This is a genomic window from Rhodoferax sp. WC2427 (assembly GCF_040822085.1).
Taxonomy (GTDB): domain Bacteria; phylum Pseudomonadota; class Gammaproteobacteria; order Burkholderiales; family Burkholderiaceae_C; genus Rhodoferax_B.
In genome coordinates, this window is sequence record NZ_CP162006.1 from 2,196,010 (window position 1) to 2,652,364 (window position 456,355).

Here is a 456,355-nt window from a genome sequence, read left to right on the forward strand (position 1 = left end):
AGACCAACTACAAGGGCGTCACCACCACCATCAGCTTCGAACCTAACGGCGAACTGAAGAACCCCTCGATCACCCTGTCGGTCTACAAAGACGGCAAGAAGACCGCGCTGAACTAATCGGTTCCAGCACCCACAAAAAAGCCACCGCGAGGTGGCTTTTTTTTGTCTGGGTGTTCGCTATATATTCAATAGCTTCTGCCGCCCATCCTGTAAGGGCTGGCGGTATAAAAGGCACAAACCCACCGCGGTGACACCCCTTCCAGGGATAGCTGGCCCTGGCTCCGCCAGGCCACTGGTATCGCCCCCTGCGAGGGGGTTGGCGGAAAGCGCTTGCGCTCTAGCCTGGGGGAGAGCCCATTTACGCCCGGGCATCACCCCAGCGCAACTGGGCCATGTCGTCGCCGCGGTACAGGGTTTCACCGGAGCGGTCCACGCAGTAGTTGGGGGAGACGATCATTTCGTTGAAATGCATGTCGGCTGCGATGCGGGTGTACTCGAACAAAATGCTGCGGGTCACCTTGGCGCCCGAGCGGATCACGCTGCCGTGGCCGATCCAGCAGGGGCCGATGATGGTGGCGCCGGGCTCTACCTTGACGCTGGAGCCCAGGTACACCGGGCCCTGGATGTTGCACTGGTCCCAGGCGATGGAGGTGTTCAGCCCCACCCAGATGCCGGGCTTGACTTCGCGGCCCGGGATATTCATCTGCGCCACTTCGCCGCGCAGTACGCGCTGCAGCACCGACCAGTAGTCGCTCACGCGGCCAATGTCGATCCAGTTGAAGAAGCGCTTTTGGGCGTAGAACGGCAGCTTTTCGGCCACCAGCTGGGGGAACAGTTCGGCGCCGATGTCATACACCTTGTTGGGCGGGATCATGTCGATGACCTCGGGCTCAAAGATGTAGATGCCGGTGCTGGCCAGGGTGGACTGGGCTTCTTCGGGCTTGGGCTTTTCCTGGAAGGACTGAATCTGCCCCTGCTCATTGGCCACCACGATGCCGTAGTTGGAGACTTCATTCAAGGGCACGTCCAGCGTCACCACGCTGGCAATCGCACCCTTGGTCTTGTGCTCGTGCAGGGCCGCGCCGATGTCCAGGTCGATCAGGGCGTCGCCGCACAGCACCAGGGTGGGCTCGTCAAAAAAGCCGCTGAAATCCTGGATGCGCCGCATGCCGCCTGCCGAGCCAAAAGGCTTGGGGATCACGTCGCCGTGCTCGCGCACGCCTTCGTAGGCATAGCCGATTTGCACGCCCCAGCGGTGGCCATCGCCAAAATACTGCTCGATTTTGTGGTGGTGGTAGGCCACGTTCACCATGATTTCTTTGATGCCGTAGTTGGCCAGGTGCTCGATCAGGTACTCCATGACCGGCTTGCCCAGAATCGGCACCATCGGCTTGGGCAGGTCCTTGGTCAACGGGCGCACCCGCGTACCTTGACCTGCCGCCAGAATCATTCCCTTTGCCATGCTGGTATTTCCCTATGTTATGTGAGCAGTATGAGGTGCATAGATTATCAAGGTTTAGTTTGAAGGTTCTGGGCACGTCAAACTTTTGGTCAGCCGTCTTGTCATCCATGCTATGGATGTACGGGCGGGGTGACTGTGCGGTGGCTAACACATGGAAACAACACGGAAACAAAAAAGGCCTGTCGTTGTAATAACGACAGGCCTGATATTGGCGGAACAGGCGGGATTCGAACCCGCGGAGGGCTATTAACCCTCACACGCTTTCCAGGCGTGCGACTTAAACCACTCATCCACCGTTCCTAAGCCCACAAGTATAGCAGTCAATGTGCTGCATTCTTGCCGGGCACTGCATGTTTCTCCAGATCCTCCAACAACACGAACTCCAGCGCCCGGATGTGGGTGGACTCCAGCACCACCGGTGGGGCTACCCCGGCCTCGAACGCCTCTTTCCAGCGGTTGGCGCACAGGCACCAGCGGTCGCCCGGGCGCAGGCCGGCAAAGCGCCACTGGGGGCGCGGCGTGGTCAGGTCGTTGCCGCGGGCCAGCGAGAAGGCCAGAAACTCGGCGGTGACCTTGGTGCAGATGACGTGCGAGCCGCTGTCGGTCTCGTCGGTGCTGCAACAGCCGTCGCGGAAGTAGCCGGTCAGCGGGTCGTAAGAGCAGGGCACCAGTTCGTTGCCCAGCACGTTGTGTTCGATGGCGGGGGTGTCCATGGCGGTCCTAGGAAGCTTTGACGGTGTTGACCATTTTCATGGCGGAGCCTATCAGTGCCGACACTTCGGTCATGTTGCTGGGCACAATCAGGGTGGTGTGGGCGTTGGCCGCTACCTTGGCATAGGCTTCCACGGCTTTTTCGGCCACCTTGAGCTGCACCGCCTGCTCGCCGCCCGGCTGGCGGATGGCTGCTGCGACCAGTTCGATGGCGTGGGCGTTGGCTTGGGCCACGGCGGTGATGGAGGCGGCCTCGCCCTGCGCCTTGTTGATGACGGCCTGCTTTTCGCCCTCGGAGCGGGCGATGAAGGCCTCGCGTTCGCCGGTGGCGATGTTGATCTGCTCCTGGCGGCGGCCCTCGGACGCGGCAATCAGCGCGCGCTTTTCGCGCTCGGCGGTGATCTGCGCCTGCATGGCGTGCAGGATTTCCTTCGGGGGCGTCAGATCCTTGATTTCGTAGCGCAGCACCTTCACACCCCAGTTCAGGGCGGCTTCGTCGATGGCGGCCACCACCTGGGCGTTGATGATGTCGCGCTCTTCAAAGGTTTTGTCCAGCTCCAGCTTGCCGATAACGCTGCGCAGCGAGGTTTGCGCCAGCTGGCTGATGGCCATGATGTAGTTGCTGGAGCCGTAGCTGGCGCGCATGGCGTCGGTGACCTGGAAGTACAGGATGCCGTCCACCTGCAGCTGGGTGTTGTCGCGGGTGATGCAGACCTGGCTGGGGATGTCGAGCGGGATTTCCTTGAGCACGTGCTTGTAGGCCACGCGGTCCACAAACGGCACCAGAAAGTTCAGGCCCGGGGTCAGCGTGCCGTGGTATTTACCCAGCCGCTCGATCACCCAGGCGTGCTGCTGGGGCACGACCTTCAGGGTGCGGCTGATGAAGATGACGGCGATGACGAGTAAGACGATGGCTATTTCCATAAAGGCTCCAGGTTAGACCTTTGAGTGTTTCACAGTTTTTCGACCAGCAAGCGGTTGCCCGTGACCTCGACCACCCGGTGCGGGCCCGGGGAGGGCGGGTTGCCGGGGCGGTGCAGCACCGTCCAGTTGGCCCCCCGGTAATTCACCTGGGCCGTGCCGTCCGGGCGCCATGCCTCCACCTGCACGGTTTCGCCAATGTCCAGGTTCACATCCGGGTTGGCGCTGGCAGGCAGGCTTCGGGGGCGTTTGCTGCGGATGCGGTTCCACAGCACCACGGCGCCGCCGCCCACCGCGCTGGCGATAAGCGTTTGCACCACCATGCTGCTACCCGCATACGCCGCCAGCGCCGCCGCCGCAAAGCCCAGGGCCAGCATCAATAAATAGAAGGTACCGGTGAGCAACTCCGCCACGATGGCCCCGCCGGCCAGCAGCCACCAGATCGTCGATTCCGCCATAGAGTGCCTTTGCTTGTATTCGTATCGCTACATTTTGGGACTAATTCAGGGCATCCCCCTAGAAGCTTCATACGAAGTCCTTACACTTCGCGCCTGTTTTGCGTTTTACCTTGCGTTAATTTGGCTGGAGGCCGGCATGAAGTTTCGTTTCCCTATCGTCATCATCGATGAAGATTTTCGCTCCGAGAACACCTCGGGGCTGGGCATCCGCGCCCTGGCCCAGGCGATAGAGACGGAGGGGTTTGAGGTGCTGGGGGTGACCAGCTACGGCGACCTGTCCAAATTTGCCCAACAGCAAAGCCGCGCCAGCGCGTTTATTTTGTCGATCGACGACGAAGAATTCTCGCCCGGCCCCGACCACGACCCGGTGGTGCTCAACCTGCGCCATTTCATCGAGGAAGTGCGGCGCAAGAACCTGGATGTGCCGATCTACATCTACGGCGAAACCAAGACCTCGCAGCACATCCCCAACGACATCCTGCGCGAGCTGCACGGCTTCATCCACATGTTCGAGGACACGCCCGAGTTTGTGGCGCGCCACATCATCCGCGAGGCCAAGAGCTACCTGGAAGGCGTGCAGCCGCCGTTCTTCAAGGCCTTGCTGGACTACGCCGAAGACGGCTCGTATTCCTGGCACTGCCCCGGCCATTCCGGTGGCGTGGCCTTTCTGAAGAGCCCGGTGGGCCAGATGTACCACCAGTTCTATGGCGAAAACATGCTGCGCGCCGACGTGTGCAACGCGGTGGAAGAGCTGGGCCAGCTGCTCGACCACAACGGCGCGATTGGCGAGAGCGAGCGCAATGCCGCGCGCATCTTCAACGCCGACCACTGCTTCTTTGTGACCAACGGCACCAGCACCAGCAACAAGATGGTCTGGCACCACACCGTGGCCCCCGGCGACGTGGTGGTGGTCGACCGCAACTGCCACAAGTCGAACCTGCACGCCATCATCATGACCGGCGCAATTCCGGTGTTCTTGAAGCCCACGCGCAACCACTTCGGCATCATCGGCCCCATCCCCAAGAGCGAGTTCGAGCCCGCTGCCATCAAGGCCAAGATCCGCGCCAACCCGCTGCTGCAGCATGTGGATGCCGACACCATCAAGCCGCGCATCCTCACGCTCACCCAAAGCACCTACGACGGCGTGCTCTACAACACCGAAACCATCAAGAGCATGCTCGATGGCTACGTGGAAAACCTGCACTTCGACGAAGCCTGGCTGCCGCACGCCGCCTTCCACCCGTTCTACGGCAGCTACCACTCGATGGGCAAAAAGCGCATCCGCCCCAAGCACGCGGTGGTGTACGCCACGCAAAGCATCCACAAGCTGCTGGCCGGTATCAGCCAGGCCAGCCATGTGCTGATCCAGGACTCGCAAAACGTCAAGCTCGACCGCCACCTCTTCAACGAGGCCTACCTGATGCACACCAGCACCAGCCCGCAGTACAGCATCATCGCCAGCTGCGACGTGGCTGCCGCCATGATGGAGCCGCCCGGCGGCACCGCGCTGGTGGAGGAAAGCATCGCCGAAGCCCTGGACTTCCGCCGCGCCATGCGCAAGGTGGACGACGAGTACGGGGCCGACTGGTGGTTCAAGGTCTGGGGCCCCGACAAGCTGGTGGAGGAGGGCATTGGCCGCGCCACCGACTGGATCATCAAGGGCGAATCCAAATCCAACGCCAAGGCCAACTGGCACGGCTTTGGCAAGATGGCCACCGGCTTCAACATGCTGGACCCGATCAAGTCCACCATCGTCACGCCCGGCATGGACCTGAACGGCAAGTTCGCCAAAACCGGCATCCCGGCCAGCATCGTCACCAAGTTTTTGGCCGAGCACGGCGTGGTGGTGGAGAAAACCGGCCTGTACAGCTTTTTCATCATGTTCACCATCGGCATCACCAAGGGCCGCTGGAACAGCATGCTGACCGCGCTGCAGCAGTTCAAGGACGACTACGACAAGAACCAGCCGATGTGGCGCATCCTGCCCGAGTTCTGCCAGAAGCACCGCCGCTACGAACGCATGGGCCTGGCCGACCTGTGCCAGCACCTGCACAACCTGTATGCCAAGTACGACATTGCCCGGCTCACCACCGACATGTACCTCAGCGACCTGACCCCGGCCATGAAGCCCAGCGACGCCTACGCCCACATCGCCCTGCGCAAGACGGAGCGCGTGGCCATCGACGACCTGGAAGGCCGCATCACCGTGGGCCTGGTCACGCCCTACCCGCCGGGCATTCCGCTCTTGATCCCCGGTGAAGTGTTCAACAAGAAGATCGTGGACTACCTGAAGTTCTCGCGCGAGTTCAACACCCAGTGCCCCGGCTTTGAGACTGACATCCACGGCCTGGTGGAAGAAGTGGACGAAAACGGCAAGCACCACTACTTTGCCGACTGTGTGAAGGTCTAAACCCTCCCGCTTCAGTGTGCTATTAAATAAAGAGCTGCTCACGCTTATTCCATAAGCGCTAGCAGCTCTTTTTTTATAAATTCTGCACGGATTCAAGCGGCTTTTGAATCCAAACCCCTGGCGCGCTCCGTATTGGTCTCAGCCGCAACATTCGGCTTGTTATCCACCCACTAGGAGCTTTCCATGGTCTCGATCCAAACTTCCCGCACACTTGCTTCTTTCAGCCTGGCCGCCGTGATGGCCGCCGTGTCTTTTGCCTCCGTGGCCGCTGACGTGATGGTTGGCGGTGCACCCATGATGGCCTCCAAGGACATCATCGACAACGCCGTCAACTCCAAGGACCACACCACCCTGGTGGCCGCCGTCAAGGCCGCAGGCCTTGTCGACACGCTCAAGAGCGCCGGTCCGTTCACCGTGTTCGCGCCCACCAATGCCGCCTTCGCCGCATTGCCCGCCGGCACGGTAGACACCCTGCTCAAGCCCGAAAACAAGGGCATGCTGACCAATATCCTCACCTACCACGTGGTGGCCGGCAAGTTCGATGCCGCAGCCATCAACAAAATGCTGATGGACGGCAAGGGCATGACCAGCTTCAAGACCGTCAGCGGCGGCACTTTGATGGCCAAGGCCAACGGCTCTACCCTGGTGCTGACCGATGAAAAGGGCGGCTCCGCCAATGTGACGATTGGCGACGTGTACCAGTCGAATGGCGTGATCCACGTGATCGACAAGGTTCTGTTGCCCAAGTAATTACCAGCTACAAATCCGCGTCCGCGCGCAGCCGCAAGAAGCTCGCAAAGCGCGGAATCCCGCTGGGGTTGACATCGCGGTACCGGTAGGTCACCCAGGTGCCCAGCGCAGGCGGATCGCGCCGCTGGGCATCGCTGAAGCCGGTGCCCAGCTTGAATTTTCGGCCCCCGGGTGTTTCCACCTGCAGGGCCCCCAACAGGCCCGCATATTTGCCCTGGCCCGCCACATGGCCCACCACCCGGGCTTCGGCATCCTCAAACGGCTTCAATTTCAACAGGTCGTCCTTGCCCGGGCTGTCCAGCAGCGCATCGCCCCGGTGCAGCACCAGCCCCTCGCCACCGGCCTGCACCGTTTGCCGCAGCAAAACCTGCAGGGCAGGGTGGCTGGCCACTCGCATCTGGGCCACTGGTTGCACCCAGGCGGGCAGCGCCAGTTGCTGCAGGGCGGCCAGGCGCGCGTCGAAGGCCCCGCTGTGCCCGGGCAGGTCAAACAGCCGGTAGCGCATCTGCCGCCAGGCGGCCTCGCCCGCACCGGCCTGCCGCACCGTGGATACCGCGGTGGCAAAGGCCCCGTGTCCGGCCCACAGCTCGCCATCCAATGCGGCAGATGGCCAGCCCGCGGTAAACCACGCGGGCGCACGGATGGGTTGGCCGCCCCGGGTCCATAGCTGGGTACCGTCCCAGTAGCCCCGCACGCCGTCCAGCTTTTCGCTGACCCAGTAGTTGTCCAGCGCAATGCCACCACGGTAGGCCGTGGGCCGCTGCAGCACTGGCGGGCTGGCACGGCTGTGCAAAGGTGTGGCGACTGCAACAACAAGTAATAGGCGTTGCAGCAGCGTTCGCCGGTGGAGCGGGGTGGGGATGGCGGATGTAAGCATGCCGCCAATCTACGCCAAACCGGTCGGGTTTGGGGTACTTTTGGGCGCTTTTTGGCCACTCGCCGATGGTGCGACCTTGGTACATTGCAGTGGGTTACTTTTTGACCTGCCCGTTACCCTTACTACATCCTGGAGACACTTTCGCATGCGCATTCCCACCTTTCGCCCCGCGTTGATTGCCACCGCCGCCGCCCTGTGCTGCGCCGCCCAGGCGGCTTCCGTCGCCCCCGTTGCCGCCGAAAACGGCATGGTCGTCACCGCCCAGCACCTGGCCACCCAGGTGGGTGTGGATGTGCTCAAGCGCGGCGGCAACGCCATCGATGCCGCCGTGGCCGTGGGCTATGCGCTGGCCGTGGTCTACCCCGCCGCGGGCAACCTGGGCGGTGGCGGCTTCATGACGGTGCAACTGGCCGATGGCCGCAAGACCTTCTTCGATTTCCGTGAAAAAGCCCCCCTGGCGGCCACCGCCAACATGTACCTGGATGCCGACGGCAACGTGGTCAAGGGCGCCAGCACCAACGGCTACCTGGCCGTGGGCATTCCCGGCTCGGTGGCCGGTTTTGAAGAAGCCCGCACCAAATACGGCACCATGCCCCGCGCCAAGCTGCTGGCCCCGGCCATCGGGCTGGCCGAGCGCGGCTTTGTGCTGCAGGAGGGCGATGTAGACATGCTGAAAACCGCGACTGCCGATTTCAAGAAAGACGCGCCATCCGCCGCCATCTTCCTCAACAAAGGCGAGCCCTTCCAGATCGGCCAGAAGCTGGTGCAAAAAGACCTGGCCAAGACCCTGAAGCTGGTCAGCCAGAAGGGGCCGGACGGCTTCTACAAAGGCACGGTCGGCGCCCACATCGTGGCCGCCAGCCAGGCCGGCAAGGGCATCATTTCCCAGGAAGACCTGAACCAGTACAAGGTGCGCGAGCTGGCCCCGGTGGAGTGTGACTACCGTGGCTACCACATCGTGTCGGCCCCGCCTCCCAGCTCGGGCGGCGTGGTGATCTGCGAAATCCTGAACATCGTCGAAGGCTATCCGCTCAAGGAGCTGGGTTTCCGCTCGGCCCAGGCCGTGCACTACCAGATCGAGGCCATGCGCCACGCCTACCTGGACCGCAACAGCTACCTGGGCGACCCCGACTTCGTGAAGAACCCGCTGGAGCGCCTGCTCGACAAAGGCTATGCCGCCAAGATCCGCGCCGCCATCGATCCCGCCAAGGCCGGTGTCTCCAAGGACCTGAAGCCCGGCGTGGCCCCGCATGAAGGCAGCAACACCACCCACTACTCCATCGTCGACAAGCTCGGCAACGCCGTCTCCGTCACCTACACGCTGAACGACTGGTTCGGCGCCAAGGTCACCGCCGCCAAGACCGGCGTGCTGCTAAACAACGAGATGGACGACTTCACCTCCAAGGTGGGCGTGCCCAACCTGTACGGCCTGGTGCAGGGCGAGGCCAACAAGATCGAACCCGGCAAGCGCCCCCTGAGCTCCATGAGCCCCACCATCGTCAGCAAAGACGGCAAGCCCGTCATGGTGGTGGGCACGCCCGGCGGCAGCCGCATCATCACTGCCGTCACGCACACCATCCTGAACGTCATCGACTACGGCATGAACGTGCAAGAGGCCGTGGACGCACCGCGCTTTCACCAGCAGTGGCTGCCCGACCTGACCAACGTGGACACCTTCGGCATCAGCCCCGACACCCGCAAAATCCTCGAAGGCATGGGCCACAACCTGGCCGAACCCCAGCCCGCCAACCACCTGGCCGCGATCCTGGTGGGTGCCCCATCGCTGGAAGGCAAGCCCCGTGGCAACTTCCGTTTCTACGGCGCCAACGACCCGCGCCGCAATACCGGGCTGGCTGCCGGGTACTGAGTTGGTTGGGCGCAGGAAGCTACGTTTTCTGTAGCTACCTGCGCTTGTCTGGTGAGCGTCAGAGCTATTTTCCATGGGTAGAAATGGGCGCTTTTGGTTGGTGCAGACCACCTGCTTGACCCTGCTGCACTGGCCGTCTTCGCGCGCCTGCCTGCCGCAGCTTTTGAAGCCAGCGCGGTGGTCTGATACAGGTCGATGGTCAGTCGACTTTTGTCTCCGGGCAGCACAAATAGCTGTCGGGAAATAGTGGCTCGCAGCGGTGGCGGGATTACTCCCCATTGACGCAGTCCGCGCCCGGTTTGCACAATGGCGCCCATGGTTACCGTCGAATTTGCCCCCGCCTTGCGCCGCCACATCGACGTGCCCATCCAGCAGGTGCCCGCCGGGCCGCTGAGGCAGGTGCTGGACGCGGCTTTGGTGGCCGCGCCCGGCCTGGAGCATTACGTGTTTGACGACCAGCACGCGGTGCGCAAACATGTGGCGGTATTCGTCAACCAGACCCTGGTGCACGACCGCGTGCGGCTGGACCGGGCGGTGCTGGCGGGCGACAAGGTGCTGGTGGTCCAGGCCCTGTCCGGCGGTTAAATCCCCACGGAGAATTCTCTATGCACACACTCCTCGTCGGCACCCGCAAGGGCCTGTTTACCGTGCAAGGGGAGGGGAGTGCCTGGCACATCACCGCCCACCATTTCGCGGGCGAGCCCGTCACCCAGGTGCTGGCCGACCCGCGCGACGGCAGTTGGCTGGCGGCACTGCGCATGGGGCATTTCGGTGTCAAGTTGCGCAAGAGCACCGACCAGGGCGCAAGTTGGACCGAAATCGCCGCACCCGCCTTTCCGCCCAAGCCCACCACCGGGCCCGACGCCGACGACCCCACGCCCTGGAGCGTGGACATGGTCTGGTGCCTCACCGCCGGGGCTGCCAGCCAGCCCGGCACGCTGTGGGCGGGCTGCCTGCCGGCAGGGCTTTTCCGCTCAGACGACGGCGGCCAGAGCTGGGCGCTGAACACCGCCCTGTGGAACCAGCCGCCGCGCAAGAGCTGGGGCGGTGGCGGCTACGACCAGGCGGGCATCCACTCCATCCTGGTCGACCCGCGCGACGCCCGGCACATCACGCTGGCGGCCTCCAGCGGCGGCGTGTGGCAAAGCCGGGACGCGGGCGAAAGCTGGAGCCTGACCACCCGCGGCATGTTGGCCCGCTACATGCCCGAGGGCCTGCAGGAAGACGGCAATGTGCAAGACCCGCACTGCCTGGTGCAGTGCGTCGCCCAGCCCGACGTGCTGTGGGTGCAGCACCACGGCGGCATGTACCGCAGCACCGACGGCGGCCAGCAGTGGCACAGCATCCAGGCCCCCGCACCCAGCGACTTTGGCTTCCCCGTGGCCTGCGACCCGCACAACCCGCTGCGCGCCTGGTTCGTGCCTGCGCACAGCGACGGCTGCCGCATCCCGGTGGACGGCCGCATGCTGGTCAACCGCACCGACGACGGCGGCCAGAGCTTCCACAGCTTCGGCCAGGGCCTGCCCGGCGCCCATGCCTACCACCTGGTCTACCGCCACGGCCTGGACACCACTGCTGACGGCCAGACCCTGGCCATGGCCTCCACCACCGGCGGGCTGTGGGTCAGCAGCGACGCGGGGGAAGGCTGGCAGTGTGTATCCAACGACCTGCCGCCGGTGGCCGTGGTGCGCTTTGCATAAGAGCCAACCGGCCTTCATCCGGCGTTAAGAATGCAGCGCCACAATCGGGCTTATTTTTGAGGGAAACCCGATGAACCAGGCCACCAAACCCCGCTACGACGTGCTCAGCCGCGCCTTCCACTGGCTGACTGCCATTGCTGTGACCGTCGCCTTCATCCTCGGCCCCGGCGGCTTTGGCCGCCTGATGCGCCAGGGCGTGGACCCCGCCACCCACAGCGACATCGTCTGGCACGAATCCTTGGGAATCCTGGTATTTACCCTGACCGTGCTGCGCCTGCTCTGGGTGGCATTTCGCCCCGCAGCACCCCAATTTGCCATGTCGGGCTGGATGCACATCGCCTCCAAGCTGGCGCACGGAGCCCTATGGGCGCTGCTTTTGGCCCTGCCGATGACCGCGCTGCTGGCCCTGGCCAGCGAAGGCCATCCGCTCACCCTGCTGGGTGGCGTGCGCTTCGACCAAATGCCCCTGGTCGCCAACTCCCCCCTCGCGCCGCTGGCCGATTGGGGCGACGTGCACGGCCTTCTGGGCGACGCCATCATGTGGATCGCCGGGCTGCACGCCGTCGCCGCCATCTTCCACCACGTGGTGCTCAAAGACCGGGTGCTGGCGGCCATGCTGCCGCAGGTGGAGCGGGGTTGATGTCTCTGGTGCTGTTTTGCTATAGATTTAGACCGATTTTTCAGTGTTGAAATTGGCAGCTGGTGCTTATTCCATCAGCGTAAGCAGCTATCAAAAATTGGCCGTTTTTATAATAAATAGGCCCACTCCAATCCGCTGACCGGATCACCCCGCCTCCTTCGCCCCCCGGCTCCAGGCCCCGTTTTGCTCCACGATGCTTTTCACCATGGCCATGAAGACGGGGCGGTCGGCGGGGGGGAGGGGGGCGAGCATGCGTTCCTGGGCGGCCAGCATGGCGGGCATGGCGGTGTTGAGCAAGTCCAGGCCCGCGGGGGTGACGCTGAGTAGGCGCACGCGCTTGTCGTCGGGCGAGACTTTGCGCTCGATGAGCGCGCGGCCTTCCAGGCGGTCTACCACCGCGCCGATGGTGGAGGTGTCCAGGCCCACCTTGCCCGCCAGCGTGCGCTGGTCCAGCCCAGCTTGTTGGGCTGCGGCAAACAGCATGGCGAACTGTACGGGGGTGATGTTCAGTGCGCTGGTTTCGTCCATGAAGATGCCCACCGCAATTTGCTGCAACCGCCGGATGGTGTGTCCGGGCATGTCGTCCAGCGTGGGCAGGGCAGGGGCGGGCGGGGGCGTTTTCATGCGGAATGTCGTTTTAGGGTTTGTACTAGGCTTTCTTCCAAATTTTAACCCTACACTTATATTCAGTGCACTGATGATATGTGTACGTATTTAAATCTGGAGATACACATTCATGAACACTTCTTCTGCGGCCTTGCCCCCAGGCGCTGCGCCTATGCACACCACGTCCGACGCCCGGCACCTTCGCACGGTGACCTGGATCGTGGTGCTGGCCACGGTGGGCCTGGTCTTTGACGGCTACGACCTGGTGGTTTATGGCACGGTGGTGTCCACCTTTCTGCGCGATGCGTCGCATATTGGCGTGGTCACCCCCAGCGTCGCCGGTGCACTGGGCAGCTATGCACTGGTGGGCGTGCTGGTTGGGGCGCTCTTGGCGGGCAGCGTGGGTGATACGGTGGGCCGCCGCAAGGTGATGCTGTGTGCCTACGCCTGGTTTTCCATCGGCATGGGCCTCACCGCCATGACCACCAGCGCCACGGTGTTTGGCTTGCTGCGCTTTGCCACCGGCCTGGGCGTGGGGGCCCTGGTGGCCACCACCGGCGCGCTGATTGCCGAGTACGCGCCCAAGGGCAAAAAGAACCTGTTCATCGCCATCGTCTACTCGGGTGTGCCACTGGGCAGCCTGCTGGCTGCGGGCTTGGCGATGGTGCTGTTGCCCCTGATCGGCTGGCGCGGCATGTTCTGGCTGGGCGCGTTGCCGCTGGTCACTCTGCTGCCGTTGGCGTACTTCAAGATGCCGGAGTCGGTGGCGTGGCTGGTTTCGCGCGGCAGGCTGGAGGAAGCCCGCGCGATTTCGGTCCGCACCGGGGTGGATCTGCCTGCCGACGAACCCGTGGCGGTATTGCTGGACCGCCCTGCGGCGCAGGAAAAAGCCGGATTCGCTGGCCTGTTTGGCTCCCGCTACCTCTTTCCCACGCTGATCCTGGGCTTGATGAGCGCCACCGGTCTGCTGCTGGTGTATTCGCTCAACACCTGGCTACCCGAGCTGATGTTGCGCGCCGGGTTCAATGCCAAGGGCTCGCTGTCGTTTCTGCTGGTGTTGAACGGCGGTGCCGTCATCGGCGCGCTGCTGGGCTCCAAAGTGGCCGACCGGTTTGGCCCGAAGCTGGTGGTGGCTGCCTGCTTTGCCATCGGCGCTGCCGCCATCGCGCTGCTCACCCTCGATCTACCGCTGGCGGTGCGGCTGGCCGCCATCGCCGTGGTCGGCATGGGCACCAGCGGCACGCAAACCCTGATCTACGGCTTCGTTGCCAACTACTACCGCACCCATGTGCGCGGCGCAGGCGTGGCCTGGTGCGCGGGCTTTGGCCGACTGGGCGGGGTGGGTGGGCCGCTGCTGGGCGGCTTCCTCATCGCTGGCGGCTTTGAACTCAACGCCATCTTCTACGTGCTGGCAGCCTTGGCCATCGTCGGCACGGTCTTGACGCTGGTGGTGCCCAAGGCACACACACCGTCCACGCCCACCCTCTGACACACCCACCCCCAGAAAGAGAGACTCACCATGCAATTCCATCTGAACGGTTTCCAGCCCGGCAACCCCGAAATCTTGAACGCATCGGCCCAGGCCATGCCCCACACCGACGCACTGCCCGCCGAGGTCGATGTGCTCATCGTTGGCTGCGGCCCCGCGGGCCTGACGCTGGCCGCCCAACTGGCCACGTTTCCCCACATCCGCACCTGCATCGTGGACCAAAAAGAAGGGCCGTTGCAGCTGGGCCAGGCCGACGGCATTGCCTGCCGCACCATGGAGATGTTCCAGGCCTTCCAATTCGCCGACCGGGTGCTCAAAGAGGCGTGCTGGATCAATGAAGTCACCTTCTGGAAGCCCGACGGCCAGCCCCAGGGCGGCATCGTGCGCCATGGCCGGGTGCAAGACACCGAAGACGGCCTGTCCGAGTTTCCGCACGTGGTGCTGAACCAGGCGCGGGTGCACGACTTCTACCTGGAGCACATGCGCAATGCCCCCACCCGGCTGGAGCCGCACTACGCCCGCAACTTTGTCGACCTGCAAGTAGACCGCAGCGCAGGCGACTACCCCGTCACCGTGCAACTGGAGCGCAGCGATGCCGCCCACCGCGGCCATATTGAAACCATCAAAGCCCGCTACGTGGTCGGCTGCGACGGTGCGCGCAGCGGCGTGCGCCGCGCCATCGGCCGCAAGCTGGTGGGTGACTCGGCCAACCACGCCTGGGGCGTGATGGACGTGTTGGCCGTGACCGACTTCCCCGACATCCGCACCAAGGTGGCCGTGCAGTCCGCCCAAGGCAACCTGCTGCTCATCCCCCGCGAGGGCGGCTACCTGGTGCGCCTGTATGTCGAGATGGACAAGCTGGGCGAAGACGAGCGCGTGGCCGCCCGCGGCATCACCATCGACCATCTGATCGCCGCCGCGCAGCGCATCCTGCACCCGTATGCGCTGGAGGTGAAAGAGGTGCCCTGGTGGTCGGTGTACGAAATCGGCCAGCGCATTTGCGACCAATACGACGATGTTGCTGCAGAGCAGGGTGGCGCAGAGCAGCCCCACGTCTTCATCGCCGGAGACGCCTGCCACACCCACAGCCCCAAGGCCGGGCAGGGCATGAACTTCTCCATGCAAGACACCTTCAACCTGGGCTGGAAGCTGGCGGCCGTGCTGTCTGGCCAGTGCGGCCCCGAGCTGCTGCGCACCTACTCGCAAGAGCGCCAGGTGGTGGCCCAGGAACTGATCGACTTCGACCGCGAGTGGGCCCAGATGTTCAGCGACCGCCCGCAGCAAGACGCCACCGGCACCACCCAGGGCGTGGACCCGAAACAGTTCCAAAAGTACTTCGAGCAGCATGGCCGCTTCACCGCGGGCATGGGCACGCACTACCGCCCGTCCAGCATTTGCGGCCAGGCTACCCACCAGCAGCTGGCCACCGGCTTCGTGGTCGGCACCCGCTTCCATTCCGCCCCCGTGCTGCGCGCCTTCGACGCTAAGCCCCTGCAGCTCGGCCACATGGCCCAGGCCGACGGCCGCTGGCGGCTCTACGCCTTCGCCGGTGCCAACGACAGCGCGGCCGACGCAGACACCGGCCTGGGCGCACTGTGCCGCTTCCTGGACACCGCCCCGGATTCACCCGTACGCAGATTCACCCCCGCAGGCCAGGACCTGGACGCCGTGTTTGATGTGCGCGCCATCTTCCCGCAAGACCACCGCACCCTGGATCTTGAAGCGCTGCCCCCCATCCTGCTGCCGCGCAAGGGGCGCTACCAGCTGAAGGATTACGAGAAGGTTTTCTGCGCTGACCTGAAAGGCGGGCAAGACATCTTCGCCCTGCGCGGCATCGACCGGGCCCAAGGTGCCCTGGTGGTCGTCCGCCCCGACCAGTACGTGGCCCACGTGCTGCCGTTGGGGGGGCACCGGGAGCTGGCGGCGTTTTTTGCGGGGTTTATGCGGGTGGGGGCGGGGGCCTTGGCGTAAAGACTGCGCAGGCTGTCTGGCACGGTGCGCGGCTGAAATATGGGTCCAGTGTGCCAATCCCCCATGCGCCTCGACCACTCGCGCCCACAATTCGTGCGTATTCCGCTCCCGACAGGACTTGCGCGGCGGATCAACGGCCCTTGAATTCGAGCACCGGGCGCGGCGTGCCGGCCGTCAGGGCCGTGATGGCCGAAGCAAGCCCGGCCTTCACGTCTTCGGTCACGAACAAGGGCATGGCAATGTTGAACATCACATCGTCGGCCGCCTGGACACCGCCATTGGCCCAGGTGCGCAGCAAGGCCTTGTGCGCGGCGTGGGCGCGGGTCGGGCCGTGCACGAACTTCGCGGCGAAGGCATGCGCCTCTACAAACAGCTCGGCATCGGCGACGACGCGGTTGATCACGCCGAAGCGCTCCATCGTCGCGGCGGAGACGCGCTCGGAAGTCAGTGCCCATTCCATGGCACGTGCGCGTCCGGCGCGTTCGGCGACGCGGTAAATGCCGCCCAGCAGGGTCACGAGGGCAAGCGACTGTTCCGGATGGCAGAACGTTGCGCTTTCAGCGGCAAAGATGACATCGGCGCGCAACGCCAGTTCGAAACCACCACCGGCGCACAAGCCGTGCACCACCGCGATGACAGGCAAGGGCAGGCGTTCGAAGCGATTGAAGACGTCCATGTAGCCTTCGAAGCGTGCGCGCAACTGGCGGGGGGTGTCGTCGGGCCAGGGCAAGATATCGCCGCCAAAGCTGAAGTTCTCGCCTTCGGCGCGCACCAGCACGACGCGCGCGTCACTGCGTTCGATCGCGTTGATCGCCGTGGCCAGCTCGTCAACCATCTGGTCGTCGATGCGGTTTTGCGGCGAGCGATCGAGAATGATTGTGGCAATGCCATGCTCGATGGTATGGGTGAGATGAGGCATGTCGGGTTCCTGTGTTGACCCAAGTTGAGGTTACGCGAGGTGTTCCTTGAACCATTCCAGCGCGGCGGCACTGGATTGATCGAATCTGGCGATGTACGGATCGAAGTGGCCGCCGGGGATCGTCACGAGGCGCTTCGGCTCAAGGGCGCGCTCATAGGCGGCCAACCCGAGATCGGTCAGTGTGATGGTGTCCTGCAGCGCGACGACCATCAGCAGCGGCGTGGGAGACACGCGCGCAATCCACGCGCCCGGTTCGTACATGCGCGCGGCGCGCGTCGAGCGCACCGTGACGCTGTTCTCCCAGGCGCCGTCGGGTATGGGCTGCAGATAGAACCCGATGGCGTCCTTGGCGCGGTAGGAAGCAGGGACGGTCGGATCGGCGCTGACGATCGTCTGCCTGCGCGGCGGCTCGCCACGCGCCTGCGCGCGTTCGTCCGCCGAGAAGGCCTCCTCGATGGCGTCGACGGCGTCGGGCGGAATGCGGCGCAGTCCTTGCTCGAAGCCGCTGATGGTCGGCACCTGCGCGACGACCGCGCGCAGGCGGCGGTCGGTTGCGCCAAGCACCAGCGCGTGACCGCCGGCATAGCTCGTGCCCCACAAGCCGATGCGCTTTGCGTCGACGACGTCCTGGTGTTCGAGGAAGCTGATCGCGCGCCGCCAATCGGCGACTTGACGCCATGGGTCGATATCTTGGCGCGGCGTGCCGTCGCTGGCGCCGAAGTTGCGGTGATCGTGCAGGAGGACGACAAAGCCGTTGGAGGCGAATTTCTCGGCGAATCGCTCCAGGCCGTGCTCCTTCACGCTGGCATAGCCGTGCGCCATGGTGATGGCGGGGTAGGGGCCGGTGCCGCCGGTGGGCACATAGAGCCAGCCGCGCAGCGTGATGCCGCCCTCGGCTTCGAATGCGATATTGGTACGTTGAAACATGGAAGTTCTCCTTGTAGAAAGATGTCAGGCGGTGCCGTAAAAGTGACGGGCATCGACCTTGCCTCACCCTTTTGCTCCAGTCGCTCGACGCCAACCCAATCGCGCGGTCGTGATCATCCCGATCCCTGTCCAGACAATGGTGTCGAACCGGAGCCCGATGAGCCCCACGCCCTTGAAACGAACGAGACATCCGTTTCAAGTCAATTTCGCTGCCCCGCTCCCAAGAACAGAGCAGCTTCGTCGTTCTTACTTGTTTACCCAAGGCATAGAAAGGTCGATGTCAGAGACCAGCTTTCCAGCGCCGAAGCTCATGTTCTCCAAGGGAAGGGCATACATCATCAGGGTGACGTCGTCCTGGCTGATGCCAACCTTTTCCACTGCGTACCGGGTGACCAACTCCGCGAGCTTACGTTTCTGCTCCACCGTCCTGCTCGTACCGAACGTCACCGTGACGACCATGCGCTTGTCGGATCTCTTCAAGTCAGGAAAAGTCGGATGGATGAAGAATTCATCGTCCTTGTGCTCACTGATGAGGATGAAACGGTCATCCATTGGCGTATCCATGGCTTCATGAAGAGCGAGATTTAAGGCGTCCGCCAGAGCCCGCTTCTCTTCGCTGGAGAACTTTTGAGCCGGAATATGGGCGTGAAATATGGGCATAAGTGGTTGCTCGGTTGTGTTGTTCAGGTTGAACGAGGCGATGAGGTTGGTTGTCTTCCCGGCTTAACTAAAGAAGTCCTGGCCGAGTGTTCCTTCGAGTCGCTCCTTGAGGCCGGACGAGAATTCACGAACGACGGGAAACGGGCTCTGGAAGAGCTTGATGTTGTTGATCAGGCCAGACGCATTCCGGGTGATGATGGTGGTGCCGGCGACCGGCTTGCCACCGTGGATGGCATCCCACTCAAGGTAAGTCTTCACGCCGTCAACCGTCTCCGCAGTGAACACGAAGTGTTCGTACATCGTGCTGGTCGCGGCAAAGAATGCCCCGATGGGTGTCGGGCCGACCACGGCCTTGCTGAGGGCTGAGGTCTGAAGGCTGGCGTCTGCGGTGAACGACGCCGCAAAGTCGCTCGTACCCTTCTTTTTGACGATTTGCATCCATGCCGTTCCCGGCGGGTTGGTGTCAGTAGTCATGGCTATCTCCTATCAAGTGTCTGCGTCTTCGCAGAGGGCGCGCCCGATGGCGCGGACTAAAAAGCGTCGCTGCGCTTTGTCGGATGTGCGCGGTAGTCGCTACCGCGTAAGGGATGCTTCGGCTTACTTCAGGTTGAGGAAGGTCGCCGGTACCCAGTCGTAGCCAGCGCCGGTGTCCGCCTTGCGAACACGGCCCAAACCAGGGAACGGCATGTGGGCGGCGGCGATCATCGTCTTGTCCGCGGCAAGTTTCACCAGAAGGTCTTCACGGGTTTTGATGGCCATCGGACCGTCGGAGTCGAAGACGATGCCGATTTCCGGGTGCGGCATCTGGACGGCGAGGACGTGGGCTGTGTCACCCCAGACCAGCAGCGACTGACCTTTTGAGGAAATCATGTAGCCGGTGTGGCCGGGCGTATGGCCGGGAATGGCATACGGTGCGATGCCGGGGACGATTTCGTCCATGCCTTCGTACGGCTTCCATTTGCCTGCAGCGACGTAGGGAGCGGCTGCATCCCGTGCCACCTTGAAGAAGATTTTTGCGTCTTCGGGGGCCTTGGCCATGATTTCCTTCGACAGCCAGAAGTCGGCGTCGGCCTTCCTCATCATCACGGTCGCGTTCGGGAAGATGCGTTTCCCGTCTTTGTAGATTCCGCCGACATGGTCAGCGTGAAGATGGGTCACCAGCACCAGGTCAACCTGCTCCGGCTTGTAGCCGGAGGCTTTCAAGTTCTGCACGAGCTTGCCCAGCGCGGGCGGGCCCCAGTGGCCGCCCGCACCCGTATCGATGAGAACGAGCTTGTAGCCGGTGTTGACGAGGTAGCCTTGGACGGTGGCCGAGACATTCTTGGGATCGCTTTGAAAGGAGCGCTCCAGGAGGGACTGGATGAGCGCCGGATCGCCATGCAGGAGGCTGGAGTCAATACCGGCGCTGCCGTCATGGAGCGCGGTGACTTCATAGTCGCCAATCATCGTGCGATAGAAGCCCGCAACCTGCTTGTGCTGCATTGGCGCTGCAGCTTGGGCCGGGGCTACAGCAACGAAGGTGCTGGCGAATGCTAACGATACCGCGAGCACGGTGCGCGAAGTGAAGGTGGAGAATTTCATAGTGTTTCCTAACCAATGTGTGTGGCGGGGTAAGTACATACAGGTAGAGATCTTTAGCCGAACCCAGCGCATCGGGTCATGCCGTTGTTGCCATCTTTTCGGTCACCTGCACTACCGAATTGCCGCCATAACCCGCGATGAAAGCCGCACGCATGTTTGATTCCTCTGTCGACCTACCAAGACCTGTATAGCACTTGCATTTTGCAAGTGGTCGAATAATACCTACACTACTTGCATAATGCAAGTGGAAATTTAAGGAGCATGGCTGTGACGCAAACAAAACGATCGGGCTGCCCGATCAATCTGACGCTTGAGCAGATCGGCGATCGGTGGAGCCTGATTGTTATCCGCGATGTCGTGTTCGAGAACAGGCGCAGCTATGGCGCACTGCTGGACCAAAACAAGGAAGGCATCGCCTCGAACATCCTCGCAAGCCGGTTGAAGCACTTGACCGCGTCTGGCCTGCTGACACGATGTCCGGATCCGAATCATCAGCAGAAAGGCATCTACAGCCTCACAGAAGCGGCCATACAGCTCGTACCTCTGCTCGCCTATATGGCTGGCTGGGGCCTTCGGCATACGGATCCGAGTAAGGAGGCGTCTTTGCGCGCGGAACTGCTGGAAAAGGGCGGCCCTCCGCTTTGGAGTGCCCTTATGGATGAACTGCGTTATCTGCATCTCGGTGCACCGCGTCCGGTGCGCTCAGTATTGGGCGAGCTCCGGGCCGATGGCGAGAAGGCAATCGCCAATTAGCGGCAGAGCAGGGCGACCAAGCGCCCAGGCACCCTGGCTATGTCTGCCATCGCACAGACGCCCCGCCCGCCACGGGCCCAAAGTCAGCCTGACCAACCCAAGAAGGAGCGTCCAGATGCTGATCACAGGGGCCTGCCATTGTGGCAAAACGGCTTTTCGCATTGACGGCGACCTGCCGGTGGAACTGACGCGCTGCACCTGCTCGTTCTGCGCCAAGCGGGGAGCCCTGCTGGCGTATTACGCACCCGCCCAGTTTCATGTGATAACACTGCCCACCGACGATGCGACCTACCGCTGGAACACGCTGCAGGTCGCGCACCATTTCTGCCCGGTCTGCGGGTGCGCCACCTTCTCGGACAGCCCGGCCTTCGAGCCGGACGGCAGCTGGGACCAGACCACCCGCCGCATCGGCGTCAACGCGCGACTGTTTGACCACTTTGATGCAGCGGCGGCGCCTGTGGTGGTGATCGATGGCAAGAACCTTTGGTAGCTTGGAGCTTTGCACTATGCCCATCCTGAACGCCCTGGCCAGTGTGGCCGTCAAAGACATGGCGCGCGCAGTGCCGTGGTACGCAAGCCTCTTTGGCAGGCCGCCGGATGCGCGGCCCATGCCCGAGGTGGCCGAGTGGAAGTTTGAGCACGGTGGTTGGCTCCAGGTGTACCTGGGTCCAGAGCGCGCCGGAAGCGGGTCTGTAACCTTGGCCGTCAGCAGCATCGACGAGCAGTTGGCCGCACTGGCGAACTGCGGCGTGGCTGCCGGAAGCCGTGCCACGGGGCCCTTGGTCAAAACCCTGATGATTTCTGACCCGGATGGCAACCATATCGCATTTGCAGAGGCCATCGACCCGAAGATGGCGCGGTGAGGGGGTAGCGGGGGGGAGCACCCCGCACCCCCATTCCTCAGCGTTTAGCCGCCGCCTCCACCTCCGAATACACCAGCACGCTGTCCGGCAAGCGCGCCCCCTGCACCTCAATGGCCGCAACGGCGGTATTCAGCTCGGCACGTTCTGCGGGAGTGAAGCGAATCGCATCTGCGCCCAAATTCTCCAGCAAATGCGCCATTTGCGTGGTGCCGGGGATGGGCACGATCCAGGGCTTTTGCTCCATCAGCCAGGCCAGGGCGATCTGGGCGGGGGTGGCGTTTTTCTGGGCGGCCCAGCGCTGCAGCAGCGCCACCAGCGCCAGTTTGTGCGGCAGGTTTTCCGGGGCGAAGCGGGATTCGATCTTGCGGATGTCGCCGTCGGCAAAGCGGGTGCGGGCATCGATGGCACCGGTCAAAAAGCCCACGCCCAGCGGACTCCAGGGCACGAAGCCGATGCCCAGCTCTTCGCATGCGGCCAGCACCCATTTTTCCGGTCCGCGCCAGAGCATGGAGTATTCGTTTTGCACCGCCGTCAGCGGCAGGGCGGCGTGGGCGCGGCGCAGGGTTTGCGGGCCCATTTCGCACAGGCCCCAGTGCAGCACCTTGCCCTGCGCCATCAGGTCTTTGACGGCACCCGCCACATCTTCGATGGGCACCTGCGGGTCCACGCGGTGCTGGTAGAGCAGGTCGATGCGGTCGGTGCGCAGGCGCTGCAGCATGCCGTCCACCGCGAGTTTGATGTGCTCGGGCCGGCTGATCAGCCCGGGGCGGCGCTCGCCGGTTTGCAGGTCGATGTTCCAGCCGAACTTGGAGGTGATGGCCACCTGGTTGCGGAACGGGGCCACGCCTTCGCCCAGGATGCGTTCCACCTCGTGCGGGCCGTAGGCTTCGGCGGCATCGAAGAAGGTGACGCCGCTGTCATGGGCGCGGCGGATGATGTCGACCATCTGCGGGCGGCTGGGCACGGTGGTCTGGTAGGTGCGGCTCATGTTCTGCACGCCCAGGCCGAGGCTGGAGACTTCCAGCGTGCCCAGCTTGCGCCTGCCGGTCACCACAGGGGATGGGCCAGCGCTAGCGGTTTGTGCCACGGCAGCGGTGCCGAGGCCGCCCAAGAGCGGCGCGGCGGCCAGGGTGGTGGCCGACTGGAGGAAGCCGCGCCGGGCGGATGGAGAGGATGTGGGTGTTGTCATGGGTGCTTTCTCAGGTATTGATTTGCCGCTGGCTCATCCACTTCACCATGGCCGGGTCGCGGTGCGAGAAGAAGCTGCTGGTGTCGGTGTCGAGCGTGGCAATGGCGGCCATGTCGGCATCGCTCAGCGCGAAGTCAAACACGTCCAGGTTTTCCACCATGCGCTCCTTGCGCACCGACTTGGCCAGGGCACTGATGCCGCGCTGCACCAGCCAGCGCAAAACCACCTGGCCCACGGTCTTGCCGTAGGTGTGGCCAATGGCGGTGAGCACTTCGTTGTGGAACAGGTTGTTGCGCCCTTCGGCGAACGGGGCCCAGGCCTGGGCCTGCACGCCGTTGTCGCGTATGAAGCTGGCGCTCTCTTCCTGCTGGTGGAAGGGGTTGATCTCGATCTGGTTAACCGCCGGGGTGACCTGGTTGAAGGCCATGATGTCCATCAGCCGGTCGGGCTGGAAGTTGCTCAGGCCAATGGCTTTGAGCTTGCCCGCGCGGTAGGCCTCTTCCATGGCCCGCCAGGAGCCGTGCACATCCGAGTAGGGCTGGTGGATGAGGTACAGGTCCAGGTAGTCCAGCTGCAGGCGGCGCAACGACTTGTCGTTGGCCGCCTTGGTGCGCTCGTAGCCTGCGTCTTGCACCCACAGCTTGCTGGTCACAAACAGTGCGTCGCGGGCCACGCCGCTCTGGCGCAGGCCCTGGCCCACGGCTTCTTCGTTCATGTACGAGGCGGCGGTATCGATGAGGCGGTAGCCCGCGGCGATGGCATCGACCACGCTGCGGGTGCATTCGGCGGCGTCGGCAATCTGGAAGACGCCGAAGCCCAGGATGGGCATCTGCAGGCCGTTGTTCAGGGTGACATATTGCATGGTGGGTTCCTTGTCGGGTGGGGATTCGGGGGGTATCACGGCTTGGCAAACACTTCGCGCGCCACCCCGGCCGCGGTGATGGCGCTGGGCCAGCCCGCGTAAAACGCCAGGTGGGTCAGCGTTTCGACCAGCTCCTCCTGGGTCATGCCGTTGGCGCGGGCCAGGGCCATGTGCGAACGCAGTTGCTCGGGCCGGTTCATGGCAATCAAGGCGCTCACCGTGGCCAGGCTGCGGTCGCGCCGCGACAGGCCGGGGCGCGCCCATACGTCGGCAAACAGCACCTGGTCGGTCAGCTCCGCAAGCTTGGGGGCCACGTCGCCAAACAGGCTCTGCGCCCGCGAGGGCGCGGTGGGTGCGTTGGCCACGGGCGGCGGCAGGCCATATTGGGCATCGCTCACCGGCTCCAGCCAGTCCACCGCCTTGCCGTCCTGCGCCTCGGTGATGGCAATGTGGGCCATGGCCGTAGTGGGCGCGGCACCGTGCCAATGTTTGACATGGGGCGGAATGTGCACCACATCGCCAACCTGGATGTTTTCGATGGCACCGTCCCACATCTGCACCCGCCCGGTGCCAGCGATCACCACCAGGGTCTGGCCCAGCGGATGGGTGTGCCAGGCGGTGCGGGCGCCGGGCGTAAACGACACCGTACCGGCCGAGGCGCGCGCGGGACCGGTGGGCGTGTGCAGCATCTCCACGCGCACCGCGCCGGTGAAGTTCTGCGCCGGTGCCGCGTTGACCGGGCGGCTGCCCGCGCGGGAAATCTGCAGCTTGTCGTCGGCCAGGGCAGACAGCGGCAGCATGGAAACGGCGAGAGTGGCGGTGGCTAGGAGGTTCATGGCTTGAGTTTATGATCGCATTGGCATATGAATAGGGGCTTATGCCTTGTTTGATTGGCAAGCCACAACGGATAATTACAAGAACCGGTTCAAGGAAAACACCATGCGCATCAATGAACTGCGGTCGATTTCCATCTTCGTGCGCACCGCCGAGCTGGGCAGCCTGCGCAAGGCCGCCGCCGCCCTGGGCTTCAGCCCGCAGGCCGCCAGCCAGGCGCTGGCCCAGCTGGAGCAGCACCTGGACGTGCGCCTGTTCCACCGCACCACCCGCGTGATGGCTTTGACCGACGAAGGACGGCAGTTTCTGGAAGAAGCCCAGCCCTCGCTGGTGGGCCTGCAGCGGGCCTTGCAGATCACCCGGCGCGCCAAGGAAGAGATTGCAGGCCCGCTGCGCATCGTCGGGCCGCGCTCGGCCTTCCAGCCGGTGCTGTGGCATGTGCTGGAGGCGTTTTGCCAGCAGTACCCGCAGATCGTGCCCGACGTGCAGCTGGAGGACCGGGTGGGCAACTGGGTGGAAGACCGGGTGGATGTGGGCTTTCGCTTGGGGTTTTCGCCGCACGAAGGCGTGATCGCCCGGCGGCTGTTTGCGGTGCAGATGGTGGTTTGCGCGTCGCCTGGGTACATCGCCCAACACGGCGCGCCAGACAGCCTGGCCGCCCTGCAGTCGCACCGCTGCAGCGCGTTTCGCAATGCCGGTACAGGAGCGGTTGTGCCCTGGCGGGTGCGCGTGAACGACGATGTGGTCGAGCATCCCATCACCCCGGCCCTGTGCACCAACGACGAAATACTGGAACTGCACGCGGTACTGGCCGGCCAGGTGATCGGGCAGTTGGCCGGTGTCACGGCGGCGCCGTTTATCCGCACCGGGCAGCTGGTGCCGTTGCTGCTCGACACCGTGTCGGACCGGGCCAGCTATTTCGTGTACTTCGGCAGCCGCCACTCCCAGCCCGCGCGGGCCCGGGCGCTGATCGACCTGGCGGCCCAGATGCTGACCGACACCTGCGCGTTTGTGCTCAGCCCCCAAGAGCTCCAGGCGGCGCAGGCTGGAGCTCTCGGGCGATGAACATCCGGCGGCGGTGCTATGGATTTATGGTGTTTTTTAAGGGTTAAAAATGGCATCCTGCGCTTATTCCTTGAGCGTAAGGTGCTATCAAAAAGTTCTTATTTCTTGCCATCACCTAAACATCGGAAACACCGGCACATCCTGTCCCTGCTGCGTGCGCCGCACCACGCCTGCGGGGTCAAAGTACACCCAGAACCACATGTCCTCCACGTCCCGCCAGCGGTAAGACCAGATATCGCCCTTCCAGGCCATCACGCCGTCTACCTTGGCGGGCGGGCCGAAGGCCCAGAGGATGTCGGCTTGGGTGGTGTTGCCGGAGGTGTCGATCTGGTAGAAGTGGCGGGGGTCCATCACCTCTTGCGCCTGCACCACCCGGCCGTCGGCATCCAGATCCACCATCACCACCGACTGGCCCATGGGTTGGCGCGAGTACTGCAGCCGGTGCACGCCGCCGCGCTCCAGTTCGGCGGTGGGGCGGCCCCAGGAGGCCAGCACTTCGTCGCGGGTCATGCCGGGGGTGACGGCGCAGCCCGCCAGGGCGAGCAGCAGGGCAGACAACAGGGCTAGAGCAAAGTGGCGCATGGCAGGTTTCCTCCAGAAAGGGTGCACGGAAGCAGCCACTATGCACCGGCGGCGTAAAGCCATGTGAACCCCGGCGCAGCACGCGGTTTTTCAGACACACTCCCCCCATGTGTGAACTCCTGGCCCTGTCCACCTCCGAGCCTGCGCAGCTGACGTTTTCGCTCCACACCCTGGCCGCCCGCGGCAGCGCACGGGGCGGCGTGCACGACGGCTGGGGTGTGGCTTTCTACCAGGGGGTGGACGTGGCGCTGTTCCGCGAGCCGCAGGCGGCGGGCGACAGCGCGTTGGTGCGCTACCTGGAGAACGAGGGCCCCAGCACCTACCTGGGCATCTCGCACATCCGCCATGCCACGTTGGGTACGGTGCAGTTTGCCAACACCCAGCCCTTTCTGCGCGAGCTGGGCGGCCACAGCCATGTGTTTGCCCACAACGGCACCCTGGTCGGCTACCAGACCCACCCGACGATGGCGCTGGGCGCGTACCGCCCGGTGGGGCAGACCGATTCGGAGCACGCGTTTTGCGCGCTGCTGGCCCGCCTGCACACGCTGTGGGCCGGGGCCTCGGGCCCACCGCCGCTGGAGGCGCGCATGGCGCTGCTGGTGGCGTTTGCCGCCGACATGCGGGCGCTAGGCCCGGCCAACTTTTTGTACTCCGACGGCGACACCCTGTTTGCCCACTGCCACCGCCGCATCCATGCCGATGGCGAAACCGCCGAACCGCCCGGGCTGTGGCTGCTGGAGCGGGTGTCCATGTCGGCCGCACCGCCCCCGGCGCACCAGGACGGCGTGGCCATCGCCGCCGAGGCCGAGGAGCACGATGCCCTGCTGATCGCCAGTGTGCCGCTGACCGGCGAGGCCTGGCAGCCCCTGGCCGAGGGCGCGCTGGTCGCGGTACGCCAAGGCAAGTTGCTGTCGGGGCACGACGGTGTGTAACGCGCCAGCCGCCAAACACCCCATGGCCAGCCAAATGCGGTAAGGTGTGGCATGGACACACCTTCACACCCCTTCCACGACCTGTTCGCCCAGCTGGGCCTGCCCTCGGACGCGCCGGATATTGCCCATTTTCTGGCCATGAATGCGCCGCTGCCGGGCAATGTGGCGTTGCCGGATGCGCCTTTCTGGTCGCCCGCCCAGGCCAGCTTTTTGCGCGAGGCCTTGCTGCAGGACTCCGACTGGGCCGAGCTGGCCGACCAGCTGAGCCAGGCTTTGCGGGCGCCCAAAACCTGAATCGGAATTTATAAGAAATCAGCGGCTGGCGCTTATTCTGTCAGCGTAGCTAGCTACTGAATAGATAGCATTTCGTGCCAGGCCGGGTGTCGGAAACACCCGCCAGCAGCGTGCCCCCAGCATGGGTGGGGGCCGATGCCCTTGCTCAGTCGGCGCGGTCGCGGCCCAGCAGCCATCCCAGCACCACACCGGCAGCCAGTGCGCCGGTGGCCAGCTTCCAGGGTTCGGCGTGGGCGTAGGCGTTGGCGGAGCTGGCGGCTTGTTTGGCCTTCTCGGCAGCGATCCGGCCTTTTTCTGCGGCCCGTTCGCGGGCGACGGCCAGCTTGGCCTCGACGCGCTGGCGCAGCGCTTTCAATTGGGGCTGGGACTCAAGCTCCTGGATCGAGAGTACGTTGTGCACGTCGTCGGCCAGGTCCTCGACCAGGCTGTCGGCTACGGCCTTGAAGTGGTGGGATGCGGTCATGGGAAGGTCTTTCGTGGAGGTTGAAAAAATCGGGGGCTACCGGGCGCCAGGTGCTTACTCTGCGGGCACGGCCAGGGTTTCAATGATGGTTTCCAGCTGCGGGCCCATGGGCAGATCGATGCTGGTACTGGACTGCGGCAGCTTCTGCAGGAACCAGCGCTTGTATTGGCGTGCGATTTCGCCGTCGACGGCCAGCGCCCGGAAGCTGTCGTTCACCAGCTTGGTCAACTGCGGGTCGCCTTTGCGGAACATGATGCCGTAGGGGTCGTAGGAGAGGAATTCGCTCACCACCTGGTAGCTGCCGGGGACCTTGCCCTTGTTCTGGGCGATCAGACCGTACAGCAGCACGTCGTCGGTTGCGAAGGCGTCGGCGCGGCCGTTGGTCACCTGCGCAAACGACTCCGCATGGTCGGCCTGCACCAGCAGATGCAGGTTGAGCTTGAATTTCTCGGACAGCTCGCGCAGGGTCTTCTCGTTGGTGGTGCCACGCGTCACGGCCACCGTCTTGCCGGCCAGGTCACGGAACCCCTTGATCGGCGAACCCTTGCGGACCAGCAGCTTGGTGCCAGAGACAAAGATCGTGGGCGAGAAGCCGACCCGTTGCTGGCGCTCCAGGTTGTTGGTGGTCGAGCCGCACTCCAGGTCGATCTGGCCGTCGACCACCGCGTCGATGCGCGACTCGGCGGTGACCGGTGTCCATTGGATCGCCAGGCTCTTGTGCACGGCTTCTTCCATCGAGGCGACCAGGGCCCGGCACAGCGCGATCGAATAGCCGATAGGCTCGCCGCGCGCCGACAGGTACGAGAACGGCACCGACGACACGCGGTAGCCGATGGCCACGGTGCCGGTCTCGCGCACCTTGGCCAGCGTGCCACTGAGCGCGAGCGGCGCGTTGGGCGCAACCGTCTCGGTCTGTGCCTGCACCACGGACGCCAACCCGAGCAGCAGTACCGCCGTCAGCGGTGTCTTCCTGAGGTATTGCATGGTGGCTGCCCTAGCCGTGTACCGGGTGCGCCAGGGTGGCGGCACTCTCGGCGTCCAGCGCCTTGGCGTTCTCTGCGGCGGCCGCTTCGGGCAGCAGGGCGCCTTCCCACTTCGCCACCACCGCCGTGGCGATCGAGTTGCCGACCGCGTTGGTGGCCGAGCGGCCCATGTCCAGGAAGGTGTCCACGCCCAGAATCAGCAGCAAACCGGCCTCGGGGATGTTGAACTGGTTCAGCGTGGCGGCGATCACCACCAGCGAGGCCCGCGGCACGCCCGCCATGCCCTTGGAGGTCAGCATCAGGATCAGCAGCATGGTGATCTGCGTGCTGAGCGGCAGCGCGATGCCGTAAGCCTGGGCGATGAACAGCACCGCGAAGGTGCAGTACATCATGGAGCCGTCCAGGTTGAACGAGTAGCCCATGGGCATCACGAAGCTGGAGATCTTGCGCTTGACGCCGAAACGGTCGAGTGCATCCAGGATCTTGGGGTAGGCCGCTTCCGAGCTGGCGGTGGCAAACGACAGCAAAAAGGCTTCCTTGATCAGCACCAGCAGCTTGAACACCCGCGGCCCCAGGAAGGTGAAGCCCGCCAGGATCAGTACGCTCCACAGCACGAATAGGCCCAGGTAGAAGTCGCCCATGAAGACGGCAAACTTGAGCAGGATCTCCAGGCCGTTCACCGCCACGGTAGCCGCCATTGCCGCCATGACGGCCAGGGGTGCCAGCTTCATCACATAGCCGGTGATCTTGAGCATGGCGTGCGAGAGTTCGTCGATAGTGGTGACCAGGGTCTTGCCCTTTTCTCCCAGCGCCGCCAGGGCCACGCCGAAGAACATCGAGAACACGACGATCTGCAGGATCTCGTTATTGGCCATGGCCTCGGCGAACGACTTGGGCACCAGGTGGCTGACGAAGTCCTTGAGGGTGAACTTCGAGGTCGCCAGGTTGGCGGAGGCGCCGATGTCGGGCAGCGGCAGGCCCAGGTTCACGCCCGGCTGTAGCCAGTTGGCCATCACCAGACCCAGCACCAGCGAGACCAGCGAGGCGGTGACAAACCAGCCCAGCGCCTTGCCGAACACCCGGCCGACCGAGGCCGCATCGCCCATGTGCGCGATCCCCACGACCAGGGTGGAGAACACCAGGGGCCCGATCAGCATCTTGATCAGCCGCAGAAACACGTCCGAGACGATCGAGATGTAGCCCGCGATCTGGGCGGCGACCTTCTTGTCGGGGAACTCAATAAAAATCAAATAGCCGATGATGATCCCGATCACCATCGCTATCAAAATCCAGGCAGCTGGCGGAAGTTTTCTTTTCATGTCGGAGTCTCCATGTGTGTGGGGGAGGCGGGAAATTTTCATAGGCTGGCGGTTGCCAGGCGAAGAGATGGTGGGTTTCATGTGTAAGCTGGATAAACGACTTTGCGCTGCCCCTCCTCGAATGTGGTGACGGACTGGGCCCAGCTGTCGCCAGGCCATAGCAGCGTGGCCTGGCCGCTGAGCGGCCGGTACAGCGCGCTGTACAGCGTGCCGTAGCCGCGCAGCCAGGACGACTGGTACAGCGGCGCGCGCAGCAGGGCATCCGCCAGCGCCTGCAGCGGCGCGCGCTGGTCGATCTGCTGCTGCAGCGCGGCCAGCCGCTGCGGCGAATGGGTGGCCCGTGCATGCTCTGGCCACTCGACGGCGTGCTGGAAATTGGTCACCGCCTTGTGGCGCGTGACTTCGGTCGCACGGTCGGGGGCAACAAATACGGTGGCCCAGTCGGCGCTGCGGTCCAGCAGGGTCACGCTATAGCTCATATGCACCGGCACGCGCTGCAGGAGCGCAATCGCCTCGGCGGTGCTGTGCGCAACCTCCAGCACATAGCGCAGCACCAGGGGGATGCCAAAGCCCGCGCCGGTGACGGTGCGGCCACCGAAGGACAGGGAGGCGCTCAGCCCGGCTTCGTTCACGCCGTCCAGTGCGCCCCACAGGCAGTCGCCCATGGCCAGCACCCGGTTGCGCGGATCGGTCCAGCGCGTGGCCATCCAGTCGCCTTCCAGCAGTGCGGGCGCGAAGTCGTAGTTGCGTAGCAGCACGGGCTCCTGCGTGCCCGCGGGATCGATCCACACGGCCTGGGCACAGCCGGCGATGTACGGCGGTGGGCACCACAGCGACAGGAAGCGCGCCTCCACGTCGCCGCCACCGGCCAGCCCGACCAGGCGCTCCCAGGTTGGCACCAGTTCGGGCATGTGCTCCCGGATGGCCCGTCGGCTCTCCAGGTAGCTGGGCCGCCCAACCGCGCCGCTGCGCAGATACCAGGCGCGGTAGCCCGGCCAGGAGCGGTTGAAAATGGCTTGCCATTTTTCGCCCGGCTGGTCTTCGCTGACCGCGTGAAAGCTCACGTTGATCGACATCGCGTGCGCCAGCTCAAAGAATCTTGAACGAGCCCGGCGCCGGTGCCACCGCGTGCTGCGTGGTCACGATCGGCTTGCCGTCGTAGTGGTTCTTGATGCCGCGAATCCAGTCGCGCGCCCGGATGTTGAGCTTGAAGTTGTCGTCCATCGAGCGCCCCCGCGTGATCAGGATGCCCAGGTCCGCGCCCTCGTAGCGGTAGTCGCCCGGGCCGGTAATGCGCAGAAAGAAGGCCTCGCGCTCGCTGTCGATCGCGCGGCGCTCGTGGTCATAGCGCTGGTAGCCCATGGTGCCGTCTTCGCTCAGGCGGTAGATGCCGGTGGCGGGCGCACGCGTCACCTGGTCGACCTTGTCCTCGGTGTACTTGATGACCACCTGCGACCAGGAGTCGATGAAGTGCGGCTGTGCCCAGCGTTCGTTGATTTCGCGCACATTCAAATCGAAGGGCACACCCGAGAACTCGAGCAGGTGGAACAGGAACAGCGGCGCATCGGCGTAGGCGAAGGCCGCGTGGTTGGTCATGGGGCTGGCGCCACAGATGCGCGGGTTGAGTTCGCCCAGGTAGACCTCGCCGTTGTCCTGGTCGATCAGGAAGTCGAGGTCGAAGTAGCCGCGGTAGCCTTCTTGCAACAACTGGTTGCCGAAGCGCTCGGCCATGTCGCGGGCCTTTTGCCGCACGCCTTCGGAGAAGGCCCCGGGAAACACCTCGTTGCCGCACCAGCCGCCCTTGTAGGGCGTCAGCTCCTTGGCGCCCACCACCTCGGTCAGCAGCGGCCCGACCAGCGTGCCCGACTGGGTGGCGCAGGCCTCCAGCGTGGCGCCGCGGCAGTTGATGCGCTTCATGATCTTGACCTCGGGGTCGTTGACGATTTCGTCCTTGTGCTTGTTGAAGTCGTCTTCGTTGGCGATGAAGAAGGTGGTGTGCCCCGAGTCGCCAAAGGCCGACTGCACCACCAGGTCGCGGCCCAGCTTGTTGCGCTCGGCGATCTGCATCAGGTGCTGGTAGCTGTCGACTTTCTCCAGGGCGTTGGGCACCGAGAAGACCCCAGCCTTGTTGCCGATGCGCACGGTTTCCATCTTGTTGTCGCAGCGCTGGCGCAGCTTGGCGGGCGGGAACCAGACGTCCATGCCCAGCTCTTCGGCCAGCGCCTCGGTCTTCTCGTCGAACATCAGAAAGGTGGCGACGGGCTTGCCGCCGCGGCGCTCGATCAGGTCGATGACTTCCTTGTGCTGCAGCAGGTAGTTGTTGATGTCCTCGATCGAGCTGAACTCTGCATGCGGGCTTTCGCTGGGCACGAAGACGTTCGGGTGGCGGCCGTCGAAGCAGTCGATGTAGCTGATGTAGCGAAAGCGGTTCACCCAGCGGTCGATGCCCAGCAGGTTGAAATTGGTCGCGCTGATGAAGTAGATGGGCCGCTCGTTGCGGTGAAACATCAGCTGAAGATCGGAGATGCTCTTGATTTTATTGCTCACTTCTTGCTCCTCTTGGTGGCCTTGGCCGGGGTGGTTGCTGGGACAGCGGTGGTGGCCGCCTCGTTCTGGGGATCTTGTTCTTGCGGCAGCGCCGCTCTACCGGCCACAGCCAGCGCGGCGCGGGCCGCGGTGGCCTGGGCGGCGCGGGCCAGCGCCACTTCATTGAAGATGCGAAAGCCCAGCTCGGGCCGGAAGCCATGGATTTCGCGCACGTCCAGCGCGGCCATGAACTGCAGAATTTCGGCGCTGATCACCTGCCCGGGCACCAGGATCGGGAAGCCCGGTGGATAGGGAATCACGAACAGCGCCGAAACCAGCTCGCGGCCCGCGCGGATCTCCTTGGCGGCCTCTTCCATGCCGATGTATTCACAGTTCACGTCGTCGTAGGACAGGAAGAAAGCGCTGCGGATATCCCCGTCGCGCGTCTCGGCGCGGCCCTCCACGCTGCGCCCGCGGAACGCGAAATGGAAGCTTGAGAAGTCTGGCAGCGGGGGCTGCTCCAGCGTCAGCGAGCGGATCTTCCTTTCGTGGATGGAGCGCTCAATGGCGCTCATGTCAGACACGCGCGCCTCGACATCGCGGGCGATCTTCACCAGCACCTCGAGCAAATAGGCGATCGCCGAGCGGGTGCTGCCGATGTTGGTCATGAACAGCACGGTGTTGCGCGAGGTCTTGTTGATCTGGATGCCGTACTTGTCCATCAGCTCCTTGTTCTTGAAGGTGTCGCCGTCCATGCCGGTGGCGCCGATGGTCAGGGTGGCGCGTGTCGGGTCGAGTGCGAACTCGTCGGTGCGCCAGGCGGCTTCCAGGTTGTTCCAGCCGCTTTCGTCGTTGTAGTAAGACTCGACACCCGATTCGCGGTACTGCAGCGGCACCACATCGCTCACGCGCAGGAAGCGGAAGTAGCGTTTGAGCAGCGGGTGGATGCGCACCTGCTCGCGCAGGCTCATCGCCAGTTCGAGCTGGCGCTGGATCAGCTCGTAGCCCTCGAGTTCCACCTGGCGGCGCCCCACGTCGAGCGAGGCCAGGATCTGGTAGTTGGGCGAGGTCGAGGTGTGGGTCATGTAGGCCTCGTGGAAAGCCTCTTCGGCCTTGTCCTTGAAGTCCTGGTCCCACACATGGATCATCGAGCCCTGGCGCAGGGCGGTGAGCGTTTTGTGGGTGGAGTGGGTGGCATACACCCGCACCCGCGCCTTGGCCGGGTCGGGCAGCAGCCGCTGGTCCAGCAGCGCCTGGTCGTCATCCCAGTCCAGACCGGCCCGGAATGTGGCATAGCGCTGCGCGTACTGCGGGTCTTTCAGCGTCTCGGCCAGCTTGGCCGCCGCCGCCATGCCGGTGCGATGGCGGTAGATCGGGTGGCAGCGTGCGAAGGCGAACCAGGCCTCGTCCCACAGGAACACCAGGTCCGGCTTGATCGCCAGGCACTCCATCATCACGCGCTCAACGTCGTAGACGATGCCGTCGAAGGTGCAGTTGGTCAGCAGCACCATGCGCACGCGCTCCAGCGTGCCTGCGCGCCGAAAGCCCAGCAGCGTCTCCTTGATGTGGCGGATTGGTACCGCACCGTACATGGAGTATTGGTCCAGCGGATACGAGTCGAGGTAGGCCACCTGGGCCCCTGCCAGTACCAGGCCATAGTGGTGCGACTTGTGGCAGTTGCGGTCGACCAGCACGATGTCGTCAGGGCGCACCATGGCCTGCACCACGATCTTGTTGCAGGTGGAGGTGCCATTGGTGGCGAAATAGGTGCGCCGGGCCCCGAAGGCGCGCGCCGCGTATTCCTGCGCCACCTTGAGCGGGCCCACTGGATCGAGCAGCGAATCGAGTCCGCCCGAGGTCGCCGAGGTTTCGGCCATGAACAGGTTCATGCCATAGAACTGCGCCAGGTCGCCGATCCAGTTGGAATTCATGATCGACTTGCCGCGCGCCAGCGGCAGCGCATGGAACACGCCGGTCGGCTGCTTCGCATATTCGCGCAGCGCATTGAAGAACGGGGTGCGGTGCCGCTCGCCCACGCCCTTCATGATCGAGCTGTAGAGCTCGATATGGTCTTCTTCGCCGAAAAAGATGCGCTTGAAGACCTCGCCCACGCGCGCCGCGATGTCCTCGACATTCACGTCGGTCACCAGGTACAGGTCGAGCTCCGGGCGGAGCTGGGCAATTTGCCGTCCCAGCAGGGGGCCGCGCTCGAACTCGGGCATCAGTTCAATGCCTTCGTCGAGCCCATCCAGAAAGCGCCGCAACATATCGTTGTGGTTGACCGAGCGGAACGGGAAGCCGTGCCGGATCACTACGGCCTGCAGATTGAAGTTGACCAGCGTGGCCATCAGCGCATCTTCGAAGCTGGGAACCACCACGATGTCGAAGATGAAGTCGTCGTCGGCGCTGCGCTTGCGCTGCACACGACGCCGCAACGCGTCTTCCTCGCTGGCCGCCATCTCGTCGACGATCAATACTTCAAAGTAGGGGCGCGACAGCTGGGCCTGGCGTTCGCTGTCGGTCTCGATCTGCGACGGCAGCTCCGAGTCGCCGTCCAGCGCGTTGGACTCATGCCGGTAGGTCCGCGCCGCCAACACCCGGTGGATGCGGCGCGCGGCCGAATGTGCCCGCGCCAGTTCGCCACGTTCGATCCAGCTACACAGCTCGTTGAACACCCGCCCGCCGGGGAAGGCCCAATAGCTTTCGATGGGCGTGAGTTCGGCCATCAGCTCGGTGACTGTTTTCAGCCGCCGCGCGTATTCCCGGTGCTCGCTCGCCAGCGTGCTCAATTGGCTGAGTTGGTCCACCAGGCCGATCCAGCCATCTGCGCGCATTTCCCAGACGCTTCGGTGGCGGCTCAGGGAGGTGCGGCCCTTTTTGGTCAGCGTTCCAGTATCCATGTTTGTCCCCTTTGTGTTTTTTATGGAAGATGAATTCAGGAAGGTTGTGTCAGCTGGGCTTGGTCAGGGGTCCCAGCGTGTCCAGATAGGGGTAGGCCGGGTGGTGCTCTCGGTAGACGTCGAACACACAGTCGCGGTCGCGAAAACTCTTCAACGGCTGCCCCAGATTGCTGCGCAGGCCGCGCTCGCGTTCACGCCGCAGGCGCGCAAAGTCGACATCGATGGCCATGATCTCGGCGCCCCCGTCTGCCTGGTGCAGCACATAGCCGGAGGGGTCGCAGACGATGGAGCGGCCCACGCCGCCGTCGCCCACGCCATTGATGTCAAAGAAGTACACCTGGTTGGTGACGGCGGAAGCCCGGGCAATCGACAGTTCCACATCGCGGTCGATGGTGTCCGTCATGGTGGGGTGCAGGATCACTTCCGCCCCCATCGCCACCAGCGTGCGGGTGGTTTCGGGAAACCACATGTCGTAGCAGATCGAGACCCCGAAGCGGCCCGCGCCGGGCACGTCGAAAACGCAAAACTCCGAGCCGCCCGCGACATCGCGCTCGTAGGGCCGGAAAGGAAACAGCTTACGGAACCGCGCAACCACTTCGCCTTGCGGATTGATCACCGGCGTGGTGTTGTAGACCACCGGACCGCCAGGCCCCTCGGCCTGCTCGAACAGCGAGCCGGGTATGAACCACAGACCGGTTTCGCGGGCCAGTTCGCACAGCCGGGCCTCGGTGGGGCCGGGCAGTGGCTCGGCCTTGTTGTGCCCGGGGCCGAGCGCCGACAGTTCAGAGAACAGCACCATCTTTACCCACGGAAAGCGTGCGCGGATGTGGCGCAAATAGCCGCCCATGCGTTCCACGTTGTTCTCGAAGGCAGAAACATCCATCTGTACGCCAGCCACCCCAAAGGTGTCGGCTTCACCACGCTGCATTAATGCACCATTCATCGGTCCAAGCTCCTATAAAAATCTATCCAATTCCCAGAATTTTTGGCATGCGCAGCGGTGGCCTGGGCCATCCGGACGGGATGGCGGCCTGCTGGTGCGGTTGCGGTGGCTACCTCAGGTGGCGGCTTGTTTTTGCCGGGCGCACATCCAGGACCACATCGCGTCGATCACCGGTTTGCAATTGCGTGACGTGCGATAGAGCCGGATTTCGAGGTCGGCCGCCCACTCGTCGGGTCCGGCGACGGCGACTTTGCCTTCGTTGAGTTCTGCTGCGACACAGCTCGCTGGCAGCCAGCCTATGCCGTGGCCCGCGACCACCATGGCTTTGAGCGCCTCCGACATATGCGTCTCGAAGCTGCGCCGCAGGTTGGACGGTGTCTGGGCGTTGAGCAAAGTCATTTCGACGACATTGCCCAGAAAGGCGCCTGAGGAATACGCCATGAAAGGCAGCGGCGCCCGGCTCGACCCGGGGAGCTGAAAAAGCGGCTGCCCGTCGGCATCCAGGGCAGAAAAGGGCTGGATTCTTTCCACCCCTAGAACCAGATAGGGAAACAGGTTGGGGTCCAGCAGGATGGGCAGTTGCGGGTGGTGAAAGGCCAGCAGGATGTCGCAGCTACCTTCCACCAGCTGCTGCACCCCTTCTGGCACATTCACGGCATGGACCCGGGCCACCAGAGGGCCGAAGCTTTTGTGGACGTGTTTCAGCCAGTCTGGAAAGAAGGTGAACACCAGCGTGTGGGCCACCGAGAACTGGACCACCTCTTCCGAGCTGACAATCGGTTGGTAGCCGCTCAACAGGGTGCGGGCCGCATAGGCGTCGCGCAGCAGATCGGCCGCTATCCGGCGAAACAGCCAACCGGCTGCGGTCAATGTCGCGGGATGGACGCTGCGATCGACCAGTTCCACGCCCAACCACTCTTCCAACGCCATGATGCGGCGGCTGAACGCAGACTGCGTGATATGTCGCTCTTTGGCAGCACGCGAGAAACTACGCGATTCGGCCAGGCGTAGAAAGTCTTCAAGCCATTTGATTTCCATGCGATAAACCTTGCAGCGACTAGAAAACGACTTTCTGTCATATTCGTATGGTAGGTCCTGATTTTGAATTTGATGCAATTGCATTCAATTTTGTGATGCAATATTCGGGAAGCACTATTCCGAAATAGAATACTGTTTTATGTTGGCTCTTGCTGGCGAAAGTGACCACAAAGGTGCTTCGTCAAGGGGTATTCTTTAAATTGCATGCAAAATGCAATATTTGCATTCAGGTATTTACTATCCATTTCCGACATAAGCTCTATTTATAAATTCTTCGCCCCGAAGATGATTAAAAGGAGCTATTGATGTCTGGAAGTGAATTTAGAATAGAACATGATTTGCTCGGCGACCGGGATATTCCGGTTGACGCCTATTACGGGGTCCATACTTTGCGTGCCCTGGAGAACTTCCCGATTACCGGCACGGCCATCTCGATCTACCCCGAACTGATCAAGGCCCTGGCCTGCATCAAGCAGGCGGCGGCGCTGTCCAACCATGAGCTCGGTCTGCTCGACGAGCCACGGTGCGACGCCATCGTCAATGCCTGCGCCGAGATCCTGGGCGGCAAGTTGCATGGGCAGTTTGTCGTGGATGTGATCCAGGGCGGCGCGGGCACCTCGACCAATATGAACGCCAACGAGGTCATCGCCAACCGGGCCCTCGAACTGCTGGGCCATCGCAAGGGCGAGTACCAGTACCTGCATCCGAATGAGCAGGTAAACATCGGCCAGAGCACCAACGACGTCTATCCCTCGGCGCTGAAGATTGCGACCTGGTTTGGCATCCACGGCCTGATCGATGCGATGGCCGTGCTGCGCCAGGCGTTTGCCGACAAGGCCGAGGAATTCCGAGACGTGCTGAAAATGGGCCGCACCCAGCTGCAGGACGCGGTGCCGATGACGCTGGGCCAGGAATTCAGCACCTATGCCGTCATGCTCGGCGAAGACGAGGAGCGGCTGCGCGAGGCAGTGCTGCTGCTGTGCGAAATCAATATGGGTGCGACGGCGATCGGCACCGGAATCACCGCCCACCCCGACTACGCGCCGCTGGTACTCAGGCATTTGCAGGACATCACCGGCATTCCCCTGGTCACGGCGCCGAACCTGGTCGAGGCGACGCAGGATTGCGGTTCCTTTGTGCAGCTCTCGGGGGTGCTCAAACGCGTGGCCGTGAAGCTGTCGAAGACCTGCAACGACCTGCGCCTGCTCTCCAGCGGCCCACGCGCCGGTCTCGGAGAAATCAACCTGCCGCCGATGCAGGCGGGCTCCAGCATCATGCCGGGCAAGGTCAACCCGGTGATCCCCGAAGTGGTGAACCAGATCGCCTTCGAAGTCATCGGCAACGACATCACCGTGAGCTTCGCGGCCGAAGCCGGCCAGCTCCAGCTCAATGCCTTCGAGCCAATCATCGCGCACAGCATCTTCAAGAGCGTGAGCCACCTGCGCAACGGTTGCTTGACACTGGCCGAGCGCTGCGTCAACGGCATCACCGCCAACGTCGATCACTTGCGCGCCACGGTGGCCAACTCCATCGGCATCGTCACCGCGCTGAACCCCTATATTGGCTACGCGAATGCCACGGCCATCGCCCAGGAAGCCCATGCCACGGGCGGCAGCGTCTACGAAATCGTGCTGCGCAAGAATCTGCTGACCAAAGTGCAGCTCGACTACATCTTGCAGCCTGAATTCCTGACCCGGCCTACGCCACTCAATCTGTCCTAGCAGCCTGGGCGGCAGGGGCGGGTACCCGCCCCGCGCAGGGCATCGTTGGCCTGGCGGCGGTGGCGGGGCCGTTGCGCCTGGGCGTGGGCGGGGAGGAGGGGGCTGACCTGTTGTCTGATATGGAACAAGCCATGGGCCGGGCGCGGCTATGATGCGCGCTGTTTTTGCCGTCTTTGGCTGCCCCCACACCTTGTCCCCCGTATGTCCACCGATTCCCAGCCCGAGTTAGAGGCTCCCGAAGCCGACCCCGCCACCACCGTCCCCTTGAAGATCGAAGACTGGCTTACCGTGCTGGTGATGGGCGCACTGGCGCTGATCACCTTTGCCAACGTGCTGGCACGCTACTTCACCAACGAGTCTTTTGCGTGGACGGAAGAGATCTCGGTGTTTTTGATGATTGCGCTGACCCTGGTGGGCGCGTCGGCCGCCGTGGCGCGCGACCGGCACATCCGCATCGAATATTTCTCGGACAGCGGCAGCATGGCCCGGCGCAAGGGCTTGTCGCGCTTTGGCGCGGTGATGGTGGCGATTTTGTTCACGCTGATTGGCACCTTGAGCATCCGCATGGTGTGGGACGACTTTCGCTTTGACGAAACCACGCCGGGCATTGGGGTCCCTGCCTGGTGGTACTCGATGTGGCTGCCGATTTTGTCGTTAGGCATTGCGCTGCGCGCCGTGGGCCTGTTCATCCGCCGGGGGCGCGAATCATGATCACCACGCTGCTTTTCCTGACCTTCATCGTGATGATGCTGATGGGCGTGCCCATCGGTGTGGCCCTGGGCCTGGCGGGCGCTGCGGCGATAGCCATTGCCAACGGCAGCAGCCAGTGGTTTGGCCTGCTGGCCGTGCCGCAAAACTTCTACGCCGGGCTGGGCAAGTACCCGCTGCTGGCCATCCCCATGTTTGTGCTGGTGGGCTCGATCTTCGACCGCTCCGGCGTGGCCGGGCGGCTGGTGAACTTTGCGGTGGCGGTGGTGGGGCGCGGCCCCGGCATGCTGCCCCTGGTCGCCATTGCCGTGGCCATGTTTTTGGGCGGCATTTCGGGCTCCGGCCCGGCCTGCGCGGCTGCCGTGGGCGCGGTGATGATCAGCGCCATGAACAAGGCGGGCTACCCGCCTGCGTTTTCGGCCAGCGTGGTGGGCGCTGCGGCGGCCACCGATATTTTGATTCCGCCGTCGATTGCCTTCATCGTGTACTCCATCCTGGTGCCCGGCGCATCCGTGCCCGCGCTGTTTGCCGCAGGCATGATCCCCGGCGTGCTGGCCGGGCTGGCGCTGATCGTGCCCGCCGTGTGGCTGTCGCGCAAACACAAGATGGGCGCGCTGGAGTCCAGCATGCCCAGGCCGCCGTTCTGGGCCAGCCTGCGCGATGCCGTGTGGGGCCTGGCCGCGCCGGTGCTGATTCTGGGTGGCATGCGCGCGGGCTGGTTTACGCCCACTGAGGCGGCTGTGGTGGCGGTGTTCTACGGCCTGTTTGTGGGCATGTTCATCCACCGCACCATGACCGTTCGCGACCTGTTTCCCATCCTGCGCGAGTCGGGCGAGCTGTCGGCGGTGATTCTTCTGGTGGTGTCGCTGGCGGGCATCTTTGCGTATTCGCTGTCCACCCTGGGCGTGATCGACCCCATCACCAACGCCATCGTGAACTCCGGCCTGGGCGAGTACGGCGTGCTGGCGCTGCTGATCGTGATGCTGGTCACCGTGGGCATGTTCCTCGACGGCGTGTCGATCTTCTTGATCTTTGTGCCCTTGCTGCTGCCGATTGCCATGCACTACCACTGGGATCTGGTGTGGTTCGGCGTGATCCTCACGCTCAAGGTGGCGCTGGGCCAGTTCACGCCGCCGCTGGCCGTCAATTTGATGGTGTCGTGCCGCATCGCCAAGGTACGCATGGAAGAAACCGTGCCCTGGGTGGGCTGGATGCTGTTTTCGATGTTCGTGGTGATGGTGCTGGTGATTGCGTTCCCGCAACTCGCTCTGTGGTTGCCGCACCGTCTAGGTTACTAAATTTATTCAGGAGACAAAAATGAAAGTTCGTTCCTTCCTCGCCCTGGCCGTGGCCAGCGCTGCCCTGCTTGCCACCACCGGCAGCATCGCCCAAGCTTACAAGCCCGAGTACAAGATGTCGCTGGTGCTGGGCACCGCTTTCCCCTGGGGCAAGGGCGGCGAGATCTGGGCCAATATGGTCCGCGAACGCACCCAGGGCCGCATCAACATCAAGCTGTATCCAGGCGTGTCGCTGATCCAGGGCGACCAGACGCGCGAGTTCTCGGCCCTGCGCCAGGGTGTGATCGACCTGGCCATCGGCTCCACCATCAACTGGTCGCCGCAGGTGAAAGAGCTGAACCTGTTCTCGCTGCCATTCCTGATGCCCGACTACGCCGCCATTGACTCCCTCACCCAAGGCCAGGTGGGCAAGGACATCTTCAAGATCATCGACAAAGCCGGTGTGCAGCCCCTGGCATTTGGTGAAAACGGCTACCGCGAAATCAGCAACTCCAAGCGCGCCATCCACAGCCCGGCCGACTTGAAGGGCATGAAGATCCGCGTCGTCGGCTCGCCGCTGTTCCAGGACACGTTCACCGCCCTGGGTGCGAACCCCACGCAAATGAGCTGGGCCGACGCCCAGCCCGCCTTGGCCACCGGCGCGGTGGACGGGCAAGAAAATCCCATCTCCATCTACACCGCCGCCAAGCTGCACAACGTGGCGCAAAAATACGTGACCATGTGGGGCTACGTGGCCGACCCGCTGGTGTTTGTGGTCAACAAGGAAATCTGGGCCAGCTGGACCGTGGCCGACCGCGCCATCGTGCAGCAAGCCGCCCAGGATGCTGCCCGCGAGCAGATCGCCATTTCCCGCAAGGGTCTGGTGGAAGCCGACCAGCCCCTGCTCAAAGACCTGGCCGGTCTGGGCGTGACCGTGACCAAGCTTAGCCCCGAGGAGCGTGCCGCGTTCGTTACCGCCACCCGCCCGGTGTTCGAAAAATGGAAGAAAACCATCGGCACCGACCTGGTCGCTACCGCCGAGAAATCCATCGCTGCGCGTAAAAAGTAAGCCATTCCAGCATGAAGAAAAACCTGCACCCCGCCCACGCCCCGTGCCCCTGTGACAGCGGCCAGACTTACGCCGACTGCTGCGGCCCGTGGCACAAGGGCATGGATGCAGGCATCTACGCTCCCACGCCCGAAGCCCTGATGCGCTCGCGCTACAGCGGCTACGTGCTGGGCCTGCTGGACTATCTGCTGATCACATGGCACCCGTCCACCGCACCGGGCGACCTGGAGCTACCCCCCGTCAAATGGCTGGGCCTGGAAGTGCGCAGCGCGGCAGCGGCGGGCGATGCGGGCATCGTCGAATTCGTCGCCCGCTGCCGCGACGGCGGCAAAGCCCAGCGCATGCATGAGACCAGCCGCTTTGTACGGCAGGACGGGCGCTGGTATTACATCGACGGGCAGATGCACGGGGCGGAGTAGGGTGCTTGGGGGTGTGATGGAGGCCCATGTGGCTGGACCCGCTGTGGCTTATTGAATTGCAAGGAAAACAACATGCTGTTAACGGATATCGCCGTCGAGCACACGCTGGCATCCCCAAAGGGAGGACCTCGTGCGACGTTTTTTGTGCATCCCTTTACGAACACACAACGGGATACCCTTGGTAAATTTGAGATCGTTCGCAGCATCCGCGAGCCAGAGGTTAAAGAAGTGAAATGCGCAACATTTGTGTCGTTTCAGCATTTGGCCGAGTTGTACGCGAAAGGTGTACTCGACGAATTCGGGTTTTCCGTTCGCATGTGCGCTGCGGATGGCAAGTACCCCGCTACGAATCCCGTCAAAAAAATACTCCCCACCAGCATCAGGCCTGGCTCACAGTTCGACCTGGCGGTTCAAGCCGTCGATGTTTCAAAACCAGCTAACCGCGAATTGAGAACAGCGTTGCTTCGCACCCACATAAAGCTTTAAGAACGTGTTCAAGGTCTTTTTAGGGCCGCGCAGATACCTGCTCGGGATGCGCAGTTAGGCGCAAAACCCAAGCCAAGGCTCGTGCCTTGGCTGGTTTTGTAACGACGCTGAGCGCCCGAACAGGTAACTGCCCTGCGGGTTGGGGTGAAATCGGGCGATTTGCCTGCCACAGCCCTTGCATGGGCAGAGAGCCCATGCGGCGGTCTGCGACAGCCAACTCATCCCGATTGCACCCCAACGCGGCCCTAAAAAGACCTTGAACACGTTCTAAGGAAACCTGTGAAGCCATCGGATACCCATGTCGAAATCATCGCCACTTTCAAGCGGGCGGAGTCAGATGCTGCCCACAAGTTCGAATTGATCAAAGCTGCTGCGAAAAAGGGACCCAAGGCGATCCAAGCAGCCGTTGACGCAGCTGCCAAGGCGGCAAAACGCAGGGACTCGTACGCAAAGAAGCTGGATGCCTTAGGTGTGAGCCTCCATGATTGAGGCGTCATCCGCCTCTTGGCCTACACCGGTCATTGGCGACTAGCCCCAATGGGCCCCAGCCCAATGGACTAGATGCTGACCCTGCAGCGCCGGTGGAGTCGGGCCTGTCGCTGGAGAAGATCCGCTTTTGCCACGCGGTCATTGACAGTAACCAGCCGCTTTGCGCGGCAGGACGCGCGCTGGTATTACATCGATGGGCAGATGCACGGGGTGGCGTAGGGTGCTACTTAAATAGTAGCTGCTTGTGCCGATGGAATAAGCGTTAGGCCCCCATTACGCACTCAGAATCCACCACAAACTCGACCAGATGCCCGCGCAGCCGCGCCGTGTCGTCTTCGATGGTCGGAGCCTTGAACACGTCAAAACACGAGAACGACGGCAGCGCCTCCATGCCGCAAAACGCGTAGTTGGCGGTGTTGGCCACCAGCACGTCGTCCACCGATTTGCCTTTGAACAGGTCTTGCGCCGGGTTGTCGAAGGCCTCTTGCGGCGCATTCCAGGTCAGTGAAACCATGTACTGCTTGCCTTGCAGCAAACCGCCCGAGCCGTACTGCCGGGTGGGGTCGGTGCGGGTGCGGCCATCGCCGGTGATGAAGCTGCCTTGCAGCATGCCCGCGGTAAACACCTCGTCCACGTATTTTTTGTAGATCCACGGCATGCCGAACCAGTACACGGGCGACTGCAGAATGACCAGGTCGGCCCACAGGTGCTTGGCCACCTCGTCGGCCACGGCATAGCCTTGTTCGATGTAGGTGTGCTGCACGGTGTGGCCGCGTTGCTCCATCTCCTGCTGCACCACGTGGGCCATGGCAGCATTGAGCTTGCCGGTAGAAATGCCCTCGTAGAACTGGTGGGCGTGGAGGATTAAGACGTTTTGCATAGGGGTTTCCGGTTGAAGATGCTGCACTGTAGAGCGGCACATTCCAAAGAAAAATAGCCCAATGCTGCATGCCTTGTGAAGCTATGCTTCAAGGTATGCAACTCAAACAATTCGACGGCCTGATGGCTTTCTGGAAAGTGGCGGAGCACCGGGGGTTCACTGCGGCCGCTGCCGAGTTGGAGGTCTCGCCCTCGGCCCTGAGCCAGGCCATCCGCCAGCTGGAGGCCCGGCTGGGCGTGCGGCTGTTGCACCGCAGTACACGCAGCGTGAGCCTGACCGAGGCGGGCCAGGCCTACCTGGCGCAGGTGGGCCCGGCGCTGGGCCAGGTGATCGAGGCCGGGGAGGCGCTGAATGCCCTGCAAGGCCGCCCGGCAGGCACCCTGCGCCTGAACGCCGCCCGCATTGCCACCGCCATGGTGTTGCAGCCGCTGCTGGCGGGTTTTTTGGCCGAGTACCCGCAGGTGCAGATCGAACTGGTCAACGACGAGGGCTTTGTCGACATCGTGGAGCAGGGGTTCGACGCCGGCATCCGCATGGGCGAGAGCCTGCACCGCGACATGGTGGCCGTGCCCCTGGGCGGGCCGGTGCGCGTGGCGGTGGTGGCATCAAAGGACTACCTGCGGCGCTGTCCCGCCCCGCAGCATCCCGATTACCTGGCGCAGCACAACTGCGTGCGCTTTCGTTTTGCGGCCACCGGGGCCATCTACAAATGGGAATTCCAGGTGGAAGGCCGGGTGGTGGAGTTTGAGGCCAAGGGCAATCTGACCATCAGCGACAGCCTGTTCAGCCTGGACGCGGCGCTGGAGGGCGTGGGCCTGGCCTATACCTTCGAACCCCTGGCGCGGCCCCACCTGCAGGCCGGGCGGCTGCAGCAGGTGCTGGAGGCGTTTGCGCCCACGTTCCCGGGCTTTTACCTGTACTACCCCAGCCGCCACGACCAGCCCAGCAAACTCAAGGCCTTCATCGACTACGTTCGCGCAAGGGGCGATTGCTCCTGAAAAGAGAGCTGCTTGCGCTTATTGCAAAAGCGTAAAGTGCCTAAAAACCTTGTAACTCCGTGGAGCTATGTTTTTACCCCCGGCTGGCGCTCCCCAGGGTGCCACGATGCCGCTAAGCTGCAAACCTTCAACAGGAGTACATGCATGCAGATTCGAATCGCCCAGAGCGCAGACTTCGCCCAGTGGTTGCCGCTGTGGCAGGGCTACCAGGCGTTTTACAAGACCGATATTCCCGAGTCGGTCACCGCGCTGACCTGGCAGCGCTTTCTGGACCCGGCCGAGCCCATGCACTGTGCGGTGGCCGAGGAGGGCGGGGCGCTGGTGGGGCTGGTGCACTACATCTACCACCGCAGCTGCTGGACGGCGGGCGACTACGTATACCTGCAAGACCTGTTCACCCTGCCCACTCTGCGCGGCAAAGGGGTCGGGCGGGCCTTGATCGAGCATGTGTACGCCAGCGCCGCCCATGAAGCCGCCGCCCGCGTGTGGTGGCTGACGCACGAGAGCAATCTGGACGCGATGCAGCTCTACGACCGCATCGCCGACAAGAGCGGCTTTGTGCAATACCGCAAGATGATCGGTTGACGCTACGTTTTTGGTAGCTGCTTGTGCTGGTGGGATAAGCGCAATGTCGGTTTTTGCATGGAATTTGTGCTGGCGCCATGCTCCACCGGCAGTGCTATCACTAGCGTAGCATTTCAGGCTGGATTGGTCGGTGATTGGGCTTGTTTTGGATGCTTTTTTTGCCCACTACAATCTTTCGTTTCAGTTTGTAACCATCGCCAGGGTCCGTCCATCCGCAGAATGCCATCCACCCGCGTTTTCACTCCGGGATGGCCACCTGTTGTAGTGGAGAATGGCTAAAGTGAAACCGATGCGCCACCCACTCACACCCTGCCCACAGAGGCCGTTGTTGACCAGACGGCAATTCGCACTGGCCGCCTCTGTGTCGCTGCCGCTGGCTGCGTCGGTGCGGGCCCGCGCTGCTGCCGGTGAAGTGTTGCGGGTGCTGGCCTGGCCGGGGTATGCAGATGCCGACATCGTCAAGACCTTCGAGCAGCGCATGGGTTGCCGGGTCGAGGTGACCATGGTCGACTCGGACGTGAATCTGTGGCAAAAAATCAGCCTGCACCAGGCCCAGGACTTCGATGTGTTCGCGGTCAATACGGCCGAACTGCAGCGCTACATCCGCCAAAACTGGGTCCAGCCCATCGCCACCGCCACGCTGCCCAACCTGTCGCGGCAACTGCCACGTTTTCAGAACCGGGCGGCGATTCCCGGCCTGGTCCATGGCGGCAAGACCTACGCCATTCCCTATACCTACGCCGAGATGGGCCTGCTCTACGACCGCGGGCAAATCAAGCAGCCACCCACCTCCATCACCGCCCTGTGGGATACCGGCTTGCAGGGCAAGGTGATCGCCTACAGCGCCGGCACGCACAACTTTGCGCTGGCAGCGCTGTCGCTGGGCCTGCCGTCGCCGTTCCGCCTGGCCGCCGACCAGTGGCCGCAGGCGGTGGACAAACTGATTGCCCTGCGCCGCAACGTCGGGGCCTTCTACACCCAGCCGGAGGAGTCGCTGGCCCTGTTCAAGCAACACCATGCCGCGCTGCTGTTTGCCAATTTTGGTCGGCAGCAGGAGGTGCTGTTTCGCGCAGCCGGGCTGGACGTGGGCTATACCATCCCCAAAGAGGGGGCGCTGGCCTGGCTGGACTGCTGGGCCATCACCCGCGGCGCCACCAACCCGGTGCTGGCCGCCGCCTGGATCAACTACCTGCTGGAGCCCGAGCCCGGCCAGGTGCTGGAGCAGCGCCAGGGCTTGGCCAACACCACCTCGGCCTCGCCCGATTACCGTGGCGACGACCGCCTGGTCTGGCTGGAGCCGGTGGAAAGCGAGGAACGCCGCAACCTGCTGTGGAGCCGCATCGTTTCAGGTGACCGTGCCCGCAAGGTGCTGGCTCCATGAGTGGAGGCATTGCATGAGGTGGGGCATCGTCAGCAAGCTGGCGCTGTTGCTTGCTTCGGTGGGCTTTCTGGCATCCGGTCTGACCGGCTTCTATGCATTCCAGGCCAGCCGCACGCTGCTGGTGGACTCGGCCAAGAACAGGCTGCTGACCTCCACCCAGGTGCTGGCCCGGCGCATCACCCTGACCCGGGAAGAAGTCTCGCGCAACCTGCAGGTGCTGGCGAGCCTGCCGACCTCGGTTGCCATCCTGCAACACGAAGACGCGAGCGATACGGAGCGGATGGCCAAGCTGTTCAGCCTGCTGATCGAGGCCAACCCCAGCTACCTGCAGCTGCGCCTGATCTCGGCCAGCGACTACGGGCTGGAGCGGGTGCGGGTGGAGCGGGTCGGCCCGTCCACGCTGCGGGTACAGGGCGACGACCTGCAGGAGAAAGGCCACTACGCCTATGTCTCCGACACCCTGAAACTGCCCGCCCGCGCCACCTACATGTCGCGCATCACCATCAACCACGAGGGCGGCTCGTTTGCCGGGCTGGAGCAGCCCACGCTGCAACTGGCCATGCCGGTGATGGATGCCAGCAATACGGCCATCGGCGTGGTGGTGGTGAACCTGGACCTGAACGGCATGTTCAGCCTGCTGGCCGCCGACCTGCCCACCGCGTTCAAGCTGTTTCTGGCCAACGCCGAGGGCGACATCCTGGTCCACCCGGACAACAGCAAGACCTTCGGCTTCGACAGGGGGCGGCGCGTATTGGTGCAAGACGAATTCGAGCCCCTGCGCGCGGTGGTCGAGGGCAAGCTTGACCAGGTGGTGTTCGAGGCCCGCGAGGACGACTATGCCGATGCCCCGGTGGTGGCGGCCTTCATTGCGCAAAAGGTCCAGACCGTGAGCAGCGAAAGCCGTCTGATTCTGGGCCTGGCGCAGCCGCTGGACCAGGTACTGGTGCAAACCCAGCAGCTGGGCAACACCATATTGCAGATCGTGGTGGGCCTGTTCCTGCTGTGCCTGTTGGTGGCCGTGCTGCTGGCCCAGGCCCTGACGCGCCCGATCAACGCCGTGACCGCCGCCGCCCAGCGCTTTGCCAATGGCTTGCCGCCGGGCGACCTGCCCCTGCTGCGGCGGGACGAAATCGGCAGCCTGGCGCGCAGCTTCCACCAGATGCACCTGCAGATCACCCAACAATTGGCCGATCTGCACGACAGCCAGGAAGAGCTGGAGCACCTGGCCCAGCACGACATCCTGACCGGCCTGCCCAACCGCCGTCTGTTCCAGGATCGGCTGGAGCAGGCCCTGGCCCACGCCCGCCGCTATGGCGAAAAGGTCTGCCTGCTGTTCATCGACCTGGACGGCTTCAAATCCATCAACGACGATTACGGCCACGACGCGGGCGATGCGGTACTGAAAACCGTGGCCCAGCGCATGCAGCGCATCGTGCGCGAGGTAGACATGGTGGCCCGCCTGGGCGGCGATGAGTTTGTGGTGCTGCTGGGTGCCGCCGTGTCGCACAGCCACCTGGCGGCCGTTGCCAGCAAGCTGCTGGCCGCCACCAAAGAGCCCATTCCCTTGCAAGGCCAGGTGTTGCAGCTGACCGCCAGCATCGGCATCAGCCGCTACCCGGAAGACGGCCAGAGCGCCACCGAGATCCTGGCCACCGCCGACCAGGCCATGTACAGCGCCAAGCTGGGCGGGCGCGACGGCTACCGCTTCTTCTCTGCCGGCCTGGATTAGTTTGCTATCTGTTTGGTAGCTGCTTGTGCCCACCAGATAAGCGCAAGCGGCCAAAAGAATGCACAAGTCTGTGGTGGAGATGGCCAGCACTTCAGATTTTGGTAGACGCGTACGGCGGGGGCGTTTACCATTTTTCCAGAAGCACCGCAGTGTGTGGATGCCTTTTTGTGAGGACGCCCCATGCCCCCATTTCCCCGCCGCCTTTGGGACGAGTCGCTGCAGCCCGCCTTGCGCGGGCTGGGCCTGGATGTACGCCGTTATCCACCGCAGGAGCCGCCGCCCTGGACCCAGGGCGCGTTCCAGGATTTGCTGGACAGCCGCAAGGCCGACCCATCAGGCCAACAGATAGCCCGGCAGGACGAGATCGCGTTCTTGCTGTTTTGCTTCCAGCATGTGGCGGAATCCAATGCCCAGCTGTTGCAAGATCTGTTTGTGCGCCATGAGCTGCAAGGGCTGCGGGGCGGGTTCTTTGTGGAGTTTGGCGCGGCAGACGGCATCCACCTGAGCAACTCCTGGGGGCTGGAAACCCACCTCGCCTGGCGCGGCATCCTGGCCGAGCCGGCCCGCAACTGGCACGAACGGCTCAAGCTCAACCGCGCCTGCACCGTGGAAACCCGCTGCGTGTGGAGCCGCACCGGTGAGATCTTGCAGTTCAACGAGGTGCCGGTGTCCGAGTTCTCCACCATTGCCGCGTTCACCGACAAAGACCAGCGCGCCGATGCCCGCAAGAACGGTACGCTGTACGACGTGGAAACCATCTCGCTGCTGGACCTGCTGGACGAGCACGCGGCACCGCCCTGTATCGACTACCTGTCCATCGACACCGAGGGCTCCGAGCTCACCATCCTGGAGGCTTTCGACTTCTCGCGCTACCAGGTCCGCACCATCACCGTGGAACACAACTACACCAGCGACCGCGAGAAAATCCACGACCTGCTGACCGCGCGCGGCTTCCAGCGCAAGTTCACCGAGTTCTCGAACTTTGACGACTGGTATGTGAACCGCTTGGTATAGGCCGCGCAAGGCGTGCCAGGTCGGCAAACCCCTACACGCCCGCGGCCTGTTGGCTGCTACGAGGTTTTGCACCCTACGGCACAATTTCTCCATGGCGCTGAGGGGGATCGGTTCCCGGTTCGCAGGGCGTCCACTGGGGGAAATGGCAGACATGGTCAACACAAGAAAAGTTACGCGGTCTTTCGGGGCGCTGGCGGTATCGGCGTGCGGTTGGGCCTGGGCGGGCGGCGCCCTGGCGGCAGAGCCCACCGGGCCGTCGGTCTACCTCCAGGGCGGGCAGACGTTTGCGCAGCACGGCGATACCCGTACGGCCACCATCGGCCTGCGATTGCCGGTGCAACGCGTATTCTGGGACGGGCGCGTCACGCTTGCCTGGGATGTGTTCTTGAGCCAGTGGAAGGTCGACGCCCCGCCGGGGGCGCGTTCGCACTTCACCCAGGTCGGCCTGGTGCCGATGTTCCGCCACCGTTTCGATGGTGGCCAGTCGCCGTGGTTTGTGGAGGCCGGGGTGGGCATTTCCTACCTGAACGCCCCTTACCAGACCCCCTACAAATCGTTCAGCACCCAGTGGAACTTCAGCGACCACCTGGGGGTGGGCCGCAGCTTCGGAGCCCAGCGGCACCAGGAGTTGGGCCTGGTGTTGCAGCACGTCTCCAACGGCGGTTTGCGCAGCCCCAACCCGGGCGAAACCTTCCTGCAGGTGCGCTACAGCTACGGGTTCTAGGGCCTGGGCTGCTGCGATCGGGTGGCATCGAAGTCCAGCAGCTTCATGGCCTTGCCGAGGCTTTGGGGGGTGTAGCTTTTCCAGGGGTCATTGCCCTGGTCCAATCGTGTGTGGATGTTGGCAATGGTCCATTGGGCCGAGCCTGAAATTGCGGGCACCTCGTGCCATGCAATGGGTACGGACACCCCCATACCCGGCCGTGCCCGTGCAGACCATGCCGAGACCGTGGTGGAGCCAAAGCCATTGCGCAAATAGTCCACAAAGATCTTGCCCACACGATTCTTGGGGCCGCTTTTGGCAACGAACAGCTGCGGCAAGGTGTGCGCCAGGTGCAGAACAATGGCTTGCGAAAAGCCTTTGACGGCATCCCAGCCATAGTGCTTTTTGAGTGCCACCACGACGTGCAGACCTTTGCCGCCACTGGTTTTGACAAACGATGCAAGCCCGAGCTGCCCAAGAAACTGGTGCACCAGCTCTGCGCCCTTTTGCACCATGGCCCACTCCACGCCTTCCCCCGGGTCCAAATCAAAGGTCATGCGGTCGGGCTTGTGGATCGCCGTTTTGACGCCATTCCAGGTATGAAACTCCAGCACATTCATCTGCGCGGCCGACAACACGGCGTGTGCCGTGGCGATCTCCATCAAGGGGGCATGCCCCGGGTCGACCAGCGGATCTAACAACTTCACCCCTGGTATCTTGCCTTCCATGTGCTTCTGGAAGAAGAGCTCTCCGGCAATGCCTGCGGGCGCCCGCACCAGGGCCACGGGACGCTGCTTCAAATGCGGGATCAGCAACGGAGCCACCAGCCGGTAGAAGCGCACCACATCCAGCTTGGTCAGACCGGTGGAGGGGTCGACGACGCGCTCGGGGTGGGTGACTTTCAGCCGCGGCGAGAACGAGATCGGCTTGTCGTCGTTGGAGGCCATGGATGTGGGCCTTTCCCGTGTGATGGATTCCGGCTTTTTGTCGGTTCGCAGACCATGGAACACCGCGTGCCGAATCCGTTGCGTGTCCGTCCAATCGCTGAACGAGACCTCGGCCAGCAAAACCGGTTGGACCCAATGGGCGCTGCTGTCCAAATGGGTCTTGGTGTCCAGAGGGCTGCGGGTGGCGGCCAAGGCCTGCAGCTGCTGTTGGAGCCGCAACAGTGTCTGGGCGTCGAACCCGGTTCCCACATTGCCCGCATACCGCAGCAAGCCTTTTTCATCGTGCACACCCAGCAGCAATGAGCCCAAGCCGACACGGCTGCCTTGGGGGCTGGTGTACCCGGCGATGACAAACTCTTGCCGCAAGCGGCACTTGAGCTTGATCCAATGGTCCGAGCGGCGTGACACATAGGTGGAATTCTTCCTCTTTCCGACCACGCCCTCCAAACCCATCCGGCATACGCTGGCAAGCAGCTGCCGCGCGTCCACCTCAAAAGAGTCACTGAAGCGCAGTCCGTCGGGTGTCGCATCGCTGAACAGCTGCCGGAGCAAGGCGCGGCGCGTTGCAAGGGGCTCCTGGCGAAGATCCCGTCCATTCAGAAAGGGCACGTCAAAGAGGTAGTACAGGATGTCGTCGGTGCGGCTTCGGTCAAATGCATTCTGCAAACGCTGGAAATCGGGGAGGCCTTTGTCGTTGTGAACCACGATTTCTCCGTCGAGCCAAGCCGATTCCACCCCGAGTTGCCCCAGCGACGCAACGAGCTTGGGGAGCTTGTGCGTCCAATCGTTCCCATTGCGCGTAAAAACCCGCACCAGGTTGTTTTCGATACGGCACAGCAAGCGGTAGCCATCAAATTTGATTTCAAACAACCAGTCGGTTGCATTGCTCGGCGCTGTGTCTGCCAGCACTGCCAGTTGGGGCTGGAGCGTGGCGGGCAGGTCTGCCGATGTGCCTGCATTTCTGTGGGGGGAGGCCGGTTCCTGCGGCTCGCTGGCGGGCAGGCCGCTGCTGGCAGCACGCAAAGGCACCACGCTGTCGGGCATTTCATCCACGACGCTGAACTCGGCCGTGGGACGGGCAAAGCCGTCGCTTTCCTTGATGAGCAGCCAGGGAGTTTGCTTCTCGCTTCTACCCTTCATCCGAATCAGGGCCCAGTGGCCGCCCAGCTTGCAGCCGTGCATTTCGAATTTCAGATGTCCGGTGCGGTAGCCCTGCAGGGCATCCCCGATGGGACGCCAGTAGCCTTCGTCCCAGATGATGACTTTTCCGGCGCCGTACTGGCCTGCCGGGATGACCCCTTCAAATTGGTTATAGGCAATTGGGTGGTCTTCCACCTGCACGGCCATCCGTTTGACTTTGGGGTCCAGGCTGGGGCCCTTGGGGACCGCCCAGCTTTTCATGTAACCGTCCAGCTCCAGGCGAAAGTCATAGTGCAAATGCGAAGCCCAATGTTTCTGGACCACGAAGGACAGCCTGCCTGGCTGCGATGCGCCGCCCTGCCCGGGTTCGGGGGTGATGGCAAAGTTGCGCTTCGCCTTGTAGATCGCCAATGCATCGGCCATTACGCGGCTTTCTTGGCGGTAGATGCTGGTTTGCGCGGAGCCCGTTGCGCAACGGCAGAAGGCTTGGCCGCCTTGGCGGTGCTGGCGGTGGCGGGCGCCTTGGGATCGGTGCGACCCCGGCCCTTCAGGCTGCGCGCCAGCAATTCACCCAGGTCAATGATTTCGGCGCTGGCGGGTGCGGCTTCTTCAGGCTGGACTACCAGTTCCGTGGCGCCAGCTTTGACTTTTTTGTCCACCAGTTTCATGACCTCTTGCCTGAACCCATCCTGGAAATCCTGGGGATCCCAGGTGCCGGTCATGTCCTCCACGAGCTGTTGGGCCATCTGGAGTTCGTTTGCCGTCAACTTGGCACCTTTGGAGCCGGTGGCGGGCAAGTTCAAGCCCTCGTACCCTTTGACCTCATCGCCCCAGCGCAGCAAATTCAATACCAGCACCGGTCCCGATGGCACCAAGGCCGCCAAATGCTGCTTGGTCTGGATTACCACTTTGGCCAAACCTACTTTGCCTGTACGGACCAAAGTGTCCCGTAACAGCGCATAAACCTTCTGGCCTTTATGGATGGGTTCCACGTAATAGGGGCGTTCCAGATACACAAAGGGGATTTCTGCAGCCACTACAAACTTCAATATTTCGATAGTCTGGGTCGTGAATGGGAAGATGGATTCAATTTCTTCCGGGGAAATAATGACGTAGCGGCCGTCTTCATATTCGAAGCCTTTGACAATATTTTCTGCTTCTATTTCCTTGCCGGTTTTTTTATTGATCCGTTTGTACCCCACCGGATCCATCGTACGTTTATCCAGCCAGTCAAAGTTGATGCCCCGCTCGGAACTTGCGGTATGCAGTCCGACTGGAATATGCACCAAGCCAAAGCTGATGGCACCTTTCCACAAGGCGCGGCCGGTTGTTGCCATGGGTGTACCTTTCTGCTCCAGGAGCAAGGCCGGGAAGGCCCTTTAAAGTCTGAATAATATGAGGTACTCCCTCGGCGGGACATGCAGGATTAATTAGAAAAATTGTGTAGGACAATGCCTGGAAATCGCAATGTTGATTTCCCCTGATCGAAAAACGCATTGAGCTGGGGAGGAGAGCCGCGCCATGCGGATAGAAAAAAGGCACGCCACATGCGCTGAAGAGTTTCTCCGCTGCGAGTGAGTGCGATCAAATTCAAACCCCTTTGGGGGTGCAGCGCAGTTCCTGCCAGATGCTGGCTGCGACGCGCATGAGCCGTACCACGCTGTCTTCGTAGTCGGCATGTGTTATGTCCAGGCGCTCGATATATTCGCCCAACTCCAGTAGCGCAGTGTCAAGGGTGATGGCTCCACCATTCATGGCCAGATCTTCCACCACAGTCAGAAATTTTGTGAATTCCATCGTTAAAGACTATTTCGATTGCTACAAACCTTCAATACCGAAGTCAACCCATTTATGTAAATAGTGCTATCAGAAGTGGTTGTGTGCAACAAAAACGCAAGGCGCACAAACCACTTTCTTCCGGGTCGTGCTTGAGCAACTGCGCTGCTGGAGAGTTCTCTGTTGGATGGCCTGGCCTTTGTGCCATTGATCGCTCCAGGGGACCTCCCATTAAAAATGCGCTACTTTCCCGGTACTGGATCAGCGCCGGAACCCAAGGCCAGGTCGCGTCGCAGTACGTTTCTCGCAGCTGCCGTTCAACTGTAAATTTCTGAAACTTCATTTTAGGCATGCCACTCGATGGGATGCCTACTTACCGGTAAACAGGATTTTTCCTACACCAATGTTTTACGCGGCGAATATTATGGATTCATGGATGTGTGGTTTTTTTCATATATTCTTGGAGATAAAAATGTCAATGACTCTTTTGCGAGAAATATCCCGGTGTGAAGGACCTATTTATGTAACCAGCCCGATGGAGGTGGGCTGGCTCTTGGTGTACCAGTCCAATGGATGGATCGACGTAGATTTTGAGCGGCCGCTGAAAACCGCCATGCGGCACCATCCGCCCATACATGCCGTTGTGCATGGTTTGACATCGGAAGGCAAAGAGGCCTTGAAAGAGACACTTGCTCTGGACAGTTTCTGGGACGCCGAGCCATCCAGTGGGATGCCGATACTGACGCACATCGAGATACAGGGAGGATACCCAGCCATTCCAACCGGGGTCGGTGCTTGAGCCGATATCCGTAGATTCATAAATTCCTGCTGTCTCCAGCAGGAATTTATTTAACTAGCGATATATATCGTCGCCATGCGCACGCCACTTATTCTCTAAATATGACGCATCTTCTGCGTTTTTGGCACGCAGACCCATGAGAATGCCTCCTTTTTTAAGCCCTTCCTCATACTCCTTGACACGCTCCTCCGGTATATTCCAGCCAATTAACGCGCCAATCAAGCCGCCACCTGCTGCACCCGCCCCCGCGCCTGCCAGAGCGGCCGCCAAGGGGCCAGCGATGACCAGTCCGAGCCCAGGCAAAGCGATGCTGGTTCCCGCTGCCGCAATGGCGGCTGCAATGGCGCCCACGGTGCCGCCGATAGCGCCGCCCACACTTGCACCCTCGGCGGCTTTAGTACCCAGCTCCGTTTCCTTGCCGACGGTGGAACCGGTGAAATGGCGTTTACGGGTTTCGTCCGACATCACCAGATTGACATCGTCTTTCGAGTAGCCGCGCTCTGTCGCGGCACCAAATGCAGACTCGGCTCTATCGCGGTCCGGGAAAATACCCGTCACGAGATGGCCATTCGGATCCGATCGCGATGAATTATCCATGTTTGCCTCCATTGCCTAAATAACTAACAAAAATCGCCTTTACCAGGCAACACCATGTTAGAAACTGGAGCGCGGTTCATGAATTCCAATTTTCTCCAACTTGTGTAGGACGGGAAGCGTATCAAAATATATAAAATTACCTGTAAATGCAACCCAAGGCATTCTAAACTTTTATAAAGTTAATGCCATTGCAGGGTTCTGCAGGAGGTTTTTAAATATAGCCGCTGTCTTGGGTGAAGTTATTCCATATTCCTTCTCAAGGGCTTCTTCGTCGGCATAAACCTCGGCCGCGATTCAAAAGGGTTTTCCTGCTGATTCACCACAGGAGGTGGCACATGTAAATGCTCCTTGTGCGAAGGCACATCTAGGCGGCTGCACCCCCATTAGGGCTCTGGCAAATTGCAGGGCGTGACCACCTGCACCGACGAGGGTCGCAGCGGCAGGCGCGCCGCACCGTGCGCCGCCATCACCTGCATGCAGGCCTGGCGCATGTCGTGCTGCAGGTCGTGGTGCAGCACCACGTGCAGGCGGCCCGCGCGCAGCAGCGGCAGGTTGTCGGCATCCAGGTCATGGGCAATGAACACCCGGCACGGCCTGCGTACCTGCTCAAAGGCCTCCAGAATGGCCGCATTGGCGCCGCCGATGGAGTACACCGCCTCCACCCCGGGGCACTGGCGCAGGCGCTCGCGGACCAGGGCCACGGTGGCCTCGTGCAGGCCCAGGCCTTCGCTGACCTCGTGCACCGCCAGATGGGGATAGCGGTCGCGCAGCGCCTGGCGAAAGCCGATTTCGCGCTCTTCCTCGCCGCGGAATCGGTTGCTGCTGGTAGAGATCAACACCCCGGCCGGGGCCGAGCCCAGCCACTGCGCCACCAGGTACGCCGCGGTGTGCCCGGCCGCCCGGTTGTCCATGCCCACGTAGGCGCGCCGGGCCGAGGTGGGCAAATCCGTCACCAGCGTCACGACCGGAATGCCCTGCGCCTGCAGCCGCGCCACGGCCTGCACCACCTCGGGCACGTCCGGGGCCTTGAGCAGCACGCCGTGGCTGCCTTGCCGGGCGATCTTGTCGAGGGTGGCCACCAACTGCGCCACCGGCAGGTCTTCCGCCAGTTGGTAGCGGGCGCGGAAGATGGCCGGGTGCAGCGTGGGCATCACCTGCTCCAGCGCGCCGCGCACCAGGCGCGAGAAGCGGTCGGGGGTGTGCATCACCAGGTCGATCAAGAACTTGCGGCCCACCAGCCCCACCTGGCCCTTTTGCTGCTCCAGCTCGGCCAGTGCCTGCTCGACACGGCGCACCGTGTGCGCCCGTACGCCCCCGCGCTGGTGCAGCACCCGGTCGACGGTGGCCATGCTGGTGCCGGCCTGCGAGGCAATGTCTTTCAAAAGATGGGGGTGGGCCATGCAGGATTTCTGAGGTGTTTTTGAGGGGTTTGAGGCCCTCAATATACGCCAGCCCTGCCTACACTTTGCCCATCTTTTCAGCCAACAAAACACCCCATGCCCTCAAACGAATCCCCCCATTGGCTGGACCCGCAAGCCTGCAAGGTCGCCGACCTGGATGCCCTGGTGCGCACGCCTACCGACCCCGCCGACTACCCGCTGGCCCAAACCATCACCCAGGGCGTGCCGGTATACGACGGCGCTCAGATCCGCGGTGCCAGCCTGGCCCAACAGCGGGCGCTGATGGCCGAGTGGTGCCGCGTGTGGCACAGCGGCCCCGGCGTGCTGGTGCTGCAAGCGGCGTTTGCCGACCTGGCCGTGGTGGACGCGGCCACGGCCGAATTCCACCGGCTGATCGCGTCTGAGCGCGCAACCGTTACCAAGGCCGACCACTTCGCCAAGCCCGGTGCCAACGACCGGGTCTGGAACGCGCTGGAAAAGCTCTGCGTGGCCGCGCCCGCGGTGTTTGCCGCCTACTACGGCAACCCGCTGCTGGCCTGGGTCTGCGAGGCCTGGCTGGGCCCGGCCTACCAGGTTACCTCGCAGATCAACAGCGTGAACCCCGGCGGCGCGGCGCAAATGGCCCACCGCGACTACCACCTGGGCTTTCTGGGCCCCGTGCAGTCCGCCCGCTACCCGGCGCATGTGCACCGGTTGTCGCCCGCGCTGACGCTGCAGGGAGCGGTGGCCCACGTGGACATGCCGGTGGAAAGCGGCCCCACGCTGTACCTGCCGCATTCGCAAAAATATGCGCCCGGCTACCTGGTGGCCGGCCACCCGGAGTTCCAGGCCTACTTTGATGCGCAGCACGTGCAACTGCCGCTGAAAAAGGGCGACGCGGTGTTCTTCAACCCCGCGCTGATGCACGCCGCAGGCCACAACCGCTCGGCCGACATCTACCGTTTGGCCAATCTGCTGCAGGTCTCCAGCGCCTTTGGCCGGGCCATGGAATCGGTGGACCGTCTGCGCATGTGCCAGGCGCTGTACCCGGCCCTGCGCGGCCTGCCCGCCGCAGAGCAGGCCAGCGCCGTGGCCGCCTGTGCCGAGGGCTATGCCTTCCCCACCAACCTCGACCGCGACCCGCCGCTGGGCGGTCTGGCCCCCGATAGCCAGCAAGGCTTGCTGCTGCGGGCCTTGCAAGAAGACTGGCCGCAAGCGCAGCTGGGGCAGGCTTTGCAGCAGCAGGCCGACAAGAAGTGCACCCGGTGATTTGCTATGGATTGCGTAGCTGCTCGTGCCGATTCCATCAGCGCAAACGGCCTGAAAAGCTTATAACTCAGGTGAGCAGGTAATCCACCGCCTGCAGCGGCGGCGGGATGTTGTCGTCGCCCAGCGATTCGCGCAGATTGATCTCGATGGCGCGGCAGATGGCATCCAGCGGCAGGTCGTTGGCTTCCATGCCGAATGGCTCCTCGATCTCGTCGCCCAGGGCGTCCAGGCCGAAGAAGGTGTAGGCCACGATGGCCACCACAAACGGGGTCATGAAGCCGATCGAATCCACCAGCCCGAACGGCAGCAAAAAGCAGTACAGGTAGGCGGTGCGGTGCAGCAGCAGCGTGTACGAGAACGGAATCGGCGTGCTCTTGATGCGCTCGCAAGACGCGGCGGCGGCGGTCAGGGCCGACAAGGTGTTGTCGATGCCCACCGCCAGGCTGGGGTCGATGCGCTGCTCGCGCAGGCACTGCTGCAGGTCCATGCCCATGCGCAGCATCAGAAAGTCGGGCGGGTTGCTGGTGGCAACCAGTTGCTGCCATTCCGCGGGCTGCAGCCACTTTTGCACCTCGGGGCCGGGCGGTGTGCCGCGCAGCAGATGCCGCAGCGCGTGGGCAAAGGCAATCGCCCGCCACACCATGCGTACCCGGGTGTCGGCCAGGCCGTCGCGCGCCGTGGCGGGCGCCGGGTAGGCCACCAGGGTCTGGCATTGGCGCGTCAGGTTGCGGCTGCGCAGCACAATCTCGCCCCACAGCTTGCGGCCCTCCCAGTACCGGTCGTAGGCGGCGTTGTTGCGAAAGCCCAGAAAGATGGCAATCGGCAGGCCGATCAGGGTAAAGGGGATGGTGGTCAGCGTGATCTTCAGCGCAAACAGGTCGCCGTGGCTCCAGGTGACCACGCTGGCAATCAGCGTGTTGACCAGTAGGGTGGGCAGAATGCGCGGCAACACCGAGCCCCGCAGCAGCAGAAACAGGCGCAGACCCGAGGGCCGGTTACGAACGATCATGGGCGGGCCGCCGTGGATATGCGGGTTTGTACGGATATGCCTGCAGTGTAGCGGCGCAATCCATCACAATCTGGCGCACCGCATCCGACAACCCCACTCCAAGGAAACCCATGCACGCTGAAGATTACGCATCCGAATCCGTCACCCGCTTGCGCGCCGACCTGGCCCTGGCGCTGCGCGCCGCCGCCCACCACGGCCTAGGCGAGGGCGTGTGCAACCATTTCAGCCAGGAACTGCCCGACCATTCGGGGCGCTTTTTGCTGAACCCGCGCGGCCTGCTGTGGAGCGAGATCCAGGCCGACGACATCGTGATGATCGATGCCGAAGGCACGAAGCTGGTGGGCCGCCACGAGGTGGAGTCCACCGCCATGTTTATCCACGCCGCCATCCACCGCCTGTGCGCCAAGGCCTGCGTGCTGCACACCCACATGCCCTATGCCACGGCGCTCACGCTCACCGCCGACCGGGCGCTGGACACCACGCTGTCGCAAAACGCCATGCGTTTCCATGGCCGCACCGCCATCGACACCGCATACAACGGCCTGGCACTCGACTACCGGGAAGGCGAGCGCATTGCCCGCGCCATGGGCTCCGCCGAGATCGGCTTTCTGGGCAACCACGGCCTGGTGGTCTGCGGTGACCGCATGGACTACGCCTACGACGACCTGTATTACCTGGAGCGCGCCTGCCAGGCCCAGGTGCTGGCCCAGTCCACCGGCCGACCACTGGCCCCCAGCAACGAGACCCTGGCCGAAGAGGTGGCCCGCCAGATGGCCAGCGAGCGGCTGCAGTCCACGCTGTTCTTTGAAGCCCTGCGCCGCACGCTCTGAGTCCCGCCATGGCATCGACTGCCGCGCCCTCGCTGCGCAGTATTTTTGGGGCCTTTGCCAAGATCGGCCTGACCAGCTTTGGCGGCGGCCTCAGCGGCTGGCTGCTGCGTGAATTCGTACAGCGCCGGGCCTGGCTGACTGAGCAGGAATTTCTGAGCGGCCTGGCCCTGGCGCAGGCGTTTCCGGGTGTGAATGTGGTGAACCTGGCGATCTGGATCGGCTTTCGGCTGCGCGCCGGGCCGGGCGCGGTGGTGGCAGCCCTGGGCATGGTGGTGCCTGCCATGGCGGTGGCGATGCCGCTGGTGGCGCTGTTTTCCCAGGCGGCAGACTCGCAGCGCGTGCACATTGCGCTGGCGGGCGTGGCGGCGGCGGCCGTGGGTCTGTCGCTGCAAACCGGGCTGCGCGCGGCCCGCAATGCGGCGCGGGGCCTGGCCCGCTCGCTGATTTTGGTGGCCACCTTTGCCGCCATCTTTGTGTGGCGGTTGCCGCTGCTGTGGGTGGTGGGCACCATGGCACCGCTGTCCATTGCGCTGGCCTGGAGCCGCGTGCGGACCGAGGCTGCAAAGCCATGAAATGGCGGCTTTTGGGCGACTTGCTGGCGGTGTTTGCGCCGCTGTCTTTCCTGAGCGTGGGCGGCGGCCAAAGCATCCTGGCCGACATCCACCGGCAGGCCGTAGGCGTCCACGGCTGGATGACGGACGCGCAGTTTCTGGACCTGTACGCCCTGTCGCGCATCACGCCTGGGCCGGGTTCGCTGCTGGTCACCCTGGTGGGCTGGCATGTGGCGGGCTTTTGGGGCGCGCTGGCGGCATCCGTGGCCATCTTTGTGCCCAGCTCGGTGCTGGTGTTCGGCCTGGCGCATGTGTGGTCGCGCTACCGCGACCGGCCCGCCATCCGCGCCATCGAGTCGGGCCTGACCCCGGTGGCTGCGGGTATGGTGCTGGCCGCGTCCTGCACCGTGCTGCGCGCGGCCGAAGGCGGGGTCTGGGCCTGGGCCGTGGCGGCCCTGTCTACCCTGGCGCTGGCCTGGACCCGGGTCAACCCGCTGCTGGTGCTGGCGGTGGGGGCGCTGGTGTTTTTGCTGGCGCTATAGATTTGTGAGCTGCTTGCGCTGACTGGATAAGCGCAAGCGGCCTGAAACACCTCTGACTCAAGTACCGGGATGTGGCGGGCACGCCTCTACGCTGTGCCGCGTTGCGGGGATGCCGGGTTCAGAGGGTCATGTTGGTCCAAGCGCCGCTTGCCGATGCTTGCATCGCAGCGCACAACCGGTAGACTGTCAGAACCTCAACCCACCCTGCCGGCAGTCGACCGAGGCGCGGTGCCAACACCATGCCCAATCGCCCGACCGCCGCCTCCACGAGGTACGAACTGCTTGCCCGAGAACTCGAGCAGCAGATCCTTGCCGGTGTGCTCCGTCCAGGGGATCGCCTGCCTTCCGTACGCCAGGCGTGTGCCACTCGGCGCTTGAGTCCAAGCACCGTGTTCCAGGCTTACTACCTGCTTGAATCCCGCGGCCTGGTCCGAGCAGTACCACGGTCGGGCTACTTTGTCGCCGCTCGCGCGAACGGTGTGTTGCTGCCGGAACCGCAAATGTCGCAGCCGCAGTCCGGATCGCAGCCTGTAGAGATCAACGACCTGATCTACGCATGCCTCGGCACCGCGCGTGCGCGCAACATCGTGCCCTTCGGCTCCGCCTTCCTGAGCCCCGACCTGTTTCCGCTCGACCGGCTGCGCCGCGCCCTGGTCTCCAGCATGCGGCGGCATGACCCCTGGCGCATGCTGGAAGACCTGCCGCCGGGCAACCTGCAGCTCAAGCGCGAGATCGCAAAACGCTATCTGCGTCAGGGCTTGGCCGTGGCCACCGATGAGATCGTGCTGACCCACGGTGCAATGGAGGCACTCAACCTGTGCCTGAACGCGGTTGCGCGGCCGGGCGATGCCGTGGTGGTCGAGTCCCCCACCTTCTACGTGGCGCTGCAGGCGTTGCAGCGGCTGGGCCTGCGTGCCATCGAAGTGCCGACCCATGTGCGCGAGGGCATCGATCTCGGTTGTCTGGCACAGGTGATCGAACTGCACCGTCCGAAGGCCTGCTGGCTGATGACGACCTTCCAGAACCCGCTCGGCAGCCTGATGCCCGAAACGAAGAAGCGCGACCTCGTCGCGCTGCTGGCCCTGCACCAGGTGCCGCTGATCGAAGACGATGTCTACGCGGAACTCTACGAAGGCAACGTGGCACCGTTGCCGGCCAAGGCCTTTGACCGCCGCGGCCTGGTGCTGCACTGCTCGTCGTTCTCCAAGTGCCTGGCTCCCGGCTACCGCGTCGGCTGGGCCACGCCCGGCGCGTTCACGCGCGAGGTCGAACGGCTGAAGTTGACGACGAGCCTGTCGGGCGCGATTCCGGTGCAGGCGGCGTTGGCTGGCTACCTGCAGGAAGGAGGCTATGATCGCCACCTTCGCAGCCTGCGCCAGTCGCTGCAAGGGCAGCGCGACAGCCTGTTCGACGCGGTGGGCCGGTGCTTTCCGCAAGGGACGCGTGCGGTGCGGCCGGCCGGCGGCTACTTCGTCTGGGTCGAGTTGCCCATCGGAGTGGACGCGATGGCCCTGCACCGAGCCGCGCTGGCACACCACATCAGCCTGGCGCCCGGGCCGATGTTTTCCGCACGTGCGGAGTTCCGACACCACATTCGGCTGACCTGCGGCCAGCCGTGGGATGCGACGCGCGAGCGCGCCATGCGCACGCTGGCGCGGCTGGTCGCCGAGGCACCGCGGACGGATGGTCCGGCGCAGCCGTCGCTCTGATCCGGTCGTTCAGGCGCGCAACTGCACACCCCGCGGGTGCAGTCTGCCGGACACACTGTCGGCATGCCAAAAAATCCATCCTTCCCGCTCATTGCCCCGCACCCCGATGCCGCGCTGGCGCGCGCGGTGACCACGCCCGCACCGGCCGGCCCGGACATGACCCTGTACGAGGTGCTGGACCGGCTGGGCCCGTCGATCTTCGCTGGCCTGCTCGACACCGACGGCATGCTGCGTTATGCCAACCAGGCGGCACTGCAGGCCATCGGCAGCACGGCGGATCAGGTGCTCGGCCGACGCTTCGACACCACCCCGTGGTGGCAGGCCTGCAGCCTCTCGCAGCAGCGTCTGCAGCAGGCGCTGGCCAGCGCCTTGCGCGGCGAGGCCTCGCGCTTCGACGCGCGCATCGCCACCACCAGTGGCGCCACCTTGTCGATGGACTTCTCGCTGCTGCCGCTCTACGGTGCGGACGGCCGGGTGCTCTGGCTGATCCCGTCAGCCCGTGACGTGAGCGAGCGCGAACAGGCCCAGCACCAGCTTCAGCTCACCCGCCACGCCGTCGAACAGGCCAGCGATGCGCTGCTGCAGGTCGGGCCCGACGGTGCCCTGCGCGATGCCAACCGAGCAGCCTGCTGCCTGTTGGGGCTGGACCGCGAGCAACTGCTGCGGCTGCGTGTGTCCGACATCGATACCCAGGTGGATGCGACGCAGTGGCCGCACCGCTGGCGCGAATTGTGCGAACAGGGTTCGCTGCGGTTCGAGACCAACGTCCGCCACCAGGAGGGCCATGAGATTCCGGCCGATGTCTCCGTCAGCCTGGTCACCAGCGAGAACGAGACCTTTGCCCATGTCTGCCTCGACGATCTGCGCGAACGCCGCGCCGCCGAACGCCGCATCCGGCAATTGCTGCAGTTCGATGAACTGACCGGGCTGGCAAACCGCCAATTGCTTTACGAGCGTCTGGGCGCGACCTTGCAGACCAGCACCGAGACAGTCGTACTCTTGCTGGAAATCGACCGTTTCAAGCGCATCAATGACGGCCTCGGCCCGCAAATCGGTGATGCCGTGCTGCGCGAAGCGGCACAGCGGATCACCGCCACGGTGCGCAGCATCGACTTGGTCGCGCGACGCGGCGGCGACGAGTTCGTGGTCGTGATGCCGACTCCTTCGGCGCCTACGCTGCACACGGCACAGGCGCTGCTCGACGCCATGGCCCGACCGATGTGGATCGAGGGGCACGAGATCTACATCACCTGCAGCATCGGCATCGCCACGGCACCAGGCGACGGCGACCTTCCGGACACACTGGTGCGTCGCGCCAACGCGGCGCTGCACCAGGCCAAGCTGCAGGGCCGCAACCAGGCGGCGGTCTACGCCGGTGTGCCGCACGACGACGACCCTGAGCGGCTGGCCCTGGAGACCGCGCTACGCCATGCACTGCACGACGAGCAATTCGACCTGCATTACCAGCCGCAGGTGGACCTGGTGCATGGCCGCATCGTGGGCGTGGAGGCCTTGCTGCGCTGGCAGCACCCGACCCTGGGCCGTATCGCACCGGATCGCTTCATCCCCATCGCCGAAGAAACCGGCCTGATCTTCGCCATTGGCGACTGGGTGCTGTGCCGCGCCATCGAGCAGGCGGCGGCCTGGCAGCGGGCAGGCTTGCCATCGTTGCGCATGTCGGTCAACCTCTCGGCGCGCCAATTGCTGCAGCCGGAACTGGGGCGGCGCATCGAAGGCCTGCTCGCCGCCGCCGATCTCAACCCGAAGCTGTTCGGCGTCGAGGTCACCGAGAGCATGCTGATCGCCAACTTCGACCAGGCGGTGCAGCATCTGCAAGCGCTGCGTGCGCTGGGTGTCGAGGTTTCGCTCGACGACTTCGGCACCGGCTACTCGAGCCTGAGCTACCTGCGCCGACTGCCAGTGGACGTGGTCAAGATCGACCGCTCGCTGGTGCCCGACGTCACCGCGCTGGCGGAAGATGTATCGATCACGCGCGCCATCATCACGATGGCGCACCAGTTGCAGATGAAGGTGCTTGCCGAAGGTGTCGAAAGCGAAGGCCAGGCGGTGCTGCTGGCGGCCAACCAGTGCGACCAGATGCAGGGCTACTGGTTCAGCGCGGCACAGCCTGCGGCGGCAGTCGAGACCATGCTGCGCGAGGGCCGGCAGATCGATCCGGCGCTCTTCGACCGGCGTTCGCGACAGCGCACCCTGCTTTTGGTAGACGACGAGGAAAACATCGTCTCCGCGCTCCGTCGGCTGCTGCGCAACGAAGGCTGGCTGGTGCTCAGCGCCACCTCTGCCGAACAGGCGCTGCAGCTGCTGGCACGGCATGAAGTCGACGTGATTCTGTCCGACCAGCGCATGCCGGGCATGACCGGCGTCGAACTGCTGCGGCGGGCCAGGCGGCTGTACCCGGACACGCTGCGACTGGTGTTATCGGGCTACACCGAGCTGCAGTCGATTACCGACGCGATCAACGAAGGAGCGATCTACAAATTCCTTGCCAAGCCCTGGGACGACGAACAGTTGCGAGCCCACCTGCGCGAGGCCTTTGCGTTGAAGGAGATCGCCGACCAGAACGGCCGCCTCAACCAGGAGTTGAAGGTCGCAAACAGGGACCTGGCAGCGCTGAATGGGCAGCTGCAGACACGGCTCGAAGCGGCTTTACGTTGCTGATGTCCCATGTTCGAATCCGAACTCATCTCGCTGCAGCGCGCAAACCAGGAGCTCCGCGCGCTGAACGAAAGCCTGCGCAGCGCGCAGAATAAGGTGCGGCAGTCCGAACGGCTGGCGTCGATCGGGCAGCTCGCCGCTGGCGTGGCCCACGAGATCAACAACCCGATCGGCTATGTCTTCTCGAACTTCGGTACGCTGGAAGCTTATCTCCTGCGCCTGTTCGAGATGCTCGAAGCCTACGAGCAGGCGGAATTGGCGCTGGCCGGCAGTGCCGTTGCGACCCGGCTCGCGGCATTGCGTTCGCGCGTCGAACTCGACTATCTGAAACAGGACATCCCGTTGCTGATGGGTGAGGCGAAAGAGGGCCTGTCGCGGGTGCGCAAGATCGTCCAGGATCTGAAGGACTTTTCGCGTGCCAACACCCACCAGGAGTGGGTATGGGCCTCGCTGCACCAGGGCATCGAATCGACACTGAACATCGTCGCCAGCAAAATCAAGTGCCGGGCCGACGTTCGACGCGAATACGGTGCCTTGCCCGAGATCGAATGCCTGCCTTCGGAGCTCAACCAAGTGTTCCTGAATCTGCTGGTCAATGCGGCGCATGCGGTCGGGCCGGAGCGCGGCCTGATCGTCGTGCGCAGCGGCACCGCCGAGAACGCGGTCTGGGTCGAGGTCGAGGACGACGGCTGCGGCATCGCAGCCGAACACCTACCGAGCGTCTTCGAGCCTTTTTTCACCACGAAGCCTGTGGGCCGCGGCACCGGGCTCGGCCTGTCGCTGGCCTACTGCATCGTGCACAAGCACCAGGGCCGCATCGACGTGCGCAGCGAACCGGGCCACGGGACGTGCTTTCGCATCACGCTGCCGGTGCGGCACGCGGTCGCCGAAGGTGCTGCAGCATGACGGCCGCCCTCACGCCCTGGACGCTGCTCGCCGTCGACGACGAGCCGAACATCCTGGCCGCATTGCGGCGGGTGTTGCGCGCGACGGGCTGGCGCATCCTGACGGCGGGGCACGCCCAGGAAGCGCTGGCGCTGCTCGCCACCGAGCCCATCGATGCGGTGCTGTCCGACATGCGCATGCCGGACATGAACGGTGTGCAACTGCTCGAACGGGTTGGCCAGCGCTGGCCGCGAACCGCGAGGCTGCTGCTGACCGGCCCCGGTGCTCGGGGAGCAGGCCCTGCTGGCCAGCGACGACATGCAGGGTATCGCGCCGTTGATTCGCTCTCATCATGAGCGCTGGGACGGACGCGGTTTTCCGGACGGACTGTGCGGCGTGGCGATCCCGCTCGGGGCACGCATCCTGGCGGTGGCCGATGCCTATGAGGACTTGCGCAGCGGCCGCATCGATGGCCAGGCACTAAGCCCACCCGATGCCCGCCGCGCGGTGATCGCCGGGAGCGGCAGCCGGTTCGATCCAACCATCATCGATGCCTTCGCGAGCCTGTTCACGGCCGCGCCACCCAGCCCGAGCACCCCCTCGCTGCGCCTGCGCACCGCGGAGCTGCGCACCGCTCAGACATTGACAGAGGATTTCATGTCGCCTGAGGGCGTACTGCTGCTGTCGACCGGCCAGCGATTAAACGACGACCTGATCGACCGCATCCGAGCCTTCGAACGCAAACATGGCCTGACGCTGACACTGGCCGTACTGTTGCCACAGGAGATTTCCTTGTGAAGCCGCGGTCTACCACTCGCCGGCAATAATCGGTGTCGAAGCAGTGAAGTTCGCTTTCGATACGGTGGCATCTTCACCTAATTTGGACCTGCGACTTCACACGCACCGGTTCTCCAACACGCTCGAGGATGGTCGCATCGTTGGCGTCCGCCTGGCGGTCCGGGCACCCACGTCCAACCCACATTCTGGCCTGCCTCGGCGGCGGGCCATTTCCCACCTGTCGGCTTCCGATGCAAAGCGGTCGTGCATGAATTTGCCTCGAATGACCGCAAAAACCGAAAGCCTGCGCCGCAGAATCTGGCATCTATGTCAAGATGAGATGCCCGGACGCTTGCCGACAGGTTCCAGGTCAGGCCGATCAGGCCCGCAGCGCACAGCAGGGACGCACCACTGAAGATCTGGCCGCTGGCCACCATGTGAAGGTGGCGGCGGCAAAGTCGCGCCAGACCAGACGGTTCAACATGCGCAAATTATGCCGCCAGCCACTGGCATGGGCGCTACATTTTTGTGAGCTGCTTACGCTTATTGAATCAGCACGGGCCGCCTAAAAAGCTTGAAAGATTTCTTCAGGCCTTGAAGCGCGCCGCCAGGGCATCCGCCGCGGCAATCAGCAGGTGCATGTCGCTGCCCACGCCGACCATGGTGGCGCCCTGGGCCAGGTAGGGTTCGCCCTTGCCGTCCACGGTCAAGATGCCCACCGGCTTGCCCGCGGCCACGCCAATGGCAATCGCCTTGCTGATGGCGGCTTGCACCACGGGGTGGCCGCTCTGGCCGCGGTAGCCCAGGCTGGCCGCCAGGTCGGACGGGCCGATGAAGACGGCGTCCACGCCCGGCACGCGGCAGATGGCTTCCAGGTCGTCGAGCGCCTCGCGGGATTCAATTTGCAGAATGACGGCGATCTCGTCGTTGGCCCGGGCCATGTAGTCGCTGCAACGGGTGTAGCCGCCGCCCCGCGTACTGCCCGCCACGCCGCGCAGGCCTTCGGGCGCAAAGCGGGTGTACGACACGGCCTCGGCGGCCTCGGCGGCGCTGCGGATATTGGGCACCATCAGGTTGGTGGTGCCCGCGTCCAGCAGGCGCTTGATGAAGGCCATGTCGTTCGACGGCACCCGCACCACGGCCGCGCTGGGGCTGCCGCGCAGGGCCAGCAGTTGCGTGCTGATGGTGTCCAGGTTGCTCTGGGTGTGCTCCATGTCGAGCATCAGCCAGTCGAACCCGGCGTGCGCCAGGCATTCCACGGTGGCCAAGTGGGCAAAGTTGCACCACAGGCCGATGAGCGGGCGGCCCGCGGCCAGGGCTTGCTTGAAGGTGTTGGGGGGGAGGGTGTGCATGCTTGTCTCTTTGTATTTTTAAGATGGCTTCAGGGCATCAATTGCCCGCCGTTGACTTCGATGATCTGGCCGGTGATGTAGCCCGACAGCGTCTCGTCCGCCAGGAACAGGTAGGCCCCCACGCAGTCGGCCGGGGTGCCGGTGCGGCCCATGGGGATAGATTTGCGTGCGCCCTCCAGCTGTTCGGGGCTGGAGTTGCGGGTGTGGAAGTCGGTCAGGATCACGCCCGGGGCCACACCGTTGACGCGCACACCAAACGGGGCCATTTCGCGGGCGAACACGCGGGTCATGGTGCTCACAAAGGCCTTGGCCGCGCCGTACAGGCCCACGCCGTCGCCGCCGCCGGTGCGGGCTGCGATAGAGGTGGTGTTGACCATGCTGCCCCGGCCTGCCGCGCGCATCACCGGTGCGGCGGCGCGGCAGATGGCGAAGGCGGCGTGCACGTTCAGGCCCATCACCCGGTCGTAATCGTCGTCGGTGGCCTGCTCCAGCGGGCGGCGGCCAAACATGTCGCCCGCGTTGTTGACCAGCACGTCCAGCCCGCCAAAAACGGCCACGGTTTTGTCAACCAGCGGCTGGGCCACGGTGCGGTCTTGCAAGTCGCCGCCCAGGGTGATGGCCGTGCCCCCGGCGGCGCGGATGGCGGCGGCCACCGATTCGGCGCCGTCCTGGTTGCGGGAATAGTGCACCGCCACCTGCGCGCCCCGGGCGCCAAAGGCCAGCGCCACCGCTGCGCCAATGCCGGAGCCGCCGCCGGTGACCAGCACGCTGCGGCCGGTGAATTGCAGGGAGGGGGGAAATTCGCTCATGCCAAGGTCTCCAGTTTTTGGTGTGCGGTTTTGCGCAGACCCTCGACCAGGGTCATGGCGTATTCGGTGGCGTCCACCATGCTGTCGGCGCTGGCGATGCCCTTGCCTGCGATATCAAACGCCGTGCCGTGGTCTACCGAGGTGCGCAGAATCGGCAGGCCCAGGGTGATGTTCACGCCGCTCACCGCGTTCCACGCGCCGGTGGCGGGGTCGATGGAAAAGCCCAGCAGCTTCACCGGAATGTGGCCCTGGTCGTGGAACATGGCCACCACCGCGTCGAACTGGCCCGCGCGCAGCTTGATGAACACCGTGTCGCCCGCCCACGGCCCGGTCACCAGCTGGCCTGCGGCGGCGTATTCGGCCACGATGGGGGCGATGATTTCGCCGTCTTCCTTGCCCAGGATGCCGCCTTCACCGGCGTGCGGGTTCAGCCCGGCTACGGCGATGCGCGGCTGGGGAATGCCGAGGGCACGCAGCGCGTCCAGCGTCACGTCCAGCACGCGGCGCAGGCGCACCGGGGTCAGGCGCTTGGGCACTTCGGACAAGGGGCAGTGGGTGGACACGTGGCTTACGCGCATGCCGCCGTGGGCCAGCATCATCACGCCGTCGCGCATGCCGGTCAGGTGGGCCAGCATCTCGGTGTGGCCCTCGAACGGGTAGCCCGCCAGGTGCAGCGCCTCCTTGCACAGTGGCGCGGTCACGATGGCGTCGATCTGTCCGGCCTGCGTCATCTGCACCGCGCGCTCCACCGCCAGGTACGACCATTTGCCAGCGGCGGCAGACACCTCGCCCACCGGCATGGGGCCGTCCACCGGGCCCACGTCCACCATGTTCAGCGGCGCGGCATCCAGACCCAAAAGCTGGCTGGCGCGGGCCAGCGATGCCGCGCAGCCAAACACGGTGAGTTCGATGCGGCCCTGCTGCACCAGCTCGCGCATCTGGTGGGCGGCCTTGACGATGATCTCCGGGCCAATGCCCGCAGGGTCGCCCATGGTGAGGGCGAGGCGAATGGGTGTACTCATGGGGAAATTTCCTTTGCGGTCAACGTAGCCAGTAGGGCGGATAGATCGTCCGGCGCGCCAAACGCCCCGGAGCGGGAATAACAGGCCACGCCGTGCCACGGCCCGCCCAGCAAAGTCGCCCGGCCCCAGCCGCTGCGCGGGCTGGCGCAGGCCTGCAGGCTGTGCACGCCCGCCGCCTGGCACAGCGCCAGCAGGGTGTCACCGCCCACCACCACCAGGTTGTCGGGGCGGGGCAGGGTGTGCACCAGGGTCTGGGCGCGTTGCTGTAACAGCAATCGGGCCTCGGCGACGGGTAGCGGCTGGGGGTGGGACAGGTCGTGAAGATCGATGGAGCCCAGTTGGCCCCGCACCACCGGGTGGCGGCTGGCGGTGATGGTGTGGGTCAGGCCCGGCGTGGGCGGTGCTGCGTGGCGCGGCGCGTGCTGTCCCTGCCGCGCCAGCGCCCAGGCCAGCCCGGCGCTGCCACACCAGAGCCAGCGCGGGGCGGCGTGGCTTGCCAGCCGGTCCAGGTCGGCATCGCTCAGCACGTCGGGCACCAGCACGCCGCCTTGCGCATCGGGCACGTCACCGCTGCGGACCGTGAGGCCCACGGCGGCAAATGCGGCCCGCAGGTCGATGGCATCCGGGCCCACGTGGTGCTGGCCGCCCTGCGTCAGCCGCCCCTGCGCCGGGTAGGCCGGGGCAAACACCACACCGTCAAAACCGCCGTGGCGCAGCAGCCAGGCGACTTCGGCAAAGGTATTGCCGCGCAGCAGGCTGTCGATCTTTTTAAATGCTTGTGTGCCTGGCGCGGTGAACCAGGGCAGGCAGGCCTGCAGCACGCCGGGCAGGGCGGTGGAGGGCATGTCTCGGCTGCCGGTGGCCCAGGCCTGGACGGGCGCTGGGGAATCTGGCGCTTGCAGAAACACCGGCACCTGCTGCGCGCCGGTGAACGCGGCGGCGGAATCCAGCGCGCCGGTCAGGTCATCGGCCAGGATGCGCCAGGCTTGCGGCTGGCTCATGCCACCGACACCTGCGTCACCTGCAGCCCGGCTTTGCCCAGCGCATCCAGCTCTGCGGCGGGAATGCCGCTGTCGGTGATCACCGCGTCGAATTCCGCCAGCGTGCAGATGGTCATGAAGGCGCGGGGGCGGAACTTGGACGCGTCCACCAGCAGTCGCTTGGTGTGGGCGGCCTGCATCAGCGCGCGCTTGACGGCGGCGACTTCGGGGTCGGTCTCGGACAGCACGCCGTCGGTCACGGCATGTGCGCCCATCAGCAGCACGTCGGCGCGGATGTGGCGGGCACCGGTCAGCACCTCGTCGCCCATCAGGGTGTTGCTGCCAGCGCGCAGCATGCCGCCCAGCACGTGCACGCGGATCTGCGGGCTGCTGCCCAGCAGCTGGGCGATGGCCAGGTCGTTGGTTACGGCCACCAGCGGGATGCGCCGCTCCAGCACGGCCCGGGCGACTTCCATGACGGTGCTGCCGCTGTCAAAGACCACGCTCTGGCCGGGCTGCAGCTCGGCGGCGGCGGCATAGCCGATGGCGCGTTTTTCCCGTGGCGACAGCTCTGCCGCGGCCACCGGGTCGGGCTCGAAGGTGCTGTAGTGCTGCTGGCGCAACAGCGCACCGCCGTGGGTGCGGTCGAGCACGCCGTCGGCCTCCAGCACGTCCAGGTCGCGGCGCAGGGTGGAGACCGACGCGTCCAGCGCCTGGGCCAGCTGCTGCAGCGTCACCGCACCGTGGCGGCGCAGGAAGTCAACGATGCGGTCGCGCCGCTGGCTGGGTAGCAACGTCACGATGGCGAGCGGTTGTGGGCTGGTCATGGTAGGTTTTGATAGGGTATTCACCAATGAATGGTCGAATTGTGGAAATTTATCTTGATTGTATTTGTTAGATTGTGAAAGAATTTGACGCATGTTGCAAGATGGCATGTTGCAACAGACCCGCATACCAACACACCGGAGACAACGCCCATGTTCACAAGCCGTATTCCTTCCCGCCGCACCGTGCTCAGCGCCGTGGCCCTGGCCGCTGCCGCCTGCCTGCCCAGTCTGGCGCAGGCCCAGGCCTACCCCCACAAGCCGGTGACCTTGATCGTGCCCTACCCCGCAGGCGGTGCCAACGATGCGGTGGGCCGCCTGATCGGCCAAAAGCTGGCGGAAACCCTGGGCCAGCCGGTGGTGGTGGACAACCGCCCCGGTGCGGGCACCACCATTGGCGCAGCACTGGCATCCAAGGCCGCACCCGACGGCTACACCATCCTGCTGGGTTCGCTGGCCAGTAACGCCGTCAGCCCGCACCTGATCGCCAACCCCGGCTACGACGCGCTGAAAGATTTCGCCCCCATTGGCCTGATCGGCGTGGCCCCCATCGTGGCCACGGTGAACAAGGAGTCGCCCTACACCAGCCTGAAGTCACTGGTGGACGAGGCCAAGAAGCACCCCGGCGACGTGATGTATGGCTCGGCGGGCAATGGCTCGCCCTTGCACCTGGCGGGCGAGCTGTTCACCCAGGCGGCGGGGGTGAACATGACGCACGTGCCCTACAAGGGTGGCAATGCCCACACCATGGATTTGATCGGCGGGCGCTTGTCGGTGATTTTTGACACCACCACGGGTGCCATGACCATGATCAAGGCCGACAAGATCCGCGCCATCGCCGTCTCTTCGCCCACCCGGCTGCCCGAACTGCCCAATGTGCCGACCTTTGCCGAGGCGGGCTACCCCAACTTCGAGGTGCAAGGCTGGTACGCGCTGTATGTGCCCGCCAAAACCCCGGCCGACATCGTCGCCCGCCTCAGCGCCGACCTGGGCAAGGTGATGGCAATGCCCGATGTGGACAGCAAGCTCAAGGCCCTGGCCGTGAAACCCGCCTACGGCTCAGCCCAAGACCTGGGCACCTTCACCCAGACCGAGTTTGCCAAGTACGGCAAGGTGATCAAGGTGGCCAACATCAAGGCAGATTAAGCCAGCCACTGCACGGCGGCGGAGAACGTCAAAAACGCCGCTGCCGTGGTCACCAGGATGATGCGGGCGATACGCCCGTTGTCGGCCCCGAAGCGCTCGGCCAGCAGGGTCACATTGCTGGCGCTGGGCAGGGCCGCCACCAGCACCAGCACCTGCAGCACCAAGGGCTGCAGCGGCACACCGCAGCGCATGGCCGCCGTGCCCACGCCCCACACCAGCAGCGGGTGGACAAACAATTTGATGCCCGCTACCGGCAGGTAATCGCGCAGCAGCGGCGCGGCATGGCCCTGTGTGGCCAGGATGTGCGAGCGCGCCAGCACCGCGCCGATGGTGAACAGCGCCACCGGCGAGGCCGCGTCGGCCAGCAGCCCCAGCGTCTGCTGCACCGGGCCGGGCAGTTTGAAGCCCGTGGCCGAGGCCAGGCCGCCCAGCAAAATCGCCCAGGGCATGGGATTGCGCAGCACGCCGCGCAGGGCCTGGCGCGCCGCATGGGCCATACCGTGCGTGCCCGCGTGGTCCAGCTGCGACAGGGCGATGCACAGCGAGGTGGTCACCACCATGTCCACCACGATGGCCACAATCGCCGGGCCCGCCGCCTGCGCACCCAGCAGCGCCACCAGCAGCGGCACGCCCATGAAGCCGGTATTGGGAAAGGCCGCCACCAGCGCACCAAACGCCGCATCGTTCCAGCCGATGCGCGCGTTGCGGCTAAACGCCACCGTGCCCGCCACGATGGCCAGCCCGCACAGCAGGTAGGTGAAAAACGCGCTGCCGTCCAGCAGCTGCGCCAGCGGCGTGCTGGCGCCAAACCGGTACAGCATGCAGGGCAGGGCGAAGAACAGCACAAAGCCGTTCATCCCCGGTATCGCCTCCAGCGGCAGCATGCGGCGGCGCGCCGCCACGTACCCGGCCAGGACCAGGGCGAAGAAGGGGAAGGTGACGGCAAGGATGGCTAGCACGGTGCCAACTATACATTTCATAGCTGCTCACGCTCATGCAATAAGCGCTAGCGGCCTAAATGGCGATTTTTTCCAGGTGCCTACGGGCAATGGCGGGTTTATCCATAGTTACATGTTGCCATGCTAGTTGTACGATGTCGCATCACTAACTGGAGACACCATGCCCCTGCCTCGGCACTTTATTTCCCATACCGCCCTGTGCGCTGTTGTGTGCTGCGCAGCAGCATCGGTGGCCGCCAAGACCCTGGTGTATGTATCCAACGCCGACAGCAAGGAGATTTATGTGATGGAGCTGGACGGCCGCAGCGGTGGCCTCACGCTGGTCGAGAAGGTGCCGACCGGGGGCATGGTGATGCCGCTGGCGGTCAGTCCGGACCGCCGGTTTTTGTACGCATCGCTGCGTTCGGCGCCGTTTTCGGTGACCACTTTTGCCATTGCCCCCGACAGCGGCAAGCTCACCGCGCTGGCCACCGTGCCGCTGGCCGACAACATGGCGAATATCGCCACCGACAAAACGGGCCGCTTTCTGCTGGCTGCGTCGTACGGCGGCGACAAGATCTCGGTCAACCCGATTGCCCCCAACGGTCTGGTCGAGGCCACGCCGGTGTCTGTCATCCCCACGGGCAAGAACGCCCACGCCGTGATGACCGATGCGGGAAACACCCATTTGCTGGCCTCCAACCTGGGCAGCGACGCAATGTTGCAATACAAGTTTGACCCCGCTACCGGCCGGGTCGAGCCCGGTACGCCGCCTGCGCTGGCCACGGTCAAGGGGGCCGGGCCGCGCCATTTCGTGTTCCACCCCAACCAGCGCTGGGTGTTTGGCAGCAACGAGCTGAATGGCACCGTCAGTGCCTATGGCTACAACGCCGACCAGGGCACGCTGAACTGGTTGGGCTCGGTGTCGGCGCTGCCTCCGGGCTTCGTCTGGAAAGAGGCGCTGGCCACCGCCGATATCCACCTCACACCCAGCGGCAAGTTCCTGTACGCCACCGAGCGCACCTCCAACACCCTGAGCGCTTACCGGGTGGATGCCGAAACCGGGGGCTTGGCGCTGGTGGGCCAGTACCCCACCGAAACCCAGCCGCGGGGCTTCAACATCGATCCCCAGGGCCAGTATTTGTTGGCCGTGGGGCAAAAATCGCACGCCCTGACCAGCTACCGCATCCACCCGGACACCGGGGCGCTGACGGTGCTGCAACACCACGCCATGGGCAAGAACCCCAACTGGGTGGAAATCATCGACCTGCCTTGAACCGGGGTGCCTGGTGTTTACCGACGCAGCCATTCTTGCAATCTGCATTTCTGGCGCAAACTGCCTCTTCTTGAAAGGACAACACCATGGCAATTGAAACCGCAGTTTTGGCTGGAGGCTGTTTTTGGGGCATGCAGGACCTGGTCCGCAAGCTGCCCGGGGTGGTGTCCACCCGCGTGGGCTATGTGGGCGGCACCAACGACCACCCCAACTACCGCAACCACCCCGGCCACGCCGAGGGCGTGAGCATCGGCTTCGACAACGCGGTAACCAGCTACCGCGCGATTTTGGAATTCTTCTTCCAGATCCACGACCCCAGCACCGTGAACCGCCAGGGCAACGACGTGGGCACCAGCTACCGCTCGGCCATCTTCTACACCAGCGAGGCGCAAAAAGCCGTGGCCCTGGACACCATCCAGGACGTGGATGCCTCCGGCCTGTGGCCCGGCAAGGTGGTCACCGAAGTGCTGCCCGCGCCCACCTTCTGGGATGCGGAGCCCGAGCACCAGGACTATCTGGTGCACCGCCCCAACGGCTACACCTGCCACTTTGCCCGCCCGGGCTGGAAGCTGCCCGCACGCGCGGCACGCTGAGCGTTACATGCTTTTTAGGCTGCTAGCGCTTATTCCATCAGCGTAAGCAGCTATCGTAAAGAGAGCGATGGTTTATAGCTGGACCTGCGTGCTCGTGGCCAGCTCGATGCCCTGGGCCAGCATGCTTTGCATGAATGCGTCGTGCTGGGCCTGGAAACCGGCCACCGGGCTCATGCAATCGGTCAGCAGCACGATGCGCTGCGGCTTTTGGCGGGCCAGGTGCTCGACGATGTGCTCGGTGGTGGCGCGCACGCAGTGGCTGCTGGCTTCGCCTGCAATCAGCAGCACGTCGGCCTGGTCCATGGCGGCCATCAGCGTGTGGTTGAGGCCGGTGGCTTCGTCGTGCGCGTCGGGCACCTCGGCCATGACGGCACTGTAGTGCTCGGTCCAGGGGTTGCTGCCCTTGGTGAGCTTGGTGGCGTTGCGGCCCTGCTGGTCTTCCCAGGCGTTGTAGGCGGCGCGCACGTCGGCATGCACGTTGTGGCCCCAGCTGCCGATTTCGCAGTGCACCGGCCACACCATCAGCAGATAGCGGCCCCGGGCTTCCAGGGCGTCCAGGTAGGCCAGCGTGCGCCCCAGCGCCCCAGGCTGGCGCGGCAGGTACTGGCCTGCGTGCACGGCGGCGGCGGTGATGGTGGTGAACGGCGCCACCGCGCTGCCATCGGCCTGCTGCCAGAAGGTGGGGTGGGCGATGTCGATGCGGTGGTGCGAGTCCAGCGTGAGGGTGATGTCGGTCAGCTGTGGCCCGTGGGCGCGGATGAAGGCCGCCAGGCGCTGCATGTCGGCCGTGGCACCGGCCACGGGCAGGGCGGCGCCCGGCAGATCGCAAAAGTCGTTTTGCGGGTCGATGATGAGCAGGTGGGTGTGGTGCGACATGGCAGTAAAGGCGGTCATGGGGCTGGGGAGCGCAGGGAGGACAGCAGGGATGACAAGGATATGCCGTTGGCTTGCAAGGCCTCATAGCCCACTGCTGCGATCAGGCCCAGCATCATGACGATGGCGAGTACCCAGGGCGCGCGGCTGCGGCGCCGTGGTCGGGGCTGCGGGGGCAGGGGGGGCATGCTGAATGCAGGCTTTGCGGGCGCGGGAGGCGGTGGCGCCACGGGGGCCGGTGGGGGGGTGGGCGATGCTGCGGCGACCGGGGTGGCTTCGGGTGATGGCACCGGCGCTGCGGGCGGGGGCGGCACGGGAGAGGCCATGGAGGGGGCAGTAGGTGCGGCAGCGGGCTTGGCGAAAGGCATGGCCTCGGGTTTGGCCATGGCCTGCTCCAGCAACGACATGCGCTGGGGTGAGGATGGGGGCTGGGGTGGGGGCAACGCGGCGGCACAGTGGGCGCACACGGTCGCGTCGCGGGCGTTCTCGCTGTGGCAGGCGGGGCAGAGGTGGCTCATGTTTCAACTCGGGTAGGTGGGGCGGGCAGGCGTAAGTCCTGTGGGGGCAATGTCACATGGTGACAGCAGCCACCCACGATAATCGCGCTCCATGGACATTCTCATGCAACTTCTCGACTTCATTCTCCATGTAGACAAATACCTGGAGGCCTTTGTGATCAGCTATGGCCCCTGGGTCTATGCACTGTTGTTTCTGATCATCTTTGTGGAGACCGGCGTGGTGGTCATGCCGTTTCTGCCCGGCGACTCCTTGCTGTTTGTGGTGGGCGCCATGTGTGGCGTAGGGCTGATGTCCTACCCCGTTGCGGTGGGCCTGCTGCTGGCGGCCGCCATCCTGGGCAACCAGAGCAACTATGCGCTTGGCCGCTTTTTTGGCCCTAAGGTGTTCCAGTGGGAAGACTCAAAATTCTTCAACAAGAAAGCCTTCAACCAGGCCCATGCGTTTTACGAACGCTACGGCGGCGTGACCCTGGTGGCCGCGCGCTTCATGCCGTTTGTGCGCACCTTTGCGCCGTTTGTAGCCGGGGTGGCCATGATGGGCCGCGCCAAATTCACGTTTTTTGACGTGCTGGGCGGTGCGCTGTGGGTGGTGGGCATCGTCACCATCGGGTACTTCTTTGGCAACTTCCCGTGGGTCAAGCACAACCTGGACAAAATCATCTGGGCCATGATTTTGATCCCGGCGGCGCTGGTTGTGTTAGGCGCGCTAAAGGGCCGCAATGCGGGCAAAGCCGAAAACGCCTGATGCTTAAATTTTAGGCATCGTAAGCTTTATCCATATAAATCAAGCACTTAACCTTCCTATACAAGTGCTTGGCAGGGTTATCCACACCTTTATCCAGTGTTGGCAGGGAGAACTTGGAGCCGGTGGACAACCACTACAATCCGGTTTTTCACCGGGGGTGTCTGGATCTCAAAACCAGACTGAGAAATACCCCACACCTGATCTGGGTCATGCCAGCGGAGGGAGCGTGATGGGGTCACCCTCTTGGCCTTTTCATGCGTCTGCCGCTGGCGCACTGAAAGGCAACCATGCTGCACCGCCGTCGTTTCACCCTGGCCGCCACCGCGCTGGCCGCATTCATTTCCCTCCCTGCCCTGGCTGACGACGCCCCGCTGCGGGTGCTGGTGCACAGCTCGTTCTCGCTGCCCAAGCCGCTTCTGGCCCAGTTCGAGGCCGAGTCTGGCGTCAAGCTCAGCATCATCAAGGCGGGCGATGCGGGCGAGATGCTCAACAAGCTCATCCTCACCCGTGCCCAGCCCATCGCCGACGTGGTGTTTGGCCTGGACAACGCGTCCGTCGCCAAGGCACAGGCCAACAAGGTGCTGGAGCCGGTGGCCTACACCCAGGGCTCGGCCACCGCCCAGGTGGACGCCAACGTGGTGCCGGTGGACTACGGCTTCGTCAACCTGAACTTTGACAAGGCGGCCTTCGCCAAGAGCGGCCTGGCCCTGCCCAAGACCCTGGAAGACCTGGCCCAACCCGCCTACCGCAACCTGCTGGTGGTGCCCAACCCGGCCACCTCCAGCCCCGGCTACGCGTTCTTGCTGGCCACCATTGCCGGTATGGGCGAAGAAAAGGCCTTTGACTGGTGGGCCCGCATGCGCGGCAACGGCGTGAAAGCCGTAAAGGGCTGGACCGAGGCCTACTACACCGAATTCAGCCGCAACGGCGGCACCCGCCCGCTGGTGGTCAGCTACGCCAGCAGCCCGGCGGCCGAGGTGTTCTACAGCAAGGAAAAAATCACCGAATCGCCCACCGGCAACCTGTTCCTCAAGGGTGGCGTGTTCCGCCAAGTCGAGGGCGTGGCCCTGGTGGCCGGTGGCGGCCAGCGGGAGGCGGCTGGCAAGTTCATCCGCTTCATGCGCTCCGGCGTGGTGCAAGAGGCTTTGCAAACCACCATGTGGATGTACCCCATCGAAGCCCACACGCCGCTGGCCGACGTGATGAAGCACGCCGTGGAACCCACCGCCTTTGACAGCCTGCCCGCCGAGACGATTGCCGACAAGGGCACGGGCTGGGTGGCGCGCTGGACGCAAGTCGTCTTGAAGTAGATGCCGCCTCGCCGTTGGCGATCGGCCGCGTTGGCCCTGCTGCCGCTGCTGGCCTTGGGCGTGCTGCTGGTGGCCCCGGTGCTGCGGCTGGCGGGCGAGGGCTGGTGGGGCGATTTGGCCACCCAAACACCCAGCTCCCCGTGGGCACTGTGGACCGATCCGTATCTGCGTTGGCGCGTGCTGTGGTCGGTGCTGCAGGCGGCGGCTACCTGCATCGCCGCGCTGCTGCTGGGCTTGCCCGTGGCCTGGGTGCTGGCGCGCTGGGAGTTTGCGGGCCGCAGCCTGGTGCTGCGCCTGTTGATGCTGCCGTTTGTGGTGCCCACCCTGGTCGCCGCGCTGGGCGTGCTGGCGCTGTGGGGGCCGCGCGGGGTGTTCAGCGGCTGGCTGGATGTCCACCTGCAAGACACGCCTTGGCTGCTGCTGTACGGGAACCTGTTCTTCAACCTGTGCGTGGTGGTGCGCGCCGGGGTGGACGCGCTGGAGCACGTCAGCGCGCCGCGCGTGGCGGCGGCCCGCACGCTGGGGGCCACGCCCTGGCGGGCGTTCTGGCGGGTCGAGTGGCCCGCCATCCTGCCCTGGCTGGCGTCCAGCCTGTGCCTGGTGTTTTTGTACTGCTTTGCCGGGTTTGGCCTGGCCCTGGTACTGGGTGGCCAGCGCTACGCCACGGTGGAGGTGGAGATCTACACCCTGGTCGCCCACGAGCTGCAACTGGCCCCGGCCAGCCTGCTGGCGCTGTGGATGCTGCTGTTGACCGGCACGGTGGCTTGGGGCTACGCGCTTATTGAGAAACGCCTGGCCACGCCCACCCGCGTGCAGCCCATCGCCCGCCAGCACCCCAGCCGCCCGGCGCACTGGCTGGGCGTGGCCGCGGCACTGGGCGTGCTGGCCTTCTTTTGCGCCGCGCCGCTGGTAGCCATTGTGTGGCGCGCCGCCCATGCCGGCTGGGACACCTGGGCGCTGGTGGCCGACGTTGAGACGCTGGCCGCGCTGTGGAACACCCTGCGTTTTTCCGCCACCGCGCTGCTGCTGGCCACCGTGCTGGGCGTGCTGCACGCGCTGGCCGCGCAAAGCTCCGTAGCGATGCGTGCCGCCGCGTTCCTGCCGTTTGTGGTGTCGCCCATCACCGTGGCTTTCGGCCTGCTGCTGCTGTACCCGCAATGGACCGCCAGCCTGCCGCTGCTGTTGTGCGCCTACGCCGTGCTGGCCTATCCGTTTGTCGCCAAGTCGCTGGCATCGGCCCTGGACAACGTGCCCGAACACCTGCCCCAGGCCGCCCGCAGCCTGGGCGCCAGCCCCTGGCGCGTGTTCTGGCGCGTCACCTTGCCCATGGTGGCCCCCGCACTGCGCCGGGGCATGGCTTTCGCGGCGGCTACCGCTCTGGGCGAATTTGCCGTGACCCTGTTTTTATCCCGCCCCGAATGGGCCACGCTGACCACGCTGATCTACCAGCGCCTGGGCCGCCCGGGTGCTGCCAATGGCGATGCGGCTCTGGTGCTGGCCTGCGTGCTGATGGCGCTGGCCCTGGCCGCATTTGCGTTGATCGAAGGCCCACGCCGGACAGAATCTCCCCATGCTTGAACTGCGCTTCATCACCAAACACTACGGCCCGCGCTTGCTGGCCGACCAGCTCAGCCTGCAAGTGGCCGAGGGCGAAATCGTCGCCTTGCTCGGCCCCTCGGGCAGTGGCAAAAGCACCTTGCTGAAGATTGCCGCCGGGCTGGAGGCCGCCGAGTCGGGGAGCGTCTGGTTCGATGGCCAGGACATCAGCCGCCTGCCGCCCGAGCGGCGCGGCTTTGCGCTGATGTTCCAGGACTTTGCGCTGTTTCCGCATCTGGACGTGCGCGACAACGTAGCCTTTGGCCTGGTCGAGCAGCGGGTGCCCAAGGCCCAGGCCCGCCAGCGCGCTGAAGTCCTGCTGGAGCGCTTCGGCCTGGCCAACCACGCCCGGCACCGGGTCTGGACGCTTTCGGGTGGCGAGCAGCAGCGCGTGGCCCTGGCACGGGCCCTCATCACCGCGCCCCGTGCGCTGCTGCTGGACGAGCCGTTTTCCGCCCTGGATGCCGCCCTGCGCCGCGACCTGCAGGCTGAATTCCGCCAGCGCATCTTTGAAGCCGGTATGGCCACGGTGTTGGTCACCCACGACGAAGCCGAAGCCCAGGCCATGGCCACGCGCGGCCTGCGGCTGGTGGCAGGGCGGCTGGAGCAGTTATGGTGATTTGCTCCTAAATAAGTAGCTTCTTGCGCTTATGGAATAAGCGCTGGAGGCCTATTTCTTATAAATCCGCAGACGCCTGCGGGCTTGGCAAGGTGCTGCCGACATGCACCAAATTGAGGCAAAACTGGGCCTTATACCAAACAAGAATCGCTTATGTGCATTATTTCGTGCGGGCGCGCACCGGCTCTGTGCGATACTAGGGTTAACCCTGAAAAATGGGAAACGGATTTACCCCAGGACATTTTGGCCATGCACATTCTTTATTTATTTTGGTTCTCCGCACGCAACGCGGTCAACGCCATCGGTCGCCATCTCGACCAGCAAGACCAGCGCGATGTAGACAGCTATCTGGGCAAATCCCAGTCGTTCGCCGACCTTGAGTCCCGCGAACGCCAGTGGCTGCAATCCCAGTAATTTTTACCATTTTCAGGCGCCGTGCCTGAGTCCTTTTTGGAGTTTCACCATGCAAGTTCTGTATTTCATCAAATCCCTGTTCGCCGTTGCCCAAATCCAGTTTGCCCCCGGCGAGCGCGTCAACCTGGTGCGTCGTGGCAGCATCGAGCGCACCGACGGCTACGTGCTGGCCCAGACCGACAAGGGCGTGCTGGTCGAGTGGCCCCGCGCTGGCTCCAGCCTGGTGAACTCGACCGACCTGACCGTCATCGTCTAAATCTGCTTGGTTATTGGGTGCCGAAAATACGGTCACCCGCATCGCCCAGACCGGGCACGATGTAGCCGTGGCTGTTGAGCTGGCGGTCGATGGCGGCGGTATAGATGGCCACATCGGGGTGCGCAGCCTGCAACGCGGCCACGCCTTCGGGGCAGGTCAGCAGGCAGACAAACTTGATCGACTTCGGGTTCAGCTCCTTGAGCCGCTCCACCGCCGCAATGGCCGAGTTGCCGGTGGCCAGCATGGGGTCCACGATCACCACATCGCGCTCTTGCATGTCCTTGGGCATCTTGAAATAGTACTCCACGGCCGTCAGCGTCTTGGGGTCGCGGTACAGGCCCACATGGCCTACGCGCGCGCCCGGCACCACGCTGAGCATGCCCTCCAGAATGCCGTTGCCCGCGCGCAGGATGGACACAAACACCAGCTTCTTGCCGTCGATCACCCGGGCGGTCATGGTCTCCAGCGGGGTTTCGATCTCCACGTCTTGCATCGGCATGTCGCGCGTGACCTCGTAGGCCATCAGCGAACTCAGCTCGTTGAGCAGGCGGCGGAAGGTGTTGGTGCTGGCATCCTTGCGGCGCATCAGCGTCAGCTTGTGTTGCACCAGCGGGTGGTTGATCAGGTGGACGTTGCTCATGGTGTGCTTCTTCAATGGGTTAGAAAACGGTGCCATCGCTGGCGATGTTCAGGGGTGGTGTACCGCCCCGCAAGCGCTGGGCCAGCACGCGGCCTGCGGCCCATGTGCCGCCCTCCAACACGCAGGCCAGCGGCATTTGCGCGGCGGTAAGGCCTAGCTCGGCGCGCACCAGCGGGGCCAGTTCGTCCAGCAGGGCCACCGTCAAAGCGCGCCATTCGACGATGCATTCGTCGCCTGCGGTGTGCGCCTGGGTGGCCAGGGCCGGGTCTTTCAATACCAGCACGCCGCTGTCGAGCAACAGGCCGCCGTTGCGGTATTCGGGCAGACCGGTCAGTGCGTCCAGCCCGGTCACGGTCACATCGGCCCATTCCAGCGGCTCCAGCAGCGAGTAGGTGAGCCACTGCGACAGCTTGTGGAAGGGCATCCAGCCTGCAGATGCACCTTCGCCGGGCACGGCGCTGTGCTGCCAGCAGTCACCGAGCGCAATCTCGGCCCCATCGTCAGTTTTGATAGCATTTTGTGCAGGCCAGATAGGCGACAGCGTGGCAAGCAGTGCGCCAAGAATGTCGTGCGCCGCCACCGTGGGCTCGTCGGTGTCGGTAGGCACCAAGTGGTCAAACAAGCGGCCCGGACGGCACAGTCCACCCGCACCGCCAAACACTTCGGGCTGGGCTGCAACTACCTCGCCCAGGCGGCGCAACAGGGTGGCGCGGCCTTCCAGCCCGACCAGCGGGTTTTCCACGCCGACCTGGAAGGCATCGCCCAACTGGCGCGAGGTGAGGGACTGCAGGCCCAGCGCGTCGGCCTGGCAGGGCTGGGTGGGTTTGCTGGAAAACAGGCCTTTGGTGAAGGCGTTGAAGCTGGCCACGCCCAGGCCTTCGGAGCGGCTGAGCTTTTGGCCCGTGCGCGGGTCGGTGTAGCTCCAGTCGGGGCCCGCGCCTGCATCCAGCAGCACGCTGACGATGGCCAGGTCGATCTGCGCGCGGGCCCGTTTGGCCACCGAGACCTTGCCCAGCTCTTCGGTCATCTGGTCCACGCGCTTTACGCCGCCCGCCTCAAAATGCCGCCAGCGGCTGTGGTACGGGATCTGCAGGCTGGGGTAATTTGTGCGGGTGACCTCGGCCACCAGTTGCGCGGTGGGGGCCAGTGCGGCATCCACCACGGTGAAATACTGTGAATCGCCCGCACGGGCGCGCGCCAGCAGGCCCTGGGCCCGCGCACGGATGGTGTTTGTAGAGCGTAATAGGGCTCCAGCGCTTACTGCATCAGCGTGAGCAGCTATTAAAGTTGTAGTCATTCAGTCAATCCACGGCCCTTGGCCTTTTTGAGTTCTTCGGCATCCGGTACGGCACCGGGCGTGAAGTAGCCCGCGGCCATTTTCGCGTCCATTTCCACTTGGGCATCGGCGGGGATCATGTGCTCGGGGATATTCACCCGCTGCACCACCTCGATACCGGCGCGGGTGATGGCGTCGTATTTCATATTGCTCATCGACACCAGGCGGTGGATCTTGCGGATGCCCAGCCAGTTCAGCACGTCGGGCATGAGTTCCTGGAAGCGCATGTCCTGCACGCCCGCCACGCATTCGGTGCGGTTGAAATACTGGTCGGCGGTGTCGCCCCCCACCTGGCGCTTGCGGGCGTTGTAGACCAGAAATTTGGTGACTTCGCCCAGAGCCCGGCCTTCCTTGCGGAAGTAACTCACCAGGCCCACGCCGCCGCGCTGCGCGCCCTGGATGCATTCTTCGATGGCGTGCGTGAGGTAGGGGCGGCAGGTGCAGATGTCGGAGCCAAATACGTCCGAGCCGTTGCACTCGTCGTGCACGCGCGCCGTGAGCTCCACCTCGGGATTCGCCAGGTCGCGCGGGTTGCCGAAGATGTAGGCCGTCAGGCCGCCGATGGGCGGCAAAAACACTTCCAGGTCGCTGCGGGTCACCAGTTCGGGGTACATGCCGCCGGTTTCCTCGAACAGGATGCGGCGCAGTTCGGCCTCGGTGCAGCCAAAGCGCTTGGCCACTTCGGGCAGGTACCACACGGGTTCTACCGCCACCTTGGTGACCATGGCCGCGCCGCTGGCGGTGAGGAATTTGCCGTCGGCCTTCAGACGGCCCGACTGCAGCGCTTCGATGACTTCGGGCAGGATCACATGGGCCTGGGTGACGGCGATGGTAGGGCGGATGTCGTAGCCCTCGGCCAGTTCTGATGCAAACACGTCGGCTACCGTGGCGCCCCAGGGGTCCATGGCCACGATGCGGCCCGGCTCGCTCCATTGCGGGTAGGGGCCGATGATGTCGGTGGGCATGGTGTTGGTCAGGTCGGCCTTGTGCTGCGGCGACAGGCCGCCCGAGGCAACTGCAAGCGCGCGGTAAATGCTGTAACTGCCGCTGTGCGTGCCGATGACGTTGCGGTGGCTGCGTTTGGTGGTGGTGCCCACCACCGGGCCGCGTTCGGCGGCGGTAGCGGCCGCCCAGCGGATGGGCAGTGCGCCGTAGCCGCTGGCGTGCGAGGTGAGGCGGATGTGGCTGGTTTGCGCGGGAGCCATCGAGCCGGTGGCGGTGTCAGCGGGCATAAAGAGTCCTCAAATGGCGTATCGATTGACTTATCAAATAGCGTAACAATTTCGGTGCACGCTATGCATTTTGCATGCCGAACCGCTGCCAAACTGCCGCTTGCGGGGCGGGTGTCAAAAAACCTTCATTCAGCTGCCCTACATTGGCAAAAACGCAGCGGATATCCCGCAATGCACAGCCCGCACATGGGCAAAAAAGGCCACCTTGAAAACCAAATCCCTTATCCATTGTGCCCTTGCAGGCCTTGTCTCTGGCATGGCGCTGACAGCCTGCGGTGGCAGCGATGACGCGCCCGCTACCTGGCCGCCGGTGCCGACCTTGATCGGCCACCGGGGTGCGCCCGCATTGCGCCCGGAGCACACGATCGCCTCCTACACCCAGGCCATCGAAGACGGTGCCAACATCATCGAGCCCGATCTGGTCAGCACCAAGGACGGCGTGCTGGTGGCCCGCCACGAGAACGCGATTGCCATCCTGAACGCCGACGGCAGCGTGCGGGAGGCCACCACCGACATCGTGGACCGCCCCGAGTTCGCTTCCCGCAAGGCCACCAAAACCATTGACGGCACCGCGATCACCGGCTGGTTTACCGAAGACCTGACGCTGGCCGAACTGAAAACTCTGCGCGCCCGCGAGCGCATCCCGGCCATCCGCCCGGCCAACGTGGCCTACAACGGCCAGTTCCAGGTGCCCACCTTCCAGGAGGTGATTGACCTGGCCAAGGCCAAGTCGGCAGAAAAAGGCCGCACCATCGGCATCTACCCCGAAACCAAGCACCCCACCTACTTCAAGTCGATTGGTTTGCCGCTGGAGAAGCGCCTGGTGGACACCCTGGCGGCCAATGGCTGGAACTCGAAAGCCGCACCGGTGTTCATCCAGTCGTTCGAGGTGGCCAACCTGAAAGAAATCCGCACCTTGACCACGGCGCGCACCGTGCAACTGCTGTCGTCCAGCGGTCGCCCATATGACTTTGTGGCGGCTGGGGCCAGCGAGACCCGCAGCTATGCCGACCTGGTCACCCCCGCCGGGCTGAAGGAAGTGGCCAGCTACGCCAACGCCATCGGACCGAGCAAAGACATGGTGATTCCACTGGTCAGCGGCAACCTGGGTACGCCCACGGCGCTGGTCGCCAACGCCAAGGCGGCGGGTCTGGCGGTGCACATCTATACGCTGCGGCCTGAAAACAACTTTTTGCCCACCAGCCTGAAGAAGGCCCCGACGTCCGACCCGACGGTGCGCGGCGACAGCGTCACCGAAATCCAGACCTTTTTGCAGGCGGGCATCGACGGCTTCTTTACCGATGACTCCGCCGTTGGCAAGGAAGCGATCCGCACCTTTGTGAAGAAGTAACGGGAGCGGCGGGGCTGAAAGCCCCTGCCTTCAGCGTTTGCCGCCGAAGATGCCGCCGAGCACGCCGCGCAAGATTTCTTGCCCGACCTTGGTGCCCATGGTGCGTACCGCAGACTTCATCATGGTCTGGGCCAGGCCGTCGTGCTTGCCGCCGCGCGGGCCGGTGGTGCCGAACAGGATGTCGTTCAAACCACCCATCAGGCCGCCGCCCGCGGCCGCAGCGGGCGGTGCCATACCGGGCAGGCTGGGCGGCTGGACAGGCACCGAGGCATTGGCCGCAGTGGTTTCCGTGCGGCCCTTGAGCTTTTCATAGGCCGATTCGCGGTCTACCAGCTTTTCGTACACGCCAGCCACCAGCGAGGTCTGGATCAGCGCCTGGCGTTGCTCCGGCGTAATGGGGCCGAGCTGGCTGCCCGGCGGCAGCACGAACACGCGCTCGGTGATGCTGGGGCGGCCCTTGGCATCCAGCAGGCTTACCAGCGCCTCGCCCACGGCCAGCTCGGTGATGGCGGCTTCGATGTCCAGGCCCGGCTTTTGGCGCATGGTCTGCGCCGTGGCCTTGACGGCTTTCTGGTCGCGCGGGGTGAAGGCGCGCAGGGCGTGCTGCACGCGGTTGCCCAGCTGGGCCAGCACTGAATCGGGGATGTCCAGCGGGTTTTGCGTCACAAAGTACACGCCCACGCCTTTGGAGCGCACCAGGCGCACCACCAGCTCGATGCGTTCCACCAGGGCTTTGGGCGCTTCGTTAAACAGTAGATGTGCTTCGTCGAAAAAGAACACCAGTTTGGGCTGTTCGGGGTCACCGATTTCGGGCAGCTGCTCAAACAGCTCAGACAGCATCCACAGCAAAAAGGTCGCGTACAGTCGCGGCGAGTTCATCAGCTTGTCGGCGGTGAGGATGTTGACCACACCCTTGCCGTCCACGGTCTGCATGAAGTCGCTGATGTTGAGCATGGGCTCGCCAAAGAACTTGTCGCCGCCCTGTGACTCGATCTGCAGCAAGCCGCGCTGGATGGCGCCCACGCTGGCGGCGGACACATTGCCGTACTGGGTGGTGAATTCGCTGCTGTTGTCGCCCACGTACTGCAGCATGGCGCGCAGGTCTTTCAGGTCGAGCAGCAGCATGCCGTGGTCGTCGGCGATCTTGAACACCATGTTGAGCACCCCGCCCTGGGTGTCGTTCAGGTTCAGCATGCGGCCCAACAAAAGCGGGCCCATGTCAGACACGGTGGCGCGCACCGGGTGGCCTTGCTCGCCAAACACGTCCCACAGCGTGGCGGGGCAGGCTATGGGAGAGGGCTGGTCAATGCCGCGCTCTTTCAGGATGCTGGCGAGCTTGTCGCCAATACGGCCCGCCTGGCTGATGCCGGTCAGGTCGCCCTTCACATCGGCCATGAAGACCGGCACGCCGATTTTCGAAAAATTCTCGGCCAGGGTCTGCAAGGTGACGGTTTTGCCGGTGCCGGTAGCGCCGGTGATCAGGCCGTGGCGGTTCGCCAACGCAGGCAGCAGCTCGCAAAGGGCGGTGGCATTTTTGGCAATTAAGATGGGTTCGGCCATGGCGAGAGTCCTGACGGGTAGGGGTAAGTAAAATCTGGCCGTAGATTAAATCAATTGACAAGGAATTTTTGTGGCTGGTCACAGTAAATGGGCGAATATTCAGCACCGCAAGGGTCGCCAGGATGAGAAGCGGGGCAAGATCTGGACCCGCGTGATCCGCGAGATCATGGTGGCGGCACGCCTGGGCGGCGGTGACCTGAGCATCAATCCGCGCCTGCGCCTGGCCGTGGAAAAAGCCAAGGCCGCCAATCTGGCCGCCGAAACGGTCAAGCGCAACATCGAAAAAGCCACTGGTACGCTGGAAGGTGTGTCGTATGAAGAGATCCGCTACGAAGGCTACGGCATCGGCGGCGCGGCCATCATTGTGGACACCATGACCGACAACCGCGTGCGCACCGTGGCCGAGGTGCGCCACGCCTTCAGCAAATACGGTGGCAACATGGGCACCGAGGGTTCGGTGGCGTTTCAGTTCAAACACTGCGGGCAAATCATCTTTGCCCCGGGCACCGACGAAGACAAGCTCATGGAAGTGGCCCTGGAAGCCGGGGCCGAAGACGTGATCACCGACGAAGACGGCGCCATCGAGGTGCTGACCGCCTACACCGACTTTGAAGCCGTCAAGCTGGCGTTGGAAAAAGCCGGTTTTCAATCCGATCTGGCCGAAGTCACCATGCGCGCCGACAACACTATCGACCTGGAAGGCGAAGACGCCGAAAAAATGCAAAAACTACTGGATGTGCTCGAAGATCTGGACGATGTCCAAGAAGTCTTTCACAACGCTGGCCTATGAAAGTCTTAGTCATTGGCGGCGGTGGCCGCGAACATGCACTCGCCTGGAAGCTCAACACCTGTGCCCGCGTGAGCCAGGTTTATGTGGCCCCCGGCAACGGCGGCACGGCCCTGGACGACCAGCTCATCAACATCGCCATCACCGACGTGCAGGCACTGCGCAAGTGGGCCCAGACCGAGGGTATTGCGCTGACCGTGGTTGGGCCCGAAGGCCCGTTGGCCGCTGGCGTGGTGGACGAGTTCCGCAGCCACGGCATGCGCATTTTTGGTGCCACCAAGGCCGCCGCGCAGCTGGAGAGCTCCAAGGCGTTTTCCAAAGCCTTCATGCAGCGCCACGCCATTCCCACGGCCGAGTTTGAAACCTTTACCGATCCGGCAGCGGCCCACGCCTACGTCGATCAAAAAGGCGCGCCCATTGTGGTCAAGGCCGATGGCCTGGCCGCAGGCAAAGGCGTGGTGGTGGCCCAAACCCTGGCCGAGGCGCACGAGGCCATCGACTTCATGTTGCTGGATAACACCCTGGGCGTGAGCCACAACGAGGGTGGTGCGCGGGTGGTGATCGAGGAGTTTTTGGCGGGCGAAGAAGCCAGCTTCATCGTCATGTGCGATGGCAAGAACGTGGTCCCCCTGGCCACCAGCCAGGACCACAAGCGCCTGCTCGACGGCGACCATGGCCCGAACACCGGCGGCATGGGGGCGTATTCGCCCGCGCCGGTGGTTACCGCCGATGTGCACGCCCGTGCCATGCGCGAAATCATTCTGCCCACCATCAAGGGCATGGAAAAAGACGGCATCACCTACACCGGCTTCCTGTACGCCGGGCTGATGATCGATGCCAAGGGCAAGCCCAAGACGCTGGAGTTCAACTGCCGCCTGGGCGACCCCGAAACCCAGCCGCTGATGATGCGCCTCAAATCCGACCTGTTCGAAGTCTTGTGGGCAGCCACCGAGCCTGGCCCGCACGGCAAGCTGGACCAGGTCAGCCTGGACTGGGACCGCCGCATTGCCCTGGGTGTGGTGCTGGCGGCGCACGGCTACCCGATGGCACCGCGCAAGGGCGATGCCATCACCGGCCTGCCTAAAAATACCGACGACGCCGTGGTGTTCCACGCGGGCACGGTAAAGCAGGACGATGTGGTGTCCACCTCGGGCGGACGGGTGCTGTGCGTGACGGTGCTGGCCGATAACGTCAAGCTGGCCCAGCAGCATGCGTACGAAGTCACCCGTGGCATCCAGTTCGACGGTATGCAGTACCGCCGCGACATCGGATACCGTGGTGTGAAGGGTTGAGCTTGCACACCGCTGATCGGATGCGCGCCTACTTGCTGGGCCTGCAATCGTCCATTACCACCCGCATGGCCGCGCTGGATGGCGGCAGCTTCCTGAGCGACGCCTGGGAAAAGCCCGCGGGCGAAAAACTGCAAGGGCAGGGCATTACCCAGATTCTGGAAAACGGTGCCGTGCTGGAGCGCGCGGGCTGCGGCTTTTCGCACGTCCGCGGGCCGCAGTTGCCGCCCAGTGCCACCCAGCACCGCCCCCAATTGGCGGGCGCGCCCTTCGAGGCCATGGGGGTGTCACTGGTGTTCCACCCGCGCAACCCGTATGCGCCCACGGTGCACATGAATGTGCGCATGATCGTGGCCACGCCCGAAGGTGGCGCACCCGTGTGCTGGTTTGGCGGCGGCATGGACCTGACACCCATCTACGGCTTTGCAGAAGACGCGGTGCATTTCCACCGCACCTGCCAGACCGCACTGGCCCCGTTTGGGGACGACAAATACCCGCGCTTCAAGCAATGGTGCGACGAGTACTTCTACCTCAAGCACCGCCAGGAGCCGCGCGGCATTGGCGGCGTGTTTTTCGACGACTTTTCCGAGCTGGGCACCGACGACAGCCTGGCCATGGTGCAGGCCGTGGGGTCGGCGTTTCTGGACGCCTACGTGCCGATTCTGGAGCGCCGCCAGCATACGCCGTACGGCGAGCGCGAGCGGGCATTCCAGCTGTACCGGCGCGGGCGCTACGTGGAATTCAACCTGGTGTGGGACCGGGGCACGCACTTTGGCCTGCAGTCGGGTGGGCGCACCGAGTCCATCTTGCTGTCGATGCCACCGCTGGCCAGTTGGTCGTACCAGCATGCACCGGAGCCGGGCTCGGCCGAAGAGGCCCTGACCCGAGACTATTTGGTCGCCCGCGCATGGGTGTGAGCCCGCCCGTGCGCCGGATTGGCGTATTTGGCGGTGCGTTTGATCCACCGCACCATATGCACGTGGCCCTGGTGCGGACGGCTCTGGCGCAACTGCAGCTGGACGCGCTGTACGTGTTTCCCACGGGCCATGCCTGGCACAAGAGCCGCACGCTCAGCCCGGCGGCCGACCGGCTGGCCATGGCCCGGTTGGCCTTTGGCGACATCCCGGGCGTGGTGGTCGATCCGCGCGAAATTGAACGCAGTGGCCCCACCTACACCATCGACACTTTGCACGAGCTGCAGACCGAAGAACCCCAGGCGCAGCTCTACCTGGTGATGGGCGAAGACCAGGCCGCTCGGCTGCCAACCTGGCATGGTTGGGAGGAGATTGTGCAGGCAGCTATAATTTGTGTAGCTTCTCGTGCCGATGAATCAAGCACCAGCAGGCCTTTTATGCCTGAGTTCTTGCCTGGATGCTTGCCTTCAGGCCGTTACCAGGCGCTGCAGGTTCCCCCCATGGAACTCAGCGCCACCGCCATCCGCCACCGTGCCGCCACCTCGCAAGGGATAGCCCATCTGGTTCCCGACGGCGTAGCACGCTATATTGACCACCACCTTCTTTACCGAACCGACCGATGACCACTTCTGCCCAAAACGAAACCGTTGCCAAAAAAGACACCCAAAAACTCCAGCGCGCCATCGTCGATGGCCTGGAGGATGTCAAGGCGGTGGACATTGTGGTGTTTGACACCGAAGGCCTGTCGGCCCTGTTCGAGCGCGTGATCATCGCCTCGGGCACGTCGAACCGCCAAACCAAGGCGCTGGCCGCCAGCGTGCGCGATGCCGTGCGCGAGGCCGGTTTTGCCAAGCCCCGCATGGAAGGCGAGTCCAACGGCGAATGGATCATTGTGGATTGCGGCCGCGCCGTAGTGCACATCATGCAACCCGCCATCCGCCAGTACTACCACCTGGAAGAGCTGTGGGGCGAAAAACCCATCCGCCTCAAGCTGGGTGCTGCCAAGCCCCTGCCCAAGGCCGAAGAAGTCAAACCGGCCAAGCCTGCCAAGAAGGTGCCTGCCAAAAAGCTGTCGCCCGCGGCTGCCAAACGCGCCGCCAAGATCGCCGACCGCGAATACGCGGAGAGCCTGCTGGCGCCCGAGCGTCCGGTGCTGGAAGTGGCCCCCAAGCGCGCTGCCCGCAAGACGGCTGTTGCCACGCCTGTGCCTTCCAAGACCTCGACTTCGACCCGTGGCCCGGTGAAGACGGCCGCTAAAACCGCAGCCAAGACCGCAGTGAAGACGCCCGCCAAGACCGCAGCCGTCAAGACCGTGGCCAAGACCGTGGTCATCAAGGCCCCGATCGAGACCGTGAAGAAAGCCGCCGCCGCCAAGCGTGCTGCACCCAAGACCCCCAAAGCGCCTGCCAAACGCGCCCCTGGCCGCAAGTAAATGAAGCTGGTGATAGTGGCCGTAGGCCAGCGCATGCCCGACTGGGCGCAAACTGCCTACGACGACTACGCCAAACGCTTTCCGCCCGAGCTCAAGGTCGAGCTCAAGGCCGTCAAGACCGAACCCCGGGGTTCCAAAACCCTGGAGACGATCTATGCGGCCGAGCGCGAACGCATAGAAGCCGCCATCCAGTCCAGCATCGGCCGCAATGCCCGTATCGTGGCCCTGGATGAAAGGGGTACTGCGCTGACGACAAAAGCATTGGCGGTTAAGCTCAAGGGCTGGCAGTTGGAGAGCGACGACGTGGCCCTGGTGATCGGTGGCCCCGACGGCCTGGACCCGGCTTTTCGCCAGGCGGCCCATGAGCGCATCCGCCTGTCAGACCTGACCCTACCGCACGCCTTTGCCCGCGTGCTGCTGGTCGAGCAGTTGTACCGGGCTTGGTCGGTCAATGCCAACCATCCGTACCATCGCGAATAAGTACCGAGAATGAACCTATGCTGAGTTGGTTTGAAAACCTGGTCCATCCGTACACGGACGACACCCCCCAGCCGCCACCGCGCGGCTTTTTTCATTTTGTGTGGGCCTGTAGTTTCGGCGTACGCAAATACATCCTGGCCATGACCTTGCTCACGGCCGGGGTGGGCGTGTTCGAGGCGCTGCTGTTCGCGATGATGGGCCGGGTGGTCGACTGGCTGGGCAAGGTGCAACCGGCCTTGCTGTGGACGCAAGAGAAGAACAATTTATTGCTCTTGTGCGCGCTGTTGCTGGGTAGTCCGCTATTGATTGCATTGCAAACCCTGTTCAAGCACCAGACGCTGGCTGCCAACTTTCCGATGATGCTGCGCTGGAAGTTCCACCGCCTGATGCTGGGCCAGAGCATGGGCTTTTACCAGGACGAGTTTGCCGGGCGCGTGGCCACCAAGGTGATGCAGACCGCGCTGGCGGTGCGCGATGTGTGCTTGATCCTGGGCGACATTCTGGTGTTTGTGACCATCTACTTCGTCACCATGGTGGCGGTGGTGGGGAGCTTTGATGCCTGGATGCTGCTGCCCTTCCTGGGCTGGGTGGTGCTGTACGGGCTGGCGATCCGCTTCTTTGTGCCGCGCCTGTCGCGGGTGGCCAAAAAGCAGGCCGATGCCCGCTCGCTGATGACCGGCCGCATCACCGACGCCTACACCAACATTGCCACTGTCAAGCTGTTTTCGCATGCCGGGCGCGAGGCCGGGTTTGCCCGTTCGGCGATGCAGGACTTTTTGCTGACGGTGCACCGCCAGATGCGTCTGGTGAGTGGTTTTGAGGTGGTCAACCACATCCTGGGCATTCTGCTGATTCTGTCCACCGCCGGGCTGGCGCTGTGGCTGTGGACGCAAGGCCAGGTGGGTGTGGGCGCAGTGGCAGCGGCCACCGCCATGTCACTGCGGCTGAACGGCATTTCGCACTGGGTGATGTGGGAAATGGCCTCGCTGTTTGAACACGTCGGCACGGTACAGGACGGGCTGAACACCTTGTCGCGCCCGCAAGCCGTGCAGGATGCGCCCGATGCGCAGCCGCTGCAGGTGCCCAAGGGCGAGGTGCGCTTTGAGAACGTGGACTTTGCCTATGGCGCCAAGGGGCCGGGTGCCCGCAAGGTGATCGACCAGATGTCGCTGCACATCCGTGCCGGGGAAAAAATTGGCCTGGTAGGGCGCTCCGGTGCGGGCAAGTCCACCATCGTGAACCTGCTGCTGCGGTTCTACGACGTGGAGCACGGCCGCATCCTGGTCGATGGACAGGATATTTCGCAGGTCACCCAGGAGAGCCTGCGCGCGCAGATCGGCATGGTCACGCAAGACACCTCGCTGCTGCACCGCTCGGTACGCGACAACATCCTCTACGGTCGGCCCGATGCCACCGATGCCCACATGGAAGCGGCAGCGCGGCGCGCGGAAGCCTTTGAATTCATCCACACCCTCAGCGACCCGAGTGGCCGCACCGGCTTTGATGCCCATGTGGGCGAGCGCGGTGTCAAGCTGTCGGGGGGCCAGCGCCAGCGGATTGCGATTGCCCGCGTAATGCTGAAAGACGCGCCCATCCTGCTGCTGGACGAGGCCACCAGCGCCCTCGACTCCGAGGTCGAAGCGGCGATCCAGTCCAGCCTGTACCGCCTGATGGAAGGCAAGACCGTGGTCGCCATTGCCCACCGCCTGTCCACCATTGCGGCCATGGACCGGCTGGTGGTGCTGGACAAGGGGCGTATTGTCGAGATGGGCGATCACCGCAGCCTGCTGGCCTCGGGCGGCCTGTATGCCCGCTTGTGGGCGCACCAGAGCGGTGGCTTTCTGGGGGAAGAAGTCGACGAACCCGCAGGCATTGCCACGGTGTAGGTTTCGATGGTTCAAAATATTCGAACCATTCCGACGAATTGAGTGAACTTTTTGCCGGGGACAGTTTCTACACTATCCTCCAGTTTCACCCCATAGGGCTTTACCGCCCGATGCACACTTTATGCCCTTGCCCACACCTGCCTCTGCCCGGCCTGCCCGATACACCGCTGTCGCCAAGCTTTTGCATTGGGTATTGGCGCTGGCCCTGATCGGTATCTTTGGGGTGGGTCTGTACATGGCCGATCTGCCGTTCTCGCCCCAGCGGCTCAAGCTCTACAACTGGCACAAATGGGCCGGCATCACGATTTTGTCGCTGTCGGCATTGCGTTTGTTGTGGCGTATGACCCACCGCCCGCCGTCTTTGCCGGCGGCCATGGCGCAAAGCATGCCCCGCTGGCAGCATTGGGCGCATGAGGGCACCCACTATGCAATGTACGCACTGTTTTTTGCTGTGCCCTTGATCGGTTGGGCTTACAGCTCGGCCGCTGGTTTCCCGATTGTGGTGTTTGGCGTGCTGCCTTTGCCGGACCTGCTGGCCGCCAACAAGGAACTGGCCGAGACCATCAAGCCGCTGCACAGCCTGGCGGCCTGGGCCCTGTGCGCCCTGGCAGCGCTGCACATAGCTGCAGCCCTCAAACACCAGTTCATAGACCGTGACGGCCTGATTGGCCGCATGCTGCCTTAAACCTTCTTTTTTGCGAAAGCCCTTCATGTCCTCTTTGTTGAAATTGTCCGCTGCCCTGCTTTTTTCTGGTGTGGCGGTTGCCGGGTTTGCACAGCAGAAGATCGTGCCCGCCCAGAGCGAGATCGTGTTTGTGAGCAAGCAAATGGGTGTGCCGGTGGAAGGGCGCTTCAAGAAATTTGACGCCCAGATCAGCTTTGATGCCGCCAAGCTCGATGCCAGCAAGGTCAGCTTCACGGTGGACATGGGCAGTGCCTCTTTGGGCGCACCAGAAACCGATGCCGAGCTGCCCAAACCCACCTGGTTCAGCACCGTGAAGTTCCCGCAGGCCACGTTCACGTCCTCCAGCATCAAGGCGCTGGGCGGCGGCAAGTTTGACGTGGCGGGCAAGCTCAACATCAAGGGCCAGGCCCGCGATGTGGTGGTGCCCGTGGCCATGGTGCAAACCGGTGCCACCACGGTGGCCAGCGGCGTGCTGCCGATCAAGCGGCTGGCCTTCAAGATTGGCGAAGGCGAGTGGGCCGACACCTCGATGGTGGCCGACGACGTGCAAGTCAAATTCAAATTCAGCCTGACCGGCGTCGGCAAGCTGTAAGCCGTTTTCCCTTCTGATTTTTCCCCTTAACCCTTTCCTTTGAAAGAAAACCCATGCGCCACACCTTGCTAGCCCTTGCCGCCATCGCCACCCTGACCATGGGCACCGCCCAGGCCGAAGTTGCCACCTACGCCATCGATCCGAGCCACACGTTTGTGACGTTCGAGATCGGCCACATGGGCACCTCGACCAACCGTGGCCGTTTCGACAAGAAAGAAGGCACGGCGCAGCTCGATATTGCTGGCAAAACCGGCAAGGTTGACCTGACCATCGACGCGACCTCGCTGTCGACCGGCACGCCTGCCTTCAACAAGCACCTGATGAGCGCCGACTTCTTCAACGTCGAGCAGTACCCCACCCTCAAGTTCAGCGCCGACAAGTTCGTGTTCAACGGCACCAAGGTGTCCGAGATCAACGGCACCCTGACCCTGCTGGGCAAGACCAACCCGGTCACCCTCAAGGCCAGCAACTTCAACTGCTACCAGAGCCCCATGCTCAAGCGCGAAGTCTGCGGTGGCGACTTTGCCGCCACCATCCAGCGCAGCCAATGGGGCATGACCTGGGGCGCCAACTACGGCTTCCCTGACGCCGTGCAGCTGGTCGTCCAGGTCGAAGCCGTCAAGCAGTAATCTGCCCCCGCTTCCCGGACAGCCCGCCCATCCTTGCGATGGGCGGGCTGTTGTCTTTGGGGCGCGCGCCAGCCCCGATAATTCCGCCATGACCGACTTTATCTACCTGGCCTCCCAAAGCCCGCGCCGCAGCCAGTTGCTCGACCAACTGGGCGTACGCCACGAACTGCTCTTACCCGGCCCCGAAGAAGACAGCGAGGGTTTGGAGCTTGCTACTAAAAATGAAGCGCCTGCCGCTTATGTGAAGCGCGTAACCGGCCTCAAACTCGATGCAGCCCTGGCGCGGATGCAGCAGCGCGGCCTGCCACCTGCACCCATCCTCTGTTCCGACACCACGGTCGCCCTGGGTCGCCGCATTTACGGCAAGCCCGAGAACGCCCAGGATGCCGTGCGCATGCTGGGCGAGTTGGCAGGTTCCCAGCACCGCGTGCTGACGGCGGTGGCCGTGCAGCATGGCGGCCAGCGGCAGGAGGCCCTGAGTGACTCCCGCGTCACCTTTGCGCCTCTGACGCCGGCGCAGATCCACAGCTATGTGGCCACGGGCGAGCCGCTGGGCAAAGCCGGTGCCTACGCGGTACAGGGCAGGGCGGCAGGGTTTATCACGCAGATCCGCGGCAGCTATTCGGGCATCATGGGCCTGCCCATGTTCGAGACCGCGCAACTGCTGCGCGCCCTGGGCTTCACGCTTTGACACGATCCCCCATGCAACAAGACATCCTCATCAATTGGTCGCCCCAGGAAACCCGCGTCGCGGTGGTGGAGCACGGCTCGGTGCAAGAGCTGCACGTGGAGCGCGCCCTGGAGCGCGGCATGGTGGGCAATGTCTACCTGGGCAAGGTGGTGCGGGTGCTGCCGGGCATGCAGTCCACGTTCATCGACATCGGGCTGGAGCGGGCAGCGTTTTTGCACGTGGCCGACCTGGCCAATGGCTTTGTGGGCCACCGAGCGGCTGAGCCCGATGCCAAGGCGGCCCCCGTGGTGCCGATTGAGCGCCAGGTGTTCGAGGGCCAGGCCCTGATGGTGCAGGTCATCAAAGACCCGATCGGCACCAAGGGCGCGCGCCTGTCTGCCCAGATCAGCATCGCCGGCCGCCTGCTGGTGTTTTTGCCGCAGGACGACCACGTGGGCGTATCGCAAAAAATCCCCCTGGCCCAGCGCGAAGACCTGCGCAAGCGGCTGCAAACCCTGGTGGGCGACGCCGCCACCGGCGGTGGTGGCGGTTTCATTCTGCGCACCAATGGCGAAGACGCCACCGACACCGAGCTGGCCGACGACATCGCCTACCTGCGCAAAGCCTGGGCGCGTATCAAAAGCGCCTCTGTGCGCCTGCCGCCCACCTCCTTGCTGCACCAGGATCTGAACCTGCTGCAGCGCGTGCTGCGCGACCTGGTCGGCGAGCAAACCCAGACCATCCGGCTCGACTCGCGCGAGCAGTTCGACATGCTGCAGGCGTTTGGCAAGGAATTCATGCCCGCGGCGGTAGAAAAGCTGCAGCACTACAAGGGCGAGCGGCCGATTTTTGACCTGTTCTCCATCGACGAAGAAGTCGCCAAGGCGCTGGGGCGGCGGGTCGAGCTGAAGTCGGGCGGCTACCTCATCGTGGACCAGACCGAGGCGCTGACCACGGTAGACGTGAACACCGGCGCCTTCGTCGGTGCCCGCAACTTCGACGACACCATTTTCAAAACCAACCTGGAAGCCACCCAGGCCATTGCCCGGCAACTGCGCCTGCGCAACCTGGGCGGCATTGTCATCGTGGACTTCATCGACATGGTGCGCGAAGACCACCGCGACACCGTGCTGGCCGAGTTCCGCAAGCAGTTGGCCCGCGACCGCGTCAAAACCACGGCAGGCGGGTTTTCGGCGCTGGGGCTGGTAGAGATGACCCGCAAGCGCACCCGCGAGTCGCTGGCCCACATGCTGTGCGAGCCCTGCGCCGTGTGCAGCGGCAAAGGCACGGTCAAAACCGCCCGCAGCGTCACCTACGACATCCTGCGCGAGATCCTGCGCGAGGCCCGCCAGTTCAACCCCCGCGAGTTCCGCATCGTCGCCTCGCCCAAGGTGATCGAGCTGTTTCTGGACGAAGAGAGCCAGCATCTGGCCGGCCTGAGCGACTTCATCGGCAAGCCCATCTCCCTGCAGAGCGAAGGCGCGATGGGGCAGGAGCAGTACGACATCGTGCTGCTGTAGACCCTCGCTTGCGGTGGTCAAACCGGTAGAACGCTACTACGCCGTTGGTACCCGGTGCTTCATTTTTGGTAGTAAAAAACAGGAGCTGCCTACGCTTATTCCATAAGCGCTGGCAGCCCATTTGGCACCTGAAAAAAGGCCTAAAAACCTGTACAAGCTACATCCGCAACGCTCCCGCATACCCCGTCATTCCCAGACAACCATGCCCCGCCAGCGGCCCTTGCGCTTCCAGCAGGCAGCTCGGGCCTATCTGGGATTGGCGGCTGTCCAGCTCCTGGTTGTCCAGCGCGGCCCACACGCTAAAGCGGCCTGCGGGGGGCGCTGTCGGCGAAACGGCAAAAGCGACCAAAACAGCCAAGCCTATAAAAGAACATTGCATCGTTGAATCAGTGCGTCGATGCCTTGGACGATGCCCGGCGGGAAACGAAAAATTGCAAGTCAACTACCCATCGGCCGTGCATTGAGAGGCGGGGTTCGCAAATGTGCCCTTCGTCGGCCCGTCGGGAATGTGGAACCAAAGTTTCGCTTGTACTCCGCTCGCGTAGCCTTCCCAACCCAAAACCTTCTCGCCGTAGTGAAGATTGACACGCTCTTCTATGCGGCGGATGTATTCACCGCAATGTTGAACCCAGCGCATATTGAGAAAAGCGACCCAACAGAGAGCGGTTAGCCCTGCAAAAGCAAGTGCCAGAGGAAAGAATGATGGACTCCAGTTGGATACTTTGTCCGCGGCTGGTATCGCAAACGCTGCGATCGCACCCGCGTAGGCCACGTGGGAGAACGCGGTTTTTAAGCGCTCTTTGACTTCGTCTCGCAGGTTGGCATATTCTTGAAGAAGTGTCTTGAGTGCGGACTCCGTCAGCTCTTGTTTTTCCACTTTAGGTTCCTCCTCGCGATTACTGTGGGTTCGCTACCGGTACCCGGTTCTCACGCGAACTTCTGGCTTAAGGGATTTGGGTGTAAAGAGATGTTATGGCCCGCCAAAGTCTTGCGACTCGTTACGCGTGGGCATTTTTCCTTCAAAAGGTGGAGATACGAAATGCCCTTTTCCGTATCTGCTCGCGCAGTTGGGATTTGACCCTCATTGGCTGCTGACCGAGCTGCGGTTGGCCCTGCTTCTTTTTCCATAGTAAAAAACAGGAGCTGCCCACGCTCATTCCATAAGCGCTGGCAGTCGTTTTGACACTTGAAAAAAGGCCGAAAAACCTACATCCGCAACGCCCCAGCATACCCCGTCATCTCCAGATACCCATGCCCCACCAACTGCCCCTGGGCGTCCAGCAGGCGGCTGAGGCCTTCCCAGTACACGGCGCCAGTGGAGCCCCGGCTGTCCAGTTCCTGGTTGTCCAGCACGGCTTGCACGCTGAAGCGGCCTGCGGGGGTGTCCAGGGTCCATTCGACCGGGTAGCGGGCCTGGTTGGCCGGGCTGGTCCAGGTGCGGCCCGGGGTGAAGCGGGTTTCGCCGGGGGGGAAGATGGTGAGCGCGCCCTGGGCGGTGCGGTGCGAGCCGCCATCCCACAGGGTGCTGCCGTCTTGGCGGCGGATGCGGAAGGCCATCAGGGCGCTGCCGTCTTGCAGGTTCATGCCCAGCCAGTCCCAGCCCACGGCTTCGGGGTGCAGGTAGGCGTTGCTCCATTCGTGGTCCAGCCAGGCGCGGCCAGTGTCGGGGGTGATGTCGAAGCGCTGGCCTTGCAGCTGCACGTGGCCGGCCACCGCCAGCTGCGGCTGGCTGACGTAGTAGCTGGCCTGGTCGGCCTGCGGGCCTTTGCGCGACAGGCCTTGCTGGCCCTGCAGCACCAGCGGCTGGGTGGGGGTGAGCTGCAGGTGCAGGCCGAAATCTTGGGCGGGCAGCTCTGCCGTGTAGGTGCTGCCGGAGCGCACCAGCGACCAGTCGCGCAGGCGCACCGCGGTGTCGGTCTCGCTGGCCTGGGCCACGCCAAAGCCGGCGCGGGCGATGCGCTGGTCGTGCCAGAGCTTTTTGCCCTGTACGTCGGTGATGGCGGCGTGGGCAAACAGCAGTTGCTTGGCGGCAAAGCGCGAGGCCAGCGCCTGCGTGGCGGCCACGCGGCTGCGGAAGAAGGTGAGCTGGAAGCCGAATTCCCGGGTACCCGAGAGCGCCCGCCCGGTGATGTACCACCACTCGGTGCCAAAGTCTGGGTGGCTGCCCAGGTCGCGCGGAAATTGCAACGTGGGTACCGGGAGGGCATGGCCGGGCCGCAGCCACGCCGCCGGGACCAGGCCCAGCAGGAGGCGGCGGCGCAGACCAGCGGAAGAAAGCAAGCGGGGTGGGGCGGGCAGCATGGGGCCGATTGTCGCTGCGCCTGCGGTTTCATCGCTTTGTCACGCTGGCCGTGCACCATCGACCGCTTCATGCCATCCCTTGGGGTGGGTTGGGCCGCCGTGGTCCGGGCTGTTGCAGAAAGCGTTGTGGTGCATGGTGGATGCGGGTTCTTCGGTGGTGGCTGCGGTGGGTGTCCTCGCGCAGCAGGATGCCGGGCGTACGCGCCAGGGCGCGGGCACGTTTTCCCGGCGGATCGGGGCGGTGCTGGTCCTGGTGCTGGCGGTGGCCCTGCTGGGGTCGGCGCTGGGGGTGTGGTCGTTGCAGCGGGTGTCGCAAGAGACGGTGCAGATGGTGGACGAAGCCCTGGTCAGCGAGCGGGTGGCGGGCGATTTGCTGCGCCAGGTGTCTATCAATATCGCCCGCTCCAAAGGTTTTGCCTTGAGTTCCGAGCCCGAGGTGGGCGAGGCTTTGCTGCCAGAAATGCGCAAGACGGCCGCCGAGGTGGCTGCTTTGCTCGGTCGGCTGGGCCCGTTGCTGCACACACCGCAGGACCAGGCAGCCCTGGTGCGCATCCAGCGCGCGGATGCCGACTTTGCGAAAGCCTTGCAGGAGCTGGTGCAGGCGCGCGACTTTGGTGTCACCGCCACCATCCAGCAGGTGTACGCCACCCGCTACACGCCCGCCGCCCAGTCGCTGCTGGCGCAGGTCACCCAGCTGGAGGGTGCGCAGCGCACCAAGATTGCCGCCTCGGTGGCCGATATCGGGCAGGTGAGCCGCACGGCCCAGTGGGGTTTGGTGCTGTTTGGCCTGGGGTCTTTGGTGCTGGGCAGTGGGCTGTCGGTGTGGCTGGTGCGGGGCATCACCGGGCCGATCCGGCACGCGGTGGACACGGCCAACCGGGTGGCGGCCCTGGACCTGCGGGGCACCATCACCGGCCATGACCGCGACGAAGGGGGCCGTTTACTGGAAGCCTTGGGCCGGATGCAGCAGTCGCTGCACACCCTGGTGGGCCAGGTCCAGGACTCCAGCCACCACGTGGCCGATGGTGCCCGCGAGATCGCCAGCGGCAACCTGGATGTCTCTAACCGCACCGAGCAAGCCGCCGCCAGCCTGCAGCAAACCGCCGCCGCGGTGGCGCAAATTGTGGGCCAGCTGCAGCAGTCGCTGGCGGCGTCGTCCCGTGGCGAGGCGCTGGCCCAATCGGCCATGGCCGATGCCACCAGCGGTGGGGTTGCCATCACCGGCCTGATGCAGACCATGGGCGACATCCACGCCTCGTCGCGCAAGATTGCGGAGATCACGGCGGTGATCGACGGCATTGCGTTCCAGACCAATATCCTGGCGCTCAATGCGGCGGTAGAGGCGGCGCGGGCGGGGGAATACGGGCGCGGGTTTGCCGTGGTGGCGCAGGAAGTGCGTGCGCTGGCCAACCGCTCCGCCGACGCTGCCCGCGAAATCAAGGTGCTGATCGCCGCGTCGGAGGGCATGGTGCAACTGGGCTCCGACAAGGTGCACCAGGCCCGCGACACCATGGGCGCGATTGTGGGCTCGGTGGGCCAGGTGGCCCAAGCCATCAGCGAGATCGCCAGCGCCACCCGCGAGCAAAACCAGGGCATGTCCCATATCCGCCTGGCGGTCAACCAGATCGACCAGATCACCCAACAGAACGCGGCGGTGGTGGAAGAAACCGCCGCCGCCGCCCAAAGCCTGCAGGCGCAGGCCAGTGACTTACGCGATATGGCCGGGCAGTTCCGTCTGCCAAGCTTGGCGTAACACCCGCGTGGCACCCTCGGGGCGCATCACCAGTCCTCCTTCACCGCCAGCACCGCGTCCTGCCCGGCTGCCGCCCGCCCGGCCAGCCAGGCCGTGACCGTGCCGGCCAGCACCACCGCGGCGCACAGCAGCAGCAGGCGGGGCCAGGGCAGGTGCAGGTCCATGGTCCAGTGGAAGCTTTGCGGGTTGACCACAAACACCAGCACCATGGACACGGCCAGGCCCAGTGCCAGCCCGGCCACCGAGCCGATCAGCGTCCAGGCCGCGCCTTCCCCGGCCACCACGGTCAAGATCTGCCGCCGCGTCAGGCCCAGATGGGCCAGCAGGCCAAATTCCTTGCGCCGCGCCAGCACCTGGGCGCTGAAGCTGGCCGCCACGCCAAACAGGCCGATGGCAATGGCGATGGCCTGCAGCCAGTAGGTCACGGCAAAGCTGCGGTCAAAAATCTTCAAGGAGATGGCACGGATCTGGCCCACCGACGAGAACTCCAGCGGCATATCGGTCAGGGCGCGCACCGCCTCTTGCACCGCCGCCTCTTGCGCTCCGTCTTGCAACCACAGCGCCAGGTCGTTGACCTGCTCGTCGCCCGTCAGGCGCACAAAATCGGCCTGCTCCATGCTGATGGCGCCAAACTGGCGGGCGTAGTCGCGCCACACGCCTGCTACAAAGAAAGTAGCTGCTTGCGCTGATGTATCTTGGCCTAGAGGCCTGAAAGCCTTGGAAAGTGGGGCAAACGTGCTGCCGGGCCGGGCGCCGTACAAGTCCACCATGGGCTCGCTCACGTAGATGCCAATCTGCCCCTGGGGTACCGGCAGGGCCGTGCCCACCAGCGGCAGGCTGCGCGCCGGGTCGCCGATCTGCCGGGCAATCAGCGCCACGCTGGGCTTGCCGGGGTCGAGCAGCAGGGCGCGGCTGCGCTGGGTGGCTACGCGCTGCACGCCGGGGATCTGGGCCACGGCCTGCACCAGGCGGGGCGGCAGCGTCAGCGCGTCGTTGCCCGCGCTGGCGGTGGGGCTGCGCAGGTACAGGTCGGCGGGCAGCACCACGTCCAGCCACTGCACCATGGAGTCGCGAAAGCTGGCCACCATCACCGTCAGCGCCACCGCCAGGCTCAGCGAGGCCACCACGCCGCTGACGGCCACCGCCGCGCTCTGCCGCACCCGGCGCGCCCGCTCTATCGCCAGCATGGGCAGCAGCCGGTGGTTTAAAAGCGGGGCCAGCCGGTCGTACAGCGCGGCAATCAGCCAGGGCAGGGCGGTAATGCCGCCCACCAGCAGCAAGGCCACCGACAGGTAGGCCCCCAGCGGAACGCCGAACACCGGCGGGGCCAGCGCCAGCAGCAGGCCCAGGGCAATCAGCGCCCAACTGATCCAGCTGGCCGAGGTACGCCCTAAATCTGCCCCCAGGCCTTTGAGGGTTTGCGCCGCAGGCAGGCGCTGTGCCGCCCGCGCAGGCCACCAGCCGCCCACGGCGGCAGCGGCCACGCCCAGCGCGCCGTAGACCAGCGCGGCGGTCGCATCCCACTGCAGGCGCGGCGCCACCCCGGCAAAGTAGCCGCCGCCCAGGTCGCCACCCAGCAGGCGCAGCGCCAGTGCCGCCAGCGCGGTGCCCAGGGCAATGCCCGCCAAGCTGCCGATGCCGCCCAGCACCAGCGACTCGGCCAGCACCAGCTGCAGACGCTCGCGCCCGGTCAGGCCCAGCACGCCCAGCAGCGCAAACTGCTGCGCCCGCTTGGCCACGCTGAGCGACAGCACCGAGAACACCAAAAACGCCCCGGTGAACAGCGCCACCAGCGCCAGCACCGTCAGGTTGACCCGGTAGGCCCGCGACAGGTTGCTCACCCGCTGGGCCGCGTCGCCCGGCTCGGCGGCGGTGATGCCCGGCGGCAGCGCCAATGTGGAGAGAAAGGCCGCGTGGTCCACCCCCGCGCGCAGCCGCAGGTCGATGCGCGAGAGCTGGCCCAGCGCGTTGAATGCGCCTTGCGCCGCGCCAATGTCCATCACCGCCAGCGCCGGGCCGGTGGCGGCCACCGAGCCTGCAACTTGCAAACTGGTGCCGGTCAGCAGCCGCACCGGCTGGGCCAGCGCCTGCTGGGCGGCGGGGTTCAAAAACACCGTGTCGGGCGCAAACAGGGCCAGCCGGTCGGCATCTTTGTTGGGCACCGGCATCAGGCCGGGGGCCACCGCCGCCACCACCAGGGCATCCACGCCCAGCAGCTTCAGCGGCACGCGCTGCCCGGCGGCATCCAGCGCAAAGGTGCTCAGCTCCAGCACCGGGCTGGCCACGGCCACGTCGGGGTGGGTGGCGATGCGCTCAAAAATGGCTTCGTCAAACCGCCCCTGGGTGGCCCGCAGCTCCAGGTCTGGCTGGCCGCCCACGGCGCTCACGGCGCTGGAGAACTCGCTCAGTGCCGACGCGTTGATCAGCTGCACCGAAAATGCCAGCGCCACCCCCAGCATCACCGCCACCACCGCGGCTGCGTTGCGCCAGGGGTGGTGTTTGAGTTCTTGCCAGGAGTAGGTGCGCAGCAGGGCGCGCAAGGGAGAAGGTGAGGGCATGGCCTGGATCATAGGTGTTACAAAAATAGTAGCTGCCTACGCCCTCGGTGCGGGCGCAAAGTGCCCCTGGAACCTACAGGCTGCATCCGCACGCCGTCCCCCATTGTGATGACATGTCCCCTGTTTGGTGGATGCGCTGCACCCGGTGCCTGACCATACTGGTGTGGCTTTGGGAGCGCCGCCATGAACCTCACCGCCCTGCTGGAGATCGTCGTTTCGCTGGCTGCCCTGTACTGGCTGCTGGCCATGGCCTGCTCGTACGGCGTGGAGGCTGTCAACTCCATGCTGCTGAATGTGCGGGCCAAGGCGTTGGAGCGCTTTGTGTGCGAGATGGTGCTGGGCACGGGCAAGGTGCCCATGCTGCGCCTGTTCCGGGCACCGTGGGGGCGCTCCCTGCTGGACAAAACCAAGGAAGGCGGCATGGCGGCCAGCAATTCGGGCGAGGGCAGCCTAGCCGATCCGCTGGGCCTGTTTTCGCACGGGCTGGTCAAGTCGCTGCGCAAGCCCCGGCATTTGTCGACGGGAGGTGCCACGCCGCCGTCGTACATCCCGTCCCGCGTGTTCGCCCAGGCCCTGCTGGACCGGTTGACCCAGCTGAGCTGGTGTACCGACCCGGCGCTGCAGGCCCCGGCGCACGCCCTGCTCCTGGCGCTGGCCCCGGTCCAGCCCTGGGCGGCGGCGCTGAGCACGGTGGACCGCGCTTCTCCCACCCCTGTGCTGGATATGGCCGCCGCGCTGCTGAAGTCCCTGGGGCGCGAGACCGCACCGGATGCCTGCCGCGCGCTGACCGACTGGCAGGTGGCCCTGGCTGCCCAGGCCCCGAGCCTGGCCGTAGACCACCTGCAGGCCATTGTGGCGGCGGCCACCAACGCCCTGCAAGCCATGCCGCAAGCCCGGCGGCTGCGGCTGGAGAAAGGCGCAGGCTGGCAGTTCAAACCCATCACCGCCATGCGCCTGGACGAGGCGATTGGCGCAGACGCCCTGTGGCTGCTGGCGGTGCGTATCGCCGGGCGCGATATGGTAGTGCAGACCGCGGTGCCCCTGGCCATCCAGAAGCTGCTGGTCGTGGCCCCGCTGCCCACCGCGCTCAAGGAGGCCCTGCGCCCCCTGTTGGCCGAGCCGCAGTTCAACCTGGACACGCTGCTCCAGGGCGTGGAGCGCTGGTACGAGGACGTGATGGACCGCGCCAGCGGCTGGTTCAAACGCAACGTGACCATGGTGCTGGGCATGCTGGGCCTGGCGGCGGCGGTGGGCCTGAACGTCAACACCCTGAACGTGGTGCAAGACCTGGCCAGCGACCCCAACCTGCGCTTGGCCGGGGTGGCCGCGGCCGAAAACATTTACCTCGCCGGGGGGCGCCCCGTACTGGCCCAGCAGGTGGCCTTGCTGGATCTGGCCAAGCAAGGCCAGTGGCAAAAGACCGCCCAGGCGGCGGCGCTGGCTGCATCGGCCGCGGCCAGCACCCGGTCGGAGCAGCAAATTGGCGTGGCCCGGGGCACGGTGGTGCAGTGGCAGAGCTTGCGCGACAGCCTGCGCGCGCGCCTGCTGCGCTCGGGCCAGTATGTGGCGGCCATGTTCCTGGCCCAGCGCCAGACCGGGCCCCGCTTCGCCCTGCAAGCCGCAGATGCGCCCATGGCACTAGCCGACCGCACTCAATTGCGCCAGGCGCTGTGCACCGCGGCCCTGGGCGATTCCGCCACGGCCTCGCCCATCGCACCGGCGTCCGCACCCGCCAAGGCGGCCTGCGAACTGGGCAGTGCGCTGCTGCCCGACACCGCCCGGCCCCGCGTGGCCGAGCTGGGCGACGTATGGACATCGGAGGCGGTGGTCTGGCACCCGGCCCTGTCGAAGGCCTTGTTTGTGCTGGACGAACAGGCCGCTGCCTTTGAAGCTGCCACGTCCGCGCAGGCCCAAGCCCAGGCGCTCCAGCCCCTGGCCCAGGCCTGGGCCGAGGTGCTGGTGCAGTACGGCGATGCGGTGCAGGTGGCCCAAGCGGAAGCAGGGCAGGCCGAGGCGTTCCTGGGGCGCATTCCGTCGTTACAGAAAAAGGTGGTCTGGGCCCGTGTGGGCTGGCGCGACATCGTGGGCTGGCTCATCACGGCCTTCATGGTGTCGTTTGGCGCGCCTTTCTGGTTTGACCTGCTCTCCAAGCTGCTGGGCCAGCGCGGGGCCACCGGCCCCAAGCCCGCGCCCGCCGCGCCCTGAGGTTGCAGGCTCTGAAAATAGCATTTGTAGTAAAAAATTCCATTTATCTGTTTTTGAAGCGGCTTTTGTGGGTTTTTTCACGGTCAAGATGGGGTTTTATTTATCAAAAATATCAAATTTTATCTAAAATTGATAAATAGAAACTCTTAAGTGGTGACCATGACACAGTTGGAGACCCGCCAACCGAAGCATTTGCAAGCCGTGCCCCCCGCGGTGTACGAATGCCTGACATTCCGCCTGGGCGGGGCAGAGTACGGCATCGACATTCTGGAGGTGCAGGAAATCCGTTCGTATGAAGCCCCGACCCGCATCGCCAACGCCGGCCCGGAATGGTTGGGCGTGCTGCATCTGCGCGGTGTGGTGGTGCCCATCCTGGACGCGCGGCTTAAGTTCAACCACCCCGCGCCTGCCTACACCGCCGCCACCGTAGTGATCGTGCTCAGCCTGCAGGACACCATCGTCGGCCTGGTGGTGGATGCGGTATCCGACGTGGTGCACCTCGAGGCTGGCGACATCCAGCCCGCGCCTGCCACCTACGCGCGGACGCAAGCCTGCTTTGTGACCGGCCTGGCCCAGGTCGGCGAGCGCTTGCTGATCTTGATCGACGCCGGGTCATTCCTGGGGGCGTCGGTGTCTGCAATGGCGCCGCCTGCCGCGACCTTGCATTAGTCCTCCTCCCAATTCACCTCAAATTTACCTACCTCTTGGAGAGAAAAATGCATCTCAGGAATCTCACCGTCAAAGGGCAATTGATCTTTGCCTTTGGTTTCATGGTCACCCTGGTACTGGCCATATCGCTCTTGGCCATGTCTGCATTGGGTAAAACCAGTGTCCACCTTGCCGAAGTCAGCCAGGTGTCCCAGATGGTGGCCAACATGGCCAGCGCCGTAGACCGCCGCGCCATCGCCGCCCGTAACCTGGTGCTGGTGGGCACGTCGGAAGATCTGGCTCTGGAAAAACAGGCCGTCATGCAAGCCCACCAGGACACCCAGGAGGCCCTGCGCAAGCTCAATGCAGCCATCAAGCAGAACGGCCATGCGCATGCCGTGGAGCTCCAGTTCATGGAGGAAATCAACCGGGTCGAAGCGCTGTATGGCCCTGTGGCTCTGGACATCGTGCGGTTGGCACTGGAAGGTAGAAAAGAAGAAGCTGTTGCCAAGATGAACAAGGAATGCCGCCCTCTGTTGGCCGCCTTGCTCAAGGTCAGCGTTAACTACGAAGCCTTCAACAGCAAGATGGCCGACGAGAGTGTGCTCGCCTCTGCCGTCGAATACAGCCAGACCCGTGGCCTGCTGGTGGCTGCCAACGTGGTGGCCGCGGCCGCTGCGCTGGCTCTGGCATTCTTGATCATCCGCAACCTGGTGGGAGCCTTGGGCGGCGAGCCCCGTGTGGCCGCCGATTTGGCCCGCGCCGTGGCCCAGGGCGATCTGTCCCGGCCCATCCACGTCAAGGCCGGTGACAGCACCAGCCTGATGGCCCAGCTCAAGGCCATGCAAGACAACCTGGCCAGCGTGGTGGCCAATGTGCGCCAGAGTGCCGAAGGCGTCTCGACCGCCAGCGCCGAAATCGCCCAGGGCAACTCCGACCTGAGTGGCCGCACCGAGCAACAAGCCAGCGCCCTGGAAGAAACCGCCGCCTCCATGGAAGAGCTATCCAGCACCGTCAAGCAAAACGCCGACAGCGCCCGCCAGGCCAGCCAGCTGGCCGTCAATGCCTCCACCGTGGCGGTGCAGGGCGGCGAGGTGGTCAACCAGGTGGTGGACACCATGAAGGGCATCAACGACAGCTCCAAGAAGATTGCCGACATCATCAGCGTGATCGACGGCATTGCCTTCCAGACCAACATCCTGGCGCTGAATGCCGCGGTGGAAGCCGCCCGCGCTGGCGAACAAGGCCGGGGCTTTGCCGTGGTGGCCAGCGAGGTGCGCAACCTGGCCCAGCGCAGCGCGGCGGCGGCCAAGGAAATCAAGGTCCTGATCGACAACAGCGTGAACCAGGTAGCCCAGGGCACCACCCTGGTGGCCACGGCGGGCAGCACCATGACCGAAGTGGTGTCGGCGATCCGCCGGGTCACCGACATCATTGGCGAAGTCAGCGCCGCCAGCGCCGAGCAAAGTGCAGGCGTGGCCCAGGTGGGCGAGGCCATCACCCAGATGGACCAGGTCACGCAGCAAAACGCGGCCCTGGTGGAAGAAAGCGCGGCGGCAGCCAACAGCCTGAGTACACAAGCAGGCCAGTTGCTGCAAACCGTGGCAGTGTTCCAGCTGGGTGGCAGTGCCGTCCAGCCCAGCCGCCCAGCAGTACCCGCTGGGCAGTCGCAGGTCGAGCGCCGCTTGCCCAACCGCGCCAAGAATGTGGTGCGCCCCAGTTTTGGTGCCGCCAAAGCCGCTGCGCCCGCCTTGCCTTCGGTCCGCAAACCCGCTGCGGCGGTGGCGGCGCGCACCGGCACCGACGACGACTGGACGCACTTTTAAGACCAGCCGAAAACAGACCATGCTCTCGGCGCCTTACCTTGCCCGTGGCCTGTGCTGGATTGTGCGGGCCACGGGCAGGGCTTTTGGTGTAGGCGTCGTTTGCTACCAAAATAGTAGCTTCTCACGCTGGTCAATACTGCGCAGACCCCTGATTTTTTACAAAATCTGCCAAAGCGGCGCGTAGCAACGGCCAGTCGCGTGCCGCGGCATCGGGCGCGCCGGTATGGCAGGTGCTCTCCAGCGCACGGGCCTGGGCGGCCAGCACGGGCAGGTCGATGGTCAGCAGCACGGTCTTCAGGCTGTGCGCCACCCGCCGCAGGGTGGGCAGGTCGTGCCCATTGGCGGCCCGATCGCCCGCCGCCAGATCGTGCGGGAACTGCGCCATGCAGGTGTTTCGGTAGAGGTGGAACAGCTCTGCATCGCCGCCGAAGTACTGGTCGATGGCCACGTGCCGGTCGCTGGCGGGCGCTGCGGCGGGTGGCGGGCTATCGCCGCCGCTATCGTCGCCGACGGCCAGGGCCTCCCGCACACACTGTTCCAGCACCGCGATCGGGGTGGGCTTTTCCAGCAGGCGCCAGACCTGCAGCGGCGCAAGCTGCAGGCGGGTTTCGGGGGTCAGCCCGGCGCTGAAGACCACCACTTTGGCGGTGCCGCGCAAGGCCGGATGCTGCTGCAGGTGCAGCAGCAAGTCCACGCCCGAGGCGCCGGGCAGCATCAGGTCGGTCAGGATCAGTTGCACCGGCTGGGCCGCCAGGATCTGCAGCGCCGGGGCCACGCTGTCGCATTCCAGCAGTTCCAGCGGCAGCGCCTCCAGCGCCATGCGCACGAAGCGGCGCAGCATCGGGTCGTCCTCTACCAGCAGCATGCGGGCCGGGGCCATGGTCAGACCCGTTCGGCAATGGTTTGCAGGCACTGTGCCAGCAGCGGCGGCAGTTCTGTCACCAGTTGGGGCTTGTGCACCACCGGAACCCCGTCCAGGGCAAATGTGTACGGTGCCAGTTCGCCGGGCTCCAGGGAGGTGATCACCACCACCTGCAGCCGCTCGAACAGCGGGTGCGCACGCAAGCCGGCTAGCAGCGTGGCACCGTCGATGCCGGGCAGCAGCAAATCCACCATCAGCACATCGGGCTGGAACTGCCCAGCCAAGATGAGCCCGGCAATGCCGTCGTTGGCGGTGCGCAGATCGACGTTGGGAAATTGCCGCCGCACCAGCAGTGTGACCAGGTTCTGGAAGTGCATCGAATCTTCGATCAGCAGCATCTTGACCTGCCCCTGCTGCCCGTTGCGGGGCTGCCCACCCCCAGGCACGGCCGCCGACACCGACGCCTCGCCAGCCTGCGGGCTGCGCCCCCCATCCCGCCAGCGCTGGACCGAATCGCGGGCGATGCGGCGGTGCCCGCCAGGGGTTTTCCAGGCCTGCAGCTCGCCCCGGTCCACCATGAGTTGCACCGAGCGCACCGCCAGACCCAGCATGCGTGCCACCTCCAGGGTGGTGTAGTGGTCTTCCGTGGGCAGGGGCTGTGTTCGTAATAAATCAGTAGACATGGGTAATTTTACCGAATACATCAATTTGCGTTAAAAGTATCACTTACGCGAGTGGAAGATGCAATATATGATAAGTCCACGAACTGAATTGTTATTTTTGGAAACAAAGAGTTAAAAATGAAGAAAATACTGATTGTGGAAGACCACGCTGACATCCGCCGGTTGATCCGCATGACGTTGGAGTTTGAAGACTATGCAATTTTTGAGGCCACCGATGGCGAGCGGGGTCTGTTCATGGCGCAAGAGGTGACGCCGGATCTGGTCTTGCTGGACGTGATGATGCCCGGTGCCATCGACGGGCTGGAGGTCTGCCGCCGGTTGAAGGCCCAGCCGAACCCACCCCGCATTCTGCTGCTGACCGCGCGGGGCCGCAGCGAAGACCTGGCAGCTGGCGTGCAGGCCGGCTCCGACGTGTATTTGGTCAAGCCCTTCAGCCCGCTGCAGCTGATAGACACCATTGGGCAACAATGGCCGGAGCAGGCATGAGCGACCCATCCACGGCCAGCCAATCGCTGATGGGCGACGATGGCAACAGTTTTTCCGAAGCCGCGAGCCAGCAGATGGAGCGCCTGGTCGAGGACTTTGGCCGCATGTACCGCGAACGCAACGAAGCGCTGGAAGAGGTGTCCCGCGCACACCACGACGCCCTGTTTCGCCTGTCGATGGCGGCCGAGCTCAAGGACGACGACACCGGGGTGCACATCATCCGCATCGGGTTTTTGTCCGAAGTGCTGGCCTTGCTGCTGGGACAAACCAAGGCGACCGCCCGCATGCTGCGCAAGGCCGCGCCCATGCACGATATCGGCAAGATCGGCATTCCGGACGAGGTGCTCAAAAAGCCGGGTGCTTTCTCGCCGAAGGAGCGCAGCACCATGAACCAGCATCCGGCCATGGGCGCCGAGTTGCTGGGCCGCTCGCGCATTCCGCTGTTCCAGATGGCGGCCGAAGTGGCCTTGTCGCACCACGAGCGCTGGGATGGCAAGGGCTACCCCAGCCAGCTCAGCGGCGACGCCATTCCCCTGTCCGGACGGATTGTGGCGGTGGTGGACTTCTTTGATGCGCTGACCATGGACCGTTGCTACCGCCCGGCGTTTGCCGATGCCACCGCCCTGGCCATGCTGTCCGAGCAGCGGGGCCTGGCCTTTGACCCGCACATCGTGGACGTGTTTTTGGCCAACGCCGAGACCCTGATCGCCCTGCGCCAACAGGTCAACCAGAAACGCCCCAACTTCAACGATCTGGTCGAAATCGACGGATGGGGATCGTGATGCGCTGGCACCTGGGCCGCTGCATGCGGGGCGCGCTGGCCGTGCTGGCGCTTTGCGGGGGTATCGCCTCCGGCACTGCCGGAGAGGTGGCCGAGCAGGTGAAAGCCCGCGGCACACTGCGGGTGTGTATCTGGCCCGACTACTACGGGGTGAGCCACCGCAACCCAAACACCCAGCAGTTGGAGGGGATCGACATCGACCTGTCCGCCGAGCTGGCGCGCGACCTCCAGCTCAAGCTGCAGTATGTGGACTCGTCGTTCCCCACGCTGGCGGACGATCTGAACGCCAAGCGCTGCGACGTGGCGATGTTTGCCGTGGGCATGCTGGCGCAGCGCATGCAGCAAATGCGGTTTTCGCGGCCCTACCTGCAAAGCGACATCTACGCCATGACCACCAAAAGCAACCGCCTGGTCCGGCAATGGGCCGACATCGACCGACCCGGTGTGCTGGTCGGTGTGCAGGCAGGCACTTTCATGGAGCCCATCATGCGGGCCCAGCTGCAGCAGGCGCAGTTGGTGGTGGTCAAGCCCCCGGCCACGCGGGAGCTGGAGCTGGAGGCGGGCCGTATCGATGTCTTCATGACCGACTATCCCTATAGCCGCCGACTGCTCGACAACGCCGAGTGGGCCCGCCTGCTGGCACCCCCGGCGCCGTTCAGCGTGCTGCCCTACGGCTACGCAGTGCGCCAGGGCGACGACGCTTGGTGGAGCCAGATCGATGCCTTTGTGGCCCGCATCCAGCGCGACGGCCGCCTGGCCAGTGCGGCGAAGCGCCACGGCTTGTCGGCCATTGTGGTGCGCGACGGCCGCGCCACTGAAAACTGAATACCATGCCCAATGCCAATCTTTCCCGCCTGCTGAGTAACCGCATATCCAGCGCGGCAGCCCTGATGGTCGGCATCTTGCTGGTCCTGGTGGCACTGTGTGCCGTGGGCCTTCTGGGCTGGCATGAATACCAGGAAACGCTGCGCGACGACAGCGCCCGCGGCGAGTTGCAGGCGCGTGTGCTGGAAGACCATGCGACCCGTTCGTTTGAAACCGTTTCTGTTGCCCTGACCTACCTGTCCAAGGATCTGGTCCGGGCCGATATCTTGGGTGGCTCGGTGCGTGCCGATGCCCTGTTGTCGCAAGCCCTGGTGGGGCTGCCGTTTGTGCGTGAAATCGGCGTGCTGGATGCGTCGGGGTATGTCATGGCCAGCTCTCTGGCCGCCGACACGGGGGTGCGCGTGGAAATGGCCCGCCTGGGCGTTTTGCCCGTGCCGGGCCAGGACAAGATCGGCCGGTTTGAGCCCGGTCGCAGCCTGGCCGCATGGGCTGCGGGTGCCGCGCCCGCCCAGGCCAAGGTGGGCTTCATCCCCGTCACCCGTGTGTTTACCACCCGAGCCGGGCAAAACATCCAGCTGGTGGCCTTGGTCAATCCGGATTTTTTCGCCAACTTCCAGCTGTTCACCCTGAACAACGACCAGAACAGCGCCTACCTGCTCGGCTTTCAGGGCAATCTGCTGGCCAGTAGCGGCCCCGCGGCGGGCGCGCCGGGGAGCAATATGGCGCAACACCCGGTGTTCCGGTCCTATTTGCCCGCCAAAGAGCATGCCAGCTACGTGGGCACCGGGGCCGTGCAGGACGCCCAGGTGGTGGCGTTTCGCTTGTCCAAATCGCGGCCCCTGGTGGTGCTGGTCGAGCAGCCTTATGCCAACAGCGTGTGGCGCTGGTTCCTGTCGATGCGCTGGTTCGCTGCGGCGGGGCTGGCCATGGCCGCCTTGCTGGTGTGTATGACGGTGGCCGTGCGGCGCGGTCTGCGGGCCCGCGTGGCGGTGGATGCGCAGCTCAGCGCGGCCCGGCTGGACCTGGTGCACCGCGAGCACGAGTTGCGGGTGTTGCTCAAGAGCGTGCAGGAGCTGATCTTTCGCACCGACCGGATGGGGGCCATCACCTTCATCAACGACCGCTGGACGGCATTGCGCGGGCAAAGCCTGGAGCAGACCGTTCACCACACCCTGGTGCAGCTGGTGGAGGTGGCCGACCGCGATGCCGTCGCACGGCTGTTTGCATTGCCAGGCGATGCGGCAGTACGCTTGGCCACCGCCCATCTGCGCTCGGGCGATGGGCATTTGCGCCGGTTTGACTTCACGGTGGTGCCGCTGCGCGACAACGAAGAGATTGTGGGATTTGCCGGTAGCGCGGTGGACGTGACCCAGCGGTTTGCCGCCGAGCAGGCCCTGCAGCACCAGCTGGGCTTTGCCGCCTCGCTCTTGGAAATCAGCCCCACACCGGTGGCCACCATCAATGCGCGCGGAAACTACACCAGCGTCAACCGCGCCTGGGAGGAGTTCATGGGCTTGCGCCGCGAACAGGTGATTGGCAAACCGGGCATCGCGTTCATGGAGGTGGCCGACGCGGACCTCCATGCCAAGGGCGACGCCCAGCTGTGGCGCACCGGCGGCACCTTGCGCTACGAACTCAAACTCCACCACGGCGACGGCTCGCGCCGCGATGTGGTGGTGACCAAGGTGCTGTTGCCCGGCGCGGAGTTGGGGGCCAGCCTGCTCAGCAGCATGCTCGATGTGAGCGAGTTCCGCATGGCCGAGCGCGCCAAGGACGAAGCGCGGGTGGCGGCAGAGGAGTCGTCGCGCGCCAAGTCCGAGTTCATTGCCAACATCAGCCACGAGCTGCGCACGCCTTTGCAATCCATCCTGGGCTTTTCCGAGCTGGGCATGGTGCGGGGCCGGGAGAGCCCCAAGCTGCAGGGCATGTTCAGCGACATCCACGCCTCGGGCGGGCGCATGCTGGCCCTGGTCAACGATTTGCTGGACGTGGCCAAGATCGAGAGCTCGGTCGGGGCGATCACGCTGGAGCGCGCCGACCTGCGGGGCCTGGTGCAGGGCGTGCTGCACGAGCTCAGTCCCTTGCTGGACGGCAAGCACATCCAGTTGCTGTGCCAACTGGGGCGCCAGCCTTTGATTGCCAAAGTCGATCCGACGCGCTTCCAGCAGGTGGTGCGCAATATTGTGGCCAATGCCATCAAAGTGTCGCCACCCGGTGCCGAACTCGCGGTGGAAGCGCACCTGACCGATGACCGGCGCATCTGCCTCCGGGTGCGCGACCACGGCACCGGCGTGCCCACCGCCGAACTGGAGAAGATATTTGAAGCCTTTGTGCAGTCCAGCACCAGCAAGGACGGCTCGGGCGGCACCGGTCTGGGCCTGGCGATCTGCAAAAAAATCATCGATGCCCATAGCGGCAGTATCGTGGCCAACAACATGCCCGATGGGGGCGCGGTTTTCTCCATTTACCTGCCTGCGCGGCAAAACCTGCATGCCGAAACCATGTTTTAAGGCGGGGCCGCTGCGCTATAAAAACTAGAGCTGCTTGTGCTGGTCCCACCAGCGCAAGGGCCTAAAAAGAGCTGGAAATTCCGTCGGCACTCAGGCGCAACACCCGGTCGGCCCGCGCCGCTGCTGCTTGCGAATGCGTGACCAGCACCAGGGCTGCGCCTTCGGCCCGGGTCTGGGCCAGCAGGGCATCCATCACCTTGGCGGCCGTGGTCGGGTCGAGGTTGCCGGTGGGCTCGTCCGCCAGCAGCAGGCCCGGTCGGTGTACCAGGGCGCGGGCGATGGCCACGCGCTGGAGCTGGCCGCCGCTGAGCTGCTGCGGCAGGCGGGCCCCCAAGCCTGCCAGGCCCACCGCTGCCAGCAGGCCGTCCACGCGGGCGCTGTCGGGCCGGCCCAGCAGCATCAGCGGCAGGGCCACGTTCTGCGCCACGTCCAGGTGCGGCAACACATGGAAAGCCTGGAACACAAAGCCCACCTGCTGGCGCCGCAGCAGGGCGCGCTGGTCGTCGCTGAGGCCGCCCAAATCGACACCGCCGATGTGCACGCTGCCGCTGTCCCAGCTGTCCAGCCCGGCCATGCAGTTGAGCAGGGTGGATTTGCCCACGCCGGACTCCCCCACGATGGCCACAAATTCACCGGGCTGCACATGCAGCGATACATTGCCGAACACCGTGCTCTCACCGTAGCGCTTACCCAGGTTGTCGATGCGCAGGCTCATAGGGATGCTTCTACCAGGGACAGCACTTTTTGCAGTGCATCGGGCGCGTCGCAGGCCACGATGTGCCGCTGCGGCATGGAGCGCAGCCAGGTGACCTGGCGCTTGGCCAGCTGGCGGGTGGCAAAAATGCCGCGGTCGCGCAGCTCCACCATGGGCAGGGTGCCGTCCAGGGCTTCCCAGGCCTGGCGGTAGCCGACGCAGCGCATGCTGGGCAGATCGGGGTGCAGGTCGCCCCGGGCCCGCAGCGTGACCACCTCGTCCAGAAAACCGCCCGCCAGCATCTGGTCAAAGCGCAGGGCGATGCGCTCGTGCAGCCATGCGCGGTCAGCGGGTTCCAAAGAAATAAGGGTGGTAGCGCTTATTCGGTGGGCGGTAGCAGCTACGTCTTTTGTAGCATGGAAGCTCGACATTGGCTGGCCTGATGCGCGCCAGACTTCCAGCGCGCGCTGGATGCGCTGGGTGTCCATGGGCTGCAGGCGGGCGGCGGTGGCCGGGTCCACCCGGGCCAGCTGGGCATGCATGGCAGGCCAGCCCGCCGCAGCGGCCTCGGCTTCGATGGCGGCGCGCAGTGCCGGGTCGGCACCGGGCATGGGGTCGATGCCGTCAAACAGGGCCTTGAAGTACAGCATGGTGCCGCCCACCAGCAGCGGCAGGCGACCCCGCGCAGTGATCTCGTGCAGCAGCCGCTCGGCGTCCGCCACGAACTCGGCCGCGCTGTAGGCTTGCAGCGGGTCGCGGATGTTGATGAGGTGGTGTGGCACCTGGGCCAGCTCGGCGGCGCTGGGTTTGGCGGTGCCGATATCCATGCCCCGGTACACCAGGGCCGAATCGACACTGATGATTTCCACCTGCCAGCGCTGGGCAATGGCCAACGCGGCCGCGGTTTTTCCGGCCGCGGTGGGGCCGGCCAAGGCGATGCAGCGCGGTAGGGGAATGGGCACTAGAGAAACGTAAAACTGATAAGAGCCGGAAGAGGCGTCTTGAGCTGCCTGAGTCGGGACGAGGGATGCACGCGGGCCAGCAGGCTTTTGGCGCCATCTACCAGGAGGCTGTGGGCGGCGTAGGTAGAGAACATCAAGCGGTTGGCCCAGGTCTTCTTGTACAAGATCACATGGCCCCTGAGCTTGTGCACATTCGATGACTGGTGAGAGTGCTCCGGGCTGCCATAGCCGTAGTCGATGAGAGAAATCTTCAGGTTGTCGATCATGTCCTCGATTGCCAGGTGCAGGATGGACGTGCCTGGGGAGTATTCCGCCTTGTCCTGGTCGTACAGAATATTGTGGATATGGTACGTGCCTTTGGACTGGATACCGATAATCACCGCGCAGGGAATGCCACTGCATTTCAAAATATAGCCGAGCTTTATTTTCTTGCGGGCCAGATCGGTGAACTGGTTTTCATTGAGAAAGCTTTTCAGCATCTGCGCAGACACCAGTTTTTTCATGGCGGCCACCAGTTCTGGCACATGCTCTGGCTTGTCAATACGCACCAACTCCAGGGGGCCGCTGTTCTTTTCCAATAGCTTGAGCTGTCGGTTCAGGTTGTAGCGCTTTTTCGCCTTGAAATGGCTGAGATAGGTTTCAAAGCTGTCGGGCAACGGTGTGGTGTGGCAGTCGCGCCAACCGTCTTTCACAAAAAAGCCGTATTTTTTTCGAATACTTTTGGAGTTGCGCAGATATTGGTAGAAATCGCTGTCTTTGGGCAGCGACTGCATGGCAATCGTATTCTTGCTTGGAAAACTTTTGAAAATAAAGTCGATCAGGGCGTCGAGCATTTCAGGGCTTGCCGCACCCATGGGCACACTGCCCAGCAGCGCGACCGTGCGCAGGTGTAAATACAGGAAGGTGAAATTGCCAATATTCAAAGGCAATGACCGTCTGCCCGTGCGCAAAGGCAAGACCGCCACGATTTCCTGGTTGTGAGCATTCCTGGCAACGACCAGCTCCTGGCTGCTGGACTTGACAGGATTCTGGGAGATGAAGGCAAAGTACTCTGGTGTCTGAAAGACTTTTTCCGGGCTTTTGCTGATCGCCAGAAAGCCTTCCCAGGCCCGCTGGATGGCGGGGTCCAAAGGGCCGGTTTCCACCAGCTCGGTGCTGAAATCCGTGTTTGCGGTCGAATGGATCGGAATCTGCATGCGTTTGTGAGGGGGCTGTGGAGGTACGTGCAGCGCTACAGGAAATGACCGTATCGAATATATTTATTGTATACAAGATTTACGGGGGGTTAACTCCATTACACGCTTGTTTCACTTTGTTTCCTCTTTGCCCGCAAGGCGTGGGCCTGCCGGTAGCCGGTGAGGGCGTGCCGTCCACGTCCATCTGTACAGCTATCGTATTCCAGTTTTGTACGCCTTGGCGGTCAATTACCATGCGCAGCAGCCAGCCGATCTTGGCCGCGGGTAGCTCAAAGCCGTCAAACACCAGGTTCCCCAGGCTCCAGATCACCGGTTTGCCCAGCACCATGTCGGCGCCTTGGGTCACGTGCGGGTGGCTGCCCACCACGGCATCGGCCCCGGCCTGCACCATCAGTTTGGCCACATCGCGCTGGCGCTGGGTGGGTTCGGGTTCGCGCTCCCAGCCCCAGTGCATGAACGGAATCACCACATCGGCCCCGGCGGCACGGGCGGCGCGGATGTCGGCCACCACGTGGCTGTCTTCGCTCCAGGCCACACCGGCCCAGGTGGCACCGGCCTCGAAGGACCGGGGTTTGAATTCGTCGTAGCCCAGGATGGCGATGCGGATGCCGTGTTTCTCAATCCAATAGGGTTTGTGGGCTTCGGTCAGGTTGGCGCCGCCGCCGAAGGCCCCAATGCCCGCCGTGCGCAGGTGGTCCAGGGTTTCCATGAACGCATCGCGGCCAAAGTCGCCGCTGTGGTTGTTGGCGACGGACATGGCCGTGAACCGCCCCTTCAACACGTTGACGGCGTTGGGGGCCGAGCGGAAGGTGTAGATCTTGTTGTCCAGCGGCGTACCGGTGGTGGGGCGGGCGATCGAGGTTTCCAGGTTACCAATGGCCACGTCGGCGCTTTGCAGGATGCTGGCAATGGGGAGCAGCGGATCGCCACCCGCCGCAATCAGGCGGCCCGGGCCGTCGTCGAGCATCACATCGCCCCCGAAGATCAGCTCAACGGTGTTGGCTGTGGGTGGGGCGCTATGGGCCAGCAAGGGCAGGCAGAGCAGGGCCAGGAGCAGGCGTTTCTTCATTGCGCCCACCCGCACCAGTAATAGAGCTCGCCGTCGCGGATAGGCTCATACACGCGCTGCAGGCCGGTGAAGCCGTAGCGGCCATTTTTAGCGGGCGGGTAGAGGTAGTCAGCCTGGTGCAGCAGCACCGCGCCCTGGGGTGGCTCGCGGTCGGCATAGGTGTAGAGCTTGATGGCGGCCTGGTCGGCGGGTTGGCGCTCGAACACCAGGCGGAACAGGAAATACGAGCCGATGGCGATCGGGGCCACGGTGTAAGGCGTGGCGGCGGGCTGGGCGGTGATGACCTGGGTTTCGCCGCCATAGCTGACGTGGCAGGACACGGTGTCGGCCTGGGCGATGCCGCAGGCCCAGGCCGACAGGAGTAGCAGGTATTTCATCGTTCAGCGTCCGCGCATGAAGAGGGCATCGAGTTCCTTGATGGTGATTTGCCGCCAGGTGGGGCGGCCATGGTTGCACTGGTCGGAGCGGTCGGTGGTTTCCATCTGGCGCAGCAGCCCGTTCATTTCATCGACCGTGAGGCGGCGGTTGGCGCGCACCGCGCCGTGGCAGGCCATGGTGCCCAGCAATTCGTTCTGGGCGCGCTGGACCACGGTGCTGGCCTCGTGCTGTGCCAGTTCGGCAAGCACGCTGCGTGCCAGTTCGGTGGCGTTGCCCTGTACCAGGGTGGTGGGCACGGCGCGCACGGCCAGGGTTTTGGGCGAGAACGGGGTGATTTCCAGCCCCAGCGTGGCCAGGGTCTCGGTATGGGCCTCGGCGGTGGCCACCTCTTGCGGCGTGGCGGCAAAGGTCACCGGGATCAGCAGCGGCTGGCTGGTGATGCGGGCATCCACCAGCTGGGTTTTCAGGCGTTCGTAGACGATGCGCTCGTGGGCCGCATGCATGTCCACGATCACCAGGCCCTGGGCGTTTTCGGCCAGGATGTAGATGCCTTGCAGCTGGGCAATGGCGCGGCCCAGGGGCCAGACTTCGGCTGCAGGCAAGGGCTGGGCGGGTGCCGGTTCTGGCGCGGGTTGGAACGGGTTGGCGGCCGCGGTGGGCAGCGGGGCCACGGGCCAGAGCGCCTCCATGTCCGACACATAGCGCGCGGCAGGTGCTACGAATTGAATAGCTGCTTGCGCTGATGGAATAAGCGATGGAGGCCTGTTTTCTTTAAAAACCTCAGGGGTGGGCGGGGCGGCAAGGGCGGCCGCCGCACGCGGAGCCGCCAGGGCCGCGTCCACCGCGCGGCGCACGGCCTGGTGCACTTCGCGGCTGTCGCGAAAACGCACCTCGATCTTGGTCGGGTGTACGTTCACGTCCACCCGGGTCGGGTCGATCTCTACATACAGCGCGTAGATCGGCTGGCGCTGGCCGTGCAGCACGTCTTCATAGGCGCTGCGGGCGGCATGGGTGATGACCTTGTCGCGCACGAAGCGGCCATTCACGTAGGCAAACTGCTGGTCGGGCCGGGCGCGGGCGGCATCGGGAATGCCCACCCGGCCCCACACGCGTACGGCCTGGCCGCCGTCGTCGCGCATGCTGCTCAGGTAGTCCACCGCCACCGACTTGTCCTTGAAGTCGTCGCCCAGCACGTCGCGCAGGCGCTCGCTGATGGCATCGACGTTGTTAGGTGCCGGACAGGCGCGCCATTGCTCCACCAGCTTGCCCTCGTGCCAGATGGCAAAGCCCACGTCGGGCCGGGCCAGGGCGTGGCGGCGCACGGCTTCCACGCAGTGGGCGAGTTCGGTGGCGTCGGTCTTCAGGAACTTGCGCCGCGCCGGGGTGCTGAAAAACAGCTCTTTCACCTCCACCGTGGTGCCGGTGCTGCGGGCCACGGGTTTGAGTTCGCCGCTGCGGCCGTCCAATAAAAACGCATTCGATTGGCCGCTGGCGCGCGACAGTATGGCCATGTCAGCTATGGAGTTGATAGCGGCCAGGGCTTCGCCCCGAAAACCCATGGTGCCCACCGATTCCAGCTCGCGCAGGTCGCGGATCTTGCTGGTGGCGTGGCGTTTCAGGGCGATGGGCAGCTCTTCCATGGGGATGCCGCCGCCGTCGTCTTCCACGGCAATCAGCCGCACGCCGCCCGCCAGCAGCCGCAGTGTGACCTGCGTGGCCCCCGCGTCCAGCGCGTTGTCGACCAGCTCGCGCACCACCGAGGCGGGGCGCTCCACCACTTCGCCCGCGGCGATCTGGCTGATGAGTTCGTCGGGCAGCTCGCGGATGGCGCGACGTTCGGGGCGGGGAGGGGAAGAAAGAGGTGCGTTCACTGGGTGATTTTAGGGGGCCGGACGTGTCCGCTGCGCCACAGCCCCCGGATGGACTTACGCTGGCAGGTGGTGGCCGTGGGGCAGGTCGGGGTTGTCCAGCGTCAGCTCGGGCTCCACATACCCGGCATCCAGCTCGCGGTGCAGCACTTCGCGGTCGCAGGCTTTCTCCCAGATCGACACCACCACGCAGGCCACGGCGTTGCTCATGGTGCTGGTCAGGGCGCGGGCTTCGGACATGAAGCGGTCTACTCCCACAATCAGCGCCACCCCGGCCACCGGCAGGTCGGGCATCACGGTCAGCGTGGCCACCAGGGCGACGAAGCCGCTGCCGGTCACGCCCGCCGCGCCCTTGGAGGTCAGCAGCATCAGCCCCAGCATGGCACCGATCTGGCCCCTGCTGAGCGTGATGTCGCAGGCCTGGGCGATGAACAGCGAGGCCAGCGTCAGGTAGATGGCCGTGCCGTCCAGGTTGAAGGAGTAGCCGGTGGGCAGCACCAGGCCGACCACGCCCTTTTTGCAGCCCAGGCGCTCCAGCTTCATCAGCAGGCGCGGCAGCACCGGTTCGCTGGACGAGGTGCCCAGCACCACCAGCAGCTCTTCGCGGATGTAGCGCAGCAGTTTCCACAGCGGGAAGCCATGCATGCGGGCCAGCAGACCCAGCACCACCACCACAAAGAAGATGCAGGCGGTGTAGAAGGTGCCGATCAAAAAGCCCAGCGAACCGATGGACTTGATGCCGTAGCGCCCCACGGTAAAGGCCATGGCCCCGAACGCGCCCACCGGGGCCAGGCGCATCAGCAGGCCAAACACCGAAAACAGCATCTCCGAGAAGCCATCAATCGCCTCCATCACCGTCTGCCCGGCGCGGCCGATGCGGCTCAGGCCAAACCCGCACAGCACGGCCAGCAGCAGCACCGGCAGCACCTCGCCCTCGGCAAACGCGCCAAAGAAGGACTGCGGAATGATGTGCATCATGAATTCCACAAAGCCCTTGGGCGGCTCCTTGCCGCCAAACTTGGCGGCCACGCCGGGGTCGAGCAGCTTGGGGTCGATGTGCATGCCCGCGCCGGGTTGCAGCAACAGCACCGCCGCCAGCCCGGTGAGCAGCGCCAGGATGGTCAGCACGTAGAACAGGCCCATGGACTTGAGCAGGGTTTTGCCGATTTCCTTGGAGTCGTTGAGCGAGGTGATGCCGCTGACGATGGTACAAAACACCACCGGCGCAATCATCATCTTGACCAGCTTGACGAAGCCGTCGCCCAGGGGCTTGAGCGAGGCACCAAATTCGGGCCAGTAGTGGCCCACGGTGATGCCCAGGGCCAGGCCGATCAAGACCTGGACGTACAGCAGTTTGAATAGTTTTTTGACTTGCATGTTTGTCTCCAGATATAAGTTTTATGGGCGAAGGTGGGCCAGCACCTGGTCCACCATCACGCCCGCCTGGCCCAGGTAGTTGGCGGGGTCGCAGAAGGCATCCAGCTGGGCACGGCTCACATGGGCGTTGATTTCGGGGTGGGCGGCCAGAATCTCGACCAGCGGGCGTTGTTGTTTCAAGGCTTCGCGGCACAGCTCATACACCAGGTCGTGGGCGTATTCGCGGCCAATGAAGGGGCCCAGGCCCATCATCACGGCCTCGGACATCACCAGGCCGTGGGTCATGTCGATGTTGCGGCGCATCTGCACCGTGTCTACCTCCAGCCCGGCCAGCACAAACTTGGTCTGTTTGAGCGCACCCGACATGAGGCAGAAGATTTCGGGCAGCGACACCCATTCGATCTCCCACGGGCCGGTGGAGCGCTCGTGGTCGGCCACCATCGCGTCCATCAGCGCGGCGGCATGCTGGCGCGCCACCGAAATGTTGGCGTGGATGTACAGGCAGGAGATGGGGTTGCGCTTTTGCGGCATGGTGCTGGACGAGCCGCGGCCCGGGGCGTAGGGCTCAAACACCTCGGCCACCTCGGTTTGCATCATCAGCTTCACGTCCATGGCGATCTTGCCCAGCGAGCCGCCGACCAGGGCCAGAAAGGCCCCCACTTCGGCGATGGTGTCGCGCACCGTGTGCCAGGCGATGGGCGGGCAGGCCAGGCCCAGCTCGGCCATCAGCCCGGCTTGGGTCTCCATGGCGCCTTTTTCCAGCGAGGCCAGCGTGCCCGCCGCGCCGCCGAACTCGCCCATGAAGACCCGTGGTTTGAGCTGCTCCAGCCGCTCGCGGTGGCGCTCGATACCGGCCAGGATGCTGGCGGTTTTGAAGCCGAAGGTGATGGGAATCGCCTGCTGCAGGTTGCTGCGGCCAATGATGGGCGTGTCGCGGTATTTGCGGCTCAGGTCGGCCAGCGAGTCGGAAATGGCCTTCAGGTCCGCCTCCACCAGCGCCAGGCCTTCGCGCATTTGCAGCACGGTGGCGGTGTCGGTGATGTCCTGGGTGGTCGCGCCCCAGTGGCAGTACTCGCCCAGCTTGTCGCGGCAGTTGGCGTTGATCTGGTTAACCACGGCGATGATGGGGTAGCCGATCTGCTCGGTCTTGGCCTTGAGTTGCGCCCAGTCGATCATGTCGAGGCGGCAGTTTTGGACGATCTCGTCCGCCGCCTCCTGCGGAATGATGCCGAGCTGGCCCTGCACCTTGGCCAGGGCGCGTTCAATGTCCAGGTACTTGGCGGTGCGGTTCTCGTCGGACCAGACGGCGCGCATTTTTGCGTCGCTGAAGATGTCGCCAAAGATGCGCGAGTCGATGATGGATGCCATGGGGTTATCTCCTTGAGGATCAAGTGGGGGATGTGAGGGAAGTGGTTGCCAGCAGGCGCTGGGCTTTGAGCAGTACAGGCCGGTCGACCATTTGCCCGTCCAGTTGCAGCGCGCCCGTGGGATTGCCGCTGTAGGCGGCTTGAACGCGGGCGGCCCAGGCCAGGTCGGCGGCGCTGGGGGCCAGGGCGGCGCGCACGGCGGCCACCTGGCTGGGGTGGATGCACAGCTTGGCTTTGAGCCCCAGACGTTGGGCATGGGCCATGTCTGCCGCTACTACAGCGGCATCCAATGCAACAGTGACTCCAGCCACCGGGGCGGGCAGGTCTGCGGCGCGGCTGGCCAGGGCGAGGTGCACCGCCGCCATGTCCAGCGCCGGGCTGTCGTTGGGCAGGTCCAGATCCAGCGCGTAGTCGATGCTGCCGAAAGCCAGCCGGGCTACGCCGGGCGCGGCTGCAATCGCCTGCGCCGCCAACAAGCCGCGTGCGCTTTCAATCAGCGCCAGCACCGTGCCGTGGTGGACGGCTTTCAGGTCCGCGATCTGCGCAGCCGACTCGGCCTTGGCCAGCATCACGCAGGGCAGGGCGCAGGCTTTTAGCAACTCCAAATCGTCTGCATAAAACGCGCTGTGGGCATCGTTGATGCGTAGCAGTACCCGCGTGGTGTCTGCCGTGGCATGCCATTCGGCAAAGGCGCGGCGGGCCTGGGGCTTGTCGGCTGGCAGCACGGCATCTTCCAGGTCCACAATGATGCGGTCGGCCCCACTGGCCAGCGCCTTGGCAAAGCGCTCGGGGCGGTTGCCGGGTACGAACAAATAGGTTTGTTCCATGGCTTACACCGTGCCTGCATTGCGCAGCGCGGCGACCTGCTCGGCGCTGTAGCCTTGGCCTGCCAAAATCGCCGCCGTGTGCTGGCCTAGCGCGGGCACGGCATCCATGCGCGGCGCAGCGGTGTGCCAGGAGCCCGGCGGCAGCAGGGCCGGGACGCGGCCCTGGGGCGTGTCCACCTCTGTCCAGCGATTGCGGGCTTTCAGCTGCGGATGCGACCACACCTCGGCCATGCTGTTGACCTGGGCGTTGGCGATGCTGGCCTGTTCCAGCCGCTCCACCACCTGGGCGGCGGTCAGGGTGGAAAAGGCCTGCACGATGAGGGCGGAGAGCTCGGCGCGGGCGGCGCTGCGTTTGGAATTGCTGGTGAAACGCTCGTCCGTAGCCAGGCCGGCCTGCAGCAGCACCTGCTCGCAAAAGCCCTTCCATTCGCGCTCGTTTTGCAGGCCCAGCATCACGGTTTTGCCGTCACCCGCCGGGAATGGGCCGTAGGGGTAGATGGTGGCGTGGCTAGCCCCCGAGCGGGGTGGCGGCGCGGCACCGTCGAACGCGTAGTACAGCGGGTAACCCATCCATTCGGTCAGCGATTCGAGCATGGACACGTCGATGTGCTGGCCCTGGCCGGTCTGCTGGCGCTGCATCAGCGCGGCCAGGATATTGGTGTAGGCATACATGCCCGCCGAGATGTCGGCAATCGACGGACCGGCTTTGGAGGGCGTATCCGGCGTGCCGGTCACCGACACAAACCCGGCCTCGCTCTGGATCAGCAGGTCGTAGGCCTTCTTGTCGCGGTAGGGGCCGTCCGCGCCGTAGCCGGAGATGTCGCAGACGATGATGTTGGGCCGTACTTTGCGCAGAGCATCAAACGACAAACCCAGTCGCGCCGCCGCGCCGGGGGCCAGGTTTTGCACCACCACGTCGGCTTCTTCGGTGATCAGGCGCAGCAGGATTTTTTGTGCTTCGGGGTCTTTTACATCGAGCGTCAGGCTCTCCTTGGAGCGGTTGGTCCAGACGAAGTGCGAGGCCAGGCCGCGCACCCGCTCGTCGTAGCCACGGGCAAAGTCGCCCACGCCGGGGCGTTCGATCTTGATGACGCGGGCGCCCAGGTCGGCCAGTTGCCGGGTGGCAAAGGGCGCGGCGATGGCGTGCTCCAGGGTGACGACGGTGATGCCTTTGAGGGGTTGCATGCTCTGTTTACTCCAAGATGGCGGTGGCATCCATGGTGAGAAAACCTTCGTGGTCACGCCCCCACAGATGGATAGTTTTTCCGTCGGCCGACGGCTCGCCGTGGACCGAGAACGGGTGGATGTCGAAGGTGGGCCGCACCGCCTTGAAAGCGAACTGCCGTACCCGTACTTCGGGCAGCTGGCGGCGCAGCAGGTCCATCAGCAGGGTGGCAATCAGCGGGCCGTGCACGATCAGGCCGGGGTAGCCTTCGACCGTGGTGACGTACTGGCGGTCGTAGTGGATGCGGTGGCCGTTGAAGGTCAGGGCCGAGTAGCGGAACAGCAGCACGTCGTCGGGCACGATGGCGCGGCTCCAGGCGGCGGTGGCCGGAGCCAATGCGGGGGGCGGGGCTATGTCGTCCGGCGAGGCGGCTGCGCGGTAGACGATGTTGTGGTGCTCGGTCAAGGCGACCTCGTGGCTGCCGTTGCGGCGCACTTCGTGGCGCACCTTGACGAAGACCAGGCTGCCGGTGCGCCCGGTTTTCTCCTGCACGTCGGCAATGGTGGAGGTGCGCTCCAGCGTGTCGCCCACCAGGAGCGGCTGGTGGAACACAAAGTCGCTGCCCGCCCACATGCGCCGGGGCAGCGGCACCGGGGGCATGAAGCCGCCGCGCTTGGCGTGGCCGTCGGCGCCGATGTCCGACTGGCGGTGCAGCGGCAAAAAGTACAGCCAATGCCACAGGCTGGGCAGGGGTGTGCCGGGCGCGGGCCGGTCGGCGGGCCAGTCCAATGTGGCCGACAGGGCGGCATACGGTGTGGGGGTGGCGGTGTCGGCCACCGTCTCGCTGCGGCCTATCCAGTCGGCTAATGTGTGTGTCTCCATGGCGTATCCTTGTGGGTGAATGCCGCAATGATCCGCACTGGGGGGCTATCCGCCAAGTGCAACTTTTAATACCATTGCTGCATGGCACGCATCAATTTCGACTTACAGCAACTGCAGGCCTTTGTGGCCGTGGCCGAGCGCGGCAGCTTCCGCGCGGCGGCCGACCAGATCCACCTGTCGCCCCCGGCGCTGAGCCGCCGCATCGACAAACTGGAAACCATCCTGGGCCACCGCCTGTTTAACCGCACCACCCGCGAGGTGGAGCTGACCAGCCTGGGCCGCGTCTTTCTGGAGCGCGCCCGCTCGGCGCTGGACGACCTGGAGTCGGCCCTGCTGGGAATTACCGACCTGGCCCCCAGCCGGGGCGGGCGGGTCACGGTGGCCTGTGTGCCGTCGGCGGCGCTGTACTTTTTGCCGGTGGCGCTGCGCAGCTTTCTGGAGCAGTACCCGGCCATCCGCATCCGCGTGGTGGACGAGAGCGTGAACCAGATGCTGTCGAGCGTGATTTCGGGCGAGGCCGACTTTGGCATCGGCTTCATGAGCACCCAGGTGCCCGAGGTGGCGTTTGAGCCCATCCACGACGACCCGTTTGTGCTGGCCATGCCGCGCCGCCACGCGCTGGCCGAGCGCAAGACCATCCGCTGGGCCGAGCTGGGGGATGAGCGGCTGATTTCGGTGGCCCGCAGCAGCGGCAACCGCCAGCTGCAGGACGACGCGCTGGCCAAGGCCGGGGTGAACCCCAGCTTTGCGTTTGAAGTGAGCCATGTCGCCACCTTGCTGGGCATGGTCGAAGCCGGCCTGGGCCTGGCCGCAGTGCCCCGCATGGCCCTGCCGCGCCAGCACGCCACCCTGGTCGGCGTGGCCCTGCGCGACCCGCCCATCGTGCGCAAGCTGGGGCTATTGACCCGGCATGGGGCCAGCCTGCGGCCTGCGGCAGAGGCGTTTCACCAACACCTGCGGGAGGCGCTGAAAAGCCCGAAGCCGTTGGATGTGCTATAAAATAATGAGCTTGTCACGCTGATGGAATAAGCGCAAGAGGCCGATTTAATGCCAAATCTTGGCGTGCATCAAACCTCTTCCACCGCTTGCCCTACCGGCATCTGCGCCCGCTGGGCCACCTCGCGCCATTTTGCGATTTCGCTGCGGACCAGCTGTTGTAGCTGGTCCGGGGTGCTGGTTTGCACGCGGGCACCGTCGGCGGCCATGCGGGCGACCAGCTCGGGGTCTTGCAGCACCGTGTTCAGGGCGGTGTTCAGCTCGGCCACCACCGCGGGCGGCGTGCCTGCCGGGGCAAACAGGGCGTACCACTGCGTCAGCTCCACGCCCGGCACGCCTTGCTCGGCCAGGGTGGGCACGTCGGGCAGGCCGGGCAGGCGCTCGGGTCCGGCCACGGCCAGGGCGCGCAGCTTGCCGCTGTGCAGGTAGGGTTGGGCGGTGAACAGGCTGGGGAACATCAGCTGGGTGCTGCCGCGCACCGTGTCGGCTATGGCCGGGGCGGCGCCAGGGTAGGTGTGGCCGCGCAGCGCGGCGCCTGCGTTCTGGTTGAACAGCTCGGCGGCGAAGTGCGGGGCGGTGCCGGTGCCTGCACTGGCGTAGGTAAACGGATGGCTGCGGGCCTGGGCGATCAGATCCGGCACGTCGCGTACCGGCAGCTCGGCATTCACCACCAGCAGGGTGGGCGAGTAGCCGATCAGCCCTACCGGGCAGAAGCCGCCCAGCGGGTCGTAACGCAGGCCTTCCAGCGCCGGGTGGATGCCGTGGGTGGCGATGTAGCCAAACAGCAGGGTCTGGCCATTGGGCGCGGCCGAGGCCACGTACTCGCAGGCCACGCTGCCGTGGGCGCCAGCGCGGTTGTCGATGTGCACGCTCTGGCCCAGCAAGGGCGAGAGTTTGCGCGCCAGGGCCCGGGCGATGGTGTCGTTGCCGCCGCCCGCGCTGGTAGGCACGATGATGCGGATGCTGGTGTCGGGCGCGGCCTGGGGTGCCAGGGCGGTGGTGTCTTGTGGGAACACATAGCTGGGCAGTTGCAACTGGCCCTGCAAGATCTTGCGGGCGGTGCGTACCAGGGCGGCGCGTTCCACCTGGGCAGATTCGCCCACGCCGACCACTTCCACCTCGATGTCGATCTGCCCCGCCGGGTGCAGCACCACCAGTGGGCGCTTGCCCGACGGTGTTCTTGCTCCGCTGGCTACGGTGCCGGGCAGGGCGAAGGCGGTGGCCACGCCAATCGCGCCGGTGACGGCGTGCGAGGCATGGCAGCGGCGCGGCGTGAAATAGCGCGAGGTGATGCTGTTGGCATCGTCCCCGGCGCTGACTAGCACCGGCTTGGGCACCACGCTGTCGGACACATCGCCCAGGCCCATGCGCGTGCCTGCCACCCGGCGCATGGCCTCGATGCGCTCCAGCAGGGCGGTGTTGGCATCCAGCTGGGCCGGGCGCTCGCGGCCCGTCAGGCCCAGGTCGGCGGCGCGCAGGACCATCAGCGGCATGGCAGCATCGATACAGGTGACCTCGATACCGTCGATGGTGTCGATGCGCTGGCCGGTGGGGAACAAATGGCCGGTGACCGCGCCCCAGGCATCCAGAAAGTTCAGCAGAATGGGCGCTGCCGTACCCGCCACACCGTCGATGCGGGCATCGCCCTCGTAGGTGACCACGCCCCCGGGGGTGCAGACGGTCACGTCGATGCAGGCACCGGTGTTGACGTTGTAGACGCGGGCGGTGGTGTGGCCGTCTTGGGCGGCGATCAAGCCCTGCTCGATGGCGAACGGCACCACGCCCGCCAGCATGTTGCCGCAGTTGGGCCGGGTGTCCACCGACTGGTGGCCTACGCCCACCTGGGCGAACAGATAGTCCACATCGCAGCCCGGCTGCTGCGAGCGCGAGACGATGGCCACCTTGCTGTTGAGCGTGCTGCCGCCGCCCAGGCCGTCGAGCTGCAGCGGGTCGGACGCGCCGATGGCCCCGATCAGCGCCTGGTCGCGCGCCTCGGTGCCCTCGGGCAGCCATTCGCGCAGAAAGAACGGGCCGCGCGAGGTGCCAGAGCGCATCAGCACGCAGGGTATGTTGAGGTTGACCATGGGATCAGTCGGCTTGTAGTTTGGCTTGCTGGACCACGCGCTTCCAGCGGGCCAGGTCGGACTTCACCAGCTCGGCCAGTTGCTCGGGTGTGCTGGCTTCCACGTCGGCCCCGTGGCCTTCGATGCGGGCGATGGTTTCCTTGTCGGCCAGCACCTGGTTCAGGGCGGCGTTGAGTTTGGCGATCACGTCCTTGGGGGTTTTGGCGGGCGCGAAGAGGGCATACCACTGGTCGACCTCCACGCCTTCGATGCCCAGTTCCTTGAGCGTGGGTACGTTGGGCAGCAGGGGCGAGCGCTTGGCTCCGGCAATCGCCAGGGCCTTGAGTTTGTCGGCCTTGACGTAGGGCAGCGCGGTGAACAGGCTGGGGAACATCAGCTGGGTTTGCCCGCCAATGGTGTCGGTGATGGCGGGGGCTGCGCCTTTGTAGGGCACGTGCAGCGGGTTGGTCTGGGTGGCCAGCTTGAAGAGCTCGGCGGCAAAGTGCGGAGCCGTGCCGTTGCCTGCAGAGGCGATGCTGAACTTGTCGGGCGTGGCCTTCATCAGGGCCACAAGCTCCTTCACGTCCTTGGCCTTGACGCTGGGGTTCATGACCATCAGTGTGGGGGAGTAGCCCACGCGGCCCACCGGCTCGAAGCTGGTGATCGGGTCGTAGCGCAGCTTTTGCAGCGCCGGGTTCATGGCGTGGGTGGCCACGTAGCCAAACATGAGGGTGTTGCCATCGGGCGCGGCGCGGGCCACCAGCTCGGCGGCAATGGCCCCGTTGGCCCCGGCCTTGTTGTCGATGATGACGGTCTGGTTCAGCACCAAGGCCAGCTTTTGCCCGATGGTGCGGGCCATGGCATCGTTGCCGCCACCGGCAGCGGTGGGCACCACGATGGTCAGCGGTTTGTCGTTGGCGGCGAAGGCCAGGCTGCTGCTGGCCAGCAGTGCGACGGCGGTGAGGGTTTTGAACAAGCGTGTCTCCTGGTGTTGAGAGGTGTGGCGGGGGCCACTGGCACGATTGTTGTTGCTGCACGCCGTGCAGTAAATTGCACTTTTTTAATCTATTGGTGCACGCTGTGCATTTGTCTAAAATGGCCTGGAATTGGCCTTTGCAAGCCTTTTAGCCTGCTACCGCCCATGGAATGGGCGGTAGCAGCTATCGGAAAGATAGCATGCCGCGGGGGTGTCAAGACAGGTAGCGCGGTGCCGGTTGGCTCAGCGACAGGTTGGGTCCCAGCTTGGCGCGGGCCGCACCCAGGGCCGCCCAGTCGGCGGCATCGGGCAGGGACGGGATGGTGATCAGCTCGTGGCGGTCCAGGCCGACCAGCGCGGCATCCACCATCGCTCCAGCTTCCATCACCATTTCGGCGGGGAAGTGGGCCAGGTCCATACCGGCGCGCTCCCAGATTTCGGTGCGCGTGGCACCCGGCAGCACGGCCTGCACCTGCACGCCGTGGGGGCTGGCTTCGGCGTGCAGGCTTTGCGTCAGGCTGAGCACATAGGCTTTGCTGGCGCTGTAGCTGGCGTTGAAGGTCTCGGGGGCCAGGGCCACCACCGAGGCAATGTTGATCAGGGTGCCTTGGCCGCGGGGCACAAAACGGGCCAGTGCCGCCGCCGCCAGCCGGGTCAGGGTGACCACGTTGAGCTGCACCATGGTGTCCACGCGGTCGATGTCCGATTCGGCCAGGGTGCCGTTGCTGGCGACACCCGCGTTGTTGACCAGCAGGGTGATGGCATCGTCGCTGCGCAGGCGCTGCTCAATGCGGGCTACGTCGGCCTTGGCGGTCAGGTCGGCGGGCAGCACTTCGACCTGCACGCCATGGGTGCTGCGCAGCCGGGCGGCCAGGGCTTCGAGGCGGGCCAGGTCGCGGGCGACCAGCAGCAGGTGGTAGCCGCGCTGGGCCAGGCGGTCGGCGTAGACCGCACCGATGCCGGTGGATGCGCCGGTGATGAGGGCGGTGCCGAGAGAAGAGGTGGTCATGGTGTGCTTTCAGAGGTGGTTTTTATATGACGGTCGTCATGATTGAATTATATGTTGATCGTCATATAAAATGTCAAGCATTCTTCTTTCCTTTTGAGAGTACGACCATGAAAGTCAGCCGCGAGCAAGCCAACGAGAACCGTGAACGCGTGCTGGGCGTGGCCGCGCAGCTGTTCCGCGAGCGGGGTTTTGACGGGGTCGGCCTGGCCGACATCATGAAAACCGCCGGGCTGACCCATGGCGGCTTTTATGGCCAGTTCAGCTCCAAAGACGATTTGCTGGCCCAGGCCAGCACCCGGGCGTTCGAGGGCGGCACGGCCTGGTGGCAGCAGATGGTGGCCGCCGCGCCCGAGCAGCCGCTGCAGGCCATCAGCGCGGCCTACCTGTCCACGGCCCACCGCGACCAGCCCGGCCAGGGCTGCTGGGTGGCGGCTTTGGGCTCCGAGGTGGCGCGCCAGTCGGCCCCGGTGCGCCGGGCGGTGACCGAAGGCATCCAGGCCATGGCCGCCATGCTGGCGCAGTGGATGCCGGGCCGCTCCAAAGCCGCCCAACGCGAGAAGGCGCTGGCCACCTATGCCGCCATGGTGGGCGCACTGGTGCTGGCGCGGGCGGTGGACGATGCGGCCCTGTCGGAAGAGATCTTGCAGGCCGTGGCGCGCACCACGGCAAAAATCTAGTGTGCTATATAAAAAGTAGCTGCTTGCGCTCAATACATAAGCGCTGGAAGCCTTTTAGATGCCCCATCAGGGTTTGACGGTGTAGGGCAGCAAACGGGCCTGCGATGCCGTCAGCAAATCCGTCATGGCCTTGGCGGCGGCATCGGGTTCGCGTGCCAGGATGTGGCGGTGCACGGCGGCGTGCAGGTCCAGGTCTTCGCTGGGGCGGGTGGCATGGCGCAGCAGGGTTTCGGACGACACCCGCAGCGCGGCCTTGATGCCGTTGCCAATGGTGATGAACATGCCGTTGCGCGACACCTCGATGATGGTCATGTGGAAGGCCAGGTCGGCCTCGGCGGCGGCGCGCACTTCGTTGGTGGTGTAGGCGGCCGCCAGCTCGTGGTAGCGGCGGTCCAGCAGCTGCATGTCGGCGGCGTTGCCCGCCCGGGCGGCCAGAAAGCAGGCGCGCGGCTCGAAGCACAGGCGCATCTCAAAAATATCTTCGATGATCTTGCTGTCGAACTGGGCGTGCAGCCGCCAGGCCAGGACGTCGCGGTCCAGCAGGTTCCAGTCGGAAAACGGCAGCACCCGCGTGCCGATTTTGGGCGACACGTCGATCAGCCGCTTGCTCGAGAGCTGCTTGATGGCTTCGCGCACGGTGGTGCGGCTGACCCCGTAGGCGCTGCACAGGTCGCTTTCCACCGGCAGCGCGTCGCCGGGCAGAAATTCACCGCCCACGACGCGCATGCCGATGATTTTGGCCACCTGGGCGGTCATGGTGCCGACCAGCGGTTCACGTTCAAACATGCGGTTTCCTTCTGGGGCATCGCGTGCCCCTTTTTTTATTTACGGCCCAGCGCGGTCGTCACGATCACGTTCCACGATCCGGGCTTCAACTCGGCCACGATGGTCTCGCCGTCTACCTGCACGTGGGGGTTATTTTCGGGCACAACGGTGTTGGGCGCGTCTTTGGTGTTGGTGGCCTTCATATTGCTGTGGTGCAGGGCCAGCGCGTGGTCCAGCGTGCGGGTGGTGCCCAGGCCGCGCAGTTCGATGCGCAGCTGCATGCTTTCGGTGAGGTGGCGGTTCAGCGCAAACACGGTGGTGGTGCCGGTGGCTTCGTCGTCCACCACGCAGGCGCACAGGTAGGGGATTTCCGGGTGGCTTTTGGCCTCGTAGCTGGGCGAGTCGATCACCGGGCGCAGCACCTTGCCGTGGGCAAAGCGGGTGGCCTGGGCGAAAGGGTAGAAGATGGTTTGGCGCCAGGCCGGGCCGCCGGGCTCGGTCATGATGGGGCCGATCACATTCACCAGTTGCGCCAGGCAGGCCACCTTGACGCGGTCGGCGTTGTTCATCATCACGATGAGCGCGCCGCCCACCACCAGGGCATCTTCGGTGTTGTAGATTTCTTCCAGCAGGCGGGGCGCTTGCGGCCAGCCGGGCTGGCGCAGGTCGTTGATGGAGCGGGCCTTGTACCAGACGTTCCACTCGTCAAACGACAGCATGATGCGCTTGGCCGAGTGCTTGCGCGCCGCCACGCCATCGGCCACGGCGACGATTTCCTTGATCGACTGGTCCATCTGCTCGATGCAGCCGAAAAACTCGGGCGTGGAGTCGCCGCGGTTTTCAAAATAGGTGTGCAGCGAGATGAAGTCCACGTCGTCAAAGCAGTGCTCCAGCACCGTGTCTTCCCACTGGCCGTAGGTGGGCATGTTGTGCGCCGACGAGCCGCAGGCGGCGAGTTGGATGGTCGGGTCCACCAGGCGCATGAGCTTGGCGGTCTCGTGGGCGATGCGGCCGTATTCTTCGGCGGTTTTGGAGCAAATTTGCCAGGGGCCGTCCATCTCGTTGCCCAGACACCAGAACTTGATGTCGTGCGGGGCGGCCACGCCATGCGACTTGCGCAGCTCGGACAGGGCGGTGCCGCCGGGGTGGTTGCAGTATTCGAGAAACTCGCGGGCCTCATTGGGGCCGCGCGTGCCCAGGTTCACGGCCCACATGGGTTCGATGTCGGTGGCGGCGCACCATTCCATGAATTCGTTGGTGCCAAACTGGTTGGTCTCGGTGGAGGCCCAGGCCAGGTCCAGGCGCACCGGGCGGTCAGCGGCAGGGCCGACACCGTCTTCCCAGTTGTAGCCGGAGACAAAGTTGCCGCCGGGGTAGCGCACGATGGTGGGGCCGAGCTCGCGGGTCAGCTCCATCACGTCGCCGCGAAAGCCGCGCTCGTCGGCCGTGGGGTGGCCGGGTTCGTAGATGCCGGTGTAGACCGCGCGGCCCAGGTGTTCGACAAAGCTGCCGAAGATGCGCCGGTCCAGCTCAGACACGGCGAAGTCGCGGTCTACGACCAGGCGGGTGGAGATCATGGTGTGCTTCCTGTGAAAAAAGGGGGGTGGGTGGAGGGGTTTAGCGGACGCTGGCCAGCAGCTTGTTGACGCGTTCTTCGGCCGACTTTTGCACTGCGTCGATCGGCTTTTTGGTCAGCAGCATGTTGACCATTTCTTCGCCCACAATGGCTTCGATGGCGCGCTGGCGCGGCACATTGCTGGGCACCGACACACCGATGCTGCTGATCTCCAGGATGTTGCTGCGGAACGGCAGCTTCTTGAAGTCGTCGCGGGCGGTGGCGGTGCTGTTGGCGGGCAGGTGGCCGGTGCGGGCCCACTCGTAGTCGCGCTCCCACAGGAACTTCATGAACGTCAGCGCGGCCTGGCGGGTCTTTTCATCCTTGGCACCGTTTTTGAGCATCACCCAGCTGTGGCCGTCGGCAAAGGCGGCTTTCTTGGCGTAGATCTTGGCGAAGGGCACGACCGAATAGCCGCCTTTCAGGGGCGAGTCGGCCTTGTCGGCCGCATCCACAAAGTCGCCAATCGTCCAGGTGCCGACGATGTGCACGCCGACATCGCCATTGATGAAGGCCTGGTTGGCCGCGCCGTAGTCCATGTTGGGCTTGATCAGGCCCTCGGCGTACAGCGTGTTCATCAGCTCCAGCGCGTTGCGGGCGGGCTTGGAGTGCATGTCGATCTGCTTGCCGTTGGCGGCGAACAGCGTGCCGTTTTGCTGGGCCACCAGGGTCACCAGGTTGCGGAAGTTGGCGGCGGTATCCGAGGTAGGCCAGCCCAGGTAGGCCTTGCCGGTGGCGGCCTTGAACTTGCGGGCCTGGGCCAGCAGCTCTTCAGGGCTTTGCGGCAGGGTGGCCGAGCCGTCGGCGTTGGTCAGCCCGGCCTTCTTCATCAGGTTGCCGTTGATGTGCCACAGCCAGGACCAGGTGTCGAAGGGCAGGGCGTAGGTTTTGCCGCCGATCTGCGTGCCGCGTTTGGCCTGCTCGCTGAACTGGTCGGTACTGATGCCCACCGCCTTGAAGCTGTCGTCCAGCGGCTCCACCAGCTTGCGGGCCACGTAGTCGCCCAGCACGGACTCGTGCATCACGGTGATGGTGGGCACGTCTTTGGCCACGATGCGGGCGCTGAGTTGGTCGTAGTACGGGCCCCATTCGGCAATTTGCGGCTTGACCACGATGCCGTCTTTGTTGGTGGCGTTGAACTCGTTGATCAGCGTGGTGATGATGCCGCACTCGCCATGCGCCTTGCTGGCATCCACGGCCTTGCCGTAGTCGGCATCGCAGGCCCCGAAGAAGCGGGCCACGGTGATCTCGGTCTTGGCCTGGGCCGCGCACAGGGCGCTGGTGGTGGCCAGGGTGATTGCCACCAGGCTGGCGGCAATGGTTTTCAGTCTCATGCTTGTCTCCTCTTTGTCAGGCCGAAGCCATTTTTTGGATGTGCAGCGGATCGGCGCTGCCCCGTTGAAAATCTCTAGCGCACTGCGGTGCCCGCCACGGCGGTGACGATGTACTTCTGGAAAAACAGGTACAGGATGAACAGCGGCAGCCCGGCGAACACGGCCTGCGACATCAGGTAGCCAATGCCCTCGCTTTGGGCAAAGTTCGACTGGCTGGAGGCCAGCCCCAGGGTGATGGTGTACATCTCGGATTTGGAGGCCGACACCAGCGGCCAGAGGTAGTCGTTCCAGGCATTCAAAAAGGTGAAGATGCCCAGCGTGGCCTGCGCCGGTACCGACAGCGGCAGGATGATGCGCCAGAAGATCTTCAGGCGCGAGGCGTTGTCCAGCAGCGCGGCCTCTTCCAGCTCTACCGGAATGCCCCGGAAATACTGCGCCATCAAAAACACGCCAAACGGTGCAGCCAGCTTGGGCAAAATCAGCGCACTGTAGGTGTTGTGCATGTCCAGGTCGGCAAACAGGCGGTGCAGCGGCACCAGAATGGCCTGTTCGGGCACGGCCAGCCCGGCCAGCACGCAGGCAAACAGAATGCGCCGCCCGGGGAAGGTGGTGCGCGCAAAGCCGTAGCCCGCCAGCGAGGCAATCACCAGGGTCAAAAAGGTCTGCCCCAGCGAGACGATGGCACTGTTGAGCAGCCAGCGGAACACCTGCGAGGTACCCAGGATGTCGGTGTAGTTCTTCAGCGTGAACGGCGGCGCAAACAGCACGTCGGTGCGCGCCATCAGCGCTGCGTTAGGCTTGAACGACAGCATGAAGATCCAGAACAGCGGGGCCACCCACACACAGGCCAGGGCGATGGCGGCGGCCAGAATCAGCTTGTCGCCCCAGCCGGTTTTCAACATACGGCTCATGGTTTTTCTCCCCGTGCATCTTCAGTAGCGCGCTGGCGGCCCAGCCAGGCTTGCACGCTCACGCCGATCAGCATCAAGCCAAACAGCACCTGGGCCGAGGCGGCCGAATAGCCCAGCGCCCACTGGGTAAAGCCGGTCTCGTAAATGAACTGCACGATGGGCCGCGAGCTGTTGTTAGGCCCGCCCTGGGTCATCAGGTACGACTGGCCGAACAGCTGGAACTGCTGGATCACCTCGATCACGGCCACCAGCGCCACGGTGCGCTTAATAGACGGCAGGGTGATGGACACAAAGGTGCGCCACCGGCCTGCGTTGTCGAGCGCGGCGGCCTCGTACATCTCTTGCGGAATCTGCTGCAGCGCGGCCAGAAACAGCATCATCGGCAGGCCAATGATCCACCACACGGTGACCAGCGCTACCGACGGCAGGGCCAGCGATTCGGTGACCAGCGGGGCCAGCGGCTGCAGCCCGGCGCCCACCATCAGGTTCGACAGCAAGCCCTTGTCGGGCATCAGCACCAGCCGCCACACCAGGGTGACGATGGTGACCGACAGCACCGACGAGCCAAAAAAGATGGCGCGCAACGCGGCTCCGGTGCGCCCGGGCCGGTTCAAGGCCAGTGCCAGCGCCAGGCCCAGCGCCACGAACACGGGCGTGGTCATGGCCACGAAGTAGAAGGTGTTGCGCACCGCACCCAGGAAGATGTCGTCGTGCAGCAGGTCGGCGTAGTTTTTCAGGCCGACGAAGTCGCTGGTGTCGGCCAGCATGTCCACGTCGCGCAGGCTGAGCCACCAGCCCAGCACCAGCGGTAGCACCAGCAGCAGAACGTAGACCACCAGGTAGGGCAGAACGAACAGGCCGTTGAGCCAGTGTTTGGGTTGTTTGCGTGCCATGGTGGCCTCACTGCGGTGCATGGTGGGCCAGGCCCGCCGCGTCGAACACATGCAGGCGCGCGCTGTCGATGCGCAGCGCCACGGCTTCACCGGGGGCCACGCCGCTGTCGCGGTGCGCCTCGGCCACCACGTTGCTGCCGCCGGCCAGGCCCACATGCACCAGGGTGCGGTCGCCCAGGCGCTCCACCACGTCCACGCGACCTGGTAGCTCGCCCTGCGGGTCCAGCGTGATGGATTCGGCGCGAACGCCCAGCGTCAGCGGGCCTGCAGGCACATCCGCATCCCGCAGCGCGGTCTGGAACACGCTGCCGTGGGCGATGCGCAGGCACAGCCGGCCGTCCTGCGGGGCTGCGCGCTCGGTGTCCAGGAAGTTCATGGCAGGCTGGCCGATGAAGCCCGCCACAAACCGGGTGGCCGGGCGGCGGTAGATGTCCATGGGCGCGCCGATCTGCTCGATACGGCCCTTGTTCATCACCACGATGCGGGTGGCCAGTGTCATGGCCTCTACCTGGTCGTGGGTGACAAACACCATGGTGGACTGCAGGCGCTGGTGCAGCCGCGCCAGCTCGACCCGGGTGCGGGTGCGCAGGGCGGCATCCAGGTTGGACAGCGGCTCGTCAAACAAGAACGCGCTGGGGTTTTTGACGATGGAGCGGCCAATCGCCACCCGCTGGCGCTGCCCGCCCGACAGTTGACCGGGCTTGCGCTGCAGCAGGGCATCCAGCTCCAGCATGCGGGCCGCATCGGTGATGCGCGTGGCGATGTCCGTCTCGGCCAGGCCGATGTTGCGCATGCCGAAAGCCATGTTGTCGTACACGCTCATGTGCGGGTACAGCGCGTAGTGCTGGAACACCATGGCCACGCCGCGCTGGCCGGGCGGCAGGTCGGTCACGTCCTTGCTGTTGATGGTGATGCTGCCGCTGGTCACCGGCTCCAGCCCGGCCATCATGCGCAGCAGGGTGGATTTGCCGCAGCCCGAGGGGCCGAGGAACACCAGGAACTCGCCCTGCGCGATGTCCAGCGAAAGGTCGCTCATCACCACCACGTTGCCGTAGTGTTTACTGACCCGGTTCAGTTGAATGCCTGCCACGTCTTGTCTCCTGTCCAGAATGTCCAGGACCTACGCGAGCCCCTCTGTGCGCCCGGCGGGCGACAAAGAGGGTGCTGCGCAAATCCCATTGTCTTTGGTATTATGAAAGACGATTCTAGAAGGGCTTAGTTTGGACTGTCAACAAAGTTCGATGTTGCAGTGCAGCAAGCATTCGCATCAAATTTAAGGCATAAAAAAAGCTGCCTGCGCTTATCAGATAAGCACAGGCAGCTATTCATTTGGGAGCATTTCTGCCCCCGGACTCGCAGGGGCGCTTAGACCACCTTGGCGATCGACGCGCAGACGTAGTCGATGTTCTTGCTGTTCAGCGCGGCCACGCACATGCGGCCGGTGTCGGTGCCGTACACGCCGAACTCCTCGCGCAGGCGCACCATCTGGTCCTTGCTCAGGCCGGAGTAGCTGAACATGCCGATCTGCTGGGTGATGAACGACATGTCCTGCTTCACGCCAGCAGCCTTCAGGCCATCCACCAGCTTTTGGCGCATGGCCTTGATGCGCACGCGCATCTCGCCCAACTCTTGTTCCCACTGGGCGCGCAGCTCAGGGGTGTTGAGCACCGTGGCCACCACGGTCGCGCCGTGGATCTGCGGGTTGCTGTAGTTGGTGCGGATGCAGATCTTGAGCTGGCTCAGCACGCGGCTGGCTTCTTCCTTGGATTCGCACAGCACCGTCAAGGCACCCACGCGTTCGCCGTACAGGCTGAAGCTCTTGCTGAACGAGGTGGACACAAAAAAGCTCAGGCCGGCGGCCACAAACTTGCCAATAACGGCGCCGTCTTCTTTGATGCCATAGCCAAAGCCCTGGTAGGCCATGTCCAGGAAAGGGGTCAGATTGCGGGCCTTGACGACCTCGACCACCTGGTCCCACTGGGCGGCGGTGATGTCGTAACCCGTGGGGTTGTGGCAGCAGGCGTGCAGGACCACGATGGTGCCTGCTGCGGCGGCGTTCAACGAAGCCAGCATGCCGTCAAAGTTCACGCCGCGGGCGGCCGCGTCGTAGTAGGTGTAGCTTTCGACCTCGAAACCAGCGTTCTGGAACAGGGCGCGGTGGTTTTCCCAGCTAGGGTCGCTGATCATGACCTTGGCGTTGGGGCTGAGCTTCTTCAAGAAGTCGGCGCCAATCTTCAGGCCGCCGGTGCCGCCAATGCCTTGCACGGTAACCGCGCGGCCGGAGGTGACGGGTTCGGAATCGGCACCAAACACCAGGCCCTTGACGGCCGAGTCGTAGGCCGCCACGCCGTCGATCGGCAGGTAGCCGCGTGGCTTGGGCGCATCGGTCATTTGCTTTTCTACGGTTTGCACGCAGGCCAGCAGGGGCAGTTTGCCGTTGTCGTCGAAGTACACGCCCACGCCCAGGTTGACCTTGTTGGGGTTGGTGTCGGCATTGAATTGCTCGTTCAGGCCCAGAATCGGGTCGCGCGGTGCCATTTCGACGGCGGTAAACAGTGACATGGAAAAATCCTTTGGGGGGTTGTCAATAGCGGCTTGCCCGCTGAGAAGGGGCAACCGCGAATTTTAGCCGCCGCCACGCACGCCTCCGCAGACCCTTCTGCTGGGCACTACGCTTTTAATAGCTTCTTACGCTGATTTAATAAGCGCTAGAGCCCGATTTTATGTATATTTTTGGGGCGGTGAGGCCACCGCCCGTCTTGTGGGGTTCACAGCACGGCGGCTGGCTTCTCCCCGCGTTCGTAGACCACATGGGCCCGGCCCACAATCAGCGTGTCCAATTTACCCACCTGCCCCAGGTCCTTGCTGGTGGAGGGCAGCTTGTGGAGCACGTAGCGCATGGCGTTGAGCCGTGCCCGCTTTTTGCAGTCGCTCTTGATGACGGTCCACGGTGCCTCGGCGGTATCGGTCTCAAAGAACATGCCTTCCTTGGCTCGGGTGTAGTCGTCCCACTTGTCCAGGGATGCCAGGTCGATGGGGCTGAGCTTCCACTGCTTGAGGGGGTGCGATTCACGCTCCTTGAACCGGCGGCGCTGCTCCTTGCGGCTCACCGAGAACCAGAACTTGATCAGGTGCACGCCGCTGCGCACCAGGTGCCGCTCGAATTCGGGGGCCTGGCGCATGAATTCGGCGTACTCCGCGTCGGTGCAAAAGCCCATCACCCGCTCCACCCCGGCCCGGTTGTACCAGGAGCGGTCGAACATCACGATTTCGCCGACAGAGGGCAGGTGCTGCACATAGCGCTGGAAGTACCACTGGCCCCGCTCCAGTTCGGTGGGTTTTTCCAGGGCTACGACCCGCGCGCCCCGGGGGTTGAGGTGCTCCATGAACCGCTTGATGGCGCCGCCTTTGCCGGCCGCGTCGCGCCCCTCGAACAGGATCACCACGCGCTGCTTGGATTCCTTGACCCAGGCCTGCAGCTTGAGCAGTTCGACCTGCAGGCGGAACTTTTCTTTCTCGTAGGTGCTGCGGCGCATCAGGTGGCGGTACGGGTAGCCGCCTTCGCGCCAGTCGTCGGACAGGATGTCGTCTGGGTGCAGGCGCCCGCTGGCAGGGGGTGCCCCATCCTCCAGCGCCTTTTTCAAGGCCAGGCGGTCATCGTCCGATGCGCCTTCGATCAAGGCGCGCAGCGCAGCGGCCCGGTCGCCCGCTACGGCCCCGCCAGTGCCTTCGATGACCGACAACACCGCCGCCAACTGTTTGCCTTGTGCGGCCAGCACCGCTTCGCTGGACACCTCTTCGGCCAGCGGCAGCAGCGCCGTGGAGTCGACCGTGTCGCCCTGCGCCACCGTGCGTTGCACCGACCGGGCACCCCGCGCAGCGGCTGCACGCTTGGGCGCTGGCTTGGATTTTTTGGGTCCGGTTGACGGGCTCGCTGCAGCCATAGGCTAGTCTCCAATGGGTATTCCAGGGCTTATGCACCGCGCAATCCCCGGACCACACCAGTTTGCAGGCTCCCCGCCTGCATGGATTTGACCCATGTCAATGGTTTGGTGGCAATCCCGGTGAATTTTGGGCGCTGTATACCGGGCCAATCCCCACCGTGGTGCTGCTGGCCGCAGACCCACGGGAGCTAAGTGGATACCCCACTGTCCTATACAGTGTCGGGTTTTCCGTCGGTATCCAGCCGATGGTTCTGCTGGTGTTTCTGCCGCTTTGGAATCTGCGCCCATGACCGAGATCGTCTCCCTGTACCCGTCCACGTCGCCCGAGCAGCCCGAAGGCGAGTTCGTCAGCTTTCCCGGCTCGCCGTTCGAGCTGTTCATGCCGTACCCCCCCGCAGGCGACCAGCCCGAGGCCATCCGGCAACTGGTGGAAGGCGTGGGCGACGGTGAGGTGTTCCAGACCCTGCTGGGCGTGACCGGCTCGGGCAAGACCTTCACCATGGCCAATGTGATTGCCCGCCTGGGCCGTCCGGCCATCATTTTTGCGCCCAACAAGACGCTGGCCGCGCAGCTGTACAGCGAGTTCCGCGAGTTCTTTCCGAAGAACGCGGTGGAGTATTTCGTCAGCTACTACGACTACTACCAGCCCGAAGCGTATGTGCCGCAGCGCGACCTGTTCATCGAAAAAGACAGCGCCATCAACGAGCACATCGAGCAGATGCGTCTGAGCTGCACCAAGAGCGTTCTGGAGCGGCGCGACGTCATCATCGTGGCCACGGTGTCGGCCATTTACGGTATTGGCCAGCCCGAGGCCTACCACCAGATGGTGATGACGCTGCGCCACGGCGACAAGATGGGCCAGCGCGACGTGATCGCCCAGCTCATCCGCATGCAGTACCAGCGCAACGACATGGAGTTCAGCCGCGGCAAGTTCCGGGTGCGCGGCGACACCATCGACGTGTTTCCGGCCGAGCACTCCGAGCTGGCCATCCGTATCGAGCTGTTTGACGACGAGATCGACAGCCTGCAGCTGTTCGACCCGCTCACCGGCCGTATCCGCCAGAAGATTCCGCGCTTCACCGTCTACCCCAGCAGCCACTATGTGACCCCGCGCGACAAGGTGCTGGCTGCGGTGGAAACCATCAAGATGGAGCTGAGCGACCGGCTCAAAGAGCTGGTCGGCATGGGCAAGCTGGTGGAGGCGCAGCGGCTGGAGCAGCGCACCCGGTTTGACCTGGAAATGCTCACCGAGATCGGCCACTGCAAGGGCATCGAGAACTACACCCGCCACCTCAGCGCCGCGCTGCCCGGCATGCCGCCGTCCACGCTCACCGACTACCTGCCCAAGGACGCGCTGATGTTCCTGGACGAAAGCCACATCCTCATCGGCCAGTTCGGCGGCATGTACAACGGCGACAGGGCGCGCAAGACCACGCTGGTGGAATATGGCTTTCGCCTGCCCAGCGCGCTGGACAACCGCCCGCTGAAGTTCGAAGAGTTCGAGACCAAGATGCGCCAGGCGGTGTTCGTCTCGGCTACGCCCGGCAACTGGGAAAAAGAACACACTGGCCAGGTGGTAGAGCAACTGGTGCGCCCCACCGGCCTGGTCGATCCGCAGGTGGAAGTGCGCCCGGCCACCCACCAGGTGGACGACGTGCTGCAGGAAATCCGCATCCGCGTGGAAAAGAGCGAACGCGTCTTCATCACCACGCTGACCAAGCGCATGGCCGAGCAGCTGACCGACTACCTGACGGAAAACGGCGTGAAAGTGCGCTACCTGCACAGCGATGTGGACACGGTGGAGCGGGTGGAGATTTTGCGCGACCTGCGCCTTGGCACCTTTGACGTGCTGGTCGGCATCAACCTGCTGCGCGAAGGTCTGGACGTGCCCGAGGTGTCGCTGGTGGCAATTCTTGATGCCGACAAGGAAGGCTTTTTGCGCTCCGAGCGTTCGCTGATCCAGACCATTGGCCGGGCTGCCCGCAACCTGAATGGCCGGGCGATTTTGTACGCCGACAAGGTGACCGAATCCATGCGCAAGGCCATCGACGAGACCGAACGCCGCCGCACCAAGCAGATCGCCCACAACCTGGCGCAGGGCATCACCCCGCGCAGCATCGTCAAACAGGTGAAGGACCTGATCGACGGCGTGTACAGCGAGAAGTCAGGCCGTGAGGCCGAAAAGTTGGCGCAGGACGCGATCCAGCGCGCCAAGGTGGAAGACATGGGCGAGAAAGACATCGCCCGCGAAATCAAGCGGCTGGAAAAGCTGATGCTGGAGCACGCCCGCAACCTCGAATTCGAAAAAGCCGCCCGGGTACGCGACCAATTGGCGGTGCTCAAGACCCAGGCTTTCGGCGCTTCGGGGCACGACAACATTGCCGTGGGAAACTAATCGTTCTAAAATAAGACCGGTCAGTATGCTTACCCGACGAATTCGATAGGCTTCTTTGCTATAATGGCATCTGTCAATAAATAAAAACCAGAAGTTGAGGGTGGCTACCGTGACTTAAACACGGAAGCACGCTGGAGGAAGCGGAAGTAAGACTGGCTCAACCCGGTCTTGGTTCCATGTTTAACCCCAGTACTGCCTACAAGAGGCGCGCGGCCACCGTGCGCCCCAAGGCCATGTAAACAGGAGCTTGCGATGCGACTCACCACTAAAGGCCGTTTTGCGGTCACCGCCATGATTGATCTGGCCCTGCGCCAGAACAATGGCCCCGTCACGCTCGCGGCCATCAGCCAACGGCAACAAATCTCTCTCTCGTACCTGGAGCAACTGTTCGGCAAACTGCGCCGCCACGAGCTGGTCGAGTCCACCCGCGGCCCTGGCGGCGGCTACACCCTGGGCCGCAAAGCCGCCGACATCACCGTGGCCGACATCATTGTGTCGGTCGATGAGCCGATGGACGCGACCCAGTGCGGCGGCAAGGAAAACTGTTTGGGCGAAGCTGGCCGCTGCATGACGCACGACCTGTGGGCCTCGCTGAACACCCGCATGGTGGAGTTTCTGGACTCGGTGAGCCTGCAAAAACTGGTGGACGAGCAACTCGCCAAGGGCGTGCAGATCGAAAGCAAGCCCATGGTCAAGCGCGCCATCTCCAGCATGCCGGTCGTCAAGCCCATGCGCATCACCGGACCGAATTCGGTGTTTGCCCTTGGCAACGTGTTTGCCAAGTCGTAACGCCAGCAACGTGTTTGCCAGATTCTGATTTTTTAACAGTGCTTTTTTAAAGCCAGCCTTTACCGATCTTCTTCGAGAGCTAGCCAATGGACACCCCACACTTCCCGATTTACATGGACTACAGCGCCACCAACCCCTGCGATGAGCGGGTGGTGGATGCCATGATTCCCTGGTTGCGCGAACACTTCGGCAACCCCGCGTCGCGCAGCCATGCATGGGGCTGGGAGGCGGAAGCCGCGGTGGAAAAAGCCCGCGAACAGGTGGCGGCCCTGATCGGTGCCGACCCGCGCGAAATCGTCTGGACCTCGGGTGCCACCGAATCCAACAACCTGGCGCTCAAGGGTGCCGCGCATTTCTACAAGACCAAGGGCAAGCACATCATCACGGTCAAGACCGAGCACAAAGCCGTGCTCGATACCTGCCGCGAACTAGAGCGCCAGGGTTTTGAAGTGACCTACCTGGACGTGCAGGCCGATGGCCTGGTCGATCTGGAAGCCTTCAAGGCGGCCATCCGCCCCGACACCATCCTGGCCAGCGTGATGTTCGTGAACAACGAAATCGGTGTCATTCAGGACATCGCCGCCATCGGTGCCATCTGCCGCGAAAAGGGTGTGATCTTCCACTCCGACGCAGCCCAGGCCACCGGCCGCGTTGAATTCGATCTGTCGAAAATGCCCGTCGATCTGATGAGCCTGACCTCGCACAAGACCTACGGCCCCAAAGGCATTGGCGCGCTGTTTGTCCGCCGCAAGCCGCGCATTCGCCTGGAAGCGCAAATGCACGGCGGTGGCCACGAGCGCGGCATGCGTTCCGGCACCTTGCCCACGCACCAGATTGTGGGCATGGGCGAGGCGTATCGCATTGCCAAGGAAGAAATGGGCGCGGAAAACATCCGCATCCAGGCCTTGCACGACCGCATGCTGGCAGGCCTGAAGGGCATCGAGCAGGTCTTCATCAATGGCCACGAGACGCAGCGCGTGCCGCACAACTTGAACATGAGCTTCAACTACGTCGAGGGCGAGTCGCTGATCATGGGCATCAAGGGCTTGGCAGTGTCCAGCGGTTCGGCCTGCACATCGGCCAGCCTGGAACCCAGCTACGTATTGCGCGCCCTGGGCCGCAGCGACGAGCTGGCCCACAGCAGCCTGCGCATGACCATTGGCCGCTGGACCACCGAGGCCGACATCGACTACGCGGTCGATACCATCAAAACCAATGTGGCCAAGTTGCGCGACCTGAGCCCTTTGTGGGAAATGTACCAAGATGGCATCGACATCAGCACCATCCAATGGTCTGCGCATTGATCTGAACTGAAGAGGTAAACAAAATGGCATACAGCGAAAAAGTGGTAGACCACTATGAAAACCCCCGCAACGTCGGCTCGTTTGAAAAAGGCGACGACAGCGTAGGGACCGGCATGGTCGGCGCACCGGCGTGCGGCGACGTGATGAAGCTGCAGATCAAGGTCAACCCGGTCACCGGCGTGATCGAAGACGCGCGCTTCAAGACCTACGGCTGCGGCTCGGCCATCGCGTCCAGCTCGCTGGTCACCGAATGGGTCAAGGGCAAAACCCTGGACGAAGCAGCGGCCTTGAAAAACAGCCAGATCGCCGAAGAACTGGCGCTGCCCCCGGTCAAGATCCATTGCTCCATCCTGGCCGAAGACGCCATCAAGGCCGCGGTCAGCGACTACAAGCAAAAACACGCTGCGGCGGCTGCCCAGGTCCACTGAACATGGCTGTCACGCTGACTGAGGCCGCTGCCCGGCATGTCACCCGCTACCTGGCCAAACGCGGCAAGGGCGTGGGCGTGCGCCTGGGTGTCAAGACCACGGGTTGCTCGGGCCTGGCCTACAAGCTGGAGTACGTAGACGAATTCGCCCCCGAAGACGTGATTTTCGAAGGCCATGGCGTCAAGGTGCTGGTTGATCCGAAAAGCCTGGCCTACATCGACGGCACGCAGCTCGACTTTGTGCGCGAGGGCCTGAACGAGGGCTTCAAGTTCGAGAACCCGAACGAGCGTGACAAATGTGGCTGCGGAGAGAGCTTTCGCATCTAGGCTTTTTGCACCCGCCACCAACCGCCCGAGCCCCGTGCCGCGGCGGTTTTTTCTTGGTAGCCATGAACCTCCAATCCAACGACTTCGCGCTGTTTGACATCCCCGTGCAGTTCACGCAAGACCACACCGCCATGCAGACCCGCTGGCAGGCCTTGCAGCGCGAGGCGCATCCCGACCGCTTTGCCGCCCAGGCCGGTGCGGCGCAGCGCCTGGCCATGCAGTGGTCGGTGCGCATCAACGAAGCCTGGGCGCGGCTGAAAGACCCGCTCAAGCGTGCCGCCTACCTGTGCGAGCTCCATGGCGCACCCATCCAGGCCGAGAACAACACCGCCATGCCCGGCGCGTTTTTGGTGCAGCAGATGGAGTGGCGCGAGGCCCTGGACGATGCCCACAGCCCCGCCGCACTGGAGGCGCTGAACACCGAGGTGCTGCAAGCCCGCCGCGATGGCCTGGCCGCATGCGCCCGCTTGTTGGACGAAGCCCACGATTACGCCGCTGCCGCCCAGCAGGTGCGTGCGCTGATGTTCATCGAGCGCTTTGCCCGCGACGTGGACGATGCTATCGACCGCCTGTAACAATTGACGACCCACTAACCATTTCCCCATGGCGCTCCTCCAAATCTCCGAACCCGGCCAGTCGCCCGACCCGCACCAGCGCCGCCATGCCGTCGGCATCGACCTCGGCACCACCCATTCGCTGGTAGCCACCGTGCGCAGCGGCGAAGCCGTGTGCCTGCCCGACGACCAGGGCCGGGTGATCCTGCCCAGCGTGGTGCGCTACCTGCCGGGCGACAAACGCCAGATCGGCCATGACGCACTGGCCGCCCAGGCCAGCGACCCTGAAAACACCATCGCCTCGGTGAAGCGCTTCATGGGCCGCGGCCTGGCCGACATCGCCCAGCGCGAAAAGCTGCCCTACGTGTTCATCGACAAGCCCGGCATGGTGGGCTTGCAGACGGCGCACGGTGAGAAATCGCCGGTCGAAGTCAGCGCCGAGATCCTGGCCACCCTGCGTTTCCGCGCCGAAGACAGCTTTCTGGACGACGTATACGGTGCCGTCATTACCGTGCCCGCCTACTTTGACGATGCCCAGCGCCAAGCCACCAAGGACGCGGCGCAACTGGCCGGGCTGAACGTGCTGCGCCTGATCAACGAGCCCACGGCCGCGGCCATCGCCTACGGGCTGGACAACGGCAGCGAAGGCATTTACGCGGTGTACGACCTGGGCGGCGGCACCTTCGACATCAGCATCCTGCGCCTGAGCCAGGGTGTGTTCGAAGTGATTGCCACTGGCGGCGACGCAGCCCTGGGCGGCGACGACTACGACCGCGCCCTGGCCGACTGGGTGCTGGCCCAGACTGGCCAGCAGGCCGTTACCGCATCCGACAAAGTGGCCTTGAACGCCGCAGCCCGCGCCTGCAAGGAAGCACTGTCTGCTACAGATTTAGTAGCTTTTCACGCTGATGTATCGGGCGTGAGCGTGCAATTAGACGTAAAGAAATCCGACTTTGAGGCCGCCACGGCCCATCTGACCGCCCGCACCATGGCCGCCGTGCGCAAGGCGCTGCGCGATGCCAAGCTGAGCGTCGACGAAGTGCAGGGCACGGTGATGGTGGGCGGCTCTACCCGCATGCCGCAGATCCAGCGCGCCGTAGCCGACTACTTTGGCCGCGCGCCGCTCACCAACCTGAACCCCGACGAAGTCGTTGCCCTGGGTGCTGCCATCCAGGCCAACCAGCTGGCGGGCAACCGGTCGGCCGATGGGGCAGGGGACTTGCTGCTGTTGGACGTGATTCCTCTGTCGCTGGGCATCGAGACCATGGGCGGCCTGGTCGAGCGCATCGTGCCGCGCAACCAGACCATCCCCACGGCGATGGCGCAAGATTTCACCACCTACCAGGACGGCCAGACCGCGTTGGCCTTGCATGTGGTGCAGGGTGAGCGCGACCTGGTGGCCGACTGCCGCAGCCTGGCCCGCTTCGAGCTGCGCGGCATTCCGCCCATGGCGGCTGGCGCGGCGCGCATCCGCGTGACCTTCACCGTGGATGCCGACGGCCTGCTCAGCGTGGCTGCGAAAGAGCAGGGCAGTGGCGTGGAAGCGCAGATCACCGTCAAGCCCAGCTATGGCCTGAGCGACGAACAAATTGCCCAGATGCTGCAAGACAGCTTCCACACCGCCGCGCAAGACATGCAGGCCCGCGCCCTGGTCGAAGCCCGCGTGGATGCCGACCGCATGCTGCTGGCCACCCAGAGCGCGCTGGCCGCCGATGGCGATTTGCTGTCAAGGGACGAACTTGCCACCATCGAGGCGCTGCGGGCCGAGCTGGTCCAGGCCAAGCTGCTCACCGATGCCAAACAGGTCGAAGCCGCCACCAAACAACTCGCCGACGGCACCGAAGCCTTCGCCGCCGCCCGCATGAACCGGGGCATCCAGCACGCCCTGTCCGGCAAGAACATTGAAAGTATTTGACATGCCCATCATCAAAATCCTGCCCCACCCCGAATACTGCCCGCAAGGTGCCGAGATCAGCGCGCCCGCGGGCACCTCGATCTGCGAGGCCATGCTGGACAACCACATCAACATCGAGCACGCCTGCGACATGAGCTGCGCCTGCACCACCTGCCACGTCATCGTGCGCGAGGGCTTCCAGTCGCTGGGCGAACTGGACGAAAATGAAGAAGACCTGCTGGACCGCGCCTGGGGCCTGGAGCCGCAGTCGCGCCTGGGCTGCCAGGCCTTGCTGGCGCAGCAAGACGTGACGGTGGAAATCCCCAAATACACCATCAACCACGCCAAAGAACTTCACTGATAAAAATGGCTGTTTGCGCTTATTCCATCAGCGTAAGCAGCTGTCAAAAGAATAGTTTATGCGCCAAATCATTCTGGATACCGAGACCACCGGCCTGTCGGCAGCAGGCGGTGACCGCGTGCTGGAAATCGGCTGCGTCGAGCTGCTCAACCGCAAGCTCACCGGCCACCATTTCCACCACTACATCAACCCCGAGCGCGACAGCCACGAAGACGCGCTGCGGGTGCACGGCATCACCACCGAATTCCTGCGCGACAAGCCCAAGTTCGCCGAGATCGTCGATGCGTTTGTAGCCTACTGCCAGGATGCCGAGCTGGTCATCCACAACGCCGCGTTCGACGTCGGCTTTCTGGACAAAGAGCTGGAGCGCCTGGGCAAACCGCCGCTCAGGAGTTTTGTCAGCGGCATCATCGACACCCTGGCCCTGGCCAAGGAGCTGTACCCCGGCAAACGCAATTCGCTCGATGCCCTGTGCGACCGCCTGGAGGTCGACCGTTCCGGCCGCGACGTGCACGGCGCCTTGCTGGATGCCGAGCTGCTGTCCCAGGTCTACATCAACCTCACGCGCGGGCAAGATGCCCTGCTGATCGACGTGGGCATTGAGGACACCACGGTGGCCGCCGTCCCGCAGATGGACCTCAGCACCTTCGTGCTGCCCGTGCTGCAGGTCAGCCTCGAGGAGGCCGCGGCCCACCAGGATTTGTTGAAACAACTTGATAAATCGAGCGGCGGCAAGACAGTCTGGCGAATCCTCGAAAAAGATGTTGTATAATTCGAGGCTTACCTGATAGCGATTAACAAATCGCAGATCACCAAATATCAGGGCGATTAGCTCAGGGGTAGAGCACTGCATTCACACTGCAGGGGTCGCAAGTTCGAAACTTGCATCGCCCACCAATTGAAGCCTTCCACACCGCACGGTCTGGAAGGCTTTTTTCATGGGCCGCTGGGTAACGATGGCCTCGTGCATATTCCTGGCCGCCTCCCGTCCAACCGACCCATCGGCGGTCGTTACTCCCTTGTCTTGCAAAAAAATCGCTTCGCAAGCCATTCCGCCTGATCGCGCAAACCGTCCAACACCTGGCGGGTGAAGTATCCCCAGTTTGGCCGAGGCTCTGCGCGTGCGCGCAGGTTTGCAAAAGATAGAAATGGCGACGCGAAAAAGCCTCGCCACGAGGCAAGTGTCCCTAATCGCTGTGGCAATCGACTTATTAAATTAAGACTTGGGCTGTGAGGCTGTGCTAGGTGGATCTATGGGAAACGATAGGGCGGATATTTAAATTGGGTTGTATTCCAATCTGGTTAAAAGATATACAAAGATGCTTCCAATTAAATTGATGGCTAAGTCCTGTGTTGGCGCGTTGTCCTACAGAATTTGAAGAAAATTTGAATTTAATAGTCTGTTTATATTTCGTAATATTATCTCGTATCGGGCACACAATTCAATTACATCAACTGTCGGAGGAAATTATGGGAAATACTCCAAAATTTGATGCGCAAGGATATCTGGTTACCGGAATATTTCCAAATCGGGAAAGCGCTGAGTCTGCGTTTGGCATCGCAACGGAGCATGGTTACACGAAGGACGATGTGAATATCCTGATGTCAGACGAGACCCGGAAACGCAGCTTCGCCGATGAAAATATGGCTTTTAAACAGACCGAACTGGGCACCAAGGTTGCTGAAGGTGCGGAAGTTGGCGGGGCCATTGGTGGAACATTGGGCGCCATTGCAGGCGCCATTGCCGCAGCAGGAACAAACCTCGCATTGCCTGGTTTAGGGCTGGTTGTAGCAGGACCGGTGGCTGCTGCGATAGCCGGGGCCGGAGTGGGTGCCGCAAGCGGTGGGTTGATAGGTGCTCTTGTGGGTTGGAACATCCCTGAAGAGCGTGTTGCAACTTACGAAAAAGGTTTGAAGGATGGCGGCATTCTTGTGGGAGTAAATACCAAAGACGTAGACGATGCAATATCCATTGAAAATAGATGGAGATCCCATGGACAGGTATATAGATAAATGATTAGTCGAAATATCTGTATTTTTCATGGGTTTCCCCATTCTATTTAATATGTCTATATATTATGGTGACCTGCATATAGTATGAATTTTCTAATTTTTTGATCCTTGCTATTTTTTGACCATTACTAGAATAGGGGTGAATTTATTATTTAATGATGGAGTTGGTATGGTACGGCCATGTCAGAGAAATCACCAAGCCCAGCTGAAAGAGGTTTTAAAATACCATGAAGGACCAATGGAGAAGTCATATTTGATGACTCCCTACCAGTTGCATTCAATTCCCGAAGGGCTGCATCGTTTTGAAAGCGCTCGCAATTATGAATTGGATCGGAGGAAATCGATGTTTTTAGACGATCGAGTTGGTTAGATTTTTACTGGATTCATTTCTATCTATATAGGTCTTTTCGGGTTAGTGGCAATGAGGTTGCAGCCCCTCTGCGCGAGGCTAGTATTTGGTAAATGCCAGTGCCACCTGCTTCAAACTCTAGCGCGCAGGCCGCCATATAGAGCCGCCAAATTCGAAAAGTAGCTTCATCCACAACACCGAGGGCTGCGGTCCGGTTTTCTTCCAGTCGTTGTACCCAATGGCGTAAGGTGAGGGCATAGTGTCGGCGTAGCGCTTCTACATCTTCAATCTCAAAGCCTGCACGCTCCATTCCGAGTTGAATATTGCTGACGCAGTCAAACTCTCCATCAGGAAAAACATAGCGGTTAATGAATTCAGTGGCGACGGTTTGATTCCAGCCTTCTTCATCGTGCGTGATGCCGTGGTTTAAAAAAAGTCCGCCAGGGCGAAGTACCTGTTGCACGGTGGCAAAGTAGGTTGGCAGGTTGGCCAGACCGACGTGTTCAAACATGCCGATGCTGGCAACTTTGTCGTATAGAGCCTGTTCTCCCAGGTCGCGGTAGTCGCGCAGTTCCACCGTCACGCGGTCTTGCAGTCCCTCTGATGCAATGCGCTTGCTTGCGTAATCAAATTGCCGCTGGCTCAGCGTGATGCCATGGGCTCGCACACCATGGTGTCGGGCCGCCCAGCACACGAGAGCACCCCAGCCGCAGCCTATGTCCAGCAAGTATTCACCGGGCCGCAGTCGCAGTTTGCGGCATATGTGCTCCAGCTTGTTACGTTGGGCCCGGTCAAGAGAGTCGTGTTCAGTTTCAAAATAGGCACAGGAATAAACTCTCTCCGTATCCAACCAGAGCCCATAGAATTCATTCGATACGTCGTAGTGAAAGGCAATTGCGGACTGGTCTGAGCGCCGAGAATGGGTATGCGAAAACCCTTCCGCAACGCCAATGGCTTTGCTGCGACGGGATTTGGTGGAAGAATCAAGAACTGCAGATAAGCGCCACGCATCCAGCAGCAAGGAGATCTTGTCGCGCCAAGGCAATACCAGCGATTCAAAATGCGCCTTCAGCGCCAAGGCGCTGTATAAATCGCCCTCGACATCCAATTCACCGCGAAAGTAGGCATCTGCCAGCAGGACAGGACTGGGCGCCGCAATGATCCTTCGCAAAAGCGATGGATCGCGTAGTACCAAGGTGAAGGCGGATGCTTCCATCCCTAACTCATGTAATCTGTCGTCCCAGAGGCGCAAGCTGACGTTTCCCGAATAGCCACGTAGCAAGCGTTCAAGAATTCGGATGGCGAGATCGCAATGTGCGGCTATTCCGGTTTTTGCAGCGCGGGATGGAGTTGGATGCAGAAAATGTGAAGTCATGACGGCCTGGGAATACAAAATTTTTGAAAATATCCAATGGTTTAGTCATTCCTAAGTACGTCGATGTAGCAAGAATAGTTTATTTTTTTGTTTTGTATGTTCGACATCGCACGTAACGTACGTGTCGACAATCAATATTTCAATTTTCTCGTCGCATCTTTGTGCTTTGGACTAATTGAGGAATCAGAATCTATTCAAATCTTAAAAGGCCAGCCATGTTGATAAGGGCACCGCGAGGACAGTAGGCCTTATTCGTCGGTCCAATAGCTCAACAATTTTCCCAGAAAAGAATGTATCTCTTTGATACTTATTTTAATGTGGATTAAATTATCTATATATATTTATAGTTAAAAAGCAAGAACATGATGGGTATAAATATAAAAACCCGCAAAAGTATATTTATTGCGGGTCAAAATATCCATCTGAGGTATCAGATTGGTTCAATGACAGTTATCGAAGTCGTGTAGCGCTTACCACGCTTTTTCAACGCAGTGCATAGGTTTTACTTGGAACGCGAGCCGGAAGAACTATGCGAGCTTTGGGAGGTCTGTGAGCTTTTATTTCCGCCCGAACGGCTTTTTTCGTTGGAATCGTTATCGTCGTCTGTTGATTTGCCGCCATGGCTCTTGCTGCCGGCCGCGCGGGCTTCCTGGGACGTAAATTCATGCGCATTTCCAGAGCTATGTGCAGCCTTTCCGCCCTCTGAGGCTATTTCCCGTTGTTTATCGGGATCCATAGAGGCAAAACCACGACCTTGTGTACCTTGCTGTGACGACCCTTGCTTCGGATCTTTAGGGGTATTCGTGCCGCGGTTATCGCCGTCGTTCTTCCCTTGCTGATTTCCGCGACTGCCGCGGTTGTCATCGTTTTGATAGGTGGATGCCATCACAATCTCCTAGAGTAGTTTGCGGTTTCGATGGGATTAAATTACTCCCATCACAGCTTGTGAATCCGCAGGGAAATTCCTTTGGATCACGGGAAAATAATATATTTTCCGGGTTAACCAATGGAAGGAATTGGGGAATAGTGTGCGTAGGACAATGCCTAAACCGGCCTCGTTCGGGGCCGTCTCACGGGCAGCCTTCCTGTGTTCGAGCAATGCGCAAGCTGCAGGAGCGGCGGGCGATGGACCCCGTTTAGCCGTCGATGTGGCCTGCGCCCAAAGCGATGTTGAGAGCGGTCACGTCGGGGCTATGGCTAAAAGTCTCGAACCACCGGCTAAATATGCCAATTATTCGCTATTTTTATGATAGATATGATTCATGCATAGCTATATCTGCATACAATGAGATGGTGTAAATGATAGATAAGAGATTTGACTGGCACCCTTGAAGGGGCTGCGGTCGTCTTGGCTAGCCCCCCATTTGACTTTGCACACAAGTGCCATGCCTGGCTCCGGCACATCTGGAGTCGGCTTGTGAATGCTGTTTGGCTGAGAGTTCCAGCCACCCTAATGTGAGATAGACGATGCAATACCAACATGCCTTAGCCGCAGGCAACGACAGGGCCGCTTTCCCTGCCACCCATCCAACGGACCGCTTTTTCCGCCACCATGGTCCATGGGCCATCGGTGTGCGGCTATTTCGCAAACTCAAGTTTGGATCGAAGGCGGGCCTGATCTCGTTCGCCTTTCTTTTGCCCCTGGCCTTGCTGGCCATTGCCTACATCCGCAACAGCCAATCCACTATCGATTTCGCCCGCCATGAGTACGTCGGCGTGTCCGTGATCAAGCAGATTGAGCCTTGGCTGATCGAGGTGCAGAAGCAGCGTCGATTGGTGCTCTCCGGTCTGGCCGCGAAGTTGGACATGAACGCCATTGAGGCACTGCTGGAACCGGTCAAAGCGTTGGCAGCCTCGGCACCCGACGGCCTGGATGTGCGCCCAGAGCTTGCCAAGGTGGAACAGTTGCACCAAGCGCTGGCGTCCAGAGCCTCCAGCGCCTCGCCCGACGACTTGGAAGCCGCGATGCAAAGCTATGTCGATGCCGTCCGAGACTTGCGTCTTACGGTGCTGGACCGTTCGAACCTGACGCTCGACCCGGACCAGGACACCTATTACCTGATGGCACTGTCAACCGATGTTGTGTCTGACGTGATCGAGTCGATCTCGCACAGCCGCGCCATGGCCGGCGCAGCGCAACGGCGTGGCAACGCCACCGAAGCGCAAGTGCGGGAGTTGTATGGCATTTGGTATGCCGGCCAGCAACGCATCGGCGCCATCACCCAAATGGCCAGCCGGGCCAACGAAGCCAACACCGATGTGCATTCGCGTATCAAGGCCGATGCGGCCGCAGAGGCGGCCAAAGTCTTCTTTGACGCGGCCTACAAGTCCTGGTTTGGCCCCGCTTTTAGCGCGGACGTGCAACTGCTCGGTGCCACTGGCCAGGTGGCCGTAGACAGCCTTCGTACCACCGGCAGCCAAAGTACCGCCTTGCTGGGCGAGCTTCTGCAGGCGCGCATCGACCGCACCGTAGCGGCGCGTAACAACATGCTGCTGGTCATCCTGGTGTCGCTGCTGGTGGCCGCCTACCTGTTCTATGCGTTCTACCTGGTCATGCGCGGCGGCTTGCAGGAAGTCAGCCGGCACCTGGAAGCCATGACGGCGGGCGACCTTACCACCTCGCCCAAGCCCTGGGGCCAGGATGAGGCTGCGGAACTGATGTTCATGCTCGGCAATATGCAGGCCAGCCTGCGGCGCATGGTGGTGCAGGTGCGCCATGCATCCGACGACATCGTGCATGCCAGCACCGAGATTGCAGACGCCTCTCATGAACTGTCGGCACGCACGGAGCAAACCGCTGCCAACCTGGAGCAGACCGCAGCGGCCATGGAGCAAATCAGCGCCACGGTCAAACAGACGTCGGAGCATGTGCACGAAGCCACCAAGATCGCAACCCATAACGCCGAGATCGCCAGCCACGGTGGCAATGTGATTGGCAACATGGTCGCCACCATGGAGGAAATCCAGGGCTCCTCCGCCAAGATCAGCGACATCATTGGTGTCATTGACGGCATCGCTTTTCAGACCAACATCCTGGCACTGAATGCCGCCGTTGAAGCGGCCCGGGCCGGAGAGCAAGGCCGGGGGTTTGCCGTGGTGGCTACAGAAGTACGGGCGCTGGCGGGGCGTTCCGCCGAGGCGGCCCGAGAAATCAAGACGCTGATTTCCACCAGCGCGGTGAAAGTGCATAGCGGCATGGGAATCGTGCGTGACGCAGGCTCGGCCATCACCGATATCGTCACCAGCGCCCAGCGCATCAGCGGACTGCTCAACGAAATCGCCATGGGCTCCCAAGAGCAAAGCCAGGGCGTAGCGCAGGTTGGCTCCGCCGTCCAGGAACTGGACCGCGCAACGCAGCAGAACGCAGCCATGGTCGAGGAAACGGCCGCCGCCGCTGGTGCCTTGCGTGACCAGGCCCAAGGTTTGGCCGAAGAAGTCGCCCGCTTCAAAGTGCCAACCTGAACGGCATGCGCGCCACCAGCGTCCAAGGCAACGGTCCACCAGGCCATCCAGCGGTATGGAAGCGGCAAATGCGGTGCCCGCTGCACGGGCTGCTTGCGATAGACTGGGTACAAAACCGCAGGCCACAGAGGCCATAGAGGCCATAGAGGCCATAGAGGCCATAGAGGCCATAGAGGTTCGCGCCGTTCAAAGTACCGGAAGTTCGAGAAAGCCCAGATGCCCGTAAATCCGTTGGATGCGTCCGTCGAATCTTCCCGCATGGCGCGTTTGCGGGAGTTGGTGGTTTTGGACAGTGCGCCAGAACCTTTGTTTGACGAGTTGGTCCGGCTCGCGGCGCTGACCTGTGGGGTGCCGATTGCCTTGATCAGCCTCGTTGACGACGAGCGCCAATGGTTCAAGGCCAACGTCGGGCTGCCGGGCGTCAACGAAACGCCGCGCGACGTGGCCTTTTGCGCCCACGCGATCCAGAACGACGCACTGTTCAGCGTGGCAGATGCCTCGCAAGACGACCGGTTCGCAGACAACCCTCTGGTGACGGGCAGTCCCCACATCCGTTTCTATGCAGGCGCACCGTTGGCACTTGCCAGCGGTGACCGGGTGGGCACCCTTTGTGTCATAGACCGGACGGCCCGCAAGTTGACCGAACCCCAAATACAGATGCTGCAATCCCTGGCCCGATTGGCCACCCAGGGTCTTGAGATGCGCCGAGATCTCATCCGCAAGGCCTTGTCCGTCCGCACCGAATTTGAGCAGGCCCTGACCCACAGCGAAGCCCGGCACCGCGCGCTGATCGAGGACCAGGCGGAATTGGTTTCTCTGGCCCGGCGCGACGGCGAGCTGGTGTACGTCAATCCGGCCTACGCGCGCCAGTTCCAGCGCGACCCGGCAGCGATGGTGGGCAGCAACCTCTTTGAAGAGGTGGACGCCGCATCCCAGGACAACGTCAAACGTCTGATTGCCGAGGTGTTTGCCACAGGGGGTGTTCGCACCAGCGAAAACGGCATGCGGGGACCCGATGGCCACATCCGCTGGGTTGCCTGGACCAACAGCCTGCAACGGGGCGTAGACGGCGAGCTGCTGCTGCATTCGGTCGGACGGGACTTTACCGACCGCAAACGCGTGGAGGACGCGCTGCGTGCCAGCCAGGGATTTTTGTACCGAACCGGCCGTGTCGCAGGGGTTGGCGGATGGGAGGTGGACCTGGCCACAGGCACCATCACCTGGTCGGACGAAACCCGCCGGATCCACGAGGTCGACCCAGCCTACGTCCCGGTGATGGAAACCGCCATCGCGTTTTATGTGCCAGAGGCGCGCCAGACCATCGAGGCTGCGGTGCAGCGCGGAACACGCGAAGGACTGCCCTGGGACCTTGAGCTGCAGATGGTGACGGCACAGGGGCGGTTGATCTGGGTCCGCACTTCCGGCGAGGTGGAGTTTGAAAACGCGCAGCCCGTTCGGTTGGTGGGGGCCTTTCAGGACATTTCAGAACGCAAGCGCCTGGAGCAGCGCTTGACCAAAAGTGAGCGTTTCGTTCGGCAGGTCTCGGACGGTTTGCCGATCCGCATTGCTTATGTGGATGCGCAGCGCCGCTTCCAGTTTGTCAACGAAGCGCATTGCCTGCGACTCGGCCTGCCCCCTGAGCAGATCATCGGCCGCACGCGCGACGAATTGAAGAAGACCTCCGCCGACGAGGTGATCGAGCCCAGGCTCAAAGCCGCCTTGGCTGGCCATCCCCAGCATTTTGAGTACGACGACATGGTGGACGGCCAACTGCGCTGCATCGAGAGCCGGATGATTCCCGATGTCGCGGAAGACGGCACGGTGCGCGGCTTCTATTCGACCGGTATTGACATCACCGAGCGCAAGGCAACCGAGCGGGCGCTGCACGAGCTGATTGCCATTTTCGACACCACGCCGGACTTTGTGGTCCAGTCGAACCACCGCGGCGAGGTCATCTACATGAATCCGGCCGTGCGCCGGGCCGTGGGGATGGCCAGCGACACCCCCTTGGGTGGCCGGAGTTTTAGGGAGTTCAACAGCCCCGCCACCAACCAGTGCTTCATCGACACCATTGTTCCCGCCGTCAAAGCGCGCGGAAGCTGGATTGGCGACACCACGATCCTGGTCGACGGTGGGCGCGAGTTGCCTGTCAACGATATGGTGGTTGCCCACCGAGACCGGAACGGCCGCATCGATCGGTACTCTGCCGTCATGCGGGACATTTCTGCAGAGACAGATGCCCGGCAGCAGTTGCTCCGCCAGACCGCGACCCTGAAGTCCGTCACCGAGGCCATCCCCATGATCGTGGGCGTGGTGGGGACGGACGGCCTCTACCGCTTTGCCAACAGCGGATTTGAGCGCTGGTGCGGTTCTTCTCGCGACAAGATTGTGGGGCGTTCGGTGACCGATGTCCTTGGGCGTATCGAGTACGAGCGCAGCCGCCTGTGGATCGAGCGGGTACAGGCAGGTGAAACCGTAAGCTTCGAAAAAAAATACCCGGGGCGCAGCAGCTACTCCCATCTGGCCATCAGCTACGTCCCGTTGTGGCTCGATGACGGCACCGTGGACGGCTTTGTCCAGATCGCCCAAGACATCACCGAGCACCGCAACGAGGAAGAGCGCCTCTTGCAACTCAGCCAAAGAGACCCCTTGACGGGACTTTTGAACCGTGCCGGCTTTGACAGCTACATGGCCCACCACGCCTATCCCGGCGCTCAACCTTCGCTGGCCTTGCTGTACATCGATTTGGACCATTTCAAACCCGTCAACGACCAGCACGGACACCCTGTGGGAGACCAGGTGCTGCAGATCTTCTCGCAACGCCTGCGCGCCTTGGTGCGGCCCAGCGACGCCGTGGCGAGACTGGGCGGAGACGAATTTGCGATTGTGCTGTCTGGCATCCGCAACGAGTTCAGCGCCGACATGGTCGCCGACAAGCTGGTCGCCGTGGCGCAGCTGCCATTTGAAGTAGGTGACTTGCAGCTACGACTCGGCGCCAGCGTCGGGGTCGCCTTCCGTGCCAATGCCTCGGTAGAGGTCGCTGACCTGGTGGCGCGCGCCGACACAATGCTTTACCAGGCCAAGCAAGCGGGGCGAGGGCGCCGCGCAAGTTAAGTCAAATAGGGCGCTTGTGCTTATGGAATAAGCGTGAGTAGCTATTTTTTAGATAGCACTCGTGGTGTCACAAGGCGTGCGCCACCAGCCGGAAATTCGGGTCTTCGGCAAACGGCTTGACGGTAAAACCCAGCCCGCGCATCAGCTTGAGCATGCCGGGGTTGTTGGCCAGCACCAGGCCTTCGATCTCGCTCAGGCCTTTTTCGCGGGCGACTTCCATAATGCTCAGCATCAGGCGGCTGCCCAGGCCGCGGCCGCTGTAGGCATCGGCCACCACCAATGAGAACTCGCAGCTGGTGCTGTCGGGGTTGGTGATGAAGCGCGACACGCCCAGGATGCGCTCGGTCTCCGTGATGCTGCCGTCGTCGGTGACCACGCGTTCCTTGAACACCGCCACCAGGGCCATTTCGCGGTCGTAGTCCATCAGGGCAAAGCGCGACAGCATGCTGGGCGGCAGCTCGGACAGCATCGACACGTAGCGGAAGTAGCGGCTCTCGGCCGACAGGCCGCGCACCAGGTCCTGCAGCATCTGGGCGTCGTCCGGGCGGATCGGGCGCACGGCGTACTGGCCACCGCCGCGCAGCGGCCATACGTGCTCGTAGTGGGCGGGGTAGGGCAGAATGGCCAGGTGCTGGTAGCTTTGGCCGCGCCCGCTGTGGCCCACGGGGGAATGGTCGATGACGATGCGCGCGTCCACCGCCACCGCGCCCGAGGCGTCCACGATGATGGGGTTGATGTCCATCTCGCGCAGCTGGGGCAGGGCGCAGACCATTTCCGACACGCGCATCAGCACCTGCTCCAGCGCGTGCATGTCCACCGGGCTGGCACCGCGCCATTCGCCCAGGGTTTCGGCCACGCGGGAGCGCTCGATCAGGCTGCGCGCCAGAAACTGGTTCAGCGGGGGCAGTTCCATGGCCCGGTCGTTGAGCAGCTCGATCATGGTGCCACCCGCGCCAAAGGCGATCACCGGGCCAAAGGGGTCGTCGGTGACCAGGCCGATGTAGATTTCGCGCCCGCGCTTGTGGCGCGCCATGTTTTGCACCGTGACACCGTTGATGCGGGCCTGCGGCATTTGCCGCGCCACCAGGGCGACCATGTCGTTGTAGCTGTCGCGCACGCCCACGGCGTTGGCGATGTTCAGCGCCACGCCGTCCACGTCGGACTTGTGGCTGACGTCGGGCGAGTCGATCTTCAGCGCCACCGGGTAGCCCAGCTGGGTGGCGATCATCATGGCCTCGTTGGCGCTGCGCGCCAGCACGGTCTTGGTGACCGGGATGTGGAAGGCCGCCAGCAGGGCCTTGGACTCCATCTCGGTGAGCACCTTGCGGCGTTCGGTCAGCACACTCTCGATCAGCAGGCGTGCGCCTTCGATGTCGGGCTGCGCCAGGGCCGACAAGGGCGGCGGGGTTTGCTGCAGCAGGCGCTGGTTTTGGTAGAACGCGGCGATGTTGCCAAACGCACCCACGGCGGCCTCGGGCGTGCGGAAGGTGGGGATGGCGGCGGCATTGAGCAGCGTGCGCGCGTCTATCACCGAGGCGTCGCCCATCCAGCAGGTCAGCAGCGGCTTGGTGGTGTGGGGCATGAACTCGGCCAGCGCCGCGGCAATGGCGGCGGCATCGCACCCGCCCTTGGGCGAGTGGATCACCAGCACGCCATCCACCTGCGGGTCGGTACTGGCGGCCTTCACGGCGGCCAGGTAGTGGGCGGGCGTGGCGTCTTCGGACAGGTCGACCAGATCCGCCAAGGTGGCCAGCGGCGGCAGCTGGGGCCGCAGGGCCGCCACGCTGGCGGGGCTGAGCGTGCCCAGTTCCAGGTCGATCTCGCTGATCCAGTCGGCCGCCAGCACGCCGGGGCCGCCCCCGTTGGTGACCACGGCCAGCCGCTTGCCCACCGCCCGGTAGCGCGATGCCAGGCACTTGGCCGCCGAGAACAGCTGCACAAAGGAATGCACCCGCACCGCCCCGGCCCGGCGCAGGGCCGAATCAAACACATCGTCGCTGCCCACGATGGTGCCCGAGTGCGTCTGCGCCGCCTTGTTGCCACCGGCCTTGTGTCCGGCTTTCAGCACCACCACCGGCTTGGCGTTGGCCGCGGCGCGCAGGGCGCTCATGAAGCGGCGCGCGTCCGAGATGCCCTCCATGTAGACCACGATGCTGTGGGTGTGGGCGTCATTGGCCAGGTAGTCCAGCACCTGGGCCAGATCGACCGCGGTGTTCGGCCCCAGCGACACCACGGTGGAAAAGCCCACCGCGTTCTGCTTGGCCCAGTCCAGGATGGAGGCCGTCAGCGCGCCCGACTGCGATACCAGCGCCAGGTGCCCCGGCGTGGCCAACGGGCCCGCCACACTGGCGTTCAGGCCCCGGCGCGGGCTCTGGAAGCCCATGCAGTTGGGCCCCAGCAAATGCATGCCGTGGCGCTTGGCCACGCGGTGCAGCTCAGCCGCCTGCGTGGCGTTGATGCCGCTGGACACCACCAGCGCCGAGCGGCACTTGATGCGTCCGGCCACTTCCAGCGCTGCGGCCACGTCCTCGGGCGGCAGGGCGATGATGGCCAGGTCGGCGCGGGTTTGCGCCAGGTCGGCCAGCGTGCCAGAGGTGTGGATGTCCAGAAAGGCCAGGCTGCCGCCAAACGGCTGGGCCTTGAGCGCCGCCACCAGCGTCTGGGCCTGGGGCGTGCCCGGTGCCTCTGCGGTGGGGACCGCACCGGCAAACACCACAATGGAGTCGGGGGCGAAAAGGGAGGTCAGGTAGTGGTTATCCATGAGGCATCTTAGAGCAAGCCTTAACTTACGGCGTGGTGCCGTCTGGCACCGCGTTGGCGGCCCACGCTTTCAGGTGGTCGATGAACCACCTGCCCGCAGGCCCGGGCGGCGTAGAAGCCTTGTGATAGGCAGATATCGCCAGTGGGTAGCCGGTGCGCGGCATGCCATCGACATCCAGGATGACCAGTGTGCCCGCTGCAATGTCCTGTGCCACCATGTGCAGAGGCATGCTGCCCCAGCCCACGCAGTCCTTCAAAAAAGCGTACTTGGTGGACAGATCTGCCAGCCGCCAGGTGGAGGGCGACAAAACGCCGTAGTCCCGACCCGCCATCAACTCGGATCGGTCGGTGAGCACCAGTTGCACGTGCTGCGTCAGCTGGCTTTTGGGAATGTGCTGTGGTACGTGGGCCAGAGGATGGCTTGGTGCCGCCACCATGACCAGTGGGACCTCGCCCAGGCGTTCGCTCACCAGCGAAGGAAACGCCACCGGCAGGGCCGCCAGAATGCCCAGGCTGCAATGCCCGTCCAGTATCGGTTGGTAGCCCGCGCCCAGTCCCTCCACAAACAGCCGCAGTGGCGTCAGGGGAAACCGGCTGGCAAATGCCTTGGCGGCTGCGGTGATGACGGAGGTGGGAAAGAACACATCCACCACCACCGACAACTCGGCCTCCAGGCCCGCGGCCATGAGCTTGGCCCGGGCCTTGAGCGTGTCCACGCCCGACACGATGTTGCGGGCATCGGCGAGTAACAGCACGCCTTCTGCGGTGAGCTTGGGGAAGCGGCCTGTGCGGTCGAACAGCGTGACGCCAATCTGCCCCTCCAAACTGTTCACCCAGCCGCTCACCGCCGATTGCACACGGTTGAGCTTTCTGGCTGCGGCCGAAAAGCTGCCTTCGTCGACGGCGGCGATGAAGGTTCTGAGTTGATCGAGTGAAACGCCATCCAGCATATGTGCGTCATCCATCCCATTAATAGATGGATCACATCTCAATATACCGTCTTTTCAGAATGCATGAAAGACCGCACCATTCACCCACCTAACCACTTTGAAGGACTTTTATGCGTTCCACCCTGATTGCGGCAGCTTGGGCTGCCACTGCTTTTGTCGGCGCCGCCCACGCGGAGGTCGCCACCTACAGCATCGACCCCACCCACACCTTTGTGACGTTCGAGGTCAGCCACTTTGGCACCTCCACCAACCGCGGCCGTTTCGACAAGAAAGAAGGCAGCATCCAACTCGATAAGTTGGCCAAGACCGGCACGGTCGAACTGACGCTTGAAACCAGCTCTATCAGTACCGGCACGGCAGCGTTCGACAAGCATCTGCAGAGCGACAGTTTTTTCAACTCCGCCAGTTTTCCCGCTGCGAAGTTTGTTGCAAACAGCTTCAGCTTTACCAGCGACAAGGTCAGCGAAGTGGCCGGTCAGCTCACCTTGCTAGGCCAAACCCACTCCGTTTTGCTCAAGGCCAGCAACTTCAATTGCTACACCAATCCGATGCTCAAGCGCGAAGTCTGCGGCGGCGATTTCGAAACCACTCTCCAACGCAGCCAATGGGGCATGGGTTGGGGCATCAACCTGGGTATCCCCGATACGGTGAAGCTTGTGGTGCAAGTTGAAGCCGTCAAACAGTAATCCATCCGCAAACCACCCACCACCATATCTTCGAGCCCAACCATGCAACTTCTCCATCTTGACTCCAGCGTACTCGGCACCGCTTCCGTGAGCCGCCAGCTTTCCGCCGAAATCGTCGCCCGCCACCAAGCCTTGCACCCGGACATCACGGTGGTGTCTAGGGACCTGGCAGCCGACCCTGCCTTGCATCTGTCCGGTGCGCACATGGCCGCCTTCCAGGGCGTGGCCGCTGACGATGCCACCATCACTGCGGACCTGCTCAAAGGCAATGCTTACATGGACGAACTGTTCGCCGCTGACGTTCTGGTCATCGGTGCACCCATGTACAACCTGTCCATTCCGACACCGCTCAAGGCCTGGATTGACCGCATTGCGGTGGCCGGCAAGACCTTCCAATATACCGAGGCGGGCCCCGAAGGGCTTCTAAAGCACAAGCGCGCCTTCATTGCGTCATCTCGCGGTGGCGTGTACTCGGCGGGCAGCCCTGCCGCCGCGCTGGAGCACCAAGAGAGCTACCTCATCGGCCTGTTGTCCTTCCTGGGCGTGACGGACGTGACCGTCGTACGCGCAGAGGGCATTGCGTTTGGCCCAGAGGCCAAAGAAGCCGCTGTCGCCCGCGCGCTGGCAGACATCGCGGCTATTACGGCCTAAGCGCCATCACTCCTCCCTCCCCACCTATTTTTTCAAGGAAATTACCATGACCTATTCCATCATCGGCTCCGGCAACGTCGGCACAGCCCTGGCCCGCCAATTCGCCCGCAATGGCATTCCCGTCGGCATCGCCAACACCCGCGGACCCGATTCCCTGGCCGCACTGGCGGCTGAACTGGGCGGCAACGTCGAGGCCATGTCGCTGCAGGATGCACTTCGGGCGGACACCATCTTTCTGGCTATTCCCTTCCTCGCCCACACGGCTGTGGGTGCTGCGCTATCAAACTGGGAGGGTAAAACCATTGTGGACGCGATGAACACCTACGGTGTACCGCCCGAAGCGCTTGCCGGCAAGGCCTCCAGCGATGTGGTGGCGGCCGCGTTCCCGGGGGCCAAAGTGGTCAAGACACTCAACCAGTTGCCCGCGAAATTGTTGGCGATGGACCCCACGGAAAACGGTGGCCGCCGCGTGATGTTTGTGGCGGGCAATGACAATGCCAGCGCTGCAACCATCGCACAACTGGTGGCTGATCTGGGATTCGCGCCCATCCTGCTCGGCAAGGTAAGCGATGTGGGCGTCTTGCTGGAAAGAGGTGGTCCCTTGGTGTTGCAGAACCTCATCAAGCTGAACAACTAAGTTCCGCCCGCGGTCTTGCCGCGCAACGCTGCAGCCGAGGCACCCTGGTTGTGCCTCGGCTGCCTGGCCCTTTCTTGCACCCGAACACCTATGACTTCTTCCATTCTCAAGATCGGCCCACTCGGCTCTCCATGGGAGACCATCGACCCGTTCCTTGTCTGCGTACACCATATCGACAGCTATCCGCAAGGCAATGCCGAATGGGGGCCTGCCGCATCCCTGGCAGGGCACACGCTGGGCCGGGATATGCAGGGGCAAGACGGCTGGCGCATGTACTTTGGTCGCACGGTGCCGGGATTTCCGGCCCATCCGCACCGCGGTTTCGAGACCATCACCATTCTTCGAGAAGGCGTGGTGGACCATTCGGACTCGACGGGTGCCAGCGCCCGCTTCGGTGCAGGTGACGTCCAGTGGCTGACCGCAGGGCGCGGTATTGTCCACGCCGAGATGTTTCCGTTGCTCAACCAAGACGGACCCAACCCTCTGGAGCTGTTTCAAATTTGGCTCAACCTGCCTGCGCGCAGCAAGGTGGTGGAGCCGAACTTCAAAATGTTTTGGGCTGAAGAGATACCCGTTTACCGGGCAAGCGACGCGGATGGCCACACCGAGGTCTTGTGCATTGTGGGAAAACCTTGCGACTTGGACAGCGGCGCACCGCCTGCGCCTCCGCCGAATTCCTGGGCTGCAGACCCGTCCGCCGACGTGGCCCTTTGGAACATCACCCTGTCCCCAGGTGCGAGGTGGACGCTACCCCCCGCTCCGGGGAGCGGCACCCGTAGACAGTTGATCTTTTTCAAAGGTGCCACATTGACCATCGACGGCCAGACCGTGGGCCAACCATCCGCCATGGAAATCTGCTGCACAGAACCCGTAGCAGTGGTCAATGGCGCGGAGTCCAGCGAAATTTTGATGCTGCAAGGGCGGCCGATGGCCGAACCTGTCGTTCAAGACGGCCCGTTCGTCATGAACTCGGCCGACGAAATTCGGCAAGCCTATCTCGACTACCGCCAGACCGGGTTTGGCGATTGGGGCTGGCCCAGCAATGCCCCGGTACATGGACCCGGCAGGCGGCGATTCGCGTCGCGCTGAGCATGCGTGGCCCCACTACAGCTAGCTTTACTCTTGCGCCACCTGCAGCACCAGCTTGCCAAAATTTTCGCCCGCAAACAGCTTCAGCAGCGTCTCGGGGAAGGTGTCCAGCCCCACCACCACATCCTCCTTGCTGACCATGCGGCCGTCTTTCAGATAACCGGCCAGCTCGGCCACGGCCACGGGGTAGCGGTCGGCGTAGTCGAACACCACCATGCCCTGCATGCGGGCGCGGTTGACCAGCAGGCTGAGGTAGTTTTTCGGGCCCTGCACCGGCGTGGTGGTGTTGTACTGGCTGATCGCGCCGCAGATGACGATGCGGGCTGCGCGGGCCAGCTGGGCCAGCACCTGGTCGAGGATGTCGCCGCCCACGTTGTCAAAGTACACGTCTACCCCGCCAATGCAGTGCGCCTTGAGGCCCTCGCGCACCGCGTCCGGTCCGGCCTTGTAGTCGATGCAGGCGTCGAAGCCCAGGGTTTCGACCACCCAGGCGCATTTGGCCGGGCCGCCCGCAATGCCCACCACGCGGCAACCCTTGATCTTGGCCAACTGGCCCACGGTCTGGCCCACGGCACCGGCGGCACCCGACACCACCACGGTTTCGCCCGGTTGCGGCTGGCCAATATCCAGCAGGCCGAAGTAGCCCGTCATGCCGGGCATGCCCAGCACGTTGAGCCACTGCGTCAGGCTGCCCAGGGCCAGGTCGATCTTGAACAGGCCGTTGCGGCGCAGCTGCTCCTGGGGGATCAGCGTGTACTCCTGCACGCCCAGCGAGCCCGACACGTGGTCACCCACGGCAAACAGCGGGTTGTTGGATACCACCACCACGCCCACGCCGCCTGCGCGCATCACCTCGCCGATGCCCACCGGCGGGATGTAGCTCTTGCCCTCGTTCATCCAGCCGCGCATGGCCGGGTCGAGCGACAGGCTCAGCACCTTGACCAGCACGCCACCCGCCGCAGGCTGCTGCACCGGCTCGGTGGTGGCCATCCAGTTGGCGGGGGTGGGCAGGCCCTGGGGGCGGCTGGCAAGGCGGATCTGGTGGTTGGTGGTCATGGTTGGGGCTCCGGTGGGCAAAAAATGGCATGGTACCGAAACCTTGTTCCTTGACTGATCGCAACCGGGACTCGGTGTGGACTGGTATATCCTTAGGCGCTATCCCGAAGGAGTCCCCATGAAAGCCATTTGGAACGGCGCTGTGATCGCCGAGAGCGACGACATCGCGGTGGTGGAAGGCAACCACTATTTCCCGCTGAGTTCGCTGAACCACGACTTTGTAGGTTTCAGCAACCACAAGACCACCTGCCCCTGGAAAGGGCAGGCCAGCTACTACTCGCTGATCGTCAACGGTGAGATGAACACCGACGCGGCCTGGTACTACGCCACGCCCAAGATGGGTGCCGAAGAAGTCGCCGACCGCGTGGCTTTCTGGAAAGGCGTGAAAATCGAAGCATGAGCGCTGTTTTGCTTTCTCCCCCCACCACGCCGCCCGCCCAGGCCGTGGACGTGCTGCGCCGCCAGGCCTACGCAGCCTTCAGCCCCGAAGGCGTGGCTTCATTGGCGGGCTGCACGCTGGCCGATTTGAACGCGCTGGTCCCCAGTTGGGACGACCTGCAGCCCGACGCCTATTTGAAAGACGGTGGCCGCTACCGCCGCCGCCGCCACGCCTGCTTTGTGCTGCAAGGCGACACGCTTGAACAGGTGCCGCACCGCCCGCATTGGCAGCCGGTGGAGTACAACGCCCTGCACGGCGGCATGGAGCGCTGGTTTGCACCCATGCTGGCCACTACCGTCGCCCAGCCCGCATGGACCCAGCTGCTGCTGGCGCTGGGGCAGATCTGCACCACGCTCAAAGGCAGTGGCCAGGCCCCCTGGTACGTGGAAGCGCACCAGTTCCGCATCGACACCACCGACGGCATTGGCCGCCCCACGCCCGAGGGCGCGCACCGCGACGGTGTGGACTTTGTGGCCGTGCTGCTGGTGGGCCGCGAAGGCATCAAGGGCGGCGAAACCCGGGTGTTTGAAGCCGAGGGCCCCCACGGCCAGCGCTTCACCATGACCGCGCCCTGGACGATGCTGCTGCTCGACGATGCCCGCGTGGTGCACGAGTCCACCCCCATCCAGCCGACCGCCGAGGGCGGGCACCGCGACACCCTGGTTTTGACCTTCCGGTCTGCAAATTTTCAGAGCAGTTAGAAGATTCACCACAAGGAGACACCATGGAACTACTCAACCACGACCTGGCCCATGAATTCCCGCAGCTCATCGGCAAGATGCGCAGCCTGAAGCTCAGCAGCTCGCGTTTTTTGCACCTGTTCAATGACTACGATGCCGTCAACAACGCCATCACCAAGATCGAACAGGACGGCGGCGCGATTGCCGACGAGGCGATGGAAAACATGAAAAAGAAGCGCCTGAAGATCAAGGACGACATCTACCAGATGCTCATCGCGGGCTGAGACGGTTTTAGGGGTGAAATAAGGCTCTCGTGCCCATTGGATGAGCGTGAGAAGCTATTAAAGGCGTAGCAAATGCCGGCCCCACCCCGGCCTTCCCCCGGCGGGGGAGGGCGAAATTTACGCCATCGCCGTCCACTTCTGGGCGCTTTGGGCGGATTCCAGCACTTTCTCGATGAAGCGCACGCCGCGCGCGCCGTCTTCTACCCGGGGGTAGTCGGCATCCATCGGGTTGGCCACACCACCGGCCAATCGGGCGCGGATGTCGGCGGCCACGCCCAGGTAGATGTTGGCAAAGGCTTCGATGAAACCTTCGGGGTGGCCTGCAGGCAGGCGCGATGCTTTTATCGCCGCCTCGCACAGGCCGGGGCCGCCGCGCGTCAGGGTGCGCGGGGCATCGTTGAGCGGGGTGTGGGTGAGCCGGTTTGGGTTCTCCTGGCTCCAGTCCAGGGTGCCGCTGCTGCCAAAGACGCGCAGGCGCAGGTCGTTTTCATTGCCGACGCAGATTTGCGAGGCCAGCAAGGCCGCCCGCACGCCGCCTTGCAGGCGCAGCAGCATTTGTGCATCGTCGTCCAGCGTGCGGCCCGCGCCGGTGGCGGCCAGGTCGGCACAGATGCTCTCTACCTCCAGCCCGGTCACGGTGGTCATCAGGTTTTCGGCATGCGAGCCGATGTCGCCCATGGCACCGGCCAGGCCACTCAGGGCCGGGTCCATGCGCCAGGCGGCTTGTTTGTTGCCGGTGTCTTCCACGGCGGTGGCCAGCCAGCCCTGGTGATATTCCACGATGACTTTGCGCACCGTGCCGATGGCACCGCTGCGCACCATCTCGCGCATTTGCCGTACCAGCGGGTAGCCGGTGTAGTTGTGCGTGACGCCGAAGACCGTGCCCTGGCGCTTGACGGCATCCACCAGCGCCTGGGCCTGCGCGCTGGTGTGCACCAGGGGCTTGTCGCACACCACGTGGAAGCCCGCCTCCACAAAGGCCTGGGCGACGGGGAAGTGCAGGTGGTTGGGGGTGACGATGCTGACGAAGTCGATGCGCTCGTGCGCCGGGCGCTTGAGTTCGTCGGCCAGTAAATCTTGCCAGCTGCCGTGGTTGCGGTCATCGACTAAGAACAGGTCGCGGCCCGAGGCGCGGGCCTTGTCGGGACTGCTGGAGAGGGCGCCTGCGACCAGTTCGATCTGGCCGTCCAATGCGGCGGCTTTGCGGTGCACTGCGCCAATAAAGGCATCGCGCCCGCCGCCGACCATGGCGTAGCGGAGTTTGCGGTGGGTTGTCATGGTTACTATGGGTTTTATAGCTGGTTACGCTTATGGAATGGGCTGTAGAGCACTTTTTTGTTTAAATTTTGGAGTGTGGCTATAGAGACCCTCACCCCAGCCCTCTCCCGCACGCGGGAGAGGGAGCGCGCCCAGTCCCCTCTCCCGCGTGCGGGAGAGGGTTAGGGTGAGGGCTGCTCTCGCTTAGAACGGCGAATCAGGGAAGTAGAACTGGCTGGCGTTCTCTTTGGTGATCAGCACCGACGGAATGATGTAGGTGGCGGGCAGCTTTTCGCCCTTGAGGCGTGCTTCGGCTGTCAGCTTGATCGCGTCGTAGATGAACTTGGGCGAGTACGACACGTTGGCCTGGATGCGCGGGTCTTTGCCGTCCATCAGGGTTTTGATCATGCCCTTGGCACCGGCGCCACCGAAGACGATCTTGATGTCGGTGCGCTTGGCCTGGTCGATGGCTTTGAGCACGCCCACGGCCATGTCGTCGTCGGCGGCCCACACGGCGTCGATCTGTTTGAAGCGCGTCAGGTAGTCCTGCATGACCTTGAAGGCATCGTCGCGGTTCCAGTTGGCGTATTTGGCATCCAGCAGTTTGATGTCGGGGCTGCCCTTGATGGCGGCGTTGAAGGCATCCATGCGCTCGTTGTCCAGCGTGGTGGCAATGCCGCGCATGGCGACGATGTTGCCCTTGCCGCCCATGGCCTTGACCAGGTACTCGCCGGGGATCTTGCCAAAGGCGGTGTTGTCGCCCGAGATGTAGGCATCTTGCGCGCTGGTATCCGTCAGGCCACGGTCCACCACGGTGACGTACACGCCCTTGCTTTTCACCTGCGCCACCGGCTTGGTGAGCGATGCCGATTCAAACGGGAAGATCACCAGGGCGTTGATCTTGTTCACCGTTTGCAGATCCTGCAACTGGTTGGCCTGCTCGGGCGCGCCGGAGGCCGTCTTGACGATGACCTGCAGGCCGGGGTGGGCCTTCTCCAGGTCTTTCTTGGCCTGGTTGGCCCAGAACACGATGCCGCCGGTAAAGCCATGGGTGGCGGCGGGAGTGGCCACGCCGAGCACGACTTTTTCTTGTGCAAAGCTGGGCGCGGTGGCCAGGGCGGCCAAGGCCACGGCGGTAAGGGCGAGTCTACGGGTCAGTTTTTTCATGGTTTTGTCTCCTACAGGTGGATAAAAAGTAGCTTGTGGCTACCGGGTTGGAACACTAACGTTTGCTGCGCTGCATGAATGCCACGCTGATGATCACAAAGCCCTGCACGGCGGCGTTCAGGTACACGCTGATGATGCTGGTGAGGTTCAGGATGTTGCTGATGACCGACAGCAAAATGGCCCCCACCACCGTGCCGGTGATGCTGCCCGCGCCGCCCTTGAGCGCCGTGCCGCCCACAATCACCGCGGCAATGGCTTCCAGCTCCCACAGCAGGCCGGTGGTGGGCGAGGCCGAGCCCAGGCGCGGCACGTACAGCAGGGTGGCGATGCCCACGCACACGCCCAGCAGCACGTAGGTCAAAATTTTGATGCGGTCCACGTCCACGGCGGCGTAGCGGGCCACCTGCTCGTTGGAGCCAATCGCCTGCACGTAGCGGCCAAAGGCGGTGCGGTTCAAGATCACGCCGCCCAGCAGCGCCACCACCAAAAACACCCACACCGGAATCGGTACGCCCAGCAGGCTGGCGTAGTAGACGGGGCTGTACACGTCCGATAAATCGTTGTCCAGCGTGATCGCGCCGCCGTTGGCAAAGTAGGTCAGGTAGGCGCGGAAGATACCCAGCGTGCCCAGCGTCACGATGAAGGGCTCGATGCGGCCCTTGGTGATCAGCAGGCCGTGCGCCAGGCCAAACAGCGCCCCCAGCACCAGCGCCAGCGCCATCCCCAAGGCCACCACCATCACCGGCAAGGCCAGCATCGGCCCCAGGGTGTTCATGCACATGATGACGCTGCCCGCGATCAGCGCCGCCATCGACCCCACCGACAAATCGATGCCGCCCGAGACAATCACAAAGCACATGCCCACCGCGATGATGCCGATGAAGGCCGTGCGGGTCAGCACGTTCATGGCGTTGTCCAACGTGGCGAAATTACTGTTGAGCAGCGTGCCCGCGATGAGCAGCAGCACCAGGCCGATGACCGGGCCCATGCCGTGCAGGCGGCCCATCCAGTGGGTGGCGGTGCGGGGGGATTTAGTGGCTTCCTGTGGCATGGCGGATGAGTTCCTGTTCGGTTAACTGGTGTTCTTCAAGTACGGTTTGCAGCTGGCCGCCGCGCATCACCGCCACGCGGTGGCACAGGCCTATCAGCTCCATCAGCTCGCTGGAGATGACCACCACGGCCAGCCCCTCGCGGGCCAGGCGCTGCACCAGAAAGTAGATGTCGCGCTTGGCCCCTACGTCCACGCCGCGTGTCGGTTCGTCCAGCACCACGACCTTCGGGCTCGGGTGCAGCACCTTGGCCAGGGCCAGCTTTTGCTGGTTGCCGCCCGACAGGCTGGAAGCCTTGCTCTGCAAGTCACCAGTGCGGATGCCGTAGTCGTCTACCGCAGTTTTGAGGGCGGCCATTTCGGCCTGCGGGTCCAGAAAGGGGTGGGTGTAGCGCTCCAGCGCCATCAGGGTGAGGTTTTCGCGCAGGCCAAAGTGCACGTGCAGGCCCTTGCCCTTGCGGTCTTCGCTCAGATACGTCAGGCCCTGCTGCGCGGCAGCGCGGGGGCTTTTCAGGTCCACCGCCTGGCCTTGCAACTCGATGCGGCCTGCGGTGCGCTGGCGCAGGCCCAGCAGGCCTTCAAACAACTCGGTGCGGCCCGCGCCCACCAGCCCGGCAAAGCCCAGGATCTCGCCGGGGCGCACCTCGAAGCTCACGTCGGTGGCCCAGCCGGGCACGGTCAACCCGGTCACCTTGAGCATGGGCGCAGCGGCGGGCGCGTGGGGGGCTTTGGGTGGGTACAGGTCGGTCAGCTCGCGGCCCACCATCAGGCTGGCCATTTGCTGGCGGGTCAAATTCTTGGTTTCTTCGCGGGCCACAAAGCGGCCGTCGCGCATCACCACCACCTCGTCGGTCACCTGCTCCACCTCGTCGAGCTTGTGCGAGATGTAGACCAGGGTGACTCCGTCGGCCTTGAGCTGCGCCATCAGCGCAAACAGGCGCTTGGTTTCGCCCGGGGTGAGGGTGGCGGTGGGCTCGTCCATGATCAGCAGGCGGGCCTTGCGGAGCAGGGCGCGGGCAATTTCCACCAGCTGCTTTTCGGCGACGATCAGGTGCTTCACGCGGGTGTTCACGTCGGCCTGCAGGCCCACCTGGGCGATGGCTTTGGCGGCCTCGGTTTGCATGGCCACGTCGTCCAATAACCACCCGTTTTGCCAACCCTTTTTCTTCTCGTGGCCCAGAAACAGGTTTTGCGCAATCGTCAGGTCTTCGGCCAGGCTGAACTCCTGGTGGATCAGCACAATGCCCTGCGCCTCGGCCTGGCGCGAGGTGGTGAAGTGCTGGGGCTGGCCGTTGATGCGCAGCGTGCCGCCGGTGGCCACCTCGAACCCGGCCAGGATCTTCATCAGCGTGGACTTGCCCGCGCCGTTTTCGCCCAGCAGGCCCACGGTGTGGCCCGCCTGCAGCGCAAAACTCACGCCGTGCAGCACGCGCACCGGGCCAAACTCTTTGACCACGCTGTCGAATTCCACGTTTACGCTCATCGCGGGCTTCCTTTGTTTTTCAAGGTCTCTTGCATGGCCAGCACGCCCGCGCCCACCAGCCCGGCCTGCTCGGCCAGCGGGGTGAGTTGGATCTCCAGGTGCCGGGTGGACAGGGCCAGCGAGCGCTGGTACACGCTTTGCCGCACCGAGGCCAGAAACAGCGGCCCGATGCGGGTGATGCCGCCGCCAATGAAGACGTGCGAGGGGTTAAAGAAGTTCACCACCGAGGCCAGCATCTGGCCGATGAGGTTGCCGGTGCGCTGGATGATGTGGTTGGCCGCCGCGTCGCCATGGCGGCTGGCGTTGCCCACGTCTTCGGGGGTGATGGCCCCGGTGTTGGCCAGGCAGGCCGCCAGCCACGGGCTTTCGCCAGATGCTGCGGCCTCCAGTGCCATGCGGGTGATGGCCGGACCGGCAGCCATGGCTTCCACGCAGCCCAGGTTGCCGCAGTGGCAGCGCGGCCCGGCGGTGTCTACGCAAATGTGGCCCACGTCGCCCGCCGAGCCGTTGGCACCCCGGTACACCTCGCCGTGGCAGACGATGCCGCAGCCAATGCCGGTGCCCACCTTGATGACCAAAAAGTTCTGCAGGCGGCGCTGCAGCCGCCACAGCTCGCCCAGCGCCATGGTGTTCACGTCGTTGTCTACAAACACCGGCGCGGCAAAGTCTTCGCGCAGCGCGTCGCGGATGGAAAAGCTGTCCCACTGCGGCATCAGTGGCGGGTTGACGAGCTGGCCGCTGGCAAAGTCCACCGGGCCGGGCACGCCCATGCCGATGCCAACCAGTTGCCGCTTGGTGGCTCCGCACTGGGCCAGAAGCTCGTGCACCAGCACCCGCACCCGGGCCATCACCAGGCCGGGGCCGGCGCGCACGTCGGCGGCTTCCGAGTGGCGGGCCAGCACGGATAAATCGGGGCGCAGGATGGCGATGTCCAGGCTGGTGGCGCCCAGGTCGGCGGCCACCAGCACGCCCAGGCCGGGGTTGATCTGCACCGTCTCCGGGCGGCGGCCACCGCTGGAGGCCTTGAGCCCGGTTTCTTCCAGCAGGCCTACGTCGAGCAGAGCGGCGACCAGGCTGTTGGTTTTGCTTTTGGAAAAATCCAGCTGTTCGGCCAGTGCTAGACGCGATGCCCCCGCCGACCAGAAAATGGCCTGCAGCATGGTTGTTTCATCGGCGGATATGTCCATTCCGAGTGGCAAAACTTGTCTCCTTTTAACTTTCATGGACTCGGGTGCAGAGCACTCCGAGCCATAAAAGTTATTTCATATTTACTCCAACCGTCGATAGAACGCGGTCGGTGGCGGATGGTAGACCGCACACTTCTGCCATACAAGTCTTATCTTCGACCAAATTCGGGTCAAACAAGCTGACACGGTTTTGTCATGCCAGTGACACATGTCCCGGCTACCGTAACCCCATTTGTATCTGGAGAAGCCCTTGAACGCCAACGACGACATGGTGCAGCGCATGCACCGCGACCTGATCGACAGCTACGACGAAGAGCTGGAGCTGGAAATGGACGACCGCATCCTCTCGGGCCAGGACGACGCCGAGCCCGCCACCGAAGCCCACAAGGAAGCCCGCCGCCAGTACTTTCGCGAGCTGTTCCGCCTGCAGGCCGAGCTGGTCAAGCTGCAGGATTGGGTGGTCGCCACCGGCCACAAGGTGGTGATCCTGTTCGAAGGCCGCGACGCCGCAGGCAAGGGCGGCGTCATCAAGCGCATCACCCAGCGCCTGAACCCCCGCGTCTGCCGCGTGGCCGCGCTGCCCGCGCCCAACGACCGCGAACGCACCCAGTGGTACTTCCAGCGCTACGTGTCGCACCTGCCCGCCGCGGGCGAGATCGTGCTGTTTGACCGCAGCTGGTACAACCGCGCCGGGGTCGAGCGGGTGATGGGCTTTTGCACCGACGACCAGTACGAGGAGTTCTTCCGCACCGTGCCCGAGTTCGAGCGCATGCTGGTGCGCAGCGGCATCCAGCTGGTGAAATACTGGTTTTCCATCTCCGACCAGGAGCAGCACCTGCGCTTTTTGGGCCGCATCCACGACCCGCTGAAGCAGTGGAAACTCAGCCCCATGGACCTAGAATCCCGCCGCCGCTGGGAGGAATACACCAAGGCCAAAGAGGTGATGCTGGAGCGCACCCACATCCCCGAAGCCCCCTGGTGGGTGGTGCAGGCCGTGGACAAAAAGAAGGCCCGCCTCAACTGCATCCACCACCTGCTGCAGCAAATGCCCTACAACGAAGTAGAGCACCCCTCCATCGTTCTTCCCGAGCGCGAGCGCCACGAAGATTACATCCGCAACCCGGTGCCGCAAGAGATTGTGGTACCCGAGATTTATTAGTGCCCTACAAGCCGCTAGCGCTTATGGAATGGGCGTGAGTAGCTACCAAATACATAGCGGCGGTAGCCAATAGGGGGTCGGATCCCAATTGCGCGCCACACCGCTGCTACCGATAGGTGCCGTAGCCCGCATTTGGGCTCCGACCCCTATTGGCGGTGAGGCAACCCTGCAGCCGACTCACCCCCGCACATCCGCCACCGCCTCCGCCCCAAAATCCCCCCGCCCCAAATACGCCAACACCCGCGCCGCCGCATCTCCCGGCGACGTCAGCTGCCCCTTGCGGTGCAAATCGGCAAACGCCCCCTGGTCCGCAAACGCCCCCGCGTCCGCCCCGCGCAACTGCGCCTGCATGTCGGTATCGATCACCCCCGGCGCGAGAGAGCACACCTTCGCCCCATTCACCTGCCCCGCCTCGTCCAGCGCCACGCAGCGCGTGAAGTGGTCCATCCCCGCCTTGGCCGCGCAGTAAGCGGCGGATGCCGCCATCGCCCGCCGCCCCAGCCCCGACGAAATATTCAACACCCGCCGTTGCCCCGGCCAGCCCCGCGTGGCCCCCAAAAATGCCGCCGTCAACTGCATCGGGGCCTCCAACCCCACCCGCAGCGCCTGCGCCAGGTCCGCCCCATCGGCATCCCGCAGCGGCGTGAGCTGCGCCAAGGTGCCCGCGTTGTTGATCAGCGTCACACTGGACCACCGCGCCGCGTCCTGCTGCTGCAGCCAGGTACCCAGCCGCTGCGCCACCGGCACACTGTCTGCCAGATCCGCCTGCCACTGCTCCAGCGCACTGCCCGCCGGGGCGACCAGCTGGGCATTCGTTTGCCGCGAGATGCACACCAGATGGTGCCCCGCCTGCAGCAGTTGTTCTGCCATGGCCAGGCCCATGCCGCGCGAGGCGCCGGTGAGGATGGTGAGGTGGGGGGGAGGATGTTGGGCATGGGATTTGGGGTTTGTGCTTGTGGAATCAGCGTGGATAGCTATTGAATGTGTAGTGTTGGCCGATGGATCGTAGAAAGAAATTTTTTAGGGTCCGCTTTGGACCCAGAACAGAGACGTCGCAGCACGCATTACCGCCGCCTTTGCTCAAGAATCCCGTGACGCAGGATTAGCCCGGAATCGCTTTCAGGACTACCGGGTGTCACCTGCTCCGTAACTTTCCATTGCAAGGATTCCCCTACGCGCGTTGCTCGGCCTCGAACGACCTCTCCGTTTCTACCGCTGGTTACGGTGAGTTCCGCACTGTTACCTCGCGCCATCCCCCGCACGGTATCCTCTCCGCCCACATTGAGCCGACTACATCCTGCGGTTGCCATCTGATGGTCGCCAGTTATCTTGTTTCCGTCTTGTTTAAGTACGAACATCGCCGAGCCGCACTCGGCATTTGACTTCCTCTGTGCAGGAGAACGCAAATCAATCGTCCATGTGCCATCGAACGGCGCAGAGTAGGCGACTCCAAATCCTGACATTACCAATCCGAGGGCAAGTAAATTTAGTGGCTTCATTGAGAGCGACAGCCGAGCGGCTTCAGTGTCTGTTTCTGGCCAAATTCTGCCACCCAAAGCCCCTCAGCCGCCGCCCAAACATTGCCGCCCCCCACCCCCGCAAACCAATCCCCAAACCGCGCCCGATACCCCTGCCAAGGCTCCGCCAACACCGCACGCGGGTCGCCGCTGAGCGCGTAGGCCATGCCTTCGACGAACCACGCGGGTTTGAACATGGTGCCCAGCACGCCCAGCCGCTCGGCCTGCAACTGGTGGATCAGTTCGTGGCGAAGGTAGTAGGGTTTCCAGGCGCGCGGGCCGATGACGGTGCCCTGCGTGCCGACGGTCACGGCAGAGCGCGCACCCAGGCCGAATGCATCGGCGCAGGCGGCCGTGCTGCAGAACACCACGCGCGGGGCTTTGCGCAAGGGGGCCAGGCGGGTGGCCACAAAGCCCTGGGCCTCGGCCAGTAGCGCGGTGGCTGCAGCCAGTTGGGACGCATCGTCCAGGCAGATCTGTGCGGTAGGGCAGGTCACCCCGGCCAGCGTGGGGGCCACCACCCGCACCGGCTTCACCACCAACCAGCTGGCCACCGGCACGACCAGCAACAGCAAAAGGGCCAGCCGTCGCAGTGACGGCAGTTTGAACAAGTGCAGGATGGGCATGAAGAAAAACCGGCCTCTGCGCTTATTCCATCAGCGTGAGAAGCTATGCATTGTGTAGTGGATTGGTGCTTGGCAACGGACGCAAAGCAAACCTATCCTACCGGCCCTTGCGCAATCCCCACAGCCTGGCTCTAATCCACCTTCGCCGACCCACCAGCGGGCCAGCACCCCACCCCACGGAGCCTCCCATGCTAAAAACCTACCAAGGCAGCTGCCACTGCGGTGCCGTCCGGTTCGAGGCCGATCTGGACCTGACGCAAAACACCTACCGCTGCAACTGCTCCATCTGCAGCCGCACGCGCTTCTGGGCGGCGGTGGCGCGCGAAGAGGGCTTTCGCTTGCTGGCCGGGCAGGCGGACCTCACCCAGTACCTGTTCCACACCCGCAAGAACCAGCATTACTTTTGCAAGCACTGCGGTGTGCGGGCGTTTGGCATTGGCACCGACACGCCGATGGGCAAGATGTACGGGGTCAACGTGGGCTGCCTGGCGGGTGTGCCGGACGCCGAGCTGGCGGCCTTGCCCATCCGGTACGTGGATGGCCGCAGCGGCGACTGGCAGGCGGTGCCGGAGTTTTGTAGCCACCTGTGAAACAGGTTCCCAGCGGCCTTACCCCAGCACCAACGGCTTCACCAGCATCCACACCGCGGTGCACAGCACCATCCAGGCAAACGCGGCCTGCATGCGCTTTTCGGGCAGTTTGTGGGCCACGGCGACCCCGGCGGAGACGGTGAACAGGCCGCCGATGGCCAGGGGCAGGCCCATGTTCCAGTCCACGCGTTCCGCGGCGCTGTAGGTGAGCAGGGCGATGATGGCGCTGGGGGCGACCAGGGCCAGCGACAGGCTTTGGGCCACGGTCTGCTTCTGGCGGAACCAGCCGGTGAGGATGGGGGTGGCCACCAGGCCGCCGCCCACGCCCAGCAGGCCCATGGCGCCGCCACCCACCACGCCCACCAGGGGCATGCAGCGCAGGCTGCGCGGTGGGGGCGCCACGGCGGTGGGGCTGGCCGGGGCTTTGGTCAGCAGGCGCACCGCCAGGGCCAGTAGAAAGAGGCTGAACACGGTGCGCATGGTGTCCGGCGCCAGGCGGGTCGCCACGTGGGCCACGGCCCAGGTGGTGAGGCAGGCCAGCATGCCGATCTGCAGCGCGGTTTTCAGGGCGACGGGGTGGCGCTGGCTGTAGCGCCGCCAGGCGATCAGCAGGTTGGGCACCATCATGACCAGGGCGGTGCCCTGCGCCACGGCCTGGTCCATGCCAAAGCCCACCACCAGCAGCGGGATGACGATGATGCCGCCGCCAATGCCAAACAGCCCGCCCACAAAGCCCAGCGCAGCACCCAGCGCCAACATCATCAGGAGCGCGGGGAGGGCGGTGTGCAGCATGGTGGGCCGTAGAAGTGGAGGTGCACCGATGGTACGGCGCCGCATGGCATGCATCAATGGGCCACAATGCAATTCATTCGGTACTAATATGCACGAATGAAAAACACGCCCGACCTCAACTTCTTCGCCACGCTGGCGCGCCAGCCCAGCCTGGCCGCCGCCTCGCTGGAGCTGGGGGTGACCCCGCCCGCCGTGAGCCGCCGCCTGGCGCAGCTGGAGCAGCGCCTGGGCGTGCGCCTGCTGAACCGCACCACCCGACGCCTGAGCCTGACGCCCGAGGGCGAGCGCTACCTGGAGGAGGGCGGCCGCCTGCTGCGCGAGATCGAGGGGCTGGAGCGGTCGTTGGCGGCGGGGGCCGAGGTGCCGCACGGGGTGCTGCGCATCAACGCCACCTTTGGTTTTGGCCGCCGCCATTTGTCGCCCGCGATTTCGGAGTTTCGCGGGCTGTACCCGTCGGTGGAAATCGTGCTGCAACTCACCGACCGTACGCTGGACCTGGCGGCCCACGCCATGGACATCGGCATCCACTTTGGCGAACCGCCCGACCGGCGCATCCTGGCCCGCAAGATCGCCCCGAACCGGCGTTTTTTGTGCGCCGCACCCGCCTACCTGCAGGGTCGGGCCGAGCCCACCACCCCGCGCGACCTGCACCAGCACGAGTGCATCGTGATCCGCGAGAGCAGCACGGCCTTCAACAACTGGCAGCTCTCCGACGGGCAGCGCCAGGAAACGGTGAAGGTGTACGGCGGCCTGAGCACCAACTTTGGCGAGATCGCGGTGGACTGGGCGTTGGCCGGGCATGGCATTCTGTTGCGCTCGGAGTGGGACGTGGCCCCGTATCTGCGCTCGGGCCAGTTGCGCCGGCTGCTGGCGGGCTGGGAGGGTTCGCCGTCGGACATTTACGCCATCTACCCGCAGCGCCACCACCTGTCGTCCAAGGTGCGGCTGTTTCTGGACTTTCTGGCCGCCAAATTTGCCGACCAGCGGGCGCTGGAGGCGGCCAACACCCAGGTGTGGTGAGGGGCTGGGCTTAACGGCCCGGTGGCTTGTTCAGTACTGCCGCCGCGCGGATCAGCGTCTGGAAGGCGTCTGCGTCGACGGTGTCGCCCTCGTGCAGGTCGATGGCGCGGCGGGTGTGGCCTTCCAGGCTGGCGTTGAACAGGGCCGAAGGGTCCGGCAGGCTGGCCCCCTTGGGGAAGGTGAGCTTCACGGCGGTCTTGTAGGCCTCGCCGGTGCACAGAATGCCGTGGTGCGACCAGACGGGCACGCGCCATTTCCATTCCTCCACCACGCCCGGCAGCGCTTGCAGGATCAGCGCGCGGACCCGGGCCAGCGTCTGGCCCCGCCAGCCGCCCAGTTCCTGGATGCGTGCATCAATCAATGCGGCGGGTGACTCGCCCGGGGTGGTGGTGTCCTTGGCCATGTCGGTCCTTGCGGCTGTGGATCAAATCCTGCCTTTGTGCTGATCCCATCGGCACGAGCAGCTATCAAAAAAAGAGTGTGGCATGCAAGCAGCCGCTTACTTGGGCAATTGCGGCACGCCCACAAAATCGTCCAGCGACAGGCCTTTTTCTTTCAGCAAGGCCTCCAGCAGCGGCTGCAGCTTGCCCAGGCTCTCGGCCACGGTTTCGCGCACAGTGTCGACCACCACCTGGGTGCTGCGCTCGATCTCGATGTTGACCGTGTCGCCCGCCTGGATCTGGCCAAAGGTGGTGGCGCGGCGGGTTTCGGGGATCAGCCAGACCTCGAACCAGCCCTCCTGGCGGTTCACTTCCGAGACGGTAAGGCTGGCGCCGTTGATGGCGATGTAGCCCTTGGCAAAAATATATTTGCGGAAGGCCTCGGGAATGGCGAAGCGCAGCTTGCAATTGGTGTCGGTCAGCAGCACATCGGTCAGGGTGGTGCAGAAATCCACGTGGCCCGAGAGCGGGTGGCCGCCGATTTCGGCCCCTTCCTTGGCGGCGCGCTCCACGTTCACCGTACTGCCCTGCGCATAGCGGCCCAGGGTGGTGATGTTCAGGCTTTGCAGCATCACGTCGAACGCGGCGGCGGTGCCAGACACCAGCTCGGTGACGGTGAGGCACACGCCGTCAACCGAGACGCTGGCCCCGATGGCCAGGTCCTGGCAAAAGCCGGGGGGAAACGCGAGGGTGAAGCTGCGCATGCCGTCGCGGTCTTGCAGGGCTGCAATGGTGGCGGTGGCTTGGATGATGCCTGTGAACATGGTGCGGTGCGGTAGGTAAAACCGCCATTGTCCGCCAGCGTGGCCATGGCGCGTTGGGGCGTATGGCCCGAAACTGGATATCACCGGGCGGGGTATTTATACTAGGGGCTCACGCGCGGTGTGGAAATGGGCCTGTTTGCTATGCCAGCCGGTACCCACCGCCCACAGGCATTTCTATTGTTTGTTTTTAATGCTATTTGTTATGCCTACTACCTCGCCACTGCAGTTCCAATCCACCGAAACGTCCTCTACCTACGCCATTGCCGACGCGCTGGAAAAGCACAAGCAGGTGGCCGAAGAGATCAAGGAGGTGGCAGAGGAGCTGGGTGTGGTCCATGCGGTGCTGGACACCCAAATTCCGGGTGCGCCGCACCACGCCGATGTGGACCAGGCCGTAGCGCGCACCGATGTGCTGGAAAAGCGCCTGAACGAATCCGCCAAGGTGCTGGAAGATGCCACTGAGGCCTTGGAACAAGAGGTCAAGGCGCTGCAAGCAGGCCAAGACTCCTGAACACGGCATCAGGCCTGTGGCAAATAGCCTGGCAACAGCTGGGCGGTCTGCTGCAGCAGATCAAATTCTGCATCGGACAGCGGCAATTCCTGCACATCGAAGTGGCACAGGGTGCCCCAGAGTTCGCCCTGGGCAGTGAGCAGGGGCACGCCGTGGTAGCAGACCATCACCCCCTGGTAGGGGTGGCCGTCCAGGCGGGAGTCGGTGGCAGAGTTGGTGGTTCGGAATACACCGTCGCGCAAGACAAACTGGCAAAAACTGGTGGCCAAGGGCACTTCGGCCAGATATGCCGGGCGGATTTCGCCCTGCTTGTCCCACAGCAGCACATTGCGCAGGATGTCGCCGTCCAGACGGTAGACCGCGGTGAAGCGGTGCGCCACGCCTGCGTTCAGGTGCTGGATGGCCGCTGCAGCGCCGCGGGTTTCCAGGATCGAGGACAGGGCGGCGAGGCTTCGGATGGTGTGCATGGCGTGAGGGGATCTGGTAGCGGGAGCGTAGAGGCCCAGTCTATGCGAGTTCTCGGTGGCGCGCCGCGGGCGGGCTGCACGGGACTATTTTTATAGCGAATTTTGTAGATACAAATAGGCTGCCACGCTGATAGATTGAGCGCAAGCAGCTATCAACATAATAGCAAATCCTTCCAATCTTCAAAAGCTGGCCGCGCAGTCCCAGCGCAGCGGGGCCCCGGTGGCCGGGTGCTGCAAGGCCAGGCTGCAGGCGTGCAGCAGCAGGCGGCCTGCCATGGCCTGTACCGCAGGCGGGGCATACAGCGCATCGCCCAGGATGGGGTGGCCGATGGCGGCCAGGTGCACGCGCAGCTGGTGCGATCTGCCGGTGATCGGCTCCAGCGCCAGCCGGGTGCGGTCCTCCAGGGCCTCCAGCACCTGCCAGCGGGTGCAGCTGGGCTTGCCGTGCTCGGGGTCGATCTTGCGCAGCGGGCGGTTCGGCCAATCCACCAAAATAGGCAGGTCAATCTGGCCCTGGTCGCCAATGGGTCGGCCCGCCACCACGGCGGTGTAGCGTTTGTCCACCGCGCGGTTGGCAAAGGCGGCGTTGAGGATGCGCTGCATGGCGATGCCGCGGGCCATCACTACCAGGCCCGAAGTGGCCATGTCCAGCCGGTGCACCACCAGCGCGTCGGGATAGGCCCGCTGGGCCCGGGCGCTCAGGCAGTCTTGCTTGTCGGGGCCCCGGCCAGGTACCGAGAGCAGGCCGCTGGGCTTGTGGAAGACGAGGAGGTGGTCGTCGGCATAGACGGTATCCAGGCCCAAGGGCTCAGAGGTTGCCACGGCGTTGTTCGCGCTGCATGAACAAGAATAGGCCTTCGACCTTTTCCCGCGCCCAAGGGGTTTTGCGCAGGAACTTCAGGCTGGAGGCGATGCTGGGGTCGCTGGTGAAGCAGCGGATGTTGATCTGCTGGCCCAAACCCTCCCAGCCGTAGACGCTGACCAGCTCGGTGAGGATGGCCTCCAGCGTCAGGCCGTGCAGGGGGTTGCGGGCTTGCTTTTCAGGCGGGGTGGGGGTGGGGATGTCAGGGGTATCGGTGCTCATGCGGCGGCATTGTCCAGGATCAGGCGCTGCACGGTAGCACAGAGTTCTTCCACGTCGTTGGGTTTGTGGATCAGCGCCTTCACGCCTTCGGCGATGGCGCTTTGCTCGATCTCGGCGGTGATGTAGCCCGAGGCCAGGGCCACCGGCAGGTCGGGGCGGATGCGCTGGGCTTCGCGCACCAGGTCTACGCCGCAGTAGCCGGGCATGTTGAAGTCGGTGACCAGCAGGTCGTAGGCCCCGGCATTGGCGCGCAGTTCGGCGGCGGCCTTGTTGGGGTCCGAGAAGCCGCTGACCCGAAAGCCGCGCCGACGCAGCACGCGTTCGACCAAAAACACCAGGGCGTGGTCGTCGTCCACATACATCACGTGCTTGCCCAGTACCTGCTCGCTGGCCGCAGGCACGGGCTCGGTCTCGGGCGCATGGACGGCAAGCAGGGCGGCGAAATCGGAATCGGTCACCGGCTCCATCGCCGGGAAGTACAGGGTGAAGCGGCTGCCCAGCGAGGGCGCGCTTTGCACGTCGACGGCCCCGGCGTGGCTGCGCATCACGCCGTGCACCACGGCCAGGCCCAGGCCGGTGCCCTGGCCGACTTCCTTGGTGGTGAAAAACGGCTCGAAGATGCGCAGCAGGGTGTCGTCGTCCATGCCCTTGCCACTGTCGAGCACTGTGAGCATGGCATACCCGCCCGGTGCCAGGCTGAGGCGGTCGCACAGGCGCGGGTCGGGTTCCACGCCTGCCAGTTCGATGCTGACCACGCCGCGCTGGTCGCCGTGGGCCTGGATGGCGTTGGTGCACAGGTTGAGTACGGCCTGCTGGACCTGCACCGCGTCGGCCATCACCAGCGGGGTGCTGGGGTCGATGTGCAGGTGCAGTTCCACCGCCGGGGGCAGGGTGACGCGCAGCAGGCGCTCGGTCTCGAACACCAGCTCGGCCAGGGCCACCGGGGCGCGGCGCGGGGCTTCGTTGCGGCTGAAGGTCAAAATCTGGCGCACCAGGTCGCGGGCGCGGCGACCGGCCTTGTCAATCTCGTGCAGGCTGACCTGGGCGGGCGAGTTGGGGCCGGCATCTTCCTTGGCCAGCTCCACATTGCCCAGGATGGCGCTGAGGATGTTGTTGAAGTCGTGCGCAATGCCCCCGGCCATGGTGCCCACGGCCTGCATTTTTTGCGACTCGCGCAGCTGCGCTTCGAGCACACTGCGCTGCACTTCGGCGCGCTTGCGGCTGGTCAGGTCGCGGGCGAAGACGGTGGTGGTTTCGCCGCCGGGGTGCCGCTCGAACGACACGCTCACTTCCACCGACAGCCGTTTGCCACTGGCGGTAAGGGCCGTCATTTCGCCCAGAAACGCCTGGGTGGAGATCTGGTTCAGCGCCAACGCGTGCCCGGCGTCGGGGAAGAAGCGCGTCAGCAGGCTGCCCAGGGCCTGCTCCGGCGGGCACTGGAACAGCACCGCCGCCGTGGGGTTGAAGACGGTGATGTACTGGTCCTTGTCGACGCAGATGATGGCGTCCAGCGCCGAGTTGATGATGGCCTCCAGGCGGCTTTCGCTGGAGCGCAGTTGCTCGTTGCGCTGGCGCAGGGCCGACGCACTGAGCTGCAGGGCGCGGCGCTCGGCCAGCAGCGGGCCCTGGTCCACCACGGCGCAGATGTATTGGGCGATGGCGTCGGATGCGCTTTCCAGCCGGGCAATGTGCAGGTCGCCCGACATGGCCCCGTCCTGGCCGATGCTGAACACCACCTCGGTGGCCTCGCAGTGGCCGTCCACCCGCGCTTCGCGGAAGGCCTGGCGGACCTGTTCGGTGCAGCCGGGGCTGACGAAGGGCATCAAAAAGTGCAACGGGCGGTCGCGTTCGGTGGGCTGGAACAGGCGCTGCGCCATCGCGTTGCTTTGCACCACCATGTCGTGGTCGTCCACCACCATCAGGGCCAGCGGCACGCTGGAAAACAGGGTTTCAAAGCGCTCGGATGCCGCCTCCGATGCCGCCTGGCTGTAGCGCAGCACCTTGTTCTGGCTCTCCAGCTCCGCCTGGCGGTTGCGCAGGTCCTGGATCAGCTGGTGGACCGGGTAGGCCGGCTGCAGGCTGTCCTGGGCCAGGCTGAGCTGAGCGCTGGGTACCAGGGCGGGGGGGGAAGACTGGCGCATGGAGACTTTAGGGCGGCTGTACGACGGTTGTAAAAACGGGCGCTGCACCGCAGGGGCCCGACCAGGGGGTTCTGATCCTGTGCAGCGTAAACCAATATTTTTTTAGTGAATAGACGTAACAGTTTACGGGCTCACGCGGCATCTGTCTCCTATCTGTACTAGTCTGCTGGCAGATAGATATATTTTGTGAACGAGTTACCATCCAAGGATCCGTGTGCATACACGTAAAACGATGGCTTTTTATTAATGTCTCCCGCATTCAGTCCTGTACTCCTCTACTCCCTCTTGGCCAATATGGTGGTGGGCCTGACCATGGGTTCGGCTTTGCTGTGGGTGTGGCACGGGCACCGCACCCAGCTGTTCACCCGGGACCTGGGGGCCGCCCAGCTGGCCCAGTCCATGGTGCCCGTGGGCTACTTGATGAGCCAGTGGGTGGGTGCTGGGTGGATCTTCCCCGGCATGCTGCTGGCCGTTTTTGGCCAGATTGCCAGCATTGCGCTGATGCTGCGCGGCAGCAGCCGTTTGTCCGGCTGGGTTTTTTCGCGTTTGGAATGGGTGGTGTTTCTGGGTTTGCTGGTGGTGGCCGGGCTGTGGGTGCTGTTGTTCAATGACCCTACGGTGGCGGTGTGGGCGAGCCCGTTCTTGATGACTTTGGCGGGCGCGGTGGTAACCCGGGGTCTGCGGGGCGGCCTGCTGGCCGACCGGTTGGTAGGGCCGTTGCTGGTGTTGCTGGGGCTGAACCAGCTGTGTTTTGCCTTGTGGGGCCAGGCGGGTCTGCTGATCCAGTCGAACGTGGGAGCGGTGCTGCGGCTGTTTCTGGGCCTGATGCTGGTGTATGCCACGCTGGACCGCACGATGCTTGAATCCGATAACCTGCGTGAACGGTTTCAGCACTTGGTGGAGCGCTCGCACCAGGGCATTCTGGTGCTGGTCAATAAGCGGGTGCGGTATGCCAACCCGGCACTGTTGGGTCTGTACGGTTTCGGGCGCGTGGAAGAAGTGACCATGCCGGATCTGCTCCAAGGCGTGCGGCGTGAAGAAATTGACCAGCTGCGGGTGCGGTACCAGCAAATTGAGAGCGGCAGTGTGGACGAGCTGCAATGGGAAGGCCTGCGGCACCGCAAGGACGGCTCTTCGGTGTGGCTGCGGTTTTCGGGCTGGCGCACGCTGTGGGGCGATGCGCAGGCGATCCAGATTCTGGTCACCGACCAGACCGACCGCCACGACGCCACCCAGGCCTTGCTGTACCAGGCCATGCACGACGAATTGACCGGCCTGCCCAACCGCAGCGCCTTGCTGCAGCGCCTGCGCCAGTGCTGTGGAGACACGTCCGAGCGGCACGGCTTTGGCCTGGTGCTGCTGGGGGTCGACCGCTTCAAGCTGTTCAATGAAGCCCACGGCCATTCGCTGGGCGATGAAGTGCTCAAGGCATTGGCGCTGGCGCTGGCGCGCGAATTGGGTGAAGGCTGCGAGCTGATGCGGCTGGGGGCCGATGAGTTTGCCTTTCTGTCGCGTTCCCATCGGGACGGTGACAGTGCTGCAGCCAAAGCGCGCCGGGTGCAGCAGTTGCTGCTGCGCCCGCTGGTGCTGCCGCAGCGCAACTTCTTTATCGACGTGTCCATGGGCATTGCGCTGTACCCAGAGCATGCCCAGGATGCCGAGGCCTTGCTGCGTGCGGCCAATGCCGCCATGCACGCTGCCAAACGCACGCCCGGCACCTCGGTGGCGCTGGCCGAGGCCCGGTTTGAGCGCGGCTCCAGCGACGTGTTCGAGCAGGAGCAGGCGTTGCGCGCGGGCATCGAGCAGTGCGAATTCAGCCTGTACTACCAGCCCAAGGTGCATGCCCAGACCGGGCAACTGGCCAGCTTTGAGGCGCTGGCGCGCTGGCACCGCCCCGGCGTGGGCTGGGTCAGCCCGGTGGAATTCATTGGCGTGGCCGAGCGCACCGGCTTGATTGCCGACCTGGGCTTGCTGTTGCTCAGCCTGGCGTGCGAGCAGGTGGCCGCATGGCGCCAGCGGTTTACCCAGGTGGTGCCGGTGGCGGTGAACGTCTCGCCGCTGCAGATGCTGGACGGTGGTTTCCCGGAACTGGTGGAGCAGCAGCTGCTGCAGTACAGACTGCCCGCGCACGCCATCACCCTGGAGATCACCGAAAGCGCGGCGGTGGCTAATCTGGACCAGGCGCGTGAACAGATCCGGCAGCTGCGCAACCTGGGCGTTGCCGTGGGGTTGGACGATTTTGGCACCGGGTTTTCGTCGCTGAACATGCTGCGCAGCCTGCCGCTGCAGTCGGTGAAGATCGACCGGGGTCTGATCGAACCCCTGCCCGCAACCGATGCCGCCGCCGTAGTGCAGGCGATCTGCCAGTTGGCCGTGGCCCTGCGGTTGGATGTGGTGGCCGAAGGCATAGAAACCCCCGCCCAGGCCCGCATCGCGCGGCTAGCGGGTTGCCTGGAGCTGCAGGGGGATTTGTTTGCCAAGCCGCTGACTCCGCACGACGCCGGGCAGTGGCTGCAAGACGCGCCCATCGCCGTCTGGACCTGACCCCTATAAAAAAAAAGCCGCATCGGATGCGGCTTTTTTTGCGGGGAGGGCTTACTTCTTCAGCTTGCCACGGACGGGCACCACGGTGGTGATGGTGGGGCGCACCGCATCGGTAGAGATGGGCTTGGGAGGCGAAGTGTCCTTCTTGGGCTTCTTCGCTTCCTTGTTGGTTTTTTGCTCGCCTTTGGCCATGTTTTTCTCCAGTCGATTAAGAGGTTTCTATGGCCGTAAGCTTATCAGTTCAAAGCTGGTTTTGAGACCCGGCGCGGCAAAGTTTATAGCCTCTTTCTTTTACGCCAGCTTCTGCAACAACGCCTGCGCCGCCGCCTCGGACGACGCGGGGTTTTGCCCGGTGACCAGCAGGCCGTCGGTCACCACATACGACTGCCAGTCCGGGCCCTTGGAGTAGCTGCCGCCGTTGGCAACCAGCATGTCTTCGACCAGGAAGGGCACGATGTCGGTCAGGCCCACGCCCTCTTCTTCGCTGTTGGTGAAGCCGGTGACGGACTTGCCGCGCACGATGGATTGGCCATCGGCTGCCTTGGCGTGGCGCAGCACGCCTGGAGCGTGGCATACGGCGGCCACCGGCTTGCCCGTGGCCAGGAAGGTTTCAATCAGCGCAATCGAGTGGGCATCTTCGGCCAGGTCCCACAGCGGGCCGTGGCCGCCGGGGTAGAACACCGCGTCGAAGTCGGCGGCAGACACGTTGGCCAACACATGGGTGCTGGCCAGCAGCGCCTGGGCAGCGGGGTCGGCCTTGAAGCGCAGGGTGGCCGCGGTTTGCGAGCCCGGGTCGTCGCTCTTGGGGTCCAACGGTGGCTGGCCGCCTTGGGGCGAGGCCAGGGTGATGGTGGCACCGGCTTCTTGGAAGACGTAGTACGGCGCGGCAAATTCTTCCAGCCAGAAGCCGGTTTTGGCACCGGTGTTGCCGAGTTGGTCGTGCGATGTGAGCACCATGAGGATCTTGGACATGGGGGTTTCCTGGTGGGTTGAGAGAAATTACAGGGCGGCTTGCAGCACGCGGCGGCTGACTTCGGGGGTCACGTCGCCGTGTTCGCCCAGGCGGGTCATGCCGTGTTCGGTGAGCTGGGCCACCAGCACGTCGATGGCCTCTGGGCCCAGTCCGTAGGCCGATAAACGTGTGGGGATGCCCATGCGCTCGAAGAAATCGCGGGTGGCGGCGATGGTGGCGGTGATGCGCTCATCGTTGCTGCCGCTGCGGATGCCCCAGACGCGCTCGCCGTACTGCAGCAGCTTGGCGTGTTTGGGTACCCGGCGCTCTTCCAGCATGGCGGGCAGCACGATGGCCAGGGTGCGGGCGTGGTCGATGTTGTGCAGGGCGGTGAGTTCGTGACCCACCATGTGGGTCGACCAGTCTTGCGGCACGCCCGAGCCGATCAGCCCGTTCAGCGCCAGGGTGGCGGCCCAGACCAGGTTGGCGCGGTCGTCGTACACCGGCTCGGGCGCGGTCAGCAGGCGCGGGCCCACGTCGATGAGGGTGTGCAGAATGCCTTCGGCAAAGCGGTCTTGCAGCGGTGCGTTGACCGGGTAGGTCAGGTACTGTTCTACCGTGTGCACAAACGCGTCCACCACGCCGTTGGCCAGTTGCTGGGGTGGCAGGGTGTAGGTTTTGGTGGGGTCGAGCACCGAAAACTGCGGGTACACGTGCTGGCTGCGGAAGGGCAGCTTGGCACCGATGTCGCGCCGGGTGATCACGCCGCCCTTGTTCATCTCCGAGCCGGTGGCGGGCAGGGTCAGCACCGTGCCAAAGGGCAGGGCGCGGGTGATGTTGGCACCGCCCTTGAGGAGGATGTCCCAGGCATCGCCTTCAAACAAGGCCGCTGCGGCGATGAACTTGGCCGCGTCGATCACCGAGCCACCCCCCACTGCCAGCAAAAAGTCAAAGCCGCCTTCGCGCACCTGCTGCACGGCCTGCATGGCGGTGTCGAAGCTGGGGTTGGGCTCGATGCCGGTGAAGGTGGCGTGGGCGCGGCTGCCCAGGGCCTGGCGCACTTCGGCCAGGGTGCCGGCTTTCTCGGCGCTGGCGCCGCCCACCAGGATCAGCACCTTGGCGGCGGCGGGCACCAGCGTGGTGAGGTCGGCAATGCGGTCTTTGCCAAAGACGATGTGGGTGGGATTGTGGAAATCAAAGGGGTTCATGGGGTTCCTTGGGGTGGTTATAAGTAGACCGGTCGGCTAGTAATTTGGCAAAAATATATCAAAAATAATAGCTGCTCACGCCCATCAGACAAGCGTGGAGTCGAGTATTTGTTCAGTAGCCAGCAGGGCGTGTTCAAAGGGCGAGTTGTCGCGCCGCAGCTTGGACAGCAAGCTGGCACCCAGCCAGAGCTGGTACAGCGTGAGCGCGGTGGCGTGAGCATCAAGGTGGGGCGGCACCGAACCGTCGGCCACGGCATCCTGCAAGCACCCGGCGATGCGCTGCACGATCTGGTCGGTGCCGTCGCGCAGGGTCAGGCGCATGGCCTCGGACATATCGGCCACCTCCGCGCTGAGTTTGACGACCAGGCATTTGGTGCTGGTGGTGGTGGTGGCTGGGCTGTGGGTGTCGGCGGTAGGGTCGCAGCTTGTGGCGCATTGGGTGCTGTTCCAGTGCTGCCAGTAGCGCATCAGGCGCACGCGCCCGGTTGTACCGTCGGGGCGGAACATCGCCTCCAGGCCTTGCACGTAGCGGTCCATGTAGCGCACCAGCAGGGCCTCGCCAAAGCGTTCTTTGGAGCTGAAGTAGTGGTAGAACGAACCCTTGGGCACGCCGGCCACGGCCAGAATTTCGGCCAGGCCCACGCCGACAAAGCCCTTGGTGGCGATCAGGCGCTCGCCACAGTCGAGGATGTGGTGTTTGGCGGTGGGGGCATCGTTGGACATGGGTGTATTGTAGCGCTAGTAGACCAGTCGTCTATTATCTCGCCGTACAAAGCCCTTGGAGGGTGGGCTTTTGTTTCAGTAGTGGGGTGGCAGGTCGTCAGTGGGGCTGCGCGGGCCGTCCAGGCCGCCGGTGTTGCGCTGCTGCAGGCGGGCCACTTCGCGCACCAGCAGGTCGATTTGCTGCTGCTGGCGGATCACCACCAGGTCGAGTTGCTCCAGCAGGTCTTCGGTGAAGCTGGCTTTGATTTCCAGGTCGGTCAGGCGTTGGTCAATGGTGTCATGCATAGCCCGTATTGGACACTACCGCACCGCCTACAAAACCGCGTACCGGCCCGGCTTGTGGTTGATCCAGATAAACAGGTTCATCACCACCGCGCCCAGTACCGAATAGCCCACGCGGGCGGGTTCGATCACGGTCAGCGCCAGCAGCACGATGCTGCAGTCGATGGCCATCTGCACCTTGCCCGCGCGCCAGCCGTAGGTCTTTTGCAAATATAAAGTAACGATAGTGGCGCCGCCCAGGCTGGCGCGGTGCCGGGCCAGGAACAGGCAGCCCGACCCCAGCAGCAGCCCGCCCAGCACGGCGGCGTAGGCCGGGTGCAGGCGCTCGATGGCAAACAGCTTGGGCGACCACTCCATCATCGCCGCCAGCATGCTGATGGCCACAAAAGTCTTGAGCGTGAACTCGCGCCCCATGCGCGTCCAGGCGAACCAGTAAAACGGCAGGTTGATGGCAAAAAACAGCTTGCCCAGCGTGATGCCGGTAGCGTAATGCAGCAAAAACGCCACTCCGGCAGTTCCGCCGGTCAGCATGCCCACCTGGCCAAACAAGATCAGCGCCAGCGACACAAACAGCGTGCCTGCAAAAATCGCCTGTGCGTCTTCAAACGGGGTGTGGAGGTGTACGGGGGATTCAGCCATGGCCGGTTCCCCAGCAGGAACTGTGCCGCACTAAATGTTTTTCTGCAAAAACACTGCATGCCCGGCGGATGCGACCAGCTGGTAACCCACGAACCCAAAGCGCGCGTAGCTGGCCTGGGCCTGGGCATTGCCGGTCAGCACCTCCAGCGTCAGCTTGCAGCAACCCCGCTCCCGCGCGTGCTGCTGCACCGCCGCCAGCAGCGCCTGGCCCACGCCCTGGCCCCGGTGCGCGGGGTGCACCGCCATGTCGTGGATATTCAGCAGCGGCTGGGCTTTGAAGGTCGAATAGCCCTCGAAGCAATTGGCCAGGCCGACAGGTTCCTCGCCCCGCCAGGCGATGAAGCTGGCCGCATGCGGGCGCAGCGCGAGGTCAGCGCACAGGCGTTCGCGCGTGTCGTCGCTGAGCGGTGTGGCGCCGCCCATCGGATCCTGGGCATACAGGTCCAGCAGGTAGACCAGCGCGGCTGCGTCCACGGGGTTGCGGTAGTCGACGCGGCGGACTTGCACCACCATCACGCGTAATCCGCCACCGGCACGCAGCTGCAAAACAGGTTGCGGTCGCCAAACACGTTGTCGACCCGGCCCACGGGCGGCCAGTACTTGGCCTGCTTCAGGCTGGCCAGCGGGAAGGCACCAATCTCACGGGCATAGGGGCGGTCCCACTCGGCAGCCATCAGGCTGGCAGCGGTGTGGGGGGCGTGTTTCAGCGGGTTGTTGTCTTGCGGCCAGGCGCCGCTTTCGATCTGGCGGATTTCGTTGCGGATGGCGACCATGGCGAAGATGAAGCGGTCCAGCTCGGCCAGGGTTTCGCTCTCGGTGGGCTCCACCATCAACGTGCCGGGCACGGGGAAGCTCAGCGTGGGTGCGTGGAAGCCGTAATCGGCCAGGCGCTTGGCCACGTCTTCGGCGGTCACGCCGCAGCTGTCCTTGATGGGGCGCAGGTCCAGGATGCATTCGTGCGCGACATGGCCGTTGGCGCTGGCGTACAGCGTGGGATAGTGCGGGGCCAGCTTGGTGCTGACGTAGTTGGCGGCCAGGATGGCGGCTTCGGTGGCGTGCTGCAGACCCTCGGCGCCCATCATGCGGCAGTACATCCAGCTGATCGGCAGCACCGAGGCATTGCCCAGCGGTGCAGCGCTGATGGCGCCGATCCCGTGGTGGGTGTCGCCCGCCGTGGCATGGCCGGGCAGGTAGGGAATCAGGTCGGCCACCACGCAGACCGGGCCGACACCGGGGCCGCCGCCGCCGTGCGGGATGCAAAAGGTTTTGTGCAGGTTCAGGTGGCTCACGTCGCCGCCGAATTCGCCGGGTGCGGCCACGCCGACCAGGGCGTTCATGTTGGCACCGTCCACATAGACGCGGCCGCCATGGCTGTGCACCATGGCGCAGAGCTCCTTGACCTGGGTTTCAAACACGCCGTGGGTGCTGGGGTAGGTGATCATGACCACCGCCAGGTCCTGGCTGTGCTCGTCGCATTTGGCCTGCAGGTCGGCCATGTCCACGTTGCCGTTCGCGTCGCAAGCCGTCACCACTACTTTCAGCCCGGCCATCTGGGCGCTGGCGGGGTTGGTGCCGTGGGCGCTGCTGGGAATGAGGCAGATGTTGCGCTGGCTCTGGCCGTGGTCGTCAAAGTAGGCCTTGATGGCCAGCAGACCGGCGTATTCGCCCTGGCTGCCCGCATTGGGCTGCAGGCTGATGCCGGCGTAGCCGGTGGCCTGGCACAGCCAGTCGCGCAGTTGGGCGTCCAGCTCGGTGTAGCCCAGACGCTGGTCGGCGGGGGCGAAGGGGTGGATGTTGGCAAATTCGGGCCAGGTGACCGGGGCCATTTCGCTGGTGGCGTTGAGCTTCATGGTGCAACTGCCCAGCGGGATCATGCTGCGGTCGAGTGCCAGATCCTTGTCGCTGAGCGCGCGGATGTAGCGCAGCATGCCCGTCTCGCTGTGGTGGGTGTTGAACACCGGGTGCGTCAGGAAGGCGCTGCTGCGGCGCAGCTCGGCGGGAATCAGCGAGTCCACCGTGTCTTCCAGCTCGCCCAGGCGCGGCATGGGTTCGCCGGGCTTGACGAAGAAAGACCAGAGCATTTCGATGTCGCCCCGGGTGGTGGTTTCGTCCAGCGAGATGCCCAAATGGTTCTTCAAGCGAAAACGCAGGTTTGCGCCCGCACTGTGGGCACGAGAAGCTATCAAATCGCTAGCGTCGTCGGTTTTGACGGTGAGCGAGTCGAAGGCATGCGCATTGACGATCTCGTAGCCCATGTGCTGCAGGCCGCGCGCCAGGATGGCGGTCAAGCGGGCCACGCGCTGGGCGATGCGGGTCAGGCCCTGGGGGCCGTGGTACACCGCGTACATGCTGGCCAGTACGGCGGGCAGGACCTGGGCGGTGCAGATGTTGGAGGTGGCTTTCTCGCGGCGGATGTGCTGCTCGCGGGTTTGCAGGGCCAGGCGGTAGGCGGGGTTGCCGTGCGCGTCCACGCTCACGCCCACCAGGCGACCGGGCAGGGAGCGTTTAAAGGCATCGCGGCAGGCCATGTAGGCGGCGTGCGGGCCGCCATTGCCCATGGCCACGCCAAAGCGCTGGGTGGTACCGATGACGATGTCGGCATCCCACTCGCCGGGCGGCACCAGCAGGGTCAGCGCCAGCAGGTCGGCGGCCACGCACACGGCGGCACCGCAGGCATGGGCCACGCCGACCAGCGGGCGCAGGTCGTGCAGCATGCCGTTGGTGGCCGGGTACTGGGCCAGCACACCGAAAAAGTCGCCGCTGGCCATGAGCTGGGGCAGGGTTTCCAGCGCGGTGCTGACCTTGACTTCGATGCCCAGCGGCTTGGCGCGGGTCTGGATCACTTCAATGGTTTGCGGATGGCAGTCGCCCGCCACGATGAAGACATTGCTTTTGCTCTTCACGCTGCGCTTGGCCAGGGTCATGGCTTCTGCCGCCGCGGTGGCTTCGTCCAGCATGGAGGCGTTGGCGATGGGCATGCCGGTCAGGTCGCAGACCATGGTCTGGAAATTGATCAGCGCCTCCATGCGGCCTTGCGAGATTTCGGCCTGGTAGGGCGTGTAGGCGGTGTACCAGGCGGGGTTTTCCAGGATGTTGCGCAGAATCACGCCGGGCGTGTGGGTACCGTAGTAGCCCTGGCCGATAAAGCTTTTGAAGACCTTGTTCTTGGCCGCGATGGCCTTGAGCTCGGCCAGCGCCGCTGCTTCGGTGACGGGTGCGGGCAGGTCCATGGGCGTGCTGCGCGCAATCGAGCGCGGCACGATGCCGTCAATCAGGTCCCGGCGCGAACTGGAGCCAATCACGTCCAACATCAGGGTTTCATCGGCAGCATCGATGCCGATGTGGCGGGCGATGAATTCGGCGGAGTTTTCGAGTTCGTGCAGGGAGGTCGTCATGGCAAGGCAGTGGTTTACTCCCTCTCCCGTGCATGGGAGAGGGTTGGGGTGAGGGGGGATTTAGGCGCTGAAGGCGGTGTAGGCGGCTTCGTCGAGCAGGGCGGCGACTTCGCCCGGGGCCGACAGCTTGACCTTGAAGAACCAGCCAGCACCCAGCGGGTCGGTGTTGGCCAGGGCCGGGTCGGCGCGCAAGGCTTCGTTTACCTCGGTGACTTCACCGGATACAGGCATGTACACATCGGCGGCGGCTTTCACCGACTCGACCACACCGGCCACGTCTTTCTGGGCGAAGTGGGTGCCGACGGCGGGCAGGTCCACAAACACCACGTCCCCCAGCGCGTCCTGCGCGTGGTGGGTGATGCCCACGGTGGCGGTGTCGCCCTCGATGTTCAGCCATTCGTGGTCTTCGGTGTATTTGATGCTCATGGGGTTGCTCCTGTAATAAAGGGGATTAGCCGCGGAAATAGCGGTTGGGGGTGAAAGGCATGGATACGACTTCCATCGGCACGATTTTGCCTCGCACGATGGCGTTCACGCGGGTGCCGATGGCCGAGAACTCTGACGCCACGTAGGCCATGGCAATCGGCTTGTCCACCGTGGGGCCGAGCAGGCCGCTGGTGACTTCGCCGATCGCGTTGCCCGCCGTGTCTTGCAAGGCGGTGTGTTCGCGCACGGGGATGCGTTCCAGTGCTGCAAGTCCTACACGTTTTCGGCTTCCTGCGCTGATTCCATCAGCGAGAGTAGCTAGTATTTTGGTAGCGCCCGGGAATCCGCCTGCGCGGGCACCACCGGCACGCCGTACTTTCTGGATGGCCCAGTTCAGGCCCGCTTCCACCGGGTTGGTGGTGGTGTCCAGGTCGTTGCCGTACAGGCACAGCCCGGCTTCCAGCCGCAGCGAATTGCGAGCGCCCAGGCCGACGGGTTTTACTTCGGGCTGCGCCAACAGGGCGCGGGCCAGAGCCTCGGCCTGGCTGCTGTGGACGGAGATTTCAAAGCCGTCTTCGCCGGTGTAGCCGCTGCGGGTCAGAAAGCAGGGGATGCCCGCCACATCGAAATGGCCGCCGGTCATGAACACCAGCTTCTCCACGCCGGGTGCCAGGCGCGAAAGGGCATCGACCGCCTTGGGGCCCTGCAGCGCCAGCAGTGCGAGTTCTGGCTGGGGGATAACTTCGCAGCGCTGGCCGATTTTTTCCTGGATGTGGGCGATGTCAGCCACCTTGCAGGCGCCGTTGACGATCACGAAGATGTCGGCCTCGCGCTTGAAGAACATCAGGTCGTCGAGGATGCCGCCGTCATCGTTCAGCAGCAGGCCATAGCGCTGCTTGCCCACGGGCAGGTCGATGACGTCCACGGGGACCAGGGTTTCAAAAGCCGCCGCCGCGTCCGGTCCGACCAGGCGCAGCTGGCCCATGTGGGACACGTCGAACAGGCCCGCCGCCGTGCGGGTGTGGTGGTGCTCGGCCATCAGCCCGGCGGGGTACTGCACCGGCATGCTGTAGCCCGCGAATGGGACCATGCGGGCACCGAGTTCCAGGTGCAGGGCGTTCAGAGGGGTCAGCAAGAGATCGGACATGGCGTTCTTTCGGCATGAAAGGTGGGGACACACAAAAAATCATGGCCATTGTGGCCATGTGTGGTCCCCGCTGTCCGCTTTACCTGAGCGATTCGCCGGGCGGGCTCGGGCGGTGGTGCCAAGCCGACTGCGGGTTGCGCCTTCGGTGAGTCCGCTCCAGGGCGGACTTCTCTCCAGGGGGGTGACGTTTGATGAAAAACGCTTGTCAGTCCTTTTGCCTGAGCGTTCAGACCCACGTAGCGGGGTCCTGCGCCTTCGGCGGTTTTCGCGGGGAAAACTCTCTCCTGACAACGTGGATTCTACTGAATAGATGCACCCCATCGTGCCCGCCGATGAGACTTTCGCGTCCAGGGAGGTTTGCCAAAGGCAAGGGGCTTTCGAGCCACCGCATCTTTGTGCGCAATCGTGTAGAGCGGCGGATAGACCCAGGTTTTAATATTGATTTAAAAATACAAAATAATAAACTATTAAAAATACAAAAATGCATACATTATCTATACCAATGTTGAATACATTTTTGTCTTTTATGTAACTAAATTATTATTGCCTCTTCTAATTAAGAATGTTGGTTACGATTTGCAAAGAAAAATATAGTTTTGCGGTCTGTCGTCATTCATTAGAGGAGCGCCTGTGAGGTTGCCTGGTCAAAACAACGATAGAGCATTTTTATTAACAACAACCTCCTCACGCTTTAGGGTCCTGTGCAAACCCGTCCTGCAGGCGTTTTGCATATTCTGGATGGTTCTGATAGCTGCCACACCGGTGGCCGCCAGGGTGTTGTTTGAGACCTACCGGGGGACGGTACGGGTGCCGGTGCTGCCCGCACCCAGATACTCCAACAGTGGTGGCTCCGATGCGCAGCTATTGCAAAATCTCAAAAATATTTCGGTAAACCCTGCCAATGCCATTACCACGGGCGCGGCTGCCAATATCGATTTTATTGAAAGCTCACTCACGCTCTGCGATGCGGATGTCGATCCGGCCTACACCCTGACTCCTGCCTGCCAGCAAGGGATACAGGGAATGGTTTTATATACCTTGGTGAAGTTTCCAGGGGCCGGGAGCTACACATTTTCATTTGCCCACGATGACCAGGTAGACGTTGACATTTCCACCCAGTTGTCCACCAGCGATTACCGCAACGCCAACTACAACGTCCCCGTTGGAGCGTTGTCCTCCTATACCAACGGCAATACTTTTTTTGAGAATCTGCCGGGCACTTTTACCTCGCCTGCCACCAACGCCTGCTACTTGATGCGGGTGTATTGGAACAACGTCGGAGGAAACAATCTATTGCGTATGCGTTGGTCGGGGGCGGGCACGGGGGGTACCCAGATCATTCCGGCGGCCAACTTGCTGGATCCCGGAGTCCAGTCTAATTGGACAGGATGCAGCAACGCCCCTTCGTCGGTGACCATACTGAAAAATTCCGTGGGTAGTACAGGCACGTTCAGTTTCACGGGCGACAACGGCTTCCAGGGCGACTCGATCACCACGGTGTCGAGTAACGTTCCAGTCAGTGGTCGGAGTTTGAGCTTGGCCCAGTCCGGTATCGCCACCACGCTGACAGAGGCTGCGCCTCCCGCAGGCTGGGCCCTGTCGGATGTGTCGTGTACCGGTCTGGGCAGCGGCGGCACGGCCACGCCCAATACCGCGGCGCGGTCGGTGTTGCTGGATGCCCTGGCCACGGCGGGGCAAAACAACATCAGCTGTACCTTCACCAATGTAAAGCTGCCGCGCCTGCGGGTACAAAAGCAGTTGCCGGGTGGACGCTTTGCGGCGGCGGACCAATTCACGCTCACGGTCAATGGGCCCGCAGCCACCACCCACAGTGTCACCACCACCGGCTCCGGCACCACCGCCAGTGGTATCGCAACGCTCAATAGCGGCATTGGCAGCTACACCGTGGCCGAGACAGCCAGCGGCAGTACCAATCTGTCGAACTACACCTCCAGCTACAGCTGCGTGAACGCGACGCCAGGCGGTACGGCGGTACCCACCGGCACCGGAAACAGCTTTTCAACCCCCTTGGCGGCGAACGACGATGTGTTGTGTACCTTGTCCAATGCCACCTTTCCGGTATTGGGCCTGACCAAAACAACCGGGGCCTCGCCCATGCAGGTGGGCGTGGCGCAGGATTACCTGTTGACTGTCCTGAACACCGGTGGCGGGGCCAGCCCGGCCAGTTTCCAGGTACTGGACCGTCTACCCGCCCATCTGCAATTCAACAGTGCCAGCGGCGCCAGTTGCGTGCCCAGCGGCAGTACCGCTTCAGGCCAATTGCTGACCTGTACCGTGAGCGGCCCCTTGGCGGCCGCAGGCAGCACCACCTTCCGCGTGAACGCCACCCCTTTGCTGGCGACTGCCGGGACTTCGGTGACCAACCGCGCCAGTGTCGATCCGTCAGGCGGTACGCCTGGGGACCCGCTTGCGTGCGTGTCTCCCAAAAACCCGGCAGGCTGTGCCACGGTCACGACCCCCGTGGCGGCACAGCCGTCGCTGGCCTTGACCAAGAGCAGCCCGGCGGTGTTTGTGGTGGGGACGGCCGCGAATTACACGCTGACCATCACCAACTCGGGCGGCGCAGCCACCCCGGCCAGCGTGGTGGTGCAGGAACATCTGCCTGCCAATATGCAGTTCAACAGCGTGGCCGGGGCCAGCTGTGTGGCCAGCGGCACCGTGGCGACAGGGCAGCTATTGGCTTGCTCGGTCGCCGGTCCGATTCCTGTCGGTGGCAGCGCCAGCTTCAATGTCAATGTGACGCCACTGGCCGCAGTGGCCAGTACCACCGTGACCAACCGGGCCCAGGTAGATCCGCAGGGGGGTGTGCCTGGCAACCCGGACCTGTGCACGGCCACCGGGGTTCCCGCGGGCTGCGCAACCGTCAATACGCCGGTAGACGGGGTGCCCCATCTGGGCCTGGCCAAGGCCAGCGCCACCAGTTTCGTTGTGGGCGTGCCATCACCATACACATTGACCGTCTCCAACAACGGCAGTGCAGCCAGCCCGTCCAGCTTTTACGTGTATGACACCTTGCCGGCCAACGTGCAATTCAATGGCGCCAGCGGTGCCAGTTGTACCGCCAGTGGCTCGGTGGCATCCGGGCTGGGCTTGCGCTGCCAAGTGGTGGGTGTGGTGGCCGTGGGCGGCAGTGTCAGCTTTACCGTGGGTGCCACTGCTTTGCTCCCTACAGCAGGTACCTTGCTGACCAACCGCGCGAGCGTCGACCCCGGGGGAAACTTCCCACCGATAGATCCAAGCACCTGTACCGCCACCGGGACACCTGACGGCTGCGCCACCGTGACGACCCCGGTGAATGCCGTGCCTATGCTGGCCTTGGCCAAGAGCGGGCCCGCCAACCTGCTGGTGGGTACGGCGGCCAACTACACCCTCATCGTGTCGAACACGGGCGGAGCCGCCAGCCCGGCCGGGGTGGTGGTACAAGATCTGCTGCCCGCCAACGTGCAGTTCAACAGCGCCAGCGGTGCAAGTTGCACGGCCAGCGCCTCGATTGCCACGGGCCAGTTTCTGGCCTGTTCGGTGGCCACCCCGATTGCCGCAGGCGGCAGCGCCTCTGTTACCGTGAATGTGACGGCCTTGGCTGCGACGGCCAACACCACGGTGACCAACCGGGCGACGGTGGACGCGCAGGGCGGAACGCCCGGCAATCCCGCGGATTGCAGCGCCACCGGCATCCCCACGGGCTGTGCCACCGTCAATACGCCGGTCAATGGGCTGCCCCTTCTGGATTTGGCCAAAACCGGCCCCTCCCAGTGGGTGGTCGGTACGCCTGGCAACTACACGCTGACGGTCCGCAACACGGGCAGCGCCGCCAGCCCGGCCCGTTTTTATGTGCGAGACCTTTTGCCCGCGAACCTGCAGTTCAATAGTGCCGCGGGCGCGGCCTGCACGGCCACCGGCGCCGTGGCAACCGGTGTCGATCTGCAGTGCCTGCTCACCGGGCCGGTGGCCGTGGGCGGCAGCATTTCGTTCACGGTCAACGTCACGGCATTGGCACCGACCGCAGGTACGGTGCTGACCAACCGGGCGGCGGTCGATCCCGGAGGCAATTTTCCTCCGCCGGACCCCAGCACCTGCAGTACCACCGGCACGCCTGCGGGTTGTGCCACGGTTACCACCCCGGTGGATGCCATTGCCGTCTTGTCGCTGGCCAAGACCAGTCCGCCCAGCTTTACCGTGGGAGCCGCGGCGGATTACACCTTGACCCTCAGCAACAGCGGTGGTGCCGCCAGCCCGGTCGGCGTACAGGTCCTGGATCGCCTGCCTGCTAATGTGCAGTTCAACAGCGCCAGCGGTGCCGCCTGCGTGGCGGGGGGCAGCTTGGCCACCGGCCAGACCTTGGCCTGTACGCTGGGAGCCAGCATTCCCGCAGGGGGCAGCGCCAGCTTCACCGTGAACGTGACGGCCCAGGTGGCGACCGCCAACTCGGTGGTGACGAACCGGGCAACCGTCGGTGTCCAGGGCGGCGTTCCGAACGATCCCAGCCTGTGCACGGCCACCGGCATTGCGCCAGGGTGCGCCACCGTGAATACGCCGGTTGGCGGTGTTGCGGTGCTGGGTCTGGTTAAAACCGGTCCAGCCAGCTTCAGCGTCGGGACGCCCGCCAACTACACGCTGACGGTGCGCAATACCGGCACGGCAGCCAGCCCGGTCAGTTTCTATGTGCGGGACACATTGCCTGCAAACCTGCAGTTCAACAGTGCCAGCGGTGCCAGTTGCAGCGCCAGCGCTACGGTGGCAGCGGGGCTGGATCTGCTGTGCAACCTCAGCGGCCCGGTGGCACCCGGTGCCAGCGCCAGCTTTACCGTGAATGTGACGGCGTTGGCCGCGACCGCCGGAACCGTGTTGACCAACCGGGCCGCCGTGGACCCGGGTGGTAATTTCCCTCCCCCCGATCCCGCCACCTGCGCCAGCACCGGCACCCCGGGTGGATGCGCGACCACCAGCACGCCAGTAGACGCGATACCGGTGCTGGACCTGCTCAAGACCAGCCCCGCCAGCTTCAGCGTCGGCGTGCCCGTCAATTACACGCTGACGGTTCGCAATACTGGCAGCGCACCGAGCCCCGCCAGCGTGTTGGTGTTTGACCGGCTCCCCGCCAATCTGCATTTCAACAGCGCCAGCGGTGCCGCCTGCACTGCCAGCGGAACCGATGCTGCGGGCATCTTTTTGGGCTGCAGTGTGTCCGGTCCGGTGCCGGCGGGTGCGGGCGCCAGTTTCACCGTCAATGTGACGGCTTTGGCGCCTGCGGCGGCGACCACCGTCAGCAACCGTGCCAGCGTCGATCCCCGTGGCGGAACACCCGTCGACCCCGCCGCTTGCACCGCCACCGGCTTGCCTCTGGGCTGTGCCACCGTCAACACCCCGGTAGGTGGCATCCCTGTGCTGGACCTGGCCAAGACAGGGCCCGCCAGCTTCACCGTGGGTACACCGGCCAATTACACCTTGGCGGTCCGCAACACTGGCAGCGCAAGCAGTCCCGCCAGCTTTTATGTGCGCGACCGGTTACCGGCCAACCTGCAGTACCACAGCGCCAGCGGCGCGAGCTGCGTTGCCACGGGAAATGTGGCAAGCGGAGTCGAGTTGCTATGCCTGGTCAATGGCCCGGTGGCTGTAGGCAGTAGCAAGGTATTTACTGTCCATGTGACCGCGCTGCAGCCGCTGGCGGGTACGTCCGTGCTCAATCGCGCGGCGGTGGATGTCGGCGGCAATTACCCGCCACCCGACCCGGTGACGTGTACGGCCACCGGTACACCCGCAGGCTGCGCCACCACCAGCACCCCGGTGAATGCCACCCCGGTTCTGGTTTTGGCCAAAACGGGCCCGGCCGCTGTGGCCATCGGCGTGGCGGCAGATTACACGCTGACCCTTACCAACACGGGAGGGGCTGCCACGGCCGCCAGCGTGACGGTGCTGGACCGTCTGCCCGCCAACGTGCAATTCAACAGCGCCGCGGGCGCAGTCTGTGTGGCCAGTGGTGCGGTTGCGTCTGGCCCATTGGTCAATTGCACGGTATCGGGTCCGGTGGCGGCTGGCGGTGGAACCGCCAGCTTCACGGTGAACGTGACCGCGTTGGCACCGACAGCCGCCACCACCGTCACCAACCGCGCCACCGTCGACCCCAACGGCGGCACCCCTGTGGACCCTGGTATCTGCACCGCCACTGGCCTGCCGCTGGGCTGTGCCACGGCAAACACGCCGGTGGGCGGCATACCCGTGCTGGTGCTGGCCAAAACCGGGCCCGCCGGATTGACCGTAGGCGCTCCGGGGGATTACCGCTTGACGGTGACCAACACCGGCACGGCCTCCAGCCCTGCGGTGTTCTATGTGCGGGACCGACTGCCTGCCAATGTGCAGTTCAACGCGGCCACCGGCGCCAGTTGCGCGGCCAGCGGCAGCCTGGCCACCGGCCTGGACCTGCTGTGCCAGGCCAGTGGCCCCTTGGCGGCCGGTGGTGGCACGCGCAGCTTCACCGTGAAGGTGACACCGGCGCAGGCCACGGCAGGCACGGTGCTGACCAACCGGGCCGCGGTGGACCCGGGTGGCAATTACCCGCCACCCGACCCCGGCACCTGCACGGCCAATGGTTTGCCTGCGGGCTGCGCCACCACCACCACGCCGGTGGCGGCGATGGCCGTGCTTGCATTGGCCAAAGCCGGTCCTGCCCGTCTTGAAGTGGGTGTGCCGTCGTCTTACACCTTGGTCTTGACCAACAGCGGCAACGCCGCCAGCCCGGCCACGGTGACCGTATTCGACCGCATGCCAGTCCATCTGCAGTTCAACGCAGCCACCGGGGCCAGTTGCTCCGCGGGCGGCAGCGTGTCCACGGGGCAGCTGCTGGTTTGCAATGTGGTCGGGCCGATTGCCGCCGGTAACAACGCGGGCTTCACGGTAGCCGTGACCGCGCTGGCCCCTACGGCCCAGACCCAATTGACCAACCGGGCCAGCGTGGCACCACAGGGGGGGACGCCCGTGGACCCCTTGGCATGCACGGCAACCGGTGTGCCTGCCGGATGCGCAGTGGCGGTGGTGCCCGTGGGCAGCGTGCCGCAATTGGCCGTCAGCAAGAGTGTGGGGGTGCCTTTGCCGCTGTCCACCACCGCTTTCGAGGTGTCCTATGCGGTGCTGGTGGGCAATCTGGCAGCGGGTGCGCCTGCGTACAACGTGCAAGCCAACGAGAGCTTTTTACGGCTGTTCCCCACCGCCAGTGCAGTGGGTGTGAAATCGGCCAGCTACGGGGTGGTCGCGCAGGGTGGGGCTGTTTGCAGCATGAATCCGTCTTTCAACGGCACCACCGACACCCGCTTACTGGCCGGTGTCGACACCCTTGCGGGCGGCCAGTCCTGCCTGGTCCGGTTCGTGGTGTCGGTGGCTTACGCCAGCGCGGCGGCGGTACCCAACCAGCCCCAGCTCAACAGCGTGCCCGTATCGTCTGTGTCGCTGGGGGCAGGCCCCAATCCGGGCTATAGCAATGGTGGCGTCACCACACCGCCCGCCAACGCCGTGACGACTGGGTTGTCGGTGGTCAGCAACCCACCGGCTGCGGGGTCCCCGCCGGGCACGACGGCCAACGTGCCCACCTTGCCCCCGGCACCCACCCCCGTGGGTGTACCGACACCGGTCAACCTGGTATCGGCGCCGGGCAGCATTGCCGGCTCGGTATGGGACGACTCCGGCACCGCCACGGGCGGAAATCGCCAGCGGGACCCCACAGAAACCGGCCTGGCCGGTTGGACCGTGGAAGCCGTGGATGCCAACGGCATGGTGGTGAAGAAGATCGACCAGTCACCCGCCACGGCGACCACCGGTGCCAATGGCGAATACCAATTGGGTGGCTTGTATCCGGGCGACTACGGGGTGCGCTTCCGGGCACCGGGCAACGGGGGGGCGGCCGGTGCCGTGTTCGGTACGCCGGTGAACGGCGAACAGGGCAATCCGCAAACCCATTCCAGCCTGGATGCCACCACACGGCTGCTGCGGGCCACCGTGGTGGCGGGCGAAACCCTGGCGCAGCAAAGTCTGCCGCTGGAGCCCAACGGCGTGGTGTATGACGCCATGACCCGCCAGCCGGTGGTCGGCGCCACTGTCACACTGCTCGGTCCCGACGGCAATCCGGTTCCGGCTGCGTCGCTGCTGCCAGACCAGCAAGGGCAGGTGACGGGGCCCACCGGCATCTACCGTTTTGACCTGGCGGCAACTGCTGCCAGCGGCGCATACGGGCTGCGTATCACCCCGCCGGGCGGCTACCTGGCACCCTCGGCCATCCTGCCCGCGCAAACCACCCTGCTGGCGCAACAGTCGGGCCTGGTCTATACCGTGGTGCCCAGTGCCACCGCACCGCAGGGTAGTGCGGCGACCACCCACTATCTGCAACTGTCCTTGTCGCCCAGCAGCGCGCTGGTGGTGCACAACCACCTGCCGCTGGACCCGGCCACCGGCGGTGTGCTGGTGGTGCAAAAGCAGGCCGACCGCGCGGTGGCCGAAGTAGGCGACAGCGTGCTCTACCGCATCCGCGTGCGCAACAGCGGCACGGGCGTGGTGCTGGGCGTGCGCCTGGTGGATTCCTTGCCCTTGGGCTTCAAGCTGATTCCCGGCACCGTGACCTTGGCAGCTGGCCACGCCGTGGCCACAGTGCAGCCCAACCCCGATGGCACCCCCGGTCCGCGCCTGACGTATGCGATCGGCAATGTGCTGCCGGGCCAGACCCTGGAGCTGGGCTACCGTGCCCGCATTGGCGTGGGCGGCGACCGGGGCGACGGCACCAACCGTGCCCGGGCTACCGACCAGACCGGCACCATTACCTCCAACGAGGGCAAGGCCACGGTGCGTGTCAGTGGCGGCGTGTTTACCACCGAAGCCTGCGTGATCGGCAAGGTCTATGTGGACTGCAATGGCAACCGCGTCCAGGACGACGGCGAACCGGGCATTCCGGGCGTGCGCCTGTACTTCGAGAACGGCACCAACCTCACCAGCGATGAAAACGGCCAGTACAGCATCTGCGGTCTGCGCCCCATCACCCATGTGCTCAAAGTCGACCCGCAGAGCATGCCCGTGGGCAGCCGCCTGGAGACCTTGTCCAACCGCAACGCGGGCGACGCCGAGAGCCTGTTCGTCGACCTGAAGAACGGCGAGCTGCACCGCGCCGACTTTGCCGAGCGCTCCTGCTTGCCCAAGATACTCCAGCAGGTGGAGGACAGGCGCAAGCGAGGGCCTATCTACGTGCCGGAAATCCAGACCGGTGCCGACAAGACCGGCGTCCAGTTTGACTCCCGTATCCACCGGCTGGAGCGCCCGGCTTGCGACGCAAGCCAGACACCTGCCTGCACATCCAGCCAGAAGGGGGGTGTGCAATGAGCGCCCGCACATTCCCGGTTTTGCGCCTGCGCCGGTCGCTGGTGGCTGCTGCGGCCCTGGCGGTCTTGACCGGCTCTGGCCTGGTCCGGGCCGCTGACGATGCGACCCTGCCGGTCGGCCCGGGCACCGGCACCACGCCCATGGGCCAGGCCGCCATTGCCGGGTCGGGCGTGGCCTTTCGCGACCTGTCCGGGCCCGGCGTCCACCAGGCCAACAGCGGTTTGCCCCCGGTGGCCACCGAGGGCCTGTGGAACATCTCCAAAGGCCTGCCTGCCGATGCCCAGATCCGCCTGTCGGTGTCGGCCGCCCAGGCACCGGCCGATGGCCGATCCACGCTGCGGCTAGCCATTGAACTGCGGGATGCCCAGGGCGCCCTGGTCACCGTTCCCACACGCCTGCGCATCCAAACCACCTTGGGCCGGTTGCAACCGGAATCTGGCTGGGCCAGCGAAGGTTTGGAGGTGGTTACCACCAACGGGCATGCCGAGTTGCTGCTGGTCGCCCCGGCCACGCCGGGCGATGCGCTGCTGCAGGTGCAAAGCGGTGCCGTAGGCGTGCAGGGCCAGGTGAGCTTTGTGCCCGACTTGCGGCCTCTGCTGGTGGTCGGCATTGTCGAAGGCTCCTTGAACTTTGGCCGCATCCAAGGCGATGCCCTGACACCCCATATCAGCAACATCGGCTTTGAGGACAGCCTGCACCGCTGGGGTGGCAGCGACAACACCGGCAGCGGCGACACCACCACCGTGAATGGCCGGGCGGCGGCATTTGTCAAGGGCACGATCAAAGGGGAATACCTGCTGACGGCCGCCTTCGACTCCGACAAGACCACCACGGAGAAGCTGTTCCGCGACATCGACCCCAACCAGTACTACCCGATCTACGGCGATGCCTCGGTGGTGCAGCACGATGCCCAAAGCACCAGCAAGCTGTATGTGCGCATCGACAAGGACAAAAGCTATGTGCTGTATGGCGACTTCAGCACCCAGGACCCGGCGCAGCGCCCGCGCCTGGCCAGCTACACCCGGGCCCTCACGGGGGCCAAGCTGCACCATGAAACCCCCGGTGTGCGGGTCAACGCGTTTGCCGCCCACAGCGCGCAGAGGCAGTTTGTGGACGAGCAGGCCGGCCGTGGCATTTCCGGGCCGTATGCCGTGTCGCAGCCCAATGCCATCGCCAATTCCGAAACCGTCGAACTGCTAACCCGCGACCGCAACCAGCCCGACGTGGTGCTCCGGCGCCAGCCCATGTCGCGCTATGTGGACTACGACTTCGAGCCGTTTTCGGGCCGCATCCTGTTCCGCAAACCCGTGCCCAGCGCCGACGAGAACTTCAACCCCATCACCATCCGCATCACCTACGAGGTGGACGGCGGTGGCGAGAAATTCTGGGTCGGCGGCGTGGATGCCAGTGTCAAACTGGGCGAGCAGGTCGAGGTGGGCGGCAGCTATGCCGAAGACCGCAACACTGCCTCGCCCTACACGCTGTACGGCGCGCATGCCGATGTGCAACTGGCCGAGCAGAGCCTGCTGACCATGGAAGTGGCGCGCAGCGAAGGTAACCAGTTTTTCAGCAGCACGCTGCAAAGCAGCGGCGTGTTGCCGCTGACCGCCGACCCGCAGGGGCAGGCCACACGCATCGAGTGGCGCAGCGACAGCCCGGGCCTGAAGCTGCGGGCCCATGCAGCCCGCGCCAGCACCGGCTTCCAGAACGCCGAATCCGGCCTGGCCGCGGGCCGCACCGACGCCGGGGTAGAGGCCACCTGGCAATGGTCCGACAGCCTGCGCCTGCGTGGCCGGGCCCTGCACATCGAAGACGCCTTCAGCCAAGGGCACCGCAACGCGGCCTCCATTTCGGCCGACAAGCGACTGAACGACATGTTCAGCCTGGAGTTGGGCGCGTCGCACGTGGACGAAACCTACGACCCGACCCAGCCCGGCATTGCCCAGTACGGCGTGGGCGCGGTTCCGGGGACCGGTGGGTCCTTGACCGACACCGGCTTTGGCTTTGCGGGCGGTGGTCTGTTGCAGTCGCCGTTGTCGCCCTACGCGCTGGTGGGAAGTGGCAACCAGATTGCCCAGCGCGCCTACACCTCGGTCAAGGCCCGCCTGTCGGCCCGGGTCACCCCCGATGCCACGGTGTACGGCGAAGCCGAGCAGGTGGTCGACGGATCGGACGGGCGGCGCGTGGGCATCGGGGCCGAATACCGCCTGAACGACCACAGCCGGGTGTACGGCCGCCATGAGTGGCTGGAATCCCTGTCGGGTCTGTACGGTCTGTCCGGCTTTGGCGACCATGCCACCCAGACGGCCATCGGTGTGGACACCGAGTACATGAAGGATGGCCAGGTCTACAGCGAATACCGCATGGCCGGGGCCCAGAATGGCCGCGACGCCGCCGCCGCCGTGGGCGTGCGCAACCTGTGGCGGCTGGGGGAGGGCATCCATCTGACGACCGGCTTCGAGCGCCAGCAGGTGGTGGTGGCCGACCGCACCGGCAGCAACCCGGTGCTCGGCAGCGTGCAAACCGCCCATGCCGTGGTGCTGGGGTTGGACTACCTGGCCAACCCGCGGTGGAAGGCCGGTGGCCGCCTGGAGTACCGGGTGTCGGACACCCAGACCAACTGGTTGTCCACCGTGGCGGCCACCCGCAAGCTCAGCGACCAGTGGTCCATGCTGGTCCGCAACGTGCTGCTGGCTTCGCGCGCACGGGGCGACAGCGCGGGCGATGTGACGCAAGACCGCTTCCAGCTCGGCCTGGCCTACCGCGACGTGGCCACCAACGTCTGGCACGGACTGGCGCGCTACGAGCACCGCATCGACAACAACACCACGCCGGTGCAAACCGTGGGCACCACCGCCAGCGCGCTGGGCCACAGCCGCACCGACGTGGTCTCGCTGCATGCCAACATCCACCCCCAGCGCGCCTGGACGCTGGCCGCCCAGGTCGCGGCCAAGCAGGTGAATGAAACCTTCTCGGGGGTGAACTCCCGCTTCAGCGCGGGCTTGCTGGCGGGCCGGGTGCTGTGGGATGTGTCGGAGCGCTGGGATATGGGCCTGATGGCCTCCACCACCCAGGGCGGCGGCACCCGGCTCCACGGTATGGGCGCCGAAGCGGGCTACCGGCTGATGGACAACCTGTGGGTGTCGGCGGGCTATGTGGTCGGGCGCTATGCCGATGCCGACCTGTTTGCCTCCAACGCCTCCTGGCGCGGTGCCTATGTGCGCCTGCGCTTCAAGTTTGACGAAAAACTGCTGGACGGGGACAAGCCGCGCACCAACCGGCTGCTGGAACCCGCCAACCAGGCACCCCGGGAGTGGCGCGAATGAACACCACCAAGATTGTGCTGGCGTCGCTGCTGGCATCGGTCGGCCTGCAGGCCGTCGCGGACCAACCCCCGGCCATGCCCGGGACACCCGGCCCGTCGCGGGTGGCCGAACCTGCGGCCTTTACCGCGGTGCAGCAGCGGCTGAACCGGCTGGCGGCCCAAGCGGCTGCCTGCCCGGCCGACTACCACCGCTTCAAAAGCCAGGCCTGGCTGAACCTGGCGCGCGACAAGTGGCACGACAACGGCGAAGCGGCCGCGGTCGATGACAGCCTGGTGCAGGCTACCGCTTTGCTGGACCGGCTGGAGCAGGGCGGTAGCCCACCCTGGGACACGCCTGCACTGCGTGCTGCGCCGCAGGTACGCGCCGATCTGTGGCAGCAGGCCGAGGCAATGCGCCGCAGCAACCGCCTGTGCGCGTCCACCGATGTGCAGCGCCTGGCGGCGTTTTGCGAGGTGCAACTGGCCTGGTCGGGCTATGAGGCCACCCGTGGCGGCTGGAAGCATATGGCACCCTACATCCGGATTGCCGAAGATCTGTGTGCCGAGGCGCAACGGGTGCCGCCGGCGCCCGAGCCGCCACCGCCCATTGCGGCTCTAGTACCCTCAAACCCGGTGCCCCCAAACCCGGTGCCGCAACAGCGGGTGCTGAGCGCCCAGGCCCTGTTCCGGCACGACAAGTCCGCCCTGGCCGACGTGCTGCCCGCGGGCCTGCAGGCCGTCAACGCACTGGCCGTGCAGTTGCGCACGGTGGTCGGGCTGCGGCAGGTGGTGGTGACCGGCCACGCCGACAGCACCGGCGCGCCGGGTTACAACCAGCGCCTGGCCCTGGCGCGGGCCGACACGGTGCGCAACCTGCTGGTGATGCGCGCGGTCGATGCCAGCAAGGTGGAGGTGCGCTCGCTGGGCGCCACCCAGCCGGTGGTCACCGATTGCCAACCAGGCCGGGGGGCCGCCGCCTGGAAGGCCTACACAGCATGCCTGCAACCCAACCGCCGCGTCGAGATCGGGTGGCTGCAAGCCCCTTGATAAATTTATAAAAAAAGTGCCTCCAGTGCTTATTGCATCAGCGTAATAAGCTCTTTAAATAATAGCAATCTCAGCCAGCCTTGCGCAGCAGCCAGTCGGTCTGGGCGGGCCGTCCCGGCAGATGCAGACTGGCAGTAGCCGCCGGGGTCTGCGCCAGCAGCTGGCCGCGCCGGTAGACCTGCAGCCGGGTGGCGCGCAGGCGGATGGCCTCCACCGGGTCTTGCGCCTGCAGCAGTACAAAGTCGGCCCAGCAACCGGGCTCTAGGCCATAGCCGTCCAGATGCAAGATCTTCGCCGGGTTGACCGTGACGGCATCAAAGCACTGGCGCATCGCCGCCTGGCTGGTCATCTGGGCCACGTGCAGGCCCATGCTGGCCACTTCCAGCATGTCGCCGCTGCCCAGGCTGTACCAGGGGTCCATCACGCAGTCCTGGCCCAGGGCCACGGTCAGGCCATGGGCCAGCATCTCGGGCACGCGGGTCATGCCGCGGCGCTTGGGGTAGGTGTCGCCCCGGCCCTGCAGGGTGATGTTGATCAGCGGGTTGCTCACCACGTGGATCTGTGCCTCGGCCATCAGCGGCAGCAGCTTGCTCACAAAGTAGTTGTCCATGCTGTGCATGGAGGTGAGGTGCGAGCCGGTAACACGGCCCTGCAGGCCCAGGCGCTGGGTCTCATAGGTCAGGGTTTCGATGTGGCGCGACATCGGGTCGTCGGACTCGTCGCAGTGCATGTCTACCAGCAAGCCCCGCTCGGCGGCCAGCTCGCACAGCAGTTTCACGCTCAAGGCCCCATCGGCCATGGTGCGCTCGAAATGGGGGATGCCGCCCACCACGTCCACGCCCATGTCGAGTGCGCGTTGGAGCTTTTGCATGGCCTGCGGGTCGCGCAGCGCGCCGTCTTGCGGAAAGGCCACCAGCTGCAGGTCCAGGTAGGGTGCAACCTGGTGCTTCACTTCCAGTAGCGCTTCCACGGCCAGCAGGCGCGGGTCGCAGATGTCCACGTGGCTGCGGATGGCCAGCAGGCCCTTGCCCACGGCCCAGTCGCAATACGCCAGGGCGCGCTGCACCAGGGCTTCCTGGGTCAGGTCGGGTTTCAGTTCGCCCCACAGCGCAATGCCTTCGAGCAGGGTGCCGCTTTGGTTCACGCGCGGCAGGCCGTAGCTCAGCGTGGCGTCCATGTGAAAGTGCGCATCGACGAACGGCGGGCTGAGCAGTTGGCCTTGCGCGTCGACCGTCTGGTGCGCGGGTGCCTCCAGGCCAAAAGCCACTTCAGTGATGCGGCCATTCTGGACGGCAATCGACATCCCGGTGCGGCCATCGGGCAAAGTAGCGTGGGTAACGAGCAGATCAAGCATGGCGTGGAGGTGTGCGTGGTGGTGGGGGTGAAATGAAATTAATTTTTACACGTACGGGCCGTGTCGCACGTAATCGATAGGTAACATCCTGACACAGACAAGCGAGTTCAGCCACAATCATCCCTATGCCCGAGAGAGGCCAGCCCACCATGACAACCACCCCCCCTGCAGCCGTGCTTTTGATCGTAGACGACAGCCGGGTCTCGCGCATGATGATTCGCACCCTGGTACAGGCCAAGCGGCCCACCTGGGCACTGGTAGAGGCTTCCAGCGGCGACGAGGCGCTGGTGCTGGCCGCCGCCCAGAGCTTCACCTACTGCACCATGGACATCAATATGCCCGGAATCCTGGGTACCGATGCGGCTGAACACCTCAAACGCGACCATCCCGGGCTGCGCTTGGCGCTGTTTTCGGCCAACATCCAAGACAGCCAGAAGACACGGGCCGCCGAGCTGGGCGTGAAGTTTGTGGCCAAGCCCGTGACCGAAAAAAGCGTGACCGAAGCACTGGCCTTTTTTGAAAGCCCGCTGTGATGACCCTGTCCGAGCTGCAGCTGGATGCCTTGACCGAGGTATTTAACGTCGGTGCAGGCCAGGCGGCCGCCAGCTTGAGCGAGATCGTGGGCGACGAGGTGCTGCTGTCGGTGCCACGCATCCAGTTCTTTGACCGCACCGATGTGAATGCCGAAATGCTGTCGCTCAAGGGCGGGCGCCTGGGCGCGGTGCGGCAAAAGTTTGGCGGCCCGTTCAGCCTGGATGCCACGCTGCTCTTCCGCGAAGAAAAGGCGCTGGAAATCGTGCAGGAGATGCTGGGTTCGCAGGTCAGCGTGGAAGACCTGGTGGACTACGAGCACGAGGCCATGTGCGAGCTGGGCAACGTGATCCTGAACGCCTGCCTGTCGGCGATTGCCGACATGCTCGGCATCAACCTGAGTAGTACCCTGCCCGAGTATTCGGTGGACGGTGCCGACACGGTGATTGGCAAGCTGATGTCCGATGAGACCCAGCCCTTGGTGCTGGTGCTGCACATCGACCTGACCATCGAAAAGCGCGATACCCAGGGCTATCTGGTGTTCCTGCTCAGCGCCAATTCGCTGGAGGGACTGGTCGCTGCCCTCGACGTATTTTTGTCGCGCATTTAAACCTGCCCCTGGCCGCTATGTCCACCAGCCCCGTCACACCCCTGCTGCCCTGGTCCCAGATGGTGGACGCGCTGGGCACCGGCCTGATCGTGCTCAACCCGCGCGGCGAAGTGCTGGTGTGGAACGCCTGGGTGGTGCGCCACAGCGGCATTGAAGCCTCGGCGGCCCTGGGCCACAGGTTGGAGGCGGTGTTTGCCAACGGCCTGTCGCTGTCGTTCATCAGCGCCTTGAAAAACGTGCTGACCTACAAGCTGCCGGTGGTGTTGTCCAATGTGCTGCACCGCACGCCGCTGCCGCTCTACCTGCGCCCCGAAGATGCCGTCAGAGGCCCGCAGCAGCGCATGCCGCAGTCCTTGACCCTGGTGCCGGTGCGCTACGACGACAGCGGCCCGGACGGGTTTCTGGTGATGGTGCAGGTCACCGACACCAGCAGCTTTGTGAAGCGGGAGCGGCTGCTGCATTCGCACTCGGAAAAACTCTCGCGCGAGGCGGTGATCGATGGCCTCACCGGCATCTACAACCGCAAATATTTCGACCAAAAGCTGACCGTCGAGCTCAGCCGTGCCCAGCGCCAGAAGAACCCGCTGTCGCTGGTCATGCTGGACGTGGACTACTTCAAGAAATACAACGACACCTATGGCCACCCGGCGGGCGACCGGGTTTTGCAGGCCCTGGTGGGGGCCGTGCAGTCGCAGCTGAACCGCCTGTCGGACGTGTTTGCACGCTACGGCGGAGAAGAATTCATCATCATCCTGCCATCGTCCGACCAGGCCGGGGCCACCCGGATCGCGGAAAAAATCCGCCTGGCCGTGCTGGACCTGCAGATGGAACACGCCCGCTCGCAGGTGGCCGAACACATCAGCATCAGCCTGGGGGCCGCCACCTGCCCGGGCGGCGACAACTGCAGCGAGACGCGGCTGCTGGACACCGTAGACAAAGCCCTGTACGCCGCCAAACACGGCGGCCGCAACAAAGTGCACTGGCTCAGCGTGTCCGACCCGCACACCACCGGCGGCTACGTGGTCGAGGGCAAAGACCCGCCTGCGTCAAATTACCCCAATTAAGATAGCTGCTTGTGCTGGCTGCACAAGCACCAGACCCGCTTTTCATGCGCAGCGCAACATCCGCTGCGCCAGCGCCGTTATTTCGCGCGCCCATCATAGTGCTGCACCGCGAGCGACGCGATATCCACCCCCTCCAGGCAGCGCACATTGATGGCCGCCATGGCCTGCCCGTCCGGGGACAGCGCCTCGCCAAACGGGTGGATGCCGCAGGTCGGGCAAAAGTGGTGCTGGATCAGGTGCTTGTTGAACAGGTAGGTGCCCATCTTGTCGGCGGGTGTCTGCAAGACCAGCGCCGACCGGGGCACGAACCACATCAGGGCCCCTTTGCGCTGGCACATCGAACAGTTGCACGACATGACCGCGGCGGGGAGCTCCCCTTCCACGTCAAACGCAATCTGGCCGCAATGGCAACTTCCTTTGTACTGCATGGGGTGTCTCCGTGGTGGGTGGTCAGCCATTGTGCAGGTGATTGGGGACGCTTGCCTTCAGACCTGGGGCGGGGTCTCAGCCCGCCTTGCCAAACCGCTCCAGCACATGCCGCCCCATGTTGTGGGCCAGCTCGTCCTCGCCCAGAAACACGCGGCCAATATTTTCCTGGGCCAGCAGGGTGGCTTCGGTCTCGTTGTGGGTGCGCACCACGGTTTCGATGTGCGGGTTCAGCATGCGGGCGTTGGCCACCATCTGGCGCACGTTGAAGGCATCGGGCGTGGCGATCAGCAGCATGCTGGCGCGGGCGATGTGGGCCTGGATGAGGACTCCGGCCTCGGCGGCATCGCCCGACACGGCGGTGATGCCACTGGCGCGCAGTTGCTCCACGCGCTCGCGGTTTTGCTCCACCACCACGAAGGGGATGTCTTGCGCGTCCATCTCCACGGCCAGGCGTTTGCCCACGCGGCCATAGCCCACCAGCACCACCTGCCGGGACAGGTATTTTTCGTCGGTGGCCATGGGCAGCTCGGACAGCGGGTCGGTGCTGCGGGCCAGTTTGGCGGCCAGCGCAGGGTGGGATTGCAGCCATTTCTCCAACCCGTCTGCGGCCTTGAACACCAGCGGGTTCACCGCGATGGACAGCAGCGCGCCCGCCAGAATCAGGCTCTGTCCTTCGGGCCGCAGCAGGCCCAGGCTGGCACCCAGCCCGGCCAGGATGAAAGAGAACTCGCCAATCTGCCCCAGGCTGGCCGACACGTTCAGCGCCGTGTTCAGCGGGTAGCGAAACACCAGCACCAGCGCGGCCGCGGCGATGGACTTGCCGACGATGATGATGGCCAGCACCGCCAGCACCTGCAGCGGCTGCTCGACCAGCACCTTGGGGTCAAACAGCATGCCCACCGACACAAAGAACAGCACCGCAAAAGCTTCGCGCAGCGGCAGCGAGTCTTCGGCGGCGCGGTGGCTGAACTCGGATTCACGCATCACCATCCCCGCAAAAAAGGCCCCCAGCGCGAACGACACGCCAAACAGCATGGCCGCGCCGTAGGCGATGCTGACGGCGGCAGCGATCACGCACAGCGTGAACAGCTCGCGCGAACCGGTGCGCGCCACCAGCCACAGCAGCTTGGGGAACACGCGGCGGCCCACCACCAGCATCAGCGCCACAAAGGCCGACACCTTGAGCAGCGTCAGCCCCAGGGTCAGCCACAAACTGCCGCCACCGCCCGCTTCCTCGCCCGGCACCTTGCCGCCCAGTGCGCCCGCCAGTGGCGGCAGCAGCACCAGCACCAGCACCATGGCCAGGTCTTCCACCACCAGCCAGCCCACCGCGATCTTGCCGTTCATCGAGTCCAGGGCGCCGCGGGCCTCCAGCGCGCGCAGCAACACCACGGTGCTGGCCACCGACAGGGCCAGGCCAAACACCAGGCCTTCGCCCAGCGGCCAGCCCCAGAGGTGGGCCACGCCCGCACCCATGGCGGTGGCCACGGCGATCTGCAGCACCGCGCCGGGCAGGGCGATCTTGCGCACCGACATCAGGTCGTCCATCGAAAAATGCATGCCCACGCCAAACATCAGCAGCATCACGCCGATCTCGGCCAGCTCGGCGGCGATCTGGCCGTCGGCCACGAAACCGGGGGTGAATGGGCCGATCAGCACCCCGGCCAGCAGGTAGCCCACCAGCGCGGGCAGTTTGAAGCGCACGGCCAGATATCCAAACACCAGCGCCAGCCCGAGGGCGGTGGCGATGGTGGTGATGAGAGGGGTGCTATGCAGCATCGGCCGGGTCCTTTTGAAGTTCGATTGAATTGAGCCGCTGCACGATCTGCGCAAACAAGGGCCGTAATGCGACTGCGGTTTGCAGGCAATCGTTCCGCAAGGTGGCGAGTTCTTTGGCCGGCGGGGTGGCGTTTTCCGGGCAGTGCGCCAGCAATTCCTCCAGCAGGCAGCCAAACGCCCGCGCTTCCAGGCGTTGCAAAGCCTGTGCCTGCAGGGTATCGGTTGGCAGGAAGGAAGCCGCCCCCATATCGCCCAGCAGGCAGTGGCCGTCGGCATCGCACTGCAGGTTGTGCGCGTACAGGTCGCCGTGCAGCAGGCCGCTGGCATGCAGGTGCGCGGCGGCGGCGGCCACGCCCCGGGCGATGCGCAGCAGCTTTTCGGTGGAAAACTGCGTGCCCACCGCATACACGTCGCGGGTGCAGCTGTCCAGGCTGGGCGGACCGGCCAGGGTGGTGAAATGCGGCGGAATACAGGGCATTACCAGCCCGGCGGTGCCCTGGGGGTGCTCAGCCAGCGGGCCCAGGGTGGCGATCAGGTGCGGGTGGGCGTCCACCGCCAGGCAGGCGGCCAGCTCGCTCTGCGGCCAGCCGTCGCTGGTGACCTCGCCTTTGAACAGCTTGACGGCCACGGGCCCACCTTGCCACCCCGCCTGGTGGATCACGCCTGACGCGCCTTCGCCCAGCCGGTGCTGCAGCGTCAGGTCGCCCCAACGGATGGCGTTGTCAGGCACTTGCAGCTGCGGCGTGCCGGCCCGCGCCAACCAGGCCAGCCGGGGCAGGTGCAGCAGCCAGTCGGGCAGCGCGCCGGTATCGGCCAGGGGGTTGGCCGAGATGCGCAGCAGTTCCAGCTGCTGGCACTGCGCCAGCTCCACCGGCAGTTGCTGCAACTGGTTGCCCGCCAGCATCAGCTTCTGCAACTGCAGGCACTGGCCGATCTCGGCGGGCAGGGTGGTGAGGTGGTTGTCGGTCAATATTAGCCAGCGCAGCCGGGGCGGCAGGGCGGCGGCGGGCACCCAGCGGATCTGGCACGACTTGAAGCCCACCAGCTCCAGCTGCGCGCACTGGCCCAGCACCGCAGGCAGCTCGGTAAACGGATTGCCCGAGCAAAACACCACCCGCAGCCGGTGCAGCCGGGGCAGGTCGTCGGGCAGGCTGGTGAGCGCGTTGCCGGAGAGGTTCAACACCTCCAGCGTGTCGGCCAGGTCAAAGATTTCGCGGGGGAAAGTGGTCAGCCCGTCGGACAGGTCCAACCGCCGGATGCCCTGCAGTTCGCCAGAGCGGAGTTGGGAAAGGGTGTGCATGCCGCCTATTGTCGCGGCTGGCCCCGGCGGCTTTGCGTGCTGTGAAACTTATGGATAAAAAAGGCTTCCCACGCTGATGGAATAAGCACAAGCAGCTATCAAAATGCTAGTTTTCCGAGAACCAGCGCGTCACCACCTCCAGCGGCTGTGGGCGGCCAAACAGGTAGCCTTGCACGGTGTCGCAGCGCAACTCGGCCAGAAAGCGGCTTTGGGCTTCGGTCTCCACGCCTTCGGCCACCACCTGCAGGCCCAGCCCGTGGGCCAGGGCGATGGTGGCGCGCACGATGGCCGCGTTGTCTTTGTCGATGGTGACGTCGTGGATGAAGGAGCGGTCGATCTTCAGTTCGTCGATGGGGAAGCGCTTCAGGTAGGCCAGCGACGAATAGCCGGTGCCGAAGTCGTCCACCGACAGCCGCACGCCCAGGGCGCGGATGTCGTGCAGCAGGCCGATGACCTGGTCGGCATCGGACATGGCGGTGGTTTCGGTGATCTCCAGCCGCAGCAGGTGCGGGGGGATACCGGTCTCCTGCAGGGCCAGGCGCACCACCTGCACCAGGTCGCGGTTCAGGCACTGGCGGGCCGAGATGTTGACGGCCACCGGCACGGGCTTGAGCCCGGCGCGCAGCCACAGCGCCACCTGGCGGGCGGTATGCAACACGGCCCAGGCGCCCATGTCCACGATCAGCCCGCACTCTTCGGCCAGCCCGATGAAGCCGCCGGGCATGACCAGGTGGTCCGGCGTGCGTTGCCAGCGCATCAGCGCTTCCAGGCCGACCATCTGCCCTCCGTGGAGCGAAAACTGCGGCTGGTAGTGCAGCACAAACAGGGTTTCGCGCAGGGCCTGGCGCAGCTCCATTTCCAGCGCCAGGCGCTCGTGCGTGCGGGTGTTGATGTCGTTCGACCAGAACTGGAAGCAGGCCTGCGGCTGGGCCTTGGCGCGGTACATGGCCATGTCGGCCTTGGAGATCAGCCCGTCCAGGTCGGTGCCGTCCTGCGGAGCCATCACCACGCCCACGCTGCCCGCGCTGGGCAGGGTGATGTGGCCAAAGCTGTCGTCCAGCACGATGTCTTGCGTCAGCGCATCCACCACCTTGGTGGCGGCGGTGGCCGCACCGTCCTGGCCGCCCACGTCTTCCAGCAGCAGCACAAATTCATCACCGCCCCAGCGGGCCACGGTGTCGGTGTCGCGGCACAGCGCACGCAGGCGCTGGGCGATGGTGCGCAGCACCGCGTCGCCAGCGCGGTGGCCCAGGTTGTCGTTGATGTGCTTGAAGCGGTTCAGGTCCAGAAACAGGATCGCCGTGCTGCCGCCGCGCCGCTGCAAGCGCGACAGGGCCAGGTTCAGCCGCTCGTGCAGCAGCACCCGATTCGGCAGGCCTGTCAGGGCATCGTGGTTGGCGGCGTAGTCCAGCGCGCGGGCGGCGGCCACGGAGTCGGTCACGTCCGAGAACACCAGCACCGCGCCGTCCAACGCGCCTTCGGGGCTGCGCAGCGGGCTGGCGGTGGCGCGCAGCACGCGCAGGCCGTCGGCGGCAGGCAGTTCGAGCAGCTCGCGTACAAAGACCCGGCTGCCGCGGCCCAGGCACTCGAACACCGCCGCCACCAGGCGTTCCATGCTGTCTTCGCTGAGCGGGTAGGCGGACGACAGCGGCTGGCCCACCAGGCGCTGCCCGGGCGCGTGCGACCGGGCGGCAGGGTTGGCAAAGCGGATGGTGTGCAGCCGCGCGTCGATGGTGATGACGGCGTCGTCAATCGCCTGCAGGGTGGACTGGGCGTGCTCGCGGGTGCGCAACAGTGCGCGGTTCAGGGTGCGCAGCTGGCCCGCCAGCCAGAAGCCCAGCGCTACCGCCAGGGCCAGGGTGGCGGTGGCGGGCGGCAGCCAGGTGCGCGTGCCCAGCAGCACCCCGGCGCTGACCAGCAGCGGCAACGGCAGCAAGGCGGTGGCCAGCAGCAGGCGGCGGCCCGGGAGTGCCGGTATGGCGGCCAGACTGCTCACGGCCAGCAGCGCCAGCAGCAGGGCCAGCGAGGCCGGTGCGCTCTCTATCCAGGTATGGCTGCGCAAGGCCTCGAACGCCTGGGCATGGAACAGCACCGATGGCAAGGTGGCGCGGCTGCCCGCCAGGGGCGTCACCAGCTCGCCGCCCAGCCCGCTGGCGGTGATGCCCACAAACACCGCCCGGCCCCGCACAATCTCCAGCGCTTGCGGTGATTGCAGGGCGCTGGCGTACGACAGCGTGGGCAGGCCGCGCGTGCGGGGCAGCCACACTTCGTGCGCCCGCACCCAGCGGTTGGGCGGATGGTTCAGCGTATCGACCGGGACCAGCCGCTCCCACGCGGGATCGGGGGCCGCCTGCTGCAGCACTGCCAGCGCCAGGGCGGGCGTGTCGGCCTCGCCATTGCCCGCCATCAGGTGGATGCAACGCGACTGGCCGTCCAGGTCGATTTCCACATCCACATGGCCCAGGTGGGGTGGCGTGCCGGCGTCGGGGGCCACCAGCGTGGGCAGCAGCGGGGCGGCGGCGATACGGCCATCGGGCTGCTGCGCCGGGGCCGTGGCCAGCACCACGTGGCCCTGGCGGGCGATGGCGCTGGCCAGCGCGGCATCGCTGGCGGGGTCCTGGGTATCGGGTTCGGAAAACAGCACCGCCAAGCCGATGGCGCTGGCCCCGGCCTCGCGCAGGCGGTCCACCATCTGGGCATGCAGGGCGCGTGGCCAGGGCCAGCGGCCCAGTGCGTTCAGGCTGGCATCGTCAATCGCCAGGACCACGGGCGGCTGGGCACCCGCGGTGTGGGTGGGCAGCAGCAGGTCGTAGGCCAGCAGGTCCAGCCGCTGTAGCGCCGCCGGTTGCAGCCAGGCCAGCAGCAAGGCCGTGGCGATGCCGGCCAGCCACCAGCCGGCGCGCAGCACGGCCTGCTCCCAGCGGGGTGGGAGAAGTGGGGGGGCAGGGCCCCCGGTGGGTGTAGGCAGTGGGGTCAGAAAATGGCCATGGCTGGGATGAGCAACAAAATCAGGGCCCCCCAGTGGCTGGGCGGGGGGGCGGGAACCACAAAGCTCTGGGTGCTACCCCAGGGGCCGGTGTAGCCGTCGATGCCGGTGGCTTGCACCCGGACATGGTGGGTGCCGGGTTGCAGGTCTTGCAGGCTGAATTGGCTGGTCTCGGTGTCGGCATCGGCCAGGGTGCTGGTAAAGCTGGCGTCGCGCGCCACTTGCAGGTGGTAGCGGGCGGTTTGGGGCTGGGCCGTCCAGCGCAGGGTCAGGCTGCCGTCCCGGGGCTGGGGCGTTTCAACCCCGGGGCCGGGCAGCACGCGGCGAAACGGCTGGGTATCGCCCCAGGGGCCCTGGCCTTGGGTCGGGTGGATGGCGGCCACGCGCCACTGGTACATGCCCGGCGGCAGGTCCAGCGGCGGCTGGGTGCTGGCGCTGGTGACGACCTGCTCGTCGACAGCCTGGCCATCGACGCTGAGTTGCACCCGGTAGTGCAGGCGGCCATCGCCCTGGGTCCAGCGCAGGCTGGGGCGGGCAGCCGTAGTGGCGGCTTCCGGGGCCGGGTCGATCAGCAGCGGCGGCTCGGGCTGGGTGTGGATGACCAGGGTGCGCTCGGCCGACAGGCCTTCCAGGCCCTGGGCGTCGATGCCGCGCACCCGCAAGGCGTAGGTGCCGTCGTCGATGTCGCGCACCCGGATGCGGGCCGCATCGGTGGCTTCGTCGGACAGCATGGCGCTGAATTCCGCCGTGGCGGCCAGCTGGGTGCGGTAGCGGATCGCCCCGGCCAGCGGGGGAATAGGCCAGGCGATGGGCAGGCGCTCGATGGTGGCGGGCAGGCCTTCCAGGCTGGGCGTGGGCAGCAGCGCCACCGGGGCCACAGGACGCTGGCCGCTCTGCGCCACGGTGCCTTGTTCGGCCAGGGCGGTCACCTGTCCGGTGGCATTGGCGACCTGCACGGCACCGGTGAGCACCTCGGTGCGCATGGTCTGGCCGTCGGTGACCACCCGGTACTGGGTGCCGCGCACAGCGGCGATGGCGGCCGGGGTGCGGATCTCAAACCGCCCGCCGCTTTGGCCCATCGGCGTGACCAGGTTTTCCACGCTGCCCTGCAAGAGCGACAGGTTCACCATGCTGGCCTGGCCCAGCAGGGCTTTCTGGCTGCTTTGCAGCTGGAGTTCGCTGTCGCGGCGCACCAGCACGCGGCTGCCGTCGGCAAATTGCAGGGTGGCACTGCCGTCGGGCCCGGTGCGCAGGTCGGACGGGGCGTGCAGCAGTTCGCCCGCCACGGCGGCGCGCGCGGGGCCATTGCCGCGGCGCAGCGTGGTTTGCCCCGCCACGGCCAGCAGCAGCACCTGGGTGGATTCCAGCTTCAGCCATTCCTGGGGGATGCGCAACCGGGTGCCGGGGGCGATATGCAGGTCGTCGGCAATGTGGTTGCGCTGGCGCAGCGCCAAGGCCAGCGACGGGGTTTTCAGATAGCGCTCGGCGAGGTTCCATGGGTGGTCGCCGGGCTGTACGGTGTATACAAAATCGGCTGCTTGCGCCCCCCAGGCCGGGCCCAGCAGCGCCAGGCCCAGCACCCCGCAACGCAGGCGATGAAAGGCGGATGTACCGGTAAACATGGCTACACTAAATGTCATAAAACCGAGCAAATAAAGTGGTTAATTAGTGTACCGAATGGACGAATGCTGTGGGGTCTTTCCCATCGGCCGAAGGCGGGTGGCCCAGGTTGCTTGTTCTGGTGTTCGCTGTACCATTTTTTGACCGCCGAGCCTTGGCGGTGTGCTACCTCTGCCAGGAACTGCATGCAACGTTTCGACTTGTGGACATCCCGGCTGGGCCGCTTGCGCGACCTGTTGCTGGGCACCGACCGGCACATGCGCATCCGCACCAGCCAGGCGGCTCTGGCATCGCTGGTGATGCTGGCCTGCATCGCCAATATGTATGTGCTGGCCTGGAGCGGCGAAGCCGTGGTCCGCCATGTGGCGATCTGGTCGGTTTTTTGCACCGTGGGGCTGCTGCTGGTGTTTGGCCTGATCCGCAGTGGTGTGTCGCTGCGCTGGGCCGATCCGTCGCTGGCGTTTGCGCAGATGCTCTACGCCATCGCCTGCAATGCAGCCGCTTTTGTGCTGGCGGGCCATGGCCGGGGCATCACCTTGCCGCTGCTGGCGGTAGTGTTGATGTTTGGAATGTTTGGCATGTCGATGCGCCAGGTGGTGATGGTGGCGCTGTATGCCATGGGCTTGTTTGGCGCGGCCATGTTGCTGGCAATGGAGCAAGGCCTGACCGACGAGCCAGCGGTACTTTATGCAGCCTACTTCTTCATGGTGGTGGTGGTGTTGTCCAGCACCACCATCTTGACCCGCCGCCTGGGCACGATGCGTGCACACATGCGCAACCAAAAGGCCCAGTTGCTCCAGGCATTAGAGAAGATCCAGCGCATTGCCACCCGCGACGAACTCACCGGCACCGCCAACCGCCGCTTCATGCAGGAGCTGATGCGCGAGGAGATCCAGCGTGCCGACCGCACCGGCGCCGCGCTGATGGTGGCCATTTTGGATATCGACTACTTCAAGCGTGTCAACGACAACTACGGCCACCAGGCGGGCGACCGTTGCCTGCAGGAGTTTGCCCGGGTGGTGCAGTCCAGCATCCGCAGCACCGACCGCCTGGCCCGCTGGGGCGGGGAAGAGTTCCTGATCCTGCTGGCCGACTCGGATTTTGCGCTGGCCCTGGCCTGCCTGGAGCGGGTGCGCACCCAGGTGGAGGCGGCGGTGGTGACCTTGGGCCAGATCGAGATCCGTATCACCGTGTCCATCGGTATGACCCAGTACCAAAGCGGCGACTCGATCGAAAAGACCGTCGACCGCGCCGACCTCGCCCTCTACGCGGCCAAAGCCCAGGGGCGCAACCAGGTGGTGAGTTGTTGAAAAATATATACATTTTTGGCCACTCATGCTGATGGAATAAGCGTGAACAGCTATCAAAAATGAAGTGCGGCGCCTACACCTCGCGGTTGCGCGCCAGCGGCGGATTTTTGGCGAAATAGCCGCGGATGCCGCGCAGAATGGCATCGGCGAGTTGCTCGCGGTAGTCGCTGCTGTTGAGCTTTGCCTCTTCTTCGGGGTTGCTGATGAAGGCGGTTTCGATCAGCACGCTGGGGATGTCCGGGGCCTTGAGCACGGCAAAACCGGCCTGCTCGACGTTGGGCTTGTGCAGCCGGCCCACGCGGCCCACCTCGCCCAGCACGGCACTGGCCAGTTTCAGGCTGTCATTGATCTGGGCGGTGGTACTCATGTCGAGCAGGGCTTTTTGTACCTGCACGTCCTTGGCCTGCACGTTGATGCCGCCGATCACGTCGGCGGCGTTTTCCTTATTGGCTAGCCAGCGGGCGGCGCTGCTGGAGGCCCCGCTGCGGCTGAGGGCAAACACGCTGGCTCCGCGCGCGGCGGGGGTCAGGAACGCATCGGCGTGGATGCTGACGAACAGGTCGGCCTGCACCCGGCGGGCTTTTTGCACCCGCACCTGCAGCGGCACGAAGAAGTCGGCATCGCGGGTCAGGAAGGCGCGCATGGGGTTGCCGTTGACGGTGGTGGCGTTGATGCGTTCGCGCAGCAGGTAGGCCACTTGCAGCACGATGTCTTTCTCGCGCGTGCCGCCGGGGCCGATGGCGCCGGGGTCTTCGCCGCCGTGGCCCGGGTCCAGGGCGATGATGATCAGCCGGTCGGTGCGCTTGGCCCCGCCTTTGGGGTCATTCGGGCTGTCCGTGCCCGCTGGATGGGCGGGAGGTGCTATTGCAACGATAGCGGGGTCTTTGGGTGCTGCCGTGGGCGCCGGGGCCGGGCTGGGGGCACCAAAAGGGCGCGGGACGGGCCGGGTGTTTTGCTTGGCGATCAAGTCGGCCAGCGGGTCGTGGGTGTCTGTGGCGGCAGCGGTGGCGTTGGGGGGTGGTGCCGGTGGCGGCATGGCGGGAGCCGGGTCGGCCATCCGCTCGGCGATCAGCGCCTCCAGCGGGTCTTCTTCTTGCGCCGGGTACAGGTCGAACACCAGCCGGTGCTGGTAGGCGGCCACCGGGTTCAGGGTGAACACCTGGGGCCGGGCGGCGCGTTTGAGGTCGATCACCAGGCGCACCACGCCGGGCGCGTTCTGGCCCACGCGGATGCCCGCGATGTTCGGGTCGTCGGCCTGCACCCGGCCCACCAGTTCGCGCAACGCCGGGTTCAGGTCGATGCCTTCGATGTCCACCGCCAAGCGCGGCGGGCTGCTGATAAAGCTGTGCTTCACCGCCAGCGCGGTGTCGGACTCGATGGTGACGCGCGAGTATTCGGGGGCAGGCCAGACCCGCACGGCCACGATGCTGGCACCGCGGGCCAGCTCGTTGATCCCGAGTAGCAGCACCACCGCGCCGCTTTGCAATACGCTGCGGCGCTTCATGCGGCCAGCCCGTCAAGCAGGGCGTGGCCGGTGGGCGTGGCGGCAGTGAGGGTGGCGGTGCGAGAGTCGTCGGGCATGGTGTCGATGTGGATGGCTAGGTCGGGTGTGGGCAGCAGGGCCCCGGCGTTTTGCGGCCATTCGGCCAGTTTCAGGCCGGGGCTGGCGAAGATATCGCGAAAGCCCGCATCTTCCCATTCGCGCGGGTCGCCGAAGCGGTAGAAGTCAAAATGCCAGATATTCAGCGTGGGCAGTTCGTAGGGTTCGACCACAGCGTAGGTCGGGCTTTTGATGCGACCCTGCACGCCCAGGGCGCGCAGCAGGTGGCGCACCAGGGTGGTTTTGCCCGCGCCCAAGTCGCCGTGCAGGGTAATGAAGGCGTGGGTGGTGCCCGGCTGGGCCGCCAACGATTGCGCAAATGCCTCGGTGGCGGCCTCGGTAGGCCACAAGCGGGTTTCTACAATCGGCAGATGGTGTTCAACGGTGCTCAGAACGAAAGTCTCCAACAGGTGTCTCGGATACAGGGATGGGCGCGCGAGCTCGGATTTTCCCAAATTGGCGTGGCCCCGGTGGATTTGAGTTCCGCCGAGGCGGGTCTGACTGCCTGGTTGGCCCAAGGGTTCCATGGCAGCATGGCCTATATGGAAAGCCACGGCCTCAAACGGGCCCGCCCGGCAGAACTGGTGCCGGGCACCGTCAGCGTCATCACCGCCCGCATGGATTATCTGCCGCGCAGCACCCCCGATGGCTGGCAGGCGCTGGAATTTGACCGCCTGGCCCGCCCCAGCGAAGGCATTGTGTCGGTCTACGCCCGGGGGCGGGACTACCACAAGGTGCTGCGCGCGCGGCTGCAAAAGCTGTGCGACCGCATTGCGCAGGAGCTGGGCCCGCTGGGCTACCGCGTGTTTACCGACTCGGCCCCGGTGCTGGAGGCCGAACTGGCCCACCGCAGCGGCCAGGGCTGGCGCGGCAAACACACTCTGGTGCTGAACCGCGAGGCCGGGTCGATGTTTTTTCTGGGCGAAATCTATGTGGATGTGGCCTTGCCGCCGACCGCAAAGACCACCGGCCACTGCGGCAGCTGCAGCGCCTGTATCGATGTGTGCCCCACCCAGGCCATCGTCGCCCCGCACCGGCTGGATGCACGCCGTTGCATCTCTTACCTGACCATTGAACATGCAGGGCCGATTCCGCTGGAATTTCGGCCACTGATCGGCAACCGCATCTACGGCTGCGATGACTGCCAGCTGGCCTGCCCCTGGAACAAATTTGCCCAGCGCAGCGCCTTGCCCGACTTTGACGAGCGCCGGGGCCTGAGCGGCCAGCAACTGGCCACGCTGTTGGGCTGGACCGAAGACGAATTTCTGCGCTACACCGAGGGCGGCCCCATCCGCCGCATTGGCCACGAGCGTTGGCTGCGCAATGTGGCGGTGGCCATGGGCAATGCGCTTCGGGCCGGGGAAGATGCGGGCATCCGCCAGGCCTTGCAGCAGCGTCTGCAAGACCCCAGCGCCCTGGTGCGCGAGCACGTGGCCTGGGCGCTGGAGATGTGAGGGTTTTAGGCCTCTGGCACTTATTCCATCAGCGTAACCAGCTACATTTACCGTAGCATGCCCAGGGCAAACGGCAAACTCGCCATGGCCAGCAGGGTGGACAGGCTGACCAGGCTGGCGGTGAGCGCACCGTTGTAGCCCATCTTGGCGGCCAGCACGTAGGCGCTGGAGGCGGTGGGCAGGGCCGAGAACGACAGCAGCACCGTGGTGTGCACGCGCCCCAGGTCCATGGCCCAGGCAATGCCCAGTGCGACCAGGGGCAGCACAAAATGCCGAATCCCCAGCACGGCCACCGCCAGCACCTTGGCACGGGCCAGCGGGCCAAAGCGCATGCCCGCACCTGCGGCCAGCAGGCCCAGGGTAATGGAGGCCGCGCCGATGCGGCTGGTGGTGGGCTCCAGCCAGGCCGGGATGGCCAGGCCCAGCAGGTTGGCCGCCAGCCCGGCGGTGATGGCCAGAATCAGCGGGTTGCGCAGCAGCGCCGCACCAAAGCCGCCCTGTTCGTGCCGCACCATGGGCCACACCGCGGCCACGTTCATCAGTGGCACGCACACCCCGATCAGCACCGCAATCAGCTGCGGCCCCTGCGGTCCGGCCAGCCGCTCGGCCAGCGCCAGGGCGATGAAGGAGTTGAAGCGGAAGGCAATTTGTGCATTCGCCGCGTGCTCGCGGGGGTTGATGTGGGTACGAAACCACGGCAGGTAGGGCAGGGCGTAGGCCAGGCCAATGGCGCACAGACTCATGGCCAGGCCGGCAAAGATCAGGCCGGAGGCGGCCAGCAGGTCCAGCGGGGTCTTCACAATCGACTGGAACAGCAGCACCGGCAACAGAAAATAGTAGGTCAGGCTCTCCACCTGCTCCCACACCGTACGGTTCAGCCCGGTATAACGGCATACGAGGTAGCCGTACAAAATCAGCGAAAAATCCGGAAACAATAGCTGGGCATAGTGCATGCACCTGAGAATAGCAGCTAGCCCCACCCTTTTTTACCCAAAGGAGCCCTATGACCCGTCGCACCTTTCTTGCCGTCAGCATGCTGGCCGCCGCCAGTCTGGCCCAAGCCCAGGGCTACCCGAACAAGATCATCAAGCTGCAGGTGCCGTTTGCGCCCGGTGGCACCACCGACATCATTGCCCGCACCCTTGCCGACCCGCTGGGCCGGGCGCTGGGGCAGCCGGTGATTGTGGAAAACAAGGCCGGTGGCGGCGGCATCATCGGTGCGAATGAAACCGCCAAGGCCACGCCGGATGGCTACTCGCTGGGCATTGCCACGGTGTCCACGGTGGCGGCCAATCCGGCCATCAACCCCAAGACCCCGTACAACCCGCTGACCGACTTCACGCCCATCATCAACATTGCCGCCACGCCCAACATCATCGTGGTGACCCCCGGCTTCCCGGCCAAGGACTACAAAGGCTTTCTGGCCGAGCTGAAGAAATCTCCGGGCAAGCACTCGTTTGCCTCGTCGGGCACCGGCACCATCCAGCATCTGCAGATGGAGCTGTTCAAGAGCAAGACCGGCACCTTCATGGCGCACATTCCCTACCGCGGCGCGGGCCCGGCACTGAACGACACCGTGGCCGGCCAGGTGCAGATGATGCTGGACAACCTGCCTTCGGCCTTGCCCTTCATCCAGGCCGGTCGCCTGGTGCCCATCGTGGTGGCGGCCCCGCAGCGTCTGAGCATCTTGCCCAACGTGCCCACCTTCAAGGAGGTGGGTCTGGAGCAGGTCAACCGGCTGGCCTTCTACGGCATCTACGGCCCCAAAGGCCTGCCGCGCGAAGTGGTGGACAAGATCAACGCCGGGGTGCGCAAGGCCCTGGAAGACCCCGCCGTGCGCAAGCGCATCGAAGATACCGGCTCCATCGTGGTGGCCAACACGCCCGAGCAGTTTGCCGAAGAGATCAAGGCCGAGTACGCGGTGTACAAAAAAGTGGTCACCGACTCCAAGCTGACGCTGGATTGAACGCCCTTTTGAGTACCGACCGCAATAGTGCGTTGATTGACGCCTCCATCGACGCCTTTATTGACGCCATATGGCTGGAACAAGGCCTGTCCAAAAACACCCTGTCCGCCTACCGGCGCGACCTGGGCCTGTTCAGTGCCTGGCTGGCCGAGTTGCCCAAGACGCTGGATGCCACGCAAGAGCACGACATCCAGGCCTACTTTGCCGCCCGCCACGCCCAGACCAAGGCCACCTCGGCGAACCGGCGGCTCACGGTGTTCAAGCGCTACTTCCGCTGGGCCCTGCGCGAGCGGGTGGTGCACAGCGACCCCACGCTCAAGCTGCAGCCCGCCCGCCAGCAGCCCCGCGCCATCAAGACCCTGACCGAGCCCCAGGTGGAAGCCCTGCTGACCGCGCCCGATGTGGACACCCCCTTGGGCCTGCGCGACCGCGCCATGCTGGAGCTGATCTACGCCAGCGGCCTGCGCGTCAGCGAGCTGGTGCTGCTCAAAACCTTCCAGCTCAGCCTGAACGACGGCGTGCTGCGGGTCATGGGCAAGGGCAGCAAGGAGCGGCTGGTGCCGTTTGGCGAGGTCGCCCGCGCGTGGCTGGAGCGCTACCTGGCCGAAGGCCGCCCGGACATTCTGGACGGCAAGCAGACGGATGATTTGTTTGTCACCTCGCGCGGCGAAAAAGCCGGGCGCGCCATGTCGCGGGTGATGTTCTGGATGCTGGTGCGCAAATACGCGCTGGCCGCCGACATCCACGTCGCCCTGTCGCCGCACACCCTGCGCCACGCCTTTGCGACGCATCTGCTGAACCACGGGGCCGATCTGCGCGCGGTGCAGATGCTGTTGGGCCATGCCGATATTTCCACCACCACCATCTACACCCACGTGGCCCGCCAGCGCCTGCACGACCTGCACGCGGCGCACCACCCACGCGGCTAGGCCGCCAGCGCCAGAGTGCGGGGCTGGGGCGCTTGCTTGCGGGTGAACACCTCGCCAATCCGCTGGCCATCCGAGCCGCGGCGCAGGACGCTGTGGTGGTCCAGCAGCGCACCGTGCAAGCCGGTGTGCACCGCGTCGCCCAGGTCCAGGTTGCCGTAGAACACCATTTCGCGCTCGCGCAGCGCGGCGGGGCGGCTGGCCGCGTCGGCGCTGCGCATCCAGGCCCATTCGGCGCGGTCCACCACGGACTGGAAACTGCTGAAGTACAGCAGGTCCGCACCATTGAAGTCGTTGTGCGGGCAGGGCGTGAAGACGCTGGCATGTGCCTCGGCTTGCCCGGCTCCCACCGCCGCACGGCGTGCGCGTCCCCGCTGCACAAAGGCTTCGGCGGCGCTGGCCAAGTCCGAAGGGGCCGCCGTGGCCTGCGGCATGGCCATCACCGCCCGCACGATGCTGCGGTTGTTGCCCGCCTGCACCCGCAGCACAAACACCGACAGCATCTCGACCCGTGCCACAAGCTGGCCCTGCAGTTGCACCGTGTGCTGGCTGTAGTACTGGGTGCGCCCGGCGGGGTGGCACCGGGTGGCGATGCTGAAGGCATCGTGCTCCTCCACCCGCTCCAGTTGCGCCTGGCGGATGCGCACCAGGCTGAAGGCGGCATACACCTTGCGGCCCTGCGCGTCGCGGAACTCGGGCACGGGCTGACCCTGGCGCTGGGCAATGGCCAGCCAGTGCCGGTGCCCGCATTCCTTCAGCAGCCAGTTTTCCGACAGGCCGCCGCTGCTGAGCTGCGGCATGCCCGCGGTGTAACGCCCGACCAGGGCCGTGGGCAGCGGGTGGGTGCTCATGACAGCAATAGCTCTGTCTCGGCGGTCTCTGCTGTTGCGTCCTGTTTGCCAATATAGCCCTCGATTTGCTCGGCCAGGTACAGGGCGTCGCGCGCCACCCCCGAGAAGCGGCCCGAACCCCAGGTGTGCAGCCACGGCAGGCCCAGAAAATACAGGCCGGGCTGGTGGGTCACGCCGCGCACATGCACCGGCTCGCCGCGGCCGTTGAACACCGGGGCATCCACCCACGCGAAGTCGGGCAAAAACCCGATGCACCACACCACCGTGGTGATGCCGCTGGCGGCCAGGTGCAGCGTGGTGCGCTCCTCGGTGGGCTGCCACACCGGTACGTAGGGGCCGCCGGGCGGTGCGTCGATGCCGTGGGCGGCGATGTACTTGTCGATGCTGGCGTTGATGCCGTTGTAGATGCCGTCGGCATGGTCCAGGTGGGCTTGCAGATTGGGCTGGAACTGCAGGCTGTCGCCCTGCAAATCCGTTAGCAGGCCGTACAGCTCCATGCCCTCCAGCGCAAAGCGGCGCAGGTCAATGTCGCGCCCGCCGTCGCGGCCGGTGACGTAGTGGTTGGTGTTGTCGCGCACACCTTCGCGCAGCGGGTGCTGGGTGACGGGCAGGTTGTAGTAGTCCATGTCGGCCAGCCAGTCCACCACGTCCTTGCCGCGGTAGAAGCGGGCGCAGCGTGGGGCGTCGCCGGTGGCCACAAACACCTTGCGGCCCGCCAGGTGCAGGTCTTCGGCAATCTGCGAGCCCGACTGCCCGCAGCCCACCACCAGCACCGCACCCTCGGGCAGGGCCTGCGGGTTGCGGTACTCGGCCGAGTGCATCTGCGTGATCTGCGGGGGCAGGCGTTCTGCCAGGCGCGGCACGATGGGCTTGTGGTAGCCGCCCGAGGCCACCACCACCTGGTCGGCGGTGAAATCGCCCTGGCTGGTGGTCACGGCAAAGGGCCTGTGGGTGTGGGGCCGCGCGACCTTGTGCACCGCCACCCCCTCCAGCGCGGGTGCGTCCACGTGGGCCACAAAGCCCTCCAGCCAGGCGTTGATCTGGTCCTTCACCATGAAGCCGTGCGGGTCGTCGCCCGCGTAGCTCCAGCCGGGCAGGTTGCACTGCCAGTTCGGGGTGACCAGGCAGAACGAGTCCCAGCGCTGGCTGCGCCAGCTGTGGACCAGCCGGTTCTTCTCCAGCACCAGGTGGCTGATGCCGCGCTGCTGCAGGTAGTAGCTCAGCGACAGGCCGGCCTGGCCGCCGCCGACGATGGCAACCGCATAGTGGGTGGTGTGGGTATCAAGGTGGGACATGGTGGGTACTCTGTGGTTAGCTGAAGGCGGTGACCAACACTTGCGCGTCGGCCTGGGTGTGAAAGGGGGCGGCCCGCTGTTCGATCTCGGCCAGCTGGTCCAGGGCCTGCGAACAGGCAAAGCCGTACTTGGCCCGCACGCGCTCGGAGGCGATGTGCAGGGCGTCGTGGCAGCGCTGCACAAAGTCGGGCAGCGGGTAGCTGTGGCCCACCTGCAAATACTCTTGCACCACCAGCGAGGGGGAGTAGCAGCGGGTCTGCGTCTGGTCGGGCCAGACGACGTGGAAGTGCATTACGGGCATAGGGCGGGTGCTCTCATTTTTGAATAAATATCGGCGTGCAGCCCGGCGCTGCGTTGCCAATTGAATTGCGCAGCCAGCCGGGTGGCGGATGCCTGGCTGCGCTGCGCGTCGCGCCCCCGCAGGGCCTGTTGGATGGCGCAGGCGATGGAGGTGGTATCGAGCGGGTCGGCCCAGCTGGCATCCAGGGGCTGCAGGTATTCGGTGAACGGAGCGATGTGGGACACGGCTACCGGCACTCCGCTGCACAGCGCCTCCAGCACCACCAGGCCAAAGCCTTCGCTCAGCGACGGCATGGCGACCACGTCGGCCAGGCGGAACAGGCCGGGCATGTCGGCGTCCAGCAGCGGGCCGGTCAGTAGCACGTCTTGGGCCGCGCCGCTGGCATGCAGCAGGGCGAGGAATGCACTTGCGTAGCCGCTGTGGTCCAGCAGGCTGGCCCCACCGGCGATGACGAGTTGTAACTGCGGCATCTGCGCACGCAGTTGCACAAAGGCCTGCAGCACCCGCACGGAGTTCTTGCGTTCCTCCACGCCGCCCACGCACAGCAGCACCAGGCCGTCGGTGCGGATGCCCAGCCGCTGCGCCAGCGCCGCGTCGGTGCTCTGCGCCACGGGGCTGTAGCGGGCAGCATCCACGCCGTTGGGCACTTCCAGCGCCGTTATGCCTTGCCCGGCCAGCACGGCCTGCCACACCCGGCTGACGCACAGCACTTGGCGGGCCTGGTGGACCGAGCGGTGCTGCCAGGCCATGAGCTGCGGCTGGGCGAAATGGTCCAGATGGTGCACGGTGCGCACGAAGCCGCCGATCAGGCCCCGCTCTTGCAGGGTGGCCAAGGCATTGCCACCAATGCCGTCGTGGCAGTGCAGCACGTCAAAGGGTCCGCGTTCCAGTAGCGGCGTGAGGTGGTCTACATACGCATCGATGCGGCTGCCGACCATCGCCACCATGTCGGTGGGCGTGTGGGTCACCGGCACCAGTTGGGTCGCGCAGCGCACCGGGCGAAAGAACTGCTGGCCGGGCGTGGCCGGGGCCATTACCGTCACATCGTGTCCGGCATCCAACAGCGCATGGGCCAGTTCAATCGTGTGCACCACACCGCCACGCGGGTTCACCGAATGGGTGAGCAGGCCGATTTTCACGCCGGTACCCCATAAGCTTCATCAATGGCTTCGCCAATGAAAGCCTGCTCCGCAAAATCCCACAGCAAGGCCTGGTTGCCGCCGTGGCGCAGGTGCACCTGGCGGCGGGCCGTGACTTCGCCCACCACGCCACAGGCGATGTCGCGCACGGCAAAGCGCGTGAGCACCTCGCCCAGGTGCTGGGGCCGCACACTCAGCACAAAGCCGTAGCTGGGGAAGGCGGTGAGCCAGCGCTGCAGCGGCACGCCATCGGGCCGGGGGATGGCATCCACGTCAATGATTGCACCCACCTGCGAGCATTCCAGCAGCATCATGGCCGTGCCCACCGCGCCCGCCATGCTGATGTCTTTGCCGGCATCGCACAGCCGGTCTTCGGCCAGGCGCGGCAGCAGCTCCAGGTCGCCGCGCAGCCGGGCTGCCGGGGCGGTGGTGGAGGCGTTCCAGTACGGAAACGGCTCCTCGAACGCGCCGCGCAGGTCCATGGCCATTACCAGCTTGTCGCCCGGATAGGCGTTGAAGCTGGTGAGTAGTGCCTTGGCCTGGCCGAGGATGGCCACGGCCAGCTGGGGCCGTTCGCTGCGGTTGTTGCTGTGGCCGCCCACAATGGGCACGCCGTAGGTTTGGGAGGCGCGGGCCATGCCTTGCAGCATTGCGCCCGCCGGGTCCATGCCTTGGCTCCACAGCGCGTTGACCACCGCCGTCGGGCGGCCGCCCATGGCGTAGATGTCGCTCACGTTCACCATCACGCTGCAGTAGCCCGCAAACCAGGGCATGCGGGTGATGAAATCTTCCACCAGGCCCTCGATGGCCAACAGCAGGTAGCCGCCCTGGCCGTCGGGGATGGCGGCGCAGTCGTCGCCCACTGGCACAGCCTGCGCCAGCGCGGCGCTGCCGCCGGGCAGGGCGGCCCCCAGCGCGGTGACGATGTCGCTGATGTCGCGCTTGTGGGCAAAGCCCCGGCTGTCGCGCAGGAAGTTGCAAAGGTGTTCGGCGCTCATAGCGAACCCCGTGCGCGGGTCACAAACCCGCTGACCGGGTCGAAGCAAGGTGGGTAGGCGGCCAGATCCGCCTGCATCTCGCAGTGCGGGCGGCCATGGATGCTGAGCTCGCCCAGCTGCTGCCATTTCAGGCGCCGAAACAGCGGGGCGTTCTGCGCCTGCACATGGGCTAAAAAGCTGTGGCAGCCCAGCGCGTGGGCACGGCTGACCGCCAGCCGGATCAGCGTCGCGCCCAGGTGGCCCTGGCTGCGGAACGACGGATGCACCGCCAGCCGCGAGCCCCACCACAGGCCGGGCGACTTTTCATGGATGCGCACCGTGCCCACCACCTGGTCGGGCATGCCACCGCGGCAGGACATCGCCACCAGCAGCAGGGATGCGTCGTCGATGCTATCGCGGTCGTCGCCGGTGAAGATGCCTTGCTCGATGCAGAACACGGCCCGGCGCAGCGCAAAGGCCTCGCGCCGCTCCCAGTCCTGGCAGGCGGCGCGCACCCGAAACTCGACCGGGGCCCAGACGGGCGGAGTTTCCAGGATGTTGTCGATGCAGAGCATGGTGGTTTCCTTTGGACGTTTCTAGAAATTCAGAATTTCGGGATGAAGTGCGAGGCGCCCGGAGCGCAGGACACCGGAATGCACTTCAGTGCATGACGATTCCGAGCACCGCGCAACGACGCAATTCGCCCGAAAAATGGATTTATGGAAATGTCCATCAGGTTTCGTAGACCGACAGGGAGGAGCACGCGCCGCACTTGCCGCACCCGGCCTTGATGTCGCTGGAGCGCAAATTCGCGTCCGCCACGCTGCGGCCCAGGGGCTGCAGGATGGAGCGCATGAACTCGGGCGAGGGGGCCGCGTGGTCTTCCAGCGGCGTGCCGCTGATCGGCACAAACGGCACCACAAACGGGTACACGCCCAGCGCCAGCAGCTGGTCGCAGGTCTGCAAAATGGCTTCCCGTGTATCGCCCAGCCCGGCAAGGATGTAGGTGCTGACCTGGCCCCGGCCAAACACGCGCACGGCCGCTTCAAACGCCTCCATGTAGCGGCTGATCGGCACCTGGGCCTTGCCGGGCATGATTTTTTCGCGCAGATCGGGCGTGACCACCTCCAGGTGCATGCCTAAGGTGTCGATGCCCGAGGCCCGCATGCGCTCAAACCACACATCCTTGTCCGGCGGCTCGCACTGGCCCTGGATGGGGATGTTGACGGCGGCCTTGATGGCGAACGCGCTGTCGCACAGCACCTGGGCACCCCGGTCGGTGGCGTTGGGCGTGCCGGTGGTCATCACCATGTGCTTGATGCCGTCCAGCAGCACGGCGGCGCGGGCCACTTCGGCCAGTTGCTGCGGGGTCTTGTGGGCAATGGTGCGGCCTGCGGCGAGCGACTGGCCGATTGCGCAGAACTTGCAGGTCTTTTTGCGGCTCTCGTAGCGGATGCAGGTTTGCAGCACCGTGGTGGCCAGCACGTCCGCGCCGTGCAGCGTGGCGATGTGCGAGTAGGGCACACCGTCCATCGTCTGCAGGGCATAAAAGCGTGGCTGCTTGGGGAAGCTGATGCTGGCAATCGGGATGCTGCCGCGCGTTACCACGCTGCGGCCTTGGGCATCGGGTGCCAGCGCGGTGAAGGGCGAGTTCCAGGCGGTGGAGGTGTGCACCGGGACCATGATGGTATGGCCGTCCACCGTGACCGCCTTGTGGTCGCTGGGACCCGCGCCGCCCTTGCGGCTGGCCACGCCCGCGCTAGGGTCCACCAGCCGCAGCCCGAAGGACTGCAACTCGGTCATCAACTCACGGTTCATAGGTTGGATGCTGAGGTTCATACAGGCTTTCAGAAGTGGAGGGGGTGGCGGCCATGCGCTGCAGGGGCACGGCGGGGCGGTCGTTGAGCACCAGGCCCAGCAGCTCGGGGCGGGCGTAGTGGCCCACCGAATCCATCATGCGTTTGCGCTTGGTGATCAGCGCCATGTCCAGGTCGGCGATGACCATGCCTTCGCCCTCGGTCAGCGGCGGGGCCAGGTGCTTGCCTTCCGGCGACACGATCGCGGTGTGACATCCGCCGCGCAGGGCTTTTTGCAGGCTGGCGTCGGGGGTGATGGCCATGATTTGCGCATCGGTCAGCCAGCCGGTGGCGTTGACCACAAAGCAGCCAGACTCCAGCGCGTGGTGGCGGATGGTGACCTCCATTTGCTCGGCAAAAATCGGCCCCACCAGCGAGCCAGGAAACTGCGCGCAGTGGATTTCTTCGTGCTGCGCCATCAGGCTATAGCGGGCCAGCGGGTTGTAGTGCTCCCAGCAGGCCAGTGCGCCGACGCGGCCCACGGCGGTATCCACCACCTTCAGCCCGGCCCCATCGCCCATGCCCCAGACCATGCGCTCGTGGTAGGTGGGGGTGATCTTGCGGCGCTTCAGCGCCAGGCTGCCGTCGGCATCGAACACCAGTTGGGTGTTGTACAGGCTGCCATGGTCGCGCTCGTTCACGCCCAGCACCACCACCATGCCGTGGGCCCGCGCCTGCTCGGCCACCGCCGCCGTCACCGGGCCGGGCACCACCACGGCGCGCTCATACAGCTTGAGGTGGGGCGCGCCCTGCAGCACCGGCGGAAGCACGAACGAGAAGTAGGGGTAGTAGGGCATGAAGGTCTCGGGGAAGACCATGATCTGCACGCCCTTGGCGGCCCCTTCGGCTATGGCTGCGCACACCCGCTCCAGCGTGCCCTCGGGGCGTTCAAAGTCCGGGGCGATCTGCACCGCCGCGGCACGTACGGTTGTGGGTGTGGCGGCCATTTACAGGGTCCAGGTGTCGAGGATGACGGCACCGGCCTTTTTGTGGATCAGCACGATGTCCAGCACGTCCAGCGGGCTGATCGGGCGGATGCCTTCTATCAACGCGCCTTCGCCGTGGCCGTAGAGCGCCTGCAGCGCAAAGCGGCAGGCGTAGACCTTGCCGCCCTCGGCCATGAACTTGGTGATCTGGTTGTTGAAGTTCTGGTGGCCGGGGAAAGCCTCGTCGCCCAGCGTGGGAAAGCCGCGTTGCACGCCCAACGTGACACCCGGGCCGTACAGCAGCACCGAGGTCTCGAAACCCTTGCGCTGCAAACGGGTGGCCTGCAGCAGGTTGACGAAGCCGATGGAGCCTTCAAAGGCCACCGTGTGGAAGGTGACCAGGGCTTTCTCGCCCGGTGCGGCCTTCACGTCTTCAAACACTTTTTCTTCGTAATCGACAAGGTAGTCGCCTTTGGCGTTGGCGGGCTTGGTGACTTTGGGCATGGGGAATCTCCGGTAGAGGTGGATAAATGAAGGGAAGCGCCCTGGACATTTCGCACGCTCCGTGCCACGGAAACGGACCCACCATACGATCAAGTCGCCATCAAACCCGCCGGATATGCCCCGGCGGTTTAAAAACTTTTTTTCAGGCCCTGAAAGCAGCGCTTGGCGGTGTTTTTCCGCACTGGATTAATGCGTTTTCCATGCGATCAATGCACCCGATAAACTGTTTTTGTGCACCAGCAGGATGCACAATCTCGGTGTGCAGCGGGCTTGGAACTTGCATCAATGATTGGATGCCAATGCAATCAAGTCATGCGATCAAGTTGAACGACCCGGTCACTCAACCTCGGTTCCTCAGTTGACCGCTTGTTCTTCTCAATAAAACCAAATGGCTTTTGAGCGCCTCAACTTCAAACGGCTCACCTCTTGGGTGAACCACGCTACACACCCGATTGCACCAATGGGGCCGCGTCTGGGGTCGTTACTCCGCCTGGTGGGCATGGGCCCGCTGCGTTGTCGCGCCTACCCATCCACGCCCCCAACGGCACACTCAGGCGCGTCCAACTAAGGAACCTCGGTTGTGAACAAAACCCCCGCCCACTGGATCAAGAAGCTGCACAAGAGCGACAAACCGGCCTACCTCTTGATGGCCGACCTGATTGCCGACGACGTGCGCACCGGCCGATTGGTAGCCCGCGACCGCCTGCCCACGTTGCGCGAGCTGGCCGGGGACCTGCAGCTCAACTACACCACCGTGGCGCGCGGCTACAGCGAGGCCCGCAAGCGCGGTCTGATTGACAGCCACGCGGGCATGGGCACCTACGTGCGCGGCTCCAGCCCCAGCCTGCCCCTGCGCGGCGGCAGCGCGGCCGAGATGACCATGAACCTGCCGCCCGAGCCCCAAGACCCGGCTTTGCTGGCCCACATGCATGACACAGCAGCCGGTGTGATGGCCAGCGCCGACCTGTACGCCTTGCTGCGCTACCAGGACTTTGGCGGCACCCTGCACGACCGCGAGGTGGCCGCCCAGTGGCTGCGCCGCCGCGTGCCCACCTGCCGGGTGGAGCAGGTGCTGGTCTGCCCCGGCATCCACAGCGTGCTCACCGCACTGTTCTCGCAACTGGCGCGCCCCGGCGAACTGGTGTGTGTAGAGGCACTGACCTATCCCGGTGTAAAAGCCATCGCTGCCCAGCTCGGCATCCAGCTGCACGCGCTGCCACTGGACGACGACGGCCCCAGCGCCGAAGCCTTCGAGCACGCCTGCAAAACCCTGCACCCCAAGGCGCTGTACTGCAACCCCACGCTGCTCAACCCCACCACCGCCACCGTCAGCCGCTCCCGCCGCGAAGCCCTGGCCGATGTAGCGCTGCGCTACGCCATTCCGATCATTGAAGACGATGCCTATGCGATGTTGCCCAGGGACATGCCGCCGACCATGGCCACCCTGGCCCCGGGCCTCACCTACTACATCACCGGCTTCGCCAAATGCTTTGGCGCGGGCCTGCGCAACGCCTATGTGTGCTCGCCCGGCGACCGCCAGTCGCAGCGGCTGGCCGGGGCCCTGCGCGCCACCACGGTGATGGCCTCGCCGTTCACCAACGCACTCGCCACCTTCTGGGTGGAAGACGGCACGGCCGACGCCATGCTGCAAGCCATCCGCAGCGAATGCGCCGCCCGCCAGGCGGTGGCCGAACGCCACCTCGCCCCCTTTGGCATGCGCGGCCACCCCGAGGCCTTCCACCTGTGGCTGCCCGTGGCCGAGGGCTGGAGCCCCGTGGAACTGGCCGCCCACCTGCGCGGCCAGGGCGTGGGCGTGGTGGCCAGCGCCGCGTTTTCCACCGACGGCGACCCGCCCGATGCCGTGCGCATCTGCCTGGGCGGCCCCACCACGCTGGACGAATGCGAGCGCGGCATGCACCTAGTGGCTGATACGCTGCTACACCCTGTTCACCACCACGCCACCAACCTTTAACCCGAGGAGACACCATGGAAACCAAACCCCCACTGCCGCCGTTCACGCAAGAGACCGCCACGCAAAAGACCCGCATGGCCGAAGATGCCTGGAACAGCCGCGACCCCGACCGCGTGGTGCAGGTCTACACCGAAGACACCCGCTGGCGCAACCGCGCCGAGTTCCCCACCGGCCGCGCCGAAGTGCACCAGTTTTTGACCCGCAAATGGGCCAAGGAGCTGGACTACCGCCTCATCAAGGAGCTGTGGGCGCACGCGGGCAACCGCATCGCCGTGCGCTTTGCCTACGAGTGGCACGACGCGGCAGGCCAGTGGTTTCGCAGCTACGGCAACGAAAACTGGGAGTTCACCGAGCACGGCCTGATGGCCTGGCGCTTTGCCAGCATCAACGACCTGGCGATTACCGAGGCTGAGCGCAAATTCCACTGGCCCCTGGGGCGCAGACCCGACGACCACCCCTCGCTGAGTGCTATGGGTTTATAGAGAAATTTTCAGCCTGTGATTGGCAGCTTGTGCTTATGGATAGAGCGTAAGCAGCTATCAAAAAGATACTATTTTTTTCAAAACCGGAGTTTTCATGAACCGCTTAGAGATCACCGAAAAAATCATCACCGTCAAGGTCTCCAAAGGCATCCAGTGGGCCGACGTGGCCAAAAAGGTCGGCCAGTCCAAGGAATGGACCACGGCCGCCTGCCTGGGCCAGATGACCTGCGATGCGGCCCAGGCCAAGGCCATTGGCAAGATATTCGGCCTGACCAGCGACGAGCAAAAGTGGCTGCAGGTGGTGCCCTACAAAGGCTCGTTGCCCACCCCCGTGCCCACCGACCCGCTGATCTACCGCTGGTACGAGATCGTCAGCGTCTACGGCAGCACCATCAAGGAGCTGATCCACGAAGAGTTCGGCGACGGCATCATGAGCGCCATCGATTTCAGCATGGACATCGAGCGCCAGCCCGACCCCAAAGGCGACCGGGTGCGGGTGGTGCTGTCGGGCAAGTTTTTGCCGTACAAGACGTATTGAGACCCGTGCGCAGCCCTGGGGGGGGTGGATTGCAGGTGCACACTGAAAATATGCCGCACCGATCGAGGCACCCAGGTAACTACAAATCCAGCGCCATGAATACGCTGTGCGGGTTTTCGCGGTAGTGCGCGAAGGGGCCACAGAAGCTGAAGCCTACGCTGGCGTAAAGCTTTTGGGCGGGATGGAAGGCTTCTGCGGTGCCGGTTTCCAGGCTCAGGCGGGCGTAGCCGCGGGTTTTGGCGACCTGCAGGATGTGCTGCAGCAAGGCGCGTCCGGCACCCCGGCCCCGGTGGGCGGCGGGGGTGCGCATGGACTTGAGCTCGCCGTGGTGGGCGTCGAGCTGTTTTAGCGCACCGCAGCCCAGCAGCAGCGGGCCGTCCCAGGCGGTCCAGAAGCTGATGCCGGGGGCGCGCAGTTGGGTGATGTCCAGGGCATGCACGCTCTCGGGCGGCGACAAGGCGTACATGCTGTCCAGGTGCTCTTGCAGCAGGGCCCGGATCTCCGGTCCGCTGAGGTCGTCGGTTCTGATCTGCATGGCGTCCACCCGCATGCTTTATTTTTGATAGCTGCTCACGCCCATTCCATAAGCGCCAGCAGCACTTTTGGCTTAAGCCGCTTCGCCGATGCCGCCCACGACCTGGCTGAAGCCGCCGTCCACATAGGTGATCTCGGCGCTGACGCCTGCGGCCAGGTCGCTCAGCAAGAAGGCGGCTACGTTGCCCACGTCGTCGATGGTCACGTTGCGGCGGATGGGGCATTCGGCGGTGGCTTTGAGCATCTTGCCGAAGTCCTTGATGCCGCTGGCGGCCAGGGTCTTGATGGGGCCGGCGCTGATGCCGTTGACGCGCACGCCCTTGGGGCCCACCGATTCGGCCAGGTAGCGCACGCTGGCTTCCAGGCTGGCTTTGGCCAGGCCCATGGTGTTGTAGTTGGGCAAGACGCGCAGGCTGCCCAGGTAGGTCAGCGTGAGCAGGGCGGCCTTGTCGCTGAGATAGGGCAGGGCGGCCTTGGCCATGGCGGGGAAGCTGTAGGCACTGATGTCGTGGGCCACGCGGAAGCTTTCGCGGCTCAGGCCTTCCAGAAAGTCGCCGGTGATGGCCTCGCGCGGCGCAAAGCCGATGCTGTGGACGAAGCCGTCAAACGTGGGCCAGGTCTGGGCCAGGTCGGTGAACAGCTTGTCGATTTGGGCGTCGTCGCCCACGTCGCAGTCAAAGATGAGCTTGGAGTCGAAATCGGCGGCGAATTCGGTGATGCGGTCCTTGAAACGCTCACCCACGTAGCTGAATGCCAGCTCCGCGCCTTCGCGGCGGCAGGCCTTGGCAATGCCGTAGGCGATGGAGCGGTTGCTCAGAACACCGGTGATGAGTAGTTTTTTGCCAGCCAGAAAGCCCATGTGTATCTCCTGAAAAAGTAAGCGACACGGGCTATTCCCTGCGGAACAGCCCGTGTCAAAAAGTATTGCAGAATTGTCGCATGCGGGTTACGGCTGTTTTACTTTCGATGTGCTGCTGCGTGCCCGCCTGGGGCGCGCATGCCTACGCGCAATTTGGCGACGTGAAATACCCCGCCGGGTTCGCGCATTTCAGCTATGTGAACCCCGACGCGCCCAAGGGCGGCGAGATCCGCATGGTGCCGCCCACCCGGCCCACCAACTTCGACAAGTTCAACCCCTTCACCCTCAAGGGCACGCCGCCTTTTGGCATCTCGGGCATGCTGATGGAGACGCTGCTGGTGGGCAATATGGAAGAGCCCACCACCGCCTACGGCCTGCTGGCCGAGGATGTGGAGGTGGCCCCCGACAAACTCAGCGCCACGTTCAAGCTGCACCCCGCCGCCCGCTTCCATGACGGCACGCCGGTGCTGGCCGCCGACGTGGCGTACTCCTTCAATACCCTGGTGGGCAAACTGGCCGCGCCGCAGTACCGCAGCATCTTTGCCGAGGTCAAGGGCGTAGCGGTGCTGGGCGAGCGCACGGTGCGCTTCGACTTTGCCAACCCCAACCCCGAGCTGCCGCTGGTAGTGGGCACCGGCCTGCCGGTGTTCAGCCGCGCCTGGGGCAAGGGCCTGCCGTTCGACCAGATCGTGGAGCAGGTGCCGATCGGCTCCGGCCCGTACAAGATCACCCAGCCCAAACTGGGCCGCGACATCACCTACACCCGCGACCCGGCCTATTGGGCGCGCGACCTGGGCGTGCGCAAGGGCCAGTTCAACTTCGACCGCATCACGTACAAAATCTACCTGGACGAAACCGCCCGTTTCGAGGGCCTGCGGGCGGGGGAATTTGACTTCATGCGCGAATTCATCTCGCGCAACTGGGCGCGGCAGTACGTGGGCAAGCAGTTTGACAACGGTACGTTGAAAAAAGCCACCTTCGTGAACCGCAACCCCGGCGACTTCCAGGGCTATGTGCTGAACCTGCGCAACCCCAAATTCAAAGACGTGCGGGTGCGCGAGGCGCTGGGCCTGGCGATGGATTTTGAGTGGCTGAACCGCCAGCTGTTCTACGGTGCCTACCAGCGCGTCAACGGCTACTTCCCCAACAGCGAATTCCAGGCCCAGGGCCTGCCCGGCGCGGACGAGCTGGCTCTGCTGGAGCCCCTGCGGGCGAAACTGCGGCCCGAGGTGTTTGGCCCCGCCTACCTGTCGCCCAGCACCGCGCCGCCGCGCAGCCTGCGCGACAACCTGCGCCAGGCGCAAAAGCTGCTGCACGAGGCCGGCTGGGACTATGCCGACGGCGCACTGCGCAACGCCAAGGGCGAGGCCTTCACCATCGAGTTTCTGAATGACCAGCCCAGCCTCGCGCGGGTGATCGCACCGCTGCAAAAGTCGCTGGAGAAGCTGGGAATTGCGCTGCAGCTGCGGGTGGTGGATTTCTCGCTGTCCAAGCAAAAAATGGATGCGTTTGATTTCGAAATGACCAGCGTGCGCTTGGTGGGCAGCACCGCCCCCGGTGGCGAGTTGCTGGAGCTGTTTGGCTCCAAGGCAGCGGCCACGCCCGGCTCCAACAACACCTGGGGCATTGCCGACCCCGCCGTGGATGCGCTGTTGCAAAAGGTGGTGACCGCCACCACCCGGCCCGCGCTGGCCACCGCCATGCGCGCCCTGGACCGGGTGCTGACGCACGGCCACTATTCCATCCCGCAGTGGTTCAGCAACGCCTTCTTTGTAGGCTACCGGCCCGCGCCCTTCGTGCTGCCCGCCACCACGCCGCCCTACTACCAGGTAGACGGCTGGGCCAGCAGCACCTGGTGGGCTTCGCCCAGCAACAAGTAGCCATTCCATAGCCATGCTTGCCTATATCTTCAAACGCATTCTGCTGATGGTGCCCACGCTCTTGGGCGTACTGCTGGTGACCTTTGCCGTGGTGCAGTTCGTGCCCGGCGGGCCGGTGGAGCAGATGGTGTCGCAGCTCCAAGGCCGCGATTCGGGCGGCGAGCGGGCGGCGGCCTCGGGCGCGGGCTACCGGGGACGGCAGGGGATTGACGCCAAGCAGATCGAAGAAATCCGCCAGCTCTACGGCTTCGACAAGCCTGCGCCGCAGCGCTTTTGGCAGATGCTGGGGCAGTTCGCCCGGTTTGACCTGGGCCAGAGCTTCTACCAGCACAAGGACGTGTGGCAACTGGTGAAAGAGAAGCTGCCGGTGTCCGTCAGCCTGGGGCTGTGGACCTTTTTTCTGAGCTATCTGGTCGCCGTGCCGCTGGGCATTGCCATGGCGGTGCGGGCCGGGTCACGGTTTGACTTTGTGACCACGCTGCTGATTCTGGTGGGCTACGCCATCCCCGGCTTTGTGCTGGGCGTGGCGCTAGTGGTCATTTTTGGCGGGCAGTTGCAGTGGTTTCCGCTGCGCGGGCTCACTTCCAGCCAATGGGACACGCTGGGCTGGGGCGCCAAGGTGGTGGACTACCTGTGGCACATCGCGCTGCCGGTCACCGCCATGGTGCTGGGCAGCTTTGCCGTGACGGCCATGCTGACCAAGAACGCGTTTCTGGAAGAAATCCGCAAGCAGTACGTGCTGACGGCCCGCGCCAAGGGCTTGAGCGAGCGGCAGGTGCTGTGGAAGCATGTTCTGCGCAATGCGCTGATCCCCATCGTCACCGGCTTCCCTGCCGCCTTCATCGGTGCATTTTTTACCGGCTCCCTGCTGATCGAAACCCTGTTCTCGCTCGACGGCCTGGGCCTGCTGAGCTATGAGAGCGTGATCCGCCGCGACTACCCCGTGGTACTGGGCACGCTGTACCTGTTTACGCTGATTGGCCTGGTGACCAAGCTGATTTCCGATCTTTGTTATGTCTGGGTAGATCCGCGTGTCAGATTTGACTAAAACTGTGTCGCCTAGCCCTGGCCGCCGTGCCTGGCAGCGTTTTAAGCGCAACCGCCTGGGCTACTGGAGCCTGGTAATTTTTTGCGTGCTGGTGGTCCTGAGCCTGCTGGCCGAGGTGCTGAGCAACGACCGCCCGCTGGTGCTGCGTTACCAGGGCCAAACCTACTTTCCGCTGGTAAAAGACTACGCCGAGACCACCTTTGGCGGCGACTTTCCCACGCCCACCGACTACCTCGACCCCTTCATCCAGCAGCAACTGGCGAAAGACGGCAACTGGGCGGTCTACCCGCCCAATCCTTACGGCCCGAAGACGCTGAACTACTTTGCGCAATTTCCCAACCCCTCGGCCCCGTCGCGCGCCAACCTGCTGGGCACCGACGACCGGGGGCGCGACCTGCTGGCCCAGTTGGTCTACGGCTTTCGGGTCAGCGTGCTGTTTGCGCTGGCGCTCACGGCAGTGGGCACGGTGCTGGGCATCGCCACCGGGGCGGTGCAGGGCTTTTTTGGTGGCAAGACCGACCTGGCGTTCCAGCGCTTCATCGAAATCTGGGGCTCCATGCCCGAGCTGTACCTGCTGATCATCTTCAGCGCCATCTTCGCGCCCAGCATCAGCCTGCTGCTGGTGCTGTTGAGCCTGTTTGGCTGGATGGGCCTGAGCGACTACGTGCGGGCCGAGTTTCTGCGTAACCGGCAGATGGACTACGTCAAGGCCGCACGCGCCCTGGGGGTGGGCAATGCACAGATCATCTGGCGGCACATCCTGCCCAACAGCCTCACACCGGTGGTCACCTTTTTGCCGTTCCGCATGAGCGCAGCCATTTTGGCGCTGACCTCGCTGGACTTTCTGGGCCTGGGCGTGCCCCCGGGCACCCCGTCACTGGGCGAGCTGCTGAGCCAGGGCAAGGCGAATATCGACGCGTGGTGGATTTCGCTGTCCACCTTTGCGGTGCTGGCGATCACGCTGCTGCTGCTGACCTTCATGGGCGACGCCTTGCGCGACGCTCTCGATCCGCGGAAGGCGCAGGCATGAGTTTGCTGGATGTCCAAAACTTGACCGTCAGCTTTGACGGCAAGCCGGTGGTGGACCGCATCAGCTTCCAGATCCAGCCCGGCGAAAAGCTGGCGCTGGTGGGCGAGTCGGGCTCGGGCAAAACCATTTCGGCCCTGAGCCTGCTGCGCCTGGTGGCCGATGCGCACACCACGGGCCAGGCCCTGTTTGGCGGGCAGGATCTGCTGGCGCTGCCCGAGCACACACTGCGCGGCATCCGCGGCCAGGACATCGCCATGATTTTCCAGGAGCCGATGACGGCGTTGAACCCGCTGTTCACCATCGGCCGCCAGATTGCCGAGGTTTTTGAGCTAAAACAGGGTCTCACGCCCATCCAATCAGCGCAAGCAGCTATTGAAATGCTAGCGAGTACGGGTATCACCGAACCGGCCCGCCGGGTGGGCAGCTACCCGCACCAGCTCAGCGGCGGCCAGCGCCAGCGCGCCATGATCGCCATGGCCCTGGCCTGCAGGCCGAAGCTGCTGCTGGCCGACGAGCCCACCACCGCGCTGGACGTGACGGTGCGGGGCCAGATTCTGGCGCTGCTGTCCGACCTGCAGCGCCAATACGGCATGGCCGTGCTGCTGATCACCCACGACCTGCACCTGGTGCGCCAGTTTGCCGACCGCGTGGCGGTGATGGAGCGCGGCCACATCGTGGAAACCGGTACTGTGGCGGGCGTGTTCGAGCACCCGCAGCACGCCTATACCCGCAAACTGATCGCGAGCAAACCGGTGCGCGATGTTGTGCCCGAAACCCCCGCCGCACCCCTGCTGCAGGCGACAGGGCTGCGGGTGGCCTATCCCACGGCGCTGCCGGGCATGCGCGGGTGGTTTAAAAAATCCGAGTTCGTGGCCTTGCAGGATGCCAGCTTTGCCATTCCCCCTGGCCAGACGCTGGGCGTGGTGGGCGAGTCGGGCTCGGGCAAGTCCACCCTGGCCCTGGCCGTGCTGGGTTTGCAGGCCTTTGGTGGCACGGTGCAGATCGGCGGCCAGACCTGGGCGCGCGAGGCAGCCAGGAACAAAGCGCTGCGCGCCACCGTGCAGGTGGTGTTCCAGGACCCGTTTTCGTCCCTGTCGCCGCGCCTGACGGTCGAAGAAATCGTGGGGGAGGGCCTGCGCGTCCACGCCCCGCAGCACAACGCCACTGAGCGCCAGCGCCAGGTGCTGCTGGCACTGGCCGATGTGGGCATGGACGAGGCGCAGTTTCCCGGCCTGCTGCAGCGCTACCCGCATGCGTTTTCCGGCGGGCAGCGCCAGCGCCTGGCGATTGCCCGCGCGCTGATCGTGCAGCCGCAGCTGTTGGTGCTGGACGAACCCACCAGCGCGCTGGACGTGACCATCCAGCAGCAGGTGCTGCAATTGTTACAACGCTTGCAACGCGAACGCGGCCTGGCCTACCTGTTGATCACCCACGACATGGACGTGGTCCGCGCCATGGCACACCAGGTGCTGGTGGTGCAAAGTGGTGTAATCGTCGAAACCGGCCCAGTGCACCAGGTGCTGGACGCGCCGCAGCACGCTTACACACGAACCTTGGTTGCAGCAAGCGCGTAGTCCCGTAAAAGCCCTGCCAAGTAGTGCAAAACCTCCCAGTATTTAAGAAAATACCCTGTGTCACCTTCCAGTCGAACAGGTTTTTTGCTTAAATACGGCCCATTTCTGGGCTAGAATAAGAGCTCACGACCAAACGGGCGGGTAATTACCGCCCGTTTTTTTTGGTCGATTGTTTTTAACAAGTCTTAAAAACACACTTTAAAGCAGGCTTTCAAGGTGTTTTCGGGGCTAATGCACCTACCAATATCACACGTGGCGTTACAAGAAATCGTTGAACAAACCGTAACCGGATTCGGTTACGACCTCGTAGAGATCGACCGCTCTGCCGGTGGTTTGCTGCGCATCACGATCGACCATCCCTGGGTCGCTGGCGCACCCGAGCAGTTCATCAACGTCGAAGACTGCGAAAAAGTCACCCGCCAGCTCCAGTTTGCACTGGAAGTCGATGGCGTGGAATACAAGCGGCTGGAGGTGTCCTCGCCCGGTATCGACCGCCCCCTGCGCAACACCACAGATTTTCAGCGTTTCGTCGGCTATGTGATCGATGTAAACCTCAAGGTGGCCATTGGCGTTGCCGCAGAAGGCAAGGTCAACGCCAACCGTAAAAAATTTCGCGGCACGCTGGAAGCCGTGGCGGCTGTCGGCAGTGCGGCCCCCAGCTGGCAAATTGTCTGGAGCGACGAGCCCGAGCCCAAGCCGGGGGTGCGCGTCAGCAAGAAGCGCGTTCCCGCGCCTTTGCAGGCCATGGGGTTCACGCTGGACGAGATCCGCGATGCCCGGCTGGCCCCCATCGTAAGTTTCCATGGTCGCAACGCAAAAGACACGGGTGTTGCGCCCGAATGATGTTCCGCCGCTCGCTGCGGATGGGGTTTTTTTGGTTTTAGTGTTCAGGAGATTCGTGACATGAATCGCGAAATGTTGATGTTGGTAGATGCCATTTCACGTGAGAAGAACGTGGAGCGGGATGTTGTTTTTGGCGCGGTGGAGTCGGCTTTGGCGCAGGCCACCAAAAAGCTGTACCAGGGCGAAGTGGATATCCGCGTCGCCCTCGACCGTGACAGCGGCAACTACGAAACCTTCCGCCGCTGGCTGGTGGTACCAGACTCTGCCGGTTTGCAAAACCCCGAGGCAGAAGAGCTGGTGTCGGACGTGCGCGACGATATTCCTGACATCGAAGAAGGCGACTACATCGAGAAACCGATCGAGTCGCTGCCGATAGGCCGCATTGGTGCCATGGCCGCCAAGCAGGTCATTCTGCAAAAAATCCGCGATGCCGAGCGCGAAATGCTGCTCAACGACTTCATGAGCCGTGGCGACAAGATCTTTGTCGGCACCGTCAAGCGCATGGACAAGGGCGACATCATTGTCGAAAGCGGCCGCGTCGAAGGCCGCCTGCGCCGCAGCGAGATGATCCCCAAGGAAAATCTGCGCACCGGTGACCGCGTCCGCGCCATGATCATGGAAGTGGACCTGACCCTGCGTGGCGCACCTATCATCCTGTCGCGCAGCTCGCCAGCCTACATGGTCGAGCTGTTCCGCCAGGAAGTGCCCGAAATCGAGCAAGGCCTGCTGGAGATCAAATCCTGCGCCCGTGACCCGGGTTCGCGCGCCAAGATCGCGGTGCTGTCGCACGACAAGCGCGTCGACCCCATCGGCACCTGCGTCGGCGTGCGCGGCACCCGTGTCAACGGCGTCACCAACGAGCTTGCCGGTGAACGCGTGGATATCGTGCTGTGGAGCGAAGACCCGGCCCAGTTCGTGATCGGTGCCCTGGCCCCGGCCAATGTGTCGTCCATCGTGGTGGACGAAGAGCGCCATGCCATGGACGTGGTGGTCGATGAAGAAAACCTGGCGATCGCGATTGGCCGCGGCGGACAGAACGTGCGCCTCGCCGCCGAGCTGACCGGCTGGAAGATCAACATCATGGACGCGGCCGAATCGGCCCAGAAGCAGGCCACCGAAACCGACTCCAGCCGCAAGCTGTTCATGGAAAAGCTCGATGTCGACGAGGAAATGGCCGACATCCTGATCCACGAAGGCTTCACCAGCCTGGAAGAAATCGCCTACGTGCCGCTGCAGGAAATGTTGGACATCGAAAGCTTCGACGAAGACACCGTGCATGAACTGCGTTCGCGTGCCAAAGACGTGCTGCTGACCATGGAAATTGCCCTGGAAGAAAACGCCGAAGCGGCCGAACCGGTCTCGCAAGACCTGAACGACCTCGAAGGCCTGACCCCCGAACTGATCGCCAAGCTGCAAGCTGGCGGCATCCACACACGCGACGATCTGGCCGACTTGGCCGGTGATGAGCTCTCCGAAATTACCGGCCAGTCTGAGGACGAGGCCACGACCTTGATCATGAAAGCGCGCGCACATTGGTTTACCAATGACGCCGCTTCTCAAGAGTAATGGTCATGAAAGGTCACACAATACATGTCCACTACTACCGTCGCCGAGTTTGCTGCTGAACTCAAAAAATCTCCCGAAACCCTGCTGGAACAGCTCCGCGGGGCCGGTGTGCCGAAAGCCGCTACGTCCGATGTCCTGAGCGAATCGGACAAGCAGCGCCTGCTGGGCTTTTTGCAGGCCAGCCATGGCACTGCCACACTGGAACGCAAGAAGATCACCCTGGTGAAGAAATCCACCAGCGAAATCAAACAGGCCGATTCCACGGGCCGAGCCCGTACCATCCAGGTGGAAGTGCGCAAGAAGCGTACTTTCATCAAGCGTGAAGACGGCCAGGACGGTGTCATCGAAGGCGCCGCCGAGTCCGAAGTCGAAGTCGATGTGCCCGCCAGCAACGGTGCCGAAGAAGCCGAATTGGCCCGCCGCGAAGAAGAAGCCAGCCGCCAGGCCGAGTTGATGCGCCGCCAGGAAGAAGAATTGATCGAAAAACGCCGTCTGCGCGAAGAGCAGGAAGCCCGCGATGCGAGCGCACGCGCCGTCGCAGAACAAGCCGCTGCTGACGCTGCCGCCAAAGCCGCTGCTGCTGCCCAGGCCGAGCAGCAAAAGGCCGCTGCACCCACCACACCCGCACCCGGCTTGTCGGCTGTCGGTCAGAACATCAACGCTGCCGCCGATGCCGCTGCCGCGGCCAAAGTGCAGGCGCAAAACGATGCCCGCGCCAAAGTGGCAGCCGACTCCAAGGCCCGCGCCGACGAAGAAGCGGCCCGCGTGGTGGACCTGGGCGATCGCCGCCGCAAGGCCGAAGCCGAAGCCGCTGCCATCCGCTTGATGATGTCCACGCCGAAGAAGGTGTTGGTTGCCCACAAGAAGGTGGAAGAGCCCAAGCCGGTCGTGAAGCCCCCTGTGGCCGATGCTGCCAAGGCTGCTGCCATGAAGGGCACGCTGCACAAGCCAGCCGCCGGTGCAGCTCCGGCCAAACCCGCTCCCGGCGCTCCCGCAGCGCCCGGTGCTGGCAAGGAAGTTAAATCCGCCAAGTTGTCCAGCAGCTGGGCCGATCCTGCCAAGAAGAAACCCCTGCCCACCCGTGGCGACTCCAGCGGTGGCGTCGGCCGTGGCAACTGGCGCGGAGGCCCGCGTGGCCGCCGTGGCAGCAATGACCGCGACCAGCGCGACGACAACATGTCGCAGGCACCGGTGGAAGCGCGCACGATCGAAGTGCACGTGCCCGAAACCATCACCGTGGCTGAACTCGCCCACAAGATGGCAGTCAAGGCCTCCGAGGTGATCAAACACCTGATGAAGCTGGGCCAGATGGTCTCCATCAACCAGCCGCTAGACCAAGACACGGCCATGATTCTGGTCGAAGAAATGGGCCACAAAGCCGTTGTGGCTGCGCTGGACGATCCAGAAGCGTTTACCGCCGAAGAAGTGCAACAGCAAGTGTCTGAATCCTTGCCGCGCGCTCCGGTGGTCACCGTCATGGGCCACGTCGACCACGGTAAAACCTCGCTGCTGGATTACATCCGCCGCGCCAAGGTGGCATCCGGTGAAGCCGGTGGCATTACCCAGCACATTGGTGCCTACCACGTGGAAACTCCGCGCGGTATGGTCTCCTTCCTGGATACCCCGGGCCACGAAGCGTTTACCGCCATGCGTGCCCGTGGTGCCCAGGCAACCGACATCGTGATTCTGGTGGTGGCTGCCGACGACGGCGTAATGCCGCAAACCAAGGAAGCCATCAAGCACGCTAAAGCGGCGGGTGTGCCCATCGTGGTGGCGATCAACAAGATCGACAAGCCCGACTCCAACCCCGAGCGCGTCAAGAACGAGCTGGTGATCGAAGACGTGATCCCCGAAGACTTCGGTGGCAGCTCGCCTTTCGTCTCCGTCTCGGCCAAAACCGGTTTTGGTATCGACGAGCTGCTGGAGCAGGTGCTGTTGCAAGCCGAAGTGCTGGAACTGAAGGCACCCGTCGATGCCATGGCCAAGGGCCTGGTGATCGAAGCGCGTCTGGACAAGGGCAAGGGCCCGGTGGCCACCGTGCTGGTGCAGTCGGGTACCTTGAAGACCGGCGACATCGTGCTGGCTGGCTCCACCTATGGCCGCGTGCGTGCCATGCTGGACGAGAACGGCAAGCCGTCCAAGTCCGCAGGTCCGTCGATCCCGGTGGAAATCCAGGGTCTGACCGAAGTGCCCCAGGCCGGTGATGAATTCATGGTCTTGCCCGACGAACGCCGGGCCCGTGAAATCGCCACCTACCGTGCCGGCAAGTTCCGCAACACCAAGCTGGCCAAGCTGCAAGCCGCCAAGCTGGAAACCATGTTCACCGACATCACGGCGGGCGAGGTCAAGATGCTGCCGATCATCGTCAAGGCCGACGTGCAGGGTTCGCAAGAGGCTTTGGCCCAGTCGCTGCTCAAGCTGTCGACCGACGAAGTCAAGGTGCAGATGGTCTACACGGCGGTCGGTGCCATCAGCGAGTCCGACATCAATCTGGCGATTGCCTCCAAGGCCATCGTGATCGGCTTCAACGTGCGGGCCGATGCCGGTGCGCGCAAACTGGCCGAGAACAATGCCGTGGACGTGAAGTACTACAACATCATTTACGACGCAGTCGATGAGTTGAAGTCCGCCATGGCCGGCATGCTGGCTCCCGAGCAGCGCGAAGAAATCATCGGTATGGCCGAGATCCGCACGGTGTTCGTGGCGTCCAAAATTGGTACGGTGGCAGGCTGTATGGTCACTACTGGCTCGGTCAACCGCAGTGCACGCTTCCGCTTGCTGCGCGAAAACATCGTCATCTACACCGGTGAAATTGATTCGCTCAAGCGTGTCAAGGACGATGTGCGCGAAGTCCGCGAGGGCTTCGAGTGCGGTATCAAGCTCAAGAATTACAACGACATCGCCGTCGGCGACCAGTTGGAATTCTTTGAGATCAAAGAAATCGCCCGTACGCTGTAATGGTCAAACGCAAGGCCGCTGCGCCCAACCGCAGCCTCAAAGTCGCCGACCAGATCCAGCGGGATCTGACCGAGCTGATCGCCCGCGAGTTGAAAGACCCGCGGGTAGGCATGGTGACCATCCAGGGGGTGGAAGTCACGCCCGACTACGCGCACGCCAAGGTGTTTTTCAGTGTGCTGACCGGCAACCCGGACGAATGCACCGAAGGTTTGAACCAGGCCGCAGGTTTCCTGCGCTCGGGTTTGTTCAAGCGGCTGCACATCCACACCGTGCCCACCTTGCACTTCCACTACGACCGGACCACCGAGAAAGCCTCGGACATGAACGCGCTGATTGCGCGGGCCGTGGCGTCCCGGTCCCAGGAAGACTAGAGCGATGACCGCAACGCCACGTGTACGGGTTGCCAGGCGCCCCGTGCACGGGGTGCTGTTGCTGGACAAGCCTTTGGGCCTGTCGAGCAACGACGCGCTGCAAAAAGTCAAATGGCTGCTGCGCGGTGAGAAGGCCGGCCACACCGGCACGCTGGACCCACTGGCCACTGGCGTGTTGCCGCTGTGTTTTGGGGCCGCCACCAAGTTCAGCCAGCTGCACCTGGATGCCGACAAAACCTACCTGGCTACGGCCCGGTTGGGCGTGAAGACCAGTACCGGCGATGCCGAGGGCGATGTGATCGAGACCCGTGCGGTGGCGGTGACGCAGGCGCAGATCGATGCGGTCGTGCCGCGTTTTACCGGGCCCATCCGGCAGGTGCCGCCGATGTACAGCGCCTTGAAGCGCGACGGCAAGCCCTTGTATGAATATGCGCGGGCAGGAATCGAGGTTGAGCGGCCAGCGCGGGACGTCGAGATATTTGAGCTAAAAGTGGCTTTAGTGCCCGCGGAATCGGCGCAAGCAGCTATTGAAATAGTAGCAAAGTGCTCGAAGGGTACCTACATCCGCACTTTGGGTGAGGACATTGGCGAGGCCCTCGGATGCGGTGCGCACTTGACGGCCTTGCGCCGCATTGCCACCGGCGATTTTGTGATTGGCCAGTGTGTGACGCTGGCTGCATTGGAAGCCATGACCGAAGACGAGCGGCTGGCGTGTTTGCTGCCGGTGGATGCGCTGCTGGCGCAGCACCGCCGTGTCACGCTGGATGCACAGAATGCAGGGCGGTTCCTCAGTGGCGTGCGCCGCCGGGGTGACTGGCCCGACGATGACCGCGTGGCGGTCTACGGAGATACACCTCCGACCTTGCTGGGTGTTGCCCAGATCAAGGGCGGTGAATTGATACCAGGGCGACTGCTAAGCCCGCTGGATATTGGTCAGATTTTGGCCCAGGCGCAAAAAGCAGAGAGCCCCAGCCTTTAGATTTAGGAGTAGAGAACTATGAGCATTAAACAAATTCGCAATATCGCGATCATCGCCCACGTTGACCATGGCAAAACCACCATGGTCGACCAGTTGTTGCGCCAGTCCGGCACCTTTGCCGAACACGAAAAAGTCGTGGACACCGTGATGGACAACAACGCGATTGAAAAAGAGCGTGGTATTACCATTCTGGCCAAGAACTGCGCCGTGACCTGGGAAGGCACGCACATCAACATCGTCGACACCCCCGGCCACGCCGACTTCGGCGGCGAAGTGGAACGTGCTCTGAGCATGGTCGATGGCGTGGTGCTGTTGATCGATGCGCAAGAAGGCCCCATGCCCCAGACCCGTTTCGTGACCAAGAAGGCCCTGGCCTTGGGTCTGAAGCCGATTCTGGTGGTGAACAAGGTGGACAAGCCCGGTGCGCGCCCCGACTTCGTGGTCAACGCCGCGTTTGATCTGTTCGACAAACTCGGTGCTACCGACGAACAACTCGACTTCCCCGTAGTCTACGCCTCCGGTATCAACGGCTGGTCGTCGCTGGTTGAAGGCGAGCAGGGTGAGCAGTGGGGCCCCGACATGTCGGCTCTGTTCAACACCGTGCTGCAACACGTGCCCGCCCAAAAGGGCGACCCTGCAGCCCCGCTGCAATTGCAGATTTCTGCGCTCGACTTCTCCACCTTCGTGGGTCGTATCGGCGTGGGCCGCATCAGCCAGGGCACCGTCAGGCCCATGATGGACGTAGTGGTCATGGAAGGCCCGGACGGCAAGGCCGTCAAGGGCCGTGTCAACCAGGTACTGACGTTCCAAGGCCTGGAACGTGTGCAGGCCACCGAAGCGGGCCCCGGCGAGATCGTGCTGATCAACGGCCTGACTGACATCGGTATCGGCGTGACCATCACCGACCCGACCAACCCCGCACCGCTGCCGATGCTGAAGGTCGACGAGCCTACCCTGACGATGAACTTCTGCGTCAACACCAGCCCCCTGGCCGGTCGCGAAGGCAAGTACGTCACCAGCCGCCAGATCTGGGACCGCCTGCAAAAAGAACTGCAACACAACGTGGCGTTGCGCGTCAAGGAAACCGACGAAGAAGGTATCTTCGAAGTCATGGGCCGCGGCGAACTGCACTTGACCATTTTGTTGGAAAACATGCGCCGCGAAGGCTACGAACTGGCGGTTTCCAAGCCCCGCGTGGTGATGAAGGAAGTCAACGGCGAAAAGTACGAGCCTATCGAGTTGGTGACTGCCGACATCGAAGACCAGCACCAGGGCGGCGTGATGCAGGCACTGGGCGAGCGCAAGGGCGAACTCGTCAACATGGAGCCGGATGGCCGTGGCCGTGTGCGCCTCGAATACCGTATTCCGGCCCGTGGCCTGATCGGTTTCACCAACGAGTTCCTGAACTTGACGCGCGGTTCCGGTTTGATCTCCAACATCTTCGACTGCTACGAGCCACACAAGGGCGAGATCGGTGGCCGCAAGAATGGCGTGCTGATCTCCATGGACGCAGGCGAAATTTTCACCTACGCCCTGGGCAAGCTGGACGACCGTGGCCGCATGTTCGTGCGTGCCAACGACCCCGTGTACGAAGGCATGATTGTGGGTATCCACAGCCGTGACAACGATCTGGTGGTCAACGCCACGCGTACCAAGCAGCTGACCAACTTCCGCGTGTCCGGCAAGGAAGACGCCATCAAGATCACGCCCCCGATCGAATGCACGCTGGAATACGGTGTGGAGTTCATCGAGGACGACGAGTTGGTCGAAATCACGCCCAAGTCGATCCGTCTGCGCAAGCGTTACCTGACCGAAAGCGAGCGCAAGCGCGCTGGTCGCTAAGCTGATGGCACCACGCCGTTGCGCCTCCAGGCGCAAGGCGTAGTCCCCCGAACCCCGGCACGTTGTATAGCGTGCCGGGGTTTTTCATTGCCCGTTCGCAATTTTGCGTCCCCGTTGCAATGGCCCTGCGGCTGTAGGTGATATTTTTGGCATTTATTGCTATTTGATATGTGTTTTTATCAAATTTTTCCGAATATATATCATATTTGATAAAATCAAGGCCTACTTTTTCAAGGAGCATCCATGTTGCGTCAACCCATTCTTTTCTCCATCGCCCTCGTTGCCGGACTGCTGGCAGGGGTGTCCATGCCTGCATCTGCGCTGGCACCGGCAGCAGGAAAGACGGTCCTGAGTGTTACCGGCTTGGTGGGTGAAAAAAATACGGATACCGCTGCAGTGTTCGACATGGCCATGCTGGAAAAACTACCCCAGCAGACCTTCACCACCCATACCCCATGGGACAAGCAGCCCGTGACCTTCACCGGACCGCTGTTGCGCGATGTGCTGGCGGCGGTCAAGGCCAGTGGCACCCAGCTCAAGGCCATGGCCCTCAACGATTACCAAACCACGATCCCCATGGAAGATGCGCAGCGGTTTGACGTCATCGTGGCCTACAAGCTCAACGGACAGGCTATTCCCGTCAAGACCAAGGGGCCGCTGTTCATCGTTTACCCGTTTGATTCCAAAACAGAACTCCAAACCACCCGCTACTATGAGCGTTCGGCCTGGCAACTTAAATCCATCAAAATCGAATAAGCCCCTCCATGCGCATCAACGTCAACCACCACCGCCATTTGCTATGGGTCGCCCTGGTGAGTGTCAGCATGGCTTTGGCCATGGCGGTGATGTTGGTGCTGCAGTTAACCCAAAGACAATCCATCCGCCAAAGCAGCCAGGTCGGCAACGACTCGATCACCGCCATGGCCTTTCAGTACGAGCGCGAGTTTTTGCGCTTTCGGCAGGCACTGCGTGGTGTGGTCCAGGAGCGCACGCCGCCGGACCTCGACGACGTCAGATTGCGCCTGGATATTTTTGTCAGCCGTTTGGGGCTGTTACGCGACAACCCCAGCATTACCTTGCTCCAAGAGCGCCCCGAGTATGCCGAGGTCATTCCTGGCATGGAGCAGTTGGTGGCGCGAACCGACCAAGTCCTCAGCCGCGATGCGCCAGACGCCCAGGCCATGGCCGATCTGCTCGTTGAATTTAACGCCGCGGGGCCAGCGGTGCAGGCGCTCAGCATGGCGGCCAACAGCCAGGTCTCCTTGTTGCTGGAGCGCCAGGGTAGCACCTTGTTGCGCCAGAACGACCAGATCATCTGGCTGACTTTGGCCCAACTGATCGGCTTGTTGGTCGCATCGGGCAGCCTGGTGGTGCGACACCGCAAACAGGAACAGCTGCGGCTGGAATGGCAGCGACTCAACGCCAATCTGGTGGCGGCCAATTTGCAGGCCGAAAATGCCAACCGTGGGAAAAGCCAGTTTTTGGCCAATATGAGCCATGAACTGCGCACGCCGTTCAATGGCATGCTGGGGATGTTGGGCCTGCTGGAGGGCACGACACTCAACGCCGAGCAGGCCGACTACGTCAACACCGTGCGCGGATCTGCCAGCCATTTGCTGGCCTTGCTCAACGATATTCTGGATGTATCGGCGCTGGACGTAGGCAAGATGGCCGTCAACCCGATACCGGTGCAGCTGCCCTCGTTGCTGCGCGACGTAGATGCCTTGATGCAACCACTGGCCAAGGAAAAGAAGCTCGACTTTTCCCTGGTATTGCACACGGAACTGCCCGCTTGGGTCGAGGCCGACGGCACCCGGATCAAGCAGATTTTGCTCAATCTGGTGTCGAACGCCATCAAGTTCAGCCCCCAAGGCGCCATCGCGCTGGACGTCGAATGTGACTTTGCGCCCGCCGCACGGGCTACGGACACGGTGGTCTTGCGGCTGCGCGTGAGTGACCAGGGCATTGGCATGGATGCCGCCACCATCGGTTGCTTGTTCCAGCGGTTTTCCCAAGGCGATGCCAGTATCTCCCGCCGATTTGGCGGCACGGGCCTGGGGTTGGAGATTTCCCGTAACCTGGCCCGTTTGATGGGTGGCGACATCACCGTACAAAGCCAGCCAGGGCAGGGCAGCCAGTTCAGCCTGGAGTTGCCATTGGCCTGCGTGCCAGCGCCACCGCCGATGCTCCCGCACGTGGTGGAGGCGGTGCCCCTCGACCACAGGATTCCTGGCGGCGAGACTGCGCCCGGTCTGGACATTCTGGTCGCTGAAGACCACCCGGTGAACCGCAAATACATGCAAGCCCTGCTCAGCCGACTGGGGCACCGCATCCGGTTCGTGGAAGACGGGCTCCAGGCTGTGGCCGAAGTGCGCCGGGCCATGCCAGACCTGGTTTTCATGGATGTGCACATGCCGGTGATGGACGGACTGCAAGCAACCCAGTCCTTGCGCGCCGGGGGCGACCAGGCCGCCCAGGTCTACATCGTGGCATTGACGGCCGATGCGTTCGCCGAGTCGCGCGAGCGGGCGCTGGCGGCGGGCATGGATGCGTTTTTATCCAAACCGGTGCGCATCGACCAGATCGAAACCTTGCTACAGCAGCGTTTCGGGGCCCGCGCCACACCGCGCCGGGATCCGGTCGCACCGGCGGTCGAAGTGCCGGTGCCTGCAGCGGCACAGCCGTTAGCCACCAAGCCCCCGCGCAGGCGCTTTCGCGCGGGCGATGTCGCCCACCACCTGGACATGGCCATGCTGGGCGAGATCTGTGTGGCCGTGTCCCTGGACGGCTACCGGTCGCTGGTGGACGGATTTTTCAGCGACGAATCGGGGACTTTTGCCACGCTGCTGTCGGCTTTGGAGCGGGGCGAGTTGGCCGCGCTGCATGCCTCTGCCCATGCCTTGAAAGGTGCTGCGGCCAGTCTGGGGCTGCATGCGCTGGCCGACTTGGCCGCGCAGACCGAACAGGTGGGAGCCCAATGGAGCGCCGAAGAATGCGCCGCCAACCGCCAACAACTGATGGGTTTGCACCTGACCGCGCACGCTCTATGCCATCGCATGGGTTTGACCACGCAGGCGCCGGTTGACGGCGTTGCCATCGGGCGTTGAGTACCCTTTGCCGGTGGGCGCGTTTGCCGCGCCGGCTCCGGAAACCGGGGATCGGGAGGCGACAATACAAGAATGCATTTATCCCATTCCCGCGCTGTATTCATGATGGTTCTGGTCACGCTGATGTGGTCGATTGCCGGGGTCACCACCCGGCACCTGGAGTCGGCGCACAGCTTTGAAATTACCTTCTGGCGCAGCTTTTTTACCGTGCTGTCTTTGCTCGTGATCCTGCCGTTGCTGCAGGGCCGGGTGGTGTTCACCAAGATCCGGCATGGCGGCACGGCCCTGTGGTTGTCCGGCGTGTGTTGGGCGGTGATGTTCACCGCCTACATGTTGGCGCTGAGCCTGAGCCCGGTGGCCAATGTGCTGGTCACCATGTCGATTGCGCCGCTGCTCACTGCGTTGTTGGCCCGCTTTGCCATTGGCCACCGGCTGCCGCTGCGCACCTGGGTGGCGATTGCCGTGGCAGGGGCGGGCATTGTTGTGATGTACGGCACCCAGCTGAGCTCTGGCGGCGGAACGGGCCAACTCGTGGGCACCTTGATTGCACTGTGCGTGCCCCTGGCCAGCGCCGTGAACTGGACCGTGGTGCAGCGCAGCCATGCGCAGGGCAAGGATGTGGACCTGGTGCCTTCGGTGCTGGTGGGTGCCGTGCTGTCGTCGTTGGTCACCTTGCCTCTGGCCCTGCCGCTGCAGGCCACGCCGCACGACCTGGGCTTGCTGGCCATGCTGGGATCGGTGCAGCTGGCCATTCCCTGTATTTTGTCGGTGTGGTGTGCCCGGGTGCTCAAGGCCCCCGAGGTGTCGCTGCTACAGCTGCTGGAAGTCTTGTTCGGGATCACCCTGGCTTGGTTGGGCGCGAACGAAGCGCCTGGCATGGTGGTCTTGGTGGGTGGCACCCTGGTCCTGGGCGCGCTTGTGTCCAACGAAGCGCTGGGTTGGTGGCAGCGCCGGGCCGTGCTCTAGCGCAATTCGCCGCGCTGGCTCTCCACGCCTTCTAGCTCGCGTTCCACCTCGGCCCGCATGGTGCGCACGGCGACCAGGGCTTTTTGGAATTCGTTGACGGCCTTGTCCAGGTTTTCCGGGGTGGGGTCGGTCACATCCCGGTGGGCGGCCACAAACTCTTTGGCCTGCGAGGCGATTTCACCCGCCAGATGGGCCTGGCTGTCGGCCAACTGTTGGGATTTCTGCATCTCTGCCTCGCCAAAGTTGCGGGAGAACAGTGCCAACATGCCGTAGGCCCGGCTCAGCTCATTGGCTTGCTGTTGGGCGCGCGTGGCCTCTGCCAGTACCGCGCTGGCGGTGGACACCGCCGACCGCACTTCAAATTCGTGCAGCAACTGCGCGGTGGCGTGCTGGGCCGCCACGGCGGCGCGGGCGGCACGGTGGGCAATCAGGGCCGACATGGCCGCAGCCAGCATGCCCAGAAAGCACAGGACAACCGCCACTACGGCGAAGATTTGGGTAATGGTCATAGGATTCCTAGCGCAAAAAATACAAGCGAAATCAGCCCCTCATGCTTATTCCGCGTGCGTAGGCTGCTATAAAAACTCTAGTGTCTCCGCCCATTGTGCCCCAAGTTCTAGGGCTTGTTCTTGCCTTCGGGGTAAGCCGGCAGCGGCAAACGGTCGAACCGAGTACGGCCACTGGCAGCGGTGATGTGGGCCAGCTTTTCGGTTGCGTCGCCGCTGACCCATTCCCACTTGAACCGCCAGGTCCAGCAGCCAATGGTACCGGGGGTATTCATGCGGTGCTTGCCGTCCAGCCCCATTACGTCCTGGAACTGGCACAGCGAATGGTTGGCCACCGATTGGGCGCAGGCGCGCAGCATGGCCCAGTGCACATCCGAGCCATCGGTGTTCAGGTACTCACCCGCGTAAGCGCGCTCGCGGTCGGTGCAGTCAGCCCACCAGCCGACCACGGTGTCGTTGTCGTGCGTGCCGCTGTAGACCACGGTATCGCGGGCGTAGTTGTGCGGCAAAAAGTTGTTGCCCGCGTCGTCCGAGAACGCAAACTGCAGGATCCGCATGCCCGGAAAGCCCGCCCGGTGGCGCAGCGCGTTCACCTCGTCGGTGATCACGCCCAGGTCTTCGGCAATGATGGGCAGCTTGCCCAGGGCGGCTTCGATGGCCGCAAACAGGTCGTAGTCGGGGCCGGGCATCCAGCGGCCCTTGACGGCAGTGGGTTCGCTGGCCGGAATCTCCCAGTAGCCCACAAAGCCGCGGAAGTGGTCGATGCGCACCACGTCGGCCAGGGTCAGCTGGCGCTTCACGCGTTCGATCCACCAACGGTAGCCATCGGCCTTCATGGCAGACCAGTTGTACAGTGGGTTACCCCAGCGCTGGCCGGTGGCCGAGAAGAAGTCGGGTGGCACCCCGGCGATGACCAGCGGGTGGCCCGCGGCATCCAGCTCATACAGGTCGGGGCGCGACCAGCAGTCGCTGGAGTGGTGCGCAATGAAGATCGGCAGGTCGCCCACCAGATGGATGTTCTTGCCGTTGGCGTAGCCCTTCAGGCGCTTCCACTGCACATCGAACTGCCACTGCACAAAGCCCCAGAAGCCGATCTCGTCCGCGTACTGGGTGCGCGCTGCTGCCAGGGCAGCGGGTTCGCGGCGCGACAGGGGCTTGGGCCAGTCCGGCCACAGGGCCGGGGTGTGGGCCTGGTCCAGCGCCATGAACAGGGTGTAGTCGGCCACCCAGCTTTGTTCGGCCTGCAGCCAGGCCGCGAACGCCGCCCGGTCTGCCGCGGAGGCGCTGGCCTGGAAGCCGGCAAAGGCCTCGCGCAGCCTTTGCAAACGCCAGGGCACAACCTGGCCGAAGTTGATCTTTTCGGCATCGAACGCGGCGGCCAGGGATTCGGCGGCGATCCAGCCTTTTTCCAGCAAGGGCTCGAACGCCACCAGCAGCGGGTTGCCCGCAAAAGCCGAGCTGCCCATATAGGGCGAATCGCCAGGGCCGATGGGGCCCAGCGGCAGGGTTTGCCACAGCGATTGGCCTGCCGTTTGCAGCCAGTCGACAAAATAAAAGGCGTTAGGCCCAAAGTCGCCGCAGCCATGCGGGCCGGGGAGGGACGTGGGGTGCAGCAAGACACCCGAGGTGCGTTGGTTCAACAGGTCGGAAGCCATAGTGTGGGGTCCAGTCAAAGTTTAAAGAATCAGGCTGCGAACCAGCTAAAGCCTTTGGGGGCCAAGGCAAGCACGCCCTGGGCCAGGTCTTGGGCACCGAAAATCCGTTTCCAACCGGCACCGGCGATGCTGGCGGGCAGGGTCACATTCACCGCGTCGTTGGACAGGTTTTGTACCACCAGCACCTGCTGGTCGTTGGTTCCGCGCACATAGGCCAGGATGCGGTCGTCCAGCGTGGTCAGCGGCTGGAAGTTGCCAGCCGCCAGGGCCGGGTGGGCGCGGCGCACGGCCAGCATGGTGCGCACGGCATCGTGGGTGCGGGCGGGCAGGCTGGTGGCATCGGCCAACTGGCGGTCCACACTCTCCCAGTCCACGGCACCGCGCACCTTGTAGCGCGCATCCTGGTAGCCGGTCAGGGCTTCCTGGGCGGCCTGGAACTGGTCGTCGTTGGGCTTGGCGAACTCGTCGCCGTAGAAGATCACAGGCGTGCCCAGCAGGGTGAAGCTGATGCTGAAGGCCAGTTGCACGGCGGCTGCGTCGCTCTTGAACAGGTCGACCAGGCGCGAGGCAATGCCTTCACCCTGGCGGAAATCCCACTCGGGCTGGTGGCAGTAGGCGGCGTGGATGGTTTTGCGCTCTTCGGGCGTGACCATTTCCAGCGTCAGCTCGTCGTGGCAGCGCAAAAACGAGAACCAGCCGCAGTCATCCGGGATGGCGGGCGTGAAGTTGGTCGACAGGGTGTCGAAAATCGGCTTGGCCGAGTGGGTGGCCAGCGCCAGGTAGATGCGGGGCATCACCGGGAAATGGTAGGCCGCCTGGCACTCGTCGCTGTCGCCAAAATAGGTGACCACCTCGGCGGGCGGCTGGCAGGCCTCGGCCAGCAAGATGGTGCCGGGGCGCACGGTGTCGAGCACGGCGCGGAAGAACTTGACGATCGCGTGGGTGCCGGGCAGGTTCTCGCAGATGGTGCCTTCTTCCTTCCACAGGTAGGGGATGGCGTCGGCGCGGAAGCCGTCCACCCCTTGCGCCACCCAGAACAGCAGCACGCGGCACATGGCCAGCAGCACCTCGGGGTTGCGGTAGTTCAGGTCGGGTTGCGAGTCGAAGAAGCGGTGGAAGAAATAGGTGTCCGGGGCTTCCGGCAAGGGGTGCCAGTTGCTGGGCATCATGCCTTTGAAGATGATGCGGGCTTCCTTGTAGCGCTCGGTGGTGTCGCTCCAGATGAAGTAGTCGCGGTAGGGGTTGTCGGGGCCTTTGCGGGCTTCCTTGAACCACATGTGCTGGTCGGAGCAGTGGTTCATGGCCACGTCGAAGATCACGCGGATGTTGCGGCGGTGGGCCTCGGCCAGGAATTCGGCAAAGGTGCCCTGGGCCGCCGCATCGCTGCCACCTACCAGCTCACTGCGGATTTTGGTGTAGTCGCTGATGTCAAAGCCCGCGTCGCGCATGGGCGAGTCCAGGATGGGCAGCAGCCACAGGCAGGTCACGCCCAGGTCTTGCAGGTAGGCCAGGCGGTTCGTCAGGCCTTTGAAGTCCTTGTTGAACAGGTCGACGTACAGCGAATACACCACCACTTCCTTGAACCAGGTGGCGGGTGGCGGCGGGGCGGCGGTCTGGGCCGCAGCTTGCAGCTCGGCGAGGAAAGTGTCCAGTTTGTCGGCGTACTGGTCTTGGTAGAGCTGCTGCCAGAGTTGGCGCATTTGGGCGGGTAAGGTGCTGGTCATTGTATTTCTCCAAAGCGCTTTGAATACGCGGCGCTGCGGATTGTACGGTTGCCGTCGCAAGGGGGAATACGGGTTGCACCTAATGCCGTGCGGGTAAACGTAACAAGCCTATGGCCAGGGCCGTGCCGCACACCACCACCAGCCCGCAGCCCAGCATCCACGGGGTCAGCGCTTCGCCCAGAAACACCGCGCCGTACAGCACGGCAAACACCGGCACCACAAAGGTCACGGTCAGCGCCCTGGCCGGGCCGATGTTGGCGATCAGCCGGAAAAAGATGATGTAGGCCAGTGCCGTCGACACCGTGCCCACCACCAGCAGCGCGGCCCAGGCGTGCAGGCTGGGCCAGTGCGCAGGCCACAGCCAGAAGGCGGGCAGGGCCAGGCCCAGGGCGGCGCCGATCTGGCTGCCGGTGGCGATCACCAGGGGCGGCACCGTGCCCAGAAAGCGCTTGGTGTAGCTGCCGGTGATGCCGTAGCAGGTGGCCGCCAGCAAGCAGGCCAGTACCGCCCAGCCGGGTGCGATGCCATGGCTGTCGGGCTTGAAGCTGGCTTTGTCCCAGGCCAGCAGGGCCACGCCCACAAAGCCGATCACCAGCCCCAGGCTGCGCGAACCGTTGGGCCGGTCGCGCAGCCAGAGCCAGGCGATCAATGTGCCAAACAGCGGCGTGGTGGCGTTCAGAATCGACGACAGCCCGGTGGTGATGGACAGCAGCGCAAACGAAAACAGCGCAAATGGCACGCCCGAATTCAGCACGCCGACCAGCAGCACCGGCTTCCAGTGCTGGCGCAGGCCTGGCATCTGCCCCTGCCAAGCCAACACGGGCAGCAGGGCCAGCGCGGCAATCGCCACCCGCAACGCCGCCGTGGGCACCGCGCCCATCTCCATCGAGGCGGTGCGCATAAAGATAAACGACGCGCCCCACACAGCGGCCAGCAACACAAAATCAAAAACCCAGGGCTTGGACGCGGCTTTCAAATCAGCACTCCTTCCAGTTGCAGCAGCGCAGTTTTGCGTTCCAGTCCACCGGCATAGCCGGTCAGCGAACCGTCGCTACCCAGCACCCGGTGGCAGGGCACCAGCACGCTGACGGGGTTGCGCCCCACCGCACCGGCCACCGCCCGCACCGCCGTGGGTCGGCCGACCGCCTGGCTTAACGCGGCATAGCTGGTGGTGGCACCGCGCGGGATCTGCAGCAGCGCCCGCCACACGGCCTGCTGGAAGGGCGTGCCGCCCGCCAGGTCCAGCGGCAGGCTGAAGGGGGCCGTGCTCCCGGCAAAGTAGGCATCCATGAAGGCGGCGGTTTGCTGCAGCAGCGGGTGCGCAGGTGCCAAGTGCCAGGTGGCTATGTCGGGCTGGTGGCGCTGGCCGTCAAACCACAGGCCACACAGGCCATAGCCGGTGGCGGCGGCCAGCATGGGGCCGAGCGGGGTGGCAAAGCGGACGTAGTCGGGGGTATTTAGGAATTTCATAAGAAATAGGCAGTTGGTGCTTATAGATCAAGCGTGAGTAGCTATCGTTTTGGTAGTTTTGGCTTGGGTGGGCAGCTCGGCCCAGGCGCGCAGCACGGCGTAGCTACGCCAGGGTTTCCAGGCCTGGGATGCCGCCTCGGCGGCCAGGCTGGCCAGCCGCACATTCGGCGCCGTTTGCACGCCCAGGGCTTTGTGCAAGGCCACGTCGCCCGCCGGAAACGCATCCGGCCAGCGCAGGGCGCGCATGGCGATGTACTGGGCCGTCCAGTCGCCAATGCCGGGCAAGGCTTTGAGCGCGGCTATGGTGCTGTGCGCCGGGGCTCCGCCGTGCAGGGCGAGCTGGCCGCTGTCCACCGCGCGGGCCAGGGCCAGGATGGCGTTTTGCCGCTGTTTGACAATGCCCAGCTGGCCCAGTGCGTCACCGGTCAGCGTGGCCAGCACAGCGGCGCTGGGAAACAGCCGGGTCAGCGCGGGCAGGGGCGTGGCGATGGGCTGGCCAAAGGTGTCTACCAGCCGCTGCGCCAGGGTGCGGGCCGCGGCCACGGTGATCTGCTGGCCCAGCACGGCGCGCACCGCCAGCTCAAAACCGTCCAGCGTGCCCGGGACGCGCAGGCCTGCGCTGTCGGGAAAGCGGTGTTGCAGCACGCGGTGGATGGCCTCGGGGTCGGCATCCAGGTCCAGCCAGGCGCGCACCCGGCGGACCAGCAATGGCAGCACGCCGTGCAGGCTGTCGCTGACCCGCAGCAGCACATGGTGGCGCGCGGGCACAAAATCCGCCTGCAGCCAGCCCGCATGGGTGGTGGCTCCAACTTTGATAGAAAAAGTGCGGCTTGCGCTTATGGAATCAGCGTGAGAAGCTATGAATTCAATAGCATTCACTTGCCGCTGGGCTAAAAATCGGCCCATGGCCGCGACATCAAACGGTGGGCGGTAACCAAGCTGGATGGCGTGGCCCTGCCCCCGTACGCTGCCCGCACCGCTGCGCCGCAGCTGCGAGGGATTCAGCCCGTAGCGTTCCACAAACACGGTGTTGAAGCGGCGCACGCTGGCAAAGCCGCTGGCCAGTGCAATCTGCGCCACGGGCAGCTGGGTGTCGGCCAGCAGTTGCTTGGCGGTCAGCAGGCGGCGGGTTTGCAGGTACTGCAGCGGCGAGACGCCGAAATGGGTTTCGAATATACGCCGCAGATGCCGGTCGCTGACACCCAGTCGGGCGGCCAGCCCGGGCAGGGCGCTGCCACCCTCGTCGCTCCAGGCTTCGGGCTCGTCCAGCATGCGGGCGGCCTGGTGGGCCAGGATGCTGGTGGCGTCTTGCACCGACCAGGCCAGCGTTTGCGGGGCGAGCTCGGGGCGGCAGCGCAGGCAGGGGCGGAATCCGGCACTTTCGGCCTGGGCGGGGTGGCTGAAGAACCGGCAGTTTTCGCGTCTGGGGGTTTTGACGGCGCAGACCGGGCGGCAGTAGATGCCGGTGGAGGTCACGCCGGTGAAAAAGCTACCGTCAAACCGGGCATCCCGGGCCTGCAGGGCCAGGTAGCAGGCGCTGTTATCGGAGCTGATTTCGGTGGGTTGCATGTCTGGATGGTACGCGAGGCCCGCAGGCAGAGTAGCCGTTTTCGGACCTGTGGACGGCATTGCGGACTTTGCGGTATTTCATGCGCCACGGCCAAGCTTGCCCGGAATCTCGGGGAAAATCGGGCCATGTCACATCAAATCATGGAAGTCCCAGGCTCTGATTGGGAAGGGCGCCAGCCGGTGGAAGCGTTGACCGACACACTGGAGAGCGGCGGCGTACTGTATTTTCCGGCGCTGGCGTTTTCGCTCTCGCAACACGAGCTGCCGCTGCTGCGCCCCGGGCTGCGCGCCCCCAAATCGCGCAATATCAGCCAGCCCGCCCGCGGTGTGGTCAAAGGCGCCCAGGGTACGGTCGAGGAACTGCAGGCCCTGAGCAACATGATGCAGCGTTACCGCCACCAGGCGGTGCAACTGGTGCACGGCTTGTTTCCCCGCTACAGCGCCCATTTGCGGCTGGAGCCCACCAGCTACCGACCCACCGAGGTGGCCACGCGCACCCAGTCGTGGCGGGCGGACGACAAGCGGCTGCATGTGGATGCGTTCCCATCGCGACCCAACCGGGGCGAGCGAATTTTGCGGGTGTTCAGCAACATCAACCCGCTCCAGCAGCCCCGGGTGTGGCGCGTGGGCGAGCCGTTCGAGTCCATGGCCCGGCAGTTTTTGCCCCTGATTCCGGGCTACCGGGCCTGGGAGGCGCACCTGCTGCGCGGCCTGGGCGTCACCAAGTCGCTGCGCAGCGAGTACGACCACATGATGCTGCAACTGCACGACCATTTGAAGCGCGACGCCAACTACCAAAAAAACGCGCCGCAAACCGTGGTCGAATTTGCCGCGGGCAGCACCTGGGTGTGCTTCTCTGACCAAACCTTGCACGCGGTGCTGGGCGGCCAATACATGATGGAGCAGACATTCTTCATGCCGCCCCAGCACCAGTACCGGCCTGATCAAAGCCCGTTAGGCATATTGACCCGTTTGGCCGGACACCCTTTGCAGGGCGCACCGCTTTAATGTGAAGCAACTTTCATGGCGCGGGGTGCTCTGCACCCGAGTCCTTGAGAGTTAGATCGACAACCCAGCGCCTTTGGCCGCCAGCAACACCAGGCTGTTGGCGGGCAGCGGAAAGATGTCTTTGCCCTTGCCCACCCAGCCGCCCAGGCCACGCGGGTGGGTGCTGTCCAGCACCACCTGCCACTGGCCAGCAGGCAGTAGAAAGGGGTCGACGGTGTTGCCTGCGTTGGCCAAGAGCAGCAGCGGGGCCTTGGCCTTGCCGGGTTTGCCGATCAGGCAGCCCAGAGCCCGGTATTGCGGGTCGCGCCAGGCATCGCCTTCCAAGGGTACGCCACTGCCGCGCAGCCACGACAGATCGGGCAGGCCCAGCACGTCGGCCACGCCGCTGTACCAGTGGTTGGCAAAGGGCAGGGCCTGGTGGCGCAAGGCGATCACGCGGCGGGTGAAGGCGATCAGGTCTTCGTCGGCGGCGGCCCAGTCGATCCAGGTGGTCGGGTTGTCCTGGCAATAGGGGTTGTTGTTGCCGCCCTGGGTATGGCCCAATTCATCGCCTGCGCACAACAGTGGCGTGCCTTGCGCTAGCAAAGTAGTAGCGAGCAGGGCACGTTGCAGGTTGCCGCGCAGGGTGATGACGAGTGGGTCGTCGCTGGGGCCTTCGGCACCGCAATTGAAATTGAGGTTGTGGCCGTGGCCGTCGCGGTTGTCTTCCAGGTTGGCCAGGTTGTGGCGTTCGTTGTAGCTGAGCAGGTCGCGCAGGGTAAAACCGTCGTGCGACACCACGTAGTTGACCGACTCGGCCGGGGCACGCTGGCGCGGCTGGTACATGTCGCTGGAGCCGCACAGGCGCTGGGCCATGTCGGCACGGGTGTTGTCGGCCATCGGGGCACCCGAAGCGGCAGCGGTCTGGATCCAGAAGCCGCGCATGCTGTCGCGGAAGTGGTCGTTCCATTCCAGCCAGCCGCGCGGAAAGCCACCGGTTTGGTAGCCGCCGGGGCCGATATCCCAGGGTTCGGCGACCATCTTCACCCGCGACAGCACCGGGTCTTGGGCCACCGCGGTGAAAAAGGCGCTCTTGCGGTCAAAACCGGTATCGGTGCGGCCCAGCACCGGTGCCAGGTCGAAACGGAAGCCGTCCACGTGCATCTCGCCCACCCAGTAGCGCAGGCTGTCGAGCACCATTTGCAGCACCCGCGGCTCGCGCACGTCGATGGTGTTGCCGCAGCCGGAGTAGTTTTCGTAAAAGGCCGGGGCTTCGGGCGGCAGGCGGTAGTAGCTGGCGTTGTCCAGGCCGCGGAAACTGATGGTCGGGCCGCCGTCACCGGCTTCGGCCGTGTGGTTGTAGACCACATCCAGCAGCACTTCGAGCCCGGCAGCGTGCAAGGTTTTGACCATGGCGCGGAACTCGTCGCGGGGCGAGATGCCGTCCACTCCGCTGGCCAGGCGCGGGTCCACGGCGAAAAAACCCAGGGTGTTGTAGCCCCAGTAGTTGCTCAAGCCCATGCCGCTCAGGCGCTCTTCGCTGAGCGAATACTGCACGGGCAGCAGGCTGACGGCGGTAATGCCGAGCTGCTTCAGGTGGTTCACCGAGGCGGGGTGGGCCAGCCCGGCATAGGTGCCGCGCAGAGCGGGCGGGATGTTTTCATTGAGCTTGGAGAAGCCTTTGACGTGGCATTCGTAGAACACCGACTCGGCCAGCGGCACGCGCGGAGCCTGGTCGCCGGCCCAGTCGAACTGGTCGAAGGTGACGCGGGCCTTGAGCGCCAGTGCGGCGTTGTCACGGGTGTCCATGTGGCGCGGGTGCAGCCGGTCGCCCGCAAAATGCTCATCGCGCCATTCAAACTGGCCCACGATGTCGCGGGCGTAGGGGTCGAGCAGAAGCTTGGATGCATCAAAACGGTGCCCCCGGTCGGGCCGCCAGGGGCCATGGGCCCGCAAACCGTACACCAGACCGGGCTGGGCGCCCGGCAGGTAGCCATGCCACACGTCACTGGTGTGGGCAGGCAGCCGGAAGCGGGAAATCTCGTGCTGGCCACTGGGGTCAAAAATGCACACGTCCATGGCCTGGGCATGGGCAGAAAACACCGCGAAGTTGATGCCGGTGCCATCAAAGTTGGCACCCAGTGGCCAGGGCTGGCCGTCTTGCACTTGGAGCAGAGCGGGGCGGCCAGAAGGGACCACGGTAGGGGCAGGGGCAGTTGTCAGGCTTTCCATTCAAGCATCACTGTGGCCAGGGGAGGCAGGTTGAGCACTACGGAATACGGTTTACCGTGCATGGACACTGCCTCAGCAGAAGCCGTGCCAAGTGGCGTACCGACGTTGCTGCCGCCGTAGTGCGCCGAGTCGGTATTGAGCTTTTCGTAGTATGTACCAGCTTGCGGTACACCAAGTCGGTATCCATTCCAGACATTGGGGGTAAAGTTGCACACCACCACGATGAAGCTGGTGTCCTCTACGCCCCGGCGGATGAAGCTGATGACCGAGCGCTCGGTATCGTTGTGCTCGATCCACTCGAAACCGGCGGGTTCAAAGTCTTGCTGGTACAGCGCTGGCGTGTTGCGGTAGAGCTGGTTCAGGTCGCGCACCAGCAACTGCATGCCGGCGTGGGGCGCCTGTTCCAGCAGATGCCAGTCCAGGCTTTGGTCGAAGTTCCATTCGCGGTCTTGCGCAAACTCGCAACCCATGAACAGCAGTTTCTTGCCGGGGTGGCCAAACATGTAGCCCATGAAGGCGCGCAGATTGGCAAATTGCTGCCAGCGGTCGCCGGGCATCTTGTTCAGAAGCGAGCCCTTGCCGTGCACCACTTCGTCGTGCGAGATCGGCAGCACGAAGTTTTCGGTGAAGGCGTACACCAGGCTGAAGCTGATTTCGCCCTGGTGGTGCTTGCGGTAAATGGGGTCGCGCTCCATGTAGGCCAGGGTGTCGTGCATCCAACCCATGTTCCATTTGTAGTGAAAACCCAGGCCTCCGGCATAGGTGGGGCGCGAGACCGACGGGAAAGCGGTGGATTCTTCGGCCAGGGTAATGGCCTGCGGGCGTTCGCCACCCACCACCTCGTTCATGCGCTTCAGGAAGGCGATGGTTTCCAGGTTTTCGCGGCCACCGTGCACGTTGGGAATCCATTCCCCGGCCTTGCGGCTGTAGTCGCGGTAGAGCATGGAGGCCACGGCGTCCACGCGCAGACCATCCACGCCAAAGCGCTCCAGCCAGTACAGGCCGTTGCCCACCAGGAAGTTGCTGACTTCGGTGCGGCCCAGGTTGTAGATGAGCGTGTTCCAGTCGTTGTGGAAGCCCTCGCGCGGGTCGGCGTATTCGTACAGGTGCGTGCCGTCGAAATTGCCCAGGCCGTGCGCGTCGGTGGGGAAGTGGGCAGGCACCCAGTCCAGGATCATGCCCACACCTTCGGCGTGGCAGCGCGCCACGAAGCGCGCAAAACCGGCGGCATCGCCAAACCGGGAGGTCGGCGCATACATGCCGACCGGCTGGTAGCCCCAGGAGCCGTCAAACGGGTGTTCGCTGATGGGCAGCAACTCGATATGGGTGAATCCCATGTCGCGGGCGTAGGGCAGCAAGGTGTCGCCAAGTTCGTCCCAGTCCAGCCACTGGTTGCCTTCCTTGCGGCGCCAGGAACCCAGATGCACCTCGTAGATGCTGATCGGCGCATTCAGCGCATTGGCTTGCTTGCGTGCGGCCGATGGCGGTACAAACGGTGGCAGCTTGGCCACCACGCTGGCGGTCGCGGGGCGCAATTCGGCCTGCAGGGCGTAGGGGTCGGAGCGGGCGGGCAGCAGTTCGCCGCTTCCAGACAGGATTTCGTATTTGTACTTGGCGCCCACTTGCACGCCGGGCAGGAACAGCTCCCACACGCCGCATTCGCGCCGCAGGCGCATCGGGTGGCAGCGACCATCCCAGAAGTTGAAGTCGCCGACCACACTGACGCGGCTGGCATTGGGCGCCCAGACGGCAAACCGGGTGCCCGCCACGCCTTCCATGGTGGTAGGTTGTGCGCCCAGCACCTCATAGGGGCGCAAATGGGTGCCTTCGCCCAGCAGCCACACATCCATTTCGCCCAACACGGTGGGGAAGCGGTAGGGGTCGTCGATGGTGGCGCTGTGGCCATCCGCCCACTGGACCCGCAGGCGGTAGGCAGCACCGGGCGCCAGCGTGACGTCGCCCTCAAAGAAACCCGCCTCGTCCTGCAGGGCCAGCGGCCCCAGCACCGAACCCTTGGCGGACTCCACCACCACGCTTTGCGCGCCAGGCAAGAAGCATCGTACCGAGGTAAGGCCCGTGGCCTGCGCGTGCGGGCCAAGTACCGCAAATGGGTCTCCGTGGCGGGCGCCACAAATCATTTCAACATCAGGGGCGTGCAGCATAAGAACCGATCTAGAGTGGGTTTACATGGAGGGAATCGCGCTATTGCGGTGTTGTCTGTCACCGCATTTCTTTTACAGCGCGTTCGGAGCGTCTGCCGCGATATGCCAGATTTGCTGGGCGTATTCGCGGATGGTGCGGTCGGAGGAGAACACCCCCATACCCGCCACATTGGTGATGGCCTTGGCGCACCAGGCGGACGGCTTGCGGTACAGGTCGTCCACCTGGGATTGGGTGGCCACGTAGGATGCGTAGTCGGCCAGCAGCAGGTAGTGGTCACCGCCCCACAGCATCGAGTCCACCAATGCGCGGTAACGGCCCGGCTCGTCGGGCGAGAACTGGCCACCTGAGATCGCGTCCAGCACCTCCTTGAGAGCCGGTGTGCTGTCGTAGTAGCGCATGGGCTGGTAGCCATGCTGCTTCAAAGCCTGCACTTCGGGGGTTTTCAGGCCAAAGATGAAGATGTTGTCATCGCCCACGTTCTGGCGGATCTCAATGTTGGCGCCGTCGTCGGTGCCGATGGTCAGCGCGCCATTCAAGGCCAGCTTCATGTTGCCGGTACCCGAAGCTTCGGTGCCTGCGGTGGAAATCTGCTCGGACAAGTCCGCACCCGGCATGATGATTTCGGCCACCGACACGCCATAGTTGGGCATGAACACCAGTTTGAGCTTGTCGCCAATGCGGGGGTCGTTGTTGATGACGCTGCCCACATCGTGGATCAGGCGGATGATGGACTTGGCGGTGACATAACTGGAGGCGGCCTTGCCCGCAAAAATCACGGTACGTGGCACCCAGTCTGCTGTTGGATTGGCCAGAATGGCCTGGTACCGGGTAACTACGTGTAAAACATTCAGCAGCTGGCGCTTGTATTCGTGGATCCGTTTCACTTGCACGTCAAACAAGCTATCGGGGCTGACCTTGATGCCGGTGCTCTTTTCGATGGCATTGGCCAGGCGTACCTTGTTGGCCCGCTTGACTTCCATGAAAGCCTTTTGGAAAGCCGCGTCGTCTTTTTTGGCCTTGAGCTTTTGCAACTGGTCCAGGTCCAGGCGCCAGCCCTTGCCCAGGGTGCTGTCGAGCAGATTCGACAGGCCTGGATTGGCCTGGGCCAGCCACCGGCGTGGGGTTACGCCATTGGTCATGTTGGTGAACCGGTCCGGCCAGATGGCGGCGAAGTCGGCAAAAATGGTTTGCACCAGCAGCTCGGAGTGCAGGGCCGACACGCCGTTGACCTTGTGGCTGCCGACGATGGACAGGTTGGCCATGCGCACGCGGCGCTCGCCTTGCTCGTCGATCAGCGACAGGCGCGCCAGGAACGCGTTGTCGCCGGGGCGGTGCTGGGCCGCCATTTCCAGAAACTCCTTGTTGATGCGGAAGATGATTTCCAGGTGGCGCGGCAGCACATGCTGCATCAGGCCCACGGGCCAGGTTTCCAGCGCCTCGGGCATCAGGGTGTGGTTGGTGTACGAGAAGGTCTTGCAGCAGATCGCCCAGGCTTTGTCCCAGGGCATGCCATGCTCGTCGCACAACACCCGCACCAGTTCGGCTACGCCGATGGCGGGATGGGTGTCGTTTAAATGGATGGCCACGTGCTCGGCCAGGTTGTCCAGCGAGGGGTGTTCACGCAGATGGCGCACCACCAGATCCTGGACCGACGCGGACACGAAGAAATACTCCTGCTTCAGGCGCAGTTCGCGCCCGGCGGGTGTGCTGTCGTTGGGGTAGAGCACCCAGGAGATGTTCTCGTACTCGTTTTTCATGCTTGCCGCACGGGCGTAATCGCCGGTATTGAAAGCGTTCAGGTCGATGTGGGCAGGCGCAACCGCCTTCCACAGGCGCAGAGTGCTGACCTTGTCGGTGCCGTGGCCGGGAACCACCATGTCATAGGCCTTGGCGGCGACTTCACCGGCGTTGCGCCAAATGGGCGTGCCGTCGACATGCTCGACCCAGCCGCCAAAGCGCACGGGGTAGCTGATGTCGGCACGGGGAAACTCCCAGGGCGTGCCGTTTTCCAGCCAGGGATCGGGGTATTCCATTTGCGCACCGTTCTGGATGTCTTGCGCAAACATGCCATATTCGTAGCGGATACCGTAGCCAAAGGAGGGCAGACCCACAGTGGCCATGGAATCCAGAAAGCAGGCCGCCAGACGGCCCAGGCCACCATTGCCCAATGCGGCATCGGGTTCGCGGTCCGCTACGGTCTCCAGGGTTTGGGCAAATTTTTGCAGGCCGGCCGCGGCTTCGCCACGGATGTCCAGCGCGCCCAGCGCATTGGACAGGGTGCGGCCCATCAAAAATTCCATCGACAAATAGACCACACGCCGGGCTTTGGCGGCATGGTCGCGGGCCTGGGTTTGGACCCAACGTTGGGACAATTGCTGGCGTGCCACTTGCGACACGGCCAGCATCAAATCATGGGGGGTGGCTTCTGCGGGGCTGACACCGACCGTGTCCAGCAAATGTTGCTCGATGCTGGCTTGAATGGAGGTGGCAGTAGGGGCGATACGCTGGGTCACAGGGGCATCCTTTATGTGGGTTGGCACAAGCCGGAATCCGATGTTCGGATGGCTTTTTTTCTAGTCTAAGCGCTTTGAATGCGGGTACACCGCTTATTTTGAGAATTCTCGCACGAGGTAACCAGCCGGTAACTGTTTTTTAAATCCTCGGATTAAGATGCTGGCGTTAACCAAAAACCCGGTCAACAATTAGCCCAGGAATTGCGCCAGTTTCCCCGTTCGCCCACAAGGTATGCAGGGGCCGACCCGCAAATCCTAATCCCTTCTCTGGAGACAAAAAATGCAGCAAAACAACTTAGCGCTCGGACTGGACCTGCCCAAACGGGCGATTGCACTGGTACTTGCCGGTGGACGTGGCAGCCGATTGATGAACCTGACGGACCGCCGTGCCAAACCCGCGGTGTATTTTGGCGGCAAGTTCCGCATCGTTGACTTTGCGCTGTCCAACTGTTTGAACTCTGGTATCCGCCGCATTGGTGTTATTACCCAGTACAAATCGCATAGTTTGTTGCGCCATATGCAGCGCGGCTGGGCATTTTTGAAAAACGAGATGAACGAGTTTGTCGATCTGTTGCCCGCACAGCAACGCAACGACAACGAAAACTGGTACCGGGGCACGGCCGATGCGGTCTACCAGAACCACGACATCCTGGAGAGCTACGGAGCCGACTACATCGTGGTGTTGGCAGGCGACCACATCTACAAAATGAATTACGCGCTGATGCTGGCCGACCACGTAGCCCAGGGGCGTGAATGCACGGTGGGTTGCATCGCCGTGCCACGTTCGGAGGCCACCGCTTTCGGGGTCATGGCCATCGACGACAACCGGCTGATCACCGAATTCCTGGAAAAACCCGCCGACCCGCCCTCCATGCCCGGCAACCCCGACATGTCGCTGGCCAGCATGGGCATCTACATCTTCAACGCCGCCTTCCTGTATGCCGAGCTCGAACGCGACATGGCCGATCCGACGTCCAGCCACGACTTTGGCAAGGACATCATCCCCCGCGCGGTGCGCAACGGCCTGGCCACCGCCCACCCGTTCTCCATGAGCTGCGTACCCAATGCGGCCGAAGACGAGCCGTACTGGCGCGATGTCGGCACGATTGACGCGTACTGGGATGCCAATATCGACCTGACCGCCACCGAGCCCAAGCTCAACCTGTACGACACCCACTGGCCGATCTGGACCTACCAGGCCCAGCTGCCGCCAGCCAAGTTTGTCCACAACACCGACGACCGACGCGGCATGGCCATCGAGTCGATGGTATCGGGTGGCTGCATTGTGTCGGGCAGCGTGCACCGCTCGGTGCTGTTCTCCAGCGTCAGGGTGCATTCGTATTCCGATGTCAAATGGTCGGTGCTCCTGCCCGATGTACAGATTGGCCGTGGCGCACGCATCAACCGTGCCGTGATCGACCGCGGCTGCGTCATTCCCGACGGCATGGTGATCGGCGAAGACGCGGCATTGGACGCCGAGCGCTTCCACCGCAGTGAAAACGGCATCACGCTGGTCACCTCGGCCATGCTCAAAAAGCTGGCGGGATGAAAGTCCTGCAAGTAGGGGCCGAGGTATTTCCTCTGGTCAAAACGGGCGGCCTGGCCGACGTGCTGGGGGCCTTGCCCCAGGCGCTGGTGGCCGCCGGTGCCGACGTGCGCCTGCTGCTGCCGGGCTTTCCCGCGATCCTGGCGGGCTTGAAAAAGCCGGTCGTGGTCTGCGAGATCGGTGCGGCGTTTGGCGCGGCGCGGGTGCGCCTGCTGCGCGGCACCATCGCCGCCAGCGGCATTTCGGCCTATGTGGTCGATGCACCTTATTACTACCAGCGCACGGGCAATCCGTACCTGGGGGCCGACGGACTGGAGTGGTCCGACAACGCCCAGCGCTTTGCCCTGCTGGGCTGGGTGGCGGCGCATGTGGCCGCCGGTGGGCTCGATCCCGCCTGGACCCCGGACGTGCTGCACGCCCACGACTGGCACGCGGGCATGGCCTGCGCCTACCTGGCGGCCAACCAGTCGGCCACGGTGGCCACCGTCTACACCGTGCACAACCTGGCCTACCAGGGCCTGTTCGATGCCAAGGACTTCCATCTGCTGGGCCTGCCTGTGCGATTCATGGACCCGACCCGGCTGGAATACCACGGCAAGTTCTCGTTCATGAAAGCCGGGCTCACCCATGCCCAGCGCGTGACCACGGTCAGCCCCAGCTACGCAGCCGAGATCGCCACCACCGAGTTTGGTTGCGGCCTGGACGGCGTGGTGCGCTCCCGCGGCGCCGACGTGTCGGGCATTCTGAACGGCGTGGACGACGCTGTATGGGACCCGGCCGCCGACAAAGACATCACCACCCCGTACTCCGCCAGCCAATTGGCGGGCAAGGCGGTGTGCAAGGCGGCGCTGCAAAAAGAGCTGGGTCTGCAAGTGGATGCCACCCGGCCCCTGTTCACCCTGGTAAGCCGACTGACCCAGCAAAAAGGCCTGGACCTGGTGCTGGACGCGATTCCCGAGATGCTGGCTGCCGGTGCGCAACTGGCGGTGCAGGGCAGTGGCGATGCCGCGCTGGAAAAGGCCTTCACCGAAGCCGCTGCAGCCCACCCGGGACAGGTGGCTGTGCGTCTGGGGTATGACGAAAAGTTTGCCCACCAGATGATTGCCGGGGCCGATGCCATGCTGGTGCCGTCCCGGTTTGAACCTTGCGGGTTAACGCAGCTCTACGCCCTGCGCTACGGCACCGTGCCGGTGGTGCGCCGGGTCGGCGGGCTGATCGACACGGTGGTGGACACCAGCGAGGCCAGCCTGCAGGACGACACGGCCACGGGTTTCATGTTCGGACCGGCCAACAAGGAAGCCCTGGCCCTGGCGGTGCACCGTACCGTGCAGGCTTTCGGCCAGCCAGCGGTGTGGGCGCAACTGCAACAGCGCGGCATGGCGCAAAACTTCTCCTGGGCGGCGGCGGCCACGCAATACCTGGCCTTGTACGAAACCTTGTGCCAGCCCGCCAAAGCCCCGGCCACGGCTAAAAAGTAGCCAAAAAGTGCCGGGCGGGAGCCTGCCGGAAATGCATGCATTGCGTGACTACAATTCCGGCAGTCCATCCGACCGTCCTCTGCGAGGATGGTCGGGTCTTTGATTTACCTACTCCCCTCACACCATGCACATCGCCAGCTCCATCTTCAAAGCCTACGATATCCGCGGCATTGTTCCCACCACGGTGACCGAAGCCGTTGCCGAAGGCATTGGCAAGGCCTTTGGCACGATTGCCCTGGCAGAGGGTGAAACCACGGTGGCGGTGGGGCGCGATGGCCGCCTGAGCGGCCCGGCGCTGGTGGCAGCGCTGATCCGCGGCCTGGTGGCCGTGGGTGTCGAGGTGATCGACGTGGGCACCGTGACCACGCCTTTGCTGTACTTTGCGGCCAACACCCTGTGCCGCAGCGGCATCCAGGTCACTGGCAGCCACAACCCCAAGGACTACAACGGCTTCAAGATGGTCATGGGTGGCCGCGCCATCCATGGCGACGAAATCCAGGCCATCCGCCGCATGATGGAAGCCGAGACCTGGCTGCCCAAAACTGGTGGCTCGGTGCGCAGCGTGGACGTGCTGCCCGCCTACACCGCCCGCATCGTGTCCGACATTAAATTAGCCCGGCCGATGAAGATCGTGGTCGATTCCGGCAACGGCATTGCGGGCGCATCGGCCCCCGACATCCTGCGCGCCATCGGCTGCGAGGTGATCGAACTGTTCAGCGAGGTGGACGGCAACTTCCCCAACCACCACCCCGACCCCAGCAAGCCCGAGAACCTGCAGGACCTGATCGCCGCCCTGAAAACCAGCGGCGCCGAGCTCGGCCTGGCTTTTGATGGCGACGGCGACCGCCTGGGCATCGTCACCAAAGACGGCACCAACATCTACCCCGACCGCCAGATGCAGCTGTTCGCCGAAGACGTGCTGCGCCGCGTCCCCGGCGGCACCATTTTGTTCGACGTGAAGTGCTCGCAGCGCCTGGCCCCGGCCATTGCCGCTGCCGGTGGCCACCCGCTGATGTTCAAAACCGGCCACTCCCTCATCAAAGCCAAGATGAAAGAAATCGAAGCGGCCGGCGGCCAAGCCCCGCTGGGTGGCGAAATGAGCGGCCACATCTTCTTCAAGGAGCGCTGGTTTGGCTTCGACGACGGCACCTACGCGGGCTGCCGCCTGCTGGAAATCGTCAGCCAGTCGCCCGATGCCAATGTGGTGCTGAACGGCTTGCCGACCAGCTTCTCCACCCCCGAGCTGAACGTCGTCTGCGCAGAGGGCGAGCCGCCCGAGGTGGTCGCCAGGGCCCTGGCGATGGTGGACTTTGCGGCGCCCGCCGTGGTCAGCACGATTGACGGCCTGCGGGTGGATTGGCCCGATGGCTTTGGCCTGGTCCGCGCCAGCAACACCACGCCAGTGCTGGTGCTGCGTTTTGAAGGCCACACGCCCGAGGCGTTGGAGCGCATCCAGACCGACATGCTGGCCCTGCTGCGCCGCGCCAAGCCCGATGCCACCCTGGCGGCCAGCGCACACTGATGCCTGTCGCAGGACGAGGGCAGGGCATGCGGGTTTTGATCGTCAAGCTGTCGTCTTTTGGCGACGTGGTCCAGACCCTGCCTACGCTGCACGACATGCGCCAGGCCTTTCCCTTGGCCACTTTTGACTGGGTGGTCGAAGAGGCCTTTGCCCCGTTGCTGCAGGCGCACGTGCCCCGACTGGGCCGGGTCATTCCGCTGGCCCAGCGACGCTGGCGCAAATCCCCGTTCAGCGCCAGCGTACGGGCCGAAAAGGCGGCCTTCACCCAGACCCTGCAGGCCGAAGCCTACGACGTGGTGATCGACTTCCAGGGCCTGATCAAATCGGCCCTGGTGGCCCGCCAGGCCCGGCTCGCGCCCGGCGGCTGGCGTGCCACCTACGGCAATGGCAGCGAAGACTGCGGTTTTGAATGGCCGGTGCGCTTCATGGTGCAGCGCCCCCAGCCCATGCCGCCGCGCATCCACTCGCTGCAGCGTTACCGCCGCCTGGCCGCGCTGGCGCTGGGCTACCCGCCGCGGGAAGACGGCATTGCCTACGACGAATTGCAGATTACCCCGGTGCAGCCCGACGGCAGCGTCATGCTGGTGCATGGCACCACCCGGGTGGAGAATGAATGGCCGCTGGACCACTGGGTGCAGACGGGTCAGCGTCTAGCGGCCCAAGGCTTGCCCGTCAGCGTGCCGCAGGCGAATGCATATGAAGAAAAATTTGCCCGCCAGCTCTGCCAGGCGATTGGCCCAAAGGCCCGCATGCTCCCGCGCATGGGTTTGGCCGCGCTGGCCGCGCAAATGGCGGGCTGTGTGGGCGTGGTGGGGGTAGATTCGGGCCTGAGCCATCTGGCCGTGGCATTGAACCTGCCGCATGTGCAGATTTTCAGCCAGCCACGCATTTGGCGCGCTGGCCCGCTGGGCAACCCCTACCAGGTGGGCGTGGGCGGTGCAAGGGCTCCCGATGTAGACACCGTGTGGCAGGCATGGCAAGCTGTGTGGAGCGTGTTCCACAACCCCCAGGCGATTGCGGCATGAACGTTCTGATTGTCAAACTCTCCACCTTGGGAGACGTGGTACATGCCATGCCGGCAGCGCAAGACATCTTGCACGCGTTTCCAGGTGCGTTGGTGGACTGGGTGGTGGAACCCGACTTTGCCCCGCTGGTGCGCCGCTGCGCCGGTTTGCACCGGGTGATCGAATGCGACCTGAAGCGCTGGCGCGAGACGGTGTTCACCGCCGACACCCGCAATGCCTGGCGGGCCTTTTCATCCGACTTGCAGTACGAATGCTACGACGCCGTGCTGGACCTGCAGGGCATCAGCAAGTCGTCTCTGGTGGCCAAGATGGCGCGGCTGGGTGCGGACGGCCTGCGCTACACCCTGGCCAACCAGACCGAAGGCGTGGCCTTCGAGGCCCCCACCCGCTGGATTGCCGATGTGGCCGTGCCGGTAGAGTCGCACCTGCACGCCGTGGACCAGTCGCGGGTCATGTGTGCCCGCTCGCTGGTGTACGCCTTGCCAGAAAATGTATCTTTTGGGCTTCTAGCGCACGCCGATAAAGCACGACGCGCTACTAAAACAATAGTAAATCAGTTTTTTGACGTGGGCCATGTGGAAGCCAATCCCATCGTGGCATTTCTGCACGGCAGCACCCGCGCCGACAAAAGCTGGCCCGAGGCCCATTGGCTGGAATTGGGCCACCGCCTGAATGACCTGGGCTACACCGTGGCGTTTGCGCATGGCAACGACGACGAGCAGTGGCGCAGCGAAAGCATTGCCAACCGCCTGAACCAGGCCGTCGTATGGCCCCGCATGGCCCTGGGCGCCCTGACCGATGCACTGGGTGAATGCGTGGGCGTGATCGGCGTCGACAACGGCACCAGCCAGATCGCCACCGCGCTGGACCTGCCCCTGGTGAAGATCTACAACTTCGACACCGTCTGGCGTACCGGCCCGCAGAACCGCGACCACCAGCTCAGCGTGTTTGCCGACCCCACGCCATCCGTCAATGCCGTGTGGAACGCCTGGATGCAAGCCTCCGCGCTGGCTGCGTTGCGGGATTCTGCGCATTGATTTTGCGTCTGTATTCCCTGCTGGTCTGGCTGGCGATCCCCTTGCTGCGCCGCAAGCTGCGCGCCCGCGCCCGGGCCGAGCCCGGCTATGCCGTGGCGGTGCCCGAGCGCTTTGGCCACTACCAGCAGCCGCCCGGCCAGGGCTTTGTGTGGGTGCACGCCGTCTCGCTGGGCGAAACCCGGGCCGCAGCGATTCTGCTGGCCGCCTTGCGCCGCGAGATGCCCGGCATGCGGCTGTTACTGACACACGGCACCGCCACAGGCCGGGCCGAAGGCCAGGCGCTGCTGCAGCCGGGTGACGTGCAGGTCTGGCAACCCTGGGACAGCGCGGGCGCGGTGCGGCGCTTTGTGCGGCATTTCCAGCCCCGCATCGGCATCCTGATGGAGACCGAAATCTGGCCCAACTTGCTGGCGGCCTGCCGGGCCGCAGGCGTGCCGGTGGTGCTGGCCAACGCCCGGCTGAGTGCCAAATCGCTGCGCCAGGCGCAGCGGCTGTCGGCCTTATCGCGGCCAGCGTACGGCGTACTGGCCGCTGTGTGGGCGCAAACCACCGCCGATGCCCAGCGCCTGGCCGAGGCGGGCGCTGCGGCACCCGTGGTGCTGGGCAATCTGAAGTTCGATGCGACGCCCGACGCCGGGCAACTCGCTGCCGGACGGGCATGGCGCGGGGCAGGGCGCCCGGTGGTGCTGCTGGCCAGCGCCCGGGAAGGCGAAGAGCTGCTTTTACTGCAATATTTACAGTCTTTTCGGCCTCTAGCGCTTATTCCATCAGCGGGAGCAGCTCCTAAATTAGGAGTATTTGACGTGCAGTGGCTGATCGTGCCGCGCCACCCGCAGCGCTTTGATACCGTGGCGGACCTGGTGGTGGAGCACGGTTTCAGCCTGTCGCGGCGCAGCCAGTGGGCCGGGGAGCCCGAGCCTGCCGACGTGTGGCTGGGCGATTCGCTGGGCGAAATGGCCCGCTATTACGGCCTGGCCGACGTGGCTTTTCTGGGCGGCAGCTTCGCCCCGCTGGGCGGGCAGAACCTGATCGAGGCGGCGGCCTGCGGCTGCCCGGTGCTGATGGGACCGTCGACCTTCAATTTTGCCGAAGCCGCCGAGCTGGCCGAAGCCGCCGGGGCCGCCTGCCGCGTACCCGACATGCCCGCCGCCGTGGCCCAGGCCCTGGCCTGGCTGAATGCCCCCCAAACCCTGGCGCAGGCGGCGGCTGCCGGGCCGCAGTTTGCCAGTGCGCACCAGGGTGCGGCCCGGAAAACCGCTTTGGCGGTGAAAGAAGTTTTTAGATAAAAAGTGCTGCCTGCGCTTATGGGATCAGCGTAAGCAGCTCACTTATCCATAGCAACCAGCGTGCTGGCGGATAAATCGGCCTCCAGCGTGCGGCGCTCGTCGAACACGAAGCAACTGCCCTGGTAGTGGGAGCCGTCGGTTTCCTCGAAGTATTTGAGGATGCCACCTTCGAGTTGGTAGACGTGGTCCAGCCCTTCTTCGCGCATCAGGATCGCGGCCTTTTCGCAGCGGATGCCGCCGGTGCAGAAGCTGACCACGGTTTTGCCCTGCAGCTCCGCCTTGTGTTCGCGCAATGCAGCGGGGAAATGGCTGAACTTGTCGATGCGCCAGTCGACGGCTCCGGTAAACGTACCGTGGTCTACCTCGAAGGCGTTGCGCGTGTCCAGCGTGACCACGGGGCGGCCCTGATCGTCCATGCCCTGGTCGAGCCAGCGCTTGACGGTGGCGGCATCCACCGCAGGGGCACGGCCCGCGCTGGGCTGGATGGCCGGGTGGTCCATGCGGATGATTTCATTTTTCACCTTCACCAGCATTTTCTTGAACGGCTGGGTCGCCGACCAGCTTTCCTTGGGGGCGATGTCGGCAAAGCGCGGGTCGGCGTGCAAGCGGGCGATGAAGTTGCGCACGGCGGCCTCGGGTGCGGCCAGAAACAGGTTGATGCCCTCACTGGCCAGGAGGATGGTGCCTTTGAGCTCCAGCGCCGTGGCCCAGCCGTGCAGCAAATCGCGCAGGGCAGGGGCATCGGGCAGGGAGACGAATTTGTAAGCGGAGATGTTGAGGATGGAGTTCACCCCCTGATTTTAGTTAGCCCGGCAGCGCTTCTGCAGCACCGGCTTCCAGGCGGAAGGCGCTGACCAGGCTGGTCAACCCCAGGGCCGAGCGCTTGAGGTTCTCGGCCGAAGCAGCGCTTTCTTCCACCAGCGCCGAGTTTTCTTGGGTCATCTGGTCCAGCCGGGCCACGGCTTCGTTGATTTGGCCTATGCCCTGGCCCTGCTCGGAGGCGGCGGCAGTGATCTCGGCAATGATGTCGCTCACGCGCTGCACCTGGTGGACGATCTCGGTCATGGTGGTGCCAGCCTCCTGTACCAGTTTGCTGCCGGATTCGACCCGGCCTACGCTGGCATCGATCAGGGCCTTGATCTCTTTGGACGCCTCGGCGCTGCGTTGGGCCAGCAGACGTACTTCGCTGGCCACCACGGCAAAACCACGCCCCTGCTCACCGGCCCGGGCGGCTTCCACCGCCGCATTCAGCGCCAGGATATTGGTCTGGAACGCAATGCTGTTGATCACGCCGATGATGTCGACGATCTTGCGCGAGCTGTCGTCGATGCCCTGCATGGTGGTCACCACCTGGCCCACCAGTTGGCCGCCGCGCGCGGCCACGGTCGCAGCCGACGCGGCCAGCTGGTTGGCCTGGCGGGCGGATTCGGTGTTTTGCGCCACGGTGGCGGTAAGCTGCTCCATGGCGGCGGCAGCTTCTTGCAGGCTGGCGGCGGTGCTCTCGGTCCGGGTACTCAGGTCCATACCGCCGTGGGCGATTTCGGCGCTGGAGTACTTGATCTCTTGCGACGATGTGCGCACTTCGCCCACCATCTGGCGCAAGGCCGTCTGCATGGCCATCAGCGCCTCCTGCAGGGTCCCAATTTCGTCGGTGCGGGTGCGCCGAATGTCGGCGAACAGGTTTCCCGCAGCCACTTCCTGGGCAATGCGGGTGCAATGGGCAATGGGTTGGCGGATGCTGGCCAGCACCGGACGAGACACCCCGACCAAGACCATCAGTGCTGCAGCCAGCACGACCCACGAGGTGCTTGCAACCTCTTTGCCTGTAGCAGTGAAGGCCGCAATCGTGCTGTCGGCCAGTTTGTTGCCTTCCTCCACGGTTTCATCCACCCCGGCCCGGTGTTCCAGGTACAGCGCTTGGGCCCGCACCAGTTGTTCATGGGCCGCTGCCGTATCGTTCTTGGCCAGTGCGGGCATTACCCCGTCACGCGCTGCGGCAATGAATTTCTGTGCTGCCTGGTGCTGGCGGCCAAGCAGTTGCTTCTCCAGACCATACGGTGGATTTTCCGTCCAGTAAGCGACCCGTTTCTCGTACCCACGTACCAGGTTGGCCACCTGTTTTTGCGCCTCGTCTAAGGGCATGGTGCCTTCCACCGCTTGTGATAGCACCAGTCGCAATTCAATCAGATAAAGCGGTGGCGGCAAGATATCGCCCACCACGTCTTTGGTCACAAAGGTTTTTTTTGCCATGTCGTTGAGGCGGTTGAAGCCCACGTACGACTGTATGGCGATGACCAGGGCGGCCAAGATGCCAACGGCGGCTAGTAGAAGAGTGGAGCTGCGGATAGATCGGAACATTGAGGTACCCCATAAAGGTTTGAAATCTTTGGATCGCGCTGCTTTGCGAAAAGCATATTTATGATTGTAAGCATTAATATCATTTTTGCAAATGATATTAATCATTTTGACAATCCATGCTTCACGGACCCTGTCCATGCCGCTCCGGCCGAGCGGACCTCGCCACTTAAAATGGCCGGATGTTTGTCCACCTCCGCCTCCATACCGAATTTTCTGTCGTTGACGGCACCAACCGCATCGACGACACCGTCAAGGTAGCCGCCAAAGACCAGCAACCCGCGCTGGCCATCACCGACCTGAGCAACCTGTTTGGTGCGCTCAAGTTTTACAAGGAAGCCCGGGGCAAAGGTGTCAAGCCGGTCATTGGGGCGGAGATTTTCCTGGAAGGGCAGGGCCTGGATGCCACGGCTCTGTCACGCGTCATCGTGCTGGTGCAAAACAAGCAGGGCTACCTGAACCTGTCGGAGCTGCTGGCCCGCGGCTTTACCCAGAATATTGTCAAAAACCAGGCGGTGATCAAATTCGCCTGGCTGCACGAGCTCAATGCGGGCCTGATCTGCCTGGCCGGTGCCCAGGCCGGGCCGGTGGGCCAGGCCCTGGTGCAGGGCGATACCGTACGGGCCGATGCCATGGCCAGCCAGCTGGCGGCCTTGTTCCCGCAACGCTTCTACATCGAGCTGCAGCGCGCTGGCCGCCCCGACGACGAAGCCCATGTGGTGGCCGCTGTACAACTGGCGGCCCGCCTGCAACTGCCCGTGGTGGCCACCCACCCGGTACAGTTCACCGAAGAGTCCGACTACGAGGCGCACGAGGCCCGCGTCTGCATTTCGGACGGCGAAATCCTGGGCAACCAGCGCCGCGTGCGCCGCTTCACCCGCGAGCAGTATTTCAAGTCCAGTGCGCAGATGCTGGCGCTGTTTGCCGACATTCCCTCGGCCATAGCCAACACGCTGGAGATCGCCAAGCGCTGCAACCTGACCCTGGTGCTGGGCAAACCGCAGTTGCCTGACTTTCCCACGCCCCTGGTCGATGGCGTGCGCATGAGCCCCGAAGATTACTTCCGCTACGCCTCGCACGAGGGCCTGAAAGAGCGCTTGCTGCACCTGTACCCGGATGCGGCCAAGCGCGAAGAGGTGCGCCCCGGCTACATCGAGCGGCTGGAGTTCGAGATCAACACCATTTTGAAAATGGGGTTCCCCGGCTACTTTCTGATCGTGGGCGACTTCATCAACTGGGCCAAGAAAAACGGCTGCCCGGTGGGGCCGGGCCGGGGTTCCGGTGCAGGCTCTTTGGTGGCCTACGCGCTGAAGATCACCGACCTGGACCCGCTGCAGTACAAGCTGCTGTTCGAGCGGTTTTTGAACCCCGAACGGGTGTCCATGCCCGACTTTGACATCGACTTTTGCCAGGGCAACCGCGACCGGGTGATCGACTATGTGAAAGAAAAGTACGGCAAAAACGCCGTCAGCCAGATCGTCACCTTCGGCACCATGGCAGCCCGCGCGGCCATCCGCGACGTGGGCCGGGTGCTGGACCTGAGCTACTCGTTCTGCGACGGCATCAGCAAGCTGATTCCCAACAAGCCCGGCATGTCGGTCACGCTGCAGTACCCACCGGCCACCAAGAAGGAGGGCGACAAGAACAACTACGCCATCGAGATGGAGCCGGTGCTGGCCGCCCGCATCGAGGCCGAGGAAGACGTGCGCACCCTGATCGAGATGGCGCAAAAGCTCGAAGGCATGACCCGCAACGTCGGCATGCACGCCGGGGGCGTGCTGATTGCGCCGGGCAAGCTGACCGACTTTTGCCCGCTCTACCAGCAACCCGGCAGCGAATCGGCGGTGAGCCAGTTTGACAAGGACGACGTGGAGGCCATCGGCCTGGTGAAGTTCGACTTCTTGGGCCTGGCCACGCTGACGATTCTGGAGATTGCCAAGGACTTCATCGTCGCCCGCCACAAGGGCCAGGAGAACTTTGCGTTCGAGAACATCCCGCTGGACGACGCCAAGACCTACCGCCTGTTCTCCGAGGGCAAGACCGAGGCAGTATTCCAGTTTGAAAGTACCGGCATGCAGCGCATGCTGAAAGACGCCAAACCCACCCGCCTGGAAGACCTGATCGCCCTGAACGCGCTGTACCGGCCTGGCCCGATGGACCTGATCCCCAGCTTTGTGGCACGCAAGCACGGCCGCGAAGTGGTGGAGTACCCGCACCCGCTGGTGGCCGAGATGCTGAGCGAGACCTACGGCATCATGGTCTACCAGGAGCAGGTGATGCAGACCGCGCAGATCCTGGGCGGCTACTCGCTGGGCGGTGCCGACATGCTGCGCCGCGCCATGGGTAAAAAGAAGGCCGAGGAAATGGCCGAGCACCGCGCCATCTTCCGCGCCGGTGCCGCCAAAAACGACATCAATGAAGCCAAGGCCGATGAAATCTTCGACCTGATGGAGAAGTTTGCGGGCTACGGCTTCAACAAGTCGCACGCTGCCGCCTATTCGCTGCTGGCGTACCACACCGGCTGGCTCAAGGTGCATTACTGCGCTGAGTTTTTCTGCGCCAACTTGACGGTGGAAATGGACGACACCGACAAGCTCAAACTGCTGTTTGAAGATGCCGGCAAGATGGGGCTGACGTTTGAGCCACCCAACGTCAACCTGGGCCGCCACCGCTTCGAGCCCGTCACCGACAAAATCATCCGCTACGGCCTGGGTGCCGTCAAAGGCACGGGTCAGCAGGCGATTGAGGCCATCGTGGCAGCGCGCGAAGCGGGTGGGGCGTTTACCAGCCTGTTTGACTTCTGCGTGCGGGTGGACAAGTCCAAGCTGAACAAGCGCACCGTCGAGGCGCTGATCAAGGCCGGGGCGTTTGACGCGATCGAAATCAACCGCGCGGCGCTGATCGCCTCGGTCGACCGTGCCTTCGCCTTTGCCGCCGCCACACTGGCCAACGCCAACCAGGGCGGCTTGTTCGACATGGACGACAGCCACGGCTCCAGCACCCAAGAGCCCGAGTTGGTCGAAACCCCGATGTGGGGTATCAAGGAACGCCTGACGCTGGAGAAGACCGCGGTGGGCTTTTATTTGTCGGGCCATTTGTTCGACGAAGTGCGCAAAGAGGTGCGCCGCTTTGCCAAACGCGACCTGGCCGACGCGGTGGACAGCCGCGACACGGTCATGTTTGCGGGCATCGTCAGCGATCTGCGCGTCATCAACGGCCAGCGCGGCAAGATGGGCCTGTTCCGGCTGGACGACGGCACCGGCATGGTCGATGCGCGGGTCAGCGACGCGCTGATGCAGGCAAACAAGAATCTGTTCAAGGACGACGAACTCATCATCGCCATGGGCCGGGTGCAAACCGACCGGTTTGGCGGCGGCGGCCTGCAGATGAACATCACCGAAGCCTGGGACTTGGCCACGGCGCGTTGCCGCTACGCCAAGTTCCTGCGCCTGCAACTGCCACCCAACGCGACGGGCTCCGGGCTCGACATCGCCCAATTGGTACGGGATTTCCCGCCGCGGCCCGAAACCACCGAGCAAGGTGATGTGCGCCACGGCTTACCGGTACGCCTGTCGGTCCAGCGCCAAACCGCCCAAGGCAGCGCCGTGGCGGTGTTGCAACTGGGCGAACAGGCCCGTTTTTACCCGACCGATGCAGCCCTGGCGTACTGCCAGGCGCAGGCAGCAGAAGCCGTGGTGGCGTACGAAGACTGAACCATCCCATTCCCGTGTTGGCGTTTGCGCACGCCGCGGGGATGGAAAGCTGCGTGCCAACGGATCGGAAGCTGTTAGTGCAGGCGGTGTAGGGGGTGTAGGGGGTGTAGGGGCAAGAGGTGAGCGTATTGCGAGGATGCAGAAAGCGATGATAGTGATCACCGTGCAGTCTTTGTTACTTAACATAATATACATCGTATCAAGTAGGGCGATGGCATGGTAACCGGCAACTAAGCGTCCCCGTCAGTGAGTTTTTTATCGCACTGACGGAATTTATAGTTTGCAACTATGGATGCGCCAAATGCCTAAAGAACGAACCCGCCCAACCGTGGACCTAAGCTATATTTTTTACAACCTGCGCACCGTTCGCGATGCAAAGACCCGCCGATCTTGGCAGCGCCGGGCGCGCATAGCGCTGGACCTCCTTGACTTTCTTACCCCAGCAGAACGCCACGAAATTACCTGCGTGTGGAGTAAGCAGGACTGCGACAAATACGACTCACCAGCGATGAACAAGCTTCAAGCGCGCTTGCGCGGCAAGCCGACACCAACCCGTTCGCGGCATGACTGGGAATACAAGCCAGCGTCCAGCGCCATCCGCGCCGGGTTCGATGCCCACGGCCAAAAAATCCCGCGCACAAAAAAGCCGGGCTTGGTTACCCGGCTCGACTTTGGCCCGGCTGCAAACGAGCCTTGGCCTGTATTGCAGCTTTCCCTTATCGGCTGACCGCTGCCCGACGGGCTACCGCGTGTAGCCTGCGCAGGCCCCAGCGTTCACACCGCCCTTGCACTCGCGCCGCAAGCGTGCATCCCGCTGCGTCTGCGTCTCTCCGCCCGGCAGTCGGTCCCGTGATACCGCCACTTTGGTGCAGTGCAAGCCGCCACGCGGCCCCGTCCAGCAACCCGACGCATCCACCGGATGCGCAGCCGCCCACGCCCCCGAAACTGCGAAATATGCCGCCACGACCACAAGGCGCTTTGTAAAGATAGTCAATTTTCACCCCTTCGCCCCAGCAGGGCACACGAACACACCAAACACCCCCGCTACGTCCGCAGCAGGCCAAAGCCATAAACGAAATATCCAGCCATCCGGTGCACAGGCTCGCAAAACTGGTTTTCCCAAAAGTCGTTTTCCTGCACCCCACCGCAAGCAGTCAATTTACAACTTTACAAAGCCCTGTTTTTCAATTTTGAAAAGCTTACCGCTGTCTAGTTCTACGTTTCAAAGGGCACCTTCAAGAACCATCCAACCTTCAATATATTGGCTTACCGCCTTGATTCCCGAAAAACCCGGCGTTAGCAATAATCACCGATATTTTTGGTTAGTTTTTAACAGCCGTTAGCAATATTTCGGCAAAAAATTTACCCGAAAAATGGTTCCGTTAGCAATATTCCTGCACAAATTTACGGGCAAAAATGTCCACGTTAGCAATAAGCTGCCGTGAAAAAATTTCCAAGAGTTTCCGGGATTGAAAGCCGTTCTGCGTCCGGCAGAACGGCATAGACGCGCATTGCACGCGCCGCTGATGGGTCAGGTCCAAACCTGTTTATGAGTGCGCCGATAACGCGCCTGATTAATTCGGTTCATCACTTTTTTCTGATCTATCTTTTGCTGATAGCCCGCCTGCGTGAACGCTGCGTTCTTGCGCACCCTGCGCATGAGGTACTTGCTTATCAACGCCGCACCCCGGCCCGTTTCAATCTCGTGTTTGATGCCCGCCTCTATGGCCGACTTCAAACCCGCCGAAAGCACGGACCCCAGGTCTATCCCCAGGTCTAGGGACAGGTCCACCGACAGCTTTTTATCTATGGCCGACGTGATGCCGCTGGGGGTCAGGTGCTCGACTTCCAGCCCGGTGCGTTCGCTGATGACTTGCGCCATGGTTTCGCTTGTCAGTGGTCCGTCTGGCAGCGGCACCCCGGCGCGCTCAAACATGTTCCTGATCTTTGGCTCGAAGCGTTCAAGCGCCCGCGTGGTTAGCCGTTCCTCCAGCACTGCCGACAGCCCGACCCAAGAGCCCGTATTCTGGTGATGGTCAAACGCCGCGTCTACCAGATCATTCAAGATGCCCGCCGTGGCGCGGGCCGTTGCGATCTTGTCCATTATTTCAACTCCCAAACTCGTTTGTGCGATGCGCGGTAGCGCGCCTGCCGTTCCCGGTTGCTGATGGCCTTTTTGGTCCATATGTAGGGCTTGTCCCGGCCCGGCTGGTATCCCGGTGGCACGGGCGCGCCGGACTCCGCCGCTTTCTTGTTTGCCTCGCGGATTTTTTGCACCATCTTCACCAGCGGTAGCGCGCCGTCTATCAAGTCGCCGCCACCCTCCCCCACCTGTTCAATCACGCGGGCGCTTACGTAGTCCCGCAGCGCCTGTTTCATGCCGTCCACGTCCAGGGTCTTAATATCCAGCCCGGTTTTCTGCACGGCGGTCAGCAAGGCCACTTTGTGCAGGTCTTTTTTTACGGCATCGCGGTTGAAAATATCGGTCAACTGCACGCCGGTATTGGCAAGCGGCCCGGCATTGATGGCCGCTGTTATGGCTTCTTTATTGAATCCGTTTTCAGGGTCCAAGGCCAACCCCATTGTTTCAAAGGCCTTTTGAAGTGCCCACTTCTCAACATCTTTGCCGTAGGACTCGACCACACGATCAATGATGTGCCTGCCTACATCGGTCTGATTCGCCACAACGATTGCGGCAACGATGGGCGCGAGGATGGCGGCAGCGGCTGCAATTACAGGTACTGGCATGGCTTACCCCATCTTGCGCAGGTATGCGCCTCGGACATTTAGGGCTGTTCCGTGCCCATAAGTCAGGCCCAAGCCGATCATCGGATTTTCGCCCGACACCGCCAACGGTCCCGCCCTGGTGGTCCCTGTTTCCACACTCGACCAAGCCACCACCGCCCCGCCATCTTCCACCACGATGATGAACTTGGAGATGCAAAACCCTGCACCATCAAACACACAAGGCACATCGTTTTGCAGCAGCCCTACCGTGTTGTTTTCCCCACCACCCACGAGCCCCACGCGCACGTCCACAGAGGCGTAAGCCTGCATTACCATGGCTCCCTCGTACGTTCCCTGCGCCACTGGCGTGATCAAGGCGATAGGCACAATCTCCGTATAGTCGCCCTCCCTCACGGTGTGCAGGTTCATTACCGCACCCACCGCGTCGCCACCGCCACCGCCACCGCCACCGGCTCCCGCAGCGCCAGCAGGCCCTACCGGGCCAGCCGGGCCAGCTTGGCCAGCTGGCCCCGGCACTCCGCCACCAAGCGCCAGCACCTCCCCGGTTTCCGTTTTCACGGACGGCACTCCGTCCGCGTCGATGAACAGCATGCGCCGCCCCACGTCTGGCACAGGCACTGCACCAGCCGCCACCATCCCCATATCTAAAGCACTCATAGCGCCCCCAATCGAATCACACCGTTCAGAACCAGCAGCCCGCGCACCATAAAATTGCGCGTCACCACCATGCAAAGGCCCTCGGCCACGACGACGCGCACGCCGCCGGGCACGCTGTAGCGGACCATGTTTACCGCCTTGCGGTCCAACAGACTAGCGTTCGCCACGGACCACCCCCACCGCCGCCGCGTGGTCGCGCAGCTTGTCGATCTGCACGCCCTGCGCTACGACAATTTCACGCACGCCGTTCACGCGCTCCGACAAGGCAGCGAAGTCCGACCGCATGCCCGCGTAAATCCCGGCCCCCGTTACCATGGTGGTAAGCAGCTGGAAGACGAAGCCCGGCGGCAGGCGACTCACGACGACACCCCCGGCGCTGCCCCCGTTTCCCGTTTCGCCACAGCGACAGCCCCGCATACCGCAGTTAACAGGCTCAAGGCTGCGCTGTACTGCGGAACCACCAGCGCCGCCGCCTGCAAGACCGAAGCAAGCCCGGCCCAGCTCGACGGCTCAGCCGCCACCTTTTTGATTGAATCCATTTTTTACCCCTTGTCGTTTTGAAAATGCGGATAGTCCGGCGTGCGCCACCGCCCGCCCCAGGTCAGACCCGCCGCTTCGCCCAGCGCGCCCAGGCGCTGCCATAGCTCACCGTCCGGCCCGACGGTGCCCCACACGGGCACGCCGTGGCGCAGCGGCACCACGTCCAGCGCTTCGCCGCTCTCATGCATGCTGACCTTGGCCCAGGTCACCATCCGGCCCGGCGTGGTGCGGCCCTGCGCCCACAGCGCGGCCTGTTCTTCCCTGGTGCGCAGCGTGCACGTCACCAGCACATCAATCCCGTTTTGCTTTGCCGAATCTAAAAAGGCCTGCGCTTTTTGGGCGCAGGCCTTTGTTAAGTCGGACAGGTTCCGACTTGGCATTTAGCCGCCCGCAGCTGCCAGGATGCCTTCGATGCGGGTCTTTTCGGCCACGAGCCAATCACTTTGCGCTTGCATGGATTCCAACTGCGCATTCTTCTCGGCCTTTACCGCAGCCTCGGCAGCGGTCAGATTCACGGGGAACAAGGCGATTTGCGCTTGCATTTGTGAAATGTCCGTGCTGATGGCGGCGATCTGTTTCACCAGGGATGCCACATCGCTGACGGCTTTTTTGGTCAGGTCGCCGGTGTAGGCCTTTGGCTCCAACGCGATCACGTTGTCAAACATGTAGGCGATGGACGAGTCACCATTGATCACGCCAGCTTTGGCCGCAGCCTTGATGAAGTCATCCACGTCCTTGAAGACGCGCACTTTGCCCAGCGTGTCGGCAATGTAGTGCTGCGGCACGGTGGGATCTCCAAACGAGGCTTTCACCTTGACTGAGAAATCGCCGTTCTTGACGTTGGTTACTTCAAAGTTGAAGCCGATCACGGCAGCGCCCAGGGACACCACACGCGCAAGTTGAATACGAGCAGTCATTTCCAAAACTCCAATTGGTTTGTGTTGTCAATAGCGAAATACTATTGATGGGCGGGATGGTGCCCACTGCAAAGCAAATTGCAAGAACTAATTTCAGCCAGCCCGCGCCACGGCATCGCGCCGCCGGTCTGCCAGCACCCGCAGCCGCTCCAATGCCCTGAAATAGTCGAAGTCTGGCCCCGACTCCTCTACGGCTTGCACCTTGTGCACCACCCGAACTCTGTTATGCGCGTTCCTGTCAACGCGGCCCGGTGTGCCCGGCGTACAGTTATTTACACGAGTCCTAGGCAGCGGCTGCGCCCCTGCTGGGACGGGCTCCAATGCGGGAACGGATACCGAACCCCGCTCAACAAAGCGCCACGCCCGGCGCTCCGAGAACACGCAGCGCGTGCCCGGCCAATTCAGGCGTACACCCATCGGCACCTTTCGCACACACGACCCATAGCGCCCGGCAATTTCACGGGGCTCCGTAGCAATGCACAGTTTGTAGGCCCGGCCCACCATCACGCCGCCCTGCGCCCTGATGTAGTCCGCCCACGATGCCCGGCCCTCGGCTTCGATGCGCTGCGCCCGGCCCGCCGGGTCCAACGTTCCCGCGATGCCATCCACCCCCTGCGCAGCAACCCAGGCCCGGTGCACGATGCCGCCGCGCCCCGCAGCGTTCGCCCCGGCCTCGGATACGCGCCGCAGTTCCCGCCATACCGTTACCGGCGGTTGTCCCAGCGGCTGAAACTGCCGGATGCCCCAGGTGGACGCCCAGGCCTCGACGCGCATACTTGGAGTGATCTCCATGTCGCCGATCAAATCCCTATTAATAGGACCGTCCGCGTAATCATCAATATGTGAATCTATCGCCACGTCATCGATATTTTTTGCGATGTACTTGGCGATGTAGCCCGCCGCGCCGCCGCCCTCCATGCGCTTGGAGTTGACCCGGTATTTCTTGGCCCCCGGTTCTTCTCCGTCATCGCTCAGCCAGTGGGCGCGCATCACCTCGACCACACTATCTATGGCGGCATCGTCCCGCGCCCATATCAATAGGTGCCAGTGCGGGCACCCGTCGTGGTGCGGCTCTGCCACGCGAAAGCCGAACATGTCCACGCCGTCCCGTTTCAGCTTTGCCCTGGTGCGTGACCACATGAGCCGCAGCCACGCCTGCGCCTCGCGTGGGTTCGAACCATCGTGCTTTGGGTTGCGGTCGCCGTTGCGTAGCGTGCTGTGGTATCGGCTTGGACAGGTTCCGGTCAGGAACACGCCGGGCATGCCCATTTCATCGGCGATCACCTCGCAGCCGCGTATGCGCGTCATCAACTCGCCGCGTCGAATGGACTTCTTCGCCGTGGACCTCGCGGCCAACTCGGCCAAGGTGGCCCGCTGGCCATCCTCATTTTCCATGACGGTGTTTTCCAGCGCCGCCGCATTCCGCTTGTTTTGGTCCAGCCGCCGGAATACGGCTTTGTTGCTGGCGTAGGGCTGGTTTGCGGGCTTGCTCACCAGCCCCAACGACATGGCCCCGCGCTCCGCTTTTTGGGCAACCATCTTGCGGATGGCCCGTCGCCACCAGTACCGGCACGACACGCGGGCGGCAATGCCGGGCAGCAGGTAGCCCGGACCCGGTGCGCCTACCTCACGGTGGGCGCAAAAATCAAGAATGCGGGCGTACTCGGCCCACGGCCCGGCGCGCCCCACCGTGCCCAGGTCCAAATCCCGCGCATCCCGTTCGTAGGTTTCTGCAAGCCGCTTGATGTCACCGTCCGACATGTCCGCCGCCGCCGCGCCACCATACTCCCCTATCCAGCGCTCCCAAACGGCGCGGGCCTCTATGTCAGACGGCCAGCCCATGGCGGTACGCGCCGCCCTGGCTTCACGCTCTATGGGCCGCAGCCAGTCGCCCGGCAACTGCGCCGCCGCCCGCACACGCGCCGCCCGCAGCTTTTGCGCGTCCTCGTGCCAGCTCATGTTTGCCGGGTATTTGTGCTTTCGCGGTGCCCTCTTTGCGGCTCCCCTCCCCGCCCCGTCACGCATATTTCATCGGCTCCAGCAGGCGCGCCCACTCCCGGGCATGGCGGGCCACCATATCCCGCGTTTTCTGCGACAACTGGCCCCAGCGGCGAACACAATTTGTATCGCTATCGTCGGCCCCGGCCATGGCGCACAGCAGCCGCCGCTGCTCCAGCGTGAGGCGCTGCCACCACTTGGCCCGCCAGTCCATCGCCCCGTTTTGCAAACATTCCTCGCGCACGCGGGCCAAGCGCTCCCGGACGGCATCACGCGCCGCGCTCATGCTCCAAACCCTTCGAATGAGAATCCTGCCGCCGTTACGTCCGCTACCGGCACCGACACCGTATCTATGACCACATCCCCATCCAGCCCGCGTGCATTTACCTGCACGTCTGACCCCTCCTGTCTGAAATTCCACGCCGTCGGCAGCACCGCCGCCAACTGCACGGGCGCATCTCCCCCAGCTACCGTGCCCCCGATCAATGCACCCCATGAGGTGCTCAAAATCCAGCCCACGTGCCCCGATACGCTGACGAGCCCCGACGACTCCGACCACCCCCGCAAGACCTCACGCGTGGCAATGTCTATGAGCAGTAGCGGCGCTTTTGGGTCTACCAGCCCCGCAAGCTGTTTCAGAAAATAGTCACCCCCGCCATATGGCCCAAGGTCAGGCGCTGCACCTTCAAACCACTGCACAGCACCCTCTCGGTTTCCCCCGTCCAGCTTCGCACGCAATGGCAAGAACCAATCCCCTGCCCCATGCCATTCGCCATCGTCCAGCAGCGCTTTTACAGGCATGACCACCGCCCATGACGAAGACATGGCCGCGCCAGCCCACAGCGATACCGCAGGCTCCACCGGCTCCACGGCCCCGCCGCCACTGCCCGCCGGTCCACGCGGCCCGGCTGGCCCCATTGGCCCCACCTCCCCACGTTCGCCGCGCTCACCCGGCACACCTTGCGGCCCCTGCACACCCTGCGGCCCCTGCGCGCCGTTTTGCCCCGGCAGACCATCAAAGCCACGCGGCCCCGGCACGTCCGATGGGTCACCCTTGTATCCACGCGGCCCCGGCACCCCCTCAATACTCGCCGGGTAGACGATCAACCGGGGACTGTCAAAGCCCCAAAAATCCGGTTCCGGGTTGTCGGCCAGATCACCGATAACGGCCCAACCGTCAGCCGTTACCGGAACTTCGAAAGGGGCAAGCGTCCCTATCACTGTTTGGAGCGTCACCGCGTGCCTATCGTTGTTCAGGTAGTCGGCCCGCCCGCTCAGCGGCAACACCTCACGCAGCACGCGCACGTACCACTCACTTTTCATGGTGTAGAACCAGTCCAGCGCCGCCCCGTCTGCGTAGCCGTAGCTGTTTACGCCCATGAGCACCTCATATACCGCTTTGGTTTGCCACTCCCCATCGACGGGCCGAATCTGCACGCGCAGAAACATTGCCTCACCGGTGCCCAGCGGGCGCGCCGCCGTCTCGCCGTCAATCGTCCCAGCGATCACCAGCGCCGCCCGCAGGCCCGCCCACAAGGTCTTCACCTCAAGGTCAAACATGGCCGGGTTTTGCAGCCGCCCGGCGTTGGGCTCTGTGCTGAATTGCGTGAGACCGTCGCCATCGGCCCAGGTGTACAGGTCCAGCAGCAGCGCAGCGGCCCGGCATGCGTCATCCAGGCGGCTGGCATTCGCACGGTACTTTTTCAGGCTCAGGGTTTCAGTTGGGCTTGTTGCCATCACGCCCCCCGCTGCGCACGGTGCTTGATTGATGCAGCCCAGCAATAGGACCAAGCCCCAGTCTTAGCCCCGGCCACTGGTGCGCAGATATGGCCCCAATGCCCCATAGCCATGGAAAAGAAGGTGTACAGCGGCATCACTACACCCCCATCGCTTCTTTGTGCACGCCGCTGCCCATGCGCGCCGCCACCAACTCCCACGCCGCCGCGCCCGCCGTCTCAAATGCCGCAGGCACTACGCCGATTGTTTCCGCGTCGATGGTCAGCGATGCCTGAATCTGCCGGTCAGCACCCAGTATCTGCACCAGCACGCAGCCCGGAGACGTGGGGCTAGGCTTAATTTCCAGGCGCTTGCCCGCAAGGCAGCAAATTGTGTGTTTCATGTTGAGCATCCCAAATATTTACGGAATGCCCTACTAGCTACGATGCCGCGTCAACCGGCCAATGTGTTGCACGTTATCGAGCAAACTTAGCCCGGAAACCCGCGCCAACGCTAGAGATTGTGCACAATTCTGGTGCGTAATATACATCGTATGAAGTACAATCTCCACCACAGACGCCGCACAGCCACGGCACGTCCAGCGGCAGGTCCCACAGCAGCGAGGCCACAGGCTTTATAGTCAGGCTGAACTACAAATTGACGCATTCAGAGACGCAATGAGCCCCCACCTACGATGACGACCCCGCATTCCAGACGCCATCACGGCGCCGTCCATGCATGGCTGGTGGCAGGGATTGTTTTTGTGTTCACCGCCTGCGCGGCGGCATTGCTGGTGTGGAACATGGAGCAGCGCCGACTGCAAAATGAGCGCGCTCGGGTGGACAGCATCGTGGCAGACCGCGCCCACGCCATTCAGAGCATGGTCGAGCGGGCACTCTCCAGTACCTATGCACTGTCGGCCATGGTCCACCAGGCCGGAGGGCAATTCTCAAATTTTGAAGGGGTTGCCAGCGAAATGCTGCCTATGTACCCGGGGGTCACCATTTTGGGCCTGTCGCCGGGTGGCGTCGTCCGCCAATTGGTGCCGCTGGCGGGCAACGAGGCCAGCCTGGGTTTCAACCAGCTCAAGGACCCGGTCCAAGGCAAGGAAGCCAACCGCGCCTTGGAAACCGGCAAACTGACCTTGGCGGGCCCGTTGAATTTGGTACAGGGCGGCCTGGGCGTGGTTGGCCGTTTGCCGGTGTATTTGCCCGAACTGGTGCAATCAGAGGCATCGGCGCCAACCGCGCAGTTTTGGGGTTTTGTGTATGTGGTCATTCGCTTGCCGGAAGCGCTGGCGAGCAGTGGCGTGGCGCAACTGGCGGAACACGGCATCGCCTACGAGCTTTGGCGCATGCACCCCGACACCCAGCGGCGGCAGACCATTGCCAAATCCGGTACGGATCCGCTGGTGGACACCGTGGACCGGGAATTACTGGTGCCCAATGGGCGCTGGGTATTGAGCGCCGCACCCGTGCAGGGATGGGGTGACCCGGCCGGACTGGCGTTCAAAGTGACGTTGGCCCTGCTGTTCAGCACCTTGCTGGGCTGGGCGGCCCACTTGCTGATGCAACTCAAGCGACATGAACAAAATCTGGAATCCCAGGTGGCCGAGCGCACCTACGAAATTTCCGCTACCCAAAACAAGCTGCAGGCCACGCTGGATGCGATTCCCGACCTGATGTTCGAACTCGGCCTGGACGGCACGGTGTACGACTGCCGCATTCCCCCTGCCCTGTTACTAGACATCCGGCCGGAACAGTACCTGGGACGCAAAGCCGCAGACCTGCTGCCAGCCAAGGCAGCCCGCGTTGTGGGCACCGCTTTGGATGCTGCGCAACGGACCGGGCGATCGGAAGGCGGCCAGGTGGAGCTACCGTTCGCCCAGGGGCTGCAGTGGTTTGAAATCTCGGTGGCGCGCAAGACCGCCTTGGAGGGGCCGGACCAGGATGCGCCGCGCTTGATCTTGCTGGCCCGCAACATCACCCAGCGGGTACAAGCGGATCTGGATCTGCGCATTGCCGCCACCGCGTTCAATGCCCAAAGCGGCATGGCGGTCACCGACGCGCAACGCCGCATCCTGCGTTGCAACTCGGCCTTTACCCACATCACAGGGTATGCCGAGGCCGATGTGCAGGGCCAGAGTCTGAACATCCTCAACTCGGGGCGCCACCCGCGCGAGTTCTACCAGGCCATGTGGGACAGCGTGGATGCCACCGGCACCTGGCGCGGCGAAGTGTGGAACCGGCGCAAAAACGGTGACATTTACCCCGACTCGCGCAGCACAACCGCCGTCAAGGATGTCCACGGCCAGATCACCCATTACGTCAACACCTTCAACGACATCACCCAGCGCAAGGCCGCCGAAGAAGAAATCAACCAACTGGCCTTCTATGATCCGTTGACCCACTTGCCGAACCGCCGCTTGTTGGTGGACCGGCTGCGCCAGGCCTTGGGGCTGAGTGTGCGCAGCCACCATTTTGGTGCCCTGCAGTTCATTGACCTGGATAACTTCAAGGCACTGAACGACAGCCTGGGCCACGACATGGGCGACTTGCTTCTAAAGCAGGTGGCCACACGCCTGGCCGAGTGCGTGCGCGCCACCGACACCGTGGCGCGTTTGGGCGGCGATGAATTTGTGGTGCTGCTGACGCAGCTCAGCACCGACCGCGATGAGGCCGCCGCCCAGGCCGAGACGGTGGGTGAAAAAATGCGCGATGCCATCACCCAGCCGTATCTGCTGGAAACCCACGAACACCAGTTGTCGTCCAGCCTGGGGATTGCTCTGTTCCAGGGCGCGGGGGCCAGCATCGACGAACTGCTAAAGCAAGCCGACCTGGCCATGTACCAGGCCAAAGCGGCCGGGCGTAACACGCTGCGCTTCTACGACCCGCAGATGCAGGCAGTAGTCAACACCCGTGTGGCCCTGGAGGCTGACATCCGCCGCGCCTTGCTGGTGCAGCAGTTCCAGCTGTACTACCAGTTGCAGGTGGACGCCCTGGGTCGGCCCGTCGGGGCAGAGGCCTTGCTGCGTTGGCCCCACTCCCAGCGCGGCATGGTGCCTCCTAACGAATTCATTCCATTGGCAGAAGACACCGGGCTGATCTTGCCGCTGGGCCACTGGGTGCTGGAGCAAGCCTGTACCCAGCTCCATGCCTGGAGCCTGCAAAGCCATACCCGGCACCTGACCTTGGCGGTGAACGTCAGCGCCCGGCAGTTCCGCCAGCCTGACTTTGTGGCCTCCGTGCTGAAGCTGCTGGACACCACCGGAGCCCCGGCACGCCTGTTGAAGCTGGAACTGACCGAGAGCCTGCTGGTCAATGATGTCGAGGAAACCATCGCTAAAATGCGGGCGCTCAAGGCCCTGGGCGTAGGTTTCTCGCTGGACGACTTCGGTACTGGTTACTCCTCACTGTCCTATCTCAAACGCCTGCCTTTGGAGCAATTGAAAATCGACCAGTCTTTCGTGCGTGACCTCCTGACCGACCCCAACGACGCCGCCATTGCCCGCACCGTCATCGCGCTAGGCCACAGCCTGGGGCTGGCGGTGATTGCCGAAGGCGTGGAGACCGAAGCGCAGCGCGGCTTTCTGGCGGCCCAGGGCTGCGACGCCTACCAGGGTTACCTATTCAGCCGCCCTCTGCCGGTGCAAGACTTCGAGGCCGGGCTCCAGTTGCGCGTGCAAGCTCTTTCGACGGAGTCGGCGGTATTTCCTGACATCTGATTCTCCATGCCCAAGACACTCAAGCTGATTCTGCTGTCCCTGCGCGACCTGGTCGTCTCCGCCGGACCGGTGGTGTTCGTCGTGATCGGTGCGCTAGCCGCGGCCTACTGGTATCTCGACCCGCAGCCCCCCAAAACCGTCACCCTGGCCACCGGCCCGGATGGCAGCGCCTACGCCGAGTTCGGCAAACGCTACGCCAGCGCGCTCAAGGCCAGCGGCATCGAGGTGGTGCTCAAGCCCACCGACGGCGCGGCCGACAACCTGCAGATGCTGCGCAGCGGCGAGGCCGACGTAGCCTTTGTGCGCGGCGGCAGCGCCGACCCGGTAGCCGATGACGAGGTCGGCCTGATGTCCCTGGGCAGTCTGTTCTATGAACCCCTGTGGCTGTTCTACCGCAGCGACGTGGCCCGCAAGATAGATCCCGCCACCGGTACGCTGACCGCCCTGCCCCAGCTGAAATCTCTGCGCATCAATATCGATAAACAAGGTAGTGGCGTGCCCGACATCGTGGAAAAGATGTTCAAGGCCAACCGCATCGAGGTCCGGACCCTGCGCCTGTCGAACCTGGAGCCCGCGCCCGCTGTAGAGGCGTTGCTGGCGGGGAGGCTGGATGTGGTGGTACTGGCCTCGGCCCCCCAGTCGCCGCTGGTACAGCGCCTGCTGCGCGCCCGGGGCATCCAGCTGATGGACTTTGGCCAAAGCGACGCCTACGCCCGGCGGTTCGCTTTTCTCTCGGCCGTCACGCTGCCGCGCGGCGTGGTCGATCTGGCGGCCGACATGCCGCCGCACGACGTGTCCCTGCTGGCAGCCACCACCTCGCTGATATCCAGCGACCAGACCCACCCTGCCCTGCGCCAGCTCTTCGCCCAGAGCGCGCAAACCGTGCACAGCGGCGCGGGCTGGTTCAACCGGGCCCGCGACTTTCCCAACACCCGCACCAGCGAGCTGCCGGTTAGCCCCGAAGGCGACCGCGCCATCAATGGCACGCCGCCGTTTTGGCAACGCTACCTGCCCTTCTGGGCCAGCAACCTGATCGAGCGCATGTGGCTGGTGCTGGGCGGCTTGGTGGTGCTGATGCTGCCCTTGAGCAAGATCGTGCCGCCGCTGTACCAGTTCCGGGTGCGCAGCCGCGTGTTCCGCTGGTATGCCCGCCTGCGCGAGATCGAAACCAGGGTCGATGCCCGCACTGGCGAGCGCGATGTGCTGCTCGACGAGCTCGACGAACTCGACCGCGTGACCCACCGCATCACCGTGCCTTTGTCGTACACCGACGAGCTCTACGCCCTGCGCAACAACATCGAAGCGGTGCGCAGGCGGCTGCTGGCAAGCTGGCCTAAAGAACCACCTCCCTGAAAGCAAAACGGCCCGTTTCCACGGGCCGTTTTGATTCCAGCGATCCCGCCGCACTGGCTGTGCCAATTCTGCGGGAATCGCCCTGGTTACTTCAACGCTTTGTAGCGCATGCGCTTGGGCTTGGCACCCTCTTCACCCAGGCGCTTCTTCTTGTCGGCTTCGTACTCTTGGTAGTTGCCGTCAAAGAAGGTCCACTGGCTGTCGCCTTCGGCGGCCAGGATGTGGGTGGCGATACGGTCCAGGAACCAGCGGTCATGGCTGATGACCAGCATGGTGCCCGCGAATTCCAGCAGCGCGTCTTCCAGGGCGCGCAGGGTTTCTACGTCCAGATCGTTGGACGGCTCATCGAGCATCAGCACGTTGCCACCCGCAATCAGGGTCTTGGCCAAATGCAGGCGGCCCCGTTCACCACCGGAGAGCATGCCCACCTTCTTCTGCTGGTCGGCACCGTTGAAGTTGAAGCGGCCACAGTAGGCGCGGCTGGCCATCTGGAACTTGCCCACGTTCAAGATGTCCAGGCCGCCCGACACGTCTTCCCAGACGGTCTTTTCGTTCGACAAGTCGTCACGGTGCTGGTCCACAAAGGCCATCTTGACGGTGGAGCCGATCTTCACTTCACCCGAATCGGCCTTTTCCTTGCCTGCGATCAGCTTGAACAGCGTGGATTTACCGGCACCGTTGGGGCCGATGATGCCGACGATGGCACCGGCAGGGATCTTGAAGCTCAGGTTGTCGATCAGCACGCGGTCGCCAAAGGACTTGGTAACGTTGACGAACTCGATCACTTCATGGCCCAGGCGGTCGGCCACAGGGATGAAGATTTCGTTGGTTTCGTTGCGCTTTTGGTATTCGAAGTCGCTCAGTTCCTCAAAGCGGGCCAGACGGGCCTTGCTCTTGGCCTGGCGGGCCTTGGGGTTCTGACGCGACCATTCCAATTCCTTTTTCAGGGCCTTGGCACGGGCTTCTTCGCCCTTTTGCTCGGCTTCCAGGCGCGCGCCCTTTTGCGTCAGCCAGTCAGAATAATTGCCCTTGTACGGAATGCCGGAGCCCCGGTCCAGTTCCAGAATCCACTCGGCTGCGTTGTCCAGGAAGTAGCGGTCATGGGTGATGGCCACCACGGTGCCGGAATAGCGCTGCAGGAATTGCTCCAGCCAGTCCACCGACTCGGCGTCCAAGTGGTTGGTTGGCTCGTCGAGCAGCAGCATGTCGGGCTTGCTCAGCAGCAGGCGGCACAGCGCCACGCGGCGCTTTTCACCACCAGACAACACGCCCACCACGGCATCCCACGGGGGCAAGCGCAGCGCGTCGGCGGCGATTTCCAGCTGGTGCTCGGAGTCGGTGCCGGCAGTGGCGATGATGGCTTCCAGTTCGGCCTGTTCGGCGGCCAGGGCGTCGAAGTCGGCGTCTTCTTCACCGTAGGCGGTGTAGACCTCTTCCAGGCGGGCCTTGGCAGAGAACACCTTGCCCATGGCCGCTTCCACGCTTTCGCGCACCGTCTGGGTCGGGTCCAGTTGGGGTTCCTGCGGCAGGTAGCCAATATTCAGGCCCGCCATGGGCTGGGCTTCGCCTTCAATGTCCTTGTCCAGCCCGGCCATGATCTTGAGCAGGGTGGACTTGCCCGAGCCGTTGGTACCCAGCACGCCGATCTTGGCGCCGGGGAAGAAGCTGAGCGAAATGTCTTTGAGAATGTGGCGCTTGGGCGGCACGATCTTGCCGACGCGGTTCATGGTAAATACGTACTGGGCCATCTTTTTGAGGGTGAAGTTGCTGACGAAAAATCTGCCGAAACAAGTCGGGCGAACGCCGATTATCCCAGCATGCGACAATCCACAGGTTGCGGCATTCCAATTGGCTGCAACGCCAGCACTTCGCTGGGGGCCAAAACTAAGATAAACCCTCTTGTTTTGCGTCCATTTTTTAAAAAATGTCTGCCTTTGATTGGTGCCCCAGTACACAACTTGGGCGAAAAGGCCAGCTTCCAAGCGCCCAGGACGGGCGCAACAAAATGAACTTTGAAGAACTGAATCTGGCCCCGGCCATTCTGAAGGCCGTGCAAGAGCAAGGCTATACCGAGCCTACCCCCATCCAGGCACAAGCCATTCCGGTCGTGCTGGCCGGGCATGATCTGCTCGGCGGTGCGCAAACCGGCACCGGCAAAACGGCAGCGTTCACCCTGCCCCTGCTGCAGCGCCTGACCGAGAGCGCTGCGGCAACCAACAAATTTGGTGGCAAGGGCATCCGTGCCCTGGTGCTCACCCCCACCCGCGAACTCGCCGCCCAGGTGGAAGAGTCGGTGCAAACCTACGGCAAATACCTGGAGTTGAGCTCCACCGTGATCTTTGGCGGCGTGGGCATGAACCCGCAAATCACCAAGGTCAAAAAGGGTGTGGACATTTTGGTGGCGACCCCGGGCCGCCTGCTGGACTTGATGCAACAAGGCGTGCTGGACCTGGGCCAGGTGCAGATCCTGGTGCTGGACGAAGCCGACCGCATGCTCGACATGGGCTTCATCCATGACGTGAAAAAAGTGCTGGCCGCAGTGCCCAAAGACAAGCAAAGCCTGCTGTTCTCGGCCACTTTCAGCGATGAAATCCGGGACCTGGCCGCTACGCTGCTGAAGAACCCGCAAAGCGTGCAGGTCACGCCGCGCAACACCACCGTGCAGCGCATCACCCAGGTGATCCACCCGGTGGGCCGCGGCAAGAAAAAGGCCTTGCTGGCCCACATCATCCAGGAACACAACTGGAGCCAGGTGCTGGTGTTCACCCGTACCAAATTCGGTGCCAACAACGTGGCCGAATTCCTGACCAAGAACGGCATCGAATCGATGGCCCTGCACGGCAACAAGAGCCAGTCGGCCCGCACCCAGGCCCTGCAAGGCTTCAAGAGCGGCGACATCCGCGCCCTGGTGGCCACCGACATCGCTGCCCGCGGTATCGACATCGACGACCTGCCACACGTGGTCAACTACGAAATCCCGAACGTCTGCGAAGACTATGTGCACCGCATTGGCCGTACCGGTCGCGCCGGTGCCGAAGGCGCTGCCGTCAATCTGGTGTGCCTGGACGAAGAAGGCTTCATGCAGGACATCGAACGCTTCACCAAGCAGGAAATTGCGGTGCAAGTGATCGAAGGCTTCATGCCCGAACCCAATGAGCGCGCCGAACCCATCGCCATGGGTCGCCAGACGATCTGGGGCGGTGCTGGCAAGCCACCCAGCCGCGATGTGATGCAGGCGGCTGCCAAAGCCGCCCGCACCGAAATGCTGCAGCGCGTGCGTGACAGCAAGGGTGCCAACGGCGGCGACGGCGCTGGCCGTGGTGGCAATGGCGGCCCGCGCAGCAATGCACCCCGCAGTGGCCCCCGTCCCCCGCAAGGCGATGGCATGGCGCCGCGCCCCCAAGGCGCACGTCCACCCCAGGGTGGCCGTGGTGGCCGTCCAGCCGGTCCTGGCGGTGCACGCACCGGTGGTGGCGGCTACGGCGGCGGCAATGGTGGTGGCAGCGGCGGCTATGGCGGCGGCAACAGCTACGGTGGTGGCGGTAACGGCAATGGCGGCGGCTATGGCGGCGGTGCCCAGCCTGACCACACGCGCTCTGCTTCGATGGGTGGCCAGGGCCCTGCGCCCCGCCCTGCCCAAGGCGGCCAGCCTGACCCCATGCGTACCAGCGTAGACAGCATGCTCGACCGCGGTCGCCGTGGTGGCTTCGGCGGCGGCAACCGCAATGGCGGTGGTGGTGGCGGCGGCTACGGTGGCGGCAATGGCGGTGGGAACGGTGGCGGCGGCTTCGGCGGCGGCCGCAGTGGTGGTGGCGGCGGATCCCGCGGCCCCGGTGGCCCCCGTGGTTCGTTCGGACGCTGATTTAAGCGTTTTAGGCCGCCTGCGCTTATTAAATAAGCGTGAGCAGCTACTAAATCAGGAGTAAATCAATCTCCTTACCAGGCGCATGGCATTCGGCATGCGCCTTTTTTGTGGGCGTTTATTTTTACAATCAATGCCCTCCCCTACCACCTTAAAAAAACACCATGCGACTTCTCCACACCATGCTGCGCGTTGGCAACCTGCAGCGCTCCATCGACTTCTACACCCAGGTTCTGGGCATGCAGCTGCTGCGCATGTCAGAAAATGCCGAATACAAGTACACCCTGGCCTTCGTGGGCTATGGCAGCAACCCCGACCATGCCGAGCTGGAGCTGACCTACAACCACGGCGTGGACAGCTACGAGCTGGGCACGGCCTACGGCCACATTGCCCTGGCTGTGCCCGATGCCTACGCCGCCTGCGAAAAAATCAAATCCGCTGGTGGCCAGGTCACGCGCGAGGCGGGTCCGGTCAAGGGCGGCACCACGGTGATCGCATTCGTAACGGACCCGGACGGCTACAAGATCGAGCTGATCCAGCGTGCCGAACACGCGGGCGGCGCCGGCATCTAGGACCCCAGCTTCGTCCTCTATTTAGGGGACGAAGCACCGGCCCGGTGCCTTGACACCAGCAGAGCGCCGGGCGGAACATGGTTTCTTTTTGAGGAGACACCATGGCCACCAAAAAAGCCAGCACCACCGTCGCCAAGACCAAGGCCCTGTCGCTGCACATGGGGCTGAACGCGGTCAGCGCAGCGGCCTATTCGGGCTGGACCGGGCCCCTGGCGGCCTGTGAGTTCGATGCCAATGACATGGCAGCGCTGGCCAAGGCGCAGGGCATGCAGCCCACCGTGCTGCTCACCAAACAGGCCACCCGCACCAAGTTTTTGAGCGCCTTGCGCAGCGCCGCCAAAGCGCTGGTGGCGGGCGATCTGTTCTTCCTGACCTACTCTGGCCACGGTGGGCAGGTAACCGACATCAACGCCGATGAACCCGACGGCAAGGACGAAACCTGGTGCCTGTTTGATGGCCAGATCCTGGACGACGAGCTGTACTTTGAGTACAGCAAGTTTGCCGCCGGGGTGCGCATCCTGGTGCTGTCGGACAGCTGCCACAGCGGCTCGGTCGTCAAGGCCCTGCCCAATGAACCGGGTTCACGGGCCATGCCCCTGGGTGTCGCCATGCGCGTCTACCGCGACCACCAGGCGTTTTACGACAAGCTGCAGATGGATGTGGCCAAGGCCGCAGGCGGCCAGGTCGCCGACCCCGATACCGCTTTGACTCAGGTGTCGGTGAGCAATCGCCTGACCGCGGTGGTCAGCCAGTTCAAACCCTCGCTGGTGCTGGTGTCGGGCTGCCAGGACAACCAGACCTCGATGGACGGCGACCACAACGGTGCATTTACCGAGCAGGTGCTCAAGGTATGGGCCAACGGCACGTTCAAAGGCACCTACCGCCACTTCCACGCCAAGGTGCGCGCAGGCCTGCCCCCGACCCAGTCCCCCAACCTTTTTTCGCTGGGCAAGGCCGGTAAATTTTTAGCGCAATCACCGTTCAAGGTTTAAAAAAAAGCGCCTTGGAAGGCGCTTTTTGTTTTAGGCCTTCTTCTTCAAGGCCGCTGTGTCCAGACACAACTGGGTGATGCGGCCCCAGTCGCCCGACTGCATGGCATCGGTCGGCACGATCCACGAGCCGCCCACGCACACCACGTTGGGCAGCGCCAGGAATTCAGGCGCGTTTTGCAGCGTCACGCCGCCGGTAGGGCAAAACTTCACGTCGAAGAATGGGCCGCTCCAGGCCTTCAGCATGGCCGGGCCACCGGCTTGCATGGCGGGGAAGAACTTGAGTTCGGTGAAGCCGTCTTCCTGGGCCATCATGATCTCGCTACCGGTAGCCACACCGGGCAACAGGGCCAGACCGGCATCGCGGCAGGCCATGCCCACCGTGCGGGTGTAGCCGGGGCTTACGCCAAACAGCGCACCGGCTTTGGCAGCGGCTTGCGCATCGGCGGCGCTGCGGATGGTGCCTGCGCCGATGACGGCATCGGGCACTTCCTTGGCGATGCGCTCAATGCATTCCAGTGCCTGCGGGGTGCGCAACGTGACCTCCAGCATGCGGATGCCGCCAGCCACCAGCGCGCGCGCCAAGGGAACGGCGTGGGCGACGTCGTTGAGCACGATGACCGGAATCACCGGCGCGTCTTGCATGACTTGCAAGGCCGTCCAGCGGCCAGTGTGGTTGCTTAGACCCATGTGAGAGCTCCTTGTTCAGCAGTGAGGGCATTGCGGCGCATGCCGGAGAAAAGTTCGCGGCCCATGCCGAAGGCGTTCGAGACACGCAGGGCTTCGGGCATGGTGGCCAGGGGGCGGGCCTCCCATTCGGCATCGGGCACCAGAGCCTGCAGCGTACCGGCCACGGCGTCCAGGCGCACCACGTCACCATCCAGCAACTTGGCCAGCGGGCCGCCAGCCAGGGCTTCAGGTGATACATGGATGGCGGCGGGCACCTTGCCGGAGGCACCGCTCATACGGCCATCGGTGACCAGGGCCACGCGGTAGCCCTTGCCTTGCAAGACGGCCAAGGGCGGGGTGAGCTTGTGCAGTTCGGGCATGCCGTTGGCCTGCGGGCCTTGCCAGCGCACCACGCACACCACGTCGCGGTTGAGTTCGCCCGCGTTGAAGGCCACGTGCAGGGCTTCCTGCGAGTCGAACAGGCGGATGGGCGCTTCGATGATGTGGCGGTCGTCCGGCACGGCGGAGGCCTTGATCACGCTGCGACCCAGGTTGCCCTGCAACAGCTTCAGGCCGCCGGTGGGGCTGAATGGGCTGGAAGCGGGGCGCACGATGGTGTCGTCCTTTGACTCGCCCACGGTAGTCCAGGTGAGCGCATCGCCCGCCATCGAGGGCACAGCGGTGAACTCACGCAGGCCACCCGGGCGCACGGTCAGCACGTCGGCATGCATGAAGCCTGCATCCAACAGCTCGCGGATCACGAAGCCGGGGCCACCTGCCGCCTGGAATTCGTTGACATCGGCCTGGCCATTGGGGTAGACATGCGACAGCGTGGGCACCACGTCCGACAAGGCGCTGAAGTCGTCCCAGTCGATCACGATGCCCGCAGCGGCGGCCACGGCGACCCAATGGATCAGGTGGTTGGTGGAGCCGCCGGTAGCCAGCAGGGCAACCATGGCGTTGACGATGCAGCGCTCGTCCACCACGTGGCCGATGGGCGCGTAGCGCTTGGCTTTCACGTCGGCCAGCACGGTACGGGTGGCTTCGCGGGTGAGTTCGTCGCGCAGCGCGCCGCCGGGGGCCACAAAGGCGGTGCCGGGTACGTGCAAGCCCATGGCTTCGAGCAGCATCTGGTTGCTGTTGGCGGTGCCGTAGAAGGTGCAGGTGCCGGGGGCATGGTAGGCGGCGGATTCGGCCTTGAGCAGCTCGTCGCGGCCCACCAGCCCCTGGGCGGCCTGCTCGCGCACCTTGGATTTGGCGCTGTTCGACAGGCCCGACGGCATCGGGCCCGCGGGCACAAACACGGTGGGCAAATGGCCGAACTGCAGCGCACCGATCAGCAGGCCGGGCACGATCTTGTCGCACACGCCCAGCATCAAGGCCGCATCGAACATGTCGTGGCTGAGCGACACGGCGGTGGCCATGGCGATCACGTCGCGGCTGAAAAGGCTGAGCTCCATGCCGGGCGTGCCCTGGGTTACGCCGTCGCACATGGCCGGCACGCCGCCAGCCACCTGGGCCGTGGCGCCGTGCAGGCGGGCCTCGGCCTTGACGATGTCGGGGTAAGTTTGCAGCGGCGCGTGGGCCGAGAGCATGTCGTTGTAGGCGGTGACGATGCCGATGTTGAGGGCCTTTTCGGTTACGACCTTGAGCTTGTCGTTCACCGGCATGCCGGCAAATGCGTGGGCCACGTTGGCGCAACCCATGCGTTCCGCCCCCGGTTTGCGCTGGGCGGCTGCCGTCAGGCGTTCTAGATAAGCGCTGCGGCTGGGGCCGCTACGCGCACGAATGCGGTCTGTGACCGCCGCTACCGTGGGGTGGAGTGTCATGGTCTTTTGGTAACAAAATTACAGCCGTAATAGTACTCCCGAACCGCACGCCTGGGCAGCTTAGGAGTTACCAGTAGGGTACGAAAGAGCGCTACAAAATAAATAGCTTCTCACGCTGATGAAATAAGCACAAGAGCCCGTTTTTATAGATAAGTCTGCCCGCACCCACCCACGGTTTGAAACCGAACGCTGGCCGTCCAGAAATGCAGCCGAGCGGTTGCCCGCGGAACCCGGCCGTCCACAGTGTCCCAGCCACCAGGCACTTTCCGGCTGACGGTGGCGTGCGGTCGTGTAGTTTGCTGCGCCAGGACGGCAGGGGCTGCACAACCAGATCAATGGCCGCGCCACCAGTGGGCCTTTGTTCGGCGGCACAATCAGGGGATGAGCCTATCCAATACCGCCCTTGCCGACCTGCGCAAAAGCTACGAACGCGCCGAACTCAACGAAGAGGCCTCCCATCGCGACCCGCTGCAGCAGTTTGGCCAATGGCTAGACGAAGCCATTGCGGCCCAGGTGCCCGAACCGAACGCCATGACTTTGGCCACCGTGGGCCACGATCTGCGCCCCTCTACCCGCATCGTGCTGGTCAAAGGCTTTGATGCGCGCGGCATTGTCTGGTACACCAACTTCGATAGCCGCAAAGGCCAGGAGCTGGCGGGAAACCCGTTTGCAGCCCTCCAGTTCCACTGGGTGGAACTGGAGCGGGTGGTGCGTATCGAAGGCCGGGTGAGCAAGGTCAGCGACGAGGAAAGCGATGCCTACTTCCACAGCCGCCCGCTGGATTCGCGCATTGGGGCCTGGGCCTCGCCGCAGTCGCAGGTGATCTCGGGGCGCGGCGTGCTGGTGGCCAACGCGGCAAAATTCGGCGCCAAATTCCTGCTCAACCCGCCCCGCCCGCCACATTGGGGCGGCTACCGGTTAGAGCCCGACAACTGGCAATTCTGGCAAGGCCGCAAAAGCCGTCTGCATGACCGGCTACGCTACACTTTGAATAGCGATTCAACCTGGCTGCGTGAGCGCTTGGCTCCATAAACATACTAAGAAATTGCCGTATGTGCTCCGCCCGGTCTACCGCCCACAAGCCTGTACCTTGGCTGGTCCCCGGGGAGGCGTTTCCGCCGGTGAGCCAGGCTTGGGGCGAGGCAGACGCGGCGCCAGGCTTGCTGGCCGCGGGTGGTGCGCTGGACGTGGACAGCCTGCTGCTGGCCTACCGGCATGGCATTTTCCCGTGGTTCAGTGCGGGCCAGCCCATTCTGTGGTGGAGCACCAGCCCGCGCATGGTGCTGCAAGTCGACGCCTTCCGGCTGCACCGCTCATTACGCAAAACCATAGCTAACTTTGTAGGTAATAAAAGCGCAGAGGTCCGATTTGACACCCAATTTTATGACGTGATAAGGGGCTGCTCGGGCAGCCCGCGTCCGGGCCAGTCCGGCACCTGGATCGTGTCCGATATGGTGCAGGCCTACGAGGCCCTGCACCAAGCCGGCTATGCGCACAGTGTAGAAACCTGGATCGACGGTCAACTGGTGGGGGGGTTGTACTGCGTGGCCATCGGCAATGCCGTTTTTGGTGAGTCGATGTTTACCCGTGTGCCAGATGCTTCCAAAATTGCGTTGGCGGCCCTGGTGTGCTTTTGCCGCGTCAACGGTATTCCGTTGGTCGATTGCCAGCAGAATACGGCCCATTTGGCATCGCTGGGTGCGCGAGAAATGCCCCGCTCGGTGTTTTGCGAGCAGGTGGCTGTGAATGCCAGGCTGCCAGGCCCCACCTGGCAATTTGATCGCCACTACTGGAACGCTTTACAACCCCAACCGCTGGCTTCCCCGTGACACACCTCACCGACCTGCCCCTGCAAACCCTGCAGTTTTATGCAACGGCACCCTACCCTTGCAGTTACCTGCCCGAGCGGCACGCGCGCTCGCAAGTGGCCACGCCCAGCCACCTGATACAAACCGACACCTACTCTGAGTTGGTGCGCGGCGGTTTCCGGCGCAGCGGCCTGTTTACCTACCGCCCCTACTGCGACGGTTGCCAGGCCTGCATGCCATTGCGGGTGCTGGTGGCCCGCTTCAAGCCCGACCGCAGCCAGCGGCGCGCCAAGGTACAACACCGCAGTTTGCAGGCCCGCGTGTTGCACTTGGGTTTCATGCCCGAACACTACCAGCTCTACCTGCGCTACCAGAATGGTCGACACGCTGGCGGCGGCATGGACCAGGACAGCGTCGACCAGTACACCCAGTTTCTACTGCAAAGCCGGGTCGATTCCCGCCTGGTGGAATTCCGTGAAACACGGGAAGACGGCTCGCCCGGCGCACTCAAGATGGTGTCGATTCTGGATGTGCTGGACGACGGGCTGTCCGCCGTGTACACCTTCTATGAACCGGATGAGCGCGCCAGTTACGGCACTTACAACGTACTGTGGCAGATCGAGCAGGCGCAACAACTGGGTCTGCCGTATGTGTACCTGGGCTACTGGATCGCCCAAAGCCCAAAGATGCTGTACAAAGCCCGCTTCCTTCCCCACGAGGTGCTGCGCGACGGTATTTGGACAGCAGGTTAATCCTGGCCATTTCACATCATGCAATTTGGTATTTCACAAGGTAAGATGCACCCATACATTGTGAGAACTGCCCATGAAAGCGACCGACCCCAGTATTCCCGCCACACCGACCGTCCAGGTGATCGAGCGCATGTTTGCCCTGATCGACGTGCTGGCCTCGCGTGAAGAGGCCATGTCGCTCAAGGAAATCAGCGAAAAGACCGGCCTGCATCCGTCTACCACCCACCGCATCTTGAACGATCTGGCCACCGGCCGCTTCGTGGACCGGCCCGAACCCGGCAGCTACCGTCTGGGAATGCGCTTGCTGGAGCTGGGCAATCTGGTCAAGGGGCGCTTGAGCGTGCGCGATGCCGCCCTGATCCCGATGCGCGAACTGCACCGCCTGACCCAGCAGCCGGTAAACCTGAGCCTGCGCCAGGGCGATGAAATTGTGTACGTGGAGCGCGCGTTCAGCGAGCGCTCTGGCATGCAGGTGGTGCGGGCCATTGGCGGGCGGGCGCCCTTGCACCTTACGTCGGTGGGCAAGCTGTTTCTAGCCATCGACGACCCCCAGCGCGTGCGGGCCTACGCGACCCGCACCGGCCTGAGCGGCCAGACCAAGAACAGCCTGACCGACCTGGGCCAGCTGGAGCGCGAACTGGCGCGCGTGCGCCAATACGGCATAGCCCGCGACAACGAGGAGCTGGAGTTGGGCGTACGCTGCATGGCCGTCGGTGTGTACGACGACCAGAACCGGCTGGTGGCAGGGCTTTCCATCTCCGCCCCGGCAGACCGGCTGGATGAAAACTGGTTACCCAAGTTACAGACAACCGCCAACGCCATCTCGTCTGCCCTGGGCTATAAAACGACCCCGGGCGGCCGCTAGCCGCTGTGGGGAAGCGCCGCTTCAGCCGGCGATCTTGACCGCAGTGCGTGCGGTCATCATGTGGTTGGCTTCCACCCAGTGGCGCACGCGCTCGGCATCGGCGATGCGGCTGAGTTTGCCTGCAGAGTCCAGAAAAACCATGATCAGCTTGCGGCCTGCCACCTTGGCTTGCAGCACCAGGCACTGGCCTGCTTCGTTGATAAAGCCCGTCTTTTGCAGGCCAATATCCCAATCGGGGTTTTTCACCAAACGGTTGGTATTGTTGAATTGCATCATGCGGCTGCCGATTTCGACCTGGTAGCCCTGCGAAGTGGTGAGCTCACGCAAAGTGGGCTCGTTGTAGGCGGCATTCACCAAGGTAGCCAGATCGCGTGCGCTGGACTGGTTGTCGCTGGACAAGCCGGTGGGCTCGACATAGCGGGTGTCTTTCATGCCCAGGCCTTTGGCCTTGGCGTTCATCAAAGCTACAAAAGCGGGCAAACCGCCAGGATAGGTGCGTCCCAGGGCGTGGGCCGCACGGTTTTCGCTGGACATCAGCGCCAGGTGCAGCAACTCGCCACGGCTCAGGGTGGAGCCGACGGTCAACCGCGAACGGCTGCGTTTTTCGGTGTCGACGTCGTCCTGGGTAATGGTGATCTCTTCGTCCATCGGCAGACGGGCTTCGTTGATCACCACGCCGGTCATCAGCTTGGTGATGGAAGCAATCGGCAGGATTGCCTGGTCGTTCTTGCTGAACAGCACTTCACGGGTGTCCTGGTCGATCACCAGGGCCACGCTGGACTTGAGTGCCAGCGCGTCCGGTGCGCCGTGCAAACCGGCCAATTCACCAAACGACGGTTTGGCAGGGATGATGACCGCAACCGGGCGCATGGCTGCGCGGGACTTGGCGGTAATTTGCATCTTGGCCGCGCGGGAACTGACCCGCACGGCTTTCGAACTGCTGCGCTTGGCCGCTGCGCCGCTGCTGGAGGTCTTCTGGATCTCGACCTTCTTGCGCTGCGCCGCTTGCGCTGGTGCCGCCATCAGGGTGACGGAGCAGGTAAAAATAGCAACAATTTGTAGCAAGCGATTCAAAGCAGGACTTTCAGAGGAGGGCATGGGATGAACTCCGGACATAAACGTATGTGAGTAAGTGTATCTAGATCGAAAACTTCACACAAGATCAAAGACTTAGATAAGCTTTTTAAAGTGCTATTATTTTAGAGGCGATTTTGCGGTGAAACCGGTGGCAACCCGCCGATTCAGCGCCAATCTCTGAGCCTTTACACGTACATAACGTGTCTGCTTGGCTGCAAGCTTGCTTTGATTACATTGATTGCGCATGGTTCTTGCTTAATTTTAGCCAACCACCCATCGGCAGAAGCCAAAGGCAGAAGCCGACCCCGTAGAATCTGCGACGCGGCTTACGTTCGTAAGTCCATGCCTAACATTGCAGGGAAAACCCATGAGTTCAATCAATTTCATTGGCGGCGAAAAGGGCGGCGTAGGCAAGTCCGTCACCGCCCGCGTACTGGCACAGTACTTTTTGGACACCGGCAAGGCCTTTACCGGCTTTGACACCGACCGGTCGCACAACTCCTTCACCCGCTTCTATCCCGACTTCGCTTCGCCGGTGGTGGTGGACAGCTTTGAAGGGCTGGACGTGATCGCCGAAGCGTTCGAAGCCAACCCCGAGCAAAACGTCATCGTGGACCTGGCCGCCCAAACCGCCGCCCCGCTGGCCCGCTGGATCCACGACTCCGACCTGTTCGAAGTGCTGGGCGACCTGCATGTGGCAGTGAATTTCTGGCACGTCATCGACGAAGGCAAAGATTCTGTGAATCTGCTGGCTGACCTGATGGCCAGCGTAGGCAACACGCCCAACTACATCATTGTGCTCAACCATGGTCGGGGCTCGGACTTCTCCCTGATGCAGTCCTCCGCCCCCATGCAGCAGGCCCTGGCCTACGGCGCGCGGGTGATTGAATTGCCCCAGTTGCAGGATGCCGCCATGCGCAAGATCGACCGCCAAAGCGCCAGCTTCTGGAGCGCGGTGCACGAGCGCAGCGAAACCGACGGCCTGGGCATGCTGGAGCGCCAGCGCGTCAAGACCTGGCTGCGTAAGGCTTATGCAGGTTTTGACACCCTGCCGCTCTAGCCTGCTCAATAGTTTGCTATAAAAAAAGGGCAGTACCGAAGTGGTACTGCCCCTTTTTTGTGGGGAGGCAGACGGGATTTAGCCTGCGGTGGCTTCTTCCGACTCGGGCTTGGCCCGGCCTTCTCGCTTGGGCAGCGGCTGGATGTCGAGCTCGACTTCGCCGTTTTCCACGCCCTTCTCGTCAGTGGTGATCTTCATGTCCACCGTCAGGCGGCCACCGTCGATCAGGCGACCGAACAGCAATTCGTCGGCCAGGGCGCGGCGGATCGTGTCCTGGATCAGGCGTTGCATTGGGCGTGCACCCATCAGCGGGTCAAAGCCCTTCTTGCCCAGGTACTTGCGCAAGTTGTCGGTAAACGTAACGTCCACTTTCTTCTCGGCCAGCTGGGTTTCCAGCTGCAGCAGGAACTTGTCCACCACCCGCAGGATGATGGTTTCATCCAGCGCCTTGAAGCTCACGGTCGCATCCAGGCGGTTGCGGAACTCGGGGGTGAACAGGCGTTTGATGTCCGCCATTTCGTCGCCCGCCTGGCGTGGATTGGTAAAGCCAATCGTGGCCTTGTTCATGGTCTCGGCACCCGCATTCGTCGTCATGATGATGATGACGTTGCGGAAGTCGGCCTTGCGCCCGTTGTTATCGGTCAGCGTACCGTGGTCCATCACCTGCAGCAGCACGTTGAAAATGTCCGGGTGGGCTTTTTCAATTTCGTCCAGCAGCAGCACGCAATGCGGCTTCTTGGTGACAGCCTCGGTCAGCAGACCGCCCTGGTCAAAGCCCACGTAGCCCGGGGGCGCACCGATCAAACGGCTCACCGCATGGCGCTCCATGTACTCGGACATGTCAAAGCGGATCAGCTCGATGCCCATGATGTAGGCCAGTTGCTTGGCCGCCTCGGTCTTGCCGACGCCGGTGGGGCCGCTGAACAGGAAGGAGCCAATCGGCTTGTCGCCCTTGCCCAGGCCGGAGCGCGCCATCTTCACGGCAGAAGCCAGCACGTCGAGGGCCTTGTCCTGGCCGAACACCACGCTTTTCAGGTCGCGTTCCAGCGTCTTGAGTTTGCCGCGGTCGTCGTTGGACACATTGGCGGGCGGGATGCGGGCGATTTTGGCCACGATCTCTTCCACCTCGGTCTTGGTGATGGTTTTCTTGCGCTTGCTGGGCGCCAAGATGCGCTGGGCCGCACCCGCTTCGTCGATCACGTCGATCGCCTTGTCGGGCAAATGGCGGTCGTTGATGTACTTGGCACTGAGCTCGGCGGCGGCCTGCAGTGCGGCCAGGGCGTATTTCACGCCATGGTGCTCTTCGAAGCGCGACTTCAGGCCCTTGAGGATTTCCACGGTTTCCTGCACGGTGGGCTCCACCACATCGACCTTCTGGAAGCGGCGTGACAGGGCGGCGTCTTTTTCGAAGATGCCGCGGTATTCGGTAAACGTGGTGGCACCAATGCACTTGAGCTGGCCGCTGGAGAGCGCGGGTTTGAGCAAGTTGGACGCATCCAGCGTGCCGCCCGAGGCCGCACCCGCACCGATCAGGGTGTGGATTTCATCGATGAACAAGATCGCGTTGGGTTTGTCCTTGAGGGACTTGAGTACGCCTTTGAGGCGCTGCTCGAAGTCACCGCGGTACTTGGTGCCCGCCAGCAGCGCGCCCATGTCCAGCGAATACACCACGGCTTCGGCCAGAATTTCGGGCACTTCCTTTTGTGTGATGCGCCAGGCCAGGCCCTCGGCGATGGCGGTTTTGCCCACGCCGGCTTCACCCACCAGCAGCGGGTTGTTTTTACGGCGGCGGCACAGGATCTGGATGGTGCGCTCGACCTCGTACTCGCGGCCGATCAGCGGATCGATCTTGCCGTCCTTGGCCATCTGGTTCAGGTTCTGGGTGAACTGCTCCAGGGGCGAGGCTTTCTCGTTCTTCTCGCCACCGCCCTCTTCGCCTTCGGCCTGGTTTTCAGCGGCCTTGACGGGCTCGGGCGGGTCGCTTTTCTTGATGCCGTGGGCAATGAAGTTGACCACGTCCAGGCGTGTCACGCCCTGCTGGTGCAGGTAGTACACGGCGTGCGAGTCTTTTTCACCAAAAATGGCGACCAGCACGTTGGCGCCGGTGACTTCCTTCTTGCCGCTGCCGGTGGACTGCACGTGCATGATGGCGCGCTGGATCACCCGCTGGAACCCGAGCGTGGGCTGGGTATCCACATCGTCAGAGCCTGCGACCTGGGGCGTGTTGTCCTTGATGAAATTGCTCAAGGACTTGCGCAAATCGTCAATGTTGGCCGAGCACGCGCGCAGCACTTCGGCGGCGCTGGGGTTGTCCAGCAACGCCAGCAGCAGGTGCTCGACGGTAATAAATTCGTGGCGTTGCTGGCGCGCTTCCACAAATGCCATGTGCAAACTGACTTCCAATTCTTGGGCAATCATGTGAATTCCTTTTTTGCCTTGCTAATTTCGACACCTAACAACTCTTTGTGACTTCTTGCTACGCACTCTACATGGGTTGCGGTTCGGCTTATTCAAGCCTACTGCATCAACCCACCGGTTCGCTGATGCATTGCAAGGGGTGGCCATTCTGTTTGGCGGCTTCCAGCACCTGATCGACCTTGGTGGCGGCCACGTCTTTGGAGTACACCCCGCACACGGCTTTGCCGTCCAGATGGATCTTGAGCATGATCTGGGTGGCCGTTTCGCGGTCCTTGCTGAAAAACTCCTGGATCACCACCACCACGAATTCCATCGGGGTGTAGTCGTCATTGAGCATCAGCACCTGGTGCATTTGCGGGGGCTTGATCTTTTCAGTGCGCCGCTCCAGCACGACCGAACCCCCATCATCCGGTGTGGAGGACGGGACTACGGGTTGCGGCGGCTTTTTGGGGGTTTTGGTGGCCATGCCGCCATTTTATAGAGCAGTTTGTACCCCTGCCCGGGGCCGTGCATTCCAACGCTTACGCCAGTGCCGCGCCGACGGATTCCCGGATGAACAAACCCGCGCCATGCACCTTGGCATCGTGTTTGGCCAAGGCGGCGGCATTGGCCACCTCCTCTGCATGCCCATACTGGCCACGTTGGATACGCACCGCGCCGATCGACAACGTGGTGAACGGAAAAAACCGCGGCACGCCCTGCCGGTCTTCGGCGTGGATGCCGCCGTCCAGCCGCGCCGGGGCATCGAACAGGGCCAGGGCCCGCTCGGCAAACTCCTGCACGATGGCCTCGCAGCGCTGCACCCAGTCGCTGCTTTGGAACAGAAAGATAAAGTCGTCACCGCCCACGTGGCCCACAAAATCCCGTTTGGCATCGCAATGGACCAGCGCCAGCTTGGCCACCAGGCGGATCATCTCATCCCCACGCCAGTAGCCGTAATGGTCGTTGAACGGTTTGAAGTGGTTCAAATCGGCATAACAGGCGACAAAGTCGGCTCCGGCGTCCATCAGGCGCTCTATGTGCTGGCTGATGGGAATATTGCCCGGCAAAAAGGTCAGTGGATTGGCGTGGCGGGCGGCCTCCAGCCGCACCTCGGTTACCGAGCGCACCAGCTGGTCGCCAGTGCCCAGGCCGATGTAGCGCCCGTTTTCCGTCACGATGAAGCCCTCGGTCAGGTAGCGCTGGTCTTGCGAAGTCAGGATGCCCACCAGTTCGTCCACGTTATGGTCCCGCTCCACCAGGCGCGGCGCGTGGTTGGCGTTGGCCAGGCAGGGTTTGCGGCCATGCACCTCCCGGTAGTACGGGGTGGCATAGTGGGTCATGAACTGGTGCCGGTTCACCAGCGCCAGCGGGCGGCCGTTGTCCACGATCGCAATCGCGTGCAGCTCGGCGTGCTGCAAAAATAGCGCCGACAACTGGTCGTTGGTGGTGTGCAGATCGGCGCAAGGCGCCTGTTGTACGGCCAGGCCACGCAATACGCCGGAGCGTGACACCCGCCCCGAGGCGGGAAATATCGACACCAGCGTGTCGTTCAGCACCTCTGTGGCCGCTTCATGCACCTTGATCCGGGGCGCCAGCGCGGGTCGGCCCAGCAGATAGCCCTGCCCGTAGGCCAGATCCAGGTCGCGCAGCACCCGCAGGTCGTCCGGCGTCTCGATGCCTTCGGCCACCAGTTGGGTGCCAAAAATGGTGGCAATCTGCTTCAAGGCCTGCAGGGTTTGCAGGTTGTCGGCGTGGTGGGCGATGTCTTTGGTGAAGTATTTGTCGATCTTGACGATCTCCGGCTTCACCTGGGACCACAGCCGCAGGCTGGAGCGGCCATCGCCAAAGTCGTCCAGTGCCAGCGACAGGCCAGCGGCGCGCACCTCGCGGGCTACCTCGGTCAACTGGTCCATGTTGTTCACGCGCTCGTGCTCGGTCAGCTCCAGCACCAGCATGCGCGGCAAGACCCCGAAGCTGCGCACCCACTGCACCAGGGTGGCGCAGCCTTCGCACTGCACCACGTCCACCAGGGCATCGGCGCTGATGTTGACAAACAGCCGCCCGGGTTCCTGCAGGCGGCCCCAGCCGTCCAGCGCCACGCCTACGCAGTGCAGCTCAAACTCAAACACCAGCCGCTCGCTGCGGGCTGCGCTGAACAAGGCATCGGCCCCAAACAGGGCCGAGCCCTCGATACCCCGAATCAGTGCTTCGTGCGCGTAGATGCCGCCGTTGCGCAAATCCACGATGGGCTGGAAAACCGACTGCAGCGCGTTTTTACGCATCAAGGCGGCCAGCGGCCCCACCCCATGGCGCACCTTGCCCGGAAAGTAGTCGCGGGCCAGACTCGGCATGTCTACAGCGAATGTATCCAAGGCATCACTCCATGTGAACGGCAAAAGCCTGGACCCTAAGCGACGACCATGACAGCATGGTGAAAACGCTGCAGATGCACGCCATGGACTTTGAAAGCCCGCATAAAACCATATAAACTATATAAACCGTTTAATTGGAGTTTTATTGATGAGCACTGCCCCCAAAGTCACCACTGCACCCACCCCTGCCGCCGATGCCGCTGCGCCCGCTGTCGCGGTGAGCAAGCCGGTTGCACCGAAGAAAGTGGCGGTCCGTGCCAAAGCGGTAAAAGTCGCCAAGCCCGTCGCAGTGAAAGCCAAGCCACCCGTGGTCAAGGCCAAGCCGGTCGCCGTTGCCAAACCCGCCAAGGTCAAAAAACCCAAGCTGGTGCGCGACAGCTTCACCATCCCCAAGGCCGAGTACACCGTGCTGGAAGACCTGAAGCTGCGCGCCATGGCCCTGGCCCAGCCCGCGAAGAAGAGCGAGCTGCTGCGTGCCGGGATCAAGGCCCTGGCCGCCATGTCCGATGCGGCGTTGAAGGCTGCCTTGCAGGCCGTGCCGACCATCAAGACCGGCCGTCCGGCAGCGGTTGCGGTAACCAAGCCCGCTGCCAAAAAGGCCGTCAAGAAGATTGTGAAGAAGGCCTGACTGTGAGGGACCGGGGTGCCGCGCGCCCCGAACCATGAAAGCTGTTTCAGGTTAGACCAGGTCCGGGGCCTGCACGGACACCAGCACCGTCTGCCCCACGCCGTCGCGCTCGCGGTGGCGCAACCACCACACAGCACCCTTTCGCACCGAGAGCTGCACTGCCAGTTCGCCCTCGGCCATACCCAGCAACTGGGCAATGGTTTCCCCCAGCACCGGCTGGTGCCCCACCACCAACACGTGTACCTTGCTGTCGGGCCACTGGGCGGCTGCCAGCAACTGCGCGGGGGTACAGCCGGGGGCCAGCTCGGGGCGCAGTTTGAATTTGCGCCCCAGCGCCTGCACGGTCTGTTCGGTACGCCGCGCCGGGCTGGCCAGCACCCGGGTGCTGTCGGGCAGATGCCGGTCCAGCCACTGGGCCATGCGCTGCGCCTGCTTGGTACCGCGCGGGGTCAGGCTGCGGTCCAGATCGGCCAGGGTGTCGCTACCCTCTTCGGCCTCCGCATGGCGCCACAGAATCAAATCCATATCAGCCCTGTTGCCTGCGGCGACGCTGGCTGTAGCGATGCATCAAGGCGGTTTGCGCGCTGTGGCCGTCGGTCTGGGTGCGGGTGTAGCGGCCATCCGCGCCCAGGTCCCAGGCATCGCGCCCATCCAGCAGGTAAGGCACCAGGCATTCGTCGATGACGCGCTGGCGCAGCACAGGGTCGGTCACCGGCCAGGCCAGCTCGATGCGGCGCAGCATGTTGCGGTTCATCCAGTCGGCGCTCGACAGGTACAACTCTTCGTGTTCGCCGCTGCCAAAGTAAAAAATGCGCGAATGCTCCAGAAACCGCCCCACCACCGACCGCACCCGGATGTTGTCGGTCCAGCCCGGCACCTGGGCGGGCAGCATGCAGGCACCACGCACCACCAGGTCGATACGCACACCTTGCTGCCCGGCGTGCACCAGGGCGTCGATCATGGCCTCGTCGGTCAAGGCGTTCATTTTGGCAACGATGCGCCCCGGCACGCCCTGCGCGGCGGCCTTGCCCACGGCGTTGATCTTGGCGATCAGCTTGCGGTGCAGATGGAAAGGCGCCAGCAGCAGGCTGCGCAGGCGCGGCAGCTTGCTTTGCCCGGCGATGTGCAGAAACACCTGGTCCATGTCGCCAGTCAACGCCGTGTCGCTGGTGAGGTAACTGATGTCGGTATACAGCCGGGCCGTGCGCGGGTTGTAGTTGCCGGTGGACAAATGGCCATAGCGGCGCAGCTGCTTGCCTTCGCGGCGGGTCACCAGCAGCATCTTGGCGTGGGTTTTCAGGCCCACCACGCCATACACCACCTGTGCACCGATGGATTCCAGCATCTCGGCCCAGTTGATATTGGTTTCTTCGTCGAAACGGGCCTTCAACTCCACCACCACCGTGACCTCTTTTCCTCGGCGTACCGCTTCGCGCAGCAAGTCCATGAGTTCGGAGTCGGGCCCGGTGCGGTAGATGGTTTGCTTGATCGCGAGCACGGTGGGGTCGCGCACCGCCTCGCGCAGGAAGGCCAGCACCGCGTCAAAGCTCTCGAAAGGCTGGTGCACCAGCACATCGCCCTGCTTGAGACGCTCGAAAAACGATTGGCCCTGCGTCAACTGCAAAGGCCAGCTTGCGTGGAAGCTCGGAAACAACAACGCTGGGCGGTCCACCAGATCGATCAGCTGCGTCAACCGCGCCAGGTTCACCGGGCCGTGCACCCGGTACAGCGACTGCTCTGGCAGCTCGAACTGTTTAAGCAAGAATTTGGACAAATGCTCTGAGCAGTCGGCCGACACCTCCAGCCGCACCGCCTGGCCAAAATGGCGCACTTCCAACCCCTGGCGCAGGGCAGTGCGCAGATTGCGCACGTCATCTTCGTCCACCGCCAAATCAGAGTGGCGCGTAACCCGAAACTGCGAGAACTGCCCCACCTGCCGGCCCGCAAACATCTCCTGCAAATGGGCCCGGATCACGCTGGACAGCGACACGAACAGCATGCGCTCCCCCGCCACCGCATTGGGCAGGCGGATGAAGCGTGGCAATACCCGGGGCACTTTGACGATGGTGATGTCGTTCTCGCGGCCAAAAGCATCCTGCCCGCTCAGGCGCACGATGAAGTTCAGCGATTTGTTGGCCACCTGGGGAAACGGGTGCGATGGGTCCAGCCCCACCGGCACCAGCAGGGGCCGCACTTCGCGCTCGAAATAGCTCTTGACCCAGCGCCGCTGCACCGCATTGCGCTCGCCGTGCGAGATGATTTGAAAGCCCTGCTCGGCAAACGCAGGCTGCAGTTGGTCGTTGTACAGCGCGTATTGGCGCTCCACCAGCGCGTGCGCCGCCGTGGCCAGCGCCTTGAAGGAATCGACGGTGTAGACCCCCCGGTAGTCGTTGGTGTGCGCGGCGATCAGGTGTGGCGCGCCACGCACTTCGAAAAATTCGTCCAGATTGGCGGACACGATGCACAGGTAACGCAAGCGCTCCAGCAGCGGTACATCCGTGCGCACCGCCCAGTCCAGCACCCGCTCATTGAAGGCCAGGATGCTGTGGTCGCGGTCCAGCAGGGCGACGGGCGGGGTAGAACCGGGGGAAGATCGTTGTTTTTCAGGGTGGGACATCAGGTGGGTACAGGCGAACGGGCGCGAAGGGTAGCAGCCAGTGTGCGTTGTTTTGATGTCAAATTGGTGACAACCGCGTGACGGTTTGCAGACATGAAAAAGGGGCCTAAAAATACATGACTTTTAGGCCCCCTGCGCTTATGCCATCAGCATGAGCAGCTACTGAATCAATAGCTTCAGGTACGGTGGATCAGCAGCGTCTCGTAAACAAAGTTTTGCAGGATCACCTGGTCGGCTGCGTCGATGTCGTGGAAGTTGATGCCGTGCGAGTACACGGTATGGAAGGTGGCACCGTCGGCCGTGCTGCCCGCCGATTGCTGCACACTGCGGATGGAGGCGGTGGTGTTGATAGTCACGTCGCGGTCCGAGGCCTGGTCGCGCAGGGTGAACTCGATGTCGATCAGGTCGCCCGAGGTGCCCAGCGGCCGGGCGGTCGACACCAGCGCGCCACTCAGACTGATGTCCGACAGCGTGGCCATCTTGAAATTCTTGGGATCGGTGCCGCTTTTGATCTTGACCGGCAGGTTGGCTTTGACACGCACCGCCTTGCGCAGGCCCACCTTCTGGATAGCACCTGGGAACGACAGCAGCAGGAAAGCACGCGGCGTAGTGACCACCGACTCGATCTTGCTGCTGAAGGTGAACACCGACACGCCGGAGAACACCCGGATGATCACGCCTTCGCCTTCGGCCATGGCGCTGCTGTCTTGTGGCACGTTCAGGAGCAGGTATTCGCCGGGCACAAATCCGATCAGCGTGGTGTAGTGCACAGTGGGGTTGGCCGACTGGCTGGACATGATCTGCAGGCGCACGCCGACTTGCAGGTTCATGTCTTCAAACTCGATATTGGATTTTTTGGTCATGGCAATAGAGGCCGGTGTATTAAGGGACTACCTGGAAACCCATGGTTTCTGGCGTTGTATGCAAATTTTAGCCCCCGTGGCCCGCTCCGGGAAGCCAGCTAGGCTGCAGATCCGTAAAACGAAGGGGTCTGCTGCGAAAAACTGAAGTGCACGGTGGGGGCGCTGATGTCGTTGAAGGGCATGCCCAGCGCGATTTCCCCGGTGCCATGCAGTTGGCAGTCGTCGCGGCGCAGGGGCACGTCGGTATCGCTGCCGGTAAACCGCACCCAGGTGCCAAAGCTGCTCAGGTCGGTGATGAAAAACGCGCCGTTGCGCCAATCAATCCGGGCATGCAAACGCGACACGCGGGGGTCGTTGATGAAAAACTCGGCCTGGTCGGTGCGGCCCAGGTGCACCGGCATCTCCTTGGACGAAAAGCTGCGGTTGATGTCCAGATAGGCGAGGTGGATACGCCCTCCGGGCGTAACACCGGGGCGTTGGATCTCGGCCAGGCTGGCCTGCATGGTGACAAATTCGGTGCGGACATCTTCCTGCCACTCGATCTTGTACAGCGGCACCGCCTCCTGGCGGCCCCGTAAATTGACCGGCCCCAGACTCAGGATGCGCAGGCCCTGGGTGTCGTCCATTTCGGACACCACCGATTCGGTCACCCAGATCTGGTTACCACCGGACAGATCGCTCAGGCGCGAGGCGACATTCACCGCGTCACCAAAGCAGTCGCCGTCGACTTCCACCACCTCGCCGCGGGCAATGCCGGCCTTGATTTCCATGCGGATGGCATCCGGCCACTTCTGCAGACGCTGCTGGTGGCCGCGCTGGATGGAGATCACCGCGTTGGCGGCATCGCCCGCATCGGCGAACACCGCCAGCACGCCATCGCCCAGCTTTTTCACCACGCGGCCCTCGTGCGCTTCGCAGACCTCGCCGATCCACTGGGTGATGCGGGTTACCGCACGCGTGGCTTTTTCATTGCCCAGGGCCACATAGAAGGCGGTGCTCCCGGTGAGATCGGCAAATACGACGGTGGCCTGTACGCCCATGCTGGAGACTTTGTGAAGGGTCAGAAAAGTGGTGAACGCAGTTTAGTACAGTAGAAAAAAAGCCTTTCCATTGCGTACGTTCCGTAAGGCAAATTATGAAATGGAAACGCTCAATTGCTGCAACCGTCCAACGGCTGGGGCTGGTGGCGGCCCGGAAAATATCCGCTGGCCGCGCATTCCGCCCCACGTCTTACAGCCCGTTACCAAAACCACGCATTAGCACGGCTTTGGAGACGAAGCTGTGCTACTGTAGTGTGTAATTTGTCACATATTTGCTATTTAATACATTTTTCTACACAGACCGGTACATCCCTGCATCTTCTTATGGCTTGGGACTCTACTTCTATCAAAAACAGCTTCTACAGCATCCTGGGAATGGATTCTGCGCGGGCGGACGCCGGGCGTGCGCAGCAGCTGGAGCAGGTCCGCACCGCGATGCTGGAGTGTCTGGGCGATGTCGGGGGCTTTGAAGGCCCGATTCTGCGGCAGCGCGTGGCCTATGCCAAAGACGTGCAAACCCTGTGGTTTCTGCGGGCCGACCTGATGGGCGTGTTGGCCAGCCGCGATGGCGAAGGTGCCGCCCGCAACCGGATGGACCAGATTGCTCCGCTGTTCCAGGGCCTCTTACCCAAGGGCCTGGTGTCGCGTTCCAGCAGGTTGCGCTAATGCTCAGTGGTGGTGGTGGCCGCCATGGTCGTGGTGGCCATGGTCATGTCCGTGGTGGTGGTGACCTGCGCCGTGGTGCGACACATGGCCCCAGACCACCAGCGCTTCGCGGCCCTGTAGCGCCAGTTCCACCGTTGCGCCCACGGGCAGCAGCACCTTGGTTTGCACATGGCCGAACGGCAAATTGGTCAGCACCGGCACCTTGAGCTGGCTGCGCAGCCAGGCGACCACGGTGGCCAGGCGGAATGTGCCGTCGTGCGGCACCTTGGTGAACTCGGTAAATTGGCCCAGCACAATGGCTTTTTGCCGCGCCAGCACGCCGCTGTAGAGCAGCTGGGTGAGCATGCGCTCGATGCGGTAGGGGTGCTCGCCCACATCTTCCAGGAACAGAATGCCCCCCTGGATCTGCGGAAAATACGGCGTGCCGATTTGCGACACCAGCACCGACAGGTTACCGCCCCACAAAATCGCATCTTTCATATAAAAGTCGCCCTCAGCGCTTATTCCATCAGCGTGAGAAGCTACTGAATCCATAGCAAGCTGGGCATCATCACGGCCTAGCCGCCAGCCCGTGCCCTCGCCCTGCCCACCCACCAGGTCGTCAAAGCAGGCTTCCATGATGTCGTCGGGGGTGCCTTCCACGCCAAAACCCTCGCCCAGTGCCGGGCCCGCCCAGGTGATGGCCCCGGTGTGCGCGAGCAAGGCGTTTTGCAAAGCTGTGAAGTCGCTGTAGCCCACAAACTGGGTGCCGTTTTCAATCGCCTTGGTGACCGCACGGTAGTCGATGCCGCCCAGGATGCGCGTTAGGCCGTAGCCACCGCGGGTGGTGAGTGCAATATCGGCACCGCTGGCTGCAGCCCGGTGGATGGCCGCCACGCGGGTGGCATCGTCACCGGCAAAGCGCATATGGCTTTTGAGGGCATCGGGGTCGATTTCGACCGCATAACCCAGGGTTTTGAGCCGGGCCACGCCGCGCTTGAAGGCGGCCTTGTCGCGCACCGCGCCAGAGGGGGAGTAGATGTAGATATGTTTCACGGGGCCAAGTATCCCATCGCCTGGGCCGCTTCTGCGCTGGGCGGGCCGTCGAGGTGCAACGTGGGGCCCGGGAATGCTTCCTGCGGGTCCCAGCCCTTGGCCGCAAAGGCCCGTAGCGCGGCGCGGTGCCCGCCATCGGGGAACGGGGCGGGGTCCAGGGGCGCGGTGTCGGCCCCCAGCCGCACCAGGGCCCGGATACGCTCGGCGGGCAGCAGAGGTGTGCCCTCGCCCTGCAGCACCAGCACCACCTGGTCCACGCCCAGCCGGTCCAGCCACGTACACAGCACCTGGCGGTGCCAGTCCCAGTGGTGGACCGCTTCTTTCTTGGGTTTGTCACTGCGGCCAAAGCCCAGCAGATCGGGGGCCAGCACGCGGTGGCCAGCCGCCGCCAGGGCCCAGGCCATGGGCTGGAACGCCAGGCTGCTGCCAGTGCGGCTGTGCAGGCAAAGGACCGTGCTGGTGGCAGGGCCGGTGTCGCGGTAGTGCATGCGCCAGCCATCTATATCGGTGTACTGCTGCGCCGCGTCGGAAAAACAGGCTTCGGGCGTACGCAGTGCGTCTTCGCGCAGGGGGATGTGGGCCTGTCGCTGCAGGGCGCGGCGCTGCTGAAAGAACGTTTGCAGCACCCCCGCACAGGCTTCGGCCAGCACCCCACCCTGCACCTCGGTCTGGTGGTTCAGGTGCGCGTTGGCAAATACATTGATCACCGAGCCCGCCGCGCCGGTTTTGGCGTCCGGCGCGCCAAACACCACCCGGCGCAACCGGGCATGCAGCATGGCTCCGCTGCACATGGTGCAGGGCTCCAGCGTGACAAACAGCTCGCAGCCGTCCAGCCGATAGTTGCCCAGCACCCGGGCCGCAGCGCGCAAGGCGTTGATTTCGGCATGCGCGGTGGGGTCGTGCCCGTCAATGGGCGCGTTGCGGCCGGTGGCAATGACCACACCGTCTTTCATGACCACGGCCCCCACCGGCACCTCGCCCGCCTCGGCGGCCAGGCGGGCCTGGTCCAGGGCGAGTTGCATGGCTTCCAGATCGGTCATCGGGTGTTTACTATATTTTTGATAGCTTCTTGCGCTGATGGAATAAGCACAAGAGGCCTCAATGGCTTAAGGTTTTTCATCCGGCATGGAGCGTGGTGTTTGCAGCGCGGCATCCAGCGATTGCTTCACTTGCTGCTGCATCTGCTGGGCCGATGCCGGGCCTTGCGGCGTAGCCACCACGGGAGCGGTCTGTTTTTTGGCCAGCAGGCTGATAGCCACCACCACGACGAGTAAACCCACAACGCTGAAGACGGCGCGCATCACAAACCCCGGTGAAGAACAAGGGCGGATTTTACGGTCCGGCCAGTCTATTTTGGGCTGTCGCCATGGCTACCAGCACCACGTTCGGCGCCACCGCCCTGCTGGGTATCGGTGCCTGCCTGCCCATTTCCGCCACCGCGGCCCCGGGTCTGGTTGAGAATAGCGGCCATGAACACACCCACCTGCCGCTGCACCTGGGCCGACAGCAGCCCGCTGATGGCCGCCTACCACGACGACGAATGGGGCGTACCCGAGCGCGACAGCCGCAAGCTGTGGGAGAAACTGGTGCTCGACAGCTTCCAGGCCGGGTTGTCGTGGAGCATCATCTTGCGCAAGCGCGAGGGCTTTCGGGCCGCCTTCGCCCAGTTCGACCCCGAGGCCGTGGCCCGCTTCACGCCTGCCGACGTCGACCGCCTGATGCAGGACCCCGGCATCGTGCGCTCCCGCGCCAAGATCGAGGCCACCATCGGCAACGCCCAGGCCTACCTGGCGATGCAGGCGGCGGGCGTGGACTTCTCCACCTGGCTGTGGGGCCTGGTGGGGGGCACGCCCATCAAGGGCAACGGCGTGGTGCTGACCCAGTCGCCGCTATCGGCCGACATCTCCAAAGCCCTTAAAAAACGCGGCTTCAAGTTTGTCGGTGCAGTGACCATCTACGCCTGGATGCAGGCCGTGGGCATGGTCGACGACCACAGCCAGCAGTGTTTCAAATACCAAAGCTAGCCACACAGCGCCCGAGAGGGGCGTGGGACAGGATTGCGGATGCGGATTCGGCCGCACATGTCCCTGCCGGTGCACTGTATGCCTTTTAGGCCTCTAGCGCTTATTTGGTGGTCGTAAGCAGCTATTGATTAGGTAGCACTCCAGCCCACGCCTTTCCCCTACAATCAGGGCACTTGAAGGCCAGGCCTGTAGTGGCGTGCGATGCGCCTCACCGGCTTCGCACCGTGAAAGGTCTCTGTCCCATGACGTCGATTGCTAGCACGAAGCCTTGGACCCGCAGTACCGCCCGCCCGTTCATGCGCAAGGCAACCCTGGTAGCCTTGCTGCTCACCGCGCCGGCCTGGGTGCTTGGACCGATCTTTGGCGACGACTTTTTCTACCACCTGCTCTACAACACGTTCTTCAACGAGCAGCTGCGCGCGGGCGATCTCTATCCGCGCTGGCTTTTCAACGGCAATGCCGGACTCGGCGGCCCGGTTTTCTTTTTCTACGGCGCGGTCCCGTCGTTCGCCACCTGCTTCTTCTCGGTCTTTGGCCTGAGCGTTGCGCACCAGATGGGGGCGGCCGTGTTTGTGGCCACCCTGGGCAGCGGGGTTGCCGCCTACCTATGGGCCCAGATGGTGGTTTCCCGTGCGGCGGCGGTGGCGGCAGCCTTGCTGTACATGGCACACCCCTACCACCTCAACGTCGATCTGTACCTGCGTTTTGCCTTTGCGGAGTTCTGGTCCTTTGTCTGGATGCCGCTGGTCCTCGCCGCCATGGTGGCGATCGCCCGAGGGCGCCCCCATTTCTGGCTGTTGGGCGCGGTCTCGTATGCCTTGCTGATCGCCACCCATCCGCCCAGCGTACTGATCTTCACATGCCTGCTGGTGCCCTATGGGCTATGCCTGCTGGTCGCTGCGCCCGCCCACCGGCGGCTGGCCATTGCAGTGCGCATGGCCGGGTCGTTGGCGCTGGGGGTCGCGCTGGCCGGCATCTACCTGGTGCCTGCGCTGACCACGCAGCAATTCGCCAGCTATGCCGAAATTTTGAAACGTTGGGATGCCAGCTTTTTTGTCGACCATACGGCCCTGTGGCGCGATGGTCTGCTGTTGTCGCATGTGTGGCGCTACGGTGCCGATCCGGCCATGATGGTCTATGCCAATGTGGTGGCGTTCTCGCTGCTGGTGGCTGCGGTGTCGGCAGGCGTTGCCTGTATGCGTGCCAGCACGCCCCGCCAGCGGCTGTGGCCGCTTTTTTGGGCCTTGATCGTCGCGGCCACGCTGTGGGCAATGAGCAGTTACGCCCTGCCCTTTTGGGAGTTCGCCCACTATTTGCAGCGCATCCAGACGCCTACGCGGCTCAACATGGTACTGGCGCTCGCGCTGGTGCCCCTGGTCGGGTACGCGGTGGACCGCTGGCCACCCCGCAGAGGGCTCGCGGTGGTGGCGTGGTCCGCAGTGGTGCTGTATGCCGCCACATTTTGGGTGCCTTCGGCGAAACAGATCTATTGGGGATGGACCAAGTACGCCGATGTGCACATAGGCGCTGCCGTCCTGCCGCCAGAAACGCGGCCGGTGGAAGTGCCCCGCGCGTGGGCCAGCAATGCCTCGATTGCCACCCTGAGCGAAGCGACACCGCGCGCGGCATTCCTTTCCGGTGGCGGCAGCGTTTCGGCCCCCGCGTGGGGTCCGGAGGGCATCCTGCTGGAAACCCGCAACACGCAGGCCGATGCACTCGTCGTACACCAGTTCAACTACCCGGGCTGGCGCATCGTGAGCACACCACCCACTTCTTTTACCGTGGGTGCCACGCCAGAAGGCCTGCTGGCGATCCAGTTGCCAGCGGGTGCCTACCGCTTGTCGATCACCCGGGCCAAATTGCCTGCCGAATGGATCGGGCTCTCGATCACGGGGAGCGCGGTGGTGGTTGCGCTCGCCGTGCTGCTGGCCACGCGCCGCAGGAATACGGCTCTGTCCGCCCCTTAGCCAGGAACGGCCGGTGTACGGACAAGGTTCAGGCGACTACTTCTTCCAGGTGAACATCGCCGACGCCACGTAGTTCCATACGGTGCCTACGACCACGCCAGCCAACCCGGCCACCCACCACTCCTGCTGGCGGTTGAAGATCATGTTGGCCACGCCGACATTGCCCACCGCACCGACACCGCAGACCAGATAGAACGACAGCAAGCCCGTGAAGAAGCGCATGCCACGCAGGCGGCGGTCGCGGTAGGTCAGGAAGTTGTTCAGAACATAGTTAGATGTCATGGCGGCCAGCGTGGCCACAATCTGCCCCACCGCAAACGGCACGTTTGCGACGCGGAACGCCAGGAAGAGGACCAGAAAGTGGACGAACAGACCACTTCCGCCCACCAGTGAAAACAAAATCAGGCGCGGCGGCAGAATGTGGCCGAAGCGCTTGTCGAGAATCAGCATGATGTACTGCCACAGCACCGCCGAATCCAGCTTGCTTTCACCCGCGAAGCGCTCGCGGAAGACGAATGGCACTTCCGCATAGCGCGGCGGCGTCGGCGAAGACGCGAACAGGTCCAGAAGAATCTTGTACCCCTCGCCAGACAGCCGCCGGACCGCGCGGTCGAACGCTTCGCGCTGGACCAGAAAGAACCCGCTCATTGGATCGGTCAGCGGCGACGCCACGACCAGCTTGGCCAGATAGGTGGCAAAACGGCTCATGGCCGCGCGCTTGTTGTCCCATTCGCCGACCGAGCCGCCTTCGCAGTAACGGCTGGCAACCACGAAATCCAGCTTTTCTTCCCGTACCTTGGCCAGCATGCGCGGCAGCAGGGTCTCATCGTGCTGCAGGTCGGCATCCATAACCACGACGGAGGCGGCAGACGATGCCAGAACGCCCTCCACCACCGCCCGCGACAGGCCGCGTCGGCCGATTCTGTGCAGACAACGCACCCGCAGGTCTTCTCGTGCGATGCTGCGGACCAGGTCGGAGGTTCCGTCCGGCGAGTCGTCATCGACATAGATCACCTCCCAACTGATACCTATCAGCACGGCATCCAGTCGGGAAATCAACTCACGGATATTGTCGCGTTCGTTAAACGACGGCACTACGATCGAGAGCTCAAGCATGACTTTGCTTTCTAAGGATGGTCCTGGGACGGCCCCTAAAAAACATTTTGGCACATGAGTTACCGACGCTGCCAAGTTTAGTCGCTCTGTTACATTCCCCCGCCATGTCCTTGCGAGGGCTGCCCGCAGGCCCTACAGGGAATGCGGCGGGATGCCCGTCAGATCGCCCTCGGATCTAACCCGAAAGCGGCCTGCCCTCACTCCCACTCGATGGTGGCAGGCGGCTTGCTGGAGACGTCGTAGGTCACGCGGTTGATGCCACGCACTTCGTTGATGATGCGGCCCGACACCTTTTTAAGCAGGGCATAGGGCAGCTCGGCCCAGTCGGCGGTCATGAAGTCGCTGGTTTGCACCGCGCGCAGGGCCACCACGTAGTCGTAGGTACGTCCGTCGCCCATCACGCCCACGCTTTTCACCGGCAGGAACACGGTAAAGGCCTGGCTGGTCAGCTGGTACCAGGTCTTGCCGGTGGCCTCGTCCTTGAAGTTGTGCAGCTCTTCGATGAAGATCGCGTCGGCGCGGCGCAACAGGTCGGCGTATTCCTTTTTGACTTCGCCCAGAATGCGCACGCCCAGGCCGGGGCCGGGGAAAGGGTGGCGGTACACCATCTCAACCGGCAGACCCAGAGCCACGCCCAGTTCGCGCACTTCGTCCTTGAACAGTTCACGCAGGGGTTCCAACAGCTTCAGGCCCAGCTCGGCAGGCAGCCCACCGACGTTGTGGTGGCTTTTGATGGTGACGGCTTTTTTGCTTTTGGCACCACCGGACTCGATCACGTCGGGGTAAATCGTGCCTTGGGCCAGCCATTTGGCACCCTTGGCGCCGTCGCCCTTGAGCTTGGCGGCTTCTTGCTTGAACACGGTGACGAACTCGCCACCGATGATCTTGCGTTTGGCTTCGGGGTCGGTCACACCCGCCAGCTTGCCCAGAAACAGGTCGCTGGCATCGGCGCGGATCACCTTGGCGTGCAGCTTGCCGACGAACATGTCCATCACCATGTCGCCTTCGTTCAGTCGCAGCAGGCCGTGGTCCACAAACACGCAGGTCAGCTGGTCGCCAATCGCGCGGTGGATCAGGGCCGCAGCCACGCTGGAGTCCACGCCACCCGACAGGCCCAGAATCACCTCCTCGTCGCCTACCTGGGCGCGGATGCGGGCGACCGCTTCGCTGATGTAGTCGCCCATGATCCAGTCGGGCCGGGTGCCGCAGATGCCGAGCACAAAGCGGTTCAGCAGCGCCTGGCCTTGCACGGTATGGGTCACTTCGGGGTGGAACTGCACGGCGTAGAAATGGCGGGATTCGTCGGCCATGCCGGCGATGGGGCAGCTGTCGGTGCTGGCCATCAGCTTGAAGCCGGGGGGCAGCTCGGTGACCTTGTCGCCATGGCTCATCCACACATTCAGCATGCCCTCGCCCTCGGGCGTGGTGAAATCGGCGATGTCCTTGAGCAGCGCGGTGTGGCCACGGGCACGCACCGACGCAAAGCCAAATTCACGGGTGTGGCCGGTTTCCACCTTGCCGCCCAGCTGCTGCGCCATGGTTTGCATGCCGTAGCAAATGCCCAGTACCGGCACGCCCAGATCGAACACGGCCTGGGGCGCGCGGTCGGTGGTGTCCTCGGTCACGCTGGCGTGGCTGCCCGACAGGATGATGCCCTTCAGGTTGCCATCGGCGGCGTAAGCACGCATCCATTCGTCGGTCACATCGCAAGGATGGACTTCGCAAAACACGTGGGCATCGCGCACACGGCGGGCGATGAGCTGGGTGACTTGTGAACCGAAATCGAGGATGAGGATTTTTTGGTGGGACATGGCTAAAAATGAAAAACGGGCAGCACGTAGGCTGCCCGGATCTATCGACAAAAAAATGCGCTTCAGGCTTGCGCAGGGATCCGCAGAACTTGGCCAGGGTAAATTTTGTCCGGGCTGCTCAGCATGGGCTTGTTGGCTTCAAAAATCTGCGGGTACAGATTGGCGTTGCCATAGACTTTTTTGGCCACGGCGCTCAGGGTGTCGCCACTGACGACCGTGTGGTAGGTGCACTCGGGCACCTCGGGACAGGTCATTTCATCGGCCACACCGGCAACGCCATGGACGTTACCGCAGCAGACGACGATTTTTTCCCGGGTTTCCATATCGGCCACGGCACCGGCCACAGTGACGATCTGGTCGGCCCCATTGAAGCTGATGGTCAGGCCATCGGTGGACAAACCTTGCGCCTGGATGTAGGTGCCAATGGCATCCGCCGCCGCGGTGTTTGCCGCAGCCGCCTTTTCCTGGTTGCTCGGTTCAGCCACTGCCGCAGCGATTTCAGGCTTGTTGCCAAACAATTTCTGACCAGCCTCTTTGATGAACGAAATCATGCCCATGGAATTTCTCCTTTAAACGGTATACAACCCAACAGCAAAAATACTGCCGAGGCTATTCTGACCGGTAGTTAGGTGCTTCTTTGGTGATTTGCACGTCGTGTACATGGCTTTCGCGGATACCGGCTGAGGTAATTTCCACAAATTCGGCTTTATTTTTCATATCGTCGATGGTGGCGCAACCGCAGTAGCCCATGCTGGCACGGATGCCGCCCGCCATTTGGAAAATGATGGAGACCATGGATCCCTTGTACGGAACCCGGCCTTCGATGCCTTCGGGCACCAGCTTGTCGGCGTTGGGGTTCTCGGTGCTGACTTCCTGGAAGTAACGGTCGGCACTGCCTTGCTGCATGGCACCAATGCTGCCCATGCCCCGGTAGCTCTTGTAGCTACGGCCCTGGAACAGCACCACTTCGCCCGGTGCTTCTTCGGTACCGGCAAACATGCCGCCCATCATCACGGTGCTGGCACCGGCTGCGATGGCCTTGGCAATGTCGCCGCTGTAGCGGATACCGCCATCGGCAATCAGGGGAATGCCGCTGCCCAGCAAGGCAGTGGCCACATTGTCAATGGCCATGATTTGCGGCACGCCCACGCCCGCCACGATGCGGGTGGTGCAAATGCTGCCCGGGCCGATGCCGACCTTGACCGCATCCGCACCGGCTTCGGCCAGCGCCAAAGCGGCAGCGCCGGTGGCGATGTTGCCGCCGATCACGTCAATGTGCGGGTAGTTTTGTTTGATCCAGCGCACGCGGTCGATCACGCCCTTGCTATGGCCATGGGCCGTGTCCACCACGATGGCATCCACACCGGCACGCACCAGGGCTTCGACACGTTCTTCGGTGCCCTCGCCCACGCCGACCGCCGCGCCCACGCGCAATTGGCCTTGGGCATCGCGCGCGGCGTTGGGGAAGCTGGTTTGCTTGGTGATGTCCTTGACGGTGATCAGGCCCTTGAGCTCGAACGCGTCGTTGATGACCAGCAGGCGCTCCAGCTTGGATTTGTTCAGCAGCGCCTTGGCCTCGGCCAGCGATGCACCTTCCATGACCGTGACCAGCTTTTCGCGCGGGGTCATGATCTGGCTGACGGGCACGTCGTAGCGGGTTTCAAAGCGCAGGTCGCGGCTGGTGACGATACCGACCACCTTGCCGCCGTCGCACACCGGAAAACCGGAGATGCCGAGCTGGGCCGACATATCGATCACCTGGCGCACGGTGTGGCTGGGAGTGATGATGACGGGATCGCGCAGCACACCGGACTCGTAGCGTTTGACCTTGAGCACTTCAGCAGCTTGCTGCTTGGGTGTGAAGTTTTTGTGCACGATACCCATGCCGCCTTCCTGGGCCATGGCGATGGCCAGACGGGCTTCGGTGACGGTGTCCATGGCGGCAGACACCAGGGGCAGGTTCAGGGTGATGTTGCGGGAGAGGCGGGTCGCAAGAGACGTGTCCTTGGGCAGGACTTGGGAGAACGCTGGCACCAACAACACATCGTCGAAAGTGAGCGCTTTTCCTAGCAGACGCATATAGAAAGCTCCAAAAGACGGATTGTACTAGCCCGCGAGACCCAGCTTTTGTGTCACAGGCCCTCCGCAATTGCGTGCAGACCGGTCCAAAGCGTGCGAATCCGCACGTCCCACAGCTAAACTGCGGGCATGAAACTGCACAAATTGCTTGTTATCGCCCTCGGGTGCGCGTGGTCATTGGGGGCACTGGCCCAGTGGCAGTGGATGGACAACAGCGGCAGAAAAGTATTCAGCGACCGCGGTCCGCCGCCCGACATTCCGGCAAAAAATATTTTGCGCCAGCCCGGTGGCGCGGCCAAAGCTGCGCCAGTGCCCGCGCCTGCCGCACCGGCTTCGGCGGCCTCTGCGCCCAAGGTCAGCGGCGTGGACAAGGCTTTGGAAGAAAAGAAAAAGCAGGCCGAAGCCACCGAAGCAGCCCAACGCAAGGCCGAAGTGGACAAAAACGCCGCTGCCCAGGCCGAAAACTGCACCCGCGCCAAGCAGTCCAAGGCCAATTTCGATTCGGGCGTGCGCATTGCCCGCACCAATGACAAGGGCGAGCGCGAAATCCTCGACGATGCCGCCCGGGCCAGTGAATTGAAGCGCCTGCAGGACGTAATAAGCGCCGACTGCAAATAGCCGCAGCCTTCAGTAACCCGCCTTCGCCCCGGCCCGCTTCTTGGTGAACAGGCCGGCGCGGCCGGCGCCCTGGCGGGTAAAACGCGTGCGGCGGGCAACCTTGGGGTCAACGGTGAGGGGCCGGTACAGCTCCAACCGGTCACCATCGGCCAAAAGCTGGGTGTGCGGTGCCAATGCGCCCCACACCCCCGAGTCCAGTGCCAGCAGATCCGCCCCGGCAAAACTGGGCATCGCGCTGCAGGCCCGCAGGGCGTCTGCCACGCATGCCCCCTGGGACACGTCCACCTGCGCTTCGACCACCTGACCCGGTGCTAGCGCGCACACCACGGTGATGTGCAACGCCGTATCAACCATAGACCTGCTCGGCGCGCTTCACAAAGGCATCGACCAGGCTGCCCGCAATGCGGTCGAACACCGGGCCCACCAACGCCGACAGCGCGATGTTGTCAAAGCCGTAGTTCAGCTGCAGATCGACCCGGCAGGCCCGCTGGCTGCCGTCACCCACGGGGGTAAAGCCCCAGGTGCCGTCCAAATTGGAAAACGGGCCCTTGATGAGTTTCATCAGCACCTGGCGGCCTTCCGCACTGACCACATGGGTGTTGTGGGTAACAAACTTCTGGTGGATGCCGCCAAACGCAATGCCCACTTCGGCTGTCATGCCGTCGGATTCTTCGCTGAGCACGGCGGCGTGGTCGCACCAGGGCAGAAACTGCGGATACAGCGCGACTTGGGTGACCAGGGCGAACATTTCTTCGGCGCTGTACCAGATGAGGACGGACTTGTGGACGTTTTTCATAGAATGGAGGGCTGCGCGGGATTGTAGAACCTGCTCCCGCCCTCTTCTTCCACTTTCATGGACTCGGGCGCAGAGCACCCCGAGCCATGACAGTTGTCTCACGTTCATAGTACCTAATGGCCAAAAAACCCGATCCCACCGCCCGCATTGCCGACAACAAAAAGGCCGCTTTCAACTACTTCTTCGAGGAGCGCATTGAGTGCGGCCTGGTGCTGGAAGGCTGGGAGGTCAAGTCACTGCGCGAAGGCAAGGTGCAGCTCACCGACGGCTACGTGGTGGTGCGCGCGGGCGAGCTGTTCCTGATCGGCTGCCAGATCCACCCGCTGAATTCGGCCTCCACCCACATCAGCCCGGACAAGGTCCGCACCAAGAAGCTGCTGCTGCACAAGGAGCAGATCAAGAAAATGATCGTCAAGGTGGAGCAAAAAGGCTACACCCTGGTGCCGTTGAACCTGCACTGGAAGGCTGGCAAGATCAAATGCGAGATCGCCCTGGCCAAGGGCAAGGCCGAGCACGACAAGCGCGACACCATCAAGGACCGCGAAGGCAAACGCGAAGTGGAACGCGCCATGAAGTCACGCCAAAGATAGGCGTTTGGGCACAGTCCATACACACTGGACCATAGCACCTACCGGTCGGCAAATTTTGCCTACAAATTTACATACAAAATCGCATACTGATGCGTTGCGAGGCTCACAATAAGTTACATTGCGCTGCAATCTAACTTGGAGACTCCATGCCATCCTTCCTCTCCAACCTCTCCGTCGCCAAGCGACTGGGCCTCGGTTTTGCCCTCGTTCTGGCTCTTTCCATCGCCATCATTGCAGTCGGCATCGCACGGCTGAATGCGGTGGAGGAGGCTGCGCAGTACATGGTGGCCAGCCCCATCAAAACCGAGCGCATCGTCAGCGACTGGTACCGCAACATCCACACCGGCGTGCGCCGGACCGGCGCCATTGCCAAGAGCAACGACCCCGCATTGACCGGCTTTTTTGCCGAAGACCAGGCCGCCTCGTCCAAGTCGTCCAGCGAATTCCAAAAGATGGTGGAAGCGTTGATGGATAGCGAGCAAGAAATGACCCTCTTCAAGCAGATATCGGACGAGCGCAAGGCCTATATCGTGGTGAGAGACAAGATTCTGGAGCTCAAAAAAGAAGGCAAGGGAGACGAAGCCAGCAATTTGCTCGACCAGCAATTCACGCCCGCCGCCAAACGCTACATGGGCAAGATGGAAGAGCTGCTGGCCTACGAGCGCCAAGACATCGACAGCCAAGCCAAGGGCATCCAGGACATCTTCACCACCAGCCGCAACCTGATGCTGCTGCTGGGCGGAGCCAGCCTGGTACTGAGCATCGTGATCGCCTGGCTGCTGTCGGGCTCCATCACCGGACCGTTGGCCCAGGCCAGCGCGGTGGCCCGCCAGGTGGCCTCGGGCGACCTGAGCGCCCGCATTGACAACCAGCGCACCGACGAACTTGGCGAACTCCTGTCCAGCCTGCAGAGCATGCAGACCAGCCTGGTGCAGGTGGTGTCGAATGTGCGTTCCGGCTCGGAAAGCGTCTCCACCGCCAGTGCCGAAATTGCCGAAGGCAACAACGACCTGAGCGCCCGCACCGAAAGCCAGGCCAGTGCCCTGGAGCAAACCGCCGCCTCCATGGAAGAGCTCAGCTCCACCGTCACGCAAAACGCCGACAACGCCCGCCAGGCCAACCAGCTGGCCCTGAGCGCCTCCAGCGTCGCCGTCCAGGGCGGCCAGGTCGTGGGCCAGGTGGTCGAAACCATGAAGGGCATCAACGAATCCTCGCGCAAGATCTCGGACATCATCCAGGTGATCGACGGCATTGCCTTCCAAACCAACATCCTGGCGCTGAACGCCGCCGTGGAAGCCGCCCGTGCGGGCGAACAAGGCCGCGGATTCGCCGTGGTGGCCAGCGAAGTACGCAGCCTGGCCGGACGCTCGGCCCAGGCCGCCAAGGAAATCAAGAGCCTGATCGGTGCCAGCGTGGAGCGGGTTGAACAGGGCAGCGTGCTGGTGGACCAGGCTGGCGTAACCATGACCGAAGTGGTCAACTCCATCCGCCGGGTGACCGACATCATGGGCGAGATCAGCGCCGCCAGCAACGAGCAGTCGCTGGGCGTGGCCCAGATAGGCGAAGCCGTGACCCAAATGGACCAGGCCACCCAGCAAAATGCCGCCCTGGTCGAGGAAATGGCCGCAGCCGCCAGCAGCCTGCGCAACCAGGCCCATGACCTGGTGCAGGTTGTCGCCGTGTTCAACCTGGGCGCCCAGGGGGGCCCGCAAAATGTGCCACTGGGCATGCGCCGCTGAGCGGGAACCTTTCCACGCGCCCGGTATCATCGTCCTATGCGCCGCTTTTTCCTCATCCTCATGATTGCCCTGCTGCCCTTGCGCGGCTGGGCGGGCGAGGTGATGGCGATGGACATATTGGCGCAACATGCGCCTGCTATACAAAAAGTAGCTGCTCACGCTCACCACACGGTCGAAAGCAGCACTTTTGATATGGAAATGCAGGCCGACTGCCACGGCGCTGCGGAAGCGGCGCATTCGGATGCCGATGCCAGTACCTCCCACTGCGGCACCTGCCCGCTGTGCCAGATGTGCCACACCGTGGCGGCCCCCGCGCCTTTCTTCGCGATACCCACCCCCTGGCTGCCCCATGCGCAGCCCACCACCGGCCCCGCCCGGTTTGCCAGCGCGCCTGCCGCGTTTGCGCTGAAACCACCGATTTCCTGAACGCCCTAGCCGTAGTCCGTCTGCAATCTGCCTGAACCGGCGGTATTGCGGATACCGCTTGCACCGTTCAGGAGAGCATTTTGAAAACCATTCTTGTCAGCGCCAGTGTGCTGCTGTGCTTCGCTGCGTGCGCGCAGAGTCCCGCCTGGCCTTACCGCTCGGTATTTGCCGACCCCCCTGCCGGGGTGGAAAACCAGCCGCTGGACTGGAAACGCGCCAACGCCGACGTAGGCCAGTTCCCCCGCGGCCATGCGGATGTCCTCAAGTGGGAGCAGGCCCATCCACCCTCTGTGCCCATCGGGGCCGCCACCCTCCCCGTCTTAGGCCGCGAGGATGCCGTCGCCACTGCCCGCCAAAACTATCCCACCCAGCCCGCGGCAGAGGTGCGCAAAGCCTGGATCCAGGCCGTTGGCGCCCAGCAAAGCGCCGTGTACCTGCGCGACGTGCAACAGGCTGCCGAAGCCGGGGCCGAGCTGGCCCGGCGCATGGCACAAGTGGGCAATTGGAGCCGCATGGAGCAGGCCCGCGAGCAGCTGCTGCTGGCCGATGCCTCGGCGCAACTTGCCCGCGCGCACAACGCCGCCTTCAGCGCCCGCGAAAAGCTCATCCGCCTGGTGCGCCCGGAAGGCGGGCCCACCGGCTTTGCGCTGCCAGACCGCCTGCCCGACCTGCCCCGCGCCACCGATCTGCACGAGCTGCCCGCCCAGGCCCGGTCCGAGGCGCGCGAGGCCTACTTTGCCTACCGCACGGCGTTGGATCTGGCCGTGCACTACCGCGACGAGATCGTGCCGCTGCGCAAGTTCATTCTGGATGAGCTGGTGCTGCGCTACAGCGGCATGCTGGCCAGCGTGTGGGAACTGCTGGCCGAAACCCGCCAGCACAGTGAAAGCATCAACAGCGCTATGGAAGCCCAGCGCGACTTCTGGCTGGCCGACGCCGATTTGCAAACCGCTCTTCAAGGAAATTGATATGGACCGCAGAACCTTTTTCGGCGGCGCGGCCCTCTCCGCCGTAGCGGCCGCCAGCGTCAGCAAAGTCGCCCTGGCCGCCCTGCCCGAGCCGGTGATCGCCACCACCCCCGCCACCGCCCCGCCGCTGGTGCCGCCCAGCGGCCGCCCCTACAACCCAGTGGTCACCCTCAACGGCTGGACCTGCCCCTGGCGGATGAACGCCGGGGTGAAAGAGTTCCACCTGGTGGCCGAGCCGGTGGTGCGCGAAATCGCCCCCGGCATGCAGGCCACCTTGTGGGGCTACAACGGCCAGTCGCCCGGCCCCACCATCGAGGTGGTGGAAGGCGACCGCGTGCGCATCTTCGTCACCAACCGCCTGCCGGAGCACACCACCATCCACTGGCACGGCCAGCGCCTGCCCAATGGCATGGACGGTGTGGGCGGGCTCACGCAGCCACAGATCCCGGTGGGCAAGACTTTCGTCTATGAATTCGTGGCGCGCCGCCCCGGCACCTTCATGTACCACCCGCACGCCGATGAAATGGTGCAAATGGCCATGGGCATGATGGGCTTCTGGGTGACGCACCCCAGGCTTAAAACCCCCGCCATTGCCGAAGTCCAGCGCGACTTCTGCTTTTTGCTCAATGCCTACGACATCAGCCCCGGCAGCACCACGCCCCGGCCCAACACCATGCTGGACCAGAACCTGTGGACCTGGAACAGCCGGGCCTTCCCCGGCATTGACACGCTCAACGTGCGCCAGGGCGACCGGGTGCGCATCCGCGTGGGCAACCTCACCATTACCAACCACCCGATCCACCTGCATGGGCACGAATTCGTGGTCACCGGCACCGACGGCGGCCCGGTCCCCATCAGCGCCCGCTGGCCCGAGGTCACCACCGACATCGCGGTGGGCCAGATGCGGCAGATCGAATTTGTGGCCGATGAACCCGGCGACTGGGCCCTGCACTGCCACAAAAGCCACCACACCATGAACCCCATGGGCCACAGCGTGCCCAACATGGTCGGCGTGGACCACCGCGGCCTGGTGCAAAAAATCCAGAAACTGGTGCCCGACTACATGCTGATGGGTGAGCGCGGCATGGCCGACATGGGCGAGATGCAAATGCCCATCCCCGACCAGACCCTGCCCATGATGACCGGCACCGGCCCCTATGGCCCGGTCGAGATGGGCGGCATGTTCACCACCCTGAAGGTACGCAGGGACCAGCAGCCGGGCGACTACCGCGACCCCGGCGCCTACCCGCAACCACCGGGCACACGGGCGTTTGAATGGACCGGCAGCCTGACCGAGCCCGAACGCCCCGCCGCCGCGGTGCCCGCCGAGGCCCTGCAAGTGCGCAAGCCGGGCGCTGACCCACACCATGGCCACTAAGGCCACTAAGGCCATCGAGGCCTATTACTCTCAAATTTATAGCTGCTCACGCCCATGGAATGGGCACGAGAGCCCGATTTTCTTTAAATCTTGAACCCTGAACAAACACCATGCAAAAAACCACCCTGTCCCTGATCGCCGCCCTCCTTGCCACCACCAGCGCCCTGGCCTGGGCCCACGGAGATGCCACCCACGCCAAAGCCAGCGGGCCCGTCAAACTGGAACAAAAAGCCTGGGGCATCGCGGGCAACCCGAAAAAGGTCAACCGCACCATCACCTTCACCATGACCGATGCCATGCGCTTCGACCCCAGCCAGATCACGGTCAAGCAAGGCGAAACCATCCGCTTCGTCATCCAAAACGGCGGCGGCATGCTGCACGAAATGGTCATCGGCACCCCCCAGGACCTGGACGCGCACGCCGCGCTGATGCTCCAGTTTCCCACCATGGAGCACGACGAGCCCTACATGGCCCACGTGGGCGCAGGCAAAACCAGCGAGATCGTCTGGAACTTCAACCAGGCCGGCAGCTTTGACTATGCCTGCCTGATCGCCGGGCATTACCAGGCCGGCATGCGCGGCAAGATCACCGTCGCGGCCCAATAAACCCCAGGAACCACCATGCGCACCATCACCACCGCTCTCACAGCCCTCGCCATCGCCGCCATTGGCACAGCCGCCCTGGCCCAGGCCACCCTGCCCTACACCGACGGCGAAGTCCGCAAAGTCGACCTGTCGGCCCAGAAAATCACCCTGAAACACGGCGAAATCAAGAACCTGGACATGCCGCCCATGAGCATGGTGTTCCAGGTCAAAAGCCCGGCTCTGCTGGAGAAAGTCAAAGCCGGAGACAAGGTGAAGTTCACCGCCGAGCAGATCAACGGCGCGCTGGTCGTCACCGATCTGCTACCCGCGCCCTAGTGCACATCCGCTGCCAGCGTCTCGATGATCGGGCACGGCAGCTCCTTGCCCGTGTGTTCGCAGCTGTCGATCAGATGCGACAGCGCCTGCTGCATGCGCTGCAGGTCGGCCAGCCGGGTGCGGATCTCTTCCAGCCGCTGGCTGGCGATCTGGCGGATCGACGGGCGGTCCAGACCGTCCTCCAGCGACAGCAGCTCGGCCACCTCGCCCAGCGAAAAGCCCAGCTCTTGCGCGCGCTTGATGAAGCGGATGCGCTGGCCCAGCGCCACCGGGTAGTACCGGTAGGCGCCGCGGGCCTCGGGTACCGGCAGCAGGCCGCGCTGCTGGTAGTAGCGGATGGTTTCCACGCCGACTCCGGCGGCTTGGGCCAGCTTGCCGATGGTCAGGCTGGTGCTGCGTGCAGTAGGCATAAAAAAAACCTTTGTAAAAACGCTTGACTCTGGGGTCGACTACGGAGTTTATGCTCGGTGTATTGCATTCGTAAAGGACCCCGCCATGAAAGACCCCGTCTGCGGCATGACTGTGACCGAAAAGTCCGCCCACGCCCACACCCATTTGGGTCATAGCTATTACTTTTGTAGTGCAGGCTGCAAGACCAAGTTTGCGGCCAACCCGCAGAAATACCTCGCCCCGGCAGAGCCCAGCCCGGCCCCACCGGTGGCCGGGGCCATCTACACCTGCCCCATGCACCCCGAGGTGCGGCAAGACCACCCGGGCAGTTGCCCGCACTGCGGCATGGCGCTGGAGCCGGAGCTGCCCAGCCTGGACGAGGCCGAAAACCCCGAGCTGGTGGACTTTCGCCGCCGCTTCTGGTGGACCCTGCCGCTGAGCATTACGGTGATGGTGCTGGCCATGCTGGGGCACCGCCTGCAATGGTTTGACATGCAGGTGCAAAGCTGGATCGAGCTGGCCTTGAGCCTGCCGGTGGTGCTGTGGGCGGGCGCGCCGTTTTTTGTGCGCGGCTGGCAATCGCTGCGCCACCGCAGCCCAAACATGTGGACCCTGATCAGCCTGGGCACGGGCTCGGCCTTTGTCTACAGCCTGGTGGCCACGCTGGCACCACAGGTGTTTCCGGCATCGTTCCTATCCATGGGCCGGGTGGCGGTGTACTTCGAGGCGGCGGCGGTCATCATCTCGCTCACGCTGCTGGGCCAGTTGCTGGAGCTCAAGGCCCGCTCGCAAACCTCGGCGGCCATCCGGTCGCTGCTGGGCCTGGCGCCCAAGACCGCCCGCCGCATCGCCGACGACGGCAGCGAGGCCGACATTCCATTGACCCACGTGCACATCGGCGACCGCCTGCGCGTGCGCCCCGGCGAGAAAGTGCCGGTAGACGGTGTGGTCCTGGACGGCAGCAGCGCGGTAGACGAGTCCATGCTCACCGGCGAGCCCATGCCGGTGAGCAAGCGCAGTGGCGACAAGCTGATCGGCGCCACCCTCAACACCAGCGGTGCGCTGACCATGCGGGCCGAGCGGGTGGGCTCCGGCACCCTGCTGGCGCAGATCGTGCAAATGGTGGCCCAGGCACAGCGCTCCAAAGCGCCCATGCAGCGCATGGCCGACACGGTGGCGGGCTACTTTGTGTTTGGCGTGGTGTCCATCGCCGTGCTGACCCTTTTTGCCTGGGGACTTTTCGGCCCTGCGCCCAGCTGGAGCTACGGGCTGATCAACGCGGTGGCGGTGCTCATCATCGCCTGCCCTTGTGCGCTGGGGCTGGCCACGCCCATGTCCATCATGGTGGCCACCGGGCGCGGTGCTACCCAGGGTGTGCTGTTCCGCGACGCCGCCGCCATCGAGCACTTTCGCCAGATCGACACCCTGATCGTCGACAAAACCGGCACGCTCACCGAGGGCAAGCCGGTGTTCCACAGCGCGCTGCCGCTGCCCGGCTTCGATGCCGACGGCGTGCTGCGCCTGGCCGCCAGCCTGGACCAGGGCAGCGAACACCCGCTGGCCGATGCCATCGTGCGGGCCGCCCGCAGCCAGGGGCTGGCGCTGGCTGCCGTGACCGACTTTGCGTCGGCCAGCGGCATCGGCGTGCAGGGCAACGTGGAAGGCCAGGCGCTGGCCTTGGGCAACGCTACTTTGATGCAGCAAATGGGCCTGTCGGTGGCCGCACTGGCGGCCCAGGCCGACACCCTGCGCCGCGACGGGGCCAGCGTGGTGTACCTGGCGGCGGCGGGCCGCCTGGCCGGGCTGCTGGCCGTGGCCGACCCCATCAAAGCCAGCACCGCCGAAGCCCTGGCTGCATTGACGGCCGCGGGCATCCGCATCGTGATGGCCACCGGCGACGGCCTGGGCACCGCGCAAGCTGTCGCGCAAAGACTCGGCATCACCGAGGTGTTTGGCGAAGTGAAGCCCGCCGACAAGCTGGCCCTGGTGGTGCGCTTGCAAAAAGAAGGCCGCAAGGTGGCGATGGCGGGCGACGGCATCAACGATGCCCCGGCGCTGGCCCAGGCCGACGTGGGCATCGCCATGGGCACCGGCACCGATGTGGCGATGCACAGCGCGCAGGTGACCTTGGTGAAGGGCGATTTGCGCGGCATTGCCACGGCGCGGGCCCTGTCCCAGGCCACCATGGCCAATATGCGGCAGAACCTGGGCTTTGCCTTTGTCTACAACGCGCTGGGCGTGCCGCTGGCTGCGGGCGTGCTGTTTCCCTGGACCGGCTGGCTGCTGTCGCCCATGGTGGCGGCCCTGGCCATGAGCCTGAGCTCGGCCTCGGTCATCACCAATGCCCTGCGCCTGCGCCACGCGCAACTTAAAACCGACACCCACTGAAAGACGATGAAGACCATGAGCACCTTTGAAATTACCGGCATGACCTGCGGCGGCTGCGTCAAGCGCGTGCAGGCCAAACTGGAAGCCGTCGCCCCCGGCGTGCAAGTGCAGCTGAAGCCGCCCCAGGCCACGGTGCCGGGCCCTGCCGACCTTGCCACCCTGCAAGCCGCGCTGGCGGGCAGCCACTACAGCCTGGTCGCACCCGCCGTGGTCGAATCGCCGCCTGCTGCGGCCCCGGGCTGGTTCGCTACCTACCGCCCGCTGCTGCTGATCGTGGCCTACATCCTGGGGGCCAGCCTGCTGGTGCAGGGCGCGCAGGTCAGCGCCATGGGCACCATGCACTACTTCATGGCCGGGTTCTTTTTGGTGTTTTCGTTCTTCAAGCTGCTGGACGTGGCCGCGTTTGCCGACGCGTATGCGGGCTACGACCTGCTGGCGCGGCGCTGGCGGCCGTGGGGCTTTATCTACCCGTTTGTGGAGCTGGCGCTGGGCATGGCCTATCTGGCCCACGTCCAGCCGGTGCTGACCAACGCGGTGACGCTGGTGGTGATGGGCTTTTCGGCCATTGGCGTGATTGGCGCGGTGCTGGACAAGCGCAGCATCCGCTGTGCCTGCCTGGGCACGGTGTTCCAGCTGCCCATGTCCACCGTGACCATCATCGAAGATGTGGGCATGGTGCTGATGGCCGCCATGGCGTTGGCAATTTAGCTACCAGGTCCCTTTAGGCTTGCGCGCCCGCACGGCGGCGGAGACCATTTCCACCGTGGCCGGGCGGTTGGCGTTCTGGGCGAAGTCGATGGCGGTGAGGTTCTTCTGGTTTTTCAGCAGCGGGTCGGCACCTTCGTCCAGCAGCAGCCGGACGGCCTCGTCGGTGCCGTATTGGGCGGCCATCATCAGTGGCGTGCTGCCGTTGGGCGAGGCCGCGTCGATGTAGGCAAAGTTCTCCAGCAGCAGGCGTATCACCGCCAGGTGGCCCCGGGTGGCAGCGTAGTGCAGCGGGGCCCAGCCGGTCTTGTTGACATCGGCGCCCTTGGCGATGAGCTGGGTGCAGATGTCCAGCTCGCCTTCCAGCGCGGCGATCATCAGCGGGCTTTCGTCCTGGGCGGTGCGGGTTTCGGTCTTGATCTTGGGCCAGGCCAGCAAGGCGTTGGCGGCTTTGAAATTCTCGCCTTTCAGCGCCAGGTACAGGCCTGAGCGGCCCTGTGCATCGGTGGTGTTGCCGTCAAAGCCACGCCGCAGCAAGGTCTGGATCTCGCCCGCATTGTCGCGCTGGATGGCGGTAAAGAAGTCGTCGAACGAACCTGCCTGAGCAACATTAAACCCCATTAGAACAACAAGATAGGCAACTTTCTTGAAGTGCTTTATCACGACAGAACTCCGCGGAACAGGCGGTCGAAGTTCGCGCTGGTGGTGTGCGCCACCTCTTCCACCGACAGCTTCTTGATGTCCGCCACCTGCTTGGCCACGTAGGGCACGTAGGCAGGCGTGTTGGTCTTGCCGCGGAATGGCATGGGCGCCAGGTAGGGGCTGTCGGTCTCGATCAGCAGGCGGTCCATGGGCACAAAGGCGGCCACGTCGCGGATGTCCTGGGCGGTCTTGAAGGTCAGGATGCCCGAGAAGGAAATGTAGAAACCCAGGTCCAGCGCGGCACGGGCCACGGCCTGGGTTTCGGTGAAGCAGTGGAACACGCCGCCCGCGCTGCCCGCGGAGCCGTCCTCGCCCTCCTCGCGCAGGATGGCAATGGTGTCGTCGGAGGCACTGCGGGTGTGGATCACCAGCGGCTTGGCCACCTGGCGGGCGGCGCGGATGTGGGTGCGAAAGCGTGTGCGCTGCCATTCCATGTCGGCCACGTTGCGCTCGCCCAGGCGGTAGTAGTCCAGCCCGGTTTCGCCAATCGCCACCACGCGGGGCAAGGCCGAGCGCTGCAGCAAATCTTCCAGCGTGGGCTCTTGCACATCGTCGTTGTCGGGGTGCACACCCACGGTGGCCCAGAAGTTGTCATACGCCGTGGCCAGGGCATGCACGTCGGCAAATTCCTCCAGCGTGGTGCAGATGCACAGGGCGCGGGTGACCTGCGCCTCGGCCATGGCGGCACGGATGGCGGGGAGCTGCACGACCAGATTGGGCATGCTGAGATGGCAGTGGGAATCAGTGAACATCGGGTAAACATGGCCGCGCGCCGCAGCGCGCAGAAAGGCTAAATCGTTTGCGTGGGGCGGTCGGATGCCAGGTGCGGCCCGAGAATCTCTTCAATCTTGATCTTCAGCACGCGGGCCTTTTCCTCTTTGGGAAACTGGATGCCCACGCCCTGGGTGCGGTTGCCTGCGGCACGCGCAGGCGTGACCCAGGCCACACGCCCGGCGATGGGGTAGCGCTGCGGGTCGTCCGGCAACGAGAGCAGCACATACACATCGTCGCCCAGCTGGTAGTCACGGGCAGTGGCGATGAACAGGCCGCCCTCGGTGAACATCGGAATGTAGGCCGCGTGCAGCGCGCCTTTTTCCTTGATGGCCAGTTGGATGACGCTGGGGCGGGGCGAGGAATGGTTGCTGCTCATGGCCGCGAGTTTAGGACGTTTTGGGCCCGGCCCACCAGCGATTCCAGCAGCAGCCCCGCATTGAAGGGGTGCTCGACCACGCGGGCGGTGGCATTCAGGTCTTTGGACCACTGGGTCAGGGCTGCCACCGAGGGGGAAGCTGGCAGGTCGCTGGCCGCAAAAAACCGCGGTGCGGCCCCCACGCGGGCCAGCAGCAGGTCGTGGCAAAGCTTTTGCAGGGCATCGACCACCTGGGCCGGAGCCCAGTCGGCAAACACGGTCAACAACCCCTGCCCCACGGCGCGGGGAATGGCCGACCAGCTGTGCGCGGTGCGCCCGGCGCGGGCCCATTGCAGGGCGTCTTCCGGGCGGCTCCCGGCAGCGGCCAGCAGCACGCCGGCATCGGCCGCGGGCACGCCCTCGGCCTGCAGCCAGGCGGTGGACACGTCTTTTTCGGGCCAGACCATGTTGTGCCCCATGCAGCGGCTGCGGATGGTGGGAAGCAGCTGGTGGGCGGCTCCGGTGGCCAGCACAAACTTCACGTCGCCCGGCGGCTCTTCCAGGGTTTTGAGCAGGGCGTTGGCCGTAATGTGGTTCATGCGCTCGGCCGGGTACACCAGCACCGCCTTGCCCCGGCCCCGGCCGCTGGTGCGCTGCGCAAACTCAACGGCATCGCGCATGGCATCCACGCGGATTTCCTTGCTGGCCTTGCGCTTTTTGTCGTCAATGTCGGACTGGGCCTTTTCGCTCAGCGGCCAGCCCCGCTCAACCATCATGGCCTCGGGCATCAGCAGGCACAGGTCGGCGTGGGCGTGCACCTCAATGGCGTGGCAGCTGGCGCACTGGCCGCAGGCACCCTGGGCGGTGGGCACGTCGCACAGCCAGGCACGCACCAGCTCCATGGCCAGCGTGTACTGGCCCAGGCCGCTGGGGCCTTGCAGCAGCCAGGCGTGGCCGCGCTGGGCCAGCAGGCTGTCGCGTTGCTGTGCCACCCAGGGGGGCAAGACAGGGTTGCTCATAGGCTGCCCAACCAGCCGCGTTGCACCAGTACGGCATGGATCTGCTGCCACACCGCGTCGCGTTCCCCATCCGCGTCGATGCGCGCAATCCGCTGCGGAGCCTGGGCGGCACGCTGGGCGTAGCCCTGGGCCACACGGGCAAAGAAAGCGGCGGGTTGGGATTCAAAACGGTCGGGCACGCGGGCCCCAGCCAGCCGCTCGGCGGCGACAACGGGCGGCAGATCGAACCACAGCGTGAGGTCAGGGTTGCGAATGAAATCGGCCCCCAGCGCTGGTACTGCCTGCACAAACAGCTCTAAATTAGATAGCACGCCCCAATCGAAGCCGCGCCCACCGCCCTGGTAGGCGAAGGTGGCATCGGTGAAGCGGTCGCAGACCAGCACTTCGCCCCGCGCCAGGGCCGGTTCGATCACCTGCTGCAGATGGTCGCGCCGGGCGGCGAAGACCAGCAAGGCCTCGGTCAGCGGGTCCATGGCGTCGTTGAGCACCAGGGCCCGCAGCTTCTCGGCCAGTGGCGTGCCGCCAGGTTCGCGGGTCAGCGTGACCACCCGGCCCTGGGCCCGGAAGGCATCGGCCACGGCAGCGATGTGGCTGGATTTGCCCGCGCCATCGATGCCTTCAAAACTGATAAAGATGCCGGGTGGGTTCATTTTTTGCGTTGGAACTTGTTGACGGCCGTGTTGTGCTCGTCCAGGCTGCTGCTGAACTGGCTGCTGCCGTCGCCGCGCGCCACAAAGTACAGGGCGGTGGTGCTGGCGGGCTGCACGGCGGCCAGGAGCGATTGCTTGCCGGGCATGGCGATAGGCGTGGGTGGCAGGCCCCGGCGCAGGTAGGTGTTGTAGGGCGTGTCGTTCAGCAGATCGCGCTTGCGCAGATTGCCGTCAAAGTCGGCGCCCAGGCCGTAGATCACGGTCGGGTCGGTCTGCAACGGCATGCCGATGCGCAACCGGTTGTTGAACACACCCGCCACCAGGCTGCGGTCGCCCGACTGGCCGGTTTCCTTTTCGATGATGCTGGCCAGGGTCAGGGCCTGCTCGGGCGTTTTGGCCTGTGTGGTGGGCTGGCGCAAATCCCAGGCAGCGGCCAGATGTTTGTCCATGGCGTGCATGGCCCGCTTGAGCACCGCAAGGTCGCTGCTGCCTTTGGAATAGGTATAGGTGTCGGGGAAGAAGCGGCCCTCGGGATGGACACCCGGGCGGCCCAGCGCGGCCATGATGGAATCATTGCCCAGCGCTTGACTGTCGGGCTTGAGCTGCTCTGCTTTGGATAGCGCGGCACGAACCTGGGTGAAGTTCCAGCCCTCCACCAGCGTCACGGCCCGCAGCGCCTCGTCGCCGCGCACCAGCTTGTCCAGCAGGCTGATGGGCGTGGCACCGGCGGTGATCTCATAGCTGCCCGCCTTGATCTGGCGGCCGTTGCCCGAAGCGCGGAACCAGGCGTAGAGCAGCACTGGCGAGGTCTGCACCCCTGCGTCCACCGCCGCCTGCGCCACGCCGCGCGCGCCGGTGCCGGACTCGATAGCCAAATCCAGCGACGGCGCGGCCAGGGCCAGCGGCTGGTGTAACCACCACCATGCTGCGCCGCCGCCCACACCCGCTACCAAGAGCAAAACCAATATCAGACGACGCACAGCCTTACAAGCCTTATAGATAACAAGGGGGGATGATAATTCACGCTATGAACCTTTTACCCAACGGCTCCGCCCCCCTCACCCACCTGGGCATCATCCGCGCCGAAGGTGCCGATGCTGCTAAATTTCTACACGGCCAGCTGACACAGGACTTCGCGCTGCTGGGCCAGACCGAAGCCCGCCTGGCCGCGTTTTGCAATGCCAAGGGCCGCATGCAGGCCAGTTTTATTGGCTTCAAACGCAGCGCGACCGAGATCTTGCTCGTCTGCCACCGCGATCTGCTGGCCACCACCCTGAAGCGCCTGGGCATGTTTGTGATGCGCGCCCAGGCCAAATTGACGGATGCCACCGCCGACTTCGACCTGTACGGCACCATCGGCGGCCCGGCCCAGCCCGCCTGGACCACCACCACGGTGGACGGCACCACCACCGTCGCCCTCTACCCCGCCGACGGCCAGCCCCGCGCGATGGTCATCGCCCCCACCGGCAGCCCCGCGCCCGCAGGCCCGGTGCTGGGCCTGGACCTGTGGCTGTGGAGCGAGGTGCGCAGCGGCATTGCCACCGTGTCCACACCGATTTTTGAGGCCCTGGTGCCGCAGATGCTGAACTACGAGTCGGTCGGCGGCGTGAACTTCAAAAAAGGCTGCTACCCCGGCCAGGAAATTGTGGCCCGCAGCCAGTTCCGCGGCACCCTGAAACGCCGCGCCGCCATCGCGCATGCGGCAGTGCCGATGGCCGCGGGGCAAGAAGTCTTCCACTCCGCCGATGCCGAGCAACCCTGCGGCATCGTGGTGCAGGCCGCGGCCTCGCCCGAGGGTGGGTGGGACGCGATTGTGTCCTTGCAGATTGCGGCGATGCAGGACGGGGCTTTGACGGTGGATGGAGCGGCTTTGACCCTGCTGCCCCTGCCCTACGAACTACTGGCGGATATCTAAAAACATCTCGATGTGCGGAATCCCCACTTCCGCGTACACCTCGCCCCGTGGCGTGAAGCCCAGCCGCTGGTAAAAGCCCTGCGCGCTGGTCTGGGCGTGCAGGCACACCTCCACATCGCCCCGCTCCCGCGCGGCCTGCACCAGGGCTTCCAGCACCTGCTGGCCCAGGCCGCTGCCGCGCAGGCGGGACAACACAGCCATGCGCCCGATGCGCCCCACGGCCGGTGCGTGCACCAGCAAGCGGCCGGTAGCCACGGGTTCACCCTGGGCATCGCAGATCACGGCATGCACGGCGGTCTGGTCGGCCACGTCCCATTCCATCTCGGCGGGGATGTTTTGTTCGTGGACGAACACGGCGGTGCGTACCTGGGAGGCCGGGGTGCCAAGCTGGCTCCAGGGGCCGATGGTCAAAGTATTCATAAATCAAACGCCTTACGAAGGGCCTGCGCAGCAGCCTGGTGGGCCAGTTTGGCCTCGGGAATGGCGCGGCCCATTTTGATGAATTCGTGGGTCACGCCACGGTAGATATCCAGATCCACCGGCACCCCGGCCAGGCGCAGCTTGTCGGCGTAGAGCACGCCCTCGTCCACCAACGGGTCGCATTCGGCCAGGCCGAACCAGGCCGGTGCCACGCCGTCGACGTCGGGGGCGTTCAAAGGGGCGAAGCGCCAGTCGGTGTAGTCGGCAGCGTGCGGCAGATAGTGGCTGAAGAAGAACTGGATTTGCGCCTGGTCCAGCAAGAAACCGCTGCCAAAGCGGCTGTGCGAAGGCGTATCGGCATGGGCTGCGCAGCCAGGGTAGAACAGCAGTTGCAGGGCCAGGGGCATCCGCGCATCGCGGGCCTGGATGGCGCATACCGCCGCCAACGTGCCGCCAGCGCTGTCGCCGCCCACGGCCACTCCGGCGGAATCGGGCTGGGTGGCCAGCCAGGCCAGCGCGTCCCAGGCGTCCTCCACGGCAGTGGGAAAGCGGTGCTCGGGCGACATGCGGTAGCCCAGCGACACCACGGCGCAGCCGCTGAGGCGGCTGAGTTCGCGGCACAGGATGTCGTGGGTGTTGACGCTGCCGATCATGAAGCCGCCACCGTGGAAGAAAAGCAAGGTGGGCAACGGCCCGTTAGTCGGTGCGTAGCGCCGGGCGGGAATGGCAACGCCGTCGCGGGCGGCTATGGTGAAGTCCTCCACCCGCGCCAGGTGGGCCTTGGGCACTTCCAGCATGGCCGCGCCGATTTCATAGGCATCGCGGGCTTGCTGGGGCGTGAGCAGGTGCATGGGCGTGCGGCGGGCGCGGGCCATGCGGTGCAGGACACCGGCCATGGCGGGCGTAAGGGGGGCGTGGGACAAAGAATGCATGGGGCCTGATCGTAACGGCCCGGTGTCACGGTTTTGCCACCGAAACCCTTTCTACTTGGTGGTTTACCCAAGGCCGCTCCCATGCAAAGACCTGAGCGCTCCCAAACCCGGGGCGAAGAAATCGCCAACACCCTGAGCCACGGCCTTGCGCTGGCGGCGGTGCTGGTGGGCGTGCTGTTTCTGGTGCTGGCGGCCGGCCCGCTGCGGCCTGGCACCAGCGTATTCGTGGCGACGATGCTGCTGCTGTTCTTGTCGTCCACCCTGTACCACGCGCTGCCTGCGGGGCGGGCCAAACAGCTGTGGCTGCGGGTGGACTACGGGGCGATCTACTTCTTTATTGCCGGTAGCTACACGCCGTTTGCCCTGGGCGCGATGGTGGGCATCTGGGGTTGGACGCTGTTTGTGCTGGTCTGGCTGCTGGCCCTGGTGGGCACCGCGCTGAAGGTGACGGGCCGTCTGTCGCACCCTTGGCTGTCTACCGGCTTGTATGTGGCCATGGGCTGGCTGGTGCTGGTGGCAGCGGTGCCGCTGGTGGAGCAGTTGTCGCCATCAGGTCGGGCGTGGCTGGTGGCGGGGGGTGTGGCCTACACGGCGGGGGTGGTGTTTTTTGCACTGGACGGGCGCTGGCGGTACGCGCATGCGGTGTGGCACGGCTTTGTGGTGCTGGGCAGCGCCTGCCATGCCTGTGCGGTACTGTCACACTTTTGAAACCAAACCGTCATGCTTTAGGGGCCTCATTAGGGTTCAATACGGGTATTCCATCCCCACCCCGAGGACTGCCCCATGAATGCCATCAAAGAAGCCCAGAAATTTATCGCCAAACACCCCGAGTCGGACGATGCCCGCACGCTGGCCCAACTGGTGCTGACGCTGGAGTCCAACGAGCCGTTTTCGCTGGAAAAGCTGTACGCGCTGGACCTGGACCGGTTTGACCTGGCGCTGGATATCTTGAAGGAATGGCGGCTGGACCGCTACATCGCGGGCAAATCCAAGCTGTACGACCTGTCGCTGCAAATCCAGGAACAAGGCCCGCAAGACCGCACCTCGCATTTCGGCGAGCTGAACTGAACCGACGTCTTTACAGCGGGTGGACCTGCCCCATGTCGGGCCGCTGCAGCCACTGGGCAAATTCATCCGCCAGTTGCTGGCTGGCGGCGATGGCGCCGGTCCAGGCCTTGGCACGGGCGGGCAGGTCCAGGCCGTAGTGGCGAAAGTCGGCGCGGTCGGGCAGTTTGCCGTTGGGCAGGGTTGTGACCCATTCAGGGTTCGGGGCCAGCACCAGCATGTTGTCCAGGAAGCTGGACGACTTGTGCCGCCAGGTCAGCCGCTTGTCCAGCCAGCCGGGCACCACCGCTTTCTGGAAATGCGGGTACAGCACCAGCCCGGCTGTGGCTGCAGCCGGATTTTTAGCACCATTTAGGCCCTCTACGCTTATTCCATCGGCGTGAGAAGCTATTTTTTGCATAGCAATCTTGGGGCGCAGGTACTGCAGGTGCAGGTGGTAGTCGGTGAGGCCGCCGTCCCAGTAGGCCCCCGGCGGCGCGCCGGGAATGTCGTGTACCGCGCGCAACACAAACGGAATGGAGCAACTGGCCAGCAGCGCAGGCACCAGGTTTTGCGCCGTCAGGTCGACCTGGCGGGTCGGGTAGTCGCGGCTGCGAAACGGCAAACGCGCGTGCTGGCTGGAGAACACCACCCGCTCCAGCCAGGCCCCCATGGTTTTGCGGCGCAGCGCATTTGCCACGTAGGCCCCCAAAAAGCCCAGCGGCGTGCGCAAAGCCTGGTCGCGGGCCAGCAGATGGCGGCCGCGCGAGGTGATGATGTGCAGCTTGAAACAGGGGTGCTGCAGCACCTCGTCCTCCCGCCCGGCGTAAAACGCCCGCAGGTTGCCGCCAAATACCGCGCTGATGGTGTCGGGCGTGGGCATCTTGCGGCCCGGTGGCAGGTCGTAATGCTGAAAAATATATTCCTGCTCCAGCCGGTCAAAGCCCTGCAGCGGGTCTTTCAGGCACGCGGTGGCCATGCGCCAGGCCCCGATGGACGCGCCCACCAGGTGGATGGTGTGGGCGCTGGTGCGCAGCCAGTCGCCAAACAGAAAACGGTCCATCCGGCCCAGGATCAGGCCCTTGGGGCCGCCTGCTGCCGCCGGAATCACCCGCACATCGCGGGGCTGCAAACCGTGCTGCTGCAGGTGTTGGAAGGCCGTGGGCCCGGCATACAGACGCAGCGCCCGCATGTTTATACGAAGGCCCCCAGGTCGGTCTTGGCCGACCAGTCGATGGGGTCCTGCTGTAGCACCATGTCGATGTCCAGCCCCAGCGCCAGCCCCACCTCGCCGGGGTAGCTGCCCGCCAGCGCGCTCTCGTCAAACTCCACCTCTTTGGCGCGGGCGCGCCAGGCGGCCAGGTGCACCACACCCGCCAGCGGCTCGTACACGCCGTCGTCAAACGGAGCTATCTGCGACTGCAGGGCATCCACGATGCGGTCGGGAAACTGCCATTTGCGGGCAAAACCCGCGCCCACGTCGGCGTAGCAAAAGCCCAGGCGCTTGGTTTCCATGCGGGCGCGGCGCAGGTCGAGTGGCAACACCTGCTGGTTCAGGGCCGCCATCTCCTGCGGCATGCCCATGTGCATCACCAATTCGCCCACGGCGTGCACCAGGCCGGCGGTGAAGGCGGTGGCCGGGTTGTGCCGCACCGCGCCTGCCAGGGCCCGGGAGAGCTTGGCCACGTTCAGGCTGTAGCGCCAGAACTGCTGCAAATTGATCCCCGGCACAGACCGAAAGCTCAGGCCCAGCGCCGCGGCCTGGGCCAGGCTGCGCAGGTGGTCGATGCCCAAAATCGCCAGCGCCTCGGGGATGCTGCTGACCTTGCGCGACAGGTTAAACATGGCCGAATTGGCCAGCGTCAGCAGCCGGGTGGTCAGGGCTGGGTCGGTGCCGATCAGCTGGCCCAGCCGGCGCAGGTCGGGTTCGGGGCGCCCCAGCTCGCTGAGGAGCAACGCCACCGCCTTGGGGATGCTGGGCAGGGCCGCTTCGCAGGCTAGCAGTTCATTTAACTCCATGGGGGCGGATTCCTGGCGGATGGGATGCTGCATGGTAAGGCAGAAAACCGCCCCAGCCCCTGCCCTGCCCCGCAGGGGGAGGGAGAAAATACCTTAGCGCCCACCCTGCAACTTCGCAAAAGCCGAGGCCATGGCCGACTGGGCGGGCGGACCGTCATTGCGCCGGGGCTGTTGCTGGCCGCGCGCTGCGCCCTCAAAGCGGTTGTCGCGCGGCCCATCGCGGCGGGCCGGGGCCTCGCCCAGCTTCATGCTCAGGGCGATGCGTTTGCGGGCCACGTCCACCTCGACCACGCGCACCTTGACGATGTCGCCGGTCTTGACGACCTCGCGGGCATCGGTGGTGAACTTGTGGCTGAGCTGGCTGACGTGGACCAGGCCGTCCTGGTGCACGCCCAGGTCGACAAACGCGCCAAACGCGGCCACGTTGCTCACCGTGCCCTCCAAAATCATGCCCTCGACCAGGTCCTTGATGTCTTCGACCCCGTCGTTGAAGCGGGCCACCTTGAAGTCGGGGCGCGGGTCGCGGCCGGGCTTTTCCAGCTCGGCGATGATGTCCTTGACGGTGATCACACCAAACTTTTCATTGGCAAACAGCTCGGGGCGCAGGGTTTTGAGCATGTCGGCGCGGCCCATCAGCTCGGTGACGGGCTTGGCGGTTTGCTTGATGATGTCCTGCACCAGCGGATAGGTTTCGGGGTGCACGCCGGTCATGTCCAGCGGGTTGTCGCCGCCGCGGATGCGCAAGAAGCCCGCGCTCTGCTCAAAGGTCTTGGCACCCAGGCCGCTCACCTCCATGAGCTGCTTGCGGTTTTTGAACGCGCCATTGGCTTCGCGCCAGCGCACCACCGCCTTGGCCACCGTGGCCGACAGGCCGGACACGCGCGTCAGCAGCGGCACGCTGGCGGTGTTCAGGTCCACGCCGACCGAGTTCACGCAGTCTTCCACCACGGCTTCCAGGCTGCGGGCCAGGTCGTTTTGGCTCACGTCGTGCTGGTACTGGCCCACGCCGATGGATTTGGGGTCGATCTTCACCAGCTCGGCCAGCGGGTCCTGCAGGCGCCGGGCGATGCTGGCGGCACCGCGCAGGCTCACGTCCACGTCGGGCATTTCTTGCGAAGCAAATTCGCTGGCGGAGTACACCGACGCGCCCGCCTCGCTGACCACCACGCGCTGCATGGCGGTCTGGGGCGCACCGCTGGGGTCGTTGTGCTTCTCCAGCAGCTTCATCAGATCGGCGGCCAGCTTGTCGGTTTCACGGCTAGCGGTGCCGTTGCCGATGGCGATCAGGTTCACGCCATGCTTGAGGCACAGCTTGGCCAGGGTGTGCAGCGAGCCCTCCCAGTCCTTGCGCGGCTCGTGCGGGAAGACGGTGGCGGTTTCCACCAGCTTGCCGGTGGTGTCGACCACAGCCACCTTCACGCCGGTGCGGATGCCCGGGTCCAGGCCCAGCACCACGCGCGGCCCGGCGGGTGCGGCCAGCAGCAGGTCGCGCAGGTTATCGGCAAACACCTTGATGGCCACCTTTTCGGCGTCTTCGCGCAGCTTGGCGAACAGATCGCGCTCGGTGGACAGACTGAGCTTGACGCGCCAGGTCCAGGCCACGCATTTGCGGATCAGATCATCGGCAGGACGATTTTGGTGGCTCCAGCCCAGGTGGATGGCGATGCGGCCTTCGGCCAGCGACGGTTTGCCCGGCTCGGGCTCCACTGGCAACACCAGCTTGGCATCCAGCATTTCCAGCCCACGGCCCCGGAACACGGCCAGCGCGCGGTGCGAAGGCACGCGGCCAATCGGCTCGTCGTAGTCGAAGTAATCGCGGAACTTGGCGATGTCGGGGTGGTTTTCGTCCTTGCCCGCGGCCAGTTTGCTGCGCAGCAGGCCTTCATTCCACAGCCAGCCGCGCAGGTTCTGGATGAGGGCGGCGTCTTCGGCCCAGCGCTCGCTGAGGATGTCGCGCACGCCGTCCAGCACGGCCTGCACGGTGGTGAAGTCGTCGCCGTTTTCACCCTTTTCGGCCTTCACGAAGGGCTGGGCGGCCTCGGCAGGCACCAGCAGCGGGTTGGCAAACAGCTGGTCGGCCAGCGGCTCGATGCCGGACTCGCGGGCGATCTGGCCCTTGGTGCGGCGCTTGGTTTTGAAGGGCAGGTACAGGTCTTCCAGCTCCTGCTTGGTGCTGGCCGTAAACAGGGCGGCGCGCAAGGCATCGGTCATCTTGCCCTGCTCTTCAATGCTTTTAACAATCGCTTCGCGGCGGTCTTCGAGCTCGCGCAGGTAGCCCAGGCGGGTTTCCAGCTCGCGCAGCTGGATATCGTCCAGCCCGCCGGTGACTTCCTTGCGGTAACGGGCGATGAACGGCACGGTGGCACCGCCGTCGAGCAGCTCTACGGCGGCGCGGATCTGTTCTTCTCGGGCTTTGATTTCTATGGCCAGCTGGCGGATGATTTTCTGCATGAACGGGAGCGGTTGAGAGACAAGGGCGAGAGTTTGCCACAGCCCTTTGGCAGGCAAATTTAGGCATGAAATTGGCCTCTAGCGCTTATGCCATCAGCGTGAGAAGCTACTGATTCAATAGCATTTGCCGGAGTTTGGTTTGCAACGGGGTGTGCACTGCCCCGCCCATCGCCACCCGCGCCTGGCTGCGCGCCGTGGCGTCCGCCAGGTGGACCTCTTGCACCACCTGCCCGGCATCGAACACAAAGGCCACGTCGGCCAGGGCCAGCACATCGTCCACGTCGTGGGTGATCATCAGCGCCGGAATGCCCCACTGGCGGCGCACCAGGGCCAGCTCGTCGCGCAGGCTCTGGCGCAGGGCCGGGTGCAAAGCGGCAAACGGCTCGTCCAGCAGCAGCACCTGGGGCTTGCAGGCCAGCGCGCGCGCCAAGGCCACCCGCTGCTGCTGCCCGCCCGACAGCGTGGCCGGGCGGCTGTGGGCCAGGGCCGTGAGGCCAAAGCTGTCCAGCAGGGTCTGGATATGGCCGCTTTCAGAGGGCGACAGGCTGCGCTTGCGCCAGCTCTTCAGGCCAAAGGCAATGTTCTCCTGCACCGACAAATGCGGAAACAGCGCGTAGTTTTGCGGCAAATAGCCCACGCGGCGCTGGGGCGTGGGAATGTTGATCTTTTGGGCCGCGTCGAACAGCGTGCGCCCGTCCAGCCGGATGTGGCCGCGTGTGGGCCGCAGCAGCCCGGCAATGGCCTGCAAGGTCAGGGTTTTGCCCGCACCCGAGGGGCCGTACAGCGCGGCAAACGGCACCTCGCTGGCAAAGCGCACGGCCAGGTCGAAGCGCCTGCGGCCATCTGAGACCGTCAATTGAATATCTACATCGATCATCACAGGTGGGTGGTCCAGAGCAGGTGCATTAGCGCCCCCTTCCAGAAACACCGCAGAACTGGCTTTGCCAGGCTGCTGGTGTTGCCCCCTGCAAGGGGGTTGGAGGCCACACGAAGTGGGCAAGCCTGGGGGTGTGCCATAAGCCCATCAAGGTTTGCCGAAGCCGTATTTGGCCAAGATTTGCTGCGCGGAATCGGTCAACAGGAAGTTGACGAAATGCTGCGCCAGCGCCTTTTGTGGGCTGTCGCCGACCACCGCCACCGGGTACGACACGGGCGCGTGGCCGGGTGGTGTCAGCACGATCTTCACCTTGTCGCCAAACAAAATGGCATCGGTGCGGTAGACGAAACCGGCCTCCACCTCGCCCCGGCCCACGTAGTCCAGCACCTGGCGCACGTTATCGGCCTGCACCAACTTGGGCTCCAGCACCGTCCACAGGTTGGCACTGGTGAGGGTTTGCTGGGTGTAGCGGCCCGCGGGCACGGTGGCGGGCTTGCCGATGGCGATTTTGCGCACCGCAGGCCAGGCCAGGTCCTGCAAGGTCTTGAGGCCGGGGCCGCCCTGGCCGGGCTCCACCAGCACCAGGCTGTTGGTGGCGAAGTTCTTGCGGCTGGCGGGCGCCACCAGCTTTTGCGCCACCGCCCGGTCCATGGTGTCCTGGTCGGCACTGGCAAACACGTCCACCGGCGCGCCCTGGGCAATTTGCTGCAGCAGCACGCCAGAGGCCGCAAAATTGAAGCGCACCGTGGCGCCGGGCTGGCTGGCCTCGAACTTCGGGCCGATTTCCTTGAACGCATCGGTCAGGCTGGCGGCGGTGGACACGGTAATCTGCTGTGCGGATACCGCCCACGGCAGAAGCAGGAAAAGGCTGAAAAGTCGCATGGTCGTGCTCAACGGAGTGAAAAAAAGCGGTTCGACAGCACCAGCACCGTGATCGACAGCAGCGAGGTGATGGCCACCAGCAGCAAGGCCAGATCGCCCTGCCCGGCCTGGACGGCGTCGTAAATCGCCATCGACAGGGTTTGGGTCTGCTGCGGAATGGAGCCGGCCACCATCAGCGACGCACCGAATTCGCCCATGGCGCGGGCAAAGGCCAGCAGCGTGCCCGCCAGAATACCGGGCCAGGCCAGCGGCAGCGTGACGCGCAGAAACACCGACAGCGGGCTTTGCCGCAGCGTGCTGGCCGCCGCCTCCAAAGAGCGATCCACCCCGGCAAACGCGGCGCTGGCGGATTTGAGCACCAGCGGCAAGGCGACGATGCTGGACGCGACCACCGCGCCGTGCCAGCTGAAAATAATCGTGTAGTCCAGGTGCTCCCGCAGCCAGCCGCCCAGCGGACTGCGCCGCCCGGCCGCCACCAAAATCGCGTAGCCAATCACCGTGGGCGGCAGCACCAGCGGCAGCATGCATACCGCTTCCAGCACGCCGCTGCCGGGGAAGGTCTTGCGGGCAAACACCCAGCCCAGGCCAATGCCCACCAGGGTGGCCAGCAGCGTCGCCACCGCCGCCACCTTGAGTGACAGGATGAGCGGAAACCAGTCCATGGTGGCGAGCAGTGCAGGCATGGCCCGCATTGTATCGGGCCGGATATAGCGCTATGGCGCCAGCAGCCCTTGCAGGACCGCAATGTCCGCCGCAGCCGCCGTTCGCGCGGCCTCTTCCACCGCGCGGTAATGCCGTACCAGCGTCTCGCCCAGCGGCGTCAGCGCCGTGCCCCCGCCTTGCACGCCCCCGGCGGCGGTGCTGACGGCGGGCGATACCAGGGACCGGTTCATTTCGTCCACCAGCACCCAGGCGCGCCGGTACGACATGCCAAGCTGGCGCGCCGCGGCAGAGATGGAGCCGGTCTGCGCAATCGCCTCCAGCAAATCGACCTTGCCCGGACCGATGGCAACGCTGGCATCGCGGTAGATGCGCAGGCGGAACTGGGCTTTGGCGCTGGCCGTCACAGCGGTTTCAGAAACAGGCCGATGGTCAGGCACACGCCGATGCCCACAATGGCGATGCGCAGGTAGCGCTCGTTCACCCGGTGCAGCGCCCACGAGCCGATGAGGCCGCCGACGATGGCGCCCGCGCCCAGCACCAGGGCGGGCTGCCACTGCACTTGCGGCGAGGTGATGAACAAGGCCACGGCAGAGGCGTTCATCACCCCGGCCAGCGCGTTCTTGGTGGCCCCGGCATTGCGGGTGGGCAAACCGGCCATGGTCAGCGCCGCCATCATCAAAAAGCCGATACCGCCGCCAAAGTAGCCGCCGTAAATGGCAATGAAAAACTGCGCCACCGCCGCACCCGCAGGGCCGATATGCACTGCGGCCTCCCCCGCTTTGCGGAAAAAGCTGCCCCACGCAAACACCACCGTGGCAAACAGCACCAGCCAGGGCACCAGCCGGGTGAAGATGTCCGACGGGGTGTGCAGCAGCAGCAGGCCGCCCAGCGCCCCGCCCAGCACGCTGACCAGCAGCAGCGCCCAAAACGGCAACGCGCCCGCGCCGGTGACCAGCTTGCGCCCCGCAAAGCCGGCGGTCAGCTGGCCCGGAAACAAGGCCACGGTCGAGGTGATGTTGGCCGCCAGCGGCGACATGCCCGTCAACATCAGCGCGGGCAAGGTGACGAACGAGCCGCCACCGGCCAGAGAGTTCTGTAACCCTGCCCACAGCCCCGCCACCAGAATCAATGCAAGCACGTGGGCTTTCCTCAAAAAAAACAGATAAAAACAGCCGCTAGCGCTTAACTGATAGGCGCAAGCAGCTATTTAATGCATAGCAGAATCAGGCCAGGGCCAGGTCCACAATGCCTTGCGCTTCCTTGGCGATGCGGCGCAGGTGCTCTTCGCCGTGGAAACTTTCGCAGTAGATCTTGTAGATGTTCTCGGTGCCCGAGGGGCGCGCGGCGAACCAGCCGTTTTCGGTCATTACCTTCAGGCCGCCCAGGCTGGCACCGTTGCCGGGGGCGCTGGTCAGCACCTTGGTGATGGGCTCGCCCGCCAGTTCGGCGCTGGTGACCTGCTGCGGGGTGAGCTTGCCGAGCTTTTTTTTCTGCTCGGGCGTGGCGGGTGCGTCGATACGGTCGTAGGCGGGGGCACCAAAGGCATCGGTGAGCAGCTTGTAGGCTTCGCCGGGGTCGCGGCCGGTGCGGGCGATGATTTCGGCGGACAGCAAGGCAGGCACCAGGCCGTCTTTGTCGGTGGTCCAGACGCTGCCGTCGCGCCGCAGAAAGGACGCGCCCGCGCTCTCCTCGCCCACAAAGCCCAGGCTGCCGTCGCACAGGCCGCCCGCAAACCACTTGAAGCCAACAGGCACCTCGTACAAATTGCGGCCCAAACGGGCGGCTACGCGGTCGATCATGTTGCTGCTGACCAGGGTTTTGCCGATGCCTGCGTCTTTGCTCCAGCCAGGGCGGTTCTGGAACAGGTAGTCGATACACACGGCCAGGTAGTGGTTGGGCTGCATCAGGCCGACGCTGCGGGTGACGATGCCGTGGCGGTCGTGGTCGGTGTCGCAGGCGAAGGCAATGTCGTATTTGTCCTTCAGGCCGATGAGCGAAGCCATGGCGTTCTTGCTGGACGGGTCCATGCGGATGCGGCCATCCCAGTCCACCGACATGAAGCGGAAGGTGGCATCCACCTGCTCGCTCACCACGCTGAGGTTCAGCGCGTATTTCTCGGCAATGCGGGCCCAGTAGTGCACGCCTGCGCCGCCCAGCGGGTCTACGCCCATGCGCACGCCCGACGCGCGGATGGCATCCATGTCGATCACGTTGGCCAGGTCGGCCACGTAATGCGTGACGTAGTCGTGGCGGTGGGTGGTGTCGGCGCGCAGGGCCTGGGCGTAGGGCATGCGCTTGACGTCTTTGAGGCCGGTTTCCAGGTGCACGTTGGCGGCTTTTTCGATCCAGCCGGTGATGTCGCTGTCGGCCGGGCCGCCGTTGGTGGGGTTGTACTTGTAGCCGCCGTCTTCGGGCGGGTTGTGCGACGGGGTCATCAGGATGCCGTCGGCCAGGCCCGAGGTGCGGCCCTGGTTGTAGACCAGGATGGCGTGCGACACGGCGGGCGTGGGGGTGTATTCGTCGCCCTCGGCCAGCATGACGTGCACGCCGTTGGCGGCCAGCACTTCCAGCGCGGTGGCCCCGGCGGGCTCGGACAGGGCATGGGTGTCGATGCCCAGAAACACCGGGCCGGTGATGTTGTTGAGCGCGCGGTACTGGCAGATGGCCTGGGTGATGGCCAGCACGTGCTGTTCGTTGAAGCTGCTGTTAAAAGAGCTGCCCCGGTGGCCGGAGGTGCCAAACGCCACGCGCTGGGTGCTCATGCCCGGGTCGGGGCGCAGGCTGTAGTAGGCCGTCACCAGGCGTGGCAAATTGACCAGCATGGAAAGCGGTGCGGTATGACCGGCTAGAGGGCTGTGGGACATGGAGGGGTCCATTTCTTGTGTGGGGTTTGTCTCGCTGGAGCCTGCACGGCGGGCGCGCAAGCAGCAACATTGAACCACACCCGCCCTCCACTTTGGACCTGTTACAACGCCTTACCCTGATAAATTTAAAGCGCTTTGGAGGTTGGCCAAGCCGCGGACCGGCTCACCTTGTAAGTTCTGCCGCCCTGCCCCGACGAATGGCCATCGACCACCCATTTTTTTCCAGGAGCCACCATGGCAAATGCTATTCAATATATAGCTTCTATCGCCCTATCCATCAGCACAGGAGCCGTATTTTCTTCGGAAAGCATGTGCACCCAAGCGTCAGGAAAAAACCGTCTGCCGGTGGTGGAGCTGTACACCTCGGAAGGCTGCAGCTCCTGCCCGCCCGCCGACCAGTGGCTCAGCCAGCTCAAGGGCCAGGCGGCCGTGGTGCAGGCCTTCCACGTGGGGTACTGGGACCAGTTGGGCTGGGTCGACCGCTTCGCCACACCGGCCCACACGGTACGGCAGCGCCAGGTGGGCGCATGGAACCAGCAGGCCAGCATTTACACCCCGCAGGCGGTGTTGAACGGCCAGGAATGGAAACGCTGGGGCGGCACCGTCGCGGACAAGGATGGCGGGCCCGCACTGGCCCAGATCAGCCTGCACCAGGTGGGTACGGACCAGTTCGAGGCGATGGTCACGCCGGGGCCCAGTGCGCCAGGCCACTGGTCGGCCTACTGGACCGTGACCGAGAACGGCCACAACTCCAAAGTCCGGGCCGGTGAAAACGCCGGGGAGTTCTTGCAGCACGACTTTGTGGTGCGCCAGTATGTGGTGGCGGGCGTGTACACCAGCGATGCGCGCACGCCGCAAAAGCTCGCCTTTCGCAGCATTGCCAGTAGCCCCGGCCACCCCCGGCAGGTGAATCTGGTGGTGTTTGACCCGCAAACAGGCAAGACGCTGCAGGCTCTTGCCGCCCCCTGTTAAAGCGCCCGCAGCACGTAGCCGATGCGCGGAAAGTGCACATGCACCGTGCCGGCCCGGGCATCTACCCGGCGCAGCGTCATGTGCATGCGGGTGGCGGCCACCAGCTCGCCCTCGGTCGCCTCCAGGCCAAAACTCTCGGCGTGCACCCGGACCTGGCTGCCCAGGGGGATGCCGTGGTCGTCCTGGAACACCTCGTCGGCCAGGTCCAGCGGCGTGGCGGCTGCCGCCACGGCAATGGCGTCTGCCGACTTCATCCGCCCGGCCTCCTGTTGGGAAAACGCTGCCATGCGGTCCATCCAGGACAGCACGCCGGAGGTGGCATCCAGAATGCCTGCGATGTTGGACACGTTCACCCGGGTGAACCACAGCGGCGCGTAGGCCGCAAAGTCGGCCAGGCAGGCGGTATTGCCGACCAGAAATGCCTGGTCTTCCAGCATGGTGGCCAGGCGGCGCAGATAGGATTTGTAGGCCGTGGTGGCGTCACTGAACCGCAGGCGCGGGGCGGTGCCGGTCATGTGGGAGCGGTCGTCGGCAAAGGCCTGCGCGAAGCCGGGGGGTGCACTGCCAAACATCTGCTCGCGCCCCAGGGGCTGGAAGTTGTAGGCCATGGCGGTGGTGAACAAGGTGGTGTCGGCCCACTGCGCCAGCACCCGCGCCAGACCCTTGTGGCTGGCGGGCGAGAGCGACGGCGTTGGCTGGCGGTGCTCCAGCACGTCGCAAATCAGCGCGGTGTCGCAGTAGATGTCGGCCCCGATTTGCAGGATGGGCGTCTTGCGGTAGCCGCCAGTGAGCGCCTCCACGTCGGGCTTGGGTGCGATGGATGGAATGTTGACCGACTGCCAGGCCAGTTGCTTGAAGGCCAGCACGCGCCGGATTTTTTCGGCGAAAGGCGAGCTTTTGTAGTGGTGCAGGATCAGGTCGGCCATGGTCTGTGCCTCGGTTAGGGTTGCTTCGAGTTCATCCGTGAACGCAGGTAGATCAACACCGCCCCCAGCGCCGCCGCGATGCCGCCGCCCACCACCAGGGTCAGGCCCAGGTCATCGTCGGCGCGCTGGGTGAACAGGCCCAGCACCAGCGTCAGCAGGCCGCCGTACAGCAGGATCCAAATGGTGTTTTCGACCCGGGCAATGGTTTTATCGGTGAACATGGGCGCACTGTAACCCCGTGTGTCACCGTGCGCCAGATTTACAAGAAAAAGGCCGCCAGCGCTTATGGAATGGGCGAGAGCAGCTCCTATTTTTATAACACTTCAAACACCCCTGCTGCGCCCATGCCGCCGCCGATGCACATGGTGACGCACACGCGCTTGGCGCCGCGGCGTTTGCCTTCGATCAGCGCGTGGCCGGTGAGGCGCTGGCCGCTCACGCCGTAGGGGTGGCCCACGGCAATGGCGCCGCCGTTCACGTTCAGCCGGTCTGCGGGGATGCCCAGCTTGTCGCGGCAGTAGATCACCTGCACCGCGAAGGCTTCGTTCAGCTCCCACAGGTCGATGTCGCTGATCTTCAAACCCAGGCGTTTCAGCACCTTGGGGATGGCAAATACCGGGCCGATGCCCATCTCATCGGGCTCGCAGCCCGCCACCGCAAAGCCCAAAAAGCGGCCTAGCGGCTGCAGGCCGCGCTGGCTGGCCAGAGCCTCGTTCATGACCACCACCGCGCCGCCGCCGTCGGAGAACTGGCTGGCGTTACCGGCAGAGATCAAGCCGCCCGGCATGGCCGAACGCAGCCCGGCAATGCCTTCCGCCGTGGTGCCTTCGCGGATGCCTTCGTCCTGGCTCACAGTGACTTCCTTGGTCATCAAACCGCGGACCTTGTCGGCCACGCCCATGGTGACGGTGATGGGGGCAATCTCGGCGGTAAACCGCCCGGCGGCCAGGGCGGCGTTGGCTTTTTGCTGGCTGGCCGCGCCATATTCGTCCATCTGTGCACGGCTGATGCCGTAGCGCTGGGCCACCAATTCGGCGGTTTGCAGCATGTTCCAGTAGATCTCGGGCTTGTTTTTCACCAGCCAGGGGTCGGTGAGCATGTGGGTGTTCATCTCTTGCTGCACGCAGGAGATGCTCTCCACCCCACCCGCCACAACCACATCGCACTCGTTGGCGATGATGCGCTGCGCGGCCATGGCGATGGTTTGCAGGCCGGACGCGCAAAAGCGGTTCACGGTGACACCCGAAGTGGTCACCGGGCAGCCCGCGCGCAGGGCGATCTGGCGGGCGATGTTGGCCCCGGTGGCGCCCTCGGGCGTGGCGCAGCCCATGATCACGTCATCGACTTCGGCGGCTTCAATGCCTGCGCGGGCGATGGCGTGCTGCACCGCGTGGCCGCCCAGCGTGGCGCCGTGGGTCATGTTGAAAGAACCCTTCCAGCTTTTGGCCAGGGGGGTGCGGGCGGTGGAAACAATTACAGCGGCGGTCATGTTCTGTGTTCCTTAGTTGAAGGTTTGGCCGTCAGCGGCCAGCTTGGCCAGCAGGGGCGCGGGGGTCCAGAAGGCGGCATCGTCCAGCGGGTTCTGGGCAAAGCGCTGCATGGCCTGCACCACGTTGAACAGCCCGATCTCATTCGCGTAGTGCATGGGGCCACCGCGGTAGATGGGGAAGCCGTAGCCGGTGAGGTACACCATGTCGATGTCGCCGGATTTGGAGGCAATACCCTCCTCCAGGATGTGCGCGGCCTCGTTCACCATGGCAAACACCAGGCGCTGTACGATTTCTTCGTCGCCAATCTTGCGCGGCGTGATGCCCAGCGACACACGGTGGTCTGCCACCATCTTCTCCACCAGCTCGCTGGGTATCGCGTCACGCTTGCCCGCCTGGTAGTCGTACCAGCCCGCACCGGTCTTCTGGCCAAAGCGGCCCAGCTCGCACAGCAGATCGGCTGTCTTGCTGTACTTCACGCCGGGTTGTTCCACATATTTGCGCTTGCGGATGGCCCAGCCGATGTCGTTGCCCGCCAGGTCGCCCATACGGAACGGCCCCATGGCCATGCCAAACTTCTCCAGGGCCTTGTCTACCTGCGCCGGGGTGCAGCCTTCATCGAGCAAAAAGCCCGCCTGGCGGCCATATTGCTCGATCATGCGGTTGCCGATAAAGCCGTCGCACACGCCAGACACCACCGAGGTTTTCTTGATCTTTTTTCCCAGCGCCATCACCGTGGCCAGCACGTCCTTGGCGGTGGCCTTGCCGCGCACCACTTCCAGCAGCTTCATCACATTGGCCGGGCTGAAAAAATGCGTGCCCACCACGTCTTGCGGGCGCTGGGTGAAGCTGGCGATTTGGTCCAGGTCCAGCGTGGAGGTGTTGCTGGCCAGGATCGCGCCGGGTTTCATCACACGGTCGAGTTCCTGGAAAACCGCTTTTTTCACGCCCATGTCTTCAAACACGGCCTCGATCACCATGTCGGCGTCTTTCAGGTCGTCATAGCTCAGCGTGATGCTCAGCAGGGCCATGCGCTGCTCGAACTTGTCTTGCTTGAGCTTGCCCTTGCTGACCTGCGCTTCGTAGTTCTTGCGGATGGTGGCCACGCCGCGCTCCAGCGCTTCGGGCTTGGCTTCCAGCATCTTCACGGGAATGCCCGCGTTCAGGAAGTTCATGGCAATGCCGCCGCCCATGGTGCCCGCACCGATAACCGCTATGCTGTTGATAGCACGTTGTGCTGTATCTGCGGGCACATCGGGTATTTTGGATGCTGCACGTTCGGACGCAAAAATGTGCCGCAGCGCCCGGCTCTCGGGTGTCCACATCAGGTTCAAAAAGGTGCTGAGCTCAAACGCCATGCCGGCTTCGAACTTCTGCTTGGTAGCGGCCTCCACCGCGTCCACGCACTTCAGCGGGGCCGGGTAGTTCTTGGCCATGCCTTTGACCATGTTGCGGGCGAACTGGAAGTAGGCGTCGCCTTGCGGGTGCTTGCATTTGAGGTTGCGCACCAGCGGCAAGGGGCGCACGTCGGCAATCAACTGGGCAAACGCCACGGCTTCTTCCATCAGCGACTCTGCCGATGCGGCCAGCTTGTCAAACAGCTTCTGGCCCGGCAGCGATGCCAACAGCTCGCTCTTGACCGGCTCGCCGCTGACGATCATGTTCAGCGCCGCTTCCACCCCCAACACCCGGGGCAGCCGCTGGGTGCCGCCCGCGCCAGGGATCAGGCCCAGCTTGACCTCAGGCAGCGCCACGTTGCAGCCGGGCGCGGCCACGCGGTAGTGGCAGCCCAAGGCGGTTTCCAGCCCGCCGCCCATGCACACCGAATGGATAGCGGCCACCACCGGCTTGGCCGAGTGTTCGATGGCCAAAATCATGCTCAGCAGGTTCGGCTCCTGCATGGCCTGCGGCGTGTCAAATTCCTTGATGTCCGCCCCGCCCGAAAACGCCTTGCCCGCACCGGTCAGCACAATCGCCACCACCGCCGCATCGGCATTCGCCTGCGCCAACCCGGCCGTGACCGCCCGGCGCGTCGCCAGGCCCAGGCCGTTGACCGGCGGGTTGTTCAGCGTGATCACGGCGATGTTGCCGTGGACTTGGTAATCGGGATGGGGAGCCGCCATGTTTGCACCTCAAAGTTGAAATAGAACGATCGTTCGATTTTTATTCTAGGGGCTCACGGCAGGATCATGTCTGCTGGTTTGTCCCAGTTGGGACAGAATTTAGAGCCCCAACCACTCGGCGCAAAGCGCCGTGTCCGCACGCAGGTTTTCGGGCGCACCGTCCCACACCACCTGCCCCCGCCCCATCACCAGCACCCGGTCGGCCACCTCCAGCGCCAGGGCCTGTTTCTGCTCCACCAGCAGCACGGCCACGCCCTGGGTTTTCAGCAGGCGCAGCACGGTGGCCACCTGGGCCACCACCTGCGGGGCCAGGCCTTCGGTGGGTTCGTCGATGACCAAAAGCTGGGGGTTGCCCATCAGCGCGCGGGCCAGGGCCAGCATTTGCTGTTCGCCGCCGGACAGCACGCCGCCGGGGGTGTGCTGGCGGGCCTGCAGGTGGGGAAACAGCGCGTAGACGGCATCGAAGGTCCACGGGCCGCTGCCTTTTTGGCCCAGCAGCAGGTTGTGGTGGACGCTCAGGCGCGGGAAGATGTCGCGGGCTTCGGCCACGTAGGCGATGCCTTGCTGGGCGATGGCAAACGGGGGTTGGCCCACCAGCTGCTGGCCGCGCCACAGGATGGAGCCCTGGCAGTGCACCAGCCCCATCAGCGCTTTGGCGGTGGTGGAGCGGCCCGCGCCGTTGCGCCCCAGCAGGGCCACGGTTTCACCGGGCTGGATGGCGAACGACACACCGTGCAGCACGGGCGTGGGGCCGTAGAAGGCGCGCAGGTTCTGGACGTGCAGCATCAGGCTACCTGCCCCAGGTAGGCGGTTTGTACCCGCGGGTTGGCGCGCACTGCCTCGGGGGTATCGAAGGCGATGACTTCGCCCGCCACCAACACAGCGATTTTGGCTGCCAGCGCTGATACCACCTGCATATCGTGCTCTATTATCAGTAGCGTTTTGCCTTGGGTCACCTCGCGGATGAGCTGCACGAAACGGGCCGCCTCGTGCACACCCATGCCCGCCGTGGGCTCGTCCAGCAGGACCACGCTGGCGTCGCCTGCGATGGTGACACCCAGCTCCAGTGCGCGCTGCTCGGCGTAGGTGAGGTGGGCGGCCAGCACGTCGCGTTTGGCCGCAAGCTGTACCTGGGCCATGACCTGCTCGGCCCGTTCGCGCACGTCCTTGAGGCCACCCAGCAACCGCCAGAAGGTATAGCCATGGCCCCGGCTCCACAGCAGGCTGCAGCGCAGGTTCTCGAACACGCTGAGCTGGGCAAACAGGTTGCTGGTCTGGAAGCTGCGCGCCAGGCCTGCGCGGTAGATCTCGAACGGCTTTTTGCCGTGGATGGCCTGGCCGTGCAGCAAAATCTCGCCGCTGCTGGGCGCGGTGCGGCCACTGATGAGATGGAACAGTGTGGATTTGCCCGCGCCGTTAGGTCCGATCAGGGCCACGCGCTCACCGGCGGCCACTGTCAAATTCGCGCCTTGGATGATCTGCGTCGGACCGAAATTCTTGCGCACGGCGATGAGTTGCAGCGCGGCTGTCATTTGCGCATCCCCAAAATGGCACCTACCACCAGGACTGCCGTGGCCCCGGCCCAGCTCCAGCCACTGGTCGCGTCCAGCGCCAGGCCCATAAAGCGCAGCTCTGGCCCCAGCGCGGCCCGCAGCTGCAGTTGGTACACCATCTCCACCATGGCCGCCAACCCGGCAAACGCCAGCACCCAGGCCGCGTACCGGGGCACACTGCGCCAGCGCAGCCGCCCGGCCAGGCTGACCACGCCGCCCGGCACCCAGACCACCATGGCGATGAACACCAGGCCCACGTACAGCAGCCAGGCCTTGGTGATGCCGCTGAGCAGCACGTTGGCCAGCACCATCAGCACAGCACCCACCACCGGGCCGAAAAAGTGGCCCGAGCCGCCCAGAAAGGTAAACAGCAGGTACGCCCCCGAGCGCTGGCTGCCCAGCACCTCGGCGGTGACGGTTTCGAAGTTCAGGGCGGCCAGGCCACCGCCAATGCCCGCAAAAAACCCGGCAATCACCACCGCCATGAAGCGGATGCGCCGCGCGTCATAGCCCACAAACTCCACCCGCTCGGGGTTGTCGCGCACCGCATTCAGCATGCGGCCCAACGGGGTCAGGGTGAAGGCGTACATCAGCGCGGTGCAGACCAAGGTGTAGGCGGCGACCAGGTAGTACACCTGCAGCTGCGGGCCGAAAGTGATGCCCCAGGGCGCAGCACCCGCCACCCGGTTGCCCGACACCCCCGCCTCGCCGCCAAACACCTGCGGCACCAGCCAGGCCAGGGCGGCCACCAGCTCGCCCAGGCCCAGCGTGACCATGGCGAAGGTGGTGGCCGACTTTTGCGCGGTCAGCCAGCCCAGCAGCAGCGCCACCCCGGCCCCGGCCAGCCCGCCCGCCAAGGGCACCAGGCTGACCGGCAGCACCACCGCGTTGAGCACATGGATGGCGGCAAACGCACCCAGGCCGGAATAGATGGCGTGGCCAAAACTCAGCATGCCCCCCTGCCCCAGCAGGATGTTGTAGCTCAGGCAGACGATGGCGGCGATGGCCATCTGCGTCAGCAGGTTCAGGCCCAGGCTGCTGCTGAACACCCATGGCGCGGCCAGCAGCACCAGCACAAACGCGGCCCCCGCCGCCTCAGTCCTCACGTTAGTCCGCACGCCGCCCCCACAGCCCTTGCGGGCGCAGCACCAGCACCAAAACCAGCAGCAGGTACGGCAGCAGCGGCGCAAACCGGCTGATGGCGTCCAGCCCCACCGCAAAGGTTTGCAGCACGCCCACCAGCAAAGACGCACCCAGCGCTCCGGCCAGCGACCCCATGCCGCCCACCACCACCACCACAAACACGACCGAGCCCACGGTGGCCGCCATGCCCGGCTCGGTGACAAAAGCGTTGCCGCCCACCACGCCCGCCAGCCCGGCCAGCGCCGCGCCGCCGCCAAACACCCACATGCAGATGCGCGGCACGTTGTGGCCCAGGGCCTGCACCGCCTCGGGGTGGGTCAGCGCGGCCTGCACCACCAGGCCGGTGCGGGTGCGGGTGAACAGCAGCCACAGCGCCAGCCACATGCCCAGCGCCACCAGCACCATGAAGGCCCGGTAGGCAGGGAAAGGCGTACCCCACAGCGTGAACAGCGGCCCGGCCAGGGCCTCGGGAATGCGGTAGTCCACCGGGCCGCGCCCCCACACCACTTGCACCAGCTCACCCAGCACGGTGGCCAGGCCAAAGGTGACCAGCATCTCGGCCTTGTGCCGTTGCGCTCCGTGGGCGTGCACGCGGCGCAACACGTAGCGTTCAAACGCCACGCCCCCCAGCCCCACCAGCAGCGGGGCCAGCAGCAGCGCGGGCCAGAAGCCCAGCACCAGCGTCAGGCTGTAGGCCACGTAGGCCCCCAGCATGTAGAAGCTGGCGTGGGCCAGATTCAACACGCCCAGCAGGCTGAAGACCAGCGTCAGCCCCGCGCTCAGCATGAACAGCACCAAGCCGTAGCTGAGGCCATTCAGGAGCGAGAGGGTGAAGAATTCCATGCGGGCGGGCGTATCCAGAGGTTGCAGCGGCAAATTTACAAGCCGTTTAGGCCTCCAGCGCCCTATCAATGAGCGTGGGCAGCTATTGTAATCGTAGCAATTCCAGCAGGATCAACTAGGCAGCCGGTAGTCTTTCAGCATCTCGCGCAGCCGCATTTTCTGCATCTTGCCGGTGGCGCCCAGCGGGATGGCGTCGACAAACACCACGTCGTCGGGCACCTGCCATTTGGCGATTTTGCCCTCGTAAAAGGCCAGCAGCTCGGCCGCGCTGAGCTCTGCGCCGGGCTTTTTCACCACCACCACGATGGGCCGCTCGTCCCACTTGGGGTGGGGCACGCCGATGCAGGCGGCCATGGCCACCGCGGGGTGGGCCACGGCGATGTTTTCTACCGCGATGGAGCTGATCCACTCGCCGCCGGACTTGATCACGTCCTTGCTGCGGTCGGTGATCTGCAGGTAGCCGTCGGCGTCGATGGTGGCCACGTCGCCGGTGGGAAACCAGCCGTCCACCAGTGGGCTGGGGTCAGTGCTGCGGTAGTAGTCGGCCACGATCCACGGGCCCTGCACCAGCAGGTCACCGGCCGACTGGCCGTCGTGCGGCAGCGGCTGGCCGTCGGCGTCCACCACCTTCATGTCGACGCCATACACCGCCCGGCCCTGCTTCAGGCGCATCGCCAGTTGCTCTTCTTTGGGTAGCCGCAGGTGCTTGTTCTTCAGGGTGCACAGGGTGCCCAGGGGCGACAGCTCGGTCATGCCCCAGGCGTGGATCACCTCCACGCCGTAGTCGTGCTGGAAGGCCCGGACCATGGCCGGTGGGCAGGCCGAGCCGCCAATCACCGTGCGCTGCAGGCTGCCAAAGCGCAGGCCTGCGGGCTGCATGTGGCCTAGCAGCATCTGCCACACGGTGGGCACACCGGCGGCAAAAGTCACCTTTTCCGACTCGATCAGGTTGTAGACCGAGGGGCCGTCCATGGCCGGGCCGGGCAATACCAGCTTGCAGCCGGTGAGCGCCGCGCTGTACGGAATGCCCCAGGCGTTGACGTGGAACATGGGCACCACGGCCAGCACCGCGTCGCGGGCGCTGAGGTCCATGGCATCGGGCAAGGCCGCGGCGTAGGCGTGCAAGGTGGTGGAGCGGTGGCTGTATAGCACGCCCTTGGGGTCGCCGGTGGTGCCGCTGGTATAGCACAGGCTGGAGGCGGTGTTTTCGTCAAACGTGGGCCATGCGTAGGTGCTGGAGGCCGTGGCAATCCAGGCCTCGTAACTCACCAAACCGGGGATGCCGGTGTCGGCGGGCAGCTGGTCGGCATCGCACAGCATCACCCAGTGCTGCACCGTGGGGCATTGGGCGTGGATGGCCTGCACCAGCGGCAGGAAGGTGGCATCGAAACACAGCACCCGGTCTTCGGCGTGCTGGGTGATCCAGGCGACTTGCGCCGGGTGCAGGCGCGGGTTGATGGTGTGCAGCACCCGCCCCGAGCCGCTCACGCCATAGTACAGCTCCAGGTGGCGGTAGCCGTTCCAGGCCAGCGTGGCCACGCGGTCGCTGAAAGCCAGGCCCCAGCCGTCCAGCGCGTTGGCGATCTGCCGGGCGCGGGCGGCCACGGCGCGGTAACTGGTGCGGTGGATGTCGCCCTCGACCCGGCGCGAGACGATTTCGCCGTCACCGTGGTGCCGGTCGGCGAAGGCGATCAGGGTAGAGATCAATAGGGGTTGGTTTTGCATCAGGCCCAGCATCGGCGGTCTCCTTGGATTGAACGGCCAGTATTGCCCAATGCAAGGGGCCTGCACCCCGGTGTTGACCCGCAGGCTGTCGCCCAGGCGGCAAGGCCCTGCATGCAGTACGCCCTATGGATCTGCGGGACAATCCGTGCCTATGACTATTGCCGCAGAGACCGCCACCGCACTCGACCTGGGCCTGGCCTGGCGCAACCGCTTCGCCACCCTGGGGAGCAGCTTCTACACCGCCCTCCCTCCCACGCCCCTGCCTGCGCCCTACTGGGTGGGCCACAGCCTGGCGGTGGCGCGCGAACTGGGGCTGGACCCGGCCTGGTTGACCTCCGAAGATGGTGCACAGGCCTTCACCGGCAACACCGCCATCGGTGGCACCCAAACCCTGGCCAGCGTCTACAGCGGCCACCAGTTTGGCCAATGGGCCGGGCAGCTGGGCGACGGGCGGGCGATTTTGCTGGGCGAAGTGGTGGCACCCAACGGCCAGGGGCTGGAAGTGCAGTTCAAAGGCGCAGGCCGCACGCCCTACTCGCGCATGGGCGACGGCCGGGCGGTACTGCGCTCCAGCATCCGCGAATTCTTGTGCAGCGAGGCCATGTACGGCCTGGGGATTGCGACCTCGCGGGCGCTGTGCGTGACCGGGTCGGACGCGCCGATTCGCCGCGAAACCATAGAGACCGCCGCCGTGGTGACCCGCGTGGCGCCCAGCTTCATCCGCTTTGGGCACTTTGAACACTTTGCGGCGCGCAACCAGATCGAGCCGCTGCGGCAACTGGCCGACTTTGTGATCGAGCACTACTACCCCGCCTGCCGCGATGCCGCCAACCCCTACGCCGCCCTGCTGCAGGCGGTGACCGAACGCACCGCCGAGCTGATCGCCCAGTGGCAGGCTGTGGGCTTTTGCCACGGGGTGATGAACACCGACAACATGAGCATCCTGGGCCTGACGCTGGACTACGGCCCGTTCCAGTTTCTGGACGGCTATGACCCCGGCCACATCTGCAACCACAGCGACGACCATGGCCGCTACGCCTATGACCAGCAGCCCAACATCGGCAACTGGAACCTGTTTTGCCTGGGCCAGGCCCTGCTGCCGCTGATCGGCGCGCAAGAGCCCGCCCTGGCCGCGCTGGAAACCTACAAAACCGTCTTCCCCGCCGCTCTGGCCCGCCGCATGCGCGCCAAGCTGGGGCTGGTGGATGCCCAGCCGGGCGACGAGGCGCTGGCCAACGGCATTTTGGCGCTGCTGGCCCAGGAACATGTGGACTTCACCATCTTCTGGCGCACCCTGAGCCACTGGGTCGCCCAAACGCCGGGCCACCCGCCCAGCGCCGTGCGCGACCTGTGGGTAGACCGCGATGCCGCCGACGCATGGCTACTACAATATTCAGAGCGGCTTGCGCCGGTGGATAGAGCGCAGGCGGCCGATTTGATGCTCAAGACCAACCCCAAGTTTGTGCTGCGCAACCACCTGGGCGAAGAAGCCATCCGCCGCGCGAACCAAAAGGACTATTCCGGAGTCCACACCTTGTTGGCCCTGCTGGAAACCCCGTTTGACGAACATCCGGGGCATGAACACTACGCCGACTTCCCGCCCGACTGGGCTTCTTCTATTGCGATCAGCTGCTCATCATGACCCACAAAATTGAAAAAACCGACGCCGAATGGAAAGCCCTGCTGGCCGAGAAAGGTGCGGAGCCCGTAGCCTTCCAGGTCACCCGCCATGCGGCCACCGAGCGCCCCCACACCGGCAAGTACGACCAGAACTGGGCCGCGGGCGAGTACCGCTGCATCTGCTGCGGCAACAAGTTGTTCGACTCGGCTACCAAGTTCGACGCAGGCTGCGGCTGGCCCAGCTTCTCGCAAGAGGCCGCGCCGGGCGCGATCGAAGAGATCACCGACGTCAGCCACGGCATGCGCCGCGTGGAAACCGTGTGTGCCGACTGCGGCGCGCACCTGGGCCATGTGTTCGACGACGGCCCCTCGCCTACCGGGCTGCGATACTGCATGAATTCCGCATCGTTGGATTTCAAACCCAAGTAACCGTTTCTGTTCATGAAAATTCTGCTCGACTTTTTACCCATCCTGCTGTTTGTCGCCGCGTACAAATTCACCAGCATCTACATCGCCACCGGCGTGCTGATGGTGGCCACCGTGGCGCAGATGGGGGTGACCTACGCCATCGACAAAAAGCTCACCACCATGCACAAGATGACCTTGGGCATGGTGCTGGGCTTTGGTGCGCTCACGCTGGTGTTGCAGGACGAAAACTTCATCAAATGGAAGCCCACCGTGCTCTACATTGCCATGGCGCTGGCCATGTGCGTGGCCATGTGGGTGATGAAGAAGAACTACCTCAAGCTGATGCTGGGCAGCCAGCTGGACCTGCCCGACCCGGTGTGGATGCGCCTGAACGTGGCCTGGATGCTGTACTGCCTGTTCATGGCGGCGGTCAACGGCTACGTGGCCGCCTACTACACGACCGACCAGTGGATCAATTTCAAGATCTGGGGCTATGTGTTTCCGCTGGTCTTCATGGGCGGGCAAGGCTGGTACATCTCGCGCTACCTGGGGCCGGAGGAGCCCGAGGTAGCCACGACCGACGCGGCCGAAACCGACAAGACCATATGAACATCACCGCCGACAACCTCGCGCTGCGCCTGCGTGAAAAGCTGGGCCCCACCGAGCTCGAAGTGCTGGACGAAAGCGCCGACCATGCCGGCCACGCCGGCTCCAACGGCAGCGCGTTTGGCACGCATTTTCGGGTGCGGATTGCTTCACCTTTGTTTACGGGCAAGCCCCGCGTGGCGCGCCATCGCCTTGTGTATGATGCGCTGCAAGAATTCATTGACCAGGGCGTTCACGCCATCGCGATTGAAGTCCTCTAGCCGTCTTATTTTCTGAGCCGACCCCTCCCGGCCGCTCGCAACCCCCTCCTAGGAATCGCATGAAAAAAACACTGTTATCCACTATGGTCGCCGCTGCTTTGCTGGGTAGCCTGGCCCTGTCGGCCTCCGCGCAAAACATCGCCATCGTCAACGGCAAGGCCGTGCCCAAGACGCGCATCGACGCCCTGGTGCAGCAAGTCACGCAGTCCGGTCGCCCGGTCACGCCGGAAATTGAAGGCCAGATCAAGGAAGAAGTCATTGCCCGCGAAATCTTCATGCAGGAAGCGCAAAAGCGCGGCCTGGAAGCCAGCGACAGTTTCAAGCTGCAAATGGACCTGGCCCGCCAGACCCTGCTGATCCGCGAACTGTTTGCCGACTACCAAAAGGCCAACCCGGTCACCGATGCCGACATGCAAGCCGAGTACGACAAGTTCGTGGCAGCCAACGGCGGCAAGGAATACAAGGCCAGCCACATCCTGGTGGCCACCGAAGCCGAAGCCAAGGCCATCATTGCCCAGCTCAAGAAAGGCGGCAACTTCGCGGCCATCGCCAAGAAATCCAGCACCGACAAGGGTTCGGGCGCCAAGGGCGGTGACCTGGACTGGGCCAACCCCAGCAGCTACGTGAAAGAGTTCACCGAAGGCCTGCTGAAGCTGAAAAAAGGCCAGACCACCGACACCGCCGTGAAGAGCCAGTTCGGCTACCACATCATCCGCCTGGACGACGAGCGCCAAGCCCAGTTGCCCAAGTTTGAAGAAGTGAAGCCCGAAATCGCCAAGCAGATGTCGCAGCAAAAGCTGGTGGAATTCCAGCAAAGCCTGCGCGCCGCCGCCAAGGTGGAATAAGCCTCTGCGCACCTCTAAAAGCGGCTTCGGCCGCTTTTTTTACGCCCGGGCCCAGGCGAAGGCGCTTACCAGACCGATCAGCACCGGCTGGTGCAGCAGGTAGTACGGCAGACTCCAGCGGCCCAGCCAGGCCAGCGGGCGCGGCGCCGCGCCTTGCAGGCACTGCGGATAGCGCTGGAGCAGCCAGAACCCGGCGGCCATGCCCCACCACAGCACGCCCAGCCAGGGGAAGATGGGCACGTAGTCTTCGGTGATGGGTTTCTGGGTGATCCAGCCCAGCCAATTGACGTATTTCTGGTTAAAAAAAGTGGCACTGGCGCTCATGGATAGAGCGTAAGCAGCTATAAATTTAGAAGCAATGGCCAAGGCGCCCATGGGCCACAGCCAGCCACCGCAGCGGGCGGTGAGCCGGGCCACCAGCAGCATCGCCGCCATGCCATGCAGCACGCCAAAGTAGATCCAGCTGTTCGGGAACATGAAGGCCGACCCGGCCGACACCAGCAGCGCGGCCCCCGCCACCTGCGCCCAGCGCCGCCAAAACCGTGGCCAGCCCACCGCCTGCCGGGCCGCCACCGCCTGGCCCAGCCCGGCGCAGAACAGGAACAGGCTGACGATGGCCACCCGCTGCCAGGTCCAGAACGGATCGGCGTAGAAGTTTTGCGCCCACAAGCCCGCGTGGGCCAGGTCGAAGCTGAAGTGGAAGGCCGTCATCCACACCACGGCCACGCCCCGCAGGGCGTCGACGCGGTCGAACCGGGCCTTCAAGTCTTTCAACCTTGCGCGGCGACCCGGTCGGCCTTGCTTTGCAGCTTGTTCAGCGCGCTCAGGTAGGCCTTGGCCGAGGCGACCACGATATCGGGATCGGAGCCGGTGCCGTTGACCACCCGGCCGCTGTTTTGCAGCCGCACGGTGACTTCGCCCTGGCTCTCGGTGGAGCCGCTGATGGCGTTGACCGAGTACAGCACCATTTCGGCACCGCTTTGCACATGCATCTCAATGGCCTTGAGCGACGCATCCACCGGGCCGTTGCCGTCGGATTCGCCCTTGACCTCTTTGCCGTTGACGGTAAACACCACGCTGGCCTGCGGGCGTTCGCCGGTTTCGCTGTGCTGCGACAGCGACACAAAACCGTACTGCTCGTTGTCGTGGGCCACGCTTTCGTCGCTGACCAGGGCCAGGATGTCTTCGTCAAAAATCTCGCTCTTGCGGTCGGCCAGCTCCTTGAAGCGGGCGAAGGCGGCGTTGATGTCGGACTCGCTCTCCATGCTCACGCCCAGGTCTTGCAGGCGCTGCTTGAAGGCGTTGCGACCACTGAGCTTGCCCAGCACGATCTTGTTGTGGCTCCAGCCCACGTCTTCGGCGCGCATGATTTCGTAGGTGTCGCGGGCCTTGAGCACGCCGTCCTGGTGGATGCCCGAAGCGTGGGCAAACGCGTTCGCGCCCACGACTGCCTTGTTGGGCTGCACCACAAAACCGGTGGTCTGGCTGACCATGCGGCTGGTGGCCAGGATGTGCTTGGTGTCGATGCCCAGGTCCAGGCCGAAGTAGTCGCGCCGGGTTTTCACCGCCATGACGATTTCTTCCAGCGAGCAGTTGCCCGCGCGTTCGCCCAGGCCGTTGATGGTGCACTCCACCTGGCGTGCGCCGCCGATCTTCACGCCGGCCAGCGAATTGGCCACCGCCATGCCGAGGTCGTTGTGGCAATGCACCGACCAGATGGCCTTGTCGCTGTTGGGCACGCGTTCGCGCAGGGTCTTGATGAAGTTGCCGTACAGCTCGGGGATGGCGTAGCCCACGGTGTCGGGCACATTGATGGTGGTGGCGCCCTCGGCAATCACGGCCTCGATGACGCGGCACAGAAAGTCCATGTCGCTGCGGTAGCCGTCTTCGGGGCTGAACTCCACGTCCGCCACCAGGTTACGGGCAAAGCGCACCGCCTGCTTGGCCTGCTCGAACACCTGGTCGGGTGTCATGCGCAGCTTTTTCTCCATGTGCAGCGGCGAGGTGGCGATGAAGGTGTGGATACGGCCGTGGGCCGCGTCTTTCAGGGCTTCGGCAGCCCGGGAAATGTCGCGGTCATTGGCGCGCGACAGGCCACAGATGGTGGCGTCCTTGATGGCGCGGGCAATCGCCTGCACGCACTCAAAGTCTCCCACCGAGCTGGCCGGAAACCCTGCCTCGATCACGTCCACCTTAAGGCGCTCCAGCTGGCGGGCGATGCGCAGCTTTTCGTCGCGGGTCATGCTGGCGCCGGGCGACTGCTCGCCGTCACGCAAGGTGGTGTCAAAAATGATGAGTTTGTCGGTCATGGGGTGCTCCTGTGGGAATTATTTTTCAGACGGTGGCCGCTTCGGCACGGGTGGTATTTTCACGGTTTTTGGCACGCTGCAAGCCGCTGAGGATGGCTTTGAGCGAGGCGGACACGATGTTCGCGTCCATGCCCACGCCAAACACGGTGTGCTGCTCGTCAATGCGCAGTTCCAGATAGGCCACGGCCTGGGCGTTGGCCCCGGCACCCAAGGCATGCTCGTGGTAGTCCAGCACGCGGACCTGGGTGGTGCCGGTGGCGTTGAGGTGGTTCACAAAGGCATCGATGGGGCCCACGCCGTGCCCGGCGGCCGGAACTGCCGGTGCGGCGATGGTCGCGGTGCCGTATTCGCGCTCGAACAGGGTCCACAAATTCTGGGCGGTGAGTTCCTTGCCGTCGGTGTCCATCACGGCCTGCACGATCTGGCTGAACTCGATCTGCAAGCGGCGCGGCAACTCCAGGCCGTATTCGCTCTCCAGCAAATAGGCAATACCGCCCTTGCCCGACTGGCTGTTGACGCGGATCACGGCCTCATAGCTGCGGCCCAGATCCTTGGGGTCGATGGGCAGGTAGGGAATGGCCCAGACCGCGTTGTCGTCGCTGCGGATGGCAAAGGCCTTCTTGATCGCGTCCTGGTGCGTGCCCGAGAACGAGGTGTAGACCAGCTCGCCCACATACGGGTGGCGCGGGTGCACCGGCAACTGGTTGCAGTGCTCCACCATGCTGCGGATGTCGTCGATCTGCGAGAAATCCAGCCCCGGCGACACGCCCTGGGTGTAGAGGTTCAGCGCAATGTTGACGATATCCACATTTCCGGTGCGCTCGCCGTTGCCAAACAGGCAGCCTTCCACGCGCTGGGCTCCGGCCATCATGGCCAATTCGGCCGCCGCCACGCCCGTGCCCCGGTCGTTGTGCGGGTGCACCGACAGCACGATGCTGCCCCGCCGTGCCAAATTACGGTGCATCCACTCGATCATGTCGGCAAACACGTTGGGGGTGGAGTGCTCTACCGTGGTGGGCAGGTTGATGATGCAGGGCTGCGCCGGGGTGGGCTGCCAGACATCGGTGACCGCATCGATCACGCGCTTGGAAAATGCCAGTTCTGTGCCCGAAAAATGCTCTGGCGAATACTGGAAGGTCCAGTGCGTGGCGGGTTGCTGGCGCGCCAAATCCTGGATCAGGCGGGCGTGGTGGGTAGCCAAACCTACGATCTGGTCTTCGTCCATGCCCAGCACCACTTCACGCATCAACCGCGAGGTGGCGTTGTACATGTGCACGATGGCTTTTTTGCTGCCGACCAGGGCCTGCATGGTGCGGCGGATCAGCGGCTCCTTGGCCGGGGTCATGACCTGGATGGTCACGTCGTCGGGCACCATGTGGTCGTCGATCAGGCGGCGCACAAAGTCGAATTCGATCTGCGAAGCGGCCGGAAAGCCGACTTCAATTTCCTTGAAACCGATCTGCACCAGGTGCTTGAACATGCGCAGCTTGCGCTCCATGTCCATGGGCTCGATCAGCGCCTGGTTGCCGTCGCGCAGGTCGGTGCTGAGCCAGGTGGGCGCCTGGGCCAGCACGGCATCGGGCCAGGTGCGGTCGGTCAAGCGGATGGGGGCAAACGCGGGGTACTTGCTGGCGGGGTGTTGCAACATGGTCATTTCTTTCAAGGTTTTCCAAAACCAGCAACCCCATGAAAAACGGCCCGTTGCTGGTGCATACGGGCCGTTGTGACGGGTGATGACGCTTTAAGTCGCGTGCGCTACCGTCTCCGCCCGAAGGGGATCAGTAGTAGCGCTAGAGAAATAAAGTTCATAACCGTGGATTCTAGCCTTGTTTTTTATTTGTGCAGGCCGCGCTCATCGGGTTCGTCCTTTGAGGTGCTGATCACGCTGGTCTGCACGCCCTTGAACTTGCGCCAGGCGTACACGCCATAGCCGCTGAAGCCATACACCACAAACGCCGCAAACAGCACGATGGGTGGGTGGATGGTGATCACGGCCAGGCCCAGGGCGATCAGCACGATCACCACAAACGGCACGCTCTTTTTCATCTGCACGTCCTTGAAGCTGTAGAACGGCGCGTTGGTCACCATGCTCAGGCCCGCGTACAGCGCCAGCGCAAACATCACCCACGACACATCGGTGGGCGGCACCTCCAGGTCGTTCATCAGCCAGATGAAGCCCGCAATCAGCGCTGCGGCAGCGGGCGAAGGCAGGCCCTGGAAGTAGCGTTTATCCACCACCGTGGTGTTCACATTGAAGCGCGCCAGCCGCAGGGCCGCGCAGGCGCAGTGCACAAAGGCGGCAATCCAGCCCCAGCGGCCCAGGCCCTTGAGGGTCCACATGTAGGCAATCAGCGCCGGGGCCGCGCCGAACGACACCATGTCGGACAGCGAATCCATCTGCTCGCCAAAGGCGCTCTGGGTGTTGGTCATGCGGGCCACGCGGCCATCCAGGCTGTCGAGCACCATGGCGCAAAACACGCCGATGGCGGCCTGGTCGAAGCGCCCGTTCACGGCCATCACGATGGCATAGAAGCCGCCAAACAAGGCCGCCAGGGTGAACAGGTTGGGCAGGATGTAGATGCCCTTGCGGCGCTTGCGCACCAGCACTTCGGGGTTGGCGCGGGTGCTGGAATGAAGGCTCGGATCGTTGCCGTGTTGCATGGCGGTTGCCTGTCAAAAATAGAAAGTTGCGCGGTGCGCGCTGGGGGAGATGGGCCCGATAGGCCGGCGTCAAGCAAGTACTGCACGCCGGGCCCATGGCACCAGCGGAATGCGGCCAAGTGTAAGCCAGTCAACCCGCCCTGTCGGCCTTTAGCGCAGCACCACGGGCACCTGGGCTACGCCGGGTGTGTCGCGCGTGAGGCGGAAGGTGTGCACCATCTGCGTCAGTTTGCCCGCCTGGTCTTGCAGGCTGTCGGCGGCGGCCGCGCCCTCCTCCACCAGGGCCGCGTTTTGCTGGGTTACGGCATCCAGTTGCTCCATCGAGTAGCTCACCAGGCCGATGCGCTGGCTTTGTTCTTCCGATGCCGAGGTGATTTCGCCCATGATGTCGGACACCCGCTGCACCGACTGCACCAGCTCCTGGATGGTTTGGCCCGCATGGTTGGCCAGGCTGTTGCCCGCCTGCACCCGCTCCACGCTGCTGCCGATCAACGCCTTGATTTCCCGCGCCGCCGTGGCCGAGCGCACGGCCAGGTTGCGCACCTCACTGGCCACCACCGCAAAGCCCCGCCCCTGCTCGCCCGCCCGCGCCGCTTCCACGGCCGCATTCAGCGCCAGGATGTTGGTCTGGAAAGCGATGCCGTCGATCACGCCGATGATGTCGGCGATCGTCTTCGAGCTGGCACTGATCTCGTCCATGGTGCGCGCCACCTGCAGCACCACCTCGCCGCCGCGCCGCGCCACTTCCGAGGCCGATGCGGCCAGGGTGTTGGCCTGGCGGGCCGCACCGGCGCTCTGGCTGACGGTGCCGGTCAGCTCGGACAGCGCGGTGGCCGCGCCTTGCAGATTGGTGGCGGCCTGCTCGGTGCGCTGGCTCAGGTCCAGGTTACCGGAAGCCACCTCGGCACTGGCCACCTGGATGGACTCTGCCGTCTGCCCGATCTCGCCCACGATGGCGCGCAGCCGGTCCTGCATGGCGGCAATGGCCTCCAGCAGGCGGCCGGTTTCGTCATGGACACGCACCTCGACCTGCGACGTCAAGTCGCCCCGCGCAATGCGCTCGGCCACCACCACCGCCCGGCCCAGCGGCTGGGTGATGCCGGCCGTGATGCGCCAGGCAATCAGGCCCCCCAGGCCCAGCGCCAGCAGCACCAGCAGGCCGCCGGTAAAGCGCGCCTGGCTTTGGGTTTGCTCGGCCTGCGCCGTGGTGTCCTTGTTCAGGGTGTTCTGCAGCTCGATCAGCGCGGCCAGCTTGGCGCGCCAAAGCGTTTCGCCCGGGTCCACCCGGTTCATCAGGCCGATGGTGGCGGCCACGGTGTCGCCGTCGGTGGCGGACTGGATGGCACTGGTCAGCTCGGGCCGGGTTGCGCGGCCGATGTCGGCAATCTCCTGCAGCAGCTTGCGTTCGGCGGGGGTGGTGTCGGCGGCGGTGAACAGCGTGGTCAGAGCGGCTTCGCGCTCGCCGTACTGCACCAGGGTCTGCTGGAGCTGCTTGACCAGCTCGGCCGACCTTTTGGCATCGATTTCATTGAGCATGGCCGCCGACCGGCTCTGGATGCCCAGGGTGCTGACGCTTTCCAGCATGCTGTTGACCAGCCGGGTCTTGGTGGCGTTGGTGCCGGTGATCTGGCGCAGCTGCTCGTGCACCCGGCCCGCCGAGATCTGGCCCACTGCGGCGACAGCAATCACCAGGACCAGCATGCAGCCAAAACCCAGACCCAGGCGGCTGGAGATGGATAAAGAGGTGGGTCTAGAGGGGGTTTGCATGGGATTTTGCCCGTGGAAAAACTGTATCAAAAAGTGACAAGCATACGGGATACCGGTAAACCTTGAAGCAAGGACGTAGAAATGCCCCGCACACACTCCCATTCAAATAGACCGCAACAACGCCGTTCAGTCGAAACAGTCCGCTTCTCTTTTGATAGTCAAAAATAGGAGCAGCGTGTGCTCTTCTGGCAGGCACAAACTACCATTTTGAGCACCTAAAAATGGCCCTAATTTTCGGTAAGTAGCGGCTCCCCGTGCACGAAGGCCACCACGGTTTGCAGTACGGGGGCCAGCCAGTCCAAAGGCCGGGCCAGGGCGGCGATGGTGGTGACGTGGCCGATGTGGTCGAAGATACGCACGTCCACCGCGGTGCCCGCGGCGCGCAGCTTGGTGGCCAGGCCGAGGGTGTTGCGCTGGGTGTTGACCACCGAGTCGCTGCGCCCTGCCAGCAGCAAGGTGCGGGGGGCGGTGGTGCCGGCGTAAAACAGGGGCTGGGAGTTGGCCGGGGTCTGCGGCCAGCCGAAGGCGACCTGCACCTCGGGGTCGCCAATGGGCAAAAAGTCGTAAGGCCCGGCCAGGCCGATCCAGCCCGCCAAACGGCTGGGTGCCAGGCCCAGAGGCGCCAGCCAGCGCGGGTCCAGCGCCAGCATGGCGGCGTTGTAGGCCCCGGCAGAGTGGCCCATCACCAAGACGCGGGCCGGGTCGCCGCCCAGGCGCTCGGCGTGCAGCAAGGTCCACTGCAGGGCCAGCGCGCAATCGGCCAGCAGCCCGTCATAGCGCACCTGCGGGCTCAGCCGGTAGTCGGCCACCACGGCGATGATGCCGTTGGCGGCCAGGGCCTCGCCCACAAAGCGGTAGTCCGCCCGTTCGCCGCGCGTCCAGTTGCCGCCATAGAAGAACAGCACGACAGGGGCACCGCCGGGCACGCTGGCGGTGGCGGGCTGGTACACGTCCAGCAGATGCCGTGGGTCGGGGCCGTAGGCTACGCCGGTGGGGCCGTGGTAGGTGTCGTGGGGGACCAGGCGGTCCAGCCAGTGGGCACCCGAGCAGCCGCAGACCATCGCGGCCACCGCGGAGCCCACGCCCAGGAGGCCGAGGCGGCGGGATATGGGACGAGAACCAGGGAAAAGATCAGGCATGCAGGCAGTACGCGACAAACCGGGATTTGGATTCACCGGCCGGCAGCCGCGCGGCGCTGCCACAGGCGCACCACCAGGTAGCCCGTGAGCAACACATTGCTGGCCAGCACCAGGGCGGTCATGGCGGATGGGTGGTGCCACAGGTGCTCCAGCTCAAACGGGATATACAGGCCGCCCGACAGCGCCGCCAGCAGCTCGCCCCAGGTCTTGTCGAACCACAGGCCATAGGCCTCCACCAGCCGCAGCGCCACGTAGCACCCGCCCAGCAGCACCAAGGTTTGCAGGTCGGCGCCCGGCAGCAGCTCGGCGTAGTGCAGCAGCAGCGACGGGTAGTGCGCGTCCGGGTTCAGGCCAAAGCGGCCGATCAGCTCGATGGCCAGGTGCCGCACGTCGTGGTGCACCAGGTCCAGCAGGCCCAGCAGGGCGGCCAGGGCGGCAAAGCCTTTCAGGGCCTCGAACACCGCGATGGCGTGCAGGGCCTGGCGACCGCCGGGCTGGGTAGGCATCAGGCCAGGGCTTGCGCGAAGTCGGCCAGCAGGTCGGCGGCATCTTCCAGGCCCACCGACAGGCGGATCAGCCCGTCGGCAATGCCCATTTGCGCACGCACCTCGGCCCCGGCCTCCCAGAAGATGGTGGGGGCCACGGGGATGATCAGCGTGCGGGTGTCGGCCAGGCCGGTGGCCTTGACGGGAATCTGCAGGCGGTTGATGAAGGCCAGGCAGGCGTCCGTATCGGCCAGCTCGAACGACAGCAGCCACGACCCGGCGCTGAAATGCGCCTTGGCCCGGGCGTGCTGCGGATGCGATTCGAGCATCGGGTAGTGCACCTTGACCACCGCCGGGTGGGCTTGCAGAAACTGCGCCAAGGCCATGGCGGTGGCGCTGCTATGCCCCACGCGCAGGGCCAGGGTTTCGGCACCCAGGGCGATCTGGTGGGCGTGCTCGCTCATCATCGACGCGCCCATGTCGCGCAGGCCTTTTTTGCGGATCTGCTGCAGGCCCCACTGGCGCGGGTCGCCCTTGCGGTAGTTGGCAAAAATGGCCGGGTAGCTGCTCCAGTCGAACAGGCCGGTGTCGGTGACCGCCCCGCCCATGGCGCTGCCATGGCCCGCGATGGTCTTGGTCAAGGCGTTGACCACCAGGCTGGCGCCCACCGACTTGGGCTGGAACAGCACCGGCGAGGTGATGGTGTTGTCCACCACGTAGACCAGGCCGTGCAGCTTGCACACCGCGTCAATGCCCAGAAAGTCGGGGATCTGCGTGCCGGGGTTGGCAATGGTTTCCACAAACACCATGCGGGTGTTGGGCTGCACCGCGGCGGCCACGGCGGCGGCATCGGTGGCATCGACCGTGGTGACTTCGATCCCCAGGCTGCGCAGGGTGCCGAAGACGCTGTTGGTGTTGCCAAAGACGTAGCGGCTGGCCACCAGGTGGTCGCCCGCACGCAGCAGGGTCAAGAAGATGCCGCAGATCGCGCCCATGCCGGTGGCAAAGCAGATGCTGCCCAGGCCGTCTTCCATCTTGGTGATCTTGGCTTCCAGCGCCGCCGTGGTGGGCGTGCCCTGGCGGGCGTAGTTGTAGGCGCCCTTGAGCGTGCCCTGGAACACGCCGATCAAATCTTCAACCTTGTCAAACCCGTACTGCACCGAGGTGTGCACGGGCATGTGCACCGCGCCGTGTTCGACCCCGAAGGCCCGGTCGCCGTGGATGATGGTGGTGGTAAATCCTTGCGTAGCCATGCTCTTCCCTAAAGTAACTTTGGCCCCAATTAGAGCATTCCATGCGCCCGCCATCCTGTCGCAACGGGATGTTACGATTTAGTGCTACGTCCGGCCTAAATCGGCCCGCACCCTTTTCTCTACCAACCCGAGACACCCCCATGTTGCAATCTATCGAAGCCCGTACCGGCAACGCCGTCGGCGCCCAATGGCCTGAATCCACCCAGGCCGACATCGACCGCGTAGTGGCCGCCGCCGCTGCCGCATCCGATGCCTTTGCCGCCACCTCGGCCGCCCAGCGCGCCAGCCTGTTGCGCGCCCTGTCCGCCGCCCTGGAGGCCGAGCGCGCCACCCTGGTGGCCCTGGCCGACCGCGAAACCGGCCTGGGCCTGCCCCGGCTGAATGGCGAACTCGACCGCACCACCTTCCAGCTGCGTGGCTTTGCCGACGTGCTGGACGCGGGCACGGTGCACGCCTATGTGGACGATGCCGCCGTGGCCGGCCCGCCGCCCGCAGGCCGCCCGCACCTGGCCCGCGTACGCGTGCCGGTCGGTCCGGTGGCGATGTTCTCGGCCAGCAACTTCCCGTTTGCCTTCTCGGTCCTCGGCGGCGATACCGCTGCCGCCCTGGCTGCCGGTTGCCCGGTGGTCGTCAAGGGCCACCCTGCGCACCCCGAGCTGTCGCGCCAGACCGCCGCATTGGCGCAACGCGTGGTGGCCGAACAGGGCCTGGATGCAGGGGTGTTCGGCTTTGTGCAAGGTGGCTCCATCGAAGTGGGCGTGCAGCTGGTGCAGGCCCCGGCCATCGCCGCCGTGGCCTTTACCGGCTCGTTCAAGGGCGGCACTGCGCTGGCCAAGATCGCCGGTGACCGCCCCCGCCCCATCCCGTTCTACGGCGAACTCGGCTCGGTCAACCCGCTGGTGGTCTTGCCCGCCGCCGCCGCCAAAAACGGCCCCGAGCTGGCCGCCACCCTGGCCGGGTCCATCTGCCAGGGCGCAGGCCAGTTCTGCACCAGCCCCGGCATCGTGCTGGTGCACAAGGATGCCGCTTCCGACGCGTTCATCGCCGCCTTTGCCGCCGCCCTGCAGGCCTTGCAGCCGCACGCCATGCTGTCATCCGCCATCCGCTCCACCTTCGACAAGGGCGTGGCCCGCTGGCGCGCCGATGCGGCCCTGACGCCGCTGGTGGCCGACGTGTCCGAAGCCGTCACTCCCCGCCCCTTCCTGGCCGAGGTGCAGGCCGCCGACTTCATCGCCAGCCACGCGCTGCACGAAGAGGTGTTTGGCTCCGCCGCCCTGGTGGTGCGCGTGGCCTCGGTAGAAGAAACCATCGCCGTGCTGCGCGCCATCGGCGGCACGCTGACCGTCACGCTGTGGGGGGCCGAGGTGGAAGACGCGTCCACCCGCAGCCTGGTCCGCGCCGCCACCCAGGTGGCCGGCCGCGTGCTGTTTGCGGGCGTGCCCACCGGCGTGGCCGTGACCGGTGCGCAGCACCACGGCGGCCCGTTCCCGGCCTCCACCCAGCCCTTCACCACCTCGGTGGGGTATGCGGCGGTAGACCGCTTTCTGCGTCCCGTGGCTTTGCAGGACGCACCGGCCTGGCTGGTGGAGCGCAAGGGCGTACCCTGCTGAGCCCTTCGCTATTGAGTTTATAGCTGTTCATGCTGATGGCATAAGCGCTAGCGGCCTGAAAAGCATGTAAACCGAAGATGTAAACAAACTGCCTGACGTTCCGGCCTGGGGGTAAGATATTTGCCGCACCCGGCCTGCCGGGTGGCATGCATTGCCACGGGGAACGTCATGGCCGACATCTTCCTGAGCTACAACGAAAAGGACCGCCCACGGGTGCGCCAACTGGCGCAGGCCCTGGAACGCGCGGGCTGGTCCGTCTGGTGGGACCGCCGCGTGCCTGCGGGCCTGACCTGGCGCAGCCTGCTGGAGCAGGAGCTGCAAAACATGCGCTGCATGCTGGTGCTGTGGTCGAACAACTCCGTTAAAAGCGAATGGGTCTGCGAAGAAGCCACCGAAGGGCGGCTGCTGGGGCGGCTGATCCCGGTATTCCTGGAGCGCGTGCGCCCGCCCGCCGGGTTCCGCGAGGTGCAGGCCGCCGACCTGGTGGACTGGGACGGCACCAGCGACACCATTGGCCTGCAGCAACTGCTGGACGACATTGCCCACAAGTTGGGCAACCCCGCCGTGCAGCCGCCAGACCCGGCGCTCCGCGTGGCGGCGCAAGCGCCCCCGCCACCCCAGCCCACGCCCACCCTCTGGAATCCGTGGAAACAGGGGGCATGGATGGCCGCACTGCTGCTGGTGGCCGTGGGCATCTACCTGGGCGTGGGTGCCGTGAAGCACCGCGAGGCCGTTGTCCCGATGGCAGACCCGCCCGCCGCCAGCACGCCCAGTGCCGCCGTGGTGGCCGAGCCGCCCACCTTTGGCATGCCCACCACCCTCCCCAACATGGCCCCCGCCACACCCGCGCCGGTGGTCATCGCCGCCACACCCCCCGCAAAACTACCGCCTGTAACGGCTGCCGCTCCGGCCAAACGCACGCTGCCGGCCCGCTGCAACGCCATCCACGATCGCCAGGGTCTGGGCGAAACCCCGTCGGCGGCAGACCAGGCCTTTTTGAACAAGGAGTGCTAGCCATGCCACGCCTCACCCTCTGCGCATTGCTGACCGTGCTCGCCGCCTGCACCCGGCTGCCGCTGCCCGGCCCGGCAACACCCCCGACCCCCGTAGCCGCCGCGCCTGCGCCCCCACCGGCCGCAGCGCCCGCGGCCCCGCCACCGCCCACCCTGCCCTTTGACGAGGCGGTCACCAGCGCCGCCACCGCGCTGCTGAACAACGCCCGCCTGCCCGGCCCGCCGCGCTACACCGTGGTGATCGACCCGCTGGTGGACGGCATGACCGGGGCCCAGTCCAACGCCACCCGCTCCATGGGCCAGCGGCTGGAGGCCATGATCCGCGCCCAGTACCCGCAGTACGACCTGCAGCCGTTTACCGCCGCCAACGTGGCGCGCAGCCCGCTGGTGCTGATCGGCACCTTCACCGGCGTGAACGCGGCACGGCAGACGGCAGGCGTGCGCGAGGCCTTCCGCATCTGCTTTGCGCTGGCCGACCTGAAGACCGGCAAACTGGTCAGCAAGGGGCTGGCCTTCTCGAAGCCCGAGGGCGTGGACAGCACGCCCCTGGCCAGCTTCCGCGACGCGCCCGCCTGGACCGAAGACCCGGCCACGCAGGGCTACATCCGCACCTGCCAGGGCACGCGCGCGGGCGACCCGATCAACGCGCTCTACACCGAGCGCATCGTCGCCGCCGCCCAGGTGGCCGAGGCCATGGAAGCCTACGACGCGGGCCGCTACCAGGAGGCGCTGGACCTGTACACCAGCGCCCAGCGCACCGCAGCCGGCGACCAGTTCCGCGTCTACAACGGCATCTACCTGGCGCAGTGGAAGCTGGGGCGACGCGACCGGGCCGAGGCCGCCTTTGGCAAGATCGTGGACTTTGGCCTGGCGCAAAAACGCCTGGCGGTGAAGTTCTTGTTCCGCCCTGGCTCCACCGCCTTTGGCACGGACAACCGCCAGACCGAGGCCTACCCGCTGTGGCTCAAGTCCATCGCCACCCAGACCGCCAGCAGCCCCGCCTGCCTGGAGATTACCGGCCACACCAGCGCCACCGGCCCCGAGCCGCTGAACGAACGCCTGTCGCAGCTGCGCGCCGAATACGTCAAAACCCGCCTCGAAGCCAGCAACCCGACCCTGGCCAAGCGCAGCATCGCCAACGGGATGGGTTCGCGCCAAACCCTGGTGGGCAATGGGCGCGACGACGCCTCGGATGCGCTGGACCGCCGGGTGGAGTTCAAAGTGATTGGGTGCTGAATGGCCACCGCTCTTGATCTGCTGCGCCAGGCCAAAGCCGCTTACGGCGCCGAGTACGAAAAGCACCTGTTCGAGCAGTACAAGCTCTACGTGGACATGGCCGACCGCATCAGCGCCCGGCGCATGCTGGCCAACTCGTTCTTTGTGGGCGTGCACACCGCGCTGATCACCGCCTTTACCGTGATGCTGAAAGAGAAAGTGCTGCAGCCCACCCTGACCGGGCTGGCGCCATTCCTGGCGGTGGTGTTGCTGTGCTTCATCTGGTGGCGGGTGGTGTACTCGTACCGCCAGCTCAATTCCGCCAAGTTCAAGGTCATCCACGCGCTGGAGCAACTGCTGCCCGCCGCGCCGTTTGATGCGGAATGGACCGCCCTGGGCCGCGGCACCGATGCCCGCCGGTACCTGCCGCTGACCCATGTGGAAAACTGGGTGCCGGTGTGCTTTGGCCTGCTGTATGTGCTGCTGGGGCTGACGCTGTACACGGTTAGATGAAAAATAGGCCGCTAGCGCTTATGGAATGGGCGTAGGCAGCTACTTTTTAGATAGCATAGCCCACAGGCCCGGTGGCAGCAACCATGCGCAGCTTTAAAGCACTTGTGCAGTGCTGATCAACGCTGGAATCCCTTGCCGGGCGCGCAGTCGCCGCAGATGCCGCGCAACGCCAGGTCCACGCTGACGTTTTGCTGGCCCAGGGTCTTCAGGGCCTGGATGGCGGCAATGGCGGCCTGTGCCAGCTCGGCGTTGGTTTTGTCCATCTGGCCTTCCAACGGCAGGTCGCGGTGGCAGGCGTTGCATTCGAAATGCGGCGCGGCAGGGGCGTCGTCGTTGACCGCCTGGTAGTGGCGCACGCGCTCGGCGTCCACCTTGCAGCGCAACAGGCCCACCTCCGACAGGCGGTCCAGCAGGCGGTAGAGCGTGACGCGGTCCAGGGTGATGCTGGATTCACGGGCCAGGGCTTCCTGCAGCTGCGCGTGGGTCCAGCGCGTGTCGGCGTGGGCGCGCAGCCAGTCCACCACCATGCGGGCGGCATTGGTGCGGCGCAGTCCGTGGGCGACCAGCAGGTCGTCGGAGGAGCTTGCGGAGGAAGTGGAAGGTAAAGATGCAGCCATGGGGTTCTCGCAATCCTGAAACCAGCAATATCGCAACCATGTTGCGATATACTTTGTTGCAATTGGGTTGCATTATCGCGCCGATTCCGCAACCCGTACCGACTTTACCCCGCCCCATGACAACTCTCTCCCGCCCCCGTTTTCTGGCACTGTCGGCAACCGCCCGCCTGCTGCGCGTGGTCCCCGCCCTGGTGGCCTTGTGGTTGGCCGTGGCCTGGGCGTCCGGGCCATGGTGACACTGGACGGGCTGACCGTCACCTACCGCGACCGCCCCACCCTGCACGGGGTCAGTGGCCGTTTTGCGCCGGGCTCGCTTACCGCGGTGGTGGGGCCCAACGGCGCGGGCAAAAGCACCTTGTTGAAAAGCATTTTGTCGCTGCTGCCGATTGCCCAAGGCCACCTGCAGGTCCACGCGCCACGCGGGCGCATTGCCTATTTGCCGCAGCAGTCGGCCATCGACCGCAGCTTTCCCATCACCGTGCATGACTGCGTGCTGCTGGGGGCGTGGCAGTCGGCGGGCGCGTTGGGCGGGCTGGGCAGTGCGGTGCTGGATGCGGCGGATGCTGCCTTGCACACCGTGGGCCTGTGCGGCTTTGCGCAGCGGCCCATCAGCGCCTTGTCGGCCGGGCAATTCCAGCGGGTGCTGTTTGCCCGGCTGCTGCTGCAAGACGCAGATCTGATCCTGCTGGACGAGCCTTTCAACGCCATCGACAGCAAAACCACCGCCGAGCTGCTGGCCCTGGTGGCCGACTGGCATGCCCGCCAGCGTACCGTGATTGCGGTGCTGCACGACCACAGCCAGGTACACCAGCACTTCCCGCAGACCCTGCTGCTGGCGCGCGGCGTGGTGGCCTGGGGCGACACCGCCGAGGTGCTGACGCCGCAGCACCTGGCACAGGCCCGGCTGCTCGGCGAAAGCTGGGACGACCACCGCCATGCCGCTTGACGCCATGCAGCACCTGTACGACCTGGCGATTGCGCCCTTTGCCGACTTCCTGTTCATGCGCCGCGCACTCGTCTCTGCCCTGGCGCTGGCCCTGGGCGCGGCCCCGCTGGGGGTGCTGTTGACGCTGCGCCGCATGAGCCTGTTTGGCGAGGCGCTCAGCCACGCCATCCTGCCCGGCGTGGCGCTGGGCTTCATGTTCTTTGGCCTGTCGGCCATTGCCATGACGCTGGGCGGGCTGCTGGCGGGCATGCTGGTGGCGGCGGTGTCGGGCCTGGTGAGCCGCGCCACGGTGCTGCGCGAGGACGCGAGCCTGGCCGCCCTGTACCTGGTGTCGCTGGCGCTGGGGGTGATGCTGGTGTCGCGCCGCGGCTCGCAGCTGGACCTGCTGCACATCCTGTTTGGCAGCGCGCTGGGCGTGGATGCCAGCGGGCTGGTGCTGGTGGCCGGGGTGGCTACGGTCACGGTGGGCGCGTTGGCCGTGTTTTACCGGGCGTTTTTGCTGGAGAGCTTTGACCCGGCCTACCTGCAAAGCGCCAGTGGCCGCAAGGCCGCCGTGGTGCAGCAGGGCTTTTTGCTGCTGGTGGTGTTGAACCTGGTGGCGGGCTTCCAGACCCTGGGCACGCTGATGGCCGTGGGCATCATGATGCTGCCCGCCGTGTCGGCCCGGCTGTGGCACGACACCCTGCCCGCGCAAATGCTCAACGCCGTGGCGCAGGCCGCCACGGCCAGCTTCCTGGGCCTGCTGATTTCCTACCACCAGGACACCGCCAGCGGCCCCACCGTGATCGTCTGCGCCGGAAGCCTGTACGCCCTGTCGCTCTTGCTGGCCCCACGCGGCTGGCTGCGCACCCACTGAAAGGACTTCCGCAGCGCGCTCTGTATCGCCCTTCGGGCACACAGATCGACTTGCGTAAGTCCTGCCGATTTTTATAAAGGAGCTTCCTCATGCTTTTCAAACGCGTTCTCGCCGTGCTGGCCGTAGCCATGTCCTTTGGTGCGTCGGCCCAAATCCCGGTCACCACCAGCTTCAGCATCCTGGCCGATCTGGTGCAAGTGGTGGGTGGTGACCGGGTGGCCGTGACGGCGCTGGTCGGCCCCAACGAGGATGCCCACGTGTTCGAGCCCAAACCCGCCGATGCCAAGGCCATCCTTGCATCGAAACTGGTGGTCAGCAACGGCCTGGGCTTCGAGCCGTGGATGGGCAAGCTGGTGCAATCCGCAGGGTACAAGGGGGCCAGCGTGATCGCGTCCACCGGCGTGCAGCCGCGCAAGATGGAGGATGAGGGCCGCACCGTCACCGACCCGCATGCCTGGCAAAACCCCGCCAACGTCATTTATTACGTGAACAACATCCGCAAGGCGCTGGAACAGCTCGACCCCGCCGGGGCCGCAAGCTACCAGGCCCGCACCAGCGCCTATGTAGCCGAGCTACAGGCGCTGGATGCCTGGGGCACCGCCCAGTTTGCCGCCGTGCCCGCTGCCAAGCGCAAGGTGATCACCTCGCACGACGCGTTTGGCTACTTTGCCGCCCATTACCAGCTGAAGTTTCTGGCCCCGCAAGGCGTGTCCACCGACGGTGAAGCCAGCGCCAGGCAGGTCGCCAGCCTGATCCGCCAGATCCAGCGCGAGAAGATCAAGGCGGTGTTCATTGAAAACATGGCCAACCCCAAGCTGCTGGCGCAGCTGTCGAAAGAAGCCAACGTCGTCCCCGGTGACACCTTGTACGCCGACGCACTATCGGCCCCCGACCAGCCGGGTGCCAGCTATCTGAAGATGGCGCGCCACAACATCACGGCGCTGGTGGCGGGTTTGCAGAAAAACTAAAGGTAAGCAGCAAGTTGTTGGCCGGCATGGCTACCCGCTCGCGCAGCGCCAGGCCCGCCAGCGCGGCCTGTTGCACCACGTCGTCGAGTTGGCGGATGCCCCAGGCGGGGTCGCGCTGGCGCAGGTCGGCATCAAAGTCCAGGTTGCCCGCCGACGTGGGCACGCCGCGTTCCAGGTAGGGGCCGTAGGTGATGAGCACGCCGCCGGGGGCCAGGTGGGCCGCCGCCCCGCGCATCAGCGCCGCGCAGGTGGCCCAGGGGGAGATGTGCAGCATGTTGGCGCAGTAGATGGCATCGAATTTTTCTACCAGCGGCCACGGGGCCAGCACGTCCAGCCGCAGCGGCGGCAGCACATTGGCCACCCCGGCTTGCGTACACCAGTAGGCGATGGAGCCGAAGGCATCTTCCTGCGCATCGCTGGGTTGCCAGGTCCAGCCGGGCAGGCCGTGGGCAAAACCGGCCACATGCTGGCCGGTGCCACTGGCGATTTCCAGCGCCCTGCCCTGGGCGGGCAGGACGCGCTGCAACACTTTCAGGATGGGCGGCAGGTTGCGCTCCGCGGCGGGGCTGTGTTGGGGAATGTTCATACGCCTATTTTCAGGCAGGCATCCAGGCCGCGCAGTGCCAGCACTGCTCAAATCCGCCCTCCACCAGCTCACCACAGACGCACAGCCAGCGGTGTTGGGGCAGGTTTTGCAGGTGGTGCAAGAGCGTGCGGGCGCGGGTTTCCTGGGTGGGGTGGTGGATCCAGACCTCGGGCAGGCACTGGTCGGGGGGTAAATCGCCAGCAATGCCGCTGAGGTACTGGCGCTGCACGCTGGCGGTGATGCCTTCAAACTGCAACGCGTCCACCCACAGCGTGGCGATGGCGAGGTTCGGGGCTTGGGTCAGGCGCAGCATGCGTTAGAACGTGTTTATGATCTCTTTGGGGTCGCGCAGGTGCCTGTTCGGGATGCGCAGTTAGGCGCAAAACCCAAGCCCAGGCGTCCGCCTGGGCTGGTTTTGTAACGACACTGAGCGCCCGAAAAGGCACCTGCCCTTCGGGTTGGGGTGAAATCGGGCGATTTGTCTGCCCCAGCCCTTGCATGGGCAGGGAGCCCATGCTGCGGTCTGCGACAACCAACTCATCCCGATTGCACCCCAACGCGATCCCAAAGAGATCATAAACACGTTCTATGGCATACGCCGCTGCACCGGCAAAAACTACACTTTTTATAGCTGCTTGTGCTGATGGAATAAGCACGGGAGGCCTAAAACACTCTCAATGTTTCACCAGGTTGGCAAAGGTCTTGCGAAACTTCTCCACCTTGGGGGCGGCCACCATCAGGCAGTAGCCGTGGCCGGGGTGGTTCTCGAAATAGTCCTGGTGGTAGGGCTCGGCGGGCCAGTAGTTGCGCAGCGGTTGCACTTCGGTCACGACCGGCTTGCGGTAGCTGCCGCTGACCGCCAACTCGGCCAGGAAGGTGTCGACCACCGCCAATTGCTCGGGCGTGCTGGTGTAGATGCCGCTGCGGTACTGCGTGCCCACGTCGTGGCCCTGCTGGTTCAACGTGGTGGGGTCGTGGATGACAAAGAAGACTTCCAGGATCTCGCGCAGGCTGATCTGTGCCGGGTCAAACTCCAACCGCACCACCTCGTTGTGGCCGGTTTCACCGCTGCACACCTCTTCGTAGCTGGGGTTGTCGGTGTGGCCATTGCAGTAGCCGTTTTCCACGTCGGTAATGCCCTGCACCTTCACGAACACGGCCTCGGTACACCAAAAACACCCCCCTCCTAGGGTAATTACTTGGCGTGCGGCGGGTTCGGAGGGAGTAAAGGAGGACGTGTTTTGCATAGCCTGCTTTGTACTCCTTTTTTAGGAGTACGCACTTGTACACTTCGATTGTCTTCAACTTTACTGAATTAAAAGTTTGGGGCCAAAACGGGTTCTAACGCCCATCTATTGAGCGCAAGCAGCTATTAAAAAGTGAGCATATGGAATTGGGCGAATTAAAACCCTTGTTGACCGCACTCGTCTTGCCGCCCGCAGCACCGCTGTTGCTGGCGTTTGGGGGGCTGCTCATGGTCTGGCGCAACAAGCGCCTGGGGAGCGTGCTCTGCGTAGCGGGTCTGGGCGGGCTGTGGCTGCTGGGCTGCAACGCGGTGGCCGTCTGGCTGGCGCTGCATATCCTGCCGCAAGTCCCCGCCCTGCCGCCGTCTACCGCCGCTGCGCTGCTGCAGGCGCGCCAGGTGCAGGCGGTGGTGGTGTTGGGCGGCGGCGTGCAGGCATTTGCGCCTGAATACGGCGCGGCGCAGCCCACGGCGGATACAGCCACCCGGCTGCGCTACGGTGTGTGGCTGGCCCGCCAGTCGCAATTGCCGCTGGCCTTTGCGGGCGGGGTGGGCTGGGCCAACAGCGGCACGGCCGCGCCGTCCGAAGGGGCTGCCGCCCGCGCCGCCGTGGCCCAGGACTACGGCCTGGCCCTGCGCTGGGTGGACGACCAGTCCCGCGACACCGCCGAGAACGCGGCCCGCCTGCAGGCCCTGCTGGCAGCCGACGGCGTGCAACGCATCGCGCTGGTCACCCAGGCCTGGCACATGCCGCGTGCGCAGCTGGCGTTCGAGCGGGCCGGGTTTACCGTAACCCCCGCACCCACCGGCTTCACCCTGCCGCAGCAACGCAGCCTGCTGGAATGGCTGCCCACCGGCCACGGCCTGCAGTCGTCCCGCGAGGTGCTGCGCGAGTGGCTAGGGCTGTGGGTGGCGAGGCGTTGACGCGTCCATACCCCTGCATTGACGCTTGCCGGGCGCAAGGGCTACATTAATAACCAGCCAGTCAGTAGCCCATGCCCACCACACCCTCCTCCAACCCGGCCGAACCCCAGGCCAAGCGCGCGCGCCGCAAGGAGGCGCGGCCCGGCGAGCTGCTGGCCGCGGCCCTGGACCTGTTTGTGGAAAAAGGCTTTGCCGCCACCCGGGTGGAAGAGGTGGCCCAGCGCGCCGGGGTGTCCAAAGGCACGCTGTTCCTGTACTTTCACAGCAAGGAAGAGCTGTTCAAGGCGGTGGTGCGGCAAAGCCTGTCGGCGCGCTTTTTTGAGTGGAGCGCCGAGGTGGACGATTTCACCGGCAGCAGCGCCGACCTGCTGCGCCACGGCATGCTGAGCTGGTGGGAGCGCGTGGGCAACACCCAGGCATCGGGCATGACCAAGCTGATGCTGACCGAGGCGCACAACTTTCCCGAAATGGCCGCCTTCTACCAAACCGAAGTCGCACAGCCCTACCAGGCGCTGGTACGGCGCATCCTGCAGCGCGGCATCGACAGCGGGGAATTCGCCCCGATGGACCCGGAAATGGCCATCTACAGCGTGACCGCGCCACTGATTTTTCTGGCCATGTGGAAGCACTCCATGGGCAACCACCCCTGTGCCCCGGCGGCGCTGGACCCGCAGGAATACCTGGCCTCGCAACTCCATATTCTTTTGAACGGGCTGCGCGTGCGGCCCCCACAGACCCGTCTGCCCCCCCTATGAAACCCTGGACAAAGTGGGCCACCGTGGCCGTGGTTGCGGTAGTGCTGGCTGGCGGCATCGCCCGTGCCGTACAAACCCGCCAGCAGCAACAGGCCGCCGTGGCCGCCGCCGCGGTGGCCAAACTCGCCAATGCCATCGAACTGGCCCGCAGCGACATGGTGCTGGCGCAAACCCGCACACTGGTCCAGGGCCTGCCGATCTCCGGGGCCCTGAAAGCGGCCGACTCCGCCGTGGTCAAGGCCCGGGTGGCCGGGGAACTGCAAGGCCTGGCGGTGCGCGAAGGCGACAGCGTGCAGGCCGGGCAGGTGCTGGCCCGCATTGCGCCCACCGAAGTCCAGGCCCGCCTGCAGCAGGCGGTGGAGCAGGCCGGTGCGGCCCAGGCGCAGATCGACATTGCCCAGCGGCAGTTTGCCAACAACCAGGCGCTGGTCGACCAGGGCTTTATTTCCAAAACCGCCCTGGATGCCTCGCAGGCCACGCTCAATGCCGCCCAGTCCACCCACCGCGCGGCGCTGGCCGCCGCCGCCGTGGCGCGCCAGACGGTGGCCGACGCGGTGCTGCGCGCGCCCATCTCGGGGGTGGTGTCCCAGCGCCTGGCCCAACCGGGCGAGCGGGTGGCGCTGGACACCCGGGTGCTGGAGATTGTGGACATCCGCCGCATGGAGCTGGAGGCCTCGGTCAGCGCCGCCGACGCGGTGGCCCTGCGGGTCGGCCAAACGGCGCAGCTGCACATCGAAGGCAGCGCGTCGGACGCCCAGATTACCGCCACCGTGGCGCGCATCAACCCCAGCACCCAGGCGGGCAGCCGCAGCGTGCTCGTGTACCTGGCCGTGGCGCCCGCGCCCGGCCTGCGCCAGGGCTTGTTTGCCGAGGGCACGTTGGGTACGGCACAAGTCGCCACCCTGGCCGTGCCAGTGAGCGCACTGCGCACCGACAAGCCTCTGCCCTATGTGCAGGTGGTCGCCAACGGCAAGGTAGTGCACCAGACCGTGGTGCCTGGCCTGCGCGGCCAAACCATGGTGCCTGGCCTGCACGGCCAGGTGGGCACCGAGGCGATGGTGGCCGTGACCGGGCTGGCCGACGGCGCGCAGGTGGTCCAGGGCAGCCTGGGCACGCTGGCCGAAGGCACGCCCGTCACCTTTACTAAAGCGCGGTAGCGGCCTATGTGGTTCACCCAGGTCAGCCTGAAAAACCCGGTTTTCGCCACCATGGTGATGCTGGCCCTGGTGGTGCTGGGCGCGTTTTCGTACCAGCGCCTGCAGGTGGACCAGTTCCCCAACATCGACTTTCCGGTGGTGGTGGTCACGGCGGAATACCCCGGCGCATCGCCCGACATCGTGGAGAGCGAAGTCACCAAAAAGATCGAAGAAGGCGTGAACGCGATTGCCGGTGTCAACACCCTCACCTCGCGCAGCTACGAGGGCCAGTCGGTCGTCATCATCGAGTTCCAGCTCTCGGTGGATGGCCGCAAGGCCGCCGAAGATGTGCGCGAGAAAGTGGCCGCCGTGCGCCCGCTGCTGCGCGACGAGGTGAAAGAGCCGCGGGTGCTGCGCTTCGACCCCAGCAGCCGTGCGGTGTGGTCGCTGGCCGTCCTGCCCGATGCCAGCAAAACTAAGGCCCTGAGCGCCATCGAGCTCACCAACTGGGCCGACCAGGTGCTGAAAAAACGCCTGCAGAACGTGCGCGGCGCGGGCTCGGTCACGCTGGTGGGCGGCACCCAGCGCCAGATCAACATCTACCTGCACCCCGGCGCCATGGAAGCCCTGGGCGTGACAGCAGACCAGGTGGTCAACGCGGTGCGCGGCGAAAACCAGAACCTGCCGCTGGGGGCGATCCGCAACCTGGCGCAAGAGCGGGTGGTGCAGATCGACGCGCGCATGCAGCGCCCGGAAGACTTTGGCCAGATCATCGTGGCCCGCAAGAACGGCCTGGTGCGCGTGGACCAGGTGGCCAGTGTGGTGGACGGCGCGCAGGAAATCGACTCGCTGGCGCTCTACAACGGCCAGCGCACCCTGCTGCTGAGCGTGCAGAAGTCGCAGGATGAAAACACCATCGAAGTGGTAGATGGCCTGAACGCCGCCATTGCCGAACTCACCCCCCAGCTACCGCCCGGCCTGCGGCTGGAACCCATCACCGACGCGGCCCGGCCGATCCGCGTGGCGGTAGACAACGTGCGCAAGTCGCTGTTTGAAGGCGCGGCGCTGACCATCCTGATCGTGTTTTTGTTCCTGAATTCCTGGCGCTCCACGGTGATCACCGGGCTGACCCTGCCGATTGCGCTGATCGGCACCTTTTTGTTCATGAACATCTTTGGCTTCACCATCAACATGATCACGCTGATGGCGCTGAGCCTGTGCGTGGGCCTGTTGATCGACGATGCCATCGTGGTGCGCGAAAACATCGTGCGCCACGTGCAAATGGGCAAAACGCCCTACCAGGCCGCGCTGGAGGGCACGCAAGAGATCGGCCTGGCGGTGCTGGCCACCACGTTTTCGATCGTGGCGGTGTTTTTGCCGATCGGCTTCATGGGCGGCATCATCGGCAAGTTTTTCCATGAATTTGGCATCACCATCGTGGCGGCGGTGCTGATTTCGATGTTTGTCAGCTTCACGCTGGACCCGATGCTGTCCAGCATCTGGCACGACCCGGCGGTCGAAGCCCATGGCCAGCACCACCCGCCGGTGGGCATGTACGACAAGACCATTGGCCGCGTGACCCAGTGGTTCGAGCGCGCCACCGACCGGCTGGCCGATGGTTACCAAACCATTCTGCGCTGGGCGTTGGGGCACAAGCTGACGACCCTGGCCGGAGCGCTGGCTATTTTTGTTACCAGCCTGTTCATGGTGCCGCTGCTGGGCACCGAGTTTGTGCCCAAGGCCGACTTCTCGGAAACCACGCTCAATTTCTACACCCCGGTGGGTTCGTCGCTGGAGGTGACCGAGGCCAAGGCCCGCCAGGTCGAGTCCATCGTGCGCGAATTTCCCGAGGTGCGCTACACCCTGGCCACCCTCAACACCGGCAACGCGGCGGGCAAGATGTATGCGTCGCTGTACATCCGGCTGGTAGACCGCAAGGCCCGCAGCCGCAGTGTGGACCAGATGGCCAGCATCCTGCGTGAGCGCCTGCGCAGCGTGCCGGGCATCACCGTGACCCACGTGGGCCTGCTGGACTCGGTGGGCGGCAACAAGCAGGTGGAATTCTCGCTGCAGGGGCCGGACCTGCAGGTGCTGGAGCGGCTGTCGCGCCAGGTCAGCGACAAGATCCGCGGCATCCCCGGCCTGGTCGATCTGGACTCCAGCGTCAAGCCCGACAAGCCCACCGTGCACGTGGAAGTGCGCCCCGAGGCCGCCAGCGACCTGGGCCTGGGCGTGGCCAGCATCGCCAGCCAGCTGCGCACCCTGGTCGCCGGGCAGACAGTGGGCAACTGGCGCGCCCCCGACGACCAGACCTACGACGTCAACGTGCGCCTGGCCCCCAGCGCCCGCAGCACCGCCGAAGACCTGCAGCGCCTGCCCTTCATCACCGCCACCAACGCCGATGGCAGCCCACGCGTGGTCCGCCTGAACCAGGTGGCCCGCATCACCGATGCCACCGGCCCGAACCAGATCAACCGGCGCAACATGGCCCGCGAGGTGGCGGTCAACGCGAACGTCTACCAGCGCTCGGCGGGCGAGGTATCCAACGACATCCGCACGGTGCTGGACGGCATGGCCCTGCCGCCCGGCTACCGCTACCAGTTCAGCGGCTCCACCAAGAACATGGCCGAGGCTTTTGGCTACGCGATTTCGGCCCTGGTGCTGGCGGTGCTGTTCATCTACATGATTTTGGCCAGCCAGTTCAAGAGCTTCTTACAGCCACTGGCCCTGATGACCGCCCTGCCCCTGACGCTGATCGGCGTGGTGCTGGCGCTGCTGCTGTTCCAGTCCACGCTGTCGATGTTCTCGGTGATCGGCGTGGTGATGCTGATGGGCCTGGTGACCAAGAACGCAATCTTGCTGGTGGACTTTGCCATCCGCGCACGGGACGACGGCATGGAACGCAGCGAAGCCCTGCTGCTGGCCGCCAAGGTGCGGCTACGCCCCATCCTGATGACCACGCTGGCCATGATTTTTGGCATGGTGCCACTGGCCTTTGCGCTCAGCGAAGGCTCGGAGCAGCGCGCCCCCATGGGCCAGGCGGTGATGGGCGGCGTCATCACCTCGTCGCTGCTGACGCTGGTGGTGGTGCCGGTGGTGTATTGCTACATGGACGACCTGGCTATGTGGCTGCAACGTAAATGGACGGCAAAACGCCGGGTCATGGCACTTTCCCCCCCTAAAATCTAACGTTAACCTCGCACTTGAACCCAAAGACCACCATGACCACCACCGCCCAGCTCGAACAGACCCGCTTCAACATGATCGAACAGCAAATCCGCCCCTGGGACGTGCTGGAGCCGTCGGTGCTGGCGCTGCTGAACACCGTCAAACGCGAGCAGTTTTTGCCCGCCGAGAGCCAGGCCTTTGCCTTTGTGGACATGGAAGCCCCACTGCCCGGCGGCCAGTGCATGCTGTCGCCCAAGGTGGAAGCCCGCGCCCTGCAAGACCTGAAGATCCAGAAGCACGAGAAAGTGCTGGAAATCGGCACCGGCTCGGGCTACATGGCCGCCCTGCTGGCCGCCAGTGCCCACAGCGTGCTGTCGCTCGAAATCCTGCCCGAACTGGCCACCCTGGCGCGCAACAACCTGCGCAATGCCGGTGTGCGCAACGTCGAAGTGCGCCAGGCCGACGGTGCCCTGGGTGCCCCGGCCGACGGCCCGTTCGACGTCATTGTGCTCAGCGGCTCGGTGGCCAAGGTCCCCGACGCCATCAAGTCCCAGCTCAAGGTGGGTGGCCGCCTGTTTGCGGTGGTGGGCCAGGAGCCCATGATGTGCGCCAACTTCGTCACCCGCACCGGCGAAACCACCTACACCACCACCCAGCCTTGGGACACCGTGGCCCCGCGCCTGGTGCACTTTCCCGAGCCTTCGAAGTTCTCGTTCTAATCCACGCTTAATCCACGTTGCATCCATGATTTCCCAAATCCCTCCCGCCGACCTGTCCCAGTGGCTGCAAGGCCAGACCGCCCCGGTGGTGCTGGATGTACGCGAGCCCGGTGAATGGCAGGCCGCCAGCGTGCAGGCCGACGGCTTCACCCTGGTCAAGCTTTCGATGGGCGACATCCCCGCCCGGCTGGCCGAGCTGGACCCGCACCAGCCGATCGCCTGCCTGTGCCACCACGGTGCGCGCAGCCAGCGCGTGGCCCAGTTTCTAGTGCAAAACGGTTTTGAAAATGTGGTCAATATCGCCGGTGGTATCGATGCCTGGTCGCAGCAACGCGATGCCGGTGTGCCCCGCTACTAAACGCCTGAAATTGGAAATGACAAGGATGACCATGCCCCGCTTCCCGCTCGCCTCTTGCACTTTGGCCCTGCTGGCCGCTTTCTCTGGCGCGGCCCATGCGCAAAGCCTGGTGGAGCTGTATGACGCGGCACGGGCCACCGATTCCACCTACCAGTCGGCCAAGGCGCTGTATGACGCAAACCTGGCCAAGGCCGACCAGGCCAAGGCGGGTATCTTGCCCAGCGTCGGGCTGGCAGCCGGCCTCAACCGCAATCTGCTCGAAGGCCGCAATCCGACATTTGACAAAGACTACACCACCCAGTCCGCCACGCTCAGCGCTTCGCAGCCCCTGTACCGGCCTGCCAACCGTATCAACTACCAACAGGGTCTGAAGCTGGTCGACGTGGCCCAGGCGCAGCTGGCGGCCGCCGAGCAAGACCTGGTGGTGCGCGTGGCCCAGGCCTACTTTGACGTGCTGGGCGCGGGCGACACCCTGAATTTTGTGCGGGCGCAAAAAACCGCGGTGGGCGAGCAACTGGCCTCGGCCAAGCGCAACTTCGAAGTCGGCACCGCCACCATCACCGACACCCGCGAAGCCCAGGCCCTGTTCGACCTGGTACGGGCCCAGGAAATTGCCGCCGAAAACGACCTGCTGGTGAAAAAGCTGGCGCTCGACACCCTGGTCAGCAGGGTCGACGCCCAGCCCATTCCGCTGGCGCAGCCCGTGGTGCTGCCGACCGTGCAGCCTGGCGATATCAGCACCTGGGTACAGCAAGCCGAAAGCCTGCAGCCCAACGTGGTGCAGGCCGTGGTGGCCCTGGACGTGGCCCGGCTGGAAACCCAAAAGGCCAAGGCGGGCAACCTGCCCACGCTGGACCTGACCGCGGGTTACAACGTCAACCGTTACCCCAACGGCACCACCAGCAACCTGCCGGGCTCACGCACCAACACCACCCAGATCGGTCTGAGCTTCAACATTCCCTTGTTTGCAGGCTTCTCTATCCAGAACCGCATCCGCGAAACCCTGTCGCTGGAAGACAAGGCCCAAGCCGACCTGGATGCCGTCCGCCGTGCCGTCAGCCAGGCCACCCGGGCCGCGTTTTACGGCGTGCTGTCGGGCGTGGGCCAGGTCAGCGCCCTGGAAGCCGCTGAAGCCTCCAGCCAGATTGCGCTGGATGCCAACAAGCTGGGCTACCAGGTGGGTGTGCGCATCAACATCGACGTGCTGAACTCGCAAAGCCAGTTGTTCCAGACCAAACGCGACCTGGCGCAGGCCCGCTACAACGTGCTGCTGGGCAGCCTAAAGCTGCGCCAGGCCAGCGGCAGCCTGAAGCCGGAAGACCTGCAGGCGGTGAATGCACTGCTGGTGCGCTGACACCATAACGCTATATTATTAATAGCTTCTCATGCTGATGGAATAAGCGTGAGAAGCTGTTTTAATATAAAAGTTATTTCCACACCTGCTGCGCCACCCGCAGCATGTTGCCGCCCATGACCTGCGCGGCATCGTCGGCGGACAGTCCCACATCCTGCAAAGCTTGCGCCAGACCCTGCCAGGTCTCCACCGGGGTGTAGCGGGCCCGGCTGATGGCCCGGTTGTAGCCTGCAGACTGCGGCCACCAGTAGCTGGGGTCGTAGCCACCGGGCGGGTCGTCGTTGAGTTCGGGCTGCCCAAAGCTGATGTCCAGCCCGATACCCACATGCTGCACACCCACCAGATCGGCCACATAGGCCGCGTGGCGGGCCACATCGGCGGCAGTGGGTGCGTCATTGCCCAGAAAGAACGACACCCCCGACACGCACACCACCCCGCCGGTGGCGGCGCACGCGCGGATTTGTGCGTCTGTGATGTTGCGGCCATGCTCCACCAGCGCCAGCGGATTGGCGTGGCTGAAGATCACCGGGGCGGTGGAGGCGGCCATGATGTCCAGGCTGCACTTTCGGCCGGTGTGCGAGCAGTCCATCAACATGCCCGCCGCGTTCACCGCCTGCACCATGCGCTCGCCCAGCGGGGTCAGGCCGCGCTCGGTGTCGTGGCAGCCGTCGGCCACGCTGTTGTTGCGGTTGTAGGCAAAGTGGATCTGCCGCACCCCCAACGCCGCGTACAGCGCCACCATCTCGGGCTGCTCCAGCAGCGGCATAGCGCCTTCCAGGTCGAAGCCGATGGCGATCTGGCCGCCTGCTTTGGCCAAGGCAATATCGGCCACGCTGTGGGCCAGCCGGTAGCGCTCCGGGTGGGCGGCAATGGTGGCGCGGAATCCAGCGATCACGGCCATCACCTGTTGCACCGGGTTCATGTCCATGCCGACGTTGATCGACACGTAGTCCACCCCGGCGGCGTGCAGCCGGTCGATGGGGGCAAAGCTGGCCTGTGGGTGCAGCGGCAGGCAGGCATGGGATTCCCAATGGATCATGGTGTGCTCGCTTTCCTTCGGAAACCTACGGCGGCTTCCATCAATTGGCGGGTGTAAGGCTGGGCCACACGGCTGGCGGCCAGATCGCTGGAGGCCAGCATTTCCACCGTCTGGCCGCGCTGCATCACCATCAGGCGCTGGCACAGGTGGGTGACCACCGCCAGATCGTGGCTGACCATGATGAAGGTCAGGCCGCGGCGGGCGCGCAGGGTTTCCAGCAGGTTCAGCACCTCGGCCTGCACCGAGGCATCCAGGGCCGAAGTGGGTTCGTCCAGCAGCAGAATCTGCGGCTCCAGAATCAGGGCGCGGGCAATGGCAATACGCTGGCGCTGCCCGCCCGAGAGCTGGTGCGGGTAACGGAAACGAAAGCCCTGCCCCAGGCCCACCTCGTCCAGCGCGCGCTCAATCCGCGCCTGCTCGTCGCCGATGCCGTGGATGGCCAATGGCTCGGCCAGCAGGCGATCGACCGTGTGGCGCGGGTGCAGCGAGCCGTAGGGATCTTGGAACACCATTTGCACCAACCTGCGAAACGGCTTGCTCCCAGGCAAAGGTTGCGGTGCCGGGCCTAAGAGCTGCACCGTGCCGGTTTCCCGCTTTGCCAGCCCGCAGATGGCGCGCAACACGGTGGATTTGCCCGAACCCGATTCGCCCACAATGCCAAAGCTCTCGCCCGCCTGCACCGTGAACGAAGTGTCGGCCACCGCCACAAAACCGTCGAAACTGACGCGCAGGTTATTGACCTCCAGGCCCACAGACGCGCTCATAAAGCCCACTCCGGCTGGCGGTTCAGCGTGGGCAGCGGGTGCCGGTTGTCGCCGAGCTGCGGCAGGCAGTTCAATAGCCCCAAGGTGTAGGGGTGCTTGGCTTGCGCCAGCCCGCCCGCGGGCAGCTCCTCGACCACCCGCCCGGCGTACATCACCAGAATGCGGTCGCAAAAGGTGGAGACCAGGCGCAGGTCGTGCGACACAAAAATCAGGCCCATGCCGCGCTGCACCACCAGTGCGTCCAGGATCGCCAGCACCTGCAGCTGCACGGTCACGTCCAGGGCCGATGTGGGTTCGTCAGCAATCAGCAGGTCGGGGTTGGCGATCAGCATCATGGCAATCATGGCGCGCTGGCCCATGCCGCCCGATACCTCGTGCGGGTACAGCTTGTACACGCGGGCCGGGTCGTCGATCTGCACCTGCTCCAGCGCCGCCAGGGCCTGTTTTTTGGCCTGGGCGTTGGATACCTGGGTGTGCGCCTGCAGTGTCTCAACGATCTGGTCGCCGATGCGCATCACTGGGTTAAGTGAGAACTTCGGGTCTTGCAGCACCATGGCAATGCGGCCACCGCGCAGCTTGCGGCGCTCCTGGGCGCTGCAATGCATCAGGTCGGTGCCTTTGAACGCCAAACGCTTGGCAGTGACCCGGCCTTCGGGGGCCGTCAGGCCCAGAATCGCCCTACCCGTCTGCGACTTGCCCGAACCCGATTCGCCCACGATGCCCAGCCGCTCCTTGCCCAGCGTGAACGACACGCCGCGCACCACCTCCACCCAGCCGCCGTCGCGGTTGGGAAATGCCACCCGCAGGTCATCGACCACCAAAAGGGGTTCTGTCATTTCACGCCTTTCGGGTCGAGCGCATCGCGCAAGCCGTCACCCACCAGATTAAAGGCCAGGCTGACCAGGAAAATCGCCGCCCCCGGTGCTGCCGCCACCCACCACTGGTCGAGCACGTACTGGCGGCCATTGGCGATCATCGCGCCCCACTCGGGTGTGGGCGGCTGCGCGCCCAGGCCCAGAAAGCCCAGCCCGGCGGCCGTCAGAATAATGCCCGCCATGTCCAGCGTGACCCGCACGATCACCGAAGACAGGCACAGCGGCATGATGTGGTGCAGCACGATGCGCCAGGGCGACGCGCCAATGAGCTGCACCGCTGCGATGTAGTCGGTCTGGCGCACGGTCAGCGTTTCGGCACGGGCCATACGCGCGTACGGCGGCCAGGCGGTGATGGCAATGGCGATCACCGCGTTTTCAATGCCGGGGCCGAGCGCCGCCACAAAGGCCAGCGCCAGGATCAGCCGGGGAAAGGCCAGAAAAATGTCGGTGATGCGCATCAGCGCCGCATCCACCATGCCCCCGGCATAGCCCGCCACCGTGCCCACCAGCAGGCCGATGGGCGCGGCCAGCACGGCCACCAGCACCACCACCATCAAGGTGATGCGCGAACCATGGATGAGGCGCGACAAAATGTCCCGCCCCTGGTCGTCCGTGCCCAGCCAAAACAGCTGCGAAGGCGGCAGCAACCTGGTGGTGCGCAAATCGCCCACGGTGGGCGAGTACGGCGCGATCAGCGGGGCCAGCAGGGCCACCAGCACCAGCGCCAGCACAATGGCCAGGCCGAGCACCGCCAGCCGGTTGCGCAGAAAGATGCGCCAGGCGCCGTAGGCCCGGCCCCAGGCGGCCTGGCGGCGCGAGGCGGGCCGGTCGCTCATCAGCCAGTCGTGCAAATTGCTTGTGGTCATCGGGTCCTAGTACGGGGGTCCAGCGTCTTGTAAAGCAAGTCCGACAGCAAGTTCAGGCCAATGAAAATCGAGCCCACCACGATAGTGCCGCCCAGCACCGCGTTCATGTCGGCGTTTTGCAACGAATTGGTGATGTACAGGCCCAGGCCCGGCCAGGCGAACACGGTCTCCGTCAGCACCGAGCCTTCAAGCAACCCGGCGTACGACAGGCTGATCACGGTGACCAGCGGCACCATGGCATTGCGCAGCGCGTGCCGCCAGATGATGCGGGTCTCGCTCAAACCCTTGGCGCGGGCGGCCACGATGTACTCCTGCGACAGCTCGTGCAGCATGAAAGAGCGCGTCATACGGCTGATATAGGCCAGCGAAAAATAGCCCAGCAGCGAAGCGGGCAGGATCAAATGCGACAGCACATTGCCAAACGCATCCCACTGCCCGGCCATGGCCGCGTCCAGTAGCAACAGGCCGGTGACCGGGGTCAGGGTGTATTCATAAACTACATCGATGCGGCCCGGCCCGGCCACCCAGTCCAGCCTGGCGTAGAACAGCACCAGCCCCATCAGACCCAGCCAGAAGATCGGCACCGAATAGCCCACCAGGCCCATCACGCGCACGATCTGGTCCACCACGCCGCCCCGGCGCACGGCGGCCCACACGCCCAGCGGCACACCCAAAGCCACGCCAATCAGAATGCCCAGCGTGGCCAGCTCGAAGGTGGCGGGAAACGCGCGGCGGATGTCGTCCATCACCGGGTGCGAGCTCAGCACTGAGGTGCCAAAGTCACCGCGCAGCACCTTGCTGATGTAGATATAAAACTGCTCCCACAGCGGCTTGTTGAAGCCCAGCTCTTCGCGCACCCTGGCCACCAGCTCGCCCGAGGCCCGGTCGCCCACGATGGCCAGCACCGGGTCGATGGGCATGACCCGGCCAATGAAGAAGGTGACGGCCAACAGGCCCAGGTAGGTGAGGACGATGACGACCGCAAACCGCCCTACGGCCTGGAGTTTTCGCATGCAGGTTTAGCGCTTGCTGGCGGTAAACATGTAGTCTGAGCCGAACGTGGGGCCGAGCTTGAAGCCCGCCACGTTGCTGCGCACCGCCGCCACTTCCACCTGCTGGTACAGCATGATGAAGGGGCTGGCCTTGCGGAATTCGGCCTGCATGTCTTCGTAGATCTTTTTACGCTTGCCGGTGTCGCGCTCCACCACGGCGGCATCGGCCATTTTTTCCAGCTCGGGGGCCACCCAGGCATTGCGCCAGGCCAGGGGCTTGGCCTTGGCATCGTCGCTGTTGTCGGTGTTTTGCACAAAGGTGGCGTTGCTGTGCGGGTCCCAGTAGTCGGCGCCCCACTGGCCGATGTACATGTCGTGGGTGCGGGCGCGGTACTTGGTGAGCACCTGCTTGCCGTCGCCGGGGATGATTTCGATGTCGATGCCCGCGCGCTTGGCGTTTTGCTGGAAGGACTCGGTAATGCCCTGCACCGGCTGGATGGTGCGCATGTCGATGGTGACCTTGAAGCCATTGGGCAGCCCGGCCTTGACCAGCAGCGCACGGGCCTTGTCCACGTCCAGCTTGTACGGGTTGACGGTGCTGGCCCCCAGCAGGCCCACGGGCAGGAAGTTCTGGTCTACGGTGCCGATGTTCTTGATCAGCGTGTCGCCAATGGCAGCGTAGTCCACCAGCCATTTCAGGGCTTCGCGCACCTCGGGCTTGGCCAGGTTGGGGTTCTTCTGGTTCAGGCTGATGTAGTAGACCGTGCCCTTGGGGGCCGATTCGATCTTGATGTCCTTGTTGCTGGCCATGGCGGCCAGATCTTGCGGGGCCAGGTTGCGGGCCATGTCGATGTCGCCCTTTTCCAGCAGCAGGCGCTGGGTGCTGGACTCCTTGATGTGGCGGTACAGCACGCGGGCCAGCGGGGCCTTTTTGCCGTAATAACTGTCGTTGCGCTCCAGCGCCACCACTTCATTGGCGCGCCATTCGCGCAGCTTCAAGGGGCCGGAACCGGCGTAATGGGTCTTGAGCCAGGCATAGCCCAGGTCGCCCGCCACTTCGTTGGCCAGCACCAGCTTTTTGTCTACCACCGCGCCTACGTCGGCGGTCAGGCAGTTCATGACAAACGACGGGGCATAGGCCTTGTCGGTTTCCAGCGTCATGGTCAGCGCACCGGTGGCCTTGATCTTGTCTTTGACATTGGTTTTGCTAAAACCAAACTGGGTGAGGATGAAGGCCGGAGACTTGTCGAGCAACACCGCGCGCTGCAGCGAGAAAGCTACATCGTCTGCCGTGAGCGGGTTGCCGGAGGCAAACTTCAGGCCGGGCTTGAGCTCGAAGCTGAAGGTCTTGCCATCGGCCGACACGGTCCAGGACTTGGCGATGTCGTTGACGAGTTTGGACGGGTCGTTGATGTCCAGCCGCACCAGGCGGTCGTAGATATTGCCCATGACCTCGCTGGCCGAGATTTCAAACACCTCGGCCGGGTCCATGGTGATGATGTCGTCGAACGCAAAGGCCACCACCAGCGTGTCCTTGGGCGTGGCGGCCAGGGCGGGCGCCATGCCGTAGCCTAAAACCAGGGTCGAGGCCACGGCTGCTGCCAGCGTGCGGCGGGAGAGTACGGGTGTCGTAAAACGCATCTGAACATCCTTTGGGTAAGAGGCAAAAACTACTCAGGGGAACTCCGCAAGAAGCATGCTAACTCGGACGCATCGGGCTCAAATCGCCCAGCGCGGCGCTGTCGATCAGGCCATAGTGGCCGGGCAGCGCGTAGTGCCACCATTCGTGGGGCAGGTGCTTGAAACCCGCGCCTTCCATCACCTGCAGCAGCAGCAGGCGGTTGGCCTGCGCCTGGGCTGAGACCTGTTCACTGAAATGGTGCGATGCGTCGCTCATGTCGTCGAAAGCCGTGCCCATGTCCAGCTCGGCCTCCTGCGCGTCCACCAGGGTCAGGTCCACCGCCGTGCCGCGCGTGTGGTTGGAGCCGATGGCGGGGTCGGCCACGTAGGCTTGGTCGGGCGCAGACTCCCACAGCAGCACCTGGGCCTCGTGCGGGCGAAAGGCATCAAAAATCTTCAGCCGCAGGCCCGATTCCGCTGCCAGCAGCACGGCCTTGCGCAGGCAGGCTTCGGCATCGCGGTGCAGCAGGCAATGGGCGCGGTCGTAAATGGGGCGGCCCGCGATATTGTTGGCGGTGGCATAGGCCAGATCGAGCACGATGCCATGGGTTTCCGGGTGGACCTGGACGAGAGGATGGGGCATGGAGAGCTGTGGTTAAAAGAAGGTGCTTGTGCAATTTCCACCTACACTTATAGCTACTTATCTTATAGCAAATTGGTTGTCGCCAGCTCCGAGCGGCATCGCAGCAAAATTGAACGCACAAAAAAATACAATGCGCGTTGTATGCAAAATATAAGATGGGCAGCGGTGCCTCTCCCTCACTAAGGATATCCGTGAAGCGCTTCGTATTTTCTTTGGCAGTGGGGCTCTTGTGCACGATGCACTGCCGGGCCCAAACCGACTCCGGATTGATCCGCCTGGCCACCCTGGAATGGCCGCCCTATAACGGCCTGCTGCTGCCCCAGGGCGGCCTGTCCAGCTACATCACCTCGGCGGTGGCCAAGGCGGCGGGCTACCGCCTGCTGACCGCGTCGTTCGAATGGAGCACCACCGTGCGCAAAGGCGAACAAGACCCCCACTTTGACGGCTACTTTCCCGAGTACTTCAGCAAAGAACGGGAGCAGGCCTGCTACCTGTCGCATTCCATCGGCAACAGCGTTCTGGGGCTAGCCACCCTGCGAACGGCCCCCATCTACTGGAACGCCATCACCGACCTGGCCCCCTACAAGCTGGGGGTTGTCGATGGCTACCTTAACGGCGAGGCGCTGGACCAGGCCATCCAGGCCAAGCGCCAACCGGTGGAAACCGGGACCAGCGATGCCGTGAATATCCAGAAACTTCGCACGGGCCAGGTCCGCGGCATCGTGGTGGACAAGAACGTACTCAGGTATACCTTGTCGCGCACGGGTGGCACCGAGCACGTTGCGTTCAATACCCGGCCGATTGCGCAGTTGAGCCTGCACGTGTGCTTTCGGCGCACGCCCGCTGGTTTGCAGATGCGCAATGCCTTTGATACGGCCCTCGGGCACCAGAATGTGGTGCAGTTGGAAAGCACCTACTTCAAGATGTTCCCGCTGGGCCGCTGAATGCCGCCCCGCTACGGTACCGCTGAGGCGGAGGCCGTGGCAGCCGGTACGGGGGACGCGGCTGGCGCAGAAGCAGGCTCGGCCAGCGGTTCCTCAAAGCGTTGGCCCGCAGGCAGCGGCAGGTAGGTAGAGGCATCTGCCGACCCCATGCCCCAGGTAAACCCGGCCGGGCCCTGTTCGGTGGTGCCCGAGCCAAAGCCACGCAAAGCCTCGGGAGCGGTAAACGCCATGCGCAGGTGCACCCCGCCATCGCAGTGCAGGGTCAACATACCCGCCGCCGTGGCGGTGTAGCGCAGATCACCCATACAGTTTTGGCTGGGTTGGCTGGATGACAGCCGCAGACTACCGCCGGAGCGATCATTGAGAATGGTGGCGCGGCCTTCCAGCAGCACGCCATTGACCACGGCGTAGGCCGGCACGCTGCTGGCCAGCCAGCCCTGCATGCGGGTATCCATCTTGGCGCAACCAAGCAGGGCCAGGATGGCCGCAAGCGCAGGAAAAAGAGCTTTCATCGCGCGATGGTAGCCCCATGGGCCAAGGACCTAAGCGCGGGGAAGCGGGTGCAAACCAGGCTATTTTTGCGCTTAGAACCGTTTCAATAACTCAATCGTCGTCCGCCGGGTCCAGCGCCGGAAACAGCACGTCGGTGTAGCCCAGCTGCGTCAGGTCCCGCATGCGGGTGGGGTACAGCCTGCCGATCAGGTGGTCGCACTCGTGCTGCACCACGCGGGCGTGGAAGCCGTCCACCATGCGGTCGATGGGGTCGCCGTACTGGTCAAACCCGGTGTAGCGGATGCGCGACCAGCGCGGCACCAGTCCGCGCAGGCCCGGTACCGACAGGCAACCTTCCCAGTCGCTTTCTTCCGCGTCACCTATCGGCGTGATCACCGGGTTGATCAGCACCGTAGGCGGCACAACGGGCCGGTCCGGGTAGCGCGGATTCACGTCCGCCGTGCCAAACACCACCAGCTGCAAATCCACCCCGATCTGCGGCGCCGCCAGCCCCGCGCCGTTGACGGAGCGCATGGTGTCCAGCATGTCCGAGATGAGCAGGTGGAGTTCGTCGGTGTCGAATGCGGTCACCGGCTGGGCCGTGCGCAGCAGGCGCGGGTCGCCCATTTTGAGGATGGTGTGGAGGGTCATGCTCGTTTTGGAATGGCTTGCAGCGCAGGCAACAAGTTCGGAACATCGGTAGTCACGATGCTCCACAGGGTGTCATTGTCGATACCCAAATAGCCATGGATCAGCCGATTGCGCGTCGCTATGACCATGCGCCACGGAATCTCGGGATGGGCGGCGCGCACCGTGTCCGGAATGTGGGTTGCCGCTTCACCGATCAGTTCAATATTGCGTACCGTGGCATCGAAGCGCATGGCATCGCCGACGAACTGGTTTTGGTCCAGTCCGTGGGTAAAAGCCAGCACCCGCTGGCAAAAACCGACCATATCGTCCAGATAAAACCGCCACTCGCGGCTCTGTGGCGCATCAGACATGCACGGCATCCCGTTCCACATAAGGCCGAAGTTCCGGGCGCAAAGCCTTGTCGGTCACCAAGTCCACGGGACAACCCAACAGGTCTTCCAGGTAAAACTGCACCCCAAAATAGCGGGCTGAGGTGGCAGGGCCGTCGAAGGAGACAAGAACGTCCACGTCGCTGCGGGCCGTGGCGGTATCGCGGGCCATGGAGCCAAACAACGCCAATTGGACGACACCGAACAGGCGGCCCAAATGGGCTTTGTGCTGGGTCAAAAGCCCGAGAGTGGTTTGGCGGTCCATGGACGCAGTTTAGTCCGTTGCAGCATCCACCGGCTGCAACAACGCCAACATCCCCGCCTCGTCCAGCACGGTGATGCCCAGCGCCTGCGCCTTGTCCAGCTTGCTGCCGGCCTCCTCGCCTGCGACCACGTAGCTGGTTTTTTTGCTCACCGAGCCGGCCACTTTGGCACCGGCGGCTTCGAGCAGGTCTTTGGCCTGGTCGCGGCTCAGGGTGGGGAAGGTGCCGGTGAGGACGAAGGTTTGGCCTGCCAGGGGCTTGGGAGCTTGCTGGGCGGGTTCGCCCTCCTCCCAGTGGATGCCGCAGGCACGCAGTTGCTCGACCACTTCGCGGTTGTGTGGTTGGTCGAAGAAGGTGCGGATGGCCAGGGCGACGATGGGGCCCACATCGGCCACTTCCAGCAATTGCTCGGGCGTGGCATCCATGACCGCGTCGAGCTTGCCAAAGTGCCGGGCCAGTGCCTTGGCCGTGGCTTCGCCGACGTGGCGGATACCCAGACCAAAGAGGAAGCGCGGCAAGGTGGTGTTTTTGGATTTTTCCAGCGCGTCCAGGATGTTCTGCGCCGACTTGTCGGCCATGCGGTCCAGGGCAGACAAGGCGGTGAAGCCCAGCTTGTACAGGTCGGGCAAGGTGCGGATCACGCCGGTGTCCACCAGCTGCTCCACCAGCTTGTCGCCCAGGCCTTCGACCTCCACCGCGCGGCGGTGGGCGAAATGCAGGATGGCCTCCTTGCGCTGCGCCGGGCAGAACAGGCCGCCACTGCAGCGGTGGTTCATCTCGGTTTTTTCGCGCACCACTTTGCTGCCGCAGATGGGGCAGGCGCGCGGCATGCGGAAGTTGGGCACATACCGGGCGCGGGGTTTGTCGATGATGCCCACCACCTCGGGAATCACGTCGCCCGCCCGCCGCACGATGGCGGTGTCGCCCACCCGCACCCGCTTGCGGCGCAGCTCGAACAGGTTGTGCAGGGTGGCGTTGGTCACCGTGACACCGCCCACAAAGATGGGGGCCAGCCGCGCCACCGGCGTGAGCTTGCCGGTGCGGCCCACCTGCACATCGATGGCGGTAATAGAAGTGAGCTGCTCTTGCGCCGGGTATTTGTGCGCCACGGCCCAGCGCGGCTCGCGCGACACAAAACCGAGCTGGCGCTGCAGGGCCAGGGCGTTGAGCTTGTAGACCACGCCGTCGATGTCATACGGCAGGCCGTCGCGGGCGGCACCGATCTTTTGGTGATACGCTATTAATTCCGTAGCGCCTTGCGCTATTTCCACCTGGGCTGCGACCGGAAAACCCCATTTTTTCAGGGTTTGCAGCAGCGCGTAGTGCGTGTCGAACACCGGCCCCCCCTGCTCTGGCGGCGTGACCTCGCCCAGGCCGTAGGCGAAAAAGCTCAGGGGCCGCCGGGCGGCGATACCGGGGTCGAGCTGGCGCACGGCACCGGCGGCGGCGTTGCGCGGGTTGACGAAGGTTTTGTCGCCGTTTTCGCGCTGGCGTTCGTTGAGCGCATCGAAGTCGGCCAGGCGCATATAGACCTCGCCGCGCACTTCCAGCACGGGCGGCGCACCCCCATGCAGGCGCAGCGGAATCTGCCGCAGGGTGCGGATGTTTTGCGTCACGTCTTCGCCGTACTCGCCGTCGCCCCGGGTGGCGGCCTGCACCAGCACGCCCATTTCATAGCGCAGGCTCATGGCCAGGCCGTCGAACTTGGGTTCGGCCACGTACTCGACGGGCGGGTCGGACTCCAGCAGCCCCAGTTCCTTGCGGATGCGGGCGTCGAAGTTTTGCGCGCCGGTAGGCTCGGTGTCGGTCTCGGTGCGGATGCTGAGCATGGGCACGGCGTGGCGCACGGAAGCAAATTCGGGCAGCGGCTTGCCGCCCACGCGCTGGGTGGGCGAATCGGCGGTCAACAGTTCGGGGTGGGCGGCTTCCAGCGCCTGCAGGGCTTTGAAGACACGGTCGTACTCGGCATCGGGCACCGTGGGCGCGTCCAGCACGTAGTAGCTGTGGCTCCAGGCGTTGAGCTGGGTGCGCAGTGCTTCAATTTCTGTAGCTGCTTGCGCTGATGGAATGGGCGCTGGAGGGCTAAAAAGGTCTGAACTTTCCATGGCACTTAGCTGAACAGTCTGCGCGCCAGTACCGAGCCCGCCGCCAGCTCGCGCGAGTCCAGCGTGTCGTACAGCTGCTCCAGCGAGGCACCGATGCCGTCCAGCGCGTCGCGCTGCAGCGGGTAGCCCCGGTCGTCGGTGAGGCTGCCGTCCATGGCTTCGGCCAGGGCGGCGGCGGTGTCGCGCAGGCGCACAAAGGGCTGCTCGGCGCGGTCCACCTGCGGCACGTCCAGGCTCAGGGTGACTTCGCGCAGGGCCGACTGGTCGGGGTCTTCGGCCAGGGCCGCCTGGGCATCAAACGCCAGGCCCAGGATGGGGGGCATGCCGGGCGTGCTGCTGGGCAGCAGCATGCGGCCGGGAATCAGGCTGGGCACAAACCCCAGTCGGGCAGCGTGCTGCTGCACATAGCCGGGGCTCCAGGCGGCGTGCACCGCGCGCAGGGTGAAGCCGAGCTGGGCATCGTGGTCGTTGGCGAACTGGTCGAGCTCGCGGCCCCGGGCCACTTCTTCGCGCATGTCGGGGAACTCGGGCAGGCCGCTCACGGTGTCGGCGTAGGCCTGGGTTTTGATGACGAACTCAGAGAACTCGATCTCGTTGAGTGCGCCGGTACGGTTGGCCAGTTGCACGCCCGCCTGCAGTTGGCTGTAGCGCTGGCCCGCCACCGGGGTTTCCCACTGCTGGGTGGCCACGTTCAGGCCCTCGATGGCAAAAGGTTTGCTGCCAACGCGGCGGGTCGGCGGCATGGCGGCCAGGGCGGCATCGCCCGACACCGGTTGCTCCAGCGCAATGGGGGCCAGCACGTCGATCAGCGCGTCCATGCCGGGCTTGCGCTCGGGCGTGGGCAGCGGGGGCAGCTCCTCTCCGTCAAACGCGGGGTCGCGGCGTTCGATATCCGGCGCGCTGGGCTCGATGGGAATGGGCAAGGGATCGGGCTGCTTGGGGGCGTTTTTGCGCGCCGACCAGGTGTTGTAGGCCACGACGGTGGCAAGCACGAGCCCGCCGCCGATGGCCAGGCCGAGTTGTAGGGTGGTGGTCATGATCACATTTCGGCCATGGATAGGGCCGACTCCATATCGACTGCCACGATGCGTGAAACGCCCTGCTCCTGCATGGTCACACCAATCAGTTGCTGGGCCATTTCCATGGCGATCTTGTTGTGGCTGATGAAAAGAAACTGGGTTTCGCGGCTCATGCTGGAGACCAGTTTGGCGTAGCGCTCGGTGTTGGCGTCGTCCAGCGGCGCGTCCACTTCGTCGAGCAGGCAAAACGGTGCCGGGTTCAGCATGAATATCGCGAACACCAGGGCGATGGCCGTCAGGGCTTTTTCGCCGCCCGACAGCAGGTGGATGGTCTGGTTCTTCTTGCCCGGCGGCTGGGCGATGACCTGCACGCCCGAGTCCAGGATTTCGTCCCCGGTGATAACCAGGCGCGCATTACCGCCGCCAAACAGCTCGGGGAACATCTTGCCAAAGTGCTCGTTGACGGTGTTGAAGGTGCCCGACAGCAGCTCGCGGGTTTCGCCGTCGATTTTTTTGATGGCATCTTCCAGCGTGGTCATGGCCTCCACCAGGTCGGCGGTCTGGGCATCCAGGAACTGCTTGCGTTCGCGGGCCACCGTCAGCTCGTCCAGCGCGGCCAGGTTCACGGCCCCCAGGGCGGAGATTTCGCGGTTCAGCCGGTCGATTTCGCTTTGCATGCCGGGGATGCGCACATTGCCTTGCACGATGGAGGTAGCGATGGCCTCCAGGTCGGCATTGGCCTCGGTCAACAACTGGCTGAACTGCTCGGAGCCCAGGCGCGCGGCCTGCTCCTTGAGCTGGAATTCGGTGATGCGCTGGCGCAGTGGCTCCAGGGCGCGCTCGTTGTGCATGCGGGCCTCGTCGCTGGCGCGCAGGCGGGCGGTCAAATCATCGTACTGGCTGCGCTGGGCGGCCATCTCGGCCTCGCGCTCCAGCTTTTGCGCCAGGGCGGTTTGCAGGCCGCCCTGGGCGGCGGCGTCGTTCAGGCGGCCCAGCTCGTCGGCCGCGCGCTGCTGCTCGCCGCTCAGGGCCACGGTTTGCTGCTGGGCCATGTCCAGCGAACGGCTCAGTTCGGCGCGGCGGGCCCCCAGGCTGCGCTGGGCAAAGGCCGCCTCCTGGGCCTGGCGCTCCAGGCTGCGCTGCTGTTCGCGGCACTCGGCCAGCTTGCGCTGCACTTCGATGACGCGCTCGTCGAGCTGGGCGTGGCGCTCCTGGCTGTCGGCGAGCTGCATGTCGAGTTCTTCAAACCGGCCTTCGGCGTTGACGCGGCGCTCATGCAGCTCGTCCAGCTGGGCCTCCACCTCGGCCAGGTCGCCTTCCAGCTGCTGGCTGCGCACGCGGGCCTGCTCGGCCAACTGGCCCAGGCGCAGGGTTTCGACCTGCAGCGCGTGGGCCTGGGTTTGCGCCTCGGTGGCTTCGCGCCGGGCGCTGACCAGGCGGCCGGACGACTCGTTGTAGGCCGCTTCGGCGCGCACCAGGGCGTAGCGGGTTTCCTCGTTGATCAGGGTCTGGGCGCGCAGTTGCTTCTCTAAATTCTCGATCTCTTGTGCCCGCGCCAGCAACCCGGCCTGCTCGGAATCAGGGGCGTAGAACGACACGCTGTGCGGGCCCACGGCGTGGCCGCTTTGCACGTAGATGACTTCGCCCGGCTGCAGCTGGCTGCGCTGGTGCAGGGCATCTTCAAAGCTGGGCGCCGTAAAACAGCCGTGCAGCCAGTCGGCCAGCAAGGCGGCCAGCCCGGCATCGTTCAAACGCAGCAGGTCCGCCAGCCGTGGCAAGGCGGTAGAACCCTGCGACGGGCCTGCGGGCGGCGGGCTGTAGAAGGCCAGCTTGGCGGGCGGCACGTCGCGGCCATCCAGCCCGGCAAACGCGCGCACCATCTCCAGCCGGGACACGGCCAGCGCGCCCATGCGTTCGCGCAAAGCGCCTTCCAGCGCGTTTTCCCAGCCCTGCTCGATGTGCAGCTGGGTCCAGATGCCTTGCAGGCCGTCCAGGCCGTGGCGGGTCAGCCAGGGCTTGAGCTTGCCGTCGGTTTTGACTTTTTCCTGCAGCGCCTTGAGGGCTTCCATACGGGCCGAAATATCGGCCTGGCGGGCGGATTCGGTGTTGACGGCGGTCTGTTTGGCGCGGCGGTCTTCGTCGAGTTGCGGCAAAAATTCTTGCAGGTCGTGCAGGCGCGCAGCGGCGACGCTGGCGGCTTCAGACGCTTCTTCCAGCTGGGCTTGCAGCTGGCCCAGGCGGGCTTCGTCGGGCGCGGCCAGGGCTTTTTTGTCGGCCAGCAGGCGCTCGCGGCGCTGGTCGAGCTGACGGCTTTGCTCTTCGATGCTGCGCTGGTCGGCGGCCAGCACCTGGATTTGCTGCTGCACCTGCACCACGCCCGTGCGCTGCTCATTAGCGGCACGGCTGGCGGACTGCAGGGCGTCTTCCAGGTCGGGGATTTGCCCGGCCTGCTCCTCCACCTGGGCGGCCAGCAATTCGGCTTTTTCTTCGGCCTCGATGCCGGTGGCTTCCAGATTCTCCAGCTCGTACTGCGCGTCTTCCTGGCGCGTGGCCCACTGCTGGATCTGCTCTTTCAGGGTGGCCATGCGCAGCTCGACGCGCTGGCGGCCTTCCACCACAAAGCGGATTTCGCCCTCCAGCCGCCCTACTTCGGCGCTGGCCTCATACAGTTTGCCCTGGGCGCGGTTCACGGCATCGCCCGCGTCGTAGTGCGCCTGGCGGATGGTTTCCAGCTCGGCTTCCACGTGGCGCAGGTCGGCGATGCGCGACTCCAGGTCGTTCACCGCCTGGGCGGCATCGGCCTTGACCTTGCTTTGGTCGGATTCGCTGTCGACCTTCTTCAAAAACCACAGCTGGTGCTGCTTGAGCGTGGCGCTGGCGTGCAGGCTGTTGTACTTCTGCGCCACCTCGGCCTGCTTTTCCAGGCGCTCCAGGTTGGCGTTGAGTTCGCGCAGGATGTCTTCCACCCGGGTCAGGTTCTCGCGGGTGTCGCCCAGGCGGTTTTCGGTTTCGCGGCGGCGCTCCTTGTATTTGGAGACGCCCGCGGCTTCTTCCAGGAACAGGCGCAGCTCTTCGGGGCGCGACTCGATGATGCGGCTGATGGTGCCCTGGCCGATGATGGCGTAGGCGCGTGGCCCCAGGCCGGTGCCCAGGAACACATCCTGCACGTCGCGGCGGCGCACCGGCTGGTTATTGATGTAGTAGCTGCTGGTGCCGTCGCGGGTGAGCACGCGCTTGACGGCGATTTCGGCAAACTGGCCCCACTGGCCGCCTGCGCGGTGGTCGTTGTTCTCGAACACCAGCTCCACGCTGGCGCGGCTGGCCGGTTTGCGGGTGGTGGTGCCGTTGAAGATCACGTCCTGCATGGACTCACCGCGCAGCTCGCTGGCCTTGCTCTCGCCCAGCACCCAGCGCACCGCATCCATGATGTTGGACTTGCCGCAGCCGTTCGGCCCCACCACGCCGACCAGTTGCCCGGGCAGGTGGAAGGTGGTGGGTTCGGCAAAGGACTTGAAGCCCGCGAGCTTGATGGATTGGAGGCGCACCGGTAAATGGGGGGCAAGTGCCTTGGTTGGGTGGTAGGTTTGTATGCAGCCGCAGTCGGCGCGAACACAAGCCAGTTTACCCGAGCCCCCCAGGGCGCTCTGGCGAAACTATGGCAAACAGCTATATTTACCGTAGCTGCCCGTGCTGGTGGTACCGGCGCCATATGCCTATTTTATGCCCCATGCAGGCACCCGCATCCATCCCGTTACCTCGGCTTTTATGGCCTCATTATTTCCAAAGGCATAAAATTACCCCGTAACGGATAATTAAACCCTAAAGAACTGGGAACCTATGGCTGACACCTTTACCTACCGTCGCACGGCCCTGGCGGCCAGCTACTGCGATGCACTGGAAGGCCGCGGCATTCTGGACGCGACCTCGGGCCTGTTTCTGGCCGCGCCCCGGCGCACCGGCAAGTCCACCTTTCTGCGCGAAGACATGGTGCCCGAAATGCGCGCACGCGGCTGGCAAACCCTGTATGTGGACCTGTGGTCCGACCGCAGCCGCGACCCGGCCGAACTGATCATCGCGGTGGTGCGCGACACCCTGGCTCAGCTCGACGGCCCGGTGCTCAAGGCTGCCAAAAGCGTGGGGCTGGACAAGCTCAACGTGCTGGGCGCGCTGAGCCTGGACCTGAACAAAATCGGCCAGCCCGGCGGGGCCACCCTGTCCGACGCGCTGGAGCGGCTGCACACCAAAAGCGGCAAACCCCTGGTGCTGCTGGTCGACGAAGCCCAGCACGCCCTGTCTACCGAAGCGGGCACGCGGGCCATGTTTGCCCTCAAGGCGGCGCGCGACCGGCTCAACCAGGGCCGGGCCGTGCGTGGCCTGCACCTGGTGATGACCGGCTCCAACCGCGACAAGCTCACGCACCTGGTGCTGCGCCGCAGCGAGCCGTTTTACGGCGCGGGGGTGACGCGCTTTCCGCTGCTGGACCGCGGCTTTGTAGAGGCCTATGCCGAATGGCTGCGGCCCCAATTTGCCGACGGCAAGGCCTTCAGCGCCGACACGCTGGAGCGGGCCTTCACCCTGGTGGGCCGCCGACCGGAAATGCTCAAGCGCGTAGTGGGCGAGGCGGTGGCCGACTGGGGCGGCGCGCAGGCGCTGGACGCGCTGATCGAACGCAACGCCCAAGAGATCCAGCACCGGGCCTGGCAGGAATTTGCCTCTACCTACAACGCCCTGCCCGACGCGCAAAAAGCCGTGCTGGACGCAATTGCCCGCCTCTCGCCCGACTACACCCCGTTTGCCGAAGCCGCCCTGGCCGCCTACCAGGCGGTGGTGGGCAAGCCGCTGAACAACTCGGCCATCCAGGGCGCGCTGGACGCGCTGCGCGACAAGGAGCTGATCTGGCGTGCAGGCCGCGGCGACTATGCGTTTGAAGACGACGGCCTGCGCGCCTGGTACCTGGAACAGCACCCGCAACCGCAGTTGTTGGGGGCCTGACCGGCACCGGCGCGCTATTGATTCCATAGCTGCTTACGCCCATGGAATAAGCGCAAACAGCCGATTTTTCTTAAATCTGGAAAACCCTCTACCGCGCCACGCCCAGCAGCTTGTGCAGCAGCTCGGGCTGCTCCTGCAGGCTGCGCGCCGTGCCGGTGTAGACCACGGTGCCGCGGTCCAGCACGGCGGCGGTGTCGGAGATGGCCAGGATCGCCTGCGGATGCTGCTCCACCAGGATGGCCGACAGCCCCTCTTCGCGGGTGATGCGGCGGATGGCGCGCAGCAGCTCCTGCACGATGATGGGCGCCAGGCCCTCGCAGGGCTCGTCCAGCAGCAGCAGCGTGGGGTTGAGCACCAGGGCCCGGCCCATGGCCAGCATCTGCTGCTCGCCGCCCGAGAGCTGGGTGCCCAGGTTGGTCTTGCGCTCGGCCAGCCGGGGAAACAGGCTGTAGACCCGATCCGGTGTCCAGGGGCTGGCGCTGCGCCCGGCCCGCGCGGGGCGGGCCACGGCGGTCAGGTTCTCGTGCACCGTCAGCGACTTGAAGATATTGCGCTCTTGCGGCACCCAGCCGATCCCGGCGGCGGCGCGCTCGTGCGAGGGCAGGCGGTGCAGGGCCACGCCGCCCAGCGTGATACTGCCCGCGTGTTGGCGCGTGGCCCCGGCCAGGGTGTTGATGAGCGTGGTTTTGCCGGTGCCGTTGCGGCCCAGCAAGGCCAGGGTCTGGCCCGCGTGCAGGGCCAGCGACACGCCGTGCAGCACCACCGCTTCGCCGTAGCCAGCGCTCAGGCCTTCGATGTTCAAGAGTTCAGCCATGGGCTACCTCACCATGTTCCACGTCATGTCCCAAGTACACCGCCTTGACCTGCGGGTCGTTGGCAATGGTCTGCGGGTCGCCTTCGGTGAGCACCGTGCCGTTGACCAGCACCGTCATGCGATTGGCAAAACTGAACACCAGGTCCATGTCGTGCTCGATCAGCAGAATCGACACCTCGGGCGGCAGCGCGGCCACGGTGTGCAGCAGCTCCTCGCGCTCGCCTGCGGGCACACCGGCCACCGGTTCGTCCAGCAGCAGCACGCGGGGTTCGCAGGCCAGGGCGATGGCGATTTCCAGCAGGCGGCGCTTGCCGTAGGCCAGCACCCGGGTTTCCTGGGCCATCACCGCGGTCAGGTGGAATTGCTCCAGCAATTCCTCGCAGCGCTGGGTCACATCGCGGCGCGCACCCAAAGCCTGCCACCACGATCCGCCCAGGCCCCGGTGCTGCGACACCACCATGGCCAGGGTTTCCAATGGGGTCAGCGAGTCGAACAACTGGTTGATCTGGAAGGTCCGCACCAGCCCACGGTGCACGCGCTGGTGCGGTGGCAGCTGGGTAATGTCTTGCCCTTCCAGCACGATGCGGCCCGCGGTGGGCTGCAGCACGCCGGTCAGCAGGTTGATCAGCGTGGTCTTGCCCGCGCCGTTGGGGCCAATCAAGGCATGGCGCGCGCCCTGGTGCAGGTCCAGCGTGACGTTGTTGGTGGCGGTGATGCCGCCAAACTGCATCACCAGGCCCTGGGCCGAAAGTACCGTCTTGGTGCTCATGGGGTACTCCCCCGCTTGCGCGGCAAACGCCAGGTCCAGGGGCGCAGCAGGCGCTCGCGGCCCACCAGCACCAGCACCACCAGGAACAGGCCGATCCAGAAGGTCCAGTACTGCGGTGTGATGCTGGACAAGGCGTCTTGCATCAGCTTGAACACAATGGCGCCCAGCACGCCGCCGTACAGCCAGCCCACGCCACCCACCACCAAAATCAGCATCACGTCGGCGGATCGGTGAAACTCAAACAAGTCCAGCGAGGCAAAGCCCGAGGTCTGCGCCAGCAAGGCCCCCGCCGCACCCGCCATGCCCGCAGCCAGGGTGTAGACCACCACCAGGCGGCGGTGCACCGGGATGCCAATGGCCATGGCCCGCAGCCGGTTGTCGCGGATGGCCTTGAGCGTGGCCCCAAAGGGCGAATGCACCAGCCGCCGCGCCAGCACAAACAGCACCAGCAACACCGCCAGCGAATAGCAGGCCGCCGTCTGCCCGGCCAGGTCAAATTCAAACCGGCCCAGCACCGGCCCCATCACCACGCCTTGCAGGCCGTCGGCACCACCGGTGAGCCAGTCCAGCTTGTTGGCCAGCTCCATCAGGATCAGGCCTACGCCTAATGTGACCATCAGCCGGGTCAGGTCGGTGCCGCGCAAGATGGTGGCACTGCAGGCCGCGCCCAGCAGCGTGGCCGTGGCGATGCCCACCGCCAGGCCCACCAGTGGGTCGGGCATGACCAGCTTGGCAAACAGCGCGGCCGAATAGGCCCCCATGCCAAAAAACGCCGCGTGCCCCAGCGACACGATGCCGGTGTAGCCCAGGATCAAGTCCAGCGACAGGGCAAACAGCGCCACGATGGCGATCTCGTTGACGATCAGCGCATGCCGCGGCAGCACCCAGGGCGCGGCCAGGGCCAGCAGCCACAGGGCCCATTCCCAGGGCTTCCAGCGGCCCGCCTTGAGCAAGAGGTTTTGCGACTCCATCATTTGCCCCCTTGGCGCACAAACAGGCCCTGGGGCCGCCAGATCAGAATCGCAATCATCAGGCTGTAGACGATGAAGGCCCCCAGCTTGGGGATGTAGTACTTGCCCGCCACGTCGGCAATGCCCAGCAGCAAGGCAGCCAGCAGCGGCCCGGTGATGCTGGAGGTGCCGCCCACGGCCACCACGATCAAAAAGTACACCATGAACTTGAGCGGAAAGCTCGGGTCCAGGCCCAGCACCTCGGCCCCCAGCGCGCCGCCCAGCCCGGCCAGGCCGGAGCCCACGGCAAAGGTGCCCAAAAACACCACGTTGACGTTGATGCCTAAGCCTGCGGCCACGCGCTGGTCGTCCACCGAGGCGCGCAAGCGGGTGCCAAACCGGGTGCGGGCCAGCACGTACTGCAAGGCCACCGTCAGCGCCGCGCACACCGCGATGATGAACAGGCGATAGTGGCCCATGCCGAGCATGAAAGCGCCCTCGCCCAGCTCGGTGCGGCCCTTGAGCCACCCGGGCAACTGCACGATCTGCGGGCTGGAGCCAATGAAGTAATCGGCACTGGCCACGGCCATGAAGGTCAGGCCGATGGAAAACAGCACCTGGTCCAGGTGCGGCTTGTGGTACAGCGGCCGGTACAGGGTGCGCTCCAGCACCGCACCCAGCAGGGCCGATATGGCAAAGGCCAGCGGCAGGCACAGCAGAAACGGCACGTTTGCGCGCTGCATCAGCAGCACCGTGGCGTAGCCGCCGACCATGGCAAAGGCGCCGTGGGCCAGGTTGATGAAGTTCATCAGCCCCATGGTCACGGCCAGGCCCACGGCCAGAATGAACAGCAGCATGCCGTAGGCGATGCCGTCAAAAAGTATGGTCAACATGCGCGGCTGCCTGCGGGCTTACTTGGCCTTGCCGGGGTCTTTTACGTCCTTGATGACGGCGAACTCCACGTTGTAGAGCTGGCCATTTTTGCGTTCCACCTTGCGCAGGTAGATGTTTTGCACGATGTCCCGGGTTTGCGCGTCAATGAAGATGGGGCCGCGCGGGCTCTCGAAGATTTGGCCTTTCATGGCCGCCAGCAGCGCATCGCCACCGCCCAGCCCCTTGGTGGCGCGCAAGGCCTCGTAGATCACCCGCATGCCGTCATAGCCGCCCACGGCCATGAAGTTGGGGCGCAGGCCCTTGTTGGCCTTGCCAAAGGCATCGACGAACTTGGTGTTCAGCGGCGACGGATGGTCGGTGGAATAGTGGTGCGAGGTGACCACGCCCAGGGCGCCGTCGCCCATGTCGTTGAGCTGGTCGTCGTCGGTCACGTCGCCGGTGCCGATGAGCTTGATGCCGGCCTTGTCCATGCCGCGTTCCAGAAACTGCTTCATCACCGCCGCGCCCGCGCCAGAGGGCACAAACACAAACAGCGCGTCGGGTTTCAGGTCGCGCACCTTTTGCAGGAACGGCGCAAAGTCCGGGCCGCGCAAGGGCACGCGCAGCGACTCGGGCACCTGGCCGCCGTTGAACAGGAAACGCTCCTTGAAATACTTTTCGGCATCCAGGCCGGGGCCGTAGTCGCTGACCAGGGTCACCACGGTTTTGATGCCGTTCTTGGGGGCCCAGTCGGCCATGCTCACCGCCGCCTGGGGCAGCGTGAAGCTGGTGCGCACGATGTAGGGCGAGGCCTGGGTGATGCTGCTGGTGGCTGCAGCCATCACCACCAGCGGGGTTTTGGACTGGGTGGCGATGGGCGCGGTAGCCAGGGCCGAGGGCGTGATGCCAAAGCCGGCCAGCACGTTCACCTTGTCGTTGACCACCAGCTCCTGGGCCAGGCGCTTGGTGACATCGGGCACGCTGGTGTCGTCCTTGACGATGAGCTGGATCTTCTTGCCCGCCACGGTGTCGCCGTTTTGCGCCATGTAGAGCCGGGCCGCCGCTTCGATCTGCCGCCCGGTGGAGGCCTGCTGGCCAGTCATGGGCAGGATCAGGCCGATTTTGAAAGTGTTGTCTTGCGCTATGGAATAGCTCGCTACCAACGCAGTTGCAGCAAGCGCCGAGGCGCGCAGAAAGTTTCTTTTTTGCATGGTGTGTCTCCTGGTTTTTATTCGGGTGCGGATCCGCTCAAGCACCTGTCTGCCGCTGACCATACGCGCTTGTGTCCGCGAGTGTAAGTCGATGAAACAGCTAACTGTTAGAGTAAAAAACGATACCGAGGGGTAGGACGGCGACTACATGCAGTAGCGGCCCCGTCTGCTGGCGGCGGCTGGCGGCATTTTTCATACTAGGCCCATCAACCACCCACCAGGACACCACCATGAACTCCGTTCGCAACACCGCCCGCACCGTGACTATCTCTGCCATTGCCGCTGCCCTGCTCGCCCTCAGCGGCTGCGCCGGCATGACGCGCCAGGAAAAGGGCACCGCCACCGGTGCCGTGATCGGCGGCGTCACCGGTAATGTGCTGGGCGGCGGCGTGCTGGGCACTGCCGCTGGCGCCGCCGTCGGCGGCGTGATCGGCCACGAAGTCACCAAGTAAGCCACGGGCCGTGCGGCCCCGGCGGCACGGCTTTACTACCATTTAAATAGCTGCCTGCGCTCTATCCATAAGCGCAGGCAGCCTATTTGGTGGGTATTTTGGGGTTCCACACACGCCTCATTATTCGAATATCGTATGTTGGTATCGTTCTATATCTGCATACCCGTCTAACCCTAAGATTCCGTTCAAGGCCGCCAGTTGCTGCGGCCGAACTGTTTCAAGGAGTTGGACACATGGCATTCGTTAAAAAACTACTGGTTTCCGCAGCGCTGGGCGCATGGGCCCTGGCCGCTACCGTTGGCTACGCAGCCGACAAGAAGGTGGTGGTGGGCTACCAGACCGACGCCCTGCCCTCGTCGGTCGGCATTGCCAATGGCGACTATGCCAAGGCCACCGGCGTTGAGATCGACTTTCGCCGCTTCAATTCGGGTGCGGACATCTTCGCCGCCATCGCCTCGGGCGACGTGCAGATCGGCTACGTGGGCTCCAGCCCCTACGCCGCGGCCACCTCGCGCGGGCTGGATGTAAAAGCGTTTTACGTGGCCTCCATCTCTGGCACCGACGAGGCGCTGGTGGTGCGCAACGGCTCGGGCATCCACACCGTGGCCGACCTCAAGGGCAAGAAGCTGGCCGCCGCGCCCGTGTCCACCGACCACTACCAGTTGCTGGCGCTGATCAAAAGCCAGGGCCTGACCGAAAAAGACGTGCAGGTCTTCACTATTCCGCAGCCCGAAATCGTGGCCGCGTTCAACCGGGGCGATATCGACGGCGGCTTTGTCTGGGACCCGGCGCTGACCGAGCTGAAGAAGACCGGCAAGGTGCTGGTCACCTCCAAGGACGTGGCCGACAAGGGCGCGCCCACCTTTTCCGCCTGGGTGGCCACCGCGGCCTTCGCCAAGGAGCATCCTGAGTTCCTCAAGTCTTTCTCGGGCGTGATCGACAAATATTCCACCTCGTTTGCCACCAACAAGGCGGCTTGGACAGCCGACAGCGACAACACCAAGGCGCTGGCCAAACTGCTGGGCGGCACCTCGGCCGACCAGGCCGCGGCCCTGCAAAACCTGTCGCTGCTGAGCCTGAACACCCAGGCGTCGGACGCCTGGCTGGGCGGCGGCGAAAAATCCGGCGTGGCCCGCATCCTGAAGGAAACCTCGGTGTTCCTGAAGGAGCAAAAGAAGATTTCCGAAGTGCTGCCCAGCTACGCCAGCTTCGTCACCCCCGCCGCCGTGGTGGCCCTGAAGAAATAAGCCCATGCTGCGAGTCGACAACGCCAGCGTATTTTTTGCAGCCCGCGACGGCCGCGCCGTGCAGGCCCTGGACCGGGTGTCGCTGGACATTCCCCCAGGTGGCTTCGTGGTGGCGCTGGGCACCTCCGGCTGCGGCAAATCCACGCTGCTCAACGCCATGGCGGGCTTTTTGCCGCTGTCGGGCGGCTCCATCACGCTGGATGGCCGCCCGGTAGACGGCCCCGGTGCCGACCGCGGCGTGGTGTTCCAGAAGGACACCCTGCTGCCCTGGAAGTCGGTGATCGACAACGTGGCCCTGGGCCTGCAGTTCGCGGGTGTGGGCCGTGCCGAGCGCATTGAGCGTGCGCAGGAGTTGCTGCGCCTGGTGGGCCTGCAGGACTTTGCCGATGCCGCGCCCTACGAGCTCTCGGGTGGCATGCGCCAGCGCGTGGGCCTGGCGCGGGCCCTGGCGCCCAACCCCGATATCCTGCTGATGGACGAGCCTTTTGGCGCACTCGACAGCATGACCCGCGAGCAGATGCAGGAGCTGCTGGTGTCGGTGTGGTCGCGCACCGGCAAGCGGGTGTTTTTCATCACCCATTCCATCGAAGAAGCGCTGTTTCTGGGCACCGAGCTGATCGTGATGTCGCCCCGGCCGGGCCGCATCGTGGCCCGGTTCAACCTGGATTTTGTGCGCACCTACGCCCGCGACGGCGATGCCCGGGCCATCAAGACATCCCCCGCCTTTGCCCAGCTGCGCGAAGAAGTCCGCGCCATCGTGCACCAAACTGAAGCGTTGGAGGAGACCACCGTATGACCGAACTGACCGCTTCCTCCCTGGGCGCTGCGCCGCAGGCCGCAGCCGAAGCCCCAGCGCAGCCCACCGCGCCACGCCTGGTGCAAATGCGCAGCTTTGGCATCGGCGCGCACTCCACCGTCAGCACCAGCCTGGCCACCGGCGCAGCCATTTTGCTGCTGTGGTGGGCGGTGGCGCAGACCGGCGTGGTGCCGCACCTGTTTCTGCCCACCCCGGCCGAGGTGCTGGCGGTGGCGCAGTCGATCTGGGCCGACGGCTATGCCAACGCCACGCTGTGGGAGCATGTGTCGGCCAGCCTGGTGCGCATTCTGTCGGCGGCAGCTATCGCCATAACGCTGGGCATCCCCACCGGCCTGGCCATGGGGCTGAACCGCTGGGCCAAGGGCATTCTGGACACGCCCATCGAGTTCTACTGGCCGCTGCCGCCACTGGCCTACCTGCCGCTGATGGTGATCTGGCTGGGCATTGGCGAAACCTCCAAGATCGTACTGCTGACGCTGGCCATGTTTGCGCCCATCGTGCTGTCGGCCCAGGCCGGTGTGCGCGCGCTGCCGCAAGAGCGGGTGAATGCTGCGTTGTCGCTGGGCGCCAGCCGCTGGCAGCTGTTCACCGCGGTGGTGCTGCCCTCGGCCCTGCCCGAGATCCTCACCGGCATCCGCATCGCGCTGGGCGTGGGCTGGGGCACGCTGGTGGCCGCCGAGCTGATTGCCTCGACGCGCGGCATCGGCTTCATGGTGATGTCGGCATCGCACTTTCTGGCCACCGACGCGGTGTTTGTGGGCATTGCCGTGATCGCCGCCTGCGCCTTTGGGTTCTCCATCGCCATGCGCCTGCTCGAAGGCTGGCTGGTGCCCTGGAAGGGCAAGCACTGAGGTCGGCAGGTTCCCTGCGGTTACTATCAAAAAAATAGCTGCTATCGCTTATGCCATAAGCGATAGCAGCCTTATTTTCTTAAAAATCACACCGTCCCGCGCCCCGGCGGTGTCCCCCTGGCCCCACTAGTAGCGGCAGGGATGTCTGGCGTATTCCTCTAATAGTGCATCAAAGTGTAACTATGGTTTCCCATCCGCGGTTGCCTGGCGGCTATAACCTGCCTGGGTAAATCTTCACCCAACGGGTGCGGATTGCCGCAGAATGGCACGGTTATTGTTACGTTTGTTTACTTTCAAGGCATGGGCCTTTGTCTTTTCACCTCCCGTGCAACCCAGACCACCCCTATGAACCCGCTCAACCGCTTCTCCATCCGTTTTCGCTTGTATTTCAGCACCGCCTTTTCATTGCTGCTGCTGGTCGTCATTGGCCTGGTGGGTTATTGGGCGCTGGACTCCACCCGGGGCACCGTAAAGGTGCTGGTGGAGCAAAAGGTGCAGACCCTGACCGACATGAACGAGCTGCGCATCACCCTGGCCCAGGTGCGCCGCAACGAAAAAGACATCATCATCAGCTTCAACAACGCCGTCGAAGTGGCCGTGCTGCGCGACTCCTGGCAAAAATCGCTGCAAAGCTTTGGCAAGGGGCTGGCCGCCTTGCGCACCGCCCAGGGCAGCGACACCACCTACGTGAAGATGCTGGACACCGCCCAGACCGAGATCAAGGCCTACACCGACGGTATGTCCCCGGTGCTGTCGCAGATCGAGGGCGCGCAGATCGACGGCTCGGTCGGCGGGGCCTACGCCGAGCGGCAAAAGGTCCACGTGGACGCCATCGACAGCCTGTTGCAGCAGGCTGCCACCACCTCGCGCGAAGAAATGCAGGCCGCGCAGGCGGGCATCGACCGCCGCACCCTGGTGCTGTCGGGCATCCAGCTGGGTATTCTGGTGCTGGCCTTGCTGGTGCTGATTCCGCTGACCTTTTTCAGCGTGCGCAGCCTCACCCGCTCACTGGCCCAGGCCTGCAATATCGCCGAAGAAATCGCCCAGGGGCATTTGTTTGTGCCGGTGCAGGCGCAGCAAAACGATGAAATTGGCCAGCTGGTCAACGCCATGGGCCGCATGCAGGACTTTTTGCGGGAGCTGGTGTCACAGGTGCAGTTGGCGGCCCGTACCATCCACGCGTCCAGCACCGAGATCGCCGCGGGCAACCAGGACCTGAGCCACCGCACCGAACACACCGCCGCCAACCTGGAAGAAACCGTGGCCGCCATGGCCGAACTCACCGGCAATGTGCACGAGAGCGCCAGCGCCGCCGTCCAGGCCAACCAGATGGCCCAGTCGGCCGCCGAAGTGGCCACCCGCGGTGGCGAAGTGGTGTCGCAGGTGGTGGTGACCATGCGCGAGATCAACGCCAGCTCCAAGAAGATTGCCGACATCACCAGCGTGATCGACGGCATTGCGTTCCAGACCAATATCCTGGCGCTGAATGCCGCCGTGGAAGCCGCCCGTGCGGGCGAACAAGGCCGGGGCTTTGCGGTGGTGGCCAGTGAAGTGCGCCTGCTGGCCCAACGCTCAGCCCAGGCCGCCAAGGAGATCAGCACCCTGATTGGTACCTCGGTGGCCAAGGCCGACGAAGGCGCCAAGCTGGTGGCCCGCGCAGGCACCACCATGGACGACATCGTGGGCAGCGTGCAACAGGTCACCACCATCATCCGCACCCTGTCCAGCCAGGCCAGCGGCCAAAGCAGCAGCATTGCCCAGATCAGCGAGTCCGTCAGCCAGGTAGACCAGGTGACGCAGCAAAACTCGGCCCTGGTGGAAGAATCCGCCGCCGCGTCGGCATCGCTGCGCGAGCAGGCGGACGCACTGACCGAGGCGGTCAGCCGGTTCCGGCTGGAAGGCTGAATCCTGAGGCCGGTTTAGCGGTAGGCGACCGCCAGGGGCTGCGCCCGGCGGTCCGCCTGTAGCGCCACCGGCGCGGCCGGGTTGGACTCCAGCGTAAATACCGCCACCACCTGCACCAGGTCATCGGCCTGGCTTTTGAGCCCACTGGCAGCTGCGGCCATTTGCTCGACCAGCGCGGCATTTTGCTGGTTGACCAGGTCCATCTGGGCCACGGCCTGCCCCACCTGGGACATGCCGGCGCATTGCGCCGCGCTGGCCACACTGATGCCGCCCATGATGTCGGTCACCCGGCGGATGCTGCCCACCACTTCGGCCATGGTGCCGCCCGCCCGGTCCACCAGCACCACACCCTGCTCCACCCGCTGCACGCTGGCAGAGATCAGCAGCTTGATTTCCTTGGCGGCATCGGCCGAGCGCTGGGCCAGCAGGCGCACTTCGCTGGCCACCACCGCAAAACCCCGGCCTTGTTCGCCCGCACGGGCGGCTTCCACGGCGGCATTCAGCGCCAGGATGTTGGTTTGAAAAGCAATACCGTCGATCACGCTGATGATGTCTGCAATCTTGCGCGACGAATCGTTGATGCCCTGCATGGTCTGGACCACCTGGCCCACCTCGTCCCCCCCGCGAACCGCCACCGTGGATGCCTGCAGGGCCAATTGGTTGGCGGCGCGGGCGCTGTCGGCGTTCTCCTGCACCGTGGCGCCCAGCTCTTCCATCGACGCAGCGGTTTGCGCCAACGCGCTGGCCTGGTTTTCGGTGCGCGCGCTGAGGTCGTGGTTGCCCTGGGCGATCTCCGAACTGGCGGTGGCCACACCGTCGGCACCCTGGCGGATGGACTGCACAATCTGCGTCAGCGAAGCCTGCATGCGGGCCATGGCCGACACCACACTGTGCGCATCACCGTCGCGCGTGGCCACCACGCCGCTCAGGTCGGCATGGCTGATGGCGGTAGCCAGGGCGGCCACTTCAGCAGGCTGCCCGCCCAACTGGCGCAACAGATTGCGGCTGATGAACCAGGCCAGCACGATGGACAACAGAACCGATGCCGCCGCCACACCGGCCAGCACCAGCCGGGCGTGCACCACCGCTTCACGGCCCTGGATCTTGGCCTGCTCGGCCTGGCGCAAATGGCCTTGCCAGAGCTTTTGCACTGCCTGGTAAGCCTTCATGTAGCTTTGCTGGCTGGGGCCATTGAAAAACTCGCTGGCCTCGACCGCGCGCTCCTCTTCTGCACCCGCGGCGGAGTTGGACATCTGGAAAAAAGTGCCGCGCAGGCCATGGTACTGGGCCATGGCGGCCAGCATTTCCTTGTGCAGCACCGGGTCTACCAGGGCCGCGCCGACGGTGTTGTACCGGGCCAAGGCAGCGTCAAAGTCTTTTACCGCAGCCTTGACCACCAGCTCTTCACGGTCTTTGGCGGGCATGTTCAGGGTGGACAGATGCCGGAGTTCGGCAATGCGCACAGCCTGCAACTTGTCATTTGCATCGCCCAGCGCCGTCAGCGCGGGCAAGGTGGTGTCAACCAGCGACTCGAAATCGCCATGGATGGCGAGAATCCGGCTCCACGCGGTCAAAGCCAGCACCAGCACCAACACAACCACCAGCCCAAAGGCCCAGCCCAGTTGCCGACCCACCCGAATTTTGGAAAGCATTTTTGAATACCCCTGTATGCCGTGCGTCTGGGACCCGGCTGTGCCTGCATGAACCTGTCTTACCAACCAGCAGAGGGTATGGAATTAAGATACATAAGCTTACATTTACAGAGGAGAAAATCTCCATACGCTCGCGCCAATAGGTGGTACGAAACCGGCCCCGGGTACACGGGGAATCCCTAGCTACCCAGGTACTCCCAGCGCACCGTCTTCCCCAGCAGTGGAACCTGTGGGTCGAACAGGTCCCAGAAAAATCCGCTGAATCCGCTTACCCCAACCAACGCCGTGCGTTGTGCCAGAGCTGCATCCAGGGGCTGAATTCGCGGTTATCGCCGCTGGTCCAGCTCATTTGCACATTGCGGAACACGCGCTCGGGGTGGGGCATCATGGCGGTGAAGCGACCGTCTGCCGTGGTCACGGCGGTCAGGCCACCGGCGCTGCCGTTGGGGTTGAACGGGTAGGCCTCGGTGGCGGCACCGAAGTTGTCCACGAAGCGCATCGCGGCAATCGCCTGGGACGCGTCACCCCGGTAGGCGAAGTTGGCGTAGCCCTCGCCGTGCGCCACCGCGATGGGCAGGCGGCTGCCCGCCATGCCTTGCAAAAACACGCTCGGCGATTCCAGCACTTCTACCATCGACAGGCGGGCTTCAAAACGCTCGCTGCGGTTGGTGGTGAAGCGCGGCCAGGCCTGTGCGCCGGGGATGATGTCGGCCAGCTCGGCAAACATCTGGCAGCCGTTGCACACGCCCAGGGCCAGGGTGTCCTGGCGGGCGAAGAAGGCTTTGAACTGCGCGGCCAGCACCGGGTTGAAGGTGATGCTGCGCGCCCAGCCTATGCCTGCGCCCAGGGTGTCGCCGTAGCTGAAGCCGCCGCAGGCCACCACGGCCTGGAAGTCTTGCAGCTGGGCACGGCCGGTTTGCAGGTCGGTCATGTGCACGTCAAACGCGTCGAAACCGGCCAGACCGAAGGCGTAGGCCATTTCGGTGTGCGAATTCACGCCCTGCTCGCGCAGCACGGCGACCTTGGGGCGGGTCAGCATCAAAGCCGGTGCCGCTATATCTTCGGTAGCTGCTTGCGCTGATCCGGCAAGCGCCGGAGCACTATTTGGCAAGAAAACGTGCATGCCTGGATCGGCGGCGGCACCGGCGGCGGCGTGCTCGGCATCGGCACCAGCGGGGTTGTCGCGCTGCTGGCAGATCTTCCAGCTCACGCTGTCCCAGACCTGGTGCAGGTCTTCCAGCTTGGCGGTGAACACCGCCTTGGCATCGCGCCAGACCTGTACTTCGCCCACACCCGCCGTGATGGTGCTGCTGGCCGGACGGGTCTTGCCGACGATGTGGCTGTGCTTGGCCAGGCCGTGCGCGCGCAGGGTCTGGATGGCGGCATCGCGGTCGGACGTGCGCACTTGCAACAGCACGCCGAGTTCTTCACTGAACAGGGCCTTGAGCGTGAGCTCTTCGCGGCGCGGGCCGACCTGGCCTGCCCAGTTTTTGCTGTCGCCCACGTCCATGCGGCTGTCGCTGATGCCGTCGCCTTCCGTGACCAGCAGATCGACATTCAAGGCCACGCCGACGTGTCCGGCAAAGGCCATTTCGCAGGCGGCTGCAAACAGGCCGCCGTCGCTGCGGTCGTGGTAGGCCAGCAGTTTGGGCCGCAGTGCGTTGACGGCGTTGACCAGGTTCACCAGGTCTTGCGGGTCGTCCAGGTCGGGTACGGTGTCGCCCACCTGGTTCAGGGTTTGCGCCAGGATGGAGCCGCCCATGCGGTTCTGACCCTTGCCCAGGTCCACCAGGATCAGCGTGGTGTCGTCGGTGGCGTTGAGCTGCGGGGTCAGCGTGCCGCGCACGTCGGCCAGGGTGGCGAAGGCGGTGACGATCAGGCTGACGGGGGATGTGACCTTCTTTTTGTCGTCCGCATCTGTCCACTGCGTGCGCATGGACAGGCTGTCTTTGCCCACGGGGATGGAGATGCCCAGCGCCGGGCAGAGTTCCATACCGACGGCTTTCACCGTGGCGTACAGGGCGGCGTCTTCGCCGGGTTCGCCGCAGGCGGCCATCCAGTTGGCGGAGAGCTTGACGCGCGGCAGGTCGAACGGTGCAGCCAGCAGGTTGGTGATGGCCTCGGCCACGGCCATGCGCCCGGATGCAGGGGCGTTGACTGCGGCCAGCGGCGTGCGCTCGCCCAGGGCCATGGCTTCACCCGCGAAGCCCTGGTAGTCGGCCAGGGTCACGGCGCAGTCGGCCACGGGCACCTGCCAGGGGCCGACCATCTGGTCGCGGTGGCTCATGCCGCCGACGGTGCGGTCGCCGATGGTGATCAGGAATCGCTTGCTGGCCACCGTGGGATGGGCCAGCACGTCGATGGTGGCTTTTTGCAGGCTCACGCCGGTCAGGTCTACCGGCTTGAAGCTGCGCGCCACGGTTTGCACATCGCGGTGCATCTTGGGCGGCTTGCCCAGCAGCACGTTCATGGGCATGTCTACGGGCGTCTCCGCCGTGGCATCGGCCACGATGAGCTGGCGTTCTTCAGTCGCCACACCGACCACCGAGAACGGGCAGCGCTCGCGCTCGCACAGTGCGGTAAACGCCGCCAACGACTCGGGCGCGATGGCCATCACGTAGCGTTCCTGGCTCTCGTTGCACCAGATTTCCTTCGGGCTCATGCCGCTTTCTTCCAGCGGCACGGCGCGCAGGTCAAAGCGCGCGCCCCGGCCTGCGTCATTGGTCAGCTCGGGGAAGGCATTGCTCAAGCCGCCTGCGCCCACGTCGTGGATGGCCAGAATCGGGTTTGCCGCGCCTTGCATCCAGCACTGGTTGATGACTTCCTGCGCCCGGCGTTCGATTTCGGGGTTGCCGCGCTGCACCGAGTCAAAGTCCAGCGAAGCCGCGTTGGCACCCGTGGCCATAGAGCTGGCCGCGCTGCCGCCCATGCCGATGCGCATGCCGGGGCCGCCAAGCTGGATCAGCAGCGAACCGGCGGGAAACTCGATCTTGTGCGTCTGCGTGGCATCAATGGTGCCCAGACCACCGGCCAGCATGATGGGCTTGTGGTAGCCGCGGCGGATGCTGTCCACGTCGGAGGTGACGGTTTGCTCGTATTCGCGGAAGTAGCCCAGCAGGTTGGGCCGGCCGAATTCGTTGTTGAAAGCCGCGCCGCCCAGCGGGCCCTCGGTCATGATGCTCAAGGGGCTGGCAATGTGCTCGGGCTTGCCGATGGACACGTCGCCCTCTTGCGGCCAGAGCTTGGACACCGTGAAACCGGTCAGGCCCGCCTTGGGTTTGGAGCCGCGGCCGGTGGCACCCTCGTCGCGGATCTCGCCGCCCGCGCCGGTGGACGCACCGGGGAATGGCGAGATGGCGGTGGGGTGGTTGTGGGTTTCCACCTTCATCAGCACGTGGTGCAAGGCGCTACTCTTTTCGTAGCTGCTTGCGCTTATGCCATCAGCACCAGAGGCTGATTTGGCCAAGAAACGCTCAATCTCGTAGCCTTCCATGACGGACGCATTGTCCGAGTACGCCACCACGCTGTGCTGCGGTGCCAGCTGGTGGGTGTTGCGGATCATGCCGAACAGGCTCTTGCTTTGTGCCACGCCGTCGATGGTGAACTCGGCATTGAAGATTTTGTGGCGGCAGTGCTCGCTGTTGGCCTGGGCGAACATCATCAGTTCCACGTCGCTGGGGTTGCGCTGCAGCGTGGTGAAGGCCTTGACCAGGTAGTCGATCTCGTCCTCGGCCAGGGCCAGGCCGAATTCGGTGTTGGCCGCCAGCAGTGCGGCACGGCCACCGCCGAGCACGTCCACCTGGGCCAGGGGCGCGGCTTCCAGCGCGGTGAAGAGCTCTTGCGCCTGGCTGCGGTCCAGCATGGCGCTCTCGGTCATGCGGTCGTGCAGCAGGTCGGCCACCTGGGCCAGTTGCGCGGGGGTCAATACGGTTTTGCCCAGCAAGGGCTGCTTGACGGTCAAGCGGTACTCGACGAAGCGCTCGACCCGGCGCACCGCCAGGCCGCAGTTGTGGGCGATGTCAGTGGCCTTGGAGGCCCAGGGCGACACGGTGCCGAAACGCGGCGTGACCACCAGCAGCGGGCCTTCGGTGGGGCCGGCATACGGGTCGCCGTAGGCCAGCAAACCCGCCAGTTGCGCGCGTTCGCCTTCGGCAGGCGCGGCATCACTGGCCACCAGGTGCACAAAGCGTGCGGCCACGCTGGTGATCTTGTCGTGGATGGCTTGCAGCCGGGGCAGAAGTTGCTGAACGCGGAAGTCGCTAAGGGCGTTGCCGCCTTCAAACTGGGAAATATGCAAGGTCACGGTGGCGGCCTGGTTGGGGAAGAATGGGGACTGGGTGGCCCGGTGGTCCAGCGTGCAAACGACCGGTCCGGGCTCAGGTACGGGCAAACCCTAGAGCGCAGAATTTTAACGGCTGCGCGGGCAGCGGCAGCGGGCGCTGCAACCCGGCGCGGCATCTAGGATAATTAGGGGCTATGACTATCACCTACAAAGACGCAGACGGCATCGCAGGCATGCGCGTCGCGGGCCGCCTGGCATCCGAAGTGCTCGACTACCTGACACCCCACGTGGTGCCCGGCGTGACCACCAACCAGCTCGACAAGCTGGCCCATGACTACATCACCCAGGTGCAAGGCGGCATTCCGGCCCCTTTGAACTACACCGGTGGCGGCAACATCCCCTACCCCAAGTCGATCTGCACCTCGGTGAACCACCAGGTGTGCCACGGCATTCCCAACGACAAGCCCCTCAAGAAGGGCGACAGCGTCAACATCGACGTGACCGTCATCAAGGACGGCTGGCACGGTGACACCAGCCGCATGTTCATTGCGGGCGAAGGCAGCATCCTGGCCAAGCGGCTGGCGGCGCTGACCTACGACGCGATGTGGCACGGCATCAAGTTGGTGCGCCCGGGCATCCACCTGGGCGACATCGGCCACGCCATCCAGCGCTTTGCCGAAAGCAATGGCTTCAGCGTGGTGCGCGAGTTTTGCGGCCACGGCATCGGCCGCATCTTCCACGAAGAGCCGCAAGTGCTGCACTATGGCCGCCCCGGCACGCTGGAGGTGCTGAAAACCGGCATGACCTTCACCATCGAGCCGATGATCAACGCCGGGAAAAAAGACATCAAGGAAGGCCCCGAGAAAGACGGTTGGACCATCGTCACCAAAGACCATTCGCTGTCGGCCCAGTGGGAGCACACCATCCTGGTCACCGAGACGGGCTACGAAGTGCTGACGCTGTCGGCGGGCAGCCCGGCCACGCCCGCCTTTGTTCCCGCGCAAGCGACCGCTGCAGCGTGAAGCGCGATGTGGGTCTGATGACCGATGTACCGGCACTGCGGGCCCACTACCTGCATGAGAAGTCACTGCTGCTCCAGGCGGTGCGCGACAGCGGTGCCAGCACCCGGGGCGTACGTACCGCCCTGCAAGACCTGTCGACCCTGACCGACAAGACCCTGCGCGGCCTGTGGGCCATCGCCGGGTTCACCCCGTCGTTTGCGCTAGTGGCGGTGGGCGGATTTGGCCGCGGCGAGCTGTTTCCCAGCTCGGATATCGACGTGCTGCTGATACTGCCCGAAGGTGTGTCGCCCGAAGCCGACCCGGCGCTCAAGGCCCGCATCGAAGACTTCATTGGCAGCTGCTGGGACACCCGGCTGGAAATCGGCTCCAGCGTGCGCACGGTGGAGGAATGCCTGGCCGAGTCGGTGAAAGACGTAACGGTCCAGACCTCGCTGCTCGAATCGCGTCTGGTCACTGGCGACCCCAAGCTGTTCAACCAGTTCCGCAAGCGCCTGTCCGACGCACTCGACCCGCGCGCCTTTTTCGTGGCCAAAACCCTGGAAATGCGCCAGCGCCACAACAAGTTTGAAAACACCCCGTTTTCGCTGGAACCCAACTGCAAGGAGTCGCCCGGTGGCCTGCGCGACCTGCAGATGATTCTGTGGGTGGCCAAAGCCGCCAAGCTGGGCAAGACCTGGGACGAGTTGGTGCGCAGCGGCATTGCCACCCCGCACGAGGCCAAGCAGCTCAAGCGCAACGAGGCCCTGCTGTGCCTGATCCGCGCCCGCCTGCACCTCACCGCGGGCCGCCGCGAAGACCGGCTGGTGTTCGACCTGCAAACTGCCGTGGCCGAGTCGTTTGGCTACACCACGGTGTCCGACGACGATACCGGCCTGCCGGTGCGCTCCAGCGAGGCGCTGATGCGCCGCTACTACTGGACGGCCAAGGCGGTGAGCCAGCTGAACCAGATCGTGCTGCTCAACATCGAAGAGCGGCTCAATCCGTCCACGCATGCTTTGCGCCCCATCAACGAGCGCTTTTTTGAAAAGGCCGGGATGATCGAGGTGGCCAGCGACGACCTGTACACCCGCCATCCGCACGCGATTCTGGAAACCTTTTTGCTGTACGAGACCGCCGGGGGCATCCACGGCCTGTCGGCCCGCACGCTGCGCGCCCTGTACAACGCCCGCGGCCTGATGACGGCCAAGTTCCGCAGCGACCCGGTGAACCGGGCCACCTTTCTGTCGATTCTGCAGGCCCCTTCTGGCATCACCCATGCGCTGCGGCTGATGAACGACACCTCGGTGCTGGGACGCTACCTGTGGGTGTTTAGGCGCATCGTGGGGCAGATGCAGCACGACCTGTTCCACGTCTACACGGTCGACCAGCACATCATGATGGTGCTGCGCAATGTGCGCCGCTTCTTCATGGCCGAGCACGCGCACGAATACCCCTCCTGCTCGCAGCTGGGTGCGGGCTGGGACAAGCCCTGGATCCTGTACGTGGCGGCGCTGTTCCACGATATTGCCAAGGGCCGGGGTGGCGACCATTCCGACCTGGGGGCGCGGGAAGTACGGCGCTTTTGTACCCAGCACGGCATCGGTACCGAAGACAGCCAGTTGATCGAGTTTTTGGTTTCCGAGCACCTGACCATGAGCCGTGTGGCCCAAAAGGCCGACCTCAGCGACCCCAGCGTCATCGCCGATTTCGCCAAACGCATGGGCAACGAGCGCTACCTGACCGCGCTGTACCTGCTGACGGTGGCCGACATCCGCGGCACCAGCCCCAAGGTCTGGAACGCCTGGAAGGGCAAGCTGCTGGAGGACCTGTTCCGCTACACCATCCGGGTGCTGGGGGGCCGCGCGCCCGACCCGGATGCCGAGATCGAAGCCCGCAAGCGCGAGGCGCTGGTGATGCTGGCCCTGCATGCCCAGCCCTTTGAGTCGCACAAGGCGCTGTGGGAAACGCTGGACGTCGGCTACTTCATGCGCCACGACGCGGCAGACATCGCCTGGCACACCCGCCAGTTGTCGCGCCATATCGCCAAAACCCCGGCGGCGCTGCCGGGGGCCGAAAAAGCCATCGTGCGGGCCCGCCTGTCGCCGGTGGGCGAAGGCCTGCAGGTGATGGTCTACACACCCGACCAGCCCGACCTGTTTGCCCGTATCTGCGGCTTTTTTGACCAGGCCGGTTTCAGCATCGTCGACGCCAAGGTGCACACCGCCCGCAATGGCTATGCGCTGGACACCTTCCAGGTGGTCACCGCCATGCTGCCCGAGCACTACCGCGAGCTCACCAGCATGGTCGAGAACGACCTGGACATGACCTTGACCCGCCAGGGCCCGCTGCCGCCGCCCAGCAAGGGTGGCCGGGTGTCGCGCCGGGTCAAGAGCTTCCCCATCGCGCCGCGCGTGGAGCTGCGGCCCGATGAAAAAGCCCAGCGCTGGCTGCTGTTCATCTCGGCCAGCGACCGTGCCGGCCTGCTCTACCTGGTGGCCCGCGTGCTGGCCAAACACAACCTCAGCGTGCAACTGGCCAAGGTGTCCACCCTGGGCGAGCGGGTGGAAGACAGCTTTTTGATCCAGGGCCCGGAGCTGCAGTACAACCGCAACCAGATCGAAATCGAAACCGAGCTGCTGCAGGCGCTGGCGGCTTAAGGATTCACCGGGGAAATGGGGGAGATCGGCGTGGTCGGCTCCGCCACCGCCTCCACCACGGGCACCACCTCGCGCAACACCATGGTGGCGGGGTTGGCCAGCGGCAGCTTGGCCTCGCGCAGGCGCTTGAGCACGTCAAACAGCACGTCACTGCGCACGGCATAGGACAAGCGCGGCGAGCCCACGTAGGCGGTGGCGTTGAACACCAGCTTGCCGTTGTCGATGCCGTCCAGCGACACACTGGGGGCCGGACTGTCCTGTACCTCGGGGTGGTCCTGGAACACCGCCAGCATCAGCGCCCGCACCTGGTCCACCTCGGTGTCCAGCGGCATCGGCAGCTTGATCTGCACCAGGCCCAGGGGGCTGGCATGGGTGATGTTGCGCACGGTCTTGGTGATGAACTCGGAGTTGGGCACGATCACAGTGGAGCGGTCGCTCATCTGGATCTCGGTGGCGCGCACATTGATGCGGCGGATATCGCCCTCTACCGTGCCCAGCACCACCCAGTCGCCCACCTTCACCGGCCGCTCGGCCAGCAAAATCAGGCCCGACACAAAGTTCTGCACCACCGCCTGCAGGCCAAAACCAATCCCCACCGACAAGGCGCTGGCCACCCAGGCCACCCGCTCCAGCCCGATGCCCACGGCCGACAGCGCGAGCGCCACCACCAGCACCCCGCCCGCATAGCCAAACAGCGAGCTGGCCGACATCTGCATGCCGGTGTCCATGGTGGTGGTGGGCAGCAGCTGGTTCACCAGCCACCGCTTGAGCAGGCGCACACACGACAGGCCCACCACCAGAACGACCAGGGCCAGCAGTACCGCGGTGGGACGCACCTGCACCTCGCCAATCGCCAGGCCATCGCTGAACTGGGCAGCCCGGTTCATCAGTTCGGGCGGGCCATCGCCGAAGGGCGACAGTACAGACGTCAGCGCTACCAGCGCCACCAGGGTACGGCCTACGCCCGACACCAGTACGGCCGCCTGGTCGCGCATGCGCCAGACACCAGCGGGCAGGTTGTCGGGGTTGTTGGTGGCCAGCCAGCCCATGCACATATCGTCGATCAGCACCAGCAACAGATACGTGGTGCTGGCCACAATCGCCGTCCAGGCCAGTTGGCGCACCATGAAGCCGCCCAGAGCCACATAGCCCAGCAGCAAGGCCACCACGCTGCCCACCAGCACCAGCCACACCAGGGCCGCCAGCACGCTGAGCCACAGCGGGCGCGGCGGCACCCGGTCGGCGTCGGGGCCGCGGTCGAGTTGGCGGCGCAGGCGCTCGCCCCGGCCTACCGCAATCACCATGCTCAGACCCAGCACCAGGGCCAGAATGCAATTCAGGGCCACCGTGGTCGCCAGGCTGGCGTTGACCAGGGCGTACAAACGCTCCACCAGCCAGCCCGCCGTGGTGACGGTGGCAAACACCAGCGGAAACCAGGCCAGCCCGGCGGCCACCGCGTCTGGCAAGGCGGGCAGACGCCAACTGTGCCGGTCTGACGCCAGCAGCGCGCGCCCCAGGCCCACCACATAGCCACCAAAGCAGGCCAGGCCCAGGCTGCGCACCAGCAAGCCATGCGGCAGCGGCGACAGGTCACCGCGCCACTCCAGCCCGCTGCGCACGACCACCGCCACCAGACCCCAGGCCAGCACCGACAACACAATGCGCACCACCGCAAACAGCGAGCGCCGCAGGCGGCCATGCGGTATGCGGGTGGTGGCAATATGCAGCAGCAAGGCTTCGGCTTTGCGGCGCAGCAAGGACAGCAGCACCAAGGCCGCCGCCATGCCGACCCATACGCCGACCGATGCCGCGCGCAGGGCCTGCAGCAACTCTGCAGCCAACGCCCCCAGCCGGCCCGCATCGGCCGCATAGTTATCGCGCAGCTCGCTCCAGAACGCCGGGGCCAGGATCGAGGCGGTGCGGTGGCCCAGCTCGGTCTGGAATTGGGCGCGGCGCTGCACCGAGATCTGGTCGGCCAGCTGCCCGGCCTCCACCGCCACCAGGCCCGCCAGTTTCACCTGGGCATCCAGCGCGTTGCTGCTTTTATCGAGCTGGCCGCGCAGTGTGGCGATGTCGGGGGTTTCCTTTTTGTCGGCGGGTGGCACGCCCAGCTCGGCCAGGCGGGCCTGCACGCTGGTGCGCTTGGGCTCCAGGGCATCGGCCATCGCTTGGGCCTGCGCCTGTGCCGCCAGGGCGCTGCTGCGCCAGGCCAGCAAATCCGCCTCCGGGTCGGGGTTGGCCAGGTTCTTCTGCATGGTCTCGACCTGCTTGCGCAACTGGTCCAGCGTGACCTCGGGGTCTGCATCCGGCGCTTGTGCCCGCAGCGGCAAGGCCCCCAGCAGCAGCGCCAAAAGAACCAAGGTAAAAATGGCCCTGGCGCTCATGGATAGAGCACGGGCAGCTCTCAAATGCATAGTATTCAACCCCAAGTTAAGGAACGAAAAAAAGCCACCAGGAGAAACCTCTTGGTGGCTTTATCTTCATTCAATGGTCGGGGCGAAAGGATTCGAACCTTCGACCCTCTGGTCCCAAACCAGATGCGCTACCAGGCTGCGCTACGCCCCGACAAGCCTCGTATTCTACAACGACTTTTCAGGGGTTCCGGGCAGGTCGCCGATTAATTCGCAAATTGCTTGAATTACCATCAGGGCTCCACTTCCCTACCGTCCCATGACACTTTCTACCTACCTCCTGTACCTGGCCGCTGTTTCCGTGCTGGTGCTGTCGCCCGGCCCCACCATGCTGATGTGCATTACCCGCGCCCTGCAGCACGGCTGGGCACGCGGCATTGTCTCGGGCCTGGGCAGCGTGACGGCGGCGCTGGGCATCATGCTGCTGTCGGCCCTGGGGCTGGGCGCGGTGCTGGCGGCCTCCGAGACGGCGTTTACCGTGCTCAAGGTGGTGGGTGCGGCGTATCTGATCTACCTGGGTGTCAAAACCTGGCGCAGCCCGGCGGTGGCCTTTAACCCCGCCCGCGGCGACGCTGCCGCCCTGCCCTCGCTGCGCGTCTGCTATGGCCAAGGCCTGATGGTGGGGGCCAGCAACCCCAAGGCGCTGCTGTTCTTTGCTGCGTTCTTCCCCCAGTTTTTGGACCCGGCGGCTGCCTGGGGCCCGCAAATGGGCATCCTGGCCGCCACCTTCATGGCAATGGAAATGTCGGTGCTGACGCTGTGCTCGCTGGGCACGGCCCGCATTGCCCCGTTTTTGGCCTCCAGCGCGCACGTGCGCTGGATCAACCGGGTGTGCGGTGGCCTGTTTGCCGCCATGGGTGGCATCCTCCTGACCGTACGCCGCCACGCCTGAACTATCAATTCAATAGCTGCTCACGCTTATTTCATAAGCACGAGAAGCCTAAATCCCTGCAGGTTTGCGCATGGTGCTCATACGGTCCACGGCCTTGAGCACGATGGTCTTGATATCGGCACCCTGCAGCACGGTGAGTTCGATGTCCACCTCGGCCTGGGTGTGGTCCCATAGCTTTTTGTAGAAGCCCTCCAGCGTGCTGACCTTGGCACCGTCCACGGCCAGCACCACGTCCCCCGGCTCCAGGCCCGCCAGCGCAGCCGGGCTTTCCTTGCTGACACGCACAATCTGCACCCGCCCGGCCTGCTCGCTGGATGTCAAACCCACCCAGGGCCGGTGGCTTTGCTGGCTGCTGCCCTTGGTTTGCAGCTCCGCCAGAATGGGCTTGAGCAAATCTACCGGCACAAACATGTTGCCAGCGATGCGCGGGCTGCGCCCCAGGGCATCGCCCACCAGCAGGCTGCCAATGCCCATGAGCTCGCCGCGCTGGTTGAACACCGCCGCACCCGAATGGTTGCCCACCGGCGGGCTGGTGAAGATGGCGCTGTCGATGTGGTACTCCCAATAGCCGGAAAACGCCCGTTGGCTGACCACCTGGACCATGTTCACGTCGGCGTCTTCACCACCGGGTTGGGGGCCGGAGGACACCATCAGCGGCTCGCCCGTGTGCAACTCCTGCAGGCTGCCCAGCTTGACCGGCTGGATGCCACGCAGGGGCAGAATCGGCCGGACCAGACCAAAGCCGGTGGCCAGGTCGTAGGCCACGGCCTGGGCGGGCAGGGTTTTGTTGTCCTGGGTGACGACCTCGATGTTCTGTGCCTCCACCACCAGGTAGCCGATGGTCAAAATCAGACCGTCCGGCCCGATCACCACGCCCGAGCCGCTGCGCCGCTGGCCCAGGGTTTCGGCCGAGCGTGCGTCTTCGTCCACACTCACCCGCACGCCCACCACGGCGGCATTGGCTTTGGCGAGGGCATCAATGGTCGCCTGGGGCGCAGGCGCAGCCGTAGACGCCGCCAGCGCCAGGTAGGCAGCGCCCCAAAAAGCCCACAAGCCCACTCCCAGGGAGCGCAGACTGCAACGGGATATACAGGTTTGCATGGTGAACTCCTGGCGCAGGCGGGACGCCCTTTGGTCAAGAATGCGCCTATTTCAAACCGTACACAACAGCGGGGCTATTGGCGGGTTCAGCCCGTCACTTTGCCCAAGGCTTCGGCCCAGCGCCAGGCCATGGCGGGCGAATTCATGCAGGTGGTGCGCTCGCTGGCGCTGCAGACAGCGCGCTCCATCAGCTGGATGTCGGCCTCGTGCTGGCGGGCCACGTGCGGATCTTCGAAAAAGATCACTTTGTGGCAGGTGCCGTCGAGTACGCGCTCGGCAATCTGGGCGTCGCCACCCAGCGGGCCGCTGCGGTAGGGCGTGACCCAGGGCGTGCCGGCGGGCCAACCCCGGCTCCAGGCCATCTCGTTGAGCAGACCGCCGGTGGTGCCGGTGGCCACCCGCTCGGCAAAGCGCGACAACAAGTCAAAATGGGTGCCCGCAAATTCCACCATCTGGGCCTTCAGGGCGTCGTGGGCGATCAATGCCACCACCTGCCCGGGCATGGCCTGCAGCAGCGCCGCGCCAGGGGCCTGGGCGGCTTCCAGCCCGGCGTGCAGACTTTCCACCTTCAGCCACTCCAAGGCCGCGGCCTCGGTGGCCATGAAGGGTTTGCCGTGGATCACGCACTGGCGCTTCAAGGCCTGCGCCTCGGGGAACAGCGAGGACGGATCGACCGGGTCGATCAGAAAAATCACCCCGTCCAGCGCCTGCCCCGGCTGCACGCCCCCCACGATGTGCGACACCAGCCGGGTGAGGCCGCCCGAATGCCCGTTCGGGTAGCGCACCAGCCCCGGAAAGTTCGCCAGCAGGCCGTAGCGCTCCACCGCATCAAAAGTGCCGCCCACAGCATGCAGGCCGAGCCGGAGCGCGCGCACGGCGGGTTCGGCGGCCTGCAGCCAGCGCAGCAAGCTGCTGTCCGAGCCCTGGCGGTGCAGGCGGTGGGCGATGAGTCCAAAGCGCATGGTGTCTCCTCCGGTATTTTTTGTAATTTACGCCAACACGCGCCCTTGGGCATCCAGGCGCTTGCGCGCAAACGGCGGCAGGCCTTGCAGCAGGCGCTGGCCGTAGCTGGTGTCGCTCAAACGGCGGTCGTAGCAGTAGACGAACGATTTGTCGGTCTCGGTGCGGATGGCGCGGCCAGCCCATTGCGCCAGCTTGATGGCGGTGGCGGGCACCACCAGTTCGCTGAACGGGTCGCGGCCCACGCCGCGCAGCCATTCGGCCCGCGATTCGCCCACCGGGTCGTCGGGCGAGGCAAACGGCAGTTTGGCGATGAACACGGTTTCGCACAGCTGGCCGGGCAGGTCCAGGCCTTCGCCAAAGCTTTGCATGCCGAAGATGATGGACACCTCGCCCGCGCCCACCCGCTCGCGGTGCTGCTGCATCAGGCGGATGCGCGGCAGGTCGCCCTGCACCAGCACCTGGGGGCGCAGCGCGTCGGGCAGGGCCAGGACCGCCTGGCGCATCTGGTCGCGCGAGGTGAACAGGCACAGCGCGCCGTGCCGCACCTGGGCCAGGTCGCGCACCAGGGCCAGCACCATCTCGGCCACAAAGGCGCTGGCGTTGCGCGGGTCGGCCAGGGTTTGCACGGTGACGAACTGGCCCTGGGTGGCGTAGTCGAAGGGGCTGACCACTTCCAGCGTGGTGGTGGCCTCGTCGTCTTTCAGCCCGGTTTCCTTCAAAAAGAAATCGAACTCGCCGCAGCTGGTGAGCGTGGCCGATGTCACCACCGCCGCCCGCACGTTCGCCCACAGCTGGTGGCGCAGGGTGGAGCCCGGCAGGATGGGGCTGGCGCAGGCCTTGATCTGCACCCGACCATCGGTCTCGGCCAGGGTGAACCATTTGGCCACCGGGGCCCGGGGCGGCTCGGATTCCTGCAGCAGCAACTGGGCCGTAGCGTGCACCGACTCCAGCCGCGGCGACAGCATGCCCAGCTGGGCGTACAGCACCGACAGGCGGCGCGCCTCGTTGGGCGCGTCTTTCATCTCGGCGCGCAGGGCCTTGGCGATGTCGTTGAGCACGCCCAGAAAGCTCTCGGCCATCACGCTGACCATGCCCAGCGGCTCCACCAGCGCGGGCGGCAGCTCGCCCTTGGGCAGGCGCACCCGGGCCGGGCCGAAGGCGCTGGGCGGCTCGCGCAGGGCGTCGGCGTACAGCGTGGCCACGGTTTTGGCGATGTCTTCCAGGGTCTGCTTGAGTTGCGAGGCGTAGCGGCCCACGTCGGCCACCTCGGACACACCCATCAGGCTGCCGATGCGCTTGGCGCGGCCCGCCAGGGTGTCGATCCAGCCCAGGCGGCTCAGGTCCATGGCGGTGGAGAATTTATCCAGCGCCACGGCGGGCAGGTGGTGGCCTTCGTCCAGGATCAGCAGGCAGTTGTCCAGCTCCGGCAGGGTGCGCGTGCCCAAAGTGGACAGCAGCAGGTCGTGGTTGGCCACAATCACCTGCGCGCCGACCAGCTCCTTGCGCTTTTCAAAATAGGTGCAGCCATTGAAGGCCGGGCAGTGCTTGCCGGTGCAGCTGCTGGCCTCGGCGGCGATGGGCTGCCAGATGTCGGCATCGGGCTGCTGGGCCAGGTTGTCGCGGTCGCCGTCCCAGGCGGCGGTCGACAGGTCGCGGGCCAGGCTGGCGTACTGCAGCATGCGGGCTTCTTCGTCGTGGCGCACAAAACTGGCGGCGGCCAGCTCGTCGGCAAACATGTCGTCGTCGTCCGCCCCGCCCTCCCCGGCCAGGCGCGACAGCTTGAGCTTGCACACATAGCGCCCGCGCCCCTTGGCCAGGCCGAAGCGAAACGGCTCGTCCATCAGGGCCGCCAGCGCAGGCAGGTCCTTGGTGACCAGCTGCTCTTGCAAAGCCACGGTGGCGGTGGAGATCAGCACCCGCGTCTTGCGCGCCAGGGCCACGGCGATGGCCGGGGCGCAGTAGGCCAGCGACTTGCCCACGCCGGTCCCCGCCTGGATGACAGCGATGGAGCGCAGCGGGGTGTCGTCTTCGTTCTCCATCTTGCCCAGCGTGGCTTCGCTGAAGGTCTGCGCCACCCGCTGGGCCATCAGCCGCTGGCCGGGACGGCTGCGGAAGTCGCCCGCGGCGCTGACGACTTTGTCGAACGCGGCAAGGGCAGATTGGGCGGTGTGTTCGGGGGACATGGGCTGGGCGCAAGAGACTGGATGGGCTTACAGTTTAACGGAGCGCACCGATTTATAAGAAATACGGCCCCTGCGCTGATGGAACCAGCGCAAGCAGCTACTAAAAAAGTAGCAGGCAGAAAAAAACCCGCCGGGGCGGGTTCTTTTCTAAGTTCGCTGAAGAATTACTTCTTAGCTGGCTTTTTGCTGTGTTTTTTCTTGGACATGGTGTTCTTTCGCGGGTGGAAAAATAAAACGTCTGGCATTCAATTCACATTTACCTGCAGACACCTCTAGAACGTGGCGCTGACACTCTGGTTGACAGGTTTTCAAAACTTAACATCCCGCACCAGCACCTTCTCCTTCTATTGGGTGGGCATTCTACGGCTGCAACGCGGCACCCACGTGGCGGATGCCGTCTTTACAAAGTCATTACACAGCCCGGCCGGTGCCAGAGGGCGGGTACCATCGCCCTCCTCTATGCACCGCCCCCACACCCCTTACCGCCACCATGACTTCCTGCGTTTTCTGGCTTGCCGCCCCTTCGTGTGGATGCTGCTGTGCCTGGTGGCCGAGGCCGGGCTGGCCGCCTGCACCACCTGGCTGATCATCGAGGCCGGGCGCGACATGGTGGACAAGGTGTTTCTGGTGTCCGACTTTGCCTGGATCGTGGGCGTGCAGTCGGCCTCGTACATCGTGGGTGCCAGCAGCTGGATCTTTGCCGAGCGCGCCGGGTTTGGCGCGTTTGGCCGCTACATGCTGCGCTTTGCCCGCGACAACCAGGGCCAGGCCGCACTGCTGGGCGACAAGCAGCAGCGCGAACTGGCCGAGCCGTTTTTGACCAACGAG

411 protein-coding genes, 3 tRNA genes and 3 riboswitches (2 of these 417 running past the window's edge) are annotated in these 456,355 nt (G+C 64.3%); of the genes, 188 read left to right on the forward strand and 226 right to left on the reverse strand.

Going from position 1 to position 456,355, the window contains the following annotated elements:
- On the forward strand, positions 1-116 hold the end of the coding sequence (locus AB3G31_RS10390; RefSeq protein ID WP_367850094.1) for a branched-chain amino acid ABC transporter substrate-binding protein. The gene continues 1,018 nt to the left of window position 1, outside the view; the window shows 116 of its 1,134 coding nt (coding positions 1,019-1,134); its start codon lies off the left edge, out of view; the stop codon is at positions 114-116.
- Between the two features lie 241 nt (positions 117-357).
- On the opposite strand, the gene AB3G31_RS10395 is transcribed toward AB3G31_RS10390, so the two are convergent.
- The 5 genes from AB3G31_RS10395 to AB3G31_RS10415 form a co-directional block, all read right to left on the reverse strand.
- The gene (locus AB3G31_RS10395) at positions 358-1,449 is read right to left on the reverse strand and encodes a sugar phosphate nucleotidyltransferase (RefSeq protein WP_367850325.1); all 1,092 of its coding nucleotides are present in this window, start codon (positions 1,447-1,449) and stop codon (positions 358-360) included.
- 221 nt (positions 1,450-1,670) lie between these two features.
- Positions 1,671-1,761, reverse strand: a tRNA-Ser gene (locus tag AB3G31_RS10400).
- Between the two features lie 20 nt (positions 1,762-1,781).
- Positions 1,782-2,174, reverse strand: a complete 393-nt coding sequence (locus AB3G31_RS10405) for a DUF2237 family protein (RefSeq protein ID WP_367850095.1) — start codon at positions 2,172-2,174, stop codon at positions 1,782-1,784.
- Positions 2,175-2,181: 7 nt separating this feature from the next.
- Positions 2,182-3,096 carry an SPFH domain-containing protein gene (locus AB3G31_RS10410; RefSeq protein WP_367850096.1) on the reverse strand — a complete coding sequence of 305 codons (915 nt, stop codon included), beginning with the start codon at positions 3,094-3,096 and terminating at the stop codon, positions 2,182-2,184.
- Positions 3,097-3,125: 29 nt separating this feature from the next.
- Positions 3,126-3,551, reverse strand: coding sequence for an NfeD family protein (locus tag AB3G31_RS10415; RefSeq protein WP_367850097.1), 426 nt, complete (start codon positions 3,549-3,551; stop codon positions 3,126-3,128).
- A gap of 136 nt (positions 3,552-3,687) precedes the next feature.
- Between AB3G31_RS10415 and AB3G31_RS10420 the strand changes: the two genes are divergently transcribed.
- On the forward strand, positions 3,688-5,961 hold the full coding sequence (locus tag AB3G31_RS10420; protein WP_367850098.1) for an Orn/Lys/Arg decarboxylase N-terminal domain-containing protein: 2,274 nt from the start codon (positions 3,688-3,690) through the stop codon (positions 5,959-5,961).
- A gap of 183 nt (positions 5,962-6,144) precedes the next feature.
- Entirely contained in the window at positions 6,145-6,711 is a 567-nt protein-coding gene (locus AB3G31_RS10425) for a fasciclin domain-containing protein (RefSeq protein WP_367850099.1), read from the forward strand.
- Between the two features lie 7 nt (positions 6,712-6,718).
- Here the strand turns inward: AB3G31_RS10425 and AB3G31_RS10430 are convergent, their stop codons facing one another.
- Positions 6,719-7,588: a DNA ligase gene (locus tag AB3G31_RS10430; protein ID WP_367850100.1), complete on the reverse strand. Its 870-nt coding sequence runs from the start codon at positions 7,586-7,588 to the stop codon at positions 6,719-6,721.
- Positions 7,589-7,733: 145 nt separating this feature from the next.
- Between AB3G31_RS10430 and ggt the strand changes: the two genes are divergently transcribed.
- The 4 genes from ggt to AB3G31_RS10450 all read left to right on the forward strand — a co-directional run bounded on the left by ggt (position 7,734) and on the right by AB3G31_RS10450 (position 11,795).
- Entirely contained in the window at positions 7,734-9,455 is a 1,722-nt protein-coding gene (gene ggt / locus AB3G31_RS10435) for a gamma-glutamyltransferase (protein WP_367850101.1), read from the forward strand.
- A gap of 315 nt (positions 9,456-9,770) precedes the next feature.
- Entirely contained in the window at positions 9,771-10,040 is a 270-nt protein-coding gene (locus AB3G31_RS10440; RefSeq protein ID WP_367850102.1) for a MoaD/ThiS family protein, read from the forward strand.
- Positions 10,041-10,060: 20 nt separating this feature from the next.
- On the forward strand, positions 10,061-11,155 hold the full coding sequence (locus AB3G31_RS10445) for a WD40/YVTN/BNR-like repeat-containing protein (RefSeq protein ID WP_367850103.1): 1,095 nt from the start codon (positions 10,061-10,063) through the stop codon (positions 11,153-11,155).
- 70 nt (positions 11,156-11,225) lie between these two features.
- Entirely contained in the window at positions 11,226-11,795 is a 570-nt protein-coding gene (locus tag AB3G31_RS10450; RefSeq protein ID WP_367850104.1) for a cytochrome b, read from the forward strand.
- 144 nt (positions 11,796-11,939) lie between these two features.
- Here the strand turns inward: AB3G31_RS10450 and AB3G31_RS10455 are convergent, their stop codons facing one another.
- Positions 11,940-12,419 (reverse strand): MarR family winged helix-turn-helix transcriptional regulator, encoded by a 480-nt coding sequence (locus tag AB3G31_RS10455; RefSeq protein WP_367850105.1) that lies wholly within the window; start codon positions 12,417-12,419, stop codon positions 11,940-11,942.
- Positions 12,420-12,573: 154 nt separating this feature from the next.
- Between AB3G31_RS10455 and AB3G31_RS10460 the strand changes: the two genes are divergently transcribed.
- The gene (locus tag AB3G31_RS10460; RefSeq protein ID WP_367850106.1) at positions 12,574-13,890 is read left to right on the forward strand and encodes an MFS transporter; all 1,317 of its coding nucleotides are present in this window, start codon (positions 12,574-12,576) and stop codon (positions 13,888-13,890) included.
- Between the two features lie 30 nt (positions 13,891-13,920).
- Positions 13,921-15,861 carry an FAD-binding monooxygenase gene (locus AB3G31_RS10465; protein ID WP_367850107.1) on the forward strand — a complete coding sequence of 647 codons (1,941 nt, stop codon included), beginning with the start codon at positions 13,921-13,923 and terminating at the stop codon, positions 15,859-15,861.
- A 130-nt stretch (positions 15,862-15,991) separates the two neighbouring features.
- Here AB3G31_RS10465 and AB3G31_RS10470 read toward each other — a convergent pair whose 3' ends face one another.
- From AB3G31_RS10470 to AB3G31_RS10490, 5 genes are all read right to left on the reverse strand, one after another.
- Positions 15,992-16,780 carry an enoyl-CoA hydratase/isomerase family protein gene (locus tag AB3G31_RS10470; RefSeq protein WP_367850108.1) on the reverse strand — a complete coding sequence of 263 codons (789 nt, stop codon included), beginning with the start codon at positions 16,778-16,780 and terminating at the stop codon, positions 15,992-15,994.
- Between the two features lie 30 nt (positions 16,781-16,810).
- Positions 16,811-17,707: an alpha/beta hydrolase gene (locus AB3G31_RS10475; RefSeq protein WP_367850109.1), complete on the reverse strand. Its 897-nt coding sequence runs from the start codon at positions 17,705-17,707 to the stop codon at positions 16,811-16,813.
- Positions 17,708-17,953: 246 nt separating this feature from the next.
- Positions 17,954-18,367, reverse strand: a complete 414-nt coding sequence (locus AB3G31_RS10480) for a tautomerase family protein (RefSeq protein ID WP_367850110.1) — start codon at positions 18,365-18,367, stop codon at positions 17,954-17,956.
- Between the two features lie 63 nt (positions 18,368-18,430).
- Complete coding sequence (locus AB3G31_RS10485) at positions 18,431-18,841, reverse strand: hypothetical protein (RefSeq protein WP_367850111.1); 411 nt, start codon at positions 18,839-18,841, stop codon at positions 18,431-18,433.
- Positions 18,842-18,964: 123 nt separating this feature from the next.
- A complete protein-coding gene (locus AB3G31_RS10490) occupies positions 18,965-19,948 on the reverse strand; it encodes an MBL fold metallo-hydrolase (protein WP_367850112.1) in 984 nt (327 codons plus the stop codon).
- Positions 19,949-20,209: 261 nt separating this feature from the next.
- On the opposite strand from AB3G31_RS10490, the gene AB3G31_RS10495 reads away from it, so the two are divergent.
- The 3 genes from AB3G31_RS10495 to AB3G31_RS10505 all read left to right on the forward strand — a co-directional run bounded on the left by AB3G31_RS10495 (position 20,210) and on the right by AB3G31_RS10505 (position 21,564).
- Entirely contained in the window at positions 20,210-20,701 is a 492-nt protein-coding gene (locus tag AB3G31_RS10495; protein ID WP_367850113.1) for a winged helix-turn-helix transcriptional regulator, read from the forward strand.
- Between the two features lie 115 nt (positions 20,702-20,816).
- Entirely contained in the window at positions 20,817-21,191 is a 375-nt protein-coding gene (locus AB3G31_RS10500) for a GFA family protein (protein WP_367850114.1), read from the forward strand.
- Between the two features lie 16 nt (positions 21,192-21,207).
- Complete coding sequence (locus AB3G31_RS10505) at positions 21,208-21,564, forward strand: VOC family protein (protein ID WP_367850115.1); 357 nt, start codon at positions 21,208-21,210, stop codon at positions 21,562-21,564.
- Positions 21,565-21,601: 37 nt separating this feature from the next.
- Here the strand turns inward: AB3G31_RS10505 and AB3G31_RS10510 are convergent, their stop codons facing one another.
- The 3 genes from AB3G31_RS10510 to AB3G31_RS10520 are packed head-to-tail and all read right to left on the reverse strand — an operon-like array spanning position 21,602 to position 24,451.
- On the reverse strand, positions 21,602-22,753 hold the full coding sequence (locus AB3G31_RS10510; protein WP_367850116.1) for an aldo/keto reductase: 1,152 nt from the start codon (positions 22,751-22,753) through the stop codon (positions 21,602-21,604).
- A 10-nt stretch (positions 22,754-22,763) separates the two neighbouring features.
- Positions 22,764-23,615 (reverse strand): aldo/keto reductase, encoded by an 852-nt coding sequence (locus AB3G31_RS10515; RefSeq protein ID WP_367850117.1) that lies wholly within the window; start codon positions 23,613-23,615, stop codon positions 22,764-22,766.
- A 35-nt stretch (positions 23,616-23,650) separates the two neighbouring features.
- Positions 23,651-24,451 (reverse strand): carboxymuconolactone decarboxylase family protein, encoded by an 801-nt coding sequence (locus AB3G31_RS10520; protein ID WP_367850118.1) that lies wholly within the window; start codon positions 24,449-24,451, stop codon positions 23,651-23,653.
- Between the two features lie 103 nt (positions 24,452-24,554).
- Here AB3G31_RS10520 and AB3G31_RS10525 point away from each other — a divergent pair, with 103 nt between their 5' ends.
- The gene (locus AB3G31_RS10525; RefSeq protein WP_367850119.1) at positions 24,555-25,514 is read left to right on the forward strand and encodes a LysR substrate-binding domain-containing protein; all 960 of its coding nucleotides are present in this window, start codon (positions 24,555-24,557) and stop codon (positions 25,512-25,514) included.
- Between the two features lie 111 nt (positions 25,515-25,625).
- On the opposite strand, the gene AB3G31_RS10530 is transcribed toward AB3G31_RS10525, so the two are convergent.
- Positions 25,626-26,096, reverse strand: coding sequence for a hypothetical protein (locus tag AB3G31_RS10530; protein ID WP_367850120.1), 471 nt, complete (start codon positions 26,094-26,096; stop codon positions 25,626-25,628).
- Between the two features lie 107 nt (positions 26,097-26,203).
- Here AB3G31_RS10530 and AB3G31_RS10535 point away from each other — a divergent pair, with 107 nt between their 5' ends.
- The gene (locus AB3G31_RS10535) at positions 26,204-27,028 is read left to right on the forward strand and encodes a class II glutamine amidotransferase (RefSeq protein WP_367850121.1); all 825 of its coding nucleotides are present in this window, start codon (positions 26,204-26,206) and stop codon (positions 27,026-27,028) included.
- A 51-nt stretch (positions 27,029-27,079) separates the two neighbouring features.
- A complete protein-coding gene (locus AB3G31_RS10540; protein WP_367850122.1) occupies positions 27,080-27,322 on the forward strand; it encodes a DUF2789 domain-containing protein in 243 nt (80 codons plus the stop codon).
- A gap of 145 nt (positions 27,323-27,467) precedes the next feature.
- On the opposite strand, the gene AB3G31_RS10545 is transcribed toward AB3G31_RS10540, so the two are convergent.
- The 8 genes from AB3G31_RS10545 to AB3G31_RS10580 form a co-directional block, all read right to left on the reverse strand.
- Entirely contained in the window at positions 27,468-27,785 is a 318-nt protein-coding gene (locus tag AB3G31_RS10545) for a YqjD family protein (RefSeq protein WP_367850123.1), read from the reverse strand.
- A 54-nt stretch (positions 27,786-27,839) separates the two neighbouring features.
- Positions 27,840-28,769 carry an amino acid ABC transporter substrate-binding protein gene (locus AB3G31_RS10550; protein ID WP_367850124.1) on the reverse strand — a complete coding sequence of 310 codons (930 nt, stop codon included), beginning with the start codon at positions 28,767-28,769 and terminating at the stop codon, positions 27,840-27,842.
- A gap of 10 nt (positions 28,770-28,779) precedes the next feature.
- The gene (locus AB3G31_RS10555; protein WP_367850125.1) at positions 28,780-30,087 is read right to left on the reverse strand and encodes a dicarboxylate/amino acid:cation symporter; all 1,308 of its coding nucleotides are present in this window, start codon (positions 30,085-30,087) and stop codon (positions 28,780-28,782) included.
- Between the two features lie 77 nt (positions 30,088-30,164).
- Positions 30,165-31,163, reverse strand: coding sequence for a C45 family autoproteolytic acyltransferase/hydolase (locus AB3G31_RS10560; protein WP_367850126.1), 999 nt, complete (start codon positions 31,161-31,163; stop codon positions 30,165-30,167).
- Positions 31,164-31,176: 13 nt separating this feature from the next.
- Positions 31,177-32,634, reverse strand: a complete 1,458-nt coding sequence (locus AB3G31_RS10565; protein WP_367850127.1) for a biotin carboxylase — start codon at positions 32,632-32,634, stop codon at positions 31,177-31,179.
- The gene (locus AB3G31_RS10570; RefSeq protein WP_367850128.1) at positions 32,631-35,513 is read right to left on the reverse strand and encodes an aminotransferase class I/II-fold pyridoxal phosphate-dependent enzyme; all 2,883 of its coding nucleotides are present in this window, start codon (positions 35,511-35,513) and stop codon (positions 32,631-32,633) included. The genes AB3G31_RS10565 and AB3G31_RS10570 overlap by 4 nt, the downstream gene beginning before the upstream one ends.
- Before the next feature lie 49 nt (positions 35,514-35,562).
- On the reverse strand, positions 35,563-36,456 hold the full coding sequence (locus AB3G31_RS10575) for a carbon-nitrogen hydrolase family protein (RefSeq protein ID WP_367850129.1): 894 nt from the start codon (positions 36,454-36,456) through the stop codon (positions 35,563-35,565).
- A 114-nt stretch (positions 36,457-36,570) separates the two neighbouring features.
- Complete coding sequence (locus AB3G31_RS10580; protein ID WP_367850130.1) at positions 36,571-37,494, reverse strand: LysR family transcriptional regulator; 924 nt, start codon at positions 37,492-37,494, stop codon at positions 36,571-36,573.
- A 305-nt stretch (positions 37,495-37,799) separates the two neighbouring features.
- Between AB3G31_RS10580 and aspA the strand changes: the two genes are divergently transcribed.
- The 7 genes from aspA to AB3G31_RS10615 all read left to right on the forward strand — a co-directional run bounded on the left by aspA (position 37,800) and on the right by AB3G31_RS10615 (position 43,663).
- Positions 37,800-39,215: an aspartate ammonia-lyase gene (aspA, locus tag AB3G31_RS10585; RefSeq protein ID WP_367850131.1), complete on the forward strand. Its 1,416-nt coding sequence runs from the start codon at positions 37,800-37,802 to the stop codon at positions 39,213-39,215.
- A gap of 201 nt (positions 39,216-39,416) precedes the next feature.
- Positions 39,417-39,926 carry a TRAP transporter small permease gene (locus AB3G31_RS10590; RefSeq protein ID WP_367850132.1) on the forward strand — a complete coding sequence of 170 codons (510 nt, stop codon included), beginning with the start codon at positions 39,417-39,419 and terminating at the stop codon, positions 39,924-39,926.
- The gene (locus AB3G31_RS10595) at positions 39,923-41,221 is read left to right on the forward strand and encodes a TRAP transporter large permease (RefSeq protein WP_367850133.1); all 1,299 of its coding nucleotides are present in this window, start codon (positions 39,923-39,925) and stop codon (positions 41,219-41,221) included. The genes AB3G31_RS10590 and AB3G31_RS10595 overlap by 4 nt, the downstream gene beginning before the upstream one ends.
- A gap of 19 nt (positions 41,222-41,240) precedes the next feature.
- Positions 41,241-42,269 (forward strand): DctP family TRAP transporter solute-binding subunit, encoded by a 1,029-nt coding sequence (locus tag AB3G31_RS10600; RefSeq protein ID WP_367850134.1) that lies wholly within the window; start codon positions 41,241-41,243, stop codon positions 42,267-42,269.
- 11 nt (positions 42,270-42,280) lie between these two features.
- Positions 42,281-42,688 (forward strand): YchJ family protein, encoded by a 408-nt coding sequence (locus AB3G31_RS10605; protein WP_367850135.1) that lies wholly within the window; start codon positions 42,281-42,283, stop codon positions 42,686-42,688.
- A 72-nt stretch (positions 42,689-42,760) separates the two neighbouring features.
- The gene (locus AB3G31_RS10610; protein ID WP_367850136.1) at positions 42,761-43,174 is read left to right on the forward strand and encodes a hypothetical protein; all 414 of its coding nucleotides are present in this window, start codon (positions 42,761-42,763) and stop codon (positions 43,172-43,174) included.
- A gap of 279 nt (positions 43,175-43,453) precedes the next feature.
- Positions 43,454-43,663, forward strand: a complete 210-nt coding sequence (locus AB3G31_RS10615) for a hypothetical protein (RefSeq protein WP_367850137.1) — start codon at positions 43,454-43,456, stop codon at positions 43,661-43,663.
- A gap of 262 nt (positions 43,664-43,925) precedes the next feature.
- Here the strand turns inward: AB3G31_RS10615 and AB3G31_RS10620 are convergent, their stop codons facing one another.
- Positions 43,926-44,543: an NAD(P)H-dependent oxidoreductase gene (locus AB3G31_RS10620; RefSeq protein ID WP_367850138.1), complete on the reverse strand. Its 618-nt coding sequence runs from the start codon at positions 44,541-44,543 to the stop codon at positions 43,926-43,928.
- Positions 44,544-44,638: 95 nt separating this feature from the next.
- On the opposite strand from AB3G31_RS10620, the gene AB3G31_RS10625 reads away from it, so the two are divergent.
- The 6 genes from AB3G31_RS10625 (at position 44,639) to AB3G31_RS10650 (ending at position 50,974) form a co-directional block, all read left to right on the forward strand.
- Positions 44,639-45,541, forward strand: a complete 903-nt coding sequence (locus AB3G31_RS10625; RefSeq protein WP_367850139.1) for a LysR family transcriptional regulator — start codon at positions 44,639-44,641, stop codon at positions 45,539-45,541.
- A gap of 144 nt (positions 45,542-45,685) precedes the next feature.
- Complete coding sequence (locus AB3G31_RS10630; RefSeq protein WP_367850140.1) at positions 45,686-46,126, forward strand: N-acetyltransferase family protein; 441 nt, start codon at positions 45,686-45,688, stop codon at positions 46,124-46,126.
- A gap of 328 nt (positions 46,127-46,454) precedes the next feature.
- Positions 46,455-47,507: a PotD/PotF family extracellular solute-binding protein gene (locus tag AB3G31_RS10635; RefSeq protein WP_367850141.1), complete on the forward strand. Its 1,053-nt coding sequence runs from the start codon at positions 46,455-46,457 to the stop codon at positions 47,505-47,507.
- 13 nt (positions 47,508-47,520) lie between these two features.
- On the forward strand, positions 47,521-49,236 hold the full coding sequence (locus AB3G31_RS10640; RefSeq protein WP_367850142.1) for a diguanylate cyclase: 1,716 nt from the start codon (positions 47,521-47,523) through the stop codon (positions 49,234-49,236).
- A 180-nt stretch (positions 49,237-49,416) separates the two neighbouring features.
- A complete protein-coding gene (locus AB3G31_RS10645; protein WP_367850143.1) occupies positions 49,417-50,250 on the forward strand; it encodes an FkbM family methyltransferase in 834 nt (277 codons plus the stop codon).
- 151 nt (positions 50,251-50,401) lie between these two features.
- A complete protein-coding gene (locus AB3G31_RS10650) occupies positions 50,402-50,974 on the forward strand; it encodes an acyloxyacyl hydrolase (protein WP_367850144.1) in 573 nt (190 codons plus the stop codon).
- On the opposite strand, the gene ligD is transcribed toward AB3G31_RS10650, so the two are convergent.
- The 3 genes from ligD to AB3G31_RS10665 form a co-directional block, all read right to left on the reverse strand.
- Positions 50,971-53,463, reverse strand: coding sequence for a DNA ligase D (gene ligD / locus AB3G31_RS10655; RefSeq protein WP_367850145.1), 2,493 nt, complete (start codon positions 53,461-53,463; stop codon positions 50,971-50,973). The genes AB3G31_RS10650 and ligD overlap by 4 nt on opposite strands.
- Positions 53,463-54,377 (reverse strand): Ku protein, encoded by a 915-nt coding sequence (locus AB3G31_RS10660; protein ID WP_367850146.1) that lies wholly within the window; start codon positions 54,375-54,377, stop codon positions 53,463-53,465. Before AB3G31_RS10660 ends, ligD begins: the two co-directional genes overlap by 1 nt.
- Before the next feature lie 253 nt (positions 54,378-54,630).
- Entirely contained in the window at positions 54,631-54,837 is a 207-nt protein-coding gene (locus AB3G31_RS10665) for a hypothetical protein (RefSeq protein WP_367850147.1), read from the reverse strand.
- Positions 54,838-55,240: 403 nt separating this feature from the next.
- Here AB3G31_RS10665 and AB3G31_RS10670 point away from each other — a divergent pair, with 403 nt between their 5' ends.
- Positions 55,241-55,615 (forward strand): hypothetical protein, encoded by a 375-nt coding sequence (locus AB3G31_RS10670; protein WP_367850148.1) that lies wholly within the window; start codon positions 55,241-55,243, stop codon positions 55,613-55,615.
- A gap of 54 nt (positions 55,616-55,669) precedes the next feature.
- On the opposite strand, the gene AB3G31_RS10675 is transcribed toward AB3G31_RS10670, so the two are convergent.
- Both AB3G31_RS10675 and AB3G31_RS10680 read right to left on the reverse strand, forming a co-directional pair.
- Positions 55,670-56,212, reverse strand: coding sequence for a hypothetical protein (locus AB3G31_RS10675; RefSeq protein WP_367850149.1), 543 nt, complete (start codon positions 56,210-56,212; stop codon positions 55,670-55,672).
- Between the two features lie 383 nt (positions 56,213-56,595).
- A complete protein-coding gene (locus AB3G31_RS10680) occupies positions 56,596-57,612 on the reverse strand; it encodes a LacI family DNA-binding transcriptional regulator (RefSeq protein ID WP_367850150.1) in 1,017 nt (338 codons plus the stop codon).
- Between the two features lie 96 nt (positions 57,613-57,708).
- On the opposite strand from AB3G31_RS10680, the gene AB3G31_RS10685 reads away from it, so the two are divergent.
- Positions 57,709-58,860, forward strand: a complete 1,152-nt coding sequence (locus AB3G31_RS10685) for a phytanoyl-CoA dioxygenase family protein (RefSeq protein ID WP_367850151.1) — start codon at positions 57,709-57,711, stop codon at positions 58,858-58,860.
- Between the two features lie 67 nt (positions 58,861-58,927).
- On the opposite strand, the gene AB3G31_RS10690 is transcribed toward AB3G31_RS10685, so the two are convergent.
- Positions 58,928-59,869, reverse strand: coding sequence for a bestrophin family protein (locus AB3G31_RS10690; RefSeq protein ID WP_367850152.1), 942 nt, complete (start codon positions 59,867-59,869; stop codon positions 58,928-58,930).
- A gap of 110 nt (positions 59,870-59,979) precedes the next feature.
- On the opposite strand from AB3G31_RS10690, the gene AB3G31_RS10695 reads away from it, so the two are divergent.
- The 8 genes from AB3G31_RS10695 to AB3G31_RS10730 all read left to right on the forward strand — a co-directional run bounded on the left by AB3G31_RS10695 (position 59,980) and on the right by AB3G31_RS10730 (position 67,860).
- A complete protein-coding gene (locus tag AB3G31_RS10695; RefSeq protein WP_367850153.1) occupies positions 59,980-60,699 on the forward strand; it encodes an aldolase in 720 nt (239 codons plus the stop codon).
- A gap of 8 nt (positions 60,700-60,707) precedes the next feature.
- A complete protein-coding gene (locus tag AB3G31_RS10700) occupies positions 60,708-61,271 on the forward strand; it encodes a chromate transporter (RefSeq protein ID WP_367850154.1) in 564 nt (187 codons plus the stop codon).
- Positions 61,268-61,792, forward strand: coding sequence for a chromate transporter (locus AB3G31_RS10705; protein ID WP_367850155.1), 525 nt, complete (start codon positions 61,268-61,270; stop codon positions 61,790-61,792). Before AB3G31_RS10700 ends, AB3G31_RS10705 begins: the two co-directional genes overlap by 4 nt.
- A gap of 239 nt (positions 61,793-62,031) precedes the next feature.
- On the forward strand, positions 62,032-63,501 hold the full coding sequence (locus tag AB3G31_RS10710; RefSeq protein ID WP_367850156.1) for a PLP-dependent aminotransferase family protein: 1,470 nt from the start codon (positions 62,032-62,034) through the stop codon (positions 63,499-63,501).
- Positions 63,502-63,564: 63 nt separating this feature from the next.
- A complete protein-coding gene (locus AB3G31_RS10715) occupies positions 63,565-66,180 on the forward strand; it encodes an EAL domain-containing protein (protein ID WP_367850157.1) in 2,616 nt (871 codons plus the stop codon).
- A gap of 6 nt (positions 66,181-66,186) precedes the next feature.
- Entirely contained in the window at positions 66,187-67,083 is an 897-nt protein-coding gene (locus AB3G31_RS10720) for an ATP-binding protein (RefSeq protein WP_367850158.1), read from the forward strand.
- Positions 67,080-67,418, forward strand: coding sequence for a response regulator (locus AB3G31_RS10725; RefSeq protein ID WP_367850159.1), 339 nt, complete (start codon positions 67,080-67,082; stop codon positions 67,416-67,418). Before AB3G31_RS10720 ends, AB3G31_RS10725 begins: the two co-directional genes overlap by 4 nt.
- Positions 67,381-67,860, forward strand: a complete 480-nt coding sequence (locus AB3G31_RS10730) for an HD-GYP domain-containing protein (protein WP_367850160.1) — start codon at positions 67,381-67,383, stop codon at positions 67,858-67,860. Before AB3G31_RS10725 ends, AB3G31_RS10730 begins: the two co-directional genes overlap by 38 nt.
- Positions 67,861-68,426: 566 nt before the next feature.
- On the opposite strand, the gene AB3G31_RS10735 is transcribed toward AB3G31_RS10730, so the two are convergent.
- From AB3G31_RS10735 to AB3G31_RS10755, 5 genes are read right to left on the reverse strand one after another with little or no spacing between them, the layout of a single operon-like run.
- On the reverse strand, positions 68,427-69,191 hold the full coding sequence (locus AB3G31_RS10735; RefSeq protein WP_367850161.1) for an HpcH/HpaI aldolase/citrate lyase family protein: 765 nt from the start codon (positions 69,189-69,191) through the stop codon (positions 68,427-68,429).
- Positions 69,192-69,220: 29 nt separating this feature from the next.
- On the reverse strand, positions 69,221-70,000 hold the full coding sequence (locus AB3G31_RS10740; RefSeq protein ID WP_367850162.1) for an SDR family NAD(P)-dependent oxidoreductase: 780 nt from the start codon (positions 69,998-70,000) through the stop codon (positions 69,221-69,223).
- The gene (gene pdxA / locus AB3G31_RS10745; RefSeq protein WP_367850163.1) at positions 69,997-71,022 is read right to left on the reverse strand and encodes a 4-hydroxythreonine-4-phosphate dehydrogenase PdxA; all 1,026 of its coding nucleotides are present in this window, start codon (positions 71,020-71,022) and stop codon (positions 69,997-69,999) included. The genes AB3G31_RS10740 and pdxA overlap by 4 nt, the downstream gene beginning before the upstream one ends.
- Complete coding sequence (locus AB3G31_RS10750) at positions 71,019-72,023, reverse strand: four-carbon acid sugar kinase family protein (RefSeq protein ID WP_367850164.1); 1,005 nt, start codon at positions 72,021-72,023, stop codon at positions 71,019-71,021. Before AB3G31_RS10750 ends, pdxA begins: the two co-directional genes overlap by 4 nt.
- Entirely contained in the window at positions 72,020-72,829 is an 810-nt protein-coding gene (locus AB3G31_RS10755) for a DeoR/GlpR family DNA-binding transcription regulator (protein ID WP_367850165.1), read from the reverse strand. The genes AB3G31_RS10750 and AB3G31_RS10755 overlap by 4 nt, the downstream gene beginning before the upstream one ends.
- A 150-nt stretch (positions 72,830-72,979) precedes the next feature.
- Here AB3G31_RS10755 and AB3G31_RS10760 point away from each other — a divergent pair, with 150 nt between their 5' ends.
- On the forward strand, positions 72,980-73,972 hold the full coding sequence (locus AB3G31_RS10760; protein WP_367850166.1) for a Bug family tripartite tricarboxylate transporter substrate binding protein: 993 nt from the start codon (positions 72,980-72,982) through the stop codon (positions 73,970-73,972).
- On the opposite strand, the gene AB3G31_RS10765 is transcribed toward AB3G31_RS10760, so the two are convergent.
- Positions 73,969-74,931, reverse strand: coding sequence for an AEC family transporter (locus AB3G31_RS10765; RefSeq protein WP_367850167.1), 963 nt, complete (start codon positions 74,929-74,931; stop codon positions 73,969-73,971). The genes AB3G31_RS10760 and AB3G31_RS10765 overlap by 4 nt on opposite strands.
- 160 nt (positions 74,932-75,091) lie before the next feature.
- On the opposite strand from AB3G31_RS10765, the gene AB3G31_RS10770 reads away from it, so the two are divergent.
- Both AB3G31_RS10770 and msrA (AB3G31_RS10775) read left to right on the forward strand, forming a co-directional pair.
- Complete coding sequence (locus AB3G31_RS10770; RefSeq protein ID WP_367850168.1) at positions 75,092-76,186, forward strand: lactonase family protein; 1,095 nt, start codon at positions 75,092-75,094, stop codon at positions 76,184-76,186.
- A gap of 86 nt (positions 76,187-76,272) precedes the next feature.
- Positions 76,273-76,779, forward strand: a complete 507-nt coding sequence (msrA, locus tag AB3G31_RS10775) for a peptide-methionine (S)-S-oxide reductase MsrA (protein ID WP_367850169.1) — start codon at positions 76,273-76,275, stop codon at positions 76,777-76,779.
- A gap of 72 nt (positions 76,780-76,851) precedes the next feature.
- Here the strand turns inward: msrA (AB3G31_RS10775) and AB3G31_RS10780 are convergent, their stop codons facing one another.
- Positions 76,852-77,655, reverse strand: a complete 804-nt coding sequence (locus AB3G31_RS10780; protein WP_367850326.1) for a cysteine hydrolase — start codon at positions 77,653-77,655, stop codon at positions 76,852-76,854.
- 14 nt (positions 77,656-77,669) lie between these two features.
- Positions 77,670-78,170 carry a hypothetical protein gene (locus AB3G31_RS10785; protein ID WP_367850170.1) on the reverse strand — a complete coding sequence of 167 codons (501 nt, stop codon included), beginning with the start codon at positions 78,168-78,170 and terminating at the stop codon, positions 77,670-77,672.
- A gap of 91 nt (positions 78,171-78,261) precedes the next feature.
- On the opposite strand from AB3G31_RS10785, the gene AB3G31_RS10790 reads away from it, so the two are divergent.
- The 6 genes from AB3G31_RS10790 (at position 78,262) to AB3G31_RS10815 (ending at position 83,110) form a co-directional block, all read left to right on the forward strand.
- The gene (locus AB3G31_RS10790; RefSeq protein WP_367850171.1) at positions 78,262-78,915 is read left to right on the forward strand and encodes a VTT domain-containing protein; all 654 of its coding nucleotides are present in this window, start codon (positions 78,262-78,264) and stop codon (positions 78,913-78,915) included.
- A 143-nt stretch (positions 78,916-79,058) separates the two neighbouring features.
- Positions 79,059-79,157: riboswitch (TPP riboswitch) on the forward strand.
- Positions 79,158-79,202: 45 nt separating this feature from the next.
- A complete protein-coding gene (locus AB3G31_RS10795) occupies positions 79,203-80,225 on the forward strand; it encodes a thiamine ABC transporter substrate binding subunit (RefSeq protein ID WP_367850172.1) in 1,023 nt (340 codons plus the stop codon).
- Positions 80,226-81,803 carry an ABC transporter permease gene (locus AB3G31_RS10800; protein ID WP_367850173.1) on the forward strand — a complete coding sequence of 526 codons (1,578 nt, stop codon included), beginning with the start codon at positions 80,226-80,228 and terminating at the stop codon, positions 81,801-81,803.
- The gene (locus AB3G31_RS10805; RefSeq protein ID WP_367850174.1) at positions 81,796-82,440 is read left to right on the forward strand and encodes an ABC transporter ATP-binding protein; all 645 of its coding nucleotides are present in this window, start codon (positions 81,796-81,798) and stop codon (positions 82,438-82,440) included. The genes AB3G31_RS10800 and AB3G31_RS10805 overlap by 8 nt, the downstream gene beginning before the upstream one ends.
- A 249-nt stretch (positions 82,441-82,689) precedes the next feature.
- Complete coding sequence (locus AB3G31_RS10810) at positions 82,690-82,854, forward strand: hypothetical protein (protein WP_367850175.1); 165 nt, start codon at positions 82,690-82,692, stop codon at positions 82,852-82,854.
- 49 nt (positions 82,855-82,903) lie between these two features.
- On the forward strand, positions 82,904-83,110 hold the full coding sequence (locus AB3G31_RS10815; protein ID WP_367850176.1) for a hypothetical protein: 207 nt from the start codon (positions 82,904-82,906) through the stop codon (positions 83,108-83,110).
- Between the two features lie 10 nt (positions 83,111-83,120).
- On the opposite strand, the gene upp is transcribed toward AB3G31_RS10815, so the two are convergent.
- Genes upp through AB3G31_RS10830 form a run of 3 tightly spaced genes read right to left on the reverse strand, consistent with a single transcriptional unit; the run spans position 83,121 to position 86,318 of the window.
- A complete protein-coding gene (upp, locus tag AB3G31_RS10820) occupies positions 83,121-83,750 on the reverse strand; it encodes a uracil phosphoribosyltransferase (RefSeq protein WP_367850177.1) in 630 nt (209 codons plus the stop codon).
- Positions 83,751-83,769: 19 nt separating this feature from the next.
- Positions 83,770-85,047, reverse strand: coding sequence for a URC4/urg3 family protein (locus AB3G31_RS10825; RefSeq protein ID WP_367850178.1), 1,278 nt, complete (start codon positions 85,045-85,047; stop codon positions 83,770-83,772).
- Positions 85,044-86,318, reverse strand: coding sequence for a GTP cyclohydrolase II (locus tag AB3G31_RS10830; protein ID WP_367850179.1), 1,275 nt, complete (start codon positions 86,316-86,318; stop codon positions 85,044-85,046). Before AB3G31_RS10830 ends, AB3G31_RS10825 begins: the two co-directional genes overlap by 4 nt.
- Positions 86,319-86,574: 256 nt before the next feature.
- On the opposite strand from AB3G31_RS10830, the gene AB3G31_RS10835 reads away from it, so the two are divergent.
- Positions 86,575-87,669 (forward strand): glycerophosphodiester phosphodiesterase, encoded by a 1,095-nt coding sequence (locus AB3G31_RS10835; RefSeq protein ID WP_367850180.1) that lies wholly within the window; start codon positions 86,575-86,577, stop codon positions 87,667-87,669.
- 30 nt (positions 87,670-87,699) lie between these two features.
- Here AB3G31_RS10835 and AB3G31_RS10840 read toward each other — a convergent pair whose 3' ends face one another.
- A complete protein-coding gene (locus AB3G31_RS10840; protein ID WP_367850181.1) occupies positions 87,700-89,229 on the reverse strand; it encodes a helicase HerA-like C-terminal domain-containing protein in 1,530 nt (509 codons plus the stop codon).
- Between the two features lie 70 nt (positions 89,230-89,299).
- On the opposite strand from AB3G31_RS10840, the gene AB3G31_RS10845 reads away from it, so the two are divergent.
- The 12 genes from AB3G31_RS10845 (at position 89,300) to rng (ending at position 100,113) form a co-directional block, all read left to right on the forward strand.
- Positions 89,300-90,019, forward strand: coding sequence for a YebC/PmpR family DNA-binding transcriptional regulator (locus AB3G31_RS10845; protein WP_367850182.1), 720 nt, complete (start codon positions 89,300-89,302; stop codon positions 90,017-90,019).
- Positions 90,016-91,308 carry a phosphoribosylamine--glycine ligase gene (purD, locus tag AB3G31_RS10850; protein ID WP_367850183.1) on the forward strand — a complete coding sequence of 431 codons (1,293 nt, stop codon included), beginning with the start codon at positions 90,016-90,018 and terminating at the stop codon, positions 91,306-91,308. The genes AB3G31_RS10845 and purD overlap by 4 nt, the downstream gene beginning before the upstream one ends.
- 20 nt (positions 91,309-91,328) lie before the next feature.
- Entirely contained in the window at positions 91,329-92,222 is an 894-nt protein-coding gene (hemF, locus tag AB3G31_RS10855; protein ID WP_367850327.1) for an oxygen-dependent coproporphyrinogen oxidase, read from the forward strand.
- Complete coding sequence (gene nadD, locus AB3G31_RS10860) at positions 92,213-92,842, forward strand: nicotinate-nucleotide adenylyltransferase (RefSeq protein ID WP_367850184.1); 630 nt, start codon at positions 92,213-92,215, stop codon at positions 92,840-92,842. The genes hemF and nadD overlap by 10 nt, the downstream gene beginning before the upstream one ends.
- A complete protein-coding gene (gene rsfS, locus AB3G31_RS10865; protein ID WP_315184944.1) occupies positions 92,839-93,651 on the forward strand; it encodes a ribosome silencing factor in 813 nt (270 codons plus the stop codon). Before nadD ends, rsfS begins: the two co-directional genes overlap by 4 nt.
- Positions 93,652-94,131 carry a 23S rRNA (pseudouridine(1915)-N(3))-methyltransferase RlmH gene (rlmH, locus tag AB3G31_RS10870; protein ID WP_315206970.1) on the forward strand — a complete coding sequence of 160 codons (480 nt, stop codon included), beginning with the start codon at positions 93,652-93,654 and terminating at the stop codon, positions 94,129-94,131.
- Between the two features lie 17 nt (positions 94,132-94,148).
- Positions 94,149-96,017 (forward strand): ABC transporter ATP-binding protein, encoded by a 1,869-nt coding sequence (locus AB3G31_RS10875; protein WP_367850185.1) that lies wholly within the window; start codon positions 94,149-94,151, stop codon positions 96,015-96,017.
- Positions 96,018-96,138: 121 nt separating this feature from the next.
- On the forward strand, positions 96,139-96,702 hold the full coding sequence (locus AB3G31_RS10880) for a cytochrome b (RefSeq protein ID WP_367850186.1): 564 nt from the start codon (positions 96,139-96,141) through the stop codon (positions 96,700-96,702).
- A gap of 25 nt (positions 96,703-96,727) precedes the next feature.
- On the forward strand, positions 96,728-97,294 hold the full coding sequence (locus AB3G31_RS10885) for a YceI family protein (protein WP_367850187.1): 567 nt from the start codon (positions 96,728-96,730) through the stop codon (positions 97,292-97,294).
- 53 nt (positions 97,295-97,347) lie between these two features.
- Positions 97,348-97,923: a YceI family protein gene (locus AB3G31_RS10890; protein WP_367850188.1), complete on the forward strand. Its 576-nt coding sequence runs from the start codon at positions 97,348-97,350 to the stop codon at positions 97,921-97,923.
- An 88-nt stretch (positions 97,924-98,011) separates the two neighbouring features.
- Complete coding sequence (locus AB3G31_RS10895) at positions 98,012-98,614, forward strand: nucleoside triphosphate pyrophosphatase (RefSeq protein ID WP_367850189.1); 603 nt, start codon at positions 98,012-98,014, stop codon at positions 98,612-98,614.
- An 11-nt stretch (positions 98,615-98,625) separates the two neighbouring features.
- Complete coding sequence (rng, locus tag AB3G31_RS10900; protein WP_367850190.1) at positions 98,626-100,113, forward strand: ribonuclease G; 1,488 nt, start codon at positions 98,626-98,628, stop codon at positions 100,111-100,113.
- A gap of 442 nt (positions 100,114-100,555) precedes the next feature.
- Here the strand turns inward: rng and AB3G31_RS10905 are convergent, their stop codons facing one another.
- On the reverse strand, positions 100,556-100,990 hold the full coding sequence (locus AB3G31_RS10905) for a hypothetical protein (protein ID WP_367850191.1): 435 nt from the start codon (positions 100,988-100,990) through the stop codon (positions 100,556-100,558).
- 329 nt (positions 100,991-101,319) lie between these two features.
- Positions 101,320-102,393, reverse strand: a complete 1,074-nt coding sequence (locus AB3G31_RS10910; RefSeq protein ID WP_367850192.1) for a lipocalin-like domain-containing protein — start codon at positions 102,391-102,393, stop codon at positions 101,320-101,322.
- 133 nt (positions 102,394-102,526) lie between these two features.
- On the opposite strand from AB3G31_RS10910, the gene AB3G31_RS10915 reads away from it, so the two are divergent.
- Entirely contained in the window at positions 102,527-104,167 is a 1,641-nt protein-coding gene (locus AB3G31_RS10915) for a methyl-accepting chemotaxis protein (RefSeq protein WP_367850193.1), read from the forward strand.
- Between the two features lie 26 nt (positions 104,168-104,193).
- Here AB3G31_RS10915 and AB3G31_RS10920 read toward each other — a convergent pair whose 3' ends face one another.
- Positions 104,194-106,725, reverse strand: a complete 2,532-nt coding sequence (locus AB3G31_RS10920; protein WP_367850194.1) for an FtsX-like permease family protein — start codon at positions 106,723-106,725, stop codon at positions 104,194-104,196.
- A 183-nt stretch (positions 106,726-106,908) separates the two neighbouring features.
- Here AB3G31_RS10920 and AB3G31_RS10925 point away from each other — a divergent pair, with 183 nt between their 5' ends.
- The 3 genes from AB3G31_RS10925 (at position 106,909) to AB3G31_RS10935 (ending at position 111,404) form a co-directional block, all read left to right on the forward strand.
- Positions 106,909-108,930 carry a hypothetical protein gene (locus AB3G31_RS10925; protein ID WP_367850195.1) on the forward strand — a complete coding sequence of 674 codons (2,022 nt, stop codon included), beginning with the start codon at positions 106,909-106,911 and terminating at the stop codon, positions 108,928-108,930.
- A gap of 159 nt (positions 108,931-109,089) precedes the next feature.
- Entirely contained in the window at positions 109,090-109,599 is a 510-nt protein-coding gene (locus tag AB3G31_RS10930) for a chemotaxis protein CheW (protein ID WP_367850196.1), read from the forward strand.
- A 47-nt stretch (positions 109,600-109,646) separates the two neighbouring features.
- Positions 109,647-111,404 carry a methyl-accepting chemotaxis protein gene (locus tag AB3G31_RS10935; RefSeq protein WP_367850197.1) on the forward strand — a complete coding sequence of 586 codons (1,758 nt, stop codon included), beginning with the start codon at positions 109,647-109,649 and terminating at the stop codon, positions 111,402-111,404.
- A 130-nt stretch (positions 111,405-111,534) separates the two neighbouring features.
- On the opposite strand, the gene AB3G31_RS10940 is transcribed toward AB3G31_RS10935, so the two are convergent.
- Both AB3G31_RS10940 and AB3G31_RS10945 read right to left on the reverse strand, forming a co-directional pair.
- On the reverse strand, positions 111,535-112,284 hold the full coding sequence (locus AB3G31_RS10940; protein WP_367850198.1) for a response regulator: 750 nt from the start codon (positions 112,282-112,284) through the stop codon (positions 111,535-111,537).
- A 2-nt stretch (positions 112,285-112,286) separates the two neighbouring features.
- Positions 112,287-112,949 carry a helix-turn-helix domain-containing protein gene (locus AB3G31_RS10945; protein WP_367850199.1) on the reverse strand — a complete coding sequence of 221 codons (663 nt, stop codon included), beginning with the start codon at positions 112,947-112,949 and terminating at the stop codon, positions 112,287-112,289.
- 117 nt (positions 112,950-113,066) lie between these two features.
- Here AB3G31_RS10945 and AB3G31_RS10950 point away from each other — a divergent pair, with 117 nt between their 5' ends.
- The 4 genes from AB3G31_RS10950 to AB3G31_RS10965 are packed head-to-tail and all read left to right on the forward strand — an operon-like array spanning position 113,067 to position 117,551.
- Complete coding sequence (locus tag AB3G31_RS10950; RefSeq protein WP_367850200.1) at positions 113,067-113,435, forward strand: response regulator transcription factor; 369 nt, start codon at positions 113,067-113,069, stop codon at positions 113,433-113,435.
- A 29-nt stretch (positions 113,436-113,464) separates the two neighbouring features.
- On the forward strand, positions 113,465-114,217 hold the full coding sequence (locus AB3G31_RS10955) for an HD-GYP domain-containing protein (RefSeq protein ID WP_367850328.1): 753 nt from the start codon (positions 113,465-113,467) through the stop codon (positions 114,215-114,217).
- A 23-nt stretch (positions 114,218-114,240) separates the two neighbouring features.
- Positions 114,241-115,041 carry an ABC transporter substrate-binding protein gene (locus AB3G31_RS10960; protein ID WP_367850329.1) on the forward strand — a complete coding sequence of 267 codons (801 nt, stop codon included), beginning with the start codon at positions 114,241-114,243 and terminating at the stop codon, positions 115,039-115,041.
- 5 nt (positions 115,042-115,046) lie between these two features.
- Complete coding sequence (locus AB3G31_RS10965) at positions 115,047-117,551, forward strand: ATP-binding protein (protein WP_367850201.1); 2,505 nt, start codon at positions 115,047-115,049, stop codon at positions 117,549-117,551.
- A 61-nt stretch (positions 117,552-117,612) separates the two neighbouring features.
- On the opposite strand, the gene AB3G31_RS10970 is transcribed toward AB3G31_RS10965, so the two are convergent.
- From AB3G31_RS10970 to AB3G31_RS11020, 11 genes are all read right to left on the reverse strand, one after another.
- Positions 117,613-118,266 (reverse strand): ABC transporter ATP-binding protein, encoded by a 654-nt coding sequence (locus tag AB3G31_RS10970; RefSeq protein ID WP_367850202.1) that lies wholly within the window; start codon positions 118,264-118,266, stop codon positions 117,613-117,615.
- On the reverse strand, positions 118,263-119,201 hold the full coding sequence (miaA, locus tag AB3G31_RS10975; protein ID WP_367850330.1) for a tRNA (adenosine(37)-N6)-dimethylallyltransferase MiaA: 939 nt from the start codon (positions 119,199-119,201) through the stop codon (positions 118,263-118,265). Before miaA ends, AB3G31_RS10970 begins: the two co-directional genes overlap by 4 nt.
- Before the next feature lie 5 nt (positions 119,202-119,206).
- A complete protein-coding gene (locus AB3G31_RS10980) occupies positions 119,207-120,403 on the reverse strand; it encodes a GNAT family N-acetyltransferase (protein WP_367850203.1) in 1,197 nt (398 codons plus the stop codon).
- 79 nt (positions 120,404-120,482) lie between these two features.
- Positions 120,483-121,472, reverse strand: a complete 990-nt coding sequence (locus AB3G31_RS10985; RefSeq protein ID WP_367850204.1) for a CapA family protein — start codon at positions 121,470-121,472, stop codon at positions 120,483-120,485.
- Positions 121,469-121,849, reverse strand: coding sequence for a hypothetical protein (locus AB3G31_RS10990; protein WP_367850205.1), 381 nt, complete (start codon positions 121,847-121,849; stop codon positions 121,469-121,471). Before AB3G31_RS10990 ends, AB3G31_RS10985 begins: the two co-directional genes overlap by 4 nt.
- Before the next feature lie 3 nt (positions 121,850-121,852).
- Complete coding sequence (gene mutL / locus AB3G31_RS10995) at positions 121,853-123,721, reverse strand: DNA mismatch repair endonuclease MutL (RefSeq protein ID WP_367850206.1); 1,869 nt, start codon at positions 123,719-123,721, stop codon at positions 121,853-121,855.
- A 54-nt stretch (positions 123,722-123,775) separates the two neighbouring features.
- Positions 123,776-125,095 (reverse strand): C4-dicarboxylate transporter DctA, encoded by a 1,320-nt coding sequence (gene dctA / locus AB3G31_RS11000; protein WP_367850207.1) that lies wholly within the window; start codon positions 125,093-125,095, stop codon positions 123,776-123,778.
- 21 nt (positions 125,096-125,116) lie between these two features.
- Positions 125,117-126,463, reverse strand: coding sequence for a 3-carboxy-cis,cis-muconate cycloisomerase (pcaB, locus tag AB3G31_RS11005; RefSeq protein ID WP_367850208.1), 1,347 nt, complete (start codon positions 126,461-126,463; stop codon positions 125,117-125,119).
- 19 nt (positions 126,464-126,482) lie between these two features.
- Complete coding sequence (locus AB3G31_RS11010; RefSeq protein WP_367850209.1) at positions 126,483-127,289, reverse strand: CoA ester lyase; 807 nt, start codon at positions 127,287-127,289, stop codon at positions 126,483-126,485.
- Between the two features lie 3 nt (positions 127,290-127,292).
- Complete coding sequence (locus tag AB3G31_RS11015) at positions 127,293-128,474, reverse strand: CaiB/BaiF CoA transferase family protein (protein ID WP_367850210.1); 1,182 nt, start codon at positions 128,472-128,474, stop codon at positions 127,293-127,295.
- A 7-nt stretch (positions 128,475-128,481) separates the two neighbouring features.
- Positions 128,482-129,336 carry a MaoC family dehydratase N-terminal domain-containing protein gene (locus AB3G31_RS11020; protein WP_367850211.1) on the reverse strand — a complete coding sequence of 285 codons (855 nt, stop codon included), beginning with the start codon at positions 129,334-129,336 and terminating at the stop codon, positions 128,482-128,484.
- 81 nt (positions 129,337-129,417) lie between these two features.
- On the opposite strand from AB3G31_RS11020, the gene AB3G31_RS11025 reads away from it, so the two are divergent.
- Positions 129,418-130,335, forward strand: a complete 918-nt coding sequence (locus tag AB3G31_RS11025; protein WP_367850212.1) for a LysR substrate-binding domain-containing protein — start codon at positions 129,418-129,420, stop codon at positions 130,333-130,335.
- Positions 130,336-130,403: 68 nt separating this feature from the next.
- Here AB3G31_RS11025 and AB3G31_RS11030 read toward each other — a convergent pair whose 3' ends face one another.
- From AB3G31_RS11030 to AB3G31_RS11040, 3 genes are all read right to left on the reverse strand, one after another.
- Positions 130,404-132,416: a 4-oxalomesaconate tautomerase gene (locus AB3G31_RS11030; protein ID WP_367850213.1), complete on the reverse strand. Its 2,013-nt coding sequence runs from the start codon at positions 132,414-132,416 to the stop codon at positions 130,404-130,406.
- Between the two features lie 4 nt (positions 132,417-132,420).
- On the reverse strand, positions 132,421-133,371 hold the full coding sequence (locus AB3G31_RS11035) for a Bug family tripartite tricarboxylate transporter substrate binding protein (RefSeq protein ID WP_367850214.1): 951 nt from the start codon (positions 133,369-133,371) through the stop codon (positions 132,421-132,423).
- Positions 133,372-133,585: 214 nt separating this feature from the next.
- Positions 133,586-134,380, reverse strand: a complete 795-nt coding sequence (locus AB3G31_RS11040; RefSeq protein ID WP_367850215.1) for an SDR family NAD(P)-dependent oxidoreductase — start codon at positions 134,378-134,380, stop codon at positions 133,586-133,588.
- A gap of 107 nt (positions 134,381-134,487) precedes the next feature.
- Here AB3G31_RS11040 and AB3G31_RS11045 point away from each other — a divergent pair, with 107 nt between their 5' ends.
- Positions 134,488-135,057, forward strand: coding sequence for a TetR/AcrR family transcriptional regulator (locus tag AB3G31_RS11045; RefSeq protein WP_367850216.1), 570 nt, complete (start codon positions 134,488-134,490; stop codon positions 135,055-135,057).
- A gap of 66 nt (positions 135,058-135,123) precedes the next feature.
- Here AB3G31_RS11045 and AB3G31_RS11050 read toward each other — a convergent pair whose 3' ends face one another.
- The 8 genes from AB3G31_RS11050 to ppk2 (AB3G31_RS11085) form a co-directional block, all read right to left on the reverse strand.
- A complete protein-coding gene (locus tag AB3G31_RS11050) occupies positions 135,124-135,843 on the reverse strand; it encodes a FadR/GntR family transcriptional regulator (protein WP_367850217.1) in 720 nt (239 codons plus the stop codon).
- 35 nt (positions 135,844-135,878) lie between these two features.
- Positions 135,879-137,399 (reverse strand): alpha-N-arabinofuranosidase, encoded by a 1,521-nt coding sequence (locus tag AB3G31_RS11055; RefSeq protein WP_367850218.1) that lies wholly within the window; start codon positions 137,397-137,399, stop codon positions 135,879-135,881.
- A 40-nt stretch (positions 137,400-137,439) separates the two neighbouring features.
- Positions 137,440-138,771, reverse strand: a complete 1,332-nt coding sequence (locus AB3G31_RS11060; RefSeq protein ID WP_367850219.1) for an extracellular solute-binding protein — start codon at positions 138,769-138,771, stop codon at positions 137,440-137,442.
- A 74-nt stretch (positions 138,772-138,845) separates the two neighbouring features.
- Positions 138,846-139,682: a carbohydrate ABC transporter permease gene (locus AB3G31_RS11065; RefSeq protein ID WP_367850220.1), complete on the reverse strand. Its 837-nt coding sequence runs from the start codon at positions 139,680-139,682 to the stop codon at positions 138,846-138,848.
- On the reverse strand, positions 139,679-140,575 hold the full coding sequence (locus AB3G31_RS11070) for a carbohydrate ABC transporter permease (RefSeq protein ID WP_367850221.1): 897 nt from the start codon (positions 140,573-140,575) through the stop codon (positions 139,679-139,681). Before AB3G31_RS11070 ends, AB3G31_RS11065 begins: the two co-directional genes overlap by 4 nt.
- Positions 140,576-140,582: 7 nt before the next feature.
- Complete coding sequence (locus AB3G31_RS11075; protein WP_367850222.1) at positions 140,583-141,665, reverse strand: ABC transporter ATP-binding protein; 1,083 nt, start codon at positions 141,663-141,665, stop codon at positions 140,583-140,585.
- Between the two features lie 275 nt (positions 141,666-141,940).
- Positions 141,941-143,137: an amino acid aminotransferase gene (locus AB3G31_RS11080; RefSeq protein ID WP_367850223.1), complete on the reverse strand. Its 1,197-nt coding sequence runs from the start codon at positions 143,135-143,137 to the stop codon at positions 141,941-141,943.
- Positions 143,138-143,343: 206 nt separating this feature from the next.
- Entirely contained in the window at positions 143,344-144,519 is a 1,176-nt protein-coding gene (gene ppk2, locus AB3G31_RS11085) for a polyphosphate kinase 2 (RefSeq protein WP_367850224.1), read from the reverse strand.
- A gap of 286 nt (positions 144,520-144,805) precedes the next feature.
- Here ppk2 (AB3G31_RS11085) and uvrB point away from each other — a divergent pair, with 286 nt between their 5' ends.
- The 11 genes from uvrB to AB3G31_RS11140 all read left to right on the forward strand — a co-directional run bounded on the left by uvrB (position 144,806) and on the right by AB3G31_RS11140 (position 154,583).
- Positions 144,806-146,914 (forward strand): excinuclease ABC subunit UvrB, encoded by a 2,109-nt coding sequence (gene uvrB, locus AB3G31_RS11090; protein ID WP_367850225.1) that lies wholly within the window; start codon positions 144,806-144,808, stop codon positions 146,912-146,914.
- Positions 146,915-147,166: 252 nt separating this feature from the next.
- Positions 147,167-147,703: a Fe-S cluster assembly transcriptional regulator IscR gene (gene iscR, locus AB3G31_RS11095; RefSeq protein ID WP_367850226.1), complete on the forward strand. Its 537-nt coding sequence runs from the start codon at positions 147,167-147,169 to the stop codon at positions 147,701-147,703.
- An 86-nt stretch (positions 147,704-147,789) separates the two neighbouring features.
- Positions 147,790-149,007 (forward strand): IscS subfamily cysteine desulfurase, encoded by a 1,218-nt coding sequence (locus AB3G31_RS11100; protein WP_367850227.1) that lies wholly within the window; start codon positions 147,790-147,792, stop codon positions 149,005-149,007.
- A gap of 23 nt (positions 149,008-149,030) precedes the next feature.
- Positions 149,031-149,435 (forward strand): Fe-S cluster assembly scaffold IscU, encoded by a 405-nt coding sequence (iscU, locus tag AB3G31_RS11105; protein ID WP_315184031.1) that lies wholly within the window; start codon positions 149,031-149,033, stop codon positions 149,433-149,435.
- A 2-nt stretch (positions 149,436-149,437) separates the two neighbouring features.
- Complete coding sequence (iscA, locus tag AB3G31_RS11110; RefSeq protein ID WP_315184032.1) at positions 149,438-149,761, forward strand: iron-sulfur cluster assembly protein IscA; 324 nt, start codon at positions 149,438-149,440, stop codon at positions 149,759-149,761.
- 62 nt (positions 149,762-149,823) lie between these two features.
- A complete protein-coding gene (hscB, locus tag AB3G31_RS11115; RefSeq protein ID WP_367850228.1) occupies positions 149,824-150,336 on the forward strand; it encodes a Fe-S protein assembly co-chaperone HscB in 513 nt (170 codons plus the stop codon).
- Positions 150,337-150,364: 28 nt separating this feature from the next.
- On the forward strand, positions 150,365-152,230 hold the full coding sequence (gene hscA / locus AB3G31_RS11120; protein ID WP_367850229.1) for a Fe-S protein assembly chaperone HscA: 1,866 nt from the start codon (positions 150,365-150,367) through the stop codon (positions 152,228-152,230).
- A gap of 1 nt (position 152,231) precedes the next feature.
- A complete protein-coding gene (gene fdx / locus AB3G31_RS11125) occupies positions 152,232-152,570 on the forward strand; it encodes an ISC system 2Fe-2S type ferredoxin (RefSeq protein ID WP_367850230.1) in 339 nt (112 codons plus the stop codon).
- Positions 152,571-152,628: 58 nt separating this feature from the next.
- Entirely contained in the window at positions 152,629-153,342 is a 714-nt protein-coding gene (dnaQ, locus tag AB3G31_RS11130) for a DNA polymerase III subunit epsilon (RefSeq protein WP_367850231.1), read from the forward strand.
- Between the two features lie 50 nt (positions 153,343-153,392).
- Positions 153,393-153,467 (forward strand) — tRNA-Val (locus tag AB3G31_RS11135).
- A 456-nt stretch (positions 153,468-153,923) separates the two neighbouring features.
- A complete protein-coding gene (locus AB3G31_RS11140; protein ID WP_367850232.1) occupies positions 153,924-154,583 on the forward strand; it encodes a hypothetical protein in 660 nt (219 codons plus the stop codon).
- 389 nt (positions 154,584-154,972) lie between these two features.
- On the opposite strand, the gene AB3G31_RS11145 is transcribed toward AB3G31_RS11140, so the two are convergent.
- Together AB3G31_RS11145 and AB3G31_RS11150 are read right to left on the reverse strand one after the other, a co-directional pair.
- On the reverse strand, positions 154,973-156,307 hold the full coding sequence (locus tag AB3G31_RS11145; RefSeq protein ID WP_367850233.1) for a class I SAM-dependent methyltransferase: 1,335 nt from the start codon (positions 156,305-156,307) through the stop codon (positions 154,973-154,975).
- 502 nt (positions 156,308-156,809) lie between these two features.
- Positions 156,810-157,193: a KGG domain-containing protein gene (locus AB3G31_RS11150; protein ID WP_367850234.1), complete on the reverse strand. Its 384-nt coding sequence runs from the start codon at positions 157,191-157,193 to the stop codon at positions 156,810-156,812.
- Between the two features lie 581 nt (positions 157,194-157,774).
- Here AB3G31_RS11150 and AB3G31_RS11155 point away from each other — a divergent pair.
- Both AB3G31_RS11155 and AB3G31_RS11160 read left to right on the forward strand, forming a co-directional pair.
- Positions 157,775-159,769 (forward strand): methyl-accepting chemotaxis protein, encoded by a 1,995-nt coding sequence (locus tag AB3G31_RS11155; RefSeq protein WP_367850235.1) that lies wholly within the window; start codon positions 157,775-157,777, stop codon positions 159,767-159,769.
- Between the two features lie 216 nt (positions 159,770-159,985).
- Positions 159,986-162,883, forward strand: coding sequence for a PAS domain S-box protein (locus AB3G31_RS11160; protein ID WP_367850236.1), 2,898 nt, complete (start codon positions 159,986-159,988; stop codon positions 162,881-162,883).
- A gap of 67 nt (positions 162,884-162,950) precedes the next feature.
- Here the strand turns inward: AB3G31_RS11160 and AB3G31_RS11165 are convergent, their stop codons facing one another.
- Together AB3G31_RS11165 and AB3G31_RS11170 are read right to left on the reverse strand one after the other, a co-directional pair.
- A complete protein-coding gene (locus AB3G31_RS11165) occupies positions 162,951-165,644 on the reverse strand; it encodes a GNAT family N-acetyltransferase (RefSeq protein WP_367850237.1) in 2,694 nt (897 codons plus the stop codon).
- Between the two features lie 25 nt (positions 165,645-165,669).
- Positions 165,670-166,608 (reverse strand): LysR family transcriptional regulator, encoded by a 939-nt coding sequence (locus tag AB3G31_RS11170; protein WP_367850238.1) that lies wholly within the window; start codon positions 166,606-166,608, stop codon positions 165,670-165,672.
- Between the two features lie 95 nt (positions 166,609-166,703).
- Between AB3G31_RS11170 and AB3G31_RS11175 the strand changes: the two genes are divergently transcribed.
- From AB3G31_RS11175 to AB3G31_RS11190, 4 genes are all read left to right on the forward strand, one after another.
- A complete protein-coding gene (locus AB3G31_RS11175; RefSeq protein ID WP_367850239.1) occupies positions 166,704-167,279 on the forward strand; it encodes a YceI family protein in 576 nt (191 codons plus the stop codon).
- Positions 167,280-167,321: 42 nt separating this feature from the next.
- Entirely contained in the window at positions 167,322-167,930 is a 609-nt protein-coding gene (locus AB3G31_RS11180) for an FMN-dependent NADH-azoreductase (RefSeq protein ID WP_367850240.1), read from the forward strand.
- A 46-nt stretch (positions 167,931-167,976) separates the two neighbouring features.
- Positions 167,977-168,567, forward strand: coding sequence for an NADPH-dependent F420 reductase (locus tag AB3G31_RS11185; protein ID WP_367850241.1), 591 nt, complete (start codon positions 167,977-167,979; stop codon positions 168,565-168,567).
- 90 nt (positions 168,568-168,657) lie between these two features.
- Positions 168,658-169,656 (forward strand): pirin family protein, encoded by a 999-nt coding sequence (locus AB3G31_RS11190; protein ID WP_367850242.1) that lies wholly within the window; start codon positions 168,658-168,660, stop codon positions 169,654-169,656.
- Between the two features lie 27 nt (positions 169,657-169,683).
- Here the strand turns inward: AB3G31_RS11190 and AB3G31_RS11195 are convergent, their stop codons facing one another.
- A complete protein-coding gene (locus AB3G31_RS11195) occupies positions 169,684-170,712 on the reverse strand; it encodes an NADP-dependent oxidoreductase (RefSeq protein WP_367850243.1) in 1,029 nt (342 codons plus the stop codon).
- Positions 170,713-170,830: 118 nt separating this feature from the next.
- Between AB3G31_RS11195 and AB3G31_RS11200 the strand changes: the two genes are divergently transcribed.
- From AB3G31_RS11200 to AB3G31_RS11210, 3 genes are read left to right on the forward strand one after another with little or no spacing between them, the layout of a single operon-like run.
- Positions 170,831-171,112: a DUF427 domain-containing protein gene (locus AB3G31_RS11200; RefSeq protein WP_367850244.1), complete on the forward strand. Its 282-nt coding sequence runs from the start codon at positions 170,831-170,833 to the stop codon at positions 171,110-171,112.
- Positions 171,109-171,852, forward strand: coding sequence for a 2OG-Fe dioxygenase family protein (locus AB3G31_RS11205; RefSeq protein ID WP_367850245.1), 744 nt, complete (start codon positions 171,109-171,111; stop codon positions 171,850-171,852). The genes AB3G31_RS11200 and AB3G31_RS11205 overlap by 4 nt, the downstream gene beginning before the upstream one ends.
- 23 nt (positions 171,853-171,875) lie before the next feature.
- Positions 171,876-172,115: a YdcH family protein gene (locus tag AB3G31_RS11210; protein ID WP_367850246.1), complete on the forward strand. Its 240-nt coding sequence runs from the start codon at positions 171,876-171,878 to the stop codon at positions 172,113-172,115.
- 117 nt (positions 172,116-172,232) lie between these two features.
- Here the strand turns inward: AB3G31_RS11210 and AB3G31_RS11215 are convergent, their stop codons facing one another.
- From AB3G31_RS11215 to AB3G31_RS11235, 5 genes are all read right to left on the reverse strand, one after another.
- Positions 172,233-173,393 (reverse strand): Gfo/Idh/MocA family protein, encoded by a 1,161-nt coding sequence (locus AB3G31_RS11215; RefSeq protein WP_367850247.1) that lies wholly within the window; start codon positions 173,391-173,393, stop codon positions 172,233-172,235.
- 183 nt (positions 173,394-173,576) lie between these two features.
- Positions 173,577-174,539, reverse strand: a complete 963-nt coding sequence (locus tag AB3G31_RS11220) for a substrate-binding domain-containing protein (protein ID WP_367850248.1) — start codon at positions 174,537-174,539, stop codon at positions 173,577-173,579.
- A 55-nt stretch (positions 174,540-174,594) separates the two neighbouring features.
- Complete coding sequence (locus AB3G31_RS11225) at positions 174,595-175,590, reverse strand: ABC transporter permease (RefSeq protein WP_367850249.1); 996 nt, start codon at positions 175,588-175,590, stop codon at positions 174,595-174,597.
- A complete protein-coding gene (locus AB3G31_RS11230; protein ID WP_367850250.1) occupies positions 175,571-177,070 on the reverse strand; it encodes a sugar ABC transporter ATP-binding protein in 1,500 nt (499 codons plus the stop codon). Before AB3G31_RS11230 ends, AB3G31_RS11225 begins: the two co-directional genes overlap by 20 nt.
- Positions 177,067-178,230 carry an ROK family protein gene (locus AB3G31_RS11235; RefSeq protein WP_367850251.1) on the reverse strand — a complete coding sequence of 388 codons (1,164 nt, stop codon included), beginning with the start codon at positions 178,228-178,230 and terminating at the stop codon, positions 177,067-177,069. Before AB3G31_RS11235 ends, AB3G31_RS11230 begins: the two co-directional genes overlap by 4 nt.
- 277 nt (positions 178,231-178,507) lie before the next feature.
- Between AB3G31_RS11235 and ppk2 (AB3G31_RS11240) the strand changes: the two genes are divergently transcribed.
- Positions 178,508-179,416: a polyphosphate kinase 2 gene (gene ppk2 / locus AB3G31_RS11240; protein ID WP_367850252.1), complete on the forward strand. Its 909-nt coding sequence runs from the start codon at positions 178,508-178,510 to the stop codon at positions 179,414-179,416.
- A gap of 177 nt (positions 179,417-179,593) precedes the next feature.
- Here the strand turns inward: ppk2 (AB3G31_RS11240) and AB3G31_RS11245 are convergent, their stop codons facing one another.
- Both AB3G31_RS11245 and AB3G31_RS11250 read right to left on the reverse strand, forming a co-directional pair.
- A complete protein-coding gene (locus AB3G31_RS11245; RefSeq protein ID WP_367850253.1) occupies positions 179,594-180,298 on the reverse strand; it encodes an SDR family NAD(P)-dependent oxidoreductase in 705 nt (234 codons plus the stop codon).
- A 613-nt stretch (positions 180,299-180,911) separates the two neighbouring features.
- A complete protein-coding gene (locus AB3G31_RS11250; protein WP_367850254.1) occupies positions 180,912-181,559 on the reverse strand; it encodes a hypothetical protein in 648 nt (215 codons plus the stop codon).
- Between the two features lie 188 nt (positions 181,560-181,747).
- Between AB3G31_RS11250 and AB3G31_RS11255 the strand changes: the two genes are divergently transcribed.
- A complete protein-coding gene (locus AB3G31_RS11255) occupies positions 181,748-182,149 on the forward strand; it encodes a GFA family protein (protein ID WP_367850255.1) in 402 nt (133 codons plus the stop codon).
- Between the two features lie 18 nt (positions 182,150-182,167).
- Here the strand turns inward: AB3G31_RS11255 and AB3G31_RS11260 are convergent, their stop codons facing one another.
- Positions 182,168-182,941: a sulfite exporter TauE/SafE family protein gene (locus tag AB3G31_RS11260; RefSeq protein WP_367850256.1), complete on the reverse strand. Its 774-nt coding sequence runs from the start codon at positions 182,939-182,941 to the stop codon at positions 182,168-182,170.
- 96 nt (positions 182,942-183,037) lie between these two features.
- Here AB3G31_RS11260 and AB3G31_RS11265 point away from each other — a divergent pair, with 96 nt between their 5' ends.
- Positions 183,038-183,961, forward strand: a complete 924-nt coding sequence (locus AB3G31_RS11265; protein WP_367850257.1) for a LysR family transcriptional regulator — start codon at positions 183,038-183,040, stop codon at positions 183,959-183,961.
- Between the two features lie 10 nt (positions 183,962-183,971).
- Here the strand turns inward: AB3G31_RS11265 and AB3G31_RS11270 are convergent, their stop codons facing one another.
- Positions 183,972-184,364: a DUF1801 domain-containing protein gene (locus tag AB3G31_RS11270; protein WP_367850258.1), complete on the reverse strand. Its 393-nt coding sequence runs from the start codon at positions 184,362-184,364 to the stop codon at positions 183,972-183,974.
- Between the two features lie 96 nt (positions 184,365-184,460).
- Positions 184,461-185,165 carry a riboflavin synthase subunit alpha gene (locus AB3G31_RS11275; protein ID WP_367850259.1) on the reverse strand — a complete coding sequence of 235 codons (705 nt, stop codon included), beginning with the start codon at positions 185,163-185,165 and terminating at the stop codon, positions 184,461-184,463.
- 202 nt (positions 185,166-185,367) lie between these two features.
- On the opposite strand from AB3G31_RS11275, the gene AB3G31_RS11280 reads away from it, so the two are divergent.
- Complete coding sequence (locus tag AB3G31_RS11280; protein WP_367850260.1) at positions 185,368-185,676, forward strand: hypothetical protein; 309 nt, start codon at positions 185,368-185,370, stop codon at positions 185,674-185,676.
- A gap of 8 nt (positions 185,677-185,684) precedes the next feature.
- Here the strand turns inward: AB3G31_RS11280 and AB3G31_RS11285 are convergent, their stop codons facing one another.
- The 4 genes from AB3G31_RS11285 to AB3G31_RS11300 all read right to left on the reverse strand — a co-directional run bounded on the left by AB3G31_RS11285 (position 185,685) and on the right by AB3G31_RS11300 (position 189,368).
- Complete coding sequence (locus AB3G31_RS11285) at positions 185,685-186,143, reverse strand: GAF domain-containing protein (RefSeq protein WP_367850261.1); 459 nt, start codon at positions 186,141-186,143, stop codon at positions 185,685-185,687.
- Positions 186,144-186,323: 180 nt separating this feature from the next.
- Complete coding sequence (locus tag AB3G31_RS11290; RefSeq protein ID WP_367850262.1) at positions 186,324-186,965, reverse strand: RluA family pseudouridine synthase; 642 nt, start codon at positions 186,963-186,965, stop codon at positions 186,324-186,326.
- Complete coding sequence (locus AB3G31_RS11295; protein WP_367850263.1) at positions 186,952-187,227, reverse strand: VF530 family DNA-binding protein; 276 nt, start codon at positions 187,225-187,227, stop codon at positions 186,952-186,954. Before AB3G31_RS11295 ends, AB3G31_RS11290 begins: the two co-directional genes overlap by 14 nt.
- Positions 187,224-189,368 (reverse strand): ATP-binding protein, encoded by a 2,145-nt coding sequence (locus AB3G31_RS11300; RefSeq protein WP_367850264.1) that lies wholly within the window; start codon positions 189,366-189,368, stop codon positions 187,224-187,226. Before AB3G31_RS11300 ends, AB3G31_RS11295 begins: the two co-directional genes overlap by 4 nt.
- A gap of 246 nt (positions 189,369-189,614) precedes the next feature.
- Here AB3G31_RS11300 and AB3G31_RS11305 point away from each other — a divergent pair, with 246 nt between their 5' ends.
- Positions 189,615-191,912, forward strand: coding sequence for a putative bifunctional diguanylate cyclase/phosphodiesterase (locus AB3G31_RS11305; RefSeq protein WP_367850265.1), 2,298 nt, complete (start codon positions 189,615-189,617; stop codon positions 191,910-191,912).
- A gap of 51 nt (positions 191,913-191,963) precedes the next feature.
- Here the strand turns inward: AB3G31_RS11305 and AB3G31_RS11310 are convergent, their stop codons facing one another.
- From AB3G31_RS11310 to gcvT, 10 genes are all read right to left on the reverse strand, one after another.
- Positions 191,964-192,104, reverse strand: a complete 141-nt coding sequence (locus AB3G31_RS11310; RefSeq protein ID WP_315183402.1) for a hypothetical protein — start codon at positions 192,102-192,104, stop codon at positions 191,964-191,966.
- Positions 192,105-192,203: 99 nt separating this feature from the next.
- On the reverse strand, positions 192,204-192,884 hold the full coding sequence (locus AB3G31_RS11315) for a type 1 glutamine amidotransferase domain-containing protein (protein WP_367850266.1): 681 nt from the start codon (positions 192,882-192,884) through the stop codon (positions 192,204-192,206).
- Between the two features lie 27 nt (positions 192,885-192,911).
- Positions 192,912-194,072, reverse strand: coding sequence for an iron-containing alcohol dehydrogenase (locus tag AB3G31_RS11320; protein ID WP_367850267.1), 1,161 nt, complete (start codon positions 194,070-194,072; stop codon positions 192,912-192,914).
- A gap of 84 nt (positions 194,073-194,156) precedes the next feature.
- Positions 194,157-194,795, reverse strand: a complete 639-nt coding sequence (locus AB3G31_RS11325) for a TetR/AcrR family transcriptional regulator (protein WP_367846188.1) — start codon at positions 194,793-194,795, stop codon at positions 194,157-194,159.
- 75 nt (positions 194,796-194,870) lie between these two features.
- On the reverse strand, positions 194,871-195,080 hold the full coding sequence (locus AB3G31_RS11330) for a SlyX family protein (protein WP_367846189.1): 210 nt from the start codon (positions 195,078-195,080) through the stop codon (positions 194,871-194,873).
- 27 nt (positions 195,081-195,107) lie between these two features.
- Positions 195,108-195,716: a YitT family protein gene (locus tag AB3G31_RS11335; protein WP_367846190.1), complete on the reverse strand. Its 609-nt coding sequence runs from the start codon at positions 195,714-195,716 to the stop codon at positions 195,108-195,110.
- Between the two features lie 30 nt (positions 195,717-195,746).
- Positions 195,747-196,229 (reverse strand): GNAT family N-acetyltransferase, encoded by a 483-nt coding sequence (locus AB3G31_RS11340; RefSeq protein WP_367846191.1) that lies wholly within the window; start codon positions 196,227-196,229, stop codon positions 195,747-195,749.
- A complete protein-coding gene (gcvP, locus tag AB3G31_RS11345) occupies positions 196,229-199,111 on the reverse strand; it encodes an aminomethyl-transferring glycine dehydrogenase (protein WP_367846192.1) in 2,883 nt (960 codons plus the stop codon). Before gcvP ends, AB3G31_RS11340 begins: the two co-directional genes overlap by 1 nt.
- Before the next feature lie 60 nt (positions 199,112-199,171).
- Positions 199,172-199,537 carry a glycine cleavage system protein GcvH gene (gcvH, locus tag AB3G31_RS11350; RefSeq protein ID WP_367846193.1) on the reverse strand — a complete coding sequence of 122 codons (366 nt, stop codon included), beginning with the start codon at positions 199,535-199,537 and terminating at the stop codon, positions 199,172-199,174.
- A gap of 25 nt (positions 199,538-199,562) precedes the next feature.
- Complete coding sequence (gene gcvT / locus AB3G31_RS11355; RefSeq protein ID WP_367846194.1) at positions 199,563-200,684, reverse strand: glycine cleavage system aminomethyltransferase GcvT; 1,122 nt, start codon at positions 200,682-200,684, stop codon at positions 199,563-199,565.
- Positions 200,685-200,744: 60 nt separating this feature from the next.
- A riboswitch (glycine riboswitch) is annotated at positions 200,745-200,871 on the reverse strand.
- 9 nt (positions 200,872-200,880) lie between these two features.
- Positions 200,881-200,981, reverse strand: a riboswitch (glycine riboswitch).
- Positions 200,982-202,115: 1,134 nt separating this feature from the next.
- Between gcvT and AB3G31_RS11360 the strand changes: the two genes are divergently transcribed.
- The 3 genes from AB3G31_RS11360 to AB3G31_RS11370 are packed head-to-tail and all read left to right on the forward strand — an operon-like array spanning position 202,116 to position 214,410.
- Positions 202,116-210,059, forward strand: a complete 7,944-nt coding sequence (locus AB3G31_RS11360) for a hypothetical protein (RefSeq protein ID WP_367846195.1) — start codon at positions 202,116-202,118, stop codon at positions 210,057-210,059.
- Positions 210,056-213,385: a hypothetical protein gene (locus tag AB3G31_RS11365; RefSeq protein WP_367846196.1), complete on the forward strand. Its 3,330-nt coding sequence runs from the start codon at positions 210,056-210,058 to the stop codon at positions 213,383-213,385. The genes AB3G31_RS11360 and AB3G31_RS11365 overlap by 4 nt, the downstream gene beginning before the upstream one ends.
- Positions 213,382-214,410 carry an OmpA family protein gene (locus AB3G31_RS11370; protein WP_367846197.1) on the forward strand — a complete coding sequence of 343 codons (1,029 nt, stop codon included), beginning with the start codon at positions 213,382-213,384 and terminating at the stop codon, positions 214,408-214,410. Before AB3G31_RS11365 ends, AB3G31_RS11370 begins: the two co-directional genes overlap by 4 nt.
- 70 nt (positions 214,411-214,480) lie before the next feature.
- On the opposite strand, the gene AB3G31_RS11375 is transcribed toward AB3G31_RS11370, so the two are convergent.
- A complete protein-coding gene (locus AB3G31_RS11375) occupies positions 214,481-215,764 on the reverse strand; it encodes an amidohydrolase family protein (RefSeq protein WP_367846198.1) in 1,284 nt (427 codons plus the stop codon).
- Positions 215,765-215,913: 149 nt separating this feature from the next.
- On the opposite strand from AB3G31_RS11375, the gene AB3G31_RS11380 reads away from it, so the two are divergent.
- From AB3G31_RS11380 to AB3G31_RS11390, 3 genes are read left to right on the forward strand one after another with little or no spacing between them, the layout of a single operon-like run.
- Positions 215,914-216,297 (forward strand): response regulator transcription factor, encoded by a 384-nt coding sequence (locus AB3G31_RS11380; protein ID WP_367846199.1) that lies wholly within the window; start codon positions 215,914-215,916, stop codon positions 216,295-216,297.
- Complete coding sequence (locus AB3G31_RS11385; RefSeq protein ID WP_367850331.1) at positions 216,297-216,905, forward strand: chemotaxis protein CheC; 609 nt, start codon at positions 216,297-216,299, stop codon at positions 216,903-216,905. Before AB3G31_RS11380 ends, AB3G31_RS11385 begins: the two co-directional genes overlap by 1 nt.
- Positions 216,906-216,922: 17 nt before the next feature.
- The gene (locus tag AB3G31_RS11390) at positions 216,923-217,969 is read left to right on the forward strand and encodes a GGDEF domain-containing protein (RefSeq protein ID WP_367846200.1); all 1,047 of its coding nucleotides are present in this window, start codon (positions 216,923-216,925) and stop codon (positions 217,967-217,969) included.
- A gap of 77 nt (positions 217,970-218,046) precedes the next feature.
- Here the strand turns inward: AB3G31_RS11390 and AB3G31_RS11395 are convergent, their stop codons facing one another.
- From AB3G31_RS11395 to AB3G31_RS11415, 5 genes are all read right to left on the reverse strand, one after another.
- On the reverse strand, positions 218,047-218,397 hold the full coding sequence (locus tag AB3G31_RS11395; protein WP_367846201.1) for a GFA family protein: 351 nt from the start codon (positions 218,395-218,397) through the stop codon (positions 218,047-218,049).
- A gap of 76 nt (positions 218,398-218,473) precedes the next feature.
- Positions 218,474-220,177 carry a YbaL family putative K(+) efflux transporter gene (gene ybaL / locus AB3G31_RS11400; protein ID WP_367846202.1) on the reverse strand — a complete coding sequence of 568 codons (1,704 nt, stop codon included), beginning with the start codon at positions 220,175-220,177 and terminating at the stop codon, positions 218,474-218,476.
- Entirely contained in the window at positions 220,167-221,477 is a 1,311-nt protein-coding gene (locus tag AB3G31_RS11405) for a leucine-rich repeat-containing protein kinase family protein (RefSeq protein WP_367846203.1), read from the reverse strand. The genes ybaL and AB3G31_RS11405 overlap by 11 nt, the downstream gene beginning before the upstream one ends.
- A gap of 106 nt (positions 221,478-221,583) precedes the next feature.
- The gene (locus AB3G31_RS11410) at positions 221,584-224,385 is read right to left on the reverse strand and encodes an EAL domain-containing protein (protein ID WP_367846204.1); all 2,802 of its coding nucleotides are present in this window, start codon (positions 224,383-224,385) and stop codon (positions 221,584-221,586) included.
- A gap of 65 nt (positions 224,386-224,450) precedes the next feature.
- Positions 224,451-226,103 carry a FecR domain-containing protein gene (locus AB3G31_RS11415; protein WP_367846205.1) on the reverse strand — a complete coding sequence of 551 codons (1,653 nt, stop codon included), beginning with the start codon at positions 226,101-226,103 and terminating at the stop codon, positions 224,451-224,453.
- A 165-nt stretch (positions 226,104-226,268) separates the two neighbouring features.
- Here AB3G31_RS11415 and AB3G31_RS11420 point away from each other — a divergent pair, with 165 nt between their 5' ends.
- The gene (locus AB3G31_RS11420) at positions 226,269-227,393 is read left to right on the forward strand and encodes a GGDEF domain-containing protein (protein WP_367846206.1); all 1,125 of its coding nucleotides are present in this window, start codon (positions 226,269-226,271) and stop codon (positions 227,391-227,393) included.
- A gap of 73 nt (positions 227,394-227,466) precedes the next feature.
- Here AB3G31_RS11420 and AB3G31_RS11425 read toward each other — a convergent pair whose 3' ends face one another.
- On the reverse strand, positions 227,467-228,897 hold the full coding sequence (locus AB3G31_RS11425) for an N-acetylmuramoyl-L-alanine amidase (protein ID WP_367846207.1): 1,431 nt from the start codon (positions 228,895-228,897) through the stop codon (positions 227,467-227,469).
- Positions 228,894-229,400, reverse strand: coding sequence for a tRNA (adenosine(37)-N6)-threonylcarbamoyltransferase complex ATPase subunit type 1 TsaE (gene tsaE, locus AB3G31_RS11430; RefSeq protein ID WP_367846208.1), 507 nt, complete (start codon positions 229,398-229,400; stop codon positions 228,894-228,896). Before tsaE ends, AB3G31_RS11425 begins: the two co-directional genes overlap by 4 nt.
- On the opposite strand from tsaE, the gene queG reads away from it, so the two are divergent.
- Positions 229,365-230,447, forward strand: a complete 1,083-nt coding sequence (queG, locus tag AB3G31_RS11435; protein WP_367846209.1) for a tRNA epoxyqueuosine(34) reductase QueG — start codon at positions 229,365-229,367, stop codon at positions 230,445-230,447. The genes tsaE and queG overlap by 36 nt on opposite strands.
- A gap of 47 nt (positions 230,448-230,494) precedes the next feature.
- Here the strand turns inward: queG and AB3G31_RS11440 are convergent, their stop codons facing one another.
- Entirely contained in the window at positions 230,495-231,400 is a 906-nt protein-coding gene (locus AB3G31_RS11440) for an AEC family transporter (protein ID WP_367846210.1), read from the reverse strand.
- A 50-nt stretch (positions 231,401-231,450) separates the two neighbouring features.
- On the opposite strand from AB3G31_RS11440, the gene AB3G31_RS11445 reads away from it, so the two are divergent.
- Complete coding sequence (locus tag AB3G31_RS11445) at positions 231,451-232,413, forward strand: tripartite tricarboxylate transporter substrate binding protein BugE (RefSeq protein ID WP_367846211.1); 963 nt, start codon at positions 231,451-231,453, stop codon at positions 232,411-232,413.
- A gap of 32 nt (positions 232,414-232,445) precedes the next feature.
- Positions 232,446-233,342: a site-specific tyrosine recombinase XerD gene (xerD, locus tag AB3G31_RS11450; RefSeq protein ID WP_367846212.1), complete on the forward strand. Its 897-nt coding sequence runs from the start codon at positions 232,446-232,448 to the stop codon at positions 233,340-233,342.
- Here xerD and AB3G31_RS11455 read toward each other — a convergent pair.
- From AB3G31_RS11455 to AB3G31_RS11495, 9 genes are all read right to left on the reverse strand, one after another.
- Positions 233,339-234,190, reverse strand: coding sequence for a Pnap_2097 family protein (locus AB3G31_RS11455; RefSeq protein ID WP_367846213.1), 852 nt, complete (start codon positions 234,188-234,190; stop codon positions 233,339-233,341). The genes xerD and AB3G31_RS11455 overlap by 4 nt on opposite strands.
- Positions 234,187-235,485: an MSMEG_0569 family flavin-dependent oxidoreductase gene (locus AB3G31_RS11460; protein WP_367846214.1), complete on the reverse strand. Its 1,299-nt coding sequence runs from the start codon at positions 235,483-235,485 to the stop codon at positions 234,187-234,189. The genes AB3G31_RS11455 and AB3G31_RS11460 overlap by 4 nt, the downstream gene beginning before the upstream one ends.
- A 16-nt stretch (positions 235,486-235,501) precedes the next feature.
- The gene (locus AB3G31_RS11465) at positions 235,502-235,786 is read right to left on the reverse strand and encodes an MSMEG_0570 family nitrogen starvation response protein (RefSeq protein ID WP_367846215.1); all 285 of its coding nucleotides are present in this window, start codon (positions 235,784-235,786) and stop codon (positions 235,502-235,504) included.
- Positions 235,777-236,925, reverse strand: a complete 1,149-nt coding sequence (locus AB3G31_RS11470) for an MSMEG_0565 family glycosyltransferase (RefSeq protein WP_367846216.1) — start codon at positions 236,923-236,925, stop codon at positions 235,777-235,779. The genes AB3G31_RS11465 and AB3G31_RS11470 overlap by 10 nt, the downstream gene beginning before the upstream one ends.
- Entirely contained in the window at positions 236,922-237,923 is a 1,002-nt protein-coding gene (locus AB3G31_RS11475; protein WP_367846217.1) for a sll0787 family AIR synthase-like protein, read from the reverse strand. The genes AB3G31_RS11470 and AB3G31_RS11475 overlap by 4 nt, the downstream gene beginning before the upstream one ends.
- On the reverse strand, positions 237,920-238,477 hold the full coding sequence (locus AB3G31_RS11480) for an MSMEG_0567/Sll0786 family nitrogen starvation N-acetyltransferase (RefSeq protein ID WP_367846218.1): 558 nt from the start codon (positions 238,475-238,477) through the stop codon (positions 237,920-237,922). The genes AB3G31_RS11475 and AB3G31_RS11480 overlap by 4 nt, the downstream gene beginning before the upstream one ends.
- Before the next feature lie 157 nt (positions 238,478-238,634).
- On the reverse strand, positions 238,635-239,705 hold the full coding sequence (locus AB3G31_RS11485; protein ID WP_367850332.1) for an MSMEG_0568 family radical SAM protein: 1,071 nt from the start codon (positions 239,703-239,705) through the stop codon (positions 238,635-238,637).
- Between the two features lie 4 nt (positions 239,706-239,709).
- Positions 239,710-240,705, reverse strand: coding sequence for a Nit6803 family nitrilase (locus tag AB3G31_RS11490; protein ID WP_367846219.1), 996 nt, complete (start codon positions 240,703-240,705; stop codon positions 239,710-239,712).
- Positions 240,706-241,188: an MSMEG_0572/Sll0783 family nitrogen starvation response protein gene (locus AB3G31_RS11495; protein ID WP_367846220.1), complete on the reverse strand. Its 483-nt coding sequence runs from the start codon at positions 241,186-241,188 to the stop codon at positions 240,706-240,708.
- Between the two features lie 580 nt (positions 241,189-241,768).
- Between AB3G31_RS11495 and AB3G31_RS11500 the strand changes: the two genes are divergently transcribed.
- The 3 genes from AB3G31_RS11500 (at position 241,769) to cynS (ending at position 244,180) form a co-directional block, all read left to right on the forward strand.
- Complete coding sequence (locus AB3G31_RS11500) at positions 241,769-243,160, forward strand: PLP-dependent aminotransferase family protein (protein ID WP_367846221.1); 1,392 nt, start codon at positions 241,769-241,771, stop codon at positions 243,158-243,160.
- A gap of 14 nt (positions 243,161-243,174) precedes the next feature.
- Positions 243,175-243,642, forward strand: a complete 468-nt coding sequence (locus tag AB3G31_RS11505; protein ID WP_367846222.1) for a DUF1348 family protein — start codon at positions 243,175-243,177, stop codon at positions 243,640-243,642.
- Positions 243,643-243,736: 94 nt separating this feature from the next.
- A complete protein-coding gene (cynS, locus tag AB3G31_RS11510) occupies positions 243,737-244,180 on the forward strand; it encodes a cyanase (protein ID WP_367846223.1) in 444 nt (147 codons plus the stop codon).
- Positions 244,181-244,259: 79 nt separating this feature from the next.
- Here cynS and AB3G31_RS11515 read toward each other — a convergent pair whose 3' ends face one another.
- Together AB3G31_RS11515 and fabI are read right to left on the reverse strand one after the other, a co-directional pair.
- The gene (locus AB3G31_RS11515; RefSeq protein WP_367846224.1) at positions 244,260-244,715 is read right to left on the reverse strand and encodes a GNAT family N-acetyltransferase; all 456 of its coding nucleotides are present in this window, start codon (positions 244,713-244,715) and stop codon (positions 244,260-244,262) included.
- A 72-nt stretch (positions 244,716-244,787) separates the two neighbouring features.
- A complete protein-coding gene (fabI, locus tag AB3G31_RS11520; RefSeq protein ID WP_367846225.1) occupies positions 244,788-245,573 on the reverse strand; it encodes an enoyl-ACP reductase FabI in 786 nt (261 codons plus the stop codon).
- An 80-nt stretch (positions 245,574-245,653) separates the two neighbouring features.
- Between fabI and AB3G31_RS11525 the strand changes: the two genes are divergently transcribed.
- From AB3G31_RS11525 to AB3G31_RS11585, 13 genes are all read left to right on the forward strand, one after another.
- Entirely contained in the window at positions 245,654-247,453 is a 1,800-nt protein-coding gene (locus tag AB3G31_RS11525) for an extracellular solute-binding protein (protein ID WP_367846226.1), read from the forward strand.
- 13 nt (positions 247,454-247,466) lie between these two features.
- Complete coding sequence (locus AB3G31_RS11530; RefSeq protein WP_367846227.1) at positions 247,467-248,501, forward strand: microcin C ABC transporter permease YejB; 1,035 nt, start codon at positions 247,467-247,469, stop codon at positions 248,499-248,501.
- Positions 248,485-249,531 carry an ABC transporter permease gene (locus AB3G31_RS11535; RefSeq protein WP_367846228.1) on the forward strand — a complete coding sequence of 349 codons (1,047 nt, stop codon included), beginning with the start codon at positions 248,485-248,487 and terminating at the stop codon, positions 249,529-249,531. The genes AB3G31_RS11530 and AB3G31_RS11535 overlap by 17 nt, the downstream gene beginning before the upstream one ends.
- Positions 249,528-251,105 (forward strand): ABC transporter ATP-binding protein, encoded by a 1,578-nt coding sequence (locus AB3G31_RS11540; RefSeq protein WP_367846229.1) that lies wholly within the window; start codon positions 249,528-249,530, stop codon positions 251,103-251,105. Before AB3G31_RS11535 ends, AB3G31_RS11540 begins: the two co-directional genes overlap by 4 nt.
- A 252-nt stretch (positions 251,106-251,357) precedes the next feature.
- A complete protein-coding gene (rimP, locus tag AB3G31_RS11545; RefSeq protein ID WP_367846230.1) occupies positions 251,358-251,948 on the forward strand; it encodes a ribosome maturation factor RimP in 591 nt (196 codons plus the stop codon).
- 60 nt (positions 251,949-252,008) lie between these two features.
- A complete protein-coding gene (gene nusA, locus AB3G31_RS11550) occupies positions 252,009-253,514 on the forward strand; it encodes a transcription termination factor NusA (RefSeq protein ID WP_367846231.1) in 1,506 nt (501 codons plus the stop codon).
- Positions 253,515-253,538: 24 nt separating this feature from the next.
- Complete coding sequence (infB, locus tag AB3G31_RS11555) at positions 253,539-256,472, forward strand: translation initiation factor IF-2 (protein WP_367846232.1); 2,934 nt, start codon at positions 253,539-253,541, stop codon at positions 256,470-256,472.
- Positions 256,472-256,843 (forward strand): 30S ribosome-binding factor RbfA, encoded by a 372-nt coding sequence (gene rbfA, locus AB3G31_RS11560; RefSeq protein WP_367846233.1) that lies wholly within the window; start codon positions 256,472-256,474, stop codon positions 256,841-256,843. Before infB ends, rbfA begins: the two co-directional genes overlap by 1 nt.
- A 4-nt stretch (positions 256,844-256,847) precedes the next feature.
- Complete coding sequence (truB, locus tag AB3G31_RS11565) at positions 256,848-257,822, forward strand: tRNA pseudouridine(55) synthase TruB (RefSeq protein WP_367846234.1); 975 nt, start codon at positions 256,848-256,850, stop codon at positions 257,820-257,822.
- Between the two features lie 18 nt (positions 257,823-257,840).
- Complete coding sequence (gene typA / locus AB3G31_RS11570; protein ID WP_367846235.1) at positions 257,841-259,664, forward strand: translational GTPase TypA; 1,824 nt, start codon at positions 257,841-257,843, stop codon at positions 259,662-259,664.
- A gap of 243 nt (positions 259,665-259,907) precedes the next feature.
- Positions 259,908-260,420 (forward strand): molybdopterin-dependent oxidoreductase, encoded by a 513-nt coding sequence (locus tag AB3G31_RS11575; RefSeq protein ID WP_367846236.1) that lies wholly within the window; start codon positions 259,908-259,910, stop codon positions 260,418-260,420.
- Between the two features lie 8 nt (positions 260,421-260,428).
- Positions 260,429-262,771 carry an ATP-binding protein gene (locus AB3G31_RS11580; protein WP_367846237.1) on the forward strand — a complete coding sequence of 781 codons (2,343 nt, stop codon included), beginning with the start codon at positions 260,429-260,431 and terminating at the stop codon, positions 262,769-262,771.
- A 72-nt stretch (positions 262,772-262,843) separates the two neighbouring features.
- Complete coding sequence (locus tag AB3G31_RS11585; RefSeq protein ID WP_367846238.1) at positions 262,844-263,737, forward strand: DMT family transporter; 894 nt, start codon at positions 262,844-262,846, stop codon at positions 263,735-263,737.
- Here the strand turns inward: AB3G31_RS11585 and AB3G31_RS11590 are convergent.
- The 6 genes from AB3G31_RS11590 to AB3G31_RS11615 form a co-directional block, all read right to left on the reverse strand.
- Positions 263,734-264,246, reverse strand: a complete 513-nt coding sequence (locus tag AB3G31_RS11590; RefSeq protein ID WP_367846239.1) for a hypothetical protein — start codon at positions 264,244-264,246, stop codon at positions 263,734-263,736. The two genes, AB3G31_RS11585 and AB3G31_RS11590, sit on opposite strands and share 4 nt — an antisense overlap.
- A 107-nt stretch (positions 264,247-264,353) precedes the next feature.
- A complete protein-coding gene (gene malQ / locus AB3G31_RS11595) occupies positions 264,354-265,898 on the reverse strand; it encodes a 4-alpha-glucanotransferase (RefSeq protein WP_367846240.1) in 1,545 nt (514 codons plus the stop codon).
- Positions 265,899-265,927: 29 nt separating this feature from the next.
- Positions 265,928-267,622 carry an alpha-amylase family glycosyl hydrolase gene (locus AB3G31_RS11600; RefSeq protein ID WP_367846241.1) on the reverse strand — a complete coding sequence of 565 codons (1,695 nt, stop codon included), beginning with the start codon at positions 267,620-267,622 and terminating at the stop codon, positions 265,928-265,930.
- Between the two features lie 79 nt (positions 267,623-267,701).
- On the reverse strand, positions 267,702-268,598 hold the full coding sequence (locus AB3G31_RS11605; RefSeq protein WP_367846242.1) for a DMT family transporter: 897 nt from the start codon (positions 268,596-268,598) through the stop codon (positions 267,702-267,704).
- A complete protein-coding gene (locus AB3G31_RS11610; RefSeq protein ID WP_367846243.1) occupies positions 268,595-269,092 on the reverse strand; it encodes a methylated-DNA--[protein]-cysteine S-methyltransferase in 498 nt (165 codons plus the stop codon). The genes AB3G31_RS11605 and AB3G31_RS11610 overlap by 4 nt, the downstream gene beginning before the upstream one ends.
- Before the next feature lie 27 nt (positions 269,093-269,119).
- The gene (locus AB3G31_RS11615; RefSeq protein WP_367846244.1) at positions 269,120-270,661 is read right to left on the reverse strand and encodes a DNA-3-methyladenine glycosylase 2 family protein; all 1,542 of its coding nucleotides are present in this window, start codon (positions 270,659-270,661) and stop codon (positions 269,120-269,122) included.
- A gap of 126 nt (positions 270,662-270,787) precedes the next feature.
- Between AB3G31_RS11615 and AB3G31_RS11620 the strand changes: the two genes are divergently transcribed.
- On the forward strand, positions 270,788-271,669 hold the full coding sequence (locus AB3G31_RS11620) for a Kdo hydroxylase family protein (RefSeq protein ID WP_367846245.1): 882 nt from the start codon (positions 270,788-270,790) through the stop codon (positions 271,667-271,669).
- Positions 271,670-271,720: 51 nt separating this feature from the next.
- Here AB3G31_RS11620 and glgX read toward each other — a convergent pair whose 3' ends face one another.
- The 3 genes from glgX to AB3G31_RS11635 form a co-directional block, all read right to left on the reverse strand.
- Complete coding sequence (glgX, locus tag AB3G31_RS11625) at positions 271,721-273,847, reverse strand: glycogen debranching protein GlgX (RefSeq protein ID WP_367846246.1); 2,127 nt, start codon at positions 273,845-273,847, stop codon at positions 271,721-271,723.
- A 20-nt stretch (positions 273,848-273,867) separates the two neighbouring features.
- Positions 273,868-276,042, reverse strand: a complete 2,175-nt coding sequence (gene glgB / locus AB3G31_RS11630; RefSeq protein WP_367846247.1) for a 1,4-alpha-glucan branching protein GlgB — start codon at positions 276,040-276,042, stop codon at positions 273,868-273,870.
- 72 nt (positions 276,043-276,114) lie between these two features.
- Positions 276,115-278,556, reverse strand: a complete 2,442-nt coding sequence (locus tag AB3G31_RS11635) for a glycogen/starch/alpha-glucan phosphorylase (RefSeq protein WP_367846248.1) — start codon at positions 278,554-278,556, stop codon at positions 276,115-276,117.
- A gap of 280 nt (positions 278,557-278,836) precedes the next feature.
- Here AB3G31_RS11635 and glgC point away from each other — a divergent pair, with 280 nt between their 5' ends.
- From glgC to AB3G31_RS11665, 6 genes are all read left to right on the forward strand, one after another.
- The gene (gene glgC, locus AB3G31_RS11640; RefSeq protein WP_367846249.1) at positions 278,837-280,105 is read left to right on the forward strand and encodes a glucose-1-phosphate adenylyltransferase; all 1,269 of its coding nucleotides are present in this window, start codon (positions 278,837-278,839) and stop codon (positions 280,103-280,105) included.
- Entirely contained in the window at positions 280,102-281,580 is a 1,479-nt protein-coding gene (glgA, locus tag AB3G31_RS11645; RefSeq protein ID WP_367846250.1) for a glycogen synthase GlgA, read from the forward strand. Before glgC ends, glgA begins: the two co-directional genes overlap by 4 nt.
- Before the next feature lie 124 nt (positions 281,581-281,704).
- On the forward strand, positions 281,705-283,102 hold the full coding sequence (locus AB3G31_RS11650; RefSeq protein WP_367846251.1) for a phosphomannomutase/phosphoglucomutase: 1,398 nt from the start codon (positions 281,705-281,707) through the stop codon (positions 283,100-283,102).
- A gap of 26 nt (positions 283,103-283,128) precedes the next feature.
- Positions 283,129-284,127 carry a lipopolysaccharide heptosyltransferase I gene (waaC, locus tag AB3G31_RS11655; RefSeq protein WP_367846252.1) on the forward strand — a complete coding sequence of 333 codons (999 nt, stop codon included), beginning with the start codon at positions 283,129-283,131 and terminating at the stop codon, positions 284,125-284,127.
- On the forward strand, positions 284,124-285,164 hold the full coding sequence (waaC, locus tag AB3G31_RS11660; RefSeq protein ID WP_367846253.1) for a lipopolysaccharide heptosyltransferase I: 1,041 nt from the start codon (positions 284,124-284,126) through the stop codon (positions 285,162-285,164). Before waaC (AB3G31_RS11655) ends, waaC (AB3G31_RS11660) begins: the two co-directional genes overlap by 4 nt.
- Positions 285,161-286,450, forward strand: coding sequence for a 3-deoxy-D-manno-octulosonic acid transferase (locus AB3G31_RS11665; protein WP_367846254.1), 1,290 nt, complete (start codon positions 285,161-285,163; stop codon positions 286,448-286,450). The genes waaC (AB3G31_RS11660) and AB3G31_RS11665 overlap by 4 nt, the downstream gene beginning before the upstream one ends.
- Before the next feature lie 38 nt (positions 286,451-286,488).
- Here the strand turns inward: AB3G31_RS11665 and AB3G31_RS11670 are convergent, their stop codons facing one another.
- Entirely contained in the window at positions 286,489-287,241 is a 753-nt protein-coding gene (locus AB3G31_RS11670) for a sulfurtransferase (protein ID WP_367846255.1), read from the reverse strand.
- A 13-nt stretch (positions 287,242-287,254) separates the two neighbouring features.
- Positions 287,255-288,808: a methyl-accepting chemotaxis protein gene (locus AB3G31_RS11675; RefSeq protein WP_367846256.1), complete on the reverse strand. Its 1,554-nt coding sequence runs from the start codon at positions 288,806-288,808 to the stop codon at positions 287,255-287,257.
- A 179-nt stretch (positions 288,809-288,987) separates the two neighbouring features.
- Here AB3G31_RS11675 and dnaE point away from each other — a divergent pair, with 179 nt between their 5' ends.
- Both dnaE and AB3G31_RS11685 read left to right on the forward strand, forming a co-directional pair.
- The gene (gene dnaE, locus AB3G31_RS11680) at positions 288,988-292,518 is read left to right on the forward strand and encodes a DNA polymerase III subunit alpha (RefSeq protein WP_367846257.1); all 3,531 of its coding nucleotides are present in this window, start codon (positions 288,988-288,990) and stop codon (positions 292,516-292,518) included.
- A 301-nt stretch (positions 292,519-292,819) separates the two neighbouring features.
- Positions 292,820-293,245, forward strand: a complete 426-nt coding sequence (locus AB3G31_RS11685; RefSeq protein WP_367846258.1) for a hypothetical protein — start codon at positions 292,820-292,822, stop codon at positions 293,243-293,245.
- Positions 293,246-294,049: 804 nt separating this feature from the next.
- Here the strand turns inward: AB3G31_RS11685 and AB3G31_RS11690 are convergent.
- From AB3G31_RS11690 to AB3G31_RS11740, 11 genes are all read right to left on the reverse strand, one after another.
- Positions 294,050-294,622 carry a hypothetical protein gene (locus AB3G31_RS11690; RefSeq protein WP_367846259.1) on the reverse strand — a complete coding sequence of 191 codons (573 nt, stop codon included), beginning with the start codon at positions 294,620-294,622 and terminating at the stop codon, positions 294,050-294,052.
- Positions 294,622-295,266, reverse strand: a complete 645-nt coding sequence (locus tag AB3G31_RS11695) for a hypothetical protein (protein ID WP_367846260.1) — start codon at positions 295,264-295,266, stop codon at positions 294,622-294,624. The genes AB3G31_RS11690 and AB3G31_RS11695 overlap by 1 nt, the downstream gene beginning before the upstream one ends.
- 3 nt (positions 295,267-295,269) lie before the next feature.
- Positions 295,270-295,857 (reverse strand): hypothetical protein, encoded by a 588-nt coding sequence (locus tag AB3G31_RS11700; RefSeq protein ID WP_367846261.1) that lies wholly within the window; start codon positions 295,855-295,857, stop codon positions 295,270-295,272.
- 62 nt (positions 295,858-295,919) lie between these two features.
- Entirely contained in the window at positions 295,920-296,051 is a 132-nt protein-coding gene (locus AB3G31_RS11705; RefSeq protein ID WP_367846262.1) for a hypothetical protein, read from the reverse strand.
- Between the two features lie 25 nt (positions 296,052-296,076).
- Entirely contained in the window at positions 296,077-296,283 is a 207-nt protein-coding gene (locus tag AB3G31_RS11710) for a hypothetical protein (RefSeq protein WP_367846263.1), read from the reverse strand.
- 182 nt (positions 296,284-296,465) lie between these two features.
- Entirely contained in the window at positions 296,466-296,843 is a 378-nt protein-coding gene (locus AB3G31_RS11715) for a M15 family metallopeptidase (RefSeq protein ID WP_367846264.1), read from the reverse strand.
- Complete coding sequence (locus tag AB3G31_RS11720) at positions 296,844-297,380, reverse strand: hypothetical protein (protein ID WP_367846265.1); 537 nt, start codon at positions 297,378-297,380, stop codon at positions 296,844-296,846.
- 93 nt (positions 297,381-297,473) lie between these two features.
- A complete protein-coding gene (locus AB3G31_RS11725) occupies positions 297,474-299,339 on the reverse strand; it encodes a replication endonuclease (protein ID WP_367846266.1) in 1,866 nt (621 codons plus the stop codon).
- A 58-nt stretch (positions 299,340-299,397) separates the two neighbouring features.
- Positions 299,398-299,664 carry a hypothetical protein gene (locus AB3G31_RS11730; RefSeq protein WP_367846267.1) on the reverse strand — a complete coding sequence of 89 codons (267 nt, stop codon included), beginning with the start codon at positions 299,662-299,664 and terminating at the stop codon, positions 299,398-299,400.
- Positions 299,661-301,115: a hypothetical protein gene (locus AB3G31_RS11735; RefSeq protein WP_367846268.1), complete on the reverse strand. Its 1,455-nt coding sequence runs from the start codon at positions 301,113-301,115 to the stop codon at positions 299,661-299,663. Before AB3G31_RS11735 ends, AB3G31_RS11730 begins: the two co-directional genes overlap by 4 nt.
- Before the next feature lie 139 nt (positions 301,116-301,254).
- On the reverse strand, positions 301,255-301,506 hold the full coding sequence (locus AB3G31_RS11740; protein WP_367846269.1) for a hypothetical protein: 252 nt from the start codon (positions 301,504-301,506) through the stop codon (positions 301,255-301,257).
- A 333-nt stretch (positions 301,507-301,839) separates the two neighbouring features.
- Here AB3G31_RS11740 and AB3G31_RS11745 point away from each other — a divergent pair, with 333 nt between their 5' ends.
- Complete coding sequence (locus AB3G31_RS11745; protein WP_367846270.1) at positions 301,840-304,818, forward strand: EAL domain-containing protein; 2,979 nt, start codon at positions 301,840-301,842, stop codon at positions 304,816-304,818.
- Positions 304,819-304,824: 6 nt separating this feature from the next.
- Positions 304,825-306,171: a TAXI family TRAP transporter solute-binding subunit gene (locus AB3G31_RS11750; protein ID WP_367846271.1), complete on the forward strand. Its 1,347-nt coding sequence runs from the start codon at positions 304,825-304,827 to the stop codon at positions 306,169-306,171.
- Between the two features lie 86 nt (positions 306,172-306,257).
- Here AB3G31_RS11750 and ettA read toward each other — a convergent pair whose 3' ends face one another.
- A complete protein-coding gene (gene ettA / locus AB3G31_RS11755) occupies positions 306,258-307,919 on the reverse strand; it encodes an energy-dependent translational throttle protein EttA (RefSeq protein WP_367846272.1) in 1,662 nt (553 codons plus the stop codon).
- 257 nt (positions 307,920-308,176) lie between these two features.
- Between ettA and AB3G31_RS11760 the strand changes: the two genes are divergently transcribed.
- From AB3G31_RS11760 to AB3G31_RS11770, 3 genes are all read left to right on the forward strand, one after another.
- Positions 308,177-310,033: a DEAD/DEAH box helicase gene (locus AB3G31_RS11760; RefSeq protein WP_367846273.1), complete on the forward strand. Its 1,857-nt coding sequence runs from the start codon at positions 308,177-308,179 to the stop codon at positions 310,031-310,033.
- Positions 310,034-310,197: 164 nt separating this feature from the next.
- Entirely contained in the window at positions 310,198-310,605 is a 408-nt protein-coding gene (gene gloA, locus AB3G31_RS11765) for a lactoylglutathione lyase (RefSeq protein WP_367846274.1), read from the forward strand.
- Positions 310,606-310,706: 101 nt separating this feature from the next.
- The gene (locus AB3G31_RS11770; RefSeq protein ID WP_367846275.1) at positions 310,707-311,597 is read left to right on the forward strand and encodes a caspase family protein; all 891 of its coding nucleotides are present in this window, start codon (positions 310,707-310,709) and stop codon (positions 311,595-311,597) included.
- Positions 311,598-311,627: 30 nt separating this feature from the next.
- Here AB3G31_RS11770 and eda read toward each other — a convergent pair whose 3' ends face one another.
- Both eda and edd read right to left on the reverse strand, forming a co-directional pair.
- The gene (eda, locus tag AB3G31_RS11775) at positions 311,628-312,284 is read right to left on the reverse strand and encodes a bifunctional 4-hydroxy-2-oxoglutarate aldolase/2-dehydro-3-deoxy-phosphogluconate aldolase (protein ID WP_367846276.1); all 657 of its coding nucleotides are present in this window, start codon (positions 312,282-312,284) and stop codon (positions 311,628-311,630) included.
- Positions 312,275-314,092 (reverse strand): phosphogluconate dehydratase, encoded by a 1,818-nt coding sequence (gene edd, locus AB3G31_RS11780; protein ID WP_367846277.1) that lies wholly within the window; start codon positions 314,090-314,092, stop codon positions 312,275-312,277. The genes eda and edd overlap by 10 nt, the downstream gene beginning before the upstream one ends.
- Before the next feature lie 381 nt (positions 314,093-314,473).
- Here edd and pdxH point away from each other — a divergent pair, with 381 nt between their 5' ends.
- From pdxH to AB3G31_RS11800, 4 genes are all read left to right on the forward strand, one after another.
- Positions 314,474-315,124: a pyridoxamine 5'-phosphate oxidase gene (gene pdxH / locus AB3G31_RS11785; protein WP_367846278.1), complete on the forward strand. Its 651-nt coding sequence runs from the start codon at positions 314,474-314,476 to the stop codon at positions 315,122-315,124.
- A gap of 20 nt (positions 315,125-315,144) precedes the next feature.
- Entirely contained in the window at positions 315,145-315,921 is a 777-nt protein-coding gene (gene aat / locus AB3G31_RS11790; protein ID WP_367846279.1) for a leucyl/phenylalanyl-tRNA--protein transferase, read from the forward strand.
- Complete coding sequence (locus AB3G31_RS11795; protein ID WP_367846280.1) at positions 315,918-316,652, forward strand: arginyltransferase; 735 nt, start codon at positions 315,918-315,920, stop codon at positions 316,650-316,652. Before aat ends, AB3G31_RS11795 begins: the two co-directional genes overlap by 4 nt.
- A gap of 73 nt (positions 316,653-316,725) precedes the next feature.
- Positions 316,726-317,517 carry an IclR family transcriptional regulator gene (locus AB3G31_RS11800; protein WP_367846281.1) on the forward strand — a complete coding sequence of 264 codons (792 nt, stop codon included), beginning with the start codon at positions 316,726-316,728 and terminating at the stop codon, positions 317,515-317,517.
- 21 nt (positions 317,518-317,538) lie between these two features.
- On the opposite strand, the gene pbpG is transcribed toward AB3G31_RS11800, so the two are convergent.
- Positions 317,539-318,540, reverse strand: a complete 1,002-nt coding sequence (pbpG, locus tag AB3G31_RS11805; protein ID WP_367850333.1) for a D-alanyl-D-alanine endopeptidase — start codon at positions 318,538-318,540, stop codon at positions 317,539-317,541.
- Positions 318,541-318,961: 421 nt separating this feature from the next.
- Here pbpG and AB3G31_RS11810 point away from each other — a divergent pair, with 421 nt between their 5' ends.
- Positions 318,962-319,654 (forward strand): mobilization protein, encoded by a 693-nt coding sequence (locus tag AB3G31_RS11810; RefSeq protein WP_367846282.1) that lies wholly within the window; start codon positions 318,962-318,964, stop codon positions 319,652-319,654.
- 78 nt (positions 319,655-319,732) lie between these two features.
- Here AB3G31_RS11810 and clpA read toward each other — a convergent pair whose 3' ends face one another.
- From clpA to AB3G31_RS11825, 3 genes are all read right to left on the reverse strand, one after another.
- Entirely contained in the window at positions 319,733-322,072 is a 2,340-nt protein-coding gene (clpA, locus tag AB3G31_RS11815; RefSeq protein WP_367846283.1) for an ATP-dependent Clp protease ATP-binding subunit ClpA, read from the reverse strand.
- A gap of 106 nt (positions 322,073-322,178) precedes the next feature.
- Positions 322,179-322,538, reverse strand: a complete 360-nt coding sequence (gene clpS / locus AB3G31_RS11820; protein WP_367846284.1) for an ATP-dependent Clp protease adapter ClpS — start codon at positions 322,536-322,538, stop codon at positions 322,179-322,181.
- 55 nt (positions 322,539-322,593) lie between these two features.
- Entirely contained in the window at positions 322,594-324,405 is a 1,812-nt protein-coding gene (locus AB3G31_RS11825) for a GGDEF domain-containing protein (protein ID WP_367850334.1), read from the reverse strand.
- A 169-nt stretch (positions 324,406-324,574) separates the two neighbouring features.
- Here AB3G31_RS11825 and AB3G31_RS11830 point away from each other — a divergent pair, with 169 nt between their 5' ends.
- The gene (locus tag AB3G31_RS11830; protein WP_367846285.1) at positions 324,575-325,054 is read left to right on the forward strand and encodes a hypothetical protein; all 480 of its coding nucleotides are present in this window, start codon (positions 324,575-324,577) and stop codon (positions 325,052-325,054) included.
- 51 nt (positions 325,055-325,105) lie between these two features.
- Here AB3G31_RS11830 and sixA read toward each other — a convergent pair whose 3' ends face one another.
- The 4 genes from sixA to AB3G31_RS11850 all read right to left on the reverse strand — a co-directional run bounded on the left by sixA (position 325,106) and on the right by AB3G31_RS11850 (position 329,574).
- Positions 325,106-325,579: a phosphohistidine phosphatase SixA gene (sixA, locus tag AB3G31_RS11835; RefSeq protein WP_367846286.1), complete on the reverse strand. Its 474-nt coding sequence runs from the start codon at positions 325,577-325,579 to the stop codon at positions 325,106-325,108.
- A 1-nt stretch (position 325,580) separates the two neighbouring features.
- Positions 325,581-327,671, reverse strand: a complete 2,091-nt coding sequence (gene ppk1, locus AB3G31_RS11840; protein WP_367846287.1) for a polyphosphate kinase 1 — start codon at positions 327,669-327,671, stop codon at positions 325,581-325,583.
- A gap of 176 nt (positions 327,672-327,847) precedes the next feature.
- Positions 327,848-328,534, reverse strand: a complete 687-nt coding sequence (locus AB3G31_RS11845) for a flagellar brake protein (RefSeq protein ID WP_367846288.1) — start codon at positions 328,532-328,534, stop codon at positions 327,848-327,850.
- A gap of 98 nt (positions 328,535-328,632) precedes the next feature.
- Complete coding sequence (locus AB3G31_RS11850; RefSeq protein WP_367846289.1) at positions 328,633-329,574, reverse strand: adenylate/guanylate cyclase domain-containing protein; 942 nt, start codon at positions 329,572-329,574, stop codon at positions 328,633-328,635.
- 324 nt (positions 329,575-329,898) lie between these two features.
- Between AB3G31_RS11850 and AB3G31_RS11855 the strand changes: the two genes are divergently transcribed.
- Entirely contained in the window at positions 329,899-330,240 is a 342-nt protein-coding gene (locus tag AB3G31_RS11855) for a hypothetical protein (RefSeq protein ID WP_367846290.1), read from the forward strand.
- A 3-nt stretch (positions 330,241-330,243) separates the two neighbouring features.
- Here the strand turns inward: AB3G31_RS11855 and AB3G31_RS11860 are convergent, their stop codons facing one another.
- From AB3G31_RS11860 to AB3G31_RS11870, 3 genes are all read right to left on the reverse strand, one after another.
- Positions 330,244-331,275, reverse strand: a complete 1,032-nt coding sequence (locus AB3G31_RS11860) for an LD-carboxypeptidase (protein ID WP_367846291.1) — start codon at positions 331,273-331,275, stop codon at positions 330,244-330,246.
- Positions 331,272-332,315 carry a tRNA adenosine(34) deaminase TadA gene (tadA, locus tag AB3G31_RS11865; protein ID WP_367846292.1) on the reverse strand — a complete coding sequence of 348 codons (1,044 nt, stop codon included), beginning with the start codon at positions 332,313-332,315 and terminating at the stop codon, positions 331,272-331,274. The genes AB3G31_RS11860 and tadA overlap by 4 nt, the downstream gene beginning before the upstream one ends.
- A gap of 66 nt (positions 332,316-332,381) precedes the next feature.
- A complete protein-coding gene (locus AB3G31_RS11870; RefSeq protein ID WP_367846293.1) occupies positions 332,382-332,576 on the reverse strand; it encodes a hypothetical protein in 195 nt (64 codons plus the stop codon).
- 168 nt (positions 332,577-332,744) lie between these two features.
- Here AB3G31_RS11870 and AB3G31_RS11875 point away from each other — a divergent pair, with 168 nt between their 5' ends.
- Both AB3G31_RS11875 and AB3G31_RS11880 read left to right on the forward strand, forming a co-directional pair.
- On the forward strand, positions 332,745-333,299 hold the full coding sequence (locus AB3G31_RS11875) for a DNA-3-methyladenine glycosylase I (RefSeq protein ID WP_367846294.1): 555 nt from the start codon (positions 332,745-332,747) through the stop codon (positions 333,297-333,299).
- A gap of 296 nt (positions 333,300-333,595) precedes the next feature.
- Positions 333,596-335,266, forward strand: a complete 1,671-nt coding sequence (locus AB3G31_RS11880) for a hypothetical protein (protein WP_367846295.1) — start codon at positions 333,596-333,598, stop codon at positions 335,264-335,266.
- A 36-nt stretch (positions 335,267-335,302) separates the two neighbouring features.
- On the opposite strand, the gene AB3G31_RS11885 is transcribed toward AB3G31_RS11880, so the two are convergent.
- From AB3G31_RS11885 to guaB, 4 genes are all read right to left on the reverse strand, one after another.
- Complete coding sequence (locus AB3G31_RS11885) at positions 335,303-336,382, reverse strand: glycosyltransferase family 2 protein (RefSeq protein ID WP_367846296.1); 1,080 nt, start codon at positions 336,380-336,382, stop codon at positions 335,303-335,305.
- Between the two features lie 197 nt (positions 336,383-336,579).
- A complete protein-coding gene (gene guaA, locus AB3G31_RS11890) occupies positions 336,580-338,193 on the reverse strand; it encodes a glutamine-hydrolyzing GMP synthase (RefSeq protein WP_367846297.1) in 1,614 nt (537 codons plus the stop codon).
- 62 nt (positions 338,194-338,255) lie between these two features.
- Positions 338,256-338,750: a peptidoglycan-binding protein LysM gene (gene lysM, locus AB3G31_RS11895; protein WP_367846298.1), complete on the reverse strand. Its 495-nt coding sequence runs from the start codon at positions 338,748-338,750 to the stop codon at positions 338,256-338,258.
- A gap of 52 nt (positions 338,751-338,802) precedes the next feature.
- The gene (gene guaB / locus AB3G31_RS11900; protein WP_367846299.1) at positions 338,803-340,272 is read right to left on the reverse strand and encodes an IMP dehydrogenase; all 1,470 of its coding nucleotides are present in this window, start codon (positions 340,270-340,272) and stop codon (positions 338,803-338,805) included.
- A 129-nt stretch (positions 340,273-340,401) separates the two neighbouring features.
- Between guaB and AB3G31_RS11905 the strand changes: the two genes are divergently transcribed.
- Positions 340,402-340,890, forward strand: a complete 489-nt coding sequence (locus AB3G31_RS11905) for a DUF4124 domain-containing protein (protein ID WP_367846300.1) — start codon at positions 340,402-340,404, stop codon at positions 340,888-340,890.
- A 9-nt stretch (positions 340,891-340,899) separates the two neighbouring features.
- Here AB3G31_RS11905 and AB3G31_RS11910 read toward each other — a convergent pair whose 3' ends face one another.
- Both AB3G31_RS11910 and AB3G31_RS11915 read right to left on the reverse strand, forming a co-directional pair.
- A complete protein-coding gene (locus AB3G31_RS11910) occupies positions 340,900-341,244 on the reverse strand; it encodes an RnfH family protein (protein ID WP_367846301.1) in 345 nt (114 codons plus the stop codon).
- Positions 341,237-341,686, reverse strand: coding sequence for a type II toxin-antitoxin system RatA family toxin (locus AB3G31_RS11915; protein WP_367846302.1), 450 nt, complete (start codon positions 341,684-341,686; stop codon positions 341,237-341,239). Before AB3G31_RS11915 ends, AB3G31_RS11910 begins: the two co-directional genes overlap by 8 nt.
- A 116-nt stretch (positions 341,687-341,802) precedes the next feature.
- Here AB3G31_RS11915 and smpB point away from each other — a divergent pair, with 116 nt between their 5' ends.
- The 7 genes from smpB to AB3G31_RS11950 all read left to right on the forward strand — a co-directional run bounded on the left by smpB (position 341,803) and on the right by AB3G31_RS11950 (position 347,707).
- Entirely contained in the window at positions 341,803-342,276 is a 474-nt protein-coding gene (smpB, locus tag AB3G31_RS11920) for an SsrA-binding protein SmpB (RefSeq protein WP_295958181.1), read from the forward strand.
- Positions 342,277-342,422: 146 nt separating this feature from the next.
- Entirely contained in the window at positions 342,423-344,015 is a 1,593-nt protein-coding gene (locus AB3G31_RS11925; RefSeq protein ID WP_367846303.1) for a methyl-accepting chemotaxis protein, read from the forward strand.
- A 36-nt stretch (positions 344,016-344,051) separates the two neighbouring features.
- The gene (locus tag AB3G31_RS11930) at positions 344,052-344,441 is read left to right on the forward strand and encodes a hypothetical protein (protein ID WP_367846304.1); all 390 of its coding nucleotides are present in this window, start codon (positions 344,052-344,054) and stop codon (positions 344,439-344,441) included.
- Between the two features lie 80 nt (positions 344,442-344,521).
- Positions 344,522-345,409, forward strand: a complete 888-nt coding sequence (locus tag AB3G31_RS11935) for a hypothetical protein (RefSeq protein ID WP_367846305.1) — start codon at positions 344,522-344,524, stop codon at positions 345,407-345,409.
- 1 nt (position 345,410) lies between these two features.
- Entirely contained in the window at positions 345,411-346,787 is a 1,377-nt protein-coding gene (locus AB3G31_RS11940; RefSeq protein ID WP_367846306.1) for a multicopper oxidase family protein, read from the forward strand.
- 110 nt (positions 346,788-346,897) lie between these two features.
- Positions 346,898-347,392, forward strand: coding sequence for a plastocyanin/azurin family copper-binding protein (locus AB3G31_RS11945; RefSeq protein WP_367846307.1), 495 nt, complete (start codon positions 346,898-346,900; stop codon positions 347,390-347,392).
- A gap of 15 nt (positions 347,393-347,407) precedes the next feature.
- Positions 347,408-347,707 carry a copper-binding protein gene (locus AB3G31_RS11950; protein ID WP_367846308.1) on the forward strand — a complete coding sequence of 100 codons (300 nt, stop codon included), beginning with the start codon at positions 347,408-347,410 and terminating at the stop codon, positions 347,705-347,707.
- On the opposite strand, the gene AB3G31_RS11955 is transcribed toward AB3G31_RS11950, so the two are convergent.
- On the reverse strand, positions 347,704-348,117 hold the full coding sequence (locus AB3G31_RS11955; RefSeq protein WP_367846309.1) for a MerR family transcriptional regulator: 414 nt from the start codon (positions 348,115-348,117) through the stop codon (positions 347,704-347,706). The genes AB3G31_RS11950 and AB3G31_RS11955 overlap by 4 nt on opposite strands.
- Before the next feature lie 61 nt (positions 348,118-348,178).
- On the opposite strand from AB3G31_RS11955, the gene AB3G31_RS11960 reads away from it, so the two are divergent.
- Together AB3G31_RS11960 and AB3G31_RS11965 are read left to right on the forward strand one after the other, a co-directional pair.
- The gene (locus AB3G31_RS11960) at positions 348,179-350,485 is read left to right on the forward strand and encodes a heavy metal translocating P-type ATPase (protein WP_367850335.1); all 2,307 of its coding nucleotides are present in this window, start codon (positions 348,179-348,181) and stop codon (positions 350,483-350,485) included.
- Positions 350,486-350,500: 15 nt separating this feature from the next.
- On the forward strand, positions 350,501-351,193 hold the full coding sequence (locus tag AB3G31_RS11965) for a heavy-metal-associated domain-containing protein (protein ID WP_367846310.1): 693 nt from the start codon (positions 350,501-350,503) through the stop codon (positions 351,191-351,193).
- Here the strand turns inward: AB3G31_RS11965 and AB3G31_RS11970 are convergent, their stop codons facing one another.
- Genes AB3G31_RS11970 through mltG form a run of 6 tightly spaced genes read right to left on the reverse strand, consistent with a single transcriptional unit; the run spans position 351,194 to position 355,649 of the window.
- A complete protein-coding gene (locus AB3G31_RS11970; protein WP_367846311.1) occupies positions 351,194-351,811 on the reverse strand; it encodes an ankyrin repeat domain-containing protein in 618 nt (205 codons plus the stop codon). It lies immediately after the preceding gene.
- A 38-nt stretch (positions 351,812-351,849) separates the two neighbouring features.
- Positions 351,850-352,644, reverse strand: coding sequence for a TatD family hydrolase (locus AB3G31_RS11975; RefSeq protein ID WP_367846312.1), 795 nt, complete (start codon positions 352,642-352,644; stop codon positions 351,850-351,852).
- A gap of 38 nt (positions 352,645-352,682) precedes the next feature.
- Positions 352,683-353,042 carry a PilZ domain-containing protein gene (locus tag AB3G31_RS11980; RefSeq protein WP_367846313.1) on the reverse strand — a complete coding sequence of 120 codons (360 nt, stop codon included), beginning with the start codon at positions 353,040-353,042 and terminating at the stop codon, positions 352,683-352,685.
- Entirely contained in the window at positions 353,039-354,040 is a 1,002-nt protein-coding gene (locus tag AB3G31_RS11985) for a DNA polymerase III subunit delta' (protein ID WP_367846314.1), read from the reverse strand. The genes AB3G31_RS11980 and AB3G31_RS11985 overlap by 4 nt, the downstream gene beginning before the upstream one ends.
- Positions 354,037-354,690 (reverse strand): dTMP kinase, encoded by a 654-nt coding sequence (gene tmk / locus AB3G31_RS11990; protein ID WP_367846315.1) that lies wholly within the window; start codon positions 354,688-354,690, stop codon positions 354,037-354,039. The genes AB3G31_RS11985 and tmk overlap by 4 nt, the downstream gene beginning before the upstream one ends.
- Positions 354,687-355,649, reverse strand: coding sequence for an endolytic transglycosylase MltG (mltG, locus tag AB3G31_RS11995; RefSeq protein WP_367846316.1), 963 nt, complete (start codon positions 355,647-355,649; stop codon positions 354,687-354,689). The genes tmk and mltG overlap by 4 nt, the downstream gene beginning before the upstream one ends.
- Positions 355,650-355,717: 68 nt before the next feature.
- On the opposite strand from mltG, the gene AB3G31_RS12000 reads away from it, so the two are divergent.
- Positions 355,718-356,605 (forward strand): folate-binding protein YgfZ, encoded by an 888-nt coding sequence (locus AB3G31_RS12000; protein WP_367846317.1) that lies wholly within the window; start codon positions 355,718-355,720, stop codon positions 356,603-356,605.
- Here the strand turns inward: AB3G31_RS12000 and AB3G31_RS12005 are convergent.
- Together AB3G31_RS12005 and AB3G31_RS12010 are read right to left on the reverse strand one after the other, a co-directional pair.
- Entirely contained in the window at positions 356,588-357,025 is a 438-nt protein-coding gene (locus AB3G31_RS12005) for a GNAT family N-acetyltransferase (RefSeq protein WP_367846318.1), read from the reverse strand. The two genes, AB3G31_RS12000 and AB3G31_RS12005, sit on opposite strands and share 18 nt — an antisense overlap.
- Positions 357,022-357,957, reverse strand: coding sequence for an alpha/beta hydrolase (locus tag AB3G31_RS12010; protein WP_367846319.1), 936 nt, complete (start codon positions 357,955-357,957; stop codon positions 357,022-357,024). Before AB3G31_RS12010 ends, AB3G31_RS12005 begins: the two co-directional genes overlap by 4 nt.
- A gap of 81 nt (positions 357,958-358,038) precedes the next feature.
- Between AB3G31_RS12010 and AB3G31_RS12015 the strand changes: the two genes are divergently transcribed.
- Together AB3G31_RS12015 and AB3G31_RS12020 are read left to right on the forward strand one after the other, a co-directional pair.
- Complete coding sequence (locus AB3G31_RS12015; RefSeq protein WP_367846320.1) at positions 358,039-358,665, forward strand: hemolysin III family protein; 627 nt, start codon at positions 358,039-358,041, stop codon at positions 358,663-358,665.
- Positions 358,666-358,740: 75 nt separating this feature from the next.
- Positions 358,741-359,025, forward strand: coding sequence for a hypothetical protein (locus AB3G31_RS12020; protein WP_367846321.1), 285 nt, complete (start codon positions 358,741-358,743; stop codon positions 359,023-359,025).
- 10 nt (positions 359,026-359,035) lie between these two features.
- Here AB3G31_RS12020 and AB3G31_RS12025 read toward each other — a convergent pair whose 3' ends face one another.
- The 9 genes from AB3G31_RS12025 to pgm all read right to left on the reverse strand — a co-directional run bounded on the left by AB3G31_RS12025 (position 359,036) and on the right by pgm (position 368,757).
- Positions 359,036-360,193: a patatin-like phospholipase family protein gene (locus tag AB3G31_RS12025; RefSeq protein WP_367846322.1), complete on the reverse strand. Its 1,158-nt coding sequence runs from the start codon at positions 360,191-360,193 to the stop codon at positions 359,036-359,038.
- Positions 360,194-360,195: 2 nt separating this feature from the next.
- A complete protein-coding gene (locus AB3G31_RS12030; protein ID WP_367850336.1) occupies positions 360,196-361,020 on the reverse strand; it encodes an HDOD domain-containing protein in 825 nt (274 codons plus the stop codon).
- A 93-nt stretch (positions 361,021-361,113) separates the two neighbouring features.
- A complete protein-coding gene (locus tag AB3G31_RS12035) occupies positions 361,114-363,471 on the reverse strand; it encodes a Tex family protein (protein WP_367846323.1) in 2,358 nt (785 codons plus the stop codon).
- Positions 363,472-363,577: 106 nt separating this feature from the next.
- A complete protein-coding gene (locus tag AB3G31_RS12040; RefSeq protein ID WP_367846324.1) occupies positions 363,578-364,348 on the reverse strand; it encodes an ABC transporter ATP-binding protein in 771 nt (256 codons plus the stop codon).
- Between the two features lie 147 nt (positions 364,349-364,495).
- Positions 364,496-365,230 carry a molybdate ABC transporter substrate-binding protein gene (gene modA, locus AB3G31_RS12045; RefSeq protein WP_367846325.1) on the reverse strand — a complete coding sequence of 245 codons (735 nt, stop codon included), beginning with the start codon at positions 365,228-365,230 and terminating at the stop codon, positions 364,496-364,498.
- Positions 365,231-365,238: 8 nt separating this feature from the next.
- The gene (gene modB / locus AB3G31_RS12050; protein WP_367846326.1) at positions 365,239-365,913 is read right to left on the reverse strand and encodes a molybdate ABC transporter permease subunit; all 675 of its coding nucleotides are present in this window, start codon (positions 365,911-365,913) and stop codon (positions 365,239-365,241) included.
- Positions 365,914-365,943: 30 nt separating this feature from the next.
- Entirely contained in the window at positions 365,944-366,297 is a 354-nt protein-coding gene (locus AB3G31_RS12055; RefSeq protein ID WP_367846327.1) for a winged helix-turn-helix domain-containing protein, read from the reverse strand.
- Positions 366,294-367,031 (reverse strand): sulfite exporter TauE/SafE family protein, encoded by a 738-nt coding sequence (locus AB3G31_RS12060; RefSeq protein WP_367846328.1) that lies wholly within the window; start codon positions 367,029-367,031, stop codon positions 366,294-366,296. Before AB3G31_RS12060 ends, AB3G31_RS12055 begins: the two co-directional genes overlap by 4 nt.
- Before the next feature lie 85 nt (positions 367,032-367,116).
- Entirely contained in the window at positions 367,117-368,757 is a 1,641-nt protein-coding gene (gene pgm / locus AB3G31_RS12065) for a phosphoglucomutase (alpha-D-glucose-1,6-bisphosphate-dependent) (RefSeq protein ID WP_367846329.1), read from the reverse strand.
- 309 nt (positions 368,758-369,066) lie between these two features.
- Between pgm and AB3G31_RS12070 the strand changes: the two genes are divergently transcribed.
- Complete coding sequence (locus tag AB3G31_RS12070; protein WP_367846330.1) at positions 369,067-369,729, forward strand: DUF1223 domain-containing protein; 663 nt, start codon at positions 369,067-369,069, stop codon at positions 369,727-369,729.
- On the opposite strand, the gene AB3G31_RS12075 is transcribed toward AB3G31_RS12070, so the two are convergent.
- From AB3G31_RS12075 to AB3G31_RS12115, 9 genes are all read right to left on the reverse strand, one after another.
- The gene (locus tag AB3G31_RS12075; RefSeq protein WP_367846331.1) at positions 369,726-370,655 is read right to left on the reverse strand and encodes a glutathione S-transferase family protein; all 930 of its coding nucleotides are present in this window, start codon (positions 370,653-370,655) and stop codon (positions 369,726-369,728) included. The genes AB3G31_RS12070 and AB3G31_RS12075 overlap by 4 nt on opposite strands.
- A gap of 14 nt (positions 370,656-370,669) precedes the next feature.
- Entirely contained in the window at positions 370,670-370,876 is a 207-nt protein-coding gene (locus tag AB3G31_RS12080) for a hypothetical protein (RefSeq protein ID WP_367846332.1), read from the reverse strand.
- Positions 370,877-370,968: 92 nt separating this feature from the next.
- On the reverse strand, positions 370,969-372,144 hold the full coding sequence (locus tag AB3G31_RS12085) for an acetyl-CoA C-acyltransferase (protein WP_367846333.1): 1,176 nt from the start codon (positions 372,142-372,144) through the stop codon (positions 370,969-370,971).
- 12 nt (positions 372,145-372,156) lie between these two features.
- Entirely contained in the window at positions 372,157-374,265 is a 2,109-nt protein-coding gene (locus AB3G31_RS12090) for a 3-hydroxyacyl-CoA dehydrogenase NAD-binding domain-containing protein (protein ID WP_367846334.1), read from the reverse strand.
- A gap of 99 nt (positions 374,266-374,364) precedes the next feature.
- Positions 374,365-375,051, reverse strand: coding sequence for an ABC transporter ATP-binding protein (locus AB3G31_RS12095; RefSeq protein WP_367846335.1), 687 nt, complete (start codon positions 375,049-375,051; stop codon positions 374,365-374,367).
- A complete protein-coding gene (locus AB3G31_RS12100; protein ID WP_367846336.1) occupies positions 375,051-375,797 on the reverse strand; it encodes an ABC transporter ATP-binding protein in 747 nt (248 codons plus the stop codon). The genes AB3G31_RS12095 and AB3G31_RS12100 overlap by 1 nt, the downstream gene beginning before the upstream one ends.
- Positions 375,794-376,924, reverse strand: a complete 1,131-nt coding sequence (locus AB3G31_RS12105; RefSeq protein WP_367846337.1) for a branched-chain amino acid ABC transporter permease — start codon at positions 376,922-376,924, stop codon at positions 375,794-375,796. The genes AB3G31_RS12100 and AB3G31_RS12105 overlap by 4 nt, the downstream gene beginning before the upstream one ends.
- Position 376,925: 1 nt before the next feature.
- Positions 376,926-377,804, reverse strand: a complete 879-nt coding sequence (locus AB3G31_RS12110) for a branched-chain amino acid ABC transporter permease (RefSeq protein ID WP_367850337.1) — start codon at positions 377,802-377,804, stop codon at positions 376,926-376,928.
- 111 nt (positions 377,805-377,915) lie between these two features.
- A complete protein-coding gene (locus tag AB3G31_RS12115; RefSeq protein WP_367846338.1) occupies positions 377,916-379,541 on the reverse strand; it encodes a 3-(methylthio)propionyl-CoA ligase in 1,626 nt (541 codons plus the stop codon).
- Positions 379,542-379,680: 139 nt separating this feature from the next.
- On the opposite strand from AB3G31_RS12115, the gene AB3G31_RS12120 reads away from it, so the two are divergent.
- The 5 genes from AB3G31_RS12120 to AB3G31_RS12140 are packed head-to-tail and all read left to right on the forward strand — an operon-like array spanning position 379,681 to position 383,268.
- Positions 379,681-381,171 carry a YdiU family protein gene (locus AB3G31_RS12120; RefSeq protein WP_367846339.1) on the forward strand — a complete coding sequence of 497 codons (1,491 nt, stop codon included), beginning with the start codon at positions 379,681-379,683 and terminating at the stop codon, positions 381,169-381,171.
- Positions 381,168-381,578, forward strand: coding sequence for a peptide-methionine (R)-S-oxide reductase MsrB (gene msrB / locus AB3G31_RS12125; protein ID WP_367846340.1), 411 nt, complete (start codon positions 381,168-381,170; stop codon positions 381,576-381,578). The genes AB3G31_RS12120 and msrB overlap by 4 nt, the downstream gene beginning before the upstream one ends.
- 12 nt (positions 381,579-381,590) lie before the next feature.
- Positions 381,591-382,166 (forward strand): septation protein A, encoded by a 576-nt coding sequence (locus tag AB3G31_RS12130; protein WP_367846341.1) that lies wholly within the window; start codon positions 381,591-381,593, stop codon positions 382,164-382,166.
- Positions 382,163-382,423 carry a BolA family protein gene (locus AB3G31_RS12135; protein WP_367846342.1) on the forward strand — a complete coding sequence of 87 codons (261 nt, stop codon included), beginning with the start codon at positions 382,163-382,165 and terminating at the stop codon, positions 382,421-382,423. The genes AB3G31_RS12130 and AB3G31_RS12135 overlap by 4 nt, the downstream gene beginning before the upstream one ends.
- Positions 382,424-382,482: 59 nt before the next feature.
- On the forward strand, positions 382,483-383,268 hold the full coding sequence (locus AB3G31_RS12140; protein ID WP_367846343.1) for a peptidylprolyl isomerase: 786 nt from the start codon (positions 382,483-382,485) through the stop codon (positions 383,266-383,268).
- A 39-nt stretch (positions 383,269-383,307) separates the two neighbouring features.
- Here AB3G31_RS12140 and AB3G31_RS12145 read toward each other — a convergent pair whose 3' ends face one another.
- The 8 genes from AB3G31_RS12145 to AB3G31_RS12180 form a co-directional block, all read right to left on the reverse strand.
- Positions 383,308-383,979: a heparan-alpha-glucosaminide N-acetyltransferase gene (locus AB3G31_RS12145; protein WP_367850338.1), complete on the reverse strand. Its 672-nt coding sequence runs from the start codon at positions 383,977-383,979 to the stop codon at positions 383,308-383,310.
- A 59-nt stretch (positions 383,980-384,038) separates the two neighbouring features.
- Positions 384,039-385,577, reverse strand: a complete 1,539-nt coding sequence (locus AB3G31_RS12150) for a 2-isopropylmalate synthase (RefSeq protein ID WP_367846344.1) — start codon at positions 385,575-385,577, stop codon at positions 384,039-384,041.
- Positions 385,578-385,602: 25 nt separating this feature from the next.
- Positions 385,603-387,225: a 2-isopropylmalate synthase gene (locus AB3G31_RS12155; RefSeq protein ID WP_367846345.1), complete on the reverse strand. Its 1,623-nt coding sequence runs from the start codon at positions 387,223-387,225 to the stop codon at positions 385,603-385,605.
- A 185-nt stretch (positions 387,226-387,410) separates the two neighbouring features.
- Positions 387,411-388,238: a CDP-diacylglycerol--serine O-phosphatidyltransferase gene (gene pssA / locus AB3G31_RS12160; protein WP_367846346.1), complete on the reverse strand. Its 828-nt coding sequence runs from the start codon at positions 388,236-388,238 to the stop codon at positions 387,411-387,413.
- A gap of 150 nt (positions 388,239-388,388) precedes the next feature.
- Positions 388,389-390,005, reverse strand: a complete 1,617-nt coding sequence (locus AB3G31_RS12165; RefSeq protein WP_367846347.1) for a methyl-accepting chemotaxis protein — start codon at positions 390,003-390,005, stop codon at positions 388,389-388,391.
- Between the two features lie 227 nt (positions 390,006-390,232).
- Positions 390,233-391,144 carry an alpha/beta hydrolase gene (locus AB3G31_RS12170; protein ID WP_367846348.1) on the reverse strand — a complete coding sequence of 304 codons (912 nt, stop codon included), beginning with the start codon at positions 391,142-391,144 and terminating at the stop codon, positions 390,233-390,235.
- Positions 391,145-391,176: 32 nt separating this feature from the next.
- Positions 391,177-391,650, reverse strand: a complete 474-nt coding sequence (locus AB3G31_RS12175) for a DUF2127 domain-containing protein (RefSeq protein ID WP_367846349.1) — start codon at positions 391,648-391,650, stop codon at positions 391,177-391,179.
- Positions 391,650-392,882: a cystathionine gamma-synthase family protein gene (locus AB3G31_RS12180; protein ID WP_367846350.1), complete on the reverse strand. Its 1,233-nt coding sequence runs from the start codon at positions 392,880-392,882 to the stop codon at positions 391,650-391,652. Before AB3G31_RS12180 ends, AB3G31_RS12175 begins: the two co-directional genes overlap by 1 nt.
- A 140-nt stretch (positions 392,883-393,022) precedes the next feature.
- Between AB3G31_RS12180 and AB3G31_RS12185 the strand changes: the two genes are divergently transcribed.
- The 4 genes from AB3G31_RS12185 to AB3G31_RS12200 all read left to right on the forward strand — a co-directional run bounded on the left by AB3G31_RS12185 (position 393,023) and on the right by AB3G31_RS12200 (position 397,233).
- Positions 393,023-394,492 (forward strand): aldehyde dehydrogenase (NADP(+)), encoded by a 1,470-nt coding sequence (locus AB3G31_RS12185; protein ID WP_367846351.1) that lies wholly within the window; start codon positions 393,023-393,025, stop codon positions 394,490-394,492.
- 168 nt (positions 394,493-394,660) lie between these two features.
- Complete coding sequence (locus AB3G31_RS12190; protein WP_367846352.1) at positions 394,661-395,506, forward strand: TIR domain-containing protein; 846 nt, start codon at positions 394,661-394,663, stop codon at positions 395,504-395,506.
- A 2-nt stretch (positions 395,507-395,508) separates the two neighbouring features.
- Positions 395,509-396,741 (forward strand): OmpA family protein, encoded by a 1,233-nt coding sequence (locus tag AB3G31_RS12195; RefSeq protein WP_367846353.1) that lies wholly within the window; start codon positions 395,509-395,511, stop codon positions 396,739-396,741.
- On the forward strand, positions 396,742-397,233 hold the full coding sequence (locus tag AB3G31_RS12200; protein ID WP_367846354.1) for a hypothetical protein: 492 nt from the start codon (positions 396,742-396,744) through the stop codon (positions 397,231-397,233).
- A gap of 116 nt (positions 397,234-397,349) precedes the next feature.
- Here AB3G31_RS12200 and AB3G31_RS12205 read toward each other — a convergent pair whose 3' ends face one another.
- Entirely contained in the window at positions 397,350-397,850 is a 501-nt protein-coding gene (locus AB3G31_RS12205) for a Fur family transcriptional regulator (RefSeq protein WP_367846355.1), read from the reverse strand.
- A 229-nt stretch (positions 397,851-398,079) separates the two neighbouring features.
- Here AB3G31_RS12205 and AB3G31_RS12210 point away from each other — a divergent pair, with 229 nt between their 5' ends.
- The 3 genes from AB3G31_RS12210 to AB3G31_RS12220 all read left to right on the forward strand — a co-directional run bounded on the left by AB3G31_RS12210 (position 398,080) and on the right by AB3G31_RS12220 (position 400,620).
- Positions 398,080-398,796 carry a metal ABC transporter ATP-binding protein gene (locus tag AB3G31_RS12210; RefSeq protein WP_367846356.1) on the forward strand — a complete coding sequence of 239 codons (717 nt, stop codon included), beginning with the start codon at positions 398,080-398,082 and terminating at the stop codon, positions 398,794-398,796.
- Positions 398,786-399,652, forward strand: a complete 867-nt coding sequence (locus tag AB3G31_RS12215; RefSeq protein ID WP_367846357.1) for a metal ABC transporter permease — start codon at positions 398,786-398,788, stop codon at positions 399,650-399,652. Before AB3G31_RS12210 ends, AB3G31_RS12215 begins: the two co-directional genes overlap by 11 nt.
- A gap of 89 nt (positions 399,653-399,741) precedes the next feature.
- On the forward strand, positions 399,742-400,620 hold the full coding sequence (locus AB3G31_RS12220) for a metal ABC transporter substrate-binding protein (RefSeq protein WP_367846358.1): 879 nt from the start codon (positions 399,742-399,744) through the stop codon (positions 400,618-400,620).
- Here AB3G31_RS12220 and AB3G31_RS12225 read toward each other — a convergent pair.
- The 3 genes from AB3G31_RS12225 to msrA (AB3G31_RS12235) form a co-directional block, all read right to left on the reverse strand.
- Positions 400,586-401,206, reverse strand: a complete 621-nt coding sequence (locus tag AB3G31_RS12225; RefSeq protein ID WP_367846359.1) for a DUF938 domain-containing protein — start codon at positions 401,204-401,206, stop codon at positions 400,586-400,588. The genes AB3G31_RS12220 and AB3G31_RS12225 overlap by 35 nt on opposite strands.
- Before the next feature lie 10 nt (positions 401,207-401,216).
- Positions 401,217-401,519: a DUF2007 domain-containing protein gene (locus tag AB3G31_RS12230; RefSeq protein ID WP_367846360.1), complete on the reverse strand. Its 303-nt coding sequence runs from the start codon at positions 401,517-401,519 to the stop codon at positions 401,217-401,219.
- Between the two features lie 361 nt (positions 401,520-401,880).
- Positions 401,881-402,453 (reverse strand): peptide-methionine (S)-S-oxide reductase MsrA, encoded by a 573-nt coding sequence (gene msrA / locus AB3G31_RS12235; RefSeq protein ID WP_367846361.1) that lies wholly within the window; start codon positions 402,451-402,453, stop codon positions 401,881-401,883.
- 167 nt (positions 402,454-402,620) lie between these two features.
- Between msrA (AB3G31_RS12235) and AB3G31_RS12240 the strand changes: the two genes are divergently transcribed.
- The 7 genes from AB3G31_RS12240 to AB3G31_RS12270 all read left to right on the forward strand — a co-directional run bounded on the left by AB3G31_RS12240 (position 402,621) and on the right by AB3G31_RS12270 (position 410,863).
- Positions 402,621-403,373, forward strand: coding sequence for a YdcF family protein (locus tag AB3G31_RS12240; RefSeq protein ID WP_367846362.1), 753 nt, complete (start codon positions 402,621-402,623; stop codon positions 403,371-403,373).
- Positions 403,374-403,444: 71 nt separating this feature from the next.
- Positions 403,445-404,128 carry a TetR family transcriptional regulator gene (locus tag AB3G31_RS12245; protein WP_367846363.1) on the forward strand — a complete coding sequence of 228 codons (684 nt, stop codon included), beginning with the start codon at positions 403,445-403,447 and terminating at the stop codon, positions 404,126-404,128.
- Positions 404,125-405,285, forward strand: coding sequence for an efflux RND transporter periplasmic adaptor subunit (locus AB3G31_RS12250; protein ID WP_367846364.1), 1,161 nt, complete (start codon positions 404,125-404,127; stop codon positions 405,283-405,285). The genes AB3G31_RS12245 and AB3G31_RS12250 overlap by 4 nt, the downstream gene beginning before the upstream one ends.
- A gap of 6 nt (positions 405,286-405,291) precedes the next feature.
- Positions 405,292-408,453 carry an efflux RND transporter permease subunit gene (locus AB3G31_RS12255; RefSeq protein WP_367846365.1) on the forward strand — a complete coding sequence of 1,054 codons (3,162 nt, stop codon included), beginning with the start codon at positions 405,292-405,294 and terminating at the stop codon, positions 408,451-408,453.
- 32 nt (positions 408,454-408,485) lie between these two features.
- Positions 408,486-409,151, forward strand: coding sequence for a protein-L-isoaspartate O-methyltransferase (locus tag AB3G31_RS12260; protein ID WP_367846366.1), 666 nt, complete (start codon positions 408,486-408,488; stop codon positions 409,149-409,151).
- A 25-nt stretch (positions 409,152-409,176) separates the two neighbouring features.
- A complete protein-coding gene (locus AB3G31_RS12265; RefSeq protein WP_367846367.1) occupies positions 409,177-409,509 on the forward strand; it encodes a rhodanese-like domain-containing protein in 333 nt (110 codons plus the stop codon).
- A 25-nt stretch (positions 409,510-409,534) separates the two neighbouring features.
- Positions 409,535-410,863, forward strand: coding sequence for a TolC family outer membrane protein (locus AB3G31_RS12270; protein ID WP_367846368.1), 1,329 nt, complete (start codon positions 409,535-409,537; stop codon positions 410,861-410,863).
- A gap of 73 nt (positions 410,864-410,936) precedes the next feature.
- Here AB3G31_RS12270 and AB3G31_RS12275 read toward each other — a convergent pair whose 3' ends face one another.
- The 7 genes from AB3G31_RS12275 to ddpX are packed head-to-tail and all read right to left on the reverse strand — an operon-like array spanning position 410,937 to position 417,662.
- Entirely contained in the window at positions 410,937-411,902 is a 966-nt protein-coding gene (locus AB3G31_RS12275) for a dipeptidase (protein WP_367846369.1), read from the reverse strand.
- The gene (locus AB3G31_RS12280) at positions 411,899-412,666 is read right to left on the reverse strand and encodes an ABC transporter ATP-binding protein (RefSeq protein WP_367846370.1); all 768 of its coding nucleotides are present in this window, start codon (positions 412,664-412,666) and stop codon (positions 411,899-411,901) included. Before AB3G31_RS12280 ends, AB3G31_RS12275 begins: the two co-directional genes overlap by 4 nt.
- Positions 412,663-413,502: an ABC transporter ATP-binding protein gene (locus AB3G31_RS12285; RefSeq protein ID WP_367846371.1), complete on the reverse strand. Its 840-nt coding sequence runs from the start codon at positions 413,500-413,502 to the stop codon at positions 412,663-412,665. Before AB3G31_RS12285 ends, AB3G31_RS12280 begins: the two co-directional genes overlap by 4 nt.
- The gene (locus AB3G31_RS12290; RefSeq protein WP_367846372.1) at positions 413,499-414,407 is read right to left on the reverse strand and encodes an ABC transporter permease; all 909 of its coding nucleotides are present in this window, start codon (positions 414,405-414,407) and stop codon (positions 413,499-413,501) included. Before AB3G31_RS12290 ends, AB3G31_RS12285 begins: the two co-directional genes overlap by 4 nt.
- Complete coding sequence (locus AB3G31_RS12295) at positions 414,404-415,420, reverse strand: ABC transporter permease (RefSeq protein WP_367846373.1); 1,017 nt, start codon at positions 415,418-415,420, stop codon at positions 414,404-414,406. Before AB3G31_RS12295 ends, AB3G31_RS12290 begins: the two co-directional genes overlap by 4 nt.
- 6 nt (positions 415,421-415,426) lie before the next feature.
- Positions 415,427-417,040, reverse strand: a complete 1,614-nt coding sequence (locus AB3G31_RS12300; protein ID WP_367846374.1) for an ABC transporter substrate-binding protein — start codon at positions 417,038-417,040, stop codon at positions 415,427-415,429.
- 58 nt (positions 417,041-417,098) lie between these two features.
- The gene (ddpX, locus tag AB3G31_RS12305) at positions 417,099-417,662 is read right to left on the reverse strand and encodes a D-alanyl-D-alanine dipeptidase (protein ID WP_367846375.1); all 564 of its coding nucleotides are present in this window, start codon (positions 417,660-417,662) and stop codon (positions 417,099-417,101) included.
- 191 nt (positions 417,663-417,853) lie between these two features.
- Here ddpX and AB3G31_RS12310 point away from each other — a divergent pair, with 191 nt between their 5' ends.
- Positions 417,854-418,606, forward strand: coding sequence for a substrate-binding periplasmic protein (locus AB3G31_RS12310; protein ID WP_367846376.1), 753 nt, complete (start codon positions 417,854-417,856; stop codon positions 418,604-418,606).
- An 11-nt stretch (positions 418,607-418,617) separates the two neighbouring features.
- On the opposite strand, the gene AB3G31_RS12315 is transcribed toward AB3G31_RS12310, so the two are convergent.
- The 7 genes from AB3G31_RS12315 to smc form a co-directional block, all read right to left on the reverse strand.
- On the reverse strand, positions 418,618-419,118 hold the full coding sequence (locus AB3G31_RS12315; RefSeq protein WP_367846377.1) for a hypothetical protein: 501 nt from the start codon (positions 419,116-419,118) through the stop codon (positions 418,618-418,620).
- Positions 419,119-419,209: 91 nt separating this feature from the next.
- A complete protein-coding gene (def, locus tag AB3G31_RS12320) occupies positions 419,210-419,749 on the reverse strand; it encodes a peptide deformylase (RefSeq protein WP_367846378.1) in 540 nt (179 codons plus the stop codon).
- Positions 419,746-420,099 carry a DUF86 domain-containing protein gene (locus AB3G31_RS12325; protein ID WP_367846379.1) on the reverse strand — a complete coding sequence of 118 codons (354 nt, stop codon included), beginning with the start codon at positions 420,097-420,099 and terminating at the stop codon, positions 419,746-419,748. Before AB3G31_RS12325 ends, def begins: the two co-directional genes overlap by 4 nt.
- Positions 420,092-420,382, reverse strand: a complete 291-nt coding sequence (locus tag AB3G31_RS12330) for a nucleotidyltransferase family protein (RefSeq protein WP_367846380.1) — start codon at positions 420,380-420,382, stop codon at positions 420,092-420,094. The genes AB3G31_RS12325 and AB3G31_RS12330 overlap by 8 nt, the downstream gene beginning before the upstream one ends.
- A gap of 9 nt (positions 420,383-420,391) precedes the next feature.
- Positions 420,392-422,485 carry an NAD-dependent DNA ligase LigA gene (gene ligA / locus AB3G31_RS12335; protein ID WP_367846381.1) on the reverse strand — a complete coding sequence of 698 codons (2,094 nt, stop codon included), beginning with the start codon at positions 422,483-422,485 and terminating at the stop codon, positions 420,392-420,394.
- A 5-nt stretch (positions 422,486-422,490) separates the two neighbouring features.
- A complete protein-coding gene (locus AB3G31_RS12340; protein WP_367846382.1) occupies positions 422,491-423,522 on the reverse strand; it encodes a cell division protein ZipA C-terminal FtsZ-binding domain-containing protein in 1,032 nt (343 codons plus the stop codon).
- A 2-nt stretch (positions 423,523-423,524) separates the two neighbouring features.
- A complete protein-coding gene (smc, locus tag AB3G31_RS12345) occupies positions 423,525-427,049 on the reverse strand; it encodes a chromosome segregation protein SMC (protein ID WP_367846383.1) in 3,525 nt (1,174 codons plus the stop codon).
- Positions 427,050-427,341: 292 nt separating this feature from the next.
- On the opposite strand from smc, the gene AB3G31_RS12350 reads away from it, so the two are divergent.
- Complete coding sequence (locus AB3G31_RS12350; protein ID WP_367846384.1) at positions 427,342-428,496, forward strand: hypothetical protein; 1,155 nt, start codon at positions 427,342-427,344, stop codon at positions 428,494-428,496.
- Between the two features lie 88 nt (positions 428,497-428,584).
- Here the strand turns inward: AB3G31_RS12350 and AB3G31_RS12355 are convergent, their stop codons facing one another.
- The 5 genes from AB3G31_RS12355 to AB3G31_RS12375 are packed head-to-tail and all read right to left on the reverse strand — an operon-like array spanning position 428,585 to position 433,113.
- Entirely contained in the window at positions 428,585-429,310 is a 726-nt protein-coding gene (locus AB3G31_RS12355) for an ABC transporter ATP-binding protein (RefSeq protein ID WP_367846385.1), read from the reverse strand.
- Positions 429,303-430,079, reverse strand: a complete 777-nt coding sequence (locus AB3G31_RS12360) for an ABC transporter ATP-binding protein (protein ID WP_367846386.1) — start codon at positions 430,077-430,079, stop codon at positions 429,303-429,305. Before AB3G31_RS12360 ends, AB3G31_RS12355 begins: the two co-directional genes overlap by 8 nt.
- Positions 430,076-431,050 carry a branched-chain amino acid ABC transporter permease gene (locus tag AB3G31_RS12365; RefSeq protein WP_367846387.1) on the reverse strand — a complete coding sequence of 325 codons (975 nt, stop codon included), beginning with the start codon at positions 431,048-431,050 and terminating at the stop codon, positions 430,076-430,078. Before AB3G31_RS12365 ends, AB3G31_RS12360 begins: the two co-directional genes overlap by 4 nt.
- Complete coding sequence (locus AB3G31_RS12370; protein ID WP_367846388.1) at positions 431,050-431,922, reverse strand: branched-chain amino acid ABC transporter permease; 873 nt, start codon at positions 431,920-431,922, stop codon at positions 431,050-431,052. The genes AB3G31_RS12365 and AB3G31_RS12370 overlap by 1 nt, the downstream gene beginning before the upstream one ends.
- An 18-nt stretch (positions 431,923-431,940) precedes the next feature.
- On the reverse strand, positions 431,941-433,113 hold the full coding sequence (locus tag AB3G31_RS12375) for an ABC transporter substrate-binding protein (protein ID WP_367846389.1): 1,173 nt from the start codon (positions 433,111-433,113) through the stop codon (positions 431,941-431,943).
- A 230-nt stretch (positions 433,114-433,343) separates the two neighbouring features.
- On the opposite strand from AB3G31_RS12375, the gene AB3G31_RS12380 reads away from it, so the two are divergent.
- From AB3G31_RS12380 to AB3G31_RS12400, 5 genes are all read left to right on the forward strand, one after another.
- A complete protein-coding gene (locus tag AB3G31_RS12380; protein ID WP_367846390.1) occupies positions 433,344-433,565 on the forward strand; it encodes a glycine zipper 2TM domain-containing protein in 222 nt (73 codons plus the stop codon).
- Positions 433,566-433,798: 233 nt separating this feature from the next.
- Complete coding sequence (tauA, locus tag AB3G31_RS12385; RefSeq protein ID WP_367846391.1) at positions 433,799-434,812, forward strand: taurine ABC transporter substrate-binding protein; 1,014 nt, start codon at positions 433,799-433,801, stop codon at positions 434,810-434,812.
- 4 nt (positions 434,813-434,816) lie between these two features.
- Positions 434,817-435,608 carry a taurine ABC transporter ATP-binding protein gene (locus AB3G31_RS12390; protein WP_367846392.1) on the forward strand — a complete coding sequence of 264 codons (792 nt, stop codon included), beginning with the start codon at positions 434,817-434,819 and terminating at the stop codon, positions 435,606-435,608.
- Positions 435,605-436,480 carry an ABC transporter permease subunit gene (locus AB3G31_RS12395; protein WP_367846393.1) on the forward strand — a complete coding sequence of 292 codons (876 nt, stop codon included), beginning with the start codon at positions 435,605-435,607 and terminating at the stop codon, positions 436,478-436,480. Before AB3G31_RS12390 ends, AB3G31_RS12395 begins: the two co-directional genes overlap by 4 nt.
- A 345-nt stretch (positions 436,481-436,825) precedes the next feature.
- On the forward strand, positions 436,826-438,385 hold the full coding sequence (locus AB3G31_RS12400) for a methyl-accepting chemotaxis protein (RefSeq protein WP_367846394.1): 1,560 nt from the start codon (positions 436,826-436,828) through the stop codon (positions 438,383-438,385).
- 14 nt (positions 438,386-438,399) lie between these two features.
- Here AB3G31_RS12400 and AB3G31_RS12405 read toward each other — a convergent pair whose 3' ends face one another.
- Both AB3G31_RS12405 and purL read right to left on the reverse strand, forming a co-directional pair.
- Complete coding sequence (locus AB3G31_RS12405; RefSeq protein WP_367846395.1) at positions 438,400-440,037, reverse strand: methyl-accepting chemotaxis protein; 1,638 nt, start codon at positions 440,035-440,037, stop codon at positions 438,400-438,402.
- A 268-nt stretch (positions 440,038-440,305) separates the two neighbouring features.
- Complete coding sequence (purL, locus tag AB3G31_RS12410) at positions 440,306-444,340, reverse strand: phosphoribosylformylglycinamidine synthase (RefSeq protein ID WP_367850339.1); 4,035 nt, start codon at positions 444,338-444,340, stop codon at positions 440,306-440,308.
- Positions 444,341-444,513: 173 nt separating this feature from the next.
- Between purL and map the strand changes: the two genes are divergently transcribed.
- Both map and AB3G31_RS12420 read left to right on the forward strand, forming a co-directional pair.
- Positions 444,514-445,341 carry a type I methionyl aminopeptidase gene (map, locus tag AB3G31_RS12415; RefSeq protein WP_367846396.1) on the forward strand — a complete coding sequence of 276 codons (828 nt, stop codon included), beginning with the start codon at positions 444,514-444,516 and terminating at the stop codon, positions 445,339-445,341.
- A 17-nt stretch (positions 445,342-445,358) separates the two neighbouring features.
- Positions 445,359-447,977: a [protein-PII] uridylyltransferase gene (locus tag AB3G31_RS12420; RefSeq protein WP_367850340.1), complete on the forward strand. Its 2,619-nt coding sequence runs from the start codon at positions 445,359-445,361 to the stop codon at positions 447,975-447,977.
- On the opposite strand, the gene AB3G31_RS12425 is transcribed toward AB3G31_RS12420, so the two are convergent.
- Entirely contained in the window at positions 447,974-450,361 is a 2,388-nt protein-coding gene (locus AB3G31_RS12425) for a DUF3772 domain-containing protein (protein WP_367846397.1), read from the reverse strand. The two genes, AB3G31_RS12420 and AB3G31_RS12425, sit on opposite strands and share 4 nt — an antisense overlap.
- A gap of 104 nt (positions 450,362-450,465) precedes the next feature.
- Positions 450,466-450,542 (reverse strand) — tRNA-Pro (locus tag AB3G31_RS12430).
- A 105-nt stretch (positions 450,543-450,647) separates the two neighbouring features.
- On the opposite strand from AB3G31_RS12430, the gene AB3G31_RS12435 reads away from it, so the two are divergent.
- The gene (locus tag AB3G31_RS12435; protein WP_367846398.1) at positions 450,648-451,280 is read left to right on the forward strand and encodes a LysE family translocator; all 633 of its coding nucleotides are present in this window, start codon (positions 450,648-450,650) and stop codon (positions 451,278-451,280) included.
- A 48-nt stretch (positions 451,281-451,328) separates the two neighbouring features.
- Here AB3G31_RS12435 and AB3G31_RS12440 read toward each other — a convergent pair whose 3' ends face one another.
- From AB3G31_RS12440 to dinG, 3 genes are all read right to left on the reverse strand, one after another.
- Positions 451,329-452,381, reverse strand: coding sequence for a S1C family serine protease (locus AB3G31_RS12440; protein WP_367846399.1), 1,053 nt, complete (start codon positions 452,379-452,381; stop codon positions 451,329-451,331).
- A gap of 86 nt (positions 452,382-452,467) precedes the next feature.
- Positions 452,468-453,343, reverse strand: coding sequence for a methylglyoxal synthase (locus AB3G31_RS12445; protein ID WP_367846400.1), 876 nt, complete (start codon positions 453,341-453,343; stop codon positions 452,468-452,470).
- Between the two features lie 27 nt (positions 453,344-453,370).
- Complete coding sequence (gene dinG / locus AB3G31_RS12450) at positions 453,371-455,527, reverse strand: ATP-dependent DNA helicase DinG (protein WP_367846401.1); 2,157 nt, start codon at positions 455,525-455,527, stop codon at positions 453,371-453,373.
- A 459-nt stretch (positions 455,528-455,986) separates the two neighbouring features.
- Between dinG and AB3G31_RS12455 the strand changes: the two genes are divergently transcribed.
- Positions 455,987-456,355, forward strand: partial view of an ABC transporter ATP-binding protein gene (locus tag AB3G31_RS12455; RefSeq protein WP_367846402.1) — the 5' end (the start) only. It continues 1,080 nt past the right edge of the window; only the first 369 of its 1,449 coding nucleotides appear in the window; it begins with the start codon at positions 455,987-455,989; the stop codon falls past the right edge of the window.

Coding starts and splice junctions, on each gene's coding strand:
- AB3G31_RS11955 (WP_367846309.1), bottom strand. CDS start 348,117: ATGCCTACTGCACGCAGCACCAGCCTGACCATCGGCAAGCTGGCCCAA.
- AB3G31_RS10410 (WP_367850096.1), bottom strand. CDS start 3,096: ATGGAAATAGCCATCGTCTTACTCGTCATCGCCGTCATCTTCATCAGC.
- AB3G31_RS10685 (WP_367850151.1), top strand. CDS start 57,709: ATGCCCTCAAACGAATCCCCCCATTGGCTGGACCCGCAAGCCTGCAAG.
- AB3G31_RS11850 (WP_367846289.1), bottom strand. CDS start 329,574: ATGGGCGTACAGGCCACCGTCGTATTTGCCGATCTCACCGGGAGCACC.
- AB3G31_RS12340 (WP_367846382.1), bottom strand. CDS start 423,522: ATGACCACCACCCTACAACTCGGCCTGGCCATCGGCGGCGGGCTCGTG.
- AB3G31_RS12135 (WP_367846342.1), top strand. CDS start 382,163: ATGAACATCACCGCCGACAACCTCGCGCTGCGCCTGCGTGAAAAGCTG.
- nusA (WP_367846231.1), top strand. CDS start 252,009: ATGAATCGCGAAATGTTGATGTTGGTAGATGCCATTTCACGTGAGAAG.
- AB3G31_RS10530 (WP_367850120.1), bottom strand. CDS start 26,096: ATGCGCCACTTTGCTCTAGCCCTGTTGTCTGCCCTGCTGCTCGCCCTG.
- AB3G31_RS11855 (WP_367846290.1), top strand. CDS start 329,899: ATGGCTTGGGACTCTACTTCTATCAAAAACAGCTTCTACAGCATCCTG.
- fdx (WP_367850230.1), top strand. CDS start 152,232: ATGCCCATCATCAAAATCCTGCCCCACCCCGAATACTGCCCGCAAGGT.
- AB3G31_RS11540 (WP_367846229.1), top strand. CDS start 249,528: ATGAGTTTGCTGGATGTCCAAAACTTGACCGTCAGCTTTGACGGCAAG.
- gcvH (WP_367846193.1), bottom strand. CDS start 199,537: ATGAGCATCAAATACACCGAAGACCACGAATGGCTGAACATCGAGGGC.
- AB3G31_RS11575 (WP_367846236.1), top strand. CDS start 259,908: ATGTTGCGTCAACCCATTCTTTTCTCCATCGCCCTCGTTGCCGGACTG.
- AB3G31_RS11150 (WP_367850234.1), bottom strand. CDS start 157,193: ATGGCATCCACCTATCAAAACGATGACAACCGCGGCAGTCGCGGAAAT.
- edd (WP_367846277.1), bottom strand. CDS start 314,092: ATGACACTCCACCCCACGGTAGCGGCGGTCACAGACCGCATTCGTGCG.
- ligA (WP_367846381.1), bottom strand. CDS start 422,485: ATGGAAAGTTCAGACCTTTTTAGCCCTCCAGCGCCCATTCCATCAGCG.
- AB3G31_RS11060 (WP_367850219.1), bottom strand. CDS start 138,771: ATGAGACTGAAAACCATTGCCGCCAGCCTGGTGGCAATCACCCTGGCC.
- AB3G31_RS11050 (WP_367850217.1), bottom strand. CDS start 135,843: ATGTTTGAACGTGAACCGCTGGTCGGCACCATGACCGCCCAGGTGGCC.
- AB3G31_RS10480 (WP_367850110.1), bottom strand. CDS start 18,367: ATGCCCATATTTCACGCCCATATTCCGGCTCAAAAGTTCTCCAGCGAA.
- modB (WP_367846326.1), bottom strand. CDS start 365,913: ATGCCTGCACTGCTCGCCACCATGGACTGGTTTCCGCTCATCCTGTCA.
- AB3G31_RS11915 (WP_367846302.1), bottom strand. CDS start 341,686: ATGAAAAACGTCCACAAGTCCGTCCTCATCTGGTACAGCGCCGAAGAA.
- AB3G31_RS11800 (WP_367846281.1), top strand. CDS start 316,726: ATGAAAGCGACCGACCCCAGTATTCCCGCCACACCGACCGTCCAGGTG.
- AB3G31_RS11530 (WP_367846227.1), top strand. CDS start 247,467: ATGCTTGCCTATATCTTCAAACGCATTCTGCTGATGGTGCCCACGCTC.
- msrA (WP_367850169.1), top strand. CDS start 76,273: ATGGCAATTGAAACCGCAGTTTTGGCTGGAGGCTGTTTTTGGGGCATG.
- AB3G31_RS10650 (WP_367850144.1), top strand. CDS start 50,402: ATGGTCAACACAAGAAAAGTTACGCGGTCTTTCGGGGCGCTGGCGGTA.
- AB3G31_RS10500 (WP_367850114.1), top strand. CDS start 20,817: ATGCTGATCACAGGGGCCTGCCATTGTGGCAAAACGGCTTTTCGCATT.
- AB3G31_RS10560 (WP_367850126.1), bottom strand. CDS start 31,163: ATGTCGATCAACGTGAGCTTTCACGCGGTCAGCGAAGACCAGCCGGGC.
- AB3G31_RS10885 (WP_367850187.1), top strand. CDS start 96,728: ATGTCCTCTTTGTTGAAATTGTCCGCTGCCCTGCTTTTTTCTGGTGTG.
- AB3G31_RS12180 (WP_367846350.1), bottom strand. CDS start 392,882: ATGGCTACGCAAGGATTTACCACCACCATCATCCACGGCGACCGGGCC.
- AB3G31_RS12440 (WP_367846399.1), bottom strand. CDS start 452,381: ATGCAAACCTGTATATCCCGTTGCAGTCTGCGCTCCCTGGGAGTGGGC.
- AB3G31_RS10945 (WP_367850199.1), bottom strand. CDS start 112,949: ATGTCTACTGATTTATTACGAACACAGCCCCTGCCCACGGAAGACCAC.
- AB3G31_RS12390 (WP_367846392.1), top strand. CDS start 434,817: ATGCTGCGAGTCGACAACGCCAGCGTATTTTTTGCAGCCCGCGACGGC.
- AB3G31_RS11300 (WP_367850264.1), bottom strand. CDS start 189,368: ATGCGCCAGTCTTCCCCCCCCGCCCTGGTACCCAGCGCTCAGCTCAGC.
- AB3G31_RS12300 (WP_367846374.1), bottom strand. CDS start 417,040: ATGCGTTTTACGACACCCGTACTCTCCCGCCGCACGCTGGCAGCAGCC.
- tmk (WP_367846315.1), bottom strand. CDS start 354,690: ATGAACCCACCCGGCATCTTTATCAGTTTTGAAGGCATCGATGGCGCG.
- tadA (WP_367846292.1), bottom strand. CDS start 332,315: ATGACCGATCTGGAAGCCATGCAACTCGCCCTGGACCAGGCCCGCCTG.
- AB3G31_RS11395 (WP_367846201.1), bottom strand. CDS start 218,397: ATGCAGTACAAAGGAAGTTGCCATTGCGGCCAGATTGCGTTTGACGTG.
- AB3G31_RS11725 (WP_367846266.1), bottom strand. CDS start 299,339: ATGAGCTGGCACGAGGACGCGCAAAAGCTGCGGGCGGCGCGTGTGCGG.
- truB (WP_367846234.1), top strand. CDS start 256,848: ATGACCGCAACGCCACGTGTACGGGTTGCCAGGCGCCCCGTGCACGGG.
- AB3G31_RS10545 (WP_367850123.1), bottom strand. CDS start 27,785: ATGACCGCATCCCACCACTTCAAGGCCGTAGCCGACAGCCTGGTCGAG.
- AB3G31_RS11465 (WP_367846215.1), bottom strand. CDS start 235,786: ATGCCCGTAATGCACTTCCACGTCGTCTGGCCCGACCAGACGCAGACC.
- AB3G31_RS12205 (WP_367846355.1), bottom strand. CDS start 397,850: ATGGCTGCATCTTTACCTTCCACTTCCTCCGCAAGCTCCTCCGACGAC.
- AB3G31_RS12435 (WP_367846398.1), top strand. CDS start 450,648: ATGACACTTTCTACCTACCTCCTGTACCTGGCCGCTGTTTCCGTGCTG.
- ettA (WP_367846272.1), bottom strand. CDS start 307,919: ATGGCCCAGTACGTATTTACCATGAACCGCGTCGGCAAGATCGTGCCG.
- AB3G31_RS11245 (WP_367850253.1), bottom strand. CDS start 180,298: ATGGGCCTGGCCATGGCAGAACAACTGCTGCAGGCGGGGCACCATCTG.
- AB3G31_RS11015 (WP_367850210.1), bottom strand. CDS start 128,474: ATGCAACCCCTCAAAGGCATCACCGTCGTCACCCTGGAGCACGCCATC.
- AB3G31_RS10735 (WP_367850161.1), bottom strand. CDS start 69,191: ATGCACACCCTCCCCCCCAACACCTTCAAGCAAGCCCTGGCCGCGGGC.
- map (WP_367846396.1), top strand. CDS start 444,514: ATGACTATCACCTACAAAGACGCAGACGGCATCGCAGGCATGCGCGTC.
- AB3G31_RS11335 (WP_367846190.1), bottom strand. CDS start 195,716: ATGGCTGAATCCCCCGTACACCTCCACACCCCGTTTGAAGACGCACAG.
- AB3G31_RS11280 (WP_367850260.1), top strand. CDS start 185,368: ATGCCTACTACCTCGCCACTGCAGTTCCAATCCACCGAAACGTCCTCT.
- hscA (WP_367850229.1), top strand. CDS start 150,365: ATGGCGCTCCTCCAAATCTCCGAACCCGGCCAGTCGCCCGACCCGCAC.
- fabI (WP_367846225.1), bottom strand. CDS start 245,573: ATGGGCTTTCTGGCTGGCAAAAAACTACTCATCACCGGTGTTCTGAGC.
- AB3G31_RS11160 (WP_367850236.1), top strand. CDS start 159,986: ATGCCCGTAAATCCGTTGGATGCGTCCGTCGAATCTTCCCGCATGGCG.
- AB3G31_RS12195 (WP_367846353.1), top strand. CDS start 395,509: ATGCCACGCCTCACCCTCTGCGCATTGCTGACCGTGCTCGCCGCCTGC.
- AB3G31_RS11930 (WP_367846304.1), top strand. CDS start 344,052: ATGCGCCGCTTTTTCCTCATCCTCATGATTGCCCTGCTGCCCTTGCGC.
- AB3G31_RS12200 (WP_367846354.1), top strand. CDS start 396,742: ATGGCCACCGCTCTTGATCTGCTGCGCCAGGCCAAAGCCGCTTACGGC.
- AB3G31_RS11730 (WP_367846267.1), bottom strand. CDS start 299,664: ATGAGCGCGGCGCGTGATGCCGTCCGGGAGCGCTTGGCCCGCGTGCGC.
- AB3G31_RS12260 (WP_367846366.1), top strand. CDS start 408,486: ATGACCACCACCGCCCAGCTCGAACAGACCCGCTTCAACATGATCGAA.
- AB3G31_RS10795 (WP_367850172.1), top strand. CDS start 79,203: ATGCTGCACCGCCGTCGTTTCACCCTGGCCGCCACCGCGCTGGCCGCA.
- AB3G31_RS12215 (WP_367846357.1), top strand. CDS start 398,786: ATGCCGCTTGACGCCATGCAGCACCTGTACGACCTGGCGATTGCGCCC.
- AB3G31_RS11330 (WP_367846189.1), bottom strand. CDS start 195,080: ATGCATGACACCATTGACCAACGCCTGACCGACCTGGAAATCAAAGCC.
- AB3G31_RS12210 (WP_367846356.1), top strand. CDS start 398,080: ATGGTGACACTGGACGGGCTGACCGTCACCTACCGCGACCGCCCCACC.
- AB3G31_RS10990 (WP_367850205.1), bottom strand. CDS start 121,849: ATGAAATACCTGCTACTCCTGTCGGCCTGGGCCTGCGGCATCGCCCAG.
- AB3G31_RS10895 (WP_367850189.1), top strand. CDS start 98,012: ATGACCGACTTTATCTACCTGGCCTCCCAAAGCCCGCGCCGCAGCCAG.
- rsfS (WP_315184944.1), top strand. CDS start 92,839: ATGACCACTTCTGCCCAAAACGAAACCGTTGCCAAAAAAGACACCCAA.
- AB3G31_RS12230 (WP_367846360.1), bottom strand. CDS start 401,519: ATGCTGCGCCTGACCCAAGCCCCGAACCTCGCCATCGCCACGCTGTGG.
- AB3G31_RS12265 (WP_367846367.1), top strand. CDS start 409,177: ATGATTTCCCAAATCCCTCCCGCCGACCTGTCCCAGTGGCTGCAAGGC.
- AB3G31_RS11600 (WP_367846241.1), bottom strand. CDS start 267,622: ATGACCAGCACCTTACCCGCCCAAATGCGCCAACTCTGGCAGCAGCTC.
- AB3G31_RS11770 (WP_367846275.1), top strand. CDS start 310,707: ATGGCCACCAAAAAAGCCAGCACCACCGTCGCCAAGACCAAGGCCCTG.
- AB3G31_RS11255 (WP_367850255.1), top strand. CDS start 181,748: ATGCTAAAAACCTACCAAGGCAGCTGCCACTGCGGTGCCGTCCGGTTC.
- AB3G31_RS12425 (WP_367846397.1), bottom strand. CDS start 450,361: ATGAGCGCCAGGGCCATTTTTACCTTGGTTCTTTTGGCGCTGCTGCTG.
- glgB (WP_367846247.1), bottom strand. CDS start 276,042: ATGCTGCACGCCCCTGATGTTGAAATGATTTGTGGCGCCCGCCACGGA.
- AB3G31_RS12015 (WP_367846320.1), top strand. CDS start 358,039: ATGCAAAGACCTGAGCGCTCCCAAACCCGGGGCGAAGAAATCGCCAAC.
- clpA (WP_367846283.1), bottom strand. CDS start 322,072: ATGATTGCCCAAGAATTGGAAGTCAGTTTGCACATGGCATTTGTGGAA.
- AB3G31_RS11340 (WP_367846191.1), bottom strand. CDS start 196,229: ATGGTGGTGCAAGTCCGCCGCGTCGACTACCGCAACCCCGTGGACGCA.
- AB3G31_RS11425 (WP_367846207.1), bottom strand. CDS start 228,897: ATGAAGCGCCGCAGCGTATTGCAAAGCGGCGCGGTGGTGCTGCTACTC.
- AB3G31_RS10640 (WP_367850142.1), top strand. CDS start 47,521: ATGAGGTGGGGCATCGTCAGCAAGCTGGCGCTGTTGCTTGCTTCGGTG.
- AB3G31_RS11420 (WP_367846206.1), top strand. CDS start 226,269: ATGCAACGTTTCGACTTGTGGACATCCCGGCTGGGCCGCTTGCGCGAC.
- AB3G31_RS10495 (WP_367850113.1), top strand. CDS start 20,210: ATGGCTGTGACGCAAACAAAACGATCGGGCTGCCCGATCAATCTGACG.
- AB3G31_RS10700 (WP_367850154.1), top strand. CDS start 60,708: ATGGCATCGACTGCCGCGCCCTCGCTGCGCAGTATTTTTGGGGCCTTT.
- AB3G31_RS11505 (WP_367846222.1), top strand. CDS start 243,175: ATGGAAACCAAACCCCCACTGCCGCCGTTCACGCAAGAGACCGCCACG.
- AB3G31_RS11370 (WP_367846197.1), top strand. CDS start 213,382: ATGAACACCACCAAGATTGTGCTGGCGTCGCTGCTGGCATCGGTCGGC.
- AB3G31_RS11485 (WP_367850332.1), bottom strand. CDS start 239,705: ATGACCGAGTTGCAGTCCTTCGGGCTGCGGCTGGTGGACCCTAGCGCG.
- AB3G31_RS11515 (WP_367846224.1), bottom strand. CDS start 244,715: ATGCAGATCAGAACCGACGACCTCAGCGGACCGGAGATCCGGGCCCTG.
- AB3G31_RS10725 (WP_367850159.1), top strand. CDS start 67,080: ATGACGGCCGCCCTCACGCCCTGGACGCTGCTCGCCGTCGACGACGAG.
- AB3G31_RS12380 (WP_367846390.1), top strand. CDS start 433,344: ATGAACTCCGTTCGCAACACCGCCCGCACCGTGACTATCTCTGCCATT.
- AB3G31_RS11830 (WP_367846285.1), top strand. CDS start 324,575: ATGAGCACTGCCCCCAAAGTCACCACTGCACCCACCCCTGCCGCCGAT.
- AB3G31_RS11740 (WP_367846269.1), bottom strand. CDS start 301,506: ATGCTCAACATGAAACACACAATTTGCTGCCTTGCGGGCAAGCGCCTG.
- pssA (WP_367846346.1), bottom strand. CDS start 388,238: ATGCAACACGGCAACGATCCGAGCCTTCATTCCAGCACCCGCGCCAAC.
- AB3G31_RS11970 (WP_367846311.1), bottom strand. CDS start 351,811: ATGGGGTTTAATGTTGCTCAGGCAGGTTCGTTCGACGACTTCTTTACC.
- infB (WP_367846232.1), top strand. CDS start 253,539: ATGTCCACTACTACCGTCGCCGAGTTTGCTGCTGAACTCAAAAAATCT.
- aat (WP_367846279.1), top strand. CDS start 315,145: ATGTGCTCCGCCCGGTCTACCGCCCACAAGCCTGTACCTTGGCTGGTC.
- AB3G31_RS11385 (WP_367850331.1), top strand. CDS start 216,297: ATGACCCTGTCCGAGCTGCAGCTGGATGCCTTGACCGAGGTATTTAAC.
- dctA (WP_367850207.1), bottom strand. CDS start 125,095: ATGCAAGTCAAAAAACTATTCAAACTGCTGTACGTCCAGGTCTTGATC.
- waaC (WP_367846253.1), top strand. CDS start 284,124: ATGAACGTTCTGATTGTCAAACTCTCCACCTTGGGAGACGTGGTACAT.
- AB3G31_RS11265 (WP_367850257.1), top strand. CDS start 183,038: ATGAAAAACACGCCCGACCTCAACTTCTTCGCCACGCTGGCGCGCCAG.
- AB3G31_RS11310 (WP_315183402.1), bottom strand. CDS start 192,104: ATGGCCAAAGGCGAGCAAAAAACCAACAAGGAAGCGAAGAAGCCCAAG.
- AB3G31_RS12155 (WP_367846345.1), bottom strand. CDS start 387,225: ATGTTGCAACACCCCGCCAGCAAGTACCCCGCGTTTGCCCCCATCCGC.
- AB3G31_RS12285 (WP_367846371.1), bottom strand. CDS start 413,502: ATGACAGAACCCCTTTTGGTGGTCGATGACCTGCGGGTGGCATTTCCC.
- AB3G31_RS11675 (WP_367846256.1), bottom strand. CDS start 288,808: ATGTTCCGATCTATCCGCAGCTCCACTCTTCTACTAGCCGCCGTTGGC.
- AB3G31_RS10430 (WP_367850100.1), bottom strand. CDS start 7,588: ATGCTTACATCCGCCATCCCCACCCCGCTCCACCGGCGAACGCTGCTG.
- AB3G31_RS10505 (WP_367850115.1), top strand. CDS start 21,208: ATGCCCATCCTGAACGCCCTGGCCAGTGTGGCCGTCAAAGACATGGCG.
- AB3G31_RS12035 (WP_367846323.1), bottom strand. CDS start 363,471: ATGCAGAAAATCATCCGCCAGCTGGCCATAGAAATCAAAGCCCGAGAA.
- pbpG (WP_367850333.1), bottom strand. CDS start 318,540: ATGGCGGCACCAGCGCAAGCGGCGCAGCGCAAGAAGGTCGAGATCCAG.
- cynS (WP_367846223.1), top strand. CDS start 243,737: ATGAACCGCTTAGAGATCACCGAAAAAATCATCACCGTCAAGGTCTCC.
- purD (WP_367850183.1), top strand. CDS start 90,016: ATGAAAGTCTTAGTCATTGGCGGCGGTGGCCGCGAACATGCACTCGCC.
- AB3G31_RS12420 (WP_367850340.1), top strand. CDS start 445,359: ATGACCGATGTACCGGCACTGCGGGCCCACTACCTGCATGAGAAGTCA.
- eda (WP_367846276.1), bottom strand. CDS start 312,284: ATGGGTCTAAGCAACCACACTGGCCGCTGGACGGCCTTGCAAGTCATG.
- AB3G31_RS10980 (WP_367850203.1), bottom strand. CDS start 120,403: ATGCAGATTCCGATCCATTCGACCGCAAACACGGATTTCAGCACCGAG.
- AB3G31_RS12170 (WP_367846348.1), bottom strand. CDS start 391,144: ATGCCTGATCTTTTCCCTGGTTCTCGTCCCATATCCCGCCGCCTCGGC.
- AB3G31_RS11475 (WP_367846217.1), bottom strand. CDS start 237,923: ATGAGCGCCGAACACCTTTGCAACTTCCTGCGCGACAGCCGGGGCTTT.
- msrA (WP_367846361.1), bottom strand. CDS start 402,453: ATGCAAAACACGTCCTCCTTTACTCCCTCCGAACCCGCCGCACGCCAA.
- AB3G31_RS10550 (WP_367850124.1), bottom strand. CDS start 28,769: ATGCAATACCTCAGGAAGACACCGCTGACGGCGGTACTGCTGCTCGGG.
- AB3G31_RS10985 (WP_367850204.1), bottom strand. CDS start 121,472: ATGAAGAAACGCCTGCTCCTGGCCCTGCTCTGCCTGCCCTTGCTGGCC.
- AB3G31_RS10695 (WP_367850153.1), top strand. CDS start 59,980: ATGCACGCTGAAGATTACGCATCCGAATCCGTCACCCGCTTGCGCGCC.
- malQ (WP_367846240.1), bottom strand. CDS start 265,898: ATGGCTTCCGACCTGTTGAACCAACGCACCTCGGGTGTCTTGCTGCAC.
- AB3G31_RS11945 (WP_367846307.1), top strand. CDS start 346,898: ATGCAAAAAACCACCCTGTCCCTGATCGCCGCCCTCCTTGCCACCACC.
- AB3G31_RS10420 (WP_367850098.1), top strand. CDS start 3,688: ATGAAGTTTCGTTTCCCTATCGTCATCATCGATGAAGATTTTCGCTCC.
- AB3G31_RS11065 (WP_367850220.1), bottom strand. CDS start 139,682: ATGAGCCGTATGTTGAAAACCGGCTGGGGCGACAAGCTGATTCTGGCC.
- AB3G31_RS10825 (WP_367850178.1), bottom strand. CDS start 85,047: ATGACTACAACTTTAATAGCTGCTCACGCTGATGCAGTAAGCGCTGGA.
- AB3G31_RS11190 (WP_367850242.1), top strand. CDS start 168,658: ATGACTTCTTCCATTCTCAAGATCGGCCCACTCGGCTCTCCATGGGAG.
- AB3G31_RS11010 (WP_367850209.1), bottom strand. CDS start 127,289: ATGGAACAAACCTATTTGTTCGTACCCGGCAACCGCCCCGAGCGCTTT.
- AB3G31_RS11325 (WP_367846188.1), bottom strand. CDS start 194,795: ATGTCCAACGATGCCCCCACCGCCAAACACCACATCCTCGACTGTGGC.
- AB3G31_RS11375 (WP_367846198.1), bottom strand. CDS start 215,764: ATGCTTGATCTGCTCGTTACCCACGCTACTTTGCCCGATGGCCGCACC.
- AB3G31_RS10710 (WP_367850156.1), top strand. CDS start 62,032: ATGCCCAATCGCCCGACCGCCGCCTCCACGAGGTACGAACTGCTTGCC.
- AB3G31_RS12000 (WP_367846317.1), top strand. CDS start 355,718: ATGAACCTTTTACCCAACGGCTCCGCCCCCCTCACCCACCTGGGCATC.
- AB3G31_RS10535 (WP_367850121.1), top strand. CDS start 26,204: ATGTGTGAACTCCTGGCCCTGTCCACCTCCGAGCCTGCGCAGCTGACG.
- AB3G31_RS10630 (WP_367850140.1), top strand. CDS start 45,686: ATGCAGATTCGAATCGCCCAGAGCGCAGACTTCGCCCAGTGGTTGCCG.
- AB3G31_RS11975 (WP_367846312.1), bottom strand. CDS start 352,644: ATGTTCACTGATTCCCACTGCCATCTCAGCATGCCCAATCTGGTCGTG.
- AB3G31_RS10555 (WP_367850125.1), bottom strand. CDS start 30,087: ATGAAAAGAAAACTTCCGCCAGCTGCCTGGATTTTGATAGCGATGGTG.
- AB3G31_RS11315 (WP_367850266.1), bottom strand. CDS start 192,884: ATGTCCAAGATCCTCATGGTGCTCACATCGCACGACCAACTCGGCAAC.
- AB3G31_RS12095 (WP_367846335.1), bottom strand. CDS start 375,051: ATGCTGCACGTCCAGAACCTGCGCGCCTTCTACGGCCCCACGCCCGTG.
- AB3G31_RS11070 (WP_367850221.1), bottom strand. CDS start 140,575: ATGGCACGCAAACAACCCAAACACTGGCTCAACGGCCTGTTCGTTCTG.
- def (WP_367846378.1), bottom strand. CDS start 419,749: ATGACCCTCCACACCATCCTCAAAATGGGCGACCCGCGCCTGCTGCGC.
- AB3G31_RS10790 (WP_367850171.1), top strand. CDS start 78,262: ATGGACATTCTCATGCAACTTCTCGACTTCATTCTCCATGTAGACAAA.
- AB3G31_RS11455 (WP_367846213.1), bottom strand. CDS start 234,190: ATGAGCACCCACCCGCTGCCCACGGCCCTGGTCGGGCGTTACACCGCG.
- AB3G31_RS11875 (WP_367846294.1), top strand. CDS start 332,745: ATGAACACACCCACCTGCCGCTGCACCTGGGCCGACAGCAGCCCGCTG.
- glgC (WP_367846249.1), top strand. CDS start 278,837: ATGCAGCAAAACAACTTAGCGCTCGGACTGGACCTGCCCAAACGGGCG.
- dnaQ (WP_367850231.1), top strand. CDS start 152,629: ATGCGCCAAATCATTCTGGATACCGAGACCACCGGCCTGTCGGCAGCA.
- AB3G31_RS10950 (WP_367850200.1), top strand. CDS start 113,067: ATGAAGAAAATACTGATTGTGGAAGACCACGCTGACATCCGCCGGTTG.
- ddpX (WP_367846375.1), bottom strand. CDS start 417,662: ATGCCCCATCCTCTCGTCCAGGTCCACCCGGAAACCCATGGCATCGTG.
- AB3G31_RS11210 (WP_367850246.1), top strand. CDS start 171,876: ATGGAACTACTCAACCACGACCTGGCCCATGAATTCCCGCAGCTCATC.
- iscU (WP_315184031.1), top strand. CDS start 149,031: ATGGCATACAGCGAAAAAGTGGTAGACCACTATGAAAACCCCCGCAAC.
- AB3G31_RS11480 (WP_367846218.1), bottom strand. CDS start 238,477: ATGCTCTGCATCGACAACATCCTGGAAACTCCGCCCGTCTGGGCCCCG.
- uvrB (WP_367850225.1), top strand. CDS start 144,806: ATGACCGAGATCGTCTCCCTGTACCCGTCCACGTCGCCCGAGCAGCCC.
- nadD (WP_367850184.1), top strand. CDS start 92,213: ATGGGTGTGAGCCCGCCCGTGCGCCGGATTGGCGTATTTGGCGGTGCG.
- AB3G31_RS12025 (WP_367846322.1), bottom strand. CDS start 360,193: ATGCGGGCGCTGCGTCTGTATGCCGGGCCCACGGCCTTCCAACACCTG.
- AB3G31_RS12010 (WP_367846319.1), bottom strand. CDS start 357,957: ATGCATTCTTTGTCCCACGCCCCCCTTACGCCCGCCATGGCCGGTGTC.
- AB3G31_RS10715 (WP_367850157.1), top strand. CDS start 63,565: ATGCCAAAAAATCCATCCTTCCCGCTCATTGCCCCGCACCCCGATGCC.
- AB3G31_RS11685 (WP_367846258.1), top strand. CDS start 292,820: ATGCCTAAAGAACGAACCCGCCCAACCGTGGACCTAAGCTATATTTTT.
- AB3G31_RS10465 (WP_367850107.1), top strand. CDS start 13,921: ATGCAATTCCATCTGAACGGTTTCCAGCCCGGCAACCCCGAAATCTTG.
- AB3G31_RS10625 (WP_367850139.1), top strand. CDS start 44,639: ATGCAACTCAAACAATTCGACGGCCTGATGGCTTTCTGGAAAGTGGCG.
- AB3G31_RS12255 (WP_367846365.1), top strand. CDS start 405,292: ATGTGGTTCACCCAGGTCAGCCTGAAAAACCCGGTTTTCGCCACCATG.
- AB3G31_RS10605 (WP_367850135.1), top strand. CDS start 42,281: ATGAAGAAAAACCTGCACCCCGCCCACGCCCCGTGCCCCTGTGACAGC.
- AB3G31_RS12120 (WP_367846339.1), top strand. CDS start 379,681: ATGACTATTGCCGCAGAGACCGCCACCGCACTCGACCTGGGCCTGGCC.
- AB3G31_RS11270 (WP_367850258.1), bottom strand. CDS start 184,364: ATGGCCAAGGACACCACCACCCCGGGCGAGTCACCCGCCGCATTGATT.
- AB3G31_RS10690 (WP_367850152.1), bottom strand. CDS start 59,869: ATGATCGTTCGTAACCGGCCCTCGGGTCTGCGCCTGTTTCTGCTGCTG.
- pgm (WP_367846329.1), bottom strand. CDS start 368,757: ATGTCCCACAGCCCTCTAGCCGGTCATACCGCACCGCTTTCCATGCTG.
- modA (WP_367846325.1), bottom strand. CDS start 365,230: ATGCGACTTTTCAGCCTTTTCCTGCTTCTGCCGTGGGCGGTATCCGCA.
- AB3G31_RS10670 (WP_367850148.1), top strand. CDS start 55,241: ATGGATTCATGGATGTGTGGTTTTTTTCATATATTCTTGGAGATAAAA.
- glgA (WP_367846250.1), top strand. CDS start 280,102: ATGAAAGTCCTGCAAGTAGGGGCCGAGGTATTTCCTCTGGTCAAAACG.
- AB3G31_RS11305 (WP_367850265.1), top strand. CDS start 189,615: ATGTCTCCCGCATTCAGTCCTGTACTCCTCTACTCCCTCTTGGCCAAT.
- AB3G31_RS11030 (WP_367850213.1), bottom strand. CDS start 132,416: ATGGTCAACCTCAACATACCCTGCGTGCTGATGCGCTCTGGCACCTCG.
- AB3G31_RS10470 (WP_367850108.1), bottom strand. CDS start 16,780: ATGCCTCATCTCACCCATACCATCGAGCATGGCATTGCCACAATCATT.
- AB3G31_RS12290 (WP_367846372.1), bottom strand. CDS start 414,407: ATGACCACAAGCAATTTGCACGACTGGCTGATGAGCGACCGGCCCGCC.
- AB3G31_RS10525 (WP_367850119.1), top strand. CDS start 24,555: ATGCGCATCAATGAACTGCGGTCGATTTCCATCTTCGTGCGCACCGCC.
- waaC (WP_367846252.1), top strand. CDS start 283,129: ATGCGGGTTTTGATCGTCAAGCTGTCGTCTTTTGGCGACGTGGTCCAG.
- AB3G31_RS12175 (WP_367846349.1), bottom strand. CDS start 391,650: ATGCCTACCCAGCCCGGCGGTCGCCAGGCCCTGCACGCCATCGCGGTG.
- AB3G31_RS12365 (WP_367846387.1), bottom strand. CDS start 431,050: ATGGAGTCGCAAAACCTCTTGCTCAAGGCGGGCCGCTGGAAGCCCTGG.
- clpS (WP_367846284.1), bottom strand. CDS start 322,538: ATGGCCACCAAAACCCCCAAAAAGCCGCCGCAACCCGTAGTCCCGTCC.
- AB3G31_RS10580 (WP_367850130.1), bottom strand. CDS start 37,494: ATGGAAATCAAATGGCTTGAAGACTTTCTACGCCTGGCCGAATCGCGT.
- smpB (WP_295958181.1), top strand. CDS start 341,803: ATGGCCAAAAAACCCGATCCCACCGCCCGCATTGCCGACAACAAAAAG.
- AB3G31_RS11735 (WP_367846268.1), bottom strand. CDS start 301,115: ATGGCAACAAGCCCAACTGAAACCCTGAGCCTGAAAAAGTACCGTGCG.
- AB3G31_RS12280 (WP_367846370.1), bottom strand. CDS start 412,666: ATGAGCGCGTCTGTGGGCCTGGAGGTCAATAACCTGCGCGTCAGTTTC.
- AB3G31_RS10965 (WP_367850201.1), top strand. CDS start 115,047: ATGCCCAATGCCAATCTTTCCCGCCTGCTGAGTAACCGCATATCCAGC.
- AB3G31_RS10760 (WP_367850166.1), top strand. CDS start 72,980: ATGTTCACAAGCCGTATTCCTTCCCGCCGCACCGTGCTCAGCGCCGTG.
- AB3G31_RS12325 (WP_367846379.1), bottom strand. CDS start 420,099: ATGTCTGATGCGCCACAGAGCCGCGAGTGGCGGTTTTATCTGGACGAT.
- guaB (WP_367846299.1), bottom strand. CDS start 340,272: ATGCGTCTGCTAGGAAAAGCGCTCACTTTCGACGATGTGTTGTTGGTG.
- AB3G31_RS12005 (WP_367846318.1), bottom strand. CDS start 357,025: ATGAATACTTTGACCATCGGCCCCTGGAGCCAGCTTGGCACCCCGGCC.
- guaA (WP_367846297.1), bottom strand. CDS start 338,193: ATGTCCCACCAAAAAATCCTCATCCTCGATTTCGGTTCACAAGTCACC.
- AB3G31_RS11950 (WP_367846308.1), top strand. CDS start 347,408: ATGCGCACCATCACCACCGCTCTCACAGCCCTCGCCATCGCCGCCATT.
- AB3G31_RS10575 (WP_367850129.1), bottom strand. CDS start 36,456: ATGAATGGTGCATTAATGCAGCGTGGTGAAGCCGACACCTTTGGGGTG.
- AB3G31_RS10730 (WP_367850160.1), top strand. CDS start 67,381: ATGCAGGGTATCGCGCCGTTGATTCGCTCTCATCATGAGCGCTGGGAC.
- AB3G31_RS11380 (WP_367846199.1), top strand. CDS start 215,914: ATGACAACCACCCCCCCTGCAGCCGTGCTTTTGATCGTAGACGACAGC.
- AB3G31_RS11205 (WP_367850245.1), top strand. CDS start 171,109: ATGAGCGCTGTTTTGCTTTCTCCCCCCACCACGCCGCCCGCCCAGGCC.
- AB3G31_RS10490 (WP_367850112.1), bottom strand. CDS start 19,948: ATGAAATTCTCCACCTTCACTTCGCGCACCGTGCTCGCGGTATCGTTA.
- AB3G31_RS11940 (WP_367846306.1), top strand. CDS start 345,411: ATGGACCGCAGAACCTTTTTCGGCGGCGCGGCCCTCTCCGCCGTAGCG.
- AB3G31_RS10570 (WP_367850128.1), bottom strand. CDS start 35,513: ATGGATACTGGAACGCTGACCAAAAAGGGCCGCACCTCCCTGAGCCGC.
- AB3G31_RS10455 (WP_367850105.1), bottom strand. CDS start 12,419: ATGAAAACGCCCCCGCCCGCCCCTGCCCTGCCCACGCTGGACGACATG.
- gloA (WP_367846274.1), top strand. CDS start 310,198: ATGCGACTTCTCCACACCATGCTGCGCGTTGGCAACCTGCAGCGCTCC.
- AB3G31_RS10755 (WP_367850165.1), bottom strand. CDS start 72,829: ATGACCAGCCCACAACCGCTCGCCATCGTGACGTTGCTACCCAGCCAG.
- AB3G31_RS12225 (WP_367846359.1), bottom strand. CDS start 401,206: ATGAACATTCCCCAACACAGCCCCGCCGCGGAGCGCAACCTGCCGCCC.
- AB3G31_RS10595 (WP_367850133.1), top strand. CDS start 39,923: ATGATCACCACGCTGCTTTTCCTGACCTTCATCGTGATGATGCTGATG.
- AB3G31_RS11925 (WP_367846303.1), top strand. CDS start 342,423: ATGCCATCCTTCCTCTCCAACCTCTCCGTCGCCAAGCGACTGGGCCTC.
- lysM (WP_367846298.1), bottom strand. CDS start 338,750: ATGGGCATGATTTCGTTCATCAAAGAGGCTGGTCAGAAATTGTTTGGC.
- AB3G31_RS10520 (WP_367850118.1), bottom strand. CDS start 24,451: ATGAACCTCCTAGCCACCGCCACTCTCGCCGTTTCCATGCTGCCGCTG.
- AB3G31_RS12145 (WP_367850338.1), bottom strand. CDS start 383,979: ATGACGGCCTTCCACTTCAGCTTCGACCTGGCCCACGCGGGCTTGTGG.
- AB3G31_RS10920 (WP_367850194.1), bottom strand. CDS start 106,725: ATGCCCTCACCTTCTCCCTTGCGCGCCCTGCTGCGCACCTACTCCTGG.
- AB3G31_RS11460 (WP_367846214.1), bottom strand. CDS start 235,485: ATGTCCCACCTTGATACCCACACCACCCACTATGCGGTTGCCATCGTC.
- AB3G31_RS10680 (WP_367850150.1), bottom strand. CDS start 57,612: ATGGCCCACCCCCATCTTTTGAAAGACATTGCCTCGCAGGCCGGCACC.
- AB3G31_RS12070 (WP_367846330.1), top strand. CDS start 369,067: ATGTGCACCCAAGCGTCAGGAAAAAACCGTCTGCCGGTGGTGGAGCTG.
- AB3G31_RS11825 (WP_367850334.1), bottom strand. CDS start 324,405: ATGCCGAGTCTGGCCCGCGACTACTTTCCGGGCAAGGTGCGCCATGGG.
- AB3G31_RS10875 (WP_367850185.1), top strand. CDS start 94,149: ATGCTGAGTTGGTTTGAAAACCTGGTCCATCCGTACACGGACGACACC.
- AB3G31_RS11590 (WP_367846239.1), bottom strand. CDS start 264,246: ATGACCATTACCCAAATCTTCGCCGTAGTGGCGGTTGTCCTGTGCTTT.
- hemF (WP_367850327.1), top strand. CDS start 91,329: ATGCGCGCCTACTTGCTGGGCCTGCAATCGTCCATTACCACCCGCATG.
- AB3G31_RS12220 (WP_367846358.1), top strand. CDS start 399,742: ATGCTTTTCAAACGCGTTCTCGCCGTGCTGGCCGTAGCCATGTCCTTT.
- AB3G31_RS12275 (WP_367846369.1), bottom strand. CDS start 411,902: ATGATCCATTGGGAATCCCATGCCTGCCTGCCGCTGCACCCACAGGCC.
- AB3G31_RS10890 (WP_367850188.1), top strand. CDS start 97,348: ATGCGCCACACCTTGCTAGCCCTTGCCGCCATCGCCACCCTGACCATG.
- AB3G31_RS11880 (WP_367846295.1), top strand. CDS start 333,596: ATGCGCAAGGCAACCCTGGTAGCCTTGCTGCTCACCGCGCCGGCCTGG.
- AB3G31_RS10510 (WP_367850116.1), bottom strand. CDS start 22,753: ATGACAACACCCACATCCTCTCCATCCGCCCGGCGCGGCTTCCTCCAG.
- AB3G31_RS11230 (WP_367850250.1), bottom strand. CDS start 177,070: ATGAGCGTAAACGTGGAATTCGACAGCGTGGTCAAAGAGTTTGGCCCG.
- AB3G31_RS10930 (WP_367850196.1), top strand. CDS start 109,090: ATGACACAGTTGGAGACCCGCCAACCGAAGCATTTGCAAGCCGTGCCC.
- AB3G31_RS10705 (WP_367850155.1), top strand. CDS start 61,268: ATGAAATGGCGGCTTTTGGGCGACTTGCTGGCGGTGTTTGCGCCGCTG.
- AB3G31_RS10880 (WP_367850186.1), top strand. CDS start 96,139: ATGCCCTTGCCCACACCTGCCTCTGCCCGGCCTGCCCGATACACCGCT.
- AB3G31_RS11495 (WP_367846220.1), bottom strand. CDS start 241,188: ATGCCCAAAGTCACCAAGCCCGCCAACGCCAAAGGCGACTACCTTGTC.
- AB3G31_RS11250 (WP_367850254.1), bottom strand. CDS start 181,559: ATGCCCATCCTGCACTTGTTCAAACTGCCGTCACTGCGACGGCTGGCC.
- dinG (WP_367846401.1), bottom strand. CDS start 455,527: ATGTCCCCCGAACACACCGCCCAATCTGCCCTTGCCGCGTTCGACAAA.
- pdxH (WP_367846278.1), top strand. CDS start 314,474: ATGAGCCTATCCAATACCGCCCTTGCCGACCTGCGCAAAAGCTACGAA.
- AB3G31_RS10720 (WP_367850158.1), top strand. CDS start 66,187: ATGTTCGAATCCGAACTCATCTCGCTGCAGCGCGCAAACCAGGAGCTC.
- AB3G31_RS11870 (WP_367846293.1), bottom strand. CDS start 332,576: ATGCGCGCCGTCTTCAGCGTTGTGGGTTTACTCGTCGTGGTGGTGGCT.
- AB3G31_RS10645 (WP_367850143.1), top strand. CDS start 49,417: ATGCCCCCATTTCCCCGCCGCCTTTGGGACGAGTCGCTGCAGCCCGCC.
- AB3G31_RS11585 (WP_367846238.1), top strand. CDS start 262,844: ATGCATTTATCCCATTCCCGCGCTGTATTCATGATGGTTCTGGTCACG.
- AB3G31_RS11985 (WP_367846314.1), bottom strand. CDS start 354,040: ATGAGCAACCCTGTCTTGCCCCCCTGGGTGGCACAGCAACGCGACAGC.
- AB3G31_RS12250 (WP_367846364.1), top strand. CDS start 404,125: ATGAAACCCTGGACAAAGTGGGCCACCGTGGCCGTGGTTGCGGTAGTG.
- AB3G31_RS10440 (WP_367850102.1), top strand. CDS start 9,771: ATGGTTACCGTCGAATTTGCCCCCGCCTTGCGCCGCCACATCGACGTG.
- AB3G31_RS11445 (WP_367846211.1), top strand. CDS start 231,451: ATGACCCGTCGCACCTTTCTTGCCGTCAGCATGCTGGCCGCCGCCAGT.
- AB3G31_RS12355 (WP_367846385.1), bottom strand. CDS start 429,310: ATGGCTGAACTCTTGAACATCGAAGGCCTGAGCGCTGGCTACGGCGAA.
- sixA (WP_367846286.1), bottom strand. CDS start 325,579: ATGGATTTGATTCTGTGGCGCCATGCGGAGGCCGAAGAGGGTAGCGAC.
- AB3G31_RS11025 (WP_367850212.1), top strand. CDS start 129,418: ATGGCACGCATCAATTTCGACTTACAGCAACTGCAGGCCTTTGTGGCC.
- AB3G31_RS10675 (WP_367850149.1), bottom strand. CDS start 56,212: ATGGATAATTCATCGCGATCGGATCCGAATGGCCATCTCGTGACGGGT.
- ybaL (WP_367846202.1), bottom strand. CDS start 220,177: ATGCTGCATAGCACCCCTCTCATCACCACCATCGCCACCGCCCTCGGG.
- AB3G31_RS11845 (WP_367846288.1), bottom strand. CDS start 328,534: ATGACCAAAAAATCCAATATCGAGTTTGAAGACATGAACCTGCAAGTC.
- rng (WP_367850190.1), top strand. CDS start 98,626: ATGCAACAAGACATCCTCATCAATTGGTCGCCCCAGGAAACCCGCGTC.
- AB3G31_RS10450 (WP_367850104.1), top strand. CDS start 11,226: ATGAACCAGGCCACCAAACCCCGCTACGACGTGCTCAGCCGCGCCTTC.
- AB3G31_RS11525 (WP_367846226.1), top strand. CDS start 245,654: ATGCGGGTTACGGCTGTTTTACTTTCGATGTGCTGCTGCGTGCCCGCC.
- gcvT (WP_367846194.1), bottom strand. CDS start 200,684: ATGTCCGATCTCTTGCTGACCCCTCTGAACGCCCTGCACCTGGAACTC.
- AB3G31_RS10590 (WP_367850132.1), top strand. CDS start 39,417: ATGTCCACCGATTCCCAGCCCGAGTTAGAGGCTCCCGAAGCCGACCCC.
- AB3G31_RS11145 (WP_367850233.1), bottom strand. CDS start 156,307: ATGACTTCACATTTTCTGCATCCAACTCCATCCCGCGCTGCAAAAACC.
- dnaE (WP_367846257.1), top strand. CDS start 288,988: ATGTTTGTCCACCTCCGCCTCCATACCGAATTTTCTGTCGTTGACGGC.
- AB3G31_RS10835 (WP_367850180.1), top strand. CDS start 86,575: ATGGCGCTGACAGCCTGCGGTGGCAGCGATGACGCGCCCGCTACCTGG.
- AB3G31_RS11810 (WP_367846282.1), top strand. CDS start 318,962: ATGAGTTCAATCAATTTCATTGGCGGCGAAAAGGGCGGCGTAGGCAAG.
- AB3G31_RS10425 (WP_367850099.1), top strand. CDS start 6,145: ATGGTCTCGATCCAAACTTCCCGCACACTTGCTTCTTTCAGCCTGGCC.
- AB3G31_RS12100 (WP_367846336.1), bottom strand. CDS start 375,797: ATGACAGCCGCGCTGCAACTCATCGCCGTGCGCAAGAATTTCGGTCCG.
- AB3G31_RS11490 (WP_367846219.1), bottom strand. CDS start 240,705: ATGGCCGCCACACCCACAACCGTACGTGCCGCGGCGGTGCAGATCGCC.
- AB3G31_RS11235 (WP_367850251.1), bottom strand. CDS start 178,230: ATGCTGCAGGCCATTTTCTGGTCGGCGGGGGCATCGCGTCTAGCACTG.
- AB3G31_RS12405 (WP_367846395.1), bottom strand. CDS start 440,037: ATGCTTTCCAAAATTCGGGTGGGTCGGCAACTGGGCTGGGCCTTTGGG.
- AB3G31_RS11415 (WP_367846205.1), bottom strand. CDS start 226,103: ATGACATTTAGTGTAGCCATGTTTACCGGTACATCCGCCTTTCATCGC.
- AB3G31_RS10740 (WP_367850162.1), bottom strand. CDS start 70,000: ATGAGCGAATTTCCCCCCTCCCTGCAATTCACCGGCCGCAGCGTGCTG.
- tauA (WP_367846391.1), top strand. CDS start 433,799: ATGGCATTCGTTAAAAAACTACTGGTTTCCGCAGCGCTGGGCGCATGG.
- AB3G31_RS10610 (WP_367850136.1), top strand. CDS start 42,761: ATGCTGTTAACGGATATCGCCGTCGAGCACACGCTGGCATCCCCAAAG.
- AB3G31_RS11040 (WP_367850215.1), bottom strand. CDS start 134,380: ATGACCACCTCTTCTCTCGGCACCGCCCTCATCACCGGCGCATCCACC.
- AB3G31_RS11275 (WP_367850259.1), bottom strand. CDS start 185,165: ATGTTCACAGGCATCATCCAAGCCACCGCCACCATTGCAGCCCTGCAA.
- AB3G31_RS11170 (WP_367850238.1), bottom strand. CDS start 166,608: ATGGATGACGCACATATGCTGGATGGCGTTTCACTCGATCAACTCAGA.
- AB3G31_RS10935 (WP_367850197.1), top strand. CDS start 109,647: ATGCATCTCAGGAATCTCACCGTCAAAGGGCAATTGATCTTTGCCTTT.
- AB3G31_RS11905 (WP_367846300.1), top strand. CDS start 340,402: ATGAAACTGCACAAATTGCTTGTTATCGCCCTCGGGTGCGCGTGGTCA.
- ppk1 (WP_367846287.1), bottom strand. CDS start 327,671: ATGTCCCACCCTGAAAAACAACGATCTTCCCCCGGTTCTACCCCGCCC.
- AB3G31_RS12350 (WP_367846384.1), top strand. CDS start 427,342: ATGGCTGACACCTTTACCTACCGTCGCACGGCCCTGGCGGCCAGCTAC.
- AB3G31_RS11910 (WP_367846301.1), bottom strand. CDS start 341,244: ATGGTTGATACGGCGTTGCACATCACCGTGGTGTGCGCGCTAGCACCG.
- ppk2 (WP_367850224.1), bottom strand. CDS start 144,519: ATGGCTGCAGCGAGCCCGTCAACCGGACCCAAAAAATCCAAGCCAGCG.
- AB3G31_RS10960 (WP_367850329.1), top strand. CDS start 114,241: ATGCGGGGCGCGCTGGCCGTGCTGGCGCTTTGCGGGGGTATCGCCTCC.
- AB3G31_RS10445 (WP_367850103.1), top strand. CDS start 10,061: ATGCACACACTCCTCGTCGGCACCCGCAAGGGCCTGTTTACCGTGCAA.
- AB3G31_RS11175 (WP_367850239.1), top strand. CDS start 166,704: ATGCGTTCCACCCTGATTGCGGCAGCTTGGGCTGCCACTGCTTTTGTC.
- AB3G31_RS11185 (WP_367850241.1), top strand. CDS start 167,977: ATGACCTATTCCATCATCGGCTCCGGCAACGTCGGCACAGCCCTGGCC.
- AB3G31_RS11155 (WP_367850235.1), top strand. CDS start 157,775: ATGCAATACCAACATGCCTTAGCCGCAGGCAACGACAGGGCCGCTTTC.
- AB3G31_RS12085 (WP_367846333.1), bottom strand. CDS start 372,144: ATGACCGCCGCTGTAATTGTTTCCACCGCCCGCACCCCCCTGGCCAAA.
- AB3G31_RS11215 (WP_367850247.1), bottom strand. CDS start 173,393: ATGACAACCCACCGCAAACTCCGCTACGCCATGGTCGGCGGCGGGCGC.
- AB3G31_RS11055 (WP_367850218.1), bottom strand. CDS start 137,399: ATGATCTCCACCCGCCTGGTCGTAGACCGCGACTTCGCCGTGTCTGAG.
- AB3G31_RS12190 (WP_367846352.1), top strand. CDS start 394,661: ATGGCCGACATCTTCCTGAGCTACAACGAAAAGGACCGCCCACGGGTG.
- AB3G31_RS11580 (WP_367846237.1), top strand. CDS start 260,429: ATGCGCATCAACGTCAACCACCACCGCCATTTGCTATGGGTCGCCCTG.
- AB3G31_RS11715 (WP_367846264.1), bottom strand. CDS start 296,843: ATGCCAAGTCGGAACCTGTCCGACTTAACAAAGGCCTGCGCCCAAAAA.
- rlmH (WP_315206970.1), top strand. CDS start 93,652: ATGAAGCTGGTGATAGTGGCCGTAGGCCAGCGCATGCCCGACTGGGCG.
- AB3G31_RS11965 (WP_367846310.1), top strand. CDS start 350,501: ATGAGCACCTTTGAAATTACCGGCATGACCTGCGGCGGCTGCGTCAAG.
- typA (WP_367846235.1), top strand. CDS start 257,841: ATGAGCATTAAACAAATTCGCAATATCGCGATCATCGCCCACGTTGAC.
- AB3G31_RS12270 (WP_367846368.1), top strand. CDS start 409,535: ATGACCATGCCCCGCTTCCCGCTCGCCTCTTGCACTTTGGCCCTGCTG.
- pcaB (WP_367850208.1), bottom strand. CDS start 126,463: ATGGCATCCATCATCGACTCGCGCATCTTTGGCGACATCTTCAGCGAC.
- AB3G31_RS12030 (WP_367850336.1), bottom strand. CDS start 361,020: ATGGAGTTAAATGAACTGCTAGCCTGCGAAGCGGCCCTGCCCAGCATC.
- AB3G31_RS10660 (WP_367850146.1), bottom strand. CDS start 54,377: ATGGCAACAACCGGCCGCGCCTTGTGGAAAGGTGCCATCAGCTTTGGC.
- AB3G31_RS11620 (WP_367846245.1), top strand. CDS start 270,788: ATGTCACATCAAATCATGGAAGTCCCAGGCTCTGATTGGGAAGGGCGC.
- AB3G31_RS11610 (WP_367846243.1), bottom strand. CDS start 269,092: ATGAAATTCCTAAATACCCCCGACTACGTCCGCTTTGCCACCCCGCTC.
- AB3G31_RS11320 (WP_367850267.1), bottom strand. CDS start 194,072: ATGAACCCCTTTGATTTCCACAATCCCACCCACATCGTCTTTGGCAAA.
- iscA (WP_315184032.1), top strand. CDS start 149,438: ATGGCTGTCACGCTGACTGAGGCCGCTGCCCGGCATGTCACCCGCTAC.
- AB3G31_RS11225 (WP_367850249.1), bottom strand. CDS start 175,590: ATGCCACAGGAAGCCACTAAATCCCCCCGCACCGCCACCCACTGGATG.
- AB3G31_RS11220 (WP_367850248.1), bottom strand. CDS start 174,539: ATGAAAAAACTGACCCGTAGACTCGCCCTTACCGCCGTGGCCTTGGCC.
- AB3G31_RS11980 (WP_367846313.1), bottom strand. CDS start 353,042: ATGAGCAGCAACCATTCCTCGCCCCGCCCCAGCGTCATCCAACTGGCC.
- AB3G31_RS12375 (WP_367846389.1), bottom strand. CDS start 433,113: ATGCAAAAAAGAAACTTTCTGCGCGCCTCGGCGCTTGCTGCAACTGCG.
- AB3G31_RS11180 (WP_367850240.1), top strand. CDS start 167,322: ATGCAACTTCTCCATCTTGACTCCAGCGTACTCGGCACCGCTTCCGTG.
- AB3G31_RS10515 (WP_367850117.1), bottom strand. CDS start 23,615: ATGCAATATGTCACCCTGAACAACGGCCTGCAGATGCCCATCCTGGGC.
- AB3G31_RS10940 (WP_367850198.1), bottom strand. CDS start 112,284: ATGGCCCCGGCCCGCATGCTGCTGGTAGAGGACGACCCGATGCTGCGC.
- AB3G31_RS12140 (WP_367846343.1), top strand. CDS start 382,483: ATGAAAAAAACACTGTTATCCACTATGGTCGCCGCTGCTTTGCTGGGT.
- AB3G31_RS12400 (WP_367846394.1), top strand. CDS start 436,826: ATGAACCCGCTCAACCGCTTCTCCATCCGTTTTCGCTTGTATTTCAGC.
- iscR (WP_367850226.1), top strand. CDS start 147,167: ATGCGACTCACCACTAAAGGCCGTTTTGCGGTCACCGCCATGATTGAT.
- AB3G31_RS10840 (WP_367850181.1), bottom strand. CDS start 89,229: ATGGCCGAACCCATCTTAATTGCCAAAAATGCCACCGCCCTTTGCGAG.
- AB3G31_RS11390 (WP_367846200.1), top strand. CDS start 216,923: ATGTCCACCAGCCCCGTCACACCCCTGCTGCCCTGGTCCCAGATGGTG.
- AB3G31_RS11080 (WP_367850223.1), bottom strand. CDS start 143,137: ATGTCACTGTTTACCGCCGTCGAAATGGCACCGCGCGACCCGATTCTG.
- AB3G31_RS12315 (WP_367846377.1), bottom strand. CDS start 419,118: ATGAAAGCTCTTTTTCCTGCGCTTGCGGCCATCCTGGCCCTGCTTGGT.
- AB3G31_RS11700 (WP_367846261.1), bottom strand. CDS start 295,857: ATGCTGTTCATCGACGCGGACGGAGTGCCGTCCGTGAAAACGGAAACC.
- AB3G31_RS12295 (WP_367846373.1), bottom strand. CDS start 415,420: ATGCGAAAACTCCAGGCCGTAGGGCGGTTTGCGGTCGTCATCGTCCTC.
- AB3G31_RS12245 (WP_367846363.1), top strand. CDS start 403,445: ATGCCCACCACACCCTCCTCCAACCCGGCCGAACCCCAGGCCAAGCGC.
- queG (WP_367846209.1), top strand. CDS start 229,365: ATGGTGTTCAACGGTGCTCAGAACGAAAGTCTCCAACAGGTGTCTCGG.
- ggt (WP_367850101.1), top strand. CDS start 7,734: ATGCGCATTCCCACCTTTCGCCCCGCGTTGATTGCCACCGCCGCCGCC.
- AB3G31_RS11690 (WP_367846259.1), bottom strand. CDS start 294,622: ATGGACAAGATCGCAACGGCCCGCGCCACGGCGGGCATCTTGAATGAT.
- AB3G31_RS12115 (WP_367846338.1), bottom strand. CDS start 379,541: ATGCTGGGCCTGATGCAAAACCAACCCCTATTGATCTCTACCCTGATC.
- AB3G31_RS10810 (WP_367850175.1), top strand. CDS start 82,690: ATGCACATTCTTTATTTATTTTGGTTCTCCGCACGCAACGCGGTCAAC.
- AB3G31_RS12360 (WP_367846386.1), bottom strand. CDS start 430,079: ATGAGCACCAAGACGGTACTTTCGGCCCAGGGCCTGGTGATGCAGTTT.
- msrB (WP_367846340.1), top strand. CDS start 381,168: ATGACCCACAAAATTGAAAAAACCGACGCCGAATGGAAAGCCCTGCTG.
- AB3G31_RS11760 (WP_367846273.1), top strand. CDS start 308,177: ATGAACTTTGAAGAACTGAATCTGGCCCCGGCCATTCTGAAGGCCGTG.
- upp (WP_367850177.1), bottom strand. CDS start 83,750: ATGAGCAACGTCCACCTGATCAACCACCCGCTGGTGCAACACAAGCTG.
- AB3G31_RS11405 (WP_367846203.1), bottom strand. CDS start 221,477: ATGCACACCCTTTCCCAACTCCGCTCTGGCGAACTGCAGGGCATCCGG.
- AB3G31_RS12330 (WP_367846380.1), bottom strand. CDS start 420,382: ATGGACCGCCAAACCACTCTCGGGCTTTTGACCCAGCACAAAGCCCAT.
- AB3G31_RS10485 (WP_367850111.1), bottom strand. CDS start 18,841: ATGACTACTGACACCAACCCGCCGGGAACGGCATGGATGCAAATCGTC.
- AB3G31_RS10780 (WP_367850326.1), bottom strand. CDS start 77,655: ATGTCGCACCACACCCACCTGCTCATCATCGACCCGCAAAACGACTTT.
- AB3G31_RS10785 (WP_367850170.1), bottom strand. CDS start 78,170: ATGAGCCACCTCTGCCCCGCCTGCCACAGCGAGAACGCCCGCGACGCG.
- AB3G31_RS11440 (WP_367846210.1), bottom strand. CDS start 231,400: ATGCACTATGCCCAGCTATTGTTTCCGGATTTTTCGCTGATTTTGTAC.
- AB3G31_RS10800 (WP_367850173.1), top strand. CDS start 80,226: ATGCCGCCTCGCCGTTGGCGATCGGCCGCGTTGGCCCTGCTGCCGCTG.
- AB3G31_RS10460 (WP_367850106.1), top strand. CDS start 12,574: ATGCACACCACGTCCGACGCCCGGCACCTTCGCACGGTGACCTGGATC.
- AB3G31_RS10955 (WP_367850328.1), top strand. CDS start 113,465: ATGGGCGACGATGGCAACAGTTTTTCCGAAGCCGCGAGCCAGCAGATG.
- AB3G31_RS10540 (WP_367850122.1), top strand. CDS start 27,080: ATGGACACACCTTCACACCCCTTCCACGACCTGTTCGCCCAGCTGGGC.
- AB3G31_RS11045 (WP_367850216.1), top strand. CDS start 134,488: ATGAAAGTCAGCCGCGAGCAAGCCAACGAGAACCGTGAACGCGTGCTG.
- AB3G31_RS12445 (WP_367846400.1), bottom strand. CDS start 453,343: ATGCGCTTTGGACTCATCGCCCACCGCCTGCACCGCCAGGGCTCGGAC.
- AB3G31_RS12130 (WP_367846341.1), top strand. CDS start 381,591: ATGAAAATTCTGCTCGACTTTTTACCCATCCTGCTGTTTGTCGCCGCG.
- AB3G31_RS10750 (WP_367850164.1), bottom strand. CDS start 72,023: ATGAGCCAGCCGCAAGCCTGGCGCATCCTGGCCGATGACCTGACCGGC.
- AB3G31_RS10405 (WP_367850095.1), bottom strand. CDS start 2,174: ATGGACACCCCCGCCATCGAACACAACGTGCTGGGCAACGAACTGGTG.
- AB3G31_RS11195 (WP_367850243.1), bottom strand. CDS start 170,712: ATGACCACCAACCACCAGATCCGCCTTGCCAGCCGCCCCCAGGGCCTG.
- AB3G31_RS10770 (WP_367850168.1), top strand. CDS start 75,092: ATGCCCCTGCCTCGGCACTTTATTTCCCATACCGCCCTGTGCGCTGTT.
- AB3G31_RS11885 (WP_367846296.1), bottom strand. CDS start 336,382: ATGCTTGAGCTCTCGATCGTAGTGCCGTCGTTTAACGAACGCGACAAT.
- AB3G31_RS10620 (WP_367850138.1), bottom strand. CDS start 44,543: ATGCAAAACGTCTTAATCCTCCACGCCCACCAGTTCTACGAGGGCATT.
- AB3G31_RS12110 (WP_367850337.1), bottom strand. CDS start 377,804: ATGGAATTCTTCACCCTCTCGCTCCTGAATGGCCTCAGCTACGGCTTG.
- AB3G31_RS10805 (WP_367850174.1), top strand. CDS start 81,796: ATGCTTGAACTGCGCTTCATCACCAAACACTACGGCCCGCGCTTGCTG.
- AB3G31_RS10600 (WP_367850134.1), top strand. CDS start 41,241: ATGAAAGTTCGTTCCTTCCTCGCCCTGGCCGTGGCCAGCGCTGCCCTG.
- AB3G31_RS10475 (WP_367850109.1), bottom strand. CDS start 17,707: ATGTTTCAACGTACCAATATCGCATTCGAAGCCGAGGGCGGCATCACG.
- gcvP (WP_367846192.1), bottom strand. CDS start 199,111: ATGACGACCTCCCTGCACGAACTCGAAAACTCCGCCGAATTCATCGCC.
- AB3G31_RS12185 (WP_367846351.1), top strand. CDS start 393,023: ATGTTGCAATCTATCGAAGCCCGTACCGGCAACGCCGTCGGCGCCCAA.
- AB3G31_RS12075 (WP_367846331.1), bottom strand. CDS start 370,655: ATGGCCGACCTGATCCTGCACCACTACAAAAGCTCGCCTTTCGCCGAA.
- AB3G31_RS11720 (WP_367846265.1), bottom strand. CDS start 297,380: ATGACTGCTCGTATTCAACTTGCGCGTGTGGTGTCCCTGGGCGCTGCC.
- aspA (WP_367850131.1), top strand. CDS start 37,800: ATGTCTGGAAGTGAATTTAGAATAGAACATGATTTGCTCGGCGACCGG.
- AB3G31_RS11165 (WP_367850237.1), bottom strand. CDS start 165,644: ATGGATAACCACTACCTGACCTCCCTTTTCGCCCCCGACTCCATTGTG.
- AB3G31_RS12040 (WP_367846324.1), bottom strand. CDS start 364,348: ATGATCGATGTAGATATTCAATTGACGGTCTCAGATGGCCGCAGGCGC.
- AB3G31_RS10925 (WP_367850195.1), top strand. CDS start 106,909: ATGAACCTCACCGCCCTGCTGGAGATCGTCGTTTCGCTGGCTGCCCTG.
- rbfA (WP_367846233.1), top strand. CDS start 256,472: ATGGTCAAACGCAAGGCCGCTGCGCCCAACCGCAGCCTCAAAGTCGCC.
- AB3G31_RS11295 (WP_367850263.1), bottom strand. CDS start 187,227: ATGAGCACCGATACCCCTGACATCCCCACCCCCACCCCGCCTGAAAAG.
- hscB (WP_367850228.1), top strand. CDS start 149,824: ATGAACCTCCAATCCAACGACTTCGCGCTGTTTGACATCCCCGTGCAG.
- AB3G31_RS11750 (WP_367846271.1), top strand. CDS start 304,825: ATGCCCAAGACACTCAAGCTGATTCTGCTGTCCCTGCGCGACCTGGTC.
- AB3G31_RS12020 (WP_367846321.1), top strand. CDS start 358,741: ATGAATGCCATCAAAGAAGCCCAGAAATTTATCGCCAAACACCCCGAG.
- AB3G31_RS11260 (WP_367850256.1), bottom strand. CDS start 182,941: ATGCTGCACACCGCCCTCCCCGCGCTCCTGATGATGTTGGCGCTGGGT.
- AB3G31_RS10830 (WP_367850179.1), bottom strand. CDS start 86,318: ATGCCCGCTGACACCGCCACCGGCTCGATGGCTCCCGCGCAAACCAGC.
- AB3G31_RS12080 (WP_367846332.1), bottom strand. CDS start 370,876: ATGTTCACCGATAAAACCATTGCCCGGGTCGAAAACACCATTTGGATC.
- AB3G31_RS12165 (WP_367846347.1), bottom strand. CDS start 390,005: ATGCAAACCCCCTCTAGACCCACCTCTTTATCCATCTCCAGCCGCCTG.
- AB3G31_RS12090 (WP_367846334.1), bottom strand. CDS start 374,265: ATGGCGGCTCCCCATCCCGATTACCAAGTCCACGGCAACATCGCCGTG.
- pdxA (WP_367850163.1), bottom strand. CDS start 71,022: ATGAGTACACCCATTCGCCTCGCCCTCACCATGGGCGACCCTGCGGGC.
- ligD (WP_367850145.1), bottom strand. CDS start 53,463: ATGGCCGATGCATTGGCGATCTACAAGGCGAAGCGCAACTTTGCCATC.
- AB3G31_RS10415 (WP_367850097.1), bottom strand. CDS start 3,551: ATGGCGGAATCGACGATCTGGTGGCTGCTGGCCGGCGGGGCCATCGTG.
- AB3G31_RS11020 (WP_367850211.1), bottom strand. CDS start 129,336: ATGGAGACACACACATTAGCCGACTGGATAGGCCGCAGCGAGACGGTG.
- AB3G31_RS12395 (WP_367846393.1), top strand. CDS start 435,605: ATGACCGAACTGACCGCTTCCTCCCTGGGCGCTGCGCCGCAGGCCGCA.
- AB3G31_RS11695 (WP_367846260.1), bottom strand. CDS start 295,266: ATGCCAGTACCTGTAATTGCAGCCGCTGCCGCCATCCTCGCGCCCATC.
- AB3G31_RS12150 (WP_367846344.1), bottom strand. CDS start 385,577: ATGACCGACAAACTCATCATTTTTGACACCACCTTGCGTGACGGCGAG.
- AB3G31_RS11285 (WP_367850261.1), bottom strand. CDS start 186,143: ATGCACACCATCCGAAGCCTCGCCGCCCTGTCCTCGATCCTGGAAACC.
- AB3G31_RS10815 (WP_367850176.1), top strand. CDS start 82,904: ATGCAAGTTCTGTATTTCATCAAATCCCTGTTCGCCGTTGCCCAAATC.
- AB3G31_RS11365 (WP_367846196.1), top strand. CDS start 210,056: ATGAGCGCCCGCACATTCCCGGTTTTGCGCCTGCGCCGGTCGCTGGTG.
- AB3G31_RS11200 (WP_367850244.1), top strand. CDS start 170,831: ATGAAAGCCATTTGGAACGGCGCTGTGATCGCCGAGAGCGACGACATC.
- AB3G31_RS11705 (WP_367846262.1), bottom strand. CDS start 296,051: ATGGTCCGCTACAGCGTGCCCGGCGGCGTGCGCGTCGTCGTGGCCGAG.
- AB3G31_RS11615 (WP_367846244.1), bottom strand. CDS start 270,661: ATGCAACCCACCGAAATCAGCTCCGATAACAGCGCCTGCTACCTGGCC.
- AB3G31_RS10665 (WP_367850147.1), bottom strand. CDS start 54,837: ATGGAATTCACAAAATTTCTGACTGTGGTGGAAGATCTGGCCATGAAT.
- AB3G31_RS12370 (WP_367846388.1), bottom strand. CDS start 431,922: ATGTTGACCATACTTTTTGACGGCATCGCCTACGGCATGCTGCTGTTC.
- AB3G31_RS10395 (WP_367850325.1), bottom strand. CDS start 1,449: ATGATTCTGGCGGCAGGTCAAGGTACGCGGGTGCGCCCGTTGACCAAG.
- AB3G31_RS11650 (WP_367846251.1), top strand. CDS start 281,705: ATGCACATCGCCAGCTCCATCTTCAAAGCCTACGATATCCGCGGCATT.
- AB3G31_RS10970 (WP_367850202.1), bottom strand. CDS start 118,266: ATGAGCCTGCGCATCGACAACCTGGGTAAGCGCTACGGTGAGAGCACG.
- AB3G31_RS11100 (WP_367850227.1), top strand. CDS start 147,790: ATGGACACCCCACACTTCCCGATTTACATGGACTACAGCGCCACCAAC.